Annotated in this window: 429 protein-coding genes, 3 tRNA genes, 1 other RNA gene and 3 riboswitches (1 of these 436 cut by a window edge); of the genes, 194 read left to right on the top strand and 239 right to left on the bottom strand. The window is 68.8% G+C overall.

Annotated elements, in window-relative coordinates:
- Positions 1-1096 carry the end of a TonB-dependent receptor gene (locus tag Q333_RS17815; RefSeq protein WP_029415659.1) on the top strand. It extends 1679 nt beyond the left edge of the window, so only the last 1096 of its 2775 coding nucleotides appear in the window; the start codon falls outside the window, past its left edge; its stop codon occupies positions 1094-1096.
- Positions 1097-1159: 63 nt separating this feature from the next.
- Here the strand turns inward: Q333_RS17815 and Q333_RS0105070 are convergent, their stop codons facing one another.
- The 4 genes from Q333_RS0105070 to Q333_RS17275 all read right to left on the bottom strand — a co-directional run bounded on the left by Q333_RS0105070 (position 1160) and on the right by Q333_RS17275 (position 2554).
- Positions 1160-1480 carry a hypothetical protein gene (locus Q333_RS0105070; protein WP_035293829.1) on the bottom strand — a complete coding sequence of 107 codons (321 nt, stop codon included), beginning with the start codon at positions 1478-1480 and terminating at the stop codon, positions 1160-1162.
- Between the two features lie 13 nt (positions 1481-1493).
- On the bottom strand, positions 1494-1769 hold the full coding sequence (locus Q333_RS0105075; protein ID WP_029415661.1) for a DUF2312 domain-containing protein: 276 nt from the start codon (positions 1767-1769) through the stop codon (positions 1494-1496).
- A gap of 157 nt (positions 1770-1926) precedes the next feature.
- Positions 1927-2052 (bottom strand): type B 50S ribosomal protein L36, encoded by a 126-nt coding sequence (gene ykgO, locus Q333_RS0105080; protein WP_029415662.1) that lies wholly within the window; start codon positions 2050-2052, stop codon positions 1927-1929.
- A gap of 136 nt (positions 2053-2188) precedes the next feature.
- Entirely contained in the window at positions 2189-2554 is a 366-nt protein-coding gene (locus Q333_RS17275; RefSeq protein WP_084175759.1) for an excalibur calcium-binding domain-containing protein, read from the bottom strand.
- Between the two features lie 261 nt (positions 2555-2815).
- Here Q333_RS17275 and Q333_RS0105085 point away from each other — a divergent pair, with 261 nt between their 5' ends.
- Entirely contained in the window at positions 2816-4084 is a 1269-nt protein-coding gene (locus tag Q333_RS0105085) for a lytic murein transglycosylase (protein ID WP_029415663.1), read from the top strand.
- Positions 4085-4251: 167 nt separating this feature from the next.
- Here the strand turns inward: Q333_RS0105085 and cysS are convergent, their stop codons facing one another.
- Positions 4252-5661: a cysteine--tRNA ligase gene (gene cysS, locus Q333_RS0105090; protein ID WP_029415664.1), complete on the bottom strand. Its 1410-nt coding sequence runs from the start codon at positions 5659-5661 to the stop codon at positions 4252-4254.
- Between the two features lie 154 nt (positions 5662-5815).
- Here cysS and folE point away from each other — a divergent pair, with 154 nt between their 5' ends.
- Together folE and Q333_RS0105100 are read left to right on the top strand one after the other, a co-directional pair.
- Positions 5816-6448 carry a GTP cyclohydrolase I FolE gene (gene folE / locus Q333_RS0105095; RefSeq protein WP_029415665.1) on the top strand — a complete coding sequence of 211 codons (633 nt, stop codon included), beginning with the start codon at positions 5816-5818 and terminating at the stop codon, positions 6446-6448.
- A gap of 144 nt (positions 6449-6592) precedes the next feature.
- Entirely contained in the window at positions 6593-7036 is a 444-nt protein-coding gene (locus Q333_RS0105100; RefSeq protein WP_029415666.1) for a biopolymer transporter ExbD, read from the top strand.
- 76 nt (positions 7037-7112) lie between these two features.
- Here the strand turns inward: Q333_RS0105100 and Q333_RS0105105 are convergent, their stop codons facing one another.
- From Q333_RS0105105 to Q333_RS0105125, 5 genes are all read right to left on the bottom strand, one after another.
- On the bottom strand, positions 7113-7301 hold the full coding sequence (locus Q333_RS0105105; protein ID WP_029415667.1) for a CsbD family protein: 189 nt from the start codon (positions 7299-7301) through the stop codon (positions 7113-7115).
- A 94-nt stretch (positions 7302-7395) separates the two neighbouring features.
- Positions 7396-7800 carry an NUDIX domain-containing protein gene (locus Q333_RS0105110; protein ID WP_281173704.1) on the bottom strand — a complete coding sequence of 135 codons (405 nt, stop codon included), beginning with the start codon at positions 7798-7800 and terminating at the stop codon, positions 7396-7398.
- 35 nt (positions 7801-7835) lie between these two features.
- Positions 7836-8879 carry a sensor histidine kinase gene (locus Q333_RS0105115; protein WP_029415669.1) on the bottom strand — a complete coding sequence of 348 codons (1044 nt, stop codon included), beginning with the start codon at positions 8877-8879 and terminating at the stop codon, positions 7836-7838.
- A complete protein-coding gene (locus Q333_RS0105120; protein WP_245591484.1) occupies positions 8876-9301 on the bottom strand; it encodes a response regulator in 426 nt (141 codons plus the stop codon). The genes Q333_RS0105115 and Q333_RS0105120 overlap by 4 nt, the downstream gene beginning before the upstream one ends.
- Positions 9298-10824, bottom strand: a complete 1527-nt coding sequence (locus tag Q333_RS0105125; RefSeq protein ID WP_051651135.1) for a sensor histidine kinase — start codon at positions 10822-10824, stop codon at positions 9298-9300. The genes Q333_RS0105120 and Q333_RS0105125 overlap by 4 nt, the downstream gene beginning before the upstream one ends.
- A gap of 114 nt (positions 10825-10938) precedes the next feature.
- Here Q333_RS0105125 and Q333_RS0105130 point away from each other — a divergent pair, with 114 nt between their 5' ends.
- Positions 10939-11643 carry a hypothetical protein gene (locus Q333_RS0105130; protein ID WP_029415672.1) on the top strand — a complete coding sequence of 235 codons (705 nt, stop codon included), beginning with the start codon at positions 10939-10941 and terminating at the stop codon, positions 11641-11643.
- A 112-nt stretch (positions 11644-11755) separates the two neighbouring features.
- Positions 11756-12112, top strand: coding sequence for an aspartate 1-decarboxylase (gene panD, locus Q333_RS0105135; RefSeq protein WP_029415673.1), 357 nt, complete (start codon positions 11756-11758; stop codon positions 12110-12112).
- Here panD and Q333_RS0105140 read toward each other — a convergent pair.
- Both Q333_RS0105140 and gyrA read right to left on the bottom strand, forming a co-directional pair.
- Positions 12109-12894: an aminotransferase class IV gene (locus tag Q333_RS0105140; protein ID WP_029415674.1), complete on the bottom strand. Its 786-nt coding sequence runs from the start codon at positions 12892-12894 to the stop codon at positions 12109-12111. The two genes, panD and Q333_RS0105140, sit on opposite strands and share 4 nt — an antisense overlap.
- Before the next feature lie 168 nt (positions 12895-13062).
- Positions 13063-15831, bottom strand: coding sequence for a DNA gyrase subunit A (gene gyrA / locus Q333_RS0105145; protein WP_029415675.1), 2769 nt, complete (start codon positions 15829-15831; stop codon positions 13063-13065).
- A 132-nt stretch (positions 15832-15963) separates the two neighbouring features.
- Between gyrA and Q333_RS0105150 the strand changes: the two genes are divergently transcribed.
- Positions 15964-16524, top strand: coding sequence for a superoxide dismutase family protein (locus Q333_RS0105150; RefSeq protein ID WP_029415676.1), 561 nt, complete (start codon positions 15964-15966; stop codon positions 16522-16524).
- Here the strand turns inward: Q333_RS0105150 and Q333_RS0105155 are convergent.
- Positions 16521-17429, bottom strand: a complete 909-nt coding sequence (locus Q333_RS0105155) for a DMT family transporter (RefSeq protein WP_029415677.1) — start codon at positions 17427-17429, stop codon at positions 16521-16523. The genes Q333_RS0105150 and Q333_RS0105155 overlap by 4 nt on opposite strands.
- 97 nt (positions 17430-17526) lie before the next feature.
- Here Q333_RS0105155 and Q333_RS0105160 point away from each other — a divergent pair, with 97 nt between their 5' ends.
- Entirely contained in the window at positions 17527-17802 is a 276-nt protein-coding gene (locus Q333_RS0105160) for a type II toxin-antitoxin system Phd/YefM family antitoxin (RefSeq protein ID WP_211249695.1), read from the top strand.
- Positions 17799-18179: a type II toxin-antitoxin system VapC family toxin gene (locus Q333_RS0105165; protein ID WP_029415679.1), complete on the top strand. Its 381-nt coding sequence runs from the start codon at positions 17799-17801 to the stop codon at positions 18177-18179. Before Q333_RS0105160 ends, Q333_RS0105165 begins: the two co-directional genes overlap by 4 nt.
- Positions 18180-18183: 4 nt before the next feature.
- Here the strand turns inward: Q333_RS0105165 and ssb are convergent, their stop codons facing one another.
- The 3 genes from ssb to Q333_RS0105180 all read right to left on the bottom strand — a co-directional run bounded on the left by ssb (position 18184) and on the right by Q333_RS0105180 (position 19883).
- Positions 18184-18660, bottom strand: a complete 477-nt coding sequence (ssb, locus tag Q333_RS0105170) for a single-stranded DNA-binding protein (RefSeq protein ID WP_029415680.1) — start codon at positions 18658-18660, stop codon at positions 18184-18186.
- Positions 18661-18750: 90 nt separating this feature from the next.
- Positions 18751-19191, bottom strand: coding sequence for a hypothetical protein (locus tag Q333_RS0105175; protein WP_245591485.1), 441 nt, complete (start codon positions 19189-19191; stop codon positions 18751-18753).
- Entirely contained in the window at positions 19191-19883 is a 693-nt protein-coding gene (locus tag Q333_RS0105180) for a hypothetical protein (protein ID WP_029415682.1), read from the bottom strand. The genes Q333_RS0105175 and Q333_RS0105180 overlap by 1 nt, the downstream gene beginning before the upstream one ends.
- A gap of 305 nt (positions 19884-20188) precedes the next feature.
- On the opposite strand from Q333_RS0105180, the gene Q333_RS0105185 reads away from it, so the two are divergent.
- The 4 genes from Q333_RS0105185 to Q333_RS0105200 all read left to right on the top strand — a co-directional run bounded on the left by Q333_RS0105185 (position 20189) and on the right by Q333_RS0105200 (position 25327).
- A complete protein-coding gene (locus tag Q333_RS0105185; RefSeq protein ID WP_029415683.1) occupies positions 20189-21019 on the top strand; it encodes a flagellin in 831 nt (276 codons plus the stop codon).
- Positions 21020-21134: 115 nt separating this feature from the next.
- On the top strand, positions 21135-21380 hold the full coding sequence (locus Q333_RS16335) for a flagellar protein FlaG (protein WP_035293832.1): 246 nt from the start codon (positions 21135-21137) through the stop codon (positions 21378-21380).
- A 121-nt stretch (positions 21381-21501) separates the two neighbouring features.
- The gene (locus Q333_RS0105195) at positions 21502-22332 is read left to right on the top strand and encodes a flagellin (RefSeq protein WP_029415685.1); all 831 of its coding nucleotides are present in this window, start codon (positions 21502-21504) and stop codon (positions 22330-22332) included.
- 241 nt (positions 22333-22573) lie between these two features.
- Positions 22574-25327, top strand: coding sequence for an NHL repeat-containing protein (locus Q333_RS0105200; RefSeq protein WP_029415686.1), 2754 nt, complete (start codon positions 22574-22576; stop codon positions 25325-25327).
- 3 nt (positions 25328-25330) lie between these two features.
- Here Q333_RS0105200 and Q333_RS16340 read toward each other — a convergent pair whose 3' ends face one another.
- The 9 genes from Q333_RS16340 to Q333_RS0105245 all read right to left on the bottom strand — a co-directional run bounded on the left by Q333_RS16340 (position 25331) and on the right by Q333_RS0105245 (position 30317).
- Entirely contained in the window at positions 25331-25567 is a 237-nt protein-coding gene (locus Q333_RS16340) for a hypothetical protein (protein ID WP_035293834.1), read from the bottom strand.
- Positions 25482-25928 (bottom strand): hypothetical protein, encoded by a 447-nt coding sequence (locus Q333_RS0105210; protein WP_029415688.1) that lies wholly within the window; start codon positions 25926-25928, stop codon positions 25482-25484. Before Q333_RS0105210 ends, Q333_RS16340 begins: the two co-directional genes overlap by 86 nt.
- Positions 25925-26308, bottom strand: a complete 384-nt coding sequence (locus Q333_RS0105215) for a M15 family metallopeptidase (protein ID WP_029415689.1) — start codon at positions 26306-26308, stop codon at positions 25925-25927. Before Q333_RS0105215 ends, Q333_RS0105210 begins: the two co-directional genes overlap by 4 nt.
- Positions 26305-26574, bottom strand: coding sequence for a hypothetical protein (locus Q333_RS0105220; protein WP_029415690.1), 270 nt, complete (start codon positions 26572-26574; stop codon positions 26305-26307). The genes Q333_RS0105215 and Q333_RS0105220 overlap by 4 nt, the downstream gene beginning before the upstream one ends.
- Positions 26567-26737, bottom strand: a complete 171-nt coding sequence (locus Q333_RS17580; RefSeq protein ID WP_157072376.1) for a hypothetical protein — start codon at positions 26735-26737, stop codon at positions 26567-26569. Before Q333_RS17580 ends, Q333_RS0105220 begins: the two co-directional genes overlap by 8 nt.
- Complete coding sequence (locus tag Q333_RS17955; RefSeq protein ID WP_029415691.1) at positions 26734-28215, bottom strand: DUF2793 domain-containing protein; 1482 nt, start codon at positions 28213-28215, stop codon at positions 26734-26736. Before Q333_RS17955 ends, Q333_RS17580 begins: the two co-directional genes overlap by 4 nt.
- Positions 28216-28487: 272 nt before the next feature.
- Entirely contained in the window at positions 28488-29216 is a 729-nt protein-coding gene (locus Q333_RS0105235; protein ID WP_029415692.1) for an anti-sigma factor, read from the bottom strand.
- On the bottom strand, positions 29213-29770 hold the full coding sequence (locus Q333_RS0105240) for a sigma-70 family RNA polymerase sigma factor (RefSeq protein ID WP_051651137.1): 558 nt from the start codon (positions 29768-29770) through the stop codon (positions 29213-29215). Before Q333_RS0105240 ends, Q333_RS0105235 begins: the two co-directional genes overlap by 4 nt.
- Positions 29771-29843: 73 nt before the next feature.
- The gene (locus tag Q333_RS0105245) at positions 29844-30317 is read right to left on the bottom strand and encodes a DUF4112 domain-containing protein (protein ID WP_029415694.1); all 474 of its coding nucleotides are present in this window, start codon (positions 30315-30317) and stop codon (positions 29844-29846) included.
- A 69-nt stretch (positions 30318-30386) separates the two neighbouring features.
- On the opposite strand from Q333_RS0105245, the gene Q333_RS0105250 reads away from it, so the two are divergent.
- Entirely contained in the window at positions 30387-31358 is a 972-nt protein-coding gene (locus Q333_RS0105250) for an endonuclease/exonuclease/phosphatase family protein (protein ID WP_029415695.1), read from the top strand.
- Here Q333_RS0105250 and Q333_RS0105255 read toward each other — a convergent pair.
- From Q333_RS0105255 to Q333_RS0105270, 4 genes are read right to left on the bottom strand one after another with little or no spacing between them, the layout of a single operon-like run.
- The gene (locus Q333_RS0105255) at positions 31330-32529 is read right to left on the bottom strand and encodes a CCA tRNA nucleotidyltransferase (protein WP_029415696.1); all 1200 of its coding nucleotides are present in this window, start codon (positions 32527-32529) and stop codon (positions 31330-31332) included. The genes Q333_RS0105250 and Q333_RS0105255 overlap by 29 nt on opposite strands.
- A complete protein-coding gene (locus Q333_RS0105260; protein WP_029415697.1) occupies positions 32526-33191 on the bottom strand; it encodes a CoA pyrophosphatase in 666 nt (221 codons plus the stop codon). Before Q333_RS0105260 ends, Q333_RS0105255 begins: the two co-directional genes overlap by 4 nt.
- Positions 33188-33745: a DUF1285 domain-containing protein gene (locus tag Q333_RS0105265; protein WP_029415698.1), complete on the bottom strand. Its 558-nt coding sequence runs from the start codon at positions 33743-33745 to the stop codon at positions 33188-33190. Before Q333_RS0105265 ends, Q333_RS0105260 begins: the two co-directional genes overlap by 4 nt.
- 43 nt (positions 33746-33788) lie before the next feature.
- Positions 33789-34280, bottom strand: a complete 492-nt coding sequence (locus tag Q333_RS0105270) for a GNAT family N-acetyltransferase (protein WP_029415699.1) — start codon at positions 34278-34280, stop codon at positions 33789-33791.
- 109 nt (positions 34281-34389) lie between these two features.
- Between Q333_RS0105270 and Q333_RS0105275 the strand changes: the two genes are divergently transcribed.
- The 5 genes from Q333_RS0105275 (at position 34390) to Q333_RS0105295 (ending at position 39576) form a co-directional block, all read left to right on the top strand.
- Positions 34390-35067, top strand: a complete 678-nt coding sequence (locus tag Q333_RS0105275; RefSeq protein WP_029415700.1) for an SDR family NAD(P)-dependent oxidoreductase — start codon at positions 34390-34392, stop codon at positions 35065-35067.
- A gap of 2 nt (positions 35068-35069) precedes the next feature.
- Complete coding sequence (locus Q333_RS0105280) at positions 35070-35903, top strand: HpcH/HpaI aldolase/citrate lyase family protein (RefSeq protein ID WP_029415701.1); 834 nt, start codon at positions 35070-35072, stop codon at positions 35901-35903.
- 38 nt (positions 35904-35941) lie between these two features.
- Positions 35942-37993, top strand: coding sequence for a capsular polysaccharide biosynthesis protein (locus Q333_RS0105285; protein ID WP_245591486.1), 2052 nt, complete (start codon positions 35942-35944; stop codon positions 37991-37993).
- Positions 37994-38063: 70 nt separating this feature from the next.
- Positions 38064-39221 (top strand): beta-ketoacyl-ACP synthase III, encoded by a 1158-nt coding sequence (locus Q333_RS0105290; protein WP_029415703.1) that lies wholly within the window; start codon positions 38064-38066, stop codon positions 39219-39221.
- Between the two features lie 97 nt (positions 39222-39318).
- Positions 39319-39576 (top strand): hypothetical protein, encoded by a 258-nt coding sequence (locus Q333_RS0105295; RefSeq protein ID WP_029415704.1) that lies wholly within the window; start codon positions 39319-39321, stop codon positions 39574-39576.
- Positions 39577-39623: 47 nt separating this feature from the next.
- Here the strand turns inward: Q333_RS0105295 and Q333_RS0105300 are convergent, their stop codons facing one another.
- The 8 genes from Q333_RS0105300 to Q333_RS0105335 form a co-directional block, all read right to left on the bottom strand.
- A complete protein-coding gene (locus Q333_RS0105300) occupies positions 39624-40154 on the bottom strand; it encodes a porin family protein (RefSeq protein WP_029415705.1) in 531 nt (176 codons plus the stop codon).
- 179 nt (positions 40155-40333) lie between these two features.
- A complete protein-coding gene (ppdK, locus tag Q333_RS0105305) occupies positions 40334-43012 on the bottom strand; it encodes a pyruvate, phosphate dikinase (RefSeq protein WP_029415706.1) in 2679 nt (892 codons plus the stop codon).
- 282 nt (positions 43013-43294) lie between these two features.
- Complete coding sequence (glyS, locus tag Q333_RS0105310) at positions 43295-45637, bottom strand: glycine--tRNA ligase subunit beta (protein WP_029415707.1); 2343 nt, start codon at positions 45635-45637, stop codon at positions 43295-43297.
- The gene (locus Q333_RS0105315; protein WP_029415708.1) at positions 45637-46527 is read right to left on the bottom strand and encodes a glycine--tRNA ligase subunit alpha; all 891 of its coding nucleotides are present in this window, start codon (positions 46525-46527) and stop codon (positions 45637-45639) included. The genes glyS and Q333_RS0105315 overlap by 1 nt, the downstream gene beginning before the upstream one ends.
- A 98-nt stretch (positions 46528-46625) precedes the next feature.
- Positions 46626-47522, bottom strand: coding sequence for a fasciclin domain-containing protein (locus tag Q333_RS16865; RefSeq protein WP_051651139.1), 897 nt, complete (start codon positions 47520-47522; stop codon positions 46626-46628).
- A 204-nt stretch (positions 47523-47726) separates the two neighbouring features.
- Positions 47727-48611 carry a 4-(cytidine 5'-diphospho)-2-C-methyl-D-erythritol kinase gene (locus Q333_RS0105325; protein ID WP_029415710.1) on the bottom strand — a complete coding sequence of 295 codons (885 nt, stop codon included), beginning with the start codon at positions 48609-48611 and terminating at the stop codon, positions 47727-47729.
- Positions 48608-50416 (bottom strand): tetratricopeptide repeat protein, encoded by a 1809-nt coding sequence (locus Q333_RS0105330; RefSeq protein ID WP_029415711.1) that lies wholly within the window; start codon positions 50414-50416, stop codon positions 48608-48610. The genes Q333_RS0105325 and Q333_RS0105330 overlap by 4 nt, the downstream gene beginning before the upstream one ends.
- Positions 50417-50472: 56 nt before the next feature.
- Positions 50473-52128: an electron transfer flavoprotein-ubiquinone oxidoreductase gene (locus tag Q333_RS0105335; RefSeq protein ID WP_029415712.1), complete on the bottom strand. Its 1656-nt coding sequence runs from the start codon at positions 52126-52128 to the stop codon at positions 50473-50475.
- Positions 52129-52312: 184 nt separating this feature from the next.
- On the opposite strand from Q333_RS0105335, the gene Q333_RS0105340 reads away from it, so the two are divergent.
- Positions 52313-53098 carry a uracil-DNA glycosylase gene (locus Q333_RS0105340; protein ID WP_029415713.1) on the top strand — a complete coding sequence of 262 codons (786 nt, stop codon included), beginning with the start codon at positions 52313-52315 and terminating at the stop codon, positions 53096-53098.
- Between the two features lie 4 nt (positions 53099-53102).
- Here the strand turns inward: Q333_RS0105340 and Q333_RS0105345 are convergent, their stop codons facing one another.
- Positions 53103-54914 (bottom strand): aminopeptidase P family protein, encoded by a 1812-nt coding sequence (locus Q333_RS0105345; protein WP_029415714.1) that lies wholly within the window; start codon positions 54912-54914, stop codon positions 53103-53105.
- Positions 54915-54931: 17 nt separating this feature from the next.
- A complete protein-coding gene (locus Q333_RS0105350; protein ID WP_029415715.1) occupies positions 54932-55801 on the bottom strand; it encodes a 50S ribosomal protein L11 methyltransferase in 870 nt (289 codons plus the stop codon).
- Positions 55802-55901: 100 nt separating this feature from the next.
- Between Q333_RS0105350 and Q333_RS17820 the strand changes: the two genes are divergently transcribed.
- Complete coding sequence (locus tag Q333_RS17820; protein WP_211249696.1) at positions 55902-56501, top strand: hypothetical protein; 600 nt, start codon at positions 55902-55904, stop codon at positions 56499-56501.
- A gap of 73 nt (positions 56502-56574) precedes the next feature.
- Here the strand turns inward: Q333_RS17820 and Q333_RS0105360 are convergent, their stop codons facing one another.
- On the bottom strand, positions 56575-56772 hold the full coding sequence (locus Q333_RS0105360) for a DUF3126 family protein (RefSeq protein ID WP_035293903.1): 198 nt from the start codon (positions 56770-56772) through the stop codon (positions 56575-56577).
- 128 nt (positions 56773-56900) lie between these two features.
- Between Q333_RS0105360 and ygfZ the strand changes: the two genes are divergently transcribed.
- The 5 genes from ygfZ to Q333_RS0105385 all read left to right on the top strand — a co-directional run bounded on the left by ygfZ (position 56901) and on the right by Q333_RS0105385 (position 61470).
- Complete coding sequence (gene ygfZ / locus Q333_RS0105365; RefSeq protein WP_029415718.1) at positions 56901-57704, top strand: CAF17-like 4Fe-4S cluster assembly/insertion protein YgfZ; 804 nt, start codon at positions 56901-56903, stop codon at positions 57702-57704.
- Between the two features lie 113 nt (positions 57705-57817).
- Positions 57818-58810: a ferritin-like domain-containing protein gene (locus tag Q333_RS0105370; protein ID WP_029415719.1), complete on the top strand. Its 993-nt coding sequence runs from the start codon at positions 57818-57820 to the stop codon at positions 58808-58810.
- 134 nt (positions 58811-58944) lie between these two features.
- The gene (locus Q333_RS0105375; RefSeq protein ID WP_029415720.1) at positions 58945-59769 is read left to right on the top strand and encodes an outer membrane protein; all 825 of its coding nucleotides are present in this window, start codon (positions 58945-58947) and stop codon (positions 59767-59769) included.
- A gap of 50 nt (positions 59770-59819) precedes the next feature.
- Positions 59820-60398, top strand: a complete 579-nt coding sequence (locus Q333_RS0105380; protein ID WP_029415721.1) for a DNA-3-methyladenine glycosylase I — start codon at positions 59820-59822, stop codon at positions 60396-60398.
- Positions 60399-60858: 460 nt separating this feature from the next.
- Entirely contained in the window at positions 60859-61470 is a 612-nt protein-coding gene (locus Q333_RS0105385) for a ribonuclease HII (protein ID WP_029415722.1), read from the top strand.
- Here Q333_RS0105385 and Q333_RS0105390 read toward each other — a convergent pair.
- The 8 genes from Q333_RS0105390 to Q333_RS0105425 form a co-directional block, all read right to left on the bottom strand.
- Positions 61464-61751, bottom strand: a complete 288-nt coding sequence (locus Q333_RS0105390; RefSeq protein ID WP_157072377.1) for a hypothetical protein — start codon at positions 61749-61751, stop codon at positions 61464-61466. The genes Q333_RS0105385 and Q333_RS0105390 overlap by 7 nt on opposite strands.
- A 56-nt stretch (positions 61752-61807) precedes the next feature.
- Positions 61808-62830: a DNA adenine methylase gene (locus Q333_RS0105395; protein WP_029415724.1), complete on the bottom strand. Its 1023-nt coding sequence runs from the start codon at positions 62828-62830 to the stop codon at positions 61808-61810.
- A 21-nt stretch (positions 62831-62851) separates the two neighbouring features.
- On the bottom strand, positions 62852-64285 hold the full coding sequence (gene pyk, locus Q333_RS0105400) for a pyruvate kinase (protein WP_029415725.1): 1434 nt from the start codon (positions 64283-64285) through the stop codon (positions 62852-62854).
- A 94-nt stretch (positions 64286-64379) separates the two neighbouring features.
- Positions 64380-64952, bottom strand: a complete 573-nt coding sequence (locus Q333_RS0105405) for a hypothetical protein (protein WP_029415726.1) — start codon at positions 64950-64952, stop codon at positions 64380-64382.
- 22 nt (positions 64953-64974) lie between these two features.
- A tRNA-Leu gene (locus Q333_RS0105410) sits at positions 64975-65059 on the bottom strand.
- Between the two features lie 7 nt (positions 65060-65066).
- Entirely contained in the window at positions 65067-66479 is a 1413-nt protein-coding gene (locus Q333_RS0105415; RefSeq protein WP_029415727.1) for a M20/M25/M40 family metallo-hydrolase, read from the bottom strand.
- 62 nt (positions 66480-66541) lie between these two features.
- Positions 66542-66799, bottom strand: a complete 258-nt coding sequence (locus tag Q333_RS0105420; RefSeq protein WP_029415728.1) for a DUF3297 family protein — start codon at positions 66797-66799, stop codon at positions 66542-66544.
- Between the two features lie 25 nt (positions 66800-66824).
- A tRNA-Arg gene (locus Q333_RS0105425) sits at positions 66825-66901 on the bottom strand.
- A gap of 223 nt (positions 66902-67124) precedes the next feature.
- Between Q333_RS0105425 and Q333_RS0105430 the strand changes: the two genes are divergently transcribed.
- The 8 genes from Q333_RS0105430 (at position 67125) to Q333_RS0105465 (ending at position 74604) form a co-directional block, all read left to right on the top strand.
- Positions 67125-67550: an ABA4-like family protein gene (locus Q333_RS0105430; RefSeq protein WP_029415729.1), complete on the top strand. Its 426-nt coding sequence runs from the start codon at positions 67125-67127 to the stop codon at positions 67548-67550.
- A gap of 57 nt (positions 67551-67607) precedes the next feature.
- The gene (locus tag Q333_RS0105435; protein ID WP_029415730.1) at positions 67608-68600 is read left to right on the top strand and encodes a ligand-gated ion channel; all 993 of its coding nucleotides are present in this window, start codon (positions 67608-67610) and stop codon (positions 68598-68600) included.
- Positions 68601-68648: 48 nt separating this feature from the next.
- Positions 68649-71132 (top strand): helicase-related protein, encoded by a 2484-nt coding sequence (locus Q333_RS0105440; RefSeq protein ID WP_029415731.1) that lies wholly within the window; start codon positions 68649-68651, stop codon positions 71130-71132.
- 8 nt (positions 71133-71140) lie between these two features.
- The gene (locus Q333_RS0105445; RefSeq protein ID WP_245591487.1) at positions 71141-72502 is read left to right on the top strand and encodes an MFS transporter; all 1362 of its coding nucleotides are present in this window, start codon (positions 71141-71143) and stop codon (positions 72500-72502) included.
- Positions 72499-72801: an RNA-binding S4 domain-containing protein gene (locus Q333_RS0105450; protein ID WP_029415733.1), complete on the top strand. Its 303-nt coding sequence runs from the start codon at positions 72499-72501 to the stop codon at positions 72799-72801. The genes Q333_RS0105445 and Q333_RS0105450 overlap by 4 nt, the downstream gene beginning before the upstream one ends.
- A gap of 76 nt (positions 72802-72877) precedes the next feature.
- Entirely contained in the window at positions 72878-73219 is a 342-nt protein-coding gene (gene fdxA, locus Q333_RS0105455) for a ferredoxin FdxA (RefSeq protein ID WP_029415734.1), read from the top strand.
- Between the two features lie 305 nt (positions 73220-73524).
- Positions 73525-74076, top strand: coding sequence for a CarD family transcriptional regulator (locus Q333_RS0105460; RefSeq protein WP_029415735.1), 552 nt, complete (start codon positions 73525-73527; stop codon positions 74074-74076).
- A 120-nt stretch (positions 74077-74196) separates the two neighbouring features.
- Positions 74197-74604, top strand: a complete 408-nt coding sequence (locus tag Q333_RS0105465) for an OmpA family protein (protein ID WP_162175576.1) — start codon at positions 74197-74199, stop codon at positions 74602-74604.
- A 3-nt stretch (positions 74605-74607) separates the two neighbouring features.
- Here the strand turns inward: Q333_RS0105465 and Q333_RS0105470 are convergent, their stop codons facing one another.
- Entirely contained in the window at positions 74608-75075 is a 468-nt protein-coding gene (locus tag Q333_RS0105470) for a DUF3617 domain-containing protein (protein ID WP_029415737.1), read from the bottom strand.
- Between the two features lie 213 nt (positions 75076-75288).
- On the opposite strand from Q333_RS0105470, the gene rpmB reads away from it, so the two are divergent.
- The gene (rpmB, locus tag Q333_RS0105475; protein ID WP_029415738.1) at positions 75289-75582 is read left to right on the top strand and encodes a 50S ribosomal protein L28; all 294 of its coding nucleotides are present in this window, start codon (positions 75289-75291) and stop codon (positions 75580-75582) included.
- 133 nt (positions 75583-75715) lie between these two features.
- Here the strand turns inward: rpmB and Q333_RS0105480 are convergent, their stop codons facing one another.
- From Q333_RS0105480 to hslV, 5 genes are all read right to left on the bottom strand, one after another.
- Positions 75716-76027, bottom strand: coding sequence for a metalloregulator ArsR/SmtB family transcription factor (locus tag Q333_RS0105480; RefSeq protein ID WP_029415739.1), 312 nt, complete (start codon positions 76025-76027; stop codon positions 75716-75718).
- A gap of 327 nt (positions 76028-76354) precedes the next feature.
- Complete coding sequence (gene rlmN, locus Q333_RS0105485; protein WP_029415740.1) at positions 76355-77503, bottom strand: 23S rRNA (adenine(2503)-C(2))-methyltransferase RlmN; 1149 nt, start codon at positions 77501-77503, stop codon at positions 76355-76357.
- 65 nt (positions 77504-77568) lie between these two features.
- The gene (gene hslU / locus Q333_RS0105490; protein ID WP_029415741.1) at positions 77569-78867 is read right to left on the bottom strand and encodes an ATP-dependent protease ATPase subunit HslU; all 1299 of its coding nucleotides are present in this window, start codon (positions 78865-78867) and stop codon (positions 77569-77571) included.
- Positions 78868-78886: 19 nt separating this feature from the next.
- Positions 78887-79756, bottom strand: coding sequence for a hypothetical protein (locus Q333_RS0105495; protein WP_051651142.1), 870 nt, complete (start codon positions 79754-79756; stop codon positions 78887-78889).
- 99 nt (positions 79757-79855) lie between these two features.
- Entirely contained in the window at positions 79856-80410 is a 555-nt protein-coding gene (gene hslV / locus Q333_RS0105500) for an ATP-dependent protease subunit HslV (protein WP_029415743.1), read from the bottom strand.
- 153 nt (positions 80411-80563) lie between these two features.
- Between hslV and Q333_RS17715 the strand changes: the two genes are divergently transcribed.
- Positions 80564-80953 (top strand): BLUF domain-containing protein, encoded by a 390-nt coding sequence (locus Q333_RS17715; RefSeq protein ID WP_035293838.1) that lies wholly within the window; start codon positions 80564-80566, stop codon positions 80951-80953.
- Between the two features lie 31 nt (positions 80954-80984).
- Positions 80985-81725: a HesA/MoeB/ThiF family protein gene (locus Q333_RS0105510; RefSeq protein ID WP_029415745.1), complete on the top strand. Its 741-nt coding sequence runs from the start codon at positions 80985-80987 to the stop codon at positions 81723-81725.
- A 530-nt stretch (positions 81726-82255) separates the two neighbouring features.
- On the opposite strand, the gene typA is transcribed toward Q333_RS0105510, so the two are convergent.
- Positions 82256-84088, bottom strand: coding sequence for a translational GTPase TypA (gene typA, locus Q333_RS0105515; protein WP_029415746.1), 1833 nt, complete (start codon positions 84086-84088; stop codon positions 82256-82258).
- A gap of 174 nt (positions 84089-84262) precedes the next feature.
- Here typA and Q333_RS16880 point away from each other — a divergent pair, with 174 nt between their 5' ends.
- Entirely contained in the window at positions 84263-84724 is a 462-nt protein-coding gene (locus tag Q333_RS16880) for a cytochrome c (protein ID WP_051651143.1), read from the top strand.
- A gap of 247 nt (positions 84725-84971) precedes the next feature.
- Positions 84972-85196 (top strand): GxxExxY protein, encoded by a 225-nt coding sequence (locus Q333_RS17825; RefSeq protein WP_211249697.1) that lies wholly within the window; start codon positions 84972-84974, stop codon positions 85194-85196.
- Positions 85197-85250: 54 nt separating this feature from the next.
- Here the strand turns inward: Q333_RS17825 and Q333_RS0105530 are convergent, their stop codons facing one another.
- From Q333_RS0105530 to Q333_RS16885, 4 genes are all read right to left on the bottom strand, one after another.
- A complete protein-coding gene (locus Q333_RS0105530; RefSeq protein WP_029415748.1) occupies positions 85251-87308 on the bottom strand; it encodes an OPT family oligopeptide transporter in 2058 nt (685 codons plus the stop codon).
- Positions 87309-87376: 68 nt separating this feature from the next.
- A complete protein-coding gene (locus Q333_RS0105535; protein ID WP_051651144.1) occupies positions 87377-88837 on the bottom strand; it encodes a glycosyltransferase family 39 protein in 1461 nt (486 codons plus the stop codon).
- A gap of 5 nt (positions 88838-88842) precedes the next feature.
- On the bottom strand, positions 88843-89676 hold the full coding sequence (locus Q333_RS0105540) for a phosphatase PAP2 family protein (RefSeq protein WP_084175827.1): 834 nt from the start codon (positions 89674-89676) through the stop codon (positions 88843-88845).
- Positions 89677-90033: 357 nt separating this feature from the next.
- Entirely contained in the window at positions 90034-90849 is an 816-nt protein-coding gene (locus tag Q333_RS16885) for a LytTR family DNA-binding domain-containing protein (RefSeq protein ID WP_051651145.1), read from the bottom strand.
- Positions 90850-90998: 149 nt separating this feature from the next.
- On the opposite strand from Q333_RS16885, the gene mutM reads away from it, so the two are divergent.
- From mutM to Q333_RS0105585, 8 genes are all read left to right on the top strand, one after another.
- Positions 90999-91862 (top strand): bifunctional DNA-formamidopyrimidine glycosylase/DNA-(apurinic or apyrimidinic site) lyase, encoded by an 864-nt coding sequence (gene mutM, locus Q333_RS0105550; protein WP_029415752.1) that lies wholly within the window; start codon positions 90999-91001, stop codon positions 91860-91862.
- On the top strand, positions 91859-92404 hold the full coding sequence (locus tag Q333_RS0105555; protein WP_029415753.1) for a DUF1697 domain-containing protein: 546 nt from the start codon (positions 91859-91861) through the stop codon (positions 92402-92404). The genes mutM and Q333_RS0105555 overlap by 4 nt, the downstream gene beginning before the upstream one ends.
- Entirely contained in the window at positions 92401-92844 is a 444-nt protein-coding gene (locus Q333_RS0105560; RefSeq protein WP_029415754.1) for a hypothetical protein, read from the top strand. The genes Q333_RS0105555 and Q333_RS0105560 overlap by 4 nt, the downstream gene beginning before the upstream one ends.
- A 53-nt stretch (positions 92845-92897) precedes the next feature.
- Positions 92898-93686, top strand: coding sequence for an enoyl-CoA hydratase-related protein (locus tag Q333_RS0105565; RefSeq protein WP_029415755.1), 789 nt, complete (start codon positions 92898-92900; stop codon positions 93684-93686).
- Between the two features lie 108 nt (positions 93687-93794).
- A complete protein-coding gene (gene rpsT, locus Q333_RS0105570) occupies positions 93795-94064 on the top strand; it encodes a 30S ribosomal protein S20 (RefSeq protein WP_029415756.1) in 270 nt (89 codons plus the stop codon).
- Positions 94065-94525: 461 nt separating this feature from the next.
- Complete coding sequence (dnaA, locus tag Q333_RS0105575; RefSeq protein WP_029415757.1) at positions 94526-95968, top strand: chromosomal replication initiator protein DnaA; 1443 nt, start codon at positions 94526-94528, stop codon at positions 95966-95968.
- Positions 95969-96068: 100 nt separating this feature from the next.
- Positions 96069-97187: a DNA polymerase III subunit beta gene (dnaN, locus tag Q333_RS0105580; RefSeq protein ID WP_029415758.1), complete on the top strand. Its 1119-nt coding sequence runs from the start codon at positions 96069-96071 to the stop codon at positions 97185-97187.
- Between the two features lies 1 nt (position 97188).
- Positions 97189-97785, top strand: coding sequence for a YdeI/OmpD-associated family protein (locus Q333_RS0105585; RefSeq protein ID WP_029415759.1), 597 nt, complete (start codon positions 97189-97191; stop codon positions 97783-97785).
- 3 nt (positions 97786-97788) lie between these two features.
- Here the strand turns inward: Q333_RS0105585 and Q333_RS0105590 are convergent, their stop codons facing one another.
- Positions 97789-98973, bottom strand: a complete 1185-nt coding sequence (locus Q333_RS0105590) for a lysozyme inhibitor LprI family protein (RefSeq protein WP_157072379.1) — start codon at positions 98971-98973, stop codon at positions 97789-97791.
- A gap of 149 nt (positions 98974-99122) precedes the next feature.
- Here Q333_RS0105590 and recF point away from each other — a divergent pair, with 149 nt between their 5' ends.
- The gene (recF, locus tag Q333_RS0105595) at positions 99123-100256 is read left to right on the top strand and encodes a DNA replication/repair protein RecF (protein WP_029415761.1); all 1134 of its coding nucleotides are present in this window, start codon (positions 99123-99125) and stop codon (positions 100254-100256) included.
- Here recF and Q333_RS0105600 read toward each other — a convergent pair whose 3' ends face one another.
- Positions 100257-100907 (bottom strand): EF-hand domain-containing protein, encoded by a 651-nt coding sequence (locus tag Q333_RS0105600; protein WP_029415762.1) that lies wholly within the window; start codon positions 100905-100907, stop codon positions 100257-100259.
- 128 nt (positions 100908-101035) lie between these two features.
- Between Q333_RS0105600 and Q333_RS0105605 the strand changes: the two genes are divergently transcribed.
- From Q333_RS0105605 to rpoH, 11 genes are all read left to right on the top strand, one after another.
- Positions 101036-101746, top strand: a complete 711-nt coding sequence (locus Q333_RS0105605) for a response regulator (RefSeq protein ID WP_084175778.1) — start codon at positions 101036-101038, stop codon at positions 101744-101746.
- Positions 101746-103290 carry an ATP-binding protein gene (locus Q333_RS0105610; protein ID WP_029415764.1) on the top strand — a complete coding sequence of 515 codons (1545 nt, stop codon included), beginning with the start codon at positions 101746-101748 and terminating at the stop codon, positions 103288-103290. Before Q333_RS0105605 ends, Q333_RS0105610 begins: the two co-directional genes overlap by 1 nt.
- A gap of 107 nt (positions 103291-103397) precedes the next feature.
- Positions 103398-104405 (top strand): type I glyceraldehyde-3-phosphate dehydrogenase, encoded by a 1008-nt coding sequence (gap, locus tag Q333_RS0105615; RefSeq protein ID WP_029415765.1) that lies wholly within the window; start codon positions 103398-103400, stop codon positions 104403-104405.
- A gap of 8 nt (positions 104406-104413) precedes the next feature.
- On the top strand, positions 104414-104830 hold the full coding sequence (locus tag Q333_RS0105620) for a VOC family protein (RefSeq protein WP_029415766.1): 417 nt from the start codon (positions 104414-104416) through the stop codon (positions 104828-104830).
- A 161-nt stretch (positions 104831-104991) separates the two neighbouring features.
- A complete protein-coding gene (locus tag Q333_RS0105625) occupies positions 104992-106188 on the top strand; it encodes a phosphoglycerate kinase (protein WP_029415767.1) in 1197 nt (398 codons plus the stop codon).
- A 79-nt stretch (positions 106189-106267) separates the two neighbouring features.
- On the top strand, positions 106268-107353 hold the full coding sequence (fba, locus tag Q333_RS0105630; RefSeq protein WP_029415768.1) for a class II fructose-bisphosphate aldolase: 1086 nt from the start codon (positions 106268-106270) through the stop codon (positions 107351-107353).
- A 132-nt stretch (positions 107354-107485) separates the two neighbouring features.
- A complete protein-coding gene (locus Q333_RS16890; RefSeq protein ID WP_051651147.1) occupies positions 107486-108115 on the top strand; it encodes a hypothetical protein in 630 nt (209 codons plus the stop codon).
- Positions 108116-108124: 9 nt separating this feature from the next.
- The gene (locus tag Q333_RS16895) at positions 108125-109306 is read left to right on the top strand and encodes a cupin domain-containing protein (RefSeq protein WP_051651148.1); all 1182 of its coding nucleotides are present in this window, start codon (positions 108125-108127) and stop codon (positions 109304-109306) included.
- Between the two features lie 26 nt (positions 109307-109332).
- On the top strand, positions 109333-110346 hold the full coding sequence (locus Q333_RS0105645) for an RluA family pseudouridine synthase (protein WP_029415770.1): 1014 nt from the start codon (positions 109333-109335) through the stop codon (positions 110344-110346).
- A gap of 35 nt (positions 110347-110381) precedes the next feature.
- Positions 110382-110699, top strand: coding sequence for a GNAT family N-acetyltransferase (locus Q333_RS0105650; RefSeq protein WP_029415771.1), 318 nt, complete (start codon positions 110382-110384; stop codon positions 110697-110699).
- A gap of 211 nt (positions 110700-110910) precedes the next feature.
- Positions 110911-111798: an RNA polymerase sigma factor RpoH gene (gene rpoH, locus Q333_RS0105655; RefSeq protein WP_029415772.1), complete on the top strand. Its 888-nt coding sequence runs from the start codon at positions 110911-110913 to the stop codon at positions 111796-111798.
- Positions 111799-111844: 46 nt separating this feature from the next.
- On the opposite strand, the gene Q333_RS0105660 is transcribed toward rpoH, so the two are convergent.
- The 8 genes from Q333_RS0105660 to Q333_RS0105695 form a co-directional block, all read right to left on the bottom strand.
- Complete coding sequence (locus Q333_RS0105660; RefSeq protein ID WP_029415773.1) at positions 111845-112654, bottom strand: response regulator; 810 nt, start codon at positions 112652-112654, stop codon at positions 111845-111847.
- Positions 112655-112729: 75 nt separating this feature from the next.
- Positions 112730-114022: an adenylosuccinate synthase gene (locus tag Q333_RS0105665; RefSeq protein ID WP_029415774.1), complete on the bottom strand. Its 1293-nt coding sequence runs from the start codon at positions 114020-114022 to the stop codon at positions 112730-112732.
- Between the two features lie 81 nt (positions 114023-114103).
- On the bottom strand, positions 114104-115261 hold the full coding sequence (locus tag Q333_RS0105670; RefSeq protein WP_029415775.1) for a phosphoserine transaminase: 1158 nt from the start codon (positions 115259-115261) through the stop codon (positions 114104-114106).
- On the bottom strand, positions 115261-116166 hold the full coding sequence (locus Q333_RS0105675; RefSeq protein ID WP_029415776.1) for a DnaJ C-terminal domain-containing protein: 906 nt from the start codon (positions 116164-116166) through the stop codon (positions 115261-115263). The genes Q333_RS0105670 and Q333_RS0105675 overlap by 1 nt, the downstream gene beginning before the upstream one ends.
- A 95-nt stretch (positions 116167-116261) precedes the next feature.
- Entirely contained in the window at positions 116262-119996 is a 3735-nt protein-coding gene (locus Q333_RS0105680; RefSeq protein WP_029415777.1) for a baseplate multidomain protein megatron, read from the bottom strand.
- Between the two features lie 102 nt (positions 119997-120098).
- Positions 120099-120533 (bottom strand): NlpC/P60 family protein, encoded by a 435-nt coding sequence (locus tag Q333_RS0105685; protein WP_029415778.1) that lies wholly within the window; start codon positions 120531-120533, stop codon positions 120099-120101.
- Positions 120530-121153, bottom strand: a complete 624-nt coding sequence (locus tag Q333_RS0105690; protein WP_245591488.1) for a baseplate hub domain-containing protein — start codon at positions 121151-121153, stop codon at positions 120530-120532. Before Q333_RS0105690 ends, Q333_RS0105685 begins: the two co-directional genes overlap by 4 nt.
- Positions 121154-121175: 22 nt before the next feature.
- Positions 121176-121808, bottom strand: a complete 633-nt coding sequence (locus tag Q333_RS0105695) for a DUF2460 domain-containing protein (protein WP_029415780.1) — start codon at positions 121806-121808, stop codon at positions 121176-121178.
- A gap of 92 nt (positions 121809-121900) precedes the next feature.
- Here Q333_RS0105695 and Q333_RS0105700 point away from each other — a divergent pair, with 92 nt between their 5' ends.
- On the top strand, positions 121901-122584 hold the full coding sequence (locus Q333_RS0105700) for a DUF805 domain-containing protein (protein WP_029415781.1): 684 nt from the start codon (positions 121901-121903) through the stop codon (positions 122582-122584).
- A gap of 10 nt (positions 122585-122594) precedes the next feature.
- Here Q333_RS0105700 and Q333_RS0105705 read toward each other — a convergent pair whose 3' ends face one another.
- From Q333_RS0105705 to Q333_RS0105735, 8 genes are all read right to left on the bottom strand, one after another.
- Positions 122595-123125, bottom strand: a complete 531-nt coding sequence (locus tag Q333_RS0105705; protein WP_029415782.1) for a phage tail tape measure C-terminal domain-containing protein — start codon at positions 123123-123125, stop codon at positions 122595-122597.
- Positions 123010-123288: a phage tail assembly chaperone gene (locus tag Q333_RS17285; protein ID WP_084175784.1), complete on the bottom strand. Its 279-nt coding sequence runs from the start codon at positions 123286-123288 to the stop codon at positions 123010-123012. Before Q333_RS17285 ends, Q333_RS0105705 begins: the two co-directional genes overlap by 116 nt.
- A complete protein-coding gene (locus Q333_RS0105710; RefSeq protein ID WP_029415783.1) occupies positions 123281-123571 on the bottom strand; it encodes a GTA-gp10 family protein in 291 nt (96 codons plus the stop codon). Before Q333_RS0105710 ends, Q333_RS17285 begins: the two co-directional genes overlap by 8 nt.
- A gap of 65 nt (positions 123572-123636) precedes the next feature.
- On the bottom strand, positions 123637-124047 hold the full coding sequence (locus tag Q333_RS0105715) for a phage major tail protein, TP901-1 family (RefSeq protein ID WP_029415784.1): 411 nt from the start codon (positions 124045-124047) through the stop codon (positions 123637-123639).
- 10 nt (positions 124048-124057) lie between these two features.
- On the bottom strand, positions 124058-124465 hold the full coding sequence (locus Q333_RS0105720; RefSeq protein WP_029415785.1) for a DUF3168 domain-containing protein: 408 nt from the start codon (positions 124463-124465) through the stop codon (positions 124058-124060).
- Entirely contained in the window at positions 124462-124755 is a 294-nt protein-coding gene (locus Q333_RS0105725; protein ID WP_157072380.1) for a phage head completion protein, read from the bottom strand. The genes Q333_RS0105720 and Q333_RS0105725 overlap by 4 nt, the downstream gene beginning before the upstream one ends.
- A 5-nt stretch (positions 124756-124760) precedes the next feature.
- Positions 124761-125027: a head-tail connector protein gene (locus Q333_RS0105730; protein WP_029415787.1), complete on the bottom strand. Its 267-nt coding sequence runs from the start codon at positions 125025-125027 to the stop codon at positions 124761-124763.
- Between the two features lie 119 nt (positions 125028-125146).
- Complete coding sequence (locus Q333_RS0105735; RefSeq protein WP_029415788.1) at positions 125147-126400, bottom strand: phage major capsid protein; 1254 nt, start codon at positions 126398-126400, stop codon at positions 125147-125149.
- A 159-nt stretch (positions 126401-126559) separates the two neighbouring features.
- Between Q333_RS0105735 and Q333_RS0105740 the strand changes: the two genes are divergently transcribed.
- Positions 126560-127114: a hypothetical protein gene (locus tag Q333_RS0105740; RefSeq protein ID WP_029415789.1), complete on the top strand. Its 555-nt coding sequence runs from the start codon at positions 126560-126562 to the stop codon at positions 127112-127114.
- An 88-nt stretch (positions 127115-127202) separates the two neighbouring features.
- The gene (locus Q333_RS0105745) at positions 127203-127748 is read left to right on the top strand and encodes a hypothetical protein (RefSeq protein ID WP_029415790.1); all 546 of its coding nucleotides are present in this window, start codon (positions 127203-127205) and stop codon (positions 127746-127748) included.
- Here the strand turns inward: Q333_RS0105745 and Q333_RS0105750 are convergent.
- From Q333_RS0105750 to Q333_RS0105770, 5 genes are read right to left on the bottom strand one after another with little or no spacing between them, the layout of a single operon-like run.
- Positions 127745-128245, bottom strand: coding sequence for an HK97 family phage prohead protease (locus Q333_RS0105750; protein WP_342667372.1), 501 nt, complete (start codon positions 128243-128245; stop codon positions 127745-127747). The two genes, Q333_RS0105745 and Q333_RS0105750, sit on opposite strands and share 4 nt — an antisense overlap.
- A 41-nt stretch (positions 128246-128286) precedes the next feature.
- A complete protein-coding gene (locus Q333_RS0105755; RefSeq protein WP_029415792.1) occupies positions 128287-128517 on the bottom strand; it encodes a hypothetical protein in 231 nt (76 codons plus the stop codon).
- Positions 128514-129686 carry a phage portal protein gene (locus Q333_RS0105760; protein WP_029415793.1) on the bottom strand — a complete coding sequence of 391 codons (1173 nt, stop codon included), beginning with the start codon at positions 129684-129686 and terminating at the stop codon, positions 128514-128516. The genes Q333_RS0105755 and Q333_RS0105760 overlap by 4 nt, the downstream gene beginning before the upstream one ends.
- 23 nt (positions 129687-129709) lie before the next feature.
- Positions 129710-130747, bottom strand: coding sequence for an SGNH/GDSL hydrolase family protein (locus Q333_RS0105765; RefSeq protein WP_162175577.1), 1038 nt, complete (start codon positions 130745-130747; stop codon positions 129710-129712).
- A gap of 14 nt (positions 130748-130761) precedes the next feature.
- Positions 130762-131034, bottom strand: coding sequence for a spike base protein, RCAP_Rcc01079 family (locus Q333_RS0105770; RefSeq protein WP_029415795.1), 273 nt, complete (start codon positions 131032-131034; stop codon positions 130762-130764).
- Between the two features lie 99 nt (positions 131035-131133).
- Between Q333_RS0105770 and Q333_RS0105775 the strand changes: the two genes are divergently transcribed.
- On the top strand, positions 131134-131511 hold the full coding sequence (locus Q333_RS0105775) for a four helix bundle protein (protein ID WP_029415796.1): 378 nt from the start codon (positions 131134-131136) through the stop codon (positions 131509-131511).
- Positions 131512-131549: 38 nt separating this feature from the next.
- Here Q333_RS0105775 and Q333_RS0105780 read toward each other — a convergent pair whose 3' ends face one another.
- The 7 genes from Q333_RS0105780 to Q333_RS0105810 form a co-directional block, all read right to left on the bottom strand.
- Positions 131550-132671 carry a DNA-packaging protein gene (locus tag Q333_RS0105780; RefSeq protein WP_035293844.1) on the bottom strand — a complete coding sequence of 374 codons (1122 nt, stop codon included), beginning with the start codon at positions 132669-132671 and terminating at the stop codon, positions 131550-131552.
- Positions 132616-133167 (bottom strand): hypothetical protein, encoded by a 552-nt coding sequence (locus Q333_RS17905; RefSeq protein WP_029415798.1) that lies wholly within the window; start codon positions 133165-133167, stop codon positions 132616-132618. Before Q333_RS17905 ends, Q333_RS0105780 begins: the two co-directional genes overlap by 56 nt.
- A gap of 91 nt (positions 133168-133258) precedes the next feature.
- Positions 133259-133642, bottom strand: coding sequence for a response regulator transcription factor (locus Q333_RS0105790; protein WP_029415799.1), 384 nt, complete (start codon positions 133640-133642; stop codon positions 133259-133261).
- Positions 133639-136809, bottom strand: a complete 3171-nt coding sequence (locus tag Q333_RS16900) for a PAS domain S-box protein (RefSeq protein WP_051651150.1) — start codon at positions 136807-136809, stop codon at positions 133639-133641. Before Q333_RS16900 ends, Q333_RS0105790 begins: the two co-directional genes overlap by 4 nt.
- A gap of 55 nt (positions 136810-136864) precedes the next feature.
- Positions 136865-137347 (bottom strand): YcgN family cysteine cluster protein, encoded by a 483-nt coding sequence (locus Q333_RS0105800; protein WP_029415801.1) that lies wholly within the window; start codon positions 137345-137347, stop codon positions 136865-136867.
- Positions 137344-137700 (bottom strand): type II toxin-antitoxin system HicB family antitoxin, encoded by a 357-nt coding sequence (locus tag Q333_RS0105805; protein WP_029415802.1) that lies wholly within the window; start codon positions 137698-137700, stop codon positions 137344-137346. Before Q333_RS0105805 ends, Q333_RS0105800 begins: the two co-directional genes overlap by 4 nt.
- Positions 137697-137951: a type II toxin-antitoxin system HicA family toxin gene (locus Q333_RS0105810; RefSeq protein ID WP_029415803.1), complete on the bottom strand. Its 255-nt coding sequence runs from the start codon at positions 137949-137951 to the stop codon at positions 137697-137699. The genes Q333_RS0105805 and Q333_RS0105810 overlap by 4 nt, the downstream gene beginning before the upstream one ends.
- Positions 137952-138050: 99 nt before the next feature.
- Between Q333_RS0105810 and Q333_RS0105815 the strand changes: the two genes are divergently transcribed.
- The 7 genes from Q333_RS0105815 to Q333_RS0105840 all read left to right on the top strand — a co-directional run bounded on the left by Q333_RS0105815 (position 138051) and on the right by Q333_RS0105840 (position 145957).
- Entirely contained in the window at positions 138051-139916 is a 1866-nt protein-coding gene (locus tag Q333_RS0105815; RefSeq protein WP_029415804.1) for an ABC-F family ATP-binding cassette domain-containing protein, read from the top strand.
- A gap of 57 nt (positions 139917-139973) precedes the next feature.
- The gene (locus Q333_RS17295) at positions 139974-140639 is read left to right on the top strand and encodes a DUF4760 domain-containing protein (protein WP_084175802.1); all 666 of its coding nucleotides are present in this window, start codon (positions 139974-139976) and stop codon (positions 140637-140639) included.
- A gap of 652 nt (positions 140640-141291) precedes the next feature.
- Entirely contained in the window at positions 141292-142326 is a 1035-nt protein-coding gene (locus tag Q333_RS0105820; protein ID WP_029415805.1) for an ABC transporter substrate-binding protein, read from the top strand.
- Positions 142319-143071, top strand: a complete 753-nt coding sequence (locus Q333_RS0105825) for an ABC transporter ATP-binding protein (RefSeq protein ID WP_029415806.1) — start codon at positions 142319-142321, stop codon at positions 143069-143071. The genes Q333_RS0105820 and Q333_RS0105825 overlap by 8 nt, the downstream gene beginning before the upstream one ends.
- A complete protein-coding gene (locus Q333_RS0105830) occupies positions 143068-143829 on the top strand; it encodes an ABC transporter permease (protein WP_029415807.1) in 762 nt (253 codons plus the stop codon). Before Q333_RS0105825 ends, Q333_RS0105830 begins: the two co-directional genes overlap by 4 nt.
- 110 nt (positions 143830-143939) lie before the next feature.
- Positions 143940-144848 carry a hypothetical protein gene (locus Q333_RS0105835; protein WP_157072381.1) on the top strand — a complete coding sequence of 303 codons (909 nt, stop codon included), beginning with the start codon at positions 143940-143942 and terminating at the stop codon, positions 144846-144848.
- A complete protein-coding gene (locus Q333_RS0105840) occupies positions 144845-145957 on the top strand; it encodes a DUF2336 domain-containing protein (protein WP_029415809.1) in 1113 nt (370 codons plus the stop codon). Before Q333_RS0105835 ends, Q333_RS0105840 begins: the two co-directional genes overlap by 4 nt.
- Here Q333_RS0105840 and Q333_RS0105845 read toward each other — a convergent pair.
- Genes Q333_RS0105845 through secA form a run of 4 tightly spaced genes read right to left on the bottom strand, consistent with a single transcriptional unit; the run spans position 145954 to position 150572 of the window.
- Entirely contained in the window at positions 145954-147123 is a 1170-nt protein-coding gene (locus Q333_RS0105845) for an aminotransferase class V-fold PLP-dependent enzyme (RefSeq protein WP_029415810.1), read from the bottom strand. The two genes, Q333_RS0105840 and Q333_RS0105845, sit on opposite strands and share 4 nt — an antisense overlap.
- Positions 147124-147126: 3 nt before the next feature.
- Positions 147127-147417 carry a type II toxin-antitoxin system RelE/ParE family toxin gene (locus Q333_RS0105850; protein ID WP_029415811.1) on the bottom strand — a complete coding sequence of 97 codons (291 nt, stop codon included), beginning with the start codon at positions 147415-147417 and terminating at the stop codon, positions 147127-147129.
- The gene (locus Q333_RS17720; protein ID WP_051651151.1) at positions 147414-147692 is read right to left on the bottom strand and encodes a ribbon-helix-helix domain-containing protein; all 279 of its coding nucleotides are present in this window, start codon (positions 147690-147692) and stop codon (positions 147414-147416) included. The genes Q333_RS0105850 and Q333_RS17720 overlap by 4 nt, the downstream gene beginning before the upstream one ends.
- A 27-nt stretch (positions 147693-147719) precedes the next feature.
- Positions 147720-150572: a preprotein translocase subunit SecA gene (gene secA, locus Q333_RS0105860; protein ID WP_029415813.1), complete on the bottom strand. Its 2853-nt coding sequence runs from the start codon at positions 150570-150572 to the stop codon at positions 147720-147722.
- A 231-nt stretch (positions 150573-150803) separates the two neighbouring features.
- Between secA and Q333_RS0105865 the strand changes: the two genes are divergently transcribed.
- On the top strand, positions 150804-151775 hold the full coding sequence (locus Q333_RS0105865) for a peptidylprolyl isomerase (RefSeq protein WP_035293921.1): 972 nt from the start codon (positions 150804-150806) through the stop codon (positions 151773-151775).
- A 173-nt stretch (positions 151776-151948) separates the two neighbouring features.
- Entirely contained in the window at positions 151949-153178 is a 1230-nt protein-coding gene (gene argJ / locus Q333_RS0105870) for a bifunctional glutamate N-acetyltransferase/amino-acid acetyltransferase ArgJ (protein ID WP_407059713.1), read from the top strand.
- Positions 153179-153203: 25 nt separating this feature from the next.
- On the opposite strand, the gene Q333_RS0105875 is transcribed toward argJ, so the two are convergent.
- The 5 genes from Q333_RS0105875 to petA form a co-directional block, all read right to left on the bottom strand.
- Positions 153204-154841, bottom strand: a complete 1638-nt coding sequence (locus Q333_RS0105875) for a M28 family metallopeptidase (RefSeq protein ID WP_029415816.1) — start codon at positions 154839-154841, stop codon at positions 153204-153206.
- A 36-nt stretch (positions 154842-154877) separates the two neighbouring features.
- Positions 154878-155564: a TMEM175 family protein gene (locus Q333_RS0105880; protein WP_162175579.1), complete on the bottom strand. Its 687-nt coding sequence runs from the start codon at positions 155562-155564 to the stop codon at positions 154878-154880.
- 146 nt (positions 155565-155710) lie between these two features.
- Positions 155711-156562: a cytochrome c1 gene (locus tag Q333_RS0105885; RefSeq protein WP_029415818.1), complete on the bottom strand. Its 852-nt coding sequence runs from the start codon at positions 156560-156562 to the stop codon at positions 155711-155713.
- Positions 156563-156567: 5 nt separating this feature from the next.
- Positions 156568-157896, bottom strand: coding sequence for a cytochrome b (locus Q333_RS0105890; protein ID WP_029415819.1), 1329 nt, complete (start codon positions 157894-157896; stop codon positions 156568-156570).
- An 11-nt stretch (positions 157897-157907) separates the two neighbouring features.
- On the bottom strand, positions 157908-158450 hold the full coding sequence (petA, locus tag Q333_RS0105895; RefSeq protein ID WP_029415820.1) for a ubiquinol-cytochrome c reductase iron-sulfur subunit: 543 nt from the start codon (positions 158448-158450) through the stop codon (positions 157908-157910).
- Between the two features lie 198 nt (positions 158451-158648).
- On the opposite strand from petA, the gene Q333_RS0105900 reads away from it, so the two are divergent.
- Positions 158649-159113, top strand: a complete 465-nt coding sequence (locus tag Q333_RS0105900) for a tRNA (cytidine(34)-2'-O)-methyltransferase (RefSeq protein WP_029415821.1) — start codon at positions 158649-158651, stop codon at positions 159111-159113.
- Here Q333_RS0105900 and Q333_RS0105905 read toward each other — a convergent pair.
- Positions 159088-159567, bottom strand: coding sequence for a TspO/MBR family protein (locus tag Q333_RS0105905; RefSeq protein ID WP_035293848.1), 480 nt, complete (start codon positions 159565-159567; stop codon positions 159088-159090). The genes Q333_RS0105900 and Q333_RS0105905 overlap by 26 nt on opposite strands.
- A gap of 306 nt (positions 159568-159873) precedes the next feature.
- Between Q333_RS0105905 and Q333_RS0105915 the strand changes: the two genes are divergently transcribed.
- Positions 159874-160278 (top strand): hypothetical protein, encoded by a 405-nt coding sequence (locus tag Q333_RS0105915; RefSeq protein ID WP_029415823.1) that lies wholly within the window; start codon positions 159874-159876, stop codon positions 160276-160278.
- 6 nt (positions 160279-160284) lie between these two features.
- Here the strand turns inward: Q333_RS0105915 and gcvPB are convergent, their stop codons facing one another.
- The 10 genes from gcvPB to Q333_RS0105965 form a co-directional block, all read right to left on the bottom strand.
- On the bottom strand, positions 160285-161868 hold the full coding sequence (gene gcvPB, locus Q333_RS0105920) for an aminomethyl-transferring glycine dehydrogenase subunit GcvPB (protein WP_029415824.1): 1584 nt from the start codon (positions 161866-161868) through the stop codon (positions 160285-160287).
- 13 nt (positions 161869-161881) lie between these two features.
- Positions 161882-163228 (bottom strand): aminomethyl-transferring glycine dehydrogenase subunit GcvPA, encoded by a 1347-nt coding sequence (gcvPA, locus tag Q333_RS0105925; RefSeq protein WP_029415825.1) that lies wholly within the window; start codon positions 163226-163228, stop codon positions 161882-161884.
- A 29-nt stretch (positions 163229-163257) separates the two neighbouring features.
- Positions 163258-163623: a glycine cleavage system protein GcvH gene (gene gcvH, locus Q333_RS0105930; protein WP_029415826.1), complete on the bottom strand. Its 366-nt coding sequence runs from the start codon at positions 163621-163623 to the stop codon at positions 163258-163260.
- Positions 163624-163632: 9 nt separating this feature from the next.
- Positions 163633-164748 (bottom strand): glycine cleavage system aminomethyltransferase GcvT, encoded by a 1116-nt coding sequence (gene gcvT, locus Q333_RS0105935; protein WP_029415827.1) that lies wholly within the window; start codon positions 164746-164748, stop codon positions 163633-163635.
- A 59-nt stretch (positions 164749-164807) separates the two neighbouring features.
- Positions 164808-164889: riboswitch (glycine riboswitch) on the bottom strand.
- 4 nt (positions 164890-164893) lie between these two features.
- Positions 164894-164989: riboswitch (glycine riboswitch) on the bottom strand.
- A gap of 29 nt (positions 164990-165018) precedes the next feature.
- Complete coding sequence (locus Q333_RS0105940; protein ID WP_029415828.1) at positions 165019-166035, bottom strand: adenosine deaminase; 1017 nt, start codon at positions 166033-166035, stop codon at positions 165019-165021.
- Positions 166032-166466 (bottom strand): type II toxin-antitoxin system VapC family toxin, encoded by a 435-nt coding sequence (locus Q333_RS0105945; RefSeq protein WP_029415829.1) that lies wholly within the window; start codon positions 166464-166466, stop codon positions 166032-166034. The genes Q333_RS0105940 and Q333_RS0105945 overlap by 4 nt, the downstream gene beginning before the upstream one ends.
- On the bottom strand, positions 166463-166702 hold the full coding sequence (locus tag Q333_RS0105950; RefSeq protein WP_029415830.1) for a FitA-like ribbon-helix-helix domain-containing protein: 240 nt from the start codon (positions 166700-166702) through the stop codon (positions 166463-166465). Before Q333_RS0105950 ends, Q333_RS0105945 begins: the two co-directional genes overlap by 4 nt.
- A gap of 30 nt (positions 166703-166732) precedes the next feature.
- On the bottom strand, positions 166733-167506 hold the full coding sequence (locus tag Q333_RS0105955; RefSeq protein WP_029415831.1) for a hypothetical protein: 774 nt from the start codon (positions 167504-167506) through the stop codon (positions 166733-166735).
- 90 nt (positions 167507-167596) lie between these two features.
- Positions 167597-169360, bottom strand: a complete 1764-nt coding sequence (gene argS / locus Q333_RS0105960; RefSeq protein WP_029415832.1) for an arginine--tRNA ligase — start codon at positions 169358-169360, stop codon at positions 167597-167599.
- Positions 169357-170019 (bottom strand): hypothetical protein, encoded by a 663-nt coding sequence (locus Q333_RS0105965; protein ID WP_029415833.1) that lies wholly within the window; start codon positions 170017-170019, stop codon positions 169357-169359. Before Q333_RS0105965 ends, argS begins: the two co-directional genes overlap by 4 nt.
- Positions 170020-170159: 140 nt before the next feature.
- Here Q333_RS0105965 and ispH point away from each other — a divergent pair, with 140 nt between their 5' ends.
- Positions 170160-171134 (top strand): 4-hydroxy-3-methylbut-2-enyl diphosphate reductase, encoded by a 975-nt coding sequence (gene ispH / locus Q333_RS0105970; RefSeq protein ID WP_029415834.1) that lies wholly within the window; start codon positions 170160-170162, stop codon positions 171132-171134.
- Positions 171135-171163: 29 nt separating this feature from the next.
- On the opposite strand, the gene Q333_RS0105975 is transcribed toward ispH, so the two are convergent.
- Both Q333_RS0105975 and Q333_RS0105980 read right to left on the bottom strand, forming a co-directional pair.
- Positions 171164-174007 carry a M16 family metallopeptidase gene (locus Q333_RS0105975; RefSeq protein ID WP_029415835.1) on the bottom strand — a complete coding sequence of 948 codons (2844 nt, stop codon included), beginning with the start codon at positions 174005-174007 and terminating at the stop codon, positions 171164-171166.
- A gap of 110 nt (positions 174008-174117) precedes the next feature.
- Positions 174118-174648: a gamma carbonic anhydrase family protein gene (locus tag Q333_RS0105980; RefSeq protein ID WP_029415836.1), complete on the bottom strand. Its 531-nt coding sequence runs from the start codon at positions 174646-174648 to the stop codon at positions 174118-174120.
- Between the two features lie 303 nt (positions 174649-174951).
- Between Q333_RS0105980 and Q333_RS0105985 the strand changes: the two genes are divergently transcribed.
- On the top strand, positions 174952-175728 hold the full coding sequence (locus Q333_RS0105985; RefSeq protein ID WP_029415837.1) for a PhoH family protein: 777 nt from the start codon (positions 174952-174954) through the stop codon (positions 175726-175728).
- Between the two features lie 77 nt (positions 175729-175805).
- On the opposite strand, the gene Q333_RS0105990 is transcribed toward Q333_RS0105985, so the two are convergent.
- From Q333_RS0105990 to Q333_RS0106005, 4 genes are read right to left on the bottom strand one after another with little or no spacing between them, the layout of a single operon-like run.
- Positions 175806-176768 carry a MotE family protein gene (locus Q333_RS0105990; RefSeq protein ID WP_029415838.1) on the bottom strand — a complete coding sequence of 321 codons (963 nt, stop codon included), beginning with the start codon at positions 176766-176768 and terminating at the stop codon, positions 175806-175808.
- Between the two features lie 17 nt (positions 176769-176785).
- Positions 176786-177430, bottom strand: coding sequence for a DUF6468 domain-containing protein (locus Q333_RS0105995; RefSeq protein ID WP_029415839.1), 645 nt, complete (start codon positions 177428-177430; stop codon positions 176786-176788).
- 1 nt (position 177431) lies between these two features.
- Positions 177432-178490 (bottom strand): flagellar motor switch protein FliM, encoded by a 1059-nt coding sequence (fliM, locus tag Q333_RS0106000; protein ID WP_029415840.1) that lies wholly within the window; start codon positions 178488-178490, stop codon positions 177432-177434.
- Between the two features lie 3 nt (positions 178491-178493).
- Entirely contained in the window at positions 178494-179162 is a 669-nt protein-coding gene (locus Q333_RS0106005; RefSeq protein ID WP_029415841.1) for a flagellar basal body-associated FliL family protein, read from the bottom strand.
- A gap of 183 nt (positions 179163-179345) precedes the next feature.
- Here Q333_RS0106005 and flgF point away from each other — a divergent pair, with 183 nt between their 5' ends.
- The 7 genes from flgF (at position 179346) to Q333_RS0106040 (ending at position 183984) form a co-directional block, all read left to right on the top strand.
- Positions 179346-180083, top strand: coding sequence for a flagellar basal-body rod protein FlgF (gene flgF / locus Q333_RS0106010; protein ID WP_029415842.1), 738 nt, complete (start codon positions 179346-179348; stop codon positions 180081-180083).
- 11 nt (positions 180084-180094) lie between these two features.
- Positions 180095-180883 carry a flagellar basal-body rod protein FlgG gene (flgG, locus tag Q333_RS0106015; protein ID WP_029415843.1) on the top strand — a complete coding sequence of 263 codons (789 nt, stop codon included), beginning with the start codon at positions 180095-180097 and terminating at the stop codon, positions 180881-180883.
- A gap of 3 nt (positions 180884-180886) precedes the next feature.
- Positions 180887-181666 carry a flagellar basal body P-ring formation chaperone FlgA gene (flgA, locus tag Q333_RS0106020; RefSeq protein WP_029415844.1) on the top strand — a complete coding sequence of 260 codons (780 nt, stop codon included), beginning with the start codon at positions 180887-180889 and terminating at the stop codon, positions 181664-181666.
- A gap of 12 nt (positions 181667-181678) precedes the next feature.
- On the top strand, positions 181679-182407 hold the full coding sequence (gene flgH, locus Q333_RS0106025; RefSeq protein WP_029415845.1) for a flagellar basal body L-ring protein FlgH: 729 nt from the start codon (positions 181679-181681) through the stop codon (positions 182405-182407).
- 154 nt (positions 182408-182561) lie between these two features.
- The gene (locus Q333_RS0106030; RefSeq protein WP_029415846.1) at positions 182562-183032 is read left to right on the top strand and encodes a hypothetical protein; all 471 of its coding nucleotides are present in this window, start codon (positions 182562-182564) and stop codon (positions 183030-183032) included.
- A 24-nt stretch (positions 183033-183056) separates the two neighbouring features.
- The gene (locus Q333_RS0106035; protein WP_029415847.1) at positions 183057-183470 is read left to right on the top strand and encodes a hypothetical protein; all 414 of its coding nucleotides are present in this window, start codon (positions 183057-183059) and stop codon (positions 183468-183470) included.
- Between the two features lie 16 nt (positions 183471-183486).
- A complete protein-coding gene (locus tag Q333_RS0106040; protein ID WP_029415848.1) occupies positions 183487-183984 on the top strand; it encodes a hypothetical protein in 498 nt (165 codons plus the stop codon).
- On the opposite strand, the gene Q333_RS0106045 is transcribed toward Q333_RS0106040, so the two are convergent.
- Both Q333_RS0106045 and msrA read right to left on the bottom strand, forming a co-directional pair.
- A complete protein-coding gene (locus Q333_RS0106045; RefSeq protein WP_245591491.1) occupies positions 183981-184310 on the bottom strand; it encodes an MmcQ/YjbR family DNA-binding protein in 330 nt (109 codons plus the stop codon). The genes Q333_RS0106040 and Q333_RS0106045 overlap by 4 nt on opposite strands.
- 17 nt (positions 184311-184327) lie before the next feature.
- On the bottom strand, positions 184328-184975 hold the full coding sequence (gene msrA / locus Q333_RS0106050) for a peptide-methionine (S)-S-oxide reductase MsrA (RefSeq protein ID WP_029415850.1): 648 nt from the start codon (positions 184973-184975) through the stop codon (positions 184328-184330).
- A gap of 149 nt (positions 184976-185124) precedes the next feature.
- On the opposite strand from msrA, the gene Q333_RS0106055 reads away from it, so the two are divergent.
- Positions 185125-185214: transfer RNA gene (locus Q333_RS0106055), tRNA-Ser, on the top strand.
- Between the two features lie 129 nt (positions 185215-185343).
- Here the strand turns inward: Q333_RS0106055 and Q333_RS0106060 are convergent.
- Both Q333_RS0106060 and Q333_RS0106065 read right to left on the bottom strand, forming a co-directional pair.
- Positions 185344-187386 (bottom strand): TonB-dependent receptor, encoded by a 2043-nt coding sequence (locus tag Q333_RS0106060; protein ID WP_029415851.1) that lies wholly within the window; start codon positions 187384-187386, stop codon positions 185344-185346.
- A 124-nt stretch (positions 187387-187510) separates the two neighbouring features.
- Positions 187511-188140 (bottom strand): TetR/AcrR family transcriptional regulator, encoded by a 630-nt coding sequence (locus tag Q333_RS0106065; RefSeq protein ID WP_029415852.1) that lies wholly within the window; start codon positions 188138-188140, stop codon positions 187511-187513.
- A gap of 115 nt (positions 188141-188255) precedes the next feature.
- On the opposite strand from Q333_RS0106065, the gene Q333_RS0106070 reads away from it, so the two are divergent.
- Genes Q333_RS0106070 through Q333_RS0106095 form a run of 6 tightly spaced genes read left to right on the top strand, consistent with a single transcriptional unit; the run spans position 188256 to position 195110 of the window.
- Positions 188256-189401, top strand: coding sequence for an ABC transporter permease (locus Q333_RS0106070; RefSeq protein WP_029415853.1), 1146 nt, complete (start codon positions 188256-188258; stop codon positions 189399-189401).
- Between the two features lie 5 nt (positions 189402-189406).
- Positions 189407-190120, top strand: coding sequence for an ABC transporter ATP-binding protein (locus Q333_RS0106075; RefSeq protein WP_051651152.1), 714 nt, complete (start codon positions 189407-189409; stop codon positions 190118-190120).
- Positions 190110-191096, top strand: coding sequence for an efflux RND transporter periplasmic adaptor subunit (locus Q333_RS0106080; protein ID WP_035293852.1), 987 nt, complete (start codon positions 190110-190112; stop codon positions 191094-191096). Before Q333_RS0106075 ends, Q333_RS0106080 begins: the two co-directional genes overlap by 11 nt.
- A complete protein-coding gene (locus Q333_RS0106085) occupies positions 191093-192463 on the top strand; it encodes an efflux transporter outer membrane subunit (RefSeq protein WP_029415856.1) in 1371 nt (456 codons plus the stop codon). Before Q333_RS0106080 ends, Q333_RS0106085 begins: the two co-directional genes overlap by 4 nt.
- A 32-nt stretch (positions 192464-192495) precedes the next feature.
- Positions 192496-194694: a phosphoribosylformylglycinamidine synthase subunit PurL gene (gene purL / locus Q333_RS0106090; RefSeq protein WP_029415857.1), complete on the top strand. Its 2199-nt coding sequence runs from the start codon at positions 192496-192498 to the stop codon at positions 194692-194694.
- Positions 194679-195110 carry a DUF305 domain-containing protein gene (locus tag Q333_RS0106095; RefSeq protein WP_035293855.1) on the top strand — a complete coding sequence of 144 codons (432 nt, stop codon included), beginning with the start codon at positions 194679-194681 and terminating at the stop codon, positions 195108-195110. The genes purL and Q333_RS0106095 overlap by 16 nt, the downstream gene beginning before the upstream one ends.
- A 33-nt stretch (positions 195111-195143) precedes the next feature.
- On the opposite strand, the gene Q333_RS0106100 is transcribed toward Q333_RS0106095, so the two are convergent.
- From Q333_RS0106100 to Q333_RS0106110, 3 genes are all read right to left on the bottom strand, one after another.
- Positions 195144-195596, bottom strand: a complete 453-nt coding sequence (locus Q333_RS0106100; RefSeq protein WP_029415859.1) for a hypothetical protein — start codon at positions 195594-195596, stop codon at positions 195144-195146.
- Between the two features lie 34 nt (positions 195597-195630).
- Positions 195631-196062 carry a hypothetical protein gene (locus tag Q333_RS0106105; RefSeq protein WP_029415860.1) on the bottom strand — a complete coding sequence of 144 codons (432 nt, stop codon included), beginning with the start codon at positions 196060-196062 and terminating at the stop codon, positions 195631-195633.
- A 167-nt stretch (positions 196063-196229) separates the two neighbouring features.
- A complete protein-coding gene (locus Q333_RS0106110) occupies positions 196230-196670 on the bottom strand; it encodes a hypothetical protein (protein WP_029415861.1) in 441 nt (146 codons plus the stop codon).
- Between the two features lie 145 nt (positions 196671-196815).
- Between Q333_RS0106110 and Q333_RS0106115 the strand changes: the two genes are divergently transcribed.
- Positions 196816-198381, top strand: a complete 1566-nt coding sequence (locus Q333_RS0106115) for an alkaline phosphatase D family protein (RefSeq protein ID WP_029415862.1) — start codon at positions 196816-196818, stop codon at positions 198379-198381.
- Here Q333_RS0106115 and Q333_RS0106120 read toward each other — a convergent pair.
- From Q333_RS0106120 to Q333_RS0106135, 5 genes are all read right to left on the bottom strand, one after another.
- On the bottom strand, positions 198378-199202 hold the full coding sequence (locus Q333_RS0106120; RefSeq protein WP_029415863.1) for a TIGR00282 family metallophosphoesterase: 825 nt from the start codon (positions 199200-199202) through the stop codon (positions 198378-198380). The genes Q333_RS0106115 and Q333_RS0106120 overlap by 4 nt on opposite strands.
- A complete protein-coding gene (locus Q333_RS16375; protein WP_035293858.1) occupies positions 199199-199765 on the bottom strand; it encodes a 5-formyltetrahydrofolate cyclo-ligase in 567 nt (188 codons plus the stop codon). Before Q333_RS16375 ends, Q333_RS0106120 begins: the two co-directional genes overlap by 4 nt.
- Before the next feature lie 64 nt (positions 199766-199829).
- Positions 199830-199992, bottom strand: a non-coding RNA gene (gene ssrS / locus Q333_RS18065) — 6S RNA.
- 47 nt (positions 199993-200039) lie between these two features.
- Positions 200040-200354: a cell division protein ZapA gene (locus tag Q333_RS0106130; protein WP_029415865.1), complete on the bottom strand. Its 315-nt coding sequence runs from the start codon at positions 200352-200354 to the stop codon at positions 200040-200042.
- The gene (locus tag Q333_RS0106135; RefSeq protein WP_029415866.1) at positions 200354-200620 is read right to left on the bottom strand and encodes a hypothetical protein; all 267 of its coding nucleotides are present in this window, start codon (positions 200618-200620) and stop codon (positions 200354-200356) included. Before Q333_RS0106135 ends, Q333_RS0106130 begins: the two co-directional genes overlap by 1 nt.
- Before the next feature lie 96 nt (positions 200621-200716).
- Between Q333_RS0106135 and tkt the strand changes: the two genes are divergently transcribed.
- The 4 genes from tkt (at position 200717) to purT (ending at position 205693) form a co-directional block, all read left to right on the top strand.
- Complete coding sequence (gene tkt, locus Q333_RS0106140) at positions 200717-202711, top strand: transketolase (protein WP_035293860.1); 1995 nt, start codon at positions 200717-200719, stop codon at positions 202709-202711.
- 2 nt (positions 202712-202713) lie between these two features.
- Positions 202714-203544, top strand: coding sequence for an alpha/beta hydrolase (locus Q333_RS0106145; RefSeq protein ID WP_029415868.1), 831 nt, complete (start codon positions 202714-202716; stop codon positions 203542-203544).
- Positions 203545-203624: 80 nt separating this feature from the next.
- Positions 203625-204434: a hypothetical protein gene (locus Q333_RS0106150; RefSeq protein ID WP_029415869.1), complete on the top strand. Its 810-nt coding sequence runs from the start codon at positions 203625-203627 to the stop codon at positions 204432-204434.
- Positions 204435-204484: 50 nt separating this feature from the next.
- Positions 204485-205693, top strand: coding sequence for a formate-dependent phosphoribosylglycinamide formyltransferase (gene purT, locus Q333_RS0106155; RefSeq protein ID WP_029415870.1), 1209 nt, complete (start codon positions 204485-204487; stop codon positions 205691-205693).
- Here the strand turns inward: purT and Q333_RS0106160 are convergent.
- A complete protein-coding gene (locus Q333_RS0106160; RefSeq protein ID WP_051651153.1) occupies positions 205690-206997 on the bottom strand; it encodes a S41 family peptidase in 1308 nt (435 codons plus the stop codon). The genes purT and Q333_RS0106160 overlap by 4 nt on opposite strands.
- 74 nt (positions 206998-207071) lie before the next feature.
- Positions 207072-208292, bottom strand: coding sequence for a cation:proton antiporter domain-containing protein (locus Q333_RS0106165; RefSeq protein WP_051651154.1), 1221 nt, complete (start codon positions 208290-208292; stop codon positions 207072-207074).
- A gap of 232 nt (positions 208293-208524) precedes the next feature.
- On the opposite strand from Q333_RS0106165, the gene gyrB reads away from it, so the two are divergent.
- Entirely contained in the window at positions 208525-210996 is a 2472-nt protein-coding gene (gyrB, locus tag Q333_RS0106170; protein ID WP_029415873.1) for a DNA topoisomerase (ATP-hydrolyzing) subunit B, read from the top strand.
- Positions 210997-210999: 3 nt separating this feature from the next.
- Here the strand turns inward: gyrB and Q333_RS0106175 are convergent, their stop codons facing one another.
- Positions 211000-211473 carry a surface-adhesin E family protein gene (locus tag Q333_RS0106175; RefSeq protein ID WP_029415874.1) on the bottom strand — a complete coding sequence of 158 codons (474 nt, stop codon included), beginning with the start codon at positions 211471-211473 and terminating at the stop codon, positions 211000-211002.
- 110 nt (positions 211474-211583) lie between these two features.
- Here Q333_RS0106175 and Q333_RS0106180 point away from each other — a divergent pair, with 110 nt between their 5' ends.
- A complete protein-coding gene (locus Q333_RS0106180) occupies positions 211584-212480 on the top strand; it encodes an alpha/beta fold hydrolase (RefSeq protein ID WP_029415875.1) in 897 nt (298 codons plus the stop codon).
- Positions 212481-212489: 9 nt separating this feature from the next.
- Here Q333_RS0106180 and Q333_RS0106185 read toward each other — a convergent pair whose 3' ends face one another.
- The 4 genes from Q333_RS0106185 to argH form a co-directional block, all read right to left on the bottom strand.
- The gene (locus tag Q333_RS0106185; protein ID WP_157072382.1) at positions 212490-213038 is read right to left on the bottom strand and encodes a DUF7010 family protein; all 549 of its coding nucleotides are present in this window, start codon (positions 213036-213038) and stop codon (positions 212490-212492) included.
- Between the two features lie 72 nt (positions 213039-213110).
- Positions 213111-214382: a diaminopimelate decarboxylase gene (gene lysA, locus Q333_RS0106190; RefSeq protein WP_029415877.1), complete on the bottom strand. Its 1272-nt coding sequence runs from the start codon at positions 214380-214382 to the stop codon at positions 213111-213113.
- A 3-nt stretch (positions 214383-214385) separates the two neighbouring features.
- A complete protein-coding gene (locus Q333_RS0106195) occupies positions 214386-214622 on the bottom strand; it encodes a hypothetical protein (RefSeq protein ID WP_029415878.1) in 237 nt (78 codons plus the stop codon).
- Positions 214623-214633: 11 nt separating this feature from the next.
- Positions 214634-216049 carry an argininosuccinate lyase gene (gene argH / locus Q333_RS0106200; protein WP_029415879.1) on the bottom strand — a complete coding sequence of 472 codons (1416 nt, stop codon included), beginning with the start codon at positions 216047-216049 and terminating at the stop codon, positions 214634-214636.
- Between argH and Q333_RS0106205 the strand changes: the two genes are divergently transcribed.
- Positions 216048-216677, top strand: coding sequence for a TlpA family protein disulfide reductase (locus Q333_RS0106205; RefSeq protein ID WP_029415880.1), 630 nt, complete (start codon positions 216048-216050; stop codon positions 216675-216677). The genes argH and Q333_RS0106205 overlap by 2 nt on opposite strands.
- 7 nt (positions 216678-216684) lie before the next feature.
- Here the strand turns inward: Q333_RS0106205 and Q333_RS0106210 are convergent, their stop codons facing one another.
- Entirely contained in the window at positions 216685-217011 is a 327-nt protein-coding gene (locus tag Q333_RS0106210; RefSeq protein ID WP_029415881.1) for a hypothetical protein, read from the bottom strand.
- A gap of 137 nt (positions 217012-217148) precedes the next feature.
- On the opposite strand from Q333_RS0106210, the gene Q333_RS0106215 reads away from it, so the two are divergent.
- The 4 genes from Q333_RS0106215 to Q333_RS0106230 all read left to right on the top strand — a co-directional run bounded on the left by Q333_RS0106215 (position 217149) and on the right by Q333_RS0106230 (position 219201).
- The gene (locus tag Q333_RS0106215; RefSeq protein WP_029415882.1) at positions 217149-217391 is read left to right on the top strand and encodes a BolA family protein; all 243 of its coding nucleotides are present in this window, start codon (positions 217149-217151) and stop codon (positions 217389-217391) included.
- 2 nt (positions 217392-217393) lie between these two features.
- The gene (locus Q333_RS0106220; RefSeq protein ID WP_029415883.1) at positions 217394-218317 is read left to right on the top strand and encodes an aldo/keto reductase; all 924 of its coding nucleotides are present in this window, start codon (positions 217394-217396) and stop codon (positions 218315-218317) included.
- Positions 218318-218410: 93 nt separating this feature from the next.
- The gene (gene grxD, locus Q333_RS0106225) at positions 218411-218770 is read left to right on the top strand and encodes a Grx4 family monothiol glutaredoxin (RefSeq protein ID WP_029415884.1); all 360 of its coding nucleotides are present in this window, start codon (positions 218411-218413) and stop codon (positions 218768-218770) included.
- A gap of 5 nt (positions 218771-218775) precedes the next feature.
- Positions 218776-219201, top strand: coding sequence for an acyl-CoA thioesterase (locus Q333_RS0106230; protein WP_029415885.1), 426 nt, complete (start codon positions 218776-218778; stop codon positions 219199-219201).
- A 6-nt stretch (positions 219202-219207) separates the two neighbouring features.
- Here the strand turns inward: Q333_RS0106230 and Q333_RS0106235 are convergent, their stop codons facing one another.
- From Q333_RS0106235 to Q333_RS0106265, 7 genes are all read right to left on the bottom strand, one after another.
- The gene (locus tag Q333_RS0106235) at positions 219208-219591 is read right to left on the bottom strand and encodes a hypothetical protein (RefSeq protein ID WP_029415886.1); all 384 of its coding nucleotides are present in this window, start codon (positions 219589-219591) and stop codon (positions 219208-219210) included.
- A 76-nt stretch (positions 219592-219667) separates the two neighbouring features.
- Positions 219668-220750, bottom strand: coding sequence for a WD40/YVTN/BNR-like repeat-containing protein (locus tag Q333_RS0106240; RefSeq protein WP_157072383.1), 1083 nt, complete (start codon positions 220748-220750; stop codon positions 219668-219670).
- A gap of 137 nt (positions 220751-220887) precedes the next feature.
- Positions 220888-221505: a 30S ribosomal protein S4 gene (rpsD, locus tag Q333_RS0106245; protein WP_029415888.1), complete on the bottom strand. Its 618-nt coding sequence runs from the start codon at positions 221503-221505 to the stop codon at positions 220888-220890.
- Between the two features lie 167 nt (positions 221506-221672).
- Positions 221673-222614 (bottom strand): MBL fold metallo-hydrolase, encoded by a 942-nt coding sequence (locus Q333_RS0106250; protein WP_029415889.1) that lies wholly within the window; start codon positions 222612-222614, stop codon positions 221673-221675.
- 113 nt (positions 222615-222727) lie between these two features.
- On the bottom strand, positions 222728-223342 hold the full coding sequence (locus tag Q333_RS0106255) for a superoxide dismutase (RefSeq protein ID WP_029415890.1): 615 nt from the start codon (positions 223340-223342) through the stop codon (positions 222728-222730).
- Between the two features lie 80 nt (positions 223343-223422).
- A complete protein-coding gene (locus tag Q333_RS0106260; RefSeq protein WP_029415891.1) occupies positions 223423-223806 on the bottom strand; it encodes a VOC family protein in 384 nt (127 codons plus the stop codon).
- A 61-nt stretch (positions 223807-223867) separates the two neighbouring features.
- Positions 223868-224974: an S-(hydroxymethyl)glutathione dehydrogenase/class III alcohol dehydrogenase gene (locus tag Q333_RS0106265; RefSeq protein ID WP_029415892.1), complete on the bottom strand. Its 1107-nt coding sequence runs from the start codon at positions 224972-224974 to the stop codon at positions 223868-223870.
- Between the two features lie 60 nt (positions 224975-225034).
- On the opposite strand from Q333_RS0106265, the gene Q333_RS0106270 reads away from it, so the two are divergent.
- Positions 225035-225781, top strand: coding sequence for an NAD-dependent deacylase (locus tag Q333_RS0106270; RefSeq protein ID WP_029415893.1), 747 nt, complete (start codon positions 225035-225037; stop codon positions 225779-225781).
- A 7-nt stretch (positions 225782-225788) separates the two neighbouring features.
- Positions 225789-226439: a DUF6498-containing protein gene (locus tag Q333_RS0106275; RefSeq protein WP_157072384.1), complete on the top strand. Its 651-nt coding sequence runs from the start codon at positions 225789-225791 to the stop codon at positions 226437-226439.
- Here the strand turns inward: Q333_RS0106275 and Q333_RS0106280 are convergent.
- The 3 genes from Q333_RS0106280 to Q333_RS0106290 are packed head-to-tail and all read right to left on the bottom strand — an operon-like array spanning position 226436 to position 228957.
- Entirely contained in the window at positions 226436-227209 is a 774-nt protein-coding gene (locus Q333_RS0106280) for an RNA methyltransferase (RefSeq protein ID WP_029415895.1), read from the bottom strand. The two genes, Q333_RS0106275 and Q333_RS0106280, sit on opposite strands and share 4 nt — an antisense overlap.
- A 7-nt stretch (positions 227210-227216) precedes the next feature.
- Positions 227217-228251, bottom strand: a complete 1035-nt coding sequence (locus tag Q333_RS0106285; protein WP_029415896.1) for a phospholipase C/P1 nuclease family protein — start codon at positions 228249-228251, stop codon at positions 227217-227219.
- Between the two features lie 31 nt (positions 228252-228282).
- Positions 228283-228957 carry a nitroreductase family protein gene (locus Q333_RS0106290; RefSeq protein ID WP_029415897.1) on the bottom strand — a complete coding sequence of 225 codons (675 nt, stop codon included), beginning with the start codon at positions 228955-228957 and terminating at the stop codon, positions 228283-228285.
- A gap of 119 nt (positions 228958-229076) precedes the next feature.
- On the opposite strand from Q333_RS0106290, the gene Q333_RS0106295 reads away from it, so the two are divergent.
- Entirely contained in the window at positions 229077-230357 is a 1281-nt protein-coding gene (locus Q333_RS0106295; RefSeq protein WP_281173710.1) for an FAD/NAD(P)-binding protein, read from the top strand.
- Between the two features lie 105 nt (positions 230358-230462).
- Positions 230463-231059 carry a DUF805 domain-containing protein gene (locus Q333_RS0106300; RefSeq protein WP_029415899.1) on the top strand — a complete coding sequence of 199 codons (597 nt, stop codon included), beginning with the start codon at positions 230463-230465 and terminating at the stop codon, positions 231057-231059.
- On the opposite strand, the gene glmM is transcribed toward Q333_RS0106300, so the two are convergent.
- Positions 231056-232405: a phosphoglucosamine mutase gene (glmM, locus tag Q333_RS0106305; RefSeq protein ID WP_029415900.1), complete on the bottom strand. Its 1350-nt coding sequence runs from the start codon at positions 232403-232405 to the stop codon at positions 231056-231058. The two genes, Q333_RS0106300 and glmM, sit on opposite strands and share 4 nt — an antisense overlap.
- Positions 232406-232536: 131 nt before the next feature.
- Between glmM and glmS the strand changes: the two genes are divergently transcribed.
- Positions 232537-234366: a glutamine--fructose-6-phosphate transaminase (isomerizing) gene (gene glmS / locus Q333_RS0106310; protein ID WP_029415901.1), complete on the top strand. Its 1830-nt coding sequence runs from the start codon at positions 232537-232539 to the stop codon at positions 234364-234366.
- Between the two features lie 75 nt (positions 234367-234441).
- Positions 234442-234696 carry a GlsB/YeaQ/YmgE family stress response membrane protein gene (locus tag Q333_RS0106315; protein ID WP_029415902.1) on the top strand — a complete coding sequence of 85 codons (255 nt, stop codon included), beginning with the start codon at positions 234442-234444 and terminating at the stop codon, positions 234694-234696.
- Positions 234697-234943: 247 nt separating this feature from the next.
- On the opposite strand, the gene Q333_RS0106320 is transcribed toward Q333_RS0106315, so the two are convergent.
- Positions 234944-235930, bottom strand: coding sequence for a 2-hydroxyacid dehydrogenase (locus tag Q333_RS0106320; protein WP_029415903.1), 987 nt, complete (start codon positions 235928-235930; stop codon positions 234944-234946).
- Positions 235931-236030: 100 nt separating this feature from the next.
- Between Q333_RS0106320 and Q333_RS0106325 the strand changes: the two genes are divergently transcribed.
- The 6 genes from Q333_RS0106325 (at position 236031) to Q333_RS0106350 (ending at position 241230) form a co-directional block, all read left to right on the top strand.
- Entirely contained in the window at positions 236031-236534 is a 504-nt protein-coding gene (locus Q333_RS0106325) for an SH3 domain-containing protein (RefSeq protein WP_029415904.1), read from the top strand.
- A gap of 193 nt (positions 236535-236727) precedes the next feature.
- Positions 236728-237261, top strand: coding sequence for a 3-hydroxyacyl-[acyl-carrier-protein] dehydratase FabA (gene fabA / locus Q333_RS0106330; protein WP_029415905.1), 534 nt, complete (start codon positions 236728-236730; stop codon positions 237259-237261).
- 55 nt (positions 237262-237316) lie between these two features.
- Positions 237317-238546: a beta-ketoacyl-ACP synthase I gene (fabB, locus tag Q333_RS0106335; protein ID WP_029415906.1), complete on the top strand. Its 1230-nt coding sequence runs from the start codon at positions 237317-237319 to the stop codon at positions 238544-238546.
- A gap of 111 nt (positions 238547-238657) precedes the next feature.
- Positions 238658-239902 (top strand): cation:proton antiporter, encoded by a 1245-nt coding sequence (locus Q333_RS0106340; protein WP_245591505.1) that lies wholly within the window; start codon positions 238658-238660, stop codon positions 239900-239902.
- Between the two features lie 59 nt (positions 239903-239961).
- Positions 239962-240759, top strand: coding sequence for an enoyl-ACP reductase FabI (locus Q333_RS0106345; RefSeq protein ID WP_407059714.1), 798 nt, complete (start codon positions 239962-239964; stop codon positions 240757-240759).
- Positions 240760-240789: 30 nt separating this feature from the next.
- A complete protein-coding gene (locus tag Q333_RS0106350) occupies positions 240790-241230 on the top strand; it encodes a DoxX family protein (RefSeq protein ID WP_051651156.1) in 441 nt (146 codons plus the stop codon).
- A 1342-nt stretch (positions 241231-242572) separates the two neighbouring features.
- Here Q333_RS0106350 and Q333_RS0106355 read toward each other — a convergent pair.
- Complete coding sequence (locus Q333_RS0106355) at positions 242573-243277, bottom strand: glutathione S-transferase N-terminal domain-containing protein (RefSeq protein ID WP_029415910.1); 705 nt, start codon at positions 243275-243277, stop codon at positions 242573-242575.
- Positions 243278-243416: 139 nt separating this feature from the next.
- On the opposite strand from Q333_RS0106355, the gene Q333_RS0106360 reads away from it, so the two are divergent.
- Complete coding sequence (locus Q333_RS0106360; RefSeq protein ID WP_029415911.1) at positions 243417-243596, top strand: YegP family protein; 180 nt, start codon at positions 243417-243419, stop codon at positions 243594-243596.
- Positions 243597-243599: 3 nt separating this feature from the next.
- Here Q333_RS0106360 and rimM read toward each other — a convergent pair whose 3' ends face one another.
- The 3 genes from rimM to ffh form a co-directional block, all read right to left on the bottom strand.
- A complete protein-coding gene (rimM, locus tag Q333_RS0106365) occupies positions 243600-244121 on the bottom strand; it encodes a ribosome maturation factor RimM (RefSeq protein ID WP_029415912.1) in 522 nt (173 codons plus the stop codon).
- Between the two features lie 148 nt (positions 244122-244269).
- Positions 244270-244839, bottom strand: a complete 570-nt coding sequence (gene rpsP, locus Q333_RS0106370) for a 30S ribosomal protein S16 (protein WP_029415913.1) — start codon at positions 244837-244839, stop codon at positions 244270-244272.
- 20 nt (positions 244840-244859) lie between these two features.
- A complete protein-coding gene (gene ffh / locus Q333_RS0106375; RefSeq protein ID WP_029415914.1) occupies positions 244860-246413 on the bottom strand; it encodes a signal recognition particle protein in 1554 nt (517 codons plus the stop codon).
- Positions 246414-246655: 242 nt separating this feature from the next.
- Here ffh and Q333_RS0106380 point away from each other — a divergent pair, with 242 nt between their 5' ends.
- From Q333_RS0106380 to Q333_RS0106395, 4 genes are all read left to right on the top strand, one after another.
- Positions 246656-248611, top strand: a complete 1956-nt coding sequence (locus tag Q333_RS0106380) for a S9 family peptidase (RefSeq protein WP_029415915.1) — start codon at positions 246656-246658, stop codon at positions 248609-248611.
- Between the two features lie 84 nt (positions 248612-248695).
- Positions 248696-251401, top strand: coding sequence for a phosphoenolpyruvate carboxylase (ppc, locus tag Q333_RS0106385; protein WP_029415916.1), 2706 nt, complete (start codon positions 248696-248698; stop codon positions 251399-251401).
- Positions 251402-251577: 176 nt separating this feature from the next.
- On the top strand, positions 251578-251883 hold the full coding sequence (locus Q333_RS0106390; RefSeq protein WP_029415917.1) for a UrcA family protein: 306 nt from the start codon (positions 251578-251580) through the stop codon (positions 251881-251883).
- Between the two features lie 164 nt (positions 251884-252047).
- Positions 252048-252359 (top strand): UrcA family protein, encoded by a 312-nt coding sequence (locus tag Q333_RS0106395; protein WP_162175581.1) that lies wholly within the window; start codon positions 252048-252050, stop codon positions 252357-252359.
- Positions 252360-252487: 128 nt separating this feature from the next.
- Here the strand turns inward: Q333_RS0106395 and Q333_RS0106400 are convergent, their stop codons facing one another.
- Positions 252488-254653, bottom strand: a complete 2166-nt coding sequence (locus Q333_RS0106400; RefSeq protein WP_029415919.1) for a M3 family metallopeptidase — start codon at positions 254651-254653, stop codon at positions 252488-252490.
- A gap of 123 nt (positions 254654-254776) precedes the next feature.
- Between Q333_RS0106400 and Q333_RS0106405 the strand changes: the two genes are divergently transcribed.
- Positions 254777-255628, top strand: coding sequence for a glutamate racemase (locus Q333_RS0106405; RefSeq protein WP_029415920.1), 852 nt, complete (start codon positions 254777-254779; stop codon positions 255626-255628).
- Positions 255629-255632: 4 nt separating this feature from the next.
- Here the strand turns inward: Q333_RS0106405 and Q333_RS0106410 are convergent, their stop codons facing one another.
- On the bottom strand, positions 255633-256151 hold the full coding sequence (locus Q333_RS0106410; RefSeq protein ID WP_029415921.1) for a hypothetical protein: 519 nt from the start codon (positions 256149-256151) through the stop codon (positions 255633-255635).
- A gap of 102 nt (positions 256152-256253) precedes the next feature.
- On the opposite strand from Q333_RS0106410, the gene Q333_RS16380 reads away from it, so the two are divergent.
- The 3 genes from Q333_RS16380 to Q333_RS0106425 all read left to right on the top strand — a co-directional run bounded on the left by Q333_RS16380 (position 256254) and on the right by Q333_RS0106425 (position 260134).
- The gene (locus tag Q333_RS16380; RefSeq protein WP_051651157.1) at positions 256254-256775 is read left to right on the top strand and encodes an SRPBCC family protein; all 522 of its coding nucleotides are present in this window, start codon (positions 256254-256256) and stop codon (positions 256773-256775) included.
- A 110-nt stretch (positions 256776-256885) separates the two neighbouring features.
- Positions 256886-259123, top strand: a complete 2238-nt coding sequence (katG, locus tag Q333_RS0106420; protein WP_029415923.1) for a catalase/peroxidase HPI — start codon at positions 256886-256888, stop codon at positions 259121-259123.
- Positions 259124-259249: 126 nt separating this feature from the next.
- Positions 259250-260134, top strand: a complete 885-nt coding sequence (locus tag Q333_RS0106425; RefSeq protein ID WP_029415924.1) for a hydrogen peroxide-inducible genes activator — start codon at positions 259250-259252, stop codon at positions 260132-260134.
- Between the two features lie 152 nt (positions 260135-260286).
- Here Q333_RS0106425 and acnA read toward each other — a convergent pair whose 3' ends face one another.
- Positions 260287-262980 carry an aconitate hydratase AcnA gene (acnA, locus tag Q333_RS0106430; RefSeq protein WP_029415925.1) on the bottom strand — a complete coding sequence of 898 codons (2694 nt, stop codon included), beginning with the start codon at positions 262978-262980 and terminating at the stop codon, positions 260287-260289.
- Between the two features lie 349 nt (positions 262981-263329).
- On the opposite strand from acnA, the gene ccmA reads away from it, so the two are divergent.
- Positions 263330-263947, top strand: coding sequence for a heme ABC exporter ATP-binding protein CcmA (ccmA, locus tag Q333_RS0106435; RefSeq protein ID WP_029415926.1), 618 nt, complete (start codon positions 263330-263332; stop codon positions 263945-263947).
- Positions 263944-264609 carry a heme exporter protein CcmB gene (gene ccmB, locus Q333_RS0106440; protein ID WP_029415927.1) on the top strand — a complete coding sequence of 222 codons (666 nt, stop codon included), beginning with the start codon at positions 263944-263946 and terminating at the stop codon, positions 264607-264609. Before ccmA ends, ccmB begins: the two co-directional genes overlap by 4 nt.
- Before the next feature lie 8 nt (positions 264610-264617).
- On the opposite strand, the gene Q333_RS0106445 is transcribed toward ccmB, so the two are convergent.
- Positions 264618-264932: a hypothetical protein gene (locus tag Q333_RS0106445; protein ID WP_029415928.1), complete on the bottom strand. Its 315-nt coding sequence runs from the start codon at positions 264930-264932 to the stop codon at positions 264618-264620.
- Positions 264933-265141: 209 nt separating this feature from the next.
- On the opposite strand from Q333_RS0106445, the gene Q333_RS0106450 reads away from it, so the two are divergent.
- The 3 genes from Q333_RS0106450 to Q333_RS0106460 are packed head-to-tail and all read left to right on the top strand — an operon-like array spanning position 265142 to position 268651.
- Positions 265142-265999: an alpha/beta hydrolase gene (locus Q333_RS0106450; RefSeq protein ID WP_029415929.1), complete on the top strand. Its 858-nt coding sequence runs from the start codon at positions 265142-265144 to the stop codon at positions 265997-265999.
- A gap of 54 nt (positions 266000-266053) precedes the next feature.
- Positions 266054-267145: a hypothetical protein gene (locus Q333_RS0106455; protein WP_029415930.1), complete on the top strand. Its 1092-nt coding sequence runs from the start codon at positions 266054-266056 to the stop codon at positions 267143-267145.
- 60 nt (positions 267146-267205) lie between these two features.
- Positions 267206-268651, top strand: a complete 1446-nt coding sequence (locus Q333_RS0106460; protein ID WP_407059715.1) for an AMP nucleosidase — start codon at positions 267206-267208, stop codon at positions 268649-268651.
- A gap of 3 nt (positions 268652-268654) precedes the next feature.
- Here Q333_RS0106460 and Q333_RS0106465 read toward each other — a convergent pair whose 3' ends face one another.
- From Q333_RS0106465 to kduD, 16 genes are all read right to left on the bottom strand, one after another.
- Positions 268655-269170 carry a periplasmic heavy metal sensor gene (locus Q333_RS0106465; RefSeq protein ID WP_029415932.1) on the bottom strand — a complete coding sequence of 172 codons (516 nt, stop codon included), beginning with the start codon at positions 269168-269170 and terminating at the stop codon, positions 268655-268657.
- Positions 269167-269592: a hypothetical protein gene (locus tag Q333_RS0106470; RefSeq protein ID WP_029415933.1), complete on the bottom strand. Its 426-nt coding sequence runs from the start codon at positions 269590-269592 to the stop codon at positions 269167-269169. The genes Q333_RS0106465 and Q333_RS0106470 overlap by 4 nt, the downstream gene beginning before the upstream one ends.
- The gene (locus tag Q333_RS0106475) at positions 269589-270167 is read right to left on the bottom strand and encodes an RNA polymerase sigma factor (protein WP_029415934.1); all 579 of its coding nucleotides are present in this window, start codon (positions 270165-270167) and stop codon (positions 269589-269591) included. Before Q333_RS0106475 ends, Q333_RS0106470 begins: the two co-directional genes overlap by 4 nt.
- 60 nt (positions 270168-270227) lie before the next feature.
- Positions 270228-270821: an EF-hand domain-containing protein gene (locus Q333_RS0106480; RefSeq protein ID WP_051651158.1), complete on the bottom strand. Its 594-nt coding sequence runs from the start codon at positions 270819-270821 to the stop codon at positions 270228-270230.
- A gap of 76 nt (positions 270822-270897) precedes the next feature.
- Positions 270898-273720 (bottom strand): bifunctional [glutamine synthetase] adenylyltransferase/[glutamine synthetase]-adenylyl-L-tyrosine phosphorylase, encoded by a 2823-nt coding sequence (locus Q333_RS0106485; RefSeq protein WP_157072394.1) that lies wholly within the window; start codon positions 273718-273720, stop codon positions 270898-270900.
- Between the two features lie 113 nt (positions 273721-273833).
- Complete coding sequence (locus Q333_RS0106490; RefSeq protein ID WP_029415937.1) at positions 273834-275294, bottom strand: sensor histidine kinase; 1461 nt, start codon at positions 275292-275294, stop codon at positions 273834-273836.
- 6 nt (positions 275295-275300) lie between these two features.
- Positions 275301-275747 carry an endonuclease domain-containing protein gene (locus tag Q333_RS0106495; RefSeq protein WP_342667376.1) on the bottom strand — a complete coding sequence of 149 codons (447 nt, stop codon included), beginning with the start codon at positions 275745-275747 and terminating at the stop codon, positions 275301-275303.
- 16 nt (positions 275748-275763) lie between these two features.
- Positions 275764-276435, bottom strand: a complete 672-nt coding sequence (locus Q333_RS0106500; protein WP_029415939.1) for a response regulator transcription factor — start codon at positions 276433-276435, stop codon at positions 275764-275766.
- An 88-nt stretch (positions 276436-276523) separates the two neighbouring features.
- Positions 276524-278092, bottom strand: coding sequence for a Do family serine endopeptidase (locus tag Q333_RS0106505; protein ID WP_029415940.1), 1569 nt, complete (start codon positions 278090-278092; stop codon positions 276524-276526).
- Between the two features lie 104 nt (positions 278093-278196).
- On the bottom strand, positions 278197-278703 hold the full coding sequence (locus Q333_RS0106510) for a cytochrome c-type biogenesis protein (RefSeq protein ID WP_029415941.1): 507 nt from the start codon (positions 278701-278703) through the stop codon (positions 278197-278199).
- Positions 278700-280694, bottom strand: coding sequence for a heme lyase CcmF/NrfE family subunit (locus Q333_RS0106515; protein WP_029415942.1), 1995 nt, complete (start codon positions 280692-280694; stop codon positions 278700-278702). The genes Q333_RS0106510 and Q333_RS0106515 overlap by 4 nt, the downstream gene beginning before the upstream one ends.
- Complete coding sequence (ccmE, locus tag Q333_RS0106520; RefSeq protein ID WP_029415943.1) at positions 280691-281185, bottom strand: cytochrome c maturation protein CcmE; 495 nt, start codon at positions 281183-281185, stop codon at positions 280691-280693. Before ccmE ends, Q333_RS0106515 begins: the two co-directional genes overlap by 4 nt.
- A gap of 39 nt (positions 281186-281224) precedes the next feature.
- Positions 281225-282037, bottom strand: a complete 813-nt coding sequence (gene ccmI / locus Q333_RS0106525; protein WP_029415944.1) for a c-type cytochrome biogenesis protein CcmI — start codon at positions 282035-282037, stop codon at positions 281225-281227.
- A gap of 60 nt (positions 282038-282097) precedes the next feature.
- Complete coding sequence (locus Q333_RS0106530; protein WP_029415945.1) at positions 282098-283462, bottom strand: hypothetical protein; 1365 nt, start codon at positions 283460-283462, stop codon at positions 282098-282100.
- 83 nt (positions 283463-283545) lie between these two features.
- The gene (locus Q333_RS0106535) at positions 283546-284556 is read right to left on the bottom strand and encodes a sugar kinase (RefSeq protein WP_029415946.1); all 1011 of its coding nucleotides are present in this window, start codon (positions 284554-284556) and stop codon (positions 283546-283548) included.
- Positions 284557-284577: 21 nt separating this feature from the next.
- A complete protein-coding gene (gene kduD / locus Q333_RS0106540; RefSeq protein ID WP_029415947.1) occupies positions 284578-285339 on the bottom strand; it encodes a 2-dehydro-3-deoxy-D-gluconate 5-dehydrogenase KduD in 762 nt (253 codons plus the stop codon).
- 102 nt (positions 285340-285441) lie between these two features.
- On the opposite strand from kduD, the gene Q333_RS0106545 reads away from it, so the two are divergent.
- A complete protein-coding gene (locus tag Q333_RS0106545; protein WP_029415948.1) occupies positions 285442-286077 on the top strand; it encodes an RpiB/LacA/LacB family sugar-phosphate isomerase in 636 nt (211 codons plus the stop codon).
- Here Q333_RS0106545 and Q333_RS0106550 read toward each other — a convergent pair.
- Positions 286074-287138: a LacI family DNA-binding transcriptional regulator gene (locus Q333_RS0106550; protein ID WP_029415949.1), complete on the bottom strand. Its 1065-nt coding sequence runs from the start codon at positions 287136-287138 to the stop codon at positions 286074-286076. The genes Q333_RS0106545 and Q333_RS0106550 overlap by 4 nt on opposite strands.
- A 208-nt stretch (positions 287139-287346) precedes the next feature.
- Between Q333_RS0106550 and Q333_RS0106555 the strand changes: the two genes are divergently transcribed.
- The 4 genes from Q333_RS0106555 to Q333_RS0106570 are packed head-to-tail and all read left to right on the top strand — an operon-like array spanning position 287347 to position 290967.
- The gene (locus Q333_RS0106555; RefSeq protein ID WP_029415950.1) at positions 287347-288177 is read left to right on the top strand and encodes a 2-keto-4-pentenoate hydratase; all 831 of its coding nucleotides are present in this window, start codon (positions 287347-287349) and stop codon (positions 288175-288177) included.
- Positions 288174-289154 carry a TRAP transporter substrate-binding protein gene (locus tag Q333_RS0106560; protein WP_029415951.1) on the top strand — a complete coding sequence of 327 codons (981 nt, stop codon included), beginning with the start codon at positions 288174-288176 and terminating at the stop codon, positions 289152-289154. The genes Q333_RS0106555 and Q333_RS0106560 overlap by 4 nt, the downstream gene beginning before the upstream one ends.
- A gap of 32 nt (positions 289155-289186) precedes the next feature.
- Positions 289187-289684 carry a TRAP transporter small permease gene (locus Q333_RS0106565; protein WP_035293872.1) on the top strand — a complete coding sequence of 166 codons (498 nt, stop codon included), beginning with the start codon at positions 289187-289189 and terminating at the stop codon, positions 289682-289684.
- A 2-nt stretch (positions 289685-289686) separates the two neighbouring features.
- Positions 289687-290967, top strand: a complete 1281-nt coding sequence (locus Q333_RS0106570) for a TRAP transporter large permease (protein ID WP_029415953.1) — start codon at positions 289687-289689, stop codon at positions 290965-290967.
- Here the strand turns inward: Q333_RS0106570 and Q333_RS0106575 are convergent.
- A complete protein-coding gene (locus tag Q333_RS0106575) occupies positions 290953-291591 on the bottom strand; it encodes a glutathione S-transferase family protein (RefSeq protein ID WP_051651159.1) in 639 nt (212 codons plus the stop codon). The two genes, Q333_RS0106570 and Q333_RS0106575, sit on opposite strands and share 15 nt — an antisense overlap.
- Before the next feature lie 221 nt (positions 291592-291812).
- On the opposite strand from Q333_RS0106575, the gene Q333_RS0106580 reads away from it, so the two are divergent.
- The 5 genes from Q333_RS0106580 (at position 291813) to Q333_RS0106600 (ending at position 296356) form a co-directional block, all read left to right on the top strand.
- A complete protein-coding gene (locus tag Q333_RS0106580; RefSeq protein ID WP_029415955.1) occupies positions 291813-292367 on the top strand; it encodes a 3D domain-containing protein in 555 nt (184 codons plus the stop codon).
- 62 nt (positions 292368-292429) lie between these two features.
- The gene (locus tag Q333_RS17590; RefSeq protein WP_029415956.1) at positions 292430-293110 is read left to right on the top strand and encodes a hypothetical protein; all 681 of its coding nucleotides are present in this window, start codon (positions 292430-292432) and stop codon (positions 293108-293110) included.
- A 10-nt stretch (positions 293111-293120) separates the two neighbouring features.
- Positions 293121-294272, top strand: a complete 1152-nt coding sequence (locus Q333_RS0106590; protein WP_051651160.1) for an AraC family transcriptional regulator — start codon at positions 293121-293123, stop codon at positions 294270-294272.
- Between the two features lie 39 nt (positions 294273-294311).
- Positions 294312-295784: a S41 family peptidase gene (locus Q333_RS0106595; RefSeq protein ID WP_029415958.1), complete on the top strand. Its 1473-nt coding sequence runs from the start codon at positions 294312-294314 to the stop codon at positions 295782-295784.
- Positions 295785-295795: 11 nt separating this feature from the next.
- Positions 295796-296356 carry a hypothetical protein gene (locus Q333_RS0106600; protein WP_157072387.1) on the top strand — a complete coding sequence of 187 codons (561 nt, stop codon included), beginning with the start codon at positions 295796-295798 and terminating at the stop codon, positions 296354-296356.
- Here Q333_RS0106600 and Q333_RS0106605 read toward each other — a convergent pair.
- From Q333_RS0106605 to Q333_RS0106615, 3 genes are all read right to left on the bottom strand, one after another.
- Complete coding sequence (locus Q333_RS0106605; RefSeq protein WP_029415960.1) at positions 296353-296673, bottom strand: Mpo1-like protein; 321 nt, start codon at positions 296671-296673, stop codon at positions 296353-296355. The two genes, Q333_RS0106600 and Q333_RS0106605, sit on opposite strands and share 4 nt — an antisense overlap.
- Before the next feature lie 37 nt (positions 296674-296710).
- A complete protein-coding gene (locus Q333_RS0106610; protein ID WP_029415961.1) occupies positions 296711-297517 on the bottom strand; it encodes an undecaprenyl-diphosphate phosphatase in 807 nt (268 codons plus the stop codon).
- Positions 297518-297585: 68 nt separating this feature from the next.
- The gene (locus tag Q333_RS0106615; RefSeq protein WP_245591493.1) at positions 297586-298782 is read right to left on the bottom strand and encodes a citrate/2-methylcitrate synthase; all 1197 of its coding nucleotides are present in this window, start codon (positions 298780-298782) and stop codon (positions 297586-297588) included.
- Between the two features lie 125 nt (positions 298783-298907).
- Between Q333_RS0106615 and Q333_RS0106620 the strand changes: the two genes are divergently transcribed.
- Positions 298908-299846, top strand: coding sequence for a cation diffusion facilitator family transporter (locus Q333_RS0106620; protein ID WP_051651161.1), 939 nt, complete (start codon positions 298908-298910; stop codon positions 299844-299846).
- A 36-nt stretch (positions 299847-299882) separates the two neighbouring features.
- Positions 299883-300563 carry an FtsZ-binding protein FzlA gene (fzlA, locus tag Q333_RS0106625; protein ID WP_029415964.1) on the top strand — a complete coding sequence of 227 codons (681 nt, stop codon included), beginning with the start codon at positions 299883-299885 and terminating at the stop codon, positions 300561-300563.
- A gap of 1 nt (position 300564) precedes the next feature.
- On the opposite strand, the gene cysN is transcribed toward fzlA, so the two are convergent.
- Together cysN and cysD are read right to left on the bottom strand one after the other, a co-directional pair.
- On the bottom strand, positions 300565-302397 hold the full coding sequence (gene cysN / locus Q333_RS0106630) for a sulfate adenylyltransferase subunit CysN (RefSeq protein ID WP_051651162.1): 1833 nt from the start codon (positions 302395-302397) through the stop codon (positions 300565-300567).
- Positions 302397-303308 (bottom strand): sulfate adenylyltransferase subunit CysD, encoded by a 912-nt coding sequence (gene cysD, locus Q333_RS0106635; protein WP_029415966.1) that lies wholly within the window; start codon positions 303306-303308, stop codon positions 302397-302399. Before cysD ends, cysN begins: the two co-directional genes overlap by 1 nt.
- Before the next feature lie 83 nt (positions 303309-303391).
- Here cysD and thrC point away from each other — a divergent pair, with 83 nt between their 5' ends.
- The gene (gene thrC / locus Q333_RS0106640) at positions 303392-304792 is read left to right on the top strand and encodes a threonine synthase (protein WP_029415967.1); all 1401 of its coding nucleotides are present in this window, start codon (positions 303392-303394) and stop codon (positions 304790-304792) included.
- On the opposite strand, the gene thrB is transcribed toward thrC, so the two are convergent.
- Both thrB and Q333_RS0106650 read right to left on the bottom strand, forming a co-directional pair.
- Positions 304789-305727: a homoserine kinase gene (gene thrB / locus Q333_RS0106645; RefSeq protein WP_029415968.1), complete on the bottom strand. Its 939-nt coding sequence runs from the start codon at positions 305725-305727 to the stop codon at positions 304789-304791. The genes thrC and thrB overlap by 4 nt on opposite strands.
- Positions 305728-305730: 3 nt before the next feature.
- Entirely contained in the window at positions 305731-307464 is a 1734-nt protein-coding gene (locus Q333_RS0106650) for an amino acid kinase family protein (RefSeq protein ID WP_029415969.1), read from the bottom strand.
- Positions 307465-307897: 433 nt separating this feature from the next.
- Positions 307898-308013, top strand: a riboswitch (SAM riboswitch).
- A 78-nt stretch (positions 308014-308091) separates the two neighbouring features.
- Here Q333_RS0106650 and metX point away from each other — a divergent pair.
- Together metX and metB are read left to right on the top strand one after the other, a co-directional pair.
- Positions 308092-309129, top strand: coding sequence for a homoserine O-succinyltransferase MetX (metX, locus tag Q333_RS0106655; RefSeq protein WP_029415970.1), 1038 nt, complete (start codon positions 308092-308094; stop codon positions 309127-309129).
- The gene (gene metB, locus Q333_RS0106660) at positions 309126-310322 is read left to right on the top strand and encodes a cystathionine gamma-synthase (RefSeq protein ID WP_407059712.1); all 1197 of its coding nucleotides are present in this window, start codon (positions 309126-309128) and stop codon (positions 310320-310322) included. Before metX ends, metB begins: the two co-directional genes overlap by 4 nt.
- Positions 310323-310367: 45 nt before the next feature.
- On the opposite strand, the gene Q333_RS0106665 is transcribed toward metB, so the two are convergent.
- The 6 genes from Q333_RS0106665 to Q333_RS0106690 form a co-directional block, all read right to left on the bottom strand.
- A complete protein-coding gene (locus Q333_RS0106665) occupies positions 310368-311363 on the bottom strand; it encodes a protein-L-isoaspartate O-methyltransferase family protein (RefSeq protein WP_029415972.1) in 996 nt (331 codons plus the stop codon).
- Positions 311360-313924 (bottom strand): hypothetical protein, encoded by a 2565-nt coding sequence (locus tag Q333_RS0106670; RefSeq protein ID WP_029415973.1) that lies wholly within the window; start codon positions 313922-313924, stop codon positions 311360-311362. Before Q333_RS0106670 ends, Q333_RS0106665 begins: the two co-directional genes overlap by 4 nt.
- Entirely contained in the window at positions 313921-314859 is a 939-nt protein-coding gene (locus Q333_RS16905) for an alpha/beta fold hydrolase (protein ID WP_084175818.1), read from the bottom strand. Before Q333_RS16905 ends, Q333_RS0106670 begins: the two co-directional genes overlap by 4 nt.
- 105 nt (positions 314860-314964) lie before the next feature.
- Positions 314965-316086: an acyl-CoA dehydrogenase family protein gene (locus Q333_RS0106680; RefSeq protein WP_029415975.1), complete on the bottom strand. Its 1122-nt coding sequence runs from the start codon at positions 316084-316086 to the stop codon at positions 314965-314967.
- 136 nt (positions 316087-316222) lie between these two features.
- Positions 316223-317401 carry an acyl-CoA dehydrogenase family protein gene (locus Q333_RS0106685; protein WP_029415976.1) on the bottom strand — a complete coding sequence of 393 codons (1179 nt, stop codon included), beginning with the start codon at positions 317399-317401 and terminating at the stop codon, positions 316223-316225.
- Between the two features lie 60 nt (positions 317402-317461).
- Positions 317462-317716, bottom strand: a complete 255-nt coding sequence (locus tag Q333_RS0106690; RefSeq protein ID WP_029415977.1) for an Lrp/AsnC family transcriptional regulator — start codon at positions 317714-317716, stop codon at positions 317462-317464.
- Between the two features lie 45 nt (positions 317717-317761).
- Between Q333_RS0106690 and Q333_RS0106695 the strand changes: the two genes are divergently transcribed.
- The 3 genes from Q333_RS0106695 to Q333_RS0106705 all read left to right on the top strand — a co-directional run bounded on the left by Q333_RS0106695 (position 317762) and on the right by Q333_RS0106705 (position 320943).
- Positions 317762-318577: an alpha/beta hydrolase gene (locus Q333_RS0106695; RefSeq protein WP_029415978.1), complete on the top strand. Its 816-nt coding sequence runs from the start codon at positions 317762-317764 to the stop codon at positions 318575-318577.
- Between the two features lie 61 nt (positions 318578-318638).
- Positions 318639-320501, top strand: a complete 1863-nt coding sequence (locus Q333_RS0106700; protein WP_029415979.1) for a monovalent cation:proton antiporter-2 (CPA2) family protein — start codon at positions 318639-318641, stop codon at positions 320499-320501.
- A gap of 133 nt (positions 320502-320634) precedes the next feature.
- On the top strand, positions 320635-320943 hold the full coding sequence (locus Q333_RS0106705; RefSeq protein ID WP_029415980.1) for a hypothetical protein: 309 nt from the start codon (positions 320635-320637) through the stop codon (positions 320941-320943).
- Here Q333_RS0106705 and Q333_RS0106710 read toward each other — a convergent pair.
- Positions 320915-321571 (bottom strand): DUF4126 domain-containing protein, encoded by a 657-nt coding sequence (locus Q333_RS0106710; RefSeq protein ID WP_051651182.1) that lies wholly within the window; start codon positions 321569-321571, stop codon positions 320915-320917. The genes Q333_RS0106705 and Q333_RS0106710 overlap by 29 nt on opposite strands.
- 102 nt (positions 321572-321673) lie before the next feature.
- Here Q333_RS0106710 and Q333_RS0106715 point away from each other — a divergent pair, with 102 nt between their 5' ends.
- Positions 321674-322669, top strand: a complete 996-nt coding sequence (locus Q333_RS0106715) for an SDR family oxidoreductase (protein ID WP_029415982.1) — start codon at positions 321674-321676, stop codon at positions 322667-322669.
- Here Q333_RS0106715 and Q333_RS0106720 read toward each other — a convergent pair.
- The 10 genes from Q333_RS0106720 to Q333_RS0106765 all read right to left on the bottom strand — a co-directional run bounded on the left by Q333_RS0106720 (position 322666) and on the right by Q333_RS0106765 (position 334157).
- Positions 322666-322953 (bottom strand): GNAT family N-acetyltransferase, encoded by a 288-nt coding sequence (locus Q333_RS0106720; RefSeq protein WP_029415983.1) that lies wholly within the window; start codon positions 322951-322953, stop codon positions 322666-322668. The genes Q333_RS0106715 and Q333_RS0106720 overlap by 4 nt on opposite strands.
- A 68-nt stretch (positions 322954-323021) precedes the next feature.
- Positions 323022-323411: a membrane protein gene (locus tag Q333_RS0106725; RefSeq protein ID WP_029415984.1), complete on the bottom strand. Its 390-nt coding sequence runs from the start codon at positions 323409-323411 to the stop codon at positions 323022-323024.
- A gap of 13 nt (positions 323412-323424) precedes the next feature.
- Positions 323425-324093, bottom strand: coding sequence for a DUF4870 family protein (locus Q333_RS0106730; RefSeq protein WP_029415985.1), 669 nt, complete (start codon positions 324091-324093; stop codon positions 323425-323427).
- Between the two features lie 62 nt (positions 324094-324155).
- Positions 324156-324695 (bottom strand): 6-pyruvoyl trahydropterin synthase family protein, encoded by a 540-nt coding sequence (locus Q333_RS0106735; protein ID WP_029415986.1) that lies wholly within the window; start codon positions 324693-324695, stop codon positions 324156-324158.
- Between the two features lie 41 nt (positions 324696-324736).
- Complete coding sequence (locus Q333_RS0106740) at positions 324737-328267, bottom strand: error-prone DNA polymerase (RefSeq protein ID WP_051651165.1); 3531 nt, start codon at positions 328265-328267, stop codon at positions 324737-324739.
- Positions 328264-329856, bottom strand: a complete 1593-nt coding sequence (locus Q333_RS0106745; protein ID WP_035293879.1) for a Y-family DNA polymerase — start codon at positions 329854-329856, stop codon at positions 328264-328266. The genes Q333_RS0106740 and Q333_RS0106745 overlap by 4 nt, the downstream gene beginning before the upstream one ends.
- On the bottom strand, positions 329774-330439 hold the full coding sequence (locus tag Q333_RS16910) for a hypothetical protein (protein ID WP_157072388.1): 666 nt from the start codon (positions 330437-330439) through the stop codon (positions 329774-329776). Before Q333_RS16910 ends, Q333_RS0106745 begins: the two co-directional genes overlap by 83 nt.
- Positions 330440-330538: 99 nt before the next feature.
- On the bottom strand, positions 330539-332959 hold the full coding sequence (locus Q333_RS0106755) for a PAS domain-containing sensor histidine kinase (RefSeq protein WP_029415990.1): 2421 nt from the start codon (positions 332957-332959) through the stop codon (positions 330539-330541).
- A gap of 134 nt (positions 332960-333093) precedes the next feature.
- Positions 333094-333678 carry a hypothetical protein gene (locus Q333_RS0106760; RefSeq protein WP_029415991.1) on the bottom strand — a complete coding sequence of 195 codons (585 nt, stop codon included), beginning with the start codon at positions 333676-333678 and terminating at the stop codon, positions 333094-333096.
- 83 nt (positions 333679-333761) lie between these two features.
- Positions 333762-334157: a CBS domain-containing protein gene (locus tag Q333_RS0106765; RefSeq protein WP_245591494.1), complete on the bottom strand. Its 396-nt coding sequence runs from the start codon at positions 334155-334157 to the stop codon at positions 333762-333764.
- A gap of 200 nt (positions 334158-334357) precedes the next feature.
- On the opposite strand from Q333_RS0106765, the gene Q333_RS16385 reads away from it, so the two are divergent.
- From Q333_RS16385 to Q333_RS0106780, 3 genes are all read left to right on the top strand, one after another.
- Positions 334358-334789: a hypothetical protein gene (locus Q333_RS16385; RefSeq protein WP_051651167.1), complete on the top strand. Its 432-nt coding sequence runs from the start codon at positions 334358-334360 to the stop codon at positions 334787-334789.
- A 98-nt stretch (positions 334790-334887) separates the two neighbouring features.
- Positions 334888-336390: an L-piperidine-6-carboxylate dehydrogenase gene (amaB, locus tag Q333_RS0106775; RefSeq protein ID WP_029415993.1), complete on the top strand. Its 1503-nt coding sequence runs from the start codon at positions 334888-334890 to the stop codon at positions 336388-336390.
- A gap of 57 nt (positions 336391-336447) precedes the next feature.
- On the top strand, positions 336448-337392 hold the full coding sequence (locus tag Q333_RS0106780) for an aspartyl protease family protein (protein ID WP_029415994.1): 945 nt from the start codon (positions 336448-336450) through the stop codon (positions 337390-337392).
- On the opposite strand, the gene Q333_RS0106785 is transcribed toward Q333_RS0106780, so the two are convergent.
- The 7 genes from Q333_RS0106785 to Q333_RS0106815 form a co-directional block, all read right to left on the bottom strand.
- A complete protein-coding gene (locus Q333_RS0106785; protein WP_029415995.1) occupies positions 337389-338648 on the bottom strand; it encodes a glutamate-5-semialdehyde dehydrogenase in 1260 nt (419 codons plus the stop codon). The genes Q333_RS0106780 and Q333_RS0106785 overlap by 4 nt on opposite strands.
- On the bottom strand, positions 338645-339784 hold the full coding sequence (gene proB / locus Q333_RS0106790; RefSeq protein WP_029415996.1) for a glutamate 5-kinase: 1140 nt from the start codon (positions 339782-339784) through the stop codon (positions 338645-338647). Before proB ends, Q333_RS0106785 begins: the two co-directional genes overlap by 4 nt.
- A 40-nt stretch (positions 339785-339824) precedes the next feature.
- Positions 339825-340673 carry a KPN_02809 family neutral zinc metallopeptidase gene (gene ypfJ / locus Q333_RS0106795; protein WP_029415997.1) on the bottom strand — a complete coding sequence of 283 codons (849 nt, stop codon included), beginning with the start codon at positions 340671-340673 and terminating at the stop codon, positions 339825-339827.
- A gap of 69 nt (positions 340674-340742) precedes the next feature.
- On the bottom strand, positions 340743-341066 hold the full coding sequence (locus Q333_RS0106800) for a hypothetical protein (RefSeq protein ID WP_157072389.1): 324 nt from the start codon (positions 341064-341066) through the stop codon (positions 340743-340745).
- A 103-nt stretch (positions 341067-341169) separates the two neighbouring features.
- The gene (locus Q333_RS0106805) at positions 341170-341820 is read right to left on the bottom strand and encodes a class I SAM-dependent methyltransferase (protein ID WP_029415999.1); all 651 of its coding nucleotides are present in this window, start codon (positions 341818-341820) and stop codon (positions 341170-341172) included.
- A 32-nt stretch (positions 341821-341852) separates the two neighbouring features.
- Positions 341853-343169 carry an ABC1 kinase family protein gene (locus Q333_RS0106810; RefSeq protein ID WP_029416000.1) on the bottom strand — a complete coding sequence of 439 codons (1317 nt, stop codon included), beginning with the start codon at positions 343167-343169 and terminating at the stop codon, positions 341853-341855.
- Between the two features lie 95 nt (positions 343170-343264).
- Positions 343265-344212 (bottom strand): fatty acid desaturase family protein, encoded by a 948-nt coding sequence (locus Q333_RS0106815; protein WP_029416001.1) that lies wholly within the window; start codon positions 344210-344212, stop codon positions 343265-343267.
- A 112-nt stretch (positions 344213-344324) separates the two neighbouring features.
- Here Q333_RS0106815 and Q333_RS0106820 point away from each other — a divergent pair, with 112 nt between their 5' ends.
- From Q333_RS0106820 to Q333_RS0106830, 3 genes are read left to right on the top strand one after another with little or no spacing between them, the layout of a single operon-like run.
- Entirely contained in the window at positions 344325-344726 is a 402-nt protein-coding gene (locus Q333_RS0106820; RefSeq protein ID WP_029416002.1) for a hypothetical protein, read from the top strand.
- Positions 344723-344938, top strand: coding sequence for a helix-turn-helix transcriptional regulator (locus Q333_RS0106825; protein ID WP_029416003.1), 216 nt, complete (start codon positions 344723-344725; stop codon positions 344936-344938). Before Q333_RS0106820 ends, Q333_RS0106825 begins: the two co-directional genes overlap by 4 nt.
- A 20-nt stretch (positions 344939-344958) precedes the next feature.
- On the top strand, positions 344959-345885 hold the full coding sequence (locus Q333_RS0106830) for an alpha/beta fold hydrolase (protein WP_029416004.1): 927 nt from the start codon (positions 344959-344961) through the stop codon (positions 345883-345885).
- Between the two features lie 4 nt (positions 345886-345889).
- On the opposite strand, the gene Q333_RS0106835 is transcribed toward Q333_RS0106830, so the two are convergent.
- The 5 genes from Q333_RS0106835 to Q333_RS0106855 are packed head-to-tail and all read right to left on the bottom strand — an operon-like array spanning position 345890 to position 349152.
- Positions 345890-346714 (bottom strand): DUF3298 and DUF4163 domain-containing protein, encoded by an 825-nt coding sequence (locus Q333_RS0106835; protein WP_029416005.1) that lies wholly within the window; start codon positions 346712-346714, stop codon positions 345890-345892.
- 16 nt (positions 346715-346730) lie between these two features.
- Entirely contained in the window at positions 346731-347660 is a 930-nt protein-coding gene (gene ubiA / locus Q333_RS0106840) for a 4-hydroxybenzoate octaprenyltransferase (RefSeq protein ID WP_029416006.1), read from the bottom strand.
- A gap of 36 nt (positions 347661-347696) precedes the next feature.
- Complete coding sequence (locus Q333_RS0106845; protein ID WP_051651169.1) at positions 347697-348188, bottom strand: YkgB family protein; 492 nt, start codon at positions 348186-348188, stop codon at positions 347697-347699.
- Between the two features lie 34 nt (positions 348189-348222).
- A complete protein-coding gene (locus Q333_RS0106850; RefSeq protein ID WP_029416008.1) occupies positions 348223-348672 on the bottom strand; it encodes a DMT family transporter in 450 nt (149 codons plus the stop codon).
- Between the two features lie 9 nt (positions 348673-348681).
- Positions 348682-349152 (bottom strand): NUDIX domain-containing protein, encoded by a 471-nt coding sequence (locus Q333_RS0106855; protein ID WP_029416009.1) that lies wholly within the window; start codon positions 349150-349152, stop codon positions 348682-348684.
- A gap of 72 nt (positions 349153-349224) precedes the next feature.
- On the opposite strand from Q333_RS0106855, the gene Q333_RS0106860 reads away from it, so the two are divergent.
- Genes Q333_RS0106860 through folB form a run of 7 tightly spaced genes read left to right on the top strand, consistent with a single transcriptional unit; the run spans position 349225 to position 353139 of the window.
- Positions 349225-349560 (top strand): ArsR/SmtB family transcription factor, encoded by a 336-nt coding sequence (locus Q333_RS0106860; RefSeq protein ID WP_029416010.1) that lies wholly within the window; start codon positions 349225-349227, stop codon positions 349558-349560.
- A 6-nt stretch (positions 349561-349566) separates the two neighbouring features.
- Positions 349567-349989, top strand: a complete 423-nt coding sequence (arsC, locus tag Q333_RS0106865) for an arsenate reductase (glutaredoxin) (RefSeq protein ID WP_029416011.1) — start codon at positions 349567-349569, stop codon at positions 349987-349989.
- Complete coding sequence (gene arsB, locus Q333_RS0106870; RefSeq protein WP_029416012.1) at positions 349989-351077, top strand: ACR3 family arsenite efflux transporter; 1089 nt, start codon at positions 349989-349991, stop codon at positions 351075-351077. The genes arsC and arsB overlap by 1 nt, the downstream gene beginning before the upstream one ends.
- Entirely contained in the window at positions 351077-351835 is a 759-nt protein-coding gene (gene arsH, locus Q333_RS0106875) for an arsenical resistance protein ArsH (protein ID WP_029416013.1), read from the top strand. Before arsB ends, arsH begins: the two co-directional genes overlap by 1 nt.
- Before the next feature lie 18 nt (positions 351836-351853).
- Positions 351854-351982 (top strand): hypothetical protein, encoded by a 129-nt coding sequence (locus Q333_RS17960; protein ID WP_281173708.1) that lies wholly within the window; start codon positions 351854-351856, stop codon positions 351980-351982.
- A complete protein-coding gene (locus Q333_RS0106885) occupies positions 351975-352733 on the top strand; it encodes an SDR family oxidoreductase (protein WP_029416014.1) in 759 nt (252 codons plus the stop codon). Before Q333_RS17960 ends, Q333_RS0106885 begins: the two co-directional genes overlap by 8 nt.
- Positions 352726-353139, top strand: a complete 414-nt coding sequence (gene folB, locus Q333_RS16390) for a dihydroneopterin aldolase (protein ID WP_029416015.1) — start codon at positions 352726-352728, stop codon at positions 353137-353139. The genes Q333_RS0106885 and folB overlap by 8 nt, the downstream gene beginning before the upstream one ends.
- Before the next feature lie 3 nt (positions 353140-353142).
- Here the strand turns inward: folB and Q333_RS0106895 are convergent, their stop codons facing one another.
- From Q333_RS0106895 to Q333_RS0106915, 5 genes are read right to left on the bottom strand one after another with little or no spacing between them, the layout of a single operon-like run.
- Positions 353143-353946: a DUF1295 domain-containing protein gene (locus Q333_RS0106895; RefSeq protein WP_029416016.1), complete on the bottom strand. Its 804-nt coding sequence runs from the start codon at positions 353944-353946 to the stop codon at positions 353143-353145.
- A 39-nt stretch (positions 353947-353985) separates the two neighbouring features.
- On the bottom strand, positions 353986-354336 hold the full coding sequence (locus Q333_RS0106900) for a hypothetical protein (protein WP_029416017.1): 351 nt from the start codon (positions 354334-354336) through the stop codon (positions 353986-353988).
- 13 nt (positions 354337-354349) lie between these two features.
- Positions 354350-355645 (bottom strand): homogentisate 1,2-dioxygenase, encoded by a 1296-nt coding sequence (gene hmgA, locus Q333_RS0106905; protein WP_029416018.1) that lies wholly within the window; start codon positions 355643-355645, stop codon positions 354350-354352.
- Positions 355646-355691: 46 nt separating this feature from the next.
- Positions 355692-357713, bottom strand: a complete 2022-nt coding sequence (locus tag Q333_RS0106910; protein WP_029416019.1) for a TonB-dependent receptor — start codon at positions 357711-357713, stop codon at positions 355692-355694.
- Positions 357710-359131 carry a glutamate ligase domain-containing protein gene (locus Q333_RS0106915; RefSeq protein ID WP_029416020.1) on the bottom strand — a complete coding sequence of 474 codons (1422 nt, stop codon included), beginning with the start codon at positions 359129-359131 and terminating at the stop codon, positions 357710-357712. Before Q333_RS0106915 ends, Q333_RS0106910 begins: the two co-directional genes overlap by 4 nt.
- Before the next feature lie 92 nt (positions 359132-359223).
- Here Q333_RS0106915 and Q333_RS0106920 point away from each other — a divergent pair, with 92 nt between their 5' ends.
- Positions 359224-360042, top strand: coding sequence for an LD-carboxypeptidase (locus tag Q333_RS0106920; RefSeq protein ID WP_029416021.1), 819 nt, complete (start codon positions 359224-359226; stop codon positions 360040-360042).
- 3 nt (positions 360043-360045) lie between these two features.
- Here Q333_RS0106920 and Q333_RS0106925 read toward each other — a convergent pair whose 3' ends face one another.
- From Q333_RS0106925 to Q333_RS0106950, 6 genes are all read right to left on the bottom strand, one after another.
- Positions 360046-360813, bottom strand: a complete 768-nt coding sequence (locus tag Q333_RS0106925; protein WP_029416022.1) for a peptidase — start codon at positions 360811-360813, stop codon at positions 360046-360048.
- Positions 360814-360901: 88 nt separating this feature from the next.
- The gene (locus Q333_RS0106930; RefSeq protein ID WP_029416023.1) at positions 360902-361741 is read right to left on the bottom strand and encodes a transglutaminase family protein; all 840 of its coding nucleotides are present in this window, start codon (positions 361739-361741) and stop codon (positions 360902-360904) included.
- An 8-nt stretch (positions 361742-361749) separates the two neighbouring features.
- Positions 361750-362688: an alpha-E domain-containing protein gene (locus Q333_RS0106935; protein WP_029416024.1), complete on the bottom strand. Its 939-nt coding sequence runs from the start codon at positions 362686-362688 to the stop codon at positions 361750-361752.
- Positions 362688-364091, bottom strand: a complete 1404-nt coding sequence (locus Q333_RS0106940; RefSeq protein ID WP_029416025.1) for a circularly permuted type 2 ATP-grasp protein — start codon at positions 364089-364091, stop codon at positions 362688-362690. The genes Q333_RS0106935 and Q333_RS0106940 overlap by 1 nt, the downstream gene beginning before the upstream one ends.
- A gap of 92 nt (positions 364092-364183) precedes the next feature.
- Positions 364184-364717, bottom strand: coding sequence for a group I truncated hemoglobin (locus Q333_RS0106945; protein WP_029416026.1), 534 nt, complete (start codon positions 364715-364717; stop codon positions 364184-364186).
- Positions 364718-364720: 3 nt separating this feature from the next.
- Positions 364721-365620 carry a DUF3034 family protein gene (locus tag Q333_RS0106950; RefSeq protein ID WP_029416027.1) on the bottom strand — a complete coding sequence of 300 codons (900 nt, stop codon included), beginning with the start codon at positions 365618-365620 and terminating at the stop codon, positions 364721-364723.
- 178 nt (positions 365621-365798) lie between these two features.
- Here Q333_RS0106950 and Q333_RS0106955 point away from each other — a divergent pair, with 178 nt between their 5' ends.
- The 15 genes from Q333_RS0106955 (at position 365799) to Q333_RS0107025 (ending at position 381143) form a co-directional block, all read left to right on the top strand.
- The gene (locus Q333_RS0106955; RefSeq protein WP_029416028.1) at positions 365799-366419 is read left to right on the top strand and encodes a cupredoxin domain-containing protein; all 621 of its coding nucleotides are present in this window, start codon (positions 365799-365801) and stop codon (positions 366417-366419) included.
- A 1-nt stretch (position 366420) separates the two neighbouring features.
- Positions 366421-368718 carry a putative bifunctional diguanylate cyclase/phosphodiesterase gene (locus Q333_RS0106960; RefSeq protein ID WP_051651170.1) on the top strand — a complete coding sequence of 766 codons (2298 nt, stop codon included), beginning with the start codon at positions 366421-366423 and terminating at the stop codon, positions 368716-368718.
- 54 nt (positions 368719-368772) lie between these two features.
- Positions 368773-369093 (top strand): YerC/YecD family TrpR-related protein, encoded by a 321-nt coding sequence (locus Q333_RS0106965; RefSeq protein WP_029416030.1) that lies wholly within the window; start codon positions 368773-368775, stop codon positions 369091-369093.
- A 10-nt stretch (positions 369094-369103) separates the two neighbouring features.
- The gene (gene hisG, locus Q333_RS0106970) at positions 369104-369985 is read left to right on the top strand and encodes an ATP phosphoribosyltransferase (protein ID WP_029416031.1); all 882 of its coding nucleotides are present in this window, start codon (positions 369104-369106) and stop codon (positions 369983-369985) included.
- A complete protein-coding gene (gene hisD, locus Q333_RS0106975; RefSeq protein WP_029416032.1) occupies positions 369985-371307 on the top strand; it encodes a histidinol dehydrogenase in 1323 nt (440 codons plus the stop codon). The genes hisG and hisD overlap by 1 nt, the downstream gene beginning before the upstream one ends.
- Positions 371304-372731, top strand: coding sequence for an imidazoleglycerol-phosphate dehydratase HisB (gene hisB / locus Q333_RS0106980; RefSeq protein ID WP_029416033.1), 1428 nt, complete (start codon positions 371304-371306; stop codon positions 372729-372731). The genes hisD and hisB overlap by 4 nt, the downstream gene beginning before the upstream one ends.
- On the top strand, positions 372728-373327 hold the full coding sequence (gene hisH, locus Q333_RS0106985) for an imidazole glycerol phosphate synthase subunit HisH (protein ID WP_029416034.1): 600 nt from the start codon (positions 372728-372730) through the stop codon (positions 373325-373327). The genes hisB and hisH overlap by 4 nt, the downstream gene beginning before the upstream one ends.
- Positions 373324-374058 carry a 1-(5-phosphoribosyl)-5-[(5-phosphoribosylamino)methylideneamino]imidazole-4-carboxamide isomerase gene (gene hisA / locus Q333_RS0106990; protein ID WP_029416035.1) on the top strand — a complete coding sequence of 245 codons (735 nt, stop codon included), beginning with the start codon at positions 373324-373326 and terminating at the stop codon, positions 374056-374058. Before hisH ends, hisA begins: the two co-directional genes overlap by 4 nt.
- Entirely contained in the window at positions 374055-374822 is a 768-nt protein-coding gene (gene hisF, locus Q333_RS0106995; protein ID WP_029416036.1) for an imidazole glycerol phosphate synthase subunit HisF, read from the top strand. The genes hisA and hisF overlap by 4 nt, the downstream gene beginning before the upstream one ends.
- Complete coding sequence (hisIE, locus tag Q333_RS0107000) at positions 374819-375445, top strand: bifunctional phosphoribosyl-AMP cyclohydrolase/phosphoribosyl-ATP diphosphatase HisIE (protein WP_029416037.1); 627 nt, start codon at positions 374819-374821, stop codon at positions 375443-375445. Before hisF ends, hisIE begins: the two co-directional genes overlap by 4 nt.
- Before the next feature lie 36 nt (positions 375446-375481).
- Positions 375482-376942, top strand: a complete 1461-nt coding sequence (gene zwf / locus Q333_RS0107005) for a glucose-6-phosphate dehydrogenase (protein ID WP_029416038.1) — start codon at positions 375482-375484, stop codon at positions 376940-376942.
- On the top strand, positions 376932-377633 hold the full coding sequence (gene pgl, locus Q333_RS0107010) for a 6-phosphogluconolactonase (RefSeq protein ID WP_029416039.1): 702 nt from the start codon (positions 376932-376934) through the stop codon (positions 377631-377633). Before zwf ends, pgl begins: the two co-directional genes overlap by 11 nt.
- Before the next feature lie 3 nt (positions 377634-377636).
- A complete protein-coding gene (edd, locus tag Q333_RS0107015) occupies positions 377637-379511 on the top strand; it encodes a phosphogluconate dehydratase (RefSeq protein WP_029416040.1) in 1875 nt (624 codons plus the stop codon).
- A gap of 279 nt (positions 379512-379790) precedes the next feature.
- Positions 379791-380774: a glucokinase gene (glk, locus tag Q333_RS0107020; RefSeq protein ID WP_281173712.1), complete on the top strand. Its 984-nt coding sequence runs from the start codon at positions 379791-379793 to the stop codon at positions 380772-380774.
- Positions 380775-380858: 84 nt separating this feature from the next.
- Positions 380859-381143, top strand: coding sequence for a hypothetical protein (locus Q333_RS0107025; protein WP_029416042.1), 285 nt, complete (start codon positions 380859-380861; stop codon positions 381141-381143).
- 85 nt (positions 381144-381228) lie between these two features.
- Here Q333_RS0107025 and Q333_RS0107030 read toward each other — a convergent pair whose 3' ends face one another.
- The gene (locus Q333_RS0107030) at positions 381229-383025 is read right to left on the bottom strand and encodes a long-chain-acyl-CoA synthetase (protein WP_029416043.1); all 1797 of its coding nucleotides are present in this window, start codon (positions 383023-383025) and stop codon (positions 381229-381231) included.
- A 314-nt stretch (positions 383026-383339) separates the two neighbouring features.
- Between Q333_RS0107030 and Q333_RS16915 the strand changes: the two genes are divergently transcribed.
- Positions 383340-383882 (top strand): flagellar biosynthesis protein FlhF, encoded by a 543-nt coding sequence (locus Q333_RS16915; protein ID WP_029416044.1) that lies wholly within the window; start codon positions 383340-383342, stop codon positions 383880-383882.
- Between the two features lie 58 nt (positions 383883-383940).
- On the opposite strand, the gene Q333_RS0107040 is transcribed toward Q333_RS16915, so the two are convergent.
- The 3 genes from Q333_RS0107040 to Q333_RS0107050 form a co-directional block, all read right to left on the bottom strand.
- Positions 383941-385254, bottom strand: coding sequence for a PQQ-dependent sugar dehydrogenase (locus tag Q333_RS0107040; RefSeq protein ID WP_029416045.1), 1314 nt, complete (start codon positions 385252-385254; stop codon positions 383941-383943).
- Between the two features lie 13 nt (positions 385255-385267).
- A complete protein-coding gene (locus tag Q333_RS0107045; RefSeq protein WP_245591496.1) occupies positions 385268-385819 on the bottom strand; it encodes a lipocalin family protein in 552 nt (183 codons plus the stop codon).
- An 83-nt stretch (positions 385820-385902) separates the two neighbouring features.
- Positions 385903-386814, bottom strand: a complete 912-nt coding sequence (locus Q333_RS0107050) for a DUF1206 domain-containing protein (RefSeq protein WP_084175821.1) — start codon at positions 386812-386814, stop codon at positions 385903-385905.
- A gap of 129 nt (positions 386815-386943) precedes the next feature.
- On the opposite strand from Q333_RS0107050, the gene Q333_RS0107055 reads away from it, so the two are divergent.
- Genes Q333_RS0107055 through Q333_RS0107070 form a run of 4 tightly spaced genes read left to right on the top strand, consistent with a single transcriptional unit; the run spans position 386944 to position 390164 of the window.
- On the top strand, positions 386944-387897 hold the full coding sequence (locus Q333_RS0107055) for an ABC transporter ATP-binding protein (RefSeq protein WP_029416048.1): 954 nt from the start codon (positions 386944-386946) through the stop codon (positions 387895-387897).
- On the top strand, positions 387894-388661 hold the full coding sequence (locus Q333_RS0107060; RefSeq protein ID WP_029416049.1) for an ABC transporter permease: 768 nt from the start codon (positions 387894-387896) through the stop codon (positions 388659-388661). Before Q333_RS0107055 ends, Q333_RS0107060 begins: the two co-directional genes overlap by 4 nt.
- A gap of 14 nt (positions 388662-388675) precedes the next feature.
- Positions 388676-388957 carry a DUF427 domain-containing protein gene (locus Q333_RS0107065; RefSeq protein WP_029416050.1) on the top strand — a complete coding sequence of 94 codons (282 nt, stop codon included), beginning with the start codon at positions 388676-388678 and terminating at the stop codon, positions 388955-388957.
- A 46-nt stretch (positions 388958-389003) separates the two neighbouring features.
- Positions 389004-390164 (top strand): hypothetical protein, encoded by a 1161-nt coding sequence (locus Q333_RS0107070; protein WP_029416051.1) that lies wholly within the window; start codon positions 389004-389006, stop codon positions 390162-390164.
- On the opposite strand, the gene Q333_RS0107075 is transcribed toward Q333_RS0107070, so the two are convergent.
- Positions 390157-391098 carry an esterase-like activity of phytase family protein gene (locus Q333_RS0107075; protein ID WP_157072390.1) on the bottom strand — a complete coding sequence of 314 codons (942 nt, stop codon included), beginning with the start codon at positions 391096-391098 and terminating at the stop codon, positions 390157-390159. The two genes, Q333_RS0107070 and Q333_RS0107075, sit on opposite strands and share 8 nt — an antisense overlap.
- Positions 391095-392990, bottom strand: a complete 1896-nt coding sequence (gene cobT / locus Q333_RS0107080; protein ID WP_029416053.1) for a cobaltochelatase subunit CobT — start codon at positions 392988-392990, stop codon at positions 391095-391097. Before cobT ends, Q333_RS0107075 begins: the two co-directional genes overlap by 4 nt.
- 143 nt (positions 392991-393133) lie before the next feature.
- Here cobT and Q333_RS17595 point away from each other — a divergent pair, with 143 nt between their 5' ends.
- Positions 393134-393286, top strand: coding sequence for a hypothetical protein (locus Q333_RS17595; protein WP_157072391.1), 153 nt, complete (start codon positions 393134-393136; stop codon positions 393284-393286).
- A gap of 4 nt (positions 393287-393290) precedes the next feature.
- Here the strand turns inward: Q333_RS17595 and Q333_RS0107090 are convergent, their stop codons facing one another.
- A complete protein-coding gene (locus tag Q333_RS0107090) occupies positions 393291-394232 on the bottom strand; it encodes a glycosyltransferase family 9 protein (protein WP_029416054.1) in 942 nt (313 codons plus the stop codon).
- Between the two features lie 200 nt (positions 394233-394432).
- Here Q333_RS0107090 and Q333_RS0107095 point away from each other — a divergent pair, with 200 nt between their 5' ends.
- Positions 394433-395176, top strand: coding sequence for an alpha/beta fold hydrolase (locus Q333_RS0107095; protein ID WP_029416055.1), 744 nt, complete (start codon positions 394433-394435; stop codon positions 395174-395176).
- Positions 395177-395501: 325 nt separating this feature from the next.
- Here the strand turns inward: Q333_RS0107095 and Q333_RS0107100 are convergent, their stop codons facing one another.
- A complete protein-coding gene (locus Q333_RS0107100) occupies positions 395502-396842 on the bottom strand; it encodes a M23 family metallopeptidase (protein WP_245591497.1) in 1341 nt (446 codons plus the stop codon).
- A 431-nt stretch (positions 396843-397273) separates the two neighbouring features.
- Here Q333_RS0107100 and Q333_RS0107105 point away from each other — a divergent pair, with 431 nt between their 5' ends.
- The 4 genes from Q333_RS0107105 (at position 397274) to Q333_RS0107120 (ending at position 401283) form a co-directional block, all read left to right on the top strand.
- On the top strand, positions 397274-400309 hold the full coding sequence (locus tag Q333_RS0107105) for an intermembrane phospholipid transport protein YdbH family protein (protein WP_029416057.1): 3036 nt from the start codon (positions 397274-397276) through the stop codon (positions 400307-400309).
- 76 nt (positions 400310-400385) lie between these two features.
- Complete coding sequence (locus Q333_RS0107110; RefSeq protein WP_029416058.1) at positions 400386-400580, top strand: YnbE family lipoprotein; 195 nt, start codon at positions 400386-400388, stop codon at positions 400578-400580.
- A gap of 14 nt (positions 400581-400594) precedes the next feature.
- A complete protein-coding gene (locus Q333_RS0107115) occupies positions 400595-400957 on the top strand; it encodes a YdbL family protein (protein ID WP_029416059.1) in 363 nt (120 codons plus the stop codon).
- A 53-nt stretch (positions 400958-401010) separates the two neighbouring features.
- A complete protein-coding gene (locus tag Q333_RS0107120) occupies positions 401011-401283 on the top strand; it encodes a hypothetical protein (RefSeq protein ID WP_029416060.1) in 273 nt (90 codons plus the stop codon).
- On the opposite strand, the gene Q333_RS0107125 is transcribed toward Q333_RS0107120, so the two are convergent.
- Entirely contained in the window at positions 401280-402410 is a 1131-nt protein-coding gene (locus Q333_RS0107125; RefSeq protein ID WP_029416061.1) for a DNA cytosine methyltransferase, read from the bottom strand. The genes Q333_RS0107120 and Q333_RS0107125 overlap by 4 nt on opposite strands.
- A gap of 98 nt (positions 402411-402508) precedes the next feature.
- Between Q333_RS0107125 and Q333_RS16920 the strand changes: the two genes are divergently transcribed.
- The 5 genes from Q333_RS16920 to Q333_RS0107150 all read left to right on the top strand — a co-directional run bounded on the left by Q333_RS16920 (position 402509) and on the right by Q333_RS0107150 (position 406203).
- A complete protein-coding gene (locus Q333_RS16920; protein ID WP_029416062.1) occupies positions 402509-402988 on the top strand; it encodes a hypothetical protein in 480 nt (159 codons plus the stop codon).
- A 25-nt stretch (positions 402989-403013) separates the two neighbouring features.
- Positions 403014-403451: a COG3650 family protein gene (locus tag Q333_RS0107135; protein WP_029416063.1), complete on the top strand. Its 438-nt coding sequence runs from the start codon at positions 403014-403016 to the stop codon at positions 403449-403451.
- Between the two features lie 53 nt (positions 403452-403504).
- Positions 403505-404614, top strand: coding sequence for an acyltransferase family protein (locus Q333_RS0107140; RefSeq protein WP_029416064.1), 1110 nt, complete (start codon positions 403505-403507; stop codon positions 404612-404614).
- Positions 404615-404684: 70 nt separating this feature from the next.
- A complete protein-coding gene (locus Q333_RS0107145; protein WP_029416065.1) occupies positions 404685-405212 on the top strand; it encodes a CHAP domain-containing protein in 528 nt (175 codons plus the stop codon).
- 25 nt (positions 405213-405237) lie between these two features.
- A complete protein-coding gene (locus Q333_RS0107150; RefSeq protein WP_029416066.1) occupies positions 405238-406203 on the top strand; it encodes a magnesium transporter CorA family protein in 966 nt (321 codons plus the stop codon).
- Between the two features lie 82 nt (positions 406204-406285).
- Here the strand turns inward: Q333_RS0107150 and Q333_RS16925 are convergent, their stop codons facing one another.
- The 6 genes from Q333_RS16925 to nepR all read right to left on the bottom strand — a co-directional run bounded on the left by Q333_RS16925 (position 406286) and on the right by nepR (position 411504).
- Positions 406286-407347, bottom strand: a complete 1062-nt coding sequence (locus Q333_RS16925; RefSeq protein ID WP_245591498.1) for a lipid A-modifier LpxR family protein — start codon at positions 407345-407347, stop codon at positions 406286-406288.
- A 181-nt stretch (positions 407348-407528) separates the two neighbouring features.
- The gene (locus Q333_RS0107160; RefSeq protein ID WP_029416068.1) at positions 407529-409199 is read right to left on the bottom strand and encodes an MFS transporter; all 1671 of its coding nucleotides are present in this window, start codon (positions 409197-409199) and stop codon (positions 407529-407531) included.
- Positions 409200-409352: 153 nt separating this feature from the next.
- Positions 409353-409490: an entericidin A/B family lipoprotein gene (locus Q333_RS0107165; RefSeq protein WP_029416069.1), complete on the bottom strand. Its 138-nt coding sequence runs from the start codon at positions 409488-409490 to the stop codon at positions 409353-409355.
- 49 nt (positions 409491-409539) lie between these two features.
- The gene (locus tag Q333_RS0107170; RefSeq protein ID WP_245591499.1) at positions 409540-410613 is read right to left on the bottom strand and encodes a sensor histidine kinase; all 1074 of its coding nucleotides are present in this window, start codon (positions 410611-410613) and stop codon (positions 409540-409542) included.
- Positions 410614-410674: 61 nt separating this feature from the next.
- Positions 410675-411286, bottom strand: coding sequence for a sigma-70 family RNA polymerase sigma factor (locus Q333_RS0107175; protein WP_029416071.1), 612 nt, complete (start codon positions 411284-411286; stop codon positions 410675-410677).
- Positions 411283-411504 (bottom strand): anti-sigma T factor NepR, encoded by a 222-nt coding sequence (gene nepR, locus Q333_RS0107180; RefSeq protein WP_029416072.1) that lies wholly within the window; start codon positions 411502-411504, stop codon positions 411283-411285. Before nepR ends, Q333_RS0107175 begins: the two co-directional genes overlap by 4 nt.
- Before the next feature lie 238 nt (positions 411505-411742).
- On the opposite strand from nepR, the gene phyR reads away from it, so the two are divergent.
- Positions 411743-412537, top strand: coding sequence for an anti-anti sigma factor/receiver protein PhyR (gene phyR / locus Q333_RS0107185; RefSeq protein ID WP_029416073.1), 795 nt, complete (start codon positions 411743-411745; stop codon positions 412535-412537).
- Between the two features lie 83 nt (positions 412538-412620).
- Here the strand turns inward: phyR and Q333_RS16410 are convergent, their stop codons facing one another.
- The 4 genes from Q333_RS16410 to Q333_RS0107205 all read right to left on the bottom strand — a co-directional run bounded on the left by Q333_RS16410 (position 412621) and on the right by Q333_RS0107205 (position 415347).
- Positions 412621-412983 carry a hypothetical protein gene (locus tag Q333_RS16410; RefSeq protein ID WP_035293887.1) on the bottom strand — a complete coding sequence of 121 codons (363 nt, stop codon included), beginning with the start codon at positions 412981-412983 and terminating at the stop codon, positions 412621-412623.
- Positions 412984-413298: 315 nt separating this feature from the next.
- Positions 413299-413652, bottom strand: a complete 354-nt coding sequence (gene rplT, locus Q333_RS0107195) for a 50S ribosomal protein L20 (RefSeq protein WP_029416074.1) — start codon at positions 413650-413652, stop codon at positions 413299-413301.
- A 104-nt stretch (positions 413653-413756) separates the two neighbouring features.
- On the bottom strand, positions 413757-413954 hold the full coding sequence (gene rpmI, locus Q333_RS0107200) for a 50S ribosomal protein L35 (protein ID WP_029416075.1): 198 nt from the start codon (positions 413952-413954) through the stop codon (positions 413757-413759).
- Between the two features lie 145 nt (positions 413955-414099).
- Positions 414100-415347, bottom strand: coding sequence for an MFS transporter (locus Q333_RS0107205; protein ID WP_029416076.1), 1248 nt, complete (start codon positions 415345-415347; stop codon positions 414100-414102).
- Positions 415348-415515: 168 nt separating this feature from the next.
- Between Q333_RS0107205 and Q333_RS0107210 the strand changes: the two genes are divergently transcribed.
- Complete coding sequence (locus tag Q333_RS0107210) at positions 415516-417117, top strand: response regulator (RefSeq protein ID WP_029416077.1); 1602 nt, start codon at positions 415516-415518, stop codon at positions 417115-417117.
- Positions 417118-417376 lie beyond the last annotated feature (259 nt).

The following is a 417376-nucleotide window of genomic DNA, read 5'->3' on the forward strand; positions in this document are numbered from 1 at the left end:
CGAGGACGGTGCCCCGTCGATCTCTCAGCTGAACGATCCGACGATCTCGACGCCCAACAGCGCCGTCTTTGATTTCCGAACAGGTGAGACCGTGCTGGTCAACCGCATTACCGGCGGCAATCCGGGCCTGACGCCCGACAATCGCCAGGTCTGGAAGGTCGGCGTGAACTGGCGGGCAAACAACGACCTGTCGTTCCGGTCCGACTACACCCGCACCAGCATCGACGGGGCCATCGTGGCGTTCCCGAGCATCACGCCCGACCTCGAAGCCGCCCTTCCCGAGCGGTTCACACGCGACGCCACCGGTCGTCTGATCCAGCTGGACGCGCGGCCGCTGAACTTCAGCCAGACGGAGAGGTCGGAACTGCGCAGCGGTTTCAACTTCTCGCGGTCCTTCGGTCGGCCGAACTTCGCCGCAGCGAGCGGACCGGGCGCGGCCATGGGCGCGATCATGTTCGGCGGAGGCGGCCGTCCGCCGGGCGCGGGGGGACCTGGCGCTGGCGGTCCTCCCGGCGGTGGTGGTCAGTTCCGTTTTGGCGGACCCGGCGGCGGCGGTGGCGGTGGCGGAGCTCAACCTCGCGGCGGCGGCGGTGGTGGCGGCATGCTTCCCGGCCAGGGCCGCTTCAACCTGTCGGTCTTCCACACGGTGCGCTTCACCGACGAGGTGACCATTCGCCCCGGCCTTCCGGTGCTCGACCTGCTGGACGGCGACGCCACCGGAGCCAACGGCGGCACGCCGAGGAACGAGGTCCAGGTCCAGGGCGGCGTCTTCCGCAACGGCTTCGGCGCCTTCCTGAACGCCAACTGGCGCCAGGGCACCGAGGTCGACGGCGGTGTCGGCGGCTCGACGCTGAACTTCAGCGACCGCACCACGGTCAACCTGACCATGTTCGCCGACCTGAACCAGCGCACGACCTGGGTCGAGCGGTTCCCTATCCTGCGCGGCTCGCGCGTCAGCCTGTCGTTCGAGAACATCTTCGACAGCCGCACCGAGGTGACCTCCTCGACCGGCGACGTGCCGCTGAACTACCAGCCCGACTTTCTCGACCCCGAGGGCCGGGTGGTGCGGATCAGCCTGCGCAAGATCCTGTTCTAGGGGCGCAGGGAATAGGGATTAGAGGCGTCGCACCGGCGGTCGGCCTGTAACTCCCTCCAATCCCTAATCCCGAATCCCTTTCTTCCGGCCCCAGCGGGGCGGCGGCGTCTCTCCGGAGGCCTTCTTCGCGATTTCCTTGAGCTTGCGCCCCTGCATGGCCGACAGCGCCTGCCCCGGCGCGCCCTTCTCCGGATCGCCGAAGGCGCGGCCATAGGTCTTCACCCGCTCCCCGACCGAGTCGAGGAACTCGCCCTCCCATTCGGAGAGTTTCACACCGGTCTTGTCGGCCGTGCGCTTGGCACGCTTCAGCGCGTTCAGGGCTGCGCGCTGGGCGGCCTTTCGCTGCGCCTCGTAGGGGCTGAGGGTCGGCGGCTTTCGCTTCACGCCGCCGAAGGTGTCAGATTTCGCCCAGGGCCGACAGATAGAGGTCGAGGATCGCCTCTTCCTCCTGGCGCTTGGCGCGGTCCTGCTTCCTGATGCGCAGCACCTTGCGCAGCGTCTTGACGTCGTAGCCCTCGCCCTTGGCCTCGGCGAAGACCTCCTTCTGGTCGGCCATGATGGCCTGCTTGTCCTCTTCCAGCCGCTCCAGCCGCTCCACGATGGTGCGTAGGCGGCCTTGGGCCGCCGAGGTCAGGACGTCGGGGGAAGCATCGAAGGAAGCGTCGTCGGCCAAGGCGGGGTCTCCGGAAAACAGGCGCGGACGCTAACCATGTCCGCGAAGACGGCTCAACGCCGGGCACGAAAAAGGCTGCGGACAGCATCCGCAGCCTGTGGATCGTTCTGCGCTCAAGTCGCGCGGCTCCGCGAGCCGCGCGTCAGTGCGAGAGACCTTAGCCCTGCTTGGCCTTGAAGCGCGGATCGGTCTTGTTGATCACGAAGACCACTCCCTTGCGACGCACGACCTTGCAGTCGCGGTGACGACCCTTGAGCGACTTGAGCGAGCTGCGGACCTTCATGGTCTTGCATCCTTAGTGGCGCTAACGCTCGGCTCGCGGAGCCTCGCTGCTTGAGCGCGATTGGCGTGTCTGAAACAGAAAAGCCGTCGGCGGACCGGCGGCGGAACGGGGCGTATAGAGAAGGCGGCGCACTTGGTCAATGCCGCGATCGACGGGCGCCATAGTAGGGTTCGCACGCCAGACCATCGCCGTCGCCGTCCATCTCGGCCCTATAGGATGGATCCCAGGACGGGATGTTCATCCGACCTGCCGCTCGCGCATCATCGCAGCCTCGGAAATGCTGGTCCACCAAAGGTTCGGGCGCCGGTATCGTCGGCGTGGACGGCGACCCTGCGAGGGCTCTGAGCTGCTGTCTTTCCCCCGCATTCGGTTCGAACAGCACGGGTCTGGTCAGAACGTCGCCGAGCCAGGCCGCTTCGCCCGGGCTGGTTAGAAACAGTGTCGCACCGAACGCGAGTGCCGCCAGCGCGAATACCGTGAAGCCGAAGCGGAGCCGTTTCATACGAATCTCTACGACCGATCCTGGAGGCCTGGCCTCCGATTCGAACGGAGGGTCTGCAGGGTTGCACCCCCGCCGCGTCGCCCCTCCGCCACCAGGCCATAGTTCCAGAGAGCGCCCTCACCCTGCGCCAGCCCGGTTAATCCCGGGTCAGCGGGAACGGTTTATGCAGGCTTCACTTGATCGTGTGATCGCGCGCCACATTGCGGCGCCGGTCGCGCAGTGACTTGATCGGGACCGCCGATTCCGGGAAACGCCTTGTCCATGCGCATCGACTACCGCCTCGTCCTGATCGCCTGCGTCTCGGCCTGCGCGCCGATGCTGCCGGATGCGCCGCCGGTCCCGGCCCGCGCCGAGGCCCCCGAGCCCGCCCGCTCCCCGGCCGCGCCGCCGACGCAGGAACGCCCCTATTCCACCGACGCCGCCGGGTTCGAGGGCTGGAAGCAGGGCTTCCTCGACCGCAAGGGCGGCGCGCGCCGCGATCTCTACGCCCAGCAGCTGGACGGCCTGACGCCGGACCCCGACGTCATCCGCCTGGACGGCAACCAGCCCGAGTTCAGCCGCCCGGCCGGCGCCTATATCCAGACCGCCGCCTCGGCGACGCGCATCGCCGAGGCCCGCCAGAGGCTGGATCGCGTGCCCGCTTCGGTGGTCCAGCGCTTCGGCGTCCCGGCCGAGATCCTCGTCTCCATCTGGGGCAATGAATCGAGCTTCGGCCGCATCCAGGGCGACAAGGACGTGATCCGTTCGCTCGCCACCCTCGCCTACGAGGGCCGCCGCCGCGACTGGGCCGAGAACCAGCTGAAGGACGCGCTCGACATCGTCATCGACGGCCGCCGCGACCGCGCAGGGCTCCTCGGCAGCTGGGCCGGCGCCATGGGCCAGACCCAGTTCATGCCGGACAATTATCTGCGGCTGGGCGTGGATCAGAACGGCGACGGCCGCGTCGACATCTGGGGCTCGGACGCCGACGCCCTGGCCTCGGCCGCGAACCTGCTGGCCCAGGCCGGCTGGAGGCGCGATCAGCGCTGGGGCTATGAGGTCGTCCTGCCGCCGGGCTTCGACTACCGCATGGCCGAATCCGATGGACGGCCCTGGAGCGTCTGGGCCCAGCAGGGCGTGACCCTGGCCCAAGGCGGTGCGCCGACGGCGGCGGAGAGCGCCGAGACGGGCTTCATCCTGCTGCCGCAAGGGGCGCGAGGACCAGCGTTTCTGGCCCTGCCCAACCACTTCGTGATCCGGCGCTACAACAACGCGGTGACCTATGCGCTCGCGATCGGCCTGACGGCGGACGGGGCGGTTGGGCGGCCGGGTCTGGTCGGAACCTGGCCGGACGACGGCCCCCTGTCGCGCGAACAACGATTCGGGGCCCAGACCGCGCTCGCCAGGCTCGGCTACGACGTCGGCGGCATCGACGGGGTCATCGGCTCGGGCACGCGGCGGGCGCTCCGGGCCTGGCAGATGGCGACGGGCCGGACGCCGGACGGCTATCTGACCCCGGCGCTCGCGGATGAGCTGATGCGGGGGATGTAGCCGCTCGGCTCTCCCTCCCCGGCACGGGGAGGGAAGGTCGCGCAGCGACCGGGTGGGGGCGGCCCGGTGAGCCAGACGCCGATATCGCCTGTGTGTCGCCCGGCCGCCCCCACCCGGTCGTCGCTCCGCGCCGACCACCCTCCCCGTTCCGGGGAGGGAGAAAGAACTCACTCCTTCATCCGCCAGGTCGCGCCGGTCGGACCGTCCATGACGACGACGTTCAGCGCCGTCAGCCGATCTCGGATGCGGTCGGCCTCGGCCCAGTTCTTGTCGGCGCGGGCCTGGAGCCGTTCGGCCAGCAGCGCCTCGACCTCGGCTTTCAGCGAATCATCGGCCCCACCGGAGAACCAGGCGTCGGGATCGGACTGAAGGACGCCGAGGATGTTGGCTGCGCCCAGCAGCGCCGACTTGGCCTGCGCCACAGCCGCATGGTCTCCGGCCGTCATGCCGCGTTCGATTTCGCTGGATAAGGCAAACAGGCTGGCGATGGCCCCAGGCGTGTTCAGGTCGTCCTCGATGGCGGCGATGAAATCCGCGGGCGGGTCGCCTGCCGGGGCCTCGACGCCCTTGGCCCGACCCAGCGCCCCGTACAGCCGGTCCAGGTTCTTGCGCGACTGATCCAGCAGGCTCTGGTTCCAGTCCAGCGGCTGGCGGTAGTGCGCGCTCAGCAGCGCCCAGCGCACCACCTCGCCCGGCATATGCTGCACCAGATCGTGCAGCAGCAGGACGTTGCCGATCGACTTGGACATCTTCTCCGCATCGACGGTCAGGAAGCCGTTGTGCATCCAGTAGCGGGCGTATTCCTCGTGCGCCGCATCGGCATGGGCGTGCCCATGCGCGCAGACGCCTTGCGCGATCTCGTTCTCGTGGTGGGGAAACACCAGGTCGATGCCGCCGCCGTGGATGTCGATGGGCAGGCCCAGCACCTGCTCGATCATGGCCGAGCACTCGATGTGCCAGCCGGGCCGGCCCTCGCCCCACGGGCTCGGCCACGACGGTTCGCCCGCCTTCGACGGTTTCCACAGGACGAAGTCGTGCGGATTCTTCTTGTAGGGCGCGACCTCGACGCGGGCGCCGGCGATCATGTCGTCCAGGTTCCGCCCCGACAGCGCGCCATAGGACGGATAGCTCGACACATCGAACAGCACATGGCCCTCGGCCGCATAGGCGCTGCCCGCCGCGATGATCGCGCCGATCTGCTTGACGATGGCGTCCATGTGGTCGGTCACATGCGGCGCGATATCGGGCGGACTGACATTCAGCGCCGCCATGTCGGCCAGATAGGCGGCCTCGTAGCGGGCGGTGACCTCGCCGATCGGCACGCCTTCCTTCGCGGCCTTGGCGTTGATCTTGTCGTCCACGTCGGTGACGTTGCGGGCATAGACGACGGCGTCCGCGCCATAGGTCCGGCGGAGCAAGCGCACCAGCACGTCGAACACCACTGGCGGGCGCGCATTGCCGATGTGGGCGAAGTCATAGACGGTCGGCCCGCAGACGTAGAGCGTCACCCGCTTGGGATCGCGGGGCTCGAACCCCCGCTTCTCGCGCCGGAGGGTGTCGTAGAGAAAAAGCGTCATTGTGAAGCGGTGCCGTAGGTTTTCTTGCGGGACGGGCGGCTCGTCCCATATAGCCGTGACGGGTCGGCGAACAGCCGCCTATCGGAAAAGGGAGCGCGGCGCGCGTCAATCCGGGGCCTTCGTCCCGGCGCCACTAGGCCGCTGAACATCTTTCATGGACGCCTATGCTGCAAAGCCGGTCCTGGTCGGCGCCGACGCCGTGCCTCTGAACGCCAACACCCCGCGCCCGTCGCGCGACGAGGCCCTGAAGGCCGTGCGCACCCTGCTGGCCTGGGCCGGCGACGATCCGGACCGCGAAGGCCTGAAGGACACGCCCAAGCGCGTGGTCGACGCCTACGCCGAATGGTTCGAGGGCTATGACGCCGATCCGGCCAAGGAGCTGAGCCGCACCTTCGAAGACGTCCAGGGCTATGACGACATGGTGTTGCTCCGCGACATCGAGGTCGAGAGCCACTGCGAGCACCACATGGCCCCGTTCCTGGGCAAGGCGTACGTCGCCTATTTGCCGACCGAGAAGGTCGTGGGCATCTCCAAGATCGCGCGCGTCGTGGAGATCTTCTCCAAGCGTCTGCAGACCCAGGAAGTCCTGACCAACCAGATCGCCGCTGCGATCGAGGATCATCTGGCTCCGGCCGGGGTGGCCGTCCTGATCGACGCTGAGCATCAGTGCATGACGACGCGCGGCGTGCACCATCGCCACGTCTCGACCATCACGACCCGCTTCACCGGGGCCTTCAAGTCCGATCCGGCCCTGACCGAGCGGTTCCTGAAACTGGCCAAGGGCTGATCTTCGCGCGCGGGGAGAAAAGTGAGGACGAGGGAACCCGGTTCGACCGGAGACCGCTTTACAAGCCCGGCGTCAGACGCCAAGAACCGTCCGAAGCCTTGAACACGCTCGCGCTCGCGCGCGGCCAGATGGAGACGACCAGACATGGGCGCCAAGCTTTCGGGACCCGGTGGAGACGGTGGCAAGACGATCGCTCAGAACAGCGATATCAACGTCACGCCCTTCGTCGACATCATGCTGGTGCTGCTGATCATCTTCATGGTCGCCGCACCGCTGGCCACCGTGTCGATCAAGCTGGACCTGCCGCCCGCCACGCCGCCGACGGGTGAGGAACCCAAAGAGCCGGTCTACATCACCATCCAGGAAACCGGCTCGATCTTCATCGCCGACCGCCAGACCACGATTGAGACCCTTTCGGCCGACGTCTGCACCGCCTTGGGCAACCCCACCGGCCGCGGATGCACCGAGGAGCGCGTCTTCGTCCGCGCCCAGCCGGAAGTCCGCTACAATGCCTTCATGGAAGTCATGAACACCCTTCAGGAGAACGGTTTCTTCAAGGTCGGCCTGCTGAACGAAGACATCGAATAGGCTCCCCGCCACCTCGCAAAGACAAAGGCCGCGCCCCTCGGAACGCGGCCTTTTTTCTTGATGGTGGCGACTGGGCCTAGTGGCGCTTGTCGCCATCCCGAATGGCGTCTTTGGCGCCGCCGACCGTGTTCTGGACCTTGCCTTCGACCTTGTCGGCGCGGCCTTCGGCCTTCAGCTTCTCGTCGCCGGTCAGCTTGCCGACGCCTTCCTTGACGGACCCGCCCATCTGCTTGGCGGCGCCTTCGATACGGTCATGGTCAGCCATGATAATCTCCTGAAGCTCGCGCAATCCGGATGATCGCGCTTCGACAGAGACAGCGATCCTCAGGCCGTGCCGTTCCGTATGGTGACGCTCGTTCCTATCGCCTCAGCCAGGCCGAGACCGCCCAGGCATGGGCGTCATGGCGCAACTCCGCCAGCGCCGTGCAGGGGTGCAGCCAGACCAGCTCATGATCGGCCTCGACCTTCCGTGCTGGATCGATCCCGACCATTCGTGCGATCCACACCCCGCCGACGTTGTTGACCGGCTCTCCGTCGGACTTGCGAAAATACTGCCCCGCTTCGATTAGCCGCTCGACCGGCTCGACCGTCATGCCGGTCTCTTCCAGAAACTCCCGGACCAGCGCCTGTGCCTCGGTCTCACCCGCATCGACCGCACCGCCGGGCAGATCGTAGTAGGGCTCATCGCGAGTCACGCGGACACAGGCGAGCTTCTCGTCATGGAACACCAGGCCGAACGCCGCCAGTCGGACCCTGTAGGCCAAGCCGGCCTCGGCGCGGCCGAACTGCAGCGCAGGCGTCAAAGGTCGAAAGCCAGCCGCGCGCGCACGCCCTTGTGCGCCTGATCGAACTCGATGGCCGAGCGCAGACCCGACGCCATAGCCGTGATGATCTTGCCGCCCAGCCCCGTGCCCTTGGGCGTCCCCTCGCCCAGACCGGGTCCGTCGTCCTCGACCGTCAGGATGGCGCGACGGCCTTCAGCGTCGGGCTCCAGGATCACGCGGATCTCTCCGCCCTGCCCCGGCGCATAGGCGTATTTCACCGCGTTGGTGATCAGCTCGGTGACCACGACGCCAAGCGACACGGCCTGATCAGTCGAGACCCAGATCGGCTGGGCCTTCAGGTGGATCGTCGGAGCGCCGTCCGGGCCGACCGACTTACCCAATTCGCCGCACAGGCCTTCCAGATAGGCGTCCAGCTCCACTCGTTCCATGTCGCCCGACGTGTAAAGCCGCCGATGCACATGGGCCACGGCCTCGATTCGCGCCTGGGCCTCGCGCAGCGCAGCGCGAGCGCCCTCGTCCGACAGATGCCGCTGCTGCAGCGACATGAAGCTGGACACCAGCTGCAGCGAGTTCCCCACGCGGTGATTGACCTCGCGCAGCATGGCCTCGGCGCGATCGCGGGCCAGACGCACCTGTTCCTGGGCCTCCTCGTTCTCGCGCTCAAGCCGGCGGCGCAGCAGGGCGTCCTCAAGCGCGGAACGCAGCAGCGCCGTGAAGTCCTCCGAAACATCCTTGATCACGTAGTCGGCGGCCCCGGCCCGGAGCGCGGCGACCGCGATCCGACCTTCCTGCGCGCCCGTGACATAGACCACCGGCGGCGGCGACGGGCGGTCCAGGATGCACGGAAGTACGTCCAGCCCGTCGCGGCCAGGCATGTAGTGATCCAGCGCGATGATGTCGAAGACGGCCTCGCCGTTCAGTGCCGCCAGCCCCGCGTCGCCGTCGGGGGCTAGCGTAACCTCATAGCCGTGGCGGCCGAGCTCCTTCTGCACGAGCCGCGACAGGCCGCGGTCGTCGTCGATGTAGAGCAGCCGGATGGGCGGCCGGGCGTCGGTCATTCGATGTGCGGCGCCTGCATCACCGACAGGAACAGGCCCAGCTGGCGGATGGCGGCGGCGAAGCTTTCGTAGTCCACCGGCTTGGTGATGTAGACGTTGCAGCCCAGGTCATAGCAGCGCTGGATCTCGGTCTTGTCGTCGGTGGTGGTCAGCACCACCACCGGGGCGCGCTTCAGCCTCTCGTCGCGCTTCACCTCGGCCAGGATGTCGGTGCCCTGCATGTCAGGCAGGTTCAGATCCAGCAGGATCAGCAGCGGCCCGTTCGCCAGCACTTCCGCGGAGAACAGATAGTCCAGCGCCGGCTGGCCTGCGTCGAAGTGGACGATCTCGTTGGAGATATTGGCTCGGCGGATGTTCTTCTCGATCAGCTTGGCGTGACCGTGGTCGTCTTCGACCATGAGGATTTTGACGGGTGTGCTCACAGGGTTTCTCCGACCTCGTCGAGGATCAGGCGTTTGGGAAATTTCAGGCGGAAAGTCGAGCCTTCGCCCAGCGTGGACTCGACGGTGATCTCGCCGCCCAGACGCCGAACGCTGTTCCTCACGAAGGCCAGCCCCAGCCCCTCGCCCGGCCGGTCCTGCCGGCCCGAGCGACGGAACAGCTCGAAGATGCGCTCGTGGTCCCTCTCGGAAATGCCGCGGCCGTTGTCGGCGACCTCATATTCGACCCAGCCGCCCGGCACGTCGCGGCCCCGCACCTCGATCCGGCCGGGCCGCTTCGGATCGAGATACTTCACGGCGTTGTCGATCAGGTTGCCCATGATCTGCTCGATCGACAGCCGGTCGTTCTCCATCTCGGGCAGGTCGCCGATCGCGATCTCGGCATCCGCCTGATCCAGCTGATGAGACACGCTTTCGGCGATTCGACGGACCATCTTGGTGACGTCCAGCATCTCCGGGACCAGATTGCGGCGACCTTCGCGCGACAGTTTGAGGATGGCGTTGATCAGCCGATCCATCTTCTCGGTTGAGGCGCGGATGAAGCCGATGGCCTCGGGGATGTCCTCGCGGATCGCGGTAACGACGGCGGGATCGACCGCCCGCTCCACCTCGGCGTTGGACAGCGCGCCCTCCAGCGTGCGCCCGGCCTGATCCAGTTCCGCCGTGTAGCCCATGACGTTGACCAGCGGCGAGCGCAGGTCGTGGCTGACGATGTAGGCGAACCGCTGAACCTCCTCATTCGCCCGCGTCAGGGCGGCGGTGCGGTTGCGGATGGTCTCTTCCAGCCCGGCGTTGACGCGGTCCAGTTCGGCCTGCTTGGCCTGCACCTCGTCGAGGTAGCGCCGGACAAGCAGGAAGACGATCCCGGCCAGCACCAGGATGAGCAACCCCGCCAGGGTGTTGACGACGCTGGTGAAGGCGGCCGAGCCTTCCGAGCGTGCAGTCGCTTCGGCCACCTCGCCGCCGATTCTCTGGTCGACGTCGCCGAGCGCTGCATCCAGTTCACGCATCAACCGTTGGCCTTCGCCGCTGCGTACGGCCGCGATTGCCTCCAGCGCCCGGCCCTGACGATAGAGATCCAGCGTCTGGTCCATTTCCAGGATCTTGTCGCGCGACAGCCGCGTCACGATCTCGGCGTCCCCCTCACCCTCGCTGTCCGTGCCGATGCGGGTCCGGAACTGTTGCAGTAGGGTGTCCTGCGCGGCGATCGCGGCGCGGTAGCTGAGCAGGAAATCCGATTGACCGGTCAACAGATAGCCCCGGTGCGCCGTCTCCGCGTCCTTGAGGTTCAGCAGCAGCACGCGGCCGGAGCGGCGCGCCTGCCATTGCGCGTCCACGGTCTCGTTGAACTGCGCAGTCCGCTGGACAAGCACGAAGGTGCTGAGATTGGCGACCAGCAGCGCGCCAAGCGCCACCGCCAGCGCCAGCACAATCGAACGGCCAAGCGTGCGCTCGCGGGCGAACCGGTTCAGCTGGTTGAGGACATCACGGATCGCGTCGCGCATTGGACGGCGTGATTGAACGGTCGCCCGGCGCGTGTCCAGCTTGGCCATAAACGGCGCAACCTGTGCAGGGTGAAGGCATTCAGTTAATCAGCTGTGCCGTTTCGGGAGGCGTCGATGGTCGGGTGGTGGTGGATCGTGCCGGCGGCGGTCGCTGTGCTGGGGGCCATCTGGGTCCTGCTCGCCCTGATCGGCCTGTTCCGGGGGCGTATTCTCAGAGGCATCTTCGGCGGCCTGGCCGGTGCGGGATTGCTGGCTGTCGCCTCGATCGCGGGGCTGCTGGGCCAGAACGCGCAGACCTATGCGCGCCTGACCTATGAACGGCCGGTCGCGACACTGTCGTCGCGGCAGCTGGCCCCGCAGTATTTCGAGGTCACGGTGGTCCAGCCGGCCCTCGGAGACCAGCCGGACCGCACGGCAGTCTATCCCGTGCACGGCGACGAATGGCGCGTGGAGGCCCAGGTACTGCGCTGGAAGCCGTGGGCCAATGTGCTGGGGCTGGACGCGCAGTACCGGCTGGACCGTCTGTCCGGCCGCTATCAGAACATCGAGCAGGAACGCAGCGGCGCCCGGAGCGTCCATGCCCTGTCCAGCGACGCCGATCCCGACGGCCTGCCTTGGTCGCTGTCGCTCTGGGAGACCGCGCGCAAGTATCGGCGATACGTCGACGCGGTCGATACGCTGTATGGCTCCGGAGCCTATATGCCGATGCGAGACGGCGCGACCTACGAGGTCTGGATCACGCAGTCGGGCCTGGTCGCCCGCCCGACCAACGCAGCCGCGCGCGAGGCGTCGTCGGGCGGCTGGATCGTCGCCAACTGACCGCCTCTGACGCGGTGCAGCATCGCGATTGATGGCGGGACCGGAAATCCCTATATCCGCCGTCTGCGAGCGGGGGCCGATCGCCCCGCGTCACGACTGGACCGCACTCCCCATGCTGGTCACGATGATGAAGGCCAAGCTGCACCGCGCCACGGTGACCCAGGCCGACCTGGACTATGAAGGCTCCATCGCCATCGACGGCGATCTGCTGGATGCCGCCGGCATCTATCCGCATGAGCAGGTCGATGTGTTGAACATCACCAACGGCGCGCGCTTCACCACCTACGCCATCGAGGCGCCGCGTGGCTCCAGGGTGATCGGCGTCAACGGCGCGGCGGCGCGCCTGGTGCAGAAGAACGACAAGGTGATCGTGGTCACCTATGGACAGCTGCCGGCGGAAGAAGCCCGTCAGTGGTCGCCGACTGTCGTGCTGCTGGACGACGGCAACCGCATCAAGCAGGCGGCCTAGATCGGCTGAAGCGGCGCCGAGGCCCAGGCGGCGCGGAGGCGGTTGAGCCGGGCTTCATCGACATTGAACGCGACATCACCGATCGCCGTGACCGCGCAGGCGGGCGTGGCGCTGTTGCAGATGAAAGCGCCGTCGAAGGCGGACAGGTCACTGATGCGGATGGGCCGGGTCTCCGCCTTCATCCCTTGGCCGGTCAGCCCCTGCGCGATCAGGGCCTGAGCGACCCCGGCCAGCATGGGCGCCTGCGGCCACACGACCGTGCCGCCGGACAGAAGGCCGATGTTCCAGAGGCTGCCTTCCGAAATGAGGCCGTCGCCGTTGACATATAGCGCATCGTCGAACCCGGCCTTGCGCGCTGTGCGTCGGGCATGAATCGCTTCGATGGTGGCCGTATGCTTGTGCTCGGGAAGCAGGCGAGCATGGGTCTGGGGCCGCAGCCGCATGGCGCTCGCCAGCGGCGGCGGGGGCGGACTGACGGTTGTCAGTACGCGAGGCCGCACGACCACATCCGGCGTCCTCGCCCAGATGTCTGGGGAAAAAAGGCCGATCCTGAGCCAGGCGTCGGTCTGATCGCCGAGCGCTGTGCGCATGAAGCCGCGAACATCATCCTCGGGGAGGAGGTCACCGAAAAGAGCGCTTGCTGATGCGTCCAGCCGGGCAAGGTGCAGGTCCAGCCCGCGCACGCCGCCAGCCTCCACGCGGAAAGAGGTGTAGGCCCCGTAGTTCGTCGTGGCGAAGTAGGTGAGGTCATCGACCGTCGGCGCAAGACCATTGATCAGCATGACCCCTCTCCCGAGGAGAGAGGGTTTGAGGCTCGCAGAACGCAGCGATGCGCCAGCCGAAAGGATGAGGGCGTACGGTGCGATCCGGTGAGGGCAGAACCCCTCACCCTTTCGCGTTTCCAATCGCTGCGCTCTTGGACGCTCAAGCCTTCTCCCTCTGGGAGAGAGTCACTCGCTATCGCCCTCATCGTCGCCGCCGCTGTCCGCCAGGCGCTCGACCGAGACGACCTTCTCGCCCTCGGCGGTGCGGAACACCGTCACCCCCTGCGATGCGCGACCGACGATGCGGATCTGGGCCACCGGCGTGCGGATCATCTGACCGCCGGAGGTGACCATCAGCAGGTCGTCGCCTTCCTCGACCGGGAAGGCCGCCGCGAGCCGGTTGCCCGCGCGACCGCCCAGGCCGTGAGCCGTCAGCCCCTGCCCGCCCCGGCCGGTGCGCCGGTATTCGTAAGCGGACGACCGCTTGCCGAAGCCGGTCTCGGTGACCGTCAGGATGAACTGCTCGGCCGCGCCCAGTTCGGCGATGCGTTCGACCGACAGGGCGGCGTCGCCTGAGCCCTCGGCCTCGTCGTCGACCTCGACGGCGGGCGTCTCGTCCTCGCCCTCGCCGGCGGCGCGCCGCATGGCGTTGGCGTGCTTGACGTAGGCGGCGCGCTCATCTGGGGTCGCATCCACGCGGCCGAGAATGGCCATGGAGATGACCTCATCGCCATCCTGCAGGCGAACGCCCCGCACGCCGGTCGAGTCCCGCCCCTTGAACACGCGCACGTCGTCGGCCTTGAACCGGATGGCGCGACCGAGCGCGGTCGTCAGCAGGACATCGTCCTCGGCGGTGCACAGCGCCACGCCCACCATGTGGTCGCCGTCCTCCAGCTTCATGGCGATCTTGCCGGCCCGGTTGACCGTGGCGAAGTCGCTCAGCTTGTTCCGGCGCACGTCGCCCGAGCGCGTGGCGAACATGATGTCGTAGTCGCCCCAGGTCGCCTCGTCCTCCGGCAGGGGCAGGACGTTCATGATCGAGTCGCCCGGCTCGATCGGCAGCAGGTTGACGAACGCCTTGCCGCGGGAGTTGGGGGCGCCCAGCGGCAGCCTCCAGACCTTGAGCTTGTAGGCCTTGCCGTTGGTGGCGAAGAACAGCACCGGCGTGTGGGTCGAGGCCGAGAACACGCCGACGACGGCGTCCTCGTCCTTCATGGACATGCCCGACTTGCCCTTGCCGCCGCGATGCTGGCTGCGATACGCCGAGAGGGCGACCCGCTTGACGTAGCCGCCGTGGGTCACGGTCACGACCATGTCCTCGCGCGGGATCAGGTCCTCGTCTTCCAGCTCGAAGTCGCCCTCGCCGATGACGGTGCGGCGCGGCACGGCGAACTGCTCCTTCACCAGCAGCAGGTCCTCGCGGATGATGGCGAGGATGTTCTTGCGGTCCGACAGGATCGTCAGGTGGCCCTGGATGGTGTCGGCCAGACCCCGCGCCTCGCCGAAGATGTCGTCGCGGCCCAGACCCGTCAGGCGGGACAGGGTCAACGCCAGGATGCCGCGCGCCTGTTCGTCGGTCAGGCGGATCTTGTCGCCCTCGACCAGGGCCGTGCGCGGATCGGCGATCAGTTCGATCAGGGCCATCATGTCGCCCACGGGCCAGGCCTTGGCGATCAGGCGTTCGCGCGCCTCGGTCGGATCGGCCGAGGAGCGGATGATCTGGATGACCTCGTCGATGTTGGCGACGGCGACGGCCAGACCGACCAGGATGTGGCCCCGGTCGCGCGCCTTGGCGAGTTCGAACTTGGTCCGGCGGACCACGACCTCCTCGCGGAACTCCAGGAAGAGCTCCAGCAGCTTGCGCAAGCCCATCTGCTCGGGTCGACCGTGGTTGAGCGCCAACATATTGACGCCGAACGACGACTGCATGGCAGAAAAGCGCCACAGCTGGTTCAGCACGACATCGCCGGACGCATCGCGCTTCAGCTCGATGACCAGGCGCATGCCCTGGCGGTCGGACTCGTCGCGGACGTCGGAGATGCCCTCGATGCGCTTCTCGCGCACCATCTCGGCGATGCGTTCCTGAAGCGTCTTCTTGTTCACCTGATAGGGCAGCTCGGTGACGATGATCGCCTCGCGGTCCTTGCGGATCGTCTCGATGGTGGCGACGCCGCGCACCATGACCGAGCCGCGACCGTCGCGCAGCGCATTCCTCGCGCCGGTGCGGCCCAGAATCTCGCCGCCGGTGGGGAAGTCCGGACCGGGCACGAGGTCCAGCAGGGCGTCGTCCGACACCTCGGGATCGTCCAGCAGGGCCACGGCCGCGTCGATCACCTCGCCCAGATTGTGCGGTGGGATGTTGGTGGCCATGCCCACGGCGATACCGCCCGCGCCGTTGACCAGCAGGTTCGGAATGCGGCTGGGCAGGACCACCGGCTCCAGCCGGGCGCCGTCGTAGTTCTCCTGGAAGTCGACGGTGTCCTTGTCGATGTCGGCGATCAGGGCCTCGGCGGCCTTGGTCATGCGGCTTTCGGTGTAGCGCATGGCGGCGGGCGGATCGCCGTCGACCGAGCCGAAGTTGCCCTGGCCGTCGACCAGCAGCAGGCCCATCGAAAACGGCTGGGCCATGCGCACCATGGCGTCATAGATCGCCCCGTCGCCGTGCGGGTGATAGCGGCCCATGACGTCGCCGACGATGTTGGCCGACTTCACATACTTGCGGTCCGAGGTCCGTCCTTCCTCGTGCATCGCATAGATGATGCGGCGGTGGACGGGTTTCAGGCCGTCGCGCGCGTCCGGCAAGGCGCGGCTGACGATCACGCTCATGGCGTAATCGAGGTACGAACGTTTCAGCTCGTCCTCGATGGTGATGATGGCGATGTCGCCCGAATCAGAGGGGCCAGCCCCACCTCCGCTGGCAGGCGGAAGGGCGTCGTCGATAGGTTCGTCGGTCAAGGAAATCGGGGCTCAGACAGCCGGAATCGGAACGTGATCCTCTGTCGCGTTTTCTAGCATCCAGGGGGCTGTTAGGCAAAGTTTCGACGCCGTTTTCCCCCGCCTTCGGACCCGCCGCACAAGGACGAAATCATGCGCTCCATCGCCTTCGCCGCCGCCCTGGCTTTCGCTCCCCTCGCCGCCTGCGCCGCTTTCGCCCAAACAGCGCCAACCTCATCGCAATCGCCTCGGCCGATCGCGATCGCGTCGCTCAAGACAGCTGACGGCACGGACGCGGGCTCGGTCACAGCCTATCGAGGGCCTCTGGGTCTCTTGTTTCGCGTCGAGGGCCGGAACTGGCCGGCGGGCTGGCATGGCGTGCACCTCCACATGACAGGGACCTGCGAGGGACCGGGATTCACCTCGGCGGGCGGGCACGTCGATCACCCCACCACGGATCGCGCGCACGGCCTGCTCAACATGGACGGCGGCCCGGAGTTGGGCGATCTTCAGAACGTCTTCGCCGCGAGCGACGGTACCGCCAATGCCGAGGTCTACGCCGCTGGCTCGCAGACCTCCCAACACGGACATGACCTTATGGACTCCGACGGCTTGTCGTTCATCGTCCATGCCAACCCCGACGACCACGTCAGCCAGCCGATTGGCGGAGCCGGTGCCCGGATCGCCTGCGGGGTCTTCGCGCCAGCGGGTTAGGCCTTGGCCGCCCCGGCCCTGAGGCCTCTCTCGGCCAGGGCCACAACGCCAACCCCGGCCATCGTCAGGGCTGCCCCTGTCAGGATCTGCGGCGTCAGCACGTCGCCCAGGAAGCCCCAGCCGATGGCGATGGAAACGACCGGCGTGGCGAGGAAGTAGGGCGTGACGCGCCCGGCCTCGCGCCTCTGGACCAGCCAGAAGACCAGCGTCGTCGCCACCACCGACGACAGGACGCCCGCCCACAGCAGCGTGCTCCAGACCAGCGGCGTGGCCGAGCGCACGGCTTCGATCTGATCGCGTTCGAACACCGCCGAGCCGAGAGCCAGCGTCGGCAGGGCGGTCAGGGCCAGAAGGCCCTGCATCTTGAGAGGGGGGATGGAGGTCGTGCGCCGCGCGATCACCGTCGTCATGGCCCAGGCAGCGCTGGCGGCGATCACCACCAGGATGGCCGACCAGTCGTGGAGGGCGTGGGGATCGGCCGCCATCCAGGCCACGCCAACGAGGGCGACGATCAGGCCCAGCAGGGCGAACCGCGTCAGCCGCTCCCCCAGTAGCAGGAAGGCGAACAGGGCTGTGAACGGAATCCAGAGCTGGGCCGCCACCGAGGCCGGGCTGACGTCGTCCGCCAGCCAGAAGCCGATGTAGATCAGGCCATAGTGCAGCGGCCCGCCCAAAAGGACGATCAGCAGCAGGCTCTTCCAGTTCGGAAATGGCGGCCGCACGAAGGCGAACAGACAGACCGAGGCTATGGCGAAGCGGATCGCGCCGGTCAGCAGCGGCGGCAGGGTCTCGGTCGCCACCTTGGCGGCGGCGTTGTTGGCGCCCCAGATCACCACGATCGCCACGATGGCGCCGATCTCCAGAAGGGTCAGCGGATGGTGCGGCTTGGCGGCGGGGGTGGTCACCGGCCGGTCATGGCACAGGCGGGCGGACGAGGCGCGTCACAGTGAGTGACAGGGCGTTTCCGTTGACATGTACATTATCTGGGCCGATCATGTACGTATGATTGAAATCACCGCCACGGACCTCCGAAAGGATCTTTTCAGTATTCTCGACCGGATCGTCGAGACAGGCGAAGACCTGCGGGTGACCCGGAAGGGAAAGGCCACCGTGACGTTCAAAGCGCGATTGGCTTCTACATCGGAGGTTGAGCAGCGCGCGGCTCGGTTCGACGCGGCGATGGCCATGGGTGTCCGAGAAGACGACGCAAAATACGACCCCGGCGACATTACCGATGGGTCTCATCTGGACTGGGCCCCTGAGGACACACCCCGCTGAGCGTCCATCTCGATACGCACGTCCTGCTGTGGCTCTCGCGAAGACGACAGAGCGCCCTTGGAGCGAAGGCCTTACGCCTGGCGAGAGTTCAGCCCTGGGTGATCTCGCCTGCCGTCATTCTCGAGCTCGAGATTCTGACGGAGATCGGCCGCATCGGCGTAAGCGTTGATCGCGTCCTGATGTCGGCGGCGGAGGTGGGCGAGCTGTCGGTCGCGCCTTCCACTTACACGGACGTCATCGAAGCATCCCGGAGCCTGTCCTGGACACGCGACCCGCTCGATCGACTGATCGTGGCGCATGCCATCAGCGATGGAGCCCGCCTGCTGACCGCCGATGGACGAATACTGACGCACTTCCCAGACGCCGTCTGGGACTGACGCCTCAGAACGGAATGTCGTCGTTCAGGTCGTAGCTCTCGCGCGGGCCGGATGGCTTGTTCGCGCCGCCGGTCGAGAAGCCAGAGGAATAGTCGTCGTCGTTCGAACGCGACGCCCCGCCGCCCTCGCCGCGACCGCCCAGCAAAGTCAGATTGCCGTTAAAGCGGCCGATCACGACCTCGGTGGTGTACTTTTCCACGCCCTGCTGGTCGGTCCACTTGCGGGTCTGCAGCTGGCCCTCGACGTAGATGGTCGAGCCCTTCTTCACATAGTTCTCGACGACCTTGACGATGTTGTCGTTGAAGATGGCGACCCGGTGCCACTCCGTCTTTTCCTTGCGCTCACCGCTGGCCTTGTCGCGCCAGGTCTCGGACGTCGCGAGCGACAGGTTGGCGATGCGGTCGCCGTTCGGAGTAGTGCGGATTTCCGGGTCGCGACCCAGATTGCCGACCAGGATGACCTTGTTGACGCTGCCCGCCATGTCGCTCGTTCTTTCGCTAGGGATTCAGGCCCGCAGGCCCCGCTGATAAAATCGTTAACAGATGTTCCGCTTCTGTTCCAGCCCTTGCGGCTAGCCCTGCGGCGCTGCGGGGAACGCCGGCGCTTCGGCTTCGGTGACCACGCCCAGTTCGTCGATGTCGCGCTGTATGGCGCCCGGCACTGCGAGACGGCCGTCCCCGGTTCGGGCGAGAGCGAAGAAACGCCCTCCATCCAGAGTCCGGCTAAACGAGACACCGCGGGCGTCGACGAAGATAAACTGGCCCTGGAACGAGCCGGTGATCTCGCGCGTGGATCCACCCATACGCAGGAAGCGCACCCGCATTTCCTCCAGACGCGCGGCGCAGAACTCGATCTGCGGCTGGTCGCGGGCGACCACATTGAACTGAACCTCCCCGTCCGGCCGGGTCACGGCGTAGCAAACGCCCGGATCGCGCGGCGCGCGGACTTGTTCGGAGCAAGCTCCCAGCGTGACCAGGGCCAAGAGGCCTACGGTCGTAATCCGCATGCGCATCAACCCAGCCCCGGGAACTGACAGGCGCGGTCCTGTTCGGCCAGGACGCGGAAACGGGTGTTGTCGTTGGATTGTTCCACGCGGCGCGGCACGAGCCTGAGGGTCAGATTGCCGTGGCGGCCATACTGGGCCTCGCCCGGACCGACACAGGTTCCGGCGTACAGAGCCTGGACGCACTCTCTCAGACCCATACCGCCCGAGAGCTGACGCCACTCCGAGCCTGTGTAGCGAAGGCAGGGCGCGCCGGACACTCGCTGCGGCCGGGCCTCGGCCGGCTGGGCGTTGACGCCATCGACAGGCGTGGCGGGTTCGGGATTATCGGAGAGGTTCTGCTCTGCCGGCGCGGTCGGCGGCGGCGCGAAGGAAGCGGTGGCGGCCGCCGCGAGGTTGCCGCTGGCGTCCAGCCCGACATCCAGCCCATCCGTCGCAAGGCCGTTGCGCTCGGCGCAGTCGGCCAGCGTAGCCATACCGACGAACTGCCCATCGACGAAGCATCGCAACTCGCGAGTGGGGGCCAGTTCTGGCGCGTCCGCGACGTCGACCGATAACGCGCCAGGCTCGGCGGGTTCAGCCTCCGAAGCCTTCTTCTCGTCCCCGCCGCCCATGAACACCAGCGCCAACACCACGGCGGCGAGGATGGCCAGGCCCGCGCCGACCGCCAGGATCACGCGGTTGTCGTTGGGAAGTTGCATGAGGTGGCTCGGCTGGGGGAACAGCTCCAATAACCCCGCCTCAGGCCGCCGCGTCAACCGCTTAGGCACGCCACACCCGGCACAAGCCGCCGGGCGCCCGGCAATTCCTGCCGGTACAGCCGCAAACCGGCAAATTCTGCCGAGCGAAGAAAGGCGTTAAGGCAAAGTACCGTCGATTTTTCAACAAGTTGGCTGATAGGCCCGCCCGCTGGTCACTGGCCCCGGCCTTGCTGGTGACCGTAACGGGCAAAATGCCCCCGACGGTCAAAATGACGGTCGGTCACCTTGAAACAAGGATACTCGTCATGGCGCTGAACAGCGTTAACACGAACAACGGCGCCATGGTGGCGCTGCAGAACCTTCAAGCCACGAACCGCGAGCTGGACACCGTCCAGAGCCGCATCAACACCGGCAAGAAGGTCAACTCGGCCAAGGACAACGGCGCCATCTGGGCCATCGCCCAGGGCCAGCGCTCGGAAATCTCGGCGCTGAACGCCGTCAAGGACAGCCTGGACCGCGGCGCCTCCGCCGTGGACGTCAGCCTGGCCGCCGGCGAATCCGTCTCCGACCTGCTGGTTCAGCTGAAGGAAAAGGCGCTCGCCGCGACCGATAGCTCTCTGACGACTGCTGCTCGCAGCGCTCTGAACGAGGACTTCAAGGCCATCCGCGACCAGATCACCACCGTCGTCAACAATGCCGGCTTCAACGGTGTGAACCTGCTCAACGGCTCACAGACGGCCGGCTATCGCGCCCTGGCCAACACCTCGGGCACGACCATCACGGTCCAGGACGAGGACCTGCGTCTGGGTGGCACGATCAATACGGTCACCGCGACCATGTCGATCGGCACCTCGACCCTGGCCGCCACCGCCCTGACGGCGGTGAACGGCTCGATCGACCGCGTGTCGGCTTCCCTGGCTCGCCTGGGCACCGGCGCCAAGTCGCTCGAAACCCACCGCGGGTTCGTCGGCAAGCTGTCGGACGCCCTGGAAGCGGGCGTGGGCAACCTGGTCGACGCGGATCTGGCCAAGGAAAGCGCGCGACTGCAGTCGCTGCAGACCAAGCAACAGCTGGGTGTGCAGGCTCTGTCGATCGCCAACTCCTCGACCTCGATCCTGCTGGGACTGTTCCGGTAATCGAAATGGAAGGGCGGGACTTCGGTCCCGCCCAACTGTTCGCGGGAGGCGCCGGCCGAGACCGGCGTGAAATCGTATGGAGACCAGTGCAAAAATCCTAAGCGTCGCCAGCCCTTTGACCGCTCCTTCGCAGTCCGCGGCGAGCGGCGACTTCAACGAAGGCCGAGCCCGTCAAGAGGCCGAGCAGGCCGCGCGCTACAGGCTCATCATCGAAGAGGGTCCGACTGTAGGGACCTACATCTACAAGACCCTGGACAGCACGACCGGCGAGGTCATCCGCCAGTTCCCCCGCGAGGAGGTGCTGAAGCTGTCCGAAAGCGGAGGCTATGCCGCCGGGGCTCTGATCGACACCAGCGCCTGATCCGGCGTTCGGCTCTGAAAGTCTGATCCGCGCGGGCCCGCCCGACGCGGCAAAGCCCCGTTAACCATACGCTCATGGTTAACACCTAGCCTTACGAAGAAGATTCGGGGCTAGAAGACCTATGAGCAACAGCGTCCACACCAACGCCACCGCGGCGATCGCCCTTCAGAACCTGGCGCGTACGAACGAGAGCCTCGCAGGCGTCCAGAACCGAGTCTCGACTGGACTAAAAGTACAGGGCGCAAAGGACAATGCGGCCATCTGGGCCATCGCCCAGCAGCAACGCGCTGACACGAGCGCCCTGTCGGCCGTGAAGCAGAGCCTCGACCGCGCCACATCCATTGCTGACGTGGCGTTGGCGGCGGGCGAATCGATCTCGGACCTGCTCAATCAGCTCAAGGAAAAGGTCGTCGCGGCCAAGGACACGTCGCTGAAGACTCAGTCGCGCGAACTGCTGGACGCGGACTTCAAGGCCCTGCTGCGCGCCATCGGCTCGGCGGTCGAGAACGCGACGTTCGACGGCGGTAACATTCTGGACGGCTCGCTGACCAACGGCTTGCGCTTCCTGGCCAACGCGGACGCGACGTCGTTTATCACCCTGTCGTCGAAGGACCTGTCGCTCAGCGGTTCGATCATCTCGCTGGGACTGGCCGACAGCCTGCTGACCATCACGGGCGCGACCACAGCCCTGAACAAGCTGGACGATTCCATCACTGCCCTGAACAAGGCACTCGGCGACATCGGGGCTCAGGCCAAGCAGATCCAGGCGCACACGACGTTTGTGTCGAAGCTGACCGACACGTTGGAGAGCGGCATAGGCAATCTGGTCGACGCAGATCTAGCCAAGGAAAGCGCCCGACTTCAGGCCCTGCAGGTGCAGCAGCAGCTCGGCGCCCAGGCGCTGTCCATCGCCAACCAGGCCCCGCAGATCATCCTGTCGCTGTTCCAGTAGCCCTTAGCGCGGACGCGCCGTCGGGTTTCCGATCAGCACCGGAGCGGGACGACGACGATTGGTATGCGGCTTGGGTGCCAGTCCGTACAGGGCAAGCAGAGACTGAATAAGAGACGTGGGAAACATCATGATCGGCCTCCTGTCTGGCCCGATCGAAACACGATTCGCCGCCGATCGTTCCCAGTGCGGACGTTAACAGCCCGTTGAGCCCAAGATCCGATACTGGCGGCTGGAGAATTCCGTGACCGTCAACAACGGCTATCTGCTTGGACTGTTTGGGCAAAGCTACGACCCTGCGGCTTCGGCTGCCCTGACGACAGCCCTTACACAAAAGCGTCAACCGACCGCGCCCTGGGCCACGGCGGCCCAGGCCTCCGCCCCTGCACCAGACGCCCTCGTCCGCGCCGCGCTGGGCGGACGCAAGTTCGTAAACGAGGGCGCTGTTCCGGTCGATGTCCGGGGGGCCTCCGCCGACTACGCCAAGCTGTTCGCCCTCTATCGCGGACTCGAGACCCTGTCGGCCCTGACCAATCGCGCCTCGGTCCAGGGGCTGGGGAACAGCGACCTCAGCCTGATCCAGAGGCGCTTCGCCGCGGGCATGTCGGAAATCTCCGCCTATGTCGGCAAGGCCGAGTTCGAGGATATGCGGCTGGTGCAGGGAACAGCGACTGCGCTGTCCAAGACCAGCGCCGCCGTGCCGCGCGACAGCGCCAACTCCATCACAGGTCCGGTCCATGAGGGATCGCTGGACACGCCGGTCGCGGCCTTCGACGGCGACACCCGCTTCTCCATCACGGTGAAGGTTCCGCAAGGGCTCGGCACGACGACCACCAGCATCGCCATCGACTTGGCCGACATGGGCGCCACACCCCGGACGCTGGACGCGGTCCTGTCCCACATCAACGGCAAGCTGGAGGCCGGCGGCTTCCAGACCAGGATCGGACGCGACCAGATCAAGTCCGAGGCCCGCACCGTGCAAGTCAACGGCAAGCCCGTCACCCTGCCGGCCGGCCCGGACAAGTGGGCGCTGGCTATCCGGGGGACGTCCACGGAGACCATCGGCTTCACGGCCCCTCACCGATCCGATGCGGTCTATGTCGTCCAGGGCTTCGGTACGGCCGGGGCGAACCAGCTGCTCAAGTTCCAGTCCGATGGCGGAGCCGCCCCGACACCCACCGGCGGCAATGTCGGCGAGACCCAGTGGGTCGATGGTCGTCTGTCTCAGGAGAAGCTGCCCGACGGCATCAGCGCAGTCCGGGCCAGCGCCGTGGGGCCGGATGGCTCGCTCTGGCTCGTCGCGGATGTGACGACCGGTGGCTCGAACCAGCCGATCAAGGGCGTCCAGGACGTCGCCCTGATGAAATACGACAGCGCCGGCAGGCTTGTGGCGACCCGGACCCTGGGGGCCGCCTCGACGGCCAGCGGCTATGCCATCGCGGTGGACGCCAACGGCCAGGTCGCAGTCGCGGGCTCGGTGACCGGCGCGCTCAACACCAAGGCGACGGACGCGGGCAAGTCGGGTGAAGTGGCGACACTATCCGATAGCTTTGTGACCGTCTTCAACGCGGACGGCGAGGAGCAGTGGACCCAGCGACGCGGCGCCCGCGCCGAGGACCGGGCGACCAGCGTCGCCTTCGGCGCGGACGGCGTCGTCTACATCGGCGGGCGGGCGAAGTCGGCAGTCACTGGCGCGACGGCGGTTGGCGGCTGGGACGGCTACGTCCAAGCCTTCAAGGCGGGTGAACCCTATCCGACGGCGGGCATCGTGGCCTCCAGCGTCGGCCAGACCCAGTTCGGCACCAGCGCCGACGACGGCGTCGACGCGGTCACGGTCGATGGATCCAACCTCTATACCGCCGGAATCGAGAACGGCCGGGCGGTGGTACGCCGATTCACGCTCGACGCGGCTGGCGTACCGACGCTGGCGGCCACGCGCGACCTCGGGGCGATCTCCGGCGCCATCGAAGGCGTCTCGGTCTCCGACGGACGGGTCATTCTGACGGGAACGAGCCGCGACAGCGGCCTGTCGGCGGGCACGGTCACGCGGGCGCACTCGGGCGGGTCGGACGTATTCACTGCGGCCCTGACCGCCGACCTGTCGGCTGACGCCTCCGATCGCCTGACCTGGTATGGTGCGGCGGGCGAGGACACCGCCGCCGACGTCAAGGTCCACGACGGCAAGGTCTGGATCACCGGCATCGCCGACCGCTCGGTCGCGGCCAAGCCGGAAGACCCCACGCGCGGCTTCCTCGCCCGCATCAATCCGCTGACGGGCGCTGTGGAGTACGAACGCAGCTGGTCGGGCGACAACGGTCAGGCCAAGCCGCTGACGCTGGCAGTGGCAGCGAACGGTGCCTCGGTCCTGGACCGCCTGGGACTGCCCCAGGGCGAGATCGACCAGTCCGACTCCAAGCGGCTGATCGACGCGACTTCTCTGAGGGTCGGCGACCGCTTCTACGTCTCGCCCGCCGACGGCGGACGGGCGCAAGCCGTCACGATCGAAGCCAAGGACACCCTGGCAACCCTCGCCCGCAAGATCAGCATCGCCTCCAACGGCAAACTGAAGGTCACCGTGGCCTCCGAGGGCGGCGCGGTCACCGGCAAGGACGGAGAGACGACGACCACCACCGGCGGCTTCCAGCGTCTGTCGATCACGGCCAAGGACGGCGTCACCGGCGCGGTGCTGACGTCCGGCGAGACTGGCCGCGACGCCCTGCTGGGGCTCGGCCTCTCGCCCGGCTTCATCGGCCAGGCGTCCGGCGACGACGTGACCCGCACCTTCGGCCTGAACCTGCCCAGCGGCCTGACGCTGAACGACGCCGCCGCCATCAAGACCGCCGGCGAGAAGATCCAGGCGGCCTTGAAGGCCATCCGCGACGCCTATCGCGCCCTAGCTCCGGAAAACGAGACCAGCGCCGCCAACGGCCCGGTGCCGACCTATCTGACGAACCAGATTTCCAACTATCAGGCCGCGCTCGCTCGCTTGACGGGCTGAGTCTCACGGCGACACCGCCTGCGCCGCGCGCTCGGCCTTCAGCGTCTCGACCGCCAGCCGCCGCGCCGCGTCGCAGGCCACGAGCTGGGCCCCGCGCGTGACGTAGCCGATCTCCAGGTCCGCCAGCGTCGCCCCGTCGGGCAGCCGGTACAGGTCACAGGGCCGGGCGGCGGTCTCGGGCAGGGTCAGGCGCGGCGGCGCATCCGCCGAGGTCGGACGCGATGCGGCACAGTTCGTCATCGTGAGCGCGCAGACGATCGAGACGGTCAGGCGAAAGCGGCAGGTCAGCGTCATGAGCGGTTCGAGCCTCCAGAAGGATAGGGGTGGTGGCGGCCTCAGTCCGCCGGATGATGGTGTGGGCGGCGTCCAGCCGGACGACCTGGCCGGCCTGGCCCTCGGCCTCTGCCGCGCGGGCGGCCGCCTCGGACCGCGCCAGATCGGCGGCGGCCTCGGCCCGATCGGCCCTGCGGCGGGCCAGGTCGAACGGGTCCCAACGAAAGCCGAGGCCACCGAGCAGAATGGCGACGCCGGCGAGGCCCATGCAGATCCCCACCAGCCAGCCCACTGGCGTCAGGCTGCGGAGCAAGCCAGCCGTGCTCATGGGAACACCCGCCGGTCGAGCTCGAAGTGGGGTCCGTCCCGCAAGGTCGGCCAGTCGCCGCCCCAGACAATGGGGACGCCCCGCTCGTGCGCTGCCGCCTTCACCGCGAGCGCGATGCGCGGATAGAGCGGCCAATCCCACCGCACCTTGCCGTCGATCAGGGCCGCCACATCCACCGCGTGACCGGTGAGGTGCCGTGACTTCGACGTCCGGCTTGCGCCCGCGCGAACCAGCACCGCCTGCCGCTCGGGCGACCTCAGGCCCTCGGTGATCATGAAGTCGACGGGGGAGCGGCGGATGGCCTCCTCCATCACCTCGACCAAGGCGGGGTGGACACCTTTCATCCGCCGGCGCGAGCGGGCCGAGAAGCGAAAGCTCATCGCGTCCCTCCCTCGGCCAGGCGCAGGCGCAGATTGGCCAGCAAGGCCACCAGCTGCTGGGCCGTCGGGGCGACGAGGTAGAGTACGAGCGTGAGGGCCAGGAGCCCCATCAGCCCGGCCGCCACGCGCGGCAACTGGGCCGGTTCCGTCCGCTCGACCGCCAAGGCCAGCAGCCGCCACAGGGCGAAGCTGGCGAGGAACACATACAGCCGCCGCCACAGCCATTGGGCCTCGGCGAGCGGGGGAATCAGGTTCCGGTCAGTCATCGATCGTCTCCGGGTGGAAAACAGGACGGATGGAGCGCCAGTCGGCGCCGATGTGGTTCAGGCCCTCGCGGCGGGTCAGCCGTCGCGGCTGCTCCCAGACCTCGGGCTCCAGCAGGCGCTCGTCAGGATCGAGGGCGCGCCGGCGACGGCGAACAGCGCTCATCCCTGCACCAGGATCAGGACGGCCCCAGCCGCGCCCGGGCCGCCCGCGCCGCCCGACGAGACCCCGGCCCCGCCACCACCGCCACCCGCGCCGTGCACTCCGCCCGCGCCTCCGTCGAAGCCAGCCCCGGAGCTGGCGGCGGACCCGCCGCCACCTCCCCCGCCACTGATCGACACCGGGACGGGCGGCGCAGCACCCGCAGAACCCGCCGCCGAAGAACCGACCGCGCCACCGACGGCAGGACAGGCCAGCAAACCGCCAGCACCTCCGGAGCCGCCGGGATGCGCCGTGCCGCCCGCCTCGAGCGAACCGCCTGCGCCACCGCCACCTGACGCGGCTGGGGCGGCGAACGCGCCCCCCGCCACGCCCGCCGCTGAAGCCGAGGTCGATCCCCCGCCGTTGCCGCCGAGCAGACCCTGGCCACCCGCGCCGCCCGCGCCGCCGAACGCGCCGGCCTGACCGGCCGCGCCGCCTCCTGCGGTCAGCAGGGTCGCGCCGCTGGATATGACGACCGTGTCGCCGCCGTCCGCTCCGGCCGCTCCGCCTGCACCGATGGCGACCGTCAGCGGCCCCGGCAGGTCGGCGGTGCGCCACAGGGCCGTCGACAGGCCCCCGCCTCCCCCTCCGCCGCCGCCGCTCCTGAGCCCGCCAGCACCCGATGCCCCCGCTCCGCCAGCGCCGCCGCCGCCAACCGCCATGACGGAAATCAGCCGCGCCCAGTCCGGCGGGCTCCAGCTGCCCCCAGCCGTCAGCAGAACCGCCTCGGCGCGACCTGCGCCACGAGGGAACCAGGCCCGACCGTCCTCGGCGTCGATGCGCAAGGCGTCGGACCAGTCAGCGCCATCGGCCGAGACCTTGAGCACGAGGTCGTCGTCACCGATCAGACCGAACTCGGCCCGGCCGCCGTAGCCGCTCTGGAACAGCAGGGAGAGGACGTCGGCCGGCGTGTCCTTGTTCAGGGTGATCCGCAGATCACCGTCGCCGCCATCGGCCTCGGGTCGGGCCGTCCACAGGGCCTTGTTGACCTTGGCGGCGAAGGGATTGATCGCATCGGCCTCTGTGTTGAGGCCCAGCCGGGTGAGGTTCTGGTGCTGGCCCCGGCGGATCAGCGGTGTCCAACCGCCAGCCTCGCGCACCACCAGCTCCTCGCGGTCCTGCACGAAAGCGACCGTCCCGACTGGAACAGGCGCGCGCACCCAGCCTCCGCTCTCGGCGCGGACCAGATCCCCCGCGTTCCAATCGGACCAGAATTGCCCGACGGCGCCCGCAGGTAGAATGTAAAGATTACCCTCCGCTACCGAGTCCAAGGAGTGCAAGGAGTCCACGGAGTCCGGCTCGATCGTCGTGGTCCGACTGACCACGAACAGTTGGGTCAAGGTGTCGAGGCGAGCGAGCGCTTCGTTGACGGTGACATGCTTCTGAATCTGCCCCGCCGCGACATAGGGCAGGGTCAGGCGGGCGCTGTGGCTGGATGACATGAACGATCTCCGTTGCTGTTCGGAGACCAGTCTGAGTGAGGCGCGAATGCGGGCGCGTTCGCCGCGTCTCAATCGCGACGGCCGTTGTTTTCACGACGCTTTTCGACGCGTCGTTGGATGATTGAGAAAAACAGCGAGTGCGGGGAGGCCGTTGGAAGGGCTGGGAGGCCTCCCCGCGGACCGGCGCGCGGCTGTCAGGACCCCGACGCCGGGGACGGCGTCGATGCGCAGCGGTCAGACAGAGCTACGGCCGGGTCGACCGACCGGATGCGTCAGAGCTGCTGAAGTTCGCCGGATGCGACAACCGGCCCATCGGGCTTGTCCGCCGCCGGGGTATGGCCGGGTGCTTCGAGCGAAACAGCGACCGCCGTGGCCGTCCCCGCCTGGCTGGCGAGCGCCGCCGAAAGGCTTTGGCGCGAAACGCCCTCGCCCGCGATCGCGCCCACCAGCTGCACGCCGCCCTCCGGCTTGACCAGCCACAGGTGCGGCACGCCCTGGGCTGACGCCATGCTTGAGTCGGCGGCTATAAACAGGTTCCCGGTCACCGTGTCATAGGCCAGGATCATGGCCTGCCCCCCGCCCTCGGACAGGGTCAAGGTCGCCACGCGCGTCACCCCGCCGGCGGGAGCCTGCGGCTGCTCGACGACCGGCGTCGGCGCGGGACGCGCGATGAGAACCGCCACGGCCACGAGGCTCGCGGCCAGCAAGCCGGTCGAACCAATGGCCCAGCTCCGCCAGAAGCCGACCCGGCCATTGTCATTGGCGACAGGCGCGATCACCGCCTGGAGCCGTGCCCAGACGGCGCCGGAGGGTTCGACCGACCGAACCTCGGCCGCGAAGGCCGCCAGATGGGCGTTCCAGGCCTGAACCTCGGCGGCGAAGGCAGGATCGGAGGCCTCGCGGGCGCGGGCGGCGCGCTCGTCTTCCGGCGACAGCAGCCTGAGCGCCAGCTCGCCCGCCAGGGCGCGGTCGTCTTCGGGGGTGTGGGTCGGGTCGGTCATGCTTCGAGGCAGCTCCTCAGCCGCATCAGCCCCCTGCGAATCCAGCTCTTCATTGTGCCCAGCGGCACATTCTCACGTTTGGCCAACTCGTCGTAGGTCGCGCCCTCGAAGAAGGCGGTGCGGATCACAGCCCGTGCCTTGTCCTCCAGCGTCTCCAGGCACCCGTTCAGCCGCGCAGCCTCGTCGGCCTGCTCCACGGTGTCGGATGCCAGCGGGCCGGCATCGGCCAGGTCATGCGCATCCTCGACCGGCGCGGCGTTCCGCATCGGTGCGGCCGAGCGCAGCCGGTCGATCGATCGATTACGGGCGATCGTCACCAGCCAGGTGATCGGGCTGGCGCGGCTCGCATCGAAGGTCGCGGCCTTTCTCCAGACTGTGACGTAAGTATCCTGCAAGACGTCCTCGGCCGTTTGGCGGTCAGGCAAGATACGCAGGCAGACGCCAAAGAGCTTCGCCGAGGTCGCCTCATAGACGGTGCGAAAGGCGGAACGGTCGCCCTGGCCAGCCTGGACAAGGGCCACGGCCAGTTCGTCTCGCGTCAACATCAGGCCCATGAACCACTCGGATCGACTGCAACGCCGGGACTAGGACCGGCCCGAAGCGTCGCCGTCAAGCCGCATCCACGCATCAGTCGTGCAGATAGACGATCCGCCGCTTGTTCGGGTCGGCCCGCATGGCGGCGACGTGCCGCTCATGATCGCCGGACGCGCGGGCTTCACGCTCGCTCGCCTCGACCCAATGGGTGGTCTCGATGTGCTTCTGCAGGGCCTTGGCCGCCAGAAGATGGCCGGGAAAGAAGAAGTCGACGACATCAGGCGCGAACGGCACGGCTTCGCCCACCGCAGTCGTCGCGCTGTCGATCCCCAGGTAGCCGATCATGCGCAGTATAGTGCCGGTCGGAGCCTTGGCTCGCACAGCCTGCATCAGGAGCCAGCCCGACGCGCCCACGGAATAGACGGTCCCGACCACCGGGATCCAGGTCAGCAGACCGTCAAGGCCGACGCCGAACGGCCCTATCCCGATCGCCCGGTCCGAAAGCTTCTTGATGCCCTCGACATTGGACCAGATCTTTTCGATATCCGCGAACGACCGCTTCGCCATCCCTGCCCTCCCTTGCGGCGGCTCAACGCCCCAGGACCGTCCCCCGTTCACCGAGGAAAGCAGACTATCGTGACGCTTGCGAGCCGCCCGCGCCTCCGATGGTTCCTGACGGCCTGCGTTGCGCTCCTGTCCGGGGGACCGCTGGTGATCGCTGTGGCGTCGCTGAGCGGCCACGGTCACCGCTGGGTCGACATCCTGGCCCAGTTCGTGGGGCCCGCTCTGGTCGCGGCGACGGCGCTGTTCGGCCTCGCGGTCTTGCTCAGATCTCGATCTGCGGGCATCGCCACAGGGCTGGTCCTCGTTCTGGTGGGGGTCGCGGGATCGCCCCAGTGGTTCCCGGCACGGGGTTGGGCCAGCGAGGAGGCCGACTTCACCCTCTATTTCGCCAATCTGTTCGTCGGCAACGGCGACGCCGATGGGATCGGCCGCTCGATACGAGAGGCGCAACCCGACATCGTGGTCCTGGTCGAAGTCGGAGATGAGGCCCGCCCGGCCCTGGATGCGATCCTCTCGGAGTTTCCCCACCGTGTCGTGACACCCCGTCGTCCCGGCGGGGCGGGGCCGTCGGTCTCTGTGATCGCCAGCCGTTGGCCCCTGGCGGAGCGCCCGATCGACCTCATGCACGCCTTCGCCGTCGCGGCCGAAGCCGACACGCCTTCGGGGCCCGTCACGGTCGCAGGCGTGCATCTGACCAGACCCTGGCCCTACCAGTATCAGTGGGCCCAGATCATACAGACTCAGGAACTGATCGCCTGGCGCTCGGGCATCTCGGGGCCGCTGGTCCTGGCCGGAGACTTCAACAGCGTCTCGTCGGCCCGGATCGGGCGGATGATCCGGTCGGAAGCCGGGCTGATCGCCGCGCCCGGCTGGCCGGGAACTTGGCCGTCCTTCCTTCCGGCCTGGGCGGGCATGACCATCGACCACGTCTATCGCACGCCCGATCTCGCCCTGACCCAGCGTCGGATCGGCCGGGACAACGGCTCGGACCACAGGCCGGTGATCGTGCGCCTCGTCAGATCGGCTGAGACGCCAGCCGCCTGAGCCGTTCGTCGTGGCCGTCGTCGGGGAAGTCGGCGGCGACCCATTCGTCCTCGAAGGCCTTCAGGATGCGGCCGGTCTCCGGCCCGGGCGCGACGCCCAGCCCGGCGACCTCGCGCCCGCCGACCGGCATGCGGGGCGGCGTCCAGTCCGCGACGAGCGCGAGCGCCGCCCTGGCCGTGACACCGCTCGCCGCCTCGCCGCGCAGCAGTCGGTCCCGCACGGTCTCGGCGCCGAGGCGGTAGATCAGGGTTCTCAGCACCGGTGCCTCCGTGGCGGCAAGCGGACCCTCGGCGGCCGCCGCCAGCCGATACTCAACCGCCTTGGGCAGGCGAAGACCGGCCGCCGTCCTCGCGACCTCGGGCGGATCGTCCGGCAGCAGGGCGGACAGCCGCAGCACCGGGTCGTCGCTCAGGTCAACGAGCGCCTCGAAAGCGCCGAGGTCCGCCACCGCCGGGATCAGCCGATCAAGAACGCCCGCCTGCCGCATCGCCGCCACTGAGGGGCGCGGGTCGGGCGCGGCCAGCAGCTTCAGCAGTTCCTTGGACACCCGTTCAGCCGACAGGCGCGACAGACTGTCGGCGTGGTCGGCGCAGGCGGCGAGGCCCACGGCATCGGGCTCATCTCGCCCATACCAGGCGAAGAAGCGGAAGAAGCGCAGGATGCGGAGGTGGTCTTCCTCGATTCTCTGATACGGATCGCCGACAAAGACTACCCGGCCCTCCAGGGCGTCTTCCAGCCCCCCACCGGTCGGATCGAAGATGCGGCCGGATCGGTCGGCGTAGAGGGCGTTCAGGCGGAAATCCCGACGCCGCGCGTCCTCGCCCCAGTCGTCAGTGAAGGCCACGACGGCGTGGCGGCCGTCGGTCTCGACGTCGCGGCGCAGGGTGGTGATCTCGAAGGGCTTTCGATCCGCCACGGCCGTCACCGTGCCGTGGGCCAGGCCGGTCGGCACGGACTTGATGCCGGTCGCCTTGAGCGCCGCCAGTGTCTCCTCGGGCTTCAGCCGCGTAGCGATGTCGATGTCGTCGACCGGCCGCCCGACCAGGCTGTTGCGCACGCAACCGCCGACGAAGCGGGCGCAGTCGGACCCGCCCGCCGCCTCCAGCGCGTCCATGACCCGCACCGTCGCCGGGTCGGTCAGCCAGGGCTGGCCCGCCAAAGAGCCGCTCACGCCGCGTCCTCGGCCGTGGCCAGGGCCGCCACGCCCTCCTCGCCGTATAGACGCAGCCGCAGCGCCCGCACGATCCCGGCGGTCACGCCCCATATGTAGCGATCCTCATGGGTCAGCGACCAGAACCAGCGCCGCACGCCCGCCGGCGTCTCCAGATGTTCCCGCTTCAGCATGGCGGGATCCATCAGCACGTCCCACGGCACCTCGAACACCTCGGCGACCTCATCGGGGGAGGGCGTCAAGACCGGCGAGGCCTCCAGCCATCCGACCACCGGCGTGACCAGGTAGCCCGTACCGGTCTCATAGGCGTCGGACAGGCCCAGAACCGTCACCGCAGCCGGGTCCAGCGCCACCTCTTCCCAGGCCTCTCGCAGCGCCGCCTCGACCGCCGTCTCGCCGGGATCCAGCCGACCGCCGGGAAAGGCGATCTGGCCGGTATGGCTCGCCAGGCTGTCGGCCCGGCGCGTCATCAGCACCCGCGCGCCGTCGTCTGTGGCGACCACCGGGATCAGCACCGCCGCCGGCTTGAGCGGCCCCTCGACCCAGCGAGACGCGCCCGGGTTCAGGTCGAAGTCCGAGCGCACCGGCCTGCCCTCCAGCTGCCAGTCGGACGGCGGCAGCAGGCGCTCGGCCAGCCGTTCCTTCAGCGTCTCAAGGCTCATGCCAGACCGGCCCCCGGCGGCCCCAGCGGAAACCAGACCCCGCCCGAGGACACGGCCAGACGCCCGTCCCGCTCCTCGGCCATCTCGACCAGGTCGTAGAAGACCGTGCGGACGATCCGCGCCTCCAGACCCCGTCGGATGTACACGCGCGGCGCGGGCTCTCCGGTCGTGGGATCTGTTTCGACGGTGATGGGGTTCTCGGGCCCGGCCCGCACCTCGTCGCCGACGTCAGTGGTGAAGACCAGATCCTCGCCGTCGCGCCGCATCGCGACGGCCCGGAACGGCAGGTCCTCGACGGTGATCATCAGCTTCTCGACCGGCGTGACCAGGTGATAGCCGTCCGGATCGAGCCGCAGTACCGTCGAGAAAAGCCGAACCAGCTCGGCCCGCCCGATGGGCGAGCCCTCGTGCATCCAGGTCCCGTCAGCGCGGATGGCAATATCGATGTCGCCGCAGTGCGCCGGGTTCCACAGGTGCACCGGTGGCAGGCCGCGCGCCGCCTTCGCGGCCTGCGCGACCGCGGCGATGCCCGTCTTCGTCTCGGCTTCGCTCATAGCCTCAGACTTAGGCCGCGTCGCCGCCCGGCGAAAGGGCGGCTCAGGCCGGGCGCACCGGCCCCGAAGCCATCGCTTCCCCGACCCGTAGCCACAGGACACGGCGCGGGTCGGCTGGTCCCGGCAGCACGGCGTCGGGCGCGGCCTCGAAACCGAACCGGGCGAAATAGGGGGCGTCGCCGACCAGCAACACGCCGCCGACATTCAATCTGCGCGCCTCATCGATACAGGCCGCGACCAGGTCGGCCCCGATCCCACCGCCCCGAATGTCTCGCGCCACGGCGATCGGCCCCAGGAACACCGCCTCGACCCCTCCGACTGTCACGGCCCACAGCCGGACCGACCCGACCAGCTGTCCGTCTAGCCAGGCGCTGAAGCCCGCGATCTTCGTGGCCCGCTCACGCAGGCGTTCGGCCGTCTTGGCGAAGCGTCCCGGCCCGAAGGCGTCCAGCACCAGCGCCTCGACGGCGACCGCGTCGCCGGGCGTTTCCGGGGCGATCCGGATTGTGGGGGACAGGGCGGCGGACGCGGGCATGGCGCGCGCACCTAGGGCTTTCGGACCATCGCATCAATCCATGATTTGTGACGCGGCTTGCCCCAGCCCGGCGAACGGGACAAGGAACGGCCAGATCGAGGAGCAGACGATGACGAAACGCACGGTGGTGGTGACGGGCGGGCACGGCGTTCTGGGCCGGGCCGTGGTCGAGGCGGCGCTGGCCGATGGGCTGAACGTCGCGCTCATCGACCACGCCGAGGGCCAGACCCCGCCGGAGGGCGCCTTCGAGGTCTCGGGCGTCGATCTGACGGACGTCGGCGCGGCCGGAGCGGCGATCGCCAAAGTCGTCGACCACTTCGGCGGTATCGACGCCCTGCTCAACATCGCGGGCGGTTTCGTCTGGCAGACGGTCGAGGACGACAAGCCCGCCTGGGACCGCATGTTCACGCTCAATCTGACGACGGCACTGAACGCCACGCGCGCGGCCCTGCCTCACCTGAAGGCGTCGTCTGAAGGGCGCATCGTCAATGTCGGCGCGGCGGGCGCGCTCAGGGCCGCCGCCGGAATGGGAGCCTATGCGGCCTCCAAGTCCGCCGTGCATCGGCTGACCGAGTCCCTGGCCGAAGAGCTGAAGTCGACGTCGGTCACCGTCAACGCGGTCCTGCCGTCGATCCTGGACACGCCCCAGAACCGCAAGGACATGCCGAACGCCGACCCGGCCAAGTGGGTCGCCGCGTCCGACCTGGCGACCGTCATTCTGTTCCTGGCCTCTCCGGACAGCCGGGCCGTCACCGGAGCACTGGTGCCCGTCACTGGCCGCGTCTGACGATGGACCTCGTCCGCAGCCTGCTGTTTCTGCCCGCCTCAAACGCCCGGGCGATCGAGAAGGCGCGGACGCTGGACGCGGATGTCGTCGTTCTCGACCTCGAGGACGCCGTCGCGCCCGAGGCCAAGGCGGACGCGCGCCGGGCGGCGGTCGAGGCGGTCCGCGCGGGCGGGTTTCCCCACAGGATCGCCATACGAGTCAATGCGCTCGGCACGGACTGGGGCGAGGACGACCTCGGCGCGCTGACCGATCTGCCGCTGGATTACGTCGTCGCTCCCAAGGTCGAAGAGCCGGGCATCGTCGATGCCTACGGCGCGCGCATGGCCGAGAGCACGCGCTTGATCGCCATGATCGAAACGCCGCAGGCCCTCATGACGCTGCCGGCCATAGCCGCGGCGGGCCAGCCCCTTGCCGGGCTGATGCTGGGCGTGAACGATCTTGCCAAGGCTCTGGGAACGGGCGCGTCGCCCGACCGCGAGCCCCTCAAGCCCTGGCTGGCGGCGACTGTCGCGGCGGCCCGGGCGCACGGCCTGTTCGCCATCGACGGCGTCTTCAACCGGCTGGACGACCCCGACGACCTTGCCGCCGAATGCGCCCAGGGTCGTCTCTATGGCTTCCACGGCAAGAGCCTGATCCACCCGAACCAGATCGTCGGCGCCCATGCCGCCTTTTCGCCGACGGCGGCCGAGATCGCCGAGGCGGAGGCGATCTTAGCCGCCTTCAGAGCGCCCGAGGCCGAGGGGCGCGGCGCGATCCGCGTCGGCGGGGCCATGGTCGAGCGTCTGCATCTGGATCAGGCCCGCGCCCTGCTGGACCGCGCGGCGGCCTGTCGATAGAGGCTGTCAGCCTGAACCGCGCGGCGAAAGCGTCCCGATTGCCTCCCTCCCCGACCAAACGCCGCGCCTGGGTCTGCTCTCCCGGCATCTGGGACACGCCGTTCCTGCGGACGTTTCTTGACGATCTCGACCTTCGCGCCAGCCCCCTCGCCCCCGTCGAGGCCATCGTCGGCTGGGGTCTCAAGCCCACGTCGAAAGGCGGCCGGCGCCGGGCGGATCGCACCAACCTCCCCTACATCGCCCTGGAGGATGGCTTCCTGCGCTCCGTCGGCCTGGGCGAAACCGGGGCGGCGACGCTCAGCCTGATCGTCGATGACGTGGGGGTCTATTACGACGCCAACCGCCCCTCGCGGCTGGAACAGCTTCTGGACGGATCGGAGGACTGGTGCGATGGCGCGATGCGTGCCCGGGCTCGCGCCCTGATCGACAGCCTCGTCGCCACGGGCCTGTCCAAGACCAACATGGGCGAGGCCCTGGACGCCTCCCTCCTGCGGCCGGGTAGCCGGATCCTGCTGGTCGACCAGACGGCGGGCGACGCCTCGATCGCCTGCGGTCTGGCGAACGCCGACAGCTTCGTCCGCATGGTGCGGACGGCCCGCGCCGAGCACCCGGACGCCCAGTTGATCGTCAAGCGCCACCCCGCCGTCGCCGCCGGTCGCAAGCAGGGCTGCATCCCGGACAACGAGCTGTCGGGCGTGACCCTGATCGACGCGGATGTACGCGCTGCCGACCTGCTCGCGACCGTCGACGGCGTCTGGTGCGTGACTTCGGCGCTCGGGTTCGAGGCCCTGCTGCGCGACCTGCCCGTCCGTTGCTTCGGCGCGCCATTCTATTCCGGCTGGGGCCTGACGACGGACGAGGTCGACACGGGCCGCCGAGGTTTGGCGCGCGATGTCGAAACGCTCGCCGCCGCCTGCCTGATCGCCTACCCCCGCTACGTCGATCCCTTGTCCGGCCAACGCTGCGACGCCGAGACGGCAGTCGAACGCCTGCTGACCTTCCGCGACCGGGCCGAGCGGCTGGACGGCGACTGGTCCGCCGTCGGCTTCGCCCCGGCCAAGCGTCCTCAGGTCCGCCGCCTGCTGAACGGACCCAAGACCCGGCTGAAGTATTTCGCGAGCGCGTCGCGCGCCGCAGTCCACGCCGAACGCACCGGTGGCCGCCTCGTCTACTGGGCCGGCAAGGAGAGCCCCGAGATCGCCGCCGCCGCCGCAGCGACCTCGGCCCCGGTGGTGCGCATGGAGGACGGCTTCATCCGCTCGCGCGGGCTGGGCTCGGACTTCTTCGGCGCGCTCAGCGTCGCGCTCGATGACCTCGGCGTCTACTACGACCCCTCCCGGCCGTCCCGGCTGGAACAACTGATCGAGGACGGGGCTCAGGACGCGGCAATGCTCGCCCGCGCGGCCCGCTTGCGCACCCGCATCGTCGAGGCGGGTTTGTCCAAGTACAATCTCGCCACCGGTCCCGCCCGCCCCGACTGGCCCGCCGGTCGGATGAAGCTGCTCGTCGTCGGCCAAGTCGAGAACGACAAGTCGATCCTCAAGGGCTGCGACGACATCCGCACCAACTCCGGCCTGGTCGAGGCCGCACGCGCCGACTTCCCCGACGCCTTTCTGATCTACCGCAATCATCCCGACGTCATGAGCGGCAACCGCCCCGGCCGCCTCGATGCCCACGCGATGGCCGCCGTGGACGCCGTCGCCGACGACCTCGACATCATCGACTGTCTGGAGGCCTGCGACACGCTGGCGACCCTCACCTCCCTTTCGGGCTTCGAGGCCCTGCTGCGCGGCAAGGCCGTCTCGACCTACGGCCGGCCCTTTTACGGCGGCTGGGGCCTGACGACTGATCGCATGACATTCGAGCGGCGCACCCGCCGCGCCAGCCTCGACGCTCTCGTCGCCGCGGCCCTGATCCAGTATCCGATCTACATCTCGCCCGAGGGCTGGCCCTGCGAGGCTGAGGATCTGGTCGAGCGCCTGATCCGCGAGCGCGCTGCGCCCGCTCCGCCTGCGCCCTCCAACCAGATCGCCCGATGGTGGAAGGGCATCAACGCCAGCCTCGACCGCCGTCCGCCGCCGTCCTATTGAGACCAGAAACCAGAGGGATATCGTCCCTCAAGCAGCGAGGCTCCGCGAGCCGAGCGATAGGGACACGACCTTGCCTTCTGCCGTCATCGCCGCCACCGGCCTGTTCACCCCCGAACAGTCCATCTCGAACGCCGAACTGGTCGAGGCCTACAACGCCTGGGCCGAGCGTTGGAACGCCGACCACGCGCTCCAGATCGCCGAGGGCGATGTCGCGGCGCTGACGCCCTCCTCGGTCGAGTTCATAGAGAAGGCGTCCGGCATCAAGAGCCGTTTCGTGCTCGACAAGGCCGGCATCCTCGATCCGGCCCGCATGGCGCCGAACCTGCCCGAACGCTCCAACGAGGAGCTGTCGATCATGGCCGAGATGGCGGTGAAGGCCGCGCGTCAGGCCATCGAGGCCTGGGGCAAGCCGGTCAGCGACATCGGCGCGGTGCTCTGCGCCGCCTCCAACATGCCGCGTCCCTATCCGGCGCTGGCGGTCGAGATCCAGCAGGCGCTGGGCATCGAGGGCTTCGGCTTCGACATGAACGTGGCCTGTTCCTCGGCCACCTTCGGCATCAAGACGGCGGCCGACTTCATCGCCTCGGGCTCGACCAAGGCCGTGCTGATGGTCAACCCCGAGGTCTGCTCGGCCCATCTGAACTTCAAGGACCGCGACAGCCACTTCATCTTCGGGGACGTCGCCACCGCCGTCATCGTAGAGAGCGCCGAGACCGCCGGCCCCGGCGGCTGGGACATCCTCGGCACGCGGCTGAAGACGGTGTTCTCCAACAACATCCGCAACAACTTCGGCTTCCTGAACCGCTGGGCGTTGCCGACCGACGAAGCCGTTCCGCCGACCTCGGCGTCGAAGGACGGCCCGCAGGACGACAAGCTGTTCATCCAACAGGGCCGCAAGGTCTTCAAGGACGTGGTGCCGATGGTGTCGGACATGATCGTCGAGCACGCCGACGACCTCGGCCTGGACCCGACGGCCCTCAAGCGCCTTTGGCTGCACCAGGCCAACATCAACATGAACCAGATGATCGGCCGCAAGGTTCTGGGCCGCGACCCGTCTGAAGACGAGAACGTCATCATCCTGGACGACTACGCCAACACCTCCTCGGCTGGTTCCATCATCGCCTTCCATCTGCATCACGACGGCTTCGTACCGGGCGAGACCGGCCTGATCTGCAGTTTCGGGGCCGGCTATTCGGCCGGCACGGTGTTCGTCAGGAAGCGCGCCTGATCACGGACGAGTGAGCCGTATAACACCGGCTTAGCTTGCGCCTGACAGGCGAGTCTGGAATCAAGAGTTCTCCCAGACGATGCGGCGGAGCGTCCGGATGAGCGCAACCAAGCAACCGACGATCCTTGAGGCCCTGGCCCGTGACGCGGCCCTCGTGCTGAAGTCCTTGGGCGGCTCGGCCCACGAGAGTACGGTCATCGATTGCGTGGCGGCGCTCAGACGACAACGGGGCGAAACCGTCGGGCCGGACCTCGGCCGTCTGATCGTGGAAGCATTCCAACGCTACTCGGAATGGTTCGCCCGCCCCTTCGGCGAAGGCTCCAAGCGCTGGGCCCTGATCGCCGAGCCTGCCTGATCAAGGCGGACCCGCCCCGCGCGGCGCGCGGAGCGGGCTTTGCGGCCTTAGAAGCGGCGGACGTAGCTCACGCCGTAGGTGTCGACCTCGCCGCCGTTGTCGTCGGTGAAGTCCCGGCGCGTCCAGTCGGCGCGGATGCCGTTGACGCCGTCGAACGAATAGGTCGCGCCGGCTCCGTAGTTGACGCTCTCGCCATCCTCTTCGGCCGTGACGCCAGCGACGTCGGCCTTGATCGAGGTCGTGCCGTAGCCGACGCGGCCAAACACTTCGAAGTTCGGCGACACGGGCAGAACGCCGACCACATAGGCGGCGGCGTCGTAGTCCTGCTCGACCGAGCCGGTCACGCCGCCCACGGTGACGTCGTCATCCACCACGCCGATCGAGGCTTCGCCTTCGAAGGCGACGTTCGGCGACACCTTCGCGCCGATGCGGCCCGTCAGGGCGCCGAGGTCAGCGCCCTCGGCGTCGAGCGCCGTATAGCCGGCGGTGCCGTACCACTGCGGCTGGGAAAAGCTCTGCGCCGCGGCGGGAAGAGCGAACAAAGACACGGCGGCGGTCGCGAGAAGAATATTACGCATTGTTTCTTTTAACTCCTAGATGCGGGACTGTTCGTCCCGGCCCCATCCAGCGAGTGCTCAAGTCGTATCTCGACATGGCCGTTCCAAGGCCCGCCGATTGCAAAACCGTAACTGTGGACTCGCGAGCACAGACGGCGTTATACTCGCCGCCTTCTTGCCCTAATCAACCGTCGACAGGATCACCGATCCTTCTCACGCTCGCCGCTCAGCGCCGCCTGGGCCGCCGCCAGCCGCGCGATCGGAACGCGATAAGGCGAGCAGCTGACATAGGCCAGGCCCACCTGTTCGCAGAAGGCGATCGAGGCCGGATCGCCGCCGTGCTCGCCGCAGATGCCCATCTTGATGTCCGGCCGCGCCGCGCCGCCCCGCTCTGCGGCGATCCGGATCAGATCGCCGACGCCGTCCTGGTCCAGACGCACGAAGGGATCGGTCTCGAAGATGCCCTTGTCCAGATAGGCCTGCAGGAACCGGCCGGAATCGTCCCGGCTGATGCCGAACGTGGTCTGCGTCAGGTCGTTGGTGCCGAAGCTGAAGAACTCGGCGTGCTCGGCCAGATCCCCGGCCCGCAGCGCCGCGCGCGGCAGCTCGATCATGGTGCCGACCAGGTATTCGACACTGTCGCCCGCCGCCTCGAACACCGACTTGGCCGTTCGGTCGGTCAGCTCGCGCAGGAACTTCATCTCCAGGCCCAGCGCGACCAGCGGGTGCATGATCTCCGGGATCGGCGCCGTGCCCGACGCCTTCTTGACCGCGATCGCGGCCTCCAGCACGGCCCGGACCTGCATCTCGTAGATCTCGGGATAGGCCACGCCCAGCCGGCAGCCGCGATGGCCCAGCATGGGGTTCACCTCATGCAGGTCGCGCGCCCGTTTCTTCAGCTTGGCGGCGTCCAGCCCAGTCGAGGCCGCGAGCGCATCGATCTCGGCCTCGGTATGAGGGATGAACTCGTGCAACGGCGGGTCGAGCAGCCGCACCGTCACCGGCAGCCCGGCCATGATGGTGAACAGCTCGACGAAGTCCGCCTTCTGGAACGGCGCGATCTTGGCCAGGGCCGCCCGGCGCCCCGCCTCGTCGTCGGCCAGGATCATCTCGCGGACGGCGGCGATCCGTTCGTCGTCGAAGAACATGTGCTCGGTCCGGCACAGGCCGATGCCCTCGGCGCCGAAACCGCGCGCGGTCCGGGCATCCAGCGGCGTCTCGGCGTTGGCGCGCACCCGCAGGCGGCGCACCCCGTCGGCCCAGCCCATCAGGGTCTGGAAGTCTCCGGTCAGCTCCGGCTCGATCATCGGCACGGCGCCGTCCATCACCTCGCCCTTGGAGCCGTCGATGGTGATGACCTCTCCGGCCCTGAACACCCGCCCGCGCGCCGTGAAGGTCCCGGCCTTCTCGTCGATATGGATCTCGCCGGCGCCGGACACGCAGGGCCGTCCCATGCCGCGCGCCACGACCGCCGCGTGGCTGGTCATGCCGCCGCGCGCCGTGACGATGCCGCGGGCCGCATGCATGCCGTGAATGTCCTCCGGGCTGGTCTCCTCGCGCACCAGGATGACAGCGTCGCCCAGCTGGTTCAGCCGCTCGGCCTCGTCGGCGTCGAACACGATCTTGCCGGTGGCCGCGCCGGGCGACGCGGGCAGACCCGCCGCCACGACGTTGCGCGGCGCGTTCGGGTCGAGCGTCGGGTGGAGCAGTTGATCCAGCGCCGAGGGCTCCACCCGGCTGATCGCCTCCTCCCGTGTGATCAGGCCCTCGCTGGCCAGATCGACCGCGACCTTCAGCGCCGACTTGGCCGTCCGCTTGCCGTTGCGTGTCTGGAGCATCCACAGCCGGCCCTGCTCGACCGTGAACTCGATGTCCTGCATGTCGCGGTAGTGCCGCTCCAGCTTGCCGACGACCTCGACGAACTGGGCGAAGACCTCGGGCATGGCCTCTTCCATGGACGGCGCCGTCTCGCCCATCTCCTCGCGCCCGGCCTTGGTCAGGGACTGCGGCGTGCGGATGCCCGCGACCACGTCCTCGCCCTGGGCGTTGATCAGGAACTCGCCATACAGCTTGGCCTCGCCGGTCGAGGGGTTGCGGGTGAAGGCCACGCCGGTGGCCGACGTCTCGCCCATGTTGCCGAACACCATCGACTGGACGTTGACCGCCGTGCCCCAGCTTTCGGGGATGTCGTGCATGCGGCGATAGAACTTGGCCCGGTCGTTCATCCAGCTGGCGAACACGGCCGAGACCGCGCCCCACAGCTGTTCGTGGGGGTCCTGCGGGAAGGGCCGGCCCAGCTCGCGCTCGACCACGGCCTTGTATTCCGCGACGACCTTCTCCCAGTCCTGGGCCCTCAGGTCGGTGTCGACCGTGACGCCGAGCCGGTCCTTGTGGTCGTCCAGAACCTCCTCAAAGTCGTCGTGGCTCAGGCCGAGCACCACGTTGGAGTACATGGTGATGAAGCGGCGATAGCTGTCCAGCGCGAAGCGCCGATCGCCCGCCAGCGCCGCCAGACCCTCGACCGTCTCGTCGTTCAGACCCAGGTTCAGCACCGTGTCCATCATGCCGGGCATCGACGCCCGCGCGCCCGAGCGCACAGAGACCAGCAGCGGGTTGGACGCATCGCCGAAGGTCTTGCCGACGATCCCCTCGACGGTCTTCAGTCCCTCGGCCACCTGTTCGCGCAGGCCGTCCGGATACTGCTGGCCGTTCGAATAGTAGTGGACGCAGGCCTCGGTGGTGATGGTGAAGCCCGGCGGCACCGGCAGACCCAGCGACGACATCTCCGCCAGATTGGCGCCCTTGCCGCCCAAGAGGTTCTTCATCGACGCATCGCCGTCGGCGGAACCTCCGCCGAAGCCGTACACCCACTTGGTCATTCGTCAGCCCCTGAGGATCGATGGCGGGTAGGCCCCGCTCGGGATGCGGCCCTGACTAACGTGCTGCGCGCGCGAAGGCGAGGCCGGGCTGTAACAAAGGGTGATCCGACGACAGGTTCCTTCTCCCCTTGCGGGAGAAGGTGGCCGAGCGCAGCGGGGTCGGATGAGGGGTGAAACTCGGTCAGAGGCGATTGGCAAGCCGACGCCCCCTCATCGGCACCGTGGCCTATCACCCCTCATCCGGCCCTCCGGGCCACCTTCTCCCGCAAGGGGAGAAGGAACCTACCCCGCCACCTGTCCGAAGTCCGCCACCCGGCCCATGACTGCGCGCACCTGACCCAGCAGCTTCAGCCGGTTCTCGCGCTCGGCGGGGACGTCGGAGTTGACCATCACATCGGTGAAGAAGGCGTCGACCGGAGCCCGCAGCCCCGCCAGCGCCGTCATGGCGGCGGCGAAGTCCTCGGTCTCCAGCGCCTGATCCACCGCGCCCCGCGCCCGCTCGACGGCGAAGGCCAGCGTCGTCTCGGCCTCGGGCTGGTTGGGCAGGCCGGTCCCGACCGCCCCAACCGGCAGCGGCCCCTTCTTCTCCTCGGCCTTGAGGATGTTCGACGCCCGCTTGTAGCCCGCCAGCAGGTTCGCCCCGTCGTCGGTGGCCAGGAAGGCATCCAGCGCCTCGACCCGCCGCACGATCCGCACGAGGTCGTCGTCGCCCAGCGCGAACACGGCGTCCACGAGGTCGTGCCGCTTGCCCTGATCGCGGAGGAGGACCTTCAGACGGTCGGCGAAGAAGGCAAGGAGATCGGAAACGACGTTAGTTCCGAGGAAGATGGAAAATCTGCCGCCACCCTCCTCATTCACCCGGCAACTCCCATTGCCATCATCAACCGGAATCATAATCCCGACGAATACATCTGAAGTCAGGGGATAGTTTTCTTTAACGTGACTCGCCGTGATGTATGGATTTGGGCCATGCTTGACAAAAGTCCCGTATGGCCAGTCCAAAACCAAATCATCACCTTCTCGCCTGAAGGTGGCCATAGAAGTCTGTTGGTTCAGCCTGAAGAATTCGAGCGACCTTCGGACCTCGCGATCACGGATCACGCGCCCGTGGCGATCAACTAGTCGCTCAAGCGGCACCCTAAGCCCGTTCTCCAAGACCAGACGGATCACCCCCAACGCCGCCCGCCTCAGCGCGAACGGGTCCTTCGACCCCGTTGGCTTCTCGTCGATGGCGAAGAAGCCGACCAGGGTGTCCAGCTTGTCGGCCAAAGCCACCGCCACCGTCAGCGGCGCGGTCGGGACCGTGTCGGCCGGACCCTGCGGCTTGTAGTGGTCTCGGATGGCGTCGGCGATGGCGTCGCCGTGCTCGGCGCGGGCGTAGTAGCCGCCCATGATGCCCTGCAGCTCCGGGAACTCCCCGACCATGCCGGACGCCAGGTCGCCCTTGGCCAGACGCGCGGCACGCTCCGCCTGATCCGGATCAGCCCCGACCAGGGGCGCGATCTCGCGGGCCAGGGCGGCGATCCGCTCCACCCGCTCGGCCATGGTCCCCAGCTTGGCGTGGAAGGTCACGCCCTCCAGCTTCTTCAGCCAGGCGTCGAAGCCGACCTTGCGATCCTCGTCCCAGAAGAAGCGGGCGTCGTTCAGGCGCGCCGACAGCACGCGGCTGTTGCCCGCCGCCAGCGCCTTGCCGCCGTCCGTCGCCTCGACGTTGGCCACAACCACGAAGTTCGGCGCCAGCCCGCCCGTCGCCGGGTCGCGCACGGCGAAATACTTCTGGTGCGTCTTCATCGACAGCCGGATCACCTCCGGCGGCAGGTCCAGGAACGACGGGTCCATGTCACCGAGAATCGGCGTCGGCCATTCCGCCAGCCCCGACACTTCTTCCAGCAGGCCGTCATCCTCGACCAGCTCCAGCCCCCGCGCGCGGCAGGCGGAGCGGGCACCCTCGAGGATGTCGAGCTTACGATCCGCCTGATCCAGCAGGACGTAGTTGTCCTCCAACTGCTTGCGATAGTCCTCGAACGACCGGACCTTCAGCGGCCGACCCGTTCCCATGAAGCGATGCCCCTCGGTCGCGTCGAAGGACTCGATGCCGGGGGCCCGGCCACCGAGCTCGGGCGAGCCGTCGGTCACGATGAAGGGCACGACCTTGCCGTCGAACAAACAGACGATCCGCTTCAGCGGCCGCACCCATGTCAGCGTCCCGTCGCCCCAGCGCATCGATTTGGGCCAGGGGAAGGTCCGGATGATCCCCTCGACCATCTCCGGGATCAGATCGGCCGTCGCCCGCCCCTTCTGCTCGATCACGGCATAGAGGACGCCGTCGCGCTCGGTCAGCTGATCGCGCGTCAGACCGGTCTTCCGGAGGAACCCCTCCAGCGCCTGTTCCGGCGCCGAGGCCTTGGGCCCCTTCAGCTCCTCGGAGCGATCCGGCGTCGCCGCCGGCAGGCCCTCGACCACCAGCGTCAGCCGCCGCGGCCCCGCGAACGTCGTCAGCGCCTCATAAGCGAGACCCGCGGCCTTGAGCCGCTCGCCCGCCATGCGCTCCAGATCGCGCGCGGCCTGCGCCTGCATCCGCGCGGGGATTTCTTCGGAGAAGAGTTCAAGGAGAAGCTGGGGCATCAGGCGGCCCTCTTCTCTTCTTCGACCCAGGCCAGGGCGCACGCCTTGCACAGGTCCCGGATGCGGCCGATGTAGCTCTGGCGTTCCGCCACGGCGATCGCGCCCCGCGCGTCCATCAGGTTGAACAGGTGGCTGGCCTTAAGCACCTGGTCATAGGCCGGCAGAACCAGCGCCTGCCCCTGCGGCCCGCGCATGGCGAGCAACCGCGACACCTCCGCCACCATGTCCTCGAACCGGCGCTTCAATCCGTCGACGTCATAGCCGTGGAAGTTGGCTTCCGACTGCTGGCGCTCGTTCTCCAGGAAGACCTCGCCATAGGTCGTGCCCTCCTTGGTGAACTTCAGATTATAGACGTTGTCGACGCCCTGGACGTACATGGCCAGGCGCTCCAGCCCATAGGTCAGTTCGCCCGACACCACGTCGACCTCGATGCCGCCGACGCCCTGGAAGTAGGTGAACTGCGTCACCTCCATCCCGTCGCACCAGACCTCCCATCCCAGACCCCAGGCCCCGACCGTCGGGTTCTCCCAGTCGTCCTCGACGAAGCGGATGTCGTGCAGCTTCGGATCGATGCCGATGGCCTTCAGGCTGTTCAGATACAGATCCTGAAGGTCGTCCGGGTTCGGCTTCAGGATCACCTGATACTGATAATAGTGCTGCAGCCGGTTGGGGTTCTCGCCATAGCGGCCGTCGCCGGGGCGGCGGCTGGGCTGGACGTAGGCGGCCTTCCACGGCTTCTTGCCGAGCGCGCGCAGGACCGTCGCGGGGTGCAAGGTCCCGGCCCCGACCTCGATGTCGTAGGGCTGCAGGATGGCGCAGCCCTGGTCGCCCCAGTAGCGGTGCAGCGTCAGGATCAGGTCCTGGAAGGCGAGCGATTCGGTGTGTTTCAAGGCGGTGTTCGCAGGCGCAAAAGGAAAGGCGGCGGACCCTAGAGCCCGCCGCCTCCCAACTCAACCGGACCTCTCATGAGGTCGGTGCAAAGACCCGCTTAGGACTGCGGCTCTTCGGTTTCGGTCGTGTCGTCCTGCTGACCGTCCGTGGGGTTCGGAACGGGGGGCGAGGCGACGGTCTCGACCGAGGTCGCGACTTCACCGTTCGGAGCCTTGATCGCGGCATCCACACCAGCCGCGGCCTGCGGAGCCGGGTTGGTCGGCGGCGGCGCGACTTCGCCCGCGTCGGTGTCGGCTTGCATGCCGTCATCGGTCATGGTGCTGTCGTCAGCTGGGGCGACCGGCTCGACCTCGTCCGACACCGGCGGCGTCGTGGCGGCATCGTCGGCCGGAGCCGCCGTGGCCTCTTCCGCATCACCCGTGGCGACCAGCGATTGGGCCGGGTTCAGCACGCGGTCGATCACGAAGATCGCACCGTTGCCGGCGTCAATATCGGCCTGGGTCACAGTCGCGGCGTCGACCTTGATGGCGTCGCCGGTGCCGTCCAGCTGGACCTGGGTGCGAGCGGCCGTCTCGACGCCACCCAGCGCGCCCTCGATCTGGCTCGAGTTCACGTCGGCGACGATCACATGATACAGCAGCAGCTGACGCAGCTCATTGACGTTGGCCGGATCGAGCAGGCGCGTGCGCTCGCCTTCCGGCAGGGCCGCGAAGGCCGCATCCGTCGGGGCGAAGATCGACACGGCCGACTGGCTGCGCAGGGTGTCGGTCAGTTGTGCGGCGTCGAGCGCCGACAGCAGAGTCGAGAACTCGCCGCGCTCACGCAGCACATCGACGACAGTGTTGTTCGAGGCGGGCGTCCGGGCCTGCGCCGAGGCCTCGGCTGCGGGCTGGGCCGGAGCCGTCTGGGCGGGAGCCGCGTCCTGGGCGACGGCGGTGCCAGCGCCGAACAGGGCGATGGCGGCAGTAGCAGTCAGCAGTCGAGTGCGAAGCATGACAGTATCCTTTCAATGCTGCACGGACCGCCGGGGAGGAAAGGCATCGCGGTCCGTTACTCAGTGTTACAGGGCCAACAAGGCGTCTCGCCTGCGGCCGGTTCCACTGAGAAGCATCTTTTCGGAAACTAAGGCACAGCTCGGGATGATCTTTGGGCAATGTCGTCTTGAGTGCCGGATTGACGCCCTGTGAGCGCCGCAATCTCAAGCGTTGCCGTTTCTCCCGCCGAGAATTGCCGGGCGTATCCACCAGCCGGGATAATGGGTCTTGAGGCGTGTCCCGGCGTCTCGGGCTTCGCCCAGCGATCCGAAGATTCCGAAAACCGTCGCGCCTGACCCGCTCATGCGCGACAGCATGAGGCCCGCACTTTCATTCAGGGCGTCCAGCGCCCGTCCGATTTCGGGCTGGAGGCGGATAGCGGGCGCTTCCAGATCGTTCCGCTGTCGCGCGAGCCAGGTGACGATGTCGGGTAAGGTCCGGACGTCCGGGTCCGACGGACGGTCGGCCTCCCCCGCCCCCCCGGCGTCATAGGCCCGATAAACCGCGCCCGTCGGCGAGGGGACGCCGGGGTTGACCAGAAGGACGGGCAGGCCCGGCATCTCCGGCGCGTCGGTCAGGACGTCGCCGATCCCCTCGGCCCAGGCGGTGCGGGCGCGCAGGCACATCGGCCCATCCGCGCCGATGACGCGAGACACCTCGGCCAGGGCGGCCTCGTCCATTCCGAGGGACAGGGCGCGATCGGCCAGGCGCAGCGCGGCCGCCGCATCCGACGACCCTCCACCCAGTCCGGCGGCGATGGGAAGTCGCTTGTCCAGCGTCACAGCCAACGGGGGCTCCCCGATGCCGGCCGCATCACCCAAGGCCCTGAGCGCGCGCAGGACCAGATTGTCGCCCTCCCCGGCCAGCGCCGCGCCGAAAGGCCCGGTCACCGTCAGCGACAGCCGATCGGCCAGAGCGACGGTCACCGCATCTCCGACATCTGCGAACGCCACCAGGCTGCTCAGCGGATGATAGCCGTCAGGCTGAGGCGCGCCGACGTGCAGGAACAGATTGACCTTGGCAGGCGCGAGCGCGCTCAGCGTCGTCAGAGGCCGGCTCCGACGCTCGCTTCCGGGGTCAGGCCTTCGGCCAGCTTGCGCTCGACCGCCGCGCGCCGCTCGGCATCGGCATCCAGCGTCAGAACACGGTTCCACTGAAACCCGGCCTCTCGCCGGCGACCCACCATCCAGTAGGCGTCGCCCAGATGGTCGTTGATCTCGGCGTTGGCGGGCTCCTTGGCCACCGCCTGCTCCAGGGTTTCGACGGCGATCTCGTACTGGCCCTGACGGAACTGGGCCCAACCGAGGCTGTCCTGGATGTTGCCGTCCTCCGGATCGGCGGCATGGGCGCGGGCGATCATCTCGGCGCCCTCGGCGACGCGGGTTCCGGAATCGACCCAGAGGTAGCCGAGGTAGTTCAGATAGACGGGTTCGTTGGGAGCGGACTGAAGCGCGGTCCAGAGCTCGGCCTCGGCCTCCGGGATACGACCGAGCGACTCATAGGCGGCGCCGCGCAGGAAGCGGATGTCGGGGGTCTGGTCGACTGTGTTCAGCAGGGGGCCGTTCAGGATGGCCAGCGCCTCGTCATAGCGCTCCAGCTGCATCAGCTGACCGGCGGAGACCTGGGCGATCCGGGCGTCTTCGGGGGCGGAGCGCTGGGCAGCCTGGAAGGCAGCCAGCGCCTCCTCGTTCCGCTCCTCGGCGGCGAGGGTCAGGCCTCGCTGAACCTGGGCAGCGGCATGGATATCCGCAGGCTGTTCCGGCACCTGGGCCAGGACGGACAGGCCGAGATCCCGCAAATCCTCTTCCTGGGCCGCCGTCTGGCCGAGCAGGTAGAGGGTCTCGGGCGTGCGATCCAGAGCGACGGCGAGACGCAGATAGACTACGGCGAACTGACCCGCGTTCTCGGCGGAGGCCTGCCGCGCCGCGATGGTCAGGGCTTCAGCGGCCCCCTCGCGCAAGCTGGGCAGGGCGGGCGGGCGGCCGCGCGACGCGGCGCGCTCGCGGGCCAGGGTCAGGGTTGGATCCGGCGACCCCTGCGCGATGGCGGCGTGATAGACCGCGAGGGCCTCGTCGCGCCGACCCCGCCGCTCCAGGAACTCGCCATAGGGCACCCGGAAGATCGGAGCCGTTCGAGGGTTGTCGATCAGGGCGCGCAGGGCCTGTTCAGCCTCGTCGTAGCGACGGCGGCGTTCCAGCAGCTGGGCCCTGTTGTAGCGGCCGAAGACGACGACCAGGGGGTCTCCCGTCGGATTGGGCTCGGCCAGCGCCGTCTCCCAGTCGCCGGCCGCCGCCGCGATCCAGGGCGAGACCAGAGCCCCGGCGCGAGCATGAGGCGCGCTGACCGGGTCGGCCTTCAGCCGGATGTTGGCCCGACGGGCCTCGCCGCGTTCGAAGTCGAGGACGGCGGAGACCAGTTCGGCCGCCTCGCCGATCGCCGCCGACAGGCTGGCGTCGGACGAGGCCGCGCGGGCGGCATAGGACAGGTCGCCCGCCAGAAGCGCCGCCGTCGTGGCCTGCTCGGTGACCGAGGGCTGTTCCGGCGTCAGGGTCTGGACGGCGCTGAGGAATGCAGAGCCCTGCTCGAAATCGCCCAGCGACATCGCCGAACGGCCGGACAGGAACAGCCCATAGGCCGTGCGGCCCATCTCGTCGCGCGGCGACGGCGACCAGACCCGAGGGATGGCGTCGATGGTCGGAGCGGGCGTCTCCTCGCCCTCGCCGACGACGATCAGGGGCGGTGGCGGCGCAGGCGCCACATCCTGAATGCGCGGTGCTGGGGCCTCCTGCGCCAAGGCTGGAGACGTCAGCACGGTGGCGGCGAGGAGGAACGGGCGAAGGGCGGTCAGGCGCATGGGGACGACATTCCCCGGCTTATGCGGCGACGGCAAGGCCCCTCGCCCCTCCCGCGTCACATGTTCGGATAGTTCGGCCCGCCGCCGCCCTCGGGCGTTGTCCAGACGATGTTCTGCGACGGATCCTTGATGTCGCAGGTTTTGCAGTGGACGCAGTTCTGGGCGTTGATGACGAAGCGCGGATCAGTCTTGGCCGCCTCGTCGGCGTAGACGACCTCGTACACTCCGGCGGGGCAGTAGAGCCGCGCGGGCTCGCCATAGATCGGCAGATTGACCCGGATCGGCTTGTCCGGATCGATCAGCTTCAGGTGCGCGGGCTGTTCCTCGGCGTGGTTGGTGTTGGAGATGAAGACGCTCGACAGCTTGTCGAACGACAGCTTTCCGTCCGGCTTGGGATAGGCGATCGGTTTGTGCTTGGCCGCCGGCTCGGTCGAGGCCGCGTCGGTCTTGCCGTGCGTCTGAGTGCCGAACATGGACAGGCCGCCTGTCACACTCTGGCACCAGAGGTCGAACACACCCAGCGCCCCGCCCAGGGTCGTGCCGAACTTCGACAGCAAGGGCTTGGCGTTCCGGACCTGTTTCAGCTCCTTGTAGACCCAGCTGGTCTCATAGGCCGCCTGGTAGTCGGCCAGTTCGTCGCCCGCGCGGCCCGCCATGACGGCGTCGTAGGCGGCGTCGGCGGCCAGCATGCCGGTCTTCATGGCGTTGTGGCTGCCCTTGATGCGCGGCACGTTCACAAAGCCCGCCGAACAGCCGATCAACGCACCGCCGGGGAAGGCGAGCTTCGGCACCGACTGGAAGCCGCCCTCGGTGATGGCGCGGGCCCCGTAGGAGATGCGCGTTCCGCCATCCAGATGCTCTGCGATGGCGGGGTGGTGCTTGAAGCGCTGGAACTCGTCGAACGGCGACAGGTGCGGGTTCTTGTAGTTCAGGTGCACGACGTAACCGATGGCCACGTAGTTGTCCCCGAAGTGGTACATGAAGCTGCCGCCGCCGGTGTGCTCGTCGAGCGGCCAGCCGGTCGTGTGCTGGGCGAGGCCGGGGCGGTGCTTCTCGGGCGGGACCTGCCACAGCTCCTTCAGGCCGATGCCGAACTTCTGCGGCTCCTTGCCCCTGGCCAGGTCGTGGCGGGCGATGATGGTCTTGGCCAGCGACCCGCGCACGCCCTCGGCGATGAAGACGTATTTGCCGTGCAGCTCGATCCCCGGCTGGAAGTCGCCGGTCGGCTGGCCATGCTTGTCGATGCCGAAGACGCCGGCGACCACGCCCTTGACCCGACCCGTCCCTTCTTCCCAGACCACATGGCTGGCGGCCATGCCGGGATAGACCTCGACGCCCAGCGCTTCAGCCTGTTCGCCCAGCCAGCGGCAGACGTTGGCCAGAGAGGCGATGTAGCAGCCGTCGTTGTGCATCATGGGCGGAAGCGCCCACATGGGCAGGCTGACCTGGCCCATCGGCCCCAGCACCATGAAACGGTCCTCGATGACCGGCGTCTCGAGCGGCGCGCCGCGCTCCTTCCAGTCGGGGAACAGCTCGGTCAGGGCGCGCGGGTCGATGACGGCGCCGGAAAGGATGTGCCCGCCGACCTCCGCCGACTTCTCGAGAACCGCGACGGAGATGTCCTTGCCATCGGCGGCCGCGCGCTGCTTGAGCCGGATCGCGGAGGCGAGGCCCGCCGGACCGCCGCCGACGATGACGACGTCGTATTCCATGACGTCGCGCTCGACGCCCTGGAGCGCCTCCAGCGGCGGCAGGTTGTCGAGGATGGCTTCCTGGGCGGGGGACGTGGCGCCGCCTTCGATGGCTTGGGCCATGAGGACCTTCGTTGTTTTCCGTGGACGCCCCTTATCCGAAGGTGACGCGAGGGCGGTCAAGGCTTATCCCTGACGCAGTCCCATGAACGTCGAACCTCGCGACATCGCTGCAATCGAGAGCCTGCTCGCCTTCTGGCGCGACGCGGGCGTGGACGCCTGCTTCGAGGACGCACCGCAGGACCGCACGATCGTCGTCGCGCCGGCGCTGAAGGCGGTGGCCAAGGCGACGGCGTCCGTCATCGCCCCGGTCGACACCCGCGACGTGATCGCCGAGGCGCGGGCACTGGCGCGGTCCGCCGACAGTGTCGAGGCTCTGGCGCAGGCGGTGGCGACCTTCCGGGGCTGCGATCTCGTAGGGCTTGGCGCCCGGGGCTGCGTGTTCGGGCGGGGAAACGCGGAAGCTTCGGTGCTGGTCATCGGGCATGCTCCCGCCGCCGAGGACGAGAGCGCGGGCCAGCCCTTCTCGGGCCGGGTCGGGGTGCTGACCGACCGCATGCTGGCCGCGATCGCGGCGTCCGACCGGGCCTATCTGACCAACACCGTGTTCTGGCGTCCGCCCGGCGACCGGGCGCCGACCGCCGAGGAGCAGGCGACCTGCGCGCCCTTCCTGGAACGACTGCTGGAACTGATGAAGCCCCGTGCGGTGCTGTTGCTCGGCGCCGTCGCCGCGCGCGGGGTACTCAAGAGCGAGGAGAGCATCGTCAAGGCGCGCGGCCAGTGGCGGGAATGGCGGCTGGCCGAGGGCGATGTGTCGGCGCCGGCGCTGGCCACCTTCCATCCGGCCTTCCTGATGAAACAGCCGCAAGCCAAGCGTCAGGCATGGGCGGATCTGCTGGCGCTGGCGGCGAAGCTGGAGAACACCACCTAGCCGGTCACAGCGGACGGCACTGCGCCTCCAGCCAAGCCTTGACCTCGCTGTCCAGCAGCGGCCCGACCTTGGCCAGCGTTTCCGCATGATAGGCGTCGACGTAGGCGCGTTCGTCCGCCGTCAGCAGGTCGACGTCGACCAGGCGTCGGTCCAGCGGCGCGAAGGTCAGTTGCTCGAAGCCATGCATCGGACGCTCGCCGTCGGGGATCGGCTCAGCCGGAGTGACGACCTGCAACGTCTCGATGCGGATGCCCCAGTGGCCCTCGCGGTAGTAGCCGGGCTCGTTCGACACGATCATGCCGGGCAGCAGGGGTTGGGTGTTCACCGCCTTGGCGATGCGCTGGGGACCTTCGTGGACACCGAGGTAGGAGCCAACACCGTGGCCCGTGCCGTGGTCGTAGTCGAGGCCCGCCATCCACATCGGCAGACGGGCGAGCGCGTCCAGCTGATGCCCCGTGGTTCCGGCCGGGAAACGCACCGTGGCCATGGCGACATGGCCCTTCAGCACCAGGGTGAACATGCGGCGCTGATCCGCCGAGGGTTCACCGATGGCCATGGTGCGGGTCACGTCGGTGGTGCCGTCCAGATACTGGCCGCCGCCGTCGACCAGCAGCAGCGAGCCCCGCTCCATCCGCCGGATGGTGCGGGTCACGGGGCGATAGTGGGGCAGCGCCGCGTTCGGGCCGACGCCGGCGATGGTGTCGAAGCTGAGGTCCTTGAGCGCCCTGGTCTCCTCGCGAAAGCGCTCCAGCGCCTGGACCACGGCGCGTTCATCGGGCAGTTCGACCTGGGCGACCGTATCGACCCAATGCAGGAAGCGGGCGAGCGCCGCGCCGTCGCGGATGTGGGCCTGGCGGCTGCCCTCGATCTCGACGGCGTTCTTGGTCGCACGCGGGAGAGTGCAGGGGTCCATGGCGCGGACGACCGAGGCGCCCGCCTGTTCCAGCCTGTCGAAGTACCAGGCCGAGGATTGAGCCGGATCGATCAGGACGCGGCGGCCAGACAGGGCGTGCAAAGCGGACGGGAGGGCGTCGGGCCCCTCCACCTGGACCGCGTCGCCGAGCCAGCCGGGGAGTTCGTTGGTCACCTTGGCGGGGTCGAGGAACAGGCGCGCGCGGCCGTCTGACTCGACGATCGCCTGTGCGAGCGGCAGGGGCGTGCGGATGACGTCGCCGCCGCGCACGTTGAACAGCCAGGCGATCGACGCCGGCGCGGTCAGCACGGCGGCGTCGGCCCCGGCCCTGGCGATGGCCTCGCCGATCCGGGCGCGCTTGGAGGCGCTGCTTTCCCCTGCGTAGCGTTCGGGGTGGGGCACGACCGGCGCGGTCGGCTGAGCGGGGCGAGCCTTGCCCCAGGCGACATCGACAGGGTTGGCCTCGACCGGCTTGAGTTCGGCCCCGGCCCTGCCCGCCGCGCGGCGCAGGGTGGCCAGCGCGTCCGGGCTGTGCAGGCGTGGATCGTAGCCGATCACCGCGCCCTTCGGCGCCTGTTCCAGATAGGCCGGCACGCCGCCCTCGACGAGGTCGCGCAGTTCGAACTGCCCCGCGTCGACCTGGGCCTTGACCTGCACGGTGTAGCGGCCGTCGGTGAAGACGGCGGCCCGATCCTTCATCACCACGCCCGCGCCCGCCGAGCCCGTGAAGCCGGTGAGCCACGCGAGGCGGTCGTTGGCCTCGGGCAGATATTCGTTCTGATGTTCGTCCTCGTGCGGCACGAGGAAGCCGTCCAGCCCCTGCTCGGCCATGGCGGCGCGGACGAGGGGCAGGTGCCTGCTCCCGAAGGATGGGTCGGTTGTTTCGTCGAAGGTCTGGCGCATGGCCCTCGCTTACGCCGTCACCCCACCCGCCTCAACACCAGGGCGCTCCAGGCGTCGCGGCGGATGCGGCTCTCTAGCCTGAAGCCGCGCGACAGATAGGCCGCCGTGACCCGCCGCTCCTGCGTCCGCAGCAGGCCCGACAGAACCGCCACTCCACCGATGCGCAGCGCCAGCTTGATGTTCTGCGACAGGGCCACCAATGGCGGGGCGAGGATGTTGGCGAAGACAAGATCATAGGGCGCTTCCGCCCGGATGCGGCGGTCGTCCAGGCCCGAGGCATGGAAGAAGCGGCACTTGGCGCGGTTCAGGCTCGCGTTCTCATTGGCGATGCGGACCGAAACAGGGTCGATGTCGGTGCCGACGGCGACGCGACTGCCGGTGCGCGCGGCGGCGATGGCCAGCACGCCCGTGCCGCAGCCGACGTCCAGCACCCGCTCGAACCGCTCTCGCTTCAAGAGGTCGTCGAAGGCCATGAGGCATCCAGTCGTGGTGCCATGATGGCCGGTGCCGAAGGCCGCGCCTGCCTCGATCCGCAGGTTCACGGTCGACGCCGGAGCCCGCCCGCGATCGTGGGCGCCATAGACGAAGAACCGCCCTGCACGCACCGGCGGCAGGCCCGACAGCGACATGGCCAGCCAGTCGGCGTCGGCCAGATCCTCGGTCGTGACGACCAGATCGCCATGGTCGGCCAGCACCGCCCGCAACCCCTCGGCCTCTTCGTCCGAGGTCGGGAAGGCATCGATGCGCCAGATCCCGCGGTCCTCGTCCTCTTCCAAGATGGAGTAGGTCGCACCTTCCAGCAGCGGGGTCACGTCGATGGCGGACGCGGCCGCCTCGGCGATCGCGCGAGGGCCTCGGGCGATGATCTGCACCGGGTTTTGGGACATTCAGCAAACCTCGCTATCATCGCGAATCGATACAACCACGAACGCGCCCGGCTCCTGCCCATCCGGTCGTGTCGCTTTCAACCGAGGGGTCGGGGAATACATGGCCAAGTCACCGTCTACTGCCGCGTCCAAGACGTCCGCCGCTTCCAAGCCGAATACGGCCGCGAAGTCGACCGCGAAATCCGCGACCACCACCGCCAAGGCTCCTGCTGTCAAGACAGCTCCGGCCGCGAAGGCACCGGCGGCGAAGGCTCCGGCCGCCAAGATCGCCCCAGCCAAGGCTTCGGCGGCCAAGACGCCGGCGGCCAAGGCCGCTCCCGCCGCCAAGGCCGCCCCGGCGGTGAAGGCGACCACCAAGGCCCCGGCCGCAAAGACGGCGGTGAAGGCCGCGCCGGCCGCCAAGCCCGCTTCCTCCGCCAAGGCTCCTGTCGCCAAGACCCCTGCTGCCAAGCCCGCTGCAAAGTCGGCCGCCAAGGCCGCTCCGAAGACGGCCCCCGCCAAGCCCGCAGCGGCCGCCAAGCCTGCCGCCCCGGCTGCAGCGGCTCCAGCGGCCAAGCCCGCCGCGCCTGCGAGCCCGGCTCCGGCCGCGACCGCCGCGCCGGCGGCCACGACCACGACCTCGGCGCCCGCCGCCCGCTCGCCGGAACCGAAGAAGGGCCTGCTCGGCGGCATCGCCGACTTCATCTTCGGCAAGCGCTGATCTCAGGTGTCTGAAACGCGAAACGCCGGGCGGAGCGATCCGCCCGGCGTTTTCGTATGCGCCGTCCGCCAGATCAGGCGGCGGGCAGGTCCTCGGCCAGGATGGCCATCTCGAACATGAAGCTGCCGTCCTCGTCCTCGTCGGCGAAGACGACACCGATGAACTCGTCGCCGACGTAGACCTCGGCGGAGTCCGACACCTTGCCACGCCCCTTCACGATGATGCCGCCAGTGTTGAAGGTGCGCTTCAGATGGGTCTCGATGCGCTTCATGTCGTCTTCGGTCACGGGGGGCCTCGGGTGGTCTAGGAACAGGGCGCGGACCCTAGAGGGCAGAGCGCGCCAAGGGAAGGCTGAACCGGCGTCTCCCGTTCCCTGACGTCACGCCCTATCTGTTGGCCATGATCGATTCCATCGCTCGCCTGGACAGCCGCGCCCTGATCCGGGTGGCGGGGCCGGACACCCGGTCTTTCCTGCACAACCTGCTGACGCAAGACGTGGAGACGCTGGCGCCGGGCGAGGTGCGGTTCGGGGCCCTGCTGTCGCCGCCGGGACGGCTGCTGTTCGACCTGTTCCTGTGGGGCGAGGACGACGCCGTGGTGCTGGACGTGGCGGCGGAGCGGAGGGACGCCCTGACGGCGCGCCTGTCGATGTACCGGCTGCGGGCGCAGGTGGAGATCACGTCGGACGACCGACCGGTCTTCGCGAGCTGGCCCGGCGTGGCGGACGGCTTCGTCGTCGATCCCCGGCTGCCGACGCTGGGTGGGCGGGCGCCCCCTGACGCTTCTTTGGGCAAACGGACCGCCGACGCGGACGAGGATGCGTGGGACGCCCACCGTCAATCGGTCGGCGTACCGGACCCGACGCGGGACGGCGGCCATGACGTCCGCTATCCGATCGAGGCCTACTTCGACCTACTGAATGGCATCGACTTCAGGAAGGGCTGCTTCGTCGGCCAGGAGACGACCAGCCGAATGAAACGGCGCGGCGAGATCAAGAAGCGGATGCTGCCGCTAACCTTCGACGGCCCGCCCCCGCCTGAGGGCGCCGAGGTGCTGAACGGCGAACTGCGGGCGGGCGAGGTGCTGACCGGCCGCGATGGCGCGGCCATCGCACTGATGCGGCTGGACCGAATGGAGGGCGCGCTCACCGTCGAGGGTCGAGCGACCACGGTGATCATGCCCCCATGGCTAAAGGCCGACTAAAGTTAGCCCCGGCTGAACTGTGAAGATTTGGCTTTCTCACGGCCAAGCTGAAACCGCCACATGTGCGGCGAGTATCTGTCAACGGAAGGGCATGTCGCCGACGGAGGCACCGCGTGTCCACGACTGAACAGATCATCGAAAAGCTCGACCAGAGGGCCGAGCGCCTCGCCCAACGGCGGAAATTCTTCAAGACGGCCGGAGGCTTCGCCGTCGGGGCGGTCGGCGGCGCCGTGGTCGGGGCCTGCTCCAGCTCCTCGGACACCGCCGTCGCGCAGAACCCGCCGACCGGCCAGGCCAACCTGGACGTCGAGATCCTGAACTTCGCGCTGCAGCTCGAATATCTGGAAGCGCAGTTCTACTCCTTCGCCGCGTTCGGGACCGGGTTGCCTCAGAGCTCGCTGACCGGGACGGGCACGCAAGGCGGGGTCATCGGCGGGCGTCAGGTGAACTTCACCGATCCCCTGGTGCGCCGCTACGCCAATGAGATCGCCGCCGACGAGGTCGCCCACGTCAACTTCCTGCGTGGCGCGCTCGGCTCGTCGGCGGTGGCCCAGCCCGCCATCGACGTCGGCGGGACCGACCCGAACGGCGCCTTTTCGACCGCCGCGCGCGCCGCCGGACTGGTCGGGGCGGGCCAAGCGTTCGACCCCTATGCGTCAGACGAGGCCTTCCTTTTGGGCGCCTACATCTTCGAGGACGTGGGCGTCAGCCTCTACAAGGGCGCGGCGCCGCTGGTGACCTCCAAGGTCTTCCTGGAGGCCGCCGCCGGCATTCTGGCCGCCGAGGCCTATCACGCGGGCCTCGTTCGCACGGTCCTTTCGGCCAAGGGCATCGCCACGCCGTCCCTGATCGATGCGACGGAGGCGATCTCCAACGCTCGCGACAGCCTGGACGGGCCGACGGACCTGGATCAGGGCGTGCGGCCGACGGGCACGGGCAATGCGGCCGCGTCCAACATCTTCCCAAGCGACAGCAACGGCATCGCCTTCAGCCGGACGGTCCAGCAGGGGTTGAACATCGTCTACCTCAAGTCCGGAACGGGCCAGACCAGCGGCGGCTTCTTCCCCGCCGGCCTGAACGGACCGGCGACCTTCCGCACGACCTGAGCATCGCGCGCGCCTCGCTGTCCGATCGGCGGGGCGCGCCGGGCCCGGCCTTCTGGAACAGCCCTCCTTCCCAGACATTCCCGCGTGAGCCCAGGGCGCCCCGGCCCGCGCGGCGGCAACTCAAGGACGACACGATGACCAAGCTTCTTATCGCAGCGTCGGTCGCGGCCGTGACGCTCGCGGCCTCGCCCGCCATCGCCCAGGACTGGTCGGGCGGCTACGTCGGCATCCACGGCGGCTATGGCCAGACCAACGACCAGGACGACGAACGGCTGCGCTTCGACCGCAACCTCGACGGAAACTTCGGAGACACCGTGCGGACGGCCGCGGGCGCGGACGCCTTCAGCCCCGGCTCGTGCGGCGGCTCGGCCAACACAGGCGTGTTCGCCGACGGCTGCGATGACGACTTCGACGCGGCGGAAGCCGGCGTGCGAGCGGGCTGGGACTTCCAGTTCGGATCGTTCGTGGTTGGCGCGCTCGTCGAGTACTCGGGCGTCAGCGCCGAGGACAGCGTGACCTCCTACTCGTCGACGCCGGCGTCCTACACCTTCGAGCGCAAGCTGGAGAACCTCGCCGCGGTTCGGGCGCGGCTCGGCTATGCAATGGGTCCGGCGCTGTTCTACGGGACCGCCGGCGGCGCCAGCGGGGAGATGTCGAACCAGTTCTTCTCCAGCAACGGCGTCAACAGCTTTGACGCCACGGTCAACGACGATGAGGCCGACGGCTATCAGGCCGGGGGCGGGATCGAGTACCGGCTGGCGGGCAACCTGACGCTCACCGGCGAGTACATCTACACCTCGCTGGAGGCGCCGGACTTCACCATCCGTGTGGGACGGGGCATCGCCCCGGCGAACAATCCATTCGTCCTGACGCCGAACACCACCGGCACGGACATCACCCGCTCGAACGGCCGCTTCGGTCTGCACGCGGTGCGGATCGGGATGAACTACCGCTTCTGAGCCGCCGCGAGGCCGGTCGCGCGAACCGTATCGGGCGCTAAGCTGTCGGCATGACCGATTCGCGCTGCGCCTGGTGCGGGACCGATCCGCTGTATGTCGCCTATCACGATACCGAGTGGGGGGTGCCCGAGTACGACGCCCGCGCCCTGTGGGAGAAGCTGGTGCTGGACGGGTTCCAGGCCGGGCTGGCGTGGATCACCATCCTGAGGAAGCGCCAGGCGTTCCGGGCGGCGTTCGACGGCTTCGATCCCGAAAAGGTCGCCCGCTACGGCGAGGCGGAGCGGGCGAGGCTGATGGCCGATCCGGCCATCGTGCGGTCGGGGGCCAAGATCGACGCGGCGATCCGGGGCGCGCGGGTCTGGTGCGACATGCGCGAGCGGGGCGAGGACTTTTCCGGCTGGCTGTGGGGCTTCGTCGACGGCCGGCCGATCCAGAACACGCCCGAGACGATGGCCGGAGTTCCGGCCCAGACGCCGGTCTCGGTCGAGATGTCCAAGGCCCTGAAGGCGCGCGGTTTCGGCTTCTGCGGGCCGGTGATCACCTACGCCTTCATGCAGGCGACGGGCATGGTCAACGACCACGTCCAGACCTGCTTCCGCTGCGACGAGGTGCTGGCTATGGGCCGATAACACAGAAATTGGGACCTGCCGCCCATGGACGCATTGATAACAGCAGCCTTCTTTATCTTGACCTATGCAGTTTCTGACTGGCTGGTCCTCGTCAATGTAAAAACCTTCTATAAGGAGGGCCGCAACGAAACAAATAAACACTATCTATTGATACGAAGTCCAAGAGTAATTTTATATTTATTGTCATTTGTTTTCGCAGTTTCCTTCTCTCGATCAAACGATCAGGAGGGAGACGCCTATATGCTGATAGTTTCGTGCTTGTTTTTTGTCTCGGGTGGAGTTCTGGCTTTGGTGGATGCATTCAAGGCCGTCAACAGGGCTGATTAGGATCGGCTGTGTCGTTGCTAGGAGTTGGAACTCGTTCCGGTCGCTCACCGCATCCCAAAAATTTCCAGACTGATTGGATTGGCTTTCTGTTCCGTTCCCCGAGAGATATTGGCGGCCAGTGACCCTAGCCCGGATGATTCCGACCCTGACGCTGGAGACCCTGCTGAGCCAGAAGGTCGGCGGACCTGTCTGCGGCGTGGACGAGGCCGGGCGGGGGCCGTGGGCCGGGCCGGTGTCGGCGGCGGCGGTGATCCTGTCGCCCGACCGACTGCCTTACGGCATCAACGATTCCAAAGCCTTGAACGCGAAGCGCCGGGACGCGCTGGAGGGCGAGATCAAGGCCAACGCCATGGCCTGGGGCGTTGGCTTCGCCTCGGTGGAGGAGATCGATGCGCTCAACATCCTGCACGCCACGGGGCTGGCCATGTGCCGAGCGATCGAGGCGATGGCGATCCAGCCGGTCGCGGCGCTGGTGGACGGAAACTACCGCTTCAAGCTGCCGTGCGATGTGGAGACGGTGGTCGGCGGGGATGGCTTGAGCCTGTCCATCGCGGCGGCGTCGATCCTGGCCAAGACGGCGCGGGACCGGCTGATGATCGAGATGGACGCCGTCTATCCCGGATACGGCTTCGCCGGTCACAAGGGCTACAACGCGCCGGTGCATCAGGAGGCGCTCAGGACGCTCGGCCCTTGCCCCATTCACCGGCGCGGCTGGGCGCCAATCCGGGCTCTGCTGGATCAGTAGACGGCCAGCGCTCCGCCCAGCAGGGCGCCCATGATCGCCGAGATCACACCGCCGATCGCTACCACCAGCCAGCGCGGCATGGGCTCCATCTGCACCGGGCCGGGCGTAGACTGAGGCGCGATCAGATCGGCGCGGGACAGGAAGTCGTTCGCCGCGAAATCATTGGCCGGACGGCTGTCGAAGCGGGTCGCGGCGGGTGCGCGCCAGGCGGCGGCCTGATAGGCCTCGATGGCGGTCCTGACGCCTTGCGGGCGGCGGCCAAAGTCGTTGGTCGAAGTCATGTCGAGCGCGTCCATGTCGCCTTAACGACAGATTGACGCCCGCGTTCCCCCGCTCGTCAAGCGGCCAGCGACGCCGCAGCCTCCGACACCACGAACAGATACTCGAGGTTCCTCAGCCGCCCGACGGTGCCGACCTTCTCCCCTTTCGGATTGTGGATGCCGATCCGGGCGCCAACGTAGCGCGGGCGCGGGATCTCGATGACCCGCACCGGACCGCGCACGGACAGCATCTCGACCAGCTGATCACGGCTCAGATAGCCTTCGTCGTTGAACGACACGATCAGGTGCGGCGCCCGCACGGCCTCGATCACGGCACTCAGCGCCGGGCCGATGCCGGGGCGGGAGTTGAAGGCGCTCTTCCTCGTGCGGACGTCGATGCGCTTGTTGGCCACCCCATAGGTCTCGGGCTCGTCCCACAGCACCAGGCTCTCCCAGACGTGGTAGTTCCCCAGGTAGGAGTGCTGGTTGTAGGGCGGGTCGAGGTAGACGAGGTCGGCCTCGACCTCCGGCGAGATTTCGACCGCGTCGGCGCGGGTGGCGCGGCCCGAGCCGGGCAGAAGCGCGGGCAGGCGCAGGTAGAGCGGCTTCAGCGCCCGGGTCGCCCACGCCTTCATGTAGGCCATCTGGACGCCGGCCGTGGAATCCACGCGGTCGGCCGCTTCCATGAGCGCCGTCAGCGCGATGGCCTCCAGCTCTGGCTCCAGCGACAGGGTGGCGATGCGGTTTCGGATCGCCTCGATCCGGGCGCCGTTCTCGGGCGTGAAGTAGCGCGCGTCCTCGCAGAAGGCCTTCGTGAACCAGCCCGGCGCAGGCAGCGTGGCGTTCAGGTCGGCGATCAGTCGCTCGGCGGGAGCGGACCACCGATCGGCGTCGGCCTGGACATAGGTCGTGGCGAGGGTGTGGGCGTAGGCGTTCAGATCATTGGACCAGACCTCGTATCCTCGCGCCTTCAGGGCATGACCGACCCGCGCGGTTCCGGAGAACAGATCGCACACCCGCCCGCCGTTCGGCAGCAGGGCGCGCACCGCCTCGGTGATCGGATCGATCAGCGCGCGCTTGGAGCCGAGGTATTTGATCATGACGCGGCCGCAGAAGCAGCCCTAGCGCCGCCCCTTCTTCGCCGGAGCATGGGCCAGGCGGAGCAGATTCGCAGCCCCCGGCGCCCCGAACGGCGTACCGGCCAGGATCAGGATGCGCTGGCCGGGTTCGGCGAGGCCGTACTCCATCGCCGACGCCACCGCGTCGTCGGTGACGTCTTCCAGCGACGTCGGCTCCTTGCCCAGGCGCGGCTCCAGCCCCCAGACCAGCGCCAGCCGCCGCGCCGTCTCCGGCTTGGGCGTGAGCGCCAGCACCGGCTGGATCGGCCGCTCGCGCGACATCCGGCGCGCCGTGCCGCCCAGCGTCGTGAACACCACGATGCAGCCGGTCGACGACGCCTCTCCGGCCTTCCTCGCCGCCGCCACCAGCGCATCGGCGTCGAAGCCCTCCATGCCGGCGTGCTCGGCGTCCATCAGGCTGGGCCACAGGGGATCGCTTTCGATCCGCTCCATGATCCGGTTCATGATGCCGACCGCCTCCAGTGGATAGTCGCCTGACGCCGTCTCGGCCGACAGCATCAGGGCGTCGGCGCCCTCATAGACGGCGTTGGCCACGTCGGACGCCTCGGCGCGCGTGGGCGCGGGCGACGACGTCATGGACTCCAGCATCTGGGTCGCCACGATCACGGGCACGCCGCGCTGGCGGGCGGCGCGGATGATGGTCTTCTGGGCGACCGGCACCTCTTCCGGGTGCATCTCCACGCCGAGGTCGCCGCGCGCGACCATGACGCCGTCGCAGTAGTCCAGAATGCTGTCGAGCGCGTCGAGCGCCTGGGGCTTCTCGATCTTGGCCAAGCAGGCGGCGCGACCCTTCACGATCGACTTCAGCTCGGCCATGTCCTCGGCCTTCTGCACGAAGCTCAGCGCCACCCAGTCGACGCCGAGCCGCAGGGCGAAGTTCAGGTCTTCGCGGTCCTTGGGCGTCAGGGCGGAGACTGGGATGACGGCGTCGGGCACGGCCACGCCCTTGCGGTCCGACAGCTTGGTCCCGCTCTCGACCGTGACCTCGGCCCATTCATCGGTACGTTCGCCCACGCGTAGGCGCACCCGGCCATCGTCAATCAGCAGCGCCATGCCGGTGCGCAACGCCCTGAAAATCTCGGGATGCGGCATCTGCACCCGGGTGGCGTCGCCGAGTGTCGGGTCGAGGTCGAAGCGCATGGTGTGGCCGGGCTTCACCGCGATGGCGGTCTCAGCGAACTTGCCCAGCCGCAGCTTCGGACCCTGCAGGTCCGCCAGCACGCCCAGCGGGCGCTTGAGCGCGATCTCGGCCCCGCGCACGGCCTTCAGCGCCGCCTCGTGATCTTCGTGGCTGCCGTGGCTGAAGTTCAGACGAAAGACGTCGACCCCAGCCTGGGCCAGGGCCTTGACCGTGCCGGGCGAGCGGCTCGCGGGGCCCAGGGTGGCGACGATGCGCGCGCGTCGAGCTCTGATCATTGGTTCGTCCGGTGCGTTTCCCGAGCCCGTTGTGCCAATGAACGCCAACGGAGGTAAGCCCGCTGCCTTCCGGGAAACAGGAAGTTATGGCCGGTTACAGCGCGACCGGCGGTGCCCCGGGAACGGCGAAGCGGGGCTCGATGCCGTCCGGTTCAAAAGCGTGTCTCGCCAAGCTGATCAGAACATTGGCCAGCAGCAGGTCGAACATCGGTCGGTCGCCCCCCGCCAAGGCCGCTGTCAGATAGTCGGTCACGACCGCCCGGACCGGCAGCGTCCCGACCGGGCCGGGTACGCTGAGCGCCAGCGACAGCCCTTGCTCCCGCCATGAGACCAACGTGTCGAAGAAGGTGTCGGATCGCAGGAAGTCGGTCTCGCGCACCACATAGAGGGTGATCTCACCGGTGGTCAGCCCATCGGGCCGGACGATGATTCCGCTGCGGTCGGGCCGCCAGTCGTCGGACAGCTCGACCACGCGCCAGACGCAGAACCAGGTGCGGCAGGTCTGCGGCCGGATGGCATGGACGGCGCACCCTGCGCCCTCCATGCAATACCCACACAGCATGCCCGTGGGCTTGGCGAGTTCGGGCAAATCCAGCGGAATGAAGCGGCAGCACTCCACGCATTCCCCGCAGGTCCGATCGGGCAGAAGCGGCAGGTCGAGCGTCAAGCCGGTCTCCGATCGGACGGGATGGTGCGAGCGGCGGGGATCGAACCCGCATGACCGAGGTCGAGGGATTTTAAGTCCCTTGCGTCTACCAGTTTCGCCACGCTCGCGGCTGTCTCATTGCGCTGGTCGGAGATCGACGTCCGAATCTGCCAACAGCCACAAGAAGGCGGCCCAGGCGGCGACGTTCTGGGTCATCGCCTCCGGGTCGATCCGATCCAGCACATCGTCAGCGGTGTGATGGGTGTCGAAATAGTCGGTGCCGTCCTGGTTCAGGCGGAACGCCGGCACGCCCAGCGCCACGGTCGGCCAGGTGTCGGGCCCACCGCCGGTCGCGGGCACCGGATCGTTCAGGATGCCCAGCGGCGTCAAGACCCGCAGCGCGGCCTGACGGAACTCCGCTGGCGTCGCGGCCGGCAGGCCCAGGCTGTAGATCGGCCCGGCGCCGAAGTCGCTTTCGGAAATGGCGACGTGGTTCGCCATCTGGTCGCGGCGCGTCTCGGCATAGTGGCGGGCGCCGGCCAGTCCTTGCGAGGGCGGCGGCTGGGACACTTCTTCGGAGCCCCACCAGACGACGCGGATGGTACGCCGCGGCTGGCGCGGCATGTCCTCGATCAGCTTCAGGGCGGCGGCGGTGATGGCCACACCCGCGCCGTCGTCGATGGCGCCCGTGCCCAGGTCCCAGCTGTCCAGATGGCCGCCGATGACGATGACCTCGTCCGGCTCCTCGCGGCCGCGAACCTCGCCGATGACGTTCTGGCTCTCGCTCTGGCGGGTGAAACCGGCGGAGGAGAACAGCCGCATACGCACCGGCTCGTCGGTCAGGCGGATCAGGCGGCGCAGTTGGTCGGCGTCCGGCGGGCTCATGGCGAAGGCGGGGATCGTCCCCTCCCCCACCCGCGTCGCGCCGGTGTGGGCGAAGCGATGGTCGTGGGTGCCCAGCGAACGCAGCACATAGGCCACCGCCCCGCGCCGGGCGGCCTCGGTCGGCCCTGCGCCCCGGATCGGCGAGGTCGCGCCATAACCCCGGCCGTCCTGGGCCTGGACCGTGTCCTGCAGCACCACGGCGATCTTGCCGGTGAGAGACCCTTCCGGCTGGTCCAGCAGTTGCTGATAGGTCTCGAAGATGACCGCCTCGCCTTCAATCCCGTCGGCAGGCGTGGCGATGGAGCCGCCCAGCGACACCACCGTCAGCGGCTGGGGAAAGGGCGACAGGATCTCGACCCGCGCCTCGCCGCGCTCCCAGAGCGCCAGTGGAAAGGTCTCGATCGAGACGTTGTCAAAGCCCATCGCCCGAAACGTCTCGGCGCCCCAGCGCGCGGAGGCCTGCTCAGACTCCGAGCCCGCAAGGCGCGGCCCGAACCGCGTCGTCAGCTCCGAGACCAGGCCATAGGCAACGTTCGCTTGGAGCGCTCGATCGCGCAGCTGCTCCGCCTCGGCGATTGTCCGGGCGTCTTGAGCGGCGGCTGGGCCGGCCAGAAGCGCGGCGGCAAACGCAAGAGAAGAGACGCGACGAAGGACGAGCGACATGCGGAACTCCGGATCAGGAACGCGCAGACCCTATCGACCCGCGTCACGCCGGTGAAGCCGTGTCAGCTCTCCGAAGCGATCTCGCTGTTCTGGAAGTACGGCTCGACCGTTCCCTGCAGCTTGATCGTCAGCTGGTTGCCCTTGCGGTCGACGGCCTTGCCGGCCGCGAGGCGCACCCAGCCTTCGGAGACGCAGTACTCGTCGACGTTGGTCTTCTCCTCGCCCTTGAACCGCACGCCCACGCCGCGCGCGAGCACGTCGGCGTCGTAGAAGGGGCTGGACGGATTGACCGAGAGGCGGTCGGGGGGCGTGTCGGACATGATCGGGCCTGCGGCTGACGGATGATGGCGACCCCGGCAGGACTCCAACCTGCGACCTCGGCTTTAGGAAAGCCTTGCTCTATGCAGCTGAGCTACGGGGCCGTCGGGGGCTCCCCTAGCGGTTCGCATCCACGCCGAAAAGCCGTCGGGCGAAATCACCGCCAACCCGGCCTTCGACGTTGTGGTTAATCATGCTTGAGATACAATATCTTGGGGTGAACAGATCGCGAATCGGGCCGTGTCGGTGATTCGGTCCTGATTCGTTTCGCCCCTGTTCCGCCGGTCTGCCCGCTCGCGTTAAGCCTCGTCTTCAGGAGCCGCCGCCATGAGCCCCGAGACCCTGTTCAGCGTCGCCAACGCGGTCGCCTTGGTCGGCTGGATCATCCTGGCGCTGGCCCCGGTCCGCCGCCTTCTCGCAATCGCGGCGGCGCGTGTCATCGGCGTCGGTCTGGCTGTGACCTATGCGGTTCTGCTGATCCGGTCCCTGATCGGCGGCGGGTTCGAAGGCGACCTGACGACGCTGGCGGGGCTCACTGCCGCCTTCGCCCGGCCGGAGGCCGTGCTGGTCGGCTGGGTCCACTACCTGGCTTTCGACCTCTGGGTCGGCGCCTGGGCCACGGAAGATGCCGGCAAGCGAGGTCTGCCGCACTGGGTGCTGCTGCCCTGCCTGTTCTTCATCCTCATGGCCGGGCCGTTCGGTCTGCTGCTCTATCTCGCGGCCCGTACCGCCTTGTCGCGCCGGGCGGCCTGAGGCTTGCCTATCCCGTCCGGGCACGGAACAGTCCGCAGGCGTAGGGCGGGGGTCTGCATGCGTATCAAGGCGTTCCTTCTGGCGATGCTGCTGTGGATCGGGGTTGCCCCCGCCCAGGCCCAGGAAGGCGACACATCCGAACGCCCGCCCCAGACCGTCTGCTCGGTCGGCGTCTATCTGTCGGACCTCTACGACATCGACACCCGCTCGCACCGCTTCGGCGCCGACGTCTGGGCCTGGAGCGTCTGCACCGGCGAGAAGAACGCGCTGCAGTCGGCCGAATGGATCAACGCCCAGGAGCAGACCCAGTCCCTCGAATACGCGGACGCGACCGACTTCGGCCTGTGGTCGCAAAGGAAGATCACCGGCGTCTATCGCCAGAACTTCGACGTCCGCAGCTACCCCTTCGACCGTCACACCCTGCGCATGATCGTCGAGGATTCCTACGACACCGCATCTACGCTTCAATACATCGCCGACGACCGCCGCTCGACCGTCTCGCGCAATCTGCGGCTCGACGGCTGGACCATCACCCGTTTCGCGGTCGAGAGCCGCGAGGAGGTCTATGGCACCGCGTTTGGCGACCCGACCCTGCCGGACGATCAGCAGACCCTCTATCCGCATATGGAGGTCGTCATCGACATCGAACGGTCCAATCTCTGGACCTTCTGGAAGCTGGTCGCGCCGCTCTACATCGCCTCGGCGCTCACCCTCCTGACCTTCCTGATGCACGACGAGGAGGGCAAGTATCTCAGCCCCCGCCTCGGCCTGCTGGCGGGCGTGCTGTTCGCCATCGTCCTCAACATGCGCGCGGTCGAAGAGGTCGTGGGCGAGACCAACGGGCTCAGCCTGATGGACAACATCCATCTGATGGCGCTGTTCCTCGCGGTCCTTGCCATCGCGGCGGCCACGGCCTGGACCTTCCTGACCCGCAACGGCTGGGGCCCAGCCCGGGTGCGGCGCTGGGACAAGGGGTTCTTCTTCGCGGGCACCGGCGTCTACATCGCCGCCAACGCCGCCCTGATCGGGGCGGCGGTCCAGGCGGGCTGATCAGCCGCGCTTGAGGAACCTCCGGCGAATCGCCACCTTCTTCCCATCATGAGCGACCGCCCGACCGGCCAGGCTCCCTCCCGCGTCGTCGCGGTGCTGGGGCCGACCAACACCGGCAAGACCCATCTGGCGGTCGAGCGGATGCTGGGCCATGCGTCCGGCATGATCGGCCTGCCGCTGCGGCTGCTGGCGCGCGAGGTTTATGAGCGGATCGTCCGCGCCCGGGGCCAGAACTCGGTCGCCCTGATCACCGGCGAGGAGAAGATCATCCCGGCGCGCCCTGCCTATTTCGTCTGCACGGTCGAGGCCATGCCGATGGAACGGGACGTCGAATTCCTCGCCATCGACGAGATCCAGCTGGCCGCCGACCCCGAGCGCGGCCACGTCTTCACCAGCCGCCTGCTGCACGCTCGGGGCCGGTTCGAGACCATGTTCCTGGGGGCCGGGACGATGGCCCCCCTGATCCGCCGCCTGATCCCCGACGTGGAGATCGTCAGCCGCGAACGCCTGTCCAGCCTGACCTATGCCGGCTCCAAGAAGCTGACCCGCCTGCCCCGCCGTTCGGCCATCGTCGCCTTCTCGACCGAACAGGTCTACGCCATCGCCGAGCTGATCCGCCGCCAGAGGGGCGGCGCCGCCGTCGTCATGGGCAGCCTGTCGCCCCGCACCCGCAACGCCCAGGTCGCCCTGTTCCAGTCGGGCGAGGTCGACTTCCTGGTCGCCACCGACGCCATCGGCATGGGCCTGAACATGGACGTGGACCATGTCGCCTTCGCGGGCCTGCGCAAGTTCGACGGCCGCCGCACCCGCTGGCTCCACGCCCACGAAATCGCCCAGATCGCCGGCCGCGCCGGCCGCCACATCCGCGACGGCACCTTCGGCGTCACGGGCGAGGCCGAAGAGCTGGACGAAGACCTTGTGGGCCAGGTCGTCGACCACCGCTTCAACCCGGTCCAGGCCATCGAGTGGAGGAACGCCCGCCTCGACTTCGACAGCCTGCCCGACCTCTTGCGCTCGCTCGTTCAGACGCCGGGCGTGCCGGGCCTGAAGCTGACCGGACAGGCGCTGGACGAGACCCTGCTGCGCCGCGCCCTGCTGGATGAGGACATCAAAAAGGTCGGCCGCTCGCGCGGGACCATCATGCGCCTGTGGGAGGCCTGCCAGCTGCCCGACTTCCAGAAGACGACGCTGGACGAGCACGCCCGTCTGTCGCGCGACGTCTTCCGCGCCCTGACCAGTTCGCGCGGCCGCCTGACCGACGACTGGTTCGCCCCGCGCTTCGCCGAGGTCGACCGCGACGACGGCCAGATCGACCAGCTCTCGGCCCGGCTCGCGGGCGTGCGGACCCTGTCCTACATCGCCAACCGTCCCGACTGGGTCGCCGACGCCAAGGCCTGGCGCGAGAAGACCCGCGCGCTGGAGGACCGCCTGTCCGACGTTCTGCACGAACGCCTGACCGCCCGCTTCGTCGACCGCAAGACCACCGCCCTGATGCGCTCCCTGCACGACCGCGAGGCGACGCTCGCCGAGGTCGCGGGCGACGGCGTCGTCACCGTCGATGGCGAGACCGTGGGCCATCTGGAGGGCGTCCGCTTCGCCCCTTCCGCTGGAGGCTCCGCCCTCGCCGACCGCACCCTGAAAACCGCCGCCCTCCGTGCCGTCGGCCCCGAGATCGCCCGCCGCCTCGGCCGCCTCGCCGCCGACGCCGACGCGGCCTTTTCGATCACGCCGAACGGCGACGTCCTGTGGCAGGGCGCGCTCGCCGCCCGCATCGTCGGCGGCGATCCCTTCAGCCCGCGCATCCGCCTGATCGGGGACCTCGGCCCCCAGGCCGCCCGCGACCGCGCCCAGCGTCGCATCGAGGCCTACCTGTCCTCCGAGGCCGGCCGCGCTCTGCGTGACCTCCGCCGCCTCCGGACCGCCATCGAAAACGGTACCCTGACGGGCCTGCCCCGCGGCCTGGCCTTCCGCCTCGTCGAGGCCGGCGGCGTGCTGGACCGCCGCGACGTCGAGCGCGACCTCGCCGCGCTGAGCCAGGCCGAGCGTCGCACGCTCAAGACCTTCGCCGTCCGCGTCGGCCATCACTCCGTCTGGCTGCCCGGCGCGCTCAAGCCCCGCGCCCGCGCCCTCGCCCAGGCCTTCGCCGGTCCGCCCCTCGCGCTCCGCGAGGCCGGCCTCAGCCTCCTGCCCGAGCCCCCGCCCAGCCCGCGCGCCCTCTCCGCCCAGGGGCTTCGCGCCGTGGCCCGCTTCGCCATCCCGGTCGAAATCCTGGAACGCCTCGCCGAGCTCAAGCGCGAAGCGGGCAAGGCCGACCTGTCCGACGCGGCGCTGGCCGACCTCGGCTGGTCCGCCGCCGAGCTCAAGACCGTGCTGACGGCTCTGCGCACCCCCCGCGCCCAGCAACCCGACCGACCCGATAAAGCCTCGCGCCCGGTCAAGGATTCGCCCTTCGCCGCGCTCGCCGCCTTGACCGCGCCGCCCACTCCGGCCAGGCGAAGGCGCCCGCGCCGCAAGCCCGCCAAGCGCGCCTGAGACCGTTGATGGCCGAGCCCAGCCCCATGCGGGCCTTCTACAACCTGTTGGCCAACAACGCGGTCGCGGGCATCGTTAACTACACCGTCTGGTTCGCCATCACCTTCTGGGTGTTTCTCGAGACCCGCTCGGTGTTCGCCACCGGCATGATCGCCGGTCTGTTTCTGGTCCTGACCGCGGGTCTGGCGGTCTGGTTCGGCAGCCTGGTGGACCACTATCCCAAGACGCGCGTCATGCTGGCGTCCAGCCTGACCTCGCTGACCTTCTACATCGCCTCCCTCGCCTTGCTGCTGGCGACGCCTCAGGAGGCGTTCGGCGACGTCGCCCGGCCCCAGCTGTGGATCCTGATCGGCCTGGTCATGCTGGGCGTCATCGCGGGCAATGTCCGCAACATCACCCTGCCCACCCTGGTCACGGCCCTGGTGCCCGAGGATCGCCGCGACCGCGCCAACGGCCTGGTCGGCATGGCCACCGGCGTCGGCTTTCTGACGACCTCGGTCATCTCGGGCCTTCTGGTCGGCTTCAGCGGCATGGTCGGGGCGCTGTCGGTAGCCGTGGCGGCGACCCTTCTGCTGATCCTCCATCTCGTCGCCATCCGCCTGCCCGCCCATGTGCGCGTGGCCGCCTCCGACAGCGCCGCGACCGACCCCGACGCCCGCCCGGATCGCAGAATAGACCTCGCCGGCACGCTGAAGGTCGTGGGCGCCGTCCCCGGCCTGTTCGCCCTGATCCTGTTCGCCACCTTCAACAACTTCCTCGGCGGCGTCTTCATGGCCCAGCTGGACGCCTACGCCTTGTCCATGATGCCGGTGCAGCAGTGGGGCCTGCTGCTGGGCTGCGTCTCCACCGGCTTCATCCTGTCCGGCCTGGCGGTCTCCCGCTTCGGTCTGGGCAGGAAGCCGCTGCGGACCCTCATGCTCGTCAACCTGATGGCCTGGACCTCGGCGGCCCTCTTCACGACCCAGCCCTGGATCTGGCTGCTCGGCGTCGGCTGCTTCGTCTGGTTCTTTATCACCCCCGTGGCCGAGGCGGCCGAACAGACCACTTTGCAGAAGGTCGTCCCCTATGAACGCCAGGGCCGCGTCTTCGGCTTCGCCCAGTCGGTGGAGCAGGCCGCCTCGCCCCTGACCGCCTTCCTCATCGGCCCGTTGACGCAGTTCATCGTGATCCCCTTCATGACCGACGGGGCCGGAGCCCAGGCCATCGGCGGCTGGTTCGGCACGGGACCGGCGCGGGCGATGGCGCTGGTCTTCACCATCGCGGGCCTGATGGGCGTCGTGACCACGATCCTGGCCTTCAACTCGCCCGCCTACCGCCGCCTGTCCGCCGCCTACGCCCAGGCCCCCGCCCCGGACACAGGCCCCGCATGACGATGGAGGCCTGCCGCATCGACGTCTGGCTGTGGCGCGCCCGCTTCGCCAGGACTCGCTCGCTCGCCGCCGCCTTCGTCGAGACCGGCGCCGTCCGCCTGACCCACAACGGCCTGCAGACCCGCCTCGACAAGCCCAGCCGCTCGGTCCACCCCGGCGACCTCCTGACCTTCGCGCGGAACGGCCGCGTCACCACCCTGCGAATCGAGGCGCTGGGCGACCGGCGCGGCCCCGCGCCCGAGGCCCGCGCCCTCTATGTCGATCTCGCGCTCGACAGCCCCGCCGACGGCGACGTTTAGCCCCGCTCGGTTGACAGCCCGCCCGCGCCCGGCCATCTGCGAAGCCGCTGAGCCTCAAGGACCGACCCGCCCGCCCATGACCTACATCGTCACCGACGCCTGCGTGAAATGTAAGTTCATGGACTGCGTCGAGGTCTGCCCCGTGGACTGCTTCTACGAGGGCGAGAACTTCCTCGTCATCGCGCCCGACGAATGCATCGACTGCGGCGTCTGCGAGCCGGAATGCCCCGTCGACGCCATCAAGCCCGACACCGAGGACGAGCCGGACGGCAAGTGGCTCCAGGTCAACGCCCAGTACGCCCGCGTCTGGCCCAACATCACGGTCAAGGGCACGCCGCCCGCCGACCGGGAGCAGTACGAGCGCGAGACCGGCAAGTTCGAGAAATACTTCTCCGAGAAACCCGGCAAGGGCTCCTGATCCGCCGTCTCGGCCCTGGGGTCGGAATTTCGGCCCGAGTCACCGCTCGCGCGCTGACGTTTTGAAATTCCGCATTTTTGTGATATGTTCCTCACATTGGGTCGGGCGGTCTGCGTTTTCTGCGCACCGCCCGCGTTTGCGACAGAACCCTGTCCATGAAGACGGGGTCGGCCAGAGGTTGGGTGATCCGTTTCCGCGTTTGACTGATTGATCTTTGGGCGCCGGCGATCCGCTCGCCGGGCTCCGAGCGCAATTGTCGTCGCGCCTTCGCCTCACCCTTTCCCTGCGTCCGGGAAAGGAATGACATGACGAACAAGACCGGTCTGGAATTCAAGGTTGGCGACGCCGTCGTCTATCCGGCGCACGGCGTCGGCAAGGTCGCGGCCATCGAGACCCAGGAAGTCGCGGGCATGTCGCTGGAGGTCTACGTCGTGACCTTCGACCACGAGAAGATGACCCTGCGCGTCCCGACCAAGAAGGCCAAGACCGCCGGCCTGCGCACCCTGGCCGCCGAGGACACCGTGTCCAAGGCCCTGACGGTGCTGAAGGGTCGCGCCCGCATCAAGCGCACCATGTGGTCGCGTCGCGCCCAGGAATACGAGGCCAAGATCAACTCGGGCGACCTGATCTCGATCGCCGAGGTCGTCCGCGACCTGCACCGCGCCGAGACCCAGCCGGAACAGTCCTATTCGGAGCGCCAGCTCTATGAATCGGCGCTGGACCGCATGGCCCGCGAGGTCGCCGCCGCCAACCGCATCGACAAGGACGCGGCCGTGGCCCTGCTCGGCAAGTCCCTCAGCGCCAAGAAGGCCAACCAGCCCGTGGCCGAGGAAGCGGAAGAAGCCGAAGCGGCCTGATCGGCTGACGATTTCCGACACCGGGAGCGCCCGCCCTTGCGGCGGGCGTTTCCAATTGCGACCAAGGTGGTGGAGGACACCATGCACCCAAGAACGACGTCGACCCTCGTCGCTGTGCTGATGCTGTCGCTGACCCTACCCGGCCCTGCTGAAGCCGGTCAGCAGCGACGCCCGCTGGCAACCAGCGGAACGTGCAGCGAGATAACCGTCTACTTCACCTTTGGGCAGGACCGTCTGGACCAGTCGGCGATGGAAACCATCGACGCCCAGTTCAACGCCCTTGCAGGCGGACCGATACATGTCGAGGTCGTCGGTCACATCGACATGGCCGAAGCTGCCGCGGGAGACCCATCCCTGGCTGACCGGCGGGTCGCTGCCGTTCAGGCGGCTTTCCAGCGTTGGTCGGCGCGGGCGGCGTTTACGTTTCAGATGAGCAGCGAGGACGCATCCAATCCTGCTGTACCGACGGGTCCCCGAATCAGAGAACCGCTGAACCGACGCGCCGAAATCCGAGCCTGCCGGGTCTAGGTCTCAGAAATACTCCGCGTTCGCCGGGCACTGGGCCGATATCCGCCGCGCCGTGATTGACGCCGGCAGATAGGGCGTGCCCCGCGCCAGCTGCGCCCCGCCGGTGAAGCGGAACGATTCTGGCTGATAGGTGCCGGTGAGCCGCACGTTCACCCGCCGTCCCCGCCGATCCGTGCAGGTCCCCTCGAACCGCGTGCGGCCGTTGCCGACCTCGCGCACCGGATAGGTGCACTGCCAGCGCCGCGTGGACAGGCCGCCGAAGAAGCGGTTGATCTCGCTGGGCCGCACGCATTTCTGCTCGGTGTCGCGGATGCCCACGGCGCTGGTCGTGTATTCCCAGTATCCCGGCAGCACCTCGGTCGCCGACGCCTGGGCCTGAGGCGAGGATGCCGGCGCGGCCAGCAACGCAGCACCCGCGATCGCCGGCGCGGCGACGGCCAAGGTGCGGATCAGAAGGTTCGGCATGGTCATGGCGGTCTCATTCCCCCGGAACGTCCGGGCAGTCTAGGCAATGAAACACGGCGATTGAACGACACATGAACCGGCTCCCCCGACACGCGACAGAGCCTTGACGTCGGCGCGGCCCTTGCCCTATACGGCGCCCTCTCGCGCGGAGGGCGTCCTTCCGCGCGCTTTCGTTTCTTGCGCCCCGGATCGGGGGCGCCTGCCTCTAAGGATCTGACGATGTCTCGTCGTTGCGAACTCACCGGCGTCGGCCCGATGGTCGGCCACTCGGTCAGCCACTCGAACATCAAGACCAAGCGCCGCTTCCTGCCGTCGCTGAAGAAGGTCAAGGTGACGTCCGAGGCTCTGGGCCAGACCTTCTCGCTGCGCATCTCCAACGCCGCGCTGCGCACGCTCGACTTCAAGGGCGGCTTGGACCCCTTCATCGTCAAGGCCAATGACGAGCAGCTGTCGCTGACCGCCCAGCGCATCAAGCGCCAGGTCAAGGCCAAGCTGGCCGAAGCCGCCGCCTGATCGCGGCGACAATCCAAGATGATGAGGGCCAGTGGAAACGCTGGCCCTTTTCGTTTGCCTCAATTCCGACGACCAGAGACAGCCAGCCGTGTTCGCGGAGCGGCAGCCGGCGGCCGGCGGCCGAATAGAAGGACTAAGACCCTCGGGTCTTCGCCAAGGCCGCGCTCTCGGCCTTCAGCGGTTTGGAAACCGGACAGACCTCTTGTGCGTAGGCGCTCAAGGTGTTGGCCAAGTGGTCGGCCACTAGGCTGTAATGAACGAACTGACCCCGCTTCTCGCTGGTAACCAGACCCGCATTCTCCAAGACTGTCAGGTGTTGCGAGACGGCTGGCTTCGAAATCTCGAACCGCGCCGCGATCTCACCGGCGGTCAGGTCGGTGTGAGCGAGGTAGGCCAGAATTTTCCGGCGAATCTGACTGGATAGGGCTTCGAAGACGCGCTGCATGATCCTCTACTTAAGTGATTTGCGAACCACTTGCCAGAGCTCCACTGGTATGATTTAAGTCATTACCTAAATACATCATCCCCTTCATTCTCCCCGCGTTCGTGATAGGCGCTGCTGCGGTTGGACCTGCCAGTTACCTCGCGTTGCGAAAGCTCGGACACGACAACGATGGGATAGCCGCCGCGACAGCGGCCTGTTTCAGCGGCGCCGCCGCCTACATACTCTTCGGATCAAACGGCGCCGGCAGCATCACCGAAATGGTTATCCCGTCGGCCTTGGCAGGCGGAGCAGCCGGGGTCGTTTATCGGCGCAGTCTATTGAAGCGCCTCAAGCCGCAGCTCGCTCCGCTTTCCTGAGCGCGCTCGCGCGCACCTTTTCACTCTCCGACTTCAACTGCCCGCACGCCGCCAGGATGTCCCGCCCCCTCGGCGTCCGGATCGGGCTGGCGTATCCCGCCTTGTTCAGGATCGCCGCGAACCGCTCGATCGTCTTCCAGTCCGAGCACTGGTAGTCGGTGCCGGGCCAGGGATTGAACGGGATCAGGTTGATCTTGGCCGGAATGCCCTTGATCAGGTTCAGCAGGGCGCGGGCCTCTTCGGGGCTGTCGTTGACGCCCTTCAGCATCACATATTCGAACGTCACCCGCCGCGCGTTGGACAGACCCGGATAGGCGCGGATCGCGGCCATCAGCTGATCCAGCGGATACTTCTTGTTCAGCGGCACCAGTACGTCGCGCAACGGATCGTTGGTGGCGTGCAGGCTGATCGCCAGCATGGTCTGGGTGCGCTCGCCCAGCTCCGGGATCATCGGCACGACGCCGGACGTCGAGACCGTGATCCGTCGCCGCGAGATGGCGATGCCTTCGTTGTCGGCGATGATGTCCACGGCGTCGGCGACGTGGTCGAGGTTATAGAGCGGCTCGCCCATGCCCATGAAGACGATGTTGGACAGGCGGCGGTCTTCCTTGGGCGACGGCCATTCGCCCAGGTCGTCGCGCGCCACCTGCACCTGGGCCACGATCTCCGCCGCCGTCAGGTTGCGCACCAGCTTCTGCGTGCCGGTGTGGCAGAAAGTGCAGTTCAGGGTGCAGCCGACCTGCGACGAGACGCACAGGGCTCCCGCCCGGCCGACATCGGGGATGTAGACGGTCTCGATCTCGATGCCCAGCGCGGTGCGGATCAGCCACTTGCGCGTGCCGTCGTTGGACACCTGGCGCTCCACCACCTCGGGCCGGGCGAGGGTGAAGGCGGCGGCCAGCCTGGCCTGGGTGTCCTTGGCCACGTTCGTCATGGCCGCGAAGTCGGTCACGCCATAATGGTGGATCCAGCCCCACACCTGACTGGCCCGCATCTTCGCCTTCTCCGGCGGGCAGATTCCCGCCTCGACCAGCGCCGCGCGCAGCCCTTCGCGCGTCAGACCGGACAGGTTGACTGGAGCGGCGATCGGCGTGCGCGAAAGGTCGAGCGTCAGGCTCAATGCGAAGATCCTGGGTGGCGGGAAGCGGGGCTTATAGCACGGATCGCGCTGGATTTAAGGCGGGGTCAGAGGATGAACCGGCTGAGGTCCGCGTTCCTGGCCAACTCCGCAACCCGCGCCCGCACCGTCTCGCCGTCGAAGGCCACCGTCTGCCCGGACAGGTCCGACGCCTTGAACGAGGTCTCCTCCAGCACCCGCTCGATCACGGTCACCAGCCTGCGCGCTCCGATGTTCTCGACCGCAGAGTTCGCCGCCACCGCCGCATCGGCCAGAGCCTCGACCGCGTCGGCCGTAAAGGTCAGCGTCACGTCCTCGGTCGCCAGCAGCGCCTGGTTCTGACGGATCAGATTGGCCTCCGGCTCGGTCAGGATGCGCACGAAGTCGTCGCGCGTGAGGGCCTTCAGCTCGACCCGGATCGGCAAGCGGCCCTGCAGTTCGGGCAGCAGGTCGCTCGGCTTGGCCACGTGGAAGGCCCCGGACGCGATGAACAGCACATGGTCCGACTTCACCGGCCCGTATTTGGTCGAGACGGTGGTCCCTTCGATCAGGGGCAGCAGGTCGCGCTGCACGCCCTCGCGCGACACATCGGCGCCGCCCCGGTCCTGTCGCGCCGCGACCTTGTCGATCTCGTCGATGAAGACGATGCCCTCGTTCTCGGCCAGAGCCACAGCCTCGCGCGCCAGGCTGTCCTGATCGAGCAGCTTGTCGCTCTCCTCAGTGACCAGAGGGGCCAGCGCCGCCTTGACCGTCGTCTTGACCGGCTTGGTCCGCTGGCCGCCCAGCTTGCCCAGCATCTCCGACAGATTGATCAGCCCGACGTTCTGGCCGCCGAGGTCCATGCCCGGAATGGCCGGCGCTGCTTCGGCCATCTGCAGCTCGATCTCCTTGTCGTCGAGCTCACCCGCTCGCAGCTTCTTTCGGAACGCGTCGCGCGTCGCCGGCTGCGAGCCGGGTCCGACCAGGGCGTCGAGGATGCGCTCCTCGGCCGCCGCCTCCGCCTTGGCCCGCACGCCGACCCGCTTCTGCTCGCGCACCATCAGAAGCGCCGCCTCCACCAGATCGCGGATGATCTGGTCGACATCGCGGCCGACGTAGCCGACCTCGGTGAACTTGGTCGCCTCGACCTTCAGGAACGGACTGCCCGACAGCCTGGCCAGCCGCCGCGCGATCTCGGTCTTGCCGACGCCCGTCGGCCCGATCATCAGGATGTTCTTTGGCGTGACCTCGTCGCGCAGATCATCGGGCACGCGCTTGCGGCGCCAGCGGTTTCGCAGGGCCACGGCGACGGCGCGCTTGGCGTCCTCCTGGCCGACGATGAAACGATCGAGTTCGGAAACGATCTCGCGAGGGGAAAGGTCTGTCATCCTCGCCACATAGGGCGGCTCAACCCTGAGCGGGAGGGGCGGGCGGATCGACGATCAGCTGGGCGAAGGCCAGGACCCAGCCTGTCTCCCGCTTCTGCCAGAGATGCACGTAGTAGCCGCTGCCGTTCGCATCGCCGTCCTTCCACAGGGCCCGGCCATAGGTCCAGCCGAGGTCGCCTGCCGCCGATGCCCCGCTGCTCAGCGGCGGGCTGAGGTCGAACGATTTGGGCCAGGCGTCCAGGGCCTCGGCGAAAGCCGCCTCACCGATCGCCGGCGGCCGGTCGCCGACGTAGATGCGGCCATCGGGAGCCAGCAAGGACAGATGCGCAGCCTTCTGGTCTCCCGCCGCCGCGGCCGCCAGCACGGCCTCCACCGCCCTCAACTCTCCCAGAGCGGCCTCGGCCGACGTCGGGGCCACTGTCGAGGTCGCCAGGATGGTCGGTTCGGCCTCAGGGCCAGGAACCTCCGCCGCGCTGGCAGGCACGCCCCCGTCATAGACCCAGCGCCAGGTGCCGTCCGCCTGTCTCTGCCAGATCGTGAAATAGTGGCCCCTGCGTTGGCCATTCACCTCGACGCCGCCCGTGGTGAAGCCCAGGTCGCCAGACACGGCGATCCCCGCCCAGTTGGGCCACCAGACCAAGGGGCGCGCCGTCGGATCGAACGCGGCGTCCGGATCGAACAGCGCCTCGACCGGCTGGGGCGATCCCCCCACGATCAGCACCGCGCCCGGCATGGCCCATTTCAGGAAGGACCGGTCGACCCCCATCGTCAGGGCGTCGGCCGCGAACGCCCGCTCGGCGGCGATCACCGGCGCGGGGTCGGACATCCGGGCGTGGGCGGGCGCGGCGAGCAGAAGGGCAGCGGCGATGATGGCGGTCAGGCGAGGCATGGGGTCGTCTCCAGGCTCTTCACTCATGCCCGGATCGGTTGCGATGTCCCGTGAAATCGACGCAATGAGCGCCCCCGCGCCCTGACCATTCCTGACGGCCTACAGCTTCTCGATCGTCAGATTGCCGTTGGTGTAGACGTCGATATCGGCCGCGATCGCCATGGCCCGGCGCGCGATCGCCTCGGCGTCTAGGTCGGTGTTGTCCAGCAGGGCCCGCGCCGCCGCCAGCGCGTAGTTTCCCCCCGACCCCACGGCCGCAGTGCCGTATTCCGGCTCCAGCACGTCGCCGACGCCGGTGACGGTGAAGATGCTGGCCTTGTCCGCCACCAGCAGCATGGCCTCCAGCCGCCGCAGATAGCGGTCCGTGCGCCAGTCCTTGGCCAGGTCGACGCAGGCCCGCGCCAGCTGATCGGGATACTGCTCCAGCTTGGCTTCCAGCCGCTCGATCAGGGTGAAGGCGTCTGCGGTCGCGCCTGCGAAGCCTGCCAGCACCTTGCCGCCCGCCAGCGTCCGGACCTTGCGCGCCGCGCCCTTGACGATGGTCGGCCCCATCGACACCTGGCCGTCGCCCGCGATGACGGTCCGGCCGTCCTTTCGGACCGCCAGAATCGTCGTCCCGTGCCAGCCGGGTCCGGTCGTCGTGTGCTCGCTCATGCGAGCCGAGATGGCGACGGAATTGGGGCGCGGCAAGCCCCGCCGACGCAAAACCGTTGCAAATACAAGGCCGCATCTCTGCCACAATGTAACCACTGTAATCGGTTACACCAGCATCATTACACCGTTACATCGCCACTGAGGGGACGTGTCTTGCTTTATCGCTTGATTTACGCGGCCGAGACCGTCGGTTCGACCGGCTCCTCGACCCTGTCGATCGCCCAGATCCTTGGCGCGGCGACCGTCAACAACCGTCGGGACAACATCACCTCCGCGGTCATGTTTCATGACGGCTGGTGCCTGCAGGGCATCGAGGGGTCGCGTCAGGACATCGACCGCCTGATGCGCCGCATCCGGGACGACCGACGCCTGAACAACATCCGCATCGTGTCGGACAAGCCCGTCGCCGAGCGTCGCTTTCCCGAGCCGATGACCCTGTGCGACGACCCAGACGCCATGATGAAGGCCATCGGCCTTACGAACATGGCTCAGATCACCGCCTATCACGCCGACCGCATCGTCGAGCTGAAACAGGCTGCGTGACGAAGGCCGCGCGCGCGCCTAACTGAGGGGCATGGGCTTTTCCCCCGAAGACGTCGAACGCTACGCCCGCCACCTTGTCCTGTCCGAGATCGGCGGACCCGGGCAGCAGAAGCTCGCGTCCGCGACGGTCGCCATCGTCGGCGCGGGCGGCGTCGGCTCGCCAGCGGCCCTCTATCTGGCGGCGGCGGGGGTGGGGACCCTGCGGATCATCGACCCCGACACCGTCTCCCTGTCCAATCTCCAGCGTCAGGTCCTGTTCGAGACCGCCGACATCGGCCAGCCCAAGGTCGAGGTCGCCGAGCGCCGCCTCCTCGCGCTGAACCCCGGCGTCCGTATCGAGGCCGTGCCTGCGGCCCTGACCTCCGAGACCGCTGCCCGCGTGATCGCCGGGACCGACGTGGTACTGGACGGCACCGATGACTTCGCCGTGCGCCACGCCGTCAACACCGCCTGCATCGCCGCCCGCATTCCGCTCGTCTCTGGAGCCCTTGGACGATGGAGCGGTCAGCTCGGCGTCTTCACCGGCCGCCCGTGCTACCGCTGCCTCGTGCCCGACCTGCCCGCCGACGCTGAAACCTGCGCCCGCGTCGGCGTGGTCGGCGCCCTGGCGGGCGTCATTGGTTCGATGGCGGCGCTGGAAACGATCAAGCTCATCACCGGCGCGGGCGAGCCCCTGACCGGCCGACTGCTCCTCTACGACGGCCTGTCGGCGACCAGCCGCACGGTGGAGGTCACGCCCGATCCGGGCTGCTCGGTGTGCTCGCGGGACTGACAGTCTCGGCCGCTCCGACGAGCCCTGCCCACTGGAGGCTCGTGCTGCTAGACCGCTTGTCCCGACGTCGCGAGCGCGAAACACGCATGGCCTTCATCTCGGTGACACGGCTGAAGCCGATAGGTCTGCTGGACCTTCCGCCAATCGCCCTGGACACCCTGCGCAGTCGGCATCAGATCGAGCGCGCCCCCGGCTTCCTTGGCGGCTATCTGGCGACCGGACCGGGCCCGACGCTGTGGACCGTGACCTCTTGGACCAACGAAGCCGCCATTGCGGCTTATCGCGGCAGCGGCGCGCATGCGAGGGCCATGCCCCGTCTATCACGTACGTGCTCGGAGGCGTCAGTCACGCATTGGCTGGCAATCGATGAGAGCCTTCCAAACCCGGAAGAGGCGGCCGAACGCATGCGGAACGGCCGGACCTCCCGGGTGCGTTGCCCCTCCCCGGCCCACGCCGCCGGAGACCCCTGGCCGGACCGGATTATCCCCTTCCGCGGCCCGACGCTTAGGCCCACTACTCCTGGCTGAGCCCTACTCCGGCTTCTGGCGCTTCTTCCGGAAGCTCGGGTTCAGCACCTGCTTGCGCAGCCGGATCGACTTGGGCGTCACCTCGACCAACTCGTCCTCGTCGATATAGGCGATAGCCTGTTCCAGGCTCATGACGCGCGGCGGAGTCAGGCGCACGGCCTCGTCCTTGCCGGAGGCGCGCACGTTGGTCAGCTGCTTGCCCTTGATTGGGTTGACGTCCAGGTCGTCCCAGCGGCTGTTCTCGCCGATGATCATGCCCTGATAGGTTTTCTCGCCGGCGCCGACGAACATGACGCCGCGCTCCTCCAGGTTCCACAGCGCATAGGCCGCCGTCTCGCCGTCGGAGTTGGAAACCAGCACGCCTTTCAGGCGGCCCGCGATCTCGCCCTTGTAGGGCTCATAGTGGCTGAACACGCGGTTCAGCACGCCCGAGCCGCGCGTGTCGGTCAGGAACTCGCCCTGATAGCCGATCAGCGAGCGCGACGGGCACTTCAGCTGGATGCGGGTCTTGCCGGCGCCCGACGGCCCCATGTCGGTCAGCTCGCCTTTACGCGCCGACAGCTTCTCGATGACGATGCCGCTGAACTCGTCGTCGACGTCGATGACGACGTCCTCGATGGGCTCCAGCTTCTCGCCATTCTCGCCGGTCTGATAGACCACGCGCGGACGGCTGATCGACACCTCGAAGCCCTCGCGGCGCATGTTCTCGATCAGCACGCCCAGCTGCAGTTCACCCCGGCCCGCGACCTCATAGGCGTCGCCGCCCTCGGTGGTCGTCACGCGGATAGCGACGTTGGCCTCGGCCTCCTTCAGCAGGCGGTCGCGGATGACGCGGCTCTGCACCTTGTCGCCCTCGCGGCCGGCCAGGGGGCTGTCGTTGACCGAGACGGTCATGCTGATGGTCGGCGGGTCGATGGGCTGGGCCGGCAGGGCCTCGGTCACTTCCATGGCGCACAGGGTGTCGGCCACGGTCGCCTTCGACAGGCCCGCGATGGCGACGATGTCGCCGGCTTCCGAGCCCTCGTCCAGCGGCTGGCGCTTCAGGCCGCGGAAGGCCAGCACCTTGGTGATCCGGCCCCGCTCGATCTCCTTGCCCTCGCGGTCCAGGGCGTGGATCGCCATGCCGGGCACGGCCTTACCGCTCTCTATGCGGCCGGTCAGGATGCGGCCCAGGAAGGGATCGCTCTCGATCAGCACGCTCAGCATGCGGAACGGCTTGTTCTTGTTCGCCTGCACGGCCGGCGGCGGGACGTGATCCACGATCAGGTCGAACAACGGCGCCAGATTGTCATTGGGCTGGTTCAGGTCCAGCGTCGCCCAGCCGTTGCGGCCCGACGCATAGATGTGCGGGAAGTCCAGCTGCTCGTCGGTCGCGCCGATGGCGGCGAACAGGTCGAAGGTCTCGTTGTGCACCCGGTCGGGATCGGCGTGGGCGCGGTCCACCTTGTTGATGCACAGGATGGGACGCAGGCCCATCTTCAGCGCCTTGGTCAGGACGAACTTGGTTTGGGGCATGACGCCCTCTTCGGCGTCCACCAGGATGACGCAGCCGTCCACCATGCCCAGGATGCGCTCCACCTCGCCGCCGAAGTCGGCGTGGCCGGGAGTGTCGATGATGTTGATGCGCGTCTCGCCCGCCTTGCCGTTCCAGAGCACCGAGGTGCACTTGGCCAGGATGGTGATGCCGCGTTCCTTTTCCTGATCGTTGGAGTCCATCGCCCGCTCGGTCGTCGCCTCATTGGCTCGGAAGACGCCGGACTGGGCCAGCAGCTGGTCCACCAGGGTGGTCTTGCCGTGGTCGACGTGGGCGATGATGGCGACGTTGCGGAGGTTCATGGTCGTTCAATGCGAAAGGGCGGCCGACAGGTGCGGGGGCCGCTGGGTCAGGGGCGTCATTGCGGGGAGCGCGCGCCTCTTACAGCGCGGCCGCCCGAAAGACCATAGGGCCCCGGTTTGACAGCTTGACGGCACGGGCGCAGCCTCCCGTTTCAACCTTTGGGAGGCGGGTCGATGAAGCGGGTTCTGATCGCGGGGGCTCTGTCCCTGATGTGCGTGGCCGGCGCGGCGGGAGCCCAGCAGGAGGTTCCGCCGGAAGAGGCCGCCCAGATCGTGGCCCTCCGCCAGGCTTCATTCGCCATGTCGGCGGCGACCTTCGGCGGCATCAAACAGGGTCTGGACGCCGGCGTCCCGCTGCAACAGCTCGCCTTCGCGTCGAACGGCCTGTCTCGCTGGGCTGCCTCGATGACGATCGCCTTCGTGCCCGGCACCGGCCCGGGTGCGGTTCCCGCGACCAAGGCCAAGTCCGAAATCTGGACCGACTGGACCGGCTTCCAGGCCAAGGCCGCAGACTATGAGGCCGCCACGGCCCGCCTTCGCGACGCCATCGCCGCGGACGACCGGGCCGCCGCGAACGAAGCCTGGGCCGCGACACGCGCGACCTGCGGATCGTGCCACGACGCCTATCGGTCTTAGTCCCGCTTGATCGGTTGACCGAACTCGCGGGAACCTAGGCGGTTCATCACCGAGGACATCAAGGGTGCACCAAGGACACCAAGGTACCGAGCACGTTTCGGAGGACGTCGATCGGCTTGGACGAAAATTCTGGACGCAGCCTTCATTGTTCACAAGGCGCTCGGTCCCGGACTTCTTGAGTCGGTCTATGGAAACCTGCCTCGCGGAGGAACTCCGAAAGGCAGGACTGGAGGTCGAGCGCTAGGCCGTGGTGCCAGTCACCTACGGCGAAGTCAGGGTGGAAGCTGGCTATCGCATTGACCTTCTGGTCGAACGGACCGTGATCGTCGAGGTCAGGGCGATCGACGCCCTTGCGTCGATCCATACGGCTCAGGTCCTGACGTATCTGCGCTTCGCGCGCCTCCGGCTCGGCTATCTGATCAACTTCAATACAGTCATGCTGAAGAACGGCCTGCGGCGCGTCGTGCTCTGATGTCTTGGTGTCCTTGGTGGCCCCTTGGTGTCCTTGGTGAAGAACCGCAGGCGCTTAAACCTTCGCCGACCGTCCCCGCACCCAGGCATAGAGCGCCACCGTCAGAACCGCGAAGACCGCGATCCCCGACAGCATGGCCGGCCACGTCGAGCCCTCGGGCAGCATGGCGAACGGCGCGTCGTCGCCCGTCGAGACGATGACCCCGGCCGTCATGACCAGGAACAGGCTTTCGCCCACGATCAGGCCGCTGGCCAGCAGCACGCCCATCCGGCGGCCCACATCGGCGAACCGCGTCGTCTTGATCGCCTTGTCATAGACCCAGCCGCACACCGCCCCGATCACCAGCATCGTGGTCACCGCGGCCGGCAGATAGAACCCGATCCCCACCGCCAGCGGCGGCAGCTTCATCCGCCCCTTGGTCGTGGCGTTCAGCACGGCGTCCAGGATGATGATAACCACGCCGATGCAGGCCCCCAGCCCGATCAGGTCCCAGCGCAGGTCGCCGCCGATGACCCCTCTCGCCAGCGCCGAGATCAGCGTGGCCTGGGGTGCCGCCAGCGGCTCGTCTGCGATGCCCGGAGGCCCTCCGGCGAAGCCGAAGGCCTGGTTGAGCAGGTTCAGGATCAGCGGGATCACGATCGCGCCCGCGACCACGCCCACGATCAGCGCCGCCTGCTGACGCCAAGGCGTCGCCTCGACCAGCTGGCCGGTCTTCAGGTCCTGCAGATTGTCGTTAGCGATCACTGCGACGGCGAACACGATCGCTGTCACGATCAGGGCGAAGGCCACCACCGACGGGTCGGCCGGCAGACCCGCCAGCGCCAGCACCCCCAGCATCAGGACCGAGGCGATCACGACCGCCAGGATGCCGACGCCCGACACCGGGCTGTTGGACGACCCGATCAGCCCGGCCATGTAGCCGCAGATGGCCGCCACCGCGAAGCCGATAATCACGACATAGACCAAGCCCCCCGCCACCAGCAGCCAGGTCGAGCTGGCCAGCGTCGGATTGCTGTTGGCGAACCAGGCCAGGATGCCGCCGATGCCGATCAGGCAGGCGACCGACAGCCCGGCGATGATGTTGATCGGAATGTCCTGCTCGGTCCGCACCAGCACCTCGCCCGCGTCGCGCTTTCTGCTCGCCGCCAACGCCGAGGTCAGCCCGCCGATGAGCGGCCCGGCCAACTTGATAAGCGTCCAGATCGCCGCCACGCCGATGACGCCCGCCCCCATGAACCGCACCTCGCGCGCCCAGACCGTAGTGGCCAGCTCCTCGGCCGCCACCCCGGGCTCCAGTGTCGTGGCGATCGACGGGATGCCGTTGGCGGTCAGCCAGGCGATGGTGTCGGGCGATGTCAGGATCGGCACAGCGATGCCCCAGGCCAGCAGCAAGCCAAACGCCTGGGCCAGACCCACGCTCAGCCCGATCAGATGCCCGGCTCCCAGCAGGGCGAACTGCATGCCGAAGCCCAGCCCCGTCGCCCCGCCGCCCAGGGACGCGGGCAGCTTGATGAACCGCGCCGCCTCGCCCGCGAACACACGCCCGGCGACCAGCAGGGCATAGCCCGCCGACACCACCGCCCCGGTGATCACGACCCACAGGCCCGACGCGTTCTCGCGCACCGCGCTCTCGGTCTGCTCGGCCCCGCGCGACCCGACGGTCAGCACCTCGGCCGCCGCCACGCCCTCGGGGTAGGGCAGGCCCGCATCCACCACCAAGGCCCGGCGCAGCGGGATGGAGAAGGTCACCCCCAGCACGCCACCGAAGACGCAGATCAGCACCGATTCCCAGAAGGGAAAGTCCAGCCACCATCCGACCATCACCAGGCCCGGCAGGACGAAGATGATCGAGCTCATGGCCCCGCCCACCGACGCGACCGTCTGGACCGTCATGTTCTCCCAGATGGTCGAGGTCTTGAACATCCGCAGGATGGCCATGGAGATGACTGCCGCCGGAATGGCCGAGGCGAAGGTCAGCCCCACCTTCAGCCCCAGATAGGTGTTCGCCGCCGTGAAGATCACGGCCAGGATGCAGCCCAGCACCAGGGCGCGAAGCGTGAACTCGACGCGCTTCCCGGAAGGCGCGGCAGAGGGTGCGGGCGTGTCGGTCATTTGCGATCCTGCGATGGCTTTCCCCGACCTAAGCCGGAATCCGGCGCTCCGGCAACGTCACTGGCGGATCAGGCATCCGGGCAGGGCACGGGTCGCTTCACCGGCCCGGTCGGCCTCGACAGTCGGAACAGGTGCAATGTCCGCACCGCTCCCGCGCCGGCCGGAAGGGTCACGGTCTGCATCCGTCGCGCCTCGGCCCAGCCGGCGAACCGGCCGGCATCTTCACAGGTCGCGACCGCCAGCACCGTCTCCGCCTGCGCCACCGTCAGCGGCTGGGTCATCTGAAAATGATCCTGCGGCTGCCCCTCGACCTCCGGCGGCCAGGCCACTACAGCCAGCCCTGTTTCCCGGAGGGCGTGGGCGAGGTTCGCCACCTCCCCTCGCCGCTCGGCCACGATGACGGTTGCACCCTCAGTGCGCGCGCGAGAGGCGACGGCCTCGGCCACAGCGGTCCAGCCCATGACCGGCTCATAGGGATCGCCCGGCAGAACCCAGCGGTCCGCCCGCGCGTCTCCGAACAGCAGGAGGGCCTGCACCGCCCCGCAGAACGCTAGGCCCGCGCCCAGCCAAGCCCGTCCCACGCGACCGGCCAGCACTGTTGGCGCCAGAACGAAGGCCGCCACCAGTCCCGACGCCGCCCAGTTGGCATTGGCCCCCTGCGCGAAAGCAGCGACGGTGACGACCGTGAAAACCGGCATGCTAAAGGCCAACAGCAGCCTCTGTTCCGCCGTCAGCTTGCGCCACCCCGCCGCCGCCAGGATCACGGCGGCGAATACCACAGGCCCGGCCAGTCCGAACTGTGCCGAGATGAATTCCAGCCCTTCGGAAATGACCTCGACCAGGCTTCGGGCACCCTTCTCCCCTGCCATATTCACCCCCGTGTGCCGGACCGTCGTCAGCGCGTTGTCGAGGTTCCAGATCAGGTTCGGCGCGAATAGGGCCAGCCCGCCCGACAGTCCGACCCAAAGCGCAGGCCGCCGAAGCACCCGCCGCGTCGCCGGATCGACAACCGCCGCCAGCACAAGGCCGCCGATCCAATAGACCATGGCGTACTTCGACAGCAGACCGAACCCCAGCCCGACGGCCAATGCGGCCGCCCAGGCCGCTCCGCCGCCGGCCCTCAGCCGCACCAAGGCCAGCAAAGCCAGGGCCCAGAACATCAGGAGCGGCGGATCCGTCGACATCACCCGCGCGGAGAAGGCCGCCCCCGGCGCAAGGAGCGCCAGGATCCCCGCCCAAAGGCCGACGCGTGGCCCGGCCAGTGTTGCCCCGATTCCGAAGACCAGAAGCGGAATCGCCGCCCAGATCAGCACCGATGGCGCACGCACGCACGCCGCGCCAGTGCCGCAGACGGCCTGCGCCAGGCCGATCAGCCATGCCACCATCGGCGGCTTGGAGTAGTAGCCCCATGCGGGATTCTGGGCCCAAGCCCAATACTGCGCTTCATCGGCGTGAAGTTCGGTGACCGAGACCTGAAGCCCGGTCAGCCGGATCGCTGTCAGGGCGGCGACCGCCCCGATCAGGAGCAACAGGCTCAGATCGCGGCGGCGACAGGGCTCGGGCGACGGTTCAGGCGGCGCAGCCTGCGTGAGCGGCGAGCCGCGACGGGGCAATGGAGCATGAGCCGGTGCAGCAGGCACAGAACGAGGGCTGTGATGGCCCATGACAGGACAATGTCCGACAGGAAATGACCGCCGAACAGCAGGCGGTTGAGCGAGAGTGCGGCGGCGTAGGCGAAGGCTATGGGGATGACGGTCGCACGCCACGTTTGCGGGGTCATGACAACGGCGACCGCAGCCAGCCAGGCGGCCGAGGACGCCTCGCCGGAGACGAAGGAGCAGTTGGACAGGCACTGGTCCGTCACCGTCCAGGCACCGGTGAATTGAGCTTCTCCGCCGAAGGTCTCGATCTGGACCGGTCGAGCCCGGCCCCACAGCGACTTGAACAGGCCGTTGACCACCACGCCGGACGCCAGGGCGAGACCGCAGATCAAAAAGAGGGCGCGCCGGGCCTCGCGCCATCCGGTCCACCACCCACGAATGGCAATGACGATGAGGGCCAGCAGCGTCAGCCCCATGACCCAACTGGACGACTTCCGGAGCGCCTTTAGCGCCGGATCGGAGGCGGCCGCGAACCCGGCGACCGGATCATAGACCAGGGCGCTGACGGCCAGATCAACGCCCGGCAGCAGCACGAAATAGGCCGACAGCAGCAGGGTCGCTGCCAGTGCAATCGGCACCGGGGACGCCGCCTCGACGCCAGCCGCCAGGGACAGATGGAGCCGTTGTGCGCCCCTGCGCAGGCCTCGCCGGAGACCGGCGGCCCATGCGCCCGATGCCCCGGCGGGCAGCGTCTGAACGTCCGTCATCGATTCCCCCAAACCGATCGTCGCCTGGGGCTGGCGGTTGCCTGACTCGTGCGGCGCCCCCGTCACGGAAACATGGGTATCTCGCGTCGATTTGGCGCCGTTTAGGTTTCGACTCGTCCTGAATCGGACGACCACCGCCTTGGTCGCCTGATAAGGGGCGTTCCGGTTTTCGAAACGTCTCTTGTGATTCATCGGTCTGGTCGTCGCGCTGGCTCAGGTGAGACGGACTGATGGAAAGCTTGGCGGTGCAGAGCCAACGCGATTGCACCAAAGGTCGCCCGCACTGCACGAACGGCTCGTCCTCTTCGGCCGGGCTAGCAGTCAGGACATCAACGGCGCGGCCAGTTGCACGAATGGTCAGGCACGAACCGGCGCGCCCTCTCCAATCAAGGTCGCCGCCACCTCACCCCGCCGGCTTCGCGCCACCGGCAGGACCACTCCATTTACGAGCCGCACGTGCGTGCGACCGCCCTCACGCGACAGCTCTTCGACGAAGCTTGGATCGACCCAGTGGGATCGGTGGATGCGCAGGCCCGCGTCAGGCCCGAGCTGCTCGAGCGCCTCTCCGAAGCCCTGCAGGATCAAGCTATCACCGAGCGTCGTATAGACCCGCAGATAGTGCAACTCGGCACTCAACGCGATGAGCTCACCCCGCCGACCCAGCGGGAGCCGCCGCAGGAAGTCAGGCTCCGCCCGGCCGTGCGTCAACACCGGGCTTGGGTGAGCCTCCCGTTGGGGCAGCCTCACGAACCGCACGGCGTTCAGTCCCAGCCAGACCAAGGTCGCCGGCGGTGCCAGGTTCAGCCACTCCTCGGCCAGCTCCTGCCAGCTCCAGCCGTCGCCGACGGCAAGATCTACGGGCTCCACCATCAGGCGATCCATTCCCAGCGCTAGCGGAGCAAGCAGCGCCGACGCGGCTATCCCTGCCGCCATGATCGCGACCCAAGGATTCGCACTCGGCGCAATATGACGTGAGATCAGGATCTGGGACCCCTGGGCGAGCGCCAGAAAGGCCAGTACATGCACGCCCCAAAAGCCGATCAGGGAAAGCAAGCTCAGCCCATACGTCGGCGACGGCTCCAGAAACACGAAAAGGGCAGTCAGACCCGCCCCGGCCGCCCCCAGAAAGCCGAGCCAGGTACGCGTGGGGTCAAGCCGCTCAAGCAAAGTCATGGGCGAGAGATAGCACCGCTCCGGCCCAAGCAAAGCCGCAGCTGAGCCGCGACCGACTGACACGTCGAACCCGGCCGGTTGACCATTCCACGTGCCGGTTTCGTCACCGGTCTGCTAGAGCGTAGAGAACCGTCCCCGAGACCAATCCCATGCCCGAGCTTCCTGAGGTCGAGACGGTCCGGCGCGGCCTGGAGCCCGTGCTTGCGGGCGCGCGCCTGATCCGCGTGCGCCAGAACCGGCCCGACCTACGCTTTCCCTTCCCCGATCGCTTCCCCGACCGGCTGGAGGGCGCGACCGTGCTCGCGGTCCAGCGCCGCGCCAAATACCTGCTGGTGCCCCTCTCGACCGGCGAGACCTGGGTGACGCATCTCGGCATGACCGGCCGCTTCACGCTCGACGGCGAACAGCTGGGCGAGTTCGAGGAGGCCGCGCCTGTCGCCGCCAAGCACGAGCACATGAGCCTGTGCGCGGTCCGCAATGGCCGCCAGACCCGCATCGGCTTCGCCGACGCCCGACGGTTCGGTTTCATGGGCCTGATCGCGTCTGACGCGGTGGAAACCCATCCTTGGTTCGCCGCCATCGGGCCCGAGCCGCTGGGCAACGCCTTCTCAGCCGCCCATCTGGCCGAGGCCTTTAAGGGCAAGGCCCAGAACATCAAGGTCAGCCTGCTCGACCAGCGCATCGTCGCGGGTCTGGGCAACATCTACGTCTGCGAGGCCCTGTGGCGGGCGAAGATCTCCCCCACCCTGCCCGCAGGCCGCGTCTCGCGTCCGCGTCTGGAGGCCCTGACCCTCGCCATCCGCGACGTCCTGACCGAGGCCATCGCGGCGGGCGGCTCGACGCTGCGCGACTTCGCCAATGCCGACGGCGGCCAAGGCTATTTCCAGCACGCCTTCGACGTCTATGGCCGCGAGGCCGAGGTCTGCCGCCGTGACCCCGCCCACCCCGTCATCCGTCGCGTCGTCCAGGGCGGACGCTCGACGTTCTACTGTCCTGTGTGCCAGCGGCGATGAGCGAGCACCGCATCATCCTGTTTCGCGGCATGAACACCGGCGGCGTTCGGGCCCCGGTCGCCGAGCAACGCGCGATGGCCGAGGCCATGGGGCTGGAGAACCCCCGCACTTTGCTGGCCAGCGGCAATCTGGTGGTCGAGAGCGACCGAGACCCGGCCGTGCTGGAAGCCGATGTCGAGGCCGCCATGCAGGACCACTTCGGCCTGAAGATCGCGGCCATGGTTCGGACCGGTCGCCAGTGGAGCGAACTGATCTCCGCCAACCCCTGTCCAGACGAAGCGCGAGCCGATCCGTCGCGCCTGCAGGTCATGGTCATGAAGGACGGTGTGAGAGCCGAGGGCGTCGAGGCGGTCCGCGCATTCGCCGTCGGCGCGGAGCGCCTGATCGAGACGCCCCACGCTCTGTGGCTCTGGCACCCCGATGGCATCGGCCAGTCGAAGATGGCGGAGAAGGCGACGCAGGTCCGGCTGCTCGGCATGGGCACGGCGCGCAACTGGAATACGGTGATGAAGCTGGCGGACATGGTCGGGGTGGGCCGATGAGACGAACCCATCTGTGGATCAGCCTGCTGGTCGGTGCCGGCGTCTGGGGGGCCTACTTTCTGCATTTTATCCAGGCCGTCCGGGCCGACGACCTGTCCGGCCTGATCTGGTGGTTCCTGGCGGCGCTGATCGTCGCGGTCGGGCTCGAGGCCGCAGCGACGGGTGTCGTCGCGCGCCTGTTTCGACTGCGCGCCACGGCTCTGGACGACGGACCCAGTCTGAATGCCGCCCTGAAGGCCGGGCACGTGGCCCTGATGCTGGTGGTCGTTCTGTTGCTGGGGCTGTCGCTCATTCTGGCTTTGGCGTCCCGCTTCGGGTGGAGTCTGGACCTGTCGACCGCGCGCATGCAGGCGATCGCCGCCCATGTGCTGCTGGGCATGGTGGTCGTGGCCGAACTGGTGCGCGCCGCCTTCACCCTGGCGCTTCTGCCGCGACGGTGACTTGGCCAAAACGGTCGGGCGCGGATAGACAGGCGGGCGAACAGGAGGCCCCAATGTCCGACACCTACGCCAATCTGCTGATCGAGCGGCACGCCGACGGCTATGCGGTCGTCACCCTGAACCGGCCTGAGGCGCTGAACGCCCTGAACTCGGCTCTGTTCGCCGATCTGGCGGCCTTCCTGGACGCGGTGGAGCACGACGACAGCGTGCGCTGCCTGATCCTGACCGGTTCGGGCGACAAGGCCTTCGCGGCCGGCGCCGACATCAAGGAGATGGCCGACCAGACCTATGCCCAGATGTATGCGGGCAACTTCTTCGCCCTCGGCCACGACCGGATCACACGCTTCCGCAAACCCATTATTGCGGCCGTCAACGGCTTCGCTCTGGGCGGAGGCTGCGAGCTGGCCATGCTGTGCGACTTCATCGTGGCCAGTGAGAAGGCCAAGTTCGGCCAGCCGGAGATCAACCTGGGCGTCGCGCCCGGCATCGGCGGCTCCCAGCGTCTGACCCGTCTGGTAGGCAAGTCCAAGGCCATGGACATGGTCCTGACCGCCCGCATGATGGACGCGGCTGAAGCCGAGCGCGCGGGCCTGGCGTCGCGCGTCTTCCCCCATGATCAGCTGCTGGATGAAACCCGCAAGATCGCGGCCAGGATCGCCGCCCAGAGCCCGCTGGCCGTCATGGCCAACAAGGAGATGGTCAACGCCGCGCTCGAGACCACCCTGACCCAAGGCGTCCAGTTCGAGCGCCGTCTGTTCCACAGCCTGTTCGCCTTCGAGGACCAGAAGGAGGGCATGGCCGCCTTCGTCGAGAAGCGGAAGCCGGAGTTCAAGGGGCGCTAGAGTCCGCGTTGACCCTTCCCGCCCCTTCCGCTATACGCCGCGCCTCTTGAAGTTTCCCCACGCCGTGGACGGGGTGTCCGCGGCGTTTGCCTTGATAGGTTCTGACGAATGGCCAACAACCCCGGCGCCAAGAAAGCGATCCGCAAGATCGCTGCGCGGACCGAAGTGAACAAGTCGCGCCGCACGCGCGTGCGCACCTTCTTGAAGAAGTTCCAGGAAGCCGTCGCCGGCGGCGACGCCGAGGCCGCCAAGGGGGCCTTCGTCACCGCTCAGTCGGAGCTGATGCGCGCCGTGACGAAGGGCGTGGTCCACAAGAACACCGGCTCGCGCAAGGTGTCCCGCCTGGCGGCGCAGCTGAAGAAAATGTCGGCCGCCTGACTAGGTAGATTTGCGGACTGTCACTGGTCCGTCACGCCAAAACCGAACGATTTCAACGGCGAGTAGGCTCAAGCTTACTCGCCGTTTCGCCGTGTGCGGATAAGTGATCACAGGGGAATCGGCGCTCGCCGAACGCGCGAAACCCGCATTTTCCCAAGCGGGATTTGCACTTGGCCCTGTCAACGAATTTAGTTGCCATTCGGTCAACGAATCAGCGTTGACCCCCACGCCGCCGGGCGTAAGTTTTCCCTCCTAACGCACTTCCATCCCTTCACGGATGAAGACGGAGCGAGGCCCCGCCTTGCCCCGGCGGGAGAAGTCTGTTCGCCAGGTCGGCCCCACCTTCGAAGCTCCCGCTTCGAGGGACAGGAGAAGCCGTCCCTCGATCAGACCCCGGCGAAGGGCCTGAGACCGTCACGGTTCCGGGCGTCGATGACTTTTTTGAGGCGGGCGAGAAGATCATGGGGGGACTGGCGGTGGCGTCGACGGGCAGTGGCACGACGGATCCGGATCGCATCTGGACGGAGGCGGCGACCCGCCTCCGCGCCGAGATCGGCGAAGGCCCGTTCAGCTCCTATATCGCGCCGTCGGCTGTCCGCGCCGACGGCGCGGGTCAGCTCATCCTCGTCACCCCCACCGGCTACGCCCGCGACTGGGTCCGCAAGAACGCTCTGCGCCGTCTCAACGAGCTGTGGTTGGGTCTGGACGGCCTGTCGCGCCGGCTCGAGGTCCGCTGCCGCGCCGAGGTGCCGGCGGTGACGCCGGCGTCCGCCGTCGCTCTCCAGGCGCTGTCATCGGCAGGCGCCGAGACGCCGGTGGCGCCGACCGTCGCCCCTGTCGCCGATGGTCCCCGCGCCGTGCGCGCGGCGGGCCTGCAGGAGCGTCTGACCTTCGACAGCTTCGTGGAAGGCCAGGGCAACGCTTTCGCCTTGGCCATCGCCCGCCAGACGGCCAGCTGGGCCGAGGGCCACTTCAACCCGATCTTCTTCTGCGGCCCCTATGGCTACGGCAAGACCCACCTGCTGAACGCCATCGCCTGGGAAGCCCAGCGCCTGAAGCCCGACGCCAAGGTCGTCTACCTGACTGCGGAGCGCTTCCTGTCGACCTTCGTCAAGGCCATGCAGGATCGCTCGACCGCCGCTTTCAAGGAAAGCCTGCGGACGGCCGACATGCTGCTGCTGGACGATGTCCAGTTCGTCGGCGGCAAGGCCTCGACCCAGGAAGAGCTGCTGTCGACGCTGACCGCGCTCATCGAGGACGGCAAGCGCATCGTCCTGTCGGCCGACCGTCCGCCGATGGCCCTGACCGAGGTCGAGCCGCGGCTGCGCAGCCACCTCGCCGCCGGCCTGACCTGCCCGGTCGAGCCCGCCGATCGTGCGCTGAAGATCGCGGTGGCCCAGAACCGCATCGCCGCCTTCGCCCGCATGGGCCTGGTGTCGGGCGAGGCCCCGCGTGAGGTGCTGGAACAGCTGGTCGACCGCACGCCGGGCTCGGTCCGCGAGCTGGAAGGCGCTATCAATACGCTCGCTGCGTCGGTCGGTCCGCGCCTGTCCAGCCTCGGCGCCGACGAGGCGGTGGCCCTGCTGGGCTCGGCTCTGCGTGGCGGCCCCGAGCGTCGCATCACCGTCGACGAGATCCAGAAGACGGTGGCCGAGCACTTCTCCATGAAGCAGGCCGACCTTCTCTCCGAGCGTCGCACCCGGGCCGTCGCCCGCCCCCGCCAGATCGCCATGTATCTGTGCAAGCAGCACACGACCCGGTCCTACCCCGACATCGGCCGACGCTTCGGCGGACGCGACCACACGACGGTGCTGCATGGCGTGCGCAAGATCGAGGAGCTTCTGGCCACCGATGACCAGATCGCCCGCGACGTCGAGGCGCTGACGCGCAAGCTCCGGGGCTGATCGGACGGCGGGGCGTTGCCCCGCCGCGCCAATCCGCTAGTGTCGGAAGTCCTTACCCGCGACCCTGTCTGAGTCGCCGCCGGACGCCCAAGAAGACCCCATGCAGCTGACCATCGAACGCTCCGCCCTGCTGAAGGCCCTCGGCCATGTTCAGAGCGTGGTGGAACGCCGGAACACCATCCCGATCCTGTCCAACGTCCTGCTGTCGGCCGACCGCGACAGGCTGAGCTTCGCCGCCACCGACCTCGACATGGAAATGGTCGACGAGGCCGAGGCCACCGTCCAGGTCGAGGGCCAGATCACGGCGCCCGCCCATACCCTTTATGAAATCGTCCGCAAGCTCCCGGACGGGGCCGAGGTGGCGCTCACCTACAACGGCGACGATCCGCGCCTGACGGTCCAGGCGGGTCGCTCCAAGTTCAACCTGCCGGTCCTGCCGGCCGGGGACTTCCCGGTCATGTCGACGGACTCCACCGGGGTGCGCTTCACCCTGATGAAGGACGATCTGGCCCGCCTGATCGACAAGACCCGCTTCGCCGTCTCGACCGAGGAGACGCGCTATTATCTGAACGGCCTCTACCTCCACACCGTGGCCGAAGCCGGCATTCCCCTGCTCCGCGCCGTCGCCACCGACGGACACCGCCTGGCGCTCGCCGAAACCCCGGCGCCGGAAGGCGCCGCGGGCGGCCCCGGCGTCATCGTGCCGAGGAAGACCGTGGATCAGGTCCGCCGCCTGCTCGACGACGGCACGGGCCCGGTCGAGATCCAGGTCAGCCCCCAGAAGATCCGCTTCGAGTTCGGCCAGGCCAGCCTGACGTCCAAGGTCATCGACGGCGCCTTCCCCGACTACATGCGGGTGATCCCCAAGGGCAACGACAAGCAGGCCGACATCGACAACAGCCTGTTCGCCTCGGCCGTCGACCGCGTCGCCACCATCTCGGCCGAGAAGAGCCGCTCGGTGAAGCTGGCCTTCGAGCTGGACCGGGTGACCCTGACGGTGCGCAACATGGAGGCTGGCCAGGGCGTGGAGGAGCTGGAGATCGGATACTCGGAACAGCCGTTCGAGATCGGCTTCAACGCCCGCTACCTGTTGGACGTCGCCGGCCAGATCACCGGCGAGAACGCCACCTTCATGTTCGCCGACCCGGCCAGCCCGACCCTCGTCCTCGATCCGGGCGATCCGGGGGTGCAGTATGTGCTGATGCCGCTCAGGGTGTGACGTGGCCAAGGCGCTCGGGCAGTTCGAGCGTGTCGAGGTCACCGACCGCGCCCAGTGGCGCTACTGGCTGAGCGCCAATCACGAACAGACCGAAAGCGTCTGGGTCGTCACCTTCAAGAAGGGCGCGTCCCAACCCCGCGTCCCTTACGACGACCTGGTCGAGGAGGCCCTGGCCTTCGGCTGGGTCGACAGCCTGCCGAGGAAGCTCGACGCCGAGCGGACCATGCTCCTGATGTCGCCCCGCAAGCCCGGCTCCAACTGGTCGGCGGTCAACAAGGCGCGGATCGACAAGATGACCGCGGCGGGTCTGATGCATCCCGCCGGTCTCGCCAAGATCGAACAGGCCAAGGCTGATGGATCGTGGAGCGCCCTCGACGCCGTCGACCGGCTGGAGGTCCCCGCCGACCTCGCGGCCGCCTTCGCCGAACGAACGGGATCCGCAGAGGCCTTCGCCGCCTTCCCGCCCTCCACCCGGCGCGGCATCCTGGAATGGATCGGCAACGCCAAACGACCCGAGACCCGCGCCGCCCGCATCGCCGAGACGGCGGAGAAGGCCGCGCGTGGCGAACGCGCCAATCAGTGGCGCGGGCGCGGTTGACCCTCAGTCCATGCGATCCAGCCGCGCGGCCCGGGTCTGGTACATCGTCTCCAGGCACCGCAGGGTCTGGCAGTCATCGCGGCGGCGCAGCCACTCCAGTTGCTCGGCCCGCAGGTCGGCGGCGTCGCGGCTGTTCAGCCCGGACTGGGCGTCGGCATAGCGACGCGACATCGCCACATCCATGCGAGACAGACGGTCGTCGCCGCAGATCGCCCGCTCGGCGGCGTTGCGGCTGCGGCGGCAGTCGAAGCTCGGCCCACCCGACGGCGGCGGCGGCGGTAGATCGGCGCGACGAGACGAGACCGGAGCGGGGTTCGTCGCGGCGGTCGAAGCGGGCCTCTGCGCCGGGATCGGCTGAACCCGTGGCGCGGGGGCATTCAAACCTCGCGTCGGCGACTCCTCGCTGTTGAGGCGCCGCGTCGCCGAAGATGGGGCAGGCGCTGCGCGCTCGGGCGAGGTCGCTCGCGCGACCTCGCCAGGCTGGGTGCGCTCGGTTGTCGGCCGCGCAGGCGCGGTGGCCGCAGCAGTTCCGGAGTCCGGCGCGCGGGCCGGCCGCCCGGGCGTCGTGTCGGCGACGGCCGGGCGCGACCCGCCCATCATCCCCGCGATCAGGTTTTCCAGAGCCGTCCGCAGTCCCGGCGACACGGACTCTGGCGGCGGCACAACGTCGGCAGGCGCTTCGACATCGACCGGCACTTCCGGCGGAACGTAATCCGCCCTTAGCATCTCCGGAGGCGGCGGCGCGGGCGGCGGCGGCGGGGCGCCGAGCCAGTCGGCGATGCGGTCCCCTCCCCCCACCAGGGCCACGACCATGCCGGACCCGTTTCGGCCCGGCTCGATCATGTAGCGGACGGGTTCGGACAGCTCAGAAATGCCGTCCAGCGACGCCCGCCGATGCTCGGGCACGGACCAGCGCGCGGTCCCTCCGCAGGTCGTGCGATCAGCGGTGTAGTCCACGGACTCCAGCTGGGGCGTATCCAGAGACAAAGCGTATCCCGCATCGGCCTCTCCGCCCTTGGCGGCGATGCGGGTCAGGATGGCGTCGCGCAGGCCCGCCCGCGCCGCTGCGCTGGTGCATGCCTCCAGCCCCTGAGGACGCTTGTTGGCCATGGCGGTGCCGATGGTGGCGATGCCGCCCACGCCCGCGACCGCCACCATGGCCGCCGCCACCACAAGAAGCCTGTTCATCTCGCGCGCCCCAAACGTGCGAACCGCCCCCACGGTCGGTCGAATGTGACCTTAATCCGGCAAGGGGTCCAGCGGAGCCATATGGAACCTGACGATCGCCGCGCCTTGACCTTCGACGCCGAGGCCAAGCCGGGCTATCACCGGCCGTGTTGATCCGTTCGCTGACCCTCACCGATTTCCGCTCCTACGCCTCCGCCCGGCTCGAAGTCGGGGCGGGGCCGGTGGTGCTGCATGGATCCAATGGAGCGGGCAAGACCAATGTGCTGGAAGCGCTGAGCCTGTTCACCCCCGGCAAGGGCCTGCGCGGCGCGACGGCGCAGGAGATGGGGCGGCGCGAACCTGGCGAAACATCCGGGCGCGCCTGGGCTGTCGCCCTGACACTGGACGATGGCGGGGGCGATACAGTGCGCCTGGGCACCGGCGTCCAGACCGCCGGGGCGTCGCGGCGGCTGGTCCGGATCGAGGGCGAGACGGCCCAGCCCGGTCGTCTGCTGGACCACCTGCGCCCCGTCTGGGCCACGCCCGAACACGACCGGCTGTTCTCCGACGCCCGGGCGGAACGGCTGAAGTTCTTCGACCGCCTGGTCTTCGCCGCCGAACCGGCCCACGCGGCGGTCGTCGCGGCCTATGAGAAGGCGCTGCGCGAGCGCTTGCGGCTGCTGATCGACGGGGCGGAAGGCCGCGAGGCCGATCCGCTCTGGCTGGACGCGCTGGAGGTCCGTCTGGGAGAGGCCGGGGCGCGAGCGGCCCTGTCGCGCGCCCGGGCGTTGGAGACGCTTCAGGCCGGCATCGACGCCCGCTCGGACCGCCCCTTCCCCCAGGCCGACCTGGCCCTGATCGGAGAAACTGAAGGCCTCGCTCGCGGCGGGGCCGATGGGGCGACGCTGGCGGCCGCCATCCGCGACGGAATGGCCCGGTCGCGGGGCCGCGACGCGGCAGCCGGGCGATCCCTGTTCGGACCGCATCGCGCGGACCTGACGGCGCTCCACCGCGCCAAGAACCGGCCGGCGGCGGAGGGGTCGTCCGGCGAGCAGAAGGCTCTCGCCCTGAACCTGATCCTGGCCCAGGTGGGCCGGCTGGCCACCGGCGGCGCAGCCCCGGTCCTCCTGCTGGACGAGGCCCCTGCCCACCTCGACGCCGACCGCCGAGCGGCCCTGTTCGAGGAGATCGTGGCGTTGAACCTTCAGGCCTTCATGACCGGCACGGAGGCGATCCTGTTCGCGCCCCTGGAAAGCCGCGCCGCCTTCGTCCGCGTCGAGGCAGGGGCCCTTCAGTCCGACTGATCAGGGGGCTTCAGCCTCGCCGTCGGGGCCCCCACGTTCGCCCTCTTCAAGAGCGCCATCGCGGTCGGCATCCATGCGCTGGAAGGCTTCGCGCAGGGGGGCCAGGAACTCGTCCTCGGTGACGCGGCCATCGTTGTTGGCGTCCATGTCGCCGGGTCCGTCCGGCCCACCGAAGCGGCGGATCTCGATCCGGTGCTCGCCCGCGCCATGGGCTTCCACGTGACCGCCCGGACCGCCGCGGCGGAAAACGAAGACGTTTTCGTCGCCGCCCCGCCCGCCGAACACCATGGCACGGCCGCCCGGCCCGCCGTGATGACCGCCGGGGCCGCCGAACATCATGATACCCGGTCCGCCCTCGCGCATGTTGAACACCATCGGGCCGTGATGACCCTCGCGACCCTCGGGCATCTCGTCGGAAGACAGGCGGCTGTCATCGTTCTCGTCCAGCCGATCGAAGGCGTTGGCCAGCGGCGCGACGAACTCCTCGCGCGTGACGAAGCCGTCCTCGTCGGCGTCCAGACGGCCGGGACCGTCCGGTCCGCCAGAGGTTACGATCCGGACTTCAGACCGGGTCTCGACGCGCGGCTCTTGGTCCTGGCTCACGGGGGTGGTGGCGAGTGCGGCGATCAGGGCGATCATGGAAATCGACATGGGGTCTCCTCGTCGTTGTTGGTCACGGCTCTTCGACCACGCGTCTCTTGCGTCGATGTTTCAGGCTGGCCCCGGATTGTTTCATCGCTGAAATGACGCCGCCGTCTTTGCCGGGGCATAAGCGGGCCATGACCGAGCCTTCCGCCCGCATCCTGGTCGTCGACGACGATCCCGGCATCCGCGAGGTGCTGTGCGACTACCTGGGTCAGCACGGCTATGTCGCCGTCGGCGCGGCCTCGGCCGGCGACATGGACAGGGAGCTGGCCACCCGCCCGGTCGACCTGATCGTGCTGGACCTCATGATGCCCGGCGAGGACGGCCTGTCGGTCGTGCGGCGGCTGGGCGGAACGCCGCCGGTCGTCATGCTGTCGGCGATGGGCGAGGACACCGATCGCATCGTTGGTCTGGAGCTGGGCGCCGACGACTATCTGGCCAAGCCCTGCAATCCGCGCGAGTTGCTCGCCCGGGTCCGCGCCGTGCTGCGCCGACCGCGCGAGGACGAGGCACCGGTGAGCGCGGCGCTGGACTTCGATGGCTGGCGACTGGATCTGCTGCGGCGCGAGTTACGACGGCCCGATGGGCAGGCCGTGACCCTGTCGGCCGGGGAGTTCGGCCTGCTGCGCGCCTTCGCCGAGCGGCCGGGACGAATTCTCAGCCGGGACCAGCTTCTGGAGGCCGCGCGCGGCGCCGACGCCGACGTCTTCGACCGCGCGATGGACGTGCAGATCAGCCGCCTGAGGAAGAAGCTCGACGACGGCTCGGGTCGCGAGCTGATCGCCACGGTGCGCGGCGAGGGCTATCGCTTCGACGCCCGAGTAAAGAAGGGGATGGTTCGCTGATGCGCCCGCTCGGCTCCATGTCGGTGCTGATTCAGGTCGCGCTGCTGGCCGTGTTCGCGGTCGTGGCGTCGCAGATCGTGGCCTTTGTCGTGGTCCTGACCGCCCCGCCGCCCCGCCCGGCGGGCTTCAACGTCGCGGCCGCCGCCGAGGCGCTGGCGGGGCGTCCGGCCGAGACCGCCGATGGCCGTGACCTTGTCCGGCGTCTGTCGCGCGAGGCCCCCGAAGCGCCCGGTGTGGCCACTCCAATCGAGCGGGTCATCGCCGCCGCCATCGCCGAACGCATGGGCCTGCCTGGCGGCGACGTCCGGGTCACCCTGGGCCACGAGGCCCCCCCCCGCACCCTCATGTTCGAGCGCGAACGACCTCCGCCGGGCGGCCCGCCGCGCGTCGAGGCGGATGCTCCGGCCGTCGTCGCCCGCTCGACCGAAAGCTTCGTCTTCACGCACCGCTCCGAAGTCTCCGACCGTCCGCCCGAGGCGATCATGGCCCAAGTAGAGGCCCTGATGGCGCGGCGACGGGCCGAAGGCGGGGCGGGGCCGTCGGACACCGTCCAAATCATCACCAGCGGCGACCGCCAGACCCGGTTCAGCGTCACCGCCGACCGCCTGACCTTCGCGCCGTTCTCGGCGTCGGCCCGCCTGCCCGACGGCCGCTGGGCCACCGTCGAGCCGCCGCGCGGCTGGATCGATCCTTGGCAGGCGCGGCTCTTGGTGGCGCTGGGCATCACCGCCCTGATCCTGGCCCCGGTCGTCTGGCTGATGGCGCGTCGCCTGACCCGGCCGATCCGCGTCTTCGCCCAGGCCGCCGAGCGTCTCGGCGCAGACCCCGACGCCGAGCCCCTGACGCCGTCCGGGCCGTCGGAAGTCCGCACCGCCATCTCGGCCTTCAACGACATGCAGGCCTCGATCCGCCAGCACATGCGCCAGCGCACCCAGACCATCGCCGCCATCGCCCACGATCTGCGCACGCCCCTGACCCGCCTGCGGTTCCGCGCGGAACAGGCACCCGAGGCGCTGCGCGACCGCATGGCCGCCGATGTCGAGGAGATGGACGCCCTGATCGGCCAGGCCATGGCCTTCGTGCGCGGGGAACAGCAGGCCGAGCGCCGCGAGCCTCTCGACCTCGGGGTCCTGGCCGCCGACTGCGTCCAGGGTTTCGCGGAGACCGGCGCCGCGGTCCGCTTCTCCGGCGATACGGCCCTGCCTGTCCTGGGCGACCCGGCCGCCCTTCGCCGCGCCCTGACGAACCTGATCGACAACGCCCTGAAGTTCGCTGGCGACGCCGAAGTCACGACCCTTCAGAAAGGCGGCCGCGCGCTCCTGGTCGTCGCCGACCGTGGCCCCGGCCTGCTTGACGACGAACTCGAAGCGGCCTTCGAGCCCTTTCACCGTGGCGAACGCTCTCGCAACCGCCAGACGGGCGGCGCGGGTCTGGGCCTCGCCGTAGCGCGTCAGGCTGCGCGGGCGGCGGGCGGCGACGTGACCCTGGCCAACCGGCCCGGCGGCGGGCTGGAGGCCCGGCTCTCCCTGCCCCTCTCCAGCTGAGCCGTTACACGGACTTTCGCCTTGTGATCGCCGCCGGGGTTGATCCGCGCGCGCGCCGGTTCCATTGAGGCGCCCAACGAAAAACCACGCTTCAGGAGACCCTGCTCATGACCGTCCGCGTCGCCATCAACGGCTTTGGCCGCATCGGCCGCCTCGTGCTCCGTTCGATCGTCGAGCACGGCCGCCGCGACATCGAGGTGGTGGCGATCAACGACCTGGGTCCGGTGGCCACCAACGCCCACCTGCTGCGCTACGATTCGGTCCACGGCCGCTTCCCCGGCACGGTCGAGGCGGGCGACGACTGGATCGACGTCGGCCTGGGCAAGATCAAGGTGACGGCCGAGCGCGATCCGGCGAACCTGCCGCACAAGGACCTGAACGTCGACATCGCGTTCGAATGCACCGGCATCTTCACCGCGCGCGACAAGGCCGAGGCGCACTTGAAGGCCGGCGCCAAGCGCGTCCTCATCTCGGCGCCCGGCGACAACGCCGACAAGACCATCGTCTACAAGGTCAACCACGACACCCTGACCGCCGACGACATCATCGTCTCCAACGGCAGCTGCACCACCAATGCGCTCGCCCCCGTCGCCAAGGTGCTGAACGACCTGTTCGGCATCGAGCGCGGCTACATGACCACGATCCACGCCTACACCGGCGACCAGCCGACGCTGGATACGATGCACAAGGACCTCTACCGCGCCCGCGCGGCGGGCCTGTCGATGATCCCGACCTCGACCGGCGCGGCCAAGGCGCTGGGTCTCGTGCTGCCGGAGCTGAAGGGGAAGCTGGACGGGTCGTCGATCCGCGTCCCGACGCCCAACGTCTCGGTCGTCGACCTGAAGGTCGTCGCCGGCCGCGAAGTGACCGTGGACGAGATCAACGCCGCGCTCCAGGCCGCCGCCGACGGTCCGATGAAGGGCGTCCTGGCCACCACGAACGACCCGGTCGTGTCGATGGACCTCAACCACATCGCCGCCTCGTCCACGGCGGCGCTCCCCCAGACCCAGGTCGTCGACGGCAAGCTGGCCCGCGTGCTCAGCTGGTACGACAACGAATGGGGTTTCGCGACCCGGATGAGCGACACGGCCCTGGCGATGGCGAAGTTGATGTGAGGGAGAACATGGCGATCAAGACGAGCGGCATGACGCCGCTTCTGCAGGTCTATGACATGCCGGAGGCGGTGGCCTTCTACCGTGATGTCCTGGGCTTCGACGTCGTCTCCGCCTCGCCTGAGGTCGATACGCCCGAAGGTCGCTTTTCTCACTGGATGTGGCTGCGCCTAGGTTCGGCGGACCTAATGTTGAACACGGCATACGACGAAGGCCAGCGTCCCGCGGAGCGGGTCGAAGACCAGCAGCGCTGGCATCGGGACACCTGTAACTACTTCGGCTGCGACGATGTGGATGCCGTGTATAAGGATCTGTCGACCAAACTGCCTGACCTTCATCCTCCTAGGGACGCTCCCTACGGAATGCGGCAGTTGTCATTCTCCGATCCGGACGGCTACGGCGTCTGCTTCCAGGCGCCGATTGGCTGATGACAGTTGATCAGCATCTTCCGCTCATCAACGCGAAGTCGGGGACCTAATCCTTTGGACGATGGCCGCCCTACGTTTCGCACCGCTCATGATTCCGGCTTCCGTGCCCCACGAGAGCCCTGGGTCCCCACTCTCGCGGGGATGAGCGGAGGAGAGATATCATGACCTTCCGCACTCTCTATGATGCCGGCGCCCTCGGCGGCAAGACCGCACTCGTCCGCGTGGATTTCAACGTCCCGATGGAGGATGGCCGCGTCACCGACGACACCCGCCTGCGGGTCGCCTTGCCCACGATCCAGAAGCTCCGCGACGCAGGCGCCAAGGTCGCGCTCCTCGCCCACTTCGACCGGCCCAAGGGCAAGGTCGTGCCGTCCATGAGCCTGAAGCCGGTCGTTCAGCCCCTGTCGGACCTACTCGGCGCGCCCGTCCGCTTCGCCGAGGACTGCATCGGCCCGGCGGCGGTCCATGCGATCCGCGATCTGGACGCGGGCGGCGTGGTCCTGCTCGAGAACGTCCGCTTCCATGCGGCGGAGGAAGCCAATGACGCGGTGTTCGCCACCAAGCTGGCCGACCTCGGCGAGCTCTACGTCAACGACGCCTTCTCGGCCGCCCACCGCGCTCACGCCTCGACCGAGGGGATCGCGCATCACCTGCCCGCCTACGCCGGTGAATCCATGCGCCGCGAGCTCGACGCGCTGGACGCCGCGCTCGGCAACCCCAAGAAACCCGTCATCGGCATCGTCGGCGGGGCCAAGGTCTCGACCAAGCTCGATCTGCTCAAGAACCTGGTTGGCAAGCTCGACCGCCTCGCCATCGGTGGCGGCATGGCCAACACCTTCCTGTTTGCCCAAGGCATCGACATCGGCGGCTCGCTCGCCGAACGCGACATGGCCGACACGGCCCGCGAGATCCTCGCCGAGGCCGAGGCGCGCGGCTGCCAGATCCTGCTCCCCGTCGACTTCGTCGTCGCCACCGAGGTCAAGCCCGGCGCCGCATCCCGCCCGGTGACCGCCGGCGCCGCCCTGTCCGCCGACGACAAGATCCTCGACGCCGGACCCGCCAGCGTCGCCCGCCTGGTCGAGGCCCTGACGGCGTCCAAGACCCTGATCTGGAACGGCCCGCTCGGCGTGTTCGAGGTCCCGCCCTTCGACGCCGCCACGGTCGCCGTGGCCCAGCACGCGGCGGCGCTCGCAAAAGCCGGCGTCCTGACCGCCGTCGGCGGCGGGGGCGACACGGTCGCGGCGCTCAACCACGCCGGCGTCGTCGACGACATGACCTTCGTCTCCACCGCCGGCGGAGCCTTCCTGGAATGGATGGAGGGCAAGGCCCTTCCGGGCGTCGAAGCCCTGCGCGCCTGATCGCCTGTAACATAGCGTGACTTGAGGCCGCTCCGGCGCTAGACCGTCCGCAAAATAAGACGACCTCAGGAGGCTACCCTTGGCGCGGATCACCCTGCGACAGTTGCTCGACCACGCGGCCGAGAACGACTACGGCCTGCCAGCCTACAACATCAACAATATGGAGCAGGGCCTAGCCATCATGGAGGCGGCCGAGGCCGTCAACGCGCCGGTCATCATCCAGGCCAGCCGCGGGGCTCGCTCCTACGCCAACGACGTGGTCCTGGCCCGGCTGATCGACGCGCTCGTCGAGCTCTATCCGCACATCCCGGTCTGCATGCATCAGGACCACGGCAACGGCCCCGCCACCTGCGCCACCGCCATCCAGTACGGCTTCACCTCGGTGATGATGGACGGATCGCTGGAAGAGGACGGCAAGACCCCCGCCAGCTACGACTACAACGTCGACGTCACCCGCCGCGTGGTCGAGATGGCCCACGCCTGCGGCGTCTCGGTCGAGGGCGAGCTGGGCGTGCTGGGCTCGCTGGAGACCGGCATGGGCGAGGCCGAGGACGGCCACGGCTTCGAGGGCAAGCTGGACCATTCCGCCCTGCTGACCGATCCGGACCAGGCCGTCGACTTCGTCAGCCGCACCAAGGTCGACGCTCTCGCCATCGCCATGGGCACTAGCCACGGCGCCTACAAGTTCACGCGCCAGCCGGACGGCGAGGTCCTGGCCATGCACGTCATCGAGGAAATCCACCGCCGCCTTCCCGACACTCACCTGGTCATGCACGGTAGCTCGTCGGTGCCTCAGGACCTGCAGGACATCATTAACCAGTACGGCGGTCAGATGCCCCAAACCTGGGGCGTGCCCGTCGAGGAGATCCAGCGCGGCATCAAGCACGGCGTGCGCAAGATCAACATCGACACCGACAACCGCATGGCCATGACCGGCGCGATCCGCAAAGTGCTGGCCGAAAAGCCCGGCGAGTTCGATCCGCGCGCCTATTTGAAGCCGGCGAAGGAGGCGATGCGCAAGCTGTGCGCCGAGCGCTTCCAGCAGTTCGGCTGCGAGGGCCAGGCCTCCAAGATCCGCCCGATGTCGACGGCCCAGATGGCGAAGCGTTATGCCACCGGCGATCTCGACCCCGTCTACGGCCGCCGCGAGAGCGCGGCGGCCTGACCGCCTTCCAGCGGTTGCCTGTCAGGTTCGGTCAGGTTCGGAAAGGGTCGTTCGCCGACCCAAGTTGTAATGTCGCACCATTGCACCTAGGCTCCGTCCTTGGGGATGGACAACACGCCTGAGGGGGACGTGATGGCCGACAAGAAGAACATGGACCGCCGCTCGTTCTTGAGCCGCGTCATCGGGGCGGCCACCATGGGCGGGGCCCTGACGGCCGTCACGGGTCAGGCCGAGGCCCAGTCGGGTTGCAGCGACAGCGACAGCGGCTCCTACTCGGACCCGAGTGGACGCGGTCGTCGTTGCAACACCTATCAGAGCGGCTGCACAGACAGCGACACGGGCAACTATCGCGATGGCGTCGGCAACGGTCGGCGCTGCGACACATCGACCGGCTGCACCGACAGCGATACCGGGACGTACGGAGACGGCGTCGGCAACGGTCGGCGCTGCTCGACGCCCTCGACCGGTTGCAGCGACAGCGATTCGGGCACCTATGGCGATGAATCGGGCCGCGGCCGTCGCTGCTCGACGCCGTCGACCGGCTGCACCGACAGTGATACCGGCAACTACGGCGACGGCGTGGGCCGCGGCCGCCGCTGCACGCCCGCCTACAGCCAGTCCGGCTGCACCGACAGCGACACCGGCACCTACGGCGACGGCGTCGGCAATGGTCGTCGTTGCTCGCCCGCTCCGCGCAGTTGCACGGACAGCGATACCGGCACCTACGGTGATGGCGTCGGCCGTGGTCGTCGCTGCGGGTAAGGACCGGCCTTGAGTTCCTCGCTTCTGGGGTCGCTTTCCGACCCGCTCCGCTGGCTTCTCGGCGATCACGCCGACGGCTTCCTGACCGAGGTCTATGAACGCCGACCCGTGGTCGCCCGCCATGATGATCCGGACCGTTTTCGGTCGCTGCTTTCCCTCTCGGAAATCGACCGACTGGTGTCGGAGCTGGACTTCCAGCGTGGCATGCTGGTGATGACCGACTCCTCGCGCACCATCGCGGAGTCTGACTATGTCGCCCCTTCCGGCGCTGTCGATCGCGGGGCGGTCGCCAGTCTCTACGGCAGCGGCGCGACCCTGATCCTGAACCAGCTCCAGCAGTCCCACAGTGGCATGGCCGCCCTGTGCCGCAGCCTGGAGAGCGTCATCAGCTGCCACGTCCAGACCAACACCTATCTGACCCCACCGTCGTCCCAAGGGTTCCGCACCCACTACGACAACCACGACGTCCTGGTGATCCAGATCGAGGGCGAAAAGGCCTGGCGTCTGCACGACCAGCCCATCGCCATCCCCTATCGAGGCGAGGGCTTCCAGCCCGGCGTCTATCCGGTCGGCGAACTGTCCGAGACCTTCGTGCTCCGGGCCGGGGACTGCGCCTACGTCCCTCGCGGCCTGATGCATGACGCCGCCACCTCGGGCGACAAGCCGTCGCTGCACATCACCTGCGGCCTGATCGTCCGGACCTGGGCCGACGTGGTTCTGGAGGCCGTGTCCGAGGTCTGCGTCAAGGACGAGGCCTTCCGCCGCAGCCTGCCACCGGGCTTCGCCAACCCCGGCTACGACCGCGCCGCATTGGGTCGAGAGTTCCAGACCCTGATCCAGCGCCTATCCGACCAGGCGCGCCTCGACCACGCGCTGGATTTCGCCATCCGCGAGTTCGTGCTCAGCCGCGAGTCCGACGTCTCCGGCGCTCTGCTCGGGGCGCACGAACCGCTCGCCGCCGCCTATGTTGCTCGCCCCTCCATCTGGCGCATCGAGGAGGATGGCCCCGATGGCGATCGGCCGCTCCGGCTCATCGCCCCCGGCGGCGAAATGGACTTCCCCGGCCTGGATCGTGCCGCGCTCGAGCGCGCCCTGTCCGGAGCTGTCTTCTCGCCCGGCGACCTCGGCATGGCGGACCCCGCGCCCGTGATCCGGCGGCTGGTCGCGGCCGGCCTGATCGGCGCGACCTGAGCCCGGCGACATGCTAGATCGCGTGCGTGGACGACGACGCCGAGGAAGTTGAAGGCCTGCCCGGCGCGGAAGGCGAGCGTCTGCTGGCGGACCTGTCTAACAAGGACTTGAGCCAGCGTCTGGATCGCCTCTTGGCCGACGCCCTGCCCGACATGTCCCGGGCGCGTCTGCAGGCCCTGCTCTCCGAGGGCGCGGTCACCCTCGACGGCGAGCGCGTCTCGTCGCGGGATCGACCGCAGGCCGCCACCTATGCCGTCCTCGTCCCGCCCGTCGCCCCGGCAGACCCCCAGCCCGAGGCCATCTCCCTCACCGTCCTGTTCGAGGACGCTGACCTGATCGTGATCGACAAGCCGGCGGGCATGGCGGCCCATCCGGCCCCCGGGACCGAGACCGGCACCCTTGTCAACGCCCTGCTGCACCATTGCGGCGCGTCCCTGTCCGGCATCGGCGGCGTCGCCCGCCCCGGCATCGTCCACCGTCTGGACAAGGACACCTCCGGCGTCATGGTCGCCGCCAAGTCCGACCGCGCCCACGCCGGACTGTCGGCCCTGTTCGCCGCCCACGACATCGAGCGCACCTACATCGCCCTGACGCGCGGCGCGCCCTCGCCGGACCGGGGGCGGATCGAAACCCTGATCGGCCGCTCCTCCTCGGATCGCAAGAAGATGGCCGTGCTGAAATCCGGCGGCCGCAACGCCATCACCGACTACGTCGTCCAGGCCCGCTTCGGCGAACCGGCAAAGGCCGGCGCGACCCCGCTCGCCGGCCGCGTCGCCTGCACGCTTCACACCGGCCGCACCCACCAGATCCGCGTGCACCTCGCCTCGAAGGGCGCGCCGATCCTGGGCGATGCCGTCTACGGCTCGGGCAGCCCGGCCACCGCCGTCCGTGCGGCGATCGCCGAATCCGGCCTGACCCGACAGGCGCTCCACGCCGCCGTCCTGGGTTTCGTCCACCCTGTCTCGGGCGAACCCCTGCGCTTCGAGACCCCGCCCCCCGCTGACATGACCCGGCTGGAGGCCTTGCTCACTGGACTCTGACACACCAACTGTTACGGAACAGAAGGGAGACCGTCATGACCATCGACCTCGAGATCACCGACAACGCCGAGGCCCACCGCTACGAACTGCCCGTGGACGGTCAGGTCGCGGTCGTAACCTACAACCTGTCCCCGCCGAACCTGATGATCACAGAGACCCTGGTGCCCCAGGCGCTGGAGGGACGCGGCATCGCCAGTCGGCTGGTCCGCCACGTCATCGCCGACGCCCGGGCTCGAGGCCTCCTGATCCTGCCCGTCTGTCCCTTCTTCGCCGCCTTCTTCCAGAAACATCCCGATCAGGCCGACGTCGTCCACCCCGCCTATCGCATCAGCCTCGGCCTGCCCACTGAGTAAGTCTTGATTTAAAACCTACTACCTGCTACAAGCCGCGTCATTCGGCGCAGTGGCGCCGGGGTCACGGTCACGCTTTCCTGTGACGATCCGCCCCTAACAAGGCGGGCAACCTGTCGCCACATGATCCGCTTGAGGGGTCGAGGACCCGGCGCCCATCCCGGGGCCGGCGCCAAATAGGACCCGCTCGCTACCGGTCGGAGGGACCACGTCTATGGCTGCCAATGCTACGCTCGCGGTGATGTCGCCTGAACAGGGGCTGTCGCGATACCTGTCTGAAATCCGCAAGTTCCCGATGCTCACCAAGGACGAGGAGTTCATGCTCGCCAAGCGGTGGACCGAGCATCAGGACCCCGAGGCCGCGCACCGCCTCGTCACCTCGCACCTTCGTCTCGTGGCGAAGATCGCCATGGGTTATCGCGGCTACGGCCTGCCGATCGGCGAAGTGATCTCCGAGGGCAACGTCGGCCTGATGCAGGCCGTGAAAAAATTCGACCCGGACAAGGGCTTCCGCCTGGCGACCTACGCCATGTGGTGGATCCGCGCCTCGATCCAGGAATACATCCTGCGCAGCTGGTCGCTCGTGAAGATGGGCACCACCGCCGCCCAGAAGAAGCTGTTCTTCAACCTGCGCAAGGCCAAGAGCCAGATCTCGGCCTTCGAGGAGGGCGACCTGCGCCCCGAGCATCTCTCGGCCATCGCCACCAAGCTGGGCGTGACCGAGGAAGAGGTCACCAACATGAACCGTCGTCTGTCCGGCGACGCCTCGCTGAACGCGCCGCTGCGCGTCGACGGCGAAAGCGAGTGGCAGGATTGGCTGGCGGACGACAACGCCGTCTCTCAGGAGACCCAGCTCGCCGAGAGCGAAGAAAAGTCCATCCGCATGAGCCTGCTCGAAGAGGCCATGGGCGAGTTGACCGAGCGCGAGAAGCATATCCTGACCGAGCGCCGCCTCAAGGACGACCCGGTCACGCTCGAAGAACTCGCAGCCCAGTACGGCGTCAGCCGCGAACGCGTGCGTCAGATCGAGGTGCGCGCCTTCGAAAAGCTGCAGAAGGCCATGCGGGCCGCCGCCGAAGAGCGGAATCTGCTGGACGCCTAGCCTTCAAGCAGCGAGCGACCGCGTCGCGAGCGTTAGGGCGAAAAGCCTACCCGGCCCGAGCCAGCTGCGTCTCGGGCGGGGCCAGCGCCAGCAGCGCGTTGATCGGGGCCGCCAGCATGGCCTTGGTCGGCGCGCCCTGGGCCAGGCAGCTCTCGAGCCCGGCCGCCGCGACGGCCAGCCGGGTGTCGCCCGTCTTGACCGCCAACGCCTTCAGCGTCTCTGCCTGCTGCCTGGACGCCCGCACCGCCTGCATCGGATCGCTGTCGAACTGCGCCAGCGACGCCGCCAGGATTCGCAGAGCCTGATCCTTGACGGCCACCGCCGCCTCGCCTGCCGTCTTGGGTTTGTCCGCGCTCCGCTTCTGGGGCCCGGCGTATTCGCCCGAGTTGAACCGGCGCCGATCCGGCCCGACATAGCCAACCGCCTCGATCCACTCGCGCGGCTTCAGCGCCACGTTCTCGACCCGCTTGAACAGGTCGCCCGCCGTGAACGGCTTTCTCAGGAACTCGTGAATGCCCGCATCCCGCGCGCCCTTGATCGAGGACGCCGTCGCTTCGGACGTGACCATGATGATCGGCGCCCGGCGGCACGCCATGTTCGAGCGTCGCACCCGCCGGGCGAACTGCTCTCCGTCCAGTCGAAGCCCCGACCGCTCCGTGAAGATCACACCCGGTTCCAGCTCTCGCGCATGGTCCAGCGCCCGGCCTTCGTCCGTTTCGGTCACGACTTCGCGTGATCCGAGGTTCTTCATGATATCCTGCAGCAGCCGCGCGGACGCCGCGTTCGGATCGACGATCAGCACACGCCTTACCGCCGGCTCGATGCGGTTCAGGGTCTTGGCGTCGGCGGTGAACACGAAGGGGGGCTCCGGAAGGCTGGACCTCCGCCCTAGCCCATCTCGGTTAAGGCCGCGTTGAGCGTGAACGCGGGCTCAGCCCTGGAAGGGATCCCGCATCAGAATGGTGTCGTCCCGCTCCGGGCTGGTCGACAGCATCGCCACCGGCGCCTGGATCAGCTCCTCGATCCGCCGCACATACTTGATGGCGTTCGCCGGCAGGTCCTTCCAAGTCCGCGCGCCCTGCGTGCTCTCCGACCACCCCTCGATCACCTCATAGATCGGCTCGGCCGCCGCCTGCGCCTTCAGCCCGGCGGGCAGATAGTCGAACACCTCACCGTTGATCCGGTAGCCGGTGCAGATCTTCAGCTCGTCGAAGCCGTCCAGCACATCCAGCTTGGTGAGCGCGATCCCGTGGATGCCGTTGATGGCGATCGACTGGCGCACCAGCACAGCGTCGAACCAGCCGCACCGCCGTGCCCGCCCCGTCACCGTCCCGAACTCGCGCCCGCGCTCGCCGATCCGCTTGCCGTCCTCGTCGAACAGCTCCGTCGGGAACGGCCCCTCGCCGACGCGGGTCGTATAGGCCTTGACGATCCCCAGCACGAACCCGACCGCGCTCGGCCCCAGCCCCGAGCCCGCCGCCGCCTGCCCCGCCACCGTGTTGGACGACGTCACATACGGATAGGTCCCGTGGTCCACGTCCAGCAGCGACCCTTGCGCGCCCTCGAACAGGATGCGCCGCCCCTCGGCCCGGAACCGATCCAGCATCCGCCACACCGGCTGGCTGGCGAACGCCAGCACGCGCGGCGCGATCTCCATCAGCTGGGCCTTGAGCCCCGCCACATCGACTTCGGGCAGGTCCAGACCCTTCCTCAGGGCGTTATGGTGGGCCAGCAGTCGCTGGATCTTGGCGTCCAGCGCCTCCGGATCGGCCAGGTCGCCCACGCGGATCGCCCGGCGTCCCGCCTTGTCCTCATAGGCCGGGCCGATGCCCCGCCCCGTCGTACCGATCTTGGTGACGCCCGCCGCGGCTTCCCGCGCCTGATCCAGGTCCCGATGCAGCGGCAGGATAAGGCACGCATTGTCCGCCAGCGTCAGCAGCTCGGGCGTGATCGCCACGCCCTGCGCCTCGATGCGCGAAATCTCGGCCAGCAAGGCCCAGGGATCGACCACGACCCCATTGCCGATCACCGACGGCTTGCCCTGCACCACGCCTGAGGGCAGCAGGCTCAGCTTGTAGGTGACGTCGCCGACGACCAGCGTATGGCCCGCGTTGTGCCCGCCCTGGAACCGCACGACCACATCGGCCCGGTTCGACAGCCAGTCGACGATCTTGCCCTTGCCCTCGTCGCCCCACTGGGCTCCGACCACCGCCACGTTCGCCAATGCACAAGTCTCCGCTGGATGCGGGCGCAGCCTATAGCGGGGGAATCGAGGGATGTCGTCCCAACCGGGACGGTTTTCGGCTCAGAGTTCGGCGACGGCCGTCTGGAAGGCCCATTCCAGCCACGGCGTCGCGGCCACCACGTCCTCGGTCTCGACCGTGCACCCGCACCACAGCCTCAGGCCCGCCGGCGCGTTCCGGTGGCTCTCGACGTCGTAGGCCGCGTCCTCGGCTTCCAGCAGGCTCTTTATCCGCTTCACGAAGGCTTGGCGCCCCGCCTCGTCCAGCGCGGTCACCCTCGGATCGACGATCTTCAGGCACACCGAGGTCGTCGACCGCGTCGCTGGATCGACCGCCAGCGGCTCGATCCAGTCCGTCCGCTCGACCCAGTCGAACAGGGCCTTGGCGTTCGCATCCGTGCGCCGGATCAGTTCCTTCAGCCCGCCGATGCGCCCCGCCCACTCCAGCGCGTCGATCCAGTCCTCCAGCGTCCACAGACTGAAGGTGTTGATCATGGTCCCGGTCGCCAGCGCCCGGTCGAACCCCTTACCGTCCCGCAGCCTCAGCACCTTGGGCACCGCCCGAGGCGGCTCGAACGCATCCAGCCGCGCCACCGCCCGGGGCCCCAGGGCCGCGATCCCGATCCCCGCCTCGCCGCCCAGCGCCTTCTGGAAGCTGAACGTCACCACATCGACCCGCTCATAGTCGATCGGCATGGCGAAGGCCGCGCTGGTCGCGTCGCAGATCACGATCCCCTCGCGATCCCTGGAGATGAAGTCTGCATTGGGCACCCGCACCCCCGCCGTCGTCCCGTTCCAGGGAAACACCAGGTCCTTCTTCGGATCGACCCGCCCCAGATCCGGCAGCTCCCCCCACGGCGCTTCCAGCAGCTCCAGGTCCGGAAGCTTCAGGTGATCCCTGGCATCCACCGCCCACAGCTTGCCGAAGTTCTCGAACGCCATGACCTGGGTCGGCCGCTCGCCGAGCATGTTCCACATCGCCGCCTCGACCGCGCCCGTGTCGGACCCCGGCACATAGGCCAGCACCCAGTCCTCCGGCACCTCCAGCAACGCCTTGGTCAGCCTAAGCGCATGGGCAAACCGCTCCACCACCTCCGGCGCGCGAATGCCCCGGCCCAGCAGATCGTGCGGCAAGGCTTGCGACGACCACCCCGGCCGCTTGGCCGTCGGCCCGGCCGACAACCACGGCCGCTTCGGCTTCACCGTCGGCTTTGTAACCATCAACCCCGCCCCGGCTTGTAGGGTCGGGTGTTCCGCCAGTCCTCGGCGATCCGCTCGAGGATCGGATCGACCTTGTCGGGCAGGGTCACCACGATCCGCGCCTTCAGGTCGCCGCGCGCGCCACCGGCATAGGCACCCTTGCCTTTCAGCCTCAGCACCTGGCCCGAGTTCGAGCCCTTGGGCACCGTCACCGCCACCGTCCCATCCGGCGTCGGGCACTCGACCTTGCCGCCCAGCACCGCGTCCGGCACCGAGACCGGCAGGTCCATCACCACATCGGCGCCCTCGACCTTGAAGATCGGATGAGGCGCGACCCTCAGCTCGATCAGGGCGTCGCCCGCTTCCGTCCGACCTGGCATCCCTTGCCCGCGCAGCCGGATGGTCTGGCCATTCGACGCGCCCTTGGGGATGTTCACATCCAAGGTCCGCCCATCGGAGAACTGGATCCTCCGGCTGGCCCCGCCGATGGAGTCTTCCAGGCTGATCTCCAGCGTGGCGCGCACGTCCTGGCCCTTGCCGAACGCCCGCTGCGGCCCCCGCTGTCCGAACCCGCCGAAGATGGATTCTAGGTCGATGTCGTCGAACGCCGCCCGGCCGCCCGGTCCGCCCGCGTGCGAAAACCCGAAACCACCCGGGCCCGCGCCGGGTCCACCCGCGCCGGAGAAGCCGCGATACTGCTCCTGCCCCTCGGCGTCGATCTGCCCGGCGTCGTAGCGCGCCTTCTTCTTGGGATCGCTCAGCAGATCGAAGGCGGCCGACACCTTCTTGAACCGCTCCTCGGCGACCGGATTGCCCCGGTTCTTGTCGGGATGCAGCTCCTTGGCCAGCTTCCTGAACGCGGCCTTGATCTCGGCGTCGCTCGCCCCCCGGGACACGCCCAGTTCCTGATAGGGATCGCCCGCCACGCCGTCGCCGCTCCGTCCGAGAAGAGATTCGCCCGCCGCGTGTCCGCAGCGTCCTTCGTCAGTTAAGCCATGCGTTCGCAGGCGCAATGCGTTTTTCAGGCCGCCAGCGAAACGACGGCCTCTTCGCCCCACCCCCAGTCGACGCCGAACTGGGCCACCGCGATGCACGCCCCCGGTCCCACGCCGCCCGGAAAGTCCTCCCCCATCGCGGCCGCGCCATAGCTGGCCGACAGCCCCTCGACCTCGAACGACCGCCGCTCGACCACGCCGTCCAGCACCCTCAACCGGAACCGTCCCGGATCGACCTCCACCGGCTCCAGGTACCACCGGTCCCCGCCGATCCGCGCGCGCGGGGACCAGCGAACGACCACGCCATTCTCTACCGCCTCGACCACCAGCCCAGCTGGCGACCAGGGCCGACCGTGGACTCCCTCGATCGTCACAGCCAGGTCCGCGAACCCCGGACCGCCCGGAACCGCTGCCTGCGGCCCGACCCGCGCGACCCTCGGCAAGCCGCGCTCCTCGATGCCCATCTCGACCCGCGCCAACCGCTCGTCCAGCACCACCACCAGCGCACCCTTGGCCGCCCCCGCGGCCGTCGCGCCCTCCGTCCCCTGCTGACCTCGCAGCAGCCCCGACAGCCGCCACTCGCCCGCGCCTGTCATCGCAGCCGAGCGGAACGACACGACTTCCCACCCGGCCGCAGTCTGCACCGCCAGCCGGTTCGCCCCGCCCAGCACAGCCCCGAATGTCCCCGACGATGGCGCCGATCCCTCGAACGCAACCGTCATCCGGTTGACCTCGTCCCACCGCCCGACCGGCCCGGCCGCCAGCGGTGCAGTCAGGCGCCCCACCGTCGCCGGAGTCGAGACCACGGCTCGCTGCGTCAGGGTCTCAATTGTCTCGCCCAAATGCACCGCCATGGGCCGCCAAGGTTCGGCCGCCACGGCGACCAGCGGCCGTCGATCCTCCTCCGCGCCCGGCAGAGACGGCAGATCCAGAACCACGGCGAACGGCGCGCCCGCGGGTCCTTCGACCTCGCCCGGCGCCCGCGGCCCGGCTTCTTCGCCCGCGACGACGCTCTCGACCCGGACCAGGGCCGCGCTCGGGGTCTCGTCCAGCGTCACCCGCTCGACCCGCCAGGTTCCCGCCTCCCCCTCGACGCCGACCCGGTCGCCCGGTTCGATCCGCATCGCGTCCAGCGGCCCCATCGCGACGGTCAACCGGTCGTTCTCCGCCGTCCTCAGCGTCCGTTCCGCCAGCGCCGTCGCCAACGCCGCCCCGCAGACGGCGGGCAGATCGACATCGATCCCTCCGCCCTCCTCGGCTGTCTCCGCCCGCACCACCACCGACCCGGTCTGGTAATCCCGTTCCTCGTCGATGAAGCGCACCCGCGCCGCCGTTGGCCGCGCCTCCAGCGACCGCTCGCGCCGCAGTCCGTCGCCCTCCTCCCCGACCGCCAGATCGTCGATGGCCATCGTCAGCGCCTCGGCCTTCTCGCCGATCAGGGCGATCTTCCCGCCGCGCTCCGCCGCCGTCATGCCCAAGGCGCCCAGCAGCGGCTCGATCGCGTCCCGGGTCCGCAGCGGCCGGTCGATCACATAGCCCGCGACCGTCCCCTCCGGCCGCCCCACCTCGAAATCATCCTCCGACAGTCCCCCGCGCCGCAGGATCGCCTCCAGCAGAAGCCGCGCCTCCCCGCCCATGCGCCCGTTCAGCCAGTGCCCGGCCCGCCAGGCGCCGGCATCCGCCCACACATCCGCGAGGCCCGGAAACGCCGGATAGGGCCGCGCGTCCCAGCACCAGGCGTCAGCCGCCTCCAGCATCGGCCCGCCATAGACCGCCGACACCGGATTGTTCCCAGGCTGGACGAACCACCCCAGCACCGCCTCCAGTGCCCGCCTCTGCATCCGGTCGTCCCGCGCGCCCGTCGAGAACGGCGGCAGAAAGCTCTCCGACGACTTCGGGTCCTGGAACAGGTTCGGCGCATTGCCGCCCCGGTCCACTGCGGCGCAGCCGAACTCCGTCAGCCGGATCGACTTCATCCCCGGCGCCCAGGCCGTTGGCGTCACGCTCCGCACCCCACCTGGCCGGTCATGGTGGGCGTTCCCCCACCACCCCTTCAGGTCCTTGACCCGGAACACCCAGTCCTCGCCGTGGGCCGCAGCGACGATTGGCGTCCGCACCTGCGCCGCCCGATCCGCCTCGCTGGCGTAGAACCAGTCGAACCCGTCCCCGCCCGCCACCTGGCTCGCGAGATACGCTGGGTCATCCGGCCCCTCGAACTCGGCCGCATCGACGCCGCCGTCGCCCGCCCGCCAGTCGCCCAGCGGCGGGTACCAGTCGATCCCGACGTAATCGATGGTCTCATCGGCCCACAGCGGATCCAGATGGAAGATCACATCACCCGACCCATCCTCCGGTCGATGCCCCGCATACTCCGACCAGTCCGCCGCATAGCTGATCGCCACGTCCGGCCCGACCACAGCCCGGCACTCCGCCGCCAGCGTCCGGTACTGCGCCACCGCCGGATATCCGCCCGCCGCATCCCGCGTCCACGTCAGTCCGCGCATTTCCGAGCCCATCAGCAGGCCGTCGCACCCCGTCTCCGCCGCCAGCGCCGCATAGTGCAAGGCCAGCCTCCGCAGACCCCATCCGTCCGCCGCCCCGAACACCGCCGCCACCTCGGCGGTCGCGCCCGCGCCATCCTCGCCCTTCACACGACCGCGCCACGGATAGGCCGCCTGCCGGGCCCCGCCATAGGGATCGGGCAGGTCGTTGTCGGCCGGCACATCCATGAATACGAAGGGATACAGCGTCACCGCCCACCCCCGCGCCTTGAGCGCCGCCACCGCCTGGCGCACGCTCTCGTCTGACGGCGTCCCGCCATAGGCCGGCCGACCGTCCACCTCCGAAATTAGATGCGCCTCCTCGCGCCCCAGCCCCGCCACGGACCAAGTCAGGGGCTCCGTCGGCTTGTCCCGCCGCTCCACGCCCGGCTTCACCACGCAGTGCCCGGCCCTCAGGTCCGTCCCGAACCACCCGACCACCAGACTGACCCGTTTCAGGTTCGGCAGCTGCGCTTCCAGCTGATCCAGCGAGGCGATCAGGTCCGTCCGCCCATCCCCCAGATGCACGTTCTCGGCCGCCGTCCGCGTCAGCCCCTCGCGCCGCATGACGGCCTCCGTCGCCAGCACGAACTCCCCCGCTCCGGGGATCAGGCACACGCCCTCCAGCCGCTCTTCCAGCCCGTCGCCTTCCGGCCGCCGGAACACCTCGAAACTCAGCTGCGGAACCCGGTCGCCATAGGCTCCCAGCGGCAGATCCTCGAACACCACATAGGCCGTCCCACGATAGGCGGGCGCATCTCCCTCCACCGCCTCAATCAGCGGATCCGGCGTCTGCTCCTCCGTCCCGCGATGCACCCGCATGGCCACGCCCTTCAGGTCCATCGGTCTGCCGTCCGCCCAGACCCGCCCGATCCCGTCGATCAGCCCCTCGCACAAGGCGACCGCGAAGCTCAGCGAATAGGCGTAGTCGGCCGTCCTCGGCCCGCCCTTGCCGCCGCCGGACTGATTGCGTCGTTCCAAGAACCGCGCCGCCCAGATCACCTGCCCCGTCACCCGCGCCCGCCCGAAGACGCAGGCCATCGGCGTCCCCTCCGCCGTCGTCTGGATCTTCAACGTCTCCAGCCTCGGCCCCACCTGCCGCGCCGGCGACAGGGCGTTCACCACGCCTCGATCGATGACGCCCCCCAGCGCCGCCCCGATCGCCCGGCCCACGCCGCCGCCGACGATCCCGCCGACGCCGCCCAGGATCACCTGCGCCATTCTGTTCGCCTCCCTTCGGTCGGCTCAGAGAGTAGGGATTAGGGAATGGGCATTGGGGTCCTTGGCCAACCGCTCGTGCGACCTCCCTGCCTTCCCTACTCCCTACTCCCTCGCCAGCGGCCACCCGAACACAGCCACCAGCCGCCTGCGCCACCACGGCCCCATCCAGCTCTCGACCACCGCGCGCCCCCAGTAGGCGTGGATCATCCGCGGCTCGGGCCCCTCCACCGCGCTCAGGATCGCGCAGTGTTTCACCGCCGCCCCCTCGCTCATCCGGAACAGCAGCACGTCGCCCGGTCGCATCATCCCGACCGACCGCTCCACCAGCCGACGCCGCGCCGCCATCAGCAGCGTCTCCTCGCCCCCGACCTCGGCCCAGTCGGCGGCATAGGGCGGCGGCGCCTCCGGCTCCTCGCCCACCACCTCGCGCCACACCCCGCGCACCAGTCCCAGGCAGTCCGCGCCCACCCCCTTCTCGCTGGCTTGATGCCGATAGGGGGTGCCCAGCCATCCGCGTGCCGCCCCGACCGCGCTCACCGACGGCTCCCGCCATCATGCCGGCCGCCCGTCGCGGGCATGGCCGTCAGGAAGTCGTCGCCGGGCACATCCGGAAAGCCCCGGAAGTTCAGCCCGTTGCCGAACACCGCGACGCACGTCTCCCACCGCTTGTCGCAAGTCCGCCCACTCGCCTCGACCCCGCACCGCCCATCGCCCAGCACCGCGTCGCACAGCCGCCCATAGGTCCGCCCGACCACCCGCTCCAGCGCCGCCATCGGCCCCTCCAGCTCGGCGACGAACCCATCCCCATCCCGCACGATCCGCCCCAGCCGCCCGGCCCCCAGCCGCACCTTCAGGTCCGGTCGCATCCAGTCCACGCGCCACAGCTCGACCCGCGCCTGGTCCCACAGACCCGCCGCGACCTCGGCCTCGTCGACCGCCTCTCCGTCCAGCACCCCACCGATGGCCAGGCTCCCGGCCCCCAGCCCCGTCGCTCCCTCGGCCGCCCCGTTGGTCCACCCGCTCGCCGCGCGACAGACGACCTCGTCCACGACCAGATCCCGATCATGATCGGTGAACCCCAGCCGCGCCCCGTCCGCCCGCGTCACCATCCAGGCATGGCACAGGGTCGCCGCCCCGCTCTCAATGCGGGCGGCCATTTCGCTTGGAATGTCCCTCATCTCAGACCCGCACCTCGATCAGCGGCACGGCCGCCATCCGGCCGGCGTCGAAGCTCTCCAGCGTCACCTCCAGCCGGTCCGCGTCGAACCGCACCGGCGTGTCGAACAGGAACCCCGCCGTCACCGCCACGCCGTCTGCCGGCGCCGCCTCCAGCGTCACCTCGCCCGTCGTCGCATCCACAGCGAACGCCCCGACGGCCAGCTCCACACCGCCCACCGCCACCCGCACCGATCCCTCGACCGGCTTGGTGATCGGCCGCTCCACCGGCTCCCCGCCGTCGTCGCCATATCGCTTGGTCAGCCGGAACACGGTCCGCGCCCCGTCGCCCTCGCCCAGCGGCTGGTCCAGCGCCCCCGGCGTCCCGCCCGGCGCGCATGAGGCGTAGTCCGCAAAATCCCGAAACCGAAACCCGTAGAGCCGCCCCCGCCGCGCCTCGAAGAAGGCCGTCAGCGCCGACATGTCCGTCAGCGACCTCAGGTTCGCCCCGATCAGATACCGCCTGCGCCCCATCGCCCAAGGCGAAGACCGCCGCTCATATCCCGACCCCAGCGTCACCACCTCGGTCCGCCGCTCGACCCCGCCGGTCGATCCGAACGCCAGGCGTGCCGGCAACCTCACCTCGTGAAAGGCCATTCCTGTCTCCGGTTTCACTTGTCCGCCCGCCCGCCCTCCGCCAGTCTCGATCCGTGCGCGGCCGCAGGGGGCCGCTCGGCAGGGGAGCCAAAATGCGCGGTCAGATTCTCAGCTTCGACGACGCCTCGGGCGCAGGCCTCATCAGCGGCGACGACGGCATCCGCTATTCCTTCGTGCGCGAAGCGATTTCACCGCCCGCCAGCATCACCCCGGGCCTGCGCGTCGACTTCGTCCCCGTCTCGGGCGAGGCCACCAACATCATGCTGCTCGCCGCCGCGCCCACGCCGTCTGGCCCGTCGGCCACGCCCGGCGTGCCGGTCGAGACCTTCAACTTCCAGCACGTCCTGTTCTCGTTCAACGGCCGCATCCGGCGTCAGCACTTCTGGATCGGCTGGCTGATCTGCCTGGGCGCCGGCGTCGTGCTCGGCTGGATTCCCTTGCTGGGAACCCTTCTCTCCATCGCCCTGATCTGGCCGAACCTGGCCATTTCGGTGAAGCGGCTCCACGACATGGGCCATACGGGCTGGCTGGTCGCCATCCCTTGGATCGCAGGCATCGCCGGGGTCGTCGCGGCCGGTATGAGCGTCGGCTTCGCGGCCCTCACCAGCGGCTACATCGACAACGAAGACCCCGCCGCCGTCCTGGCCGTCATCGGACCGATGTTCGGCATCCTGGCGATCGTCGCCCTGATCCAGCTCGGCTTCCTGCTCTGGATCGGCATCAGCGAAGGCCAGCGCGGCGCCAACCGCTTCGGCCCCAATCCCAAGGGCGAGTAGCCCTACCGTGTCAAAGCCGCCGCGCCCCCAGCGCGGCGGCCCTCGCCAGGGCCTGGGCGATCTGCGCTTCCGATCTCAGCAGGGCCGGCGCCCCGCCGTCGACCGTGACGTTCACCACTACGCCGCCCGGTCCCACCGGCTCGACGACACCCGCGCCCGAGGGCCGAAACACCTCCGGCCCACGCTCGCCGACCAGATAGGCCTCGCCACCCTGCACCGGCCCGCCGTCCGCTCTTGCGCCGCCAAAGCCCGCCGCGCCCTCCACTGCCTGAGCGATCGCCGCGCCCAGCCCGCCCGAGCCGCCGACGCCGGCCCCGACCGCTGCGATCACCGCCCGCGCCAGCTCCGCCAGCGACACCTCCCCGTCCGCCGCCGCCCGCGCCAGCGACCGCGTCAGGCTGGCTCCCGCCCGCGAGAACGCATCTTCAATCGAGGACGCCGCACGCTCGGCGGGCTCCCGCAACGCCTCCAGCGCCGCCGCCGCTTCCGCCGCCCTCGCGGGCACGCCGTCCAGCTCGTCGGATCGATAGTCGTCGGTCATCCGGCCAGGCCCTCATCATCTCATCCAGCTCGCGCCGCCGCATCGACGCGGCTCCCGCCGAGACCGTCAGCATCCGCCATTCCTTCAGCGACAGCCGCCAGAAAGCCTCCGGCGAAATCCCCATCGCCACTGCCGCCCTCAGCATCGCGCCCCAGTCAGCCATCGAGGCTCGCGGCGAACCCCGCCGCCACCGCCTCGGCCGCCTCCTTCGGCGTCACCGCCGCCCGGCCCAGCTCGCCCGCGAGCGCTCCTTCGCCCCCGCCCCGCAGCAAGGCCGCCAGCACCACCATCAGGTCGCGCGCCGACAACCCCCGCAGTCGCTCCGCCAGCGCCTCGACACCCGCGACCCCCAGCGCCGTCTCCATCTCCGCCAGCGCCCCGAGCGTCAGGCACAGCCTCCTCTCCGCCCCCGCCAGCCGCACTCGAACCTCGCCCCTCGCCCCAATCTCCCCCCCTTGGGGGGAGAGGGCCGCCAGGCCCGAGGGGGGCAAGTCACCACCCGCTCCGCCGCTCATATCGCCGCGAACCCGATCTCGCCCGCGCTGGCCAGGCTGATGGCGAAGGTCGCCTCGCCCTCGTGGTCGCCCGCATACTCCAGCGCCGACACCAGGAACGGCCCTTCCAGCGTGCCGAAGTCCGGCACGATCAGCCGCCAGGTCTTCGCCGCCTGCTCGAAGAACGCCTCCCGGATCAGGGCGTCGGAGGCGGCATCGCGAAAAATCCCCTGCCCCGACACGGCGGCGGACTTCACCCCCGCCCCGCCCAGCAGCTCGCGCCACCGCCCGGCCGAGTCCGCATCCGTCGCATCCACCGTCCTGGCGTTCAGCGAAATCGTCCGCGCCCTCAGCCCTGCGACGGTTTGATACGTCCCCGCCCCCTGCTCGATCTTGAGCAGGATGTCCTTCCCGCGTTGTGCGGCCATGTCTCTCTCCTCAGATCTCTTCCGTCACGGCCCTCAGCCGCACCACGCCCCAGGTCGACCGCTGTCCCTGTCCGCGGAACACGTCGACGAAGTTCGCCCTCAGGCTCACCACCCGCACCCCGTCGGCCTCCAGCGGCGCCTCATGCACCGCCGCTCGCACGGCGGCGCAGATCGCCTTGGCCTCCTCCACGCCCTCAAAACGCGAGGCGCATCGCAAGCTGATCCGGTGCTCGAATCCGCAGTCCGCCGCCGCGACCGGCTGGCTCTCCGAGCGCCCGACCGTCACCCGCGGCCATCCCGCGCCCTTCGGCGCCTCGTCCCAGATCCGCGCCGGATCGCCCAGCAGCGCCTTCAGCGTCGCATCCGCCCGCAGGTGGGCGATCAACGCCTTCTGCAGCGCGCTCTCATGATCCCTCATCGTGTCCGCTCCAGCTGCAGTCCGGACCGCCCAGGCCGCTCCGCCTCGACGTCGACCTGGCTGATCGTCCAGTCGGCCCCGCTGAACCGGATCACCCGCCCCTCGACCAGCCTCGGATCGGTCCGCGCCTCCGCCGTCGCCACCTCGATTGCGGCCGTCCCTTCGGCCTCGCTCCGCTCCCGCCTTCGCCGGCCTTCCACCTTCAGCCAGACCGCCCCCAGCGGCTCCCACGACACCGCCCGTCCGCCATAGGGAGTCTCCGCCTCGACGCGCTCGAACAGCTCGCCCAAGATCCTCACATTCGCACCACGCGATACGGCGCGATCCAGGCCTCCACCGGCCGGATCGGCATCTCCCGCTCGCCCCGCTCATAGGCGCGCAACGCCAGCATCAGGATCGCGAGCCGCAACGGCGCCGGCGACGTCGAGGTCAGGCTCAAGCCCACCTCCCCCTCCACCCGCGCCCGGGCCGCATCGATCAGCGTCTGGATCAGCACGTCCTCCGCGCCGTGCTCGACGCGCAGGAACAGCTTCGCCTCCGTAAGGCTCACGGGTGCGGTCATGGAACCACCTCGATTGTTGGAAGGATCGAGGCCTTAGGGCTTAGGAGTTAGGGCTTAGGGATCGTCCCCCGCCGTGCCTCACTAAGCCCTAAGCCCTACTCACTAAGCCCTCGCGAGCGTCAGCTCGCCGCGAACTTCATCACCTTGATCGCGTCGAAGTTCTGCACCCCGCCGCCCACGCGCTTGGTCGTGTAGAACAGCACATAGGGCTTGGCCGAATAGGGATCGCGGAGGACGCGGACACCCGCCCGATCCACGATCAGATACCCCCGCTGGAAGTCCCCGAACGCGATCGCGTGGCTGTTGGCCGCGATGTCCGGCATGGTCTCGATCTCGGTGACCGGATAGCCCAGCAGGCTCGCCGTCTCCCCCGCCCGCGTCGCCGGCGACCAGATGTAGTTCCCGTCCGCGTCCTTGAACTTCCTCACGGCCGACACGGTCTTGCGGTTCATCACGAACCGGCCGTTGGGCCGATACTGGGCCTTGGGCGCATAGATCAGGTCGATCAGACGATCCGTCGGATTGGACGCCGTGAACGCCCCCGCCGCGCCCGACGCCACATAGCCGATGTCGCCCCAGGCATGGCTCGCGTCGGCCACGATCGAATAGCCCAGGAAGCCCTTGGGCTTGTTCGTCCCATCGCCCGTCACGAAGGCCGTCGTTTCCTGCGCCGCGAAGGCGTCCTCGACCTCGCCGGCCAGCCATTCGTCCAGATCGACCAGGGCGTCGTCCAACAGCGCCTGCGTCGCCGCCGGATTGGCGTAGAGGTCCGCCGCCGGGAACTCGAGCAAGGCCAGCGTCGCCGGATCCGTCTCCGGCCGCGCCGCCGTCTCGGCGACCCAGCCGGACGCGATCCCCGCCGTCGATACCGGCTTCTTGAACACGCCGGACGCCACGGTCCGCACGGTCGCGATCTCCCGCATCGGACTGACGGTCATCAGCCGCCGCTCGATCGCCCGCTCCGTCTCCGGCGGCACGACATAGCCGCCCGACGTCGGCGCCGAACTCAGCCCGGCCTTGACCTCCAGCCCCCCCTCGCGCCCCGTCCTGACGTAGCCGTCGAACGCCGACTTCTCCTCCCCCATCTTGGGGGAGGGGGACCACGAAGTGGTGGAGGGGGCGGCCACGGACTCGGTCGAAATCCACGGCCGCCGCGCCTCGCTCAACGCCCGGTCCAGCCGCGCCTGCGCCTGGCCGACAGCGGCGTCGATCCGCGCCACCTTCTCCTCCAGCAGGGCGTCCGCCGAGGCCTTATTCTCGATCTCGCTCAGCCGGGCGTCGTTGGCCCCTTTGAACGCCTCGAACGCCGCCATCATCTCGTGCAGCGCCGCGCGCGCCTCGGGCGTGGCCGAGGCCGTCTTCGTCTCTTTCATGATTTCCCCTTGATGATCCCTCTCCCAGCCGGGAGAGGGCTTGAGCGCCCGAGAGCGCAGCGATCGGACCCGCGCGAAAGGGTGAGGGGCCCGCTCTTTCCGGCTTCCCCCGAAAGCCCCTTCGCGCCAGTCTTCCCCCGGTTCACCGGAGATTTCTGAATGCGCCCGACGATCCTCGCCGCCGCCGTTCTGCTGGCCCTGTCAGCCGCCCCAGCGCTTGCCCAGACCCCGCCAGAGCCGGCCACCCCCGCTACCAACGCCGCCTACGCGTCAGACGTCTCCTCAGCCGACGCCATCCTCGCCGCCCTCTACGACGTCATCTCGGGCGACGCGGGCCAGGCCCGCGACTGGGACCGCTTCCGCAATCTGTTCCATCCATCCGCCCGCCTGATGCCTACTGGGCTGCGCGACAGCCGAGGCGTCCTCACCCCGCTCACGCCCCAGGACTACGTCGACCGCGCCGGTCCCAACCTCGTCCGCGACGGCTTCCACGAGCGCGAAATCGCGCGCCGCACCGAAACCTTCGGCGCCGTCACCCATGTCTGGTCCACCTACGAGGCGCGCCGCGCCCTCGCAGACGCCCAGCCCTTCCTGCGCGGGATCAACTCCATCCAGCTGTTCAACGACGGGACGCGCTGGTGGGTGGTCAGCGTCTACTGGCAGGCCGAAACACCGACGCTTCCGCTGCCGCCGGAGTATCTTCCCGCCCCCTGACCCGCGCCGTCAGCTTCCGTCCGATTGACCCTCACAGAACGCCGTGATCCAGTCCGCGCAACGGCAACGCTTCTGGGGAGGAAGCCCGATGACCCTGTTCCGCACCACCGTGCTCACGGCCGCGCTTGTCGCTTCGGCGGGCGCCGCCTCCGCTGCCCAGCAGTGCGGCGCGACCGTCCACACCCGCTTCGGCGAGACCCGCGCCTACTTCCAGAACAGCCTCGGCGCCTGCCGCCCCGACGGCTACTGCTCGGTCGTCCTGGCGCTCGCCGATCCCGCAGGCGAGGCCGCCTATGCCCAGCAGCTGCGCATCGCCCGCCCGACGCCAGGCGCCAACCATGTGGTCGAATTGGTCGCCGTCACCCCCATGAACGCCGGCGACGGCCAGCCCCAATCCCTGTCCTTCGGTCGTCGCCCCATCGACCTGACCGGTGTAGCTTCCGTCCCGTCCGGTGAGACAAATCTGTTCCGCATCACCGATGCGGCGACCGTGTCGGCCATTGTCTCGGGGGCGCGCCGTTCGAACGGCATGCGCTGGACCTACCAGTCCACTTCCGGCTCCGCCGAGGCGTGGTTCGCACTGGGCGGCGTCACCCGCGCGCTCGCCTGGATCGACTGCATGGGGCGTCGCTAGAACGGCCGAAACCGCGCCCCCGGCAGCATGGGAAACGTCACCAGCGACACCTCCCACAGCTCCACGCCGGACAGCACCCTGAGGCGCCCTTCGCGTCGGGCCTTCGCCGTCCGAAACCCGATCGACAGCCCGTCCAGCGCACCCGCCCGGCTCAGCGCCTGGGCATAGCGCGCCTCGGCGGACCAGTCCGCGATCCGTCCCCGGACGAACAGGCCGCGCTCGTCCTCGACGATCTCGTCCCAGACGCCCACCACGGCCCGGCTCTCGTGCTGATGCAGCATCCGCACCCCGCCTGAGCCCGTCCGCCTCAGGCTGTCGACGAAGGCCCCCTTCGCCACCACGTCCCCGTTCAGATCCGCCACGCCCCACAACGAGGCATAGCCTTCGATCGATAGCCATCCTCCCCCGTCCTTTACGGGGGAGGGGGACCGCGAAGCGGTGGAGGGGGCGACCGCGCACACCGCGTCTGGAGCCGCCCCCTCCACCATGCTGCGCATGGTCCCCCTCCCCCACTTTGCTTCGCTTGTTGGGGAGGATGTCACGGCCGCTCCTCCAGCCGCGTCTCGATCCGCACCAGCGCCGCCCGTGTCGCCTCGCCCTGGGCCTCCAGTCGCGCCAGCCGTTCGGCCACCAGCCTCTGCTCCTCGACCCGCTGCTCCAGCGTCCCGATCCGAGCCGCCGCGCCTCCGGCCCACACCAGTCCAGCAATGGTCTGCACCGCCAGCGCCACGACCAGCGCGGTGGCTAACTTCTTCAGATCCTCGCTCATGCGCCCACGCCCGCCATGCGCCGACGCTCCTCGTCGGTCAGGAACGACGCCGCGTTCAGCCGCGCCCACAGCGCGTCCCGCTCCGGCTGCAGCGCCGGCACGGCGTCGAGATCGGGCGTGATCTCCAACCCCTGAAACCGCCCGCCCAGCCATCCGCTCAGCGCCCCCGCCGTCTTCCTCACCAGCGGCGCCACCGTCCCCCGCCAGAAGGCCGCATTGGCCTCGCGATAGTTGGCATAGGTCGCATCTCCGGGGATCCCCAGCAGTTGCGGCGGCACTCCGAACGCCAGGGCGATCTCCCGCGCCGCCGCGTGCTTGCCCGCGATGAAGTCCATGTCCGCCGGGCTCATCGACATGGCCTTCCAATCCAGCCCACCCTCAAGCACCAGCGGCCGGCCCGCGTTCGCTGCACCCGAATGCGCCTCCGTCAGCTCGGCCTTCAGCACCTCGAACTGCGCCTCGGTCAGCCGCTCCCCATCCCGGCTGTCGAACACCAGCGCCCCGCTCGGCCGCGCCGCATTGTCCAGCAGCGCCTTGTTCCAGGCCCCGGACGCATTGTGCACATCGATGGCGAAGGCCGCCGCCTCGATCGGCGAGAAGCCATAGTGGTCGTCCGTCGGATGCCACAGCTTCAGATGCATGACCGGCATCCAGCCATCCGCCGCTCGCCCGATCCGCGTGGACCGTCCGCCGACGGAATACTCATAGGCGTCCGGCCACCCCGCCTTCCCCGGCATCACGCTTACCCGGTCGGGCCGCAGGGTCCACAGCTCCTCGACCGCGCCTTCGCCGACCGCTTCCGCATAGGCGTTCCCCGCCGTCTGCAGCGCGCCATACAGCCCCTCCAACCACTCCGTACCGGACTGCTCGGGGTTGGGCTTCCTCAGCAGCCGCGCCGCCGGATGATCGTCATCCCGCGCCCCGTCGACGAACACCACCAGGGGCGTCGCCGCGCAGGCCTCCGCGATCATCCGCACGCAGCGATAGGCCACGGCGTTCTTGCCGAACCCCTCGCTCGCCAGACTGGCATAGTCCTTCGGCGTCCACCGCGGCCGCCCCGCCCCGGTCAGGGCGATCAGAGGCCCCGCACGGCTGTCCTTCACTTCCGGCGCGCTCGAATTGGTCACGCGTGGGCGTCCCCGCCCGAAGGGCCAGGTCATCGTCGCCATCTCGGCTCCTTCTCGTTTCGGGTTCAGGCGATCCGTCGACGGATCAGGGCTGCGATCTTGCCGTAGCCCTGGGTCGACGGATGCAGACTGTCGATCATGTCACCCGCCGCCGTCGCCTGCGCCAGGTTGCCTAGCGCCAGACCCAGATCCAGTGGCTGCACCAGACCGTTCAGCGTCGCGAGGTCGTTCAGATACTGGGCGAAGGCGGGCCGGTTCCCGTTGCCGGTATTGATAGGCACGCACAGCAGCACATCGGCCCCGACCGCCACGGCCCGTTCGATCACCGTCTGCACCGAGCCCTTCCAGGGTGTCTCCCCGGTCGGCACGCCCCAGTCGTTGATCCCGACGTTGTAGATCACCAGATCCGGTTCGAGCACATCCAGGGTGTCGGCCACCCCATAGGTCGCCAGCACGAAGTCCGCCGCCTTCCAGCCCGAGACCCCCGCGTTCATCACGCTGATACCCGTCCCGGCGTCGTAGCAGTCCAGCCCGACATGCCCGCTGGTGTTCAGCGCCACCAGCGACACCGCATGCGCCCCTCGCCCCAGCCCCGCCTGGGCGCAGGTCACCGTCCGCTTGCCGACCGCCGCGCCGAAGGCGCCCGTGACCACCACCGGCGTCCCCGCCCCGATCGTGACCCGCAAGGAGGTCGTTCCGTACAGAAACAGATCGACCGCCTCGAACGGCAGCTGCGGCGTGAACGTCATCGGGTTCGCCGTCAGGGTCAGGTTGCGATAGAAGCCACCGCCCAGGCCCTTGGTCGTGTCCGCCGCCCAGCCCGCGCCCCGGACCATGCGGCTGTCATAGGTCGCGCCCAACCCGGCATCGGAGAAAAGCCCCGTCTCCCGCGCGCCGCGCCAGCCCATCTGCTCGGCCAGCTGTCGACACCAGGACCCGCTCCGACCTGGCGATCCGTACCCGGCCGTGGTCGAGTCTCCCAGGCAGACGATCTTGGCGCGTCCCAGCCCACTCTGCGCGCGTCGCACCGCCGCGGACCACTTCGGTAGTCCGCGCGCGCTGAACCGCGCCGCACTGGCTCCCGCCGGCGCGACATCGGTCACACTCAGACCCGGCATCAGTCGAACAGCGCCACGATCGAGGTCGCTGTCGTCCCCGTCGCCAGCACCCGGCTGACCTGCACCGGCAGATAGCCGATCGGATGGGCGCTCAGCGTCACCGCCGCCCCGCCCCCGGCCGGCAGCACCCGGACATCGCCGGGCCCGCCGACATACAGGCTCTTGGCGACCGCGCTCAGATCAACCGTATCGCTGGGCGTCACCGCCTCGGCGCGCCGGGCCGGCGCCGACGCCGACGTGGCGTGGGCGGAATAGGAGTCGTTGGTGGGCATGATGTTCTCCTGCGTTCAATCAAAGGTCGTGTGCGCCGAGGGAGTAGGGAGTAGGGAGTAGGGAGTAGGGAACAGGGAGTGGACAGTGAGAGTTCGGGCATGGGTGAGAGCGTTCGGAGCTATCGCGATCTGGAAGTCTGGAAGCGCGCCATGGATCTCGCGGTCACGACCTACGAACTGACCCGGGAGTTTCCTCGCGAGGAGCAGTTTGGTCTGACCTCTCAGGCTCGACGGGCAGCGACCTCTATCGCGGCCAACATCGCCGAGGGTTATGGCCGAGCGACACGACCCGCGTACGTCAGCTTCCTCAGGATTGCCCAAGGCTCATTGAAGGAACTGGAGACCCATATTCTGATCGCCCAGCGTGTCGGCCATTGCACTTCGGCCTCAACGGATGCGCTGCTGTCCCGCACCGACGAACTGGGCCGCATGCTTCGCGACTTGATCGTAAGGCTGACCTCTCCAAAGCGGGCCTGACACACTCCCTACTCCCTACTCCCTACTCCCTACTCCCCTCACCCCACCCAAACCCTCGGCATCCCCCGCGCCTTCAGCACCAGCTCCGTCAGCGCCCAGACCAGGGCATCGGCCCGGTCCGGGCTGCGCCGCGTGTCCTCCGAGCCGAGCGCCATCAGCTCCTCGGCCAGCTCGGGAAACTCCCCGCAGTGGACCACCCGCCCCTGTTCATACAAGGCCGCCACCGGCTCGGCCCGAGCGCGCTTGCTGCGGCTGGCATGGACCAGCCGGATGGGCGCGGCGCACCCCGCCTGTTGCAGGACAGTCCGCACCATCTCGCCGCCCTGGTTGGCCTCCGCCACCACGGCGTGGGCGCCGAACTCCTCGGCCACCGCCGCGACCCGCCGCCCCCAACCCAGAGGCGTCAGCCCGCGCGCCGACCGATCCGCCAGCACAAAGCCGCGCCCCTCCAGCCGCCCGACGGCCACGATCCCGCAGGCGTCCCCGTGCGCGCTCGCCGGCGGATCGACCGCGACAACGACCCTGTCGAGCCGATGCGGCCGGTCTCCCCGCGCGCGGCTCAGGTCCTCGGCCCGAAACAGCGCGCCCTCGGTCTCGACCACCAGGCCGTCCAGTTCCTGCGCTTCCAGCCGTGTCCCGCCATAGATCCTGCGCACATGCGCCAGAAAACCCGGCGACAGGTTCGTAGCATTGTCCACTGTCCCGCCCCGCCGGATCTCCAGACCCGGCTCGGCCATCAGCCGCCTCAGCGCCGGTATCGGCCGTGGCGTCGTGGTCACCACCAGCTTCGGCGCCACGCCGAGCCTCAGCCCAAACCTCAGGTTCGACAGGACGCGATCCGGCTCCCGCCAGGCGCAGAACTCGTCCGCCCACGCCCCGTGAAACTGGGGTCCGCGCAGACTGTCCGCGTCCTCGGCCGAGAAGGCATAGGCCACGCTGCGGTTGTTCCACACCACCCGCTTGCGCCCGGCCTCCCAGCGCGGACGCTGATCCTCGGCGGCGATAGCTTTCAGGCCCGAGGGCCCCTCGACCATCACCTCGCGCACATCGTGCAGGGCGGGTCCGACCAATGCCAGTGTCAGGTTATCCTGACTCAGCGCCAGCCTATGCAGCCAGTGCGCCCCCGCGAACGTCTTGCCCGCGCCCCGCCCACCGAGCATCAGCCAGGTGTGCCAGTCCGTCTTCGGCGGTCTCTGGTGCGGTTCGAGGTAGGGGTTCTCCGCCAGCCATCGCAGCAGGGTCTCCGCCCCCGCTGTCGCCGTCAAATTCGCCACGCTCGATCTCGGCGGCAAACCGATCGTATCGCTCCATGACCCTGGCGCGCAGGGCTTCAAGAGCCGCGGGATCATCATCACGTCCGCCCATCTCGTCCTCGGATTGGTCGTCCTCCAGGTCCGGCCGCGACGGCTTGATCGCTTCGATGGCCACCACCGCGCGCGCCATGTTGGTGATGGCCCGCACATGGCGATCCAGCCCGGCGACGTCCTTTTCCGCCACCAGCGCCTTGCCAAGCTTTTCCTCGGCGATCTCGATCATCCGACGCTGGTGCATCTTGCGCTCTGTGGCCCAGTCGTCGGCGCCCGCCGCGACCGTTTCGGCCTTCACCTGATTTCCCGACATGCCCACATCATAGGGGATCGGCGCATGCGGGCGCATTCAGCGCGCCAGAAATCGTTCGCCCCCTGATTTCTCAGGCGAATTCGGGGCCTCGTTGGATGATTGAGAAAAACAGCGAACGTGTCGGGCGTCAGTGCATGGTCATCGGCACGGGCCCGGCCAGCGCCCACCGCGCCCGCTCGATCAGGTCCTTGGGCAGGAAGGGCTTGGCCACATAACCGATGCAGCCCAGTCCGACGGCCTTCCTGACGATGTCGCCCTCGGTATCGGCGCTGACCATCAGGACCGGTGGCCTGACCTTCAATCGCCCGATCGCTTCCAGCACCTCAAGACCGCTCAGGCGAGGCATGTGCACATCCAGCAGCACAAGGCCGAACCGCTGGCGGTTCATCAGATCCAGCGCCGCTTCTCCGTTCGAGACCGCAGACACCTGGAACCCGGCCTGACTGAGCGCGACGTCCATGAGGTCACGCGCAGCGTCATTGTCCTCGACCACCATCACGTGAGCGCTCATGCGGCCCGGTCCCCGGCATTTTCGTCCATCGTGCGCGACAGGGCCTGCGCCATCGTCGCGATCAGTTCGCCGACCTGGATCGGCTTGCCGACATGGGCGTCCATTCCCGCCGCGCAGCAGGCCTCGACCTGTTCCGGTTGGACGTTGGCCGTCAAGGCGATGACCGGCACCCGGCCGATAGACCCCGGCAAAGCCCGGATCGCCCGCGTCGCGTCCATGCCGTCCATCACCGGCATGTGCACATCCATCAGGATCAGGTCGTACGCGCCCTTGGCCGCCGCCTGCACCGCTTCAGCCCCGTTCTCGACGGTTTCCAGCTCGACATCCCAACCCGCCAGGATGATCCGGACCAGCTCGCGGTTCGCCGGCGCGTCGTCGGCCATCAGGACCTTCAGGCCGGTCGGCAGGTCGAACACGGCATCGGGCTCATCGGCATCGCCCGCCTCCGCGACCGGCAAAGGCACCTCGAACCAGAAGGTCGATCCCTCGCCCGGCCGGCTGGTCGCCCCGATCTCACCACCCATCATCTCGATCAGACGCCGGCTGATCGCCAGCCCCAGCCCGGTTCCGCCATAGACACGCGTGGTCGAGGCATCGGCCTGGGTGAACCGGTCGAACAGGGTCTCGATCTTCTCGGGCGCGACGCCGATGCCGCTATCGCTGACCGCGACCCTCAGCCGTCCTTCGCTCCAGCGCGTTTCCAGCCGGATTTCGCCCGAAACCGTGAATTTCACGGCGTTCGACAGGAAGTTCAGCAGAACCTGCCGGATCCGCCCCTCGTCGCCCATCAGGGCGATCGGCAGCGTCGTGTCCAGGTCCAGCGTCAGCGCCAAACGCTTGGCTGCGCATTGCCCCTCCACGATCGCCGCCGCGCTTCGCGCCGTCTCGGCCGGGTCGAACGGCTGCGGGTCCAGATCGAAGGCTTCCGCCTCCAGCTTGGAATAGTCCAGGATGTCGTTGATGACCCCCAGCAGGGCCTCGCTCGCCGTCGCGATACGGTCGGCATAGCGCCGCTCGGCCTCCGGCAGGGCCGGGCTGTCCTTCAGCAGGCCCGAGAAGCCGATCACGCTGGTCAGCGGCGTCCTCAGCTCGTGGGACATATTGGCCAGGAACTCGGTCTTGGCCTTGGACGCGTGCTCTGCCGCCTCCTTGGCGGCGATCAGTTCGTCTTCCAGCGCCTTGGTCTCGGTGATGTCGCGAACGACATCTTGGAACTCGACCGGCTGGCCGTGGTCGTCCCGGATCAGCCTGGGATGAGCCTCCAGCCATACGGTCCGGCCATCCCTGTGGATCGCGCGATAGGCCACCCGCGGCGATGGCGTGCCCTCCGGTGCCTTGGCATAGGCGGCGAAGGTCTCCAGCACCCGGGGATAGTCTTCCGGATGGATGAAGTCCGAGATCGGCCGACCGATCACCGCGTCCGCCTCATATCCCATGGCTGCCTGGACCGCCGGCGAGACATAGCGGAACACCCCGTCCAGGCCGAAGGTGGCGATGATGTCGGTGGAGTTGTCCGCCAGCAGGCGATAGCGGGCCTCGCTGGCGCGGATGATTTCCTCGGCGCGGACCTGTTCGGTCACGTCCTGGAACACGCCGTACAGGGCCGTAATCGCTCCCGTCTCGTCCCGCTCAGGGCGACACTGCGACGTCACGATCCGCTCCTCGCCGTCCTCCCGGATCAGTCGCAGCTGGAACCCCCCGCTCTCTCCGGTCTCGATCGCCCGCTGGCAGACCTCGGCGACCACCGGGCGGTCATCGGGGTGGTAACAGCCGACCGCGTCATCAAAGCTGGGATCAAAGGTCGCCCGGCTCTTGCCGTGGATCCGGTAGACCTCGTCGGACCAGGTCACGGCCCCGCTAGCGACGTCCAGCCGCCAACAGCCGACGCCCCCCAGTTCTTCGGCCATGCCCAGGGTCTCGACCAGCTCCAGCTGAACCCGTTCGGCGGCCTTGCGCGTCGTGATGTCGCGGACGTGGTCGTGGATTTCCAGAACCTTGCAGCCGGTCTCATCCCAAACCGCGCGGGGTGTCGCCTCCAGCCAGACCATCGTGCCATCGGCCCGGATCCCACGATACTCGTGGCGCGGCGGCGTCGCGCCCGGTCCGGCCTCGACATAGGCCTGGATCACGGCCTTCATCCCCGCCAGATCCTCGGCCGGAATGAAATCCTCGCATGTGCGCCCGACCATCTCGTCCGGCCGATACCCCAGGATCGTCTCGACGGCGGGCGACAGATACAGGAACGTCCCGTCGAGGGCGTATCGGGCGATGATGTCGGTCGCCGTATCGCTCATCTCACGGAACAGCGTCTCGCTGCGCTCCAATCTTTCCTGGGTTCTCACGATATCGGTGATGTCCTGGAACACGCCGAACAGGGCGATCGGCCGGCCGTGTTCGCCGATTTCAGTCCCGGCGCGGGTTATGACCCGTCGCTCCCCCCGGGTGGCGCTGACCAGCCGCAGTTCGAGGTCATAGCCCTCGCCCGTGGTGATGGCCCGTTCGACATGGGCCGCCAGGTTCTCCCGGTCCTCCGGATGGTAGTCCGACAGGACGTCAGCATAGCTGGGATCGAAGGTCTCCGGGTCGCGGCCGTGGATGCGATAGACCGCATCGGACCAGTCGACCTTGCGGGTCACCAGATCGAAACGCCAGCGGCCCAGGCCCGCCATCTCCTCGGCCAGGCCCAGCAGCGTCATTTGCTCGAATTGCTTCCGCTGGACCTGCACCTGATCGTAGAGGTCACCGGCCAGGCGCGCCAGATGACGCAGCATGGTCATCTGCGACGGGGTCGGCGGGTCGTGGAGCACGGTGTCCATGGCCGCGATGGCCCCGATCGGGCTGCCGGCGGCATCGCAGATCGTCGTGCCGACGAAGAATCGGATCCCGGGCTCCCCGGTCACCCAGGGATGCCGGCAGAACTCGGGATGTTCCAGCGCATCCGTCACCACCAGGGTCGCGTCCGGCCCCATGGCCGCAAGCCGGGCGCTGACGCTGACCTCGCGCGGCAACGCCTTCTGGCCCGTTCCGATTTCGGAGCGGAATACCGCCTGATCGTCCTCGAGTACCGACACCAGGCCGAACGGCAGGTCGAGCGCCGCACAGGCCAGCGCCGTCAGCCGGTCAAAGGACGTCGGAAGGATTTCCGGACCCGCGGGGACGCTGCTCATGAAACCTCCGGCCGAACGATGCTCCCAGCCTTGGCGGTAAGGTTCCAAGGTTTGGTTACCGGCGGCTCCCCACGCCCCGTTCCTCGACCCATTCCGACGCCTCGTAGTCCAGCGCATCCTCCGGATCGGCCAGGCCCTCTTCCGAAATCGTCTGCCCCCGGACCGAAACCCCCGCCCGGTGCACGCTCTCGGGGTCGCCCGACACCAGCGGATGCCACTCCGCCAGTCCGCGCCCCTCGTGGAGCCGCCGATAGGCGCAGGATTTCGGCATCCACTCCAGCGCCTCGATGTTCCACGGCGTCAGTTGGATGCAGTCCGGCACATGGACCTTCCGGTTGGCATAGTCCGAGCACCGGCAGGCGTCGCCGTCGAACAGCTTGCAGTGCACCTTGGTCGGAATGACCTCGCCGGTGTCCTCGTCCTCGAACCGGATCAGGCAGCACAGCCCGCACCCGTCGCACAGGCTCTCCCACTCCTCGCGGGTCATCTCCTCCAGACGCTTGGTCCGCCAGAAGGGTTGCGCCGAGACCTCGGTCAAACCGCCACGGCCTTGGCCATGTCGGCATCGGCGGCCTTGCGCAGCGCCTCTTCGGCCCAGGCGTTCAGGCTGCGGCCCGATAGTTCCGCCGCCTTGGCGACGCGGGCGTGAACCTCAGGATCCACCCGGAACATGACTTTCCCGGAATAGGGCTTGTCCGGCGATTTCCCGATCTTGGCGCAGGTGTCGATATAGTCGTCGACCGCCTCACGAAACGCCGCCTTCAGCTCCGCGACTGTGTCGGCATGGAAGCCCACGCCGTCACGAATCCCGGCGATCTTGCCGAAGAAGATCTCGTCGTCGGGATCGAAATCGACCGCCGCCGAATAGCCCCTGTACGTCATCATGCTCATGGTTCGACACCCAGTCTGATCAGAAAGCCCCTGGCCGCCCTGACCTGATAGCGTTTGGCCTCCTTGGCTGGATGAGGCCTATGAAAAAACTCGGCTTCCTCTCCCCGCGCGAACCGCACGCGCGACCCGGAACCTTCGATCACACGACAGCCCACGGCGACCAGCAGACTCTCGATCGCAGCCCATTCGATCGTCCCGGAAACCGGGTCGGTGAAAACCGCCTCCAGCGTCCGCTTCTGCTTGCTGTTCATGCAAGCGCGAACCTATGGGCGGACACGCTCCCTTGCAAGCATTTTTCGCTATCACACTCAGGTGGCCATCCGCGTCACGGTCGTCTATAGCCCCGCGCCATGGCCGCCCGCCCTCCTCTCGTCGCGCTCAAGGAAGTCCGTCTCCAGGACGGTCAGCGTCCCCTGTTCGAAGGCGTCGACCTGGCCATCGAACCGCGCACCCGCTCCTGCCTCGTCGGTCGCAATGGCGCGGGCAAGTCGACCCTGATGAAGCTGGTCATGGGCCTGATCGAGCCCGACAGCGGCGACCGGTCCGTCCAGGCCGGCACGCGCTTCGCCTATGTGCCGCAGGAGCCGCTGATCGTCGGCGAGACCCTGCTGGACTATGCCTCATCCGGCACGGCCGAGCCCTGGATGGCGGAGGCTTGGCTGACCACCTTCGGCATGGACCCGAACAAGTCCGCAAAGGGCCTGTCCGGCGGCGAAACCCGCCGCGCGGCGCTGGCCAAGGCCTTCGCCGAGGAGCCCGACCTGCTCCTGCTCGACGAGCCGACCAACCACATGGACATCCTGGCCATCGAGCTCCTCGAAAAGGAGATCATCGCCGCCAAGTGCGCCGCCCTGATCGTCAGCCACGACCGCGCCTTCCTGAACCGCGTCACCCAGTCCTGCCACTGGCTGGAACACCGCCGCGTCCGCACCCTGAACAAGGGCTTCGACGCCTTCGACGACTGGGCCGCCAAGGTCCAGGAAGAGGAGGCCGAATCCTTGCGCCGCCTCAACAAGCGCATCGAAGCCGAGACCTACACCTTCTACCGCTCCATCACCGCCCAGCGCACCCGCAACGAAGGCCGCGCCCGCGCTCTGGAGGCCATGCGTCAGGACCGGGCGCTCCGGGTCAAGGACATCCCCCGCGAGATCCACCTCGGCGTCGATTCCGGCGTCACCTCGGGCAAGCTGGTCGCGGACCTGAAGGGGGTCTCTAAACGCTTCGGCGACCGGACCGTCATCAAGCCCTTCACCACTCGCCTCATCCGGGGCGACCGCCTGGCGATCGTCGGTCCCAACGGCGCGGGCAAGACGACCCTGGTCAAGATCCTGCTGGGCGAGCTCGCCCCCGACGAGGGCACGGTCAAGCTCGGCGCCAATCTCGAGCCCGTCTATCTCGACCAGTCCCGCGAGGGGCTGAAGTCCGACATGACCCTGTGGGACGCCCTGACCCCCGGCGGCGGCGACAGCATCCTGGTGCGCGGCCACTCCAAGCACGTCGCCGCCTACGCCAAGGACTTCCTGTTCCAGGAGGGCCAGCTGCGCCAGCCGATCTCGACCCTGTCCGGCGGAGAGCGCAACCGCCTGCTGCTTGCCCGGGCGCTCGCCAAGCCCGCCAACATGCTGGTGCTGGACGAGCCCACCAACGACCTGGACATGGAGACCCTCGACAAGCTTGAGGAGCTCCTGGAGCAGTACGACGGCACCCTGATACTGGTCAGCCACGACCGCGACTTCGTCGACCGCCTCGCCACATCGACCATCGGCATGAACGGCCGGGGCGACATCGTCGAAACCCCCGGCGGCTGGACCGACTTCATCGGCCAGAACCCGGGTTTCCTGTCTCCTTCTCCCTCCCCTTCATGGGGAGGGACAGGCGGCGGAGCCGCCAGGATGGGGTCCGTCCGTTCGAGCCCCACCCCGGCCGCTGACGCGGCCACCCCTCCCCACAAGGGGGAGGGAGAGACGTCGCGCAAACCGGCCAAACTCTCCTTCAAGGACACCCACCGCCTCAAGGAACTGGACGCCCTGATCGCCGCCCTGCCCGCCGACATCGCCGCCCACGAGGCCCGCCTGGCGGACGTCAACTTCTACAGCCGCGACCCCTCCGGCTTCGACGCCACCATGAAGGCACTGGACGCCGCCCGGTCAAAGCTGGAGGCCGCCGAAGAGGAATGGCTGGAAATCGAGGCCCGGCGCGAGGCCTTGCAACCATGAGCGCTGCCATGGCCTAGCTAGCCGCTGATCTCCAACTTCAGATCATGAGGCGATTGGATGTCCGACCTAGCTTTGTGGGTACCGCCTAGTCCCGGCAACTGGGAGCCGTACCTAGAACCATTAGCAACGATCATTTCTGTAGCGATCGCTGCCCTCGGGCTATGGATTGCTGGCGCACAATCCCGGTCCGATGGGCATGAGCGCTGCGTCATGCGCACGCTAGAATATATACAACAAACAGAATATTCTGAGCAATACATGCACATGACACGAGTATTTTCGCGCTATCGTCGCCGAAATTCATTCACCGAACTCCACAATCCTCCAGAATATCTGCGTCCTGATAGGTTTGCAGTACTTGGATATCTAAATCACTATGAGACCATTGCTCTCTTTATTGAAAAAAAGGCTCTTGACGGCCCGACTTATCGCGACTGGATTGCTGGAGCAATCTTTCGAGATTGGAACGCTGCTGCGGACTTCATACAGCGCGAGCGCTGGAACTTCGATAACGAAAGTGGCCAATGGAGCTACGACCAACGCCGATACAGTTCTATGCAAAAGTTGGTTTGCAAATGGAGCCCGTCAGCCAAACCGTTAACCCAACACTCTGGAGGGCCGCCTGATGCTTCACAACGGAAAGAACCGCTGGAGGCCGCCACTGAGCCAAAGCCCGCTGCAGACAGTCAAACAGCCGAAACTGTGGAAAACCCAAATCACTGATCCGCAATCGCGAATCTGATCTGTCCACTGATCTTCACAGGGTTATGCACCGGGCCCCGGGCGATTTTGCACAGCGGTACGAGTTCGGGCGCTTGCCGTCTAACGGATTTGGCGCGAACGTCAACAGGCCGAGGGACACGGCGGCGCGGAAATCGGTGAGAGCCGGAAGTTCTAGCGGGTCGGTCCGGCTCTCTGACCAAGGGTTCCAAGCCACTTCGGTGGACGCGGAAATCCCGGGCAGGGCCCAGGCCCCAGACCTTTAGCGTTTCGGCGCGGGGTGGACGGGTATGGCGGAAATCGCATGCGATTTCCGGCATGGGCCGGGATCGATGAACGACGCCGGGGGCGAAAATCCTCTGCGCACCGACATCGGACAGGAGCCGCCAGGATACAGCCGACCGTCTTCGGGGTTCGCCTCGCGGGCGCCCAGGCCAGGGTCCTGAACCTCAAAGGCCAAGTCCCAACCCGGACTTGGCGAGGGGACGCGAGTACCGGTTCGACCGGGCTTTCGTCCCCTCGCTCAATTTTGGTTTGGGCTACCGCTCACGGCGCGGCCGTTCGCTGCTTGAGCCCCAATGGAGTGGGCTAACGCTCGCGTGCCTGCGGCGTCGCTCCGCTTCCCATCTTTTCCAGCACAGCCTAGGGTCCGGCCATGCCGCCGTCATCGACTCATGGGCTCGTCAGCCGCCGCCTGATCCTGGCGGGCGGGATCGCCGTGACCGCGGTGGGGAGCGCCGCCTGCTCGAACTCGGAGGCCCCCGTCGACGAACAGGGCCGCATCCGCATCCGCTTCGCCACCGACTGGCGCGCCCAGGCCGAGCACGGCGGCTTCTATCAGGCGCTGGCCTCCGGGGCCTATGAGCGGCGCGGCCTGAACGTCCAGATCATCCAGGGCGGTCCCGGCGTGAACGTGCCCCAGCTGCTGGCGTCCGGCGCCGTCGAGCTCGGCATGGGCTCCAACAGCTTCATCCCCTTGAATCTGGTGGCGGAAGGCGCTCCGGTGAAGGCCGTCGCCGCCTTCTTCCAGAAGGATCCCCAGGTCCTGATCGCCCACCCCGATCCGGCGCTGGAAACCATCGCCGATCTGGCCGGCCGGCCCTTCCTGCTGGCCGATGCCTCGATCACGGCCTTTTGGGTCTGGCTCAAGGCCAAATACGGTTTCACCGACGATCAGGTGCGGAAGTACAACTTCAACCCCGCCCCCTTCATCGCCGACGAGCGGGCGGTCCAGCAGGGCTATCTGACCTCCGAGCCCTACACGATCCAGAAGGAGGCGGGCTTTGAGCCCCGCGTCTTCCTCCTGGCCGATGAGGGCTACCCCTCCTACGCGACCATGGTCCTGTCGCCCGACGCCTTCGCGCGCGACAACGCAGACGCCCTGCGGTCCTTCATCGCCGCCTCGGTGGAGGGCTGGCGCGACTACATGCGCGGCGATCCGTCCGCCGCCAACGCCCTGATCCGGCAGGCCAATCCCGAGATGACCCAGGACGTGCTCGATCAGGCCCGGGCCAAGCTCAGCGAGTACGGCATCGTCGATTCCGGCGACGCGGCCCTCTATGGCCTGGGGGCCATGACCGAGGATCGCTGGCGCCAGTTCTTCGACGTCACCAGCCAGGCCGGCGTCTATTCGGCCGACCTCCGCTGGAGGAACGCCTTCACCGACGCCTTCCTGCCGGGCCGTGGCTGACACCCCTCTGGCGCGCCTGACCGGAGCCGTCGTCCGCTACCCCGGCCGCGCGGCTCTGGGCCCCATCGACCTGGCCGTCGCCACGTCCGAGATCGTCGCCCTGGTCGGGGCGTCGGGCGCGGGGAAGTCGACGGCGCTGCGTATGCTGGCGGGCCTCGAGACTCCGGCGCAGGGTTCGATCACCCGACCAGAGACCACCAACAGCACCGGCTTCGTGTTCCAGAGCGCGACCCTGATGCCCTGGGCCGACGCCCGGACCAACGTGGCCCTGCCGCTGGAACTGTCCGGCGTCCCGGCCGCCGAGGCTCGCCGCCGCGCCGACGAAGCCCTGACCGCCGTGGGTCTCGGAGACCGCACCACCGCCCGCCCGCGCCAGCTGTCCGGCGGCATGGCCATGCGCGTGTCGCTGGCCCGCGCCCTGTCGATCCAGCCCGACCTGCTGCTGCTGGACGAGCCCTTCGCGGCGCTGGATTCCATCACCCGGCGCGGCCTGATCGAGGACCTGCACCGCCTCTGGTCGGCCCGACCCTTCGCCGCCGTCTTCGTCACCCATGACGTCGAGGAGGCCGCCTATCTGGCCAGCCGCGTCGTCGTCCTGTCGGCCGCCGATGGCCGTGCCGTGGCCGACCTGCCCATGCCCGGTCCCCTGCCCCGCCCAGCCGACTGGCGGCGCGACCCCGCCTTCCGGGAAGCCGTCGAAGACGTCGCCCAGGCCCTCGCCGCCGCCATGCCGGAGGCCGCATGAACCGCGTCCTCTCCGCCCTGCCCGGCCTCATCCTGACCGCCCTGCTGCTGGCGATCTGGGAGGTCGCCTGCCGGGCGCTCGCCGTCCCCGTCTACTTCCTGCCGCCGCCCAGCGCGGTCGCCATCGCCCTGGTCGAGAACGGTCCTGTGCTGGCCGCCTCGGCGCTCCAGACTTTCTGGATGGCGTTCCAGGCCCTAATGGTCGCCACCGTCCTGGGCGGAGGCCTCGCCATCGCGGTCTCCCTCAGCCGCCCGGCCGAGCAGGCCGTGGCCCCGCTGGCCGTGGCGCTGCAGGTCACCCCGGTCGTGGCCATCGCGCCTCTGGTGCTGATCTGGGCGGGGCTGGACCACGCCGACCGGGCGGTTATCGCTCTGGCCGCCGCCGTCGCCTTCTTCCCCATCTTTTCGGGCGTGCTGACGGGCCTGAAATCCGCCGATCCGGACCTGGAACGCCTGTTCGACCTGCACGGCGCGACCCGGCTCCAGCGCCTGACGCGGCTTCGCCTCCCCTCCGCCCTGCCCTTCGCGCTGGAGGGCATCCGCGTCGCCGCGGGCCTGTCGGTGGTCGGCGCCGTAGTGGCCGAGTTCGTTTCCGGCTCGGGGGCCACACAAGGGCTCGCTTGGCGCCTGCTGGAGGCCGGCAATCGGCTGCGCACTGCAGAGCTTCTGGCGGCGCTCGTCTGCCTCTCCGTTCTCGGCCTGCTGCTGAACGCCGCCACCACGGCGATCCAGCGTCGGGTGATCGCATCCCGGGCCTGATCCGACAGCCGGCCCCCGTGCGCCGGGTTGAACGGTATCCCGCGTTAGTCCGGGGTTAAGCCGCGGATGGCTAGGCTTTGTCCCTGTCCGTCATGGACCGGAGCTCCGCCTTGGCCAAGTTGCCGATGACCTGCGCCCGCCCGACCGTCCAGATCGCAGGCCTTGGCCTCGCGACCGCCCTGGCCTGTCTCGCGCTGGGCGGCGTCGCCCAGGCCCAGACGCAGTCTCCACCCACTGGTTCGCGCTATCTGTCCTGGGCCAACCGCACGACCTCGACGACACCGCCGCGCATGGCCGTGGGCACCGCCCGCGCCGACATCCTGCCTCGCCGCGTTGCCCCGTCCCAGGGGCTCGCCCGGCCGCAGATGCAACCGTTCAACCCGCCGCTGCCCATCACCGATGGCGGCCTGACCCCCGCCAGCGCCTGGATCGGCCCGCGCGTCGCCCCTTCCTTCGCGCCCGGCAACCCGGATCCCCTCGCCTACGCCACGACCGAGCTGGCCGCCGCGCCACCGCTCCCGCCCGTCACGGCGGCCCCCGCCCGCGTCGCCCCGGTCCCCCCGGCCCAACCCCGCGTCGAAGCTCCGGTTTCGGCCCCGTCCGCCCCGGTCGCCCAGCCCGTCTACACCCAGCCAACGTACGCTCCTGCGGCCAGCCCAACGACCGCGAGCGCCGCCGACCCCATGGCCCCGCGACCGGACGCCCCGATCTTCCGTCTGCGCTCACAAGGCGCTGCACCGGCCCAAAGCCAGACCACCCAGCCTGAGACTGCGCCTGTTGAACAGGCCCCGCTCCAGCAGTCTCCGGTGCAGACCAGCGCCACGGGCCAGGCCCCGGCCCGGTATTACTCCGTCCACCGCGCGGCGGGCCGCCAGCCGGACCCGACGGTCATGCCCGACCCCGTCTTCTTCGACAGCGTCGCGCTGGATCTCGCCCAGCCGCCGGAGGTGGAGCCGATCCGCCGCGACGCCCAGGGCCGCCGCATCCCCGTCGCCAACGCCGATCCGAGCCTGCCATGAGCGACGTTGCCGAGATGGAACCCGTCGAGACCGGCTCGCGCCTGCCCGACCTGATCCTGCTGGCGCAGGAACAATCGTCGGAGAAGCGCCGGGCCCTGCTGCGTGAACTGACCGACCACTTCTTCGGCTCGGGCCAGCGCACGGCAGCCGAGGACGCCCTTTACGACTCGGTTCTCAGCGACCTGACGGCGGAGATGGAAACGGCCGTCCGGGCCGAACTGTCCGCGCGTTTCGCCCTGTCGCCCGACGCGCCGCGCGGTCTGATCCGCCGCCTGGCCAATGATGAAGCCGCCGTTGCCGCCGCGGTGCTGCGCGCCTCCACGGTGCTCACCGACGAAGACCTGCTGGGCGTCGTCCGCACCAAGGGCCAGGACCACCTGAAGGCCGTCTCGGAACGCCCGACCGTGTCCGAAGCCGTGTCAGACGTCATCGTCGAACGCGGCGACGACGACACCCTGGGCAGCCTGCTGCGGAACGACGGGGCCCGCCTGTCGCGCGCCGCCAGCGAGACGGCGGTGGAACGCGCCAAGGCCAATCCGGCGCTGCACGAAGCCACGGTCCAGCGTGCCTCCCTGCCGCCCGACCTGCTGAACGACATGTATTTCGTTGTCGAGGCCCGCCTGCGTCAGCGCATTCTTGAACAGAACGCCTCGATGGACCCAGCCCTGCTGGAAAGCGCGCTCGCGGCCGGTCGCGCCCGTGTCGCCACCGACGACGGGGCCCTGCCGCCCGACTACGCCGAGTGTCTGGCCTATGTCGAAGAGCTGAAGGCGGCCAACCAGCTGACGCCGACCATGCTGGCCCGCTTCCTGCGCTCGGGCAGCCGCACGTCGTTCCTCATTTCGCTGGCCCAGCTGGCCGACATCGACTTCCACACCGCCCAGTCGATCGTGGACAAGAAGGAGCTGGATGCGCTCTCCATCGTCTGCAAGGCGGCAGACCTGGATCGCGCCCTGTTCCTGACCTTCGCCGTGGTGATCCTCAACGCCGAGGAAAACGCCATGGGCAAGGCCCACAGCTACGCCAAGATGTATGCCGAGCTCCAGCGCGACGCGGCGCTGCGGACCCTGCGCTTCTGGCGTTTGCGCCGGGGCGCCGAGGCGGCCTAGCCGAACAGCCGGCGGCAGACGCCGATCAGTCGCTCGACGTCATCAGCGTCCTGATAGAGCCCGAACCCGAAGCGGATCACCTCGTCGCGCACATCGGTCACCACGTTCGCCGCGAGCAGATCGGCCCGCCAGCGCTGGGCGTCCTTGTGTTTCAAGGCGAGGAACCTGGCGCGGGGCTGGTTGTCGCCGGGCGGGGGATTGAGCACCTCGGCCTCGCCCAGCCGACCGCATTCTCCGGCCTTGAGCGCCTCGTAGAACCGTGACGACAGACGGTCGGCGTGGGCCGAGACATCCGCTGTGGTCAGGCCATTCTCGTCCAGCATCCGCCGCACGCCGTTGAAGCGATAGAGCGGGGTGGAATCGAACGTCGCGCCCCAGAAGCGGCCAGCGTCGGCGCGGTACTGAACCCCGTCCGGCGGCCCCATCAGATTGCCGAACTCGGCGAACCATCCCGTCACCACCGGCCGCTCGCAGAAACCGTCGGGCGCGTGCAGGAACCCCGCGCCCTCGCCGGTCATGGCGTACTTGTAGCCGCCCGAGACGTAGAAGATCCGGTCCGCCACGCCCGACAGGTCCGTCGGCGCGGCCATGAAGCCGTGATACCCGTCGACGATCACCCACGGCCCCTCGTGCTTCGCCAGCGCCGCCAGATCGTCGATGCAGCCGATCGCCTGGCCTGTCTTGAAGAAGACCTGGCTGACCACGATGGCGTCGAACGATCCCCCCTTGGCCGCCGCCACGAACCGCTCGTCGAACGTCTCAAACGGCTCCAGAGGCAGCCGCGTCACGACCGCCTCTCCGGCCTCCTCCCACCGCTCTGCCTGGCGGCGGAAGGCGTGGAACTCTCCGTCGGTGGTCAGGATGCGGATGGGCCGGGTCTCGATGCCCGAGAAGACCCGGATCAGGAAGTCGTGGGTGTTGGGCGCAAAGACCACAGTCTCCGGATCCGGCAGCCCCAGTTCCTTCGCGATATGCCGCTGCGCCTCCGGCACCACCTCGCCGAAGACCAGGTCCCACTTGCGATCGGCAAAATGATTGGCCTCGACCCAGGCCCGTACCTGCCCGTCGAAGGAGGCGTCCGGCCACAGGTGATGGCTGTGGGCCGCGAAATGCAGCCGGTCCGGATCAAGCGCCAGCGCGCGGGAAAAGAGGGGTTTGTGGCTCATGATTTACCCAAGCATGTCCGGACGGATCAGACGACGCCCGTGGATCACTCGCGCGATCCGAACATGGTCGGTCTCGACTGAATAAAGGATGCGATAGCGGCCATGAATCAGGCAACGGTAGTCACGCCGACCCTTCACCAGCACGGCGTGGCGCTCGGGAAAGTGATCGAGGCGACTGGCGGCCTCGACGATCTCCTCGACGAAGCTGAAGGCGCGTTCCGGATTGTCGATGGCGATGTACGCGGCGATGTCGTCCAGATCGATCTCGCTATCGGGCGAGAAGATCACCCTCATCCGGAGGATTTCGTTCTGGACGGCGGATTTTCGTACTTGGCGCGCAAGTCGATCAGAATTTCGTCCGCCGATTTGCCGATCCCGCTGTCCAACGATGAGTCCAGCACCGCTCTCAAACCCTCTTGGTCGAGCATCCGGGACGCCTCCCGCCATCTGCTCAGGGCGTGGCGCACGACGTCGGCGACGTCCGCATAGTCGCCGGCCTCGACCGCCGCGTGAACCACGGCCGCCAGATCCTCGTCGATGTCCGCCGTGATCGTCTCGTGCTTGCCCATGAAGCTCAGATTACCACGCCCCGGCGATCAGACCAGCGCCCCGTGGCAGTGCTTGAACTTGCGACCCGATCCGCACGGACAGTCGGCGTTCCGCGGCGTCCGCTCCCACCCGGCGGGCAGCAGTTCGACCGGCAGGCGCGAGCGGTCGTCGCCCGTCACCTGACCCTCCGGGTTCTGCGCCATCGGATCGGCCATCTCGTTCTGGCCCGTCCCGGGGTTCAGGTGGATCTCCTGGAACTCGGGCATGTCCATGGGCGGCGGCGCCTCGAAACGGAACTCCACCGTCATCAACCAGCGCGTCACATTGTGCCGCAGCTCGTGCAGCAGGGTCTCGAACAGGCTGAAGGCCTCGGTCTTGTATTCGTTCAGCGGATCGCGCTGGCCATAGCCGCGCAGGCCGATGACGCCGCGCAGGTGGTCCAGATGCACCAGGTGCTCGCGCCACTGCATGTCGATCATCTGCATCAGGAACTGCTTCTCCAGCCCCCGCATCTGGCCCTCGCCCAGCTGCTCCAGACGCTCTGCAGCGCGCTTGTCAGCGGCCTCACGGATGCGCTCCTCGACCTCCTCGTTGGACACGCCTTCCTCGGCGGCCCAGTCGTGCAGCGGCAGGGTCAGGCCCAGCGTCGACTTCACCTTCTCGTCCAGGCCGTCGATGTCCCACTGCTCGGCATAGGCCTTGGGCGGCATGAACCGCTCGACCAGGTCGGAGATCACATCGTTCCTGAACTCGCCGACCAGTTCGGACAGGTCCTCGGAGTCCATGAACTCCTGGCGCTGCTCGAACACGGCCTTGCGCTGGTCGTTCACGACGTCGTCGTACTTCAGCAGGTTCTTGCGGATGTCGTAGTTGCGCGTCTCGACCCGCTTCTGGGCGGTCTCGACGGCGCGGTTCAGCCAGGGGTGCGAAATCGCCTCGCCCTCTGCCACGCCGAAGTTCCGCATGATCGCGTCCAGCCGGTCGCCGGCGAAGATGCGCAGCAGGTCGTCCTCGCAGCACAGGAAGAACTTGGACGTGCCCGGGTCGCCCTGACGACCCGTCCGGCCGCGCAGCTGATTGTCGATTCGGCGGCTCTCATGGCGCTCCGTGCCCAGAACGAACAGGCCGCCGGCGGCCAGCGCCTTTTCCTTCTGCACGGCGATGTCGGCCTTCAGACGCGCTTCCTCGGCCTTCTCCATCTCGGGCGTGACCTCGACGGCCATGTTGCGCTGTTCCAGCCGCCACTTGGACAGCCTCATCTCGAGGTTGCCGCCGAGCTGGATGTCGGTGCCGCGGCCGGCCATGTTGGTGGCGATGGTCACCGCGCCAGGCAAGCCCGCATCGGCGACGATATAGGCTTCCTGCTCGTGCTGGCGGGCGTTCAGGACGCTGTGGGGGATGCCCTTGCCCTTGACCGTTTGGATGTCATAGGCAGCGTCGCCGATCTTCTGGGCTTCCTTCTCGCGGCCGACGTATTCGGGCTTGAGCGTGCGCGAGACCTCGACCTCATAGGCATAGGTCCGCAGCAGTTCCGAAAGCTGCTCGGACTTCTCGATCGAGACGGTGCCGACCAGGATCGGCTGGCCCTTGACGTGGCAGGACGCGATCTGCTCGGCGATCGCTTGGTTCTTTTCCTTGTAGGTCCGATAGACCTCGTCGTCGTAGTCGATGCGCTGGACCGGCCGGTTGGTCGGCACCTCCAGCACGTCCATCTTGTAGATGTCGGAGAATTCCTGGGCCTCGGTCGCGGCCGTGCCGGTCATGCCCGACAGCTTCTCGTACAGGCGGAAGTAGTTCTGGATCGTCACCGAGGCCAGGGTCTGGTTCTCGGGCATGATCTTGACGTCCTCCTTGGCCTCGATGGCCTGGTGGAGTCCTTCGGAAAGACGACGGCCCTGCATCATGCGGCCGGTGAACTCGTCGATCAGGATGATCTCGCCACCCTTGATGATGTAGTCCTTGTCGCGCTGGTAGAGCGTATTGGCCCGCAGCGCCTGATTGACGTGGTGCACCAGGCTGATGTTGGCGGCGTCGTACAGACCGGTGGTGTCCTCGGCGAAGTGACCGCCCTCCTCCAGCATCTGCTCAATGCGCTCGGAGCCTTCCTCGGTCAGCAGCGCCTGGCGCTGCTTCTCATCGAGGTCATAGGTCGACTTGTCCTGGATCAGCGTCTTCACCAGCGCGTCGACGATCTTGTAGAGCTCGGACCGGTCCTCGGTCGGGCCGGAGATGATCAGCGGCGTGCGCGCCTCGTCGATCAGGATGGAGTCGACCTCGTCCACGATGGCGAAGTGGTGGCCGCGCTGGACCATCTCGCGCCGGTCATAGACCAGGTTGTCGCGCAGGTAGTCGAAGCCGAACTCGTTGTTGGTGCCGTAGGTGATGTCGGCGGCGTAGGACATTTGCCGCTGGCCCGACGACAGGCCATTGACGATCACGCCGACTTCCAGCCCCAGGAAGCGATAGACCCGGCCCATCCACTCGGCGTCGCGCCGCGCCAGGTAGTCGTTGACGGTAATGACGTGGACGCCCTTGCCGAGCAGCGCGTTCAGATAGACCGGGGCCACGGCGACCAGGGTCTTGCCCTCGCCGGTCCGCATCTCGGCGATGCCGCCCTCGTGCAGGATCATGCCGCCGGTCAGCTGGACGTCGTACTGACGCTGGCCCAGCACCCGCTTGGACGCCTCGCGCGCCACGGCGAAGGCGTCGTTCAGGATCTTGTCCAGGCTCTCGCCCTGGGCGATGCGGTCGCGGAAGGCGTCCGTCATCATGCGCAGCTCGTCGTCCGACAGGGCCGCGTATTTGGCCTCCAAGGCGTTGATCTTCTGGACCCGGCTCATGAAGTCCTTGACCTTGCGGTCGTTGGAAGAGCCGAAGAGTTTCTTGGCGAAGCCGAGCATGGATGATCCGGAAGCGGACGAGCGGTTCAGAGCTCAGGAGGTGCCCTAGGAGAGCGGCGATCGAACGCCGCGAGAGGGGCCGCCGGACGGTGCGGCGTGGGGGCCGCGCGAACGCTCGAAAACCCCTCGACTTGGGCGCAGGCGGGACTTAAGCACCGGTCATACCCCTGTCAACGCGAGGGGCTTTGCGGCCGCGCGTTTGGGCCTGATCGCACAGACATGGAGCGTCCGATGCGGCGCCTTTCCCACGCCCTGACCCTGCTGGCCCTGACCGGCGCCCTGGCGCTCGCCGCCTGCGGTCGCGGAGGCGGCGAAGACCGCCCGCCCGAGCCCGGCGACCGGGCCGTCGCGGAGGTGCAGAACCAGACGATCTGGGCGTCCGACGTCAAGCGCGAGGCCGTGGCTCAAGGGCTGATCGGCGAGGGAGAGCCCCTGGACGTCACCTCGGACCTGTTCCGTCGCGTGCTGGACGAGGTCATCGACCAGAAGCTTCTGGCCCGCGAGGCCGAACGGCGCGGCCTGGACAACTCTCCCCTGGCCCAGCGCCGGCTGGAGGCGACGCGCGAGCGCATCCTTGGCGACATGCTGGTCGAGAACGTCGTCAACGGGGCCATCTCGGACCAGGCGGTCGAGACGCTCTATCGCGAACAACTGCGGCTGGCGCAGACGTCGGAGGAGATCCGCGTGCGCCTGATCCTGTCGCGGACGCGCCAGGAAGCGGACGCCGTTCTGGGCATCCTCGGCCAGGGCGCGACCTTCGAGGCCGTGGCGATCGAACGCTCGATCGACGAGGCCACGCGCTTCTCGGGCGGCGACCTCGGCTATTCCACGGTCGACGTCATGCCCCAGGCCTATGCCAACGCTCTGCGCGACGCGCCTGCCGGTTCCACCGTCGGCCCCTTCCAGACCGAAGGCGGCTGGGCCGTGCTGCGGGTCGAGGATCGGCGCCGCGAAAGCCCGCCGACGCTGGAACAGGCCCGACCCCAGATCGTGCGCTACCTGACCTACGAAGGCGTGCGCCAGCTGCTGGAGGAGTTGCGCGGCAAGGCCGAGGTCGAGGTTCTGCTCTCCGCCGAGGAAGGTCGCGCCCAGGAGCCGGCGTCGGCGCCCGCGGCCCCGGCCGCTCAGCCCGCCCCGGCCACTCGCCCTGCGGCGCCGGCTGCAACGCCCGCCGCCCCCGCCGCCAAGGCGGCCACCCAGTGAGCCGCGCCCCCCGCGCTCCAGGCTCGACGGGCAAGGCCATCGAACAGGCGGTCGGCAAGGCGCTGGATCCGCTCGCCACGGCGCTGCGCAAGGCCACCCAAGGCTCGCCCTCGGCTTCGCCTGCGACCCCGGCCGCGCCAGGCAAGCCGGGCCTGAAGGTCTCGCCGCTCGCGGTGCCCTTCCCGACCATTCCCGGCGTCGGCGGCGTGGATATGACCACCGCTCGGGCGGGCTTCTACAAACATGAGCGCGACGACCTGGTGGTCTTCCGCTTCGCCCGAGGTACCAGCTGCGCCGGCGTCTTCACCCGGCACAAGGTCGGCTCGGCCCCGGTCGACTGGTGTCGCCGCCAGCTGGATTCCGCCGGCGGCGGTCAGGACGTCCGCGCCCTCGTCGTCAACGCCGGCTGCGCCAACGCCTTCACCGGCAAGGCCGGGGCCGACGCCGCCCGCCGCACGGCCTCCGAGGTCGCCAAGCGCTTCGGTTGTCGCCAGCGCGACGTCATGCTGGCCTCGACCGGCGTCATCGGCGTGCTGCTGGACGACCGCAAGATCGCGTCAAAGCTCGGCGAGATCGAGCACAAGCTCGACGGCGACACCCCGGCTCCCGAGCAGTGGGCGGCCGCCGGTCGGGGCATCATGACCACCGACACCTTCCCCAAGGGGTCGTTCGCCGAGTGCAAGGTCGACGGCTACACGGTCCGGATCGCCGGTATCGCCAAGGGGTCGGGCATGATCGCGCCGGACATGGCCACCATGCTGGCCTTCATCGTCACCGACGCCGACATCCACCCGACGGTGCTGAGGGCGCTGCTGGGACTGCACGTCCGCACGACCTTCAACAGCGTGACGGTCGACGGCGACACCTCGACCAATGACACCTGCCTGCTATTCGCCACGGGCGCGTCCGGCGCGCCCCGCATCGGCCGGGTCGGCGACCGTCGCCTGAAGGAGTTCTCCGCCGCGCTCGACAAGGTCATGCTGGACCTGGCGCACCAACTGGTCCGCGACGGCGAGGGCGCATCCAAGTTCGTCCGCATCACGGTCGAGGGCGCCGCCTCGCCCGCGTCCGCCCGCAAGCTGGCCAAGTCCATCGCCGACAGTCCGCTGGTGAAGACCGCCATCGCCGGCGAGGACGCCAACTGGGGCCGCATCGTCATGGCCGTCGGCAAGACCGAAGAACCCGTCGACCGCGACCACCTGGCCATCCGCTTCGGCCCGCATCAGGCCGCCGTCGACGGGGCCGTGTCCCCGACCTACGACGAGGCCAAGATGAGCGCCTACATGAAGCGGGATGAGATCGACATCGCCGTCGACGTCGGCATGGGCCGCGCCTCGGCCACCGTCTGGACCTGCGACCTGACCAAGGGCTACGTCGAGATCAACGGGGATTACCGGAGCTGACTGCCGCCAGCTCCGGCTGATAGCTTCAGTCCCGCGCAGACGCGCTGGCCGCGCGGGCCGCCGCGAACTCCGAGGTGTCCGACCACGCCGGCCAGTCGCTGCTGTTGGCCAGGTCACGGGCGATGGACCAGTAAACCTCAAGATCCTGGATCTGGCCGCGATAGTCCCAGTCGCCGGACCATTCGTCGTTGGCCTGGTGGTAGCGGCGGGCGGTGTATTCGTCGCGCGCGGCGGTGCGGGCGGCGATCGGTTCGTCGACGAAGGGGCCGGCCGAGTCGGCATAGACCATCGGCACGCCGCGCTTGGCGAGCGGGAAGTGGTCGGAGCGGAAGTAGAAGCCGGCCTGGGTCGACTGGTCCGGCTCGATGGTGCGGCCCTGGGCGGAGGCGGCCGCCTCCAGACGGGCGTCGAAGTCGGCGGACTGGCCAAAGCCGATCACGCCGAGGTGCCGGGTGCGGCCATAGACGTTGGCCGAATCCATATTGAAGCCGCCGACCGTCGTCTCCAGCGGATAGAGGGGGTTGGCGGCGTAGTATTCCGAGCCCAGCAGGCCGCTCTCTTCCGCCGTGAAGCCGATGAAGACCAGCGACCGCTCGGTGCGCGGCGCGGCGGCGGCGATGCGGGCGAGCTCTAGCAGGCCCGCGATGCCCGACGCATTGTCGACGGCCCCATTGAAGATGGCGTCGCCGTCGGCGTCGACGGCTCCGACCCCGATGTGGTCCCAGTGGCCGGTGAACAGGACGGTCTCGTCCGGGCGCGTCGTGCCGGGCAGACGGCCGATGATATTGTGGGTGACGATCTGCTCGGACGCCACGTCGAACATGACGTCGAGCTCGGCCCCGGTCAGGGCGACGGGCCGGAAGTCGCGGCTGCGGGCCCGGGCCTTCAGGGCGTCGAAGTCAAGGCCCGCGCGGCGGAACAGCTCGACGGCCACGTCGCGCTGGATCCAGCTCTCGACCGGAATGCGCTCATTGGCGTCGGAGCGGACAATGTCGAACTGGGGGCCGGACCAGCTGTTCCGCACCGTTGTCCAGCCGTAGGAGGCCGGCGCGTCCTCATGCACGATGATGACCCCGGCGGCGCCCTGCCGGGCCGCTTCCTCGTACTTGTAGGTCCAGCGGCCGTAGTAGGTCATGGCCCGGCCACCGAAGGTGTCGAGCGCGGGCTCTTCGAAGTCGGCGTCGTTGACCAGGACGACCAGGATCTTGCCGCTCAGGTCCTGACCCTTGAAGTCGTCCCAGTTTCGTTCGGGTGCCTTGATGCCATAGCCGACGAAGACCAGCGGGGCGTCCGTCAGCATGACGTGGTCCGAGCCGGGACGACGCGTCGAGGCGACGATATGCTCGCCCTGGATGAGCGGCAGGGTCCAGTCGCCAACCGACAGGCTGGCCTGGACGTTCGACGCAGTGAAGCGGTTCAGCGTGACAGCCTGGGTCCAGCCGCCGTTCTCGCCGCCAGGTTCCAGACCCGCCGCCGCCATGGCCCCCGACATATAGCCGATCACCCGGTCCTCGGCCGGGGTGGCGATGCCGCGTCCCTGATAGTCGTCGGCCGACAGGATGCGAATGTGCTGGGACAGGCGGGCGGGGTCGAAGCCCGAATCTTGCGCGGCGGCGGCGGGCAGGGCGAGGGCAAGGGCGGCGACGGCGGTCAGAAAGCGCATGATGTCCTTCGGCGAAATCCGTGAGTGCCGCGAAAGTTAGGGGGTCGTCCCGCCGGTGTCGACCGCGCCGGGTGCCTCAGGCCGTGATCGTCGCCCGAACCGCAGGGCCATGCTGAGGCCGATCAGCGGGCCGATCACCATGTAGACGACGCCGGGCGCCCAGCTGGCGAGATCGTCCGGCGCGGCGGCGGCCATGAGCATGGAGACGCCGGAGACGCCCGCGAGAATGGACCAGTTGCTGATCCAGATGGAGGCGGTCAGCGCCTGATCCGGCGTCGGCTCGCCCTGCCCGCGATGGTGGCGATAGAGGGTCGCATAAAGAACGGACAGCACCAGACATCCGGCCCCATAGGCGACGTAGAGATACCGCTGCTCCTGCAAAGTCTCGGCCAGTTGCGTGCCGGGCAGCCACCCGCCCGACAGGGCGTGAAGGGCCGCCTCCATGATGAAGCGCAAGGGAAAGACATACAGCAGCACCACGAAGACGATGGCCAGGCTGAGGGCGGTCGACAGGCCGTCGCGATGCCGCCACAGCCGCCCGAGGTCGCGATAACCCAGCCAGAACATGGAGATCAGGGCGAAGGCGGCCGCGAACGCCGGGGCGCGCAACAGCATGGCCGACAGGTCCGAAAACCGCTCGGGCGTGTCCCCTCCCCCCACGATCAGCAGGGTCACGGCGAATGCGAAGGCGGCGTCGACGAAAGCGTCGAGCCGGCGAGCCATGTCATCCTTGGCGACCTGGGTCATTCCACGAGTTTGCCCAGAGCCGGGAAGCGTTGCCAAGCCACTAGCAGCTTCGGCCTCGGCCACGAAAAAGCCCGGCGGAGCGAACTCCGCCGGGCTTGATCTGTCAGAGGTCGAACGACCGCCTAGTGGGCCACGTTCTTCCAGATACGACGGTAGCTGGCGTAGGTCAGGCCGCCGAAGATGGCGAGGAAGGCCAGTACGCCCATGCCGGTCTGCTTGCGCTCGACCGCGCGGGGGTCCGACGCCCAGGTGATGAAGGCCGCGACGTCCTTGGCCATCTGGTCGACGGTCGCCTCGGTGCCGTCGTCATAGGTGACCTGGCCATCCGACAGGACCGGCGGCATGGCGATGAAGCCGCCATAGGGCACCTTGTCCGGATCGCCGTCCCAGAAGGGCGTCATGTCGCCCATCATGTACGGGTTGTAGTACTGGCCCGCGCCGACGCGCAGACCCACCGGCGGGTCCACATAGCCGCTGAGCAGCGAGTAGATGTAGTTCGACCCGTCCTTGCGCGCCTTGGCCATGACCGACAGGTCCGGCGGATAGGCCCCGCCGTTCGCCGCCGCGCCCGCCGTCCGGTTCGGCCAGGGGCTGGGGAAGCGGTCGGCTGCGATGCCGGGACGCATGATCGGCTCGCCGGTCTCGGTGTCGATGTCGGCGATCTGGGCCTCGGCCGCGATGGCGCGGACGAAGCGGTTCTCGGCGGCGCTGGGAGCCGACGGATCGTAGAACGGTCCGCCGCGCTCACCGAGCGTGCGGAAACTCAGCAGGTCCATCGAGTGACAGGCCGAGCAGACCTCGCGATAGACCTTGTAGCCGCGCTGCAGCTGGGTCTGGTCAAAGGTGCCGAGCGGCCCCTCGAACGAGAACCCTGCCGAACGGGGATGCTTGGCCTCACCGGCGGCGAAGGCCGGCGAGGAGATGGCGGCGATCGCGAGGGCCGCGACCGCGATCTTGCGGAGGGAGAGGCTCATCGGGATCAGCCCTTCTTCTCAGGCGCGGCAGGGGCGGCGGCGGTCATGGCGTCGGGGCCTTTCAGCACCGGCTCCGAGATCGACGCGGGGATCTTCAACGGGACTTCCTTCAGGCCGAGATACGGCAGGATCACGAGGAAGAAGGCGAAGTAGTAGAGCGTCGAGAGACGCGTCAGCCACAGGTAGGAGTTCAGTTCGCCGTCGAAGAGGGTGAAGCTGGGCATGCCCGGAACAACCGGAGCATCCGGCAGCATGGCCCCACACCAGCCGAGCACGAAGGCGTTCACCACGAAGATCGCATAGAAGATCTTGGCCGTCGGACGGTAGCGCATGGAACGCACCTTGGACGTGTCGAGCCAGGGCAGAACGAACAGCACGCCGATCGCCGCGAACATGGCCACCACGCCGCCGAACTTGTCGGGAATGGCGCGCAGGATCGCGTAGAAGGGCAGCAGGTACCACTCCGGCACGATGTGCGGCGGGGTCACCAGCGGGTTGGCCGGGATGTAGTTGTCCGGGTGGCCCAGCGCGTGCGGCATGAAGAAGACGAAGATGCTGAACAGGATCAGGAACAGGATCAGGGCGAAGCCGTCCTTGACCGTGTAGTAGGGGTGGAAGGGAACGGTGTCCTTGGCGACCCGCTCCTTGGGGATCAGGATGCCGACCGGGTTGTTCTGCCCCGCCGTGTGCAGCGCCCACAGGTGCAGCACGACCACGCCGAAGATGACGAACGGCAGCAGGTAGTGCAGCGAGAAGAAGCGGTTCAGCGTGGCGTTGTCGATGGCCGGACCACCGCGCAGCCAGATCAGGACCGGCTCGCCGATCAGGGGGATGGCCCCGATCAGGTTGGTGATGACCTCGGCGCCCCAGTAGGACATCTGGCCCCACGGCAGGACGTAGCCGAGGAAGGCGGTCGCGATCATCAGGAAGAAGATCAGGCAGCCCAGGATCCAGATCATCTCGCGCGGCGCCTTGTACGAGCCATAGTACAGGCCGCGCAGCATGTGGATGTAGACCGCGATGAAGAACATCGAGGCGCCCGTCTGGTGGACGTAGCGGATCAGCCAGCCGCCGTTCACATCACGCATGATGCGCTCGACCGAGGCGAAGGCCATCTCGGTGTTCGGCTGATAGTGCATGGCCAGGAAGATGCCGGTGACGATCTGCACGACCAGGCAGATGCTCAGGATCGCGCCGAAGGTGTACCAGTAGTTCAGGTTCTTGGGCGTCGGCAGCGCCAGATAATCGGCGCCGAAACGCACGATCGGAAGACGGGTGTCGAGCCACTTCTCGACGCCGGTCTTGGGGACGTAGGTGGATTCGTGTCCGCTCATCGTTCTTTGCCTCAGCCGATCCGGATGGTGGAGCCGGCGGTGTATTCATAATCCGGCACGATCAGGTTCAGGGGCGCCGGGCCTTTGCGGATGCGGCCCGACGCATCGTAGTGCGAGCCGTGGCAGGGGCAGAACCAGCCGCCGTAGTCGCCGGTGCCGAAAGTCGGGATGCAGCCCAGGTGGGTGCAGTTGCCCAGCACGACCAGCGTCGCCTCATGCCCCGCCTTGACGCGGGCGCTGTCGGCTTCCGGCGGGCTGCCGACGTTGGCCTCGGCATTGATGCGCTGCAGCTCGGCGGCGGTGCGATTGCGGATGAAGACCGGCTTGCCCTGCCAGGTGATGACGATCTGCTGACCTCCGGCGACCTTGGAGGTGTCGAATTCGACGGTCGACAGCGCCAGCGTGTCGGCCGCCGGGTTCATCGAGTTGATCAGCGGCCAGGCCGCCATGACGCCTGCGCCCACGGCCGCGGCGCCCGCGGCGATGTGGATGAAGTCGCGACGGGTGGCTTCGCCTTCCGGCGTCCCGTCTGGATTCACGACCGATTCGGCCACGGCTCACCTTTCCAAAAACTGCGAAGGCGGGCGCCCATGACGGGCCCCGCGCGCGAGTGCGTTCCTATAGCGCGATGTGGGATGCAAGGCCCGACCCGGCTTTGCGGCGCATCGCCGCAAGATTTTGATGCTTCGTGAGAAGCGGTCTCAATCCGGACCGCGACAGGACCCCATCCCGCGCTTAAGAGGGGCCTTAGAATGCGTCTCGCCCTTTTTCAACCGGCCATCCCCCAGAACGTCGGCGCCTGCATCCGCCTGTCGGCCTGTTTCGGGGTGGAGCTGCATGTCATCGAGCCGACCGGCTTTGCCTTCGACGACCGGGCGATGAAGCGGGCGGCGCTGGATTACGGCCCCCTGTCGCATATGACCCGGCATGTCGACTGGGACGCCTTTCAGACCGCCCGAGGCCCCGGACGGCTGGTGCTGTTCACGACCAAGGGGGCGACGCCGCTGACCGCTTTCGCGTTCCGGCCGGACGATATCCTCCTGTTCGGATCGGAGCCGTCGGGCGCTCCGGACCTTGTGCATGAGGCGGCGGATGAACGAGTGGTGATCCCGCTCGAGCCCGGCGCGCGGTCGCTGAACCTGGCGGTCAGCGCGGGGATCGGGGTGTTCGAGGCGCTCCGGCAGACGCGCTTCAGCCCCGCACCTCGGCCGGATTGAGCTGGATCATCCGTCGGTTCAGGGCCGCGGCGATGGTCACCCAGAGCAGATAGGGCAGGACCGGCAGGGCGGCAGCCGGGCGGATCGACCAGAAGACGGCGATGACGGCGACCAGCGACAGCCACAGCAAGGCCACGTCGATCAGGGCCAGGTCCATTCGTCTCAATCCGAAGAACAGCCAGGACCAGCCGGCATTCAGCGCGAGCGATCCCACATAGAGCGCAAGCACGTCCGGCCTCGACGTCCCGACCGCCTCCCAGATCATCCAGCCGGCCCAGGCGTTCAGCGCGAACAGCAGGCCCCAGACGACCGGGAAGGCCCAGTTGGGCGGAGTCCAGGACGGCTTGTTCAGGCCCGCATACCAGGCTCCCGGCTTGAACAGCCCGCCGCTGGAGGCGGCGACGAAGTTCAAACCGATGAAGACGGCGACGGCGATCCACATTTCGGTGCTCATGGGCGCACCCTAGCCGATAGGCCGCCCAAGCGCGCCCCTAGACGATGCGCCAGATCATCATGGCCAGCCCGGCCACCACGGCGGCGCCGACGATGTAGCTGAGGCAGCCAACGGCCTGGATCAGACGGACGCGGTTCGGGTCGGGGGGCGTTTGCATGATCCGTCCTTCGACCGGACGGTATGGCCAAGCCAGCGGCACTGGTGTCGCGCGTCGGGCTGTCACGCGGCGGCACGCCGCATGGTCGGACGACGGGATTGCCACCGGCCGGGCCGGGTGGTCCTGTCTCGGCCAGAGGGAGGCGCCGGATGATCTACATCGTGATGAACGCCCTGCCGATCGCTGCGGCGACGGGATGCGGGCTGGCGGCGGGGTTGCTGGTGCGCTGGCTGCTGGGGCGAATGGGCGGTGGGGCGGGCCCGGCGCTGAAGCCCAGCGTCATCGTTGCCATCGTGCTGGCCCAGGCGTGGCTGTGCGCCATCCTGGCGGGCGCGCTGATCCTGGCGCCGTCCGAGGCCGGGGAATGGACCATGGCGATCGGCAGCGCCGTGGTGATCTGGATCGGCTTCGTCGTGCCGGCGACCATCGTCAATCACGCCCATCGGGGCGGGACGGCGGGCGCCATGACCACAGACAGCCTGAGCTGGCTAGCGATCATGGTCGTGCAGGCCGTAGTGCTGAATTCGATCGGCCTGGTCCCGCCGCCGACCTGAGGCCCCCTACTCCGCCGCCATGTTGTGCCCTTCCGGCGCGGTCCAGCGCAGGCGGGGCGAGCGGGCGGCGCGGGTTTCGTCCAGGCGACGCAGCGGAGCGTGGAACGGCGCGTTCTTGAAGCGATCGACTTCCCCGGCCTTGGCGGCCTGGGCCAGAAGGCGCAGGGCGTTGATGAACCGGTCCAGCTCGGCCTTGGACTCTGTCTCGGTCGGCTCGATCAGCATGGCCCCGTGCACCACCAGGGGGAAGTACATGGTCATGGGGTGGAAGCCCTCATCGATCATCGCCTTGGCGAAGTCGAGCGTGGTGATCTCCGTGCCCTTTAGCCATTCGTCGTCGAACAGGGCCTCGTGCATGCAGGGGCCGTCGGGGAAGGCGGCGCTCATCACGTCCGACAGCCGGGCCTTGATGTAGTTGGCGTTCAGCACCGCGTCCTCGGCGACCTGGCGCAGGCCGTCCGAGCCATGGCTCATCATGTAGCTGAGGGCGCGGACGAACATGCCCATCTGGCCGTTGAAGGCGCACATGCGGCCGAAGGCCTGGGCCGCCTCGTCCTCGCCGCGCTCGATCAGCTTGAAGCCGTCACCATCGGCCACGACCCACGGAGCCGGGGCGAACGGAGCCAGGGCTTCCGACAGCACCACCGGACCGGCACCCGGCCCGCCCCCGCCGTGAGGCGTGGAGAAGGTCTTGTGCAGGTTGATGTGCATGGCGTCGACGCCCAGGTCGCCCGGCCTCACTCGACCGACGATGGCGTTGAAGTTGGCCCCGTCGCAGTAGAAATACGCCCCCGCCTCGTGAGTCAGGCGGGCGATCTCGATGATGTCACGCTCGAACAGGCCGCAGGTGTTGGGGTTGGTCACCATGATGGCGGCGACGTCGTCGCCCAGCTTGGACGCCAGATCGGCGACGTCCACGCGGCCGTCGTCGGTCTGCGCCACTTCGACGACAGTGTAGCCGACGAAGGCCGCCGTCGCCGGATTGGTGCCGTGGGCGCTGGTCGGGACCAGCACCTTGCGGCGCTTCAGGTGCTCGCCCGACGCCTCGTGCGCGGCGCGGATGGCCATCAGGCCGCACAGCTCGCCGTGCGCCCCTGCCTTGGGCGACATAGCCACCGCCGGCATGCCCGTCAGGGTCTTCAGCCAGTGGGCCAGGGTGTCCATCAGCTCCAGAGCGCCCTGCACGGTCGAGACCGGCTGCAGCGGGTGGATGTCGGAAAAGCCTGGCAGGCGCGCCATCTTCTCGTTCAAGCGCGGATTGTGCTTCATCGTGCACGAACCGAGCGGATAGAGCGCCAGATCGATGGCATGGTTCTTCTGGCTCAGCCGCACATAGTGGCGCATGGCCTCGGGCTCGGAGAGGCCCGGCAAGCCGATGGGGTCACGGCGAACGAGGTCGCCGAGATCGCCACCGTCGGACTTCGGTTCGACCAGATCGACGCCGGTCTTGAACCAGCCGTCGCCCTCGAAGATCAGAGGCTCGTCCTGCAACAGGCCGCGCCCGCCGGTCAGGGTCGGATGCTTGTAGTCATGGTCCGGCGTGGACGGAGCCGGAGCGGTCGGACGGCCGACGGTGTTCATGGTGCTCATCGCTCAGGCTCCTTTAGTGCGCCAGGACCTTGGCGAGCGCGCTCGCCAGGATCTGGATGTCGGCGTCCAGCGTCGTCTCGGTGACCGCGACCAGCAGGACGTCGTCCATGCCGGCTTCGGGGTTCAGGCGGCTGAAGGGCACGCCGGCCAGCACGCGGTGCTCGGCCAGACGCTCCACCACCTCGGCGGCGGGGCGCGGCAGGCGCACGGCGAACTCGTTGAAGAAGCGCGGGGTCAGGACCTCGACGCCCGGAATGGCGGCCAGCGCATCCCGCGTCGCCAGCGCCTTCTCGTGATTGAGCAGGGCGAGCTTCCGCAAGCCCGTCTCGCCCAGCAGGCTCATGTGGATGCTGAACGCCAGGCAGCAGAGGCCGGAGTTGGTGCAGATGTTCGACGTCGCCTTGTCCCGGCGGATGTGCTGCTCGCGCGTCGACAGCGTCAGGACGAAGCCCCGCTCGCCGTCGGCATCGACCGTCTCGCCGCACAGGCGGCCAGGCATCTGGCGGATCAGCTTCTCGCGCGCGGCGAACAGGCCGACGTAGGGGCCGCCGAAGTTCAGGGCATTGCCGATCGACTGGCCCTCGGCGGCGACGATGTCGGCCCCCATCTCGCCGGGCGACTTGAGCAGACCCATCGACACGGCCTCGGTGACCACGACGATCAGCAGAGCCCCTGCGGAGCGGGCCGCCTCGGCGATCTTCGTCACGTCAGTGGCGGTGCCGAAGACGTTGGGCGTCTGCACGACCACGCAGGCCGTGTCCGGGCCGATCTTGCCGATCACATCGGCCTCGGCGTCGATCGCGGGGGGCAGGACCTCGGTCTCGACGCCGACGGCGTGGACCACGGTCTCGGTCGCCGCGACATAATGCGGATGCACCCCGCCCGAGATCACCGCCTTGTTCCGGCGCGTGACCCGCGTGGCCATCAGCACGCCCTCGGCCATGGCGGTCGAGCCGTCATAGAGCGAGGCGTTGGCCACATCCATCCCGGTCAGGTTCGCGACCTGGGTCTGGAACTCATAGAGGTACTGCAGCGTCCCTTGCGCGATCTCGGGCTGGTACGGCGTGTAGCTAGTCAGAAACTCCGACCGCTGGATGATGTGATCCACCGTCGCAGGCACATGGTGGCGATAGGCCCCGGCCCCGCAGAAAAAGGGCACGTCGCCCGCGACCGTGTTCCTCGCAGCCAGGTTTTTGAGCGCCCGCTCGACCTCCAGCTCGCCCATGACGCGGGGCAGATCGACGACGCCGTCGCGCCGCGCCGACTGCGGCACGTCCACGAAAAGGTCGTCGATCGACGAAACGCCGATCGCCGCCAGCATGGCGGACCGGTCGTCGGGGGTCAGGGGCAGGTAGCGCATGGGCGGGGAGGTCCAGCGTTGGAGGGGAGTTAGAGCGTGGTCAGGAACTGGTCGTAGGCCGCCCGGTCCATCAGGCCGTCCAGCTCGGCGGGGTTCAAGACTTTGATCTTGGCAAACCAGCCGGCGCCTTCCGGGTCGGCGTTGACGGTCTCGGGCGCCGAGGCCAGGGCGTCGTTACCCTCGATGACCTCGCCCGACACGGGGGCGTAGACGTCCGACGCGGCCTTGACGCTCTCGACGACGGCGAAACCGTCCTTTTGCGACACGGCGCGTCCGGCTTCCGGCGTTTCGACGAAGACGACATCACCCAGCTGATCGGCAGCGTGTTTGGTGATCCCGACCGTGGCGACGTCGCCCTCGAGCCGGACCCATTCGTGATCCTTGGTGAACTTCATGACGGCCTCTCAGCTCTTGGGTTTGCGGTGATAGCGTTGGGCGACGAAGGGCATGGCGACGACCTCGGCGGCCGCAGGCTTGCCCCGCACGATGACCTGGAGCGCCGTGCCCAGCGCAGCCTGCGACGGCGGCACGTAGCCCATGGCGATGTTCTTTCCGAGGCTGGGCGATGGTCCGCCCGAGGTGACCTTGCCGATCACCTGGCCCTCCGCATCGGCGATCTCGGCGCCCTCCCGGGCCGGGGCGCCTTCCTTGACGTGCAGGCCGACGCGGACGCGGGCGGGGCCCTCGGCCAGTTCCTTCAGCACCCGCACGGCGCCGTTGAAGTTCGCGGCCTCTTTTCGCGACTTCGACAGGGCGAATGTCAGCGCGCCCTCGACCGGCGAGGTCGTCGGATCGATGTCGTGGCCATGCAGCGGCAGGCCCGCCTCCAGCCGCAGGGAATCGCGAGCGCCGAGTCCGATCGGCTTCACCCGCGCGTCTTGGAGCAGCAGATTCCAGATGCGCTCGGCGTCCTTCGCCGGAACCGAAATCTCGTAGCCATCCTCGCCCGTGTAGCCCGAGCGGGAGACATAGGCGTCCACCCCGAACAGCATCAGCCGCGCGGTGTCCATAAAGCCGAACTCGGCCAGCACAGGTTCGTGGGCCACCATGACCTCTGCGGCTTCCGGCCCCTGAATGGCGATGAGCGCCCGGTCGTCCAGCACCGTCAGCTTGGCGTCGCCCGAGAGATTGGCCTGCCAGAAGGCGAAGTCCTCGTCCTTGTTGCCGGCGTTGACGACGACGAAAAGGCCGTCGTGATCGGGCCTGCCGGCCATGAGGTCGTCGATGATCCCGCCCTGCGCGTTCAGCAACAGCGAATATTTCTGCTTGCCGGCCTTCAGCGCCTGATAGTCGCCAGGCACGAAGCGTTCGAACTGGGCGATGGCGTCCGCGCCCGTAATCTTGGCCTGGCCCATGTGCGAGACGTCGAACAGGCCGGCGTGCTCACGGGTCCAGCGGTGCTCGGCCAGCACGCCCTCGTATTGGACAGGCATGTCGTAGCCGCCGAAACCGACCATGCGCGCGCCCAGCGCCCGGTGCGCGGCGTTCAGCGGCGTAATCTTGAGGGATGCGTCGGTCATGCGTTCAGACTTTCGAGGGCCGCGTCACTCGGCGGAAAGCTCCGCCGTCATCGCGCCCCCGCTGTCTGGGAAACCTGAGAGATTCCGCCGGTGACCCGGCTTGCTCCGTCGGCGCACTCCGTCAGGAGTGACTTTCCAGCGTCCGTACGTCCTCGCGGTCCTTTTGCCTGAGCGTTTCCGGGGCGGTTGCGCCTTCGGCTCCGGCCCGAAGCGATGGGCCGATCTCTCCCGCGAGAGCAAGGCCACCAAGGCCCCGACTCCGCGCCGAAGTCAAGCGTGGCGGGCGGCGAAGGCGTCCAGATCGGCGATGTGACGCGCCTTTTCGGTCTCGGACAGGAAGGAGCCGGTGAAGCTGTTCCGGGCGATCCCGGCCAGTTGTTCGCGCGTCAGGCCGGTCGCCCGGGCCAGCCGGCGATAGTTCTCGTTCACATAGCCACCAAAATAGGCCGGATCGTCGGAGTTCAGCGTGACCTTGATCCCTCGCCTCAGCATCTCCGGCACGGGATGCCCCCTCAGGTCGTCGACCACGCAGAGCTTGAGGTTCGACAGTGGGCACACCGTCAGTGTCATCTGTTCGGCGGCCAGACGGGCGACTAGGGCCTCGTCCTCTATCGACCGGTTCCCGTGATCCATGCGGTCGATGTGGAGAAGATCGAGCGCCTCCCAGACATAGGCGGGCGGGCCCTCCTCCCCGGCGTGGGCCACTCGCTTCAGGCCCATCTCGCCCGCCCGGTCGAACACGCGCTGGAACTTGGACGGCGGGTGCCCGACCTCGGACGAGTCCAGGCCCACGCCCTCGATCCGGTCCAGCCACGGCTCGGCGGCCTTCAGCGTGGCGAAGGCGGCGTCCTCGTCCAGGTGGCGCAGGAAGCAGAGGATCAGCTTGGACGTCACGCCAAGGCGGCTCTCCGCCTCCGCCATGCCGGACAGCAGGCCGTCGGCCACGACCTGGTACGGGATGCCCCGATCCGTATGCGTCTGCGGATCGAAGAAGATTTCGGCGTGACGCACGCTGTCGGCGGCCGCCCGCTCGAAATAGGCCACGGCCAGGTCGTGGAAGTCACGCTCGGTGCGGAGCACGTCAGCCCCGGCGTAGTAGATGTCGAGGAAGTCTTGCAGGTTCGAGAAGCTGTAGGCCGCGCGCACGGCCTCGACGCTGTCGAACGGGATGGCGACCTTGTTGCGCCCGGCCAGCTCGAACATGAGTTCCGGCTCCAGACTGCCCTCGATGTGCAGGTGCAACTCCGCCTTGGGCAGGCCATCGATGAAGGCGTCGAGGTCGGTCATGTCGTCTTTCCTGTCGGTATCGGCAGGTCCAGGGTCAGAACTTCGGCGAAGCTGACATGCGGCGCCTCCGCCAGCTTGCGTCGCAGCCGATCGTCGGCCGTGAGAAGCGGGCAGCCTTCACTCTCGGCTAGGGCGAGGTAGAAGCAGTCGTAGGCGGGGTGAGGCAGACTGCTGGCGATCTCCACAGCCCGCATGGCCAAGCCGGACATGTCGAACAGGTCGACGACACCGGAGATGCTGGCGACGTTGATTGCGGCCTGGGTGGCCGCCATCTCATTCTGTCTAGCCTTCTTCCAGAAAACGTTGGCGCATTCCGCGACGAGCAACTGTGGGGCGACAAGGTCGTGGTCCAGCGCCGATTTTGCTTCGGCAGACTGAAGTTCGGTCACGAACCATTTGACGACCACGCTGCTGTCGACGACGAGCCTCAATTCTCGTCCCGCGTCTGCCGAACCAGGACTTCGGAGGGAGTCTGCGGAATGTCAGCGGTCGCACGGCGGCTTTGTTCCATGACCCGAAGCGCCTCCGCCCGTCGGTCGTCGATCAGCGCGCGTTCGAGAATGAGGCGATGCTCGGCTTCCGCCGACCGGCCGTTTTCGGCGGCGCGGACCTTCAACCGCCTTGCAACAGCGTCATCCACATTCCGCACATGCAGGTTCACGGGCATCGCCACACTCCTCTGCTATCGGATATAGCATCAGCTGTTGGAGACGACGAGCCTTAGGTTGCCGCGCCGGATTTCGGGCGTCGGACTCTCTGGCCCAGGTGGCGACGGCGGAGCCTCTTCACGCGCCGACCAGGCGCGCGGACGCTCGACATAGCCTGAGCGCGTCAGAATGCGCTCGGGCAGGCCACAGCGCTCCAGCATGGCGACCTCGACCTCGGTGCGGGCGTCGGCCCATTCCAGAAGCTGGCGGTTATGGCCGCGCGCGGGCGGGGCGACGCTGACTACCCGGATGTGGGGATAGCCCTCGTGCAGGAAGCGCGTGGTGGCCGCATGGTCGCCGTCGGTGGTCAGGATGTAGGCGGCATCGACTTTGTTCGCGGCCGCGTCGGCGGCGACGGCGAGCGCCAGGTTGACGTCGCTCTGCTTTTCGGCGGCGTCCATCCACTGATGGCCGCAGGCGTGGCAGTGATCGCTGTGGACGACGAAGTGGCCCATCAGGCAGCGAACGTCGCGGGCCCTCAGCGCCTCCTCATAGGCGAGCAGGGCCTCCATCCGATCGCGGCGCTGGGGTCGGTGGGCCGAGACCCAGGTCACCCCGGCCATCCGCTCGCCGGGCGGGACAAGGGCGCGGCCCAGAGCCATGAGATCCAGCCACAGCAGCTCGCGCCGGTTCAGATCCAGGATCGCGTGATGCAGGTTGAAGCCGTCGATGTAAAGCCGGGCGCGCTTGCGGAAGATCGGCAGGCGAAAGCCGTCGCGGCGCACGACCGGCGTCTGGCCTCCCCTCGATCCCGACCGCGCCATGGCTGGCCCCGTCCTGTATTCCCCAAAGACAGTTAACCTTAGGATCGATGACGAGTCCGTGGCGCCGAGGCTACAGAGCGGCCGAGACGCTTACATTCGCTCCGGCGTCTCGATGCCGAGAAGGCGCAGCGCTGCCTCCAGCTGATCCAGCGCCGCCTTCGCCAGCGCCAGCCGCGACCCCACCACGGCCGGGTCTTCGGCCGCCAGCACCGGGCAGGCGGCGTAGAACTTCGAGAAGCTCTGGGCCAGGCGATAGGCGTGCTCAGCCACGGCGTGGGGCGCGCGGCGGTCGTAGGCGTCCGAGACCGCAGCGTCAAAGGCGTCCAGCGTCAGGGCCAGTTCGCGTTCGGCCGGTTCGGCGACGGCGATGGGGCCAGTGAGCACGCCTTGCGCCTCGGCCTTCCTGAGCAGGGATTTGATGCGGACGGCCTGGTACAGCAGATACGGCCCGGTCTTGCCCTCGAAGCTCATGAAGCGGTCGAGGTCGAAGACGTAGCTGGTGGTGCGGTTGTTCGACAGGTCCGCGAACTTCAGCGCCGCCACGGCCACCTTGGCGGCGATGTCCTCGAATTCGGCTTCGGGCAGATCGGCGCCCAGCTCGGCCTCGTGCAGGCGCTCGCGGGCCTTGTCGCGGGCCTGGGTGATCAGGTCGTGCAGTTTCAGCACCCCGCCCGCGCGGGTCTTGAAGGGCTTGCCGTCCGCGCCGTTCATGGTGCCGTTGGCGGCGTGTTCGAGCTGGCCGGGCTTGGCGTAGCCGCACTTGTAGGCGGCGCGGAACACCTGTTCGAAATGGTCGGCCTGACGCGCGTCGACGCAGTAGAGGACGAGGTCGAAGTCCTGCTCCCGGCGGCGTTGCAGGATGGTGGCCAGATCGGTCGTGCCATACATGGCCGAGCCTTCCGACGAGACCAGCAACAGGGGCGGCAGCTCGCGCTTGTCGCCCTCCTCGGCCACGCGGATGATCCAGGCGCCCTGATCGAACTCGGCCAGACCCTTGGCCTTGATCTCCTCGACCATGGCCGGGATCAGCGGGTCGGCGTCGCTCTCGCCGTTCCACAGGTCGAAGGTGACCCCCAGAGCGCCGAACTCGCGTTCGAGAGCGGTGCGGCTCACCGCCACGAAATGCCGCCACAGGGCGCGATAGCCGGGACGCCCGGCCTGCAGCTCCGCCGTCGCCTTGCGGGCGCGGTCGCGGAAGGCGGTGTCTTCCTTGGCCTTGGCAGCGGCCTGCGGATACAGACGCTCCAGATCTTCCAGCGTTACCGGGCTCTCGTCCGGGAACGGTCCTTCCCCCTCGACCAGGAAGGCGTCCGCCTTGCCTTCGTCGCCGACCGCGACGATCAGCAGGCCCATCTGGAAGCCCCAGTCGCCGAAGTGGGCGTCGCCCCAGACGGTGTCGCCCCGGAAGCGGAACAGCCGCTTCAGGCTCTCGCCGATGATGGACGAGCGCAGATGGCCAACGTGCATCGGCTTGGCGACGTTCGGCCCGGCGAAGTCGACGATGACCCGGCGCGGCTCTGCCACCGGCGAGGCCCCGGCATAGGCCGCATCGTCCGCCACCGCCTGGGCGCGCCCCGACAGGGTCGCGTCCGAGACCTTCAGATTGATGAAGCCGGGTCCTGCGACCTCCACGCCCGACAGGCGCGCGTCGCCCTCAAGCCGCGCCGTGACCTTCGTCGCCAGCTCGCGCGGATTGGCCTTCATCGCCTTGGCCGCCGCCAGCGCGCCGTTCGACTGGAAATCCGCCAGATCAGGCCGATCCGAAACCGTCACGCGCGCGAGCGATGCGTCCACGCCTTCGGCGGCGAAGGCGGCCGCGACCGCTTCGCCGAGCGCCGTCTTGAGGTCGGTCATTGTTCCGTCGGGGCCGTCGCGGCCTGAGCGCCCGCGTTGATGCGGAAACGGCTGCCGGTGCGGTTGAACTCGGCCATCTCGGGCGTCACGTCGAAGCCGATCAGGATCTCGAAGTTGGCTCCGGACGTGGTGGCCTCCGCGCGCGGGATCACGATGGTCTGGCCTTCTTCGATCGATGCGGTGCGCTGGCCCTCGAAGTCGACGGGCAGGTCGAAGTATTCCTTGGCCAGCACCGCCTCGTTCCGCTCGGTCACGGCGATCCAGTAGCGATAGGTCCGGCGGTCGTCGGGCGCCTGGGGTCCGCGACCCAGATTGAACAGGATGTTGGTCTGGACCGTGATCGGCTCGTCGTCCCGATAGGAGCAGCCGGCGGTGACGCCCTCGATCTCCCCGGTGTAGCCGACGGCCGACGTCGAGGCGCGACCGCCCTCCAGTTCCACATAACGGGCGGCGTCGTAGAGGATCTTCACGAAGGGGCAGGGACCGGCGTTGGGGCGGACGCGCAGGGGGGCGAAGCGTTGCGGACGCTCGCGCTCCTCTTCCCCGTCCTGGCCGCGCTCCTGGCGGTCGCGGTCGCGCTGCTGGGGGCTCTGGGCGGCGGCGGCGCCGGCCGAGGCGAGAACCGCAACGGCGGCGAGGGCGACGGTCGCAAGACGCATTCTGAACGGTTCCGGAAATCGAGACGCTGACGAAATCGCCGTCAGGCTTCCGGCCTGATAGCGGCTAAAGCGAGGCGTCGCAAACCGCGGTCCGTGTCGTCGCAGTGGCGGTGTGGCGGCGAAGCGACTAGGTTCAGGGCATGGACGTCCTCGCCCCCTCCCCCGATCTGGCATTGCGCCCCCTGACGGTGCGGATGGCGACGCCGCGCGGCTTCTGCGCCGGGGTGGACCGGGCGATCCAGATCGTCGAGCGCGCCATCGAGAAGTTCGGCGCGCCGGTCTATGTCCGCCACGAGATCGTCCACAACAAGCACGTCGTGGACCGGCTGAAGGGTCTCGGCGCCGTCTTCGTCAAGGAACTGGACGAGTGCCCGGACGACCGCCCGGTGGTTTTCTCGGCCCACGGCGTGCCCAAATCCGTCCCGGCGACCGCGCGGGCCCGCGAACTTCTGTTCCTCGACGCCACCTGCCCTCTGGTGTCCAAGGTCCATGTCGAGGCCGAGCGCCACCATGCGAACGGCCGCCACATCGTCCTGATCGGCCACGCGGGCCACCCGGAGGTCGTGGGGACGCTCGGCCAGCTGCCCGAGGGGGCGATCAGCCTGGTGGAGACGGTCGAGGATGCCGAGGCGTTCCAGCGACCGGGCGCCCAGCTGCTGGCCTACGCCACCCAGACGACCCTTTCGCTGGATGACACCGCCGAGATCGTCGCTGCGCTAAAGCGGCGGTTTCCGGAACTGCCGGACCCGCACAAGGAAGACATCTGCTACGCCACCACGAACCGCCAGGAGGCGGTCAAGCAGCTGGCCGACGGTTCGGACCTGGTGCTGGTGGTCGGGTCCAAGAACTCCTCCAACTCGGTGCGGCTGGTCGAGGTGGCGTTGCGGGCGGGCGCGAGGGACGCGCGCCTCCTCGACGACGCCAGCCAGCTGGACTGGTCCTGGTTCGAGGGCGTGTCGACCGTCGGCGTAACGGCGGGGGCGTCTGCGCCCGAACCGCTAGTACAGGGCGTGATCGCGGCCCTCAGGACCCGCTTCGATGTCACCGTGGCCGACGATCCGGGCGAGCCCGAGACCGTGACCTTCAAACTGCCGCGAGCCCTGACCGCCTCGTGAGCTGACCCACGAGGCGGCCGGGTCGGTTCCTACTGGACGCTGGCGGCCACGACGGTCGCGCGCCAGGCCTTGGCCGGATCCAGATACCGCTGGGCGAGCGCCTGGAGGGTCGCGGGCGTCGCGGCCTCCAGGTCGGCGATGTGGCCGGTGATCTCGGCCACGGCCGCCGGGTCGGTGTCGACGTCGGACAGCTGGCTGATCCAGTACTCATTACCCGCCTGAGACCGACGCAGACGCTCGACCACCGGGGCTCGGGCGCGGTTCAGCTCGTCCTCGGTGATCGGCGTGTCTCGCAGCGAAGCGGCGATGGCATCCAGCTCGGTGAAGAAGGTCGCGCTATTCTCCGGAGTCACCTGGGCCGAGGCGAAGATGGACCCGTAGCCCTCGAACACATCCGACGACGACGACCCGACGACCGGCGAATAGCTGATGGCCAGCTCCTCGCGGATCCGCTCGGTGACGCGCAGATCCAGCACCGCCGACAACAGACCCAGCTGACGCGACTCGATCCGGTCGCCGATGGCGTCGGTGGTCGGCCAGGCGATGTAGGTCATGGCCTGCTCCGCCGGTCCCAGATGGGTCAGACGCACAGGCTCAGTCGTCCCGGCCGGGAAGCGCCGAACAAGGGCGTCCGCGCTGGGTGCCGGAGCCGCCGGACGCGCAGGCAAGGCCCCGAAGGTCGCTCCGACCGCGGCGATGGCGTCCGCCACCGTCACATCGCCCACCATGGTGATGTCGATCGGGCCCTGGCCGAGACCGGCAATGACGCCGGCCTTCAGCTGGTCGTTCGTCCAGCCGGCGATGTCCGACGGGTTGGGGAAGGACTGGCGCGCATCTCCCGAGGCCAGAAGGCCGGAGGACTGGATGGCGAAGGCGCCGGCCGGGGTCGCGGACTGCTGGGCCACGATCTGCGGGAACAGGGCCTTGATCTGCTCGAACGGCGCCGGGCGCAGGCCCGGATCGGTCAGATAGGCCGCCAGAACCTGCATCTGCAGGCCCAGGTCCGCAGGACGGGTCGCGCCGGACAGGCGATAGGCGTCGCCATCCAGAGCGAAGCCCGCCGAATAGATACGGCCGGACAGCACGCGGTTCAGCTCGTCCAGCGTCAGGCGGCCTAGGCCCCCCGCCGTGAACGTGAAGCCTGCCAGCGACTGCGGATCGGGTGTCGTGCTCGACAGCCCCAGCTCACCGAGGCCGGTTTCGACGCTGACGAGGATCTGCTCGTCGCGGAAGTCGGTCGGCTTGACCGTTAGCCTCGTCCCGTTCGGGAAGGTCACGACCGTCGCCCCGATCTCGGCGATCTCGCGCACCTCGGTAGGCTGGGCGGCCGCACCGAAGTTGGCATAGGGCCACTCGAGCGCCGCTGCCTCGGCGCGCGCGGTGACAGGCACAGCCTGGGATGCCTGCAGCATGGCAGTCACCGCCGCCTCGCCACCCTCGATGGGCTCAGGCGTGATCACCAGAACCAGCGGCCCCTCGCCCTGGAAAGCCTGTCGGACAGCAGCATTGACCGCCTCAGGCGTCAGACTGGCAACCGTGGCGTTAAAGATGTCGAGGCTGGTCTGCGGGTGGGCGAAGACCCGGTTGTCGTTGGTCGCTTGGAGCAGGCCGTTGACCAGCGCGGGCGTGGTCCGCGTGGCGGCGGCGGCTACGGCGTTCTCGAGCGCGGTGCGGTTGTCGGTGATCTCGCGCTGAAGCTCGGCCTGGGTCACGCCGAACTCGACCAGCCGCCGCGTCTCCTGCTCCATCGCCTCGATGGCGCGCTGAATTCCCCCCGGATTGAAGGTGGCGGAGACTGTGCCGATATCCAGGCTGTTAACGAGCGTCGAAGCCGAGCCGCTGGCGCCGATGAACGGCGGATTGTCGGTTCGCGCCAGCTCGCCGAAACGACGGTTCAGGACGGCGAGACCGAGGTTCCTCACGATCCGCGACTGACGCTCGCCGACGGTGTCCGGATCACGGTCCGGCGCGCGGGTCCAGTTGATCTGAACCGAGGACTGAATGCCCGACTCGACCAGCACGCGGGTCTCGGCTTGGCGCGGGGCGACGGTGCCCAGATCGGGCTCCGGGCCGTCCGGGGCGCTCGGCTCCCAGCTCTCGAAGGCCGCGCGGATCTTGCCTTCCATGACATCGACGTCGAAGTCGCCGACCGCCAGCATGGTCGCGCGGCTAGGACGGTAATAGGCCTCATAGAAGGCGACGAAGCGGTCGCGCGGCGCAGTGCGGATGATCTCCAGGTCGCCGATCGGGAAGCGGTTGGCCAGCCGCTGGCCGGGGGCCAGCAGGGCCAGCTGGGCCTTGGCGCTGCGCAACTGCGGCGTGTTGCGGGTCCGCTCCTCGCCGACGATGACGCCGCGCTCCTCATCGATGGCGTCCGGCGCCATGAGGGCCTCGGACACCTGCTCGCGCATGATCCGCAGCGCCGTGTCGACCGTCTCGTCGTTCGTGCGCGGCAGTTCCAGCTGGTAGAAGGTCTGGTCGAAGCCCGTCGCGGCGTTGGTGTCCGCGCCGAAGGCCAGACCCAGACGCTCGAGGATGCGCAGCAGCTCGTTCTCGGGGATGTTGGTCGTCCCGTTGAAGGCCATGTGCTCCATGAAGTGGGCCAGACCCAGCTGGGTCTCGTCCTCCATCAACGAGCCCGCGTCGATGCGCAGTCGAAGCGACGCCTGACCCGGCGGGGTGGCGTTCCTCAGGATCGCATAGCGCATGCCGTTCGGCATGGTGCCGAAGCGGACATTCGAGTCAGCGGGAATGTCGCTCGTCGTCTGCGGCCAGGGATCGGACGGGGCTTCCTGGGCCAGGGCGGGCATGGCGCTGGTGATCAGGGCAAGGCCCGAGGCGGCGGCGAGCAGCAGTCGGCGGGTCTTCAGCATGGTGGCTCCGGTCATGGGGACGAGACGAACACAGGGAGGACCAGACGGCCCCCCGCTTGGTCATCCCCGATCCTTACCGGCGCGTCATGAAGTGTAAAATGAACTTTACGTCAGGAATCGACGCGGAGACCGGCCGCATACCGCTTCCAGTTCTGCACATAGTGCTCGGCCGAGGCTTCCAGCGCCGCGATCTGGCCGGGCTCAAGCGTGCGCACCACCTTGCCCGGCTGGCCCATCACCAGCGATCCGTCCGGGATCACCTTGCCTTCGGTGATCAGGGCGTTGGCCCCGATCAGGCAGTTCTTCCCGATCACGGCCCGGCCCAGCACCACCGCACCGATGCCGATCAGAGTCCCGTCGCCGATCGTGCAGGAATGCAGCATCGCCATGTGCCCGACCGTCACGTTCGCCCCGATGATCAGGGGTTCGCCTGGATCGGAATGCAGCACGCTGCCGTCCTGGATGTTGGTGTTCTCGCCGATGACGATGGGATCGTTGTCTCCGCGCACGACCGCCCCGAACCAGATGCTGGCGCCCGACTTCAGCGTCACGTCGCCGATCACCGCGGCGTTTGGCGCGATCCAGTATTCGCCGTCGGCGGGAAGCTGCGGTTTCTTGTCCGCCAGCGAATAGACTGTCATCAAACCCTCATCTGAACTGGAAAGCTTTCGCGCTTTAAGCCTTCGTAAACCACGTTAGCATCAAGGTGCTGATGCGATTCGAGGCGGCCATTTCCGCCTCGGATCCGAAGCCGGATCAAGCCCGGTCCGGTCAGAGCCCAGGAGAGCGTGCGTGCCGCGTTCGGGTCTACGGCGCTTGTCTCCGCCGGATGTGGGATACATCTGCGACCCCGGACGTCGTTCCGTCGCCTTCCGCCACCTCCCCACCCTCGTTCGAGGCGATGCCATTCCGGCGTCGCCTTTTTTCATGCCTCGGAGACGGACATGACCAAGCGCGCGGCCCTCAAGCGTCAAGCTCGTGAAGCAGGGGCCTTCGACGGCCCCGATTATGGCGCTCACGACGCCAAGGTCCGGCGTTTGCCGGTTTCGCAAGGCCGCGGGTGGTCGCCCCATCCGTCCAACGACGACCGGGATCAGGCCTATCTGAAGACGCTGAAGCCCAAGTCCGAAGGCCAGGCCGCCCTGCTGAACGCCGTCGACACCCACAACCTGACGCTGGCGCTCGGACCGGCCGGCACCGGCAAGACCTATCTCGCCGTCGCCAAGGCGGTGGAGGCGCTGGAGGCCGGCAAGGTCGGCCGCATCGTGCTCTCCCGCCCCGCGGTCGAGGCCGGCGAGTCGATCGGCTTCCTGCCCGGCGCCATGGAGGACAAGCTCGCCCCCTATCTGCGCCCCCTCTACGACGCCCTGTCGGACCGGCTGTCGATGAAGCGGGTCGGCGCCCTGATGGCCGAGGGCCTGATCGAGATCGCCCCCATCGGCTACATGCGCGGCCGCACCCTGAACAACGCCTTCGTGGTGGTCGATGAGGCCCAGAACTGCACCTATGTGCAGCTGAAGATGCTGCTGACGCGGCTCGGCTGGCACTCGACGATGGTCGTCACCGGCGACCCGCACCAGTCCGACCTGCTGCCGGGCGTGTCTGGCCTGGCCGATATCGCGTCCAAGCTGGAGGCGGTTCCGGAGATCGCTGTGGTCCGCCTGGCGGAGCAGGACATCGTGCGTCACCCGCTGGTGGCCAGCATGATTGGGGTGCTCTGACCGCACTATCCTGAAGGGCAACAAGAAGCGGCCGATCGTTCGATCGGCCGCTTTGCTTTCGGGGAACGTCGAGTCCGCTACTGGACCGACTGACGCGGGGCCTGGGGATTGGCGGTCGAGCCGGTCGCGGCAGGCTGGAGGGGCTGAGGCCCGGTCGGGGCGGGCGGCGTCGCCCCCGTCGTGTTCGAGGCCGGGGTGCGGGCCGGTTGGCGCGCCGGTGCGCGGTTGGTCCGTTGTGGCTGGGTGCGGGTGGCCGGAGCGCGGTTGGCGGCCGGCTGGGCGGCCGGGGTCGTGGGGGCCTGCGCCGTCTGGGTCGCGGCCGGAGTGGTCGCACCCTGAGCGGTGGGAGCGGCGGTGGCCGGAGTCGTCGCAGCGGGCTCATCGGCCGAAGCGGCGGCGGCGCGGGCGGCCAGCTGCTGGGCCTGGAAGCGGCGAGCCAGCTTCTCGGTCAGCTCGCGGGCGGCGGCGGGGGGCATCTGGGCCATGATGGCCGACAGCGACCGGGGCCGCATGGCCGCCGCAATCGGCAGGCGCACGCTGTCCTCAAGCGTGGCGAAGACGGCGGCCGCCTCGCGCGGGCGCATGGCGGAATAGACGGCGACCAGGCGCGCGGTCTCGGCCTCCTCGCGCTCGTCGACCTGGCCCAGCAGGGCCTGGACCTCGGCCTTGATGGCGTTCAGCGCCGCGATCTTGGTGTCCAGCTTCTGCTCGGCCGCGACCATCAGGGGCAGGGTCGTGGCGAAGTCGGCGTCGCGGGCGTCGAGCTCGGTGCGGCGCGCCGACAGGGACTGGATGATGCGTAGCTCGGCCGGCGAAATCCCCGCCTGCTGGGCCAGCTGTTCAGGCGACAGGGCGCAGACGGCGGGGGCGGGACGCGCAGCAGCGGCAGGCGCGACCGCTTCGCCTGCGGTCTCTGCGGCCTCCTCGGCCCAGGCGACGGCGCCCTGGAACAGGTCAGGGCCTGCCCCGACGGCGCGCACGGCCACGACCCCGCCGATGGCGACGGCGATCAGGGGAAGCAGGCGTGGCAGTTTAGACATCGGCGGCTTTCAAAAACTCAGGCGGCGAACAGGTCATCGTCGGCCAGGCTAGCCTTGGCGCGGTTGAGGCTTTGCTTCGCAGACTGGTTAGCGGTCAGGGCGTGCAGGATGGCATCGACGTTGCCAGCGCCCGCAGCGGCGGGCGTCGTCGGCGACTTCAGGCCCTGGATGCGCTCGGCCAGCGCCGCCATGCGAAAGGCGCGATCGTCTGGGTTGGGGGTGGCCGTGCCAGCGGAGTTCTCCCTCCCCTTTATGGGGAGGGACGGCGAAGGCGAAGCCGGAGCCCGGGTGGGGATGGTCGGAGTGCCGATGCTGTCCGGAGTTTCCCCACCCCGGCTTTCGCTGCGCTCAAGCCGTCCCTCCCCATGAAGGGGAGGGAGAGGACGGTGCGCACCCCGCGCCACCAGTGCCTCGAGATCCGTCTTCAGAGCTCGCGCCTTGATGATCCGGTCGTGCAGCAGATCAGCTTCTTCACCAGACGCCCGCAGCGACGACAGGGCGTTCTCGGCGCGGGTGCAGGCCGCGTTCAGCTCTGTCACGGCACCGGCGAAGGCCAACTGTCCAGCCCGAAGCTGGCTCAGCTTCTTCTCCAGTCGCACGCCGTAACCCAGCGCCGCGACCAGCAACAGCATCAGCACCGCGTCCATGATCATGCCGGTCATGTCAGCGCCCTCCCTTGGTCAGCCGAGTGGCGGCTTCCGTGCTGATGGGCGCCTCCACGCGTACGGCGATATGCTGGCCCTTGCGGCCCATCCGGCCCGTGGTCACAGGGATCGGCCCGAGCCGCAGGGTGATCTCGGAATCCGGGGTCGCATTGAGCATGAGGGTGTCGCCGACTTTCAAGTCGAGCACCTTCGACAGCGGCAGAGACTGTTCGTCCAAAACGGCGCGGACCTCGGTCTCGGTCGTCCAGAGCTCGGTGGCCAGGTGTCCTTCCCAGATGTTGTCGCGGCCGAACTTCTCGCCCATGAACTGCTGCAGCAGCATCTTCCGGATAGGCTCAAGCGTGGCGTAGGGCAGCAGCAACTCGACCCGGCCGCCCCGGTCCTCCATGTCGATGCGCAGCTTGACCAGGATCGCCGCGTTGGCGGGCCGGGCGATGGCCGCGAAGCGGGGATTGGTCTCCAGCCGGTCCAGATTGAAGTGGACCGGCGTCAGGGGCTCGAACGCTGATCGCGCATCAGCCAGGATGACCTCGACCATTCGCTGGACCAGCACCCGCTCGATGGTGGTGTAGGGTCGGCCCTCGATCCGCAGCGCGGCGGTGCCCCGGCGACCGCCGAGCAGCACGTCGACGATGGAATAGATCAGGTTGGAATCGACCGTCAGCAGCCCGTAGTTGTCCAGTTCCTCGGCCCGGAAAACGGCCAGGATCGCCGGAAGCGGGATGGAGTTCAGGTAGTCGCCAAACCGGATCGAGGAGATGTTGTCGAGCGATACCTCGACGTTGTCGGACGTGAAGTTCCTGAGCGACGTCGTCATCAACCGCACGAGGCGGTCGAAGACGATCTCCAGCATCGGCAGGCGCTCATAGCTGACAAGCGCGGAGTTGATGATGGCGCGAATGCCGGTGCGTTCGGCGTCGTCGCCGTCGCCCAGGTCAAAGCCCAGCAGACTGTCGATCTCGTCCTGGTTCAGGACCCGTTCGTTGGCCGCGGCCGATCCGAAGCCCTCGCCCCCGAAAGCACTGGTCTCATCTTCGGCGAAGGCAGCGTCCGCCATCGGCTACTGCACCAGCATTTCTTCGATCAGCACGGCGTCGACCTGGCCGGGAGCGGCGATCAGATTGACCCGGCGCAGGATTTCCGCCCGCAGCTGATAACTTCCGGCGGAGCCGGCCAGGTCTTCGGGCCGAAGCTCGCGAAGGAAGCCCTGGAACATGTCCTGCATGCGCGGCAGCTCGCCCTGCAGCTGATGCGCCAGGTCCGCGTCATGCATCTCCAGCGTCAGGGTCAGCTTGAGAAATGTCGGTCGGCCATCGGGGGCCTGAATGTTCACCACCATGTCCGGCAGGGTGTAGAAGGTCACCCCGTCGGGGCCCTCGGCGATGGTGCCCAGCGACGGATCGGCCTCTGCGTCGCCGCCGCCTCCGTGGTCCCCGCCGCCCTTCTTCTCGCCGTGGTCGCCGCCCTTCTTCTCGGCTCCGTGATCGCCGCCCTTCTCTTCGCCGTGGCCTTCCTCGGCGGCGGCGGGCTTGGGCGCGAATAGGAAGAAGTAGGCCCCGGCGCCACCTCCGCCGAGCACGAGCAGGGCGACGGGCGCGATGATAAACAGCAGCGGGATTTTCTTCTTCTTGGGCGCCTCCTCGCCCTCGACCTCGGCGCCGTGAGCGACGGCGAGGTCCGTCGCCCCGTCTTTCGGCGGCTTGTCCTTCTTCTTGCCCAGCTTGAGCATGCGGTTCTCGCGCCCCGGAATATCCCAAGGCTCAAGGTCGCCCGACTTGGTTAACGCGAGGTGTAGAACCGGCAGGTTTTGCCGGGCGCCGGCGCCCGGAATCCGGTCGAAATCCAGGCCCGGCGGGCATTAACCCTGTTGGCACGACCGTTGCGAGGGTGGAGCCGAAGGAGCCTGCCCCTCGTGGAAAACGCCGCCTACATCGGATTGTCGCGTCAGATGACGCTGAGGCGCGAGCTCGATATCGCCGCCAACAACATCGCCAACGCCGACACCACCGGCTTCAAGGTCGAGCAGCTGCTGCTGGGGGCCGAGGTCGGCAACCGCGCCAGGAACGACGCCATCCGGCCCGGCGCCAGCTTCGTGTTGGACAACGGCGTGGGCCGTGACTTCTCGCAGGGCTCGCTGGAACAGACGGGCCGGGCGCTGGATTTCGCCATCGAGGGCGAAGGCGTCTTCTTCCGCATCGAGGACGCGGGTGGCGAGGCCTATACTCGCGACGGAGCCTTCACCCTCAGCCCCGAAGGCGTGCTGGTGACCAAGGCCGGGCGTCCGGTGCTGGGCGACGGCGGGCCGATCACGATCGACCCCGCGCAGGGCGCGATCACCGTCAGCGACGACGGCACGATCAGCCAGGCAGGCATCGTTATCGGCACCCTTGGCCTAGCCCGTTTCGAGGACCTCGGCGTTCTGTCCAAGGACGGCGACGGCCTCTATCGCAACGCCTCCAACGCCGCCCCGATCGAAGCCGCCGGAGCGCAGGTCCGCCAGGGGCTGCTGGAGGGATCCAACGTCAACCCCCTGATCGAGATCACCAATCTGATCGAGATCAGCCGCGCCTACGAACGCGCGACCAAGATGGTCGAAAACGTCCAGGAACTGTCCCGCCGCTCGGTCGAGCGGCTGGGGCGGTCGAGCTAAGGAGACCCTAGATGCGTGCTCTAAGAACCGCAGCCTCGGGCATGGCCGCCCAGCAGCTGAACGTGGAGGTCATCTCCAACAACATCGCGAACATGAACACGGTCGGCTACAAGCGTCAGCGCGCCGAGTTCCAGGACCTGATGTACCAGAACGTCGAGCGCATGGGGGCCCAATCCTCCAGCCAGGGGACGGTCGTGCCGACGGGCATCCAGGTCGGTCTCGGCGTCAAGGCCGGCAGCGTCTACCGCATCACCGAGCAGGGCACGCCCCAGCGGACGGACAACCGTTACGACCTCGCCGTCGACGGGCGCGGCTACTTCCAGATCACCCTGCCTTCGGGCGAGATCGGCTACACCCGCGCGGGCAACTTCTCGCTGAACGGCGAAGGACAACTGGTGACCGAGGACGGCTATGCCGTCGAACCGGCCATCACCATCCCGCAGGACGCCATCGACGTCTCGATCTCCAAGACCGGCCAGGTGCAGGTGGTGTCTCAAGGGTCACCCGAGGCCCAGGTTGTCGGCCAGCTGGAGCTGGCGGTGTTCTTCAACGAGGCGGGGCTTGAGGCCATAGGCGACAACCTGCTGCTGGAGACTGCCGCGTCCGGTCCGGCCACGGTTGGCACGCCCGGCGAGAACGGGTTCGGCCAGATGCTGCAGGGCTACACCGAGGCCTCAAACGTCGACGCCGTCAGCGAAATCAGCGCCCTGATCATCGCCCAGCGCGCCTATGAGATGAACTCCAAGGTCATCACCACAGCCGACGAGATGATGAGCGTCTCCGCCCAGGTGAAGAGCTAGGCCATGAAAGCCCTGACCCTCGTCGCCGCTCTCGCACTGATCGCCGGCCCCGCCCTGGCCGGCCCCGTGACCCTGCGCGCCAACCCCGTCGACGACGACGGCCGGGTGACGCTGGGCGACATCTTCGAGGGCGCGGGCGCGGCTTCCGGCGTCGTCGTGGCCATCCGCGCCGGGCCGTCCGTGGTGTTCGAGGCGGGCCAGCTTCAGGCCTTGGCAGCCCGCTCGGGCCTGCAATGGGCCAACCCGATGAACCTGCGCCGGGTGGTGGTCAGAAACGCAGCGCTGGCTCCCGGCGCGCGGGTCCCGACCACGACGACCGCCACCGCCACCCGTCCCGCCGCCACGGCGGGGGCTGCGGTGTCGGTCCTGACCTATGCCCGCAATCTCTCCGCTGGTGATGTGATCCAGCCCGAGGACGTGGTCTGGACCGACGTCCAGGCCCATCTGGCCGCTTCCGGCGGACCCAGCGACGCCGAGCAGGTGATCGGCCTGTCCGCCCGCCGCGCCCTTCGCGCCGGGGCCGTGGTCGGCGCGCGCGACCTCGCCGCGCCCCAGGTCATCGCCAGAAACGATACCGTCGAGGTCGCCTTCGTGGCCGGCGGCGTGACCCTGACCGTCACGGGCCGGGCCACACGCAACGCCGCCGTGGGCGAGCCTGTCACCATCACCAACCTGACCTCGGGTCGCACCATCGAGGCCGTTGCCACCGGACCCGGCCAGGCCGTCGCCGGACCACAGGCTCAGTTGGCCCGCGCCAACGCCGCCCAATACGCCCTTCGCTGAGGAACCCCAGTCATGCGTAACCCCATCCTCGCCGCCCTCGCCCTGACCGGCCTGACGCTCGGCGCCTGCTCCACCGCCATCGAAACAGTGCGTGGCCCGGAGCTGGCCCCCATCGGCTATCCCGCCCAGCTGGTGCCGGTGAGCCAAGCCTATCAGGAGCCGCCCCAGCCGCGCTCGGCCAGCGCCAACTCCCTGTGGCGGACGGGGGCCCGCGCCTTCTTCGGCGATCAGCGCGCGCGCAATGTCGGAGATATCCTGACCGTCTCGATCCGCATCGACGACCGGGCGCAGACGAACAACACCACGACGCGCAGCCGCTCCAACGACATCACCGGCGGGGTGACCAACTTCTTCGGTCTGGAGAACAGCCTGGGCCGCGCCTTCCCCGGCGGTTTCGATCCGCAGAACCTGGTCGGCGTCGAGGGCTCGTCCAACGCCAACGGTACGGGCTCGGTCAGCAGGTCCGAGCGCGTCGACCTGACCATCGCGGCGGTCGTCACCGACATCCTGTCAAACGGCAATCTGGTGATCCAGGGTCGGCAGGAAGTGCGCACCAACCGCGAGGTGCGCGAGCTGACCGTCGCCGGCATCGTGCGGCCCGAGGATATCTCCTCCGCCAACACCATCGCCCATACCCAGATCGCCGAAGCCCGCATCAGCTATGGCGGCCGGGGCGACATCAGCCGCGTCCAGGCGACGCCGGCGGCCCAGAGCCTGGTGGAGCGGTTCAGTCCGTTTTAGTGGCGCTACCGCTCGACGCGCGGCGTCTCGCTGCTTGAGCGCGGGTTTGGGCCCTACCGCTCGGTTCGCGGAGCCTCGCTACTTGAGCGCGGGAAGCTTCGCCGTGAACCGTTAACGCGGAGCGACGTTTGACGACCAGATCGAAGGTTCTGGCATGTTCAAGGTTCTCGTCCCCGCCGCCGCCGCTCTCGGACTGATCGCCTTCGCGGCTCAGTCGCAAGGCGCCGCGTCCGAACCCCGGATGACCCAGCCGGTCATGAGCTGGACGCTCCATCACGACGGCGAGTTCGCCAAACTGGCCTATGGCGTGCCCAACTCCGACCAGCTCGCCATCATGGTCGCCTGCCAGCCCGGCGACCGGACGGCGTCCGTCTATGGCGACGTACGGCTGGAGACGGCTCAGGTCGTGCAGGCCAGCTATGGCGCTCAGCCCCTCGATCCTCTGTCGGGCGGCCTTGCAGAGGAGACCCGCATCGCGGTCAACGATCCCAGCCTGACCGGGCTCGCCGAGCGCGGCCGCCTGACGGTCGAGGGCGACGCCGGGCGCTTCACCCTGGCGGCCGATCCAGAAGAACGTCGCCTCGTGCGCGATTTTCTGGCCTATTGCGGAGCGGAACGCGCCTGAGGCGCGCGGCTGCGGGCGACATGCATGAGCATCCTGGCGACGGCGTTCGCTCTGCTGGCGCTGCAGCCCGGCTGGACCTGGACCCTCTACGAGGGCGAAGGCCCGCTGGTGCTGGCGCATGAAATCCCTGACACACCGCAACTCCGAGCCGTTCTGGAGTGCGAGCCCGGAGCCGGCGTCGCGCGCCTTGACCTGTACGGCGGCGGCGCGGCAGGCGGTATCGCGACCCTGGCCAGCGGCGGCACGACCGCACAGACCGAGAGCGTCGGCGTCGCCGATCATCGCAGCCTGGCCATGCGCGCCGACCACCCTGTCTTCGGTCAGTTCGTGCTGACCGGGCAACTGGCGGTCACCGTTGCCAACAGGTCGCAGGTGGTCGAGGTCGACGCCGCCCACCTTGTCAAGCTGCGCCGCTTCGCCGAGCTTTGCGGCGGCTGATTTGGGGAATGCAGGGATGGGCAGGGTCTGGATCCCGGTCGTGGCTCTCGCGGGGCTGACAGCCGCTTGCGCCAGCGTCGAGCCCGCGGTGGCCCCTGCGCCGATCTCCGCCTCCGCGCCTGCTCCCACGCCAGGCTATGACTGGTTCTTCAGCGAAGATCAGGGGGCGGCGCGTCTGGCCTACGGCGTCGAGGCCTCTGATGATCTGAAGCTGGGCCTCGATTGCGAGGCGGGATCCGGCAAGGTCGATCTGGTCGCGCTCGGGAAGACAGGATCGTCGGAAATCCATCTGGAATCCGGCGGCGACACCGAACGATTCCAGGCCGAAGGCGAGCCGTCCCAGCTTCACGACGGCGACCTGCTGACCGCCACCGCTGATCTCGACACGCCGGTGCTGCAGCGGTTCCGCCGCCTGGGCTGGATCGCCCAGTGGGTAGATGGCGAACGCGCCGCCTACGTCCCGCAGCCGGGCTCAGAGACCAACGTCGAGCGGTTCTTCGCTTTCTGCGACTAGGCCAGACCCAGCGCGGCCCGCGCCTTCTTCGTCAACTTCGCGGCGATGATGCCGTGGGCGATGGCCAGATGCTCGGCCAGGTCGTCGTCCGGCCAGTCGTCGATCCGTTCAAGGTTCACCCACTTCGCGCGCGCGAGATACGGCGCGGGCCGCGCGCGACCGCTCTCGGTCAGAACCTCATAGGCGATGTCGGAGACCTTGAACGAGATCCCGCCCATCTCTCCGACCATGGCGAACATCTTGCCGCCGATGCGGTAGGCGTCGTGATGGTCGCCGAACGGATGATCCAGCGTCGCGCCCGGCAGGGCCAGGCAGACCTTGCCCACCCCCGCCCGATCCACCTTTAGGCGTCCACGCCGACGCCGATCGGGCAGGTCACGCCGGTGCCGCCGATGCCGCAGTAGCCATTCGGGTTCTTGGCCAGATAGCCCTGATGATAGTCCTCGGCGAAATAGTATGGGCCAGCAGGCGCGATCTCGGTCGTGATCTGGCCCCGCCCGGCCTTGCTCAGCGCCGCCTGATAGGCGCCGCGCGAGGCCTCGGCCTCCCGGCGCTGTTCGTCCGTCAGATAGTAGATGGCCGAGCGGTAGGTGCTGCCCACGTCATTGCCCTGGCGCATGCCCTGGGTGGGGTCGTGGTTCTCCCAGAAGGCCTTCAGCAGCTCGGCGTAGGTGATCTCCTTCGGATTGAAGACCACCTGCACGACCTCTGTGTGCCCCGTCAGGCCGGTGCAGGTCTCCTCATAGGTCGGATTGGGCGTGATGCCGCCGGAATAACCGACCGAGGTCACCCACACGCCGGGCAGCTGCCAGAAGATCCGCTCCACGCCCCAGAAACAGCCCATGCCGAAAATCGCGGTCTGGAATCCTTCCGGATGCGGCCCCTTCAGCGGGCGGCCGCTCACGAAGTGGACCTCGTCGGTGTGCAGCGGCGTCGCGCGACCCGGCAGGGCGGTTTCGGCGGTGGGCAGGATGGTTTTCTGGCTCAGCATGGAAGCGATCCGGGAGAGAAGGGACATGGCCGCCATATGGGCGGTGCGGCTCATCTTCGCCAGCGCGGCGCTTGCCGTTACCGCCCGCCTGTTCTATCAGCCTGCCCTCCCCGGATCGACCGTCCGGGGTCTCGCCCGCGCGGTGAAACGGACAGGTGGCGGAGTGGTCGATCGCGCACGCTTGGAAAGCGTGTGTAGGTGAAAGCCTACCGAGGGTTCGAATCCCTCTCTGTCCGCCACCGTCGCCCGGCATCGCTCAGTCCAATCGCATCGCCGAGCGCGAGCAGAGATCAGACAGGGGAGACGGCCCCCGTCCGGCAGCGAGTGCGCGGAACAGGGCGACCCGTCTGATCTGGACCCTCGCTAATTCAGAACCGGTAGGCGACGCCAACTCTCAGATTGGCCCCGGGCAAGGGCGCGATGTCCTTCAGGAAGCTGACGTGCTCACGCGCCTCGGTGTCGGTGATGTTCCGAGCCTCGGCGAACACGGTCACCCCCTGATCGGTGAACGGCCGCCAGGCGCCGGACAGGTTGATCATGGTGTAGCTGTCGCTCGGCAGCTCGAACGCGGCCACCTCGTCCTGCTCGGCGACATGGCGGACCTCCAGACCCAGGTCCAGCGGACCCGAGCCGTAGTTGACGCGGCCGGTGACGGACAGCGGCGGGATGCGCGAGGCAGGGCCGAGGTCCGTGTCTGCGTCGACATAGTCGATCGCGCCTTCAAGCGTCACGGCTCGGTCGCCCTCGGACCAGACGTCATAGGCGATCTCCGCCTCGAAGCCGCGGAAGTCGGCGTCGGTCTGCAGGTAGGCGAAGACCGGGAACTCCTCGACCTCTCCGTCGTGCGTTTCCTCGAAGGTCAGACCGGTGTCGCGCAGGTCGATGAAGCCGTCGTAGCGCGAGGCATAGACATGTAGATCGCCGCGCAGTCGGCCGCCGTCATAGTGCAGCGTGCCTTCCAGCGTGGTGACCGACTCGCTGTCCAGATCGACGTCGCCGACCTCATAGACGCCGGTGGCGATATGCACGCCGTCAGCGAACAGCTCGGTCTCGGACGGCGCGCGCTCATTCCTCGCCAGGCTCAGGCCCAGGAACAGGTTCTCGGACGGGCGCAGGAAGACGGCGGCCGAAGCCGACCAGTTGTCGTACTCCCGCTCCAGTTCCGTCGTCCCGCCGATCGGGGTGGCCGAGACGGTGCGGCGGTCGTAGCGCAGACCGCCCTCGAAGCCGTAGCCGTCGCGATCCCAGCGCTGGACCGCATAGACGCCGGCCTCGTCCGTCGTGCTGCCGGGGATGTAGGCCTCGTCACCGATGGCCGAGAGGTCGCGCGAAAGAGCCTGGACGCCGATAGCACCGTTCCAGCCGTTCTGATCCCGCTGGATCAGGTCGGCGCGGGCTTCCCAGCCGTCGGATTCAAACACCGTGCCGGGCTCGCCGACGTCCTCGAACTCGGTGTGGGTGTAGTCGGCCTGGCCAAAGGCGCCGCGCAGCGCCCGGAACGGACCGGTGTCGAAGCGCAGTTCGCCCCGCGCGTCGAAGCGCTGCTGCTCCAGCTCGATGAACACGCCTTCCTCGGCCACGACGCCATAGGCGCTGTCGGTCTCCTTGTAGGAGACGCCCGCGAAGCCCCGGTCGCCGATGAACGAGCCGCCGACGCCCCACGCGTCCAGTTCGGAGAAGCTGCCCGGCACCACGCCCGTATTCTCGCGGGTGATCCCCTCGGCTTCTGCCAGGTTGCGGGAGATCGGCGAGGACGGGATGTCGTAGTCGTCGGCCTCCTTGGTCACCGCGTCGAGGTGCAGGACGAAGTTGCCCAGCGCGATGTCGGCCCGCCCGCCGAAGGACGACCCTTCGTCCACGCTCGAGCCCTGGGCGACCACCAGGCCGTCGACGCCGCCCTCGGGCAGGGCGTCGGGAATCCGGCCGTCCAGAACGTTGACCACGCCGCCGATGGCCGAACCGCCATAGACCAGCGTCGAGGGGCCACGCACGATCTCGATGCGGGTGGCTTCGGCCGGATCGGCCGCGACCTGGTGATCGGGCGACACCGAGGAGGCGTCGATCAGGCCGATCCCATTGGTCAGGACCTGAACGCGCGGCCCGGTCAGGCCGCGGATCACCGGACGAGTCGCGCCGGGGGCGAAGGAACTCGACCGCAGGCCGGGCGTGCCCGCCAGCAGGTCGCCCAGAGTGGCTGCCGGGGCCGTGGCCAAGGCCTCCTCATCGATCACCGTCGTGGCGATGACCGAGGCGCTCTGGCTGATGCCGAACGGCGCGCCGGTGACGATGATGTCGTCCAGCTCCGTCGCCGGATCCTGAACTGACTGGGCGGCGGCCGGCGTCGCCAGCAGCAGGGCGGCCGCCGAGGCCATCATCAGGGAACGGGTGGAGAGAGCGCGCGGAAACGACATACGGGACCATCCAGCAGGTATGTTATGAAATAACGTATGACCTGATGAACGGCCTCGTCGTCAAGTCCGCCTGCGTGAAATCTCGGTAAGGCGTTTCGAACTCGATGCGCGCGTGCTGGCCCCCTCAGGGCGCGTGGGCGCGGATGAACTCGTCGGCGGCGTCCTCGATGTGCGTCTTCAGCCGTTCCGGTTCGATTGGCGGCAGCCCGAAGGAGGCGCGCAAATGCGCCTCGCCCTTCACCCCGCCCAGGTAGCGCCAGGCGGCCCCGTCGGGGTCTCGCACATTCAATCGACCTCGGACTGTCTCGGCTCTCAACCACGCGGCGAAGCGGTTCTTCAGCGTCAGCACCGCCGTCTCGTAGAACAGCTCGGCCATGCGCGGCGCACGCGCCGTCTCGGCGACCAGGACGCGGTTCATCTGCATCGCCTTTTCGCCGGTCACCAGATCGAGGAAACGCGTGGCCAGGACGATCAGCGTGTCGCGCACGGACTGATTGGGGTCCGGCGAGAAACTGTCGAGCGACACGGCCCGCTCGCACTCCTGCCTCAGCACAGCGGCGAACAGGGCGTCCTTGTCGGCGTAGCGCGCGTAGATCGTCGCCTTGGACACCCCTGCCCGCTGGGCCACGGCATCCAGGCTGACCGCCTCATAGCCATGCTCCATGAACAGGTCGCCCGCCGCCAGCAGGATGGCCTCATCCTTGGCCGTGTCGCGCGGCCGGCCGCGCTTCAGGATGGGTTCGGCGAGCGTCATCGCACCGTCACTTGACATACTGAACCGATCAGTATTGTTATTCGAACAGTACCCCAGCTTACCCCCACGCGCCAGTCCCGGCGCAACCCCGACCACGGATCACAGGATTCCGAGGATGAGATCTGTCGCGCTCAAAATGCTGCTGGGCGACAGCGCCAAGTACCTGGCGCTGGTGTTCGGGGTGGCCTTCGCCACCCTGTTGATGAGCCAGCAGGTCTCGATCTTCATCGGCCTGATGACCCGCACCGCCAACCAGGTGCTGGATGTCCGCGAGGCCGACATCTGGGTCATGGACCCCCGGGTCCGCTACGTCGACGAGGTCGAGCCTCTGCCGGATGCCGCGCTGGGCCGGGTGCGATCGGTGGAAGGGGTCGAATGGGCCGCGCCGCTGTTCAAGGGCAACGCCATCTTCCGCACCCGGGACGGCCTGATCAACCAGATCAACATCCTGGGCGTCGACGACGAGACCCTAGTCGGCGCCCCGCGCACCTGGCTGGCGGGCGATCTGGAGGCGCTGCGCCAACCCAACAGCATCGTCTTCGACAAGGAGGGGGCGACCTTGATCTGGCCGGACGACGACCCCCTGTCCAAGGTCGGGACTGAGGCCGAGATCAACGACCGCCGCGTGGTCGTGACCGGCATCGCCAACACGGCGCCGTCCTTCATCACCTTCCCGCTGGCCTACGCCCGCTATTCCGAGGCGATCCGCTTCACCCCGCCCCAGCGGAACAAGATGTCCTTCGTCCTTGTCCGCGCTCGCGACGGGGTCGATCACGAGGCGCTGGCCGAACGCATTGAGACGCAGACCGGCTATCAGGCCCTGACCTGGGACAGCTTCGCCTGGCGGTCGGTGCAGTACTATCTGACCCGCACGGGCATTCCGGTGAACTTCGGCATCACGGTGATGCTGGGCTTCATCGTCGGGGCGGCGGTGACGGCCCAGACCTTCTATCTCTTCGTCATCGAGAACCTGCGCCAGTTCGGGGCGCTGAAGGCCATCGGCGCGACCAACGGCCAGATCACCGGCATGGTCCTGCTGCAGGCCGGCGTGGTCGGGCTGATCGGCTATGGGCTCGGCATGGGGGGGGCCGCCGCCTTCTTCACCTTCGTGCGGGGCACAGCCGCGCTGGAAGGCTTCTATCTTCCCTGGCAGGTGCTGGTCGGCACCGGCGTGGTCGTCTTCCTCATCATCCTGATCTCGGTGCTGGGCAGCCTGACCAAGGTGTTCCGCGTCGATCCCGCCATCGTGTTCCGGGGCTGATCGCCATGAGCGCCGTCATCGCCCGCGACATCGAAATGGCCTTCGGCTCCAACGGCCTGAAGACCCAGGTCCTGTTCGACATCGACCTGGAGATCGCGTCCGGAGAGCTGACCATGCTGGTCGGCCCGTCGGGCTGCGGCAAGACCACCCTGCTGTCGATTCTGTCGGGCACGCTCAAGCCCACCGGCGGCGACGTGGAGGTGATGGGCAACGTCATCACCCGGATGAAGGACTCTGAAAAGGTCATCCTGCGTCGCCGCTGCATCGGCTTCATCTTCCAGCAGTACAACCTCCTGCCCGCCCTGACGGCGGCCGAGAATGCGGCCATGGCCCTGGTCGCCGACGGCATGCCGCTGAAGCAGGCGGCGGAGAAAGCCCGCGCCGTGCTCGAGACGCTCGGCATGGGGCCGCACGCCGACAAGCTGCCGCGCATGCTGTCGGGCGGCCAGCAGCAGAGGGTCGCCATCGCCCGCGCCATCGTCCACGAGCCCGACCTGGTGGTCTGCGACGAGCCGACGGCGGCGCTGGACGCCGAGACCGGTCGCCAGGTCATGGAGCTGCTCAAGGAGGCCGCCGCCGGACCCGGCCGCGCCGTCCTGGTCGTGACCCACGACAACCGCATCTACCGCTACGCCGACCGGATCGTCGCCATGGAAGACGGCCGGATCGTCGGAGACAGCCGCCTTGGAACACTCCCGGAGGGACTCCATGCCCACTAATCTTCGCCAACGGATTTCGCGCCTTGTCCTGCCCGTGCTCGCGGGCGGATGCCTGGTCTTCGCCGTCGCCGCCGTGATCCGGCCCGAGCGCACCCGCGCCGACCCACCTGCTGCGCCGCCCAGCGCCGCGTCCGCCTCGGCCGTGGCCGGTATCGGAACAATCGAGCCCCAGTCCGAGCTGATCGCCGTCGCCGCCGAGGTTCCCGGCGTGGTCCGCAGCGTCCTGGTTCAGCCCGGCGACCGGGTGACCCAGGGCCAGCCGCTGTTCCGCCTCGACGCCCGCGCTGCGGAAGCCGCCGTGGCCACCGCGCTCGCCGACGCGGCCTCCGCCGAAGCCGCCGCGCGGCAGGCCGAGGTGGCGCTGGCCGACGAGCGCCAGCGGCTGTCGCTGTTCGAGGCGGTCGACGACCCGCGCGCCCTGTCCGGCGACGAGCTGGAACGCCGCCGCTTCGCCGTCCGCCGGGCCGAGGCCGCAGCGGCCCAGGCCCGCGCCAGCGCCGCCGCCGCCCGCGCCCAGGCCCAGGCCCGCCGCGTCGATCTGGAGCGTCTGACGGTCGCGGCCCCCATCGCCGGGCGCATCTTCCGCGTCGATGTCCGGCCCGGCGAATATGCCCCCGCCGGCGCAGCGTCTCAGCCCCTGGTCGCCATGGGCGAGGACGCCCGCCTGCACGTCCGCGCCGAGTTCGACGAGGCCGACGCCGCGCGCCTGACCCGCTCGGGCCGGGCCTACGGGACCCTGCGTGGCCAGGCCAACCGCCGCATCCCCCTGACGCTGGTCCGCATCGAGCCACAGGTGGTCGAAAAGCGCGCCCTGTCCGGCGGCTCCGAACGTGTGGACACCCGGGTGGTGGAGGCGATCTACAGCTTCGATCCCGCCGCCGCGCCCGCCTATCTGGGTCAGCGCATGGACGTCTTCGTCGAGGCCGCGCCCTCGCCGACGCAGGCCTCCGCTCCGACGACGGAGCCCGCGCGATGATCCGCCAGGCCCTGCTGATCACCACAGCGGGCGTGCTGCTGTCGGCCTGCGCGACCGACCTCACGCCGCCGTCGTCCGCCGTCGCCGCGCCGGTCGCCTGGGACGTCGCCGCCCTGCCCTCGGCCGATCCCGCGACCGACCGCTGGTGGACGGCCATCGGCGACCCGGTGCTGGACGACATCGTCGAACAGGCGGGCGAGGCGTCCGACGTGCGCATTGCCGAGGCCCGCCTGTTCGAGGCCCGCGCCCGGCTCGGCTCGGCCCGCGCCGCGCTGCGTCCGGAAATCGGCGGACAGGGTAGCGCCGAGCGGGAGTCGGTGGACGACCTCGACCAGGACACCTTCCAGGCCTTGGTCTCCTTTAGCCTGAACCCGGATCTCAACGGCGCCGTCCGCACGCGCGCCGAGGCCGAGCGTCTGCGCGCCGAGGCCGAGGCTGCGCGAGTCGAGGCCGCCCGCCTGACCGCCCGCTCGACCGCTGTTCAGCTCTACGCCGCCTACCGCGAGGCCCAGGCCCGCGCCGCCGCCGGAGACCTCGCCGTCCGCGCCCTGGAAGAGTCCCTGTCGCTCGCTGACACGCGCGAGCGCGCAGGGTTGACGTCCGGGCTGGATGCGGCGTCGGCCCGCGCCGTGTTGGCCTCCGCCCGCGCCCGGCCCATCGCCGCACGTCAGGCCGCCGAGGAGGCCCGTCTTGGTCTGGAGGCCCTGCTCGGCCTGAACCCCGGCGCCCTGGCCCAGGCCCTCTCCCAGCCGATTCCGGACGCGCTGGAGACCCCCACCGTCCACGCCCTGTCCGCCCCCGCCGCCGTCCTCGCCCGCCGCCCGGATCTGCGCGCCGCCGAGCTGCAGCTGTGGGCCGCCGGGGCCGACGCCCGGGCCGCGCGGCGCGACTTCTGGCCGACGCTCTCGCTGAGCGCCGCGCTCGGTGGTCAGGAGCTGGATCCCGAGACCCCCTTCACCGCATCCGGCTTTCTCAGCCAGATCGCCGGCGGCCTGACCGCGCCCCTGTTCAGCTTCGGCCGGCTGGAGAGCGCCCGCGACGCCGCCGACGCCCGCCGGACCCAAGCCGAGATCGCCTATCGCCAGGCCGCCGTCGACGCCCTGTCCGAGGTCGAGGCCGCGCTCGTCGCCCTCGCCTCGGCCGAAGCCCGCGCCGCGACCCTCGCCGACGCCGTCGCCGCCGCCGACGACCAGACCCGGCTGGCCAACCAGCGCTACCGAGGCGGCGTCTCGCCCTTCCTGGAGGTGCTGACCGCCCAGCGCGCGGCCGCCGACGCCCGCGCCGATGAGGCCTCCGCGCGCGGAGACGCCCTCACTGCCTACGCCCGGCTGAATGCGGCCGCAGGCCTCGGCGGGATGCCGGGCTGACATCCGGGGCGGTTCTGCTAGAAGCCGCCCCCATGAGCGCCCCGCAGAAGACCCCCGCAGAACTCGCCGTCGAATGGGGTCTGGCCCCCAATGAGTATCAGGTCATCCTGGACCGGCTGGGCCGCGAGCCCAATCCGGTGGAGTTGGGCGTCTTCTCGGTCATGTGGTCCGAGCACTGCTCCTACAAGTCCTCCAAGATCCACCTGTCGAAGTTCCCGACCAAGGGGCCGCGCGTTATCTGCGGGCCGGGCGAGAACGCCGGCGTCATCGACATCGACGACGGCGACGCCTGCATCTTCAAGATGGAGAGCCACAACCACCCCTCCTTCATCGAGCCCTACCAGGGCGCGGCGACCGGGGTCGGCGGTATCATGCGCGACGTGTTCACCATGGGCGCGCGCCCAGTCGCCCTGCTGAACGCCCTGCGCTTCGGCGACGTCGAGCACGAGAAGACCAAACGTCTGGTCAAGGGCGTGGTGTCCGGCATCGGCGGCTACGGCAACTGCGTCGGCGTGCCGACCGTCGCGGGCGAGACCAACTTCCACCGGGGCTACAACGGCAATATTCTGGTCAACGCCATGTGCGTGGGCCTGGCCCGGGCTGACAGCATCTTCTACTCGGCCGCGCCGGGCGCGGGCATGTCGGTGGTCTATTTCGGCTCCAAGACCGGCCGCGACGGCATCCACGGCGCGACCATGTCCTCGGCCGAGTTCGACGACGAATCCGAGGCCAAGCGCCCCACCGTCCAGGTCGGCGACCCCTTCGCCGAGAAGCTGCTGATCGAGGCGACGCTGGAGCTGATGGCGTCCGGGGCCGTCGCCGCCATCCAGGACATGGGCGCGGCGGGCCTGACCTCGTCGTCCGTCGAAATGGCGGGCAAGGGCGGCGTCGGCATCGAGCTGGACATGGACAAGGTGCCCCAGCGCGAAGAGGGCATGACCGCCTATGAGATGATGCTGTCCGAGAGCCAGGAGCGGATGCTGGCGGTTCTCAAGCCCGGTCGCGAGGAGGACGGCTATCGCATCTTCCAGAAGTGGGGCCTGGACGCCGCCGTCATCGGCCGCACCACCGACACCGGCCGTCTGGTGCTGAACCACCACGGCGAGGTCGTCTGCGACGTGCCGCTCACGCCCCTGTTCGACGACGCACCGCTGTACGACCGGCCCTGGGTCCAGCCTGAGTTGCACCCCCGCCTGAATCCCGCCGAGGTGCCCGCGCCCGAGGTCTGGGAGGACGCGGTGCTGAAGGTCCTGACCTGCCCCGACATGGCCTCCAAGCGCTGGATCTGGGAGCAGTACGACCGCCACGTCATGGCCGACACTCTGCAGGACTCGGCCACCGGCGCCGATGCGGGCGTGGTGCGGGTCCACGGCACCGACAAGGGCCTGGCGATGACCTCGGACGTCACGCCCCGCTACGTCCAGAACGACCCCTATGAGGGCGGCAAGCAGGCGGTGGCTGAGGCCTGGCGCAACCTGACGGCCGTGGGCGCCCGACCCATCGCCATCACCGACAACCTGAACTTCGGCAATCCGCAGCGGCCCGAGATCATGGGCCAGATCGTGCGCGCTATAGACGGCATGGCCGAGGCCTGCCGCGCGCTCGACTTCCCGGTCGTGAGCGGAAACGTGTCTCTCTATAACGAGACCAACGGCGTCGCCATTCCGCCCACCCCGACCGTCGGGGGTGTCGGCCTTCTGCCCAACTACGACGTGGTCGCCGGCTTCTCGACCATGGCCGAGGGCGACACGCTGGTCCTGATCGGCGAGACGGTCGGAGAGCTCGGCGCCTCCATCTATCTGCGCGAGGTGCTGGGCCGCGAGGACGGCGCCCCGCCGCCCGTCGACCTGGCGCTGGAAAAGAAGACCGGCGACTTCGTGCGCGCCGAGATCGAGGCCGGTCGCCTGACCTGCGTCCACGACCTGTCCGACGGCGGCCTGATCGGGGCGGCGGCCGACATGGCGCTGGCCTCGGACACCGGCGTGGTGCTGGACGCCACCAGCGCGACCCATGCGCACATCCTCCTGTTCGGCGAGGACCAGGCCCGCTACCTCGTCGCTGTTCCGGATGCGGAGGCTCTGATCGTGGCGGCGCGCGCGGCGGGGCTGCACGCCTCGGTCGTCGGCCATGCCAAGGGCGACGCCTTCGCCTCGAAGGACCTGTTCAGCATCCCGCTGAAGCATCTGCGCGAGATTCACGAAGGATGGATGCCCCGATGGATCGAAGGCTGATCGCCCTCACCACGCTGTCGCTGGGCCTGGCGCTGGCCGCCTGCGAGGGCGGCGGCGATCCGGTCCAGCAGGCCATGCGCGACGCCGCGACCGCCAACCAGAACGCCGCCTATGCCGAAAAGGCCGCCGACCCCCACGCGGGCCACGGCGACGCAGGCACGCCCTCGACCGGCGACGCGGCCTTCGCCGAGGTCGAGACGGAGATGCATCAGCGCATGGGCCAGGCTTCGGGCGCGACGGTCGACGAGGCCTACGTCGCCAAGATGATCGAGCACCATCGCGGCGCCGTCGCCATGGCCGAAGTGGCGCTGGCCCAGTCGCAGGACCCCGAGATCCGCCGCATGGCCCAGGCCGTCGTCGACGCCCAGACGCGCGAGATCGCCGAGATGCAGACATGGAAACCGGCCGCCCGCTGACGCGAACGGCCGGTCTTCAGCACGAACCGAGCTTTAGTTGTTCTCGGTGATGTAGAGCCGCGAGTTGCCCGCTTGGCCAACAGCCCCCACCCAGATGTCGTAGGTGCCGCTCGGCGGGTTGCCCCAACGCAGGATGGGGTTGAGCCCCTCGGAGTCGTCGACACAGTACCATTCACCATCCGGGCCATTGATGACCAGGCTGGTGTCGTACTCGCCATCGACCCCGAAGGTCAGCGGCCAGCCGCCGGCTTCATAGGTGAACTCGAAGTCCGGCGCGTCAGCGATCATGCCGACGCACTGGCCACCGATCGCATCGTAGGCGTCGATCCCGCCGCCCGAGTAGATATCAACAGTGATCGGATCGGGCGTGAAGCCGGCGCTGCGGCTGATTTCGCCGTAGGTCGCCGTGGCGCTCATGTCCTGCGCCGTCGCGGCCGAAGCCACGGCAGTCAACGCCAGAGCGCAAACCATGGAAAGAACGCGCATCTGGCGTCTCCTGTTTTCTAGAGTTGAAGAGGGCCTAGAGCGGGCTCTCGGAGATCTGCAGGGTGCCGCCGGCGGGGCTGCCGACAGCGCCGACCCACACGTCGTACTGGCCGCTCTGGGCCGAGCCGAAGGTCACCACCGGGTTCAGCCCGTTGGCGTCGTCGTTGCAGTAGTACCGGCCGTTCGGAGCGTTGATCACCAGGCTGGTGTCGCCGCCCGAGACATGGCTAAACGACAGCGTGCCGCCGTTCGAATCGAAGTTCACGACCACGTCGGGGCTGTCTGCGATCATGCCGACGCACGACCCGCCGATGTCGGAAGCGTCGTTGCCACCACCCGACACCACCGAGGTCTCGATCGGGTCCGGCAGGAAGCCAGCCGACAGGTTGATGACCTCTTGGGCCGACGCCGAGGAAGCGCACAGAGCCAGCGCCACAGCGCCCGCCGTAAGAAACAGAGATTTCATTGCTTTCTTCTCCAAAGCGCAGCCCCCGCTGCGTGAGAACACCTTGGACCGGCCAAGCGTGGCCTTACAACCCTCTTGTTTCTGACGACGCGTGGGAGTGGCTAAGCGGAATGAAAAAGGGGACGTCAAGCGACGCCCCCCTCTCTCTGACCTCGGCAACGGCCTGATCAGTCGCCAAACACACTGCCTTCGGTGACGACCAGTGTGGACGACACCGGTCGGCCGATCGCCCCGACCCAGATGTCATACCGTCCGCTCGGGGCCGAATCCCAGCCAAATCCGGGGTTCAGGCCTTGGGCATCGTCATTGCAGTAGTAGCGCCCGTCGGGTCCGTTGATGACCAAGGTGGTGTCGCCGTCGGAATAGACACCGAACGACAGCGGGCCCCCGTTTGAACGGTAGTTCACGACCACGTCGGGGCTGCTGGCGATCGCGCCCACGCAGGAACCACCGAGGTCCGAGGCATCGTTGCTGCCGCCGGAGACGACTTCAAAAGTCACGGGATCGGGCACGAACCCCGCAGACAAGGACACCGTCTGCTGGGCGGATACGGAAGACGCGCACAGGGCCAGGGCGGTCGCCCCGACGATCAGGAACACGGATTTCATGGGTCTTCTCCAAAACGCAGCCCCCGCTGCGCGGTTCACAGTGCGCCGGGCAAGTTTTGTTATTCAAGCCCACAGTTCCTGACTGGCGAAGAGGAACTGTCACATGCGCCCGCTAAGCGAGGGCGAACAGTCCAGAGGAGCATCCATGTCCCCGATCCTGTCGCGCCGATCCTTGGTGGTGGGTCTTGGCCTCGGCTCGATGCTGGGCAGTGTGTCCAGCCGCGAAGCACTGGCCCAGGCGGTGTTCGAGGACAATCCCTTCCAGCTGGGCGTCGCCGCCGGCGACCCCCTGCCCGACGGCTTTGTGATCTGGACCCGGCTGGCCCCCCGGCCACTGGAGCCCGACCACGGCATGCCGTCCCAGCCGATGGCCGTGAACTGGGAAGTCGCGACCGACGCGGGTTTCGGCACGGTCATCCGCTCGGGCGAAGTCGTCGCCCGGCCGGAGCTCGGCCACGCCGTCCATGTCGAGGTGGGAGGTCTGGAGCCCGGACGCCCCTACTTCTATCGCTTTATCGCCGGACGTGAACGTTCTGGCGTTGGCCGCGCCAAGACCATGCCCGTCGCGGGCGCCGCTCTTGACCGGGTCAAGTTCGGCATCCTCGGCTGTCAGGCCTATGAGAGCGGCTACTACACGGCCCACCGCAAGATCGCGGCCGAGGACCTCGATTTCATCTACTGCTACGGCGACTACATCTACGAGGGTCGCGGCAACCGCATCTACGGCTCGACCAATCCACAGGAGAATCTGCGCACCCACATCGGCGGCGAGGTCTACACGGTCACCGACTATCGGCAGCGCTACGCCCAGTACAAGATGGACACGGACCTGCAGGCCAGCCACGCCTCGGCGGCCTGGTTCACCGTCTGGGACGACCACGAGATCGACAACAACTGGGTCACCGACATGGACCAGGACGGCACCGATCCGGCCGTCTTCGCGCTGCGCCAGGCGGCGGCCATGCAGGCCTATTACGAGCATATGCCCCTGCGCCGCTCGTCCTTCCCGCGCGGATCGGCGATGCAGCTGTACCGCCGAGCGGTCTACGGCGACCTGCTGGACCTGAACCTGCTCGACACGCGCCAGTTCCGAACCGACCAGCCCTGCAACGACCGCTTCAACAGTTCCTGCGACGGCATCAACGACCGCAACGCCCAGGTCCTCGGCGAGGCGCAGGAGGCCTGGCTGCTGAACAACCTGAACCGGTCAGAGGCGACCTGGAAGGCCCTGGCCCAGCAGATCATGGTCATGGACCTGGATCGGAACCCGGGCGAGGACTACGGCGTCAACACCGACAGCTGGGCCGGCTACCGCGTCCCGCGCGAGCGCCTGCTGCGCCACATCCGCGACCGCCGCATCGCCAACACCGTCGTCCTGACAGGAGACGAGCATCAGAACTATGCGGGCGAACTCTACCTCGACGGCCGCAATCCGGAGGGCGAGCCGATAGCGACCGAGTTCGTTTCCACCTCCATCAGCTCGGGCGGTGACGGCCAGGACCAGCGCGCCGACCAGGCCGAGTTCCTGTCCGCCAACCCCCAGCTGAAGTTCAGGAACAGCCAGCGCGGATATGTGCTGTGCGACGTGACGCCTGATCGCTGGCAGACCGAGTTCAAGGTGCTGGACCAGGTCCAGAACCGGAACGGCGTGCTTTCGACGCGGCAGACGATGGTGGTCGAGCGGGGCAGCGCGAGGCTGCAGACCGCCTAGGCCGCGACCGGCACGCTCTGGCTCAGGCGACCGCCGACCCGGATGGGCTCGATACGGGTGGCCAGACCCGTGCGGTCGTCCGTCTCGACATAGACGCCGCAGATCGTCGCCGGTCCCGATGCGGGCGAATAGCGGCCCTGTGAAATCCGCGTGGTGAACCGCCGAAGCGGCTCCTCCTTCTCGTTGCCGATGACGCTGTCGTAGTCGCAGCAGCCGCCCGCGTCGGTCTGATAGGCCGTGCCTCCGGGCAGGATCTGGGCGTCGGCAGTCGGGACATGGGTATGGGTGCCGATCACCAGACTGGCCCTGCCGTCGCAGAAGTGCCCCATGGCCATCTTCTCAGATGTCGCCTCGGCATGCATGTCGACGATCACGGCGTCGGCCACAGCCCCCAGCGGCGCGGCGTTGAGCTCACGATCGACCGCGCTGAACGGGTCGTCCATCGGATCCATATGGACGCGGCCCAGCACGTTCATGACCAGGACAGTCCGCCCGCCATGGGTCTCGAACAGGTTGGCGCCTGCGCCCGGCGCGTCCATCAGGCGCGGATAGTTCACGGGCCGGATCAGGCGCGGTTCGCGCACGATATAGGTCAGAGCCTCGCGCTGATCCCAGGAATGGTTGCCCAGCGTCAGGCAGTCGGCGCCGGCCATGAACAGCTCGCGCGCCGTGTTCTCGGTGATGCCGAACCCGCCCGCCGCATTCTCGGCGTTGACCACCACGAAATCCAGCTTCAGGTCGCGCTTCAGGCCGGGCAGGTGATCGCTCAGCCCGTCGCGACCCGACTTGCCGATCACATCTCCGAAGAACGCCAGTCTCATGCGGGGGCCGCCTTTCGGGCGGGGGTATAGCCGACCTCGGTCAGAACGCCATGCAGCGCAATGTCATGGGGCTCGACAGGCAGGCGCTCGACCCGCTGACCGGCATAGGCCAAGCCGATGCGGAGGGCCTGAGGCATAGCCGCGAACGTCCGATCGTAATGCCCCCCGCCTTGCCCCAGTCGTCCCCCGAAATCGTCGAAGGCTAGAAGCGGGGTGAGGATCAGGTCGGGCTTCAAGACCTCGGCCAGCGGGAGGGGCGCAGGGCATCCCGCGGCGTCGACTTCCAAAGGTTCGCCCGGGGTCCAGCGCCGAAAGATCATCGGCGCCGAGCGGTCGATCACCACGGGCAGGCAAAGCGTTCGCCCCAGTGAAGCGAGGGCGCCGGCCAGCGGAGCCGGATCGAGCTCGGACCCCATCGCCCGGTAGATGGCGATGGCCACCGCCTCGGGCAGGTCGTCAGCAAGTCGCGCGACGGCCTCCGCCGCCACGGCCCCGTTGCCGGCGAGAGATCGCCTGATCCGTCGCATCTCCGCGCGCAGGGCGACTTTATCGGAAGGGATCATCCGCCATCCGCGCTCAAGCAGCGAGCCGCCGCGCGGCGAGCGGTAGCGCACTTTCGAAGAGGGTGGCGGCGCCATGAGAGCCGTGAAGGACGGTTTAAATCCTCTCGAGCCTGGGTAACCAGGTGGGCTCCGTGTACCCGGCCCCACGGGGCCAGACAGGGACAGATCCCTTCGAGTGAATTAAGGCCGCGAGGATATGTTGCCTTCGACGTGAGCCACAGCTGACCCGCCGAAAGCGAAGATAGGCGGTCCCGCCCCGTGTTTCCAGAGCCGCCTACAGTCCCTGGGCGATCTTCTCGATGCGGGCGGCGACAGCGTTCAGGGCCTCCGCCACCCCGGAGTCGGACGACGCCGCATTGTGGATCACCGGAGCCGATCCCGCCGACAGCCGCGCCTCGTGCAGCTCGTCGGCCAGCAGCAGGGCCCCCATCAGGAACAGCCTGAGATCGCCGACCTGACCGACCTCGGCGGCGACCTGGCGCACGTTCGCGTCGAACTGCTTGGCCAGGATACGGACCCGCTCCTCCTGCCCATCGGCGCATCCCACGGCGTAGGGGCGACCGTTGATCTCGACGGTGACTGTGGCCATCAGGCGGCCTCGTCCGCGTCGGCTTCGGCCAGGGCTTCGCGCACGGCGGCGGCGGCGCGGGCGAGCGCCTCGGACGCCTCGCGCCCTGCGGCCTCCAGCTCGGCGATGCGGCGTTCGTCCTCGATGCGGGCGGTCGGCGGCGCCGGCAGGGCGAACAGGTCGTCGTCCGGCACGACGGGCGCCAGCTTCAGCTCATGGATCTTGCGTTCCAGCGTGTTCAGCGCGCGGTCGAGACGGTCGCGGGCGGCGGTGGTGGCGTCGGCCATCGGTCGCTTCCTCCAGATTTCGTATAGAACCCGCCACGGCCGCGCGGTAAAGCGGCGCCGCCTCCCTTTTTCCGCCTCCCGACGAAAGTTCCGCCCGTGGCCGAGTCCAAGTCCGCCCCTGAAAAGGCCTCCCTCAAGCAGATGGCGGACGCCGTCCGGGTGCTCGCGATGGACGGGGTCGAGAAGGCCGACAGCGGTCATCCCGGCATGCCGATGGGCATGGCCGATGTCGCGACCGTGCTGTTTTCCAGGTTCCTGAAGTTCGACGCGAGCCGCCCGGAATGGGCCGATCGCGACCGCTTCATCCTGTCGGCCGGCCACGGCTCGATGCTGATCTACGCGCTCCTGCATCTGACCGGCTACAAGGCCGCGACGAAGGAACAGCTGTCGAACTTCCGCCAGTGGGGGTCGAAGACCGCCGGCCATCCCGAGTACGGCCACATGCCGGGAGTGGAGACCACGACGGGTCCGCTGGGCCAAGGTCTGGCCAACGCCGTCGGCTTCGCCATGGCCGAGCGGCATCTGGCGGCCCGCTTCGGCGAGGATCTGGTGGATCACCGCACCTGGGTCATCGCCGGCGACGGCTGCCTGATGGAGGGCGTCAGCCAGGAGGCCATCGCACTGGCTGGCCGCTACAAGCTGAACAAGCTGACGGTGCTGTGGGACGACAACGCCATCACCATCGACGGCGCGGTGTCGCTGTCCGACGCCACCGACCAGAAGGGCCGCTTCAAGGCCGCCGGCTGGGCGGTCAAGGCCATCGACGGCCATGACCCCAAGGCCATCAAGGCCGCCCTGCAATGGGCGACCCGTCAGGACAAGCCGACCCTGATCGCCTGCAAGACCAAGATCGGTCGCGGCGCCGCCACCATGGAAGGCAGCCACAAGACCCACGGCGCGGCGCTCGGCGCGGCGGAAGTCGCCGCCACCCGTCTGGGCCTGTCCTGGACCCACGATCCCTTCGAACTGCCGGAAGCCGTCGAGAAGGCCTGGCGCAAGGTCGGCAAGCGCGGCGCCAAGGTCCGTAAGGTCTGGGAGGCCAGGCTGGCCTCCTCGCCGCAAGCCAAGGACTTCACCCGCGCCATGGCCGGCGACCTGCCGGAACGCGCCTTCGACGGTCTGAACGCCGGCATCGCCCAGCTGCTGGTCGACAAGCCCGCCCAGGCCACGCGCCAGGCGTCGGGCGCCGCGCTGGAAGCCGTGTTCGGCGCCGTGCCGGAGCTGATCGGCGGCTCGGCCGACCTGACCGGCTCCAACAACACCTTCGTCAAGGGCACGCCGATCTTCGACGCCCCGACCTATGAGGGTCGCTACGTCAACTGGGGCATCCGCGAGCACGGCATGGCGGCGGCCATGAACGGCATGGCGCTGCACGGCGGGGTCATCCCCTATGGCGGCACCTTCATGGTGTTCTCGGACTACAGCCGCCCGTCGATCCGGCTGGCGGCTCTGATGGGCATCCGCGTCATTCACGTCCTGACGCACGACTCGATCGGCCTGGGCGAAGACGGGCCGACGCACCAGCCGGTCGAGCATCTGGCGGCGCTGCGCGCCATCCCGAACCTGATGGTCTTCCGCCCCGCCGACACGGTCGAGGCCTTCGAATGCTGGCAGCTGGCGCTGGAAGCCAAGACCACCCCGTCCGCGCTCGCCCTGTCGCGCCAGAAGACAGTGGCGGTCCGCACCGAGCCGTCCGACCAGAACCTGTCGGCGCGCGGCGCCTACGAGCTAAAGGCAGCGTCGGGAGAGGCCAAGGCCACCCTCTTCGCCACCGGCACCGAAGTGCCGATCGCGCTCAAGGCGGCCGAAACGCTGGAGGCCCAAGGCACTCCGACCCGCGTCGTTTCCGTCCCCTGCTTCGAGCTGTTCGAGCGGCAGGACGCCGCCTATCGGGCCTCGGTCCTGGGTCGCGGCACGGTCCGCGTCGCCGTCGAGGCCGCGATCCAGCAGGGCTGGGAACGCTTCATCGGCGAGGACGGCGGCTTCGTCGGCATGACCGGCTTCGGCGCCTCGGCCCCCGCCGAGGTCCTCTACCGCGAGTTCGGGATCACGGCGGACGCCGTGGTCGCGGCGGTGAAGACGCGGCTCTGAGGATGCGCTTCACGGCGCTGGTCTCCGCTGTCGCCGTCCTGCTCGCGGCCGTACCGGTCTCGGCCCAGACGCCAGAGCCGACGCCCATCGTCATCGGGCAGTCCTACGCCTTGCCGTCGATGATCATGGGGCGGCCGCGCGAGATCAACGTCTGGCTGCCGCCCGGCCACGGCGAGGACGGGCGTCGCTATCCGGTGCTTTACGTACTGGACGGCGGCCAGGCCCAGGACTTCCACCACATCAGCGGCCTGGCCCAACTGGGCACCGTCAACGGCTCGACCCGCGACGTGATCGTCGTCGGCGTGGCCTCGATGGATCGCAGGAACGAGCTGGCCCTGCGCTCGTCCAATCCGGACCTCATCGCGCAGTATCCGACCCAGGGGGACTCCGCCCGCTTCCGCCGCTTCCTGGCCGAAGAGGTGGTCCCCTTCGTCGAGACGACCTTCGCCACCGACGACACCTCGGTGCTGATGGGCGAGTCGCTCGCGGGCCTGTTCGTGGTCGAGACGGCGCTTAAGACCCCCGCCCTGTTCGACGCCTATGTCGCGATCAGCCCCAGCCTGTGGTGGGATGACGGGGACCTCGCCGATCAAGCCGAGAGCCTGCTGGCCGCCCATCCCCCCGGTCCGCGCGCCCTCATGCTCAGCATCGCCGACGAGGGCGCAGAGATGCAGGCCGCGATGGACGTGCTGGTCGCAGCGCTGCGGTCATCCGCGCCCGCCGGCCTGACCTGGACCTACGATCCCCGCCCGGACGAGAGCCACGCCACCATCTATCACGGCGCGGCGCTGGACGCCTTTCGGGCCCTGTTTCCCTACCCTCCCGAGCCCTGATCGCGGACGCCGTCGGGTTTCGCCTCTGGCGAAATGACGACCGGCGGGGCACGGTGTCCGCTTCATCGGGGGAAATCGAGATGACCAAACTGAGCGTGCGCGTCGTGATGGCCGGAGCGGCCGCTGCCCTGATGCTGGCCGCCTGTTCCCAAACGGGGGGTGAGGCCAAGGCCGACGGCGAGGCCGCCTCTCAGGCCGCTCCCGCGTCGGCAGGCGCCGTCACCTTCGAGGCCCGCCCCGACATTCGCGAGGGCGTTCAGGCCTTGCCGCGCGTCGTCGGGGATACGCCGGCCATCGTCGCCATCAACGCCGACATAGACCGGATCAACGCCGACACCGCCGGATGCGACGGTCCCGGGACCTTCACCCGGTTCGCCAGCATGCCAATGACGGGTCCAGGGTTCCTGACCCTTGCCGTCGCCGACGACTGGTCCTGCGAGGGGGCCGCCCACCCAAGCGTCACCTATGCCGCCGTGACCTGGGATCTGTCGACCGGCCGTCGTGTCGACTGGGTCACCGCTGCCCCCGGGCTGTCGGCGACCCGCCCGGAAGATGACGGTTTTCCCGCCACCTACGAGCCGGGCCTGCAGTCTGCCCCGCTGGCGGAATGGTACGGGCGAAAGATGATGGCCTCGACCGACGCCGAGTGGTTGGGCGAATGCCGCGACCTGTTCACCAACGGGACATTGGCAGAGCGCTACTACAAGCTTTGGCTCGACGCACAGACGGGCGGTATCGCGGTCATGGTCGACTTCCCGCACGTGGCCCAGTACTGCGCCGAGACCGCCACCATGAACGAAGCCGAGATGAGCCAGTTCGGGGTCAGTCCGGCAATGATCGATGCAGTGCTCGCCGCCACGGCCGCCGAGAATTTCGGTCCCAAGGGCTGAGACGCGCCTTTTCTGATGCATACCAAGGCGCGGGGCTGTAGGTCGCGGGCATGAGCCACGCCATCCGCCTCGGCACGCCCCTGTCGCCCACCGCTGTCCGCGTCATGCTGCTCGGAGGCGGAGAGCTCGGCAAGGAGGTCGTGATCGAGCTTCAGCGGCTTGGCGTGGAGACCATCGTCGTCGACCGCTACGCCGACGCGCCCGCCATGCAGGTCGCGCACCGGGCGCACGTCATCGCCATGACCGACGCCGCCGCGCTCCGCGCCACCATCGCCGCCGAGCGGCCCCATCTGATCGTGCCCGAGATCGAGGCCATCGCCACCGAGGTCCTCGCCGAGGTCGAGGCCGCCGGGACCACGGTCATCCCGACCGCCCGCGCGACCCAGCTGACCATGAACCGTGAGGGCATCCGTCGTCTGGCGGCTGAGGAACTGGACCTACCGACCAGCCCCTACGCCTTCGCAGGGTCGGCCGCCGAGTTGGCCGAAGCCGCGCATCGGATCGGTCTGCCAGTGTTCGTGAAACCGGTCATGTCGTCCTCGGGCAAGGGTCAGTCGATGATCGATGCCCTTGAGGACGCCACCAACGCCTGGCACTACGCCCAGTCTGCCGGGCGCGTGGAGACGACGCGCGTCATCGTCGAGGGCCGCATCGACTTCGATTTCGAGGTCACCCTCCTGACCGTCCGATCGGTCCGTGAAGGCCAGGTCGTCACCGACTTCTGCGCCCCCATCGGCCATCGCCAGGTGAAGGGCGACTACGTCGAAAGCTGGCAGCCCCAGGCCATGAGCCCCACCGCCCTCGCCTCGGCCCAGGACATCGCGGCGAAGGTGACCGGCGCTCTGGGTGGCCTGGGCGTCTTTGGCGTCGAACTGTTCGTGAAGGGGGACCAGGTCTGGTTCTCCGAGGTCTCGCCCCGGCCGCACGACACGGGGCTGGTGACGCTGGCCACCCAGACGATGAGCGAGTTCGCGCTTCACGCCCGCGCCATCCTTGGCCTGCCCGTCGATGTCAGCCAGCGCGAGATCGGCGCCAGCGCGGTGATCTATGGGGCCATGGACGCCGTCGGCATCGCCTTCGAGGGCGTCGCCGAGGCCTTGGCGGTGCCGACCGCCGACCTGCGCCTGTTCGGCAAGCCCGAGGCGTTCGAACGCCGTCGCATGGGCGTGGCCACGGCGCGCGGCGCGTCCGGGGAAGAAGCCCGCGAACGGGCGCGCGAGGCCGCCGGCCGGGTGCGTCCCACCCCGGTCTGTCGCTAGAGCCCCTGCGCCACTGTCACGGTCGGGCCACCGCCCGCGCCTGACGCCCGCGCCAGTTCCTGGCGGTTCAACGCCTCGAGCGCCGCTTCCAGGACAGGGTCGCGGCCCGCGCGACGATCCTGGATCGTACGCGAAACCAGAACGTCCGGCGCGACCCCACGCTTCTCCAGCCGCACCCCGCCCGAGGTGATGTAGTCGGCCCGGCTGAGCGTCAAACGCCCCCCATCCGGCAACACCGTATCCTGCGAGATCAGCACCGATCCCGCCGTGTGCTCGCCCACTACCAGGGCGCGGCCGGCCTCCTGCAAGGCGGCGGGGGTCAGTTCGGCGGCGCTGCGGCTGGCGCTGTCGACCAGCACGGCCACATCGTGCGGGGCCGGTTCCTCAAGATCGCCGCAGCCCGGCATGATCGTCAGTGTCACCGGCCGTCCATTGCGCGCGACGCGCGTCGCCCAGGGCTGACGGGCCGGCAAAAAGCAGGACAGCGCCGCGTCGGCCTCGAGCAAAAGTCCGCCCGGATTGCCGCGCAGGTCGATGATCACATCGGTTTCCGCGGGCACGACGGCAAGCTGTTCGCCCAGCCAGCGGCCAAGCCCCGCCTCGAAGCCGTCCACCCGCAGCACCACGGCGCCGGGCCGTGAGGTGTCGACCGTGAAGGGCGGCAAGGGGTCCATCTCGCGCGGAACCAGGGTGACCGTCCGCGTCTGTCCCGCGTCGTCCAGGAAGGTCAGCAACGTCGGCCGCCCCGCCTCGACGTCGAAATCGACGCCCCAAGACTGGCCATCGACGCTTTGGAGCACCCAGCCGACTTCGATCCCGGCCTCTTCGGCCGGCGAGCCCGCGCGAACCGCGTCGATCCGCCAGGCGTCGGCGTCCACCCGCGCCAGCATGACGCCCATCACGGCCCGGCGCGACCTCGCCTGATCCTGCCGCCGCGCCTGGGCCGGCGAGATCGCTCCGGCGTGATCGTCGTCGAGCAGATCGAGCATCTGGCCGAGTGCGCGATAGAGCGCCCGGTCATCCACGGCTGCCAACGCCTGGGGCCGATAGGTGTCGCGCGCGCTGCGCCAGTCCACGCCGTGCAGGTCGGGATCGTAGTAGCGCCGCCGAACCGTGTCCCAGACGGCGTCGAAAACCCGGGCGTTCATCCGGGCGCGTTCCCGGTCCGGTGCGGCCTGGTCGGCGGCGGGCGCGGTCGCTTCCGATCCGCTGGCCCAAACCGACGTCGGCGACAGCGCCAGCAGGATCGCCGCCGCGCTGACGACCACGGTGCTGTTCAGGAGGCGGCCGACGGGGAGGCGCATGGCTGTAGCCTAGAACGCGGCGAACCCATCACTCAAGTCACGAAACAGATGCACAGATGTCACGCCGCGTCCCGCTAGGCCGTGGCCGGATTGGCCGCGCCCGGCGCTCTAGCCTCGCCCTTGCCGCCGCCGATCTTGTCCATGAAGCGGAAGACGAAGGGGTTGAGCGAGATCGACAGCAGGGCCGCGGCCAGGATCAGGTCGTGCGTCCCCTGGCTGAGCGCGCCGAGCGAGAGGCCCAGCGCCGCGAGGATGAATGAGAATTCCCCGATCTGGGCGAGGCTGGCGGCCACCATCAGGCTGGTGGCGCGATCCAGCCTGAAGGCCGTGGTGATGGCGAGCGCCGCGAGCGTCTTGCCGACCAGGACGATGGCGACCACGCCCAGGACCGCCAGGGGTTCGCGCACCACGATCGACGGGTCAAACAGCATGCCGACCGAGACGAAGAACAGCACCGCGAAGGCGTCCCTGAGCGGCAGCGACCGCTCGGCCGCATTGTGACCCAACGGCGTGCCGTTCAGCACCAGCCCGGCGAGGAAAGCCCCGAGCGCGAAGGAGTGGAACAGGGCATAGGCCACCCAGGCGATGCCGAGCGCGATGGCCAGAACGCCCAGGGTGAAAAGCTCCCTCGACCGCGTATGGGCGATCCGCACCAGCACCCACGGCAGGACCCGCCCGCCGATGAAGAGCATGGCGGCCACGAAGGCGGCGACCTTCAGCAGGGTCCAGCCGACGTTCAGCCCCAGCGTCGACAGATCGACCGCCGCCCCGTCGGTCAGCAAAAGCATGGGCAGCATGACCAGGGCGATCACGATCACCAGATCCTCGACGATCAGCCAGCCGACGGCGATCTTGCCGACCTCGCCCTTGCCCTGGTTGCGCTCCTCCAGCGACTTCATCAGGACGACGGTGGAGGCGACCGACAGGGCGAAGCCCATGAGCAGGGCCTCGACATCGCCCATGCCGAGCCCGAACCGGCCCAGGATCCAGCCCATCAGGGTCGCGGCCGCGATCTGGACCAGGGCGCCCGGCACGGCGACCCTGCGGACCTTCATCAGGTCGGTGGGTGAGAAGTGCAGCCCGACCCCGAACATCAGCAGGATCACCCCGATCTCGGCCAGCTGGGGCGCCAGTTCCGCGTCGGCGACGAAGCCGATGGTGTAGGGCCCCACTGCCACGCCCGCGAGCAGATAGCCGACCAGCGGCGAAAGCTTCAGCCGATTGGCGATCATGCCGAACGCGAACGCCAGCACGAAGGCGGCCACGAGGGTCGAGATCAGGCTGTAGCTCTGCATCCAGGCTCCGGTTCAGATTGTGGGGCGACCCTCCTTGGGACCCACAAGATATGGGGCGAAAACCGACCCGAACAACCCTGGAAAGCGCGGTGAATCCTCGCTTTTCGCTGCGGAAATCCTATATAAACGACGCATCCGGACGACGGGATTCGTTGGCCCGGATGATCCTTTCCTGCGGCGGGTCCGGCAGCGCGTGCGCGGCCCCATCGACCCCGCGCTTCCGGACGACCGAATGACCGACGAACCCCTGAACAACGCCGAGACCGAGCGCACCGCCGATACCGCCGAAGAGGCCGCCTACGGCGCCGATTCCATCAAGGTGCTCAAGGGTCTGGACGCGGTTCGCAAACGCCCCGGCATGTACATCGGCGACACCGACGACGGCTCCGGCCTGCACCACATGGTCTATGAGGTCGTCGACAACGCCATCGACGAGGCCCTGGCAGGCCACGCCGACCTGGTCGAGGTCATCCTGAACGCCGACGGCTCGGTCACCGTCACCGACAATGGCCGCGGCATCCCGGTCGACATCCACGAAGGCGAGGGCGTCTCGGCCGCCGAGGTCATCATGACCCAGCTGCACGCGGGCGGAAAGTTCGACCAGAACTCCTACAAGGTCTCCGGCGGCCTGCATGGCGTGGGCGTGTCGGTGGTCAACGCCCTGTCGGACTGGCTCAAGCTGGTCATCTTCCGGAACGGCAAGCGCCACGAGATGCGCTTCGAGCGCGGCGACACAGTCGAATCCCTGCGCGTCACCGGCGACGCCCCGATCCGCACGGACGGCGCCAAGGCGGGTCAGACCCTGTCGGGCACCCAGGTGACCTTCTATCCGTCGGTCACGACCTTCAGCCACATCGACTTCGACCTGAAGACGCTGGAGCACCGGCTGCGCGAGCTGGCCTTCCTGAACTCGGGCGTCGTGATCAAGCTGGCCGACCACCGCCACGCCGAGCCCTTCGAGGAAATCCTGCACTACGAAGGCGGCGTCGAGGCCTTCGTGCGGCACCTCGACAAGTCCAAGTCGCCGATCCTGAAGGACGTCATCGTCATTCGCGGCAAGAAGGAGGGTGTCGAGCTCGACCTCGCCTTGTGGTGGAACGACAGCTATCACGAGACCATGCTGTGCTTCACCAACAACATCCCCCAGCGGGATGGAGGCACCCACCTGTCGGCCTTCCGCGCCAGCCTGACCCGCGTCATGGGCGCCTACATGGAAAGCTCCGGCGCGCTGAAGAAGGAAAAGGTCGCCCCCACCGGCGAGGACGCCCGCGAGGGCCTGACCTGCGTGCTGTCGGTCAAGGTGCCGGACCCCAAGTTCTCGTCCCAGACCAAGGACAAGCTGGTGTCGTCGGAAGTCCGTCCGGCGGTCGAAGCGCTGTGCTCGGAAGGTCTGTCGACCTGGTTCGAGGAGCACCCGGTCGAGGCCAAGCTGATCACCGCCAAGATCATCGAGGCGGCCTCGGCGCGCGAAGCGGCGAGGAAGGCGCGCGACCTGACGCGGCGCAAGTCGGCGATGGATATCAGCTCCCTCCCCGGCAAGCTCGCGGACTGTCAGGAGCGGGATCCCGCCAAGTCCGAACTGTTCATCGTCGAGGGCGATTCCGCCGGCGGCTCGGCCAAACAGGCGAGGAACCGTGAGAACCAGGCGGTGCTGCCTCTGCGCGGCAAGATCCTGAACGTGGAGCGGGCGCGGTTCGACCGGATGCTGTCATCCGACCTGATCGGCACGCTGATCCTGGCGCTCGGCACCGGCATTGGCCGCGACGACTTCAACGCCGACAAGCTGCGCTATCACAAGATCATCCTGATGGCCGACGCCGACGTCGACGGCGCGCACATCCGGACCCTGCTGCTGACCTTCTTCTACCGGCAGATGCCCGAGCTGATCGAGCGCGGCCACGTCTTCATTGCCCAGCCGCCGCTCTACAAGGTCGCCAAGGGCAAGCAGTCCCGCTACCTCAAGGACCAGTCCGAGATGGACGCCTATCTGATCGAGGAGGGCTCCACCGAGGCCGAGCTCGACTTCCGCTCGGGCGAGCGCCGCATCGGCCAGGACCTGATGGCGCTGGTGCGCGAGGCCAAGGCGTTCAAGGCGGGCGTGGATCGCCTGAGCCAGCGGGCTCCGGCCTTCGCCATCGAGCAGGCGGCCCTGGCCGGCCTGTTCGACGACAAGGGCGACGCCGCCTCGCGCGCCCAAGCCGCGGCCGACCGCCTGAACCTCTATGCCGAGGAAGGCGACGGGGCCTGGTCCGGCGAGGCCGGCGAACAGGGCGCGGTCGTCTTCACCCGTCTGCGCCGCGCCGTAAAGGAAACCATCGTGCTGGAGGAACAGCTGATCCGCAGCCTAGACGCCCGGCGTCTCGCTGAGCGCGCAGCGGCCTTCGAAGGCCTGTTCGAGAGTCCGGCCGTCTATCGCCGCCGCGACAAGACGGTCGACGTGCGCGGGCCACTGGATCTGCTGACGGCGGTGTTGGACGCCGGCAAGAAAGGCCTGTCGATCCAGCGGTACAAGGGTCTGGGCGAGATGAACCCCGACCAGCTGTGGGAGACGACACTGGACGCCAACGCCCGCACCCTGCTGCAGGTCAAGGTCGACCACGCCGATGACGCCGACGATCTGTTCGCCAAACTGATGGGCGATGTCGTCGAACCCCGCCGCGACTTCATCCAGGAGAACGCGCTGGACGCCGCCGTCGACGTCTGACGGTCAGGGCCGGCCCGCGTCGATCCACGCGCGGACGGTCTCGAACGGGGCGCGGCTGGGCTCCTTCTCGCCGCACGCCATTTCCCGAACCGAGCCGTCGAAGCTGTCGGTAGGCGCATCCGTCCAGGGCTCGTCGGCGGCGAAGGTGTCGGCTGTCACGCCGTCGTCGGCGATGTCGGACGAGGTCTCGACCCGCGTCTGGCCCGCGCCGCAACGGACGCCGAACTGATCGACCGTGTGACGGTATTCTCCCGGCCCCAGGCGCTTGGACACCCGCGCGATGCGGATGGAGGCATCGTCGCCGTTGCGCACGATGCTGGCCATGTCGACGAGGTAGGTCGAGCTGTCGCTCTCGGAGAACATGCGCCACTGGGCGGTCGCGCCGCTGGACAGCATCTCGACGTCCTGAACGGGCCCGGAGCCGCCGGGGGCCAGACCGCCGATCAGCATGGCCAGGATCGTGGTCGCAAACGTCATGTGTTCCTCCCCAGGATGTCTCGTTGGCCAATGTTACAACGCCGTAACACTTGCAAATCAAGGGTCGACGTCGCCCATCAACCGCCGCGATCCTCGTTCACCTCCACGCCATGACCCGCCTGATCGCCCTGCTCTCGGTTCTGATGTTCGCCCTGCCCGGCCTGGCGTCGGCGCAGGAGCGGGCCCGCCCGTTCGTCTCGGAGCGGATCGTGGTGGAGACGCGCGGGCGTGGGCCGGACGTCATCCTGATCCCCGGCCTGGCCTCGACCGGCGATGTCTGGGCGCGGACGGCGGCGCGGCTGGACGACGATCATCGCGTCCACATCGTCTCCATCCGGGGCTTTGGCGCGGTGCCGCCGGGCCGCAATCAGGAGGGGGCCCTGGTCGCGCCGGTGGCCGCCGAGCTGCGCCGCTACATCGCCGAGCGACGGCTGGATCGGCCCGCGGTGATCGGCCATTCCATGGGCGGCCTGGTCGCGCTGAAGGCCGCCGCCGATGCGGGACGGGAGCGCCGCAACCCCATCGGCCGGGTCATGGTGGTGGACGCCACGCCCTTCTTCCCGGCCCTGATCTCGCCCGGCGCCACATCGGGCGACGTCGAGCCCATCGCCCAGATCGCCTATCAGGCCCTTCTGTTGCTGGGCGACGCGGCGCTGCGGAACCAGCCGACCCTGATCGGGCGCGAGCTGGGCGGGGCGGCCGACAGCGTGTTCGGCTCTCTGGGCTGGCAGGGCGGCGACCGCCAGGTGCTGGCGCAAGGGCTGTACGAGGTCATGACCACCGACCTGCGCCACCGCCTGCCCGACATCACCGCGCCCGTGACCGTCGTCTATGGCTGGAGCCCGGATGCCTCCAACCCCCGCGCCCGCCTGGACGCCGCCTTCCAGGCCGCCTACCGCAGCCTTCGCGCGCCCGCGACCTTCGAGCGGATCGAGGGCGCCGAACACATGGTTATGGTCGACCAGCCGCAGCGGTTCCTCGCGGCCGTGGGGCGGTTTTTGGATTAGTTCTCAGGCTTAGGCCGGGTCCGGCCGGTCACCCCGGCCGCTCAGGAACAGGACAAGGGAAACCACCACCTCGATCGCTCCAACGACAAGGGCGAGGTTGACCGGCAGTTCGAGGGTCGTCAGGGCCATCGCTGCGCCCAACAGAGCGATCACGCCGCCCAGAAACCAGTAGACCACGCTGCCGTAGATGGTGCGGAAAACGAAATAGCGCACGCCGATCGCTACAGCCATCGCCGGAAAGGACAACTCTGGCGACACACGGAGAAAGGACCAGGCCAGCAGGATCCCCGCAAAAAGGATGAAGGTGCTTTCCAGCGCCAGCCGCTCCAGAGGGTTGCCTTTCGTTCGGGCGGGCGCCCGAAAGACGGCTCGCGACAGGAGTAGCGAAAGCGGAAAGATCAGCATCCCGCCCACGAACAGGGCATAAAAGCCGTTGGCGACTCCCTGGTTCAGCCAGAGCCAGCCGGCTATGAGCCAGACGAGGCCGGACACGAGTACGCCGGGAGCCCCGCGAACGTGCACCCGGGCCATGTCACGCTGCGCTGCCGAGATATCCACGTTCGCCTCCCCTTCAGCGGGTTCGCTATCACCCCCTACGCCCACAGTGAAGCTGTCGTGGTTGGGCGGGTATCAGAGCCACCCCGCCATCGCCTCGCCTACCAGCATCTCGTCGTAGCTCGGCCGGGCGCGGACCACGGCCCAGTCCGCGCTGTCCACCAGCACCTCCGGCACCAGCGGCCGGGTGTTGTATTCGCTGGACATCACCGCCCCATAGGCCCCCGCCCCGGTGAAGACGACAAGGTCCCCGGCCTCAAGCGGCGGCAGCTGCCGGCCCCGGGCGAAGGTGTCGCCGGTCTCGCAGACCGGGCCGACGATGTCGTAGGCGACGAGGTCGCCCTCGCGCGCCACGACCGGCTTCACCTCGTGGAAGGCGTCATACATGGCCGGGCGGACCAGGTCGTTCATGGCGGCGTCCAGCACCAGGAAGCGCCGCCCATCCGCCCGTTCCGTGATCTGGATCACCCGGCTGAGCAGGACGCCGGCGTTGGCGGCCAGAAGCCGCCCGGGCTCGAACGCCGCCTCGACGGCCAGACCCTGCAGCACCCGCGCCGTCATGGCGGCGTAGTCGGCCGGGCTCGCGGTCTGGGCCCCGCCTGAATAGGGCACGCCCAGTCCGCCGCCGAGGTCCAGCCGCGTGACTGACAGCCCCTGTCCCCGCAGCGTCCGCGTCATTTCGGCCAGCAGGCGGAAGGCCGCCTCCAGCGGGGCGAGGTCGGTGATCTGGCTGCCGATGTGGCAGGCCAGGCCCACGGGCGTCACATGGGGACTGGCGGAGGCGCGGGCGTACAGCGCCATGGCCTCGTCGGCGGGGACGCCGAACTTGTCGCCCTCTCCGCCCGTGGTGATCTTGGCGTGGCCGCCCGCGCCGATCTTGGGGTTCACGCGGATGGCGATCTCGGGCGAGGCGGACTTGGCCTGCGCGACCGCGATCAGGCGGTTCAGCTCGGCCGGGCTCTCGACATTGATCTGGCGCACGCCGGCCTGGATGGCGAAGGCCAGTTCGCGGTCGGTCTTGCCGACGCCGGAGAAGATGATGCGGTCGGCCGGCACGCCCGCCTTCAGCGCGCGGCGGATCTCGCCTTCGGACACCGTATCGGCCCCGCAGCCCTGTTTCGCCAGGGTCGCCAGCACCGACAGGTTGGAGTTGGCCTTGACCGCAAACGCGATCAGCGCGCCGCTCAGCGGGGCGTGGGCGTCCAGAGCGTCACGCAGCACGCGATAGTGCCGCGTCAGGGTCGCGGTCGAATAGACATAGACCGGCGTGCCGACGGCCTCGGCGATGTCGGCCAGGGGCACGGCCTCGGCATGCAGCGCGCCATCGCGGTAGTCAAAGTGGTCCAAGGCCTATTGAGGCTCCCGACCCGCCGCCGTGCCGCCGTAGGGGTTGGTCGGCCCGCCGTCGATGGCGACCTGGCTGGAGGGGCGGTTGACGGTCGCCGGATCGGTGATCGGACGGGCGCGGGCGTCGCGGGGCGCGCGCTCGGTCTCTCGCGGAGCCGGCGCTTCCAGATCGGCCATGCGGCCGCACGCCGAAACCGCGATGGCGAGGGCGACGAGGCCCAGAACGGGGAGGGTCTTCATGGTCTGATCCTTCACGCGAGACGCGCCTTCCAGTCGGCGATGCGCGCGCGGACCTGTTCCGGCGCGGTGCCCCCGAAACTCTGGCGGCTGGCGCAGGAAGCCTCAGGGCTGAGCACCTTGTAAACATCCCCGGTGACGGAGGGATGCAGCGCCTGCAATTCGGCGAGCGGCAGTTGCTCCAGACCCACGCCCAGCGCCTCCGCCCGCTTCACCGCCGCGCCGGTCACATGGTGCGCCTGACGGAACGGCAGCCCGGCCTCGCGCACCAGCCAGTCGGCCAGATCGGTCGCGGTCGAATAGCCCCAGCCCGCGGCTTCCGCCATGCGCACGGTGTTGGGCCGCAGCGCAGCGACCATCGCCGTCATGGCCGTCAGCGCCAGATCCAGCGCGTCCATCGCCTCGAACACCGGCGGCTTGTCCTCCTGCATGTCCTTGGAATAGGCGAGCGGCAGGCCCTTCATCACGGTCGACAGGGCCACGAAGGCCCCCATGATCCGCCCGGTCTTGGCCCGCACCAGTTCGGCCGCATCGGGGTTCCTCTTCTGCGGCATGATCGACGACCCGGTCGTCAGGTCGTCGGGCAGGGTGACGAAGCCGAACATCGGCGTCATCCACACCACGATTTCTTCCGCCAGCCGCGACAGGTGCCCCGCCGTGATCGAGGCGGCGGCCAGCGTCTCCAGGGCGAAGTCGCGGTCCGACACGGCGTCCAGGCTATTGCCCATCGGCCGGTCGAAGCCGAGGTCCTTGGCCGTCGCATGGCGATCGATCGGAAAGGGCGAACCGGCCAGAGCCGCGGCCCCCAGCGGGCTCTCGTTCATGCGGGCCCGGGCATCGGCGAACCGCCCGGCGTCCCTGCCGAACATCTCGACATAGGCCATCAGGTGGTGGCCTAGCGTCACCGGCTGGGCGGTCTGCAAGTGGGTGAAGCCGGGCATCAGGTCGCCGGCGTGCTGTTCGGCGCGCGTCAGGAGCGCGCGTTGCAGGGCCTTCAGCTGCTCGCCCGTCCGGTCGCAGGCGTCCCGGACCCACAGGCGGAAATCCACGGCGACCTGGTCGTTGCGGCTCCGCGCCGTATGCAGCCGTCCTGACGGCTCGCCGATCAGCTCGGACAGCCGGGCCTCGACGTTCAGGTGGATGTCCTCATACTCGTCGCGGAAGGGGAAGGTCCCGGCCTGGATCTCGGCCTGGATCGCATCCAGCCCCGACAGGATCGCCGCCCCGTCCTCGGCCCCGACGATGCCCTGCGCCATCAGCATGCGGCAATGGGCCCGCGAGCCGCGCAGGTCCTGCGCCCACAGGCGTTGGTCCACGCCGATGGAGACATTGATCGCCTGCATGATATCCGCGGGCTTGGCGGAAAAGCGCCCGCCCCATAGGGTCTGGCCCGACGACGGCGCGGCGGCCGGAGGTTTGGAGTCAGGCATGGGCGGGTCCGGGAAAGGCGTTCTGATCGGGGCGCTGGCCTTGGCGGCGATCGCCGGGGGCACGGTCGGCACCCTATACGCCATGCGCGCCGGTCCTTTCAAAGGCGCGGCGCCCACTGATGCGGAACCTGCGGCGAGCAGCGAGCTCGCCCGCTTCGCCACGGGTCCCCTGGCGCGGCTGGAAACGCCCGCTGTGCTGGAGACGGCTCCCGACTACGTCTTCAAGGATCGCGACGGCGCCGAGGTCCGGTTCACCGACTTCCGCGGCAAGGTCGTTCTGGTGAACCTGTGGGCCATGTGGTGCGCGCCGTGCCGCACCGAGATGCCGACGATCGCGGCGCTGGCCTCGGCCTATCCGGATGGCGATCTGGTCGTCCTGCCCATCAACGTGGACACGGGCGACGACGCCGTCGCCGACGCCCGCTCCTTCATCGACGTGCACGAGCCCCTGCCCTTCTATTCAGACACGCGCTTCCAGCTGCCGTTCGAGTTTCCCGGCCGGGGCAAGATGCCCCAGACGATCCTGCTGGACCGCGAGGGCCGCATCCGCGCGGCCTTCTCCGGCGAGGCCGACTGGAACAGCGCAGAGGCCCGCGCCCTGATCGACGCGGTCCTTAACGAGGCCTGATGCAGGCTTACTGCTCGGACGGCGGGGTGGCGCCCGGACGGCCCTCGGCGGAGGCTTCGGCCTGGTTCTGCTCCAGCTTTTCGGCGACCGAGCCGGCCCCATCCTCGACGGCGCGGGCGGCCTTCAGGGCGCCGGCTTCCAGCACCTCACCGGCGGCAGCGGCGCCTTCCTGGATTTCCTGGCCGGCCTCGGCCGCAGCGGCCTCGGCGTTGTCGTCGGCTGCGTCGGCCTCGGCGGCGGCCTGATCCTGCTCGGCCTCGGAGCAGGCGACGACGCCCAGCGACAGGGCGGCGATGGCGGAAACGGCGACGATGGACGGCAGACGAACGCGCATGGGAGACCCCCGGTAAAGCTATGGAACCCTGGCCGTGAACGCGGTTCCGGCGGTTCGGTTGCGCCCTGCCCGCCGTAGCGCCCCATTAAGGTTTACCAGACATGATCGGCGCGAACCTGGCGGAGACGACCGTTCCCATGCCCATGCCCGTCGAAGCGCTGCAAGCCTGCCTGGCCGAAGCCTTCCCCGACGCCGAGATCGTGATCGACGACCTCGCGGGCGACGGCGACCACTATCGCGCGCGCATCGTCTCGACAGCCTTCGAGGGTCTGTCGCGGGTGAAACAGCACCAGCTGGTCTATGCAGCCCTGAAGGGTCGCATGGGCGGAGAGTTGCATGCTCTGGCTCTGGAAACCTCCGCACCGGCCAAGGGAGACTGACGATGCGCTACCGCCCCTTCGGTGCCTCCGGCGGCGCCGTCTCCAGTCTGACACTCAACCTGAGTGTTGATACCCTGGCGCGCGGCGAAAAGCCCGCGCATGAACTGATCTATGCGGCTCTGGAGGCCGGCATCAACGCCTACAGCCTGGAGACCGCCGACCCGGTTCTGGCTGAGGTGCTGGGTCACGCCCTTTCCAATGTCGACCGCAAACTGCTGAATGTCAGCCTGAAGCTCGGGGCCGGCGATGGCCGCAATGGCTCCGCCCGGGACTTCTCTGCAGAGGGCATGACCGGGGCCATCGACCGCTGCCTGCACGTCGCAGGACTGGGCTGGTTTGACCTGGCGATCCTGGACGAACCCGGTGAACACGAGTTGTCCCAGAGCTCGCTGAACGCGCTTAAGGCGCTTCGGGCAACCGAGCGGGTGAAGTATCTTGGCGTGTCGGGCGAGGGCGAGGTGATGGACGCCTATGTCTCGACCGGGGCCTTTGACGCCCTTGCCACACCGTTCCATGTGAATGTCGACTGGCGCGTCCGCAGCCGCATGCGAGCCGCGCGCGAGCAGGATATGGTCATCCTCGCCTACGACTACTTCCCGGAAGCGCTCAACACCGAGAAGAAGGCAGCCTCCGTCAATCAACCGCAGCCAGTCAAGAAGGGCCTGTTCGGGTTCGGTGCGAGCAAGCCGGAACGCCCCAAGGACGATCCTCTGGCCGGCGCCGGCACCTTCGCCTTCCTGCATCGCACGCCGAACTGGACGGCTGAAGCCATCTGCCTGGCCCACGCCATGACCGATCCGAACGTGGCGAGCGTCCTGGTGCGGGCCACCGATCCGGAGCGCCTGGCCGTGCTGGCCGCTGTCCCCGAACGCGACATGCCTCCGGGGCTGTCGGCGCAGATCGAGATGGCCCGCGTCGCAGCCTGACCGGGAGCCCGACTCGCGCGGGCGTGATCGGCCGCGACCTTGACCCGCTTCGTCTTGGCGCCTAGCTGACGGCCGCACACGAAAGGCGTCCCCGTGACCGATACCGCTGTCGAGACCCCCGCCGACCCGATCCACGCCTTCATCGCCCAGGCGATCGCCGAGCATCCGGTGGTCCTGTTCATGAAGGGTACGCCGGACGCGCCGCGTTGCGGCTTCTCCTCCCTGGCGGTGCAGATCCTCGATCATGTCGGCGTCGAGTTCGTCGGCGTGGACGTGCTTCAGGACGACGGCCTGCGCGACGGCATCAAGACCTTCACCGACTGGCCGACCATTCCCCAGCTCTATGTGAAGGGCGAATTCGTCGGCGGTTCGGACATCGTGCGCGAGATGTTCCAGGCCGGAGAGCTTCAGGCCCTGATGGCCGAAAAGGGCGTGCCGACCGGCCAGGCCTGACGCGCATGGCTCGAAAGACGCTGGAGCCGCGCCGGGACCGCGAGGTCTTCGAGCTGCCGCTGACCATCCGGCCAGAGCACATCGACGAGAACGGCCACGTGAACAATGTGGTCTATGTCGGCTGGCTGCAGGACGCCGGCACCGCCCACTGGAACGCCCGCTTCGACCCCGAGACGCGGGCGAAGTGGTCCTGGGTCGCCCTGCGGCACGAGATCGACTATCTGCGCGCCCTGATGCCGGAGTCCACGGCGGTCGCCCGGACCTGGGTCGGCGACCCGCAAGGCCCGCGCTTCGCCCGCTATGTCCGCATCGAGGACGGCCAAGGCCGATTGTGCGCCCAAGGCGTCTCGGAATGGTGTCTGATCGAGCCGCGCACCATGCGCCCGACGCGCATCCCGGCCGAGATGCTGCCCACCTTCGAGCGCCGCTGATCGGCCTCAGATCGAGGGCGGCAGCTGGTAGGGGTTGTTGACCTGAACCCGCGATCCGGGCGTGAGACCCAGTTCCTCGAACGACCAGATGATCTCGATGCCTTCGGCCATCGGCTGGTCGCAGGTGTCCTCGTCGATGCGGCGAAGCGTGATCGTCGAGCCGTCGCCCGCGCGTTCGACCACAGGCGTCAGGTCGTCCTTGTCGGTGCAGCCGTTCGAGCTGACCCAGAAGACCGCCAGATCGCGCGTGATCGCCGCCGCATGGATGGGCTCCAGCTGGCCGGGCATGGCGCGCACCACCGCCTCCTCCCGCCCGAATGGCAGAAGCGCGCAGCCGGATGTGCCGAGCGCCGCGATGGCGACGATGCAGATTGTGCGGAGGGTGGTCATGCCCCCGATCCCGTGACAGCCAAGGAGCGAATGATCACCCAATTCGGTCGTGTCCGCACCTGATATCTTCGTAATCTCAGCCGGGCAGGTCGAGTCGGTGCAGTTCCACCCCGATGCCGAAGACGGCCACGCCGGCCGCGTGGCGCACGACGCGCACCTTGTTGACCGCATTGCCCATCTGGACCGGGTTCCAGGTCGCGCCGCCGTCGCGGGTCTCGAAGCCATTGGGCACGGCGCCGATCCAGCCCCGGTTCTCATCCAGGAAGCCAATGCCGAACTCGCGCACCGCCGCATTGTCGACCAGCGGCATCTCCGACCAGGTCAGGCCGCCGTCCGTTGTCTTGGCGAAGACGCGCGCCGAAACCGTCGTGTCGGGATTGTAGCTCTGGACCGTGACGTAGCCGGTGGTCTCGGTCGGGAAACTCATCTTCCAGGTCAGTTCGAAGGTCCGCGTGCCTTCATAGACCCGGCTCCAGGTGCGCCCGCCGTCGCCGGTCCTCAGGATCAGGGCGCGGGACTGGGCCACGTCGGTGTCGGTCGCCCCGCAGATGAAGCCGATCCGCTCGTCCACGAAGTGGACGTCCAGGATCATGGCGGTCAACGCCGACAAGTCCTCCGACGTCCAGGTCTCCCCACCGTCGCGCGACGTGGCCAGCAGCGCCGGCCCACCGACACGCCCTCCAGCCCGGACCGTGACGCGGTTGCCCAGCACCCCGGCGTTGATGAACTGGCTCTTCAGCACATCAATGGCGCAGATGCCCGTGATGGCTGGACCCTCGATGGCGATCGGCTCCCAGGTCGTTCCGCCGTCGCGCGTGCGATAGAGCGGCGTCGTGTCCGTAACGCCCGGGAAATAGTCCGGGCCGATATTGCCCAGGAAGCCCAGATCGGCGTCGACGAAGCCCAGCGCCCGCACGAAGGTGCCCGGCCGATCCAGCTGCTTCGTCCAGGTCTGGCCGCCATCCGTGGTCTTGAACAGCTTGCCCGCGCCGTTGCCGTACCAGCCGGTCATGGGATCAACGAAGACCACGTCGTCCTGCTTGCCCCGATAGGGCTCGGTCGGCAGCTTGACCCACTGCGGTTCCGCACCTTGCGCCCATGCCAGCGCAGGCAGAGCCCCCGCGGCCACGCCCGTGATCAAAACCTGCCTGCGATCCATGATGCGCCCCCCAGCTCTGCCGCGCGGGAAGATGGAAAGCGTGTTTTACATGAAACGGCAAGTTACAGAGCCGTAAGGATACGAAAAAGGCCCCGATTGCTCCGGGGCCTTTTGGTTCTTGTGCTGAGGCAGCGACCTTACGAGGAGTAGTATTCCACGATCAGGTTCGGCTCCATCTTCACCGGGTACGGCACATCGGCCAGTTCCGGCACGCGGACGTAGCGGACCGAGAAGCCGCGGTCGCCCAGCTCGAGGTAGTCAGGCACGTCACGCTCCGACGACTGCTGGGCTTCGAGCACCAGAGCCATGTTGCGCGACTTTTCCTTGACCTCGATCACCTGGCCCGGCTTGACCCGGTAGGAGCCGATATCGACCTTCTTGCCGTCGACGGTCACGTGGCCGTGGCTGACGAACTGGCGGGCGGCCCAGACGGTCGGGACGAACTTGGCGCGGTAGACGATCGCGTCCAGACGCGATTCCAGCAGGCCGATGAGGTTTTCCGAGGCGTTGCCCTTGCGGCGGGTGGCCTCGTCATAGATCGCCGAGAACTGCTTCTCGGTGATGTTGCCGTAGTAGCCCTTCAGCTTCTGCTTGGCCTTCAGCTGCAGGCCGAAGTCCGAGACTTTCGACTTGCGGCGCTGGCCGTGCTGGCCGGGGCCGTAGCTGCGCTTGTTGACGGGGGACTTGGAGCGACCCCACAGGTTTTCACCCATGGCGCGGTCGATCTTGTACTTGGCGCTGTGGCGCTTGGACATTCTGGTCTCTTCAAAATGACGCGGCCCGGTCCCTCCCCAGATGGAGGGACGATCTCAACGGCGGTACACGCATCGTCCGTAGTGATTTCGCGCGACGGACAGGGCCCGACGCGGGAAAGCGGGCCTTATGACGGCCCGCCCCCCTCAGGTCAAGACGGCGGGGTCGATCAGGACGCCGGCGTCTCGGGCGCCCAGACGAAGGTATCTTCCCGACGCTGGATGCGGCCCAGACCCGGATAGGGGAAGTGAACGGCGTAAATCAGCAGGTTCTCCGACGCCGCGCGGCTGAGCACGGCCTGGCGGCTGGCCTCGGCCGTGGCCTCGTCGCCGTCGAAGGCGATGGTCCAGGTCGGCTGCTGCACCGAGACCACGTGATGGTGCATGGCGTCGCCGATATAGAGCAGCCGGTCGTCGCCCGAAGCGATCTCATAACCCGTGTGGCCTGGCGTATGGCCGTCGATCGCATAGGCCTTGATGCCGGGCGTGATCTGGGTCCCCGGAGCGAAGGTCTCGACCTTGGGCGTGATGGCGGTGACCAGGGCGGCCAGCTGGCGGTCGGCCTGTATCGCCGTCCATTCATTCGCCGTCAGGCGGATGGTCGCGTTGGGGAATGTCAGAGCGCCCGAAGCGTCGGCCAGGCCAGCGACATGGTCGCCGTGGCCGTGCGAGATCAGAACGTCGGTGATCTGGTCGGGCGTCACGCCTGCGGCCTGGAGTGAGGCGACCAGCTTGCCGGCGTTGGCGCCCATCGAGGCCCCGCCGCCTGAGTCGATCAGAACCAGTCGCTCGCCGTCGCGGACCAGCAGAGGCTGAATCGACAGGTCGAAGGTGTCGCCCGGCAGGCCATTAGCTGTCAGCAGAGCCGCGACCTCCTCGCGGGTACGATCCACGGCCAGGACGGAGTTGTCGTTGGGCACGCCGGTCATGCCGCCGTCCCGCAGGGCAATCAGCTCCAGCGAGCCGACATTGAAGCGCGTCACGTCTGGGTTGGCGGCGGGGGCCTCCGCCGACGCCGGCTCGGTCGTCTCGGCGGGCTGGGAGCAGCCGGCGGCGGCGATCACGCCGGACAGCAACAGCGCAGCGGCGGAAATCTTGAAGGTGGGGGACATGGTCAACCTCGACGGATCGGAAACAGCAGAGGTGACATAGGCGCGGCGGTCGCGAGCGCCAGTGGGGCGGATCGTGAAGCTTTCGCGACGACCCGCCCCGATCAATTCGGCGATCAGGCCGTGGCGGCGGCGTAGAGGTCGTTGACCTTGTTCCAGTTCACCACGTCCCAGAAGGCTTTGAGATAGTCGGCGCGGCGGTTCTGGTAGCGCAGATAATAGGCGTGCTCCCAGACGTCGGCGCCCAGGACGACGGCGCCCTTCTCCTCGGCGACGTCCATCAGAGGGTTGTCCTGGTTCGGCGTAGAGGTGACCTTCAGCTTGCCGTCCTGAACGATCAGCCAGGCCCAGCCCGAGCCGAACTGGCCGGCGCCGGCGGCGTTGAACGCCTCCTTGAATTTATCGAGGCCACCCAGATCGCGGTCGATCGCGGCCGACAGTTCCGCCGACGGATGACCGCCCTGCCCGGCCGGGGCCAGCAGCTCCCAGAACAGGGCGTGGTTCCAGTGACCGCCGCCGTTGTTGCGCACGGCCTTGGGAGCCTTGGAGATCGAGGCGAACAGCTCTTCCAGCGACTGGCCCTGCAGGTTCGCGTCCGCGTCCACCGCCTTGTTCAGATTGTCGACATACGTCTGGTGGTGCTTGTCGTGATGGAAGGTCATCGTCTCCTTGTCGATGGCCGGTTCCAGCGCGTCATAGGCATAGGGCAGCGGCGGCAGGGTGAAGGCCATGGGGAGGGTTCCTTTCCAGGGTCAGATGTCCGGTAACGCGCAGATAGGCGTCCGGTCGCCGGAAGGAACCCCCTGCGACCTCAGCCCGGTCGATGCATGGCGCAGATCTTGTTCCCGGACGGATCACGCAGATAGGCGAGGACCAGGGTGCCGAACGGGCCGTTGCGCTCGCCGGGCGGATCCTCAATGGCCGTGCCGCCCGCCGCGACGCCGGCGTCGTGGAAGGTCTGGACCATCTCGGGCGTCTTGGCGTGAAATCCGATGGTGCCGCCGTTGGCGTGGCAGGCGGGCTCGCCGTCGATCGGGGCGCCGATGGCGAAGGCCCCCATCCGGGTCCGCCACCAGTAGCGGCCCTTGGCGTCCGGGCCGCTCGCCGGATCGATGCCGAGCGCCCCGAGGGCGGCGTCATAGAAGCGGCGCGACGCCTCGACGTCGTTGGCGCCGACGGTGACGTGAGTGAACATGATCGTCTCTCTCCCTGTGATATGGCGACGCTAGCCGAGTGCGTTTCTCAATGCAACGGACTTAGAACACCACGACGCTGCGGATGCTCTCGCCCGCGTGCATCAGGTCGAAGGCCTCGTTGATGCGCTCCAGCGGCAGGGTGTGGGTGACCATGGGGTCGATCTCGATCTTGCCGTCCATGTACCAGTCGACGATGCGCGGCGTGTCCGTCCGCCCGCGCGCCCCGCCGAAGGCCGAACCGCGCCAGACCCGGCCGGTGACCAGCTGGAACGGGCGGGTGGTGATCTCCTTGCCGGCCTCGGCCACGCCAATGATGACGCTCTCGCCCCAGCCGCGATGGCAGGCCTCCAGCGCCTGGCGCATGACGGTCGTGTTGCCGGTGCAGTCGAAGGTGTAGTCGGCTCCGCCCCCGGTCAGATCGACCAGATGCGCGACGACGTCCGAGACGTCCTTTGGGTTCACGAAATGGGTCATGCCGAAGCGGCGGCCCCATTCCTCCTTGGCCGGGTTGATGTCCACGCCGACGATCATGTCGGCCCCGACCATCTTCAGCCCCTGGATGACGTTCAGCCCGATGCCGCCCAGGCCGAAGACCACGCAGTTCGCCCCCGGCTCGACCTTGGCGGTGTTGACCACCGCGCCCACGCCCGTCGTCACGCCGCAGCCGACGTAGCAGGCCTTGTCGAAGGGCGCGTCCTTGCGGATCTTCGCCACCGCGATCTCGGGCAGGACCGTGTAGTTCGAGAAGGTCGAACAGCCCATGTAGTGGGCGATCGCCTGGCCCTTGTAGCTGAAGCGGCTGGTGCCGTCGGGCATCAGCCCTTTGCCTTGCGTCGCCCGGATGGCGGTGCACAGGTTGGTCTTGCGGCTGAGGCACGACTTACAATGGCGGCATTCGGGCGTGTAGAGCGGGATCACGTGATCGCCGACCGCCACCGAGGTCACGCCCGGACCCACCTCGACCACCACGCCCGCGCCCTCGTGGCCTAGGATCGAGGGAAAGATGCCCTCGGAGTCCAGGCCGTCCAACGTATAGGCGTCGGTGTGGCAGATGCCGGTGGCCTTGATCTCGACCAGCACCTCGCCCGCGCGCGGCCCTTCCAGACCGACCTCGACGATCTCAAGCGGCTTCTTGGCCTCGAAGGCGACGGCGGCGCGGGTTTTCATCGGCGGGGCTCTCCTGAGTTCGGCCCTTCCTAGACGAAGCCGGGGGCGCCATGAAACTGCATGCGTCACCGCGACATCGTCATCCTGACCGGAGCCGGCATCTCCGCCGAGTCCGGCGTGCCGACTTTCCGCTCCGACGACGGCCTGTGGCTGGGCCATCGCGTCGAGGAGGTGGCGACGCCCGAGGCCTTTGCCCGCGATCCGGCCAAGGTGCAGGACTTCTACAACCAGCGCCGCCGCCAGATGGCAGAGGTCCAGCCGAACGCCGCCCACCGCGCCATCGCCGACTTCGCCGCGCGGTTCGGCGGGCGGCTGACCCTGGTCACCCAGAACGTCGACGACCTGCACGACCGCGCCCACGCCGAGACGACGCCCGCGCCCGGCTTCGAGCTGATCCATATGCACGGCGAACTGCTGAAGGCCGAATGTACCGCCACCGACCGCGTCCTCGACTGGACCGAGGACCTCGACGCCTATCACGACAGCCCGTTCAGCCCGGACGGCTGGCTGAGGCCGCACATCGTCTGGTTCGGCGAGTTTCCGCTGCACATGGACCGGATCGAGCGGGCTCTGTCGTCGTGCGACCTGTTCGTTTCCATCGGCACCTCGGGCGAGGTCTATCCGGCGGCGGGCTTCGTGCGGCGGGCCCACATGGCCGGGGCGCGAACCGTCGAGCTGAACCTGGAGCCCAGTCTCGGCGCATCCCTGTTCGACGCGTGTATCCATGGCCCGGCGACGGAGATCGTTCCGGCCTTCCTCAATAGCCTCGACACCAACGCTTGGCCGAACGCCGATTCTCGGGCCTGATGGCGCGGTGACGAACCCGCCCACCCCGCAAATCCAGCTCGATCCCAGCCAGATGGCCGCCACCCTGGCCACTCGCCCCGTCGCGGTGATCGCGGCGGTGCTGGGCAACCTGATCCCGGTCTACGGCGTGATCGCTCTAGGGTGGAACGCGTCCCAGATCCTGATCCTCTACTGGATCGAGAATGTGGTGCTGGGCGTCCTGACGCTGGCACGCCTGCGCAAGGTATCTCAGAGCAAGCCTGGCGGATGCTTCCTCAGCGGCTTCTTCATCATCCACTACGGGTCCTTCTGCGCCGGACATCTGATCTTCGCGCTCTTCCTGATCGAGCAGTTCGACCCGGCGTTTCCGGGGCTGGGGGCCACGCTGCAGCAGCCCTCGGTCTTCTGGGCCTGCGTCGCCATCTTCGGCCTGAACCTGTTCACCCAGCTGCGGGAGTGGTGGGGACCGGGTCTGTGGCGCGACAGCGATTTCGGTCAGGAGATGGTGAAGCCGTATGGCCGGATCGTGGTCATGCACCTGACCGTGCTGATCGGGGCGTGGCTGATGCTTCTGACCCGCGCGCCCGTCGGGGCCATCCTGCTGCTGTGCCTGCTGAAGGCAGCGCTGGACCTGCTGACCCTGTCGCTGCGCGACCTGATCAAGCCGACGCAGGCTTAGCCTTCACCCCGCTTCTGCGCCGCCAGCTTCTCCAGCCGCCGCCCCCGACCCTTGGACAGGGCGTGAATCACGCCCCGGAAGGTCGCCACCTCCTGCTCGGAGAAGGCCGCGCGGCCGAGCATGACGCGCAGGTTCTGCATCATCGAGGGCTTCTTCTCGGGCGGATAAAAGAAGCCGCCCTCCTCCAGCTCCGTCTCTAGGTGAGCCATCATGCCCTCGACCAGCCGCGCCTCGGCGGGCGGATCACCTTCGCGGAAGTTTGGCGGCGGGGCGTCCAGCACCATCGTGCGCCACTCATAGGCATTGATTGCCACGGCCTGGGCCAGGTTCAGCGAGTGATGGCGCGGATCGATCGGAATGGTCGTGATCCCTTGGCACAGCGCGATGTCTGTCGTCTCCAGCCCTGCGCGCTCGCCGCCAAACAGCAGCCCGGTCGAAAGACCCGACGCGGTGTCGTCGTACAGCAGCCGGGCGCTCTCGCGCGGCGTCCGCACGGGCTGGCGCGTCTCACGCGGACGGGCCGTGGTGGCGAAGACAGTGTTGAGATCGGCGATCGCCTCGGCCACGCTGTCGAACACCGCGATGCCGTCCAGCACCCAGTCGGCCCCCGACGCGGCGGCCCAGGCCCGGTCCTGGGGCCAGCCGTCGCGCGGGCTGACCAGCCTGAGGCGGTCCAGGCCGAAGTTGGCCATGACGCGGGCGGCCGCGCCGATGTTGTCGGCCAGCTGCGGCTTGTCGAGGATGACGACGGGAGGCGTGATCTCGGCCAAGACGAGCTCAGTCCTCGCCCACCATGGCGCCCCACGGATCGGCGGTTCCGGCCTCGACATCGGCGACGCGCACCGCGGGCCAGCCGATGGATTGGGTCCCCGCGTCGCGCCAGGCGAGGGTGATCAGGTCACGCAGTTCCGCCGCGCCCGCCGCCAGCCGCGCCGTCACAAACTCCGATCCTCGCGGATCGGCGTCGACGAAGCCGCCGTCCTTTTCCAGCCGATAGAAGGGAATGACCTGACCAAGGCCCGTGGTCAGATAGGTCGCCACGCGCGTCCGCATCTCGAAGCCGTCCAGCGCCGGGACGGGCATGGCGGCCTCGACCGCAGCCAACCGCGCCGAGCGGCGGGTGAAGGCCCCTTCGAAGTTGCTGTGTGTCTGGCGCGAGGTCGTGAAGCCCTCGGGATTGGGCGTGTTCCGATCCCAGCCATTGTAGTGGATCGACAGATGGTGGGGCTGGGACCCGTCGCCGACGAAGTGCGACAGGTAGCCGATGTCGCGCAGGATCAGCGCCTCTCGCCGCAGCCGGTCCTCGCGATACCATGCGCGCTTGGCCGGATCGGTCTCGCGCGCCTCGGCGGCGTTCAGCACGCGCCAGGTGGCGAAGTCGCGCGCCAGCTGCTGATAGCCGTCCATGATGGCGTAGGGCAGATAGCCCGCGTCATTGACCCGGATGTCGGCCGCCAGCAGCAGGGCGTCGTATTCGCTTTTCAGCTCCGGCAGCTCGGCCAGCGTCGGTCCCGCGGCCGTCATGACCCGGCCGTCGTCGGTCAGGTCGACGAAGTGAGCCGTGTCGCGTTCCCGATCATGCGGCTGACCCGCGCCCTTGGTGCGGTCGGGCTCGCGCGACAGCTCGCCGACCTCCGCGATCGCGCCGGGCTCGCGCAGGAAGGCGGGCAGTTCGTCGGACAGGGCCCGCATGGCCGCGACCCCGATCAGCCGGTGCCCGGTCGCGCCCCAGGCATCGGCCGGAGTGGAAGTGCCGATCGCGGCGGCTCCGGACAGGACCAGGATCGATGCGGCGAGGGCGAGGCGCTTCATGGGGCAGGCTCCGGACGGGACTGCCCGCCGGTTAAATCCAGGCCGCGATGGCGTCCAGCGGCTTCTTGTCGAGCGCGGCGATCGGCACTGTCGCGCCCTTGGCCGGATGACCGGCGACCAGCAGCAGGAAGGGCTTTTCAGTGTCCGGGCGACCGCAGATCTCGTTCAGGAAGCTCATGGGCGCGGGCGTATGGGTCAGGGTCGCCAGACCCGCCTGATGCAGCGCCGCGATCAGGAAGCCGGTGGCGATGCCGACGCTTTCGGGGACGTAGTAGTTCTTCCTGTCATCGCCGGGTTTCGGTCCGCCGCGCCTCTGGCCGAAGACGGCGATCAGCACCGGCGCGACCTCCAGGAAGCTCTTGTCCGGATCGGTGCCGAGCGGCGCCAAGGCGTCCAGCCATTCCTGAGGGGCCTTGGAGGCGTAGAACTCCCGCTCCTCGGCCTCGGCGGCCTCGCGGATACGACGGCGGGCCTCGGCGCTCTCGATAACGACGAAGAACCACGGCTGGTGATTGGCGCCCGAAGGCGCGCCGCCCGCGGTCAACAGTACGGCCTCGACGACCGCCCGATCGACAGGTCGGTCGCAATAATCGCGCACGGTCCGGCGCGAAGACATCTGGTCCCTGAACGTCTCGACGCGGGCAAGGCGCTCTTCAGGGGGGAGGTCGGGATAGCCGGCGAGCGGCGTCGAGGGATGATCGCGCATGATGCCAAGGCCTAGCTTGGACGGGCGCTCGAAGCCAGACCGCCCCGGTTTGACGCCGCGCGCCGCCCGGTCCAGAAGCCGCCTGGGGGGGGAAGCGAGTGGCCGGGCAGAATCGAGACGTGGTCATCGTTGGCGGAGGATTCTCCGGCACCATGCTCGCTGCCCGCTTGGCGGAACGGGGCGCGGCCGCGACCGTCATCAACCGGACCGCGGATTTCGGCCTCGGCGTCGCCTATTCGACCCCGTTCGACGGTCATCTCTTGAATGTCCGCTCGGGCCGGATGAGCGCTCTGGCGGACCAGCCCGATCATCTCGTGAACTGGCTGAAGGTGAACCATCCGACCCTCGCCGACCCCGACGGCTTCGCGCCGCGCCGCGTCTATGGGCTCTATGTCCAGGATCGGCTCGGGGCGGTCGAGGCGGCCTGCCCCGGGCTGATCCGACGTCACATCGGCGAGGTCGCGGCTGTCGAGGATGAGGCCGTGCGGCTGTGTGACGGATCAATTGTTCCAGCCCGTGCCGTCGTGCTGGCGACCGGCAACCCGGCCCCGAGGACGGCGGAGGCAGGCGCGTCGAGCCGGATCATCGGCGACCCCTGGGCATCGGGTGCTCTGGATCGGATCGGCATGGACGATGATGTCCTGATCGTCGGCACAGGCCTGACCATGGTCGACATGTTGCTGATGTTGCAGGGGCGCGGCTGGCAGGGCAGGGCGACGGCCCTGTCGCGGCGAGGCCTGATGCCCCGGGCCCACGGCGAGCGTCCCGATCCGCCGCTGGAGCCCGTCCCGGCGATGCTGACCGCGCCGGCGTCCGAGCGGTTGAAGGTTGCCCGCTCGCTGGCGCGCGATCACGGCTGGCGCGAGGTGATGGAAGGCCTGCGCCCCATCACTGTCGACCTCTGGGCCCAGGCCGACCTCGCGACCCGGCGACGCCTCGTTCGACACCTGCGTCCGTTCTGGGACGTGCACCGCCACAGGCTGGCGACCGTCATCGGCGAGGCGATGGACCGGTTGCGGGATGACCGCCGGCTAACGGTCGTCACCGGCCGCGTCCGCGCGATAAACGCCGATGACAAGGGCGTGCGGCTGGACTGGCGCGCCCGGCGCGGCGAGACGGAGCCGCTGGTCGCCCCGTGGCTGATCGACTGCACCGGCCCCGGCCACGCCGCTGACGCCGATCCGCTGACCGCGCCATTGATCGCCAGCGGGCGGGCGCGCCTGGACCCGCTGCGGCTCGGTCTCGACCTCGATCCGCTTGGCCGTGTGCTGGACCGTGAGGGTCGGCCTGATCCGTCCCTGTTCGTCCTCGGTCCGCCCTCGCGCGCCGCCTTCTGGGAGAGCATCGCCGTGCCCGACATCCGCCAGCGGATCGAACACGTGGCGGAGTTGCTGACCTAGGTCCACCCGCCCTGCCGCCGTTCCGAAATCGTAGGCCGAGCAACGCCTAGCTGTCGGTAGCTCAATCGATCCGAGCCCGCTAGGTTGGGTCAACCCGGAGGTGTCATGGCCAATCCTGTTCTGCGTGGTTTGATGGCGATCGGCCAGTTCTCCGGACGAGACAGTCTGGGTCAGTTCTGGCCCTATGCTGGCGTCGTATTCGCACTCGTGTTCGCTCTCGCCGCCGTCGCGATGCCTGTGGCGATGCAAGGTGTCTTCGCGGACATGCAGAGCTTCGCGAATGAGTATCCGGAAGCGGCGACGATCGAGCGGTCTTCGACCAGCTACTCCATAGCTATCGACGCCGGACATCCAGATGCACCGCAATTGAACCTGACGCCATTCTTCATCGTTCTTGCTGCGATGGTGACCTCGGCGATCTTCCTTTTGGCGGCGGCGGTGTCTCGTCGGTTGCACGACTGCAATCGATCAGCGCTGCTTGGCTTGGTGCCGGTGGCATTTCTCGTGATCGGATTGATCCTGTTCCCCCTGATGCTGCGAGACTTCACGAACTCCTCGGAGCCTGATCTGCGGTTGTTCGGCTTACTTTTCCTGAACAACCTTCTGTATGTGGTCAGCCTGCTGGCACTGATCATCCAGTGCGCACAAAGAGGGACTCCCGGCGAAAATCACTACGGAGCCGAGCCTGTCCGTAAGTCCTAGCCCGCCGCCTTCACCGCCGCCGCGATGTCGGCCACCACGCGCTTGACCAGAGCCGCATCATCGCCCTCGGCCATGACGCGGATCAGCTTCTCCGTGCCGGATGGACGGACCAGCAGTCGGCCCTGGCCATTCAGGGCCGCCTCGCCGTCCTTGATCGCGGCCTTGACCTTGGCGTCCTCCAGCGGCTTGCCGGCCGTAAAGCGGACGTTGTGCAATAGCTGCGGCACCGGCTCGAACTGGCGGGCCAGTTCGCTCATCGGCCGGCCGCTCTCGACCAGCACCGCCAGCACCTGCAGCGCCGCCATCAGGCCGTCGCCGGTCGTGGCGTGGTCGTGCAAGATCAGGTGGCCAGACTGCTCCCCGCCCAGGTTGAAGCCGCCCTCGCGCATCCGCTCCATGACGTAGCGGTCGCCGACCTTCGTCCGCTCCAGGCTCAGGCCCTCGGCAGCGAGCGCACGCTCCAGACCCAGGTTGGACATGACGGTGGCCACAACGCCTTGGCCCTTCAGCACGCCGCGCCGGGCCCAGTCGCGGGCGATCAGGGCCATAATCTGATCGCCGTCGACGACCTGGCCCTTCTCGTCGCAGACGATCAGCCGGTCCGCGTCGCCGTCGAGCGCGATTCCGATGTCGGCGCGCTTGTCCTTCACCGCCTGAATGACGGACGCCGGGTGGGTCGAGCCGCAGTCGGCGTTGATGTTGGTCCCGTTCGGCGACACCCCGACGGCGCAGACCTCAGCCCCCAGTTCATACAGCGTCGTCGGCGCGACCTTGTAGCCAGCGCCGTTGGCACAATCGATGGCGATCCTCAGGCCCGCCAGTGACAGGTGACGCGGGAAGGCGGCCTTGGCGATCTCGATGTAGCGCGGCGGGGCGTCGTCGATACGCTTGACGCGGCCCAGAGCGTTCGAAGCCGCCAGACCCTCGTCAAGGCCCGCGTCCATCATGGCCTCGATCTTCAGCTCGATCTCGTCGGACAGCTTGTAGCCGTCGGGTCCGAACAGCTTGATGCCGTTGTCGGCATAATCGTTATGAGACGCCGAGATCATGACGCCAAGGTCCGCCCGCATCGACCGGGTCATCATGGCCACGCCCGGCGTCGGGATCGGCCCGAAGGTCAGAACATCCATGCCGACCGAGGCGAAGCCGGCCACCAGCGCGGGCTCGATCATATAGCCCGATAGCCGCGTGTCCTTGCCGATGACCACCAAGTGCCTGCGGTCGTCGCCCGACATGAACAACTTGCCCGCAGCCAGGCCGACCCGGAGCGCGACCTCGGCGGTCATGGGCTGGCTGTTGGCCCGGCCCCGAATGCCATCGGTGCCGAAGTATTTGCGCTCGCCCATGGCCGACCCCTCCGCCGCAATCTTCCGAAACGCCAATTTAGGTGCTGGCGTGTAAAGGCCGTCCTAGACGACAGCGTGAAGGCCGTCATCCTCGGCATGCTCCCGGCCAGGACCGACGAAGGGGAACAATCATGTGCGGCATCATCGGCGTGACGGGCACGGGCCCGGCGGTTCCCCGCCTGATCGACAGCCTGAAGCGGCTGGAATACCGGGGCTATGATTCCGCCGGCGTCGCCGCCCTGGTGGACGGCAAGGTCGAGCGCCGCCGCGCCAAGGGCAAGATCCGCGAGCTGGAGGCCGTGCTGGCCGCCGAGCCCCTGTCGTCCACCATCGGCATCGGCCACACCCGCTGGGCCACCCACGGCGCGCCCACGACGCCGAACGCCCACCCGCACAAGGCCGGGCGCGTGACCCTGGTCCACAACGGCATCATCGAGAACTTCGCCGAGCTAAAGGCCGAGCTGACCGCGGAGGGCCGCGTGTTCGAGAGCCAGACGGACACCGAGGTCGTCGCCCACCTGCTGGACCACGAACTGGCCACAGGCAAGGCGCCGCTGGACGCCTTCAAGGCGGTGCTGGACCGGCTGACCGGGGCCTATGCGCTCGCTGTCCTGATCGAGGGCGAGGACGAGCTGATCCTGGGCGCCCGGAAGGGCTCGCCTCTGGTCGTCGGCTGGGGCGAGGGCGAGATGTATCTGGGCTCGGACGCGCTCGCGGTCGGGCCCTTCACCCAGAAAATCAGCTATCTGGAAGAGGGCGATTTCGTCGCCGTGACCCGCTCGGGCGCGAAGATGTTCGACGCCTCGGGCGCGGCCGTGGATCGGCCGGTGGTGCAGGTCTCGGCTTCGTCCGCGATGGTCGAGAAGGGCGCCTATCGCCACTTCATGGAGAAGGAGATCCACGAACAGCCCGACAGCGTCCAGCACACCCTGTCGCACTATCTTGACCTGGTGACCGGCAAGGCCAAGGTGCAGACGCTGGAAGCCGGCGCCATCGATTTCGCGCGGATCGACCGCATCCAGATCGTCGCCTGCGGCACCGCCTTCTACGCCGGCCAGATCGGCCGCTACGCCTTCGAGAAGTTGGCCGGCCTGCCCTGCGACGTCGAAATCGCCTCCGAGTTCCGCTACCGCTCGCCGGCCGTGACGAAGGGCACGCTGGCCGTCGCCGTCAGCCAGTCGGGCGAGACCGCTGACACCCTCGCCAGTCTGACCTGGTGCAAGGGTCAGGGGCTGAAAACCGCCGCCGTGGTCAACGTTCACTCTTCATCGATGGCCCGCGAGGCCGATGTGCTGTGGCCAACGCATGCAGGTCCCGAGATCGGCGTGGCCTCGACCAAGGCCTTCACCGCCCAGGTCTCGGCGCTTCTGGCGCTGGCGGTGGCGGCGGGCGTGGCGCGCGGACGCATCGACGGCCAGGCCGAGGGTGAACTGGTCAAGGCCCTGTTCGAGGCGCCGCGCCTGATTGCGGAAGCCTTGCAGATGGACGCCGACATCCGCGCCGTCACCGCCGAACTGTCCAAGGCCACCGACGTCCTGTTCCTGGGTCGCGGCGCCATGTTCCCCCTGGCCATGGAAGGCGCGCTGAAGCTGAAGGAGATCAGCTACATCCACGCCGAGGGCTATGCCGCCGGCGAACTGAAGCACGGCCCCATCGCCCTGATCGACGAGGAGACCCCGACCATCGCGTTGGCCCCGCTGGACGACGTTTTCGAGAAGACGGCGTCAAACCTGCAAGAAGTTGCCGCGCGTGGGGGGCCCGTCATCATGATCGCACCGCGCACCGCGCCCGACCCTCACGGCGCGAGCGTCCAGCGCATCCACGCGCCCGACTGTCATCCGCTGATCGCAGCCCTGGTCTATGCCGTGCCGGTGCAACTGCTCGCCTATTACACCGCCGTCCAGAAGGGAACGGACGTCGATCAGCCCCGGAACTTGGCGAAGTCCGTCACCGTGGAGTGATCGCGGCCTCCTGACGCAACCTTCCTGGTGCGGTGCGCATTGTTGCGTCACCTTAGCCTTGGAAGGAGCAGGATCATGGAACTCGGAATCATCGGCTGGATCGTCATCGGCATCGTCGCCGGTTGGCTGGCCGAAAAAGTCATGGGCCGCAATCACGGCCTGATCACCAACCTTATCGTCGGCGTGCTCGGCGCCCTCATCGGCGGCTTCATCGCCCAAAACCTCTTCGGGTCGGACGTGGGTGGCTTCAACCTTGTAACGTTGCTCGTCGCGTTCGGCGGCGCCTGTCTGCTGCTGTTCCTGCTCGGACTGGTCAAGCGTCGCGCCTGATCGGCCTGACAGTCTGAAATGACGAAGGGCGGTCCTCTTGGGCCGCCCTTTTCGCGTCCGCCTCTCTCTTTCGTCATTCCGGGCTTAGCGCAGCGCAGACCCGGAACCAGGCTGGGCGCGAAGCGCGAACCTGTCACCCACAAAGTTGGCGGACGCATTTCGCCTGCGCTTCGCTTCGGCGCCGCCCTGTTCCGTCTCTGGTCGCTTCGCTCCCGGCGCCAGGAATGACGAAAGAAGGTGAGAAAGCTCAGAACATCGCCGGGATCACGCGATCCGGCGGCCGATGGCCGTTCTGGAAGGTCATGATGTTGGCGATGACGCGGTCCCCCATGTCCTGACGCGCCTCCAGCGTCGCCGAGCCCAGATGCGGCAGCAGCACCACGTTCGGATGGCCCAGCAGACCGGGATGGATCGCGGGCTCGTTCTCGAACACGTCCAGGCCGACGCCCGCGATGCCGCGCCGTCCGACGGCCTCGGCCAGCGCCGGTTCGTCGATCAGCTCCCCGCGCGCGGTGTTGATCAGGATGGCGTGGGGCTGGAGCAGGGCCAGCCGACGCGCGTCCAGCAGATGATGGGTGTCCTTGGTCGCAGGGCAGTTCAGCGAAATCAGGTCCATGCGCGACAGCATGGGGTCCAGCTCGTCCCAGTAGGTCGCGCCCAGCTCCTCCTCGATCCGCTCCGAGACGGCCTTTCGGTTGTGATAATGCACCTGCATGCCGAAGGCCCTGGCCCGCCGCGCCAGGGCCTGGCCGATGCGGCCCATGCCGATGATCCCCAGCCGCTTGCCCCACAGCTTGCGCCCGCACATCCAGGTCGGGGTCCAGCCCTGGAACTCGCCCGCCTGGACGATGTTGGCGCCCTCCACCAAACGGCGGCTGACGGCGAGGATCAGGCTCATGGCCAGGTCGGCGGTGTCCTCGGTCAGGACGCCGGGGGTGTTGGTGACGATCAGGCCGCGTCCGACGGCGGCGTCCACGTCAATGTGGTCCACGCCCGCGCCGAAGTTGGCGATCATCTTCAGCTGCTCGCCGGCTTCCGCGATCAGGTCGGCGTCGATTTCGTCGGTGATGGTTGGAACGAGCACATCGGCGCGCTTCACCGCCGCGGCCAGGGCCGCCCGGTCGAACGGCCGGTCCTTCAGATTCAGCTCGGCGTCGAACAGCTCGCGCATGCGCGTCTCGACCGCGTCGGGCAGCCTTCTGGTTAAGACGACCTTAAGCCGATTGCTGGACATGAGAGCCTTGGATTGACCACGAGCGGCGCGAAGCCCGGTGTCTAGCAAGTCTCACCCCCGTCTCCAAAGCCTGACGCGCCGCATCGCCGCGATCGCACTTGTGATCGGCGCGGGGCTGGCGGCCGGCGGCGCCGCGACCATGCCGGACGGCCGGCCCACGCCGACGGGGCTGGAGGTTCCGCGCTGGGTCTCGCTGAAGTCGTCGGAGGTCCGGGCGCGCCAGGGACCGGGCCTGGACTACCGCATCCTCTGGGAATATCGCGCCGCCGGCCTGCCGGTTCAGGTCATCGCCGAGACGCGCGAGTGGCGGAAGATCTGCGATCCGGAAGGCGGCGTCGCCTGGATCCACCGCAGCGTGGCGTCCGGCCGTCGCGGCGCCTTCAATGCGACGGCGGACGAGGTGCCGATCCGCGCCCGGCCCGACGACGAGGCCGATGTGAAAGCCCGCTTCAGCGGCCGCTCCCTGGTCTCGCTCGACGACTGCGAGGACGGCTGGTGCCGTGTCCGCGCCCAGAAGCTGCGCGGCTGGGTCAAGGCCGATTCGGTGTTCGGCGCCGCAGACGCCGCCTTGTGCGACGCCTCGCGGCCGGCGGGCGTCGAATGACTATTCTCCCTCCCCTTCATGGGGAGGGACGGCGGAGCGCAGCGAAGCCAGGGTGGGGTTCACTCACTTTCCGGCCCCACCCGCGCTCGACTGCGTCTCGCGGTCCCTCCCCATGAAGGGGAGGGAGAAAGGGCACAGTTGACCCCCGCCCCGGCTCATGTCACGCCCCCGCCACACTTCGGGAGCCCCGCCCTTGAGCCAGTCGCAATACCCCTCGTCCTTCGACCACGCCGCCCTGCTGGCGTCCGGCCGGGGCGAGCTGTTCGGGCCGGGCAACGCCCAGCTGCCCGCCCCGCCCATGCTGATGTTCGACCGCATCACCCAGATCAGCGCGGACGGCGGTGAGCATGGCAAGGGCTATATGGAGGCCGAGCTGGATATCCATCCGGACCTCTGGTTCTTCCAGTGCCACTTCATCGGCGATCCGGTCATGCCCGGCTGCCTGGGCCTCGACGCCATGTGGCAGCTGGTCGGCTTCTATCTCGGCTGGATCGGCGGGCCTGGGCGCGGGCGGGCGCTCGGCGTCGGCGAGGTCAAGTTCACCGGCCAGGTCACCCCGGACATCAAAAAGGTCACCTACAAGATCACTCTGAAGCGCGTGATCCACCGTCGCCTCGTCATGGGCATCGCCGACGGGGTGCTGGAGGCCGACGGCGTGCCTATCTACACCGCAACCGACATGCGCGTCGGCCTGTTCCAGCCGGGTGAGAAGCCCTCGGGCGGCTGATTTTCAAAAGAGTTCCGCGATCAACGCGGACCGAAGACTCTAGAAGGAAACACATATGCGGCGTGTCGTCGTCACGGGCCTGGGCATCGTCTCCTCCATCGGCACGGGCCAGGAGGAGGTGACCGCGTCCCTGCGCTCGGCCAAGTCCGGCGTCGTCGCGGCCCCCGACCACATCGCCCACGGCTTCCGCAGCCAGGTCTGGGCGCCGCCCTCGCTGGGCGTGACGGCCGAGGACTGGGCCCCATTGGTCGACCGCCGCGCCGCGCGCTTCCTCGCCAACGGCACCGCCTGGGGCCATATCGCCTTCGAGGAGGCGCTGAAGGATTCCGGCCTGACGCCCGAGGAGATCAAGCACGACCGCATCGGCCTGATCGTCGGCGAGGGCGGCCCCTCGACCCAGGTCATCCTCCAGGCCGCCCAGACCACGATCGAAAAGGGCTCGCCCAAGCGCATCGGCCCGTTCGCCGTGCCGAAGGCGATGGCGTCGGGACCGTCGGCGGTGCTGTCGACCTGGTTCGAGATGCGCGGCGTCAACTATTCGATCAGCTCGGCCTGCGCGACCTCGGTCCACTGCATCGGCGCGGCCGCCGAGCAGATCCAGTGGGGCAAGCAGGACGTGGTCTTCGCCGGCGGCGTCGAGGACATCGACTGGTCCATGTCCAACATGTTTGACGCCATGGGCGCCATGTCGTCGAACTTCAACGACCGCCCCTCGGTCGCCTCCAGAGCCTATGACAAGGACCGCGACGGCTTCGTCATCGCCGGCGGCGCGGGCATCGTCGTGCTGGAGGAGTACGAGCGGGCCAAGGCGCGCGGGGCCAAGATCTATGCTGAGGTCGTCGGCTATGGGGCCAACTCCGACGGCTACGACATGGTGGCCCCGTCCGGCGAAGGCGCGGCGCGCTGCATGCGGATCGCGCTGGATCAGGCCGGCGGACGCAGGATCGACTATCTGAACCCGCACGGCACCTCGACGCCGGTCGGCGATCTCAAGGAGATGGGCGCTGTGCGCGAAGTCTTCGGCGCCGACATGCCGATGATCTCCTCCACCAAGTCCCTGACCGGCCACTCGCTGGGGGCCGCGGGCGCGCAGGAGGCGATTTATTCGCTGCTGATGCTCCACAACGGCTTCGCCTCCGAGAGCGCGCACATCGAAAACCTCGATCCCGAGTTCGAGGGCATGCCCATCCTGCGCCAGCGCCACGACGGCGAACTGACCACCGTCATGTCGAACAGCTTCGGCTTCGGCGGGACGAACGGCACGGTGATCTTCTCAAAGGTCTGACGCGGCTTGCGGCGAAGCTCGGTTTCGCGCGTTCTAGGGCGCTGACCGGAGACCGCGCGCCTGGAAATCGACCCCTACATCCTGCTGCTGCTCGGTCTCGGGGCGGTCGTCCTGCTCGTATCCTGGGCGCCCAAGGGGCTGAAGCAGCTGCCGCTGTCCCTGGCGATGATCTGCGTCGGGCTGGGATTCGGCCTGTTCGCGCTGGACGTCATCGGCTTCGATCCGGATCCGCGCACCTTCGACACCCTGACCGAGCGGCTGACCGAGCTGGTCGTCATCATCTCCCTGATGGGGGCCGGGCTGAAGCTGGACCGGCCGGTCAGCTTAAAAGGCTGGGGCCCGACCTGGCGGTTGCTCGCCATCGCCATGCCCCTGACCATCGCCGCCACCGCCTGGCTGGGCACGATCGGGCTGGGCTTCAGCCTGGCCATGGCGCTGCTGCTGGGCGCATCGATGGCCCCGACCGATCCGGTGCTGGCCTCCGACGTCCAGACCGGACCGCCAAAGTCCGGCGAGGACAATGAGGTCCGGTTCAACCTGACCGCCGAGGCCGGGCTGAACGACGCCCTGGCCTTTCCGTTCGTGAACCTGGCCATCCTCGTTTCGATGACCGGCGCTGCGGCCTGGGCGGGCCAGGATCTGGGCGAGTGGCTGGCGATCGACGTGGCCTGGAAGCTGATCGCCGGGGGCGTCATGGGCTGGGCGGTCGGCAAGGCCATGGGCTGGCTGATCTTCCGCGCCCACGAACGCGGCATCTCGCGCCATGCCGACGGCCTGGTCGCGTTGGGAGCCACCTTCATCGCCTATGCGGCGACGGAGCTCGTTCTCGGTTACGGCTTCCTCGCGGTCTTCGTGTGCGCCCTGACGATCCGCGCCTCGGAGCGTGACGACGATTTCCATGAAGAGATGCACGACTTCGCCGAGCAGATCGAACGGCTGCTGATGATGCTCCTGCTCGTCCTGTTCGGCGGGGCGCTGGCCAACGGCCTGCTGGACGCCCTGACCTGGACCGACGTCGGCATCGGCCTGGCCATCCTGTTCATCGTGCGGCCGGTCGCCGGCTACCTGTCCCTGATCGGCTCTCCCCTGCCCCGCCGGGACAAGGTGCTCCTGGCCTATCTCGGAATTCGAGGCCTGGGGTCGGTGTACTACCTCGCCTACGGCATCAATCATGGCCAGTTCGGCGACTCCGAGCGGCTGTGGGCCATCACCGGCTTCATCATCCTGACGTCCATTCTCGTCCACGGCGTGACCTCGACCCCGCTCATGGCGCTGATCGAGCGGCTGGGCCGTCGCTCTTTGCAGGGCGAGGCCGCCCCTGCTAACCCACCCCCCAAGGACGAACAGCTGGGCTGATCCGACACCGGACGCCCGCCCACACGGAGACGACGATGGCTGGCGAAAACGCCTGGAACATGCCCGCGGGCGAACTCATGAAGGGCAAGAAGGGCCTGATCATGGGGGTGGCGAACTCGAACTCCATCGCCTGGGGCATCGCTTCCCAGCTCGCCGCGCAGGGCGCCGAACTGGCTTTCACCTACCTCGGCGAGGGGCTGGAGCGGCGCGTGCGGCCGCTGGCCGAGAGCGTCGGGGCCAAGGCCGTGATCCAGGCCGACGTCACCGACGACGCCTCCATGGACGCCGCCTTCGCTGAGCTGGAGAAGACCTTCGGCACGATCGACTTCGTCGTCCACTCGGTCGCCTTCGCCAACAAGGACGAGCTGAAGGGCTCCTTCGTCGACAACACCAGCCGCGACAGCTTCCTGCTGGCCATGAACATCTCGGCCTTCAGCTTCGTCGATGTGGCGCGCCGCGCCGCCAAGCTGATGCCGAACGGCGGGTCGCTGGTGACCATGACCTATCTGGGGTCCGAGCGCGCCATCCCGAACTACAACACCATGGGCGTGGCCAAGGCCGCGCTGGAGGCCGCGACCCGCTACATCGCCCGCGACCTGGGGCCGAAGGGCATCCGCGTCAACGCCATCTCGGCCGGGGCCATGCGGACCCTGTCGCTGGCGGGCATCTCCGGTGGCCGGGGCATGATCGCGCAAGGCCGCGCCATGTCGGCCATGAAGGAGGACACCTCGATGGAAGGCGTCGCCGGCTGCGCCCTGTGGCTGTGCTCGGACCTGGGCCTGTCGACCACGGGCGAGGTCATCCACGTCGACGCGGGGTTCCACATGATGGGTCTGGCGGGCGACGAGGAGGGCTGACATCCTCCCCGCCCAAAGCGGGAGGGGGCGATGCGGCGGGCGCTGTTTCTGAGTGACCTGAAGGGCGGGACGGACCTGGCGCTGCTGGCGCTGCGGCTCTTCCTCGGCGCCTTTCTGATCCATGGCGTGTGGGACAACATCGTCTCGCCCGAGCGGATGACCGAGTTCGTCGGCTTCCTGACCGGACTGAACTGCCCCCTGCCGGAGATCGCCGCGCCCGTGTCGGTCTGGGCCCAGTTCGCGGTCGGGGTGCTGCTGATCCCCGGCCTGCTGACCCGCTGGGCCGGCATCGTGCTGGCGATCAACTTCATCGTGGCGATCGTCCTGATCGCGCCGACGGGGGCGAGTTTCCGCGACCTCTATCCGCCCGCGATCCTGATCTTCATCGGCGCCCTGTTGGCCACCCAGGGCGCCGGTGGGTTGTCGCTGGATACCAGCCTGCTCAGACCGGCCCAAAACTTTAGGCCGTGATCGGACCACTCACGCAGCCTTGACGCGAACGTGATTCGGAGCGCCAAGACGGTTCAGGCATCGTCATTTCTCCAGTGTATCGGAGGCGTACGGTGACCGACACCCTTCCACCCATCTATGTCGTAGGACAGCGACGGGCTCCCGGTGGGACCTTCCCGGGCGGCGGCAGCAGCGACGAGACGATCGGCGATGTGCCCGAGACGGAATAGCCGGACCCGACTGACGACGGCATGCCCGACCCATGCGCCGACTCGATCTTGGCGCTAGAGTGGAACGCTGATGCCAGCGGCCGCTGCGGTCGCTCGAGAGTTCGCGCGGCTCGCAGCACTTCAGGGCGAAACGCTCAACATCCGTGAGTGGGGAGCTTACCTGTATCGACAACCCGACGGCAGTATACGAGTAGGGCCAGTCAACTCGGGTCCTGCCTTCTCTGCCGGGGGTGTGGGAACGGTCAGCCTGATTGAAGATGGGGCCGCTTCTGACATCGTCGGCTTCGTTCACAGCCACTCCTCCGGCAATCATCTGCCCTCAGACGGCACTACAAATGACCCGGGTGACATTCAAGTTCTTGATTCAGAGGTCCTTCGCACGGGCAACTCGGATCTCCGAATGTACATCGTCGCCCAAAATCAGGGACCATCTGGCTTCCAGCCCTACAATCAGATTAACATCTATAATCAATCTAACGCCCGTTCTTCTCGTGATACATGGACGAACGGCCCCGAGGTAAACCCGGAGGGACTGCCATGCAGCTAAAGATCATATCCATTGCAGCATTTCTTGGATGCCTAACGGCAACATCAACGACGGCTGGCGTTGGGCAGACGAATGAATTCGAAGACCAAACATTCTCTGAAGGTCTCTCCGCTGCACCACGTGGTAGCTTCTACTTCGGCGGTTACTCAGCTTCCGAAGATTTCGTACGTTATCGCGTTCATTTTTTCGAACGTCGAGTCACACCGGAAAGCGAACTAGGCGTATTCGTTCCTTGGGCGCTCCGGTTATCCGCCAACCCAGCAAGTGAGCCAAAATGGGTTGATGGGCAGAGTTGCCCAGCCATTTACGGCGTCATGCAGGCCGTCACCGACTATGCGACCCCCCGGGTCAGAAGTCCGAAATTTCACCAACTACCTCGAGGAGCTAAGACCCCTCCCGGTCCCCCGATCCCTCTGGAGAGCTCAAGGGTATCGTTGTGGGCTTTTGCCACTTTCGCGGATAGATCATCAGGCCAGTTAGAGTTCTCGGCTACAAGTGGCAGTCTGGAATCACTCGTGAGCTTTGCCGAGTCTGAGCTCGACTCCTGTTGGACTAGTTCTCCCCCAGTTGGGGTTTTTCCAGCAAGCTAGTTTCGCGCGGGAATCATCAAACCCTTCGCCACCGCCGGCCGGGCCTCGCAGCGCGCCACCCATTCCGGCACGGCCTTCAGGGCGTCCCAGCCGACCAGATCGCCAGCCGCGTAGAAGGCCGGGATGGCCCGGACCCAGCCGATCAGGGCGATGTCGGCGATGGTGAAGTCGTCGCCCATGATGAAGGGTCGGTCCGCCAGGCGGCTTTCCAGCACGCCCAGCAGCCGCTTGACCTCGGCGGCGAAGCGGTCGCGCGGGCGCTTGTCCTCGATGTCCTTGCCCGCGAACTTGTGGAAGAAGCCGAGCTGGCCCGTCATCGGCCCCAGCGCCGCCATCTGCCAGAAGACCCATTGCAGCGTCTCGTAGCGTCCCGCCGGATCGGTCGGGATCAGCTTGCCCGCCTTGTCGGCGAGATAGACCAGGATGGCCCCGGACTCCCACAGCGCCAGCGGCTGCCCGCCCGGTCCATTCGGATCGAGGATCGCCGGGATCTTGCCGTTGGGGTTCAGCGACAGATAGTCGGCCGTCCAGGTCTGGTTCTGCATGATGTCGACGAAGTGGGCCTCGTACGGCAGGTCCAGCTCCTCCAGGGCGATGGCGACCTTCACCCCGTTGGGCGTGGGCGTGGAATAGAGCTGCAGCACCGACGGGTCCTTCGCCGGATACGGGTTGGTGATCGGAAAGGCGCTGAGGTCGGCCATGGGATACAGTCTCGGTTGCGGTTGAGGGGGATGTGGGGGGCCTTCGCTCACGCGCAAGTGTCCGCTGCGCGACACGGGACGGGTTGACCCCGCCGGTTGCAGCTTGGCCTTATCCCCACCTCAACCAGGGAGGCGCTGCGTGGCCCACAAGTTCGAAATCTACAAGGACAAGGCCGGGGAGTTCCGGGTCCGGTTCAAGTACAACTCCGAGACCATGTTCTCGACGGAGGGCTATTCGACCAAGGCCTCGGCCAAGAACGCGATCGAGTCGATCAAGAAGAATGGGCCCGACGCTCCGATCGACGATACGACCGACTGACGCTCAGTCCGGCTCGCGCTCGCCCACCTCAGCTGGACGGACGGCCAGCAGCCAGCCGTCGGCGATGTGCAGTTCGGGCACGGCTTCGCGGGTGAAGGGCAGGTACCACGTCGGCCCGCCCGCCGCGGGCGCGATCTCCAGCATGTCGTCGGCGCCGAAGTTCTGGACCGCCTTGACCTTGCCGAGCACGGCGCCCGAGGGCTCGCGCGCCTCTAGCCCGATCAGGTCGGTGAGATAGAACTCGTCCTCGTCCGGCTCGGGCAGCCGGTCGCGGGGCACGTGCAGCTTGAGGCCGCGCATCGCGTCGGCCTCCTCCTTGGTCGCGATCTCCTTGGCGCGTGCCACCAGCCCGTCCTTGGTCGGCCTCGCCGCCGTCAGGGTCAGGCCGTGGGATCCGTCGGCGCGCAGCAAGGGGCCGTAGCCCATCAGGGCGCGGGGATCGGCCGTATAGGTCGTGATCCGCACCTCGCCCTTCACGCCGAAGGCGCCGGCGACATGGGCGACAAGGATGAGTTTCTCACTCATGTCCCTTCTCCCCTTGCGGGAGAAGGTGGCTCGCGAAGCGAGACGGATGAGGGGTGACAGGCGATCTGACCGATGAGGGACACGGGAGACAGCACATCCGCATCTTCGTACCCCTCATCCGTCAGCCTTCGGCTGCCAACGAAAGACCCTACGCCTCGGTCTTCTCTTCCTCGGCGGCGCCTTCGGCGGGAGCCTCTTCGACGGCGACTTCGGCCGAACCTTCGGCTTCGGCGGCCGGGGCCTCCTCGGCGGCGGGCTCTTCAGCCGGGGCAGCGGCGGCGGCGGCCGCAGCAGCAGCAGCTTCCTCCTTTGCGCGGGCAGCGGCTTCGGCGGCCTCGATCTTGGCCTGGGCCTCGGCCTCGGCGCGATCGGCTTCACGCTGGGCGCGCTCGGCCAGACGCTCCTGGGCCTTCTTGCCCGGCTCGCCCTTCTTGGGGTTGTTGCCCTGGGTCCACTTGACCTTGGCCGACAGGGTCTCGTCCTGGCTCAGGAAGCGGGCGACGCGGTCGGTCGGCTGGGCGCCCTTGCCCAGCCACTCGGCGATGCGATCGGCCTTCAGGCTGACGCGCGGGGTCGGGCCGTCCTTGGGCAGCATGGGGTTGTAGGTGCCCACGCGCTCCAGGAACTTGCCGTCGCGCGGCGAGTGCGAGTCGGCGATGACGATGTAGTAGTAGGGGCGCTTCTTGGCGCCGCCGCGGGCCAGACGAATCTTCAGCATTTCGGTTTCTCTTTTCTAGGTCAGTTCGGTTTCTTGGGAAGGCCGGGAAGGCCCGGAAGGCCTCCCGGCGGTAGTCCGCCGCCCCCCGACCCCGGACTGAGTCCGGAGAGCCGGTCCTGGAGGGCTTTCATCTCTTCGGGGCTCGGCTCGGGCATGCGCCCGCCGCCCAGCGCCTTCAGGCGATTGATGTCGGGGCCGCCGCCCATTCCGGGCATGCCGCCCATGCCCATGCCGCCCATCATGGCGGCCATCTTCTGCAGGTTGCCGCGCCCGCCGCGCGACAGCGACTTGACCATGTCGGCCATCTGGCGGTGCTGCTTGAGCAGCCGGTTGATCTCCTGGACCTCGACCCCGGCGCCGGCCGCGACGCGCTTCTTGCGGCTGGCGTTCAGCAGGTCCGGCTTCTTGCGCTCGGCCTTGGTCATGGAGGAGATGATCGCCTCCTGACGGGCGATCATGCGGTCGTCGATGTTGGCGTCGGCCATCTGGGCCTTCATCTTCGCCACGCCCGGCATCAGGCCCATGATGCCCTGAAGCCCGCCCATCTTCTTCATCTGCTGCAGCTGGGCGGCCAGGTCATTGAGGTCGAACTGGCCCTTGGCGAGCTTTTTCGCCATGGCCTCGGCCTTGGCCTGGTCCAGCTCGGTCGCGGCCTTTTCGACCAAGGCGACGATGTCCCCCTGGCCCAGGATGCGGCCGGCGACGCGGCGCGCGTCGAACACATCGAGCGCATCGACCTTCTCGCCCGCCCCCAGATACTTGATCGGCAGGCCGGTGACGGCGCGCATCGACAGCATGGCCCCGCCGCGCCCGTCGCCGTCAGCGCGGGTGAGGACCAGACCCGTCAACGGCAGACGCTCATGGAAGGCGGCGGCGGTGCGCACCGCGTCCTGGCCGGTCAGGCTGTCGGCGACCAGCAGGGTCTCGACGGGCCTGGCGATGGCGGCCACCTCGGCCACCTCGTTCATCAGCGCCTCGTCCAGGGTGATGCGACCGGCGGTATCGAGGATCAGGACGTCGAAGCCCTGGAGCTTGGCCGACTGCAGGGCGCGCCGGGTGATCTGGACCGCGCTCTCGCCCGCCACGATCGGCAGGGTCGCGACCTCGATCTGCTTGCCGAGCTGTGCCAGCTGTTCCATCGCCGCCGGACGCCGCGTGTCCAGCGAGGCCATCATGACCTTCTTGCGGTCGAACTTGGTCAGGCGCAGCGCCAGCTTGGCGGACGTGGTCGTCTTGCCCGAGCCTTGCAGGCCGGCCATCAGAACGACGGCGGGCGGCGTGGCGTTGGTGTTGAGCGGAACCGGCTCCTCGCCGCCCAGCATCTCGATCAGGCCGTCGTAGACGATCTTGATGACCTGGTCGGCGGGCTTGACCGAGCGGATCACCTCTTCGCCGGTGGCGCGCTCGGTGGCGAAGGCGATGAAGTCCTTGACGACCGGCAGGGCGACGTCGGCCTCCAGCAGAGCCACGCGCACCTCGCGCATCGCCTCGGCCACGTCCTTTTCGGACAGGGCGCCGCGACCGGTGATCCGGTCGAAGACGCCTGTGAGCCGCTCGTTCAGAGCCTCGAACATCAAACACCCATTCTGGGCGCAAAACGACCTCAGCCCCCGTGGACGTACGACGTCGACGGGGGTTCCTCTCCATCCTCGTCCGATGCGAAACCGGGGTCGTGATGGTGGAGGCGCGAGGTTCACTTGCGCCGGAAGCGGCGGCTTATGGCGGAAAAGCCGGGCGAAGACAAGGCGAGCCCGCCTGCGCCTTGCCAAGCGGCAACAGACGGCCTCCTATCCCCGGATCGCGCCGGAGGATGCCCATGCGTTTCGCTCGCCCCCTGACCCTCGTGCTCATGCTCGCGCTGGGCGCGGCGCCCGCCCTGGCCCAGACCCCGCCGCCGACCCGCCAGTCCGGCAGCCTGATCTACAGCGGCATCCCCGAGATTCCCGAGGCGCTCCGCACCGATCTCCAGAGATACCGCAACGCCCGTTCCGCCGGCTTTCAGGACTGGATGGAAGACGGTTCCATGCTGATCTCGACCCGGTTCGGCGAGACGGCCCAGCTTCATCGCGTCGCTGCGCCTGGCGCCGACCGCACCCAGATCACCTTCTTCGCCGAGCCGATTTCCAACGCCACGACCATCCCCGGTACGGACCGCTTCGCCTATCAGCGCGACGCAGGCGGCGCCGAGAACTTCCAGACCTTCGTGGCGGGCCTGAACGGCGGCGATGAGGCCATCACCGAGCCGAACACGAGGAACGGCGGACCTGTCTTCTCCGACGACGGCCGGACCGTGTTCTGGAACCGTGTGGAGCGCGGCCAGTCGGACTACGACATCCTGGCCATGACCGTCGGCGATCCCGCCTCACGCCGCGTCGTGTTCGAGGGGACGGGCCAGTTCTCGCCCGTGGACGTCTCGCCGGACGGGGGCCGGGTGCTCCTGTCGCAGTACATCTCCGCGCTCGACAGCCGCCTGTGGATCCTCGATCTGGCGACGGGCCGCGCCACCCGCCTGCGCGAGAGCGCGACGCCCGTGTCCTACAGCGGCGGCGAGTTCACCCGCGACGGCCGCTCGATCATCACCACGTCCGACGAGGGCGGCGAGGCGCAGCGGCTGGTCGAGATCTCGCTGGAGGACGGCGCGGTCACGCCCCTGACCGAGGCGTCCAACTGGGACGTCGACGACTTCGACCTGTCCGACGACGGACGCCTGCTGGCCTGGTCGATCAACGAGGACGGCTACTCCAGGGTGGCGGTGCGCGACCTGATCACCCGCCGCGCCCTGCCCCAGCCCGAGCTCCCACAAGGCGTGCTGGGAGCCCTGCAGTTCTCGCCGGACGGATCGAAACTCGCCATCGGCCTGTCGACGCCGACCAGCTCGGGTGATGTCTGGGGCTGGGACGTGGCGGCGGGCGGCCTGACCCGCTGGACCCAGTCCGAGGTCGGCCCGCTGGATCGGGCCAGCTTTGTCACCCCCGACCTGATCCGCTATCCGAGCTTTGACGACCTGCGCATTCCGGCCTTCGTCTACCGCCCGCGCGGACTGGAGGGGCGCCGCCCGGTCATCATCGACATTCACGGCGGCCCCGAGGGCCAGGCGCGGCCGGGCTTCAACCTGAACTACCAGCAGTGGGTCGCCGACCACGGCGCGGTCGTGATCGTCCCCAACGTCCGGGGCTCGTCGGGCTACGGCAAGACCTGGCTGGCGGCCGACAACGGACCGCGCCGACAGGAGTCGGTCCAGGACATCGGGGCCCTGCTGGACTGGATCGCGACCCAGCCCGACATGGACCCCGAGCGCGTCGTGGTCCACGGCGGCTCCTACGGCGGCTTCATGGTGCTGGCCTCGCTGGCGGCTTATTCGGACCGGCTAGCGGGGGCGGTGAACATCTTCGGCATCGCCAACTTCGTCAGCTTCCTGCAGAACACCGAGGCCTACCGCCGCGACCTGCGCCGGGCCGAATACGGCGACGAGCGCAACCCCGCCATGCGCGCCTTGTTCGACCGCATCTCGCCGCTGAATCTGACCGACCGCATGACCGCGCCGCTGCTGGTCATCCAGGGCGCCAACGACCCCCGCGTGCCCCAGAGCGAGTCCGAGCAGATCGTCGACGCGGTCCGCGCCGAGGGCCGTCCGGTCTGGTATCTGCTCGCCACCAACGAAGGCCACGGCTTCAGAAAGAAGTTCAACTCAGACGGCCAGGCCGAGGTCACCAACCTGTTCTTCCGTCAGGTGCTGGGTGGCGAACCTACCGAGGCAGCGGGCGCACAATAGGTTTCACGATCGGCCCTGGGGCTGGCCACGCCGCTGACCGCTGTTACGGTCGATCTCCCAGCCTCCCCGCTGAGCGAGACCGCCATGCCGACCACGACCCCCGTCGCTGACGACCGCCTGCGCGAGGAGGTGCGGCTGCTGGGCGGCCTGCTGGGCGAGGTCATTCGCGACGAGGGCGGGCAGGCGCTCTACGACAAGATCGAGGCCGTCCGTGTCGCCTCGGTCGCCTATCACCGCCACCCCGGCGCCAAGGGCTCGGCGGAGCTGGAGCGTTTGCTCAGCGAGCTGTCGCTTGACGAGGCGGTCGGCCTCGCCCACGGCTTCGCGGTCTTCTCGCTTCTGGCCAATGTCGCCGAGGACCGGGCCGGCAAGCGTCGGGCCCAGGTTCAGGCCGCCGAGGGCGCGCGCGCTGACACGCCGGAAGGAGCCCTGGCCCGGCTCGCCTCGGCCGGACGCTCCGTCGAGGACGCGCGGTCCCTGCTGTCCGAGGCCCTCATCGCTCCCGTGCTGACCGCCCACCCGTCCGAGGTTCGGCGCAAGAGCGTCATCGACCGCATCGCCGCCGTGTCCGATCTGCTGGACGCCTGCGACCGCGATGACCTCGGCTGCCGCCCCGAGGTCATGACGAAGGGGCTACGTCGTCAGGCGGTGATCCTGTGGGCCACCCGTCTGGTGCGCACCACCGGCCTGGTCGTCCAGGACGAGATCGACACCGTCGTGTCCTTCCTCGAGCGCGTCTTTCTCAAGGTCGCGCCGGAACAGCTGATCGACTGGCGCCGCCGCCTGAACGCGCCGGACCTAAAACCCTTCGTTCGCATCGGTGCCTGGGTCGGTGGTGACCGCGACGGCAATCCGAATGTCGACGCCGACGCGCTCCGCGCCGCCTTCGCCACGCCGGCCAAGGCGGCGATGCGCCACTATCTGGAGGCGGTGAACGCGCTGGGCGCCGAGCTCAGCCTGTCCGGATCGCTGGCCCGCGTCAGCCCGGCGCTGCAGGCCCTGTCCGATGCATCGGGCGACCTGTCGCCCCACCGCGCCGATGAGCCCTATCGCCGCGCGCTCAGCCAGATCTACGCCCGGCTCTCGGCCACTCACCTGCATCTGACGGGCCAGCCCGCACCCCGCCCCGCGCCATTCGAGGCCCCCGCCTACGCGGGCCCATCCGAGTTCCGGGCGGACCTGGGCATCCTCCACGACAGCCTGATCGCCAGCCACGGCGCCGTCTTCGCCGACGATGGCCTCGCCCGCCTGATCGCCACAGTCGACGTGTTCGGCTTCCACATGGCGACGCTGGACCTGCGCCAGAACTCCGACGTCCACGCTCGCGTCGTGACCGACCTGCTGCGCGTCGCCGGAGTCTGCCCCGACTACGCCGCGCTGGACGAAGAGGCGCGGCTGGCGCTGCTCGCCGCCGAACTGCGCACGCCCCGGCCCCTGTTCAGCCCCTACGCCGACTATGCGCCCGAGACGCTGAAGGAGCGCGCGATCCTTCAGGCGGCGGCCGAGGCGCTGGACCGCTTCGGCCCCGACGCCATCCGCACCCACATCGTCTCCAAGACCGACGCGGCCTCGGATCTGCTCGAGGTCTATCTCCTGCTCAAGGACGTCGGCCTGTATCGCCCCGAGGACCCCGCCGCCTGCCCCATCCAGGCCGCCCCCTTGTTCGAGACCATCGACGACCTGCGCGCCGCGCGGCCCACGCTGGAGCGCCTGCTGAAGGAGCCATCCGCCCTCGCCGTCGCCCGGGCGCGCGGCGTGCAGGAGGTCATGATCGGCTACTCCGACAGCAACAAGGACGGCTCCTACCTGACCTCGACGTGGGAACTGCACGAGGCGTCGCGCGCCCTGCTGGCCGCGGCGCAGGGGGTCGGCGTGCGGCTGCAGCTGTTTCACGGCCGGGGCGGCGCGGTCGGGCGCGGCGGCGGGTCCAGTTTCGCCGGCGTCCTGTCCCAGCCGACCGGAACGGTCGCGGGGCGAATCCGCATCACCGAACAGGGCGAGGTCATCGCCAATAAGTACGGCGAGCCCGACGTGGCGCGGCGCAACCTCGACGCCCTGACCGCCGGGACCCTGATCGCCTCGCTCGCCCCGCCGCCGGACGAGGAAATGACGGCGCGGCACGGCGTGACGGTCCAAGCCCTGTCGCGCGCGTCGATGGCCGCCTATCGGGCGCTGGTCTATGAGACGCCAGGGTTCGTCGACTACTTCCGGGCCGCCACCCCCATCAACGAGATCGCCGAGCTGAAGATCGGATCGCGGCCGACCAGCCGCACCGCCTCGACCCGCATCGAGGACCTGCGCGCCATCCCCTGGGTGCTCAGCTGGTCCCAGAGCCGCGTGATGCTGCCCGGCTGGTTCGGCTTCGGCTCGGCCTGTGACGGCGTGGACGTGGAGGAGCTGCGCGCCATGGCCGCCGACTGGCCCTTCTTCCGGACCCTGGTCCAGAACATGGAGATGATCATGGCCAAGGCCGACATGACCATCGCCCGCCGCTACGCCTCGCTGGTCCCGGATCAGACGCTGGCCGCCTCTGTGTTCGGCGCGCTGCAGGCCGAGTGGGACCGCACCCATGCCGCCGTGTTGGCCATCACGGGCCAGACGGTCCTGCTCGGCGGTCAGCCCGAGCTCGACCGCCTGATCCGTCTTCGCATGCCCTATGTCGAGCCGCTCAACCACGTGCAGATCGAACTGATCCGGCGACGCCGCGCGGGCGACGACGACCCACGCGTTCGCGAGGGCATACTGCTGGCCATCAACGGCGTCGCCGCGGGCCTCCGAAACAGCGGCTGAGGACACAGCGCACAGATCATGCGTCTGGTTGCGAGTTTGCGCACAGCTTAACGACCATGAACGAAATTTAGGGAAGGGTTCACCGGGCAGTCACGGAACTCGACCTTTGTTGTCACCGAACACCGTCATACGGCCCCGCGTCGCCTCCCCGCGACGACAGCCAAGGACCGTTCGCCATGAAGACCCTCGCCATCGCCTTCGCCGCGCTCGCCCTGTCGGCCGGCGCCGCCTCCGCCCAAGAGTATCGCATCGCCTTCGGCGACCTCGACCTCGGTTCGGTGTCGGGCGCCGATGCCTTTGACGCCCGTGTCAACGCCGTCGCCCGCCGCGCCTGCAGCACCGGCACGCCGCTTGCGGATCATCAGTGCCGCGCCCGCTTCCGCGCCGAGGCCATGCGCCTGCTTCCGGGTGCGCGCCGCGACGAGTACGCTCGCGCCCGCGGCGGCCGCATCCTCGCGGCCGTGCCGGTCATTTACGGCTAAGTAATCCGTAATACTCTGAATTCATTGCCTAAAGTTCACTTTATGGCTTCGAATTCACTGAGGGTCGCAGTTCGGCCGTCGTATGCTCATCGGGTGGCGACAGAGGGCGGATATCCCGGCCTCGTCGCCGCCAAGAGCGACATGAACTGCTCAGGATGCTCATCATGAAGTCCCTTATTGCCAGCACCGCTGCCGTCGTGACCCTGCTCACAGCCGGGGCGGCCTTCGCCCAGGATCGGGCCATTGCCTTCGGCGACCTAGACCTCGCCAGCCCGGAGGGCGCCGCCCGCTTCGATCGTCGTGTCGAACGCGCCGCCCGGGCCGCGTGCGGCGGTCGCTCTCCCCTGACGACGGCGGCGTGCATCTCGCGTTTCCGCGACGCAGCCGAGGAGCTTCTTCCCGCTGTCCGCAGAGACGAATACGCGCGAGGCCGGGCCAGCCGGGAGTTGGCCATGATCCCCGTCCATTACGGCTGAGCCTCTACACCGGATCGTTGCGCCGCTCCGGTCACTGTCACGTTGGGCGCGCCGTGGCGTGCCGGGCGTCGGCGGGCTACAGCGGGGCAGGCGGTCGGACCCGTGCCCGACCGCCTAGAAAATTCGTCTTAGCTCACCGGGAAACCCCGCACCCGCAGCAAGGCCGCCACGTCCGGGTTGCGGCCGCGGAACCGGCGATAGGCGTCGGCGCGATCTGACGAATTGCCCTCGGCCAGGATGATCGACTTGTAGCGGGCGGCGATGTCCGGATTGAACACGTCGCCCGACTCCTCGAAGTAGGCCCAGGTGTCGGCATCCATGACCTCGGACCACAGATAGCTGTAGTAGCCGGCCGAGTAGGCGTCGGACGTGAACAGGTGATTGAACTGCGGCAGGCGGTGCCGCATCACGATCTCGCGCGGCATGCCATAGCGGGCCAGGCTCTCGCGCTCGAAGGCGTCGATGTCGGTCGGCGGATTGGCCCGGGTGTGCAGGTCCATGTCGACCAGGGCCGACGACAGATAGCTGACCGTGGCATAGCCCTGGTTGAAGGTCGCAGCCGCCTCGACCTTGTCCACCAGCGCCTGCGGCATGGGCTCGCCGGTCTGATAGTGCTTCATGAAGCCGTCCAGGATCGGCCGGCTCAGCACCCAGTGCTCGTGCACCTGCGAGGGATACTCGACGTAGTCGCGCGGCGTCGTGCCCAGGCCCGGATAGCGGACCTGGTAGGACAGGTAGTGCAGGGCGTGGCCGAACTCGTGGAACAGGGTCTCGGCGTCGTCCAGCGAGATCAGGATCGGCTGGCCCGCCTCGGCCTTGGTGAAGTTGTTGTTGTTCGACACCAGCTTGTTGCCGCCGCCGTCATAGCCCCAGCCGATGCGATAGCTGGTCATCCAGGCCCCTGACCGCTTGCCCGCGCGGGCGAAGTCGTCGGAGTAGAACAGGCCGACGTGGGAGCCGTCGGACTTGTTCTTGACCTCGAACACCTCGACGTCCGGGTGGAAGCCAGGGACGCTGCCGGCCGGGACCGGGGTGAAGGTGAAGCCGTACAGACGCTCGGCCATGTAGAAGGCGCCGCGCTTGACCGCGTTCAGCTCGAAGTAGGGCTTCAGCTCGTTCTGATCGAGGTCGTACTTCGCCTTCCGGACATTCTCGGCATAGTAGAGATAGTCCCACGGCTCGATGTCGTGACCGGCGATCTCGCGCATGTCGGCGACTTCCTGGGTCACCCGGGCCTTGGCCGGTTCCCAGACCCGCATCATCAGTTCCATCGCGGCCGCGGGCGTGCGGGCCATGGTGTCCTGCATGCGCCACTCGGCGTGATTGGCGTAGCCCAGGAGGCGCGCCCGCTCGGCGCGCAGACGCACGATCTCGGCGATGATGGCGTTGGTGTCGTTGCGGTCGCCGTTGTCGCCCCGATTGACGAACTTGCGCCAGACCTGCTCGCGCAGGCCCCGGTCGTCGGCGAAGGTCAGGAAGGGATCGACGCTGGAGCGGGTGTTGACGATGGCCCAGCCCTGCAGGTTGCGCGAGCGCGCAGCAGCGGCCGCGGCGGCCTTGTTAGAGTCGGGTAGACCGGCGACGCCGGCCTCGTTCGGGATCAGGGTCCAGGTGTTCTCGTCGGCCACGACCTTTTGGCCGAAGCTGGTGAAGGCGTTGGCGAGCGCGGTGTTGATGCGGCCCAGCTCGGCCTTGCCGGCGGCGTCCAGAGCCGCGCCGTTCCTGATGAAGGCGTCGCGGCTGCGTTCGGCCAGGCGCGTCTGTTCGGGCGTCAGGCCGGCGGCGCGGGCGTTGTCCGCGACCGTCTTGATGCGCTGGAACAGGGGCTCGTTGAAGGTGATCTCGTCGCCCGCCGCCGACAGGAGAGGCGACACCTCGGTGTCGACGGCGTTGTAGTCGTCCGAGCCGATGTTGGAGGTCATGACGCCGAAGATGGAGCTGGCGCGATCCAGCGGCTGGCCGGCCAGCTGCATGGCCACCATCGTGTTGGCGAAGGTCGGCGGCTCGGGGTTGTTGGCGATGGCGGCGATCTCGGCGCGCTGCAACTCGATGCCTTCGAGGATGGCGGCGCGGATCTTGTCTGCGGTGACCGACGGCCACGGCGGCACGCCCTCGTAGGGCCCGGTCCAGGGCTGGAGCAGTTCGGCGCGCGGCGTCTGGGTCGGCAGCACGGCCCTGGCGATGGCCAGTTCATCGGCGCTGGCGGCGGTCCCGCCGCCCATGGCGCCCGCGCTGGCGCATCCGGAAAGGGCCATCAGGCTCGCGCCTCCGACGAGGAGTTGACGTCTGTGCATGGGAACATCCTGTTCATGGGTCTTCGACCGTTGGGGCACCCTAGGCCGGGTCCACCTGACCGTCACATGAACGACGTGTAATGCCGTTGGACGGCCGCGCAAGCTGCGGCTACACGCCGCCCTATGGCGATAGGCGTTTTCGACAGCGGCGTGGGCGGGCTGACGGTCCACCGCGAACTGACCCGGCGGTTTCCGGAGCGGGACTTCATCTACCTGGCCGACCAGGCCCATGCGCCTTATGGCGGACGCGGGGGCGAGGAGATCGTCGACCTGACCCGCGCGGGTTGCGAGCGACTGTTCGAGGCCGGGGCCAGCGTGATCGTCCTGGCCTGCAATACGGCATCCGCCATTGCGCTCCGTCGCCTGCAGCAGACCTGGGTGCCGGAGGCGCGGGCGCGGCATGGGCGGCCGGTCAATGTGCTGGGCATCATTGTGCCGACCATCGAGGCGGCGACCGGCCTGCCCTGGACCTATGAGGCCAAGCGGCGCGGCGACAAGATCGAGGCGCTGGAGATCACCGGCGTCTTCTGCACCGCCGCCACCGCCATGAGCCGGGTCTATGAGATCGAGATCGACAAGCGGCGCGAGGACCTGGCGGTCTTCTCCGAGCCGTGTCCGGGGCTGGCCGGCCTGATCGAACTGGGGGCACCGGCCGAGGAGCTGACCGTCGTGGTGCGGGACCATGTCGACGCGCTGAGGCGGCGCATCGGGCGGCATCCGGACAAGGCCATCCTGGGCTGCACCCACTATGAGATCGTGGCCGACATCTTCGCCGAGGCCCTGCCGCCCGGAACGCCCGTCATCAACCAGCCGAGCGCCGTGGCCGATGCTCTGGATCGCTACTTCCAGCGGCATCCTGAATACGGCCTGGGCGACAGCGGACGCCGCACCTTCCTGACGACGGGCAAGCCGGGGCCGCAGTCGGATCTGGTCAGCCAGTTCTGGGGCGCGCCGTTGAGCTTCGAAGCCGCCTGAACGGTCAGGGACCGCCGCCGAGGCGGGCCAGGCGACGCCGTTCGGCCCGGTTGGGCGGCGGGCGAACGCTCGAGGCAGTGGAATCCGGAAAAATAGTCTCCACTCTCTCCACCGTAGGCGGGGACGGCCTTGCGGGAGCCCCCTGCGATGTGGCGGCGGGCGCCGCGGCGGCTAGCGCCTTGAGCCCATCATGGATGCGCAGCCAGCGCAGGGCGTCGGCGGAGCGGCCCTGATCCAGCGCGTGGGTCAGGCGACGCCACGCCAGCTCCAGCATGACCGACGGATCGGCGACCGGGGCGTCGAGGTCCAGCGCCTCGGCCTCCGGCACGGCGCGGGGGCGGTGCAACCAGCCCTCGCGGCCGGCGCGCTTGTAGAAGGTCGAGGACGGGATGCCGAAGTCCTCGCGCAGGCTGGCGACCGTGGCACCGGCGAGGTAGGCGTCGCGGACCGCGTCCCACAGCGGATCCGGCTGGGGCGGAGAGCCCGCATCGCAGGTTTCAGGCGTGGCGGTCACGCAGGTCATGCCAGCGAGACTATCAGGTCGATACGTCAGAACCGGTCGCATCACGGGACGGACTTGACGCCGAACTGTCGAGAGCGCCCCCTGCCGTCGGGAGGATGAACCATGTTTCGACCAGCCTTCATCGGCCTCGGCCTGAGCCTGCTCGCCGTCCCCGCGGGTGCCGAAATCGTGTCTCGCAGCGAGACCGGCTTCAGCCTGTCGTTCGAACGATCGATCGCCGCCTCGCCCGAGGCCGTGCTCGAAGCCGTCGGCCATCCGGAACGGTGGTGGAGCAGCGCCCACACCTATTCGGGCGACGCGGCCAACATCAGCCTCGATCTGCGGCCCGGCGGCTGCTGGTGCGAGGCCCTGCCTGGCGGCGGGGTCAAGCATGGGGAGGCCGTGCTGGTCTGGCCGGACCGCAGCATGGCGCGCTTCGACGCCCCGTTCGGCCCACTGCAGGGCATCGGCGCCGATGCCGTTCTGACCATGACGTGGACCCTGGTCGAAGGACAGGCGGAGCGACGTCTGCGCTGGACCTTCGTGGTCAATGGACCTGGCTCGGGCGCCATGGCGGATCCCGTTCATGGGGTCATGGAGGAACAGTTCAGCCGCCTCGTGAACGCCCTCGAATCCGGCGACTGACAGCCCAGTCCGATAGGATGGACTTATTGATAAGCCAAGTTTAATCGATTTGTCTTGAGCGGCTGTCAGGACTAGCTTCCCGCATCACTCTGACCCCCGGGAGGCCCACGATGGACGGCGAACACTCACCCCTGTCTGATCCGAGCAAGAAGGCCGCCGCCAAGCGCGCCCTGCTCGGCCGCACCAACCGCGACTGGTGGCCCAATACGCTCGCAGTCGACATCCTGCATCAGCACGGCAAGACCGGCGACCCGATGGGCGACGGCTTCAGCTATGCCAAGGCCTTCGAGTCGATCGACTACGACGGCCTGAAGCGCGACCTGACGGCCCTGATGACCGACAGCCAGCCCTGGTGGCCGGCGGACTATGGCCACTATGGCCCCTTCTTCATCCGCATGGCCTGGCACGCGGCCGGCACCTATCGCACCGGCGACGGGCGCGGCGGCGCGAGCTCGGGTCAGCAGCGCTTCGCCCCGCTGAACTCCTGGCCGGACAACGGCAACCTGGACAAGGCGCGCCGCCTGCTGTGGCCGATCAAGCGGAAGTACGGCGCCAACATCAGCTGGGCCGACCTGTTCATCCTGGCCGGCAATGTCGCGATCGAGTCCATGGGCGGGCCAGTGTTCGGTTTCGGCGGCGGCCGCGCCGACGTCTGGGAGCCCGAGAAGGACGTCTACTGGGGCACCGAGGAAGAGTGGGTCGGTTCCGAAGGCGCGCCGACGCGCATCCAGCCCGACAAGGAGATGGCGCTGGAGGAGCCGCTGGCGGCCATCCAGATGGGCCTGATCTACGTCAACCCGGAAGGCCCGGGCGGTGTGCCCGAGGCGCTGCAGTCCGCCCGCGACATCCGCATCACCTTCGCCCGCATGGGCATGAACGACGTCGAGACGGCGGCCCTGACGGCCGGCGGCCACACCTTCGGCAAGGCGCACGGCGCGGGTGACGCCTCCAAGGTCGGCGTCGCTCCGGAAGGGGCCGACATCGCGCTGCAGGGCCTGGGCTGGCAGTCGGGCCACGAGAGCGGCATGGGCGATCACACCATCACCTCGGGCATCGAGGGCGCCTGGACGCCGACGCCGATCACCTGGGACACGTCTTACTTCGACATGCTGCTGGACCACGAATACGAGCTGGTCCGCTCGCCCGCCGGCGCCAAGCAGTGGCAGCCGGTCGGCAACCCGGAAGAGACCCTGGCCCCGGCCGCGCACACGCCGGGCAAGAAGGTCCCGACGATGATGACCACGGCCGACATGGCCTTCAAGGTCGACCCCGAGTACCGCAAGATCATGGAGAAGTTCCGGGCCGATCCGGCCTACTTCGCCGACCAGTTCGCGCGCGCCTGGTTCAAGCTGTGCCACCGCGACATGGGCCCCAAGATCCGCTACCTCGGGCCGGAAGTGCCGGCCGAAGACCTGATCTGGCAGGACCCGATCCCGGACCACACGGGACCAAAGCTGACTGACGCCGACATCAAGACGCTGAAGGACCACATCGCGGCGTCCGGCCTGTCGGTCGCCGACCTGGTCCGCACGGCCTGGGCCTCGGCCGCGACCTGGCGCGGGTCGGATCACCGCGGCGGCGCCAACGGCGCGCGTATCCGTCTGGAGCCGCAGCGCAGCTGGGACGTCAACGAGCCCGAGAAGCTGTCGAAGGTTCTGGCCGTCTATGAGGACATCAAGGCCAAGTCGGGCCTGAACGTCTCCATCGCGGACCTGATCGTGCTGGGCGGCTCGGTCGGCATCGAGCAGGCGGCCAAGGCCGCCGGCCACGACGTCACCGTGCCGTTCACCCCGGGTCGCACCGACGCCACGGCCGAGCAGACGGACGCCGAGAGCTTCAAGGTCCTGGAGCCCCGCGCCGACGGCTTCCGCAACTATCTTCAGGTCAAGTTCAACGTCCCGACCGAGGAACTGCTGATCGACCGGGCCCAGCTGCTGGGTCTGACGGCTCCGCAGATGACGGCCCTGGTCGGCGGCCTGCGGGTCCTGGGGATCAACCACAAGGACTCGAAAGATGGCGTCTTCACCGACCGTCCGGGCCAGCTGACGAACGACTTCTTCGTCAACCTGCTCGACATGTCGACGGCGTGGAAGCAGGTGGACGATACGTCCGACGAGCTGTTCGTCGGCACGGACCGCGCCACGGGCGAGAAGCGCTGGACCGCGACCCGCACCGACCTGGTGTTCGGCTCAAACTCCCAGCTGCGCGCCATCGCCGAGGTCTTCGCCGAGGGCCAGTCCCAGGAGGTCTTCCTGAAGACCTTCATCAAGGCCTGGGTCCAGGTGATGGAGAACGACCGCTACGACATCTCCAAGCGCGCGCTGCACGCCGAGAAGCTGGCTGCGTAAGCCCTACGGACTGACGATCTGACGCCCCCCCGTCCTCCACGCGAGGGCGGGGGTTTTCTTTTTGTCTCCTCATAAGTCAGCTCGATCGTCATGGCGCAGGACTGAGATCACGCCTATCTCGATCCCATGCTCCCCACCCTCAGGCAGCTGCAGTATCTCAAGCTCCTCGCCGAGCACGGCTCCTTCAGTCGAGCGGCCGTGGCCGCATCCGTCAGCCAGCCCGCGCTGTCGGCCGGCATCCAAGAGCTGGAGAAGGTGCTGGGCGCACCCGTCGTCGAACGCACGCGCGGCGCGGTGCAGCTGACCGCTGTGGGCGCCGAGGCCGTCAGCCGGGCCGAGGACGTGCTGGCCCGCACCGAGGACCTGGTCGAGGCGGCGCGCAACGCCGGCCGGCCGCTGTCGGGGCGGCTTCGGCTGGGCGTGATCCCGACTGTCGCGCCGTTCCTGCTGCCCGCGACCCTGCCGGGGCTGAAGGCGGCCTATCCGCAGCTGCGCCTGTTCATCCGCGAGGACCTGACCGGGCGGCTGATCGCGGGGCTGAAGGCGGGGCAGCTGGACTGCGCCGTCATCGCCCTGCCCTATGCCGCGACCGGCATCCAGCACGCCCGCATCGGCGACGACGAGATCCTGGCGGCCGCCCCGGTGGATCACCCCCTGGCGTCGGGCGGCGACATCCAGCCCGGCGCCCTGAAGGGCGAGGACCTGATCCTGCTGGAAGACGGCCACTGCCTGCGCGACCAGGCGCTGGCCGCCGTCGACATCGAGGCCCCGCGCGGCGAGGACGTCTTCGCCGCGACCAGCCTGCATACGCTTGTGCAGATGGTGTCCTCGGGGCTGGGCGTGTCCTTCCTGCCGGCCATGGCGGTCAAGGCCGGGCTGGCCGACGACAAGGGCGTGGTGGTGCGGTCCTTCGCGGCCGAAGCGCCGAGGCGCGAGATCGTCGTGGCCTGGCGCAGCGGATCGAGCCGCGCGGCGGAGGCGCGGCTGCTGGCCGAGGCGATGCGGGTTTGAGAGGCAGCCTCTCCCTCCCCTTCATGGGGAGGGACCGCGAGCCGCGGGCGAGCGCGGGTGGGGCCGAGCGGTTCGAACCCGCTTTTCGCACCCCACCCTGACCGCTGCGCGGTCGTCCCTCCCCATGAAGGGGAGGGAGATGATCGCGAACCTTACGCCGCCAGGTTCCGCAGGACGTACGGCATCACCCCGCCGGACTTGAAGTAGTCCAGCTCGGTCTGGTTATCGATGCGGCAGCGCACGGGGAACCGCGCCATCTTGCCGTCCGACGGGCGGAACAGCTCGACCCACAGGTCCTGACGCGGACGCAGCTTGCCGATGTTGGCGTCGGTCAGGCCGCGTATCGTCACGATCTCCTCGCCGGTCAGGCCCAGCTTGGTCCAGCCGTCGGCCTTGAACTGCAGGGGCACCACGCCCATCCCGACCAGGTTCGAGCGGTGGATGCGCTCATAGCTCTCGGCGATGACGGCGCGGACGCCCAGCAGGCGCGTGCCCTTGGCCGCCCAGTCGCGCGACGACCCCGTGCCGTATTCCTTGCCCGCGAACACGACCAGCGGCCGCCCCTCGGACTGGTAGCGCATGGCCGCGTCGTAGATCGACATCACTTCGCCGGACGGGAAGTGCTTGGTCATGCCGCCTTCGATCTCCGGCACGATGCGGTTGCGGATGCGGATGTTGGCGAAGGTGCCGCGCATCATCACCTCGTGGTGACCGCGCCGCGCGCCGTAGGAGTTGAAGTCCAAGGCGTCGACGCCGCGGTTGGTCAGATACTGGCCAGCGGGCGAGGTCTTCTTGATCGAACCGGCCGGAGAGATGTGGTCGGTCGTGATCGAGTCGCCGAAGATGGCCAGGACCCGGCCCTCGATGATGTCGGTGACCGGGGAAGGCTCCATCGACAGGCCCTCGAAGTAGGGCGGGTTGGCGACGTAGGTCGAGGCGTCATCCCAGGCGTAGGTCTGGCCACCGGCGACCTGGATCGCCTGCCAGTGGGCGTCGCCCTTGAACACGTCGGCATAGCGCTTGGCGAACATGGCCGAGGTCACGGCCTTCTTCTGGATGGCGGCGATCTCGGCGGTGGTCGGCCAGATGTCCTTCAGGAAGACGTCCTTGCCCTTCTTGTCCTGACCGATCGGGTCCTTGGTGATGTCGATCCGCATCGAACCAGCGATGGCGTAAGCCACGACCAGCGGCGGCGAGGCCAGGTAGTTGGCCTGGACGTCGGGGTTCACCCGGCCCTCGAAGTTGCGGTTGCCCGACAGCACGCTGGTGGCGACCAGGCCGTTGTCGTTGATCGTCTTCGAGATCGCCGGGTCCAGCGGCCCCGAGTTGCCGATGCAGGTGGTGCAGCCATAGCCGACCAGGTTGAAGCCGAGCGCGTCCAGCTCCTTCTGCAGGCCGGCGGCCGTCAGATAGTCGGTCACGACCTGCGACCCCGGCGCCAGCGAGGTCTTGACCCACGGCTTGGTCTTCAGACCCAGCTTGTTGGCCTTCTGCGCCACCAGACCGGCCGCGATGAGGACCGAGGGGTTGGAGGTGTTGGTGCACGAGGTGATGGCCGCGATGACCACGTCGCCGTCGCCGATGTCGAAGCTCTCGCCCTCGACCGCCGCGCGCGGGGCGTCGGCCGGCCGGTTGAACACCTCGCCCAGCGCCGTCTCGAACGACGGGGCCGCGACGGTCAGTTCGACGCGATCCTGAGGCCGCTTGGGACCCGCCAGAGACGGCACGACGGTCGACAGGTCCAGCTCCAGCACATCGGTGAAGATCGGGTCTTCGCTGGTCTCGTCGATCCACAGGCCTTGCACCTTCGCATAGGCCTCGACCAGGGCCACGCGCGCCTTGTCGCGGCCCGTGGCCGTCAGATAGCCGATGGTCGCCTGAGACACCGGGAAGAAGCCGCAGGTCGCGCCGTACTCGGGCGCCATGTTGGCGATGGTCGCCTGGTCCTCGATGGTCAGGTTGGCGACGGCCGGGCCGAAGAACTCGACAAACTTGCCGACGACGCCCTTCTTCCTCAGCATCTGGGTGACGGTCAGCACCAGGTCGGTGGCCGTCGTGCCCTCGGGCATGGCGCCGGTCAGCTTGAAGCCGATGACCTCGGGGATCAGCATGGGGATCGGCTGGCCCAGCATGGCGGCCTCGGCCTCGATGCCGCCGACGCCCCAGCCCAGCACAGCCAGGCCGTTGATCATGGTGGTGTGGCTGTCGGTGCCGACGACCGTGTCGGGATAGGCGACGGTGGCCTTGCCCTCGGCGGCGGTCCAGACGGTCTGGGCCAGGTTTTCAAGGTTCACCTGGTGGCAGATGCCGGTGCCGGGCGGCACGACCCGGAAGTTGTTGAAGGCCGAGGAGCCCCAACGCAGGAAGTTATAGCGCTCGATGTTGCGCTCGTATTCGCGCTCGACGTTCTGCTGGAAGGCGCCCGGGGTGCCGAAGTGGTCAACCATCACCGAGTGGTCGATGACGAGATCGACCGGCACCAGCGGATTGATCTTGGTGGCGTCGGCGCCCAGCGCGCTCATGGCGTCGCGCATGGCGGCCAGATCGACGACGGCGGGCACGCCGGTGAAGTCCTGCATCAGGACGCGAGCCGGACGGAAGGCGATCTCGTGCTCGACCGAGCCCTTGTTCTGGGTCCAGGCGGCGATGGCCTTCAGGTCGTCGGCGGTGACGGAGACGCCGTCCTCGTTGCGCAGCAGGTTCTCCAGCAGCACCTTCATGGAGCGCGGCAGGCGGCTGATGCCCTCAAGACCCGCTTCCTGAGCGGCGGGAAGGCTGTAATAGGCGTACTTCTTGCGCCCGACGGTCAGGTCCCGGCGGGTGGAAAGGCTGTCGACTGACGGCATGGGAGTGGTCCTCTGGTTCAGCCGCCCGGACATCCGGTTGCGCCGTCTCGCGGCGATCGCAGGGGCGCACAGGTCCCCGGCGCGCGCGGCGACAGCCTGCTGCGGCGTCGGCGGATATAGCCGTGGTCGGACAAGGCGTCCATGAGTCCCCGATGGATGCGGGGACATTGAGAACGGGTCGCAGCGGGCGCTCCTTCTCTCCTGGCGGGAGAAGGTGGCCCGCAGGGCCGGATGAGGGGTACGAAGATGCAGGCGCGCTCCTGGACCTGACCCTCACGGCTAGAACCGAGTCACACCCCTCATCCGACCTCGCTGCGCTCGGCCACCTTCTCCCGCAAGGGGAGAAGGAATGATCGCTCGCCTCTCCATCACCACCCTCACCCTTTCCCGTGGCGAGCGCACCCTTTTTCGCGACCTGTCCTTGACCTTGGCCGCCGGCGAGGCCGTGGCCCTGACCGGGGCCAACGGCGCGGGCAAGACGACGTTGCTGCGCGCCATCGCCGGCTTTGTCCGTCCGGAGGCGGGAGCGATCGCCTTCACCGCCGCCGACGGTGCAGAACTCGATCCGGCCGAGGCGCGCGGACGCGGCCTGCACATGCTTGGCCACCTCGAAGGGCTGAAGGGCGCGCGCACGGCCCGGGACGAGCTGGGCTTTCAGGCGCGCTGGCTCGGCGGCGAGGCCATCGACGAGGCCGTGTCCGTCATGGGCCTGAAGCCGCTGCTGGACCTGGAGGTCCGCAAGCTGTCGGCTGGTCAGAGGCGGCGTCTAGCGCTGGCCCGGCTGATCGCGGCGCCGCGTCCGCTGTGGCTGCTGGACGAGCCGCTCAGCCCGCTGGACATACGCTGGCGCGAGGCGGCAGGCGAGGTCATGCGGCGTCACCTCGAGGGCGGGGGCCTGATCCTGGCCGCCGTGCACGATCCCCTGCCGATCCCGACACGGTCGCTCGATCTGGGAGCCGGCCGATGAGCGCGGTCGGTGTCCTGTTCCGGCGCGAACTGGCCCTGGCCTGGGGCGGGGGTGGCGGGCCGCTTCTTGCCTGCGGGTTTTTCGCCTGTCTGACCACCATCGTGCCGCTGGCGGCGGGGGGCGATCTGGCAACGCTGAGGCCGGTCGCGGCGGGCATCGCCTGGCTGGCGCTCGCTTTGGCGTCGCTGCTGTCGCTGGAGCGGCTGTTCGAACGCGATCTGGAGGACGGCGCGCTGGACCTGCTGGCGCTCGGGCCGTTGCCGCTGGAGGCCGTCGTCGGGATTAAGGCTCTGGCTCAGTGGCTGGCGACCGGCCTGCCGCTGGCGCTGGCCGCGCCCGTCGCGGCCCTGGCCCTGGGTCAGGCGCCGGAGCTGGCGATGCTGACCGCGCTGGCGGCCCTGATCGGAGGATTGGGGTTCGCCTTCACCGGCGCGCTCGGCGCGGCGCTGGCGCTGGGGGCGAAGCGCGGCGGTTTGCTGATCGCAATCGTGGTGCTGCCGCTGTTCATCCCGCCCGTCGTGTTCGGCGCGGGTGCTTTGACGCGAGCGGCGGAGGGGCTCAGCCCCTGGCCGGCGATGGCGCTGCTGACGGCCTATGCGCTGTTCGCCGCCGTGATCGCGCCCCCGGCGGGCGCCGCGGCGATCCGCGGTGCCCAAGGGTAGTCACGACGTCAACGAACGGCGGCGTAGGACGTCAGGGTCGAGACGAGGCGAGCGTGCTCGCGCGCCGACATGCAGCGCGGCGCGGACCACGTCTCACCCGTCGCGCGGGCCTGAAGCGCCTGGTCGGCGGTCACGAAGACGGGTCGCGTGCCGAAGTCGCGACGGTAGGCGGCGCGGGTCGCGGCGTCCTGTTCGCAGATCATGACGACACGCTGCGCGCCGTCCGGGGCGCGGCCCGGCAGGGCGTGCTGATGCGCCAACGCGGGCAGGGCGGCGGACGCAGCCAGCGTCAGGACGGCGGCGGACAGGGTCAAACGGTTCATGGCGGGCTCCTCCTCAGGCCCGAAAAAGCTCAGGGTCCGGAGAAATACTGCGCCCATTTTCGGCAATGTAAAGAAAATAAGACAATCACATCGCAAACTGATGAAGTTTCGCCCGTTCGTCATGGACTTGCGGCTGCCGCCGAGGGCCGCGATGGCGTGTCGCAGAGCGGCAATTGAGCCGGATGGGCCTGTCATGCGTATCTGCGGCCATGACCCGAAGAGGCCTGATCGCACCCGCCCTCGGCGCGCTCGCCGCCGCCTGCAGCCCGCTGGGGTTGCTCAATGCCGTCGGACCGCGCGACCGGGGTGTCCGGCGAGTCGCCCGGTCGGTGGCCTATGGCGACCATCCCCGCCAGACGATGGACGTCTATGCGCCCGATGGGGCCTCGGGCCTGCCGACGATCGTCTTCTTCTATGGCGGCGGCTGGGACTCGGGCTCCAAGGATCTCTACGGCTGGGCGGCCCAGGCCCTGGCGGCGCAAGGCTTCGTCGTCGCCCTGCCCGACTATCGCGTTGTGCCAGAGGTGGTGTTCCCGACCTTCGTCGAGGACGCCGCGGCCGCGACCGCGCGCGCGGCGGAGCTGGCGCCGACCTGGGGCGGCGTTGCCGAGCGACTGGGCGTTGCGGGTCACTCGGCGGGGGCGCATCTGGCCATGATGGTCGCCTTGGATCCGCGCTACATGGCCCGCGCCGGTCGGCCGGATGCGATCCAGGCGGCGGCGGGGCTGGCCGGCCCGTATGAGTTCCTGCCGTTCAACGTGGCGGCCTCGATCAACGCCTTCGGGCACGTCGGGGACCCGCTGCAGACCCAGCCCCTGACCTTCGCCCGGGCCGATGCGCCGCCGGTCTGGCTGGGGCATGGCACGGCCGACGTGACGGTCCACGACGAAGATTCGATCCTGCTGGACGCCCGGCTGCGCGAGCTCGGAGCCCGCTCAGAGCTCAGGCTTTATTCGGACCTGACCCACGAGGACCTGATCGCGACCTTCTCACCGCTGTTCCGCAAGAAGGCGCCGGTGCTGGCGGACGTTTCTGACTTTTTCCATCGGACGCTCGACACCCTCTAGGCATCCTGCCTTGCGGACGGCACAGTCGGCGCACGCTGTTCGCCGGAGTGTCCCATGCGTCCGTTCGCCATACTCGCCCTGGTGATCTCGGTCCTGATCGCCCCGACCGCGAGGGCGCAGGACCCGGTAGAGGCGGCCTATCGCCAGGCGATGGAGGTCACGCCCACGCCGACGACCCTGCGGCTGGAGCACGAGGAATGGCGGGCGCAATGGATCGAGTACACCGACGAGCGGGCGGGTCTGGAGCAGTTCCGGGTGACAGAGCTGGAGCTTGCCACCCGTCGGCACAACGCCATCCGCGCGGCCCGACCCGCGCTGTCGGGCCTGGCCTCGACCTGTGTCGACACCGGACTGGCGGGCTGCACGGTCGAGCGAACGGGCAACCTTGTCCTGCCCGACGGGACCACGCTGTATTTCCAGGCCCAGTCGGGGTCTTCGGATGACGTCGGCGTGTCCGAGGCGATGATCGTGCTCGTGCCCGAGGGCGAGCGCCTGAGGCCGGTGGTCTGGCTGTTCGGGCCGCTCGGGGTGCTGGACCCCGAACTTTATCAGGCGCGGGACGACAACGGCGAACCCCTGGCCAACGGGACCTATGTCGCCCTGCCCGCCTATGGCCAGGGCACGGGGATGCAATGGGTCGGGACGCTGTTTCGCTGGAACGGGTCGTCGGCGGCTCCGACCGAGATTGACGCCCGCACCTGGCTGGCCGACCTCGCCGAGGACCTGCCGGCCGGGCTCGGCGTCTGGAAGGGTCCGGGGTTCCAGTGGGACTATCTGATGGCCGAGTCGAGCCTGTGGCAGGACGATGACGCCAACTGCTGCCCCACAGGGGGCCAGGTCGCGGTCGATCTGAAGGTCGAGGGGGACCGGCTGGTGATGGGCAATGTCTCGGTCATCGACGCGGTCCTGACGGTGGCGCGTTCGATCGATCCGGCGGTGCTGGAATGGGCCGCGCGTCAGCAGCAGTGCCAGCATTGGCTGGGCGAGGAAGGCTATGATCCGGATCGCACCGCCCAGATCCGGGACACTCTGTCCCGCCTGCGATGCGCGACGCTCGACGCCGACGAAGCCAGCTTGCGTGCGGCCTTCGCGGACAGGGCCAGCTTCATCGCGGTCATGGACCGGGCGAAGGCCGAGGCCCCCTGACGAGCTTTGCCGTCTCGCCAAGGTCATGATCCTCCGTTAGAGGAGGCCATGACAGAGCACATGACCGGGGCGCTGAGCGCGCCCGAGGCGCTGGATCGCCTCCAATCCCTCTACACCGACGCCGTCGCCAACCTGCGAGGCGCGGTCCGCACCTATCTCAAGACCGGACAGACACCCGACGCGGCGCTGAGGGCGAAGGGCCTCTTCTGCTATCCGCGCCTGCGCATGCGCTGGTTCGGCGACCGGCCCGAGAACCTGGCCCAGCGCGCATACGCTCGCATCTCGCGACCGGGGATCTATTCCACCACGGTGACGCGGCCGGACCTGTTCGGACCCTACATTCTGCAGCAGCTGCGCCTGCTGGAAGCCGACTATGGCGCGACCTTCGAGGTCGAACCGTCGGAGCAGGAAATCCCCTTCCCCTATGTGCTGGACGGCTCAGACGTCGTGCTGGACCGGTCGATGACGGCGGCCATTGCGCGGCATTTCCCGACCACCGACCTGTCGCACATCGGAGACGAGATCTCCGACGGACTGTTCGACCTGACCGAGGAGTTCCCGCTGTCGCAGTTCGACGGGCTGCGAACCGACTTCTCGCTGGCGCGGCTTAGGCACTACACGGGCACGCCCGTCGAGGACGTGCAGTCCTACATCCTGTTCACCAACTATCACCGCTACGTCGATGAGTTTGTCCGCTGGGCCTGCGCCCAGCTGGCCGATCCGACCTCGCCGTACGAAAGCCTGTCGTGCGCCGGCGGTGTGGTGATCGACCGAAGCAACCCCGATCCCGATCTCGCCATCGCCGACGCGGCCTGGCGCAAGCACCAGATGCCCGCCTACCACCTGAAGGCGCCGGGCTGGGAGGGCGTGACCCTGGTCAACATCGGGGTCGGGCCGTCGAACGCCAAGACCATCTGCGACCACCTGGCGGTCACGCGGCCGCACGCCTGGATGATGATCGGCCACTGCGGCGGCCTGAGACCCTCCCAGACCATCGGCGACTATGTGCTGGCGCACGCTTACCTCAGGGACGACCATGTGCTGGACGCCGTCCTGCCGCCGGACATCCCGATCCCCTCGATCGCCGAGGTCCAGCGCGCCCTCTATGACGCCGCCAAGATGGTCTCGGGCATGCCGGGCGAGGAAGTGAAGAAGCGGCTGCGCACCGGCACCGTGGTCACGACAGACGACCGGAACTGGGAGCTGCGCTACTCGAAGTCGGCCTTGCGGTTCAACCAGAGCCGCGCCGTGGCCATCGACATGGAATCCGCCACCATCGCCGCCCAGGGCTATCGCTTCCGCGTGCCCTACGGGACGCTGCTGTGCGTCTCGGACAAGCCGCTGCACGGCGAGATCAAGCTGCCGGGGCAGGCCAACCGCTTCTATGAGGGCTCGATCTCTGAGCACCTGCAGATCGGCATCCAGGCCGTGGACCTGCTGCGCAACGAGGGCGCGGGCCTGCACAGCCGCAAGCTCCGCGCATTCGACGAACCGCCCTTCCGGTAGGGCTCAGGACTGGGACCTGCGCTCCTGGCGTGGCGCAAGTTCACGGCGTTCGCCGCCCCTGGCACGGCCGGCCAGAAGGGCGGCGACGATGCGGCGATCTTCGGGTTCCAGCGTCTCCATCAGGGCCAGGGCGTCGCCTTCCAGACGCGCCCGGCCTCGCGCCTCTGCCGCGCGGGATTGTGTCAGCAGCGCTTCGACACGCGCCCGGTCGAAGGGATCGGCCCGGGCCGCCTCGACGGCTTCGGCCCTGGCCTGACGCGCCGCCTGGAAGTCCGGCCGGGCCGCCAGTCCGGCCTCGCGCAAACCCCGTCTGACGGTGCGGCGCACCTCCGGATCAAGGGAAGCAAGGAGTTCCCGGGTCGAGGGGCGGGGCTGGTCGGTCCGGCGCTGCTCCAGCTGACGTTCGATCTGCCTCTGGCCCGAAAGGGCGGTCACCGCCGCCGTGGCAGCGAACAGGTTGATCCCGACCGAGACGGCCAGCGCGATCCCGAGGACGATGGCGAGCAGGCGCGAACTCATCCCAGCACCGCCATATCGTCGAGGCCACCGATGGAGGCCTGATCCAGCACGAGGTCCAACTGGGCCTGGCGTTCCAGATCGCCGGTCAGGGTCAGGCCGAACATCACCCCGGCGCAGGCCGCCGCCGCCCAGCTGGCTCCGCCGATCCACAGCAGACGGCGCAGCCCGGGCCAGGCCGCACGCGCCTTCAGACCCGCTCCCTGAGCGGAGGCGATCACGCGATCACTCAGCGCGGTCGAAACCACAACGCGCGGCGCGGCATCGAGGGCGGCATCCAGCTGGCGCGCCTCGAACAGGGCGCGGTCAGCCGCCTCCGGTCGCGTGGCTGCAAAGTCTTCAGCCGCACTCCGCTCGGCCGCGGGCCAACGACGCAGGTCGCCGCCCCAGGCCTCGGCGAGTTCGCGCATACGGTCCGCGTTCATGATCGTCCTCCTACCGCTTCGGGGGCGTTCGGCGCCAGATCGGCCAGCGCCGCGCGGAGCGCGCGGCGGCCTCGGCCCAACAGGCTCTCCAACGCCTCGACACTGATGCCCATCAAGCCAGCCGCCTCGATGTTGCCGAGCTCCTGATAATGGCACAGCACGATGGCCTCGCGCTGACGCTCGGGCAGCGCCTTCAACGCCGTCTCGACCCGCACGCCCAGTTCCGCCGCCAGCAGGCCTCGATCCGGCGCCGGGCCGGGATCGGGACGATCCGGCGGGGCCTCGACCAGAACTTCCCGCCGACGCCGCAGCCGGTCGTAGCAGAGGTTCAGCGCCACCCGATGCAGCCAGGTGTCGAACTTCGCCTTGCCCGGCGTCCAGCGCGGCGCCTGTTTCCAGGCCTTCATCATGGCCTCCTGCGCCACGTCCTCAGCCTCGACCGCGTCACCAAGCATGCGCTGGGCGAGCGACAGCATGCGCGGCAACTTGCGCGCCACCAGGGCCTGGATGGCCGCGGGATCGCCCTGACCCACGCGGCGCACCAGATCCTCGTCGGGGTCGACAACGGCCGCCAATCGGTCCCTTTCCGCGCGAAAGGAGCGGCCGGGCGAACCCGGCCAGTCCCGTCACCGACCCTACTCCGAAGCGGGGGCCGGACGCGACGCCCCACGCTCGGCACGGCGCTCGGCGCGACGCTCACGCAGGGCCTCGCGCATGCGGGCCGGCGCCGCCTGACGCTCGATCTCGCTCAGATAGCCGTCGCGGTCGGCGTCGAGCGTGGCGAAGGCCTCCGTGGCGCGGGTCCGGGCCTGTTCGACCTGCACCGGGCCACGCGCGAAGGCCCGGCCGACGCGACGCTCCTGACGCTGCATGCGCGGTCCACCACGTCGGTCCGCCCTTTGTCCGGCACGTTCGGGGCGGCCAGCTTCGAATTCCGTCTGGCTGATCGAGCCGTTCCGGTCGGTGTCGAGGCGGGTGAACATCTGGCTACGGCGCTCGGCACGGTTGGCCTGCCAGGCGGCCTGGGCCTCCTCGCGGCTCACCTGTCCGTCGCGGTTGGCGTCGGCCTCCGTCAGGCGGGCCGTACGGGCAGTCACGAATTCGGCCTGGCTGACGCGGCCGTCGCCGTTGGTGTCGGCGCGACCGAGGCCGCGTTGCTGCTGGGCGCTGGCGGTTCCGGCCAGGGCCAGGGCTCCGACGGCGACCAGGGTCAGGGTCTTGATCTTCATCTCTCGTCTCTCCGAAGGGCGGCGGCGTGGCCCGCGCCCGTGCATCCCCACCGGAGATGAAACGAGGCTGTGCCGATTATCCGTCGCGGGCGGCCGGAAGCGCCCGTTCGAACGCCCCGCGCGCCAGTTCGCGGACTGACCCCAGACGCTGGATCAGAGCCGGGAAATCGCCCTCGCCCGCCGCCTTCGCGAGACGCAGGCGGAACGTCTCCGGCTCGGCCTCGACGTCGGCCTTGTGATCGAAGGCGCAGGCCAGAAGCTGGGCCAGACCCTGTTGCAGCATCCACGCGTCGCGCAGCGCGGGGTCGCCCGCCAGTTGCTCCACCGTCGACACAGTGAGCGGTCCGCCCGAGGCGGCCGCCTGCAGCTGCCGGAACTGGCCGACAAACTCTGCGTCCACGAGCCCGCCGGGCACGAGCTTCAGATCCCAGAAACCGTCCGGCCGCCGCTCGCGCGCCATCAGGTCGCGCATGGCCCGCACCTCGGCCGCGACGTCGATGTCGGGGCGCGGCCGTCGCAAGGCGGTCTCGATTGCCGCCGCCGCGCGCTCGGCGAACGCAACATCGCTGGCCCACACGACCCGGGCGCGGGTCAGGGCCATGAACTCCCACGTCGCGGCCTCGTCGCAATAGTAGGCGTCGAAGCCCGAGAGGCGGACAGAGACGGGCCCCTTTGATCCCGACGGCCTCAGCCGCATGTCGACCTCGTACAACCCGCCCTCACCCGTATGGGCCGACAGAGCCGAAATCAGCCGCTGGGTGAAGCGGACGTAGAAGACGTCGGCCGCCCACCCCTTCGTCGCCGAAACAGCCTCCGGCGGGGCGTCGTAGACGGTCATCAGGTCGAGGTCGGACCCGGCGGTCATCTCGCCCGATCCGGCCTTGCCCAGAGCGATCACGGCCACCGCGCCGGGCATGGCGCCGCCCAGCCGCTCGGTCTCGGCCAGCGCCGCCGCCGACAGGGTGCGCATCACCGCATCGGCCAGGTTGGTGAAACCCCGCCCGGCCGCCTGGGGACCGATACGACCCGACAGGGTCTGCATGCCGATCCGGAACACCTGCTCACGGTGCAGGCGGCGCACGGCGTTCATGGCGCCTTCGAAGTCGCCGGCTTCAGCCGCCTCGCGCTCCATCTGGTCGAACAGCCCGGTGTTGACGCCGAGCTCGGTCTCGAAGCGGGCGTCGAGCATTGAATCCAGGGCCGCCGGATAGCGACCCAGCGTCCGCGCCAGACGGGGCGCGAAGGCCATTACGCCGACGATGCGCTCGAACAGCTCGGGCTGGTTCAGGAACAGGGCCTGGACCTGAACCCCCGCCGACAGACCCGCGAAGAAGACCGAAAACCGGCGAAAGGCCGCGTCGGCTGAACCCGTTCTCGCCGCCGCTTCCAGAAGCCGGGGAGCCAAGCGCGTGAACAGCTCACGCCCGCGCGCCGACCGCGTCGCGGGGATGCGGCCGTGGTGCCAGGAGCGGATCGCGTCCGACACCGCGGTCGGGTCGGAGAAGCCCATCCGGGCCAGGGTCGCCAGCGTCTCGGGGTCGTTCTCCACGCCCGTGAACACCAGGCTTCCGAACACCGACGACAGCTGCTCCTCACCCTCGAACAGGTCGCCATAGCGGCGGTTGACCTCGACAAGCAGAGTCTCGACCTCGGCGTCGAAGGCGGTCAGGTCGGCGTGGCCGGACAGGGCGGCGACGGCGGCGCGGCGGACGGGGTCTTCAGGCAGGACGTGGGTCTGTTCGTCGTCCAGCATCTGCACGCGGTGCTCCAGCGCGCGCAGGCGTTCGTAGGACGCGGTCAGTTCGGCAGCGACATCGGCCGGGACATGGCCCTTCGCGGCCAGCGCCGCCAGGGCGTCCACCGTGCGGGGCGACCGCAGCGACGGGTCGCGACCGCCGAGAATCAGCTGTTGGGTCTGGGCGTAGAACTCGATCTCGCGGATGCCGCCGCGCCCGAGCTTGAGGTTGGCGCCGGCGGCCTCCAGTCCCTCGCCGGTCTTGTGGACGTGGATCTGTCGCTTGATCGACTGGATGTCGAGGATGGCCTGATAGTCCAGGCTGCGGCGCCAGACGAAGGGCGTCAGGGCATTCAGGAAGTCGGCGCCCTCGGTCAGGTCGCCGATGGCCGGGCGGGCCTTGATGAAGGCGGCGCGTTCCCAGTTCTGGCCGACGCCTTCGTAGTAGTCGAGCGCCATGGGCACGGCGACGACGGGCGGAGTCGAGGACGGGTCGGGGCGCAGGCGCAGGTCGACGCGGAAGACGTAGCCGTCGCCCGTCCGCTCCTGCATCAGCTGGGCGAAGGCCTGGGCGAGGCGGTCGAGGAACCGCTGGGGTTCGACGCCGTCGGCGAGCGCCGGGACCAGAGCGCCCGGCTCCCAGAACAGGCTGATGTCGATGTCGGAGGAGTAGTTGAGCTCGTTTGCCCCGTGCTTGCCCATGGCCAGGCCAAACAGGCCGGGGACCGGGCCGCGCGGGTCGTCCGGGGCGGAGATCAGCTTGCCGCGCTCGCGCTGGTCGTGGGCGACGGCCCGCAGGGCGGCGGCGGCGGAGGCGTCGGCGAAGCGGCTGAGGGCTGCGGTTACTTGGTCGAGGGTCCAGACACCGCCCAGATCGGCGAGCGCGGTCAGGAGATGGAGTTCGCCCTTCAGTCGGCGGAGCGAGGCCCGCATGTCTTCGACGCCACCCGCCAAGGCTCGCGTGCGACCAAGGATGTCCTCGAGCCTCGAGTGCGGCGTGTCGGCGAGGATGCCGACCAGATGCTCGGGCCATCGTCGCATCAGGCCTGCGAGATAAGGCGAGGCGGAAACGATCGGCTGAAGAGTAGAAGAAGCGCCCTCGATCAGCGCTCGCGCATCTATGCCGTCGACGGTGGACATGACCGCTTGCCAAGCCCGTTCCATGGCGGCCGCGTCCACGACCGGACCCGGCGGGACAAGCAGATGTTCGAGATTCAGCTCGGCGTTGAAATCGCGATCGCCAGCGCCGGTTCCACCGGCCCCGGTTGGACGAGACCTCACGCCGCGCTCGCGGGCGGCAGGATCAGGGCGACCCGCAGGCCGGGACCGAAGCCGCCATAGACGCCCGGTCCTTCATCCAGCTGGATGCGGCCCATATGGGCCTCCATGACCGCGCCGACCAGCGAGAGACCCAGGCCCGAGCCGGCCTCGGTGCGGCTGTTGTCCAGGCGGACGAAGCGCTGGATCACGCGCTCGCGGTCCTCCTCCGGGACGCCGGGGCCGGTGTCGGTGACGGAGTATTCGATCTCGCCGGAGGACCGCCGCCGCGCCCGCAGCTTCACCGCCCCGCCGGTCGGGGTGTATTTGATGGCGTTGTCGATGACGTTGGCGAGCGCCTGGGCCAGGAACGGCCGCGCCCCATGCACGTGAAGCCCCGTCTCGATCTCGGCGGAGAAGTCCAGCCCCTTGTCCTCGGCTGCGGGCTCATACAGCTCGGCCATGTCGGCGGCGAGGTCGGCGGCGTCGAACACCTCGGCGTCCGGCACACGGCCCGCCGCGGCCTGCAGCCGGGCGATGGCCAGCACTGTGTTGAAGGTCTTGAGCAGGGCGTCCGCCTCGTCCAGCGCGACCTGCAGGGCGTCGACGCCGTCGACCTTGCCGCTTTCGGCGTCGATCAGGGCGACCTCCAGCTTGGCCCGCATGCGGGTCAGCGGCGAGCGCAGATCGTGGGCGATCGCGTCGCCCGCGTGCCGGATCGAGGCCATCGAGGCCTGCAGCCGGTCCAGCATGCGGTTCAGCCCGACGCCGAGTTCGTCCAGTTCGTCACCGGAATTGCGCACCGGCACGCGGGCCTTCAAGTCGCCGTCCTGCACGGCCGTGACGACGGTGTTCAGGCGGCCCATGGCGCGCTCGACGTTTCGGCTGATCAGCAGGCCGCCGCCCGCGCCCAGCAACAAGACCATGCCCATCGCCATCCACAGCGCCTGGGTCAGGCGACTGAGATAGGCCTCGGTGTCACCCAGATCCTTGCCGACAAACAACATCTGGCCGTTCGAGAGGGTGGTCTGCAGCCCATAGACATCCTTTCGAACGACCCGGCCGTCCGCGTCGGTATCGGTGAAGCGGAACGTCGACCAGACATCGCCGCCCGTATAGTTCGGGATCGGCGAGGCGTTCAGGACCTCAGCGGAATCGCCGCCGTCCTCGTCGCGCGCGAAGACGCCCAGGGTGCCGGTGATGCGGGAGCTGTCCCGTTCCATGTAAAGATACAGGAAGTTGCCGCCCGACAGGATGCGGTCGATCAGGGCTTGGTTCAGGGCGTCCGGTCCGCGTTCGCGGAAGATGGCGCTGAGGGTGCCGTGCTCCTGCTCGACGGCCTTTCTCGCCTGGGCCTGAGCTTCGGTCGCCGAGGCCACATAGACATAGGCCAGGATGGCGCTGGCCGCCGCCGCGAACAGCGCCAGGAACAGCAGCGTCAGCCGGAAGGGCGTCCTGCGGAAGAGGGAGGGGAGACGCATCAGAGGCTATTCTCCCTCCCCTTCATGGGGAGGGACGGCGGAGCGCAGCGGAGCCAGGGTGGGGCTGTGCACAAGCGTCTGGTGCACGAACGCAACCACATCGCCGAGATGGTCGCGGATCATCGCGTTGTCGAACCGCAAGGTCCTGAAACCTTCCCGCGCGAAGATCGCATCTCGAGTTCGATCCTTTCGCGCCTGCTCTTCAGTCTCATGAGACGCTCCGTCTACCTCAATGATGAGCCGGTGCTTGAAGCATACGAAGTCGAGAAAGTAGCCTCGCACAGGGGCTTGTCTCCGAAAGTGGTAGCCCTCGTTTCGGAGCGCCTTGAGGCCTAGCCACAGCCTCGCCTCCGGTGGCGTCATCGCCTTGCGCATCGCCCTGGCTCTGGCCGTCGTTTCCATGCCGCCGTGGACTTCCCCACCCTGTCGGCTTCGCCGCCTGTCCCTCCCCATGAAGGGGAGGGAGAAGTTACGCCTCCAGCCTGTATCCGGCCCCTCTGACCGTCTGGAGCATCGCCCGGTCGAAGCCCTTGTCGATCTTGGAGCGCAGGCGGCTGATGTGGACGTCGATGACGTTGGTCTGGGGGTCGAAGTGGTACTCCCACACCTTCTCCAGCAGCATGGTGCGGGTCACCGACTGGCCGGCGTGGCGCATCAGGAACTCCAGTAGCTGGAACTCGCGCGGCTGCAGGTCGATCTCGGTCGTGCCGCGATGCACCGTGCGGGCGATCAGGTTCATCTCCAGGTCGCCGACCTTCAGCACCGTCTGGACGCCGCCGGTCTCGCGCCGGCGCGACAGGGCCTCGACCCGGGCGATCAACTCGGCGAAGGCATAGGGCTTGACCAGATAGTCGTCGCCGCCGGCTTTGAGCCCTGTGATCCGATCCTCGACCTCGCCCATGGCCGACAGGAACAGGACCGGCGTCTGGTCGCCGTTCTTGCGCAAGGTCTCGACCATGCCGATGCCGTCCAGCCGGGGCATCATGCGGTCGACGACATAAACGTCCCAGTCGCCCTTCTGCGCCTCCAGCAGGCCATAGGCGCCGTCGATGGCGTGGGAGACCACATGCCCGGCCTCGGTCAGGCCGCGCACCATGGCCTGGGCGGCTTCGGCGTCGTCCTCGACCACCAGAATCTTCATGGCGAGCCCCTCCCGGAATCAAATCGCCGCCGACGGTAGCCCATCGGCGGCGACTTAGGGAGTTAAGCCTTGTTCAGGGTCGGGACGGTTAGTTGTCCGAGAGTTCGAGGACGAAGGGGCGGTTGCCCTGAGGTGTGCGGAAAAGCACGAGGATGCTTTCGCGATTGTCCGCGCGAGCGGCCGCGACCTGAGCGCGGAACTCGGCCACCGTAGAGACTGGGCGGCTATTCACCTGAAGGATCACCGTACCGACAGGGATCTGAGCCCGGCCAGCGCGCGAGGTTTCTGTCACAGCCGTGATCACCAGCCCCCGCACTGTGCTCGGAATGGAGTAACGTTCGCGCAACGTATCTGTCAGGGGCGAGACGGTCATGCCTTCGACCACCTCGCCAGCCGGAGCCTGCGGGCGATTCGGCTGAGCGCTATCGCCACCTTCCGAGAGATTATTCAGCGCGGCGTTGACGTCGGAGGGACGCGTGCCCGACCGGACGTTGATGGATTGGCGGCGACCTTCGCGAATGACCTCGAGCCGCAAGTTGTCTCCGGGAGATGCCTGCCCCACCCTGCGGGTGAGCTCGGTGGAACTGGTGATCGGCCGTCCATTTAGAGCGACGACGATGTCGCCCTCGCGCAAGCCCGCTTGAGCCGCAGGACCGCCCGGCGTGACCTCGGCCACATAAGCCCCCTCCTGATCGGCAGGCAGCCCCAAAGGTCCGCGATACTCCTCGGGGAGATTCTGGATTTGAACGCCCAGATAGCCCCGTTGGATCGTCTCCCCGCGCATCAGGCGCTCGGTCACCGGCTTGGCGATTGAGGACGGGATGGCAAAGCCGATGCCGACCGAGCCACCGGTCGGCGAGAAGATCGCCGAGTTCACGCCGATGACGCGGCCGTAGATGTCGAAGGTCGGGCCGCCCGAGTTGCCCCGGTTGATGGCAGCGTCGATCTGTAGATAGTCGGTATAGGGCGTGCGGCTGTCGGAGATGTCGCGGGCGCGCGCCGAGACGATCCCGGCCGTGGCGGTGCCGCCCAGACCAAAGGGGTTGCCCACGGCGATGACCCAGTCGCCGACGCGCGGATCGGCGTCTTCCTCGAAGCTGACGAACGGAAAGCTGGAGCCCTCGACCTTCAGCACCGCCAGATCGGTGTCGGCGTCGCGGCCGACCAGACGCGCCTCGAGCTCGCGCTCGTCGGCCAGTCTCACCGTGATCTTCGTGGCGTTCTCGACGACGTGGTTGTTGGTGACGATGAAGCCGTCGGCCGAGATGAAGAAGCCCGAGCCCGCGCCCTGGGCGGTCGGGGCGTCCTCGTCCTCCTCGGCGCCCGGAGGCGTCTGGCCTTCCGGCAGGCGAAAACCGAAGCCGGGCGGGAAGCCGGGGATCTGGACCAGACCCGTGGGCCGCTCGACGCGCGTCTCGACGTCGATCTGAACCACCGCCGGGGACACCTGATCGAAGATGTCGGCGAAGCTGAGCGGCGCGCCCTGCGGCGGGGCGAACGCCAGACCGGCAGCGCCGGCCGAAGGGAGCAGCCGACCCGCGGCCGGCCGTTCCTGGGCGTTGGCGCCCGGCCAGTCGATCACGCCCCCGGCCGTGGCGGCGGCGGCGAAGGTCAGGCCGACGGCGGCCCCCAGGATGAATTCCTTGCGCTTCATCATCGTCTTTCGTGCGATCCCGTCTGGGTCAGGCGACCCGGTTTCGTCTTTTGATATAGGCAGCTGGCCCGATTGGCCAACCGCCGCTTGGTGACGCTTGACCGCCCTCAACGCCCGTCGTGAGGCGGGGATGCGTCAGGATCGGGGCGAACCGTTTCCGATTGGAGAAGATCGGCCAGCCGACGTTCCTCATCGGGCGAAAGCGGCGCGGTCGCGGCCGGGCAGCGACGCAGGAAGGCGATCAGAGCGGCCCCTCCAGCCAGCACCAGCAGGGCCGGTCCGAACCACAGCAGCCACGTGCCGGTGCGCATCGGCGGGGTGAACAGGACGTAGTCGCCATAGCGTCGCACCAGGTCGTCCTTGATGGCCTGATCGGTCGCTCCGCCCGCGATCTCCTCGCGGATCAGTCGGCGCATGTCGCCGGCGATGCCCGCCGGGCTGTCGGCGACGGACTCATGCTGGCAGACGACGCAGCGCACGACCTCGAACAGGCCTTGGGCGCGGGCCTCCTGGGCGGCGTCGGGCAGGGGTCGATCCGGCGGCGCGGCGGGTTCCTGGGCCATCACCGGGACGGCCAGCAGGGACAGCGCCACAAGGAAGGCCGCCGGTCTCATGCCGCCGCCTGTTTCCGACGCCCCGGCATGGCCAGGCGCAGCCGCCGGTCCATCAGCGACAGCACCCCGCCCAGCGCCATGATGGCGGGGCCGAGGAAGATCAGCCGGGCCCACGGGTTGTGATAGATTCGGACGGTCCAGGCGCGCTCACCCTCCGGCGTCGCCCGCCGCTCGCCCATGACGACATAGACATCGTCCAGGCCCCGGAAATCGAGACCGACCTCGGTCGTCGTCTGGCCGCCCGCCGGGAAGAAGCGACGCTCGGAGGTCACCGTGCGCGGCGTCGCCCGGCCATCGACGGAGGTGACGGTCACCACGCCCCGCTCGGCCAGATAGTTCGGTCCCTCGACGATCTCGACGTCGGTCAGGGTCGCCTTCCACGGCCCGGCGATGACGCTGCCCCCGATCGGCAGGGCCTCGGCGGATTCCAGCTTGAAGCTGGTCTCGGCCACGGCGCCCAGCACGAAGACGCCCAGCCCGGCGTGCGCCAGCGTCATGCCCCAGGCCCCCAGCGGCAGGCCGCGCGCGCGGCGCAGGGCCTCGGCCATGGGCGCGCGGAACAGACGGATGCGCTCCACCACCTCGGCCAGGGCTCCGGCGATCAGCCAGGCCCCGATGGCGATCCCTGCGGCGGTCAGGGCCTTCTTCGGCTCGAACGCCAGCCAGGCTGCGAAGCCACAGGCGATGGCGATCCCGCCTGCGACCGCCAGCCTCTGCATCGCGCCCACCGCATCCCCGCGCTTCCACGCCAGCAGCGGCCCGGCGGGCAGGATGATGAAGGCGACCAGCATCAGCGGCGTGAAGGTCAGGGCGAAATAGGGCGGCCCAACCGAGATGGTCTCTCCGGTCGCCGCCTCCAGGATCAGGGGATAGAGGGTGCCCAGCAGAACCGTCGCCGCCGCCACCGTCAGGAACAGGTTGTTCAGCACCAGCGCGCCCTCACGGCTGACCGGGGCGAACAGGCCGCCGCCTTTCAGCTGGGGCGCGCGCCAGGCGAACAGGGCGAAGGCCGAACCGGCCGCGACCGCGAGGATACCGAGCAGCATCAGGCCGCGCTCCGGATCGACGGCGAAGGCGTGGACGCTGGTCAGGACGCCGGACCGCACCAGGAAGGCGCCCAGCATGGAGAAACTGAAGGCGAGCAGGGCCAGAAACACCGTCCAGCCCGCGAGCGCGCCGCGCCGTTCCGTCACCACCGCGCTGTGCAGCAGAGCCGTGCCCGCAAGCCACGGCATGAAGGAGGCGTTCTCCACCGGATCCCAGAACCACCAGCCGCCCCAGCCGAGTTCGTAATAGGCCCAGAACGACCCGAGCGTGATGCCGAGCGTCAGGAACATCCAGCTCGCCAGCGCCCACGGCCGCACCCACCGCCCCCACGCGGGCCAGAAGCCCGAGAAGGCCCGTCCCTCGATCAGCGCCGCGACGGCGAGGGAGAAGGTCACCGAAAACCCGACGTAGCCGAAGTAAAGCAGCGGCGGATGGAGCGCGAGCGCGGGATCCTGAAGCAGGGGATTGAGCGAGTTGCCCTGAACCGGCGCGTCCTCGATCCGGACGAAGGGGTTGGAGGTGAAGACGGCGAACGCGAGGAACAGGGCCGTCAAGGCCCCCTGGGTCGCCACGGCGGAGGTCTTCAGCCCGAACGGCAGGCCACGGGCGCGGGCCAGCAGGGCCCCGAACACCGCCATGACCCCGCACCACAGGACGAGCGACCCCTCGTGGCTGCCCCAGGCGGCCGAGACCTTGTAGAGCATCGGCTTGTCGGTGTGGCTGTTCCTGGCGACGTTCTCGACCGAGAAGTCTGACACGACGAAGGCGAAGATCAGGGCCGCGAACGCCAGCATCAGGGCGAACGCGGTGGCGATGGCCGCCCCATCGGCGCCCCCCGCCAGCAGCGGGCTCCTGCGCACGCGCCCAGCCGTCGCCAGCCCCGTCTGCAGGACCGACAAGACGAGCGCCAGGATGAGGGCGAAGGCCCCGAACTCGACGATCATGTGGCGCTGGCGGCCCGGGCGGCGGCGCTGGCGGGCGGGCCTTCTTCCGGTCGCCACTCGCCCTTAGCCTTCAGGCTCTCGGCGACCTCGCGCGGCATGTAAGTCTCGTCGTGCTTGGCCAGCACGGTGGAGGCGCGGAACACCCGGTCGGGACCGAACTCGCCCTCGGCCACGATCCCCTGCCCCTCGCGGAACAGGTCGGGCAGGTCGCCTTCATAGATCACGCGGCTGGTCGCGGCGTTGTCGGTGACGGCGAAGGTCACGGTCGCGCCCCGCTGGACGACGCTGCCGGCCTCGACGAGACCGCCGAGCCGGATCTTGCGCCCCGCCGGCGCGGCCTGCTCTGTCGCCTCCGACGGCGAGAAGAAGAAGGTGACGTTGTCCTGCATGGCCCACAGCGACAGGCCGACGGCGAGCGCCAGCACCGGGGCGGCGGCGGCCACGACCCACAGACGACGCCGGGCCTTGGGCGATTTGGGAAGCCAGCTCATGGGGTGGCTATATCTCCGCCGCGTTCGGGGTCCAACGGGTCATCCCGCCGCGTCCAGACGCGCCGCGAGTTCGGCCCGGCGCGGATCGGCGGGATCGAGCGCCTCGATCAGCGGCGTCCAGAGCTCGCGTGCCCGCTCCGCTTCGCCCCGGGTGATGGCCAGGTCGCCCAGGAAGAACCGCGCGCCCAGCTGACTGGGATCGAGCTCCAGCGCCCGGTTAAAGGCGGCCTCGGCATCGGGCTGTATCTCCCCTTCGGCCGCGCGGACCAGGCTCTCGCCCAGCCGCGCCCAGCTGGTGGCGTCGTTCGGCTGGAGCGTCAGGGCGCGTCGGAAGGCCGTCGCCGCCCCGATCGGGTCGCCCGCCTCGAACCGCGCCGCGCCCAGCATGGTCAGGGCCGTGACGTTCTCCGGCTCGCGCTTGACCGCCCGGCTGAGGACCGCCGCGATCCGCTGCGCGTCCAGCGTCTCGGCCTGGCTGGCCCATTCGTCGATCCGCCGCTCGTAAGGCTGATCCTCGAAGCCGGGGCTGCCCATGGCGAAGTAGAGCCCGAGGGCGCCCGCCGCCGTGGCCACAAGGGCCCCCAGGGTGAGGGCGCGGTCGCGTGATCCAACCGTCAACGGCGCTTGAGGAGCGGGCTCGGACAGCAGGCGACGCCCGGCCTCGGCCCGCGCGGCGGACCAGGCGTCCTCGTCCAGCAGGCCGCGTGCCTTCAGACGATCCAGCTCCGCCAGCTCGGCGGCCGCTGTGGGCGCGGCGATATCGCTTGCGCTCGCGCCCCGGCGCGCGCCGGTCAGTACCATCAGTCCCGCCAGAGCAGCGGCGAGACCGGTCAGGGTCCAGAAAACGATCATGGGCCACAGGCTTAGACCAAGCGTGGCCCGCCCGCGAGAGGCCGCGACGCCGTGTCTTGATCAGCCCGTCCGGGCCAGCGTTCCCGCAGCAGCGGCACGGCGACGAACTGTGCGCGCGGGCTCGGTTGCGTCGATCAGCAGAAGCAGTCCGGCCAGGGTCTCGACATGGGCCAGGGCGCGGTCCTCGGTCTCGACCTCGGCCTCGCCTGCGTTGACGGCTTCGATGGTCAAGTCAACGAAGGTGGTGATGCGATCGATCGCCGACTGCACCAGCTGCGACCTCTGGCTTTCGATGCCGAAGATTTGCGCCGCCGTGCGCATGGCCCCGACCAGCGTCAGGAGCGCGACGGCCGTCTGGACCGCCTCGGGCGGGACGGGGTGTTCCAGATCGGCCGCCTCGCGCGTCATGCGCCCGGCGGTCTTGACCCGCTTCAGCGGCAGCACCCTGTCGAGCGCCTTGTCCGTCGACTTCAGGGTGTTGGACAGACCCCGGTTGATGCGGACCCGGGCATCGCGGGCTGCTGTGCCCCACTCGCCACTAGGATCGAGCTGCAGCGTCATGTCCAGTTCCGCCAGGGTCTCGGCGCACCAGGTGATGTCGGCCTTGATCTGGGGACCCGGATCGACACCGGCGGTGGGCTTGAAGGCACCGACCCGGGCGACCCGCGCCTCGACCTCAGCCAGAAGGCGGTTGACGAAAACGGCCATCTCCGACCCGGACAGGACGCCTTCGTTGCTGGCCGACCGCGAAGAATGGACGACCAGACGCAGCACCAGGCTCGCGTCCGCCAGATGGGCGAACAGGATTTCGAGCATGCGCGGCCCGCCGTCGGGCGTGATCTCGCCCGCGTCGCGGATCAGCAGCCTGAGTTCCGCGAGCTGATCGGGCGTGGGCCTCAGGATCCAGTGCGGCAGGGACTTCAAGGCGCGACGCGCCAGGACCGCGAGATCGAAACATTGGACCAGGCTGGCAAGCCCGGCGTCCCTTTCATCTTCCTGACCCAGCGTCGGCGGCCAGATAACGTCGGCCTTGTCCCGGATCACGCCCGACGCGGCGATGCAGTAGCGGTCAGCGACAGCCACCACTTTGGGATCGTCTTCGCGCAGCCGGATGTCGTCGAGCGTGGTCAGCAGCGCTGGCGCCGTGGCCGACGCCGCCTTCCAGAGACGCGGCAGGACAGCGGACGGGAAGGTCAGGCCCTCCACGCCATCCCGGCGCGGGGCGAACAGAGGCATCATGGGCGCGAAGGCGACGGCACGGCGTTTGCGGTCCACCCCTTCCTCGGCCAGCATTTGCGACAATATGCGAGCCTTCTCGCCCGGCATCTGGGCGACGGCCAGGGACAGGGTCTTCAGCGTCCTGTCGGGCAGGCGCTCGACCATCTGCGCGAGCACCGCGCGCTGGGCGACCGAAAGTTCGGCCATGCCGTTCTCCGAAAGCCGGACACACCCGGCCATCTCTGATGGTGAACGGCCGAGGTTAAGAAATCCGGAAACGGCGCGTGGCGTCAGCGTCGGATATCGAAACCGTCAGCCGCCATGGCGGCGCGCACCTGGCGCTCATCGAACAGATTGAAGTCGCCGTGGACGGAGTGTTTCAGCCCCGCAGCCGCGAGACCAAAGGCCAGCGCCTCGTCGTCCGCCCAGCCCTTGGCCACGCCATGCAGCACCCCGGCGGCGAAGGCGTCGCCGCCGCCGACCCGATCCACGACACCCGACAGAGCGATGGGCGCGGCATGGTGCTCGCCATCGCGGGTGATCATGACCGCAGACAGGGTCTGGTCGGCGACACTGTCGTTGATCCGCAGGGTGCAGCAGATGCGCTGAAGCCGGGGCCAGGTGTCGAAGGCCGCGGCGGCGGCGGCGCGCCGCCTCTGGGCCGGGTCGGGATCGCTGAACGACCGGCCCAGGATCAGGGCGAAATCCCGGTCGTCGGCGAACGCGAGGTCGGCGCCCTCCATGATGGGGCGAAGCACCGAGGGGGGATCGCCATCCCACTCCGACCACATCTTGCCGCGGAAGTTGCCGTCGAAGCTGACCTTGACCCCGGCCGACGCGGCCGCGCGGACGGCCGCCAGCGCCGCCGCCGATCCTCCCGACCCCGTCGCCGGGGTGACGCCGGACAGATGTAGCCACTCCACACCCTGCAACAGGGAGGGCCAGTCGAAAGCCTCCTCGACATGGCGGACGAACGCCGAGCCCGCGCGATCGTAGAGCACTTCGGACGGCCGTCGGACGGCGCCGGGCGTCAGGAAGTAGAGCCCCATCCGGCCCGGCTGGAAGCGGACACGGGAGGTGTCGACCCCGTGCTTCCTGGCTTCGTCACGCGCGGCGTGGCCCAGGTCATTGTCAGGCAGAACGGTGGCGATGGCGGCGTCGGCTCCGAACCGCGCCAGCGAAACAGCCACATTCGTCTCCGCCCCGCCCGGGCGGATGATCAGGTCGGGCGATTGCATGAGGCGTTCACCGGGGGCGGGCGTGAGACGCAGAAGCATCTCGCCGAAGCAGAGAATGGTCATGGCGGCGAGGCTAGACCGGGATCACCGCGCGAGCCAACCGCCATCCACCGGCAGGGTGATCCCCTGGACATAGTCCGAAGCCGCCGAGGCCAGGAATACCGCCGCGCCCCCGATATCCTCGGGCTGGCCCCAGCGCCCGGCGGGGATGCGACCGAGGATTTCCCTGGACCGGACCGGGTCGTCCTGCAACGCCTGGGTATTGTCGGTGGCGAAGTAGCCCGGCGCGATGGCGTTGGCGTTTATGCCGTGTTTCGCCCACTCATTGGCCATCAGCTTGGTCAGGCCGGCGATGCCCGATTTCGAGGCCGTGTAGGACGGCACCCGGATGCCGCCCTGGAAGCTGAGCATGGAGGCCGTGTTGATGATCTTGCCGCCCCGGCTCCCGGCGATCCAGCGCCGCGCAACGGCCTGACTGAGGAAGAAGACGGACTTCAGATTGACGTCCATCACCGCGTCCCAGTCGGCCTCGGTGAAGTCGACCGCGTCGGCGCGGCGGATGATGCCGGCGTTGTTGACCAGGATGTCGATGGGACCGAGGCCCGCAGTCGCCTCCTCGACGATGCGGGCCACAGGCTCGGTCGAACCCAGGTCGGCCTGGATGGAGATGGCGCGCACGCCCCTGGCGAGGCACTGACCGACGGTGTCGTCGGAGGGTCGACGCGCCACCGAGGCGATGGCGGCCCCAGCCGAGGCCAGGGCCAGGGCGATGCCCTGACCAATTCCGGTGTTGCCACCGGTCACGACGGCGACCTTGCCGGTCAGGTCGAAAGGATGGGCGGACATGGGTCGAGCTCTGTGTCAGACGGTGGTCCGAGCCTTAGCGCACGGCTTCGGTTGCGACCATCGGTAACCGGTGTCATATGCCAATGCAAACGGAGAGACGCCATGAAGATCGCCCTCATCACCGAGAACAGCCAAGCCGCCAAGAACGGGACGATCCACGCCGCCCTCAGCGCCGTAGCCGAGCCGCTCGGCCACGAGGTCTTTAACTACGGCATGTACTCCGCGGAGGACAAAGCGTCCCTGACCTACGTCATGAACGGGCTGCTGACGGGCATTCTGCTGAACTCCGGCGCAGCGGACTTCGTCGTGACCGGCTGCGGCACCGGCATGGGGTCGATGCTGGCTTGCAACGCCATGCCCGGCGTATTCTGCGGCCTGGTGATCGACCCGACCGACGCCTTCCTGTTCGCCCAGATCAATGACGGCAACGCCATCTCCATGCCCTATGCCAAGGGCTTCGGCTGGGCCGCCGAGCTGAACCTGCAGGACGTCTATCGCAAGCTGTTCGACGGAGAGCGCGGCCTCGGCTATCCCAAAGAACGCGCCGAGATCATGGCGCGCAATCGCGGCATCCTGAAATCGCTCAAAGCCGCGACCTGCCATGACATGCTGACGGTACTGAAGACCGTGGATCAGGACCTGCTGAAGGCCGCCGTCGCCGGCGAGCGGTTCCAGGACTACTTCTTCGCCAACGCCAAGGATCAGGCGATCGCGGACTACATCCGCACGGTCGTCTAGGCCGTCAGCGCGGTCGCGGAATCCCGGACCACCAGCGACGGCCGCACCTCGGGCTGATCCAGCTTGGCAGGATCGAGCCCCCGCATCGAGGCCAGCAGCTTCTCCGCCGCCATGCGCCCCATGTCGCGGATGGGCAGGCGCACCGACGTCAGGTTCGGCCACACCCGCGACGCCATCGGCAGGTCGTCGTAGCCGACGACGGACAGGTCGCGGGGGATCTCCAACCCCATATCGCGCGCGACCTTGAAGACGCCGAGCGCCATCTCGTCGTTGCCGGTGAAGATCGCCGTCGGCCGGGGGTCCAGCGCCAGCAGGGACCTGGCCGCCTCGACCCCGCTCTCGAAGGTATAGGCGCCCTGGGCGACATAGCGCTCGTCCAGCGCAACGCCCTTCTCGGCCAGCGCGCCACGCAGTCCCCCGCCCCTCTGGGCGCTCGAGCGGAACAGCGCCGGGCCCGAGATGAAGCCGATCCGCCGGTGGCCCAGGTCCGCCAGATGTCGCCCGGCTTCCGCCGCGCCGAGATGGTCGTTGGTCACCAGCATCCGCCCCGGCTCGTCCAGCGACACCGAGGCGATCCGAACGTAGGGGCAGTCCAGCTCACGCAGCACGGCGATGACGGCCTCATCCTCGGAGACCGAGGGCGGCAGGATCACGCCGAACAGCTTCTGGCGTTCGACGAAGGCGCGGATTTCGGCGACCAGGTTGGGATTGGCCCGGTCGCAGGGGTGGACGACCAGCTCCAGCCCCGACCCCCGCAGGGCGTCCAGCACGCCCTGCTGCATGTTGACGACATAGTTCGGGCTGGGATTGTCGTAGATCAAGCCGACCAGGAAGGAGCGACGGAAGGCAAGGCCGCGCGCCTGGACGTCCGGGGTGAAGCCCAGTTCGTCGATGACGGCGCTGACCTTGACCCGCGTTTCTTCCCGCACGAAGGGCGACTGGTTGATGACGCGCGAGACGGTCTTCTTCGACACCCCGGCGATGCGGGCCACGTCGTTGATCGTCGGGCGTTTTCCAGGCTTCAGCCCGCCGCGCGCGGTGGCGATGTCGTCGTCGGTCAAGCTCGACCTCGTTGTCTCTCCAGCCCAGCCATACAGCCGTCGCAGCGCCCGCGCCAACGAAACCGCACGCTTGACCAAGAGCGAAGCTCGCCGTTGACACCGGTTTCCTAACGCTTCAATCATCGCTCGACCGGCGGCAAGACCGGCGGGGAAACGCGGCGACGGAACTCAGAGTGACGGGCATCTCTCTCATCTCGGCAGGCGCAGAATGACCGTCGCCCAGACAGCGTCCGTCCAGACCGCGACCGGAAGCGTGGCGGCCCGCTTCGTCGAGGCGCGCCTGGCCGGTCGTGCCCTGCCCGACTATCCCGGCCCGGTGCCCACCGACATGGCGACCGCTTATGCCATCCAGGACGCGGCGATCGCCGCCTGGCCCGATGACGTCGCGGGCTGGAAGCTGGGCCGCATTCCGCCGCCGATGGACGCCCGCTTTGGCGCGGGTCGACTGGCGGGGCCAATCTTTCGCCGGAATGTCTGGGCGGCCGGATCGGAGCCGACGGCCTTCGAGGCGATTCCCGACGGGTTCACGGCGGTCGAGGCCGAGTATGTGCTGAAGATCGGGGACGCCCCGATCGCAGGCCCGCGCGATGGTCTGTGGGACGCAGTCTCCGTCGCTCCCCATGTCGAAGCGGTCCACATCGGCGTGGAGATCGCGGGCAGTCCGTTTCCCGGCATCAACGACCACGGCCCGGCCGTGACGGCGTCGGATTTCGGCAACAACGCCGGTCTGATCCTCGGTCCCGCCGTGGCCGACTGGCGCGAGCGGCTGGGCGACCTGACGTGCCGCATGGAGATCGATGGCGTGGAGGTCGGGACGGGCGGCGCGCGGTCGATCCCCGGCGGACCGCTGGACTCTCTGGCCTTTCTTCTGAACCTTCTGGAGAAACAGGGGCGCTGGATCGAGGCCGGGCAATTGATCTCCACCGGGGCCGCGACGGGGGTCCACCGCATCAGGGTCGGCCAGTCCGCCATCGCCGATTTTGGACGTGACGGTCGGATCGCTTGCGTCGCCGTGCCCGCCCAGGGAGCCGGCGCATGAGCCTGAGCCGCCGCGCGTTCGCCCTGACCGGTCTCGCGGGTCTGGCCGCCTGCTCCCGGCCCGCAGCGGAAAACGCGCCCCTGAAGGCCGCCGATGTTCATCCGTCCGACTATCCGACGGTCACGGCCGTCGGCTGGATCGGCGAGGAGCTGAACCGCCTGACCGATGGGCGGGTCCGCATCGCCCAGTATCCGTCCGGCCAGCTGGGGTCTGAGGACGATTCCATCGGCCTGACCCGGTTCGAGGCCATCGACATCTGCCGCGTGTCGGTGGCGGCGCTGAACAACGCCTTTGCCGAGACCATCCTGCTGTCCCTGCCCTATGTGTACCGCTCGACCGACCACATGCGGGGCGTCATCGATGGCCCCATCGGCCGGGAGTTGCTGAACGTGTTCGAGGGCCGGGGCCTCGTGGGCCTCGCTTATTACGATGCGGCCCCGCGCAATCTCTACAACGTGCGCGCGCCGGTGACCGAGCCGGGCCAGCTGCGCGGGCTCAAGATCCGTGCACCGCAGTCCGATGTCTTCCTCGATACGCTCAGGGCCATGGGCGCCAATCCGACGCCGCTCAGCTTCGGCGCGGTGTTCTCGTCCCTGCAGACCCATCTGATCGACGGCGCCGAGAACAACTGGCCCAGCTATCAGTCCAGCCGGCAGTTCGAGGTCGCGCCCTATCTGAGCATCACCGAGCATTCTTACCTGCCCGACGCCCTTCTGATGTCGCGGGCCAGTCTGGATCGTCTCCAGCCGCGCGACCGGGAACTCGTGCGCGAGGTGGCCCAGCGGTCTTTGCCGATCATGCGCGCGGCCTGGGAAACCCGTCAGGCCGAGGCCCGCCAGGCGGTGCTCGCGGCAGGCACCCAGGCCGTCGAGGTCGATCGGGAGGCCTTCGCGACAGCGACGCGGCCGGTCCTGAACAAGTACCTGGGGTCACCCGGGCTGCGCGCGCTTTACGAACGGATTTCCGCGACGGCCTGAACGGTCGCGCCAACGCCTAAGGGAGGGCGTCGATGTCTGAACCTCGCTCGGCAGGCGGCCGCTGGCTCGATCCCCTCGCCAGTGCCTGCATGATCCTGGCCGCCGTGGCGCTGGTCGTCATGACGCTGGTGCAGGCGTGGCAGGTCTTCGCCCGCTATGTGCTGAACGACAGCCCTGGCTGGACCGAGCCGGTCGCCCTGCTGTTCATGAGCCTGGCGGTCATGCTGGGTTCGGCGGTCGCGGTGCGACGTGAGAGCCATTTCGCCTTCCTGACGCTGCGGGACGCCATGCCCAAGCCGCTGAACATGTTGAGCCGCGTGCTGGCGCGCCTGATCGCGGCGGCGTCCGGAGCCACGCTGATGGTTCTGGGCGGACAGCTGATGCTCGATGACTGGGCCGTGCCTCTGGCCGGGGCCCAGTTGCCGTCCGGCCTGAAGTTCGTCGGCCTGTGCGTGGGGGGCGCCCTTATCCTGGTCTTCGCCGTCGAGCGCCTGCTGACCGGCGACTACGTTCCCAAGCAGGAGGGCTGAACATGGAATTCGTCATCCTGTTCGGCGTCTTCGCCCTGCTGCTGCTGATCGGCGTTCCGGTCGCCTTCTCCATGCTGGCGGCGACCGTGGCCACGGTGCTGTATCTGGCGCTGCCGCCCATCGTGGTGATCCAGCAGATGGGATCGGACATCACCTCAGTCGCGCTGTTGGCCATTCCCCTGTTCGTATTCACCGGCGAGCTGATGCTGAAGGGCGGGTTGTCGGATCGGATGATCGCGCTCGCCGCCTCGCTGGTCGGACACATGCGCGGAGGCCTGGGCCAGGTGTCCGTCGTCGGCTCCACCCTGTTCGGCGGCGTGTCGGGCAGCGCGCTCGCCGACGTCTCGGCCATCGGCGGCACCATGATCCCGCAGATGAAGAAGCGCGGCTATGACGTCGACTATGCCGTCAACGTCACCATCACCGCGGCGCTGGTGGCGCTGCTGGTGCCGCCCTCGCACAACCTGATCCTCTACTCGGCCGCCGCCGGCGGCGGGGTGTCGATCTCCGACCTTTTCGCCGCCGGGATCGTACCGGCCGCCATGCTGGCGGTCGCGGTCATGACCACGGCCTATCTGGTGGCGCGCAAGCGCGGATACGCCGCCGATCCCTTCCCGGGCTTTGGCACGGTGCTGGTTCGCCTGATCGCCGCCATTCCGGGGCTGCTGCTGGTCGGCATCATCTTCTTCGGCATCAAGGCCGGCGTCTTCACGGCCGTGGAGAGCGCCTCCATCGCGGTGGTCTATGCAACGGTGATCACGGGCCTCGTTTATCGCCAGATGTCGTTCAAGGCGTTCAGCGAGGCTTGCCTCGGCGCCGCGCGCACCGCTGGGGCCGTGCTGTTCATCATTGGAGCGGCCGGCGCGTTCGGCTGGCTGATGGCCTATCTCCAGGTGCCGTCGATGATGGTCGAGACGCTCCAGAGCGTCACCGACAACCGCATCCTGATCCTGCTGATGATCATCGGCGTGCTGCTGATCCTCGGCACCTTCATGGACCTGGCTCCGCTGATCATCATCGGCACGCCGATCTTCCTGCCGGTGGCACGCGCCTTTGACGTCGATCCGGTGCATTTCGGGGTGATCATGATCCTGAACTGCGGCATCGGCCTGATCACCCCGCCGGTGGGCTCGGTGCTGTTCGTTGGATCGGCCATCGGCGGCATCCCCATGACCGATGCGCTGAAGTCGATCTGGCCCTTCTACCTGGCGTGTTTCGGGGTGCTGATCCTGGTGGTGTTCATCCCCGAGCTGTCGCTGTGGCTACCGTCACTGCTGAAGTGACGACGCAGCGCCAGTCCGATCAGCCGGTTCGCTGGGAGTCTCGATGCCAAACGCCGCCTCGGTTTGGCTGATCCAGTCGCGGATCGCCGGATAGGGCGCGAGGTCGAAGCCGCCCTCGTGCGCGACGCGGGTGTAGGCGACCAGGGCCAGGTCGGCGAGCGTCGCCGCCTGCCCTCCCGCCAGCCAGGCATTGGCCGAGAGTGCCTGCTCCATGCGGTCCAGCGCCACACGGCCGCGCTCCATCAGGCGGGGCTCGATGTCCTCGGCCGTCTTGCCGGCGAAGGCGCGCTGAAATCGGGCGACAGCGATGTAGGGCTCGTGGCTGTATTGCTCCCAGAACAGCCACTCGAGCATCCGCGCCCGCTCATAGGCACCGGCCGGGATGTGGTGCGTCCCCTCGGCCAGATGGACAAGGATGGCGTTCGACTGCGCCAGCGTCCGTCCGTCCGGCAGCACCAGCAAGGGAACCTGGCCGAAGGGATTGAGCGCCAGGAAGGCCGCCGTACGGGTCGCGCCCGTCATGACGTCGATGTCGATCCACTGATAATCGCGCCTGAGCACGTCCAGCAGCCACTTGACCTTCAAGCAGTTGCCCGAGCGAATATCGCCGTGAACAGTAAGCATCGCGTCCCAGCATAGAATTGATGTGCCAGAACGACTGCTATCGCAACTGCCGCCGTTGCCCAACCCCCGTTCCGCTTATCTCAGGCAACGGTTGACTGATCCATACGCGATCGGGGACAGACCGTCACGACCGGACCGCCCGCCCCATTTCCGACACAGGTTCTGATCAAACGCGGGCGCGCCGGCATGGTCTGGGGCCGGTGTCACCATGAGTTTCGCCTGTGTTGAGCACCGTCGCGGCGTTCGCCCTGCTCTGGTCCGCGGCCTTTCCGGCCGTCGACCCCATCTCCTACGAAGCGGCCGTTGCGGCCGATCCCGTGGTGAGTGAAGGCGTCGAAACGTCCGACGGTCCCACAGACATCCCGGCCAATCTGACGGAAGACCAGGCCGCCCTGATGGCCGAAGAGCCCGACTGGAGCGCGCGGGCCAGCCTGTATCACGCAGGCGGCGGCGGAGCGACGGGCAACGATTCCCTGGGCTGCCGTCCGATCGCCATGCGCACGATCGCCACCGATCCCCGTGTCATTCCGCGCCGAACCCGCGTCTTCATCCGCGAGACGGTCGGCATCCGCCTGCCCGACGGCACGGTTCACGACGGCTACTGGTATGCGTCCGACACCGGCGGCGCCATCCAGGGCCAGCGGGTCGATCTCTACACCGGCCACGGCCGTCGCTCGATGGACCCGGTGATGCGTTTCAACCAGCGCCGCTTGACCATCACCGAGGCCGGGCGCTTCGAAGGCTGTCCGCCCGCGTGGGAGACGGCCTCGAACTGAGGCTGCGACTCCTCGTCAAACATCGGATGGTCTAGGCTCCCGGCGTTGTTCGGGAGTTCGCCATGCGTTTTGTCGCCCTCGCCATCACCACCCTGATCGCAGCCGCTCCTGTAGTCGTCTCGGCCCAGGACGCGGCCGTTCCCATGCAGGACCGGACCGAGCGGATCGGCCTTTCCGGTCGTCGCGGCCCGAGCCTGTTCCGGCCGGGCTTCGCGGTCGGCGAATACACCGGCTGGGCGTCACTGCGGGACAATGAGGTCCGCCTGCCGTGGCAATCGCGCGACTTCACCTCGGCCGAGCTGTCGATCGTGACGCCCGGCGGGGAAGTCACCGCCAACTGCGGGGGCGGTCAGGGGCACCGGAACATCCTCGGCATCACCTTCGACCGCGAGCCGATCAGCTACGACTGCGACTACGCCGGGGCCGCGCCCACCGATGCCGCGATGGGCCTCGCGCTCTCGCGTGGCTCCTTCCTGGCGCGCCTGCAGCAGCCCCAACGCGCCGGCTTTCTGATGTGGAACGGCGTCGAGTATCGAACGGAGACACGACGCATCGGGGGCCTGCCGTTCGGCAACGGCGTGCTGGGTTATGTGATCAGCCGGGACGGCGTGGAGGTCGGCGGCGTCGAGCTGAATGGCCTGCGTCCGACCTTCTACCTGCCCCCGCAGGGATCACCCGACCGGGATGCGGTCGCCGTCTTCGCCCTTAGCCTCTGGGCTTTCCGCGACCCGGCGAACCGCTGAGACGCGCTTCGTGGGGGACGTCGAGCTCTACTTCGGCTGGCGGACCGCGCTGCTCGGCCTCGCGGTCGTGCAGATGCTCGTACTTGCCATCGCCGTCGCCGGTCGACCCGAGAACCGCATCGCCAACCGCCTGCTCGCCGCCTTCCTCGTGGCGCTGGGCGGGTTCGTCACGCCCTATGCCATAGGCTTCGCGGGCGCCTATGACGCCTGGCGGTGGCTGACCTTCGCGCCGTTCTCGATCACCCTGTCGCTCCCGCCGCTGCTCTTCGCCTACACCCAGGCGCTGGTCTCGGGTCGGGCACCCCCGCGCTTCGCCCTGCACATGATCGCGCCGGGATTGCAGCTCGCCTATTTCCTGATCGCCTTCGCCCTGCCGCTGGAGGCGAAGTGGGCGTGGTACACGGGCCCTCACGGCACAGTCATCGGGCCGATCTTCCAGGTGGCCTTCATGGCGTCCCTGGCCGCCTATGCGGTGGCGTCGGTGCGCCTGCTGAGGCGCTATCGCGCGGGCCTCGCCGAGCAGCGCAGTGACGACGACCGCTTCGCGGCCGTTTGGCTGACGCGCGTCATCATCGCCCTGGCCGCCGTGCTCGCCCTCTATTCCGGTTTCGCCCTGTGGGACCTCATCAGCGGCGGCATCGACTTCTTTCAGGAGACGGGGCTCTATCTCGCTGTCTCGGCGATCGGGCTCTATCTTGGCGTGGAAGGCTGGCGCCACGCCGGGCTGCGCTTCCCGACGCTCCAGCCTGCCGCCATGCCGGAGACCCGCGCCGAGCCGGACTGGGCTGCGCTAGCCGCCGACTATGACGCGCGCCTGCGGGACGGCGGCTGGGCCCGCGAACCCGACCTCAGCCTGCCGGTCGTCGCTCGCCGTCTCGCCACCAACACCGGCCGTCTGTCCCGCGCGATCAATCAGGGTCTGGGCGTGAACTTCTCCGCCTGGATCAATGGCGTCCGCGCCGAGACCGTCGCCGCAGCCCTCGACGCCGGTTCGACGGAGGACTTGCTGACCCTCGCCCTCGACGCGGGCTTCAGCTCCAAGGCCAGCTTCAACCGCGCCTTCCAGGCCCGCTATGGTGTCGCGCCGTCCCGCTATCGACGCGGCGTCTCACATCCTGATTTTTCATCGGTTGCACCGGAAATGAGGCGCGCCGCCGGGTGAGGCCGGGCAGGATCGGGCCGTTCATCGCCGGAGCCTCCCATGTCTCTCCTCCACCGCCGTCGCCTGCTCCAGTTGTCAGGGGCCATGGCCGTCACCGCCGCCTCGCCAGCCTTCGGACGTCAGGTCGGCGAGCCGGGCTGGAGCAGCGATGTCGAGATCCTGCGTCAGGCATGGGAGACGCTTCATCCGGGTCTTCATCGCTATGCGACGCCCGACCAGATCACCGAAAGACTGAACGGCCTATCGGCGGCCTGGGCGACACCCGCGACCTTCCGCGAACGCTTCCTGGCGCTCACGAGGGTCACCGCCTCCGTCCGCTGCGGACACACCTATCCCAGCCCCTACAATGGCGGCGAGCCGGTCCGGTCACGGCTCTACCCCGATCGCGCATTGGTGCCGTTCCGCTTCGTCTGGATCGACGGCGCCATGGTGGTGACCCACGACGATTCGGCTGAGCGCGCCTTCCCGCGTGGATCGATCGTGACGGCGATCAACGATGTGGCGACCGTCGATCTGCTCGCCACCCTCGTCACCCTGGCCAGGGCCGATGGGGCCAGCGACGCCAAGCGCGTCAGCCTGATGGAGGTGCGCGGCGACGACCGCTTCGAGACCTTCGACATCCACCTGCCGCTGATCCTGCCGCTGCGGGATCGGGCGCGCTTCACTCTGGCGGACGGACGATCGGTCGATGCTGGACTACTGACCCTGGCGGATCGTCAGGCCAATGCGCCCGCGGCCGTCCAGCCCAGCGGCGACGCCAACCCCTGGACCCTGGAAAAGGGCGAAGACGGCATTCATCGCCTGACCATGCCGGGCTGGGCGCTCTACAACTCGACCTTCGACTGGCGCCGGTGGCTAGCCGGGGTCATGGACGACCTGACGGGAGACGGCGCGCGCGGGCTGATCGTCGACCTGCGCGGTAATGAGGGCGGCAACGACTGCGGCGACGTCATCCTGACCCGTCTCACCGACCGCGACATTCCCCGGTCGCGCAACCAGCGTTATGTCCGCTATCGCCGGGCCCCGGACGAGCTTCGTCCCCATCTGAACACCTGGGACAGCAGCTTCTACGACTGGGGGATGGTGGCCCAGCCCGATCCCGAGCGCGACGGCTTCTATCGGCTGAACCGGCTGGGCGGGGTCGATGATGGGACGCCGATCCGTCCCGCCGGGCGTCGGTTCTCCGGCAAGGTTGTGGTGCTGTGCGACGCCTCCAACTCCTCGGCCACCTTCGGCTTCGCCGAGACGGTGAAGGACCGCAGCCTGGCCACCCTGGTGGGCACACCGACAGGCGGCAATCGCAGGGGCATCAATGGCGGGGCCTTCTTCTTTCTGAAGCTGCCCGCATCCGAGATCGTGGTCGACCTGCCTCTGATCGCCAGTTTTCCCGCCACGCCGCAGCCGGACGCCGCCATCGAGCCGGACGTGAGGGTCACGACCACCGCCGAGGACATTCGCTCTGGCCGCGACCCGCAGATGGATGCCGCGACCCGCTTAATCTTGAACACTTGAGGAGATCGCCGATGTGCGTGAAATCAATGCTCTGCGCCTTGGCGCTCTCTCTGGCGACGCCCGCCTTGGCCATCGCACAGCAGACGCCCGCCCCCACCGACCTGAGACTGGGCCTGGTTGGACGATGGACCGGTGCGTTGGGGTATCGGGACTATCAGACCGATCGCCTGTTCGAGATCCCGGTTCAGACGACGATCTCGACGCCAGGGGACGGAGCAACCCTCATTCGCCAGAGCCTCTTCGACGACGGGCCTGAAAACCCCGTCTGGATCACCACCGTCAGTCTGGACGATCCCGCCGCGAGTACTGTCATGGAGGCCAGTTATCGGGCTGGCCGACAGCCCGAACTGTCGACGGACCGTGTGACGGTTTCAGCCTACAACGGCCCGACGTCGTGGACCTTGGTCTACAGCCAGACCGGCGAAGACAATGACGAACCGGCCGACATTCGCGTCACCGAGACAAGATCAGGCGGTGACCTGATGTCGATCAAGGAGGTCCGCCCGGTCGGGGCTGGCGAAGACGCCTGGCGGTTCCGCAACCAGACCCGCCTGAGGCGGGTGGGCGACTAGAACTTCCGCTGGCCGCCGACGGTCTCGAAGAACATCCGCCAGTCGCCCATCAGGCTCCACAGGGGATACTTGAACGTCGCCGGGCGGTTCTTCTCGAAGAAGAAATGCCCGACCCAGGCGAAACCGTAGCCGACGAACGGCATGGCCAGGAACCACCAGGCGTTGACGAACAGTCCCAGCAGCGCCGCCACGATCACCAGGGCCGAACCCACGACATGGATCCTGCGGCACGTCCGGTTGGAGTGCTCGTGGATGTAATAGGGATAGAAGGCGCTGAACGACTGGAAGCGTTCGCCGGAAGCGGGTTGGGGGCTCATGAGCGAAAGATGACTCCGAACCCGGCGGCCTGACAAGTCAGGCTCCGACCCTGGCCCAGAGCAGCACCAGCCCCAGCGAGCCCACAGCGATCCGCCACCAGGCGAACGGCGCAAAGCCGTGCCGACTGACGAAATCCAGAAGGAACCGAACGACGAACAGGGCGGTGACGAAGGCGGTGATGAAGCCGACGGCGATCAGGCCGATATCATTGAAATCCAGATCGTTGCGGCTCTTGAACAGATCGTAGGCCACCGCCCCGCCCATGGTCGGCAGGGCAAGGAAGAAGGTGAACTCCGCCGCTGACCGCTTGTCGGTCCCGAGCAGCAGCCCGCCAGCGACCGTGGCTCCGGACCGCGACACGCCGGGCAGCAGCGCCAGGCATTGAAACAGACCGATCAAGGCGTAGACCCGGAAGGGATAGGTGTTCACGTCCAGATATCTGGGAGGCCGCTTCATCCGGTCGAGCAGCAGCAACAGCACGCCTCCGACGATCAGGGCGACGCAGATGATCAGAGGGGTCTCGAACAACACCTCCTTGATGACCGGATAGAGGGCCACCCCGGCAAAGGCGGCAGGCAGGAAGGCGATCAGCACGCCGATGATGAAATGCCGGGCCTGGGCGTCATGCGGCCAGCGCGTGGCCAGCGCCCAGAGACGCCGGAAGTAGACGCTGATGATCGCCAGAATGGCACCCAGCTGGATCACGATCTCGAAGGTCTTGCCCTCGCTCTCGAAGCCCATGAAATGACCGAGCAGCAGGAGATGGCCGGTCGAGGAGACGGGGATGAACTCCGTCAGCCCCTCGACGATGCCGAGAATGATCGCCGCCAACCAGTCAGACATGAAAACTCCAGAAGGCCGCGAGACGCCCGTCGGCGGGTCATGCCTGATCGGCGATCAGACAGCGGATTTCAAGGCGCGATGTCCGACGGCCTGGGCCCGACATAGCGCAGCCGCGCCCGGATCGGCCCACCCTCCATGATCTGGTCCAGCGCATGGGCCATCAGCCCGACGAGGCGACCGGTCAGGAGAATATCCAGTGCGGCATCGCGGGGCAGGTCCAGCCGACGCGCCAGCACGGCCAGCGCGCCCGCAAAGGAGATCCTCTGGCCGGACGACGCCTCGCCTTCGCGCACGACCGACTGAAGATCGCGGGGCAGTTCTGCCAGGGCCAGAAGGGCCTCCGCGCGGGGGTCGCCGTGGGGGAAACTGTGGGAGCCGAAACCGGGGATGCCGCCTTCCGACGCCAGCCGCCGTTCCGCCGCACCGACCGGGTCGCGCCGCGCCTCGATGACATAGGCGATGGTCCGCTTCAGCGTCCGGATCATCGGCGACCCCGACAGCGCGGCCAGCCCGGCCATCGTCGCTGCCGCGGGCGAGGCTCCGCCCGAGGCGGCCGCCCGCGTCGCCAGAACCGAAGGGTTCATGTCGTGCTCGGCCGCCAGCACCAGGGCGCGACGCAGGTGGACGCTGTCGCGTTCCAGCATCTTGTATCCCCGGGCCAGCCTCTGATGGAAAAACAGGCGGGGTCCCGGCCCTGCGACGGCATCCACGACCTCGTTCAGCACGCCGGCGGCCTCGACCCGGAGCGTTCGGGCGTCCCTGCCGGTCGCCGGCGTGTCTTCCTCGGCGCGGCGCGACAAGGCGGCGAACAGTCGGGCGCGGTGCGAGGCCCCACCCGCAAGGTCCACCCGTACGCCCAGTCCGGCGAAGGGATTGAAGTTTTCGCATCCCCAGAGCAGGCGCGCCGTTTCTTCCAGGGTCGCCGTCTGCGCCCATTCCGCCGCGTCACGGCCGCGATAATAGATGCGCCCGTCCGCGACTAGGCTTACGGAGGAGGCGATCCGCGCCTCGCCCTTCACCTCGGGTTCGAAAGGGACGACGGTCGTTGGACCCTCGACGGGCGATCCGCCCTTGAGACGGATCACATCGGCGAGAGCATAGAGGCTGCGTCTAGGGTTTTCCGGATCGGGCCGGGCGGCTATGCGGCCTCGGCTGACGTAGGCGTATAGCGTCTGGGTCTTGACCCCCAGCAGCGACAGAACTTCGCCTCGCGGCGCCCAGCGGTCCGCGGCGTCGGTTCCGACCTGGTTCAGGTCTGACGTCATCCTCGCTCCCGCCGTCGCAGCCATTTGTTTAGGATGTTGAGGCGCTTTCGTGGCGGAAAGACTAACGCCGGTCTGCGACGGTGCGATCCTTGGCAACCCTCGGGTGATCCGCCACAAGGACGGCGATGACCGACATCGCCTCGCCCGATCCCAAGGTTCCGCCCAAGGCGCTTGACGCACGCCAGGTGACGACCCTGTCGGTGGGCGTCGCCGTCGCCCTGATCGCGCTGAAGACTTTCGCTCTGGGCGCTTCGGGATCGGTGTCGATCCTGGCGTCCCTGGCCGATTCCGCCCTCGATCTCGCTGCGTCCCTGACCACTTTCTACGCCGTCCGCTGGGCGGCACGGCCGAGCGACCACACCCATCGACACGGCCACGGCAAGGCTGAAGCCATGGCCGCGCTCGTCCAGGCCGGCCTAATTCTCGCCTCCTCGGTCTTCATCGGCTGGGAGGCGCTGGCGCGCATGTTCGACCCCCGGCCCGTGACGGGCGGCATATGGGCCATCGGCGTGGTCGTCATATCGATGCTGTTGACCGCAACTCTGGTCTGGCTCCAAACCCGTTCGCTGAAGGCTCAGGGCTCCATGGCGGTGCAGGCTGACCGCGCCCACTACGCCGCCGACCTCGCCGCCAACGCCGTAGTGCTGATCGGGGTCGTGTCCGGCGCCTTCCTCGGCGCGCCGGGCCTGGACGCTGCCGCCGGTCTCGTCGTCGCCGTCTGGCTGGCCTGGGGGGCCTTCGGCCTGATCAAGGACTCAGGAGGCCAGTTGCTGGACCGCGAGGCCTCAGACGCCGACCGTGTCGCCCTGACCAACGCCGTCCTTGCCGATCCGCGTGTCGGAGGCGTTCACCAGCTCCGTACCCGCATGTCCGGCACGCGCCTGATCGCCCAGATGCACATCGACCTGGACCGCAGCCTGCCGTTCGAGGACGCCCACGCCATCGTCGTCGAGGCCGAGCGGCGGATCGGGGCGGCCTTTCCCGACGCCGACGTCCTGATCCACGCAGACCCGCGCGGACCGTGGAGTTCGGCGGTCCCCGCCACGCCCGCGACATCACCGTAAACGCGGATTTAACGGGCCTCGGCGCAGGAGCGGAGCATGTCGCCTGGCGTCCTGTTCCACTTCCCCTTCGATCCGGGCTCGCGCGCGGCGCGCCTGGCGCTCGGCGAGGCTCGCATCGAATGGACCGAAGTGCTGGTCCGGCCGTGGGAAGCCGACTGCCCCCTGCACGACCTGAACCCCTCGGGCATGCCGCCGGTGCTGCAGGTCGAGGGCCCGCCGCCCCTGACGCTGTGTGAGGTTGCCGCCGTCCTCGGCTGGATCGAGGATCAGCAGACGACGCCGCTGCTGATACCCTCGGACGCCGTCGAGCGCGCCGAGGTCCGCCGCCTGACCGCCTGGTTCGACCGCCGCTTCACCGACGAGGTCAACGCCGTCCTACTGCATGAGCGGATGGAAAAACCCCTGCTGCGCCTCGGCCCGCCGGAAGCCCGCATGCTGCGCGAAGGCCGCGATGCGCTAAAACACCACCTCGCCGTTTTCGACGCCTTGCTGTCCGGCCGGGACTGGCTGGCCGGGCGTCGTCTGAGCCAGGCCGACGTTGTCGCCGCTGCCCACCTTTCGATCCTGGACTATTTCGGCGAGATCCCCTGGGCGTCGTGGCCGGCACTCAAGACCTGGTACATGAAGATCAAGTCGCGACCCTGCTTTCGTCCCCTGCTGGCCGACCGCTTTCAGGGTATCGCGCCCGCCGCGTGCTACGCCGATCTGGACTTCTGACCTAGCCGCCCAGAACCCGCTCCACGATCGCCTCGGCCGCCTCGACCGCGCTCATGGCGGTGGTGTCGATGACGATGTCGGCCTGCTCCGGCGGTTCATAGGGGCTGTCGATGCCGGTGAAGTTCTTCAGCAGGCCCGCCCGCGCCTTGGCGTAGAGCCCCTTCACGTCGCGCGCTTCAGCGACCTCCAGCGGCGCATCGACGAAGACCTCGATGAACTCCCCCTCGCCCATCAGCTCGCGGGCCATCCGCCGTTCGGCACGGAAGGGCGAGATGAAGGCGGTGATGACGATCAGCCCGGCATCGGCCATCAGCCGGGCTACCTCGGCCACGCGGCGGATGTTCTCGACGCGATCTTCCTCGGTGAAGCCCAGATCGCGGTTGAGGCCGTGGCGGACATTGTCGCCGTCCAGCAGATAGGTGTGGCGGCCGAGCGCATGTAGCCGCCGGTCGACCAAGTTAGCGATGGTCGACTTCCCGGCGCCGGACAGGCCGGTCAGCCAGATCACGCGGCCCCTTTGGCCCTTCATCTGCGCCCGCGCCTCGCGGGTCACGTCGATGGCCTGCCAGTGGATGTTGTCGGCGCGACGAAGGGCAAAGCGGATCATGCCGGCGCCGACCGTGCGGTTCGTGATCCGGTCGATCAGGATGAAGCCGCCCATGTCCCGGTTCGTCTCATAGGGCTCGAACGCGATGGGTCGATCCAGCGAGATGTTGCAGACCGAGATGTCGTTCAGCTCGAGCCGCCGCGCCGCCAGCTTTTCGAGGGTGTTGACGTTGACCTTGTGCTTGAGCGCCGTGACCTGCGCGGTCACCGTGCGTGCGCCGATCTTCAGCAGATAGGACCGTCCCGGCGAAAGGGCGTCCTCATCCATCCAGACGACAGTCGCCTCGAACTGGTCGGCGACCTGCGGCGGGGCGTCGGCCGCGGCGATCACAGCGCCGCGTGACACATCGATCTCGTCGGCCAGGGTCAGGGTCACCGCCTGTCCGGTCTGCGCCTCGCCCAGGTCATCGGGCATGGCGACGATGCGGGCGATGCGGCTCTCGCGGCCCGATGGCAGGACGCGGACACGATCACCAGGCCGGACGCTGCCGGAGACGATCAGTCCCGCATAACCCCGAAAGTCCGGGTCCGGACGATTGACCCACTGCACCGGCATGCGAAAGGACGATGCGGCCTCGGTATCCACCGTCTCGACCGCTTCCAGCCAGGACAGCAACGTCTGGTCCGACAGCGGGGACGCGGACGCCACGCCCTCGCCGGTCAGGCCGGACAGGGCAATGGGGGTGACGTCGGTCAGGCCGATGCTTTCGGCGAAGGCGCGGTACTCCTGGGCGATCGCCGCGAACGCCGCGCGGTCCCAGCCGATCAGGTCCATCTTGTTGACGGCCAGAACCACCTTCCGGATCCCCAGCAGGGCACAGAGAAAGCTATGCCGTCGCGTCTGGACCAGCACGCCCTTCCTCGCATCGACCAGGATCACGGCGGCGTCGGCGGTCGAGGCCCCGGTGACCATGTTGCGCGTGTACTGCTCATGTCCCGGCGTGTCGGCGGCGATGAACTTGCGCGTCTCGGTGGCGAAGAAGCGGTAAGCCACATCGATGGTGATGCCCTGCTCGCGCTCGGCCGACAGGCCGTCGACCAAGAGGGCGAAGTCGATACTCGACCCCTGCGTTCCGACCGCCTTCGAATCTCGCTCCAGCGCCGCCATCTGGTCGTCGGGCACGGCGCGGGTATCGAACAGCAGGCGCCCGATCAGGGTCGACTTGCCGTCGTCGACCGACCCGCAGGTCAGGAACCGAAGCAGGGACTTAGGCGCGGCGACGACCATCAGAAATAGCCCTCCGCCTTCTTCTTCTCCATCGAGGCCGCCTGGTCGTGGTCGATCATCCGGCCCTGACGCTCCGACGTGGTCGAGGCTTTCATCTCGGCGATGATGTCGGCGACGGATGCCGCCGTGCTCACGATCGCGCCCGACAGGGGATAGCAGCCGAGGGTCCTGAACCGCACAGACCGCATCTGCGGGACCTCGCCGGGGTCCAGCCGCATGCGATCGTCATCGACCATCAGCCAGGCGCCTGCCCGTTCGACCACCGGACGCTCGGCCGAGAAGTAGAGGGGCACGACCTCGATGCCTTCCTGCTCGATGTATTGCCACACATCCAGCTCGGTCCAGTTCGACAGCGGAAACACCCGGATGCTCTCCCCCGCCGCGATGCGGGTGTTATAGAGTCGCCAGAGCTCCGGCCTCTGGGTCTTGGGGTCCCAGCGGTGACCCGCCGCCCGGAAGGAAAAGACCCGTTCCTTGGCGCGCGACTTCTCCTCGTCGCGGCGCGCGCCGCCGAACGCCGCCTGGAAGCCATAGTGATCCAGGGCCTGCTTCAGCCCCTCGGTCTTCCACAGGTCAGTGTGCAGACTGCCGTGGTCGAAGGGGTTGATGCCGCGCGCGCGGGCGTCCTCGTTGATCCAGACCTTGAGGTCGATGGCCGGATCGGCGGCGATCCTGTCGCGCAGGGCATACATGTCCCGGAACTTCCAGGTCGTGTCGACGTGCAGCAGCGGGAACGGAAGCGGCCCCGGCCAGAAAGCCTTCTTCGCCAGATGCAGCATGGCCGCCGAGTCCTTGCCGATCGAATAGAGCATGACCGGCCGTTCGACCTCGGAGGCCACCTCGCGCAGGATGTGGATGGCCTCGGCCTCCAGCGACTGGAGGTGGGTCAGGCGGGTCGGGGCGTGCGGCATTCCGGCGTCGCTAGCACCCAAACTTGCGCCCGTCATCCGCCGAGCCTCGCCAGACGGCCGGGCTCCGGCTAGCGTCGTGTGCGATGCAACACGCCGCTCGATACGTTTCCACCCGGGGCGCCGCCCCGGTCGCCGACTTCGCCGAGGCCCTGCTGCGCGGCATGGCACCGGACGGCGGCCTCTACATGCCGGTCGACTGGCCCACCCTGACGCCGGACGCCTGGGCTCCCGACCGCGCCTACGCCGAGATGGCCCAAACCACCATGACGCCCTTCATCGGCGCGGCCCTTCCCAAGGGCGCGCTGGACCGGGGGCTGGATCGCTTGATCGCCGGCTTCGTCCCGCCTGAGGTCACCCCGCTGCGCCAGCTCGAAGACGGCCTTTATCTGCTTGAGCTGTTCCACGGCCCGACCGCCGCCTTCAAGGACCTGGCCATGCAGCTGGCCGCCGCCCTGTCGGCTGAGGCCCTGGCGGCGTCGGGCGAGCGGCTGACGCTGGTCACGGCCACCAGCGGCGACACGGGCGCCGCCGCCGTCGCCGCCTTCGCCAACCAGCCGCGCATCCGCCTGATCGTGCTCCATCCCCACGAGCGGGTCTCGCCGGTCCAGCGTCGGCAGATGACGACGGTCGACGCGGACAACGTTCTGAACCTCGCCGTCCGGGGCGATTTTGACGATTGCCAGCGTCTGGTGAAGGGCCTGCTCGCCGACGAGTCCTTGCGCGCCCACGGCCGCTTCAGCAGCGTCAACTCGATCAACTGGTCACGGCTGGCGGGGCAGATCCCCTATTACCTGTCGGCGGTTTCGCAGCTGGCCGCTCAGGGCGAGACGCGCCCGCCCGTCTTCGTCGTGCCCACCGGCAACTTCGGCGACGCCTTCGCCGGGATCGCGGCGTCGAAGATGGGCTTGCCGACGCGCGGCTTGGTCGCCGCCGTCAACGGCAACGACGCCTTGGCCCGCGCCATCAACGAGGGCGTCTACGCTCGTCGCGCGGCGGTCGAGACGTCCTCGGTCAGCATGGATGTCCAGGCGCCGTCCAACTTCGAGCGTCTGGTCTATGAGGCGTCCGGCCGCGACGCCGACCTGACGCGCGGCCTGTTCTCCGACTTCGCCCGCGACGGAAGGGTGACCTTGCCCGACGAACTTCTGGCCGCGCTGCGCCGCGAAGTCTCCGCCGTCTCCGTCGACGAGGCGACGACCCGCGCCCAGATCGCCCAGGCCCACGCCGCCTGGGGCCAGGTCGTCTGCCCCCACACCGCCGTCGCCCTGTCGGTCGCGCGCGGCGTCGACCGATCGGCGGGGCCGGTCGTAGCGCTGGCCACTGCCCACCCCGCAAAGTTCGGCAAGGACGTCGCCCCAGTCGTCGGCTTCAACCCTGACCCGCCGGAGGTCATCCGCGCCATCGGCGACCGCGCCGAACGGTTTGAGGTGATCGGGGCCGATGCAGTTGAGGCACTGGCCGCCGTGCGCGATTTCGCAGCCTAGGTCTGGATCGCCCACCAGGCCGCGCGCCGGAGAAACGCGTCGGGGTCCTTGGGCGTCACCAGCTTGGTCGGGTCGTGGAAGACCCGGTCGTGCAGCCGGGTCAGGGTGAAGCGAAGCGCCGCCGCCTGGCCCAGTCGCGGCAGGGCGGCGGCCTCGGCGGGGGTCAGGGGACGGACCGCCTCGTAGCCGCGCCGAAAGGCCTCGACCGCTCCGGGGATCAGCGCGCCGGACCCGTCGAATCCCCAGGCGCTCAGAGCGATGGCCAGGTCATAAGCCAGCGGCCCGGTGCAACCGAAGTAGAAGTCGATCACGCCCGAGACCCGGCCATCCTCGACCAGCACATTGTCCGGGAAATAGTCGGCGTGGATCGGTCCGGCCGGCAGGTCTTCCGCAAACGGATCGGCCAGGTCGGTCAGGAGCGCCTCGGCTTCATCGAGGATCGCTCGATCCGCGCCGGTCGCGGCCGTGGCGCTGCGAACGGCGAGACGACACCAAGCCTCAGGACCGACCGGGTTGTCCCGCCTCAACGGAAAGTCGGCAGCCGTCAAATGCAGCCGGGCGAGCATTGCCCCCGCCGCTTCCAGGTCGGCGGGCGATGGGTCGCGGAGCCAGGCCCCCTCCAGCCACTCGATCACCGCCGCCGGTCGGCCGTTCAGCGTCCCGACCCAGCCGCCATCATGGCGTCGCACCGGACGCGGCGCAGGATAGCCGCGCGCCGCCAGATGATCGGTCAGGCTCAGGCAGAACGGCAGCGACGCCGCGTCTGTCCGCGCCTCGAACAGCGTTAGGACGTGGCGGGTGCCGAGGGTCTCCAGCCGATAGTTGGTGTTCTCCACCCCCTCGGCGATCGGGTGTAGCGCGACCAGATCGCCGAGGTCATAGTCCCTCAGGAACGCGCGCGCCTGGTCGTCCGAGACCGGAGTGAAGACCGCCACGCCCTAGTGGTGTCCCAGAGATGCATGCCGCGCGCGCACGATGTCGTTCAGGTCGGCCAGCACACTCTCGGTCGTCGGCCAGCGGCCCGCGCCGCGTCCGCCGCACGACCACACCCGCCCATCCTCGCCAAAGACCTTCACGCCGTTTCTCTCCCCGTTCAGGGCGAGGAAGAACGGGTCGTCGAGGCCGACGTCAAGCGAAACCGAGGCCTTGAGCGCATCGCCCTCGCGGAAACAGGCCCCGATCTGGCGGACCGGTCCGGCGGGCAGGAACTCTTCCGACAGCACGGCGCAGGGCACCTCCGCGGCCGGGCGACCGAAGGCCTCAAAGGCCAGCAGCCGGACCTTGGCGGCGGAATCCCGGCCCTCCAGGTCCGACGACGGATCCTCTTCCGCGAAGCCGGCCACCCGAGCGTCGGCGAGCGCGTCGGCGAAGTCGGCGCCGGCCTGAATGCGGCTGAGCATGAAGTTGACCGTGCCGTTCAGGATGGCCTCGAACCCCCGGATCGGCCCGGCGGCGCGCGCGGCGCGCACCGTCTCGATCATCGGCGCGCCACCGCCGACCGCGGCCGAATAGGCCAGTCGCGCGCCCTTGGCCCGCGAAAGATCGGCCAGCCCTTGCGGGTCGCGGCTGATCGCCTGCTTGTTGGCGCTGGCGACATCGATGCCCTGCTCCAGCGCGGCGCGGATCAGGTCGTGGCCGGCCCCGCCTTCCGACAGGGCCTCCAGCAGGATGTCGGGCTGGAGCGCCACCAACGCCTCGCGGTCGGCGGTGAACAGATGCGCAGGCGCGTCGACGTCGCGCGGCTTCTTCGGATCGCGCACGAGGACGCCGACCACCTCGAAACGATTGTCGGCCTGAAGACGTTGCAGCAGACCTCCGCCCACCACGCCGCAGCCGGCGATGGCGACCTTCAGCGGCGCGTCCGGCACGGACGGTCCCGGAGGCGCCGACGCCTCGCCCACGACGGTGCAGTCGGATCGGCCGATGGCGGCGACCTCGATCTCGACCGACCGTTCCTGGCCCAGATCGATGGCGTCGTGCTGGACCAGAGCGCCGCCGTGGCGACGCGCGTCGTCCCAGCTGGCGCGACGGAACCGCAGCGGCTTGCCCGACGCCGAGGCCGGGTCGCGGTCGTAGAGGCCGTCGACGTCCTTCACCAGACGCGCGCGCTTCAGCCCCAGCTCGGCGGCCAGGAACACCGCCGTCAGGTCCGAGCCGCCACGGCCCAGCAAGACGACGCGGCCGCTCGGTCCGACGGCGCCGAAGCCCGGTACGATCACCACCTGATGCGCGGCGATGGCGCGGTTTAGCGCCTCGGCGTGCAGGGCGACGGGATGGGCGTGCTCGACCGGTCCCTCGGCCACGATGCCGAGCTCGCGCACCGACAGGGCGCAGGCGTCCAGCCCGATGCGGTCGCACGCGATCGCGACCAGGGCCGCCGCCTGCTCCTCGCCCTGGGCGACGTAGGCGGGCAGCAGGTCGTTCTCGTGGTCGAGACCGAGCGCACGGGCGTCGGCCAGCAGCCGATCGGTATGGCCGCCGAGCGCCGAGACCACGGCCACGACCTTCCGTCCGGCACGGACATGCCCATAGACCTCCGACGCCACGACGGGGGCGCAGGCCTGGTCCTTCAGGATCGAGGAGCCGAACTTGAGGACGACGACCTCCGGGGCGGGCGCGGCCTCCGGCAGCGGTTTCTGAACGACGGCGAGGTGGGCTTTGGCGTGGGGCATTGGAGTGGTCCGTTTCGAAGAGGAAGGTGGGTTTCGGGCGAAAGAAAACCCGCCGGGCCGGGGCCGGGCGGGTGGGGTTTGCTGGGGCTGTCTTATCGACCGCGCGCGCTAACCTGTCCCCGCCCGCGAGGGGCCGGTGGTGGTCATACCGGTGGTGGTCGAAATCTGGGTCGCAGGCGTCATCGACAGTGCCGCGAGAGCGGGCGTCGAAAGCGAAACGGCGATGCGGCCGAGACGGGACAGGGGGCGGACCTCAGGAATATCGTGGGTATGAGGGTGTCGGGCACGACCGCCGCCGTCAACCCGTTTTGCGCATTTTTCTTTCATCCCGACACCAAGCTGAGGTTTTTGCGCCACGCATTCTGCGATCGAGCTTCGACTGGAGGTAGATTTTTTCTCTTGACCCGCGCTCTTCGCACTCGCAACGTAACGTCACTCATCAAGACCGGCTGAGGGATAGGCCCTTTGACGCCGGGGCAACCATCGGGTTCCGCCCGAACGGTGCCAACTCCTGCGGGGAGGGTCTCGACCTTCCGCGAGAGATGAGTGGAGCGTCGATCAGGCGACGTCTCCACGGTCTGTCACCGCGTCCGGAGTCTTGCTGAGCAGGACGATGCGGACGACGACATGGCTTTCGACACCCAGACCATCTCAGACCCTCTCTGTCGCGACATTGCTCGCGTGCCCCGGATCGCGCGTGGCAATGTCGCCGTCGACCTTCCGGTCGAGATTCCCGCCGACTTCCGGCTCCAGTCCGGCGAGCGGCTGGCCCAGCGCCGGATCGTCGGCCGTCTGCACGGCCGCGAGGGTGCCCCGCTGGTGGTGGTCGCAGGCGGCATCTGGGCGGGGCGGTTCGTGCATCGCACGGAAACGAACGGCCTCGGCTGGTGGTCGGGCGCGGTGTCGATCCGAGGCCCGATCGACCTGAACCGCTTCCAGGTCCTGGCTTTCGATTACGCGCCGGAAACCGCGCCGGCAGCCAGGCCGGTCACCATCACCACCCACGACCAGGCGCGGCTGCTGGCCGTCATCCTCGATGCGCTTGGCGACCCCATCGTCTCGGCCTTCGTTGGCTGCTCCTACGGCGGGATGATCGGTCTGGCCTTCGCCGAGCTGTTCCCCGAGCGGGTCGGGCAGCTGGTCGTAGTCTCCGCCGCCCACCGGGCCCATCCCCAGGCGACGGCTTGGCGCGGCATCCAGCGCCGCATCCTGCAGCTGGCCGAAGCCGCCGGCCGGCCCGAGGACGGCGTGGCGCTCGCCCGCGAACTGGCCATGACGACCTATCGCACCGCCGAGGAGTTCGGCGAGCGGTTCGAGACCGAGGCCCCCGCGCGCGTCGGCGGTGCCTATCCGGTCTGCGACTATCTGACGGCGCGGGGCCGGGCCTATCGCAATCACACGACGCCGGCGCGCTGGCTGTCGCTGTCGGACTCCATCGACCGCCACACCGTGACGCCCGAGGCCATCGTCACGCCCACGACCCTGGTCGGCTTCACCTCCGACCGGCTCGTGCCGATCGAGGATGTGCGCGAGCTCGCCGCCCGCCTTCCCACCCTGTTCCGCTTCGTCGAGGCGTCGTCGCTGTATGGCCACGACGCCTTCCTCAAGGAGGACGAGGTCGTCGGGGCCATCCTCCGCGCCGCCCTGAAGGAGATCGCCCAGTGAGCCTGTCCAGCAAGAAGGGGCGGCACGCCCACACCACCTGCGCCCGCTCCGGCGTCGATCAGGACACGGCCCACGGCGCTGTCATGCCACCGCTCTATCTATCCTCGAACTATTCCTTCGCTGGCTTCGAGCAGAAGCGGACCTACGACTATAGCCGGTCCGGCAATCCCACCCGCGACGTGCTCGCCGAGACCCTGGCGGAGCTGGAAGGCGGGGCGGGCTGCGTCGTCACCGCGACCGGCATGGCGGCGGTCGACCTGCCGCTGTCCTTGCTGGAGCCAGGCGATCTGCTGATCGCCCCGCACGACTGCTATGGCGGCACCCACCGCCTGCTAACCGCGCGGGCGAAAAAGGGTCATTTCGAGGTTCTGTGGGTCGATCAGGGCGACCCGGCCGCGCTGGAGTCCGCGCTGCGACTGAACCCGAAGCTGGTGCTGGTCGAGACGCCGTCCAACCCCCTGCTGCGCGTCGTCGACATCGCCGACATCTGTACCCGCGCGCGTCGTGTCGGGGCCAAGGTGGTGGCCGACAACACCTTCCTGTCGCCCGCGCTCCAGACGCCGATCGCGCTGGGCGCCGACATCGTGATCCACTCCACGACCAAGTACATCAACGGCCATTCCGACGTGGTCGGGGGCGCTGTGATCTGCGCCGATCCGGCGGATCATGCGGAGCTGGCCTGGTGGGCCAACTGTCTGGGCGTGACGGGATCGCCATTCGACGCCTATCTGACGCTCCGGGGCGTGCGGACCCTGTTCGCGCGGATCGAGCGGCAACAGGCCACGGCGGGCAAGGTCGCGGCCCTGCTGGAAGCCCATCCGGCCGTGTCTGCGGTGCACTATCCGGGGCTGAAGACCCATCCCAGCCATGCGCTGGCGGCGCGCCAGCAGAAGGGCTTCGGCGCCATGCTGAGCTTCAAGATGGCAGGCGGGGTCGAGGCAGTACGATGTCTGGTCGAGACCCTGGACGCCTTCACTCTGGCCGAGAGCCTGGGCGGCGTTGAAAGCCTGATCGCCCATCCGGCCTCCATGACCCACGCCGCCATGACGCCAGAGGCCCGCAGGGTCGCCGGCATCACCGATGGACTGCTGCGGCTCTCGGTCGGACTGGAGCATGAGGACGACCTGATCGCCGACCTTGTTCAGGCACTGGACGCGCTCACACCGGTGCGGGCAGAGGCTGAGGCCGCGTGACCTGTCTCCTCCCCGTCGGCCGCTTGGCGAATGGGGAGGAGACCGTCAGGCTGGCCGAGCCTGGGTTTGCATGGCCCCGGTCATGGGAATGAAGAAGACGCCCACGTCGCGGCGGCTGCGAACGCGGCCATCGGCGTCCTTGGTATAGACGTAGAGGACCTGGCCCCGGCGGAACGGTTGGCCGATCGGGATGATCAGCTTGCCGCCCGGCTTGAGTTGCCGGAACAGCTCGGGCGGGGCGTACTGGGCCACGCAGGTCAGCATGATGGTGTCGAAGCCTTCGGTCACCTCGGGCCAGCCGAAATAGCCGTCGCCGACCCGCGAGTGCACGTTGTCGTAGCCGAGAGGATCGAAGATCTTTCCCACCGCCTGGCCGATCGGCTGGATGATCTCGATGGTGTAGCTGTCGCGCACGATGCGGCTGAGCAGCGAAGACTGGAAGCCAGAACCCGTGCCGATCTCCAGCGTCACGTCGGTGGGCTTGGGAGCCGCCAACTGGGTCATGTAGGCCTGGCCCAGATAGTCTGACAGCACGCTGCCATGGCCGATGGCCCAAGGCTTGGGATCGGCCTCATAGGCCTGATAGGCGGTCGATTCGTCGGACGCATAGGCGTAGTGGTAGAAGTCTCGCGGCACGCTCTCGAAGGCCCGAACCACGTTGGGATCGTGCGCGCCGAAGCGGCTGTCGAGATAGACGCGGATGCGCTCGATGGCGGCGGGTTTGCGCGTCTGAACCTCATTGAACTGGGCTTCCGAAAGAGTGTGGGGACGCTCTGAAGCCTCCATGGCCGTGTTGAAGCGGGCATAGGTCCACGGCTCGCTCGGCATGCGGACGGTCTCGGACACGGCCGAGGTCGCGCCCGCTTCGGCCACCGCGTTGCCAGCGGGCGCAGCGGCTCCCGCCCCTGCTCCACCGGTCGCCTGGGTCGGATTGAGGCGCGCCTGGACGGTCTTCAGGGTCTGCTCGTCGCAGGCGGCGAGGCCCGACAGCGCGGTGGCTCCGGCGGCGGTCAGAAGGGCGCGACGGTTAATCGGGCTCATGCGGGGCTCGTCTGGTTGTGGCGGGTGTCCGCAGGGAAGGGATCGAGAGAGGCCGCCGCCGGTTCGGGCAGGTCGGCGAAGGGATCGGCGGGTGGCGCGGGCTCGAAGATCGGGGCGGACTTCGGCCGGGGTGCCGCGACGGGCAGGACGAGGAAGGCCACAGCATAGAGCCCCGCCCCGACGATCAGCAGGGAGGAGAAGCCGATGTCGCGGCTCATGAGATTGGCCAGCGGCGTGGCCACGACCGAGAAGGCGCCGTTTAACCCCCAGGCCCAGGGCAGGGCCCGGCCGTCGCCGACCTGGATCAGACCGAGCGGGAACGGCAGCCCGAGCGCCAGTGAAACCGGCGCGGCGGCGAGGACGACCATCGCGCCCTTGATCGCCCAGGGCTGATCCAGCGTGCGCATCATGAAATCCTCGGCCCCCACCCACATGGCCGCGATCCAGCCGAGGATGACGATCAGGCCGATCAGCGACGCGGCCTTGGGCAGGGCGGCGCAGCGTCCCGCGATCATGCTGCCCAGACCGGAGAAGATCAGCATCGACGTCAGGACCAGGGCGAAGGCGGACGAATAGTCGTTGAGCCAGAAGGCCGCCTTGTCGATCAGCCAGATCTCGATGAGGAGAAAGCCGAGGCCGAGCGCGGGAAAATAGAGCGCGGGCCAGGCGCGCGGCTTGTCCGTCGCGCCACTGGTCCGGCGGCGAAACTGCAGGGGCGCTGCGAGGACGAGCAGCGCGATGACGATGGCCTGACCGAGCACCGCGATGTTCACCAGAGCGCCGATCTCGGCCTGGGGCAGGACTTCGAGCCGCCGGATCAGGGTGGGCAGGTCCTCCAGCCGCAGAGAGGCGTAGAAGGCGGGTCTGTCCAGTGTCGCGGGCCGGATGTGGAAGGCCTGGGCAGAAGGCGACGGCCGCCCGGCCAGCACGGCCTCGACCTCATTGGCGATGGCGTCATTGGGGCCGGTCGAGACGATCTGGCCGCTGGCGAAGGAGACGCTGGGCAGGTCGTTGAACAGGCTGGAGCGGGCCGCTGCCACATCCAGACCAGGTCGCCAGGAGACGTCGAACGACCGCTCGGCCGCCCAGGCCTGAAGCGCGGCCACGTCGGCCGCCGACCAGGGGGTGGAGCTGATCAGGATCCGCGCGTTCCAGGCCGAGCGGTAGACCATGACGTGGGCGGACGGATCGGCGACCCCCATGCCGGCCAGGGCCTGTCGCGCGGTCGCCAGCACCCGCAGCGCATAGACGGGAAAGTCGCGGATCGAGACCGAGACCGACACCATGCCCCCCGGCTTCAGCGCGGCAAGATAGGCGTGCATCGCCTCGGCCGTGACGCCGGCCACGTTGGCGGGAGCCGCGTCCACGAAGTCGGCGGACAGGTCGATGACGTCATAGGCGTTCGGCCCGGCTCGCCAGGCCGCCGCGATCGGCCCGCCCTCCAGAAGGGTGAAGCGGGGATCGGGTGCCAGCGCCGGCGAGGGGCCGAGGCCATTGATCAGGGCGGCGCGCAGAACCGGTTCGCCCTCCACCCCCTCGATGCGCGCAGCTCCCAGCCGGAGCGCCTCGGCCGGGCGGTATCCGCCGGACAGTCCAACCAGCAGCGCCTCGGCACCGGGCCGGAGCGCATAGGGGGCGGCGGAAAGGGCGCTCGGGGCGTAGGCGGCCTCCAGCGCCCCGGCCTTGGGCAGGGCCGCGATGCGGTTGCCGTCGCGGTACAGGCCATAGGTCGACGGCGGACCGGACACCCCCATCATGCCGGCGTTGTTCAAGACGTCCGCGTCCACGCGCTCCGTGAAGTTCTCCAGAAGCAGATAGTGCCCGCGCGGCTGGCGGACCTCGGCGACCACGGCGGCGCCCGGCGTATTCAGCGGCGCATAGATGGCCTTGAACTCGGAGAAAGCCGGGGCCGTGCCCGTGAACAGAATGGCCTGGGCTCCGACGAAGGCGGCAGCGGACAGACCGATCCCCGCCCATCGGCCTTTACCGGGCTGAAACACCGGAGCGAGCGCCAGCGGGATCATCAGCACCGGGGCCAGCAGGAAGGGGTGGATCACGAACATCAGGCCCAACGCCAGCGCCGCGCCCAGGCCCGCCCCGATCAGGTCGTAGCCATAGACCCGGCCGATCTCGCGATGGTTCAGGATGAAGATCAGGCTGATGTAGAGCCCGGCCAGGAAGAAGAAGGGCAGCAGGACCGCGTAGTAGAGCCCGATGTTGCGGACCTGATCCGGCCAGGTGGTCGGGTTCTGAAGTTGCAGCGGATTGAAGGGGTTGGCCGTCACGGCCTGGTATCCCAGCGCTGCCGCCAGGACCATCGCAGCCGGCAGGATGGTTCGGAGAAGGACACCGTGCCGGGCCACCGCGTCGCGGAACAGCGCGACCACCACGCCGGACAACGCGAACCCGGCCATGACGATCGAAATGATCCAGTATCCGTACTCGGACCATTTCGCGACGGCGAAGTACCGCGTCAGCGCGTTCTCGATCCCGACCACGCCCATGGCGATCAGGAACAGCGGGATCAGGGCGGCCCGGGCCTTGTCGGAGGTGGTGCTCACCGGACCGCGCTCCGCTGCGTGACGCGGCGCTCAAGGAAGTCGATCAGCAGGCTGTTGAACCGATCGGCTTCGTCCACAAACAGGGCATGACCCGCGCTCTCGAAAACGACCATCTCGGCATCTGGGTGCGTGCGCACCAGATTGTCGCCTTGCTCGCGCCAGCGCGGCCGTACCGCGTACAGGACGGGCACGGACATCGAATGAAGCGCCGACCGCCAGTACGCGCGCGGAACGTCGTAAGCCAGCAACCGTCGCTCGTCCTCTGGCGTCATCCTCAAGGCCTCATCGGTGAGGCGAGCGCGATACTCGGCACCTGGATCATGGGCGAACATACCCGCCACGAAGGCGGCGCGGCGCGCGCGGCGTTCGTCAGGCGGCAAGTCCGGTGGCATAGCAGCGCGCTGCGGACTGGCGCTGGGGCGAGGCGCAGGCTCCTCGCCGATGGAGTTATCGATGAGAACCAGCCCTGCGATGCGGGTGTCGGCGGCCTGTGCCACCCAGGCAAGACTGTCCAGCACGCCCAGGGACCAACCGACTAGCACCACCGGTCCAGTCGCAGCATGATCGATCAGCTCGCCGACATCGCGACCGCGTCGCTCATGGGTGTAGCCGAACCGGGTGACCTCACTCTGGCCCTGCCCCCGCGGGTCGAGCGCGAGGACATGAAACCGGTCGGACAAGGCCTCGATCTGCCTCTCAAAGATCCAGCCCGGCATGGTCCATCCAGGAACGAACAGGACCGTCTGTGCCCCAGCGGGGCCCGCCTCCAGAAAGTGAAGACGGGCCCCGTCCGAGGTGATGAAGCTGCGGCTCTCCGCCGCCTCGACCACGCCCCCCGACGCGGCCGTCGCCGTTGCGAGAACGATCCCCCCCATCACGCCGACCATGGCCGCCCGTGTCCATGCCGGCAGGGTTGACGAACCGTTGGGCTTCATCGCCGTGGATAGGAAACCGGGCGCAATCTCGTGTCGAGAGCCTTCGCCGGGCGCGGGAGCGATAGGCTTAACGGCGTGGCGCCGATGCACCGCCCCTTGGATTGGTCAGTAACCGCCGGCGCGAGCAAGTCGGTCGGCATGAAAGCCCGCGTCGCCCAGGAGTTCGTTCAGCACACGGACACGCTTCATGAAGAGACCAACGTCGTATTCGTCGGTCATGCCGACGCCGCCGTGCATCTGCACCGCCTCCTGCACGGCCAGCTCGGCGACGCGGCCCGCCTTGGCCTTGGCGACCGAGACGGCGAGGTCGGCCTTGTCGGCGCCCGCGTCGAGGCGCTGAAGCGCGGCGAGCGTCGCGGCCTTGGCGATCTCCAACTCGGTGAACAGGTGGGCGGCGCGGTGCTGGAGCGCCTGGAACTCGCCGATGGCGCGGCCGAACTGCTTACGGGTGCGCAGGTATTCGACCGTGACGCGGAAGGCCTCGTCGCCGGCGCCGGTCAGGCAGGCGGCGGCGCAGGCCCGGCCGAGGTCGAGCGCGGCGTTGAGTGCGCCCTCCCCGCCGTCGACCGCGCCGATCACGGCATCGGCGTCGACCTGGACGTCCTTCAGCGTGATCCGGGCGGCGTTGTGGGCGTCGACCATGACGGTGCGCTCGATCTCGATCCCGGCGGTCTTCGGATCGACCAGGAACAGGGTCGTGCCCGTTTCGGTCTTCGCCGCGACGATCAGGGCGTCGGCGATGTGGCCGTCGAGCACGAAACCCTTGGCCCCGTTCAGCTTGAAGCCGTTGCCGCTGCGCTCCGCCGTCGTCGCGATGCGCGAGGGCTGGTGCTTGGGGCCCTCGTCGACGGCGAGCGACAGGATGGCCTCGCCCGCCGCGATCTTGGGCAGCCAGGCCGCCTGCTGCTCGGCCGAGGCCGCGTCGATCAGGATGCGGGCGGCCAGCACGCTGGATCCGAAGAAGGGGCTGGGGGTCAGGGTGCGGCCCAGCGCCTCGGCCACCACGCCGGCCTCCACCGCGCCCAGGCCGGACCCGCCATGCTCTTCGGGGATGATGACGCCCGCGAAGCCCATCTCCCCGAACGCCCGCCACAGCTCACGCGAGACGCCCTCCGCGTCGCGGCTGTCGCGGAGCTGGCGCAGATGGGTGATGGGCGCGTGCTCGGCCAGGAAGCCGTCGGCGGCCTCCTTCAGCATGGTCTGTTCTTCGGTGAGGATCAGGGGCATGTCGTCGTTTCCACTCCGTCATCCTCGGACTTGATCCGAGGATCGGATGTTATGCGGTCTGTGCGTCGGTTCGGTCGCACGAGCGGCAGATCGTCCGGCCCTCGGATCAAGTCCGAGGGCAGCGAAATGTGGGTCCTTACACCCCCGGCAACTGCAGCAGGTGTTTGGCGATGATGTTCAGCTGGACTTCGCTGGTGCCGCCCTCGATGGAGTTGGCCTTGGTCCGCAGCCATTCGCGGGCCGGGGTGCCGCCCTTGGACCGCTCGCTCTCCCACTCCAGGGCGTCCGACCCGCCCGCCGCCATCGCCAGTTCGTGGCGGCGCTTGTTCAGCTCCGAGCCGTAGTACTTCAGCATCGACGCGATGGCGGGTGACACCTGCCTGGCCTTCACCTGATCGCCGACCCGCTCCATCGACAGGCGGAAGGCGGCGACGTCGATCTCCAGCTCGGCGATCTTGGTCCGCAGCATGGGCTCGTCCAGCCGGCCGCTGTCGTCCAGGCCGAGCGAGTCCACCGCCACCTGACCCATCGGCCGGCCCATGTCGCCCATGGCGCCGATCATGGTCCGCTCGTGCGCCAGGAGCGCCTTGGCGACGTCCCAGCCCCGGTTCAGGGTCCCGACCAGGTTCTCCTTCTCGACACGGACGTTGTCGAAGAAGGTCTCGCAGAAGGGCGACTTGCCGCTGATCAGGGTGATCGGCCGGGTCGTCACGCCGGGCGTGGCCATGTCGAACAGGACGAAGCTGATGCCCAGGTGCTTGGGCGCGTCCGGGTCGGTGCGGACCAGGCAGAAGATCCAGTCGGCCTTGTCGGCGTAGGAGGTCCAGACCTTCTGGCCGTTGACGATCCAGTGGTCGCCGCGATCCTCGGCGCGGGTCTGCAGCCCCGCCAGGTCCGAGCCGGCGCCGGGTTCGGAATAGCCCTGGCACCAGCGGATCTCGCCGCGGACGATTTCAGGCAGGAAGCGCTTCTTCTGTTCCTCGGTGCCGAACTGGAGCAGGGCCGGACCCAGCATCCAGATGCCGAAGGACGACAGCGGCGACTGGGCGTCGATGCGGCGCATCTCGCTGGCCAGCACTTTGGCCTCTTCGCGGGAGAGGCCGCCGCCGCCGTATTCCCTGGGCCACTCGGGCGCGGTCCAGCCGCGCTCGCCCATGACCTCCATCCAGCGCTTGTGCGCGGGCGTCTTGAAGACGGCGTTCCTGCCGCCCCAGACGCGGTCCTCGTCGTTCTCGGCCGGTCCGCGGCACTCGGCCGGGCAGTTCGCCTCCAGCCAGGCCCGCGTCTCGGCGCGGAAGGTCTCCAGGTCGGTCATGCGTGTTCCCCGCGTTTCCTCTGACGGGGGATTTAGCAGGGTTTCACGCCTGACGTTGCGTCACTTCGTCGGGAGAAACGGCGAGAAGGTGATGACGGTGAAGGTGTCGCGGATGTGGGGCCGGGTCTGGACCGACTTCGTCACGAAGGTGCCGATGTCCATCTCCTTGGGCAGCTGGAACTTGGCCAGCAGGTCGTATTGGCCCGAGGTGGAATAGACCTCCGAGACGTTCTCGACGTTGTCCACGATGTCGGCGGCGACGTCGTTGGCGTGGCCCAGCTCGCATTTGATGAAGACGAAGATGGCGGTCATCATGGCCCAGGCTCCCGGCGGTTCCCGGGCTTGGTAGCGGATGCGCGCGTGACGGATAAGCCCCTCTCGGACGACGAGCTGGAAGCGGCATACAATAACCGCGCCGCCGTGCCCGAACATCCGGCCCTGATGGCGGCATGGAAAGCTGAAGCCCAAGCCGCCCGCGCGGCTCATCCGCCGACGCTGATCCGTTATGGCCCCGGCGAGCGCGAGGTGATGGACCTGTTCGAGGCCGGGCCGGACGCGCCGGTCGCCCTGTTCATCCACGGCGGCTACTGGCAGGCGCTGGACAAGGACTGGTTCAGCGGGATCGCGCCGGCGCTGGTAGCGAACGGGGTGTCGCTAGCGGTCGCGTCCTACGACCTGTGCCCGAGCGTCCGGCTGGCGCGCATCGTCGGCCAGATGCGCGAGGCCGCCGCCCTGCTCCGCGAGCGAACCGGAAAGCGGCCGATAGTGTTCGGCCATTCGGCCGGCGGGCATCTGGCGGCGTGCCTGCTGAGCGAGGGCCGCGCCTCGGCGGCGGTGGCCATCTCGGGCGTGTTCGATCTGGAACCGCTGGTCCCGACCTCGATCAATGCGGCGCTGGGACTCGATCGGCTGGAAGCCCGCGCCCTGTCGCCGATCCACTGGCCGGCCCCGAACGGCGGGGCACCCGGCGGCACGGTGCTGGACTGCGTGGTCGGGGCCGACGAGACCGTCGAGTTCGTCCGCCAGTCCCGCGACATGGCCGCCGCATGGGGCGCGAAGGGCGCCGAGACGCGGTTCGAGACGCTGCCCGGCCTCAACCACTTCACCGTGCTGTCGCCCCTGACCGATCCCGACAGTTCGCTGGTTCGCCGCATCGTCGATCTGGCGAAATCCTGATCCGCTCTCGCAATCGTAAAGGCCAAGCGCCACTATAGGTCGAGCGGCGCGGAGGACGGACATGGCGGAACCGACGGGAATGGGGCTGGGGCACGCCGTGGGCCTGCTGGCCGTCGCGGTCGTCGCGGTTCCCTTGTTCAAGCGGTTCGGCCTGGGCGCCGTGCTCGGCTACCTCGCCGCCGGCCTGATCATCGGCCCCTTCGGCATCGGCATGGTTCAGGACGCCGAGGCCGTGCTGCACGTCGCCGAGCTCGGCGTCGTCATGTTCCTGTTCATCATCGGTCTGGAGATGCGGCCCCAGCGATTGTGGAGTCTGAGGAACGACATCTTCGGCGTCGGCGCGGCCCAGGTGATCGTCTGCGCCACCCTGTTGACCGGCGCCGTCCTCGCCTTCGGCCTGCCCTGGTACGTCGCCCTGATCATCGGCTCGGGCTTCGCCCTGTCGTCCACCGCCATCGTCATGCAGATTCTCGAGGAGCGGAACGAGAACAACGAGACCGACGGTCAGAGGGTCATCTCCATCCTGCTGTTCGAGGATCTGGCCATCGTGCCGCTGCTGGCCATGGTCGCGGTGCTCGCGGGGGTCTATGGCACGACCATCGAGAACCCCCAGCCGATCTGGATGACCGTCGGCCTGGCCCTGGCGGCCGTCGCCGCCGTCTATGTGATCGGCAAGTGGGCCCTGAACCCGGCGTTCCGCATCCTGGCGCGGTACGGCGGGCGTGAGGTGATGACGGCGGGCGCCCTGCTGGTCGTGCTGGGCTCCGCCTGGGCGATGGACATGGGCGGCCTGTCCATGGCGATGGGGGCGTTTCTGGCGGGCGTGCTGCTGTCGGAATCCAGCTTCCGCAACCAGCTCGAGGCCGACGTGGAGCCTTTCCGGGGCATCCTGCTGGGGCTGTTCTTCCTCAGCGTCGGCATGTCGCTGGACCTGGGCGTCGTGATCCAGGACTGGCGCATCGTGCTGGCTGCGGTGGTGGCGTCGATGGCCGCCAAGATGATCGGCGTCTACGGCGTCGCCCGGATCATGAAGGCGCCCCACGACGAGGCGCTGAAGCGGGCCGCCCTGATGGGCGAGGGGGGCGAGTTCGGCTTCGTCCTTTACGGCGCGGCCCTGGCCGCCGGTCTGTTCGACCCGCGCACCGCCGCCATCGCTTCGGCCGTGATCATTGTGTCCATGGCCGTGACGCCGTTCCGGGTGATGATCGCGGACCGGCTGAAGTCGCGCCAGGCGCCGTCGCTGGAGGGCGTCGAGGAGGCCCGGAATCTGCGCGAGCGGGTGCTGATCATCGGCTTTGGCCGCTTCGCCCAGGTGGTGTCTCAGCCGTTGCTGGCGCGCGACGTCGATGTCTCGATCATCGACCACGACGTGGAGATGATCCAGGCGGCCGGGAACTTCGGGTTCAAGGTGTATTTCGGCGACGGCTCCCGGCTGGACGTGCTGCGGGCCTCCGGAGCGGCGGACGCCGAGACCATCCTGGTCTGCGTCGACAAGCCCGAGACCGCCGACCGCATCGTCGAGCTGGTGAAAGCCGAGTTCCCCCTGACCAAGCTGTTCGTTCGCGCCTATGACCGGGGCCACTCGCTGCGGCTGATCCAGGCCGGCGTCGAATATCAGATCCGCGAGACCTTCGAATCCGCGCTGAAGTTCGGCGAGCAGGTCCTGGTCGACCTGGGCTTCAACGCCGAGGACGCGGCCGAGACCATCGAGGACGTGCGCCGCAGGGACGCCGAGCGGCTGACCCTGCAGATGACCGGCGGCATCACCGCCGGTCGCGGCCTGATGCGCGGCAACGCCGTGGCGGTGACGCCGACGCCGGAACCCTACGTCAAGCCTAAGCGCGAAAGCCGCGCGCTGAACGAGGAGACGGCGGAGATGATGGGTCAGGACGAAGGCGAGGAGCGGGTCCAGGAACAGGCCTGACCTCGCGCGCTCCGCCACCGACACCCCTGTCACGTGAAGGTCACACCACAGCGACGTTTGAGCGCCGACCGTCGATCCCACGGGAACGCAAGCGGCGCCGCAGCTCTTGAACCGCCCGAAAGGGGTTCCTGCGATGGCGCCGAAGAAGCCGAACAAGCCGGATCTGCGTTTGGTCGCGGAGTCCGAAGTCTATGACCTGATGAGGCCGCCGGCCACGACGGCCGAGCGGGTGAAGCGCCTGCAGGCCGAGGCTCGCGCCCTGGCGCTTGAGGAAGTCGAAGCGCTGGAGCGGCTGCTGGTGGAAGCGGCGGCGAAGGCGCGCGAGATCGCGGCGGGCGGCGACGCCTATCCGGTCGGCGCCCGCGAGATCGCCTCGCGTCTGGCCGAGGACCTGCCGATGAAGGCCGAGACCATCAAGGCGATCGTGTCACGCCAGCCCTGAAGGCGTCCTCGCGCGCGTCCATGCGTGCGCGCACGCGCCGGGCCAGTCGGAGCACCGCGATCGCCAGCACGATCATCAGGATCGGCACGAGGACGGGGGCCAGAAAGGCCAGCACGACCATCAGGAAGCTCAGCACGTCCTCGATGAAGGACAGGACCGGATTGCCGATCCCGCCGGTCGTCGCCGTCGAGGTCAGCCGCGCCCCGCCCTGGGCGGCGTTGAAGGCGAAGGCGGTCGGAGCCCCCACGATCAGGCCAGCGATGGCCGCCGTCATCGGATCGACGCCGGCGAAGACGCTGCCGGCCGCCACGGCCCCGGCGATGGGCCGGGTGAAGGCGCCAAGCACATTCAGGCCGTGATCCACGACCGGCACCTTGTCGCCGGTGAACTCGATGACAGAGGCGACGGCGAGGGTGCTGATCGCCGGCCAGTCCGCCAGCCAGGCCATGCGGTCGTTCAGGTCGATCCCGAACAGTCCGAACTTGGCCGCCAGCGCCAGCATAAGCAGCGGCAGGAAGGTCCGAAGACCCGTCGCCGAGGCCAGGCCGAGTCCCAGAAGGGCGGGCAGGACCCAGGTCTGGAGCGGCCCCGCCGCCTCGGCCACCCCGCTCAGATCGAATGAAGCCATCGTCGCCTCCGCCGACCGCCGATCGGTCATCCGGACCATAATGCCCCGGAACCGCGTCCGGGTCCGCCGTCTTCTTGGTGGAGCCCCTCAAGGAGACAGACCATGGACGACCGCAGCTCCCGCTTCGAACCCGACGCCGAAGCCATCGCGGACCACGAACGCGACATTCAGTCCGGCATCGACGCCAAGGCCAGCGAAGGCGACGACGAGCAGAAGGACAAGGCCGTCCAGGCCGGGGCCCGTCCTTATCCGGCGCTGCCCTTCCCGGAGCAGCATCAGAGGAAGCCCGGCGACGAGGCCGCGCTGGATCCCGCGCCGCTCTATGACGCGCCGTTCTGGAAGGGTTCGGGCAAGCTGGAGGGCTTCGCCGCCATCGTCACCGGCGGAGATTCCGGCATCGGGCGCGGCGTCGCCGTGCTGTTCGCGCGCGAGGGCTGCGACGTCGCCATCTGCCATCTGGACGAGGACGCCGACGCCGAGGAGACCCGCCGCGCGGTCGAGGCGGAGGGCCGCCGGGCCATCGTGCTGAAGGGCGACGTGTCCGACCCGGTCTTCTCGGAGATGGCGGTCGCCGAGACGATCAAGGCCTTCGGGCGTCTGGACGTGGTGGTGCCCAATGCCGCCTTCCAGCAGCACGTCGAGGCGTTCGAGGATCTGACGTTCGAGCAGTTCGACCGGACGATGAAGACCAACCTCTACGGCTACTTCAACCTGGTGAAGGCGGCCGTGCCGCACATGACGTCGGGCGGGGCGATCGTCATGACCGGCTCGGTCACCGGCATCATCGGCAATGAGAACCTGCTCGACTATTCCCTGACCAAGGGCGGCATCCATGCCTTCGCCCGGTCGCTGGGGACGCACCTGGCGGCGCGAGGCATCCGGGTGAACGTGGTCGCGCCGGGGCCGGTTTGGACCCCGCTGAACCCCGCCGACCAGCAGGCCGACAAGGTGGCCCAGTTCGGCGGCAAGACCGTGATGAAGCGCCCGGCCCAGCCGGAGGAGATCGCGCCCGCCTACGTCTTCCTGGCGTCGCCGCAGATGTCGAGCTTCATCACCGGCGAGGTTCTGCCGATCATCGGCGGCTACAACGGGGGTTAGGCCAGAACGTCCGCCTGGTCCGGGTGACGCCGGAACCAGGCCACGGCGTATCCGCAGATGGGGATCAGCCTGGTCTGTTCGCGCCGGGCGTGGCCGGCCAGGCTTTGCATGAAGCGGCCCGACGCGCCCGTGCCGCGCAGCTCGCGCTCGGCCTCGACGTGCAGGATGGCGCGGGCGCCGCCGCGATCGGCATAGTCCGCCCACACGCAGCGGATGGTCCCGCGCGCATCGGCGAAGCCCTGTTCGTAGCGCCGCCTGTCGGTGACGTCGCGAAGATCGCTCATGGCCTGCTCCCTGGAATGAGCCGCCGGAATGCTTGCGTGCCGCGCCTGTTCCGAACGGCGACGGTTCGTCAGGCCGGCTTGTCCTGAAGCAGCTGCAGCAGGCCGAGGATGCTCTTCACCGTGAACCAGACGCTGATCAGGAACCAGACCGCCAGGAACAGCAGCAGGAAGGGGATGCCGATCAGGACCAGCGAGGCCACGGCGCTGACGGCGATCAGCACCCAGGTCGCGATGGTCCACCAGAACACGGACCAGAACAGCCGGATCTGGGCGTCGATGTGCTGGCGCGGCAGGCCGGTGGCCGATCCGCGCGCCGCATAGGCGACCACCAGGCCGACGATGACGAGCAGGTTCGCCGAGGGGATCGACAGGATGTAGAGCGCCCAGGCGATCAGGGCGGCGGGCTTGCCTTCGCCCTCATGGCCGGGCTGGAAGCGGGGCTGGTGGGCGTCGGTCATCCTCAGGTCCCTGTCAGATCAGCCAGCCGCGCGGATTGGGCATGGCGCGGCCGGCCTTGAGCTTGAGAACGCCCGCGGCGCCCCGAACGATCAGCCAGACCGCCAGAAGGAACAGCACGAAGACGCCCAGACCGACGACGATCAGGATGGCCCCCGCCAGCGCCACGACCGCCCCGGCCCACAGCGTCCGCTGCTGGAAGACGAAGTGGCTGGCGGCGACGTCGCCGGACGGGCCGGGCCGCCCGGTCACCGCCAGAAGCGCGATCAGGGCCGAGACGCCCAGCGTCGGCACGGCGAACAGGATGAGTGCATAGACGGTGTAGAGGCCGCTCGCGCCCTCCAGCTCCGCGGGGATCTCGCGGCGCGCGCCGAAGCCTCCATAGGTCTGGGCCGCAGGCGTCTCGCGGGCCCAGGCGGGGGTCGCAGAGACTGGGGACGGCGTCGGCGCGGTAGGAGGCGCGACGGGTTCCGGCTGGGGCTGCGGCTCCGGGGGCGCCGTCGGCTCGGGGGCGTCGAACAGCGAGGGCTCCGCGACCGGCTGGGGCGCCGTCGGCGGTTCCGGCGCGGGCTCGGGCGCGCGCGGACGCCCGGCGAGCGAGGCGGGCGAGGCGAAGCCGACCGCGTCGTCCAGATCGTGATCGCCGGGCGCGTGGGGCGCTTTCGGATCGCCGGGTTCGGCCATCGGGGCTCCTCGAAGGTCAGGCTGCGACAATGGCGGTCCGGCCGGGATCAGGCAAGCCGCGCTCAGGCCAGTTTGTCGTTGGCGGTCAGGTCGTTGATCGACAGATCGGGCCGGTCCATCCAGCTGCCGGTCATCCAGGCGCGCTCCGCCGCGCTGAGCGTCTTGCCGACGACGATGGTGTTGGTGGGCGTCTCCTCCAGCGCCAGTTCGATGCAGCGATAGGCCGAGCCCTCGGCCGACAGGATCGCCTCGATCTTGCGCCGCAGGGCGATGGCGAAGGCCTCGGTGGTCGGATCGCCGTCGAAGACCATGATCTGGTTCAGCCGGTGCGGTTCGTGCGCCTTGAACCAGTCCAGCAGGGGATCCTTCGACCCGACCTGAAAGGCGTGGTCGACCGCGCCGTCGATGAAGCCGTGCCAGCGCTTCTTCAGGCTCTCGAAGGAGGCGACATAGTTGGACCGGCCGAATTCCATCTCCCGGTCCGTCGCCAGGGTCACTGTGACGAATTCGTTGTGGCCGTGGGGCACGGCGCAGCGCGACGCCCCATCCGCCAGAAGACGGTGGGCCATGGAGAAGCGGCGGGTGAAACGGACCTGGGGCATTGAGCGGCGCTATGTCGTCCCTTCGGGCCGCGATGGCAAGGTCAGTGGAAGTCGCGCGACCCCGGCAGGACCCGCACATCCCTCGGATGACGCCCCAGCGCGGGCGCGTGCGCCGAACCCGGCTGCGTCTGCGCCGACAGCTCGCCCAGCATCGGCGTCCAGTCGATCAGGTCCTCGACCACCAGGTGGGTGACGTTGTCGGCGCGCTGCACCCGACCCCTCGCCAGCACCATGCGGGCGCCCATCGCCACGGGCCGAAGCCGCTCGAACACATCGGGCCACAGCACCAGATTGGCGACGCCGGTCTCGTCCTCCAGCGTCAGGAACACCACCCCCTTGGCCGAGCCCGGCCTCTGGCGGACCAGCACGACCCCGCCGACGGCGACGCGGCGGTTATCCTTCGCGGCCTGATAGGCCTCGGCGGTCACGGCCCCGGCCTTGGTCAGTTTTTCCCGCAGGAAGGCGACCGGATGGCCCTTCAACGACAGGCGGATGGACTGATAGTCGCCGACCACCTCCTCGCCCGCCGTCAGCCGGGGCAGGGCCGCGGGCGGGGCGCCGTCCGCCTCGTCCAGACCCATGGCCTCGAACAGGGGGGCGCTGGCGGCCGGGGGCGCGCCCCGCGCCGCCCACATCCCCTGACGTCGGCTTAGATCGAGCGAGCCGTAGGCGTCCGCCTCCGCCAGCCGGTCCAGCGCCGACGGCGGCAAGGAGGCTCGCACTCGCAGGTCCTCCAGATCGCGGAACGGGGTGGCCTCGCGCGCGGCGACGATGGCCTCGGCCCAGGCCTCGCGGAAGCCGTCAATGGAGCGGAAGCCCAGCCGCAGGGCGTGCTGATCCTGCCCTGGGCGCGCCTCCAGCGAGGCGTCCCAGCCGCTGGCGTTGACGTCGGGGTGGCGCACCTCGACCCCGTGCTCGACGGCGTCGCGGACCAGCTGGGCGGGGGCATAGAAGCCCATCGGCTGGCTGTTGAGCAGGCTGGCGGTGAAGACGTCCGGATAGAAGCACTTCACCCAGGACGAGACATAGACCAGGTGGGCGAAGGCGCAGGCGTGGCTTTCGGGAAAGCCGTACTCGCCGAACCCTTTGATCTGGGCGAAGCACCGCTCGGCGAAGTCGGGGTCGTAGCCGCGCGCCTTCATCCGCCCGACCATCATCTCCTCGTACTGGCCGATCGTGCCCATGTGGCGGAAGGTGGCCATGGCGCGGCGCAGCCCATTGGCCTCCTTGGGCGAGAACCGCGCCGCCTCCATGGCGATCCGCATGGCCTGTTCCTGAAACAGCGGCACGCCCAGCGTCTTGTCCAGCACGCGGCGCAGCTCGTCCTTGTCGCCGTGTTCGGGCGCGGGGTGGGGATAGTCGATGCGGAAGGGCACGCCGGCCTCTTCCGCCGCCCGGCGCTCGGCCCGCCGCTTCAGATAGGGATGGACCATGTCGCCCTGGATGGGGCCCGGCCGCACGATCGCCACCTCCACCACCAGGTCGTAGAACTCGCGCGGTCGAAGACGCGGCAGCATGGCCATCTGCGCCCGGCTCTCGACCTGGAAGACGCCGAGGGAGTCGCCCTTGCACAGCATGTCATAGACCGCCGGAACCTCCCTCGGCACGGTGTGCAGCTCCAGCTTGCGGCCATAGCTCGCCTCGATCATGCGGAACGCCCGCTTCATCGCCGTCAGCATGCCGAGCGCCAGCACATCGACCTTCATCAGCTTCAGATGATCGATGTCGTCCTTGTCCCATTCGATGAAGGTCCGATCCGGCATCGCCGCGTTGCCGATCGGCACGATCTCGCACAGCGGCGTCTGGCTCAGCACATAGCCGCCGACGTGCTGGCTGAGGTGTCGCGGGAACTGGATCAGCTCTGCGGTCAGATCCAGCGTCAGCTTCATGCGCGGGTCGTCGCGGCGGACGCCCGCGCGATCGACGTGCTCGTCCTTCACCTCCGCGCCGTAGGAGCCCCAGACGGTGTCGGCCAGACGCGCCGTCACATCCTCGGTCAGGCCCAGCGCCTTGCCCACGTCGCGGATGGCCGAGCGCGGGCGATAGTGGATGATCGTCGCCACGATGCCCGCCCGGTCGCGACCATAGCGGCGATAGACGTACTGCATCACCTCTTCCCGCCGCTCGTGCTCGAAATCGACGTCGATGTCGGGCGGCTCGGAGCGGTCGGCCGAGATGAAGCGCTCGATCAGCACGTCCTGGCTGGTCGGATCGACATTGGTGATGCCGAGGCAGAAGCAGACCACCGAGTTCGCCGCCGAGCCCCGCCCCTGGCACAGGATCTCGCGCGGCTTCCCCCGCGCCCAGGCGACGATGTCGTGCACGGTCAGGAAGTAGTGGGCGTAGTTCAGCTGCCGGATCAGGCGGATTTCCTTGACGATGGTGCGGACCACCTTGTCCGGCACGCCGTCGGGCCATCGGTCGCGCGCGCCCCTGAATGTCAGGCGGATCAACCACCGCCCCGCCGACCAGCCGTTCGGCACGGGTTCGTCCGGGTACTGATAGCTGAGCTCGCGCAGGGAAAAGGTACAGGCGCGCGCCACCACCATCGTCCGCTCCAGCGCCGCCTCATGGCCCCGGAACAGGCGCGCCATCTGGCGCGGAGGCTTCAGGTAGCGTTCGGCATTGGCTTGGAGCCGAAGACCCGCCGCGTCGATGGTGGTCTTCTCGCGGATGCAGGTCAGCACGTCCTGCAAGGGGCGGCGTTCGGGGTGGTGATAGAGGACGGCGTTGGTGGCGATCAGGGGTGCCCCCGTCCGCTCGGCCATCGCCGCCAGCCGGTTCAGCCGCGCCCGGTCCCCGCCGCGCCACAGCGGCTGGGCGGCGAGATAGAGGTCGTCGGGCCACGCCCGTCGCCAGGCCAATAGCCGAGCCTCGAAGGCGGCATCAGGGACCTCGGGAGCTGGGACGAGGGCGATCATGTCGACACCGAAGGCGACCGCCTGCTCGAACGTCAGCCGCGTCTCGGCCTTGGGGATGCGGTCGGGTTCGGGGGATGAGACGGGCGTCTCCTCCCCGTCGCCCGCTTGGGCGATGGGGTGGAGGAAGGATCGCATCCGATCCGACGACGGGACCGCCGGCCCCTTGGCCGGGGGTGGAGGGGGCGACTCTGTCGAAGGGACAAGGGACGCATCTCGTCGGCGGCGATAAGCCCCCAGGTCCACCACCGCCTCACCCCCCTCCTCACGGCGCGAAGACGCGCCGTGACACTCCCCCATCGCCGGAGGCGACGGGGGAGAGACATCGATCTCGCTCTTGCCCGTCGTCAGCAGACGGCACAGGCGGCCGTAGGCGGCACGGTCGCGGGGAAAGACGATCAGCTCGGTCCCGTCGAGGAACTCCAGACGACACCCAACGACGAGGCGGATGTCGTTGTCCTCCGCCCCGATCAGGGCACGGACCATGCCGGCCATCGCATTGCGGTCGGCCACCCCCACGGCGGACAGACCCAAAGCCCTGGCCTGCATCATCAGCTCGCCGGGATGGGACGCCCCCTCCAGAAAGCTGAAGTTGGTCATGGCGCCCAGCTCGGCGTATTCGCCGGACCAGTCGGGATGGGGCCACCCCGTCATGGGAACATCCCGTGCATCCACCACGACGGCGCTCGCTCGTCCGGCCCGCCCATATATTCAGGCCCGTACAGCCCCTCGCGGAACAGCCAGTAGCGCAGGCCCTGGTCGTCCTCGATGCGGTAGTAGTCGCGCGTGCGGACCTGACGTCCGTCGGCGCGGGGCCGCCACCATTCCGGCGACAGGCGTTCCGGCCCGTCGGCGCGGGCGACCCGCCGACAGACGCGCCGCCAGGTGAAGCGGGCGGGCGCCCCGTCGGGCAGTTCGGCGATGGCCTCCACCGGCTCGGGCGGATCCAGCAGCATCAGCGGTCGGGCGCGCTCGTGCGTCGCCGGTCCCTCGACCAGGACAGGCGCACTGGCCAGCGCCGGTCGCCAGCGCTCGGCCCGTTCGGGCAGCCACGAACCGGCGGGGGATGCGACCCGCACGGCGTCTTCGCCCAGCCGCGCCGACAACCGGTCGATCAGGGCGGCCAACCCTTCAGCCTGACGCGCCGCCGCCTCCTGACCCATCTCGACCTGATGCGCGGCCAGCGGCTCGGCCACATCGGCCGACAGCATCAGGGCGTCGACGCCGAAGCCCGGGTCGATGCGCTCGAACCCGGTTTCGCGAAACAGCCTCAGCCAGACCTTCACCTCGCGGGACGCCCGACCCATGTGGACCGAGATTTCGCTGGTCCGCCCGTCGACGCGAAAGGCGGTCAGCGTCAGGACCCGCGCCCCCTGTCCGTCCCGCTCCAGCGCACGCGACAGACTCTCGGCCAGACCCGGCGCGCGCGCCTCGATGCCGGCGGTGTCGGTCAGGGGTTCGGCATAGGCCTCCCAGCCGCGATATTTCGCGGGCGCGCGCACGGGGATCAGGGCCTCGGCGGTCAAGCCCAGGGCCTGGTCCAGCCGCCGGACCAGACCGGCGCCGTCGACGTCGCGGAACCGGCGGGCCAGGCCCGCGCGCGGCATGGGATAGAGGTCGCCGATGGTCTTCAGCCCAAACCGCCTGGCCTGACGCATCGTCGCCGCATCGATCCGCAGGGCCTCGACCGGCAGAGGCGCCAGCAAGTCGCGCGCATCGTCGGCGGCGATGCGTCGAGCCATTCCCCAGCGGGCAAGCGCCCAGGCCGCGCCGGGCGTCGGGGCGATGGCGGCGCGGGAGCGAGCTCCGGCGTCGGCCAGACGCCGCTCGATCTGGGTGATCAGGGCCGCCTCGCCGCCGAACAGATGGGCCGCGCCGGTGACGTCGAGGAACAGCCCCTCCAGCCCGCCGTCCGAGGCGTCCACGCTGACCGACGGCGACCACCGCTCGGCCCAGACGGCCAGAGCTCGCAGCGCCCTGGCATCGGCTTCCGGATCGGCGGGGCGACAGTCCAGGTGGGGGATCATGGCCAGCGCATCGGCCTGGGTCTGGCCCCGACTGAGGCCCACGGCGCGCGCGGCCGGGTTCAGGGCGTGGATCACCGCGCCTCGCGCCGTCTTCAGGATGAGCGCCAGCGGCCCCGCGGCCTGCGCGAAGGGATCAGGCGGCGCGAGCGGTCCGGCCGACCGGGCCATGACCGTGACCGGCCAGTCGATCAGCCAGACGGAGACGATGCGTCTCATCCTCCATCTCCAGCATCCAGACGCCGGGCCGTTCGCCCCGGCTGCGGGTCAGTTCGGCCATCAGGCGCATCGGCCCCGGCGCGCGGACGTCGTCGGGGTCGCCCCCGCTGGCCTCGGCCGCGATGCGCCAGCGCCGACGCGCGGCCGACAGATCGCCCGTCCGCGTCCGCAGCAGCACCCCCGCCGACGCCCCGTCGCGGGCGGCGAAGTCCAGACGCCGCGTCTGGGTCAGGTCCGCGCCCTCGATGCCCCCGAGCATCAGCGACAGACCGCCGGACCGCAGCCCCTGCTCCATCGCCCACAGCGCCTCGACCTCGGTCCGGCACACGACCAGAAGCACGCCCTCGTCTCGCCCGAACCGCGCCAGACCTGGACCATAGGGACGGCCATGCTCGTTCAGCCAGGCCCGCGTCAGGGCCAGGCCCACCCCGCGTCGATCCTGCGCCGTCACCCGCGCCAGGGCGAAGGCCAAGGTCGCGGCCATGTCGCGTGGCGCAGTCGCGCACGCCTCCTCCAGACCGGCCGGAAGGTCGGTCAGGGGCGGCGGAACGGCGGCGTCGAGCTCAAGCGAAAGGGGTGGCATGGCGATCACGGAACCTGAATGTTCATTATTTGTTCCAGTCTGGTTCCGAGTCAAACCGAATCGCAAAGCTTCAGCGACGCAGGGTGTGGCCCCTTAGGATCAGGCCGCGCGAGCCTGAGGCTGGGCGGCCTCGACCGGCCGCCGCACAGGGATGTCGAAGCTGACCGTCGTGCCCTCGCCGGGCTCGCTTTCCATCAGCATCTGCCCGCCGTGCAGCTCGATCAGCGACTTGGTCAGGGCCAGACCCAAGCCCGTGCCCTGGGTCGTCTTGGAATGCTGGCCCTCGACCTGTTCGAACGGCTGGGCCAGGCGCGCCAGATCCTCGGCCGCGATACCGATGCCGGTGTCGGTTACCGCGATCCGGACGCGATGGCCCGCCATCGGCTGGACCGAAACCGTGATCGACCCGCCCTCCGGCGTGAACTTCACGGCGTTGGAGATCAGGTTCAGCATGACCTGCTTGAGGCCACGATAGTCCGCCTCGACTTCCGGCAGGTCGCCGGCTTCCAGCATCAGTGCCAGTCCCGCCTCCTGCGCCTTGCCGCGCATCAGGCGCGTCGCGTCCTCACAGACCTCGACCAGATCCACCGCCTCATAGTGCAGGGTCATCTTGCCCGCCTCGATCTTGGCCATGTCGAGGATATCATTGATCAGGCTGAGCAGATGCTGGCCCGATTTCAGGATGTCGGCGGCATAGCCCTTGTAGCGGGCGTCGCCCAGCGGTCCGAACATCTCGCCCGCCATGATCTCGGAGAAGCCGTTGATGGCGTTCAGCGGCGTGCGCAGCTCATGGGACATGTTGGCCAGGAACTCGGACTTGGCCTGGTTGGCGGCCTCGGCCCGGGTCATGGCGATCTCGTACTTGCGGGCGAGAAGGCTGAGTTTCTCCTGGCTGGCCTCCAGCTGGTCGACGGTGGCGCGCAGGGAATCCGCCGCCTTCTGACGTTCCAGCTCCTGGCGCCGGATGAAGGTCACGTCGGCGGCGGTGACCACGGTGCCGCCGTCACCGGTGAACCGCTCGTTCAACTGCAGTACGCGGCCATCGTGCAGCTCGACTTCGCGGGCTCCGGCGCGGCCCTCGGCGGACGGGCGTTCGGCCTTGATGGCGAGCGCCGCGATGCGGGTCAGCTCGTCCTTGAGCGCGCCCTTCCTCAGCGCCTCGTCGGTGAAGCCGAAAGCGTCCTTGAAGGCGACGTTGCACAGGATCAGCCGACCGTTGCGATCGAACAGGGCAAACGCATCCGACACGCTCTCGATGCCGTCCCTCAGCCGGTTCTCGGCTGCCTGCGCCTGGGCCTTGGCGCGGCGGGCCTCGGTGATGTCCAGCGCCACGCCCATGATCATGGAAAAGCCGTGCTCCCCCCTCGCGCCCCGCGCCTGACCCCGCGCGTCGATCCAGCGGGCGCCGCGCCCCTCGACGGGTACCGGAAAGGTGACCTCGAAGGACCCGAACGTCGATGCCTGCAGCAGGGCGTGCTGGACAAGGTCGCGATAGCGGGGATGAATTCGTTCCATCACGGCTTCGGCCGTCACCGAACCTCCCTCAGGGAGGCCCAGCAGTTCGGCCATGTAATCCGAAACGATGACCTCATCGGCCTCTGTGTCCCACTCCCAGACGCCGCACCGGGCAGCCTCGACGGCGACGCGGAAGCGGTGCTCGGTTTCTGCGAAGACCTTGGCGGCGCGGCTCTGACGCCAGCGCTGCATCAAGGCCAGACCCAGCACGAGCAGACCCAGTCCAAGCGGCGCGATCAGCAACCAGAGATCGCTGATGACCGCGGCCGCGCCCGCGCTCTCCGGCCGCCAGGCCACAGCGTGGAGTCCGGTCGACCCGACGGGGGCGGCGACCGCCTCGATGGCGCGTTCCGAGGACAGCTCGATCTTGGTCGGTGCTCCCGCTTCGATCAGCGGCTGAAGGCCCACACCGATTCGACGCTTGAGGTCCGCTTCGCCCGACGCGATCACGCCGACCTGGGGCATGACGATCAGCAGCCGACCGCGCGGGTCGCTCGGCACCGGCGTGCGCGCGACAATGCGACCGCCGGGCCCGTCGGACGTCGTCAGCAATGCACTTCGGTCCGAAGCGGGCAAGAGCTCGCCCCGTCTCGAGGAACCAAAGCCGCCGGGCTCGGCGCCCTGGACCGCGCGGGGCGCACCGGCCTCGTCCAGAACCGCAAAAGCGTTGGTGGGAGCCACCGCGCGAGCCGCCTCTATGGCATCAAGCGGCCGAGCCGGATTTCTGGCCAGTGCTGCCCGCGCCGCTGCAAGTCCCAGACGCGCCGAGGCAAGATCGGCTTCCAGACGCGCGGCACCGAAGGCCACGTCACGTGACAGCGCCTGTTCGCGAAGCACCGCCGCCTCGCGAGCGGGCCGCGTGCTCTCGCGAGCGAAGAGAACGACGTAGAGGGCGAGGCCCAGAGTCAACGCCAGCACGGTGATCCGCGCCCAGGCGGGAAGCGCCGGGGTGGTGTCCGATGCCCTTCGGCCCGGATTCTGAGTGCGGCGCTCGCTGCCCCGCAAGGCGCTCTCCCGGACAGTTCGCGGCGTCGCGGCCGGGACGGCCGGGGCGAGCGCTTGGCGATTCGACGACGCTCCGGAATCTAAGCTGCGTCGCGGAATCCTGTCGAGGCTTGGTTAACGAAACCTTCCCCGGATCACGCGGCGACCCGAGCGACAGGCCCCGGTGCGGCCAAGGCGGCGGGCATCTCGGCAGTCGGGGCCATGATCTGGGTCACGGACTTCAGGATATCGCGGGCCTCGCGCGCCAGGGCCAGACTCTCGGGCGGGGCGTCGTCGGGGTTTTCGGCTACCGCGTCGACCAGCCGCTGGGCCAGTGCCATCAGGCGGGGCGCGGCGGTGATCAGGCGGGCCTGGAACTCGATCCGGTTCGGGTCGCGGTCGTACTCGGCGCCGGGCACCCGCCAACCGCCCCAGTCGGCGGAGTCGGTGACCACCACCGGATAGGTGCCGGGATAGGGATGATGCGGCGTGTCCTCCGCCGACTGCCACTTGTTGCGCGCCCGCAGCAGCCGCCAGCCCGCCATGTCCGGCGTCTCGTCCTCGGACGGCAGCAGCAGTTCGGACGCCTGAAACTCGCGGCCCAGGCCCACGTCGTAGGTGACGCGCACGGGCTCGTCGAAGCCCTTGGCCCAGACGGGCTGGACCTTTTCGACGTGCGCCCAGGCGCCGACGCATTCGACCCAGACCTTCTGACCCTTCTGGAACTGCGCGCGCGCCATCGCCACCCTCGTGATTGGACGGCCACCCTGCCCCCTCGCGCGTTGACACAGGGTTCAGAGACAGGGTGAAGGCGCGGTGAAGATCAGTGGGGCCGGGAGATGGATTCCAGCGTCTCGCCGGCCGATTTCTCCTTCACGCGGGTGGACAGGTCGCCCAGCGACACCACGCCGACCAGACGATCATGCTTGTCGAGCACCGGCAGTCGGCGGATGCGGCCGTCGGCCATCAGGTCGAGCGCCACGCGCAGATCGTCGCTGTCCAGCACCGTGGTCGCCCCGCGCGACATCACCTCGGCCACGGCGGCCTGCGGCGGGCGGCCCTCGCCGACGCCGCGGATAGCGATGTCGCGGTCCGTCACCGTGCCGACCAGCCGGTCGCCCTCCACGACGGGCGCGAAGCCGAAGTCGCCAGCCTTCATGCGCGCCGCGACGGCCTCCAGGGTGTCGGTTGGCTGGGCGATATGGATGTCTCTGGACATGACGTCTCGGATTCTCACGACGGAAATCTCCTGCGGTTGGCGTTGAACCATTCGAACCCGTCGCCTTGCGCGCGGTTCCGAAGCGTGGCCGTTCATCTGGCTGAACGCCAGACAACGTTCGCCTCAGAGGCGTGTCAGCTTCGCCGTGGTTTCCTTCACCCGTCGGCCCGATCCCCGGACCGCTTTGAAGGAAGACCTCGATGACGACCGCCCTGACGAAGAAAGCGCTGCTTTCGCTCCTGGCTGCGTCGGCGGTCGCGATCGCGACCCCGACGCTGGCTCAATCCTATGGTGGCCACGGCGGTGGCTATGGCGGCGGCTACGACCGCGATCATGACCGTCACGGCGGCGGCTACAACGGCGGCTGGAACGGTGGTGGCAATGGCGGCCTGAACGGCGAACAGGCCCGTCTGGCCCAGCGCGTCGACCGCGCCGCCTATCGCGGGACCATCAGCCGCCGCGAGGCCCAGAACCTGCGCTGGCAGCTCGACGAGGTCCAGCGCCTGAGCTGGCGCTATGGCCGCGACGGCTACAGCCGCTGGGAACGCAACGATCTGGAGCAGCGGCTGGATCGCATCCGCTATCAGCTGCGCGAAGATCGCCGCGACGGCGGACGTCACGACCGGTGGTAAGCGCCTGATCGCCTGATTGAGGGGCCGTCGTCCGAAAGGGAGGCGGCCCTTTCGTTCATCCGGAGCCGAGGCTAAGCGGTGCGAGCAAGGAGCCCGCCATGACCGCCGCCGACGACGCCCGCGCCATCCTCTCCCGCCTTGGCGTTCCCGCGGGGGTCTTTACCCCGACAGGCCTCCCAATCCGCTCGCCGGTCGACGGGTCGACCGGTGGCGCCGTGCGGACCGCCAAGCCGGACGACGTAGACCGCGCCATCGCTGGAGCTACAATGGCCTTCGACGCCTGGCGTCGCGTCCCAGCCCCCCGGCGCGGCGAACTGGTTCGCCTCCTCGGCGTGGAGCTCCGCGCCGCCAAGGCCGACCTCGCCGCCCTGGTCACGCTCGAGGCCGGCAAGATCGCCTCAGAGGGCCTGGGTGAGGTCCAAGAGATGATCGACATCTGCGACTTCGCCGTCGGCCTGTCGCGCCAGCTCTACGGCCTGACGCTCCCCAGCGAACGCCCCGGCCACCACATGCGCGAGACCTGGCAGCCGCTCGGCCCGGTCGCGGTCATCTCGGCCTTCAACTTTCCGGTCGCCGTGTGGGCCTGGAACGCGGCGCTCGCCCTGGTCTGCGGCGATCCGGTGATCTGGAAGCCGTCAGAGAAAACGCCGCTGACGGCGCTCGCGACCCACGCGGTGGTCGAGCGCGCGCTCGCCCGCTTCGGCGACGCGCCGGACGGCCTGCTTCAGGTCGTGATCGGCGGGCGCGAGGTCGGAGAGGCCCTGGCCGCCGATCCGCGCGTGCCGCTGGTATCCGCCACCGGCTCCACCCGCATGGGCCGTGCGGTGGCCCAGAGCGTGGCGGCGCGGCTGGGCCGGTCGCTACTGGAGCTCGGCGGCAACAACGCCATGATCGTCACCCCGAGCGCCGACCTCGACATGGCGGTGGGCGCCATCGCCTTCTCCGCCGTCGGCACCTGCGGCCAGCGCTGCACCACCCTGCGTCGCCTGCTGGTGCACGAGGATATCGCGGAGACCCTGATCGCCCGCCTGGCCGAGGCCTATGACAGCCTGCCTATCGGCGACCCGAGGGACGACGGCGTCCTGGTCGGACCCCTGATCGACGACGCCGCGACACACGCTTTCGACGCGGCCCTGGCCCGAGCCGTAGAAGAGGGCGGGACCATCGTGACCGGCGGCGGACGGGTCGAGCGCGCGGGTGCCTACGTCCGCCCCGCCATCGTTCGTATGTCGGCCCAGAGCCCAGTCGTCATGCACGAGACCTTCGCGCCGATCCTCTATGTCCTGACCTGGCGCGACTTCAACGAAGCCGTGGAGTTGCAGAACGCCGTGCCGCAAGGCCTGAGCTCGTGTGTCTTCACCGACAGTGTCCGCGAGGCCGAGCAGTTCCTGTCCGCCTGGGGCTCGGACTGCGGCATCGCCAACGTCAACATCGGCCCCTCGGGCGCCGAGATTGGCGGGGCCTTCGGCGGCGAGAAGGATACTGGCGGCGGCCGCGAGTCGGGCTCCGACGCCTGGAAAGCCTATATGCGCCGCCAGACCCAGACGGTGAACTTCTCCTCCGCCCTGCCGTTGGCGCAGGGGGTGCGGTTCGAGGTCTGAGCCCCGCAGCGATCCGCCGCCTCGACACCGCCGCACGGGCTCCCCACTGTCTGAGGCATGAACCGCCGCGACCTTCTGATTAGAGCCGGCCTGCTCGCCGGCGGCCTGGGGGGCGCGTGGTGGCTGAGGGAGAACGTCCTGTGGCGTGATCCCAGCGTGACATTTCCCGCCGACGGCTCAAGCGGCTGGCTGCCCTACGACGAGCCCCGCGCCTCGGTGCCGACCGTGCTGGTGACCGTGGCGGGCCAGACCATCCGCGCCCTGGTGGACTCGGGCGCGCAGTATTCGGTCATCGACCGCGGGCTGTTCGACCTCCTGGGTCTGGACCGCGCCATCGACCTGCCGCTGGTGGCATATGGCGTCGGCGGCGGGGCGCAGATGGGGCGGGGCACGACGCTGAGCCTGAGCGTCGGCGCGATGAGGATCGAGAAACTGCGAACCGCCATCCTGGCGCTGGGTCCGCTGGCCATGCGCGACGGCCTGTCGGCCCCGCTGATTTTGGGCCAGGACTTGCTCGGCGAGACGGTGCTGGAGCTCGACACCGTCGGCCATCGCCTGCGCTTCCTGAGGCCCGAGGACCACGTCCTGCCGACCGACGCCCAGTCGATCGCGGTCACCCGCAAGGGGACTGCCCTGTCGACACAGGTCACCGTCGAGGGCGCGACCATCCAGGCCGTGGTCGACACCGGGGCTTCGGCGCTGCTGGCGCTCGGCCGCGACGCGGCGGTAGGCGCGGGCCTGCTCGATGGCCGCCCGACACGACGGACCTCCAGCATCGTGCTGGGCGGCGCCATCGCGGCGGAGGTGGCGCTCGCGCGCACCGTCACGGTGGGCGACCGGCTGTATCGTGACGCGGAAGTGCCGATCTACGCCGACGTCTCCCTGCCCGGATTCCCGGACGCCCTGCTCGGTATGGAGGCTTTCGAGGGGCGCACGCTGGTGATGGATCTCGGACGGGGCCAGCTGTACCTCGCGGAGGGGCGGTCCCTCACCGTCGGCTAGGGCCGCGTCTGCCCCGTTCCCCGCACCACATACTTGTAGCTGGTCAGCTGCTCGGCCCCCACCGGCCCCCGGGCATGAAGGCGAGAGGTGGAGATGCCGATCTCGCCGCCGAAGCCGAACTCGCCGCCGTCGGCGAACTGGGTCGAGGCGTTCCACAGTACGATGGAGGCGTCCACCACAGCCTGGAATGCGGCCGCCGCGAAAGCGTCCTCGGCCACGATGGCCTCGGTATGGCCCGAGCCGTAGCGGTTGATGTGCTCAACCGCCTCGTCCAGCCCGTCGACAACCCTCACCGACAGGATCGGCGCCAGATACTCGGTCGACCAGTCCTCCTCCTCCGCCATGCCCATGCCGGCCACCAGCGCCCGGGCCGCCGCGTCGCCGCGCAACTCGCAGCCCGCCGCCGACAAGGCCTCGGCCACCGGCGGCAGGAGGCGATCCGCCGCCTCTCGGTCGACCAGCAGGGTCTCGGTCGCGCCGCAGACCGAGACCCGCCGCATCTTCGCGTTCAACACGACCTCGACCGCCATGCCGACGTGGGCCGAGCCGTGCAGATAGGTGTGGTTGATCCCTTCCAGATGACCCAACACCGGCACCCGCGCCTCGGCCTGAACGCGCTCGACCAGACTGCGCCCGCCACGCGGCACCAGCAGATCGATGGTCCCCTCGAGCCCGGTCAGAAGCGCCCCAACCGCCGCCCGGTCGGGCGTGTCGACCAACTGCACGGCCTCGCCCGGCAGGCCTGCCGCCGTCAGCCCTTCGGCCACCGCCGCGTGGATGGCGAGCGCGCTCTCCAGACAGTCCGACCCGGAGCGAAGGATCGCCGCATTGCCCGAGCGGATGCAAAGGGCCGCGGCATCGGCCGTCACGTTCGGCCGGCTTTCGTAGATGATGACGAGCACCCCCAGCGGCGTCCGCACCCTGCTGAACTCCAGCCCATTCGGACGGGTCCAGCGCGCGGTCGTCGCGCCCAGCGGATCGGGAAAGGCCGCGACCTCCTCGACCGCGCCCGCCATGGCGGCGATGCGTGCAGGCGTCAGCGACAGCCGGTCGATCAGGGCCTCCGACATGCCCCTGGCCCTCGCCCGCTCAACGTCCGCCGCATTGGCCGACAGGATGGCGTCGGAGCGATCCCGTAGCGCCCCCGCCATCGCCGACAGCGCCGCCGACCGCGTCTGCGCCGTCGCGGTGCGCAGTGCATCGGCCCCGCCCCGCGCCCGGCGGCCCATCTCCAGCATCGTCGCGTCCAGGCTCATGAGGTCAGCACCAGGTCGTCTCTATGAATGGCCACGCCCGGCCCCTTGTAGCCGACGATGGCCTCGATCTCTCCGGAATGGCGACCCCGGATGCGCTCCATCTCCTCGGCGGGGTAGGCGGCCAAGCCCACGCCCAGGGTCCGACCGTCCTCGCCCGTCACCCGCACGCTGTCGCCCCGATCGAAGCGGCCCTCGACCCGGCGCACGCCCGACGCCAGCAGGCTGCGACCCGACCCCAGCGCCTCGACCGCGCCACCGTCCACGGTCAACGCCCCCGCCGGCTCCAGACTTCCCGCGATCCAGGACTTGTAGGCCTGCATGGGCGTTGCCGGCGCGGTGATCAGGGTCGCCTTCGCCCCCGCCGTCACCGCCGCCAGCGGCCGCGTCGCCAGCCCCGAGACGATCAACGTGGCGCACCCGGCCGAGCGCGCGATCCGCGCCGCCTCCAGCTTGGTCGCCATGCCGCCGGTGCCGACATCGGCCTCGGCGTTGGCGCCTCCCGCCATGGCCAGCACCTCGGGCGTCAGGGCTTCGACGACCGGCAGATGCTCCGCCGACGAATTTCGTCTCGGATCATCCGTGTAAAGACCATCCACATCCGACAGCAGGATCAGCAGGTCCGCGCGCGCCAGTTGGGCCGCCCGCGCCGCCAGCCGGTCGTTGTCGCCATAGCGGATCTCCTCGGTCGCCACCGTGTCGTTTTCGTTGACCACCGGCACGGCCGACAGCTTCAGCAGGGCCTCGATCGTCGCGCGCGCATTCAGCCAGCGCCGCCGCCGCTCGGTGTCGTCGCGGGTCAGCAGCACCTGCGCCGGGGTCATCCCGCGCGGGCTCAGCGCCTGTTCCCAGGCCTGCATCAGCAGCGACTGACCGACGGCGGCCGCAGCCTGCTTCTCGTCCAGCCGCGCGTTCTTCTCCAGCCCCAGCCGCCCACGCCCCAGCGCCACCGCGCCCGAGGACACCAGGATCACCTGCCGCCCGCTGGATCTCAGCGCCGCGATGTCCTCGGCAAGCAACGCCATCCAGCCGAGCGCTGGTCCCCGGCTGTCGGCTTCGACGACCAGCGACGAGCCGACCTTCACCACCACGCGGCGGGCGGACTTCAAGGCTTCAGCAGCGGAGAGAGCGGCGGTCACTCGCCGACTGTGGCGCGTCTTTCGCGGTGCAACAAGCGGCCTAGAGGCCGGCGAAGGTATCGCACGCCGCCGGGTCGCCGGACTGATAGCCGCGCTGCAGCCACTGCATCCGCTGTTCCGACGAGCCGTGGGTGAAGCTCTCCGGGTTCACGCCGCGTCCCGAATTCCTCTGCAGGGCGTCATCGCCGATGGCCGAGGCCGTGCGCAGCCCCTCTTCCAGATCGCCGGGCTCCAGCGCCACCTCGCCGCCGGACACCGCTGAAGCGTTGGCCGCCCACACTCCGGCGTAGCAGTCGGCCTGAAGCTCCAGCGCCACGGAGTAGCGGTTCGCCTCGCCCTCCGACCGCGCCGCCTGCTGGGCGCGCTGCACCTGCTCGGATGCGCCTGTCAGCGTCTGGACATGGTGGCCGATCTCGTGGGCGAGGACATAGGCCTTGGCGAAATCGGCGCCCGACGCGCCCATCCGCTCCATCTCCTGCCAGAAGCCGAGGTCCAGATAGACCTGCCGGTCGGCGGGGCAATAGAAGGGTCCGAACGCCGCCTGGCCATAGCCGCAGCCCGTCGGCGTGCCGCCCTCGTAGAGCACGATGTTGGCGGGCGGCTGATAACCGTCGAGTTTCTGGGCCCAGACCTCGTTGATGTTGCGGCCGACCACATCGACGAACAGGCCCGCCTGGTCCTCCGGTGTGCCCTCGCGGCCCTCCTGCGACGCGCCCGCCGCGCCGAACTGGCTGGCGACCTGGGTCGTGGTCGAGGGGTCGATGCCGAAGACGAAATAGCCGATCAGGGCCAGCACGGCGACGCCGATGCCACCTCCGGCGACCGCGCCTCCGCCCATGCCGCGCCGGTCCTCGATCCCGCCGCCCCTGCGTCCGCCCTGCCAGCGCATGTCGCTCTCCCTCGCCCTTGACCCCAAGCTATGCCGGAACGCCGGTCGAGGGGAAGGGATGCAGGCCGATCAGCGCGGATCCCGGTCCAGCCAGGCGTCGATCTGGCGCACGCCAGAGGAGACCGCCTCGCGCCGCGCCGTCGAACCGGCGACCGACGAGGTCGCCGTCCCGCGCGAGGACGGCAGGGGCTCGACCAGAGGGACATAGGGCTGAGGCTGTCGCGCCGCCTCGACCTCGAGCCGCGTCAGCCGGGTGCTGAGGCCCTGCTGTCGGGCGAAGGCTGCCTGCTCCGCCGACTGGAGCCGCTGCTGCTCAAGGCGATAGCGGTGGACGTCCGCCTGGCTCGTGGGTGGAGAACCCGGCCAGACCTGGGCGGCGGCGGGCAAAGCCACGGTGCTGGCTGCGAGCAATACAGGGACAAACCACGGGTGCATGCAGCAAAAGTGGTTGCATCGACCCTGAACGCCAAGCGTGGCCTTTCTCACACCTCTGAGATCATGGCAGGGCCCAGACGGAGGTGCGCTTGATCTCGAAGTCCTCGAGCTCCCGGGTCGTCGGCACGCGGTACTCGGAGAGGAACTCCAGTCCCTCGCGCGGAAAATAGGTCCGGTGCGGATCACCGATCAGGACGCGGGTCCCTTTCGCGCGCGCCGAGGCCAACCAGTCGAGGACTCGCCCGGCCATCGGCTGTTCGTAGCAGACGTCACCGGCGCAGATGACGTCGACATCGGGTGGGGGCGCATCGAGCAGGTCCGCATCGGTGAAGTCGACCCGCACGCCGTTTGCTTCGGCGTTCAAGGCGACGGCGGCCCCGCAGAACGGGTCGATGTCGGCGCACAGCACATGCGCCGCCCCCGCCTTCATCGCCGCGATCCCGACCAGCCCCGACCCAGCCGCGAAATCCAGAACCCGCTTTCCCGCCACCTCCTCGGGATGATCCAGCAGCCAGCGCGCCAGCGCCTGTCCCCCCGCCCAGGCGAAGGCCCAGAAGGGCGGCGGCAGGCCGAGCTCGCCGAGTTCTTCTTCAGTGAGCCGCCAGATGGGCGTGACCTCGTCGGCGAGCCACAGGGTGATCTCCGGCGCGTGCGGCACGGTCTGCAACCGGGTGTTGGCGCGGATGAAGGCGGTCGGATCGACGATGGGCACGGCCGGTCTGTGCGCGATACGGCCCGCGATGGCTAGAGCCAGGGCGCCAGCAGGCGGCGTACCTCGACGCGCGACTTCAACCGGCTGGCCAGCAGATAGACGCCACCCAGCTTCCTCTGCACAAACAGGGTGTCGACCGGCGGCACATGCCAGACGGCTCGGTCCTGCGCGAAAGTCATGCCCCGATCGCGCAGCCGGGCGGCCACCGCGGTGTCGCCGAAGTCGAACGGCCCCTCGCCCCGGAACGGCGCCAGGGCCAGATCGAACATGGCCTCCAAGCCCTCGGCGTCGCGGGCGCGTGCGCGATGGTCGAAGAAGCCGATCGTCTCCGCTGCCTGAATGGCCGCATGGCGGTCGTCGTTCATTGCCGCGCGCATCAGGGCGCGGTAGCCCTCGGCCAGGGCAGGCGGAATGGCGCGTGTCGCACCGAAGTCGAGCAGGACCAGCCGCCCGGCCGCATCGACGCGATAGTTGGCGAAGTTGGGATCGGTCTGCATCAAGCCGAAGTCGAACAGCTCGCGCAGCAAGAGCCGGATCATGACGGTGGCGATCCGGTCCCGTTCGGCCTGCGACGCGCCGGTCATGGCCTCGACCGGCCCGCCGTCGACGTAGTCCATGGCCAGCACGTCGGGCCGCGTCAGCTCGGCGCACAGGCCTGGTACCACATGGTCGGGATCGTCCGCCAACAGGGCGCCGAAACGGGCCAGATGGTCGGCCTCGCGGGCGTAGTCGGCCTCCTCATGCAGCTGGCGCTTGGCCTCGGCCAGCAGGGGGGCGAGGTCGATCTCGCGCGGCAGGACGCCGGAGACCTTCAGCAGGGTGGCGACGTTGTCGACGTCCGAGTCGATGCTGCGCCGGACGCCCGGGTACTGGACCTTGATCGCGAGATCGCGGCCATCGCGGGTCAAGGCGCGGTGGACCTGGCCGATGGAGGCGGCGGCTACCGGGGTCATGTCGAAGCGGTGGAAGCGATCCTCCCAGCCCCGGCCCCAGCGGCGGTTGAGCGCGGCCGTCAGCTGGACCGGCGGCATAGGACGGGCGTCGGCGCGGAGACGGGCCAGGATGTCCGACAGTTCCGGCGGCAGGAGGTCGCCCGCGTCCATCGACATCAGCTGGCCGATCTTCATCGCCGCCCCGCGCAGCTGGGCCAGTTGTTCGGTGACGCGGATGGCGTTGGCGGGCGTCAGCAGCAGGTCGCCCATGGTCGGGCGCCGCCCCTTGGCCAGTTGCACGGCGCCTTCGGCCAGGGCGTTTCCGGCGATGCCGGTCGCCAGGCCGCCGAACCGCGCCAGCCGCGACAGGCGACCGGTCGGCACGGGCAGGCCTCGACTGGAGGGCGCGTGGGACATGGCCCCTGTGTCCGCCCCGTCCTCCTTCGCTGCAATGCGGCATGGCGTAGCCGCGACAATGGAGCTGATCGGGACGACCCTACGGGGTCTTTGTGTCAGGCCGGACGCGACGCGGCCTGTCTCAGCACCTCGACGTATCCGTTCGCCACCTCCATCCGCTGGCCCGGCTCGGTGGCGCGGACGGCACGATGGAGCCGGGGCAGGTTCCAGCACGGCACATGCATGAACAGGTGATGCTCGGCATGGAAGTTGACCCAGTAGGGGGCGATGAAGGCCCGCTCGCACCAGCGGGCGCGGGTCGTGCGGGCGGCGCGGAAGGGGTCGTCGGCCGAACCCTCGACACAGGCGTGCTCGGCGATGTTCCGGAGCCGCGTCACCAGCGGAAACCAGGTCGCCATCGGCAGAAGCCACAGGGCGAAGAAGGCCCACCAGACGCCCAGCAGGCTTAGAACCACCAGCAGGCCCGCGTTCCAGATCAGAAAGGCGGCGACCGACCGACCGGTCACGATGGCGTCGTACGCATGGGCGTCTTCGTTGGCACCCGAGCGACCCCGCAACGCCGCCAGCGGAAGGAGCACCCTCTGCTTGAAGAAGGTCTGGGCGGTCAGATCGCGGATCATTTTGCGCCGAAGGGACGCCCGGCTGACCGGGAATGGGGCCGCGAGCATCAGGTCCGGGTCCTCCGGCTGCTGGGCGAAGCGGTGATGGGCCAGGTGATAGGGCCGATAGGCGGTCAGTGACGCCCCGATAGGCACGGCACACAGCCACTGCCCGAGGAAATCGTTGAGCTTCAGGTTGGGGACCAGGGCGCCGTGGGCCGCCTCGTGCATCAGGATGGCGAGGCCCAACTGTCGCGCGCCGATGACCATGACACACAGCGGTATCAAGATCGGCTGCCAGACGCCGATGGCGACCGCTGCGGCGATCACGCCCCAGCAGTGGAGCACCAGCAGCGGCCCCTTCCACCAGGAGCGAGCCTGAAACGGCGCCCAGGCATCGGGCGTGAACACGGCGGACGGCGAAACACGAGGCGCGGCGGGCATGAGCCCCAACCTAGCAAAGGACCGCGGATGAATCGACCGTACGGCATAGATGTCAGGTTGACATGACATTCCATTGGTGTCAGGTATGCATGACTTCCACGGAGTTCACGCCATGTCCAGTCTCGTCGCACCGGAAGGCGCCAACAGACGCTATGTGGTCCGCACGTTGGCATTCATGACCGGCTACGTCGCCGTCAACGTGGCCGCCATCCTCGGGGCTTTCGACGAGATCATCGGCACGCCTGCCGGGATGCTTCTCGGCCTCGCGGTGGCAGCGCCGATCGCCGGCCAGATCTGGGCCACCGTGGCCTTCATGAACGAGGCCGACGAGTTCATGCGGACGCTGATGGCCAAACGCTTCATCGTCGCGGCCGGGCTGGCTTTCGCCCTGTTCTCGGGATGGGGATTCATGGAAAGCTATGGCGACGCGCCCCATGCGCCGGGCTGGATCGTCTACGCCCTGTTCTGGGGCCTGTACGGGCTCGTCACTCCGTTCATCCGGACCAGCCGGTGAAGAACCGCATGAAGGAACTCCGCTCGCAACGCGGCTGGACCCAGGAGCAGCTGGGCCGCGCCATCGGGGTCTCGCGCCAGGCGGTCAACGCGCTCGAGACCGAGAAGCACGACCCCTCGCTGGACCTCGCCTACCGCATCTCCGCCGTCTTCGGGGAGCCGGTGGAGGCCATCTTCACCAACCCTCACGCGCCTGACACCCTGTCAGGCTAACCTGACCAAAACGACACGCCATGCCGAACACCGCCCAACCCGGGCGCGAAATCCTGCGCGCCCTGTGCCTGGCCGCCGCCATGGCCGCCGCGCCGCTCTCACTCGCCGCCCTGCCGGGCGTCGCAGTCGCCCAGAGCGCGCCGGCCTTCGCCTCCAGTCGGCTGTCGGTCGAGGTCGTCGGATCGGGCCCCGACGTCATCCTGATCCCCGGCCTGGCGTCATCGCGCGAGGTCTGGCGGCCCCTTGCCGATCGGCTGAAGGCAACTCACCGCGTGCACATGGTCCAGCTGGCCGGCTTCGCGGGCGAGCCCTGGATTCACGGCCACGGCCCCTTCGTCGAGCCCGAGGTCGCGGAAGTGGCGCGCTACATCCGGGTCGCGGGCCTGGAGCGCCCGGCCATCATCGGCCACTCCATGGGTGGCCTGACGGGTCTCCTGCTCGCACAGCGCCACCCGGATCGCATCGGCCGCGTCATGATCGTCGACGCCCTGCCTTTCTACTCGGCCCTGTTCGGCCCCGGGATCACGTCAGACAACGCCCGGCCCTTCGCTGACCAGGCGCGGGCGGGCGTCCTCGCCGCCTCGGACGACGCATTCCGCCAGCAGCAGGTGCAATCCGCCGTGGGCCTGGCCCGAGACCCGGCGATCCGCGAGCGGATGGTGGAGTGGTCGATGGCCAGCGACCGGCGCGCCTTCGCCGCCGCCTTCCACGACGTCATGACCACCGATGCGCGTCCGGGTCTCGCGGCCATGACCACGCCCGTTACAGTCCTCTACGCCACCGACGCCGACGGCGGTCCGCCGCCCGCCATGGCCGAGGCGCTCTGGACGCGGGAGTATGCGACCCTGCCGGGCGTGAAGCTCGTCCGCATCGACGGGGCGAGGCACTTCATCATGGCCGATCAGCCGGCGCTGTTCGACGCGGCGGTGGACGAATTCCTGCGCTGAGGCGTCAGGCGGCGGGCTTCAACCCGCCGCCGAACTCACCCGCATAGGCCGGGGCGATCAGGGCGCGGAAGGCCGAGAGCGGCACGCTGACCTCATAGGACCCGGCCGCGTAGGGTCCCACGATGTAGGGGCCCACGAGGAAGGTCAGGCCGCCCGCCTTGCCGGGCTCGGTCGAGGCCGCCAGCACGAACGGCGTCTCCATCGCGCGCGGGCATTTCCAAGTGCCGTCGCCGGTCAGGGTGACGGTCTCGGCCGACGGGTCGCGGCGGCGCTTTTCGGCGTTGATGGCGGCGCACAGGGCCTGGTCCAGAGCGGTGAAGTCGGCGGGTTTGACGAACAGATCCGCCGCCGCGATCTCGCGCTTGAGAGCCTTGTCCCACAGCACCGCGCCATACTGGGCGTTCGGGTGGGCGCCGCCTGTGAACTCCGAAACCGTCCGCATCAGGCTGAACAGCTTGGCGGTCTCGGCGCCCGGCGTGAATTCGATGGTCTTGTCGTAGGGCGGCAGGCCCTCGTCGCCCCCGGCCTCGGTGCGGTCGGCCTGGGCGCCCTCCGCGAAGGTGCGCAGGTCGCGCACATTGGCGGCGTAGAGACGGGCGTGCAGGTCCGGCTGGCTGCGCAGCGCGATCGGCAGGGTCAGGCTGACCTCGGCGTAGGGCGTCTTGGATTCGAACGCCATCGGCGCGGCGGCTTCGGCCGGGGTCACCACCGCCGCTTCGCCGGAGGCGGGCGTCGCATTGGCCGCTTTCTCCGGACGATCACGGTTGCACGCGCCGAGCGCGGCGAGCGCGATCAACGAAACGGCCAGCAGGCGGGGACGGGCGAACATGGTCAGGTCTCTCCGGTCAGAGCGATACCGATAGCGCACCGGCGCCGATCGCCGCCAGCAGGATCAGGCCCGCGTCACGGTTCGACTTGAACAGCCGAAGGGCCAAGGGGCCGTCCTCGGGCCGCAGCCGCCAGACCTGCCAGGCGAGGTGGGCAGCGTAGACGGCGAGGCCAACGAAGAAGAGCGGCCACAGCCCCGCCGCCACGCCTGCCAGTCCCGCGCAAAGGGTTGCTCCGACGTAGAAGACCGCGACACCGGTGCGAACACCTGACCCGAGCCTTCGGGCGGTAGACTTCACACCGACCAGAGCGTCGTCCTCGATGTCCTGAAGCGCATAGACGGTGTCATAGCCGAGCGTCCAGAACACACCGCCGATCCAGAGCAGGACCGAGGTGGCCGTGACCTGCCCCGTCACGGCTGCGAACCCCATCAGCGCGCCCCAGTTGAAGGTGATCCCCAGCCACGCCTGCGGCCACCAGGTGATGCGCTTCATGAAGGGATAGGCCGCGACGAGCGCCAGCGAACCAAGGCCCAGCAGGATCGCCGTCCCGCCCAGTGTCAGCAGGATCAGGAAGGCGACCAGGCTACAGGCGACGATGAAGGCCCACGCCTGCTTGACGCTGATCTGGCCGGACGCGACCGGCCGTCCCGCCGTGCGCGCGACCTGCCGGTCGATGTCGCGGTCGACGATATCATTGAAGGCGCAGCCCGCCGCCCGCATCAGGCAGGCCCCGATGCCGAAGCCGAGGAACAGCCAGGCGTCGTAGGGACCGGGTGCGCGGCCCGCGGCCGCGAGCGCCAGGGCGATCCCCTGCCAGCCCGGCAGCAGCAGCAGCCAGACGCCCACCGGACGGTCAAACCGGCCCAGCTTCAGCCAGGGCTTCCAGGCCTCGGGCGCGCGGGCGTCGACCCAGTTTCGACCGGCGTCGGGGAGAGGAGCGGACATGGGCGGGGGATAGCACCCCCGAGCGGCCTCGTCAGGTCAGGGCGCGATGCGCTTCTGCGCGTCAAACAGCAGGAACAGGCAAATGGCCAGAAGCCCGATGTCCTTGGCCAGGAACTGACCCGTCGAACCCAGGGCGGGGAAGGCATAGCCCTCGGCCACGATGCCCGGTGCGGTGAAGAAGAAGCTGAGTGTCACCAGAAAGGTCGCCACGCCCATCAGGGCCCCGACCAGACCAGCGAAGGGGAAGCGTCCACCCAGCGCGATCAGCACCCCGGCCGCAATCTCTAGAACGCCGATGACATTGGACGCGCCCTGAACTCCGACCAGGGGATAGAGCCAACCGAACAGCCAGTAGGTCTCTGCGATGCCCTTCACGCCCTCGGCCTCGTACGGCAGGAACTTCATGTAGCCGAACCAAAGGAAGATCACGACGATCCCGGCCCGGAGGAAGGCACGGGCGTCGAGGCGTGAGGGAGCGGCGTCGGCGAAGGTCATGAGCGGGCCCGAACGGTTGCGGTCGGCCGCCATTCGCCGCCCCGCCCGGAACGGTTACGCTTGAAACCTACCCCCGACGTACCAGCACTACCCCGGCGATCACCAAGGCGACGCCCGCCACCCGCGTCAGACTGATCGGCGCGCGCGGCACCCCCAGGGCGCCGAAATGATCCAGCACCAGGCTGATCAACAGCTGCCCCGCCACCATCAGGGTGATAGTCGTCGCCACACCCAGCCGCGGCACCGCCCAGGCCGCCGCCACCACGAAGACCGCGCCGTACAGGCCGCCGATCCAGGCATAGGGCGGCAGGCCCCTGACCGCCGTCATGTCGGGCCTCGCGTGCAGAAACGCCGCGACGATCCCCAACGCCGCAGTGCCGACGGCGAAGGATACGAAGGCGGCGTTGACCGGCCCGGCCACCGCCCCCGCCAGCTTGGCGTTCGTCGGCGCCTGTAAGGCGGTGGCGCCGCCCGCCAGCACGACGGCGATCATGGCGATCCAGGGTCCGAGATTCATGGCTTCCCCCTACCAGAGCGGATCGACGGGCGCGCCGCCGAAGATTTCCGCCAACCGCGCCCGCGTCGAACGATGGGCGTCGGCCGGCAGGGCGTTCGGGTCGAACCACCGGGCCTCGGCGATCTCTCCCCGATGAGTCATCTCGCCGACCTCGAAGGCGTCGAAGCGGTAGACGAGCACATGGTCGCCGCGAAAAAACCGCTCGTTGGAATGGACCGAGAGCAGGCGGCCGGGCGCGATCGCCTTCAGCCCCGTCTCCTCGAACAGTTCGCGCGCGGCCGCGTCGCCGATCGTCTCGCCGCGATCCACCCCCCCGCCCGGCAGCCACCAGCCTTCCAGATAGGTGTGGCGCACCAGCATGACGCGGCCTTCTTCGTCGACCGCGACCGCGCGCACGCCAAGCGTCATGCCCCGGCTGGCCCGCGACACCGCGAAGAACAGGGGCCGGGTCAAGGGTTCGATTCGAACGCGCCAATTCATTGCACCACGCATGCCAGACTTCGCCTTCGCGCCCAACTTTGCGACAGGCATTAGTTCGATTATGCTGGAAATATGGAATCAACTCACGCCCTGCTGGCGCTCGCCGCCCTGGCCCAGCCGACGCGGCTGGATGTGGTGCGAAGCCTGGTCCGCGTCGCCCCGGACGGCCTGGCCGCCGGCGTCCTGGCCGAGAGGCTGGTGGTCCCCGCCAATACCCTGTCAGCCCATCTCAACGTCCTCTCCCACGCCGGACTGGTCGTATCCGAGCGGTCCAGCCGGTCGATCGTCTATCGGGTGTCGCTGGACCGGCTGCGCGGCCTGATCCTGTTCCTGCTCGAGGACTGCTGCGCAGGTCGCGCGGAGCTGTGCGAACCCCTTCTGGCCGATCTGGCCGTCTGCCGCGCGTGAGGTCCCATGGACGTCGTCATCTATCACAACCCCGCCTGCGGAACGTCGCGCAACACCCTGGCCCTGATCCGGCATGTCGGGATCGAGCCGCATGTCGTCGAGTATCTGAAGAGCCCGCCCAGCCGCGCCCTGATCGCCCAGATGGCGGCCCGCGCCGGCGAGCCGTTGCGGGCGTTGCTGCGCGAGAAGGGCACGCCCTTCGCTGAGCTGGGGCTGGACGATCCCGGCCTGACCGACGACCAGCTGTTGGACGCCATAGAGACGCATCCGATCCTGCTGAACCGGCCCATCGTGGTGACGCCGCGCGGCGTGAGACTGTGCCGCCCATCCGAGGGCGTGCTGGACCTCCTGCCCGAAGACGGTCTCCAGCCCTTCATCAAGGAAGACGGCGAGGTCGTGATCGACGAGGACGGACTCAGGGTCCGGTGATGGTCGATACCCCGATCATCAACGCCGACACGCCCCGACGCCTGTCCTTCCTCGAGCGCTGGCTGACGCTGTGGATCTTCGCGGCGATGGGACTGGGCGTGTTGCTCGGCACGGTGGTCCCCGGCCTGCCCGCCTGGCTCGACGGCCTGTCGGTCGGATCGACCAACATTGCGATCGCCATCGGCCTGATCCTGATGATGTATCCGCCCCTGGCCAAGGTGAAGTATGAGGAACTGCCCCGCGTTTTCGCCGACAAGCGGGTTCTGGCCCTGTCGCTGTTCCAGAACTGGGTGCTGGGCCCGGTCCTGATGTTCGCGCTGGCGGTGATCTTCCTGCGCGATCAGCCGGAGTACATGACCGGCGTCATCCTGATCGGCCTGGCGCGCTGCATCGCCATGGTGCTGGTCTGGAACCAGCTGGCGCGGGGCGACAACCAGTATGTGGCCGGTCTGGTGGCCTTCAACTCGATCTTCCAGATCCTGTTCTTCAGCGCCTATGCCTGGTTCTTCCTCGCCTTCCTGCCGCCGCTGCTGGGGCTGGAGGGCAGCGTGGTGGACATCAGCGTCTGGACCATCGCCGGGGCTGTTATGGTCTATCTGGGTCTGCCCTTCCTCGCCGGCTTCATGACGCGCCGCGTCCTGATCGCCCGCAAGGGAGCCGACTGGTACAAGACGCGCTTCCTGCCGCGGATCGGCCCGATCACCCTGATCGCGCTGCTGTTCACCATCGTGGCCATGTTCAGTCTCAAGGGGGGCGACGTCGTCGCCCTGCCGCTGGATGCCCTGCGCATCGCCATTCCGCTGACGATCTATTTCCTGGTCATGTTCGTGGTCAGCTTCCTGATGGGGCGGCTGATCGAGGCAGATTATCCGCGCACGACGGCGCTGGCCTTCACCGCCGCCTCCAACAACTTCGAACTGGCCATCGCCGTGGCCATCGCCGCCTTCGGGCTGGCCAGCCCGGTAGCCTTCGCCGCCGTGATCGGTCCTCTGGTCGAGGTGCCGGTGCTGATCCTGCTGGTCTCGGTCGCCCTGTGGCTGGGGCGACGCTACTTTCCGGCCACGGCTCCGGCCGGGGACGCCCGCTGATGGACCGGCTGCGCGATCTGCCCGATCCGGACCACCTGCCCGCGCTGGATCCCGCCTATCTGTCGACGCGGCCTGCGGCGGGGCTGGGGCCGCACGATCCCCCGCCGCGCATCCTGCTGCTTTACGGCTCGTTGCGAGAGCGATCCTATTCGCGCCTGTGCGTGGAGGAGGCGGCGCGGTTGCTGCGCCTCATGGGCTGCGAGACGCGCATCTTCGATCCCTCGGACCTGCCCTTGCCCGGCGCGCCCGGCGAGGACGACCACCCGGCCGTCCAGGAACTGCGCGCCCACGCCCTGTGGTCCGACGGCATGGTCTGGTCCAGCCCCGAACGCCACGGCCAGGTCTCGGGCCTGATGAAGCTCCAGATCGACCATCTGCCGCTCAGCATAGGCGGGGTCCGCCCCACGCAGGGCCGCACTTTGGCGGTCATGCAGGTGTCGGGAGGGTCGCAGAGCTTCAACGCCGTCAACACCCTGCGTCTGCTCGGCCGCTGGATGCGGATGATCACCATTCCCAACCAGTCCAGCGTCGCCAAGGCTTATCAGGAGTTCGACGAGGCCGGACGCATGAAGCCCTCGGCCTACTACGATCGCATCGTCGACGTGATGGAGGAACTGGTCCGCTTCACCGTGCTGACGCGGCCTCACGCCGCAGGGCTGGTCGACCGCTATTCCGAGCGAAAGGCCGCCGGTGTCGGCGTTTCCGGGGCCGCCGAACTGTCCAGGCGCGACCTCGCCACCGCCGACCACGGAGCCTGAAAGCCTTTCGGACGCTTGATGCGCGGGTCGCCGCATTCTATGGCGTCCAGCGAACAGGAGCATCCCATGCTGGCTCTCGGCATCACCATCGGTTTCGTCGTCCTTCTGGCCGCTATCAACGCGCTCGAGTTCGGCCGGGTTGACTGAACCCGGTTCGGGCGCCGCGCTCGTCACGGGTGCCTCGCGTCGGATCGGGCGCGCCATCGCGCTGGCGCTGGCCCGGCGCGGCCATGACATCGCCATCCACCACCGGTCCTCGCCCGAGGACGCCGAGGCTCTGGCCGCCGAAGTGCGGTCGCTCGGCCCACGGGCGACGATCGTCTGCGCCGACCTGGCGAAGGAACATGAGGTCCGTCGGCTCGTCCCCGAGGCCGCGAAGGCGCTGGGCCCCCTCTCCGTCCTCGTGAACAACGCCTCGGTATTCGAGGACGACCGCGTCGGGTCTCTGTTGCGCGAGACCTGGGACCGGCATCTAGAGACCAATCTGCGCGCGCCGCTGGTCCTGATGGAGGCCTTCGCCGCCCAGGCCCCCGAGGGCTCGGCCGTGGTCAACCTCCTGGACCAGAGGGTGCTAAAGCCGGACCCGCGCTTCGTCTCCTATGCCCTGTCGAGGAACGGCCTGTGGTGGGCCACCCGCACGATGGCGCAGGCTCTGGCCCCCCGCATCCGGGTAAACGGCGTCGGCCCCGGCCCGACCCTGAAGTCGATCCACCAGACAGACGAAGACTTCGCCGCCGAGGCCGCCTCGGTCCCCCTCGGCCACGGAGCCACGCCCGAGGACATCGCTACGGCCGTGCTCTATCTCGTTGACGCCCGCTCGGTGACGGGACAGATGATCGCCGTCGACGGCGGCCAGCACCTGGCGTGGCAGACGCCCGACATTCCCGCCGATGACTGAGCGCCGGAGCCCTGACGTGACCCTCGCCGCCGTGCCCGCGCCCCAGCCGACCGCTCGCCTCGAAGGCCTAACCGTCTTCGTTCGGGGGCTGGAGGTCCAGGCCGGCATCGGCGTCTATGACCACGAACATGGACGGCTGCAGCCTCTGGTGATCGACGTCACCCTCGACCTCGGCCCGGTCGAGGTGCACGGTCTGTCGGACACCATCAACTACGAGACCGTCGCCACGGCCTGCCAGCGGATCGTGTCTGAGGGCCATGTGGGCCTGGTCGAGACCTTCGCCGAACGGCTGGCGCTCGATTGCCTGCTCGATCCTCGCGTGCGCGCCGTGACCGTGCGAATCGAAAAGCCCGGCGCCTTGGCGGCGGCTGCCGCCGCAGGCTGCGAAGTCACCTATCGCCGCTGAGACTCAGGCCTTCTTCGGCGGCCAAGGGATGAAGGCGCTGGTGCGTCGCACGTAGTCGGCATAGCCCGGCCGGGTCGTGTGGATGGCCCTCTCCGTGATGCCGATGCCGGACCACTTCGTCAGGGTATAGGTCAGGAAGATCGGCCCGACGATCGAGGCGACGCCGATCCAGCCCGTCTCCGCCGCGATCAGCCACAGCCCCCACCAGACGCAGGCGTCGCCGAAGTAGTTCGGATGCCGGGTGTAGCGCCACAGGCCCGTGTCCAGCACCTTGCCCCGGTTCGCCGAATCCTTGCGGAACGCCGCCAGCTGGGCGTCGCCGATGCTCTCGAAGGCGATGCCGATCACGACGATCGCTGCGCCGGTCCACCCGATCCAGCCGATCGGCGGGCTGTAGGCGACCTGCCCCAGCTGCGCCGGCAGGCTGTTCAGCCAGGCCAGTGCCCCCTGCGGCAGGAAGACGAACAGGAAGGCGGTCCGGCGAAAGCTCCAGCCCTTCTTCGCCTGATCGTCCAGAATGGCGGTGTAGCGGCGGTCCGCGCCGTGCTCGCGCCACCGCTTCAGCAGGTGCCAGCCCAGCCGGATCGCCCAGATGGCGACCAGCCACAGGATCAGCCCCTTGCGGACCGGGTCGCCCTCGGTGCGCGGAAAGGTGACCAGCGCCAGCATCAGCATGCCCAGCGGCCAGACGCCGTCGATGAAGCTGACGTCGCCCCACCGAACCGCCAGCCGGGTCAGCAGGGTCATCACGACCGTGATCAGCAGAAGGTTCAGCCCCAGCAGCAGGGCGATCTCGGACAGGCTCATGTCGCAGAAACGCGGAGCTGGCTCATTCGGACGCGCGGATCAGTCGACGCACAGCGTCGGCAGCGCCCGTCCATCCTCGATGCGGGTGTTGCAACCGAACGGCAGGTCGTTGGGCGCGCACACGCCGGTGACCGTGGTTCCCTCGCGCGCGCCCGCTTCCGGAGCACGGCAGTCGCCCATGCAATCGTCGCCATCGCGGCAGGGCTTGTTGGCGTCGGCGAAGGGCACCACGCATCGCTCGGTCTGAAGTCGTCCGACCCTCCAGATCGCTCCGCCGCGCGCGGCGCAGGCCTCCGCTGCCGTCTGGGTCGGCGCTGTGGCGTCCGGCGCCGCCATCGGCGAACAGGCGGCGATCAGGAAGGCGGCGAGCGTAGCGATCGGCAGACGCATGGTCTTGTCCCTCTCAGCGGCCGACGTCGCCCTTTGCGAAACCGGTCCAGACGTCATCGTAGTCCAGCTGCATGGTCGGGGTGGTTTGGGCCCATTGCGTGGTGCGGATCGGCCACCGGGTCTCGAACATGAAGGCCAGCGTATTCTCGAGCTTAACCGGTTTCAGCTCAGCCGCCACCGCCTTGTCGTAGCTTGCCTGGTCCGGCCCGTGGCCGCTCATGCAGTTGTGCAGCGACGCGCCGCCGGGGGCGAAGCCGCCCTCCTTGGCGTCGTAGGCGCCGGTCACCAGCCCCATGAACTCGCTCATGACGTTGCGGTGGAACCACGGCGGGCGGAAAGTGTCCTCGGCCACCATCCAGCGCGGCGGGAAGATGACGAAGTCCACGTTGGCCGTGCCCGGCGTGTCCGACGGGCTGGTCAGGACGGTGAAGATCGACGGATCCGGATGGTCGAAGCTGACCGTGCCGATGGTGTTGAACCGGGCCGTGTCATAGCGATACGGCGCGTTGTTGCCGTGCCAGGCGACGACATCCAGCGGGCTGTGATCAAAGGTCGTGACCCAAAGCCGGCCGGCGAACTTCTGCACGCACTCAGTCGGGCGATCCACGTCCTCGAAGGCGGCGACGGGCGTCTCGAAATCGCGCGGATTGGCCAGGCCGTTGGACCCGATCGGCCCCAGGTCCGGCAGGCGGAAGGCCGCGCCGTAGTTCTCGCAGACATAGCCCCGGATCGGACCGTCGCACTCGACGCGGAAGCGCACGCCGCGGGGGATGCCGACGATGTGCCCGGCCGAGGCCTCGATGCGTCCGAACTCGGTGACGAAGACGTGGTCCCCGAGCTGCGGCACGATCAGCAGCTCGCCATCGGCGCAATAGAACACGCGGTCGGTCATCGATCGGTTGGCGGCGTACAGGTGGATGCCCGCCCCGCCCTGCGTCTCCGGATCGCCGTTGCCGCCATAGGTGACCAGCCCCTCGACCCAGTCGGTCGAGGCGTCCGGCAGGGGCAGCGGGTCCCAGCGCATGCGGTTGGGGCTGGGCGGAGCGTCGGTGAAGGGGCCGGACCGAACCCGGCCCTGATCGAAGGGCTTATACGCCGGATGCTGGGCGCTGGGCCGCAGGCGGTAGAGCCAGCTCCTGCGGTTCTCGCTCCTCGGCGCGGTGAAGGCGGTGCCCGACAGCTGCTCGGCGTAGAGGCCCATCGGCGTCTTCTGCGGCGAGTTGCGGCCCACCGGCAGGGCGCCTTCGACGGCCTCCGTGGCGAAATGGCTCCCGAAGCCGGTCAGATAGCGTGCGCTGTTTCGCGTCATCATGCGTCTCCCGTGGCGGGCGGTTTAGCGGTCGTGGAGCCGGCCGTCACCAGCGCAGCGACAGACCCGCGCGCACCACGCGCGGCGGGCCATAGCCCTCCACCCCGTCGCCGGTCTCCGACACCTCGACCTTTGCGTCGAACAGGTTGTCGGCGGCGACAAAGGCCACGACGCCGTCGCGCACCATCCACTCCGCGCGGGCATCGAGCGTCACGGCTTCGTCGAGCGTCCGGCTGTTCAGATCGTCCTCAAAACGGTCGCCCTCGTAGCGCGCCCGGCCGACCAGGGTCAGGCGATCCGTGGCCCGCCAGACCGCGCCGGCGGAGGCGCTGATCTCCGACGCCTGGGCGGGCCGCAGGCCCGTCAGTTGGGGCGCCGCCGTCCCGCCGTCGACCTCGGCCTCGGTCAGGGACACGGCGGCGTCCAGGCTCAGGCGATCGTCGATCTCGTGGGTGATGGACGCCTCGATGCCGGTCGCCTCGATGGTCCCGGCGTTCTGGCGCTGGCGCAGCACCCAGCCCGCCGGGACGAAACCCGCGCGCGGGAAGGTCGCGGGGCCTGCGCCGATGGTGACGTTGACGATGGCGTCGTCCAGGCGGCTCCAGAACACCGACGCCTGAGCCTCGGTCGCCTCGCCGCTCCACGACAGGCCCACCTCGACGCCCTGCAGCGTCTCGGGCTCCAGCGCCGCATTGGCTTCGGTCAGGTCGTTGCCGACGCGGAACGGCCGGTGCAGCTCGTTTAGCGTCGCGGGCCGGAAGCCGGAGTAGGCCGCCGCGCGCCCGGCCCAGCCGCCGCCCAGCTCGCGTCGCGCCGCCAGACGGGCCGACACCACCTCGCCCGAGCGGTCCGGGTCGATCTCGTTCAGCGTGGGCAGGCCGGTCGCCCGGTCGCGCTCGATGCGTCGCCCCGCCGCGTTCTCCCAGCCGTCGATCCGCAGACCGCCCGCGACCAGCCACGGCCCGGCCGTCCACGACGCCTCGCCATAGGCCCCGATGACGGACGTCTCGCCGCCCGCGATCCGGTCTCGCGTGAAGGCCCCACCCATGAAGCGGAACAGCTCACGCGTCTCGCCCTCGCTGAAGCGGGCGTCCGCTCCGACCTCCCACTCCAACCGTCCGCCGCCCAGCGGAACCGCCGTCCGCCGCACGGCGAGGTTCCACCCCCAGCCCTCGGCGGGCGTTGCGAACTGGTCGTTGGCGGGTGTCGTCGAACCCCGTTCGGCCGCCACGGCGACCGAGGTGTTGGCGAAGTCGCTGGTCCGGCGCCAGACCTGCGCCCGCCACCCCAACCGCTCCGCGTTCGGTGCCCGCGAGACGGTGGCCGAATAGCTCTCGCCGCTCGCGCTCGAACGGGCGCCGAGCAGGCCCGAGCCGCGCTCTTCGTCGTAGGCCGACGCCCTGAGCGACAGGGCCAGGTCTCCGGGCAGCGCCGCGTCCAGTCGGAGCGCGCTCGACAATGTTTCCAGGTCGAGCGGCGTATCGACCGCGCCCGCCGCCGGACCGCGCACCGGGACATAGCCGTCGCTGATCTCGCGCTGGAGCGCGCCGGTCAGGCTGAAGCGACCGGCAGAGAGCGTGGTCGCCGCGCCGAGCCTCTGTCCGCCCAACTCGCCGCCGGAGAGTTCGAGCGCGCCGCCCGCCCCGTCGCGTTCGCGCAGCGCGATGACGCCGGTCAGGGCGCCCGCGCCATAGGGTCCGGCCCCGGCCCCGCGCACCACGTCCAGACCCGACAGGCTCTCGGGCGGCACCTGGCTCCAGATCACCCAGCCGCCGAACGGATCGTTCACCGGCACCCCGTCCAGCGTCACCAGCGTCCGCCCCGCGCCCGACGGCGCGATGGCTCGCAGTGAAATTCCCTGAGTCGTCGGATTGGCCCCGAGGCTCGACGTTCGCCGGAACAGGCTGACGGCTGGCACGGACCTCAGAGCCTCGTCCAGCCGCGTCTCGCGCGACAGCCGTTCCTCGCCGATACGGACGACGCTGAAAGCCGCCTCGCTGGCGGCGGGCGGAAGGCGGGCGGCGGTGACGACGATGTCGGGGAGTTCGGCCGGGGCGTCCTGGATCATGCGGGGGCTTTAGCGCCCAGACGCGCAACAAGCTCCTGCGCGAACTGCGACAGGGTGTCGTCCCTTGCGCCCATGACGATGACCCGGTCGCCGGGCCTGGCCATCTCCACGATCCGGTCGCCGCACGTCGCTCGGTCCGCCAGCGCCTCGGCCTGACGCCTCGCCGCGCGCACACCCGCAGCGATATCCTCCGACCCCACGCTACGGTCCGTCGTGCCGCCGTAGTAGACGGGCTGGGGCATCAGCAGGACGTCGTCGGGCTGCATCAGGCCCACGAAGGTGTCGATGAACTCGGTCTTCATCAGCTTCAGCGGGCCAAAGCCGTGGGGCTGAAACAGGATCAGGAGCCGCCCCTCGAACGCATGAAGCGTCTTCAGCGTGGCGGAGATCTTGTCGGGGTTGTGGGCGAAGTCGTCGATGACGGTGACGCCGTTCGCCGTGCCGACCACCTCCATCCGCCGCCGAATGCCGGCGAAGGTTTCCAGCGCCGCGACGGCTGTCTCGAGCGGAACGTAAGCAGACACTGCCGCCAACGCGGCCAAGGCATTGCTGACGTTGTGAACTCCGGGAACTCTCAGCGAAACTCTTTGACCGAGATGCCACGGAATGCTCAGATCGAAGGCAGCGCCCCAGGGTAGAGGCTGGATGTTGTGTGCAGAGTAGTCTGCATCGCGATTGCCCACTGAGAAGGTGTGAGCCCAGGAGGGATCCAATCCCCCGTTCAACGCCATGGCGAGTGCAGCGGTCTCGGGATTGTCCAAATTCATCACAGCGAGGCTCGACCTATGGATGAAGCCGTCGAATAGATGGCGCAACTCCTCCATCGACTTGTGGTCCAGCGAGATGTTGGACACCACCGCCACCGTCGGATCGTAGCGGGCGATGGAACCGTCGCTCTCGTCCACCTCGGCCACGAACAGGTCCGGGCCGCCGATCAGGGCGCTGGCGAAGGGGTGGTCGGCGTCGGCGAAGTTTCGCATGACCGCCCCGTTCATCACGGTCGGCGCGCGGCCCGCCTGATGCAGGATCCAGGCGATCATGCCGGTGATGGTCGACTTGCCGCTGGTGCCCGCCACGCCGATCGAGGTCGGGGCGGCGTTGAAGATCCGGCTCAACAGCTCGGGCCGGGTGACGATGGGCGCGCCGACCCGACGCGCCGCGCCGATGTCGGGCACCGTGTCCTCGACCGCGCCGGTGGCGACCACGGTGTGCTCGGCCCGCACGCCCGATCCGTCCTGGGGATGCAGGGCCACGCCGTGGGCCCGCAGCCAGTCGAACTTTTCCGGCGTCCGGCCCTGGTCCAGCGACCGGTCCGAGCCCTCGATTAAGGCGCCCCGCGACTGGACGATCATGGCCAGCGGCAGCATGCCGGACCCGCCGATGCCGCAGAAGAAATAGGAAGGTTTGTCAGGCGTCATCTTGATCTTGGCGGCGGAATGCGGAGTGTCGGGCGGGTCTCGCGTGACTAGCACGCGGCGCGGGGAAGGCCACGAATGATCGGACGGCAGGCATGAAGATCGGCATCGTCGCCGTCTCCTCCCGCTTCGCCCGCGAGCGGGCCGAGGCCATCCACGCCTGGTTCGAGCGCCAGTTCCCAACCGGCGAGGTGACCTGCGCCATCCACCCGAACAGCTTCGGCAAGTCCGGCCATTTCGCCGGCACGGACCAGGAGCGGGCCGACGCCTTCGTGGAGTTCGCCAACGATCCGCGTATCGATCACATCTGGTTTGCGCGCGGCGGCTACGGCTCCTGCCGCATCGCCGAAGCCGTCATGCCGCGCCTGACCGAGGCGGCGCGGAAGAAGCGTTACCTGGGCTACTCCGACGTCGGGTCGATGCTCGCGATCCTCTACAAGGCCGGCTTCAGCGTGGCTCACGGACCGATGGCGTCCGACGGCGTGCGCAACGACCCGACCGGTTTCCGCTCGCTGAACTGGCTGCGCAAGGGCGTGAGCGAAGGCCTCGAGCCGTCGCTCGCGACCGACCCTCGCCCCGCCGTCGCATTCAATCTGACCGTTCTGGACCAGCTGCTCGGCACGTCGCTGGAGCCCGACCTGACCGGCCATATCCTGATGCTGGAGGACGTGTCCGAGGCCGCCTATCGCATCGACCGGATGATGTTCCACCTGACCAGCCAGCCGTCGATCCGGCGGGTGGCGGGCATCCGCGCGGGCCGCTTCACCGACGTGACGCCCAACGAGCCCGACTTCGGGATGACGGCGGAAGAGATCGTCCAGCACTGGTGCGAGCGATCGGGCATCCCCTACCTCGGCCCCGCCGACATCGCCCACGACCGCAACAACAAGGTCGTGCCTTTCGGCCCGCGCTGAACCTCAGCCCACCGCCGCGATGGTCGGCCGCGACGGCTCCATCCAGGGCGGCGCGGGCATGTTGCGATGCGCCTGAGCCAGGGCCTCGGACCACCGCTTGCCGAGATCCTTGAAATAGGGGTCATCCGCCTCGATCCGCCGCTGTTCGCCGCGCAGACCGTCGCGGGGGACCACGATCATGTCGAAGGGCGGCCCGACCGCGATGTTGGAGCGGATCGTGGAATCGAAGCTGATCAGCCCCAGCTTGACCGCCTCCGACATCGGCGTGTCGGGGCGAAGCGCGCGGTCCAGGATCGGCTTGCCGTACTTCAGCTCCCCGATCTGCAGATACGGCGTATCGGCCCCGCACTCGATGAAGTTGCCCTGGGCATAGATGAGGTACAGCCCCATCTTGCCGCCCTTCACCTGCCCGCCCAGCAGCATGGAGGCGGTGATCTTGAGCGAGTCGGCCTCCACCGTCGGCAGCAGGTCCTGCCGCACGGCATTCAGGCAATATCCCACCAACTGGGCGGCCCGGAACAGGGTCGGCGCGGTCTCCAGCGTCTCGGGCACGTCGTGGCCGGGCATGCGCACGCCCTCGGCCAGCATGGCCAGCGCCGTCTGGGTGACCGACAGATTGCCCGCCGTAGCGATGGCGATGACCCGGTCGCCGGGCACCTCGGTGACGTGCAGCTTCTTGTAGGAGGAGATGTTGTCCACGCCGGCGTTCGTGCGGGTGTCGGCGATCATCGCCAGACCCTCGTTCACCAGCATGCCGACGCAGTAGGTCATCAGAAACGACCGGGCCGAAACCCGGTATCCCGCGCAGTTGAGGGGACGACGCTAGCAGATTCGCATGAACGGACACCCCCTGGCGTGTTCATGACCAACCCTGCCGCTGCTGTTGCTGTTGTGTCTGTTGCATGTGGCGCACACGCAGCGCGACCGTCATCCGCTCTCCGGCGCCGCCATAGCTGGTTCCCCGGATCGGCGTGGCCCCCAGCGCATCCAGCCCGCAGGCGACCCGGACATAGTGCTCGGTCGGACAGACGCCGTTGGCCGGATCGAACCCGACCCAGCCCAGGTTTTCGACATGGGCCTCGGCCCAGGCGTGGGCCGCGTCCTGCTCGACGATGCCGTCGCGGCGATGCAGGTGGCCCGAGACATAACGCGCGGGGATGCCCAGCCGCCGGGCGCAGGCGATGAAGATCTGGGCGTGGTCCTGACAGACGCCCTGCTTCTGGGCCCAGGCGTCGGCGGCGGTGTGATCGGGCGTCGTGGCCCCGACCATGAACGTCACCTCGCCGTGGATCAGGCTCATCAGGCGGTGCAGGCGTGACAGGGGATCGCCATCCCCCACCCGCCCCGCCAGTTCGCGCAGGGCCGGATCGGCGTGAGTCAGGGGCGTGTCGCGCAGGAAGACCAGCGGCGACAGCCGTTCGGGAAAGCCCTTCAGCACGCCGCCGGTGTCGACCGTGGCCACCTCGCCGGTGACCCGCACCGTCAGGCTGTCGGTCGGCCGCTCCGTGTAGAGGGAATGGACGATGTTGCCGAAGGCGTCCTCGGAGCGGCGGATGCGGGCGTCCACGTCGGTCTCGATACGCCAGTCGCGCACCTGCTGGCCCTCGGTCGAGCGGGGCGTCAGCCTCAGGGTCTGGACGATGAACCGCGCCGGCCTAGCGTAGGCATAGCGGGTCTCATGATCGATCCGGATGCGCATGGCCCGCCTTACACCAGGTACTGGTCGTGGATGGCGTTCGCCAACGCATTGTTTTCACCCAGGAAGGCCAGGATGTATTCGTGCAGGCCCGACTGGAAGATGTCCTCGATCCTGGCCTCGTTGAACTGCGTCAGGCGCGCCGAGGCCAGCCGCTGGGCCGGACCGCGCCGCCCATAGTCGGCGGCCAGCCGCTCCAGATAGCTTACGATCATGGCCTGGCAACTGGCCAGCGACCGCGGCATCTGCCGGTTCAGCACCAGCAGATCCGCCACCAGCCACGGCCGCACGCTCTCGCGATAGACCCAGCGATAGGCGGTCAGGGCCGAGACCTCGCGCAGCAGCGTCGTCCACTGAAAGTAGTCCAGCTGCCCGCCCACCCGCTCTCCTGCCGGCAGCAGCAGGTGGTACTTCACGTCCAGCAGGCGGGCGGTGTTGTCGGCGCGCTCGATCGCGCCGCCCAACCGCAGGAACCAATAGGCGTCGTTCCTCAGCATGGTCCGGGACGACGCGCCCTCGACGGCCAGGGACACCCCCTTCACCCACTCCAGGAAGCGCACGAAGTCGTCGCGCTTGGTCGGTTCGCCGAAGTCGTTCAGCCCGTTCCACGCGCCGTTGATCGATTCCCACAGCTCAATGGTCAGGGCCGTGCGCACCGACCGGGCGTTGGTGCGCGCGGCGTTGATGCAGGCGCGGATCGAACTGGGGTTGTCGGGCGCGAAAGCCAGATACTCGCGCACCGACTTCTCCGAAGGGGTCCGCGCCGAGGCGGCGAACGCACGGCTCACACCGGCCGAAGCGATGGCGCTGGCCCAGGCGGTCGCAGCCGCACCGTCCCGTGCGGGAAGCGCCGCCAGCCGCACGGCGGCTTCCAGGATGCGCGCGAGGAAGTCGGCCCGCTCCATGTAGCGGCCGGTCCAGTAGAGGCTCTCTGCGGTGCGGCTCAGCATCAGTCGTCCAGCACCCAGGTGTCCTTGGTCCCGCCGCCCTGACTGGAGTTGACCACCAGCGACCCGGCCTTCAGCGCCACCCGCGTCAGCCCGCCCGGCGCGACCCGCACGCCCGCTGGGCTCGACAGCACGAACGGCCGCAGGTCCACATGCCGCGACTGCAGCTCGGTTCCGCACAGCGTCGGGGCGGTCGACAGCGACAGCGTCGGCTGGGCGATGAAGTCGTCCGGGTCCGCTTCCAGCTTCTTCCTGAAATCCTCGATCTCGGCCTTGGTCGCGGCCGGGCCGACCAACATGCCGTAGCCGCCCGATCCCCCGACCTCCTTCACGACCAGCTCGGGCAACCGGTCCAGCACCTCCTTCAGCGCATCGGGCTCGCGGCATCGCCAGGTTGGCACGTTCCCCAGGATCGGATCCCCGCCCGAGAAGAAGCGGATGATCTCGGGCATGTAGGTGTAGACCGCCTTGTCGTCGGCCACGCCGGTTCCGACCGCATTGGTCAGGGTGACATTCCCCGCCGCATAGGCCGCCATGATGCCCGGCACGCCAACGGTCGAGTCCGGCCGGAACGTCAGCGGGTCCAGCCAGTCGTCGTCGACGCGCCGATAGACGACATCGACCTGCTTGGGCCCCTCGGTCGTGCGCATGAAGACTATGTCGTCGTTGACGAACAGGTCGCGCCCCTCGACCAGTTCCACCCCCAGCTTGTCGGCCAGAAAGCTATGCTCGTAGTAGGCCGAATTGTATGGCCCGGGGGTCAGCACCACGATCGTCGGGTCCGCCCCGGCATGCTCAGGCGCCGAGGCCCGGAGCGAGGCCAGCAGCATGTCGGTATAGGTCTCGACAGGTCGGATGCGGTGCTCGGCGAACAGGTCCGGGAACAGCCGCATCATCATCTCGCGGTTCTCCAGCATGTAGGAGACGCCCGAGGGGGTCCGGCAGTTGTCCTCCAGCACCAGGAAGCCGTCCTCGCCGGTGCGGACCAGGTCGACGCCGCAGATGTGGGTCCAGATGTCTCCCGGCGGCCGCCGACCCTGCATCTCGGGCCGATAGTGCGGATTGGTCAGGATCAGGTCGGCGGGGACGATGCCGGCCTTGATGCAATCCTGCGGGCCGTAGATGTCCTTGAGAAACGCATTGAGCGCCGAGACGCGCTGCTTCAGCCCCTTCTCCAGGTGCTCCCACTCGGCCGCGCCGATGATGCGGGGCACGACGTCGAAGGGGATCAGCCGCTCGTTGGACTCCACGTCGCCATAGACGGCGAACGTCACCCCCATGCGGCGGAAGAACAGCTCGGCCTGACGTGACCGCGCCTGCAAAAGGTCAGGCGGCGCCGTCTCCAGCCATCGGGCCAGCGTCCGATAGCTCTTGCGGACCGTCGCCGATCCGGGCGTGCCTGACATCTCGTCGAACGTGACGGTCGCTCCTGTCGCTGAGAGCCTTCAGCGTGGACCGGAGCACGGACGATGCGCAACCGTTTTGTTGCGGTGCGGGATCAGCGGGTGACGACGTCGCGCCGCATGGGCGCAAGCTTGGCCAACAGGCGGTTCTGGGCTCGGAAGGGCACGCCGTGCTCGCTCATGGCGATCTGCAGGTTCTCGACCAGCGCCCCCATGTCGGCGGACTGGATGCCGAGGTCGGCGTGGCTGGAGCGCATGTCGCGACCGGAATAGGCGACCGGTCCCCCCAGGATATAGCCGAACTGCTCCTTCAGCGTGCGACGCAGCCGCACCTGATCCTGGGCCATGAAGATCTCGGCGATGCGCGGATCGGCGACGATCCGCTCGACGAAGGTCTCGACGATGGCGGACACGCCTTCGGCGCCGCCGAAGGTCTCCCACATCTCCGTCCCCTCGAAGGGGGTGGCGCCCGCATTGGCGTTGCTGCGCTGGTAGGGCTCGACCTCGACCTCGCCCGGAAACTCCGTCGACATGACAATGGGCGGGAGCGACAGGTCATCCTCGGCCTCCTGGGCCAGGAGCGGCGCGGGCGCGGCGATGAAAACAGCGGCGATCAGAAGGGCGCGCATGGATCAGAACCCGACTTGCAGCGACAGATACAGGCCGCGCTGGTCCTCAAAGGTCGCGATCGACCCCAGGTCCACATAGGCGGCCGTCACGGAAAAGTGCCGGTTGGGGGCCCAAGCGGCGAAAACATCGAACCAGTCGTCCTCGCCCGCGAAACCCAGATTGTCCGGCTTGGTGCGGTACTCGGCCCCGATCGCCAGATTGCGGTTCAGCAGATAGCCGACCGAGCCCTCGAACTGCGGCTCCAGGTCGTCGTTCAGGTCACCGCCGAAGCCCAGCAGGCCGGTCTGATTGGCGTCGGTGAAGCGCACCGCCCCGGACACCAGCAGCGACTCGGCCAGGAACAGCTTGGTCGCCGCCACATAGTACTCCGTGCCTTCGTCGTCGCGCCCCCCGACGGCGGCGATGATCGCGCCCTGGTCGTTGGCCTTGTGCTGCACCCCGACCGCGACCTGCGGCATCCAGGTGTCCTGATCGTAGACCGCGTCGCCGATCAGCTTGACCTTCACGCCCACGATGTCCTGGGTGAAGGTGAAGCCCGCGCCCAGCCCCAGCGCCGCCCCGGTCTCGCCGGTGTCGAACTCCTGACGCGCCACCGACACCTCGACCCGGTCCCAGAACGACGTCGACGCGCCCCAGGAGCGCAGCTCGTAATCCGGCAGGTTCACATAAGTGGCGTGGACATTGCCGCCGATGCCGTCGCGTTCCCCATAGCCGCTGGTGACCGCCCAGGTCGCCAGACCACCGCCGCCCGAGCCCTCGAGGGTCGAGACGCCACCGGTCAGGATGAGTTTGCCGCCTGTCCGGCTTTCCGGAATCCAGTCTGCGATCTGGGCGGCGACCGGAGTGGCGACGGCGCAAGCGAGCAGGCCGACAGCGGCCGCCGCTTCTGCAATGTGAGGCATGGCAGAAACCCTGAGTTCCGGAGCAGAGAACCGCAACAGAGTTAATGGCCGATAAATCTCGACTCGTCGCCTCAAGACATTCTCGCAAGAAGAAGCATTGTTGTGTAACGCGATACAACAACTTCAGATTGAATGATGATTTACTGTGACTTCACCTGTTCTGATTAAGGCGTGAGGCATGCGTATTGTACTTGTGTTGATCTTGGTTTTTCTGACGCTGACCGGCGTCGCCCACGCGGGCGACCTGACGGTCTCTGTTCGCGACACGGCGGGGCGGCCCGTTCGCGACGCCGTCGTGACTGTGCGCCCGGACGCCGGCGTGCCGCGCGGGCCGATCCGGTTTTCCTGGCCTCTGAGGATCGCCCAGCGGGATGTGCAGTTCCAGCCCTACGTCCTGATCGCCCCGGTCGGCGCAACCGTCAGCTTTCCCAACCTCGATCGGGTCCGCCACCACGTCTATTCCTTCTCGCGCGGCAACCGCTTCGAGATCGAGCTGTTCGGCCAGGATCAGACCCGCACTCACGCCTTCGCCTCCGTGGGCACCGCCGCGCTCGGCTGCAACATCCACGATCAGATGCTGGCCTATGTGCGCGTGGTCGACACGCACTGGGCGGCCAAGACCGACGCGACCGGCGACGTCACCATCGCCGGTATCCCCGCGGGCCCGGCCCGCCTCGTCGTCTGGCATCCGCGCCTGAACGTTCGCGGCAACGAGAGCGCCTATACCCTGACGATCGGAACCGGCCCGGGCCGCCAGACCATGACCGGCGACTTCTCCGCCCGCGCGGCGGTGCGTTGAGATGATCCGCTTCCGCCATCTGCGCACCCGGCTGACGGTGCTCTATGCGGGCCTGTTCGGGATCGCGCTGTTGTTCGTGGCGCTGGCCGTCTTCACGGCCATCACGGCCAGCGCGCGCAGCGTGGTTCGTGGCGAACTGACGGCGACGGGCGCCGTCTATGACCAGCTCTGGGAATCCCGCTCGGCCCAGCTTGAGCAGGGAGCCGCCGTGCTCGCACAGGACTTCGGCTTTCGGGAAGCGGTGGCCACCAACGATGAACCCACCGTCAGCTCCGCGCTCGAGAACCTCAGCGCCCGCCAGGGCGTCGACGGCGCCCTGCTGCTCGGCTCGGACGGCTACGCGATCACGGCCGGGCCCTCGCTCGACGAGGCGACCCTCAACACCCTCTGGACCGGACTGAACGACGGCGAGCTTTCGTCCGGCGTGCTCGACCTGAACGGCCAGCCGCATCAGGCGGTCGCCGCCCCGGTCATGGCGCCGGTGCTGATCGGCTGGGTGGTATTCATCGACCGGCTGGACCAGACCCAGATGACCCGGCTGGAAGAGCTCTCGGCCATCCCGCTCAACGCCTCCGTCCTGACCCGCGCGGCCGACGGCTGGCGCGGCATGTCCGGCCCCGAGAGCGCGCTGGCGGGGCTCATGGATCGCGCCGTCGCCGAGGACGGCGCCGCCGTCGGCGGACGCACCGCCCAGGGCGAGGCCATGGTGCTCGCGCGTCCCCTGCCCAGCTTCGACGCCGACGCCCCCGCCGTTCTGGCGCTCAGCTATCCAATGGCCGAGGCGCTGAAACCCTATGAGCCCATGTTCTGGGCGCTCGGCGGGATCAGCCTTGTGGGCCTTGCCTTGCTGGTCGCCGGGACCTGGTTCCTGTCGCGCGGCCTGACCCGGCCGATCACCGCGCTCGACGAGGCCGTTCACCGGCTGCAGGCAGGCGAAGACGCGCAGGTTGAGATCACATCCACCGACGAGATCGGCCGCCTGGCCGAGAGCTTCAACGCCATGGCGGGCGACATCCGCGACCGCCAGGCGCGCCTGACCCACATGGCGCTGCACGACATGGAGACCGGCCTGCCCAATCGCCTGTGGCTGGAACGCCAGGCGGCCTCCAGCGCGTCGGCCCACGTCGTCCTGTTCGGCGTCGACCGCTTCGAGGTCGTGAGAAACGCCATCGGCTTCGAGGCCATGGGCCAACTCGTCGCCGCGCTCGGCGCCCGCCTGTCCACCGCCACCGGCGCGCCCGTCGCCCGCGTCGGCGCGGGCGTCATGGGCTTGATGCTTGAGATCGAGGGCGACGACGCCGACGCCATCGCAGCAGCCGCCCGCCTTTGCGCCGTAGCGAACGAACCGCTGAAGCTGATCGGCGCCCGGATCGACGCGAGCCTGACCGCCGGCCTCGCCCGGGCGGTCCAGCCGACCGGCGGGCTCGACGCCGTTGTCGATCGCGCGGGCGTCGCCATCGACCAGGCGCGCGCCGCCGGCTCCAAGGCCGCCCTGTTCGACGCCGCCGCCTACGGCGACCCCGGCGCCAATCTCAGCCTGATGTCCGACCTGATCTGCGCGCTCGAGAGCGACCATGTCTGGATGGCCTATCAGCCCAAGTTCGATCTGCGCCAGAACGCCATCACCGGCGTCGAGGGCCTGATGCGCTGGAACCATCCCAAGCGCGACTTCATCGCTCCGGACCTTTTCATCGGCATGGCCGAGGAGACCGGCCAGATCCGCGCCTTGACCGAATGGGGCGTCAGGCGCGCCATCGCCGACCAAAAGGCGCTCGCCAAGGCCGGCCACCGGCTGAAGGTCTCGATCAACGTCTCGGGTCGCCTGCTGTCGGACGAGAGCTTCGCCCGCTTCGCCCTCAACGCCGTGTCGCGCGCCAAGGCCGATCTGTGCTTCGAGATCACCGAGACGGCGGTCATCGACAATCCGGAGGCCGCGCTTGGCATCATCGACCGCTTCGCCGCGGCCGGCATCAAGGTCTCCATCGACGACTATGGCTCCGGCCTGTCGTCGCTTGCTTATCTGAAGCGCATCGCGGCCGACGAGCTCAAGATCGACAAGGCCTTCGTCATGTCGCTGGACGAGAGCGCCAAGGACGCGCTTCTGGTCAAATCCACCATCGATCTGGCCCACAGCCTAGGCATGACCGTCACCGCCGAGGGCGTCGAGACCCAGACGGCGATGGCGCTGCTTCGCGGCATGGGCTGCGACACGGCCCAGGGCTATCTGATCGCACGGCCGCTCGCCCTGACCGCCTTGATCGAACGGCTGGAGAAACCGGCGCTGGAGGCGGCGGCCTGACGCAAGCGGGAGCCTCTTGACCGTTCCACTGTTACAGCATAGTGGAACGCCGCGATGTCCGATACCCTTTCCCCGTCCGCCCCGAGCCGCGCCGCGAGCGATCGCGCCGCCCTGCTCGACGCCTTCCTGGCGTTGAAGACGCGCGACGAGGTCGAGGCCTTCCTGACCGACCTGTGCACCCCGGCCGAGGTCCGCGCGTTTGCCGAACGCTGGGCCGTCGCCCGGCTGCTCGATCAGGGCGGTCGGTCGTACCGCGAGATCGCCTGCGAGGCGGGGGCCAGCCCCACGACCGTCGTGCGCGTCGCCCGCTTCCTGAAGGAGATGCCGCATCAGGGCTACCGCCTGGTGCTGGACCGTCTGAACCCCAAACACTGAGCCCCAAGTCATGAGTACCGTAGAGGGGCGACTTCGCATCGCCGTGCAGAAATCCGGCCGTCTGGCCGACCGCAGCCTGGACCTGGTCCGGGACGCGGGCCTGCGCGTGGTCAAGGGCGCCAACGACCTGCTCTACAAGGTCGAGAACTATCCGATCGACCTGCTGCGGGTGCGCGACGACGACATCCCGACCTTCGTCGCAGACGGCGTCTGCGACCTCGGCATCGTCGGCGAGAATGTTCTGGAAGAAGGCAAGAACGGCGGCGCCAACGCGTCTGTCGTCATGCCGCTGGGCTTCGGCAAGTGCACGCTGAAGCTGGCTGCCCCGCCGACGCTGGCCTGGGAAGGCCCGGCCACGCTGGAAGGTCGCCGCATCGCCACCTCCTACCCGAAGATCCTGCGTCGCTATCTGGACGGCCAGGGCATCAAGGCCGACATCGTCACCATGCGCGGCGCAGTCGAGGTGGCCCCGCGGCTCAAGCTCGCCGCCGCCATCTGCGACCTCGTCTCGACCGGCGCCACGCTGGAGGCCAACGGGCTGGTCGCCCGCGAGACCGTGTTCGAAAGCCAGGCCGTCCTGATCCAGTCGCCCGTCGCGCCCGAGCCGCAACTCGCTCACCTGCTGGACTCGATCATCGAGCGGATGGCCGGCGTCGTGTCCTCGCAGGGCGCCAAATACGTCATGCTGAACGCACCCCGCTCGGCGCTCGATCAGATCACCGCCATCCTGCCGGGCGCGGGTTCGCCCACGGTCATGCCCCTGTCCGGCCGCGACGACGCCGTGGCTGTCCACGCCGTGTGCCAGGAGGCCGTGTTCTGGGAGACGCTGGAGAAGCTCAAGGCCGCCGGGGCCTCGGCCATCCTGGTCCTCCCCATCGAGAAGATGATGTGATGACGACGCTCGACGTGAAACGCATCGACTGGGCGTCGCTGGACGCCGCCGGGAAGCAGGCCGCCCTGGCCCGCCCATCGCGCCGCTCGGAGACCCAGGTCACCGACGTCGTCCGCGCCATTTTCGACGACGTCAAGGCGCGCGGGGGTCAGGCCGTGATCGACTGGGCGATCAAGCTCGACGGCCATGCCCCGCGCCGCATCGCCATCACGGAAGCCGTGGTCGCCGAGGCGCGCCAGGCCCTGCCGCCCGCCGACGTCCGCGCCATCCGCGTCGCCGCTGACAACGTCCGCGTCTTTCACGAGGCGACGATCCCGGAAGACTCGGCCCTGGTCGAGACCACGCCCGGCGTCACCTCGCGCCTCGTCTGGCGGCCCATCGGCGCGGCGGGCCTGTATGTGCCCGGCGGCACGGCGCCGCTGTTCTCGTCGCTGCTGATGCTGGCCATCCCGGCCGCCGTCGCGGGCGTGTCCGAGCGCGTCGCCGTCACCCCGCCCGCCAAGGACGGCTCCGTCCACCCCGCCATGATTTTGGCGGCGGCCGAGGCTGGCCTCGACGCCCTCTGGCTGGTCGGCGGCGCCCAGGCCATCGCCGCCCTGGCCTACGGCGTCTCCCTGCCCGACGGCGACATACCTCGTTGCGACAAGCTGTTCGGCCCCGGCAACGCCTATGTCGCCGAGGCCAAGCGCTATGCCTCGTCCCTTCCCGGCGGTCCCTCCGCCGACATGCCCGCCGGCCCGTCCGAACTGATGGTCGTCGTCGACCGCGACGCCGCGCCCGAAATCGCCGCCGCCGACCTGCTCAGCCAGGCCGAGCACGACGCCGACGCCCAGGTCATCCTGGTCTCCACCAGCCGCGCCAACCTCGACTACATCCTGACCGAGGTCGAACGTCAGGTCGCGACCCTGCCGCGCGAAGCCATCGCTCGCGCCAGCCTGAACGAGGCCCGCGCCATCCTGGTCCGCGACGAGGAGACGGCCTGCGACGTCATCAACCTCTATGGCCCCGAGCACCTGGCGCTCCAGGTCGAGGAGCCCGAGGCGATGCTGCCGGCCATCCGCGCGGCGGGCGCCATCTTCGTCGGCCGTTTCGCCGCCGAAACGCTCGGCGACTACGCCGCCGGCCCCAGCCACGTCCTGCCCACCGACGGCGGCGCGCGCACGCTGGGCGGCATCACCACCGCCAGCTTCATGACCTCGATGTCGGTCCAGACGGTCACCCGCGGGGGCGCCGCCCAGCTCGGTCCGATCGCGGCGCGGCTGGCGCGGCTGGAGGGGCTGGAGGCCCACGCGCGGGCGGCCGATCTGAGGAGCGGCGAATGACCCTCCCCGCCCCCTTCCCGCCGCTGGTCGCCGGAGCCGACGGCCTCGACCGCTACCCCGGCGACACCGCCGCGCTTGCCGCCCGCATGGCCCAGATCTACGGCGTCGCCGCCGACCACGTCTTGCCCGTGCGTGGCCTGACCCATGGCCTGGAGCTGGTCTGGCGCCTCGCCGCCCGCGACGCCGGCTCGGTCGAAGCCCCCGACGCCGAACCCTATGCGGGCCTGTCGCGCATCTATCGGGCCAGCACCGGCGAGACCGTCGCCACCATCGTGCGCGCCCTCGGCTCGGCGGAGGCCGTGGCGGAGATGGCCGCCCGCGTGTCGCCCGGCCTGCTGGTGGTGGACGAAGGCCTGGTCGAGTTCGCCGACGCTCCCTCCGCCGCCGCCCTGATCGGCGACCACGCCAACCTGGTGTGCTTGCGCAGCCTGTCGCTCGCCTATGGCCTGGCGGGCGCCCGCGTCGGCGCGGCGCTCGCCCAGCCCCAGACCCTGGCCCGCCTGTCCGAGGTCGTCGAACTCTACGCCCTGCCAGAGCCGCTCGTGCGCCTCGCCATGCAGGCGCTCGACCCGTCGCGCATGATCGAGACGGCCGAACGCATCGCCGGCGTCCGCCGCGAACGCGAGCGCCTCGTCCGCGAGATCGGCCGCCTCATGGTCGTCGAGCCCGGCGTCGGCCCGATCATCATGGCCCGCCCCTCCGACATCGAGACGACGCTCGCCGACCTCGCCCGCTTCGGCGTCGCCGCCGACCGCTCCGGCGACCGTCTGCGCCTGCCGGTGTCGCTCAAGCCCGAGGTCAACGATCGCCTGCTGGCCGCGCTCGGCCTCGCCGTCGGCAAGACCCCCGCCCACCGCACCGGCCAGGCCGTCCGCGACACCAAGGAGACCCGCATCGTCTGCGCCGTCGACCTCGACGCCACCGCCCCCATCAGGATCGAGACCGGCGTCGGCTTCTTCGACCACATGCTGGAACAGGTCGCGGCCCACGGCGGCTTCTCGCTCCGCCTCCAATGCGAGGGCGACCTCCACACCGACCCGCACCACACCATCGAGGACTCAGCCATCGCTCTGGGCCAGGCGCTCAAACAGGCGCTCGGCGAACGACGCGGCATCGCCCGCTACGGCTTCGTGCTCGCCATGGACGAGGCCCAGGCCAATGTCACCATCGACCTGTCCGGCCGTCCCTACCCAGTGTTCGAGGGCGAGTTCTCCACGCCCTACATCGGCGAGTACCGCACCGACCTGACCGCCCACGTGTTCCGTTCTCTGGCCGAGCACCTGGGCGCCGCCGTCCACATCTCGGTCAAGGGCTCCGACGACCACCACAAGACCGAGGCCGTCTACAAGGGCTTCGGCCGCGCCCTGCGCCAGGCCATCCGGATCGAGGGCGACGCCGTGCCGTCGACCAAGGGGGTGTTGTGACCACCGCCATCGTTCTCCTCGGGGCGGGCAACACCGCGTCCGTCCAGTTCGCCCTAGAGCGGCTGGGCGCCAATGTGCGCGTCACCTCCGACGCGACACAGATCGCCGAGGCCGAACGTCTGATCCTGCCCGGCGTCGGCGCTGCAGGCTACGCCATGAGCCGCATGGCAGAACTGGGCCTGACCGACATCATCAAGGGCTTTCCCCGCCCCCTGCTCGGCCTGTGCCTGGGACAACAGCTGCTGTTCGCCGAGAGCGAGGAAAACGGCGGCGCGACGATGCTCGGCTTCATCCCCGGCCGCGTCACCCGCATGCCCGTGCGCGACGATCTGCCGGTGCCGCACATGGGCTGGTCCAAGCTGCACACCCTGTCCGACGACCCGATCCTGGAGGGCGTGAAGGCGGGCGACTACGCCTACTTCGTCCACTCCTACGTCTGCCCTGACACGCCTACGACCATCGCCTGCGCCGACTATGGCGCCTCCGTCCCCGCCATGGTCCGCAGCGGCAACCGCTGGGGCTGCCAGTTCCACCCCGAACGCTCGGCCGAAGCGGGCGCGCGCATCCTGAAGAACTTCCTCGAGCTGCCCGCATGATCGTCTATCCCGCCATCGACCTGCGCGGCGGCAAGTGCGTGCGGCTGATGCACGGCCGCTTCGACCAGGTCACGGAGTACGACCCCGACCCCGCCGCCCGCCTGACCGCCTTCGCCGACGAGGGTGCCCAGTGGGTCCATGTCGTGGATCTGGACGGCGCCGAGGCCGGCCGCGCGGTCCAGCACGATCTCATCGGCCGATTGGCTTCGACCCATCTCGCCCACATCCAGTCCGGAGGCGGCGTCCGCTCGGTCGAGGATGTCGAACGCCTGCTGACGGCCGGTGTCTCGCGCGTCGTCGTCGGATCTCTGGCCGTGACCCAGCCCGACGCCGTGGCCAAATGGCTCGCCCGTTTCGGACCCAATCGCCTCACCCTGGCCTTCGACGTCCGCGTCGGCGAGGACGGCGTGCCGACGCCCGCGCTCAAGGGCTGGACCGAAGCCGCGGGCTTCGACCTCTGGACCGCGCTCGACCGCTATCCGGCCGGAACCCTGTCCCATGTCCTCGTCACCGACGTCGGCCGCGACGGGGCCCTGACCGGACCCAACCTCGACCTTCTGGCCGAGATCGTGCGACGCCGCCCCGAGCTGAAGGTCCAGGCGTCGGGCGGCGTCGCCACGCTGGACGACCTGCAAGCCTGCGCCGGCATCGGCTGCGACGGCGCGATCACCGGCCGCGCCATCTACGAGGGCCGTTTCACGGTCAGCCAGGCCATCGAGGCGGTGTCGTGACGGCCCGTCGCATCATCCCCTGCCTGGACGTCAAGGACGGCCGCGTGGTCAAGGGCGTGCGCTTCGAGGGCCACGTCGACATGGGCGATGCCGCCGAACTGGCCGCCCGCTACCGCGACCAGGGCGCCGACGAACTGGTCTTCTACGACATCACCGCCAGTCCGGAGGGTCGGACGCTGGATTACGGCTGGGTGCGCGACATCGCCCGGCTGCTCGACATCCCCTTCTGCGTCGCGGGCGGCATCCGCACCGTCGATCAGGCCGCCGCCTGCCTCGATAACGGCGCCGATAAGGTCTCGATCAACTCGCCCGCCCTGGAGCGCCCCGAACTGATCACCGAGATGGCCGAGCGGCTAGGCAGCCAGTGCGTCGTCGTCGGCGTCGACAGCCGCCGCGAGGACGGCGACTATGTCGTGCACAAGTACACCGGCGACCCGAACGCCCGGCGGCTGGCGGGGCGCAGGACCATGGAGTGGATCGTGGAGGCGCAGGAGCGGGGCGCGGGCGAGATCGTGCTCAACTGCATCGACCAGGACGGCGTGCGCCGCGGCTACGACACCGCCCAGCTGTCGGACGCCCGCAGCCGCCTGACCATCCCGCTGGTGGCCTCAGGTGGAGCAGGGTCGCCGTCGCACTTCCTCGACGTTTTCGACCGGGCCAATGTGTCGGGCGCGCTGGCCGCCAGCGTCTTCCATTCGGGCCAGATCGCCCTGCCGGACCTGAAGGCCTATCTGGCCGGCGCAGGCGTGGAGGTGCGGACATGATCGATCCGGCAACGCTAGACTTCGACAAGGGCGGCGGCCTGATCCCGGCGATCGTTCAGGACGCCGACACGCTTCAGGTGCTGACGCTGGCCTACATGGACCGCGCCGCGCTGGAGGAGACGATCGCCTCCGGCGAGGCGACCTTCTTCTCGCGCAGCCGGGGCGGCCGGTGGAGGAAGGGCGAGACCAGCGGCAACCGGCTGAACGTCGTCTCCATCACGCCCGACTGCGACGGCGACGCCCTGGTGCTCGCCGTGCGACCCATGGGTCCGGCCTGCCACCTGGGGACCACCAGCTGCTTCGGCGACGCCGATGCGCCGGGGCTCGGCCGCATCGCCCGGCTGGAGCGCACCATCGCCGAGCGCGCCTCCGCCGATCCGGCCTCCAGCTGGACCGCCAAGCTCTTGGCCCAGGGCCCCAAGCGCGCCGCCCAGAAGGTCGGCGAGGAGGGCGTCGAGACCGCGCTGGCGGGCGCCGCCGGGCCCGACGAGGAACTCGCGTCCGAGGCGGCGGACCTGATCTATCACTTGCTCGTTCTGTTACGGTCGCGTCACTTGTCGTTTCAGGCGGTGCTGGACGTGTTGGCCTCGCGCGAGCGACCGGCCAAACAGCCGAGCGAATAGCGGAGGTTCGCCTCCGGTCGAAGGAGACGGGCGGGCATGACGGCACTGGTGCTGTTCGGCGGCGGCGGCGATCTGGCGATGCGGATGCTCCTGCCGTCGCTCTATTTCCTCGAGCACGACGGCCTTCTGCCCGACGGCCTGAAGATCATCGGCGCGGCGCGCTCCGAAGAGACCCGCGAGGAATACGTGGCCAAGGTCCGCGCCGCCGTCGAGGGCAAGGCGAAAGCCGACGACGCCTGGTCCGCCGACGCCTGGGCGAAACTGGAAGCCCGTCTCGACTACCTCGCCGTCGACGCCACCTCGGCGGAAAGCCTCAAGCCCCTGCGCGACAAGGTCGGCTCGGGCTCGGTGACCTCCTTCCTCGCCGTTTCGCCGTCGCTCTATGCCCGCATCGTCACCGCCATGCGCGCGGCGGGCCTGGCCGAGCCCGAGGACCGCGTCGTTCTGGAAAAGCCCGTCGGCCGCGACCTGGAGAGCTTCCGCGCCATCGACGATGCGGTCGCCGACGCCTTCGGCGAGCATCAGGTGTTCCGCATCGACCACTACCTCGGCAAGGAGACGGTCCAGAACCTGATCGCCCTGCGGTTCGGCAACACCATCTTCGAGCCGCTCTGGAACAACCTGTCGATCGACCACGTCCAGATCACGGTGGGCGAGACCGTCGGCGTCGGCGACCGCTGGCCCTACTACGACGAGTACGGCGCCCTGCGCGACATGCTCCAGAACCACATGCTGCAGCTGCTGTGCCTCGTCGCCATGGAGCCGCCCTCGGACCTCGACCCGGACTCCGTCCGCAACGAGAAGGTCAAGGTGCTGCGGTCGCTCCGCCCCGTCACGACAGACGAGGTCGACCGTGTCACCGTGCGCGGCCAGTACGTCTCGGGCTCCGTCGAGGGCCAGCGGGTCAAGGGCTATGACGAGGAGCGCGGGGCCGACAGCGACACCGAGACCTTCGTCGCCATCCGCGCCGACATCGACAACTGGCGCTGGGCCGGCGTGCCCTTCTTCATGCGCACCGGCAAGCGCCTGCCCGAGAAGCGCACCGAGATCGTCATCCAGTTCAAGCCGGTGCCGCATTCCATCTTCGACCGCGACAGTCGCGGCGAGGTCCGCGCCAACCGCATGGTGATCGAGCTCCAGCCCGAGGAGGACATCTCCCTCACCGTGATGAACAAGCGGCCGGGTCTGGATCAGAAGATGCAGCTCCAGCGCATCGACATGTCCCTGTCCTGGGGCGTGAACCAGAAGGGCGCCAAGCCGCCGCGCCGCCGCATCGCCTATGAGCGCCTGCTGCTGGACGCCATGGCGGGCGACTCCACCCTGTTCGTCCGTCGGGACGAGGCGGAAAAGGCTTGGGAGTGGGTCGACGGCGTCTCCGAGGCCTGGGCCGAAGGCAAGGTCAAGCCCATGCCCTATCGCGCGGGGACCTGGGGCCCGAACGCCGCCGACCTGCTGCTGGCGCGGACGGGCCGGGAGTGGAAGACCAATGCAGGTTGAGACCTTCTCCGACACCTCCACCTGGGCCGCCGCCATCGCTGCGCGGCTGGAGGAAACCCTCGCCGCCGCCGTCCTCGCCAACGGCCGCGCCGTCTTCGCCGGTCCCGGCGGCACCACGCCGTCGCCGATCTACGCCCGTCTCGCCCAGGCCGACATCGGCTGGGATCGCATCGCGGTCACCCTAGTGGACGAGCGCCACGTCCCGGAAACCTCGCCCGAGTCCAACGCCCGCCTGATCCGCGACGTCCTGCTGCAAGGCCCGGCCGCCGCCGCCCGCTTCATCCCGCTCTATTCCCCCGCCGTCACCGTCGACCGCGCCGCCGCTCTGGCCGCCCACGCCCTGGTCCAGGCCGGCGACCGCTTCGACGCCGTCCTTCTCGGCATGGGCGAGGATGGCCATATCTGCTCCATGTTCCCCGACAGCCCGACGCTGAAGACCCTGCTGACGCCGACGCTGAAGCCCACTGTGCTCGGCGTCCCGCCCGGCCGCGACGGCGCCGCCCCGCCGCAAGAGCGGCTGTCGATCAACCTGCCCTGGCTGATGTCGGCCGGTCGCGTCATCCTGGGCCTGAAGGGCTCGGTGAAGCGTTCCGTCTTTGAACGCGAGGCCCAGGGCGATCCCGCCATCCAGCCCATCGCCGCCTTGATCGCGGCCAAGGTCCCGCTCGAAGTCGTCTGGACGGAAGGCTAAGCCATGTCCCTGCACCCCGTCGTCAAGGAAGTCACCGACCGCATCGTCGCCCGCTCGCGCGAGACCCGTGCCGACTACCTCCGCCGCATGGACGCCGCGCGCGACAGCGGCGTCGGCCGCGCCAAGCTGTCCTGCGCCAACTGGGCCCACGCCTTCGCCGGCCAGACCATCGCCGACAAGCTGACGGCCATGACGGGCAAGACGCCCAACGTCGGGATCGTCACCGCCTACAACGACATGCTCTCGGCGCATCAGCCGTTCGAGCGGTTCCCCGACGTGGTCCGCAAGGCCGTGCGCGAAGTCGGCGCCACGGCCCAGGTCGCGGGCGGAACCCCCGCCATGTGCGACGGCGTCACCCAGGGCCGCCCGGGCATGGAGCTGTCGCTGTTCAGCCGCGACGTCATCGCCATGTCGGTCGGCGTGGCCCTGACGCACGACGCCTTCGACGCCGCCCTGTGCCTGGGTGTCTGCGACAAGATCGTGCCTGGGCTGTTCATGGGTTCGCTGGCGTTCGGCCATCTGCCGGTCGTCTTCGCCCCGGCCGGACCCATGCCCAGCGGCATCCCAAACGCCGAAAAGGCCCGCGTCCGCGCCGAATACGCGCAAGGGAAAGTCGATCGCCAGACCCTGCTGGAAAGCGAGATCGGCTCCTATCACTCGCCTGGCACCTGCACCTTCTACGGCACGGCCAACTCCAATCAGATGATGATGGAGATCTGCGGCCTGCACATGCCCTCCACCGCCTTCGTCCACCCGGAGACGGGCTTGCGTGACGCCCTGACCGCCGCCGCCGCCAAGCAGGCGGTGAAGCTGGCCGAGAACGGGACCGGCCGCATGGCCGACGTCGTCGACGAGAAGTCCGTCGTCAACATGATCGTGGCCCTGCTCGCCACCGGCGGCTCGACCAACCACGCCATCCACCTCGTGGCCATGGCGCGGGCGGCGGGCGTCCTGATCGACTGGACCGACATGGACCAGCTGTCCTCGGTCACGCCGCTGCTGGCGCGGGTGTATCCCAACGGCTCGGCCGACGTGAACGCCTTCCAGGCTGCCGGAGGCGTCGCCTTCGTCACGCGCGAGCTGGCGCAGGCCGGCCACGTCCATTCGGATGTCCAGACCGTGATGGGCCCTGGCATCCACCACTACTTCCAGGAGCCGTCGATGGTGGACGGCGAACTGGTCTGGCGCGACGGCGTGGCCCAGAGCCTCGACACAGAGATCCTCCGCCCCGTGTCCGACCCGTTCGACAAGGAAGGGGGCTTGCGCCTCGTTCACGGCAATCTTGGTCGCGCCGTCATCAAGATCTCGGCGGTCAAGCCCCAGCACCGCATTGTCGAGGCCCCCGCCCACGTCTTCGACAGCCAGGAAGACGTGCTCGCCGCCTTCAAGGCCGGAGCGCTGGATCAGGGCGGCGTCATCGTCCTGCGCTTCCAGGGACCCAAGGCCAACGGCATGCCCGAGCTGCATTCCTTGTCGCCGCTCATGAGCGTGCTTCAGGACCGGGGCGTGCCCATCGCCCTCGTCACCGACGGCCGCATGTCGGGCGCGTCCGGCAAGACCCCCGCCGCCATCCACGTCACGCCCGAGGCGCTGGAAGGCGGCCCGCTCGCCTTCATCCAGAGCGGCGACATCGTCCGCCTCGACTCCGAGGCCGGGGTGCTCACCACCACCGCCGACCTGTCGTCCCGCCCTGCTGCGACCGCCGAGGACGTCCAGTCCTGGGGCTATGGCCGCGAGCTGTTCGGCGCGTTCCGGTCCGCCGTGTCCTCGGCCGAGGAAGGCGCCTCCGTCTGCTTTCAGACCAGGCCGACGCCGCGCCAGCCGGAACTGCGCGAGGTCGCCGACCCCAACATTCAGAACCGGGCCATCGACGCATGAGTGAAGCGAAGAGGTTCATCACGGAGAGCACCAAGGGTTCACAGAGGACACGGAGAGACCGAGCGGACGGTCACCGCGTCGACCGCTCACCTCTGAGGTCGGAATCCTCTGGAAGGGCGGCTTCGCCGCCGAAGACCCGCATCGACGCGAAGCGTCCATCCTCTTCGTGGCATGCTGTTCGGGTTGACCGGTCGACCCCTCCCACCCTGCTCGGTCTCTCCGTGTCCCTTGTGAATCCTCCGTGCTCTCCGTGATGAACCGCCACCCTCAGCCCCAGACCTGGTCAAGGCCATGAGCGAACCCCGCACCCTCCTCGTCGGCGACGTCGGCGGCACCAACGCCCGTTTCGCCATCGCCACCTGGCAGGACGGCCTGCCCGTTCTCGAGCACCACGAGAGCTTCCCGGCCGAGCAGTATCCGACCTTCCTGAAAGGCGTCGCGGCCTTCATTGACGGCTGCGAGGTCAAGCCGTCGGGCGGCGTCATCGCCGTGGCCGGGCCGGTCGAGGACGGCGCCATCGACCTGACCAACTCGCCCTGGGCGGTGTCGGAGGCCGAACTGGCGACGCTGGGGCTCAATCCCGTCAAGCTCATCAACGACTTCGAGGCGCTCGCCTGGGGCGCGCCGATCGTGCCCGCGTCCGACCTCGTCCACCTGGGCGGCCCCGAGGCCGGCGACCCGCACGCGACGCTGGCGGTCCTCGGGCCGGGCACGGGCTTCGGCGTCTCGGCACTGATCCGCAACGCCCACGGCCAGGAGATGGCCATGCCGTCTGAGGGTGGCCACGCCTGCTTCCCGCCCGGCGACCCCATCGAGGACGAGATCCTGCGCATCCTGCGCGAACGCTACGACCGCGTCTCGATCGAGCGCCTGATCTGCGGCCCTGGCCTGCTCAACATGCACCGCGCGCTCGCCCGCATCGAGGGCCGCGAGACCCATATCGATGATCCCGCCGAGATCACACGAGAGGCGCTGGAGGACTGGGACAGCCCCTGCGGCGCGACGCTCGCCCGCTTCTGCGCCATCCTCGGCGCCGTCGCCGGCGACATCGCCCTGACCACCGGGGCGCGGGGCGGCGTCTACATCGCCGGCGGCATCGCGCCGCGTATCCTGGACTTCCTGCAGGCCAGCCCCTTCCGCCGCCGGTTCGAGCGCAAGGGTCGATTTAAGGACTACATGGCAGACATCCCCACGTGGGTGATCACCCACAGGCACGCTGCGCTTCTGGGCGCCGCGCGGGTGGCCTTCGCCGAGGCCGGCTAACCTATGTTGTGAATTCCTTCACGGGAGCGTGAACCGAACGTGATCGACGGCGTTCGACAGGCTCCACTGTTGGAAGGATATCCCATGCGTAAGCTGACCATCACCGCCATCGCCGTCGCCGCCATGGCCGGCCTCGCCGCCTGCCAGTCGCCCGCCGACGAGGCCGCCGAAGAACAGGCCGACGCCCTGGAAGAACAGGCCGCCGCCGCCCCGACCGAAGCCCAGGAGCAGGCCCTGAACGCCGAGGCCGATCGCATCGAGCAGCAAGCCGGCAACGCCGACGGCGGCATGACGACCGAGAACTCGCCGAACACCTCGCCGTCCGACCCGAACGGCGCCATGGCCCCGGCGATCCCGCCGGCCAACTAAGGAAACCCGGCGGGCCTCATGACCCCGCCGATCCTTCGGAAGACCGCCCCCGTCGCGTCCGCGGCGGGGGCGTTTCGCTGTCAGGTCAAACTCGGTTCTGCCCGCTCTGGATGGCCTCGAAGCCCTCCGCCGTCAGCTTCTGATAGCCAGCCTTCCCGCCGCGCAGATACACGGGCGACGCCCTCGCGGGATCGAACCCGTCGGCGACCAGATCGACCTTGCGGTACTTGAACGTCCCTGTCGTCTCCAGCGTCTTGGCGATGCGGACGAACACCGGCCGGGCATAGTGCGGCAGCTGGGCGTCGGCGTATTCGGCAAAGGCCTTGGGCGCGAATTTGCCTTCGACCACCAACGTCACCATCCCCGCCTTGCCCTCCGCGCCGGGCACCGGCACGCCGTAAGCGATGACTTCCTTGACGCCGGGCGCGTCCGTCAGCCGCTGCTCGACCTCGGCGGTCGAGACGTTCTCGCCCTTCCAGCGGAACGTGTCGCCGATCCGGTCGATGAAGTAGAAATAGCCCTCACTGTCCTGCCGCATCAGGTCACCGGTGCGGAACCAGCGATCCCCCCGCTGGAACACGTCGGTCAGGATCTTCTTCTCCGACGCCGCCTTGTCGGCATAGCCCGAGAAGTCGTGGCGGATGTCGTTGCCGATCAGTCCGATGGCCTCGCCGATCTCCCCGGGCTTCGCCTCGATGCAGAAGCCGTTCGCCGTGCGCTCAGGCATCTCGGAGTCGATGTCGAACTTCACCAGCCGGATGTTGATCTGCTTCTTCAGGAACTTGGGCACCCGGCCGATCGACCCCGGCTTGCCGTCGAAGTTGAAGACCGAGACGTTGCCCTCGGTCGAGCCATAGAACTCCAGTATGTTCGGAATGGCGAACCGCTCCTGGAACTCGGGCCAGACGTCGGGCCGCAAGCCGTTGCCGAAGGCCAGCCGCAGCTTGTGCCCCCGCTCGCCCTCCTGCTCGGGGCAGTTCACCAGGTAGCGGCACAGCTCGCCAATGTAGACGAAGACCGTCGCGCCGGTGGCGTTCACATCCTTCCAGAAGCTGGAGGCCGAGAACTTGCGCCGCAGGATCAGCCGGCCGCCGTTCAGGAACGCCGGCCCCAGCCCGACCAGACCGCCCGTCGAGTGATAGAGCGGCAGGACGTTGAACACCCGGTCCTGTTCGGTCGTCGCCGTGGCCCCAGCGAACGCTCGCATATAGGTCCGCGCCCGGGCATGATGGATGCGGGCGGCCTTAGGCATCCCCGTCGTGCCGGAGGTGTAGATGTAGAGCGCCGTGTCGCGGTTGGTCAGGCCGTCGCGCACCGACTTCGGCGGCCGCACCGACGAACCGCTGCGCACCGCGTTGTCCAGGCTCCGGCGCTCGGACGTCTCGTCGTCGCCGCGCAGGCCCAGCACCCACAGCATCATGGTCCGAGTGACGAAGGGCCGGGCCTCCTCGCACTTCTTCCAGGTCTCCTCGTCGGCCACGACCTGGGACACGCCCGCGATGTTCAGGCAATGCGCCAGGGCCTGCCCGGTCAGGTTGGTGTTGATCAGGGCCGTCGCGATGCCGACCTTGGAAAAGCCCATCCAGGCGGCGATGAACTCGGGTCGGTTGGTCATGACCAGGCCGATCACGTCGGACCGGCGCAGGTTGCGTCCCCGCGCCCAGTGGGCATAGCGGTTGGACATGCCGTCCAGGTCGCGATAGGTCAGCGACCGGGTCTCGTCCTCCAGCGCGATGCTATCGCCGAACTTGTCGACGGCCTCTTCGAAGTCGTCGCAGACCAGGACCTCGCTATCCAGGCTGATCGGCTTGATGCGCTTCAACAGACGGCGCAGGCCGGCGGCGAACTTGAGGTCGCGTCGGATATTGGCCGCCAGACCCATGGTCTCGGTCACTCCGTGTGAGGCGCAAAGGACAGGCTTCCGTGATGGACAACGGGCGGCGTCGGGTCAACCGGCGGGAGAATCCGTCACAAACCAGATTGAACGTTTCCGCCGGGGCGTGGCGCCGCCGACCCGGTTGACGCAAGGTCAATGCAGGCGACCTCGATCTTTCACCGAGCACCGTTTTCGCCGCAATCGCCAGAGACGCGGTGCAGCTTTGTGGCGAGGATGGTGTTTCTTCGTGGTCACCCTTTTCTTTCCGGAACCTCGCTCGACGATGCTGGTTATTCACGCCTCACCGAGGAGGACCACAGATGACTGTGACCTATACCGACGATAATCTGCGCAACGAACCTGTCCGTGACGAGGTCTTTGTTCCCCGCTACGCCCGCACGGGTCGGGCTCGCAAGAAGGGCGGCGTTCGCGCCTGGATGATCCTCGCCCCTGTCGGCGCGCTGGCCCTCATCGGCGGCGCGGCGGCCGTGATGATGTCCGGCGAGACAGGCGAAGGGTCGCTGGTCGCGACCGAAGAGCCTGCGCCGATGGCGCAGACCGCTCCGCTGGAAAGCTCGACCGCCCCGAATGCGCTGGCGACCGGTCTGCCGTCGAACGTGACGATCACCGAGGCCGCTCCCGCCCCCGCGCCGATCGTCCGTGAAGCGCCGCCCGCCCCGCCCCCGGCGGTCCAGCGTCGCCAGCCGGTCGAGCGCCGCGCCGCGCCGGTAGAACCGGCTCCGGTCGTTGAACCGGCTCCGGTGGAGCCGACCGGCCCCCAGCCCTATACGGCGACGCTGAACAGCCAGCCCGCGTCGGCCGAGAGCCCAGCCCCGGCCATCACCCCGGCACCGCTGAACTGATCGAGACGCCTTGAGAACGACGAAGCCCCCGGATCGCTCCGGGGGTTTTTTCGCATCCTCAGCGGGCCGCCGGCGCGACCCGCCAGATCACATTGCCAACGTCGTCGGCCACCAGCACCGCGCCTCGCGCATCGGTGATCACCCCAACTGGCCTGCCCAACGCCTCGCCCTCCGCGTTCAGGAAGCCGGTCAGGAAGTCCTGCGGCGGCCCGGCCGGTCGACCGCTCGCAAAGGGCACGAACACGACCTTGTAGCCGCTCTTGGGCTCGCGGTTCCACGAGCCGTGCTGGCCCACGAACGCCCCGCCGCGATAGGCCGCCGGCAACAACGACCCGTCGTAGAAGTGCAGCCCCAGCGAGGCTGTGTGCGCGCCCAGCGCATAGTCCGGCCGCAGGGCGCGGGCGACGGCCTCCGGATTCTCCGGCTTCACCCGCCTATCCACCGTCTGGCCATAGTAGCTCCACGGCCAGCCATAGAAGCCGCCGTCCCGCACCGAGGTCATGTAGTCGGGCACGAGATCGTTGCCGAGCTCGTCGCGCTCGTTCACCGCCGTCCACAGCTGACCCGTCACCGGCTCCCACGCCAGGCCGACGGGATTGCGCAGACCGGAAGCAAACACTCGGGTCGCCCCGGTCGCGATGGTAATTTCCAGGATCGCTGCGCGGTTCAGCTCCTCGTCAATGCCGTGCTCGGCGATGTTGGAGTTGGAACCGACCCCGACATAGAGCTTGGTCCCATCGGCCGAGGCGACAAGCGACTTGGTCCAGTGGTGGTTCCGCCCGGCCGGAAGGTCGGCGATCTTCGTCGGCGCGGCGTCGATCCGCGTCTGACCGGTCTGATAGGGGAAGGCCACGACGGCGTCGGCATTGGCGACGAACAGCCGGTCGCCCACCAGCGCCATGCCGAACGGCGACATGAGGTTCTCGAGGAACGCTGTCTTGGTCTCCGCCACGCCGTCCCCGTCGCCGTCGCGCAGCAGGGTAATGCGGTCGGCGCTCGGCACCGCCGCGCCCGCCCTGCCCATGACGAGCCCCATGACCCATCCGCGAATGCCGCCCTGCTTGTCCTCAGGCTTGGGCGGCGCGTTGGTCTCGGCGACCAGCACGTCACCGTTCGGCAGGCGATACAGCCAACGCGGATGATCCAGCCCCGAAGCGAAAGCCTGGACGACATAGCCCTGCGGCGCGGTCGGCGTCTGGCCCTCGGGCCACCCCACCGCCGGAGCGATGTTCACCAGCGGCAGCGGCCGGCTGTTGGGCTGCACCAGCGTCGGGTTCGGCCCATACGTCGCGCCGTCGGGCGCCAGCGGCCCACCTCCGCAAGCGGCCAGTGTAAGCGCGCCGAGCGAGACGGCGAGGAACTTCAGACGCATCAGGCGGCTCCGTTCAGGGGGCGGTTTCGGGGAACTCGAGGCGGCTCACATCATAGCCCAGCGCGCGGGCCCGCTCGACCAGGGCGGCGAGCTCCGTCGGCGACGGTGAGGTGCGGGTATAGATCCACAGCTTCTCGAAGCGCGGATCGGCCGAGATGAACCAGCTGTAGTCGTCGGCCCGGTCCAGCACCCAGTACTCCCAAGTCACGAACCCGCCGAAATAGGGAGCCCTCAGCTTGGCGTTGAAGCCAGGGTCCAGAATGATCCCGGCCGCGCCCACGGCCCGCTCGCGGCCATCGATCCCGCCCTGACGGCAGGCGTCGCGCAGGTCAACGCGCGTCGGCGAGACGATGACGTAGTCGGTGGTCGCCGCCACACAGCCGTCCGTAAGCCGCATCGGCAACCGCGCCACCTCCAGCCAGCGGCCGGCGTAGAACCGCTGCAGATCGACGGGCTTGGTCGGCTGCGGGGCCCGCACCTGATCGGCGGGGATCGAAGTCGCGCACGCGCCCAGCCCGAGGGCGACGCTCATCGCCAAGGCGGCGGTCAGTCTGGAGAAGGTCACGGCGGCTCCGGTCTTGTGCTGGAAGACCGAAGATACGGCTCAGGTTCCCGATCCGGACGCGGCGAAAGCGCGCGGCACCGTGTTCACCCCGGCGTCAGGTCGCGCGGTGGCCGGATCCGGCGAAACCGCGCTTCCACGAAGGCGAACAGTCCGAACGCGATCAGCCCCAGCGCGGTCGGCCCCAGCACCCAGCTCCCGCCCGGCTGGCGCTCCAGGGCGTCCAGCGCCGCGCCGAACCCCGTCACCTCCTCGGCGCTGGCGCGCCATCCGCCCAGCGACACGAAGACGCCCAGCGGCAGATAGGCGAGGCCACGCGCGATGTAGCCCGCCCGCGCGATGGGCGAGACCTTGCGGCACAGGTCGGGCGAGCAGGCCAGCGCCTCGCCGAAGTCCGCCTTCCAGCCCTTGATGACGTTGCCGACCCCGACGCCCAGGATGACCAGACCGACCCCGATCAGCAGCCAGTCGCCGTACGGCAGGGCCAGAACCTCGGCCGCCTTCTGCTGGTTCTCGGCGACGTCGTCGGCGCCCGTCGACCGCTCGTACTCGTCCAGGAACTCGAACACCGTCGAGGCCAGCAGGCCGTAGAAGACCGCGCTCGCCGCCTGCCCCGCCCGCAGCACCAGCGCCTTCTTCGACGTGCCTTCCCGGTCCGCGTCGAACACCGATTGCAGCACGCGCCATGATACGAAGGCCCAGAGCCCAAGGCCCAGCAGGATCAGCCAGACCCGTCCGAACGGCTGGTCCGCGATCATGGCGACCGCGCCGCTGGAGCCCACCGCGTCACCCGTCATGTCGAGCGCCGCCATCAGGCAGATCACCCCGATCGAGACATAGACGAAGCCCCGGGCCCCGTACCCGATCCGCGCCGCCCACTCGAGCAGCACCTGGAGCGGCGGCACGCGCCTCAGGATGGCGAACCGCCCACGCCCCGCCTCGCCCAGCGCCGCCAGGCGGGCGCGCACATCCTGAATGGGGGCGAAGACGTCGGCCATCGAGGCTCCTTTGGAAAGCGACGCCGTGAAACGCGGCGTGACCGCAAATGGCTCCGCCCGCCCCTTGAGCCGCATCCGATGCACGCCATATTCCGGCCACGGCACTGCGGCCGGGTTCAGGGGCTCGCCATGCCGCCGGTCATCGACATCCAGGGCGTCACCAAGACCTACAAGGGCGGCCATCAGGCGCTGAAGACGGTCGATCTCCAGATCGGCAAGGGCGAGATCTTCGCCCTGCTTGGCCCCAACGGCGCGGGCAAGACCACGCTGATCTCCATCATCTGCGGCATCGTCACGCCCTCGACGGGCACGGTCATCGCCGACGGCCACGACATACTAAAGGACTACCGTCAGGCCCGCATGAAGATAGGCCTGGTGCCCCAGGAACTGACCACCGACGCCTTCGAGACGGTCATGGCGACCGTCACCTTCAGCCGGGGCCTGTTCGGCCGCCCGCCCAACCCCGGCTTCGTCGAGAAGGTCCTGAAGGACCTTTCCCTGTGGGAGAAGCGCAATGACAAGATCATGACCCTGTCGGGCGGAATGAAGCGCCGCGTCATGATCGCCAAGGCACTCAGCCACGAGCCCGACATCCTGTTCCTCGACGAACCCACCGCCGGCGTCGATGTCGAGCTGCGCCGCGACATGTGGGAGCTGGTCCGCCAGCTTCGGGAGCGCGGCGTCACCATCATCCTGACCACTCACTACATCGAGGAGGCCGAGGAGATGGCTGACCGCGTCGGCGTCATCCTCAAGGGCGAGCTGATCCTGGTCGAGGAGAAGACCGCCCTGATGACGAAGCTCGGCAAGAAGACCCTCACGCTGAACCTGCAGGACCCGCTGACGGCCCTGCCGCCCGAGCTGTCGGACTGGGACCTGACGCTGAAGGCTGACGGCCACGAGCTGGAGTACGTCTTCGATTCCAACGCCGAGCGCACCGGCGTGCCGTCCCTGCTGCGCCGCCTGTCCGATCTCGGCATCGCCTTCAAGGACCTCAACACCCGCCAGAGCTCGCTGGAGGATATCTTCGTCAGCCTGGTCCACCGCGACACGCCCCCCGCCAGCGCCGGAGCCGTCCAATGACCTTCAACGGCTGGGGCGTCTGGGCCCTCTACCGCTTCGAAATGGCCCGCTTCGGCCGCACCGTCTTCGGCAGCCTGGTGACGCCGGTCATCACGACAGCGCTCTATTTCGTCGTGTTCGGCTCGGCCATCGGCGGCCGCATGGAAGAGGTCGGCGGCGTGCCCTACGGCGCTTTCATCGTGCCGGGCCTGGTCATGCTGTCGGTCTTCACCCAGTCGATCTTCAACGGCAGCTTCGGCATCTACTTTCCCAAGTTCACGGGCACGATCTACGAGATCCTGTCTGCGCCCCTTTCGCCGCTGGAGACGGTCACCGCCTACGTCGGCGCCGCCGCGACCAAGTCCCTCATCGTCGGCCTGATGACTCTGGCCACCGCCACTCTGTTCGTGCCGCTCCAGGTCCAGCACCCGCTCGCCATGATCGGCTTTCTGGTGCTGATCTCGGTGACCTTCAGCCTGTTCGGCTTCATCATCGGCCTGGTGTCCAACAGCTTCGAGCAGCTGCAGTTCATCCCCATGCTGGTGGTCACGCCCCTGACCTTCCTGGGCGGCGCCTTCTATTCGATCGACATGCTGCCGCCCGCCTGGCGCACGGTCACCCTTTTCAACCCGGTGGTCTATCTGATCGACGGCTTCCGCTGGGCCTTCTATGGGCTCTCGGACGTGGGCGTGGGCGTCAGCGCGGGCGCCATGATCGCCTTCTTTCTGATCTGCCTGTCCATCGTCGGCTGGATGTTCAAGACCGGCTACCGCCTCAAGAACTGAACGGAGCGACCCTCATGCCCAAGGCCCTCTGGAACGGCGCCGTCATCGCCGACAGCGACGACACGGTGGTGGTGGAAGGCAACCACTACTTCCCGCGCGACGCCGTCGATCCGGCCGTGTTGCGCCCCTCGTCCACGACCACGGTCTGCCCTTGGAAGGGCACGGCGTCCTACCACTCCATCGTCGTCGACGGGAAAGAGAACAAGGACGCCGCCTGGTTCTATCCGGAGCCCAAGTCGGCCGCCGCCGAGATCGCGGACCGGATCGCCTTCTGGAAGGGCGTCGAGGTCCGCTAGCCCTTCGCCATTGGACCGCCACGTCTCTCCAGTTTAAGACGTCGCCATGTCCGACACGCCGCCGAACGATCCCAAGACGCCGTCGCCCGGCCCGTCTCAGGGGGCCTCGCCCGAGCCCTTCGTGCGCGGCCGCATCGTCTGGGGTCGCCCGCCCGAGACCGTGTTCCGCGCCGGCCCCCTGCCCCGCCCGCCGCAGAGCTGGACCCAGCCCATGCGGCCACAGCCGCCGCGCCCGGCCGCCCCGCCGCGTCCCACCGGCGACATCTTCAGCGGCTCCATGATCCCGCGCGCCGCCCCGGAAGCCGCGTTCGACATCCCGCCGGTCGTCGAGCCCGAACCCGTCGAGACCCCGCCCGAACCCGCCGCCAAGCCTCGGCAAACCCGCAAGGCGGCTGAGGCGAAGGGTGCCCCGTTGGCCGAGCCCGCTGCCGAGACACCGCCCGTCAGCCCGCCCGCCCAACCGGAACCGCCCGTGGTGGAGGACTACGCCGAGCCCAAACCCGAGCCGGAAGCCCCCGCCGAACCGATCCTCGAGACCATCGTCGAGCCGGAACCCGTCCGCCCGGCCGCCCGACCCGCGCCCGCCGTCGAGATCATCGTCGAGCCCGAGGCCCCCGAGCAGATCGACACCATGCCCCCGCCGCTCTCGACGACCCAGAACCAGACCGCCGATCCGCGCGCCATCCCCTCGGTTGTCGTCACCCCGACCCTCTACGCCCAGGTCGGTGCCGTCATCGAGAAGGTGAAGACCAACGACACCTGGCGCATCGCCGCCGTGGTCGGGGCCGTGGTGGTCGTCGCCGGTTTCGTCTGGGTCGCGACCTTGCCCGCGGGCGACGCCCCTGCGCTCGACATGGACGCCCCGCCTCCTGCCGCACCGGGCGCCGAGGTAACTCCGACGATCGAGGCTGCCCCCGCTCTGGTGGCCGAACCCGTCCCGACGGTCACGGCGGAGGCGCCCGAGCCTGCCGTCGTCGAACGAGCGACCCCGGTTGTCGCGGCCACCCGGCCCGCGCGCCCGGCCCCTGCGACCAGCGCGACGACCTCGCAGCCCGCGCCCCGCGTCGTCACGCCCCCGGTCGCCGAGCCCGTCACACCGCCCGTGATCGACACCGCCCCCCTCGCGGTCGAACCGCCCACGGCCGCGACCCCCGCGCCGACCGACCCCGACGCCCCGATCGCGACCCGGCCTCAGCCGCTCAAATGAGCGGGGCCAGGTCGAACGCCAGCAGCAGGGTCTTCTGCACAGGATTGTCGTTGTCGTCGCTGAGCAGATACAGCCGCGTCCCAGACGCGCTCGCCACGGCGGCGACGCCTTCGAAGTTGTCCACGGACGCGGGCGGGCGCAGTTCGATCAGCGGCTCGGACAGCACGCCCTCGGCCGACAACCGACGCACCCGCGCCCGCATGTCCAGCGGGGGGCTGTAGAATCGTTCGACCACGAACCAGCCCTTGCCCGACGGGTCGGCGTCCGCACCGGTAAAGCGATAGCCGTCGGCGGGGGCGAGGTCGCCGAACGGTGCGCAGGTTGGGGCGCAGAGCCAACCTCCGCCCTCCTCGCCCAGAACCAGCCACCCGCCTTCGGCGGGCGCCAAGCCCTCGAAACCGGCATTCTCGGGCAGGTCGACATCAGGCGCGGCGACGATCGTCGGGCGCTCCTCGCCGCCGGCTCCATAGGACCAGATGCGATGGTCCCGCTCGAAAGCGACCAGGACGCGCCCGTCCGGCAGAATGGCCAGCCCCTCCGCGTCTGCACCCGCCTTGTCTTCGAGAACGGTCCCGTCGAGGCCGGTCAGCGACCGGGCCGCTGCCGCTTCGGCCCCAACCAGTCGACCCGCGTCGTCGTGCACCAGTGTAAAGCGGATCATGTTGCCGAAATCCGACACGACCCAGGCGCGATCTGCGACGACCTTCAGATCCGACAGGCCATGCAGCGCCTCGCCCCTCAGCGTCAGCCCGCCCGCATAGCGCACGCCGGGTGCCAGCTCTGCGCCGCCGAGGCCCAGCGGCGTGCGGTTCGCCTCGATCCGCACAGGTCGGTCGCCGCCCGTCGTCGGCGCCGTCGTCGTCGCCACCCCCGCGCAGGCCGCCGCGCCGAGCAGCGCCGCGACCCCCAGAGCCCGCAGCGCCACCCGCCTCACGCCGCCCGCTTCAGGCCGCGCCGTGCGCCGCCGCGTCCACCGCTCTCCTTCGGGGCCGTCTCGAACAGCTCGGCCAGCTTCTCGATCATGACGCCCGCCAGCTGTTCCACGTCGACGATCGTCACCGCCCGGCGATACCAGCGCGTGACGTCGTGGCCGATGCCGATGGCGATCAGTTCGACGGGCGACTGCGTCTCGATCCGCTCGATCACCTGCCGCAGATGCTTGTCCAGATACAGCGCCGCATTGGCCGACTGGGTCGAGTCGTCGACCGGCGAGCCGTCGGAAATCACCATCAGGATGCGCCGCTGCTCGGGCCGCGCGATCAGCCGCTCGTGCGCCCAGGTCAAGGCCTCGCCGTCGATGTTTTCCTTCAGCAGGCCCTCGCGCATCATCAGGCCGAGGTTCTTCTTGGCCCGCCGCCACGGCGCGTCCGCGGCCTTGTAGATGATGTGGCGCAGGTCGTTCAGACGGCCCGGCATGGCCGGCTTGCCCGCCGTGATCCAGGCCTCGCGGCTCTGCCCGCCCTTCCACGCCCGGGTGGTGAAGCCCAGAATCTCGACCTTGACCCCGCACCGCTCCAGCGTCCGCGCCAGGATGTCGGCGCACACCGCCGCCACCATGATCGGCCGCCCGCGCATGGAGCCAGAGTTGTCGAGCAACAGGGTCACCACCGTGTCCCGGAAGGGGCTCTCGCTCTCGGCCTTGAAGCTGAGCGGGCTGGTCGGATCGATGATGATCCGGGTCAGGCGCGCGGTGTCCAGCACGCCCTCTTCCAGGTCGAAGGCCCAGGACCGGTTCTGCTGCGCCATCAGCCGCCGCTGAAGCTTGTTGGCCAGCCGCGCCACCACCGAGGACAGCACCGTCAGTTGCTGGTCCAGCAGGCTCCGCAGCCGCTCCAGCTCCATCGGATCACACAGATCAGCGGCGTCGATCACCTCGTCATAGGCCGTCGTGAACACCCGATAGGCGTCGATGGCCCGCCCGTCGTCGGCGTTCTCCTGACGGTTCGGCAGGGCGCCCTCGGCCACGTCAGGACCGTCATCGGCCTGGTCGCCGTCGCGCTCGGCCGGTTGGCCGGACTGCTGGGCCTCGCGGTCCTGTTCGGAGGTCTGGTCCTCGGAGCGGCCGTCCATCGACTGGCCACCCTCGCCCCCGCCGTCGTCCTCCTCGTCCTGTTGATCGTCCTCGGACGGGTCGGGGGCCTGGGGCTCGGGCTCCTCCTCGCCGGCGTCATCGGACGCATCGTCGCCACGCCCGTCGCCGGGATCCAGATCCAGCGCCCGCAGCACGTCCTTCATCGCCGCCCCGAACGCCGCCTGGTCGCCCGCCGTCGCCGCCAGCGCGTCCAGTTCTGCGCCCGCCTTGCCCTCCAGCGCCTCGCGCACGAGGTCCAGCATCGCGCCCGCCCCGTCCGGACTGCGCCGCCCCGTCACCCGCTCGCGCAGCAGAAGGGCCACGGCCTCCGGCACCGGCACCCGCTCGGCGTCCGTGACCCGCAGCGCCCCCAGCTTCTCCAGCCGGGTCAGCAGCGCCGCGTCCATATTGGCGCGCACGCCGGCCAGGGACTGCGACCCATGCGCCTCCACCCGTGCCTGCTCGACCGCGTCGAACACCTCGGCGGCCCGACTGTCGGATGGACGGCCCCGCGCATGAACGCCGGCGTCGTGGTTCGCCAGCCTCAACGCCAACCGGTCCGCCTGCCCCCTCAGCGTCGCACTCTCGGCCTCGGACGCCGTCCGGGGCGGATGCGGCAAGGTCAGCACGCCCTCCACGAGCCGAGGCCCCTCGGACCCGAACACCACCTCCAGCTCCGGCTGCTCGGCCAGAGCCCGCGCGGCATGGGCGAGCGCGCGCTTGAAGACGTCCTGCGGGCTGTCGGCGGGAGGCATGGCCAGACACCTAGTCGGTCGGAAGCGACGGGGCCAGAGCGTCGAGGCCGCATCGACATGGCGAATGCGGCGCTGACCATGTTTCTTCACCGCGCGTCAGGGAACGGGGCTCATCCTTCCTTGTCACGCCTCGGAGTTGCGTCATGAGGGAACTGCCCGTCCGTCTGCCGCCCAGCCTTCAGATCCGGCCTCGCCACCAGCTTTGGCGCGACGCCTTCTTCTTCTGCGCCTCGTTCACCGCGACCTTCTATGCGTCCGTACTCATGCTGGAGCACGCCGCAGCCGTGATCGCCTGACGCCTCAGCCGACGTGGGCGTCGTAGAGCGCCAGAACGGCCTCGAACACCCGATCCACGGTCAGGGCCTCGATCGGGGCGAACTCGCCACGCACCGGATTGGACGCCGCGATCGCCGTCCTCGGCCCGCGCGGTCCATAGAGCCACCACTCCGTCGGCCCGAACAGCCCCAGCGTCGGCTTCCCCAGCGCCGCCGACACATGCATCAGGCCGGAGTCGTTGCCCACGAACAGGGTCGCCCGGTCGATCGCCGCCGCCGAGGCCAGGATGTCGCCCTTGCCGACGAAGTCGATGCCCCGGTTCCCCGCCGTCTCCAGCGCTGGACCCGCCGGTGCGTGGTCGCCCGGTCCGCCTACGGCCATGAAGCGCCAGCCGGCGAAGCGGGGCTCCTCCATGAGCCGCCCCACCAGTTCGCCCCAGCGATCGGCCGGCCAGCTTTTACCCGGCTGATGCGCAATGGGTGCGACCGCCAGGATTGGCCCGGGACCCGGCCGCCCGGCCAGACGCGGATCGATCACGGCGGCGGCGTCCGCGCGCGCCGTCTCGTCCAGGAAAATCTCGGGCTCCAGCGGCTCGGCGGCCCCCACCAGCCGGGTGACCATCTCGACCTTGGGCAGGCCGGTCTCCCACCTGCGCGAATAGACGATCCGCCGGTCCGCCCGCAGCAGCCACGCCAGCGCCGAGCCCCGGATGTCGATCACCATCGCCCAGTGCGTGCCGACCACCTGCTTCCACAGGTCGACCCAGTGTCCGGCCGCCTTCTTCTTGTCGAGCACGATGACCCGCTCCACCCCCGGCCCCGAGCGAAAGAATGGCGCGGGGGGCCGCCCGCATGCCACGGTGATCTCCGCCCCCGGCGCCTGGCGCGCGATTTCGCGGATCACGCCCGAGGAGATGACGCAGTCGCCGATGCGGTTGGAGGTGACGAACAGGACCTTGGTGCTCATGCGGCGCTCATAGCGGCTCTCCATCCTTTCGTCATTCCGGGCGCAGCGCAGCGGAGACCCGGAACAAGGCGGCGCGCGAAAGCGCGAACCTGTCGCGGATGCAACTCGCTGAAGCATTTCGCCTTCGCTACGCTTCGGCGCCGCCCTGTTCCGGGTCTCCGGCGCTTGCGCGCCTCCGCCCGGAATGACGAAAGTGGGGCATGACCGACTTCGACACCCTCCCCCGCCCCGACGGCGAGACCCTGGCCTTCAAACGAGTCGACGGCACCGGCCCCAGCGTCCTCTGGATCGGCGGCTTCCGCTCCGACATGGAGGGAACCAAGGCACTGGCGCTTGACGCGGCCGCCCGAGAGCGCGGCTGGTCCTTTGTCCGCTACGACCACTTCGCCCACGGCCAGTCGTCGGGCGACTGGCGTCAGGCCACGATCGGCCGCTGGCGCGAGGACGCCATCGCCCTGATCGACCACCTGGATGGCCCCGTCATACCCGTAGGCTCCTCGATGGGGGGCTGGGTCGCCTTGCTCGCCGCGCTCGCCCGGCCAGACCGCATGGCGGGCCTCGTCCTCATCAACCCGGCTCAGGACTTCACCGATCACCTCATGTGGCCCTCGCTTCCCGACCACACCCGCCAGGCCATCCTGCGCGACGGCGAGGCGACGATCGTCGAGCAGGGTCTGGGCGAGTACGTCCTGACCCGACGCATGTTCGAGGAAGCGCGAGACTGGTTGCTGCTGGATGGCCCGATCCAGATCTCGGCGCCCATCCACGTCCTTCAGGGCCGAGCCGACGACACCGTCCCCTGGACGCACGCCATCGCCCTGACCGAGCGCCTGACCGGCGGCGACGTACGACTGGACCTGATCGAGAGCGGCGATCATCGCCTGTCGGCGCCGCGCGATCTGGCGCGGCTGGTCGAGGCGGTGGAAGCGATCCGAAGAGGCTGAGCGTCGTTCTCGAAATCGTGCGGCGTGGGCTGTTGGAGTTTCATCACAACGAACACAACGGGTTCACAAAGGACACGGCGAGACCGAACAGGCGGTCAGGTCGCCGACCAGTCACCGGAAAGGTCGAGAGACGAAAGGGCGGCTCCGCCGCCGGTCGATCTATCGACGCGAAGCGTCCCAACACACAAAAACACGGACCTCGACGTGACGGATCGACGCCCTCGACCGCGCACTCGGTCCCGCCGTGTCCTTCGTGAACCCGTTGAGCTCGTTGTGATGAAACCGCCGCCGGTTCCGCAACCCGACAAGCGGGCGCGAGGCTCGATTACGACCGCGTCGCGGCCGGAGCCGCCGGTCGCAGGCCGGGGGCCGAGGCGCGCATCACGACCGGGCGGCGCTGGCCGCCGGCGGCGATGATGCGGTCGATCCGGGCCTTCTCGGCGCGGAAGCCGGCCAGATCGGCCCCGGTCAGCTCGGTGCCGACATCGACGCGGATGCTGGTCGGATTGATCCGCTGGCCGTTGCGCCAGATCTCGTAGTGCAGGTGCGGACCGGTCGATGCGCCGGTCGAACCCACATAGGCCACGACCTGACCCTGGGTCACGCGCTGCCCGGCGCGGATGCCCGAGCCGTAACGCGACAGGTGGCCGTAGCCGCTTTCCAGTCCGTTGGCGTGGCGGATGCGCAGCCAGTTACCGTAACCGCCCCAGCGACGCGCCTCGACCACCACGCCATCGGCGGGCGCCACGATCGGCGTGCCGGTCCCGGCGGCGAAGTCGATACCCTGGTGCATGCGGCGGAACCCCGAGATCGGGTGGGTCCGCACGCCGAACGACGACGAGACACGGAAACCGCGCAACAGCGGAGTGCGCATCATGGACGAGCGGATGTTCTTGCCCGAGGCGTCGAAGTACTGGGCCTCGCGCGCGCCGGCGGGCGTATAGCGATAGAACGCCACGCCCTTCAGCTCGGCATAGATCAGGTCGCCGGTGTCGACCGTACGGCCGTTCTCGGTGACCATGCGGTCGTACACCAGGGTGAACTCGTCGGACGCCCGGATGTCGCGTTCCAGGTCGAAGCGGTGACCGAAGATGCGGGTGGCAGCGCGGCGGATGGCGGCGTCTGCGCCCATGCGCTGGGCCGTGGCCGACAGCGAGCCGCGGACTTCCGACGTCAGGACAACAGTCTCTTCGGTGACCCGCTCTTCCAGCTCGCGCAGACGAAGGGCGCCGTCGAAGCTGCGCGACACCGTCAGCTGGCTGGCCGGGCCGGTGCGCATGGTGAGGCCGATCAGGCGGGCGTCGCCCCGGCCGCCGCGCGGGCGGGCGATGGCGGTCTCGAAGCGCAGGCCGGCCTGCATCTGGGAGACGTCATAGGCGTTGGAAACGGTGGCGGCGACGGCCTGGGCCTCGGCGTCGCTGATGCCCGTGCGCTGGACGGCCTCTTCGAAGGTCTCGCCACGGCGGATCTGTACAGGAATGGCTTCGGGGGCGGTGAGGCCGGCGGGCGCGCCGGCGGCGGCGAAGGCCTGAGCCTCGAGGGCGGCGATCTGCTGTATGGTCAGTTCCGGAACCGGCTCGGCCTGAGCGGGTTGATAAACCCGGCCCGCAAGCGTGGCCACGGTCAGGGCAGCAGCGGCGGTCAGGAGATGCGGCGCAAAACGCATCGGCTGACGGCGCGGATCGAACTGAGCCATCGGTCCCCGGCGAACAACGACGCCAGACGGCGCCAAACCCACTCAAAGCAAGGATCGCGCCCAAGTCCCCCCGGGCCGCGAGGCAAGCCCTATAGCCCGCCGACGCCATCTTGGGAAGCAGGGTCGTTACAAATGATTAACCGCTGTGAGGCGCTCGGGTAGAGCGGAGGCGTTTTGGGTATTCCGACAGCATTCGCGACAGTCTATCGCCAAGCTATGCGCGCCGATGCTGCCCTCGCTGAATCACGCCGAACCGGGGCGAAACGTCGCTGCACTCAAAGTGGCCTCGATGTCACTCAATGTGGCGGCCCGGCCACGGCTGTTTCAGCCCCTTACATCTCGACTGATCTGTGCGCGCCTGGCGTCCCGCATTTGGACAGGGTCGCCCAGTGACTGAGCCGGTGACCGAACCCGCGACCGCTCCCATCGGGCGCCGACGTCCCGTCTGGCCGCGTCTCGTCCTGATCGGACTTCTGGTCTTCATCCTGATCGCCGCCCTGCTGACCGCCCTGACCTGGATCAACCGCCGCGCCGCCGCCCGCGAGGTTCTGGTCGGCTGGCTGGATGACCGCGGCATTCCTTCTGAGGTCGAGGTGGAGCGGATCGAGCTGGACGGCTTCGTCGGCCGCGTCCGCATCGGCGACCCGGCCAATCCGGACGTGACCATTGAGCGGGTCGAGGTCGATTACGCGCTCGCCATGCCTTGGGCCGTCGGCGGCATGAGCGTGACCCCGTCGCGCATCCGCCTGGTGCGCCCCGTCATGCGGGCCCGCTGGCGCGACGGCGAACTGTCATTGGGCTCACTCGATCCCCTGATCGAGGAGTTCTCCGACCGACCGCCCCGCCCGGAGACGCGCGGTCCCGTGGTGATCGTCGAGACCGGCCGTCTTCGGCTCGACACCGAGTACGGCCCGGTGTCGCTGCTGGCCGACGCCCGGATCGACGACGGCAGGCTGATGCGGCTCGCCGCCCGCATGCCCAGGGCCAGCCTGCGCAGCGGCGATATCGACGCCCGCGGCGTGGGCGGGACGCTGGACCTGACGACGACCGGCGATCGCGTCGCCCTTCGACTGGACCTCCAAGCCGGATCCCTCGAGGCCACGGGCGCCCAGGGGCGAAATCTGGACCTCGCGCTGACCGGCGCCCTCGCCTACCCGGACATGGAGGCCCGACGCGGCGACGGCCGGGCCGAGATCGATCTGCGGCTGACCGGCGACCGCCTGGCGCTCGGTGGGACCGTCGCCGAGGACGCCGTCCTCACCGTGGCGAGCCGGGGAGGCGTCATCGGCTGGATCGACACGCTCGGCTTCGAGGGCGCGGCCACGGCGCGGCTCGTCGCCGGCCGTCTCATCACCCCTGCCGCCACCGCGACGAGCGCCGATGTCACCCTGGCCGAGGGTCGCGTCGCTGCGACCAGGGTCGACGGCGGGCGTCTCTCCGTCTCCGGCCCCGTGCGAAGCCGCATGGCCCGCGTCACCTCGGGCGACCTCGTGCTATCGGGCGTGACCGGCCGCCAGACCCTCGTCTACGCCTCGAACGACGCCACGCCCCTGACCCTGACCGGCTCCGTCGCCGCCGCCCAAGGCGCCTGGCCGCTGTTCGGCGCCGTCGCCCGCGACGACGCGCCGGAGCTCGCCGAGCTCAAGCGCGCGCTCGGCGCCTTTTCCCTGTCCGCGCCCTCGTCGCGCCTGACCTCGAACAATCAGGGCGTCCGCGTCGCCCTGATCCAGCCCGCCCGCATCATCCCCGCCAACGGCGGCGTCCTGACCCTGTCGCCCGCCGGCCGCCCGATCTTCGAGGCCCGCCCGGGACAGTCCGGCGGCGGAGCATTGACCCTCACCGCCACGCGCGGTCGTGGCCTGCCCGAGGCCGCCTTCGCCATCCCCGACTGGCGCCTGACGCCCGGCGGCTTCCAGGCCCGGATCGACGGCCGGGCGGGCCTCGACTTCACCCCTGCCCGCGGCGTCGCTATCCGCACGGCCGGCCTCCTGGCCAGCGACGACGGCCGCGTCACCTACGTCCCCTCCGACTGCCTGGGCGTCACCGTCGACCGCCTTGACCTCGACGAGAACGACGTCACCGACATCTCTGGCCGCCTCTGCCCGACGGCCCAGCCGTTGCTGGTCGCCCAGAACGGCGGCTGGCGCGTGACCGGTGCGCTTCGCGACGTGACCGCCCAGGCCCCCTTCCTCGCGCTCGCCTTCACCGACGCCTCCGGAACCCTCACCGCGACCGGCTCCTGCGCCGGTCTCGGCCTCGATGCCCGCATCCAGACTGCGACCATCAACGACACCACCACGCCCCGTCGCTTCAACACCCTGACCGCCCAGGGCCGCGCCGGTCTGGCCAGCGAGCAGTGGTCCGGCGCCTTCGACCTCGCCCGCTCGGGCAACACGCTGGGCCGCCTCACCCTCGCTCACGACGGAACCACCGGTCGCGGCGGCGTCGCCATCGACGCGCCTGCCCTGACCTTCGCCGAAGGCAGCCTCCAGCCCGCCGACCTCAGCCCGCTCGCCGCCGATTTCGTCCAGTCCCCCGCCACCGGTTCGGCGGCCTTCACGGGCCGCATCGACTGGAGCCCCGACCTGCCCGAGGGCGGCTCCAGCTCCGGCCGCCTGATCATCCCCAGTATCGACTTCGCCAGTCCCGCTGGTCCGGTGAAGGGCCTGACCGGGACCATCGATTTCATCAATCTCGCGCCGCTCACCACCGCCCCCGGCCAGACCCTGCGCGTCGCCACGCTGGAGTCGATCGCCCCCTTCACGGAACTGGATCTGACCTTCGCGCTCGACAAGGCGGCCATCACCGTCGACGGCGGGGCCATCCAGGCGGCGGGCGGGACGGTCCGGATCGAACCCTTCAGCGTCCCCCTGGACCGCCGCCCCTTCTCCGGCGTCCTCGTGCTGGAGCGGGTTCAGCTGGGCGAGCTGATCGCCGGATCGGGCTTCGGCGACAAGGTGGCGCTGGACGCCATCGTCTCCGGCCGTCTGCCCTTCACCTATGATCCCGACATGGGCGTACGCATCACCGGCGGCCGCCTCGCCGCCGACCAGCCCGGCCGCCTCTCCATCCAGCGCGAAGCGCTGACAGGGCTCGAGGCCGGAGGCGGCGGCGCCGTCCCGCCCGGCACGGTCGAGGACCTGGCCTATCAGGCCATGGAGAACCTGGCCTTCGACGTCCTGTCGGCTGACGTGAACAGTCTCGATAAAGGCCGCATCGGCGTCCTGTTCCGCATCGTCGGCCGCCACGATCCGCCCCAGCGCCAGGAAATTCGCCTGTCTCTGGCCGAGCTCATCAGCCGCGAGTTCCTGAACCGTCCCCTGCCCCTGCCGTCCAACACCGGCATCGACCTGACGCTCGACACCACGCTCAACGTCAATCAGCTCGTCTCGGACCTGCTGGAGGTCAACCGGGCCCGAAACGGGGACCAGCCCTGACCGTTCACAACCCATTCACTCGCCGACAGGCATCCACCGTGGCAGTGAAAGCGTTCCTTCGCCGGAGACCTTGACGATGACGCCGCCCAAGACCGTGATCCGCACCGTTCTTCTCGCCGTCGGCGCGGCCGTGGTCCTGTCCGGCTGCACCCCCACGATCCGACTTCAGGTCGACCCGATCCAGATCTACGCCCGCCTCGACGCCGACGTCCGCGTCCGGCTGGATCAGGAACTGCGCGACCTGCTGGCCGAAAACCCGAACCTGTTCTGATGGAAACCCGTCGCATGACCCTCAACAAGCTCTTCGTGCTCGGCGCCGCCGTGGCCGCGCTGGGCGTCGCCGCAGGCGCGGCCTTCGGTCAGACCACTGAGCAAAAGGCCCTGATCGATGACGCCAAGGCTCGAGGCGTCGTCGGCGAACAGGCCGACGGCTACCTCGGCTTCCGCACGCCCTCGACCGGCGCGCCCCTGACCCAGGCCGTGACCGTCACGAACGACGCCCGCCGCGACGCCTACGGCGAACGCGCCCGCGCCGCCGGCACCACGACCGAGGTGGCCGCGGCCCGAATGTTCGAGAGCCAGCTCCTGCCCCGCATCCCGGCCGGTCAGTGGTACCGCAACGCCCAGGGCCAGTGGGTCCAGCGCTAGGCGCGCAACGTGTCGCGGGCGACAAGGCCGCGGTTGTGCTAAGTCGCGCGTCCATGGGTCACCCCGTCGTCCGCCACGTCCTGACCACCCTCTTCGCGCTCGGTCTCTCGGCCCTGGCGACAGCGGCGCTGGGCTGGTTCTGGGTCGTCATCGGCGGCGGCCCCATGCCCATCCACGGCTGGATCGCCATGGGCTTGGGCGTGCTCGGCACCGTCGGCCTGGCCTGGCTTCTGATGGGCCTGGCCTTCAAGTCCCACCGCGAAGGCTGGGACGACCAGGTCGACAACACGCTAGACCCCGGCCGCAGCGACCGGCGGGAGGGCTAGGCAGCTACGCGCTCCCCCAGCGAGGCGGGCAGCAGCAACCCTTCCGACAAAGCCCGCACCACCGGCACGGCCACCGCATCGCCCATCAGCTTCAGCCCCGCGCTCTCAGACGCCGGCAGCCGATAGTCCTCCGACAGCCCCATCAGCCGCGCCGCCTCCCGGGCCGTCAGCCGCCGCGCCCACACCCGGCCGTTCTCGGCCACGATCACATACTGCCGCGATGACCCGCCGGCGGGCGTCCGCAGGCACCCCGCCAGCCCGTCGAACCGCAGCTCCAGCCGCTGAACCTTACGCCCCGCCTCGACCCGAACCCGCCGATAGGCGGCCGCCACCCGCCGTTCTCCGGAGGCGGCCGCAGCCTCCAATCTCTGACGATGCAGAGGTGACGCCAGCGCCACCAGGTCGCGCGTCTGCTCCGCGCTGAACCAGCCGACCGCGTCGTCGGCGTCCAGCAGGTCGGCAAGATGCACGTTCCGGCGGGCTGGCGCGGCGAGGGACCACCACGCCCAGGCCGCCCGTGTCGCCTCATCCAGCTGCGACTGCGCTGCACGGATCCTCGCGCAATGAAACGGATCCACTGGCCCGACCGCCGTCGCCCCCGTCACACCCCGCATGGCCACGATGAACAGCCGGGGCCGCGACTGGGGCAGCCACAACGCCGCATCCATCTCCAGCGCCCCGACGCGATACCCGGCCTCCGCCATCGCCCGGCAGACTGTGGCGAAGTCTTCCCCACCGCCGGACGTCAGCAGCCCCACGACATTCTCGATCACCACGATCGGCGGTGCCCGGCCTTCGGCATCCAGCGCCTGCATCAGCCGCCAGAAGCCCCAGAACGCCCCCGACCGCCGCGCACCCAGCCCCGCCCGCGCGCCCGCCAGGCTCACGTCCTGACAGGGCGAAGACGCCCAGGCCAGCGTCGGCCGTCCCGGCACATCCGCCGCTGTAAGGTCCCAGACATCGCCCTCGTGCAACCGGCCGAGGTGATTGGCCCGCCACGCGGCCGCCTTCATCGCATCGATGTCGTTGGCGAAGGTGACGTCGAAACCGGACAGCCCCAGCCCCGCCAGGCCTCCGCCCGCGAAGAACTCCAGCGCCTCGGGGGCGGGCCGGGACCGAATCGTCATGTTTGGAGAATAGGCGCCCGCGACGGCCCCGGCGACAAGGCTTGACCGAACATCGCTCGGCCTGTCTCCTGCCAGCTTCACTATAACCGGACGCTTCCATGAACCGCCTGATCCCGCTCCTCGCCCTCGCCAGCCTCGCGGCCTGCTCGCCCGGCCCGGAGGCGGAGCCCGCCGACGCTCCGGCCGAGGCCGCGACCGCCGCCGCGCCGACCGAACTGGGTGGCGTCGACCTGACCCAGCCGATCATGGCCATGGGGGCGGAGCCGTTCTGGTCGGTCGACATCGTCGATGGCGTGGCCACCTTCAGGGACATCGGGAGCTACACCCCCGATGAGGGCGGCGACGTCGCGCCGGCGAAGACAGGCCCGGCCGTCCCGACCGCCACCGCCGACGGCGTGGCCTATGCCATCACCCTGGCGGACGGGACCGCCCTGACCCTCACCCTGACCGCCGGGCCCTGCCCCGATCTCGGGGAACAGACCCGGGCGCTGAACGCGACGCTGGCATGGAGCGGCTCGACCATGACGGGTTGCGCGGACAGGCAGAGCGCCTACGATGCGCCGGAAGCCGCCGGCTGACCGGCGCGGTTTCCGGAGGCCTTCCATGCGCATCGCCCTCGTCGCGGCCGTCGGACTTGCCCTGACGGCCACCGCCTGCTCCGAAGCCACGGTCGAAACGCCAGCGCCCGAGGTGCCCGCCGCGCCCGCCATGCTCGCCGGCGTCAATCTGAACGGATCGCTGCGTGCGCTGGGAACCGAGCCCTTCTGGGGCGTGGACATCAACCCCGACGGTCTCGTCTACACCGCCGTCGATAGTCCGGAGATCCGGGCCGCCAACCCCGGTCCCACGGTTCAGGGCACGACCGCCGTCTATGCCTCGGCGACCGAGGACGGCACGGCCCTGGTCGTCACCCTGATTGCCACGGAATGCTCCGACGGCATGAGCGACCGCACCTATCCCCTGACCGCCCGCGTCGAATTGGGCGGTCAGACGCTCAACGGCTGCGCCGCCGACTACGCCTTCCTGACCCGCGACCTCTAGGTCGACACGCACCTTAACGGTTCCGGCGCCCATCCTGCGTAGGGTGGGTGGCCATGACCCAGATCGAGACCCCCCAGGATCTGCGCGCCCTGACGGCGCTGCGCTTCTTCGCGGCCGCCTGGGTCGCGCTGTACGCCTTCTGGCCCAACCTCGACATCGCCTTCGCGCCGAACCTGATCGCCAAGGGCTATCTGGGCGTCGAACTGTTCTTTGTGCTGTCCGGCTTCATCCTCAGCCACGTCTATCTGAAGGCGTTCGGCGAAGGAGGATTCCGCTATGGCGGGTTCCTCTGGGCCCGGGTCGCGCGGGTCTATCCGCTGCATCTGGCGACCCTGATCGGCGTCGGCGTGCTGGGGCTTGGCGCGCTCGCCGCCGGCATGGCCATCGACGGCAATGTGCTCAGCTGGGAATCGCTGCCCGCCCACATCTTCATGCTGCACGCCTGGGGGCTGGCCCCCGAGGCCGGGTGGAACCACTCCTCCTGGTCGATTTCGGCGGAGTGGTTCGCCTATCTGACCTTCCCCGCCTTCGCCTTCGTCGCCTGGCGGCTGCGCGACCGACCCCTCGCCGCCGTCGCCGGAGCCTTGGCCCTGATGGGCCTGCTGTACGCCGGTTTCCAGGCGCTGGCGGGCTTCTCTCTCACGGAAGCCACCTTCCGCTGGGGCGCGCTACGGATCGTCCCCTGCTTCGCCTACGGCTGCGCGCTGTATCTGGTGCACCGTCGCGGCGACCTGAAGCACCCCGGCTGGCTGGCTCTGGCCTCGCTCGCAGGCATGGCCATCGCCGCCTCGCTCCAGGCCCCCGACGGCATCGTCGTGGTCTTCGCTGGCGGCCTGATCCTGGCGCTCGGGACCCTCCCCAACGCCTCGGCCGGATGGCTGGCCTCCCGCCCCGCCGTCTACCTCGGAGAGATCTCCTACGCCGTCTACATGGTGCTGGTGCCGTGGCAGCTGCTGGCCGTGAACGCCGCCGCGCGCCTGACCGGGGCCGAGGACAAGCAGCTTCAACTCTTCGTGTGGCTGGCGGTCGTGCTCGCCCTGCCCCTCGTCGCCGCCCTCGCCTATCAACTGGTCGAACACCCGGCCCGCAAGGCGCTGCGGGGTCTCGCCGACCGTCGCGCCGCCCGCGCGGCGCTGCGACGCTCCGACCCCCAGGTCGCCTGAAAGGGGACTTCAACCTTTCTCCGCTATCGTCTAGGGAGAGGGCGGGCGTAACAGTCGGAAACAATCGAACATGACGAAACGGCTCACCGCCGCTGCCCTGGCAGCGACCCTTGGCCTCTTCGCCCTGTCTCCCTCTTCCGTCCGCGCGGACGAGCCCTACTGGCAGTGCGTGACCTTCGCGCGGATGTTCTCGGGCATAAACATCTTCGGCGACGCCTGGACCTGGTGGAACCAGGCGGTGGATCGCTTCCGCACCGGCCGCGCGCCCGAGACCGGCTCGGTCCTGGTGTTCCGCCCCGAGGGCCGCATGACCCGCGGCCACGTCGCCGTCGTCTCCGAAATCCTGACCGACCGCGTCATCCGCGTGACCCACGCCAACTGGGGCGGCAGCCGCGGCCGCGTCGAGGAGAACGTCACCGTCGTCGACGTCTCCGGCGCCAACGACTGGAGCGCGGTCAAGGTCTGGTACAACCCGATCAACGACCTGGGCACCACCGTCTATCCGACCTACGGCTTCATCTACAATTCGGCCCGCGAGGGCATGGAAGCCGGCCGCCAGATGGCCCGGGCCGCCGCCAGCGGCGCCGGCCAGCCCTGACGCCAGCCCCGAAGACCCGGCCCGGATGATCCGCATCTATCGTTCGGGCTGCGCCGCCTGCGAGGGCGTGGAGATGGTCGGCGCCGACTGGACCCTGCCTGCCGACACCCTCTGGATCGATCTGATCGAGCCGACGCGCGAAGAAGACGTCGCCATCGAACAGGCGCTCGGCCTGTCCATCCCGACCCGCGAGGAGATGAACGAGCTGGAGGCATCCAGCCGCCTCTACCGCGAGAACGGCGCCACCTACGTCACCGCCGACATCATCCACAACTCCGAGATGGAGTTGCCGACCGTCGATCCGGTCACCTTCATCCTGACCCACGGGCCGCTGGTGACGATCCGCTATTTCGACCCGCGCCCCTTCACCATGTTCACCGACAAGCTGGAGCGCGAACCCTCGCTCTGCGAATCCGGCGCCGACATGTTCCTGAACCTGATGGAGGCCATCATCGACCGCGCATCGGAAGTGCTGTCGCGCACGGCGCACAAGGTCGAGGGCGTCGCCAGCCACGTCTTCTCGAGCGCCGACACGGCCGTCGGCTACCGCCACCTGATCACCAAGCTCGGCCGGGCCCAGATCGCCAACAGCCGCATCGAGCAGAGCCTCGCCGGCCTGTCGCGCGTCTTCGCCTTCGTGGCGCTGGACGAACGTCTGGAGATGAACGCCGACAAGCGCGAGCACCTGAAGTCGCTGGGCCGCGACGCCTCCAGCCTTCTCGCCCACAATCAGGCCGTCGCCGCCGGCATCAACTTCCAGCTCTCGGCGACGCTGGGCCTCATCAACATCCAGCAGTCCTCGATCTTCAAGGTCTTCTCGCTGGTCACCGTGGCGCTGATGCCGCCCACCCTGATCGGCGCCATCTACGGCATGAACTTCGAGCACATGCCCGAGCTGACCTGGTGGTGGGGCTATCCGCTCGCGCTGGGCCTGATGGTCCTGTCGTCGGCCATCCCGCTCCTGTGGTTCAAGCGCAAGGGGTGGTTCTGAGGTCATGATTGGTGACTGGTGACTGGTTTGGCTCCCGGATAGGGGACTTCGCCAATCACCAATCACGAACCACCAGTCACCCCTACTCGGGCTTGATCGACAGCTGGAATGCCACCAGCCCCTCGGACACGTCGCGGTCGAAACCCTCGCCGCCGCGCAGGCCCTCAGCCTCGACTTCGCGATAGACCAGGCCGAACGAGCCTTGCATATGCCCGCGCCTCAGGGCCACGCCGATCGAGGCGTCGCCGAGGAACGAGCCCGAGTCCCGGCTCACGCCGGATCGGGCATAATCCCCGTCGCGGTTGCGAGCGAAGTTGTAGCCGACCGCCGTGCCGGACCCGGCCGCGTAAAGATACCACCGCGCCCGATCCCCGAACGCTTCGGACCCTTCCGGCACCATGCCGTCGATGTCGCCGCCGATGGTCAGGGTCGCGCCCGCCTCGGCCCGGCCACCGCGGTCGCCCACGCCGACGCCCGCATGCGGCGTCAGGGTGACTTCGAGGCCCGACGCCGTATAGCCGCGCGCCGCCTGCCAACCGCGAGTGTAGGTCACATCATAGCCATCCGCCTCGAACGCCGCCTGATCCAGCGGCGTCAGCGGCAGGGGCGACCCATCGGCCCTGCGTAGCTCGCCCCGCTGGCGGAGACGCAGGCGCTCGGAATAGCCTTCGCCCTCGCGCCAGACGTCGCGCGTCGTGGTCGCCGCGAACGGGCTACCGGCCGCGATCGGTTGATAATCCGTGGCGAACTCCAGCGCCGGTCCAAAAGCGCGACCGGCCGCGACATTGAATCCGGCCTGCCGATTCAACTGGGCGGTGATGGAGGCGGTCTGGCGCCGTTCCTGCTCGGACCATCCGGCGTCGCTGAACGCAGCGACCGGCTGGGCCGCCATGATCGGCGCTTGAGCGACGGGAGCTGGAGCAACCGGAGCCGGGGCGACCGGCGTGATCGCCATTTCGACCGCCGGGCTCGACGGAGGCGACACCGTGACCGGCGGCGCGACGTATCCCGCCGGTTGACGATTCAGGCTGGCGGTCAGGGCTATGGCCGCCGCGCGGTCGGGATCATAGGGAACGGGGCCGGACGACGCCGGGTCCATCGACGACTGCGCCATCGCCGGGGCCGCGAGGGCCGCCAGCGCCATGACGCTCGTTACGCATCCTCCCAGACGCACCAACGGTCCCCTCACCGCCGTCAACTCCTTAACACTCTGACTCGAAACCCGGTCGGTTCCAACCACGATTTCGCGACACCTTGCTGACACGATCCGCAAACGTCGCCAGCGTCCAGCCGGTTCCCCTCCCGCGGGACCGGCCGCAAAGGGCCTATTGCCCGATGGTGTCGAGGTCGCGCCCCTTGGTCTCGGGCATCAGGAAGAAGGTCACGACCACGGCGATGGCGGTGAACACCACCGCGTACCACAGACCGAAGTAGATGTTCCCCGACGCCGCCACGAGGGCGAAGCTGGTCGCGGGAAGCAATCCCCCCACCCAGCCGGTGCCGACGTGATAAGGCAGGCTCATGGCCGTATAGCGCACCCGCGTTGGGAACAGCTCGACTAGGGACGCCGCCTGCGGGCCATACAGCGCCGTGGCCGCCACGATGAAGATCAGCAGGATGACGAACACCATCGGCACGTCGACCCGCTCCGGATCGGCCCGCTCGGGATAGCCCGCCGCCGTCAGCGCCGCCTTGATACGTCCTTCGACATCGGCCTTGGCCGCCGTCAGCTCGGCAGCCGCCAGCCCCTCGCCCTCGACCGAGGCCACCTCGACCTCCCCGATCCGCACGCGCGCCAACGAGCCCGGCTCGGCGGCGACGTTGGAATAGCTGACGCCCGCATTGGACAGCACCGTCTTGGCCAGGTCGCAGGAGCTGGCGAACGCCGTCTTGCCGACCGGATCGAACTGCAGGGCGCAGGTCGCGGGATCAGCGATCACCGTCACGGGCGCCGAGGCCTGGGCCTCCGCCAGCGCCGGATTGGCCGCCCGCGTCAGGGCCTGAAAGCCAGGGAAGAAGGCCAACAGCGCCAGGACCATGCCGAACAGCATCACGGGCTTTCGGCCCACCTTGTCCGACAACCACCCGAAGAAGACGTACAGGAACGCCGACACCACCGTCAGCGCCAGCATGATCATGTCGACGGTCGATACCTCGACCTTCAGGATCCGCTCCATGAAGAAGCGGGAATAGAAATAGCCGCAGTACCAGACCGCCCCTTGCGCGATCATGGTCCCGAACAGGGCCAGCAGCACGAACTTCAGGTTCTTCCACTGGGCGAAAGATTCCCGGAAGGGGGCCCGCCGGGCCCCGCCCTCGGCCTCCATCTTCTTGAAGGCCGGGCTCTCGTTCAGCTTCAGCCGGATCCACAAGGAGATGACCAGCAGGAAGAACGACAAGAGGAAGGGGATGCGCCATCCCCACTCGTTGAACGCCTCTTCGCCCACGATCGCCCGCGTCGCCAGGATGACGCTCAGCGCCCCGATCAGCCCCAGCGCCGCCGTCGTCTGGATCCATCCGGTCAGATAGCCGCGACGCGGCGCAGGCGAATGCTCGGCCACATAGATCACCGCTCCGCCGTATTCGCCGCCCAGGGCGAACCCCTGAAGGATGCGCAGGATGATCAGCAGAATCGGCGCGGCGATGCCGATGGCGTCATAGTCGGGCAGCAGGCCGATCCCTACCGTCGCCGCCCCCATCAGTGTGATGGTCACCAGAAACGTCTTCTTGCGCCCCGTCTGGTCCCCGAACCAGCCGAACACGAGCGCGCCCAGCGGCCGCACGACGAACCCGACGCCAAAGGTCAGCAGCGCCAGGATGTAGGAAGCGGCTTCGCCCACGTCGGCATAGAAGTGCCGCGCAATCACGGCCGTCAGCGAGCCGAAGATAAAGAAGTCGTACCACTCGAATGCGGTCCCTGCGGCGGACGCCCCCACCACGGTCTTCAGGCCGGGTTCCTTCTCGGTTTCGGACGGCGTGGCGGCGTGGTCGGTCATTCAGGCTTCCCCCGGGCGTCGTCTCGCGGACGCTCCTTCGGATACCTAGCCAAGCGGCGGGAAGCCGGACAAGAGAAAACCCCGCCGGCCGGGCCGACGGGGTTTTCCGCGTCATGAGCGTGGTGGGTCACTGACGCCGCGATTGAGCCCGGATCAGTTCTTGGCTTCTTCGGCGGCTTCGGTCACGGCCGAGCCGGCAGCGGCGGTGTCGCGGCCCACGCCTGCGACGGTGTTGCAGGCGGCGGTGGTCAGGGCGGCGGCGGCGGCGAAGAGAACGAAAACCTTGCGCATGAGAAACTCCTGAAACGGGGCGGTCGGGGAGGTCCCGCCGTACCAGCGATCAACGCGACCGCCGCGACAGGGTTCCGGGCTTCACCACGGCGTCGACGCGCTCCAGATCGCGCGGATCCGTCGGCTTCACCAGCTCGGGCGTGGCGAACACCATCCGCGCGATCGTGCCTCGCGGGCCAGCGGGCAGGATCTCCACCTCCCCCCTCAGTTGCTTGGCGAAGGCGCCCATGAGGGTGCGCCCCACGCCGGCTTGGATCGCCTGGCTCGACGGCCAGGGCCCGTCATCCTCGACTTCCAGCACGCTGGTCTCGCCCTCGACCCTGAACCGCACCTTCAGCGTCCCGCCCCGCCCGGCGAAGGCGTGCTTCTGGGCGTTGGTCACCGCCTCCACCAGCCACAGCGCCAGGGGTGCCAGCTTGTCCGGGTCGACCACCAGACTGTCCGCCTCGACCGTGCTGGCCACCAGCGGCCCGCGTCCGCTTTCATGCGCCACCAGCTGGCCAACCAGCTCGGTCAGGAACTCGCGTGCATCGGCGTGGCGGATGTCCTCGGACTGGTAGAGGGTGCGATAGATCAGGGCCAAGGCCGATATCCTCTGGCGCGTGTCGCCCAGCGCCGCCTTGGCTGGCTCGTCCTTCAGCGCCCGCTGCTGCATCGACAGCAGCGACGAGATGATCTGCAGGTTGTTCTTCACCCGGTGATGGATTTCCCGAAGCAGGGCGTCCTTCTCCGCCAGGCTCTCGGTCAGAGACCGGTCCCGGGTGTCGATGGCTTCGGCGAGCGCATCCATCGTCCCCGCCAGACGGCGAACCTCGGATGGCGCATGCGTCGCCTGCACCGGCCGCACCGAGTATCGCCCCCGCGCATACAGCGCCGCGATCCGCTCCAGATAGTCGAGCCAGCGCACGACGATGCGCTCGGTCACCCACATCACCGTGGCGAAGGCGACGATCCAGGCCACGACGGGCGCGAGGAAGTTTCCCAGCGGCGTCAGGTCGGCCCAGGCCAAGATCGCGGGCAGGACCAGGATCGGCAGCAGCGCGATCGCCAGCGCAGCCCCCAGCCGGAAGCGGATGCCCTCGAACCGCGCCAGACCCTTGGACCGACCCAAAAACCGGGACACCGTCCGACGCGAGACGCGCCGCCGCTTGGGGCCTTGGTCTGATCCGGCAGGCGACATGGGCTCAGCCCTGACGTGCCGCGCTCAGACGGTCCGCGTCGGCCAGGATCGAGCGCATGGCGTCGCCCGCCGCGCGACCGTCGCGGGCGTATCCGCCCCGCTCCAGCGTCGCCTGAAGGGCTTTCCTCGCCCGGCTGACCCGGCTTTTCACCGTGCCCACCGCGCACTGACAAATCTCGGCGGCCTCCTCATAGGCGAAGCCGCCCGCCCCCACGAGGATCAGCGCCTCGCGCTGTTCTTCCGGCAGGGTGTTCAGCGCCTGGCGCAGCTCGTCCAGCGCCACGGGCGCCTCCGGATCGTCCACGGCGACCAGCGTCCGTTCCGCCGCTTCCTGGTCCAGCTGCGACTGGCGCCATGACCGGCGCTTCTCGGAATAGAATTGGTTTCTCAGGATCATGAAGGTCCAGGCCTTCATATTGGTGCCCATCTGATAGCTGGCGCGCGCGTCCCAGGCCTTCATCATGGCGTCCTGCGCCAGGTCATCAGCCGCCGTCGCATCGCCTGTCAGCGTGCGCGCGAAGGCGCGCAGGTGCGGGATCAGGGTCACCAGCTCGCGCTTGAAGCCTTCATCATCCGCCGACGGCGGCTTGGGCGCGGTGTTGCGGACCGCGCTCACGCCCCCCCTCCTTGCGAACTGTCTCCGCCCGACTTCCGCTCATCAGCCCGGCGCAGGATCTCCAGAAACTCGTCCGGCACCGGCTCGTTGACGACCTCGTCGAACAGGTGGCGCAGCTTCACGCCGATCGCCTGCTGGCGCAGACGCGCCTCTTCGAGGTCCGCGCCGTCGGACTTGGACGCAGCGCCCTTGCGGCGCGGGTCGGGGGTGTCGATCATGATGTGCTGGGCCGCCAAGGTTGGTCTCATTCACGCAGGGACATGGGCCGGGTCGTCGCCCGGCCTCTGATTGTCGAACCCGGTGAACGTGATCACCGGAAGCGGGTTCCGTCGTTCATCAACTTTATTGCCAAGCTCGTGAACCACGCCGTGGAACCGTGTGGGCGATGATACGTTTGGTCGCGGATACGCGTCCGAGGAACGGACGCCGCAACGACCTGTCGGGGACCAAGATACAATGAGCCTTCTGGCCAGACTCGCGCCGCACCTGCCCTACGTCCGCCGCTACGCCCGCGCCCTCACAGGCGACCAGTCGACCGGCGACAACTACGTCCGCGTCGCGCTCGAAGCCCTGGCCGCCGGCGAGCGCCAGCTGTCTCCGGACATGACCCCTCGCGTCGCCCTCTATCATGTCTTCCACGCCATCTGGTCCTCGACCGGCGCGCAGTTGGAAGGCCATGCCGCCGTCCTGGGTCATGAGGATCCGACGAACCGCCTGATGCGCATCGCGCCGCGCTCGCGCCAGGCCTTCCTGCTGACCGCGCTCGAGGGTTTCACGCCCTCGGAAGCCTCCCAGATTCTCGGCTCCGACGTCCCGTCGGTCGAACGCCTGATCGCCGAGGCCCAGGCCGAGATCGACGCCGAACTGGCCACCGACGTCCTGATCATCGAGGACGAGGCCATCATCTCCGCCGACATCGAGAGCCTGGTGAAGGAACTCGGCCACCGCGTCACCGCGACCGCCACCACCCATGACGAGGCCGTCGACGCCGTCGCCCGTCACCGTCCGGGCCTGGTGCTGGCCGACATCCAGCTGGCCGACGGTTCGTCGGGCATCGACGCGGTCAAGGACATCCTCAAGCGCTTCGACGTGCCGGTGATCTTCATCACCGCCTTCCCCGAGCGCCTTCTGACCGGCGAGCGGCCCGAGCCGACCTTCCTGATCACCAAACCCTTCCAGCCGGAAACGGTGAAGGCGGCGATCAGCCAAGCGCTGTTCTTCCATCCCGCCAGCCAGAAGCAGGCGGCCTGACGGTCGTTCTATCCCTGCCATGAGAAGGGCCCCGCTGGTGATCCGGCGGGGCCTTTTTCTTTCGGCTCCCCCTTTGCCGGGCCCTACTGACCCGAGGGCGCGGCCTGCACGGTCGGGGCGTTGACGTTCGGCGCCTCGCCGGTGGGCGGGCTGGTCGGTTCGCCGGTCACCGTCGTCGGGGCGTCCGCTGCGGGCGGCGTCACAGTCCCATCCTGAAAGGCGGCGGCGTCCACGGCTTGCTGCCCCGTATTGGCGTCCTCGGCCGAAAAGCCCGGCGCGAACACCAGATACAGGACCACGAAGCCGATCAGCGTCAGGGCGATGCCGCCGACCATGACCAGGGTGATGCGCCGACCACCCCGGCCCTGCTTGACGAACTGTTCCTCCACCGGCCGACCCTCGTGCACGGCGTCGGCGGCGCGGGAATGGGGATCGTTGTGGGTCATGGCGGCCTTCCGGGCGATTGAGGAAACTCAAGCCGGTCAACGCCTTCGCCAGCGTGGCCGTTCCGCCTCTCCCGCCACGCGAAAAATCTTCGCGGCGCATGGAACGCCAATCGGTCTGCGCCGTTATCGGTCTGCGGAGGCGGCGACGCCCCCCGACTTGGACCCGCCACAGCAGGTCCTGCCGCCTCCGCGCCTCATTCTCGATGATGCCACTTCAAGGCGATCCGCAAGGGTCGCCTTTTTTCTTCGCGTGCAAACGAAAAGGCCGCCCGGTCGCCCGGACGGCCCTTGTCATTTCGTTGCTCGCTCGGCCGATCAGGCCAGGGCGGCGCGCACCTTGTCGGCGATGGCCTTGAAGCCGGTCGCGTCGGCGGCGATGGCGGCCATCACCTTGCGGTCCAGCTCGATGCCGGCCTTGCTGAGGCCGTGGATGAACTGCGAATAGGTGAAGCCTTCCTGGCGGGCGGCGGCGTTGATGCGCTGGATCCACAGGGCGCGGAACGAACGCTTCTTGTTGCGGCGGTCGCGATAGGCGTACTGCCCGGCGCGGTCCACGGCGGCCTTGGCCGTGCGGATGGTGTTCTTGCGGCGGCCGGAGAAGCCCTTGGCCTGCTCCAGAACCTTCTTGTGCTTGGCGTGGGACGTAACGCCCCGTTTCACGCGTGCCATTTTTGTTTTCCTTCGGAAGGGTCCCTACCGTTCGCGCCGCGGGCGCTCACTGCTTGAGGGACGCTGTTCAATCTCGTTGCTGCGAAATCCGTGTGCCCCGCCGATCAGGCGTAGGGCATGTAGGACTTGATCTTCTTGGCGTCGGCATCGGCCATGACCGAGGTGCCGCGGTTCTGGCGGATGTATTTGGAGTTGTGGCTGATCAAGCGGTGACGCTTGCCCGCAACCCCGGCCTTCACCTTGCCGGTCGCAGTGAGTTTGAAGCGCTTCTTGGCGCCCGACTTCGTCTTCAGTTTCGGCATTTTCGACTCTCATTCTGATGGGCGCAGGGCCCGTCGAACCTCAAAGGGTCCTTTTCGTCCCGCCCAGGCATGCCTGTTCGCCCGGCGGTCCGCACGCGAAGGCGCGGCTTCTAGGCGAAGTGGGGCCGGATGGCAAGCGCGGTCGCTACTCCGCCGCCTCCGCCGCCAGCCGGGCCGGCTGGCTCGCCGCCCGCCCCGCGTTGATGGCCATGATCGCCGCCGGAACCATCAGGGCCGCGCCCACCGCCAGCGGCCAGTCGTGTCCCAGCCCCGAGAACATCGCGCCCGCCACGATCGGCCCCACGATCCGCCCCGACGAACTCGCCGCCATGTTCAGCCCCAGCATGGCGCCCTGCCGGTCCGGCGGGGCCGCGCGCGAGATCATGGCCGAGATGTTGGGCATGGTCATCGCCATGCCGAAGCCGCCGATGATCATGGCGATGGGCACGAACCAGGCCCCCGGCGAAAACATCTGCCCCAGCAGTCCGACCCCGAACAGCAGGCACCCGCCCGCCAGCACCCGGCTTTCGCCGAAACGCCGAGCCAGCCGCCCGGTCAGCAGCGACTGGCAGATCACCGAGACGACGCCCACCGCCATGAAGGAGAAGGCCACCTCGCGCGCGCCCCAGTCGTAGCGCGCCCCGGTCCACAGGCCGAATGTCGACTCCATGCCTGAGAACCCGGCCATGTAGATCAGCGTCACCACGATCACCCGCGAGATCACGGGATTGGCCGCCGCATGGCTCACGCCCGACAGGAACGGCTCGCGCGCCGGGGCCGGCCCTTCTCGCCGAACCAGGCTCTCCTTCAGCACGAACAGGGCTCCCAGCGCCGCCAGCGTCGCCAGCCCGCAGGCCGCGAAGATCGGCAGCTGGTAACCCAGCCGCCCCATGTCCTCCTGCACCAGGATGCCCGACAGCCCAGGCCCGGCGATGAAGCCCGCCCCGAACGCCGCCCCGATCAGCCCCATCCTCCCCGCCCGCTTCTCCGGCGGCGTGACGTCGGCGACATAGCCCTGCACGGTCGAGACGTTGCCCGCCCCCAACCCGGTGAACAGCCGCACCGCGATGGCCAGCCAGATGTTGGGCACAAACGCCAGCATCAGATAGCCGACCGCATTGGCGCAGACGGTGATCAGCAAAACGGGCTTCCTGCCGATCCGGTCCGACAGCCGCCCCCAGAAGGGCTCGGCGAAAAACTGGCCGATCGAATAGGCCGAGAACATCAGGGCCACCTGCCATGGCTCGGCGTTCAGGCTGTCGCCGAAGAATGGCAAAAGCGGCACCACCAGGCCGAACCCGACCAGGTTGATGAAGACGATGGCGAACAGCACGATCAGGGCCTGCCGGTCGGCATGATCGGCGGCGGGCGAAACGGTCGGACGATCGGGCATCACCGCCTTCTAGCCCACCCCGGCCGATCCGGCGAGCGGCCCGGGGTCGCGCCCCGATATTGCTCCGCTTGCGGAGCTATCGCGATGAAATCGCTGTAAAAGTTTCAAGAACGGCAAAGTCTGCATTAAGGGGCCGGTGCTAGTCCTGATGTCCGAGCAGGAGGCCCGATGGCGCGGATCGGCGATTTCATTGACGCGGTCGCGCCGGTGTCTCCGGACACCCTGGGCGCGGTCGTCTTCGACCGGTTCGAGGCCGAGCCCAACACCCTGGCCATCGCCGTGGTGGACGCAGAGCGCCGCCCCGTCGGCCTGATCGAGCGGAACGCCTTCACCCTCAGGATGGCCGCCGAGTTCGGCCGCGCCCTCTATGCTCGTCGACCGGTCGCGACGCTCATGGACCCGAACCCGCCGACCGCTGACGCCGACGCCTCCGCCGAGACCTTCTTCGCGGGCGTGGACGCCGCCGAGCTCAACATGCTGCTGCGCGGCTTCATCGTGGTGAAGGACGGTCTGTATCTCGGCGTCGGTGCCGGCGTGCAGATCCTTCAGGCCGGATCGGCCCTCTATCGCGCCAGGGCCGAGGAGATGACCACGCTTGCCCGCGACCTGGCTGCCGCCGAAGCCGAGGCCCAGGCGTCCAGCCGCGCCAAGTCCGAGTTTCTGGCCGTCATGAGCCACGAGATCCGTACGCCGCTGAACGGCGTCCTGGGTGTCGCGGGTCTGCTGGATCGCAAGCTCCAGCAGGAGGAGCTGCGCCCCTACGTCCAGACCATCCTCGATTCCGGCCAGAGCCTGCTGCGGCTGCTGACGGACGCACTCGACATGTCGCGCGCCTCGGCCGGCGTCCTGAACCTCGAACCCGCTCCCCTGCACATCGACGCCGTGGCCCGGGACCTCGCCGCACTCTGGCGGCCCCGCGCCGAAGAAAAGGGCCTGACCCTGACCGTCGCCTGCGAAACGACCGACCACGACTGGGTCATGGGCGATGGGGTCCGCATCAAGCAGCTGCTCAACAACCTGATCGGCAACGCGCTGAAGTTCACCCAGATCGGCGGGGTGGTCGTCTCGCTCGCCACGCGCTGGGAGGATGGCGCGGTGCGTCTCGACGCGGTCGTCGACGACACGGGCCCGGGCATCCCCGACCACGCCGCCGCGACCATCTTTGAGCCCTTCAACACGGGTGAGGCGGGGCGCGAGGGTGCCGGCGCGGGTCTGGGCCTGGCCATCTGCCGCCAGATCGTGGAGCGCATGGGCGGCTCCATTGGCTTGGCCCGCTCGCCCCAGGGCGGCGCGCATTTTCAGTTCACCCTCCACCTGCCCTGCTGCGGGCCGGAGATGCGTGCGGCAGCCGACGTCATGGCCGAACCGACTCCGCATGAGACGCTTCACGTCCTCGTCGCCGACGACAACCCGACCAATCGCTTCGTCGCCGCCCGCCTGCTGGAAATGTTCGGCTGCACCCACGAGGCCGTCGCCGACGGCGCCGAGGCGGTCGAGGCCGCACGTCTTCGCCCCTTCGATCTCATCCTGATGGACATCAAGATGCCGATCATGAACGGGGTCGCCGCCACCCGCGCGATCCGTGCCCTGGGCGGTCCCGCCGCCACAACGCCGATCCTGGCCCTCACCGCCAACGCCGACCCACGCGACGCGGCCGACTATCTGGCGGCCGGAATGACCGGCGTCGTCGCCAAGCCCATCCAGCCCGACGCCCTTCTCAACGCGATCCGACTCGCTCTGGGCTCCAACGCGATGGAGGCGGCGGCTTAGCACGGGGCTTCCTGTCCAGCGAAAAGGTGAAGCTCGCGCTGCTTTTTCTCAATCATCCAACGACGCCCGGATTCTTCCAATGAATCCAGCGCTGGTCGCGTTCGAGACGCCGCGAACGCGCCCTCATTGAAACCTGCCTTACAATCACCCCCGGTTCCGTCGCCTGGGAAGGGCGCAAGGCCTTGCGAGCTTGTCGCGGCGGAAGCGGTTGGAGCGGGGGCTCCCGAGGTCCAACGACCGGAGGCCGTGAAGAGCGGTC

Source organism: Brevundimonas bacteroides DSM 4726, assembly GCF_000701445.1.
Lineage (GTDB): Bacteria > Pseudomonadota > Alphaproteobacteria > Caulobacterales > Caulobacteraceae > Brevundimonas > Brevundimonas bacteroides.

Bases quoted from the DNA above. Each gene is read 5' to 3' on its own strand.
- ykgO (WP_029415662.1), bottom strand. From the start codon at position 2,052: ATGAAGGTCCGCAGCTCGCTCAAGTCGCTCAAGGGTCGTCACCGCGAC.
- Q333_RS17275 (WP_084175759.1), bottom strand. From the start codon at position 2,554: ATGAAACGGCTCCGCTTCGGCTTCACGGTATTCGCGCTGGCGGCACTC.
- Q333_RS0105085 (WP_029415663.1), top strand. From the start codon at position 2,816: ATGCGCATCGACTACCGCCTCGTCCTGATCGCCTGCGTCTCGGCCTGC.
- cysS (WP_029415664.1), bottom strand. From the start codon at position 5,661: ATGACGCTTTTTCTCTACGACACCCTCCGGCGCGAGAAGCGGGGGTTC.
- folE (WP_029415665.1), top strand. From the start codon at position 5,816: ATGGACGCCTATGCTGCAAAGCCGGTCCTGGTCGGCGCCGACGCCGTG.
- Q333_RS0105100 (WP_029415666.1), top strand. From the start codon at position 6,593: ATGGGCGCCAAGCTTTCGGGACCCGGTGGAGACGGTGGCAAGACGATC.
- Q333_RS0105105 (WP_029415667.1), bottom strand. From the start codon at position 7,301: ATGGCTGACCATGACCGTATCGAAGGCGCCGCCAAGCAGATGGGCGGG.
- Q333_RS0105115 (WP_029415669.1), bottom strand. From the start codon at position 8,879: ATGACCGACGCCCGGCCGCCCATCCGGCTGCTCTACATCGACGACGAC.
- Q333_RS0105125 (WP_051651135.1), bottom strand. From the start codon at position 10,824: ATGCGCGACGCGATCCGTGATGTCCTCAACCAGCTGAACCGGTTCGCC.
- Q333_RS0105130 (WP_029415672.1), top strand. From the start codon at position 10,939: ATGGTCGGGTGGTGGTGGATCGTGCCGGCGGCGGTCGCTGTGCTGGGG.
- panD (WP_029415673.1), top strand. From the start codon at position 11,756: ATGCTGGTCACGATGATGAAGGCCAAGCTGCACCGCGCCACGGTGACC.
- Q333_RS0105140 (WP_029415674.1), bottom strand. From the start codon at position 12,894: ATGCTGATCAATGGTCTTGCGCCGACGGTCGATGACCTCACCTACTTC.
- Q333_RS0105150 (WP_029415676.1), top strand. From the start codon at position 15,964: ATGCGCTCCATCGCCTTCGCCGCCGCCCTGGCTTTCGCTCCCCTCGCC.
- Q333_RS0105160 (WP_211249695.1), top strand. From the start codon at position 17,527: ATGATTGAAATCACCGCCACGGACCTCCGAAAGGATCTTTTCAGTATT.
- ssb (WP_029415680.1), bottom strand. From the start codon at position 18,660: ATGGCGGGCAGCGTCAACAAGGTCATCCTGGTCGGCAATCTGGGTCGC.
- Q333_RS0105175 (WP_245591485.1), bottom strand. From the start codon at position 19,191: ATGCGCATGCGGATTACGACCGTAGGCCTCTTGGCCCTGGTCACGCTG.
- Q333_RS0105180 (WP_029415682.1), bottom strand. From the start codon at position 19,883: ATGCAACTTCCCAACGACAACCGCGTGATCCTGGCGGTCGGCGCGGGC.
- Q333_RS0105185 (WP_029415683.1), top strand. From the start codon at position 20,189: ATGGCGCTGAACAGCGTTAACACGAACAACGGCGCCATGGTGGCGCTG.
- Q333_RS0105195 (WP_029415685.1), top strand. From the start codon at position 21,502: ATGAGCAACAGCGTCCACACCAACGCCACCGCGGCGATCGCCCTTCAG.
- Q333_RS16340 (WP_035293834.1), bottom strand. From the start codon at position 25,567: ATGACGAACTGTGCCGCATCGCGTCCGACCTCGGCGGATGCGCCGCCG.
- Q333_RS0105210 (WP_029415688.1), bottom strand. From the start codon at position 25,928: ATGAGCACGGCTGGCTTGCTCCGCAGCCTGACGCCAGTGGGCTGGCTG.
- Q333_RS0105215 (WP_029415689.1), bottom strand. From the start codon at position 26,308: ATGAGCTTTCGCTTCTCGGCCCGCTCGCGCCGGCGGATGAAAGGTGTC.
- Q333_RS0105220 (WP_029415690.1), bottom strand. From the start codon at position 26,574: ATGACTGACCGGAACCTGATTCCCCCGCTCGCCGAGGCCCAATGGCTG.
- Q333_RS17580 (WP_157072376.1), bottom strand. From the start codon at position 26,737: ATGAGCGCTGTTCGCCGTCGCCGGCGCGCCCTCGATCCTGACGAGCGC.
- Q333_RS17955 (WP_029415691.1), bottom strand. From the start codon at position 28,215: ATGTCATCCAGCCACAGCGCCCGCCTGACCCTGCCCTATGTCGCGGCG.
- Q333_RS0105235 (WP_029415692.1), bottom strand. From the start codon at position 29,216: ATGACCGACCCGACCCACACCCCCGAAGACGACCGCGCCCTGGCGGGC.
- Q333_RS0105240 (WP_051651137.1), bottom strand. From the start codon at position 29,770: ATGGGCCTGATGTTGACGCGAGACGAACTGGCCGTGGCCCTTGTCCAG.
- Q333_RS0105245 (WP_029415694.1), bottom strand. From the start codon at position 30,317: ATGGCGAAGCGGTCGTTCGCGGATATCGAAAAGATCTGGTCCAATGTC.
- Q333_RS0105260 (WP_029415697.1), bottom strand. From the start codon at position 33,191: ATGAGCCTTGAGACGCTGAAGGAACGGCTGGCCGAGCGCCTGCTGCCG.
- Q333_RS0105265 (WP_029415698.1), bottom strand. From the start codon at position 33,745: ATGAGCGAAGCCGAGACGAAGACGGGCATCGCCGCGGTCGCGCAGGCC.
- Q333_RS0105270 (WP_029415699.1), bottom strand. From the start codon at position 34,280: ATGCCCGCGTCCGCCGCCCTGTCCCCCACAATCCGGATCGCCCCGGAA.
- Q333_RS0105275 (WP_029415700.1), top strand. From the start codon at position 34,390: ATGACGAAACGCACGGTGGTGGTGACGGGCGGGCACGGCGTTCTGGGC.
- Q333_RS0105280 (WP_029415701.1), top strand. From the start codon at position 35,070: ATGGACCTCGTCCGCAGCCTGCTGTTTCTGCCCGCCTCAAACGCCCGG.
- Q333_RS0105295 (WP_029415704.1), top strand. From the start codon at position 39,319: ATGAGCGCAACCAAGCAACCGACGATCCTTGAGGCCCTGGCCCGTGAC.
- Q333_RS0105300 (WP_029415705.1), bottom strand. From the start codon at position 40,154: ATGCGTAATATTCTTCTCGCGACCGCCGCCGTGTCTTTGTTCGCTCTT.
- ppdK (WP_029415706.1), bottom strand. From the start codon at position 43,012: ATGACCAAGTGGGTGTACGGCTTCGGCGGAGGTTCCGCCGACGGCGAT.
- glyS (WP_029415707.1), bottom strand. From the start codon at position 45,637: ATGCCCCAGCTTCTCCTTGAACTCTTCTCCGAAGAAATCCCCGCGCGG.
- Q333_RS16865 (WP_051651139.1), bottom strand. From the start codon at position 47,522: ATGCTTCGCACTCGACTGCTGACTGCTACTGCCGCCATCGCCCTGTTC.
- Q333_RS0105330 (WP_029415711.1), bottom strand. From the start codon at position 50,416: ATGCGCCTGACCGCCCTTCGCCCGTTCCTCCTCGCCGCCACCGTGCTG.
- Q333_RS0105335 (WP_029415712.1), bottom strand. From the start codon at position 52,128: ATGGAATACGACGTCGTCATCGTCGGCGGCGGTCCGGCGGGCCTCGCC.
- Q333_RS0105340 (WP_029415713.1), top strand. From the start codon at position 52,313: ATGAACGTCGAACCTCGCGACATCGCTGCAATCGAGAGCCTGCTCGCC.
- Q333_RS0105345 (WP_029415714.1), bottom strand. From the start codon at position 54,914: ATGCGCCAGACCTTCGACGAAACAACCGACCCATCCTTCGGGAGCAGG.
- Q333_RS0105350 (WP_029415715.1), bottom strand. From the start codon at position 55,801: ATGTCCCAAAACCCGGTGCAGATCATCGCCCGAGGCCCTCGCGCGATC.
- Q333_RS17820 (WP_211249696.1), top strand. From the start codon at position 55,902: ATGGCCAAGTCACCGTCTACTGCCGCGTCCAAGACGTCCGCCGCTTCC.
- Q333_RS0105360 (WP_035293903.1), bottom strand. From the start codon at position 56,772: ATGAAGCGCATCGAGACCCATCTGAAGCGCACCTTCAACACTGGCGGC.
- ygfZ (WP_029415718.1), top strand. From the start codon at position 56,901: ATGATCGATTCCATCGCTCGCCTGGACAGCCGCGCCCTGATCCGGGTG.
- Q333_RS0105375 (WP_029415720.1), top strand. From the start codon at position 58,945: ATGACCAAGCTTCTTATCGCAGCGTCGGTCGCGGCCGTGACGCTCGCG.
- Q333_RS0105380 (WP_029415721.1), top strand. From the start codon at position 59,820: ATGACCGATTCGCGCTGCGCCTGGTGCGGGACCGATCCGCTGTATGTC.
- Q333_RS0105385 (WP_029415722.1), top strand. From the start codon at position 60,859: ATGATTCCGACCCTGACGCTGGAGACCCTGCTGAGCCAGAAGGTCGGC.
- Q333_RS0105390 (WP_157072377.1), bottom strand. From the start codon at position 61,751: ATGACTTCGACCAACGACTTTGGCCGCCGCCCGCAAGGCGTCAGGACC.
- Q333_RS0105395 (WP_029415724.1), bottom strand. From the start codon at position 62,830: ATGATCAAATACCTCGGCTCCAAGCGCGCGCTGATCGATCCGATCACC.
- pyk (WP_029415725.1), bottom strand. From the start codon at position 64,285: ATGATCAGAGCTCGACGCGCGCGCATCGTCGCCACCCTGGGCCCCGCG.
- Q333_RS0105415 (WP_029415727.1), bottom strand. From the start codon at position 66,479: ATGTCGCTCGTCCTTCGTCGCGTCTCTTCTCTTGCGTTTGCCGCCGCG.
- Q333_RS0105420 (WP_029415728.1), bottom strand. From the start codon at position 66,799: ATGTCCGACACGCCCCCCGACCGCCTCTCGGTCAATCCGTCCAGCCCC.
- Q333_RS0105430 (WP_029415729.1), top strand. From the start codon at position 67,125: ATGAGCCCCGAGACCCTGTTCAGCGTCGCCAACGCGGTCGCCTTGGTC.
- Q333_RS0105435 (WP_029415730.1), top strand. From the start codon at position 67,608: ATGCGTATCAAGGCGTTCCTTCTGGCGATGCTGCTGTGGATCGGGGTT.
- Q333_RS0105440 (WP_029415731.1), top strand. From the start codon at position 68,649: ATGAGCGACCGCCCGACCGGCCAGGCTCCCTCCCGCGTCGTCGCGGTG.
- Q333_RS0105445 (WP_245591487.1), top strand. From the start codon at position 71,141: ATGGCCGAGCCCAGCCCCATGCGGGCCTTCTACAACCTGTTGGCCAAC.
- Q333_RS0105450 (WP_029415733.1), top strand. From the start codon at position 72,499: ATGACGATGGAGGCCTGCCGCATCGACGTCTGGCTGTGGCGCGCCCGC.
- fdxA (WP_029415734.1), top strand. From the start codon at position 72,878: ATGACCTACATCGTCACCGACGCCTGCGTGAAATGTAAGTTCATGGAC.
- Q333_RS0105460 (WP_029415735.1), top strand. From the start codon at position 73,525: ATGACGAACAAGACCGGTCTGGAATTCAAGGTTGGCGACGCCGTCGTC.
- Q333_RS0105465 (WP_162175576.1), top strand. From the start codon at position 74,197: ATGCTGTCGCTGACCCTACCCGGCCCTGCTGAAGCCGGTCAGCAGCGA.
- Q333_RS0105470 (WP_029415737.1), bottom strand. From the start codon at position 75,075: ATGACCATGCCGAACCTTCTGATCCGCACCTTGGCCGTCGCCGCGCCG.
- rpmB (WP_029415738.1), top strand. From the start codon at position 75,289: ATGTCTCGTCGTTGCGAACTCACCGGCGTCGGCCCGATGGTCGGCCAC.
- Q333_RS0105480 (WP_029415739.1), bottom strand. From the start codon at position 76,027: ATGCAGCGCGTCTTCGAAGCCCTATCCAGTCAGATTCGCCGGAAAATT.
- hslU (WP_029415741.1), bottom strand. From the start codon at position 78,867: ATGACAGACCTTTCCCCTCGCGAGATCGTTTCCGAACTCGATCGTTTC.
- Q333_RS0105495 (WP_051651142.1), bottom strand. From the start codon at position 79,756: ATGCCTCGCCTGACCGCCATCATCGCCGCTGCCCTTCTGCTCGCCGCG.
- hslV (WP_029415743.1), bottom strand. From the start codon at position 80,410: ATGAGCGAGCACACGACGACCGGACCCGGCTGGCACGGGACGACGATT.
- Q333_RS0105510 (WP_029415745.1), top strand. From the start codon at position 80,985: ATGGGCTTTTCCCCCGAAGACGTCGAACGCTACGCCCGCCACCTTGTC.
- typA (WP_029415746.1), bottom strand. From the start codon at position 84,088: ATGAACCTCCGCAACGTCGCCATCATCGCCCACGTCGACCACGGCAAG.
- Q333_RS16880 (WP_051651143.1), top strand. From the start codon at position 84,263: ATGAAGCGGGTTCTGATCGCGGGGGCTCTGTCCCTGATGTGCGTGGCC.
- Q333_RS0105530 (WP_029415748.1), bottom strand. From the start codon at position 87,308: ATGACCGACACGCCCGCACCCTCTGCCGCGCCTTCCGGGAAGCGCGTC.
- Q333_RS0105540 (WP_084175827.1), bottom strand. From the start codon at position 89,676: ATGACGGACGTTCAGACGCTGCCCGCCGGGGCATCGGGCGCATGGGCC.
- Q333_RS16885 (WP_051651145.1), bottom strand. From the start codon at position 90,849: ATGACTTTGCTTGAGCGGCTTGACCCCACGCGTACCTGGCTCGGCTTT.
- mutM (WP_029415752.1), top strand. From the start codon at position 90,999: ATGCCCGAGCTTCCTGAGGTCGAGACGGTCCGGCGCGGCCTGGAGCCC.
- Q333_RS0105555 (WP_029415753.1), top strand. From the start codon at position 91,859: ATGAGCGAGCACCGCATCATCCTGTTTCGCGGCATGAACACCGGCGGC.
- Q333_RS0105560 (WP_029415754.1), top strand. From the start codon at position 92,401: ATGAGACGAACCCATCTGTGGATCAGCCTGCTGGTCGGTGCCGGCGTC.
- Q333_RS0105565 (WP_029415755.1), top strand. From the start codon at position 92,898: ATGTCCGACACCTACGCCAATCTGCTGATCGAGCGGCACGCCGACGGC.
- rpsT (WP_029415756.1), top strand. From the start codon at position 93,795: ATGGCCAACAACCCCGGCGCCAAGAAAGCGATCCGCAAGATCGCTGCG.
- dnaA (WP_029415757.1), top strand. From the start codon at position 94,526: ATGGGGGGACTGGCGGTGGCGTCGACGGGCAGTGGCACGACGGATCCG.
- dnaN (WP_029415758.1), top strand. From the start codon at position 96,069: ATGCAGCTGACCATCGAACGCTCCGCCCTGCTGAAGGCCCTCGGCCAT.
- Q333_RS0105590 (WP_157072379.1), bottom strand. From the start codon at position 98,973: ATGAACAGGCTTCTTGTGGTGGCGGCGGCCATGGTGGCGGTCGCGGGC.
- Q333_RS0105600 (WP_029415762.1), bottom strand. From the start codon at position 100,907: ATGTCGATTTCCATGATCGCCCTGATCGCCGCACTCGCCACCACCCCC.
- Q333_RS0105605 (WP_084175778.1), top strand. From the start codon at position 101,036: ATGACCGAGCCTTCCGCCCGCATCCTGGTCGTCGACGACGATCCCGGC.
- Q333_RS0105610 (WP_029415764.1), top strand. From the start codon at position 101,746: ATGCGCCCGCTCGGCTCCATGTCGGTGCTGATTCAGGTCGCGCTGCTG.
- gap (WP_029415765.1), top strand. From the start codon at position 103,398: ATGACCGTCCGCGTCGCCATCAACGGCTTTGGCCGCATCGGCCGCCTC.
- Q333_RS0105620 (WP_029415766.1), top strand. From the start codon at position 104,414: ATGGCGATCAAGACGAGCGGCATGACGCCGCTTCTGCAGGTCTATGAC.
- Q333_RS0105625 (WP_029415767.1), top strand. From the start codon at position 104,992: ATGACCTTCCGCACTCTCTATGATGCCGGCGCCCTCGGCGGCAAGACC.
- Q333_RS16890 (WP_051651147.1), top strand. From the start codon at position 107,486: ATGGCCGACAAGAAGAACATGGACCGCCGCTCGTTCTTGAGCCGCGTC.
- Q333_RS0105650 (WP_029415771.1), top strand. From the start codon at position 110,382: ATGACCATCGACCTCGAGATCACCGACAACGCCGAGGCCCACCGCTAC.
- rpoH (WP_029415772.1), top strand. From the start codon at position 110,911: ATGGCTGCCAATGCTACGCTCGCGGTGATGTCGCCTGAACAGGGGCTG.
- Q333_RS0105670 (WP_029415775.1), bottom strand. From the start codon at position 115,261: ATGGTTACAAAGCCGACGGTGAAGCCGAAGCGGCCGTGGTTGTCGGCC.
- Q333_RS0105680 (WP_029415777.1), bottom strand. From the start codon at position 119,996: ATGGCGCAGGTGATCCTGGGCGGCGTCGGCGGGATCGTCGGCGGCGGC.
- Q333_RS0105690 (WP_245591488.1), bottom strand. From the start codon at position 121,153: ATGGCCGCCCGCATTGAGAGCGGGGCGGCGACCCTGTGCCATGCCTGG.
- Q333_RS0105695 (WP_029415780.1), bottom strand. From the start codon at position 121,808: ATGGCCTTTCACGAGGTGAGGTTGCCGGCACGCCTGGCGTTCGGATCG.
- Q333_RS0105700 (WP_029415781.1), top strand. From the start codon at position 121,901: ATGCGCGGTCAGATTCTCAGCTTCGACGACGCCTCGGGCGCAGGCCTC.
- Q333_RS0105705 (WP_029415782.1), bottom strand. From the start codon at position 123,125: ATGACCGACGACTATCGATCCGACGAGCTGGACGGCGTGCCCGCGAGG.
- Q333_RS17285 (WP_084175784.1), bottom strand. From the start codon at position 123,288: ATGGCTGACTGGGGCGCGATGCTGAGGGCGGCAGTGGCGATGGGGATT.
- Q333_RS0105715 (WP_029415784.1), bottom strand. From the start codon at position 124,047: ATGGCCGCACAACGCGGGAAGGACATCCTGCTCAAGATCGAGCAGGGG.
- Q333_RS0105720 (WP_029415785.1), bottom strand. From the start codon at position 124,465: ATGAGGGATCATGAGAGCGCGCTGCAGAAGGCGTTGATCGCCCACCTG.
- Q333_RS0105730 (WP_029415787.1), bottom strand. From the start codon at position 125,027: ATGACCGCACCCGTGAGCCTTACGGAGGCGAAGCTGTTCCTGCGCGTC.
- Q333_RS0105735 (WP_029415788.1), bottom strand. From the start codon at position 126,400: ATGAAAGAGACGAAGACGGCCTCGGCCACGCCCGAGGCGCGCGCGGCG.
- Q333_RS0105740 (WP_029415789.1), top strand. From the start codon at position 126,560: ATGCGCCCGACGATCCTCGCCGCCGCCGTTCTGCTGGCCCTGTCAGCC.
- Q333_RS0105745 (WP_029415790.1), top strand. From the start codon at position 127,203: ATGACCCTGTTCCGCACCACCGTGCTCACGGCCGCGCTTGTCGCTTCG.
- Q333_RS0105750 (WP_342667372.1), bottom strand. From the start codon at position 128,245: ATGCGCAGCATGGTGGAGGGGGCGGCTCCAGACGCGGTGTGCGCGGTC.
- Q333_RS0105755 (WP_029415792.1), bottom strand. From the start codon at position 128,517: ATGAGCGAGGATCTGAAGAAGTTAGCCACCGCGCTGGTCGTGGCGCTG.
- Q333_RS0105760 (WP_029415793.1), bottom strand. From the start codon at position 129,686: ATGGCGACGATGACCTGGCCCTTCGGGCGGGGACGCCCACGCGTGACC.
- Q333_RS0105770 (WP_029415795.1), bottom strand. From the start codon at position 131,034: ATGCCCACCAACGACTCCTATTCCGCCCACGCCACGTCGGCGTCGGCG.
- Q333_RS0105775 (WP_029415796.1), top strand. From the start codon at position 131,134: ATGGGTGAGAGCGTTCGGAGCTATCGCGATCTGGAAGTCTGGAAGCGC.
- Q333_RS0105780 (WP_035293844.1), bottom strand. From the start codon at position 132,671: ATGCTCGGTGGGCGGGGCGCGGGCAAGACGTTCGCGGGGGCGCACTGG.
- Q333_RS17905 (WP_029415798.1), bottom strand. From the start codon at position 133,167: ATGCGCCCGCATGCGCCGATCCCCTATGATGTGGGCATGTCGGGAAAT.
- Q333_RS0105790 (WP_029415799.1), bottom strand. From the start codon at position 133,642: ATGAGCGCTCACGTGATGGTGGTCGAGGACAATGACGCTGCGCGTGAC.
- Q333_RS16900 (WP_051651150.1), bottom strand. From the start codon at position 136,809: ATGAGCAGCGTCCCCGCGGGTCCGGAAATCCTTCCGACGTCCTTTGAC.
- Q333_RS0105805 (WP_029415802.1), bottom strand. From the start codon at position 137,700: ATGAGCATGATGACGTACAGGGGCTATTCGGCGGCGGTCGATTTCGAT.
- Q333_RS0105810 (WP_029415803.1), bottom strand. From the start codon at position 137,951: ATGAACAGCAAGCAGAAGCGGACGCTGGAGGCGGTTTTCACCGACCCG.
- Q333_RS0105815 (WP_029415804.1), top strand. From the start codon at position 138,051: ATGGCCGCCCGCCCTCCTCTCGTCGCGCTCAAGGAAGTCCGTCTCCAG.
- Q333_RS17295 (WP_084175802.1), top strand. From the start codon at position 139,974: ATGTCCGACCTAGCTTTGTGGGTACCGCCTAGTCCCGGCAACTGGGAG.
- Q333_RS0105820 (WP_029415805.1), top strand. From the start codon at position 141,292: ATGCCGCCGTCATCGACTCATGGGCTCGTCAGCCGCCGCCTGATCCTG.
- Q333_RS0105830 (WP_029415807.1), top strand. From the start codon at position 143,068: ATGAACCGCGTCCTCTCCGCCCTGCCCGGCCTCATCCTGACCGCCCTG.
- Q333_RS0105840 (WP_029415809.1), top strand. From the start codon at position 144,845: ATGAGCGACGTTGCCGAGATGGAACCCGTCGAGACCGGCTCGCGCCTG.
- Q333_RS0105845 (WP_029415810.1), bottom strand. From the start codon at position 147,123: ATGAGCCACAAACCCCTCTTTTCCCGCGCGCTGGCGCTTGATCCGGAC.
- Q333_RS0105850 (WP_029415811.1), bottom strand. From the start codon at position 147,417: ATGAGGGTGATCTTCTCGCCCGATAGCGAGATCGATCTGGACGACATC.
- Q333_RS17720 (WP_051651151.1), bottom strand. From the start codon at position 147,692: ATGGGCAAGCACGAGACGATCACGGCGGACATCGACGAGGATCTGGCG.
- secA (WP_029415813.1), bottom strand. From the start codon at position 150,572: ATGCTCGGCTTCGCCAAGAAACTCTTCGGCTCTTCCAACGACCGCAAG.
- Q333_RS0105865 (WP_035293921.1), top strand. From the start codon at position 150,804: ATGCGGCGCCTTTCCCACGCCCTGACCCTGCTGGCCCTGACCGGCGCC.
- Q333_RS0105875 (WP_029415816.1), bottom strand. From the start codon at position 154,841: ATGCGCTTTCTGACCGCCGTCGCCGCCCTTGCCCTCGCCCTGCCCGCC.
- Q333_RS0105880 (WP_162175579.1), bottom strand. From the start codon at position 155,564: ATGGCTCGCCGGCTCGACGCTTTCGTCGACGCCGCCTTCGCATTCGCC.
- Q333_RS0105885 (WP_029415818.1), bottom strand. From the start codon at position 156,562: ATGAGCCTCTCCCTCCGCAAGATCGCGGTCGCGGCCCTCGCGATCGCC.
- Q333_RS0105890 (WP_029415819.1), bottom strand. From the start codon at position 157,896: ATGAGCGGACACGAATCCACCTACGTCCCCAAGACCGGCGTCGAGAAG.
- Q333_RS0105900 (WP_029415821.1), top strand. From the start codon at position 158,649: ATGCGTCTCGCCCTTTTTCAACCGGCCATCCCCCAGAACGTCGGCGCC.
- Q333_RS0105905 (WP_035293848.1), bottom strand. From the start codon at position 159,567: ATGAGCACCGAAATGTGGATCGCCGTCGCCGTCTTCATCGGTTTGAAC.
- Q333_RS0105915 (WP_029415823.1), top strand. From the start codon at position 159,874: ATGATCTACATCGTGATGAACGCCCTGCCGATCGCTGCGGCGACGGGA.
- gcvPB (WP_029415824.1), bottom strand. From the start codon at position 161,868: ATGAGCACCATGAACACCGTCGGCCGTCCGACCGCTCCGGCTCCGTCC.
- gcvPA (WP_029415825.1), bottom strand. From the start codon at position 163,228: ATGCGCTACCTGCCCCTGACCCCCGACGACCGGTCCGCCATGCTGGCG.
- gcvH (WP_029415826.1), bottom strand. From the start codon at position 163,623: ATGAAGTTCACCAAGGATCACGAATGGGTCCGGCTCGAGGGCGACGTC.
- gcvT (WP_029415827.1), bottom strand. From the start codon at position 164,748: ATGACCGACGCATCCCTCAAGATTACGCCGCTGAACGCCGCGCACCGG.
- Q333_RS0105940 (WP_029415828.1), bottom strand. From the start codon at position 166,035: ATGACCGACCTCGACGCCTTCATCGATGGCCTGCCCAAGGCGGAGTTG.
- Q333_RS0105950 (WP_029415830.1), bottom strand. From the start codon at position 166,702: ATGCCCGTGAACCTGCATGTGCGGAATGTGGATGACGCTGTTGCAAGG.
- Q333_RS0105955 (WP_029415831.1), bottom strand. From the start codon at position 167,506: ATGGCGCGGTCGGGATCGAGGGGAGGCCAGACGCCGGTCGTGCGCCGC.
- argS (WP_029415832.1), bottom strand. From the start codon at position 169,360: ATGACCGACCTCAAGACGGCGCTCGGCGAAGCGGTCGCGGCCGCCTTC.
- Q333_RS0105965 (WP_029415833.1), bottom strand. From the start codon at position 170,019: ATGCGTCTTGCGACCGTCGCCCTCGCCGCCGTTGCGGTTCTCGCCTCG.
- ispH (WP_029415834.1), top strand. From the start codon at position 170,160: ATGGACGTCCTCGCCCCCTCCCCCGATCTGGCATTGCGCCCCCTGACG.
- Q333_RS0105975 (WP_029415835.1), bottom strand. From the start codon at position 174,007: ATGCTGAAGACCCGCCGACTGCTGCTCGCCGCCGCCTCGGGCCTTGCC.
- Q333_RS0105980 (WP_029415836.1), bottom strand. From the start codon at position 174,648: ATGACAGTCTATTCGCTGGCGGACAAGAAACCGCAGCTTCCCGCCGAC.
- Q333_RS0105985 (WP_029415837.1), top strand. From the start codon at position 174,952: ATGACCAAGCGCGCGGCCCTCAAGCGTCAAGCTCGTGAAGCAGGGGCC.
- Q333_RS0105990 (WP_029415838.1), bottom strand. From the start codon at position 176,768: ATGTCTAAACTGCCACGCCTGCTTCCCCTGATCGCCGTCGCCATCGGC.
- Q333_RS0105995 (WP_029415839.1), bottom strand. From the start codon at position 177,430: ATGACCGGCATGATCATGGACGCGGTGCTGATGCTGTTGCTGGTCGCG.
- fliM (WP_029415840.1), bottom strand. From the start codon at position 178,490: ATGGCGGACGCTGCCTTCGCCGAAGATGAGACCAGTGCTTTCGGGGGC.
- Q333_RS0106005 (WP_029415841.1), bottom strand. From the start codon at position 179,162: ATGCTCAAGCTGGGCAAGAAGAAGGACAAGCCGCCGAAAGACGGGGCG.
- flgG (WP_029415843.1), top strand. From the start codon at position 180,095: ATGCGTGCTCTAAGAACCGCAGCCTCGGGCATGGCCGCCCAGCAGCTG.
- flgA (WP_029415844.1), top strand. From the start codon at position 180,887: ATGAAAGCCCTGACCCTCGTCGCCGCTCTCGCACTGATCGCCGGCCCC.
- flgH (WP_029415845.1), top strand. From the start codon at position 181,679: ATGCGTAACCCCATCCTCGCCGCCCTCGCCCTGACCGGCCTGACGCTC.
- Q333_RS0106030 (WP_029415846.1), top strand. From the start codon at position 182,562: ATGTTCAAGGTTCTCGTCCCCGCCGCCGCCGCTCTCGGACTGATCGCC.
- Q333_RS0106035 (WP_029415847.1), top strand. From the start codon at position 183,057: ATGAGCATCCTGGCGACGGCGTTCGCTCTGCTGGCGCTGCAGCCCGGC.
- Q333_RS0106040 (WP_029415848.1), top strand. From the start codon at position 183,487: ATGGGCAGGGTCTGGATCCCGGTCGTGGCTCTCGCGGGGCTGACAGCC.
- msrA (WP_029415850.1), bottom strand. From the start codon at position 184,975: ATGCTGAGCCAGAAAACCATCCTGCCCACCGCCGAAACCGCCCTGCCG.
- Q333_RS0106060 (WP_029415851.1), bottom strand. From the start codon at position 187,386: ATGTCGTTTCCGCGCGCTCTCTCCACCCGTTCCCTGATGATGGCCTCG.
- Q333_RS0106065 (WP_029415852.1), bottom strand. From the start codon at position 188,140: ATGACGCTCGCCGAACCCATCCTGAAGCGCGGCCGGCCGCGCGACACG.
- Q333_RS0106070 (WP_029415853.1), top strand. From the start codon at position 188,256: ATGAGATCTGTCGCGCTCAAAATGCTGCTGGGCGACAGCGCCAAGTAC.
- Q333_RS0106075 (WP_051651152.1), top strand. From the start codon at position 189,407: ATGAGCGCCGTCATCGCCCGCGACATCGAAATGGCCTTCGGCTCCAAC.
- Q333_RS0106080 (WP_035293852.1), top strand. From the start codon at position 190,110: ATGCCCACTAATCTTCGCCAACGGATTTCGCGCCTTGTCCTGCCCGTG.
- Q333_RS0106085 (WP_029415856.1), top strand. From the start codon at position 191,093: ATGATCCGCCAGGCCCTGCTGATCACCACAGCGGGCGTGCTGCTGTCG.
- purL (WP_029415857.1), top strand. From the start codon at position 192,496: ATGAGCGCCCCGCAGAAGACCCCCGCAGAACTCGCCGTCGAATGGGGT.
- Q333_RS0106095 (WP_035293855.1), top strand. From the start codon at position 194,679: ATGGATCGAAGGCTGATCGCCCTCACCACGCTGTCGCTGGGCCTGGCG.
- Q333_RS0106100 (WP_029415859.1), bottom strand. From the start codon at position 195,596: ATGCGCGTTCTTTCCATGGTTTGCGCTCTGGCGTTGACTGCCGTGGCT.
- Q333_RS0106105 (WP_029415860.1), bottom strand. From the start codon at position 196,062: ATGAAATCTCTGTTTCTTACGGCGGGCGCTGTGGCGCTGGCTCTGTGC.
- Q333_RS0106110 (WP_029415861.1), bottom strand. From the start codon at position 196,670: ATGAAATCCGTGTTCCTGATCGTCGGGGCGACCGCCCTGGCCCTGTGC.
- Q333_RS0106115 (WP_029415862.1), top strand. From the start codon at position 196,816: ATGTCCCCGATCCTGTCGCGCCGATCCTTGGTGGTGGGTCTTGGCCTC.
- Q333_RS0106120 (WP_029415863.1), bottom strand. From the start codon at position 199,202: ATGAGACTGGCGTTCTTCGGAGATGTGATCGGCAAGTCGGGTCGCGAC.
- Q333_RS16375 (WP_035293858.1), bottom strand. From the start codon at position 199,765: ATGATCCCTTCCGATAAAGTCGCCCTGCGCGCGGAGATGCGACGGATC.
- Q333_RS0106130 (WP_029415865.1), bottom strand. From the start codon at position 200,354: ATGGCCACAGTCACCGTCGAGATCAACGGTCGCCCCTACGCCGTGGGA.
- Q333_RS0106135 (WP_029415866.1), bottom strand. From the start codon at position 200,620: ATGGCCGACGCCACCACCGCCGCCCGCGACCGTCTCGACCGCGCGCTG.
- Q333_RS0106145 (WP_029415868.1), top strand. From the start codon at position 202,714: ATGCGCTTCACGGCGCTGGTCTCCGCTGTCGCCGTCCTGCTCGCGGCC.
- Q333_RS0106150 (WP_029415869.1), top strand. From the start codon at position 203,625: ATGACCAAACTGAGCGTGCGCGTCGTGATGGCCGGAGCGGCCGCTGCC.
- purT (WP_029415870.1), top strand. From the start codon at position 204,485: ATGAGCCACGCCATCCGCCTCGGCACGCCCCTGTCGCCCACCGCTGTC.
- Q333_RS0106160 (WP_051651153.1), bottom strand. From the start codon at position 206,997: ATGCGCCTCCCCGTCGGCCGCCTCCTGAACAGCACCGTGGTCGTCAGC.
- Q333_RS0106165 (WP_051651154.1), bottom strand. From the start codon at position 208,292: ATGCAGAGCTACAGCCTGATCTCGACCCTCGTGGCCGCCTTCGTGCTG.
- gyrB (WP_029415873.1), top strand. From the start codon at position 208,525: ATGACCGACGAACCCCTGAACAACGCCGAGACCGAGCGCACCGCCGAT.
- Q333_RS0106175 (WP_029415874.1), bottom strand. From the start codon at position 211,473: ATGACGTTTGCGACCACGATCCTGGCCATGCTGATCGGCGGTCTGGCC.
- Q333_RS0106180 (WP_029415875.1), top strand. From the start codon at position 211,584: ATGACCCGCCTGATCGCCCTGCTCTCGGTTCTGATGTTCGCCCTGCCC.
- Q333_RS0106195 (WP_029415878.1), bottom strand. From the start codon at position 214,622: ATGAAGACCCTCCCCGTTCTGGGCCTCGTCGCCCTCGCCATCGCGGTT.
- Q333_RS0106205 (WP_029415880.1), top strand. From the start codon at position 216,048: ATGGGCGGGTCCGGGAAAGGCGTTCTGATCGGGGCGCTGGCCTTGGCG.
- argH (WP_029415879.1), bottom strand. From the start codon at position 216,049: ATGCCTGACTCCAAACCTCCGGCCGCCGCGCCGTCGTCGGGCCAGACC.
- Q333_RS0106210 (WP_029415881.1), bottom strand. From the start codon at position 217,011: ATGCGCGTTCGTCTGCCGTCCATCGTCGCCGTTTCCGCCATCGCCGCC.
- Q333_RS0106215 (WP_029415882.1), top strand. From the start codon at position 217,149: ATGCCCATGCCCGTCGAAGCGCTGCAAGCCTGCCTGGCCGAAGCCTTC.
- Q333_RS0106220 (WP_029415883.1), top strand. From the start codon at position 217,394: ATGCGCTACCGCCCCTTCGGTGCCTCCGGCGGCGCCGTCTCCAGTCTG.
- Q333_RS0106230 (WP_029415885.1), top strand. From the start codon at position 218,776: ATGGCTCGAAAGACGCTGGAGCCGCGCCGGGACCGCGAGGTCTTCGAG.
- Q333_RS0106235 (WP_029415886.1), bottom strand. From the start codon at position 219,591: ATGACCACCCTCCGCACAATCTGCATCGTCGCCATCGCGGCGCTCGGC.
- Q333_RS0106240 (WP_157072383.1), bottom strand. From the start codon at position 220,750: ATGGATCGCAGGCAGGTTTTGATCACGGGCGTGGCCGCGGGGGCTCTG.
- rpsD (WP_029415888.1), bottom strand. From the start codon at position 221,505: ATGTCCAAGCGCCACAGCGCCAAGTACAAGATCGACCGCGCCATGGGT.
- Q333_RS0106250 (WP_029415889.1), bottom strand. From the start codon at position 222,614: ATGTCCCCCACCTTCAAGATTTCCGCCGCTGCGCTGTTGCTGTCCGGC.
- Q333_RS0106255 (WP_029415890.1), bottom strand. From the start codon at position 223,342: ATGGCCTTCACCCTGCCGCCGCTGCCCTATGCCTATGACGCGCTGGAA.
- Q333_RS0106260 (WP_029415891.1), bottom strand. From the start codon at position 223,806: ATGTTCACTCACGTCACCGTCGGCGCCAACGACGTCGAGGCGTCGCGC.
- Q333_RS0106265 (WP_029415892.1), bottom strand. From the start codon at position 224,974: ATGAAAACCCGCGCCGCCGTCGCCTTCGAGGCCAAGAAGCCGCTTGAG.
- Q333_RS0106270 (WP_029415893.1), top strand. From the start codon at position 225,035: ATGCGTCACCGCGACATCGTCATCCTGACCGGAGCCGGCATCTCCGCC.
- Q333_RS0106285 (WP_029415896.1), bottom strand. From the start codon at position 228,251: ATGAAGCGCCTCGCCCTCGCCGCATCGATCCTGGTCCTGTCCGGAGCC.
- Q333_RS0106290 (WP_029415897.1), bottom strand. From the start codon at position 228,957: ATGCGCGATCATCCCTCGACGCCGCTCGCCGGCTATCCCGACCTCCCC.
- Q333_RS0106300 (WP_029415899.1), top strand. From the start codon at position 230,463: ATGGCCAATCCTGTTCTGCGTGGTTTGATGGCGATCGGCCAGTTCTCC.
- glmM (WP_029415900.1), bottom strand. From the start codon at position 232,405: ATGGGCGAGCGCAAATACTTCGGCACCGATGGCATTCGGGGCCGGGCC.
- glmS (WP_029415901.1), top strand. From the start codon at position 232,537: ATGTGCGGCATCATCGGCGTGACGGGCACGGGCCCGGCGGTTCCCCGC.
- Q333_RS0106315 (WP_029415902.1), top strand. From the start codon at position 234,442: ATGGAACTCGGAATCATCGGCTGGATCGTCATCGGCATCGTCGCCGGT.
- Q333_RS0106320 (WP_029415903.1), bottom strand. From the start codon at position 235,930: ATGTCCAGCAATCGGCTTAAGGTCGTCTTAACCAGAAGGCTGCCCGAC.
- fabB (WP_029415906.1), top strand. From the start codon at position 237,317: ATGCGGCGTGTCGTCGTCACGGGCCTGGGCATCGTCTCCTCCATCGGC.
- Q333_RS0106345 (WP_407059714.1), top strand. From the start codon at position 239,962: ATGCCCGCGGGCGAACTCATGAAGGGCAAGAAGGGCCTGATCATGGGG.
- Q333_RS0106350 (WP_051651156.1), top strand. From the start codon at position 240,790: ATGCGGCGGGCGCTGTTTCTGAGTGACCTGAAGGGCGGGACGGACCTG.
- Q333_RS0106355 (WP_029415910.1), bottom strand. From the start codon at position 243,277: ATGGCCGACCTCAGCGCCTTTCCGATCACCAACCCGTATCCGGCGAAG.
- rimM (WP_029415912.1), bottom strand. From the start codon at position 244,121: ATGAGTGAGAAACTCATCCTTGTCGCCCATGTCGCCGGCGCCTTCGGC.
- rpsP (WP_029415913.1), bottom strand. From the start codon at position 244,839: ATGCTGAAGATTCGTCTGGCCCGCGGCGGCGCCAAGAAGCGCCCCTAC.
- ffh (WP_029415914.1), bottom strand. From the start codon at position 246,413: ATGTTCGAGGCTCTGAACGAGCGGCTCACAGGCGTCTTCGACCGGATC.
- Q333_RS0106380 (WP_029415915.1), top strand. From the start codon at position 246,656: ATGCGTTTCGCTCGCCCCCTGACCCTCGTGCTCATGCTCGCGCTGGGC.
- ppc (WP_029415916.1), top strand. From the start codon at position 248,696: ATGCCGACCACGACCCCCGTCGCTGACGACCGCCTGCGCGAGGAGGTG.
- Q333_RS0106390 (WP_029415917.1), top strand. From the start codon at position 251,578: ATGAAGACCCTCGCCATCGCCTTCGCCGCGCTCGCCCTGTCGGCCGGC.
- Q333_RS0106395 (WP_162175581.1), top strand. From the start codon at position 252,048: ATGAAGTCCCTTATTGCCAGCACCGCTGCCGTCGTGACCCTGCTCACA.
- Q333_RS0106400 (WP_029415919.1), bottom strand. From the start codon at position 254,653: ATGCACAGACGTCAACTCCTCGTCGGAGGCGCGAGCCTGATGGCCCTT.
- Q333_RS0106405 (WP_029415920.1), top strand. From the start codon at position 254,777: ATGGCGATAGGCGTTTTCGACAGCGGCGTGGGCGGGCTGACGGTCCAC.
- Q333_RS0106410 (WP_029415921.1), bottom strand. From the start codon at position 256,151: ATGACCTGCGTGACCGCCACGCCTGAAACCTGCGATGCGGGCTCTCCG.
- Q333_RS16380 (WP_051651157.1), top strand. From the start codon at position 256,254: ATGTTTCGACCAGCCTTCATCGGCCTCGGCCTGAGCCTGCTCGCCGTC.
- katG (WP_029415923.1), top strand. From the start codon at position 256,886: ATGGACGGCGAACACTCACCCCTGTCTGATCCGAGCAAGAAGGCCGCC.
- Q333_RS0106425 (WP_029415924.1), top strand. From the start codon at position 259,250: ATGCTCCCCACCCTCAGGCAGCTGCAGTATCTCAAGCTCCTCGCCGAG.
- acnA (WP_029415925.1), bottom strand. From the start codon at position 262,980: ATGCCGTCAGTCGACAGCCTTTCCACCCGCCGGGACCTGACCGTCGGG.
- ccmA (WP_029415926.1), top strand. From the start codon at position 263,330: ATGATCGCTCGCCTCTCCATCACCACCCTCACCCTTTCCCGTGGCGAG.
- ccmB (WP_029415927.1), top strand. From the start codon at position 263,944: ATGAGCGCGGTCGGTGTCCTGTTCCGGCGCGAACTGGCCCTGGCCTGG.
- Q333_RS0106445 (WP_029415928.1), bottom strand. From the start codon at position 264,932: ATGAACCGTTTGACCCTGTCCGCCGCCGTCCTGACGCTGGCTGCGTCC.
- Q333_RS0106450 (WP_029415929.1), top strand. From the start codon at position 265,142: ATGACCCGAAGAGGCCTGATCGCACCCGCCCTCGGCGCGCTCGCCGCC.
- Q333_RS0106455 (WP_029415930.1), top strand. From the start codon at position 266,054: ATGCGTCCGTTCGCCATACTCGCCCTGGTGATCTCGGTCCTGATCGCC.
- Q333_RS0106460 (WP_407059715.1), top strand. From the start codon at position 267,206: ATGACCGGGGCGCTGAGCGCGCCCGAGGCGCTGGATCGCCTCCAATCC.
- Q333_RS0106465 (WP_029415932.1), bottom strand. From the start codon at position 269,170: ATGAGTTCGCGCCTGCTCGCCATCGTCCTCGGGATCGCGCTGGCCGTC.
- Q333_RS0106470 (WP_029415933.1), bottom strand. From the start codon at position 269,592: ATGAACGCGGACCGTATGCGCGAACTCGCCGAGGCCTGGGGCGGCGAC.
- Q333_RS0106480 (WP_051651158.1), bottom strand. From the start codon at position 270,821: ATGAAGATCAAGACCCTGACCCTGGTCGCCGTCGGAGCCCTGGCCCTG.
- Q333_RS0106485 (WP_157072394.1), bottom strand. From the start codon at position 273,720: ATGGAACGGGCTTGGCAAGCGGTCATGTCCACCGTCGACGGCATAGAT.
- Q333_RS0106490 (WP_029415937.1), bottom strand. From the start codon at position 275,294: ATGCGTCTCCCCTCCCTCTTCCGCAGGACGCCCTTCCGGCTGACGCTG.
- Q333_RS0106495 (WP_342667376.1), bottom strand. From the start codon at position 275,747: ATGGGGAGGGACAGGCGGCGAAGCCGACAGGGTGGGGAAGTCCACGGC.
- Q333_RS0106500 (WP_029415939.1), bottom strand. From the start codon at position 276,435: ATGAAGATTCTGGTGGTCGAGGACGACGCCGAAGCCGCCCAGGCCATG.
- Q333_RS0106505 (WP_029415940.1), bottom strand. From the start codon at position 278,092: ATGATGAAGCGCAAGGAATTCATCCTGGGGGCCGCCGTCGGCCTGACC.
- Q333_RS0106510 (WP_029415941.1), bottom strand. From the start codon at position 278,703: ATGAGACCGGCGGCCTTCCTTGTGGCGCTGTCCCTGCTGGCCGTCCCG.
- Q333_RS0106515 (WP_029415942.1), bottom strand. From the start codon at position 280,694: ATGATCGTCGAGTTCGGGGCCTTCGCCCTCATCCTGGCGCTCGTCTTG.
- ccmE (WP_029415943.1), bottom strand. From the start codon at position 281,185: ATGAGCTGGCTTCCCAAATCGCCCAAGGCCCGGCGTCGTCTGTGGGTC.
- ccmI (WP_029415944.1), bottom strand. From the start codon at position 282,037: ATGATCGTTTTCTGGACCCTGACCGGTCTCGCCGCTGCTCTGGCGGGA.
- Q333_RS0106530 (WP_029415945.1), bottom strand. From the start codon at position 283,462: ATGGCCGAACTTTCGGTCGCCCAGCGCGCGGTGCTCGCGCAGATGGTC.
- Q333_RS0106535 (WP_029415946.1), bottom strand. From the start codon at position 284,556: ATGACCATTCTCTGCTTCGGCGAGATGCTTCTGCGTCTCACGCCCGCC.
- kduD (WP_029415947.1), bottom strand. From the start codon at position 285,339: ATGTCCGCCCATCCTTTCGACCTGACCGGCAAGGTCGCCGTCGTGACC.
- Q333_RS0106545 (WP_029415948.1), top strand. From the start codon at position 285,442: ATGAAGATCGCCCTCATCACCGAGAACAGCCAAGCCGCCAAGAACGGG.
- Q333_RS0106555 (WP_029415950.1), top strand. From the start codon at position 287,347: ATGACCGTCGCCCAGACAGCGTCCGTCCAGACCGCGACCGGAAGCGTG.
- Q333_RS0106560 (WP_029415951.1), top strand. From the start codon at position 288,174: ATGAGCCTGAGCCGCCGCGCGTTCGCCCTGACCGGTCTCGCGGGTCTG.
- Q333_RS0106565 (WP_035293872.1), top strand. From the start codon at position 289,187: ATGTCTGAACCTCGCTCGGCAGGCGGCCGCTGGCTCGATCCCCTCGCC.
- Q333_RS0106570 (WP_029415953.1), top strand. From the start codon at position 289,687: ATGGAATTCGTCATCCTGTTCGGCGTCTTCGCCCTGCTGCTGCTGATC.
- Q333_RS0106575 (WP_051651159.1), bottom strand. From the start codon at position 291,591: ATGCTTACTGTTCACGGCGATATTCGCTCGGGCAACTGCTTGAAGGTC.
- Q333_RS17590 (WP_029415956.1), top strand. From the start codon at position 292,430: ATGCGTTTTGTCGCCCTCGCCATCACCACCCTGATCGCAGCCGCTCCT.
- Q333_RS0106595 (WP_029415958.1), top strand. From the start codon at position 294,312: ATGTCTCTCCTCCACCGCCGTCGCCTGCTCCAGTTGTCAGGGGCCATG.
- Q333_RS0106600 (WP_157072387.1), top strand. From the start codon at position 295,796: ATGTGCGTGAAATCAATGCTCTGCGCCTTGGCGCTCTCTCTGGCGACG.
- Q333_RS0106605 (WP_029415960.1), bottom strand. From the start codon at position 296,673: ATGAGCCCCCAACCCGCTTCCGGCGAACGCTTCCAGTCGTTCAGCGCC.
- Q333_RS0106610 (WP_029415961.1), bottom strand. From the start codon at position 297,517: ATGTCTGACTGGTTGGCGGCGATCATTCTCGGCATCGTCGAGGGGCTG.
- Q333_RS0106615 (WP_245591493.1), bottom strand. From the start codon at position 298,782: ATGACGTCAGACCTGAACCAGGTCGGAACCGACGCCGCGGACCGCTGG.
- Q333_RS0106620 (WP_051651161.1), top strand. From the start codon at position 298,908: ATGACCGACATCGCCTCGCCCGATCCCAAGGTTCCGCCCAAGGCGCTT.
- fzlA (WP_029415964.1), top strand. From the start codon at position 299,883: ATGTCGCCTGGCGTCCTGTTCCACTTCCCCTTCGATCCGGGCTCGCGC.
- cysN (WP_051651162.1), bottom strand. From the start codon at position 302,397: ATGGTCGTCGCCGCGCCTAAGTCCCTGCTTCGGTTCCTGACCTGCGGG.
- cysD (WP_029415966.1), bottom strand. From the start codon at position 303,308: ATGCCGCACGCCCCGACCCGCCTGACCCACCTCCAGTCGCTGGAGGCC.
- thrC (WP_029415967.1), top strand. From the start codon at position 303,392: ATGCAACACGCCGCTCGATACGTTTCCACCCGGGGCGCCGCCCCGGTC.
- Q333_RS0106650 (WP_029415969.1), bottom strand. From the start codon at position 307,464: ATGCCCCACGCCAAAGCCCACCTCGCCGTCGTTCAGAAACCGCTGCCG.
- metX (WP_029415970.1), top strand. From the start codon at position 308,092: ATGGCTTTCGACACCCAGACCATCTCAGACCCTCTCTGTCGCGACATT.
- Q333_RS0106665 (WP_029415972.1), bottom strand. From the start codon at position 311,363: ATGAGCCCGATTAACCGTCGCGCCCTTCTGACCGCCGCCGGAGCCACC.
- Q333_RS16905 (WP_084175818.1), bottom strand. From the start codon at position 314,859: ATGAAGCCCAACGGTTCGTCAACCCTGCCGGCATGGACACGGGCGGCC.
- Q333_RS0106680 (WP_029415975.1), bottom strand. From the start codon at position 316,086: ATGCCCCTGATCCTCACCGAAGAACAGACCATGCTGAAGGAGGCCGCC.
- Q333_RS0106685 (WP_029415976.1), bottom strand. From the start codon at position 317,401: ATGACCGACCTGGAGACCTTCCGCGCCGAGACGCGGGCCTGGCTGGAG.
- Q333_RS0106690 (WP_029415977.1), bottom strand. From the start codon at position 317,716: ATGATGACCGCCATCTTCGTCTTCATCAAATGCGAGCTGGGCCACGCC.
- Q333_RS0106700 (WP_029415979.1), top strand. From the start codon at position 318,639: ATGGCGGAACCGACGGGAATGGGGCTGGGGCACGCCGTGGGCCTGCTG.
- Q333_RS0106705 (WP_029415980.1), top strand. From the start codon at position 320,635: ATGGCGCCGAAGAAGCCGAACAAGCCGGATCTGCGTTTGGTCGCGGAG.
- Q333_RS0106710 (WP_051651182.1), bottom strand. From the start codon at position 321,571: ATGGCTTCATTCGATCTGAGCGGGGTGGCCGAGGCGGCGGGGCCGCTC.
- Q333_RS0106715 (WP_029415982.1), top strand. From the start codon at position 321,674: ATGGACGACCGCAGCTCCCGCTTCGAACCCGACGCCGAAGCCATCGCG.
- Q333_RS0106720 (WP_029415983.1), bottom strand. From the start codon at position 322,953: ATGAGCGATCTTCGCGACGTCACCGACAGGCGGCGCTACGAACAGGGC.
- Q333_RS0106725 (WP_029415984.1), bottom strand. From the start codon at position 323,411: ATGACCGACGCCCACCAGCCCCGCTTCCAGCCCGGCCATGAGGGCGAA.
- Q333_RS0106730 (WP_029415985.1), bottom strand. From the start codon at position 324,093: ATGGCCGAACCCGGCGATCCGAAAGCGCCCCACGCGCCCGGCGATCAC.
- Q333_RS0106735 (WP_029415986.1), bottom strand. From the start codon at position 324,695: ATGCCCCAGGTCCGTTTCACCCGCCGCTTCTCCATGGCCCACCGTCTT.
- Q333_RS0106740 (WP_051651165.1), bottom strand. From the start codon at position 328,267: ATGACGGGGTGGCCCCATCCCGACTGGTCCGGCGAATACGCCGAGCTG.
- Q333_RS0106745 (WP_035293879.1), bottom strand. From the start codon at position 329,856: ATGAGACGCATCGTCTCCGTCTGGCTGATCGACTGGCCGGTCACGGTC.
- Q333_RS16910 (WP_157072388.1), bottom strand. From the start codon at position 330,439: ATGCCACCCCTTTCGCTTGAGCTCGACGCCGCCGTTCCGCCGCCCCTG.
- Q333_RS0106760 (WP_029415991.1), bottom strand. From the start codon at position 333,678: ATGGCGCGCGCGCAGTTCCAGAAGGGTCAGAAGGTCTGGGTCGAATGC.
- Q333_RS0106765 (WP_245591494.1), bottom strand. From the start codon at position 334,157: ATGTCCAGAGACATCCATATCGCCCAGCCAACCGACACCCTGGAGGCC.
- Q333_RS16385 (WP_051651167.1), top strand. From the start codon at position 334,358: ATGACGACCGCCCTGACGAAGAAAGCGCTGCTTTCGCTCCTGGCTGCG.
- amaB (WP_029415993.1), top strand. From the start codon at position 334,888: ATGACCGCCGCCGACGACGCCCGCGCCATCCTCTCCCGCCTTGGCGTT.
- Q333_RS0106780 (WP_029415994.1), top strand. From the start codon at position 336,448: ATGAACCGCCGCGACCTTCTGATTAGAGCCGGCCTGCTCGCCGGCGGC.
- Q333_RS0106785 (WP_029415995.1), bottom strand. From the start codon at position 338,648: ATGAGCCTGGACGCGACGATGCTGGAGATGGGCCGCCGGGCGCGGGGC.
- ypfJ (WP_029415997.1), bottom strand. From the start codon at position 340,673: ATGCGCTGGCAGGGCGGACGCAGGGGCGGCGGGATCGAGGACCGGCGC.
- Q333_RS0106810 (WP_029416000.1), bottom strand. From the start codon at position 343,169: ATGTCCCACGCGCCCTCCAGTCGAGGCCTGCCCGTGCCGACCGGTCGC.
- Q333_RS0106815 (WP_029416001.1), bottom strand. From the start codon at position 344,212: ATGCCCGCCGCGCCTCGTGTTTCGCCGTCCGCCGTGTTCACGCCCGAT.
- Q333_RS0106820 (WP_029416002.1), top strand. From the start codon at position 344,325: ATGTCCAGTCTCGTCGCACCGGAAGGCGCCAACAGACGCTATGTGGTC.
- Q333_RS0106830 (WP_029416004.1), top strand. From the start codon at position 344,959: ATGCCGAACACCGCCCAACCCGGGCGCGAAATCCTGCGCGCCCTGTGC.
- Q333_RS0106835 (WP_029416005.1), bottom strand. From the start codon at position 346,714: ATGTTCGCCCGTCCCCGCCTGCTGGCCGTTTCGTTGATCGCGCTCGCC.
- ubiA (WP_029416006.1), bottom strand. From the start codon at position 347,660: ATGTCCGCTCCTCTCCCCGACGCCGGTCGAAACTGGGTCGACGCCCGC.
- Q333_RS0106845 (WP_051651169.1), bottom strand. From the start codon at position 348,188: ATGGCGGCCGACCGCAACCGTTCGGGCCCGCTCATGACCTTCGCCGAC.
- Q333_RS0106850 (WP_029416008.1), bottom strand. From the start codon at position 348,672: ATGAATCTCGGACCCTGGATCGCCATGATCGCCGTCGTGCTGGCGGGC.
- Q333_RS0106855 (WP_029416009.1), bottom strand. From the start codon at position 349,152: ATGAATTGGCGCGTTCGAATCGAACCCTTGACCCGGCCCCTGTTCTTC.
- Q333_RS0106860 (WP_029416010.1), top strand. From the start codon at position 349,225: ATGGAATCAACTCACGCCCTGCTGGCGCTCGCCGCCCTGGCCCAGCCG.
- arsC (WP_029416011.1), top strand. From the start codon at position 349,567: ATGGACGTCGTCATCTATCACAACCCCGCCTGCGGAACGTCGCGCAAC.
- arsB (WP_029416012.1), top strand. From the start codon at position 349,989: ATGGTCGATACCCCGATCATCAACGCCGACACGCCCCGACGCCTGTCC.
- arsH (WP_029416013.1), top strand. From the start codon at position 351,077: ATGGACCGGCTGCGCGATCTGCCCGATCCGGACCACCTGCCCGCGCTG.
- Q333_RS17960 (WP_281173708.1), top strand. From the start codon at position 351,854: ATGCGCGGGTCGCCGCATTCTATGGCGTCCAGCGAACAGGAGCATCCC.
- folB (WP_029416015.1), top strand. From the start codon at position 352,726: ATGACTGAGCGCCGGAGCCCTGACGTGACCCTCGCCGCCGTGCCCGCG.
- Q333_RS0106895 (WP_029416016.1), bottom strand. From the start codon at position 353,946: ATGAGCCTGTCCGAGATCGCCCTGCTGCTGGGGCTGAACCTTCTGCTG.
- Q333_RS0106900 (WP_029416017.1), bottom strand. From the start codon at position 354,336: ATGCGTCTGCCGATCGCTACGCTCGCCGCCTTCCTGATCGCCGCCTGT.
- hmgA (WP_029416018.1), bottom strand. From the start codon at position 355,645: ATGACGCGAAACAGCGCACGCTATCTGACCGGCTTCGGGAGCCATTTC.
- Q333_RS0106910 (WP_029416019.1), bottom strand. From the start codon at position 357,713: ATGATCCAGGACGCCCCGGCCGAACTCCCCGACATCGTCGTCACCGCC.
- Q333_RS0106915 (WP_029416020.1), bottom strand. From the start codon at position 359,131: ATGACGCCTGACAAACCTTCCTATTTCTTCTGCGGCATCGGCGGGTCC.
- Q333_RS0106920 (WP_029416021.1), top strand. From the start codon at position 359,224: ATGAAGATCGGCATCGTCGCCGTCTCCTCCCGCTTCGCCCGCGAGCGG.
- Q333_RS0106925 (WP_029416022.1), bottom strand. From the start codon at position 360,813: ATGACCTACTGCGTCGGCATGCTGGTGAACGAGGGTCTGGCGATGATC.
- Q333_RS0106930 (WP_029416023.1), bottom strand. From the start codon at position 361,741: ATGCGCATCCGGATCGATCATGAGACCCGCTATGCCTACGCTAGGCCG.
- Q333_RS0106935 (WP_029416024.1), bottom strand. From the start codon at position 362,688: ATGCTGAGCCGCACCGCAGAGAGCCTCTACTGGACCGGCCGCTACATG.
- Q333_RS0106940 (WP_029416025.1), bottom strand. From the start codon at position 364,091: ATGTCAGGCACGCCCGGATCGGCGACGGTCCGCAAGAGCTATCGGACG.
- Q333_RS0106945 (WP_029416026.1), bottom strand. From the start codon at position 364,717: ATGCGCGCCCTTCTGATCGCCGCTGTTTTCATCGCCGCGCCCGCGCCG.
- Q333_RS0106950 (WP_029416027.1), bottom strand. From the start codon at position 365,620: ATGCCTCACATTGCAGAAGCGGCGGCCGCTGTCGGCCTGCTCGCTTGC.
- Q333_RS0106955 (WP_029416028.1), top strand. From the start codon at position 365,799: ATGCGTATTGTACTTGTGTTGATCTTGGTTTTTCTGACGCTGACCGGC.
- Q333_RS0106960 (WP_051651170.1), top strand. From the start codon at position 366,421: ATGATCCGCTTCCGCCATCTGCGCACCCGGCTGACGGTGCTCTATGCG.
- Q333_RS0106965 (WP_029416030.1), top strand. From the start codon at position 368,773: ATGTCCGATACCCTTTCCCCGTCCGCCCCGAGCCGCGCCGCGAGCGAT.
- hisG (WP_029416031.1), top strand. From the start codon at position 369,104: ATGAGTACCGTAGAGGGGCGACTTCGCATCGCCGTGCAGAAATCCGGC.
- hisD (WP_029416032.1), top strand. From the start codon at position 369,985: ATGACGACGCTCGACGTGAAACGCATCGACTGGGCGTCGCTGGACGCC.
- hisB (WP_029416033.1), top strand. From the start codon at position 371,304: ATGACCCTCCCCGCCCCCTTCCCGCCGCTGGTCGCCGGAGCCGACGGC.
- hisA (WP_029416035.1), top strand. From the start codon at position 373,324: ATGATCGTCTATCCCGCCATCGACCTGCGCGGCGGCAAGTGCGTGCGG.
- hisIE (WP_029416037.1), top strand. From the start codon at position 374,819: ATGATCGATCCGGCAACGCTAGACTTCGACAAGGGCGGCGGCCTGATC.
- zwf (WP_029416038.1), top strand. From the start codon at position 375,482: ATGACGGCACTGGTGCTGTTCGGCGGCGGCGGCGATCTGGCGATGCGG.
- pgl (WP_029416039.1), top strand. From the start codon at position 376,932: ATGCAGGTTGAGACCTTCTCCGACACCTCCACCTGGGCCGCCGCCATC.
- edd (WP_029416040.1), top strand. From the start codon at position 377,637: ATGTCCCTGCACCCCGTCGTCAAGGAAGTCACCGACCGCATCGTCGCC.
- Q333_RS0107025 (WP_029416042.1), top strand. From the start codon at position 380,859: ATGCGTAAGCTGACCATCACCGCCATCGCCGTCGCCGCCATGGCCGGC.
- Q333_RS0107030 (WP_029416043.1), bottom strand. From the start codon at position 383,025: ATGGGTCTGGCGGCCAATATCCGACGCGACCTCAAGTTCGCCGCCGGC.
- Q333_RS16915 (WP_029416044.1), top strand. From the start codon at position 383,340: ATGACTGTGACCTATACCGACGATAATCTGCGCAACGAACCTGTCCGT.
- Q333_RS0107040 (WP_029416045.1), bottom strand. From the start codon at position 385,254: ATGCGTCTGAAGTTCCTCGCCGTCTCGCTCGGCGCGCTTACACTGGCC.
- Q333_RS0107050 (WP_084175821.1), bottom strand. From the start codon at position 386,814: ATGGCCGACGTCTTCGCCCCCATTCAGGATGTGCGCGCCCGCCTGGCG.
- Q333_RS0107055 (WP_029416048.1), top strand. From the start codon at position 386,944: ATGCCGCCGGTCATCGACATCCAGGGCGTCACCAAGACCTACAAGGGC.
- Q333_RS0107060 (WP_029416049.1), top strand. From the start codon at position 387,894: ATGACCTTCAACGGCTGGGGCGTCTGGGCCCTCTACCGCTTCGAAATG.
- Q333_RS0107065 (WP_029416050.1), top strand. From the start codon at position 388,676: ATGCCCAAGGCCCTCTGGAACGGCGCCGTCATCGCCGACAGCGACGAC.
- Q333_RS0107070 (WP_029416051.1), top strand. From the start codon at position 389,004: ATGTCCGACACGCCGCCGAACGATCCCAAGACGCCGTCGCCCGGCCCG.
- cobT (WP_029416053.1), bottom strand. From the start codon at position 392,990: ATGCCTCCCGCCGACAGCCCGCAGGACGTCTTCAAGCGCGCGCTCGCC.
- Q333_RS17595 (WP_157072391.1), top strand. From the start codon at position 393,134: ATGAGGGAACTGCCCGTCCGTCTGCCGCCCAGCCTTCAGATCCGGCCT.
- Q333_RS0107090 (WP_029416054.1), bottom strand. From the start codon at position 394,232: ATGAGCACCAAGGTCCTGTTCGTCACCTCCAACCGCATCGGCGACTGC.
- Q333_RS0107095 (WP_029416055.1), top strand. From the start codon at position 394,433: ATGACCGACTTCGACACCCTCCCCCGCCCCGACGGCGAGACCCTGGCC.
- Q333_RS0107100 (WP_245591497.1), bottom strand. From the start codon at position 396,842: ATGCGTTTTGCGCCGCATCTCCTGACCGCCGCTGCTGCCCTGACCGTG.
- Q333_RS0107110 (WP_029416058.1), top strand. From the start codon at position 400,386: ATGACGCCGCCCAAGACCGTGATCCGCACCGTTCTTCTCGCCGTCGGC.
- Q333_RS0107115 (WP_029416059.1), top strand. From the start codon at position 400,595: ATGACCCTCAACAAGCTCTTCGTGCTCGGCGCCGCCGTGGCCGCGCTG.
- Q333_RS0107120 (WP_029416060.1), top strand. From the start codon at position 401,011: ATGGGTCACCCCGTCGTCCGCCACGTCCTGACCACCCTCTTCGCGCTC.
- Q333_RS0107125 (WP_029416061.1), bottom strand. From the start codon at position 402,410: ATGACGATTCGGTCCCGGCCCGCCCCCGAGGCGCTGGAGTTCTTCGCG.
- Q333_RS16920 (WP_029416062.1), top strand. From the start codon at position 402,509: ATGAACCGCCTGATCCCGCTCCTCGCCCTCGCCAGCCTCGCGGCCTGC.
- Q333_RS0107135 (WP_029416063.1), top strand. From the start codon at position 403,014: ATGCGCATCGCCCTCGTCGCGGCCGTCGGACTTGCCCTGACGGCCACC.
- Q333_RS0107140 (WP_029416064.1), top strand. From the start codon at position 403,505: ATGACCCAGATCGAGACCCCCCAGGATCTGCGCGCCCTGACGGCGCTG.
- Q333_RS0107145 (WP_029416065.1), top strand. From the start codon at position 404,685: ATGACGAAACGGCTCACCGCCGCTGCCCTGGCAGCGACCCTTGGCCTC.
- Q333_RS0107150 (WP_029416066.1), top strand. From the start codon at position 405,238: ATGATCCGCATCTATCGTTCGGGCTGCGCCGCCTGCGAGGGCGTGGAG.
- Q333_RS16925 (WP_245591498.1), bottom strand. From the start codon at position 407,347: ATGGCGCTGGCGGCCCTCGCGGCCCCGGCGATGGCGCAGTCGTCGATG.
- Q333_RS0107160 (WP_029416068.1), bottom strand. From the start codon at position 409,199: ATGACCGACCACGCCGCCACGCCGTCCGAAACCGAGAAGGAACCCGGC.
- Q333_RS0107165 (WP_029416069.1), bottom strand. From the start codon at position 409,490: ATGCGCAAGGTTTTCGTTCTCTTCGCCGCCGCCGCCGCCCTGACCACC.
- nepR (WP_029416072.1), bottom strand. From the start codon at position 411,504: ATGATCGACACCCCCGACCCGCGCCGCAAGGGCGCTGCGTCCAAGTCC.
- phyR (WP_029416073.1), top strand. From the start codon at position 411,743: ATGAGCCTTCTGGCCAGACTCGCGCCGCACCTGCCCTACGTCCGCCGC.
- Q333_RS16410 (WP_035293887.1), bottom strand. From the start codon at position 412,983: ATGACCCACAACGATCCCCATTCCCGCGCCGCCGACGCCGTGCACGAG.
- rplT (WP_029416074.1), bottom strand. From the start codon at position 413,652: ATGGCACGCGTGAAACGGGGCGTTACGTCCCACGCCAAGCACAAGAAG.
- rpmI (WP_029416075.1), bottom strand. From the start codon at position 413,954: ATGCCGAAACTGAAGACGAAGTCGGGCGCCAAGAAGCGCTTCAAACTC.
- Q333_RS0107205 (WP_029416076.1), bottom strand. From the start codon at position 415,347: ATGCCCGATCGTCCGACCGTTTCGCCCGCCGCCGATCATGCCGACCGG.
- Q333_RS0107210 (WP_029416077.1), top strand. From the start codon at position 415,516: ATGGCGCGGATCGGCGATTTCATTGACGCGGTCGCGCCGGTGTCTCCG.